This window comes from Paenibacillus sp. ALE3, assembly GCF_054113405.1.
Map to the genome: position 1 here is coordinate 1,391,373 of NZ_CM134214.1, position 461,373 is coordinate 1,852,745.

A 461,373-nucleotide genomic window follows, 5' to 3' on the forward strand; every position below is an offset into this window, starting at 1 on the left:
TGATGTGGGACATAAGCTCTTCCAGAAGGGAGCGATCCTCCTCTGTAATCCGGTTTCCATGGATGCACAGTGAGGCTCCGCTTCCAATCTGGTGAGTGATACTCGGAATAATTTTGGACACCTTGGCTTTCAGTGCATGCTCTAAAATACGGATCTGTACTGGACTTGTGATAGAAACGACGATCTGCTCTTCTGTAATGACGTTGCGTATTTCATCCGTTACGGTTTTTGATTCCAGCGGCTTCACGCAGATAAATAGGACATCGCTTTCCGCTGCCGTCTCACGGTTGCTTTGGGCTGCATGCAAACCTGGATAACGACGGGCTAGCTCTGTTACCTTGGAATACGTTCGGTTGCTTGCTAATATTTGCTGCGGTTTGAGTGCGTCCGAATGAATAAAAGATTCGATTAGCAGACTTCCCATGCTGCCAGTCCCGATAAATCCAACTTTCATTGTTCAACGTCCTCCTTTCATACTTTGCGGTATAGACGCTGTGCTGTCATTCTTCTTAGTGTATGCACTTGGTCTTGGCCGACATGACGAATTTTATGTCTGAGCACATTAGATCGTGCCTGGGGTCGTACCACCCTTGTGTATAAATACTCACAGCGATACCGTATGGAGGTGTTTACAACCTCCGGTTTGACGGGAATTGAACAGACTTGCTCTGTTTAATTGAGACGGTGTTTTCAGTCGGCTCAAAATTCTCGAAATCCATGTGGAGTAGGGGACGATACGAAAAATGAAACGCGTATGGACAGGAACGGCAATAACGCTTGCTGTAATCGGGAGTGGACTTATTTTGTTTGCTGGAGGGCAGCGAACTGAGCCACAAGAAGAGTGGAGTTTGCTTAACCATAAGGTGGAGCAGGCTTTGGCGATAGAGTCGCAGCCAATTGAGTCACAGCGCAGCAGTGAGTATGCCGAAGGAAAGCATGCTGTAAAAGAGGCTTCAGACCAAGCTGAACGCAGTGCGAATGACGAAGCTGTTGACAATGTGAAGCATAATACTAAGCAGAGTTCTACGGGTGTATCTGCTGATTTAAGTGAAAACTCTGAACACTCCATGGCGGGGAATTCAAGTACCGTAAAGCAGTCAGATGTTGCGGATTCGAGATCAGACACAGCTGTTGCCAGTTCGAATGCTGCAACGACGAGTAGGACAAATACGGTGAATGATTCGGCTATTCCATCCATTTCCGGTGAAAAAAAGGTGAACATTAACACAGCGACTGCTGCCGAGTTAATGGAGCTGCCGGGAGTTGGGGCTAAAAAGGCCGAGGCTATTTTGAACTATCGTAATCAGCACGGGCTGTTCAAACGTGTGAACGATTTGGATCATGTAAAGGGAATCGGAGCTAAAATGTTAGCGAAAATGAAGCCGTATGTTAGCTTATAACTTATTTAAGTTTACGGTGTAGGCTTTGAGAGTGGCTGTAACGGATATGTTTTACGTTTAACTTGTTTATACGGGAGAGATGGAAATGAGTGCAGATGTACGCAAGGACTGGGACACCTATTTCATGGATATCGCTTATATGGTATCCACCCGTTCGCGCTGCTCGCGGCGTCATGTTGGAGCCGTACTTGTGCAAGGTAAGAAGCTATTGGGGACGGCCTATAATGGAGCACCATCCGGGGTGCCTGACTGTTCTGAGGCAGGCTGTATGATCTCGGAGGAATATGAGGTCGTTCACCGTGATGGACGGGAGGAAATGGTTAAGAAGCAGCGTTGTATTCGCACTATTCATGCGGAGCAGAACCTGCTGCTGTTTACTGACCGGATTGACCGTGAAGGCTCCTCAGTATATGTCACCGACCAGCCGTGCTGGACGTGTGCCAATATGCTGGCGAACAGCGGCATTGTGGAGATTGTATATCACCGACCTTATCCAAAAGATGCCGACAAGGTTCGAGCTATGATGGAGGAAAAGGGAATCGCCTTTCGCATGCTGGAGACTTATCATCCACCGCAGGAAACGCTGATGGATGTTAAGGATTAAATAATAACGAGGAAGAACCTCTGACAATGTTATTTTGTCAGGGGTTCTTTTTTTGTTTTGTGTGTTGACAGAAAGCAATGTTTGCTAATGGGAAGGTGATTGTATTCAAGCCCAACTTGTGTTTACTAGGCCTATATTAAGCCTCACTGTTTGTTGGATTATAGGAAGTGCGGGAGCGTGTCTGTATTCGGGACGTATACTTTTGGTGCTGTGGGCGGGAATTACTCTGGTTTTCCCGCTTATAGCTTTATTGATGAAAATTCCTATCCGACATATGGTATTGCTGTGGATTGCATTGAGTGGTGGTGGATTTCATTGGTTTTGGCATGATGGGCATAACGTGAGCAGTATTCCTGGTGCACTTCATGTATCTTCTTCTGTCATAGAAGACATGCCTGTTCAAGCATTAGGGTTTATTGCTTCAGAAGTTGAGATTGATGGTGATCGTGCGCAGTTTGAAATGAGAGTTACTTCAATTCATCACTTTGCTAGTCATTCCAATAAGGATGAACAACGGGGGTCTATTTCTGAACAGGTCATTGTTCATATCAAGTTGGCTGCGAAGCAGGAACAGCAACTTGCGGCAGCATGGCAGCGTGGGGATGCAATCCTGCTGCGTGGCAGCTTAAAGGCACCAGCAAAAGCGGGGAACTTTGGTAGCTTTGATTACAGTGAGTACCTGCACACGCAGGAAATTCACTGGCTTATCAAGGGGGCTGGAGCCGCCTCGTTACAGAGGCAGAAGGCTTCACTGTGGAACCGCTACACATTATTGAGATGGAATGATCAGCTTAGAGAGCAGCTAGGTCTAAAAATGGAATCTGCTTTTACATCACTTCTTCACGCAGGATATATGAAAGGTCTGATACTTGGGGTTACAGATGAGCTGGACCCAGCAACGTATAATGAATTTACGCAGCTTGGTTTAACGCATATTTTGGCGATATCAGGTATGCATGTGGCGGTATATGCGGCCACATTATTATATTTACTCAAGCTGTTACGAGTTAGCCGTGAAACCTCTCTTACGATTGTGATGGTACTGATTCCGGCTTATGTGCTGCTGACAGGTGCTTCTCCCTCTGTTGTAAGAGCAGGGATTATGGCGATGATCGGCTTGTTTGCAGCTCGGCGAGGGTTGCTCAAGGACGGACTTAATATTTTAAGTATATCTGCGTTGCTTATGCTGCTATGGAATCCATACTACCTGCTTAGCGTCAGCTTTCAGCTTTCCTTTTTGGTGACAGGTGGGTTGCTCATATATATGCCGCTTATGAAGCCGTTTTTCGCCAAATGGCCCCTCTTGATCGGTGGTGAAGTTGCGATCACAATCACGGCACAGCTTGTTTCGTTTCCAATGACGGTGTTCTACTTTAATCAATTTTCGATATTATCATTTGCAGCTAATTTTTTACTTGTCCCCCTGATTACATATATCGTGCTTCCACTAGGTACGGTGGCAATGGGAATGGCCTTTTTATGGGGGGAGGGGGCTCGCATCCTTGCGTGGCCAGCGGAGCAATTAAACGATCTAACCTTTTCGCTTGTGAAATGGATGAATGTGGATGATGCTTATGTGAGTATTTGGCCGTCTTCTTCTATTCTGTGGGTTCTGGCATATTACGCAGCTTTGTACAGCGTTCTGTACTGGCTCAAAACATGGTTGATATCTCGAAGGCAAACAGGCGACATTTCCGATGTGAAATCTAATCCCATAGCTTCACCTGTGCATACAGGACTAGCGGCTTCTGCCGAGTGGGCGGCTATTTTGCAAACGGATCATGAACCGAAGGGTGCAGGGAAATTTGCGCATCGACAGTGGGATGGATATCGTCATGTGGCACTGGCTTTAAGTGGTATTGCCTGGCTTGGCATACTATGTATAGGGTACCAATCTCCTAGTGAAAGAAACACGGGAGTTGTTCAATATCTGGATGTGGGCCAAGGTGATAGCATTTTAATTACAACGCCGGGAGGAAAACATATTTTGGTAGATGGCGGGGGTACGATGGACTTTGCAACAGGGAAAAATGCTTGGCGCAAGCGTACAGATCCCTACGAGGTTGGCGCGGATACGATTGTCCCTTTGCTAAAGCAACGTGGGGTGCATCGGCTGGACGCTGTCATTTTAACGCATGGAGACCATGATCATGCCGGAGGACTACAGGCTATATTTGACCAGATTCCCGTAACCACCTTGTTTTTTAATGGTACCCTAACAGACAAAGCTCCATTTCGAAAGTTGTTAAACACGGCTTTGAACAAGCAGATCAAGCTGTACGGTGCACATCATAGCATGGAGTGGGAACCAGACCGGGATACGACAATTCGCTTTCTCTATCCGTTTAAGCTGGAGGAGAACGAATCTGGGCAGTTGCCTGTTATGAAGGAACAGAATCATTATTCCGTTGCCATGATTTTAGAGATGGAGGGGGCTTCATTTTTATTCACAGGAGATATGGATGATGCCGCAGAGTCGCTGTTGCTTTCTGAATTAACCCATTCTTCATCCCATGTGAAAGCTCAGGGAGCAATAGGAGCTGCAAGGAAAGCTGTAGACGTTATGAAAGTGGCACATCACGGAAGTAAGTATTCCACCTCGGAAGAGTGGTTGTCCTATTGGCAGCCGAAAGTATCCGTCATTTCAGTTGGTGCAAGCAACACTTATGGACATCCGAATAAAGCAGTATTGGAACGTTTGGCGGAGGTTGATTCTGCCATATATCGAACAGATACAATGGGAGAGGTACAGATTCGTGCGCAGCAAGGGAAGCTGAGTGTTCGGTATCAACGCAGACGTGAACAGACGAATTCAAAATGATTTTGTTAAAATCATCTTCAACTATAAAAAAGCAGGCTTGTAACAGCCAAGAACCTGCCTGCCGTTAAATCAGATAAGGTATATCAATTCTTAATCGACGATTTTTATTTTCAAGATCCGATTGCTCTATCTTATCGATTACAACTCATATCTGATTTTCTGATTTCTAAGAAGTGACAAAATGTTTCATGCAGTTTAATAGGTCTAGTATTTAGATGTATGTAGGGGCTGAGGGAAGGTGACTACCTTCCCTTTTTCTGTTATTCTAAGGGAGGATACAATGGGGATTCTGGGCATTTTGTTATAATTTTTTTTATTAAAAAAATAAAATTAGCGTCAGACGTCTATCCTGCAACAATTTGCAAAAGGGATACGTCTGTAATATTGCAGGGAGAGGGGGATCCTTTGTGGTAGAGCAGGGACTCATCCGAGCCGCTCAATCGGGCGATCGCGACGCTCTCATTACCCTATTAAGAGAGATAGAACAGCATGTGTACCGTACGGCATATTACATTCTAAATAATGAGCAGGACGCCATGGATGCTTCACAAGAAGCCCTCATACGAATATATTCCAAAATTAACTCTTATGAGGAAAAAGCACAGTTTAAAACCTGGGTCCAGCGCATTGTAACGAACATATGCATCGACAAATTCAGAAGAACAAAGCCTTCGGTTTCCATTGACGAGCATGACATGATATTTAACGACCCCCAAAACGTGGAGGTTGAGGTGTTAACCTCTTACATGGCACAGGATGTTCGTGAGGCTATACAACAGCTCCCGGAACACCACCGGACGGTAATTGTCCTGAGATATTTGCAGGATTTCTCTTATAACGAGATTGCCGATTCTCTGGATTTGCCGCTAAATACGGTCAAGTCATACTTGTATCGTGCAAGACAGCAATTGCAAGGGCTACTTCAGGAATATCAGAAAGGTGGTGTATCAGGATGAAGTGTGGAGAAGAGGTGATGGATTGGATGCAGCGTTATGTGGATCATGAACTGGGCGAAGAAGAGACGTCCCAATTAATGAACCATATTGCGACTTGCCCGGACTGTGCGGAAAAATTCCATATTCTTCAGACACTCTCTCGCGAGCTGGAGGAATTGCCTGCGGTTTCCCCGGCGTTCAGCCTGGTGGATTCCATCATGCCTCAGCTTGATGCCATTGACCGCGCACGTGAAGAGCAGGGAAGCGCGCTTCAGGAAATGCAGCCTGTAGCTGCTGATCCAGAGTCTGGAGCAGGGCCTAGACAACGTACTCAGCCTATACCTTGGTGGAACAGGGTGGGAGGGCGTGCTGCCATGGGCGTGGCTGCCGCTGCCGTTGTACTGGGGATTGTAGTATTCAACTTTGAGCCTAAAACAGTGCAGGATGCGGAAGGTATACTTACATCCCAGTCACCCGAGGTGACAAGCCAGCAGACTCAGACGGAAATTCCAGGTACGACCAATGGGAGTGGAGGACGTGATGCAGCCATTGGAGCGGAATCGACCAAGCAGCCATCTGAACAGGGACAAGGTGCTGATTCCTCTCTGACACCTGCAGATAAGGAACCTGACCTGGGCAACCAGGGAACAGACAGTTCAGATAGCGAAAAGAATCCTTCCAAACAGGATGCTGGGAAGGTCGATGACCAGCAAGCTGGCGAGGAACCTTCAACAAAGTCTGCACCGACTAAGCATTCATCCCATCAGGATGAAAAGCAGGGACAGCCGAACGTCGATCGTCAGGCGACAAAGGATGACTCGCCTGCAGATGCTCCTACATCCGATGACAAACAGCTAAGACAGAAAAAATCTGATCAACCCACGATTGCTCCTGATGAACAGCGGGATCCGAAAATGGAAAAGGCACCTTTAGCGGGTACGAGTACCGCTCAGGAGGATAATAGCGATGATACAAGTACAAATGATGCATCTTCGTCGCTTAGCCAGGAATTAAAGGTACAGAGTCGAATTGCCTCAAATGAAACGTCGAAAGATGCGACATCCAAAAGTGTCACCAAGGATGCGGGGAACTCTTTAGGGGCGGATAGCAGCAATGCCGATTCTAATGATCAGCAATCATCGGTGTCACAAGACCCGGTTCGTAGAGAAGGCTTTGTATCTAATTCGCTGGTCTCTCCGGACAGTAATAATGCTTCCACCTATGGTGCCCAGTCGGCCTCTACAGATCAGTTCAACTCGCCTGATGGTAGCTATGCGGTGGCTATTGAGGGCAAAAAGCTGAAAGTGTATAAGCTTTCCGATAACGGTGTAGACCGAACAACACTGGAAGTCCGTACCCTGAAGGGTGCTTGGGTCAAAGGAAGCTGGTCAGATGACAGCCAGACCTTTATGTATGAGACAGAGCAGGATGGGACTGCAAGTAAATATACGTACACCGTTCCGCGTGGCACTGGAAAATAGTTTTCGTAAGTGGCACTCTTTTTAGAAACAGAGAATAAACTATATGAACCGACGTCGTATCCCGACGGCCGAAAGTTTCTAGAGCTTTCTGCTGCCGTGTTGATATAGATGGTGGTGAAGGGATTCTGCCTAAAGGTGGGGTCCCTTTGTTTGTGTCATGACTTGCCTTCCGGTCGGATGTCAGGTACGATCAGTGGGTGGGGGGAACGGAAAATGGATGTAAAAACAGCCTCTAAGGCTATTCGTAAAGGTGATATTTCGCCAGTGTATCTGTTATATGGCAATGAAAAATATCAAATGAAGCAGTTTGTTGAGATGCTAAAAGAGAAGGTGGTCGAGGAGGAGCATCGTGACTTCGCCATTAGTTCTTATGATTTAACCGAGACGCCAATTGAGGTGGTTGTAGAGGACGCAGAAACAGCGCCTTTTCTGGTGCCAAAGAAGCTAATTATTGTACGGGATACCAGTGTATTTGCAGCAGGCAAAGATAACGGCAAAATAGAGCACCGTCTTGAGACGCTGTTGACTTACATGGATAACCCGACTGACTATAGCGTCATCGTTTTTACGGTTCAGGCTGAAAAGTTGGATGAACGGAAAAAGATCGTCAAGAAACTGAAAAGTGATGCCTCAGTTATTGCTTTCGTCCCTATGGGTGGAGATGATCTTGTGGCTTGGGTCCATAAGCGTGCAGCAGAAAGAGAAGTGCAGTTGGCAGCAGGAGCGGCTGAGAGACTCATTCAATACACGGGTGTCGGGCTTCAATCCTTGGCAGCCGAGATAGATAAGCTGTGCTTGTACGCAGGAGCGCAGGGAACGATCTCATCCGCTGACATTGAATCCCTTGTGCCTCGTAATACAGAGCAGAACGTATTTGCGATGGTTGAGGATCTGGCTAATTTGCGGCTGGATAAGGCGCTCAGTATTTTTTATGAATTGCTTAAGCAAAAAGAAGAACCCATCAAGATAGCAGCTTTGATCACACGGCAGTTTCGTATTATGTTGCAGGTCAAAGAGCTGGCAGGTCAAAGCTATTCTCAGCAACAAATTGCGAGTCAGCTCAGCTTGCATCCTTATGGGGTGAAAGTTGCAGGGGATCAAGCACGACGCTTCCGTTCTGAGCAGCTGCGCCAGCTTCTCTATGAACTGGGCGAACTGGACTATCATATGAAGACAGGTGTCGTTGACAAGGTGCTGGGACTGGAACTGTTTTTAATGAAAATGGGGGCAGGCGCTTCAATCTAATCTCATAAAGTTATAAACTAAAAAATCCTGATCAGCCAAGGCTGGTCAGGATTTTTTCATTAACGTATAAAAGTAGCTCGTGCTTACGCTTGAGCTGTAAGAGCGTTAAGTTTTTTCGCCAAGCGGGATTTCTTGCGAGCAGCTGCATTTTTGTGGATCAGACCTTTAGTTACAGCCTTGTCCAGCTTTTGGGAAGCCACTTTGAAAGCAGCAGCAGCAGCTTCAGCTTCGTTACCTACCAACGCTGTATCGGCAGCTTTAACTGCTGTACGAAGCGCGGATTTTTGGGAAGCGTTCAACGCACGGCGTTTGTCGCTAGTTTTAACGCGTTTGATAGCGGATTTGATGTTTGGCATTACATTCACCTCCTGTAAAGGCATTACTTATGAACACAAACGTTTCACAACTTAAAATATTTTAGCATGCCACACCTCAAATTGCAATAAGAAAACATTCTGAGACGATGCAAATTACAGGATGAAAATGGATGTGCATAAACCTGTTGGGTGTCTCGCACACTATAGCCAGAGATGGTATATAAGGAGGTTTAAAAGATGGATCTGGATTTGCAGAAGTATGCGGTACGCACGGATTTGGCATTAGAGGCAAGAGAGCTGGCAGAACGGAATCAGCCTGTCCCGCTGACGGGTATAAATGAGAATGTGGAGGAAGATAACGGGATTAAAATTACGCGGCTGGATGTATTAAATGAGGAAGGAGCCAACCGTATTGGGCGGGTACAAGGGCATTACGTTACGCTCGAAGTACCTGGCTTGCGTGAAGGCGACACTGGACTCCAACAACGTGTAGCCATTGCCTTTGCAAAAGAAATGGAGCATTTTATACAAAAAATAGGGATCTCTAAGGTGGCAAGGGTGCTGGTGGTAGGGCTGGGGAATTGGAACGTGACTCCTGATTCGCTGGGTCCGCTTGTCGTTGAAAATTTAATGGTCACCCGTCAATATTTTGAACTGACACCTGATCAGATCAACCCTGGATATCGGGATGTGAGTGCGATTGCGCCGGGTGTTCTTGGTATCACGGGAATCGAATCCAGTGAGATCGTTCAAGGCATTGTGGACCGCACAAAACCAGAGCTTATTATTGCTATTGATGCTTTGGCGTCACGTTCACTGGAGCGTGTCAATACGACCATCCAGGTGGCGGATATCGGAATACATCCGGGTTCAGGTATTGGCAACAAGCGCCGCGGTATCACCAAGGATATTATGGGGGTTCCGTGTATTGCTATCGGCGTTCCAACGGTATGCTACGCTTCGACTATCGTCAATAATGTAATCGAACTGATGAAAACGCATTTTACCAAAGAAAAGGCTTCTACCAAAGTAATTCTGGGAATGTTGGATGATATTTCAGAACCTGAGAGACTCGGGCTGGTGAGAGAGGTACTTCAACCGCTGGGGCATGATTTGATTGTGACTCCAAAAGAGATCGATGAATTTATTGAAGATATCGCGAATATCATTGCGACCGGTTTGAACGCAGCTCTACATGAGGCTGTTGATCCCGACAATGTCGCCGCTTATACGCATTAATGAAAGGCTAGCAAAACCATCTTTCTAAGACACGACAGAAAATCTCTATTTAACAGGTAGCCTATCTCTTTCAAAAAGGGATGGGCTTGTCCTGTAGATAGAGATTTTTGTGTTCTAGTAATTGTTCTCCGTTCATAGAGTTGAAGTATAAGAGATTTCCGAAACAGATAGGAACCCTGTGTTCTGAATGTAATAAGCGGGTTTCGACGGGACGAAGGAGGACAAGGCTCACATGAAAAAGATTCAGACCTGGAACGTCGGAAGATGGAGAAGAAAAGGTATCGAAATTTTGGCAATGGGACATACGCTTGTGCTGCTCATCATGGGCTCGGCGCTTTTATTTGTCATTTTGGGACTAGGGGGGCTGGCAGAAAATCGTTTGCAAACTTCTCCTGTTTCTTCGATGAAAGGATTGGCAGGCTCGGTGTCCAGTGGTTTTTTCGCGGATATGCTAGGTATGGAGGTACCTCATTTGGCACAAAAGAAACAGCATTCTTCGTTGTCGGGTGAACAATGGTCGCCATTTGTTTTTCAGATGCTTACAGGTATTAATCCGCAAGATCCCAAAAGTCTCATTTCTCGTGAAATTCCTGGCATGGCTGCTGGAGCGCCTGTCATGCTGCGCAAGGGTTCGGGGAACATCAAGGTAGAGGGTCCTACGGATTATCAGCCTGATCAGGGAACGACAGATACCCCTGGGATCTCAAACGCAGCTGAGAACCCGCCGTCTACTACGCCGGATATTCCGACAACACCGGAAACAGACCCTGCACGTGGGGATGATCCAGGTGATTCCGTCAAAGGGGAGAAGCGTATATTAATCTACCATTCTCATCCCAGAGAAGCATATAACCCATTACTGAGCAAAACCAGTTCCAACCCCAATTCAGGCTCTAAGTCAGCTAATGTATCAAGGGTAGGAGACTTTGTAAAGAAGAGACTGGAAAAGCAAGGGATATCTACACTGCATGTAAACAAGGATTATGCCACCACAGTTCAAAATTACAATTGGAACTACTCCTATAAATATTCACGCGCAACAGTCAAGGAGGCTTTGGCTCAAAATAAAGGTTTGACTTATCTGCTTGATATTCATCGTGATTCGCAACGTCATGGAAAAACAACAGCCACCATTAATGGACTTTCTTATGCCAAAGTGTATTTTATCATCGGACATGACAACAAAAATTGGCGTAAAAATGAAGCTTTTGCTGCTCGTATTCATGAAAAGCTGGAAAAATCCTATCACGGCGTATCACGAGGTGTATGGGGAAAAGATGGCGGCAAAGGAAACAACGGTGAATATAATCAAAGCTTGTCTTCGCATAGCATTTTGATCGAAATCGGTGGGATTGACAACACGGAGGAGGAGTTAAAACGAACTTCTGACGTTTTGGCGGACATGATCAGTGAAGTGTATTGGGAGGATCAGAAAGCCCAGAAGGCGGGCACCAACGTATCTGACACCAAAAAGAGCAATAGCGGCAATTAAATAAGGTAGCAGTTAGGGGGGGATATAATGACCGGACATTTTCGTAAAAAAGCGCTTGGATTTGTGCTTCTGATCGGAGCGGGCGTGTTACTTGGCATGCAGCTGGCAGGTTCTGGTCTGCGCTCAGTCTATGGCCCGGAATGGGACGAGAATCCAGTTTCATCAGTAAATCAACAGAAAGTTGAATATGAGCAGACGGTGATTGAGGATACCCCGGCAGCTGATGCCCGAGCGCATAATGGTACGTATAATACAAGTAGAAAGGTCGAGTTTGAGCCACAAACGGACACGAATGAAGGGAATACAAACGAACGAAGTGAGGAACAGACCGCACGCTGGACACATGAATGGGATATTAAGACTGCACAGGATGACAATAATCAGCAGGGCCTAGAGACCCCTCGTGAGTTGCTAGCCGTAAAGGCGCAGCAGGCTTCGGTGGATACCATGGCTGACAAAACGGCTGGACTGCTTCAAAATCTGTCAAGACAGGGCATTCGCTGGGTTGTATCTGTATTTGACGGGGTAACAGAATAGAAATATTGCTGACCCCCCTTACAACTGCTATAATAAGCTGATTGATACTAGGCATTGTGTGGGGGTAAGGCATGACTGACATTTTGGCAAGACAACGTAAAATTCGGAACTTTAGTATCATTGCACATATAGACCATGGTAAATCTACGCTGGCTGACCGGATCTTGGAGTACACCGGTGCACTCACTTCCCGCGAAATGCAGGAGCAAGTGCTTGACCAGATGGAACTGGAGCGGGAGCGCGGGATTACGATTAAGCTCCAGGCAGTGCGACTCACTTATAAGGCCGATGACGGCGAAGAGTACATTTTGAACTTGATTGATACACCGGGACACGTCGATTTTACCTATGAGGTATCTCGTAGTTTGGCAGCCTGCGAAGGTGCTTTGCTGGTAGTAGACGCAGCGCAGGGGATTGAGGCGCAGACATTGGCTAACGTTTATTTGGCGTTGGACAACAATCTGGAGATTTTGCCAGTGCTTAACAAGATTGATTTGCCAAGTGCTGATCCTGAACGGGTAAAGCAGGAGATCGAGGATGTTATCGGTTTGGACACGAGTGAAACCGTACATGCTTCAGCCAAAGCTGGAATCGGTATCAAGGAAATTTTGGAACAAGTGGTCAGAAGTGTGCCTGCTCCGCAAGGAAATCCGGATAATCCGCTCAAGGCGCTTATTTTCGATTCGCATTATGATCCTTATAAAGGCGTTATCGTATATGTACGTGTTGTAGATGGCAGTATCCGTGCGGGTTCGAAAATTAAGATGATGGCCACTGACAAAACGTTTGAGGTTATCGAGGTTGGAGCTTTCATGCCACGTATGACGATCGTGGATGAGCTAAATATCGGTGATGTTGGTTTTATCGTTGCCGGAATCAAGCATGTGGGCGACACTCGTGTCGGGGATACGGTAACGGATGCCAAAAATCCAACACCAGAACCGATGCCAGGCTATCGGAAAATTAATCCAATGGTGTATTGCGGTCTGTACCCGATTGAAACATCGGAATATAACGATTTGCGTGAGGCGCTTGAAAAGCTGCAACTGAACGATGCTTCGCTCAGCTTTGAACCGGAAACATCCAGTGCGTTGGGCTTCGGCTTCCGTTGCGGTTTCCTTGGTCTGCTTCATATGGACGTTATTCAGGAACGTATTGAACGTGAATTCAATATTCCGCTGATTACAACGGCACCAAGCGTAATTTACCGTGTACAATTGACTAACGGGGAAACGCTTGAAATTGATAACCCATCCAACTACCCGGAAGTAGGACGTATTGAACATGTAGAAGAGCCATATGTTAAGGCAGGCATCATCGTGCCAAATGATTATGTAGGTACAGTTATGGAGCTTTGTCAGAGCAAGCGTGGTGAATACGTGAACATGGAGTACCTGGATACAACACGGGTAACGATTACGTACCAGATTCCTTTGTCTGAAATCGTATATGATTTCTTTGATCAGCTTAAATCCAGCACCAAAGGTTATGCTTCCTTTGACTATGAGATTTCAGGCTATCGCCAATCTAATCTGGTGAAGATGGATATTCTGTTGAATGGTGAGCAGGTCGATGCATTGTCATTCATCGTGCATAGAGATCGAGCTTACCACCGCGGACGTATCATTTGTGAGAAGCTGCGCGAGTTGATTCCACGGCAAATGTTCGAGGTGCCAATCCAGGCATCTGTAGGAACAAAGGTTGTTGCGCGTGAAACTGTTAAGGCTATGCGTAAAAACGTCTTGGCCAAATGTTATGGCGGCGATATTTCCCGTAAACGGAAGCTGCTTGAGAAGCAAAAAGAGGGCAAGAAGCGTATGAAGCAGGTCGGTAACGTAGAAGTACCACAGGAAGCATTTATGGCGGTACTGAAGATAGATGAGTAAAGCAGTTTGAAGTATTCGTCCATTCTTTCATGAGGCATTTGCCATGCATGGAGAATGGACGTTCTTTATTTGAGCAAGCTATTCAGGACAGAGAGCTCGTTCAAGTTCTGATTTAGAGTAATATGGCAACTATATTTAAATCTTTAGAGTATGTCTAAAATGTTTTTCGTTTACTGCAACACCTACACCACAAAAAATGACCGATTCGTGGTGGGCAGCAGCGGAGTGGGCCATTTGAATCTGGAGAAGCGTAGCGTTCGCCTTTACTCCCCAATTTTATCCCTAAGAGTGCTTATATAATGGAAAATTGGGGAGTAACAGCGATCAGAAGATCAAATGGAACACGAAGCGGTTGGTCTCGACCTCGGCTCATTTTCTCACTATACCCTGAATCGACAAGGAGGATCGGTATGACCGCATCCATACAAAAACATGAATATTCATCCGCGCCTCAAGCGGTTTATCTGCATATACCTTTTTGCACGAATAAATGCTTTTACTGTGACTTCAACTCTTATGTGCTCAAGGATCAGCCTGTTATGGAATATCTGTATGCCTTAGAACGGGAGATGGAACATACGGTCAAACTTCACCCGCCAGGAGAGATAAAGACCATTTTTGTCGGGGGAGGAACACCAACAACCCTCAATCCGAAGGAAATGGAATATTTCCTGAAGAGCGTTCGTACCTATTTTCCAAACTGGGCGGAAGATATTGAGTTTTCCATGGAAGCCAATCCTGGCACAACTGATTTTGAAAAACTTTCTGTGATGAAAGAGGGCGGCGTCAATCGACTCAGTTTTGGTGTGCAGGCTTTCCAGAATGATCTGCTTACAGGCATAGGTCGTATTCATAGTACAGATGACGTCTATCGTAGTTTGGAAAACGCACGTAAGGCCGGCTTGGACAATCTGTCGATTGACCTGATGTTCGGTTTGCCGAACCAAACGGTCGACATGCTGGATGAAAGCGTCAGTAGAGCGCTGGAGCTGGATCTTCCTCATTACTCTATCTACAGTTTGAAGGTTGAAGAGAACACGCTCTTCCACACGTTATACCAGAAAAATCAGCTGCCACTTCCACATGAAGATGACGAACTGGAAATGTATTTGCTCCTTATGCGTCGCATGAAAGAAGCGGGTTATGAACAGTACGAAATTAGCAATTTCGCTAAACCAGGTTTGGGTAGTAAGCACAATATGACTTATTGGCGGAATGAGGATTATTATGGTCTTGGCGCTGGGGCACATGGTTATGTTGGCAGAGAGCGTCATATGAACATTAAGGGCATTAACCCTTATGTGGAGGCTACTCGGAATGGCCTACCGCGTTTGGACAGCTTTGAGGTGCCGACGGCGGAAGCTATGGAGGACTTCCTCATGGTCGGTTTGAGAATGCTGGAGGGTGTGTCCAAATCCCGCTTTGAAGCTCAATTCGGTCAGACATTGGAAGACACGTTTACAGTTCCTCTTAGAAAAATGCTGAATGCAGGGTTAATCGAATCAATCGAGGATGGGTATCGTTTGAGCGAACGCGGTATTTTATTCGGAAATGACGTATTTGCAGAGTTCATCGGTTCGATCACGGTAAATTCATAAGTTGCAAGCTTCAATACAGTACATTTTGACTTCGTAAGCTGGGCCATCATTTTATTACACCATTCTGCCACAGCAGGGTAAATGGAGTATTGCGATTCTATGCGTAATGTTGTATATTTATTCATTATATGCGGCAAGCGGCAGGAGGAGAGCAAAATGGCTTCAGTGTGTAAAGATGTATTGTGCAGAAGTGCGGTTCCTGAAGATGTGGAGCCTTTATATCAAATGATTAGCGGCTATGCAGAGCGGGGGATTATGCTGCCACGTTCAAGGGAAGTGCTTACGCGCCAACTGGAGCTGTTTATTGTTGCAGAGGTGGACGGCGAAGTCGTTGGTTGTGGTTCTTTATGCAAATTGGGGGCTGATTTGGTAGAAATTCGCTCCCTTGGTATCTCTGAGGGGCATAAAGGAATGGGAATCGGCTCCAAGCTTGTGGAAGGCCTTATTAGAGAAGCACGGCGGCAACATATTCCTAAAATTATGGCACTGACCTACGAGGTATCCTTTTTTATAAAAAACGGTTTTGATGTAGTTAGCAAAGAGATTTTCCCTGAAAAGGTATGGACTGACTGCATTCATTGCAGTAAACAAAACAATTGTGATGAAATCGCAGTGTTGAAAGTACTGAACTGACCTGTCAATAATGAGGTCAGTTCAGTGTTTTTTTATCAGGACGCAGCCTTGCGTATGTGTTACAGCTTACATTATTGTGCCTCTGTTCGTTTCTCAAATGTTTGGAGTAACCACCAAATAAATTGATGATGAGGCTCCAGTTCCGAAGGTATATCACTCAGGCTTCTTATGGGATGGTCCTTATGATAATCCGTATCATTATAAAAGTATGTAGTGCCATCTAACGGGACTTGACCTTTGTATTTATACAAGGCGACAATATATTTTTCAGACTCTCCAGTTCGGCTTGGACGATATGTGTACTCTTCCCAATCAGCTGGTGTTAAATCATCATAATGTAATATAGCAGTGACACTATATTTTATTTGCTTGGTAATGCTTGGACTGAATTCTTGTGGGTAAAATAAAATGGTATTCCATATGCTTAACAGTATTGTAGGGATCAAGATTAAGGCACACCACAAGGTTCTTAATTTACGAATTAAATGGTTCACTGAAATCATAAGGGCAGCGTTCAGAATAAAAACTAGTGGCAAAGCAAGGATTCTTCCTAGGCCTGTGTACGGAAACAATTCGATTAAAATGTAAAACATACAAATTGTAGGTGAAAGAGCGATTAATGCGTATAAAAGGTTGCGGCGCTGGCTTCTCAGATCCTATTCCTCCTCAAAGACAATAAAGTTACAACAGTTTGGAGACACAGTCTCAATTTTTTGCATTCTGTATCCCTATACATAAATACGGTTTGGATATGATGAATAATGAGGGTTTATGTGAAAAAGTGTAAACGCTCTGTTTCCATATCAATAATCAAAATGGATGTAATAAATCTCGTTTATTGAAAATACTGATCTGACTTGACAATGATCAGGTCGGTTTGGTATTTTTGTATTATCAGTTAGCACTCATCGCGAACGAGTGCTAATGATTCCATTTAACAATCATGCTATTATGGATAGACGATAAGGGGGGATTCGCTTGTTAACCGAACGTCAGAGACTCATTTTGAATGCGATTATTGATGACTACATTCGTTCGGCTGAGCCAGTGGGTTCCCGCAGCATATCCAAAAGGCAGGATGTCGGATTCAGCCCAGCCACAATCCGTAATGAAATGTCGGATTTGGAGGAACAGGGCTATCTGGAGCAACCCCATACTTCTGCGGGACGCATCCCGTCTCATAAAGGTTATCGTTATTATGTGGACCATTTGGTGCCACTAAATACACTGAAGCCTATGGAAATGCGGGAACTAAAAGCCTTTTACGCCGAAAAGCTGAATGTAATGGAGCAAGTGATTCAGCATGCATCAGGCATTTTGTCCCATATGACCAATTATACTTCCATCTTGCTTGGGCCGGAGGTTTTTCATACTTCGTTGCGTCATTTTCAGCTGTTGCCGCTCAACGAAACGACGGCTGTGGCGATTATCGTGACCAATACCGGTCAGGTGGAGAATAAAACGGTGGATATTCCACCTGGAATTTCAATTTCCGAGATGGAAAAGGTTGTGAATTTACTGAACAGCAAGCTGGTCGGTGTGCCGATTTATCAGCTTAAATCACGCCTTTACACCGCGCTTGGTCAGGAAATGGAGAAGCATGTGTCTCATTTTGAGGACGCTATGAAGGTGCTGGATAAAGCACTCGATAATGAATCGGATCAGCGCTTGTATTTGAGCGGTGCGACGAACATGCTGAATCAACCTGAATTTAAAGATGTAGAAAAGGTTAAACATATTCTCGATCTGCTGGAGGAAACACCAACGCTGCTTAAACTGATGACTCCTGTAGCCGGAGCCCCTGAAATTCAAGTCCGCATCGGTACAGAAAATGATCATGAAGCATTTGCCAATTGCAGCCTGATTACTGCTACATATGCAGTAGACGGAGAAGCGTTGGGTACGATAGGTATATTGGGTCCGACGCGGATGGAGTATGCGAGAGTTATTAATATTTTGGGTATCCTGTCTAAGGATTTGACCGCAATGCTAACGCAACGGTTTAAATAGAACAAGATCGCACAGGTTGCGGTCCTACATGTTCCGCGCCGGGATACGGCTTGTATCCTGCGCGGGTGCATTGTTGCGTGCTTTTGTATGGGTAGTTATGACTTGAAGGAGGTGAAACATTTTGAAGGAAGAACAAGCGTTCCAAGATGAAAAACAACAAAATGTAAGCACAGAGGAAGCTGCCGAAACGAGCCAGCAGGAAGAGCCGGTGAATGAAGCGGCATCACTGGAAGCCGAGGAAGAAAACACAGAGGTGGCAAAACTTCGTGCAGAGGCTGAGGAGCATCAGCAGCGGTTTTTGCGCGCACAGGCGGATTTTGATAATTTTCGCCGCCGTACACTGAAAGAAAAGGAAGACCTTGCTAAATATGCGTCTATGAAGCTTGTTACCGAGTTGGTGCCTGTTCTGGATAACTTCGAGCGAGCGCTGGCAACAGCATCGCAAGGAGCGGAGTCTGAGTCATTCACCAAAGGCGTGGAAATGATTTTCCGCCAGTTTGAGAGTGTGCTTCAGGCAGAGGGAGTGACGGCCATGAATGCAGTGGGACAACCGTTTAATCCTGATTTCCACCAGGCTATTATGCAGGTAGAGAGCGAAGAGCATGATGAAGGCATCGTCGTTGAAGAGGTACAAAAAGGATACATGCTGAAGGACAAGGTGCTTCGTCCAGCGATGGTAAAAGTTAGCATGTAACTTTTTCTATATACATTAGAATTACATCATTTTGATTCAACCATTCTGGCCTGAGGGCCTCGTATATACAGAAGGAGGAATTGTCCGATGAGCAAAGTAATCGGTATTGACTTAGGTACAACCAACTCTTGTGTGGCTGTTATGGAGGGCGGCGAAGCCGTCGTTATTCCAAATCCGGAAGGCGCGCGCACAACCCCTTCCGTTGTCGGTTTCAAAAAAGATGGGGAGCGTACTGTAGGGGAAACGGCAAAACGCCAAGCAATTACGAACCCGGATCGTACAATCATGTCCATCAAGCGCCACATGGGTACAAATCATAAAGAAAACATCGATGGTAAGGAATATTCCGCACAGGAAATTTCCGCTATGATTTTGCAAAAGCTGAAAGCTGACGCTGAAGCTTATCTGGGCCAAACGGTTTCTCAAGCGGTTATCACTGTTCCAGCTTACTTCAATGATGGTCAACGTCAAGCAACTAAGGACGCAGGTAAAATTGCCGGTCTGGAAGTTCTGCGGATTGTCAATGAGCCAACAGCAGCTGCATTGGCATATGGTATGGAAAAATCCGAAGACCAAACGATCCTCGTATATGACTTGGGCGGCGGTACATTCGACGTATCCATTTTGGAACTGGGCGATGGTTTCTTCGAAGTTAAAGCAACAAGCGGCGATAACAAGCTGGGTGGCGATGACTTTGACCAAGTGATTATTGATTACCTCGTAAATGAGTTCAAGAAAGATCAAGGTATTGACCTGAGCAAAGATAAAGCAGCTGTACAACGTCTGAAAGACGCAGCAGAAAAAGCGAAAAAAGAACTGTCCGGCGTGCTGACAACGACAATTTCCTTGCCGTTTATCACAGTAGCTGATGGCGTTCCACAGCATTTGGAGTTGAACCTGACTCGTGCGAAGTTTGAAGAATTGTCTGCAGGTCTGGTTGAACGTACTTTGGGACCTACTCGTCAAGCGATGAAAGATGCAGGCATGAGTGCTAGCGACATCGATAAAATCGTTTTGGTCGGCGGCTCTACACGTATTCCAGCTGTACAAGAAGCAATCAAAAAGCTGACAGGTAAAGAGCCTCATAAAGGCGTAAACCCTGATGAAGTAGTAGCTTTGGGCGCAGCAGTTCAAGCAGGTGTATTGACAGGTGATGTTAAGGACGTCGTTCTCCTTGACGTAACTCCACTGTCCCTCGGTATTGAAACCGCAGGTGGCGTATTCACCAAAATGATTGATCGTAACACGACAATCCCTACGAGCAAATCGCAGGTATTCTCGACGTATGCCGACAATCAGCCTAGCGTAGAAATTCACGTGCTGCAAGGTGAACGCGAAATGGCAGCAGGCAACAAAACACTGGGCCGTTTCCAATTGGGAGATATCCCTCCAGCACCACGTGGTGTACCGCAAATCGAAGTTACTTTCGACCTCGATGCGAACGGTATTGTGAACGTATCTGCTACAGATAAAGGCACAGGTAAAAGCCAAAAAATTACGATCACATCTTCTAGCGGCTTGAGTGACGAAGAAGTAGAACGTATGATGAAGGATGCCGAGTTGCATGCGGAAGAAGATAAGAAACGCAAAGAGTTGGTAGAAGCGAAAAACGCTGCGGACCAACTGATCTACTCCGTAGACAAAACGATTAAAGATCTGGGCGAAAAAGCGGATGCAGGTGAAGTCGAAAAAGCAAATGCAGCTAAAGAAAATCTGCAAAAAACGCTGGAATCCGACAACCTGGAAGACATCAAAAAAGCTACTGAAGAACTGACTGAAATCGTTCAGCAATTGTCTGTGAAATTGTATGAGCAAGCTGCTCAAGCAGCACAAGCTCAAGACGGAGCAGCAGACAGCAAAGGCCGTGACAATGTTGTTGATGCGGACTATGAAGTTGTTGACGAAGACCAGAAGAAAGACTAAGCAACGGATCGGGTAGTGTAACTTTACGGTATACCGGTACGTTATGATATACTGAACAGTAATTGCAGCGTAGCTGCCTTGATAAATAACAATTAGCCTAAGGGTAACCGTTATTTCCAAGATAAATAAGCATATTACGGGTTGTACTGCCTTGAAATGATGGGAAGGTCAGAGCCGGGTCATCCCGCGCCTTTGGCTTTCCTTTTATATGTAGTGCAGACACGTTGTAGGCATGGGGGTGGAACATTGGCTGATAAGCGTGATTATTATGAGGTGCTAGGTGTCGCAAAAGGCGCTTCGGATGAAGAAGTCAAAAAGGCTTACCGCAAGCTTGCGCGTCAGTATCATCCGGACGTGAACAAGGCTGCGGACGCAGAAGCTAAATTTAAAGAAGTAAAAGAAGCTTACGATGTTCTCAGCGATGGTCAGAAGCGGGCAAGATACGACCAATACGGTCATGTAGACCCAAATCAGGGCATGGGAGGCGGCTTTGGTGGTGCCGACTTCGGTGGCGGGTTTGGTGATATTTTTGATATGTTCTTTGGTGGCGGCAACGGTCGGCGTGATCCGAATGCACCGCAACGAGGGAACGATCTTCAATATACGATGACGATTGAATTCAAAGAAGCGGTGTTTGGTAAAGAAACCGACATTCAAATTGAACGTACGGAAACATGCGATACGTGTCATGGTACAGGAGCCAAGGCGGGCACTCAACCACAGACCTGTTCCGTCTGCCATGGCAGTGGACAAGAAGAAGTGGTACAGAATACACCGTTTGGCCGCATGGTTAATCGACGCGCTTGCTCCAATTGCGGCGGTTCCGGAAAAATTATCAAGGAAAAATGTACGACTTGTAGCGGATCAGGCCGTGTCCGCAAGAAACGTAAAATTCATATTCGCATTCCGGCGGGTGTGGATGACGGCGCACAAATGCGTATCAACGGGGAAGGCGAAGGCGGTGTCAACGGAGGACCGGCTGGTGACTTGTACGTCGTATTCCGTGTGAAGTCGCACGACTTCTTTGAGCGTGAGGGAGACGATATCTACTGTGAAATTCCGCTGACGTTTTCACAGGCAGCATTGGGAGATGAGGTGGAGATCCCTACGTTGACCGAGAAAGTGAAGCTGAAAGTTCCAGCAGGCACACAAACAGGCACTTATTTCCGTCTTAAAGGAAAGGGTGTGCCAAAACTGCGCGGCGTAGGTCAAGGTGACCAGCATATTAAGGTAGTTGTGGTAACGCCTAGCAAGCTGAGTGAGGAACAGAAGGATTTGCTGCGTCAGTTCTCTTCGCTTAGTGGAGAGCAGACACATGAGAATGAGCAGTCCTTTTTTGATCGTGTGAAGCGGGCTTTCCGAGGCGACTAAGCCAAAGTCTAAATCGCGGAGCTTCAATCATGAATCCGAGGGGACTATTCCGCAATTGCGGGATAGTCCCTTTTTTTATATTCACGTAAACACATACATAGCCATTTTTGTATAACCAAAGTTAACTATTGAGCTTCTATCAACTAGAAAGGGGTGAGTTCCATCGAAAAAATACGGACAAGTCTGCGTCGGGGTAAGCCGCTTTTAAAGCTCAGAGGTCTAGTAACGCTGCTCGTATGTCTGGTTATGGCACTTGTGCTCCTGCCAGTAACACTGTTATTTGCGGAGAGAGTTGAGCTTGAAACGGAGAAGGGGCTTGAGGAAAAGGCAATGTCCATTGCGCGTACACTCGCCCATACACCGCTTATTATCGAGCAATTGCAACAGACGGGTTCTTCTCCTTCCATGCAGGAGTATGTGAAGAAGGTCTCAACAGCGAATCATATCCAATTTGTCGTGGTTATGGATATGAAGGGAATTCGTAAAACGCACCCCGATGCTAGGAGGATTGGCAAAGCCTTTGTCGGAGGAGACGAGTATACTGCACTTCATGGTCAGGAGAGCGTGTCCGTTGCAAAGGGGACATTAGGCATGTCCATGCGAGCCTTTTCCCCCGTGTTCAGTGTGACGGGAAAGCAGGTAGGGGCAATTGTTGTTGGTATATCCATGCAAGATATACAGCGGGCCCAGGAAGGCAACACCCGTCTTATTGCTATCGCCATTGGTATCGGAATGTTGATTGGCACAGGAGGAGCGGTTGTGCTGGCTCGTAAAATCAAAAATATGCTGGTCGGTCTGGAACCGCCGGAAATCGCACGTTTGCTGGAGGAACGCAGCGCGATGTTGCAGTCCATCAAGGAAGGAGTCATTGCAGTGGATGAATGCGGTCGTATCATGTTGATGAATGCAGAAGCGATCCGTTTACTGAGGCAAGCGGGAATTGAAGACTTCTCATTCTCTGGACAGGAAATTACTGTTTATTTATCTGCTTTCCGATTACAAGAGGTCTTGGAAGTAAGCACTCCACTGATGGATGAGGAGATGGAGCTGGGTGGGATCACCTTGCTGACCACCAGTGTTCCGATACGGGTCAAAGGAAAAATTGTCGGAGCCATTGTAACCTTTCGGGATAAGACGGAGATGAACCAGCTTGCGGAACGTTTGACCGGAGTTTCTTTGTACACGGAAGCACTACGCGCACAGGCTCATGAATTTATGAACAAGCTGCATGTCATTATGGGGATGGTGCACTTGCGAATGTATGATAAACTGGAACACTATATTATGGACGCCGTCGAACATCATCAAGTAGAGATTGGTTCCATTACTCGGCAGCTTAAGGACCCAGTGATGGCGGGGTTTGTGTTAGGAAAATTAAGCCGGGCCAGAGAGGCAGGGGTAAGTTTTGAACTGACTCCGGGTAGTCACTTGCCTGAATCCAGTCAAACTCAAACGACTCACGAGCTGATTACTATTCTTGGCAATCTGTTTGATAATGCGGTGGAGGCGATGGAATCTCTGGAGCACAAGCGGATTACCCTTTCACTTTATTATGAGGAAAATCAGAAGCATGGCTGTCTGACCTGTATCATGTGCGACAATGGTCCGGGTATACCGGAGGACGTTGTGAAGGCTATTTTTGAAAAAGGTTTTTCGACCAAGGGAGAGTCACGAGGGATGGGACTTTATCTAGTGGCGCAAAGCGTGAAGAGGCTACAAGGTAGTGTAAAGTTGATCCCAGTCGAGCAGGGGTGCTGTTTTCAGATTAAGATTCCATACATTATAGCGGGGAATGATGAACATGATTAATGTCCTGATTGTAGAAGATGATCCGATGGTTGCAGAATTTAACCGCAAATATATGGAGCAGGTAGAGGGATTCCAATGTGGCGGTTGGGCTTCTTCGGTGGAAGAGGCTAAGAAATATTTAGCTGAACAAGCTATTGATCTGATATTGCTGGATGTGTATATGCAAGAAAGTAATGGCCTCGATTTACTGTCATTCATACGGGAGTCTGGAGTGAATGTGGATGTTATTGTCATCTCAGCTGCAAGTGACATGAGTAGTGTCAAAAAGGCGATGAATTTTGGCGCTGTGGATTATTTGATCAAGCCTTTCCACTTTAACCGTTTTCTAGAGGCACTTACCGGGTATCGAGAGCACATTAGTATTGTGCGTGAGCGCAGTCTACTATCGCAGGAGGAGCTGGATCGACTGATTTATCATAAAAGCTTGACTAAAGACTTGGCACGGTTGCCCAAGGGGATAACGAAATCCACGCTGGCTATGATATGGAATTGTATCCAGCAGCATCATAAGGTTCTATTTTCCACGGAGGATATTGCGGAGAGTGCAGGGATCTCCAGGGTGTCTATGCGCAAGTATTTGGCTTTTATGACAGAGATTGAAGTGCTTTCTATGGAAACTATATATGGTACCATTGGACGCCCTGTTTACCAATATCAAGTTTTACCGCAGGCAGAAGGAATCATGAATAGTTATATTTAGCCCTATTTCTGATTACTTTAGTTACAAAAGTTAGTTCTTAGTTTTAAAACCAAATAAAGCGTTTTCCAAGGTGTAGAATGGGAATATGATCATCATTCTTCACTTTATGGAGGGAGATTTATGGAAAATGCTACGAACCAGCCTGTCATTCAAAAGGGGCAAAGATGGAGTAAAAATACTGTAGATGGGTTTAGGATGCTGGGGAGGATAAAGGTGGGAGTGATTCCTCTTCCGCTATATGCCGTGATCGCGCTAATTGTTTATGCGGCTGCAATTACAGAAAGACTTCCGAACGATCTATTAGGCGGGTTTGCCGTCATCATGATTTTAGGTATATTGCTCAGTGATCTGGGAGCCAAACTTCCGCTGCTTAAACATATAGGCGGGCCAGCCATTTTATCCCTTATGGTTCCATCGTTAATGGTATTTTGGAATATGTTCAGTCCATCTGCGATGGGGGCTGTGCACACGCTTATGAAAACCTCGAATTTTCTTTATTTTTACATCGCATGTCTAGTAACCGGCAGTATTCTTGGTATGGATCGCAAAATGCTAATGAATGGAATTGTCAAAATTTTTGCCCCCATTATCATAGGATCTATTGCTGCTGTTGCCGTCGGTATGGTGGTGGGTATGGCTTTTGGCTATAGTGCTTATCATACATTTTTTTTCATCATCATTCCGATTATTTCCGGCGGGATTGGAGAAGGCATTTTACCCTTGTCCATTTCGTATGGGATGGTACTGGGCAAGGATTCTGCAGTATTCGTATCCCAGTTTATCCCGGCTGCAATTATCGGTAACATTGTTGCAATTATAGGTGCAGGCGTCTTGAAGAGATTAGCGGAGAAAAAACCAAAAACTTCTGGTAACGGAAGGTTGTTAAAACTCGAAAAAGACAAAGGTGAGTTATCTCCGGTAAACTTGGGACAATCCGTTTCTTTTCCATTAATGGGTGGTGGTCTGCTGTTGGCCTGTACTTTCTTTATTGTGGGTAAGCTGCTGGAGCCGTATCTCCATATTCCAGGACCGATTCTCATGATTCTGGCGGCGGCATTAATTAAGTGTGTTCAGATCATGCCGAACACATTGGAACAGGGAGCTTTTCATTTGTACAAATGTATAACCGCTAGTCTGACGTGGCCCTTGATGGTGGGGTTAGGTATTTTGTATGTGCCATTAGATAGTGTAGTTGGGATTCTAACGGTTCCTTATGCGATTACCTGTGCATCTGTAGTGGTTGCATTGATTGTTACTGGATACTTCACAGGAAAATGGATTCACATGTATCCCGTAGAAGCTGCTTTGGTGACCAGTTGTCGCGGCGGATTAGGGGGCACAGGCGATGTAGCCATTTTGTCTGCATCCAATCGGATGGAACTGATGCCTTTTGCCCAAATTGCAACACGGATTGGCGGTGCGGGCACGGTCATTTTAGCCACCTTGTTACTCCAATTATGGAGCTGATGAGTTTTATACACAGGACTGAGTTTCATATCCAAATAGAGGCATGAAAGGACGGAGAAAAATATGAGCAGTTTAATAGATGAGATTAGAGAATTACATGCAGGTGGCAAAATGGAGACCTTACCCAAGAAGCCAATTGAAACGATGGAGGGGTTATCCAAAGTTTATACGCCGGGTGTAGCTGAAATTTGCATGGAAATCGCCAATGACCCAGCCAAAGCATATCAATTAACGATCAAAAAAAATACAGTAGCGGTCGTATCAGATGGAACCGCGGTACTTGGATTGGGAGATATCGGGCCAGAGGCTGCTATGCCTGTGATGGAGGGTAAAGCAGTACTGTTCAAACAATTTGCAGGTGTCGATGCATTCCCCATCTGTCTCAATACGAAGGACCCTAATGAGATTGTTCAAATTGTCAAAATGATCGCTCCTGCCTTTGGCGGCATTAACTTGGAAGATATATCTTCGCCACGCTGTTTTGAGATTGAAAGACGGTTGAAGCAGGAACTCGACATCCCAGTATTTCATGATGATCAGCATGGTACGGCAGTTGTTGTATTAGCAGGTTTGGTCAATGCACTAAAGGTATGCGGCAAAAAAATGGAAGATGTCAAAGTAGTATTTGCCGGGATCGGTGCGGCAGGTATGGCCTGCTCCCGTATGCTGCTCAAGGCAGGGGTACGCAATCTGATTGGCGTGGATCGGCAAGGAGCCATTCACCGTGGTGTAGAATACAGTAACCCGCATTGGACAGAGTATGCGAACATGACTAACCCGCATAATTTAAGTGGAAGCTTATCCGAGGTGATTGTGGGAGCTGATGTGTTCATCGGTGTGTCGGGTCCAGATATACTGACTGTGGAAGACATACAGAGCATGGCAACTGATCCTATAGTGTTCGCTATGGCGAATCCGAAGCCAGAAATTGATCCGGCTGTAGCCTTACCTTATGTGCGTGTGCTTGCTACCGGCCGCTCCGATTTTCCTAACCAGATTAATAACGTATTGTGCTTCCCGGGAATTTTTCGGGGCGCTCTGGATTGCCATGCCAAGACGATTAACGAGGAGATGAAATTGGCAGCCGGTCTTGCCATTGCTGATGCCATTTGCCCTGAGGAGCTAAGTGAAACTTATATCATACCGAATGTTTTTAATGCGAAGGTGGTTCAGAAGGTACGGGATTCTGTTATTCGTGCAGCCTGGGAGACAGGAGTAGCCATGTCAGGAGAAGCTCCGGCAGCTACTTTACATCCGTAAAAGTTATGTTCTTCACAAACTTTAGTTCACGGTCTTGGCCTGCTGTTCTTGATAATGTCTGTATCCGTTTAGCTTTCGTGGAGAATATAAAGTCTTGCCAATGAGCAGGATATAACAAAGCGTAACGGTCTATGTTCTCAACCAAGGTTACGCTCAATACTACACAGGGAGATTTTGGGATGGGCGAAAAAAATATTTTGGCGTATTTCAAAAGTCCTGAGGAAGCACAGGGAGCCGCGAGAAAATTGGAGGCTCTCCGGGTAACGGATATGTCGATAGATCGTTTTAGCCGGTATCCGCGGCAGTCTACGGGCAACGCCGGACTGCCTGTGTTCTCGGGACAGATTAGCAGCTTGTCCTCACTCACACAGGGCGTAGATTTTACAGATGCGTCTCCTGCAATACTGGTTGCGGCTGATCCTGCTGCCAGTGGCATGAGTGATGGAGGACAAGGTGGACCGACCGGCCGCGATATTTTGTTGACTGCGGTGGTGGATGAATCCATTCATCATCAGGCGATGTCTATTGTGGAACAAGCGGGTGGAATGCTGTGACAAGTTTGGAAGGAGCAGTGACCGATGTCTAAAAACAAACGGTTCGATAAAGTGCTGACCAAAACCGAGAAAATCAAACGCATGCAATCTGCCAAAAACGAAGATGTTGAGTTCTCGGCAGAGCAGGCAGATGCTGAGGATCTGGAAGCGATCCGGCGTAGTGAAGTAGCTGACCGCCGTCAGCAACGTATCATAAACGACAACGAGTAGAATACAATAAGGCGGGTATCCCATCTAAAAAGGTGATTTGCGGGATAGCCCGTCTTATTTGTGTTTTCCCCTTGTTCTATTCATTATCCGCTATATGCTGTTACGCTAAAACTAGAGGACTGAGGACAAAGGTAGTAGTCGCAGGTGTTTGATTTTCAAAAATGAGTCCATCTACTTTTTTGAACTCCTATGCGAGTATATAGTACAATGTAATGTATGCATGTGAAATGAGGAGGAAATGTAAACCATGTTGTGGAATGAAATTACAATACATACAAGCGAGGAAGCTGTCGAAATGATTTCGAATTTTCTGCACGAAGCAGGTGCAGGAGGGGTTTCCATTGAAGAATCCGGTTCGCTCAACAAGCCGCGGGATACGTCTTATGGACAGTGGTACGATCGCCCTTTGAACGATATTCCTGAAGGACAAGCGATCATCAAGGGCTATTTTGCTGAAGAAATAGACATGGACAGCGTGCGTGCACAAATTGAGCCGCGGGTTGAACAATTGAGAACATTTGATATTGACCCTGGAGAGGTTCGGTATGAGCTGAAAACGGTCAACGAGGATGACTGGGCTAATGCCTGGAAACAATATTTCAAGCCTTTGCGTGTATCGGATCATTTGACAATCAAACCGACTTGGGAAGAGTATGAGCCTGCGAGTGAAGATGAAAAAATCATTGAGCTCGATCCGGGTATGGCCTTCGGCACTGGCACACATCCGACGACATCCCTTTGCCTGAGAACGCTGGAATCCGTGATTCAGGGTGGAGAAGAAGTCATTGATGTTGGTACAGGCTCCGGTATCTTAGCCATTGGAGCGATAAAGCTGGGAGCAAAGCATGTACTTGCCTTGGATCTCGACCCGGTGGCGGTTTCGAGTGCGCGTGAAAATACGCGTTTGAACGGACTGGAGAAACACATCACCATTAAAGAAAGCGATTTGCTCTCTGTACTCAATGCAAGCGATCCAACGCTGGGGATCCAGCTGCCAGTCAAGCTGGTCGTAGCTAATATTTTAGCTGAGATCATTTTGCTGTTCATTGATGATGTATATAAAGCCTTGGAGCCAGGTGGCATTTATATTGCTTCAGGGATTTGGAAGAACAAAGAAGAGGTTGTCGAATCTGCGTTGAAAGCAGCTGGCTTTGAGATTGCCGAAATCAACCGGGATGAAGATTGGCTGGCGTTTGTAGCGAGAAAGAGGTAAGCATGGATTTTTTACAAAGTATTTTTCGGGTAAATTTAAATGTCCTTCCATTTTACTTGCTGGCTGTGATCATATCGTTTACGGTGCATGAGTTTGCGCATGCGTATTATGCCAATAAATTTGGTGATCCTACGGCCAAGCTGCTTGGGCGTGTGACTTTAAATCCGGCAGTTCATATTGATCTGCTGGGTACGCTGCTGCTGTTGATCGGAGGCTTTGGCTGGGCCAAGCCAGTTCCGGTTAATCGTGACAATTTTAGCCGTCCGCGCCTCATGGGCATTATCGTATCAGCTGCTGGTCCGCTGAGTAATCTGCTGCTTGCATTTGTGACGACGCTGATCTATGCTGTGCTCCTGCATTTTCAAGTATTGCCGGGAATGGAGAACCAGCGGGTGGCACAGGCAATCTATTTGTTTATCAATGCGCTGATCAATTTAAATCTGTTTTTGTTTATCTTTAATCTGATCCCACTGCCTCCACTCGATGGTTACCGGATTGTGGAGGATGTGGCTCCGACTCCTGTGCGCCGCAAGCTTCAGCACTTTGAGCAATGGTCGATCTTTATTTTTCTGCTTATACTGGTAATTCCGCAGGTACGAGCTGTAACGATTGAACCTCTATATACGCTGTCTCAGATGATTTATATACAGTTTTTGCAGTTCTCTTTTTACATTACCGGACTGTTCGGAGCCTAAGGGCTCCTTTTTTTACGAGAATCGGTATAACGTGAATGGAAGAGGGAACAGACTGGTCATAGAGGAGCAAAAGATGATATGATGGTGCTTGGTGATTTATTCGGAATTTGTACGGAGTGTTAATGGATAATAGTTATTTTTAGAATAGGTGTGAGAGAATGCAGCGTTATTTTATTCCGGCAGAGCAATTTCTAGAAGATCACGTAATTGTTACGGGTGAGGACGCACGGCATATTGCCAAAGTCATGCGCGGCCGTAGTGGCGACAAAATTATAGTCAGTGACGGGGTATCCAGGGAAGCGCTGGCTGCATTGGATACGATTGAGCAGGATCATGTGAAAGCGACGATTATTGAACCGCTGGAGATGACCTCTGAACCGTATGTTCAGATCACCATCGCGCAGAGTCTTCCTAAAGGAGACAAGATGGAGACAGTGATGCAAAAATGTACGGAAATCGGAGCCACCGGTTTCGTACCGTTTTTATCGGAGCGTACGGTCGTACAGTATGATGCCAAAAAGGAAGGCAAGCGACTGGAGCGTTGGCGCAAAATTGTGAAAGAAGCGGCTGAGCAAAGCCATCGCAATCGGATTCCGGAAATTAGCGCACCCCTGACGTGGAAAGAACTTCTGGCTTCTTTTGCTGGGTATGATTTGATATGTTATTGTTATGAAAAAGAGCAGGGTCGGCAGCTACGGGATGTAATCCAGACTTTCGCAGGACACTGGGCGTCCACAGACAAGCCGCGTGTGCTCGTAGTTGTGGGCCCGGAAGGCGGCTTTACTGAAGCGGAAAGCCTAGAGGCCGAGCAGGCCGGGGCACAGTCTACAGGACTGGGAAGACGTATTTTGCGTGCGGAGACCGCAGGTATGGTTGCATTGGCATGCATTTTATATGAGACAGGAGAAATGGGAGGGGTTTAATATGCCATCAGTGGCATTTTACACATTAGGTTGTAAGGTAAACTTTTATGATACAGAAGCGATCTGGCAGCTGTTCAAAAAAGAAGGTTATGAGCAGGTGGATTTTGACGAGCAGACCGCTGATGTCTATTTAATTAATACATGTACGGTTACGAACACCGGTGATAAAAAAAGCCGTCAGATCATTCGTCGCGCGATTCGCCGAAATCCAGATGCCATTGTGGCAGTGACGGGCTGTTACGCTCAAACTTCTCCAGCTGAAATTATGGATATTCCAGGTGTTGATCTTGTTATTGGTACGCAGGACCGAGATAAGATTATTCCGTTTGTAAAGGAGATCCAAGAGTCGCGTCAACCCGTAAACGCGGTGCGTAATATAATGAAGACCCGTGTGTTTGAGGAAATGGATGTACCTGATTTTGCTCATCATACCCGCGCGTTTCTAAAAATTCAGGATGGCTGCAATAACTTCTGCACCTTCTGTATTATCCCGTGGTCGCGGGGCTTATCCCGCAGCCGTGATGCGGCGAGCATTATCACACAGGCGCGTCAACTGGTGCACGCAGGCTACAAGGAAATCGTACTCACGGGTATCCATACGGGTGGTTATGGCGACGATATGGATAATTATGACCTATCCGATCTGCTGTGGGACCTGGAGAAAGTGGAAGGGCTGGAACGTATTCGTATCAGCTCGATTGAAGCCAGCCAGATTGATGAAAAAATGCTGGACGTGCTGAAACGCTCCAATAAGCTGGTTCGCCATTTCCACATACCGCTTCAAGCAGGGGACGATACCGTGCTGAAACGGATGCGCCGCAAGTACACGACAGAAGAGTTTTATAACAAAATGCTTATGATTCGAAAAGCAATGCCAGATGTAGCGATTACAACAGATATAATTGTCGGCTTCCCTGGAGAAACGGACGAAATGTTCCGCAATGGCTATGAGCTGATGAAAAAAATCGGTTTCTCGGAAATGCACGTGTTCCCGTATTCCAAGCGTACTGGAACGCCTGCGGCGCGTATGGAGGATCAGGTTGACGAGGACGTGAAAAATGCGCGGGTGCGTGAGCTGATTGAACTGTCTGAGCAAATGCAGCTGGCATATGCTGAGAAGTTTGTTGGTCAGGTGCTGGAAGTTATTCCTGAAGTAGCCCCTAAAGGGACAGAAGATAGCGGCATACTCTACGGTTATAGTGACAACTACATTCAACTGGTGTTTGAAGGTAATAAGGATCTGGTTGGTAAGGTGTGCCGCGTGAAGTTGACGAAGGCAGGCGTTAATGAAAGTGAAGGCCAATTGGTCCGCGTATTGGAGAATGGGCTGCAAACAGCTTTGTAAAACAAAAAGAGCCTGAACAGGCAATAGCGATGGCCAACAAGGATTTCGCCTTTCCTTACAGAGAGGACGGAATCCTTGTTGCGCAAGGAAAGGAGATTACAGGATGGCAGCAAAAAAGGAAATTTCCGCAGGTGGCGTAGTGTTCCGCAAACAGGAGGAGCAACTTGAAATTCAGCTGATTACTGACCGATATGGCAAGATATCTTTGGCTAAAGGCAAAATGGAACCAGGTGAAACAATCGAACAAACAGCTCTACGTGAAATTCGTGAGGAAACAGGGCTGAACGGGCGAATTATTCAGCATGTGGATATGATTGCTTATACGTATCAGCACCCTGAATATGGGGAAGTGGACAAGGAAGTTCATTATTATCTCGTAGAGGCACTGGATGGGAATTTACAGGCACAGATTGAAGAAATCAAAGGCGTCGCATGGCATACGCCCGAAGAAGCTTGGCGTCTTCAGCGCCAGGGTGGATATGACAACAATGATGTCATTCTAAGCAAGGCGCTGTCCATGTTAGGAATTAACGTTTAGTCCTATTGGGGGACATACGCTCCTCTATACGTGTCCATATAGGTAAATAACAGAGAGGCAAGGCAAGCAGAGAACTGATGACGTTAAACAGGGTTTGGGCATGCGCTACCTTGGCCCCAGGTTCAGTAGATATCCAGGCAGCGGCCATATCCAGCCCGGGGATTAACGGCATAAAGAGCAATGCCCCGCCTACGTTCAGTAATACGTGGGACCAGGCCACAAATTTGCCTGATACGCTGCCGCCAACAGCGGCAATCAGGGCAGTCACGCAGGTGCCTACATTGGAGCCGATGACGATGGCGATTCCTACATCAACTGGCAAGGCACCCGCAGCAGCAAGGCTGATTGCCATACCGATGACGGCTGCGCTGCTGTGAACCAGTGCGGTCAGGCAGGCTCCAGCAGCGAAGGCCCACCACATGTTGGCTGCAGCATGATCAAGAAACCAGCGGAATAGTCCGGCCTGTTCAATCCAGGGGCCGACGGCTTGCATCACACGGATACCTGCCAGAATCAGCGAAAATCCGGCAAAGACGAGGCTGATAAATTGTACAGCCTGTGGGCGGCTGAGCCCATTAGAGCTGGGTGAAGCTCCGGCAGCTGCATACTGGCGGCCAGCGACCGTTTCTCCCCACAGAACGGCAGTGCCCCAGCAGAGCAGTGACCCGCATAGCAATGGAACAGCCAGCTTGCCAAGCTGAAGCCCCATCAGCTCGGTCGTCAGGCAGGTGCCAATATTGGTGCCGAGAATGATGCCGAGCGTGCGGCCGTAGGTCAACAGCCCGGCGTTGACCAGTCCGATCGTCAACACCGTTACGGCGGTGCTGCTTTGCAGTAGGGCGGTAATGCCTGAGCTGAACAGCATTCCCCGCCAAGGGGAAACCGTAGCCCGGTTCAGCCAGCGGGTAAGGAAGGGGCCAGCCAAATGCCGGAGGGCAGCTTCCATCAGCTTCATTCCGCCTAAAAAAATAAGCAGCCCACCGCACAGTGGGAGTATAACATGTATGAACACGGCCATAGCCCCCTTTTCTAGGTGAAAATACTTATGTAACAGCCTATGATCTGTCAAGGACAGCCATGACAAGCATGGTTGAGCAGTTTTTCACGGAACAATAATTTTGAAGTATCTTCACAAGCTTTAAAAGCGTGACGTCGATATACAGGCGGGCAGTAGCGAAGCGGTTCATTTGAATCTAGAGAAGCGCCAGTGATCGTAAGAACAAATGAACCGCGGAGCTGCGTCCCATCGAACACCACACTTTTAAGGACTTTAAGTAATCCAAGAATAGGAGTGAAGGATTTTGCCTTCAGTAATATTAGAACGTAGCCGAAAAAAAAGGCTGGAGCAAGCACACCCTTGGGTGTTTAAAAATGAAATAGCCAAGATTGAGGGGGAGCCAGAAGCTGGTGATTTGGTCAACATCCTTAACCATCAAGGACGTTATTTGGCGACAGGTTACTATAATCCTGCTTCGCAAATTACAGTGCGTGTGATGTCCTATGAGCCGCTGGAAGTGATGGACCAAAGCTTCTTTGCCCAACGTTTCCGTAATTGTTTGGAGCATCGCGAACGCTTTGTGACTGGGGGGAACGCTTATCGCTTGGTGTATGGCGAGGCTGATTTTTTGCCTGGGCTGATTGTAGACCGTTTTGGCGATGTGTTGGTCGTTCAGCTGTTAACGCTTGGCATGGATCGGCGCAGGGAAGAAATCAGAGATGCACTTGTTGAAGTCATGGGGCCAGTTGGTATATATGAGCGTAGTGATGTATCCATCCGCGAGCTGGAAGGGTTGGAACAGACGAAGGGGCCTTTGTACGGCGATTGCCCGCGCCATGTGGTGGTGACGGAAAATGGCTTACAAATCAAGGTCGATATCGAAGAGGGCCAAAAGACTGGCTATTTCTTTGACCAGCGTGAAAATCGTGCAGCCATCGCGCCGTTGATGACAGGTTGGGGAGCGCGTAGCGGAATTACGTTACAAGAAGTAGCTGCAACCCCAGGTGATGACGCCACAACGGTCATGAAGCCTGTGAATAAAAGTGGTAAGGTGGTTGAATTCCCATTCTGGGACGGTGCAACTGTATTGGAATGTTTTTCACATACAGGTAGCTTTACGCTCAATGCGTGTAAACATGGTGCGAAAAAAGTAACTTGTCTGGATATTTCTGAACATGCGATTGAAAGTGCTCGGGATAATGTGAAGCTGAACGGTTTTGAGGATCGCGTCGAGTTTGTCGTCGACGATGCTTTTCAATATTTACGTAATCAGGTGAAAGGTGTAGAGGAACGCACCGCGCGAGCGGGGGGCAAAGGAGATACATCCAAGCCGCTGACTGCGGGTGGCGGACGCACCTTTGACGTAGTTATTCTGGATCCGCCAGCTTTTGCCAAAACGAAGAGTGCTGTCAAAGGAGCTACACGTGGATATAAAGATATCAACCTTCATGGGATGAAGCTTGTCAATGAGGGCGGTTATTTGGTAACGGCGAGTTGTTCGTTCCATATGCGGCCAGAGCTGTTTTTGGACACGATTAAGGAAGCGGCGACAGATGCCGGTAAAACCCTCCGACTGGTAGATTGGAGAGCGGCAGGGAAGGACCATCCTCAAATTTTAGGTGTGGAGGAAGGTCATTATTTGAAATTTGCCATCTTTGAAGTGCGCAGCCGGACACGGCTGTAGACTTCATACCCTTGTTAAAGGTAATCTATTTTTAGGCGATAAAGATAACTAGGTGAAACAAACTCATTTTTAGTATAAATCAGTCCTGTAGAGAAGGCTTGCACCAAGCCATCCTGCGGGACTGTTTGTTTTTGAGAAGGGCTCAATTGCTACAACATGGCAAACGTACGTTCTTTTCTCCTTTGCCTGATATGCTATACTGTTTAATAGAATGTTTTTGGTTGGAAAGGAGGCCGCATCATGTCGGTCCGCTTATTGATTGGCCGCTCTGGTAGTGGTAAAAGCACGTTAATCCGCAATGAAATGACGTCTATGTTACGCGAGGAGCCGCTAGGTAAACCTATGCTGTTACTTGTGCCCGAGCAATCGTCATTTGCTTCAGAGCATGCGTTGCTTACAGAAGCCGGAAACGGTATTCAGGGGTCGGTGCGCGCCCAGGTGATGGGATTCCATCGTCTTGCCTATTTAGTCATGCAGGAAACAGGGGGTTCAGCCCTGGTGCCTGTAACAGAAGAAGGCAAGAAGATGCTTTTATATAAAATTATTCGTCGTCGCAAGGATGAACTGAGTTTGTTTAAGGATTCGGGAGACCAACTCGGTTTTGTGGATCGGTTGAATACGTTGTTTACAGAGTTAAAGCAGTACGGAAATGATGCTCGGTCTGTACCGGAACAACTGGAGAGAATGCATGCTGCGGGGGAGTCCGCCCCGATATTAAGAGGCAAGCTGAAGGATATCAGCCTAATCTATGAGGATTTTGAACGGGAGCTGACGCTTAAATATATCGATGGTGAAGATACGCTTCGCATGCTAACAGAACAGATTGCACAGTCTTCACTTATACGCGGAGCTGACATTTGGATGGATGGCTACCGAAGGTTTACACCGCATGAATATAAGGTGGTGCAGCAACTTATGCTGCACGCCTCCTCGCTGACGGTGGCGTTGACCTGTAACCGCAGCTACGAAAGTGGCCAGCTTCCGCATGAGCTGGATTTGTTTCATCCTTCGGCGGCTACCTACGTCAAGCTTAAAGGAATGGCAGACGAGCTGATGATTGAAACGCAGACACAGTTATTACGTCCTGATCCGATGCCGAGATTTAAGGAGCGTCCAGCGTTGGCGTATTTGGAGGCTAATTTCGAACATCGTACAGGGCTGCGGAATCAGGAACAGCGGATGCGGCTACAGCAGCTACGAGAGCAATGGGCAGATACACAACCGGAGGGTATAAAGCTGTATGCTGCAGCAAATCGCCGTGCCGAGCTGGAAGGAGCCGTACGCGAAATGCGCCGCTTGGCCCGTGAAGAGGGCGCGCGTTATCGGGAGATGGCCTTGTTTGTGCGTCATATTGAAGATTATGAGCCATGGGTGGAACCGATATTCAAGCAATATCAGGTCCCGGTATTTTTGGATCAGCGGAGAAGTATACTTCATCATCCCTTAGTGGAATTGATTCGGGCTTCACTGGATATCGTGCAGCGACGCTGGCGATATGAGGATGTATTTCGTGCGGTCAAAACAGACCTTCTATTGCCGCTGGACGGTCGAGTGAGCCGCGAGCAGATGGACCGTCTGGAAAACTATGTGCTGGCCTGTGGAATACAAGGCAGCCGTTGGACAGATGGCCGACCATGGCAGGCTGTACCCAGCTTGTCACTGGAGCTGGAGGAACAGGAACGGAACCGTCAACGGGATGAAACGCTGGATTTGATGGAGTTGTGCCGAGATGTGATTGTGACGCCTTTACATGCTTTTGAGAAGCGTATGGGTAAGGCACGAACGGCGCTTGAGAAGTGTGAAGCCGTGTATCTGTTGCTGGAGGATGCAGAAATTGGTCACAAGCTGGACGCCTTCATTCATCAGGCAGAGGAATCAGGAAATCCTGAGCAGGCGAAGGAGCACCGCCAGGTATGGGATGCGGTGCTTGAATTGCTGGATCAAATCGTCGAAATGATGGGTGATGAGAGACTGGATACTGCTTTGTTTGCGGGTGTGCTGGAAACGGGATTGGCTGAGTTCCGTATGGGGCTTGTTCCACCGGCTCTGGATCAGGTACTGGTCGGAAATACGGACCGTACACGTGTATCGGGTATTCAACATGCCTTTGTGCTAGGGATGAACGAAGGAGTAATGCCGGCTGTGTTCCATGAGGATGGTGTGCTGAATGAGCAGGAACGTACGGCATTGAACGAACAAGGCGTAGACCTGGCACCAGATATGACAAGACGTCTGTTGGACGAACGCTTTCTCGCTTATACGGCCCTTACCTCAGCCGGTAAAAGCCTATGGATGAGCTATGCGGTGACTGATGAAGAAGGCAAGCCATTGCTGCCGTCAGAGTTAGTGCGACATGTGCGGCAACTGCTTCCTGGTCTGGATGAACGTCCACTGGCCGGATACCCTTTGCCTGGAGACGCTTGGACGACGCAATGGGAGTATGCTTCCCATCCGTCCGAGGCTTTGCCGCAGCTCATTGCGCAATTACGGCATTGGCGGCGTGGCGGTGATATTTTATCTCCCTGGTGGGAGGTGTATAACTGGTATGCCAGCCAGCAGGGGCGTGAGAAGGACAAGCTGCGTCAGCTGTTGACCTCACTTTTTTACGAAAATCATGCCGAAATGCAGAAGGAAACGAGTCGCCGTCTATATGGCAGCAAGCTGCGCACCAGCGTATCTCGTATGGAACGTTTTGTCGCATGTCCATTTTCTCACTTTGCCTCTCACGGTCTTCGTTTGAAGGAACGTCAAATGTATCGTCTGAAGGCTCCGGATATCGGACAATTATTCCACGCAGCGCTTGGTGAGATGGCGATCAATCTGCGTGAACGCAATGTCAGCTGGGGAAGTCTCAGCACCGAGGAATGTCGCCAAGAGGCGGAAAGTACGGTTGAGCGTTTGGCACCTCGTCTGCAAGGCGAGATTTTAATGAGCTCCAAGCGGTATGGCTATATTTTGCGCAAGTTAAAAGACATCGTGAGCCGTGCTTCGCTAATTTTGGGTGAACATGCACGGAGAGGTAGCTTTGAGCCGATTGGGCTGGAGTTGGACTTTGGACCAGGTCAGCCGCTTCCTCCGTTAAGCTTCCGACTAGATAACGGCGTTGTGATGGAAATTGTCGGACGGATTGACCGTGTGGATGTGGCAGAAGGAGAAAAAGGATTACTTCTGCGTGTCATTGATTACAAGTCCAGCCAAAAGGATCTTAAGCTACATGAGGTGTATTACGGCTTGTCCCTGCAAATGCTCACGTACCTGGATGTGCTGTTGAATGCGGCGGAGGAATGGTTGGGCGAGACTGCTTATCCGGCGGGTACACTGTATTTTCACGTCCACAATCCGATGCTGCAATCACCTAATGGCCTTAGCGCAGAACAGGCTCGTCAGGAGCTTTTGAAACGCTTTAAGATGAAGGGATTGTTGCTTGCGGATCGGGATGTAGTTGGGCAAATGGATACAGCATTGGACAAGGGATATTCCTCTATTTTACCTGTTGCGGTGAAAGCAGACGGCAGTTTTTATAGCAGTGCTTCCGTTGCTTCGCCTGAACAGTGGGATAGCCTGTTAGCGTCGGTGCGCAATAACATTCGGACGATTGGTACACGGATGACAGAGGGCGATGTTGCCATTGAACCTTATCGCATCCAGCAAGAAACGGCATGTACCTTCTGTTCTTTTAAGCCTGTTTGTCAATTTGATGACAGTCTGGAAGGCAGTGATTACAACCAATGGGGGAAACCGGGTAAGGATCAGGTCTGGGATCTGCTCGGTCATACACAGGAAGGGAAAGGAGGAATGAAGCAATGATAGGCACGTCAAACGCTAAAGGCTTGCCGAAGCCGGAAGGAAGTATGTGGAGTGATGATCAGTGGCGTGCCATTTCGGAGTCTGGTAACAACATGCTGGTCGCGGCAGCGGCGGGTTCTGGTAAAACAGCAGTGCTGGTAGAGCGTATTATTCGCAAAATTGTCGATCCCCAGCTCGGCTTCAGTGTGGATCGGTTACTGGTGGCGACCTTTACGAAGGCTGCAGCCGCTGAAATGCGTCAACGGATACGCGAAGCCTTGGAACGTGTGCTGGAACAGGAACCGGAAAGTGAACATGTGCGCCGACAGCTATCGTTGTTGAATCGAGCCTCGATTACGACACTTCACTCTTTTTGTATGGAGGTCATCCGCAGGCATTATCAGGCCATTCCTCTTGATCCCGGCTTTCGGATTATGAATGAGCATGAAACAGAATTGCTGCGCCAAGAGCTATTAGAAGAACTGTTTGAGGAGAAATATGAGGCCCATGATGAAGGCAGCACATTCCGCAGACTGGTCGACTGGTTTAGTGGAGAACGCACCGATGATGCCATGTATGTGCTTGTTCAGCGGTTGTATGACTTTTCGCAAAGTCATCCTTGGCCGGAGCATTGGCTGCGGGAGACGGCAGCAGCATTTCGTGTACAGGATGTAGCTGCGTTGGGGGAGACTCCCTGGGTTCGCAGTATTTTGGCGGATGCTGCACTTTCGTTGCGCGGAGCCGCGAGTTTGCTGGAACAGGCGCATGAAACAGCTATACAGCCTGGCGGTCCTGCACTATATGCTATGACGCTGCAAGAAGATGCGGCGATGGTGAAGGAATTGCTGCAGGAGCTGGAGACACAGCCGTGGGCGTCCTTGTATGATCATTTTCAGGTAGCGTCCTTTGGTAAGCTCAAGCCAGTCAAAAAAGATCAAACCGAGCCTGCATTGCAGGAACGGGTTAAGACGCTACGCGAGGCTGCCAAGAAAATGATTATAGATATGAAGGCTTCCCTGTTCGGTAGGAGAGCAGAAGCTTATTTGGAGGAACTGCATGCAACGGCTCCTCTGATGGACGAACTGGTGGAGACCGTGATTGCTTTCGGGGAACGATTTCAACAGTACAAGCAGTCAAAAGGACTGGTGGATTTCGGGGATTTGGAGCATTATTGTCTCAAAATATTAAGACATCCCGACTCTACTCCCTACAAGCTGCTACCTTCCGATGCTGCACTTGAATACAAGGCGCAGTTCGACGAGGTGTTGCTGGATGAGTATCAAGATACGAATACCGTACAGGAAGATATCGTTAGACTGGTATCACGCGAGGAACCGGGTAACCGTTTTATGGTTGGAGACGTGAAACAGAGTATTTATCGGTTTCGACTGGCCGAGCCAGGGCTGTTTTTGAATAAGTATCAACGGTACGGTATGCAGGAGCAGGAAGATGGCTTTTTGATTGATCTGGCGCGTAATTTTCGCAGTCGGGAGGAAGTTGTCGATGCGGTTAATTTGGTGTTCCGCCAGATTATGAGTGTGGATGTAGCGGAAATTGAATACGATGAACGAGCATGGCTGGTGCACGGCGCGTCCTATCCCGAGAAGACAGAGCAGGAAGCTGCGTCTGCATACGCACCTGAGCTGCTGTTAGTTGATAAAGGCGGGCGTGGTCTTTCCGAGGTTTCGGAGCTGTCTGAATTGGGGGACGAATCGCCATTACAGGAAGGTGAGCTGGCCGAGCTTGCGGAGCTTGAAACGGCACAGTTAGAGGCTCGTGCGATCGCGCAACGGATTAAGGAGCTGACTGGAGATACTGGACAACCACTGTTGATTTACGACAGGGGACTAAAAGCGATGCGTCCAGCAGTCTACGGTGATATTGTCATTTTGCTTCGTTCAGCAAGCGTATGGGCTCCCTTAATTGTCGAGGAATTGCGGCTTGAGGGCATTCCAGCCTCTGGAGAGCAGACGACAGGCTTTTTTAAAGCAACGGAAGTTGAGGTGATGTTGTCCCTGCTTCATATTATTGATAACCCGCAGCAGGACATCCCGCTTGCATCCGTGCTTCGTTCGCCAATTGTCGGCTTGACCGAAGATGAACTGGCACAAATTCGGCTAGAGAAGCCGGATGGATTATTTTATGATGCATTGCTGGCGGCAGCAGAGACTGAACAAGTCGAGCAGAGTGTAAAAGGGACCTCTGCTGACGTATTGGAGATGGATCTTTTCACTGAGGACTCGCTATCTCCACCCCACTCTGTCCATAGGGACGACGGGAATACGTTGTCTGCCCGACTACGCTCATTTTTGCGTAATTTGGACGCATGGCGGCAGGAAGCCAGACAAGGCAGCTTAAGTGCATTGATTTGGAATGTGCTGGAGGAAACAGGATATCTGGATTGGGTGGGTGGATTGCCTGGCGGCTCACAGCGTCAAAGCAACCTACGGGCCTTATATGACCGAGCGAGACAGTATGAGACTTCTACGTCCAACCGTGGCTTGTTCCGATTCCTGACCTTTATTTCCCGTCTGCGGGAGCGGGGCGGTGATTTAGGATCGATCAGTGGGGGGACTGAACCCGATCAGGCTGTCCGCATTATGACCATTCATAAAAGTAAAGGACTTGAATTTCCTGTCGTGTTTATTGCGGGGACGGCAAAAATGTTTAATCAGCAGGATCTGAATGCGCCGTTTCTAATGCACAAGGAGTTGGGATTTGGTCCTAAATATGTGGAGGAACAAAACCGTGTCAGCTACCCTACGCTGCCTAATTTAGCGATCCGTCGACGCTCACAGCTGGAGCTGTTAGCTGAAGAAATGCGTGTGCTATACGTAGCGCTTACTCGTCCGCGTGAAAAGCTGATTATGACCGGAACCGTGAAGGATCTCGCTTCCCGCGCAGCGGGTTGGGCACGTGCCAAGGAGCATACGGAAACAGTATTACCAGATTATATGCTGGCGGCAGGTCGCAGCTATCTGGACTGGGTAGGTCCTGCATTGATTCGGCATCCTTCTGCGATTTCGCTGAGGGAAGCGGCAGGTGATCAGGATGGGTATTATCACAGACTGGAACACATGCCGGGGGCAGACTGGTCATTTAAAATCGTAGCCTCAGAAACACTTTCTGGCTCTCGTGTGAACTCGGATCAAGAAGAAGAGGTATCGGCCGAAGAGCGCCAAAAGAAAACAGAAGCACTGAGAAATGTCGAGCTAATCGAATTGAACGAAGAGAGTGAGACGGATGTTGTTGCGGCTCTTTCCTGGACCTACCCGTATGAACGGGCGGGCAAGACAGCAGCCAATGCATCGGTCACAGAGATGAAAAGATGGCTGGAGATGCAGGAAATTGGATCGGACGATTGGCTGAATCTATCTTCTATCTTCCAACAAGCAGACTTACCAGAAGATTGTGAGAATTCTGACACTGGGAGCAGTCAATTACACTTGCGCAGACCTAAGTTTATGGGGAATCAGCGACTGACTCCTACGGAACGAGGGACGGTCTATCATACGTTGATGCTGCATCTGCCCTTAGATGGAGTAATGAGCGCTGAAATTATTGAGGAAACAAAGGCTCGTTTGCTGAATCAACGCATTTTACTGGATGTTCATGCAGAGGCGCTGGATACGGATAAAATATTAAGATTTTTCTCAAGTGAGCTGGGGAGCAGAATGTTGCGTTCATCCCGTATTCAGCGTGAGCTTCCGTTTACTTATACCATGCGGGCAACCGATTACTGGAATCACAGTTTACCTGTGATGCTGCCAGAACAGAAGACAGTTACGGAAGGCGGGCAGGACGATAAAGTGCTGATGAACGGGATCATTGATTGTCTGTTCGAAACTCCCGAAGGACTGGTGCTGCTGGATTATAAAACAGACCGGGTCTCCGAATATCGTACGCTGTCACATTTAACGGACCAATATCGTTTTCAATTGGAGCTGTATGCCCGTGTGATTGAAGAGATTACAGGCAATAAGGTTGCTGAGAAATGGTTGTATTTTATAGAAGCTGAAGAGAGTGTGCGGTTGTAGTTATATAGATAGGGAGAGGGGGAATAGCATGCGGATTTTGCATACAGGTGATTGGCATTTGGGTCGCACGTTGGAAGGGCGAAGCCGCCTGAAGGAGCAGGAGGCGTTTTTGGAAGAATTGGTGAAAATGGCTGACGACCAGCAGGCTGATTTGATTATGATGGCTGGAGATGTGTACGACTCAGTCAATCCTTCGGCCGCCGCAGAGCAATTGTTTTATGAAGCATCTGCGCGTCTTACGGCTGGAGGAAGACCGCTAGTCGTCATTGCCGGCAATCATGATCAGCCGGAAAGGGTAGCCTCGGTCACCCCGCTGGTGAGCGGGCGTGGAATTACATTGCTGGGACTGCCTCATGGGGAAGCAGTACGCGTTCGTACACCGCGAACGGGCGAAATGGCATGTATTGCAGCCTTGCCTTATCCCTCCGAGTCTCGTTTGAATGAGCTATTGTCTGAAGACGGAGATGAAACCATATTACGCGAGGCATATAGCCGCCGTGTAGGGATGCTGATGTCGCAGTTAGGTACAGCGTTTCAGCCCGATACCGTTAATTTGTCGATGAGCCATATTTATGTGCTTGGTGGGCTGGAGTCGGATTCGGAACGCCCGATTCAGGTCGGGGGAGCTTATACCGTAGATCCGTCTGCTTTGAGCATTGGAGCGCAGTATACGGCTCTGGGTCATTTGCATCGTCCCCAATATGTGAAGGGCGATGGGCTGATGCGTTATAGTGGCTCTCCGCTGGCTTATAGCTTTTCCGAAGCTGGACAAGCCAAATCGGTTACGTTAATTGACGTCATTGCCGGCAAGCCAGCACAGGTTGAGGAATTGTATATTACCAGTGGACGACCATTAGTGAGGTGGCGAGCACGGGGAGGTCTGGAAGAGGTATATCGCTGGCTGGATGAAGGACTGGATGCTGATGCCTTTATTGACCTGGAAATTACGCTGGATGAAGCGATGTCAATGGGAGATATTCAACGGTTGCGCAAAAGCCGTGAAGGCATCATTCATATTCGCCCCGTGTACCCAGAAATGGCTGCGGCACAGTTGGAACAGCAACGTTCAGAACTGCCGGTTCATGAGCTGTTCCGGGCGTTTTACCAACGACAGACGGGCGGAGCACAGCCGGATGAAGGATTAGTACAGTTGTTTCTAGAATTGGTAGAACAGGATGATGCAAGAGACCACGCTGAGGAGGATGAGGTATGAAGCCGATCCTTCTGAAACTGGCGGGATTGCAAAGCTACCGGGAGTCCCAGGAAATTCGCTTTGACGATTTGACCGAAACGGGACTGTTCGGAATTTTTGGTCCAACGGGTAGTGGTAAATCAACGTTGCTGGATGCCATTACGTTGGCTATGTACGGTAAAGTGGAGCGGGCGGTGAATGGTACACAAGGCATTATGAATCATGCCGAGGACACGTTGTCTGTAGCATTTACGTTTGAATTAATGTCAGCTCAAGGACCTCGCCGTTACCGTGTAGAACGACGTTTCAAACGCGCAGGAGGCGTATCGGTTAATAATACGCTTAGCCGTTTTATTGCATATACAGAAGACGGCGAGGAAGTGCTTGCTGACAAGGTTCAGGATGTGACACGCTGTGTGGAAGAGTATATCGGCCTGAAAATGGACGATTTTACCCGCGCGGTCGTATTACCGCAGGGAAAGTTTGCGGAATTTTTGTCTTTAAAGGGCAGTGAGCGCAGACAGATGCTACAGCGTTTGTTCCATCTAGAGAAGTACGGAGATCAACTTGCACAGAAGCTGAGCCGCCGTGTGAAGGACAACGACATTGCCCTGAAATCGTTGGAAGCGGAGCAGCAAGGGCTGGGGGATGCGAGTGCTGAAGCGCTTGAGCTTGTAAAGCTGCGCCTCCAAGAAGCGATGGAGCATGCAGAGGCCTCGCGCCGCGAGCTAGAGCGTGTTTCACGGGAAGCGGAGGCGCTGAACAAAACACGGGAACTGGTCATCGAGTTTAGCCAAAGAGTGAACGAGCTGGAGGAGATGGCAAGACAGGAACCAGGCATTGCTTTGCTGGAGCGCAAGCTGCGGCAAGCATCTGCAGCGGAGGCGTTGCTGCCTGCACTGACGGATTGGAAGGAAGCCGTTGCCGAAGCAGAAAAACGGCAAAAGAATGCTGAACAAATGGCAGTCCTGGCTACCTCCGCAGCGGAGGCGGCGCTTGTATCTGTGCAAGCAGACGAGCAGGCTCGGCAAGCACTCAGTGCGGAAGAACCAAAGCTGTTACTTCGGATCGACCAACTGGAGCAGGCACTTCAACTGGAACGTGATACGGAAGTGCTGCGGACTGAACGGGAACGTTTGGCGGTCGAGCTGGCGCATAGCGAACAAACCCTTGCTGAGCATGCCGCAGGTCTCCTAAAGGAACAAGAGTTACAGACACGAGGTTTGAAGCGGCAGCAGGAGCTTCAACAGGAGTTGAAGCAAAATGAAGTGCGGGCAGATGAGCGGCGTATGCTGCAAGAGGCTGTGCAGCGGCTGCAACAGCTGGAGACAGCGAATGAGCAATGGCGTGAAGCTGAACAGGAGTATTCCACTCAGGAGAAACGGCTTGCGCTAGCAGACGAACGTTTAAAGCTAATGGAGCAGGAGACACAGGAGACGGAGGCACGGCGTTCTATTCTTGCTGCACAAGTGGCTGAAGGCATTGAGGCGTTGCTGGCGCTGGAGGCGGAAATTACAGCCGACGTGTCGGCACTGGCTGCCGAGGAGGAGCAGCTGCGTCACGAGCTCCGTGCCGAGGAGCTCGGACGTCTCGCGCAGCACCTCGCTGCCGAGCTGCGCGAAGGAGAGCCATGCGCAGTGTGTGGCTCTCTGCATCACCCTGCGCCTGCTGCTGTTGTGGCCCATGGCGCGGATTCCTCTGCGCCGGATGAGCTGCATCGCCTGCGGCTCGGCCTACAGGAGCTGCGCCTCACGCTGCGCCAGCAGTTGCACGAGCAGCGCAGCCTGCTTGCGCAGCCCGCCGCCGCAGACAGCGGTGCTGCCGCCACAGGCGAGCCTTTTACGCCTGCGGCTGCTATGCCTCGCGGTGTCGCCGTATGGGCGGAGCGCTGTACAGCGCTGGAGCGTGCTGCGGCTGAGCTGGCAGCTCGTGCGCATACGCTGCCTGTCGAGGCACAGGCACTGCGTGAGGCGGACGCCGCCGGACAGCAGCGGCGTATCCGTGCAGCCGCCGAGCAGGAGGCGGCGGTTGCAGCACTGGCGCAGGCGCGCAGCAAGCGTGAGGTATGCACCACACGCAGCGAAGGGCTACGCGCCGAATGGGCGACGCAGCTGCCGGATGTCGGCCCCGACCAAGCTGCGGAGCGTTATCGCGCTATGCAGGAGCGCGACCGGCGTGCGGAGGAGTTACGATCCCGGCTGGAGACAAGCGTGACCTTCCTCGAAGAAAAGGCAGCGCGTGTACAGCAGATACAGCAAAGCATCATCGAGGAAGACAAAATTATTATTGCCCGTCGTACAGGGCTCCAAAGTAAAGATGATTTGCTGCGTGAAAAGCTAGAACAGCTACGGAAGTGGGTTGGAGAAGGACAAGCAGCCTCATTGCTGGAAGAAGCGACCTCACGCTTGTTGGGACTGAAAAACGGAGCCGAAGCCGCTGCACGCCGCCGTACCGAAGCGGAAGAACGTAAGCAGCAGGCCGTTCATGCTTCACTGATAGCGCGGCAGGCCTCCGACTCGGCAGAAGAAAGACGGCAGACGGCAGAATCCCGTTGGGGTATCCGTCTGGAAGCTTCCTCTTTTGCTACGGAAGCAGAGGTCATGGAATGCTGCTTGGGACCGGAAGAAGCTGCACGTTATGAGCGTGAAGTGAGTTTGCACCGAGAACGGGAGAAGGAGCTGTCTTCCCGCTTAAAGCATGTCGAAGAGCAGTTGAATGGAGCAACAGTAACAGAGGAACAGTGGGAAACGACCACTGCGAGGCTGCGTGATTGCCGTGCACGCGACGAAGAGGCGCTTCAGAATCGCGCGAAGGCTGAGCGTGATTTAGAGGACTTGCAGCGTCGGCACGTCCGCTGGATGGAGCTGGAGTCCAATCGTTTGCATCTGCGTAGCGAGGCGGAAAAAATGTCCAAGCTCCAGTCTGTTTTTCGAGGTAATGCCTTCGTTGAATATATTGCCGAAGAGCAGCTCATGCAGGTCAGCCAATCCGCTTCACGCCGCCTACGTTTTCTGACTAAGCAGCGTTATGCGCTAGAAGTAGATTCCAGCGGTGGTTTTGTCATTAGTGATGATGCCAACGGTGGGGTCAAACGTCCGGTATCGACCTTGTCCGGCGGCGAAACGTTCCTGACCTCTTTGTCGCTTGCGCTTGCGCTGTCGGCTCAAATTCAATTGCGGGGCCAATACCCTCTACAATTTTTCTTTCTGGATGAAGGCTTTGGAACGTTGGACCCCGAACTGCTTGACACAGTGATTACCTCGCTAGAAAAGCTGCATCACGATCAATTATCTGTTGGTGTGATTAGCCATGTGCCTGAATTGCGGGCCCGGCTCCCACGCAAGCTGGTTGTTCTTCCCGCAGAGCAGGCTGGTGGAGGCTCTCGTGTAGTTATGGAAACATTTTGAAACAATGTGATACGGATCACAGATACAGTTTCAAACTATTGTTATAATACAGCTAAGCCGACAAGTTAATCATACAGCACCCCGGCGGACGTATGCTGCGGAAGAAGTCTTCCCGTCATACGTCCGTTCAGAGGGGCTCTGCCAAGAGCTCCCGGGGTGCTTCTTTTTTTTTTTTTTTTTTTGTAGCCGGAATTCGCCCAATTTGATGTAGCACATAGCCCGTTTTTGAATAACATACGGTATACATGCAAGAGTCTAGGAGGAAACAACCATGGAAAAAAGCATGATAACCGAAAATGTTACAGCATCGCAACAGATGGATGCTAAAACACTATGTCAACAGCATATGCATCGTTATGTATGCGTATGGGTAAAGGACGGGACAATGTATGACGGAATTGTAGAGCATGTGGATGATGAAAAGATATACTTAGCCGTTCCTATGGGTGGAGAAGAAATGGAGAATGTTAATCTCCCCTATCCGCCCAACAATTGTGGATGCGGCTCTCGTGCTTATGGTGGCTATGCATCTTATCCTCCGTACCCTTATCCGTACCCTTACCCGGTCCCAGTGCCCGCCTATGCGTATGGATTCCCATACGGACGTCGCCGCTTTAATCGTTTGATTCTGCCACTTGCTGCGTTGACAGCGATTAGTTTACTGCCTTACTACTAATCTGATCTTCTTCGTTGCCTGACCATCGTTCTACTCTCTCCCGCCTACAGCCCTTGTACAGTACAAGTGGCTATATAGGCGTATCCATACATCATCACTAAGTAAGGCTGTTTCTTCCAGCATGAAGAAACAGCCTCTTTTTCACATCTACCGTCTCAATATGTTAATGAGCTATAACGCTTACAGCCTTTAGCGAGGTTACAATGATTTATGAATGGAAACTGTATGGGTACAGTTTAGTGAAAAGAGGTATCCTGTTTATCTAAAAACCATGTTAACATCAAGCATGTACAGAAACATAAGAAGGAATAAGCATATAAAGAGGATGTACTGAACAGGCAGGAGGATATCGTGAAAAAATATGTTTCGGTTTTATTAGATATAGAGCTTAAAATTCGCGAGGGACAATATAGATCTGGTTACAAGCTACCATCGGTCCGTGATGCTTCGGAGCTATACAAGTGCAGCAAAAGCACAATTCTGCGAGCCTATGCTGAACTTGAAAGGAAGCATGCCATTTATTCCATACCGCAAAGCGGATACTATGTAGTGGAAAACCCCAGTGACGTACACCATAGCCATATTTCCGACTACGTTGATTTTGCTTCAGCATCCCCAGATTTGAATGTATTTCCATATCTAGATTTTCAGCATTGTCTAAATCAGGCTATTGACACTTACAAATATCATCTGTTCACATATGGGGATTCGCAAGGATTGGAAACATTGCGACATACGCTCGTCTCTCATTTGGCTGATACTCAGGTGTTTGCAAAAACAGATCGGATTATCGTTACTTCAGGTGTTCAACAAGCATTAGAAATACTCGCGAAAATGCCGTTTCCCAATGGCAAAGAAAAGATTTTGGTCGAGCAGCCCAGCTACGATATTTATTTGCGTTTTTTGGAGGAAGAGAGCATACCCGTCAATGCGATTGCACGGACAGCGGAAGGTCTAGATTTTTATGAGTTGGAGAACCAATTTAAGCAGGGTAACATCAAATTTTTTTATACCATGTCAAGGCATCATAATCCTCTTGGTATCTCATATAACACGGAGGAACGAAAAACGATAGCTGCCTTGGCCGCCAAATATGATGTGTACATCGTAGAAGATGACTATATGGCTGATTTGGGAGTTGATCATCTTGTTGATCCCATTTATGCATACGATCAGACAGAGCATACTATTTACTTGAAAAGCTTCTCCAAAATCATTTTCCCTGGCTTGCGATTAGGGGTTGCGGTACTGCCAGAAAGCCTATTAAGGACGTTCAGTAGCTATAAAAGATATGTTGACACATCGATTTTGTCTCAGGCAGCACTTGATATCTATATTAAAAATGGAATGTATGAACGCCATAAACACACGATATCCAAACTATATTCGGAGCGCGTTCGTATTTTGAACAAGGCGGTGGAGCGATACAATCAGACCGGGGACATCCAAACTCCAGCTGCAACCTCAGGCGTTTATACGCAGTTTAAGCTGCCGAGGACGGTGAATTTGGAACGTTTGGTACACAGCCTTAACGCCAGAAACATCCAGGTTGTAGCTGGCAAAGGCTTTTATTTATCAAGCTACAGGGAACAAGAAAAATTTTTGCGCATAAGTATCTCGCGTGCACAGCCAGACCAAATTGATCAAGGGGTTAAATCTATAATAGAGGAAGTTAGTAAGGGAAACTGGTATTAAGCCCCATTTTCCGTTATGATACATATAGAAACACAGGGATAACCAATTATGATTGATTATGTTTCTGTTTGGTGTGAAAAATACATAACTTTGAATGCCGACAGCAAGGACTGCTTGTGTATAATTGCTGATGATCGGCTCACTGCCAAAGGAGGGTTTTGAATGGACGATCTGTTTTTGAAAATTGTAGATGGAAGCATCCCCAGCAAAAAGGTGTTGGAAACCGACAATGTGCTCGCATTTCATGACATCCAGCCTGCGGCGCCAGTACACGTGCTCATTATTCCAAAAAAATACATTCCTTCAATGAATGCTGTAACGGAGGAGGATCTTCCTCTTATCGCGGAGATCCATCGTGTTGCGGTTGAGGTTGCGAAAAAGTTAGGAATTGCTGAGTCTGGGTATCGGTTGATTAACAACTGTGGCCCGGATAGTGGACAAGCGGTAGGGCATCTGCATTATCACTTGCTAGGGGGCGCCAAATTAGGTGCCTTGACAGGTATTTCGGACTCGCATTCTTAAAAATGACAGAGCTAGTCTTTTCAGTAATGCGGAACTGACGGGAAAAAAGGTTCCTTCTATGTACTCATTTTTTCTTATAGGTTGACACCTGGTTTCCGTTTCACCTATAATAAAATTTGATGAACCGTGTTATTGCTCTTGGACGGTCTGGTCGGAGGGAGGGAAAACTGGTGTCTGAAACTAAAGTTCGCAAAAACGAGACAATTGATGCTGCACTTCGTCGCTTTAAACGTTCCATTGCTAAGGATGGCGTATTGGCTGAGGTGAAGAAACGCAAGCATTATGAAAAGCCAAGCGTAAAGCGCAAGAAAAAGTCCGAGGCTGCTCGTAAGAGAAAGTTCTAGGAGGATCTAAGTAATCATGAATTTGAGCGAACGATTGAACGAAGATATGAAGCAAGCAATGAAGAGTAAGGACAAGTTCAAACTCTCCACCATTCGAATGGTTCGTTCTACGATTAAAAATCTTGAAATAGATTTGAAACGGAATTTGGACGACAACGAAGTGCTTGATATTCTGAGTCGTGAGATCAAACAGCGAAAAGATGCCCTCCATGAGTTTGAAAAAGCCGGTCGTGATGAACTTGCGACAAGCACTAAAGCAGAAATAGAGATCATCGCTCAGTACCTTCCTGAACAACTTTCTGAAGAAGAAATTAAAGTTATTGTACAGCAGACCATCCAGGAAACCGGTGCTTCTTCGAAAGCCGAGATGGGGAAAGTAATGACGGCCTTGATGCCTAAGGTAAAAGGTCGTGCTGACGGTAAGCTCGTGAACCAAGCGGTTCAGCAATTTCTGCAATAAACCTGCGACAAACAGGAAAACACAACACCCTCTGTTCACAGAGGGTGTTATTTCTATATGTGTGATGCCTGCCAAAATAGAATGGTGGAAGACGTCTTTGTGAAGGCGTTTTCTATGATTGTGTGAAACGTGATGCCTGTTAGGGGCGTAAAGTATTTTACAGGCATCAGGATTAGCAATATACCCAATAATTTCACATTAAATCCTGAAAACTGTATAGTTTGTCTAACAAAGTTTGGTATGCTGTAACAAGGAGAGATCGAAAGGGGGGAAAGAAATGCATAGAGAACATCACCACTCCAGCCGCAAATTGATCTTTTTAACGTTGTGGATTATGATATCCGTTCTGTTGTTACCCTTAGTTTATTCTGGACCAGCGGCGGCTCAAACAAAGGGTGGAGCAGTGTTTGTTATACCAGTTGATCAGGAAATTGAACAGGGGCTGGGCAAATTTATGGAGCGTGGATTTGCAGAAGCAGTTGATTCTAAAGCAGGTCTGATTTTACTGGATATTAACACACCTGGCGGACGGGTAGATACAGCGGAAAAGCTGGGCAAACTGATGAAAGACAGTCCTATTCCGACCGTAGCCTATATAAGAGGTGAAGCGGCCTCAGCGGGTAGCTATATTGCGTTGAGTGCTAACAAGATTGCTATGAAACCGGGTAGTATTATCGGAGCAGCGGCGTTAGTAGACGGCAGGGGGAATGCTATTACAGACCCCAAAACGATAGCTTGGTGGAAGAGTAGCATGGCATCTGCCGCAGAAGCTGGCGGACGCAATCCTGATATCGCTAGAGGCATGGTCGACTCCAAAACGACTGTATCTATCCCGGAGATGAACTTTAATAAGGAAAATGGCCAGATCATTTCTTTAACCAGTGAGGAAGCGCTGAAATTGGGGTATGCGGATCACATTGCATCTTCGGAACAAGAAGTTATACAGTGGATGGGCTACAGTACAGATGATGTAATCCATGTGGAGCGCACATGGGCTGAAAAAGCAGCCGAGATATTGACCAATCCGATCGTGCAGACCTTGCTTTTATTTATTGGTATCGCGGGTGTAGTTATTGAGCTGCTTGTACCTGGCTTTGGTGTGCCGGGAATTTTGGGCGTACTTGGATTTGGTTTGTATTTCTTTGGTAATTATATTGCTGGCTTTGCAGGTTCGGAGACGTGGCTGTTGTTCATTATCGGTCTGGCACTGCTTATCCTTGAAATGTTCATACCAAGCTTTGGCATTCTGGGTATTTTGGGTTCCATCAGCCTTGTCGCGGGTGTAGTCCGTGCAGCATACAACATGCAGCATGCGTTTATATCTTTGGGGATTGCTTTTGCAGGGGCTGTTGCCGTGGTGGCGATCATCGCAGTTGTCTTTAAGGACCGAGGGATATGGAACCGTTTTATACTTCAGGAACGTTTAACGGCTGACCAAGGGTTTTCTTCGGTTGTGAATCGGGAAACGTTACTAGGTCAGAGGGGTGTCAGTCTGACCCCATTACGTCCAGCTGGAACGGTGCTAATCGCTGACGAGCGAGTGGATGTCGTAACGAATGGGGAGTTTATCGCCCCGGATATGCCGATTATCGTATCCAAAGTAGAAGGCGGGCGAATTGTAGTCAAGGCAGACGCGAGCGTCTAGCAAGCTAACAACGAAGAATTAGATTAATGGAGGATGATGCGAGTGTTCGAATCGGGTATTGTCAGTATTTTGCTGATTGCCGTAGTAGTGATTATTGTATTGAGTGTGTTTTTTAGTTTCTTCCCGGTGATGCTGTGGATTTCGGCGCTGGCTTCGGGTGTGCGGATCGGTATCATTACGCTAGTAGCTATGCGGTTGCGGCGCGTCACGCCAAGCCGAATTGTCAATCCCCTCATTAAGGCTACCAAAGCTGGTCTGGGCTTGAATATCAATCAGCTGGAAAGTCATTTTCTCGCAGGGGGGAATGTAGACCGAGTGATCAATGCGTTGATTGCCGCGCAGCGCGCTAACATTCCGCTTGAATTTGAACGTGCGGCTGCGATTGATCTTGCGGGACGGGATGTTCTGCAAGCGGTCCAAATGAGCGTTAATCCGCGTGTTATTGAGACGCCTATTGTTGCTGCGGTCGCCAAGGATGGTATCGAAGTAAAGGTTAAAGCTCGTGTTACGGTACGTGCCAACATTGATCGACTCGTCGGCGGTGCAGGAGAAGAAACGATTATTGCTCGGGTTGGTGAAGGTATCGTAACAACGGTTGGTTCCAGTAACTCGCATAAAGACGTGCTGGAAAACCCAGATTCCATTTCGAGAACCGTATTATCCAAAGGTTTGGATGCAGGGACAGCATTTGAGATTCTATCGATTGATATTGCAGATGTTGATGTAGGTAAAAATATCGGTGCCTTCCTGCAAACAGAGCAGGCGGAAGCCGACAAACGTATTGCGCAGGCAAAAGCCGAAGAACGGCGTGCGATGGCTGTAGCGCAAGAACAGGAAATGAAGGCACGTGTTGTAGAAATGAGAGCGCGCGTGGTGGAATCTGAATCCGAAGTGCCTCTGGCAATGGCTGAAGCGCTGCGTAGCGGTAAACTTGGCGTCATGGACTATATGAATTTAAAAAATATTGAGGCAGATACGCAAATGCGTAGTTCCTTAGGCAAACCGAATGAGAACTCGGGGAATGATAACAAGAACCGGGATTAACTAACGGACGGGCCGATGAACTATAGCAGTTAGGCGGTGAGTAATGAATTTTATCAGCTGGATCTTTGACCATTTGTATATCTTGATCGTGATTGGCTTTGCACTGGTGTCCTTCTTGGGGAAAAGCATTCAAGGCGGAGATCGGAAATCTTCCCGGCGGCAAGGTATGCCTACCTTTGGTGGTGATCATGGTTCGCGCGGGTCCTCGACGTCGCCCAGACCTTTCACAACGGAACCTGAGCAAGAGCGACGTCAGCAAGATGTTACTGGAGAATTGCAACGTCAATTTCCTAATGAGCGACGTGCGGTGATCGAAGCTCGTCGTATAGAAGAAGTAGGAGACGGGCTGGAAAAGGAAGAACGGATGGACCAAGATTCATTAGATAACGGTACGACTTTAGAGGATCGAATTCGTATTATGGAAGAAGAGCGAAGGATGGTTTTAGCCCGTCTCGATCGTATATCCAATGCGAGAGATTCGGAGGAAATTACAGATGGGCTAGAGCAAACTTCGCAAGAGAGTGGTACAGTGAATGCAGCTGACCTACGCAGAGGTGTAATTTGGGCAGAGATATTAGGGCCTCCGCGTTCCAAGCGTTACATGGGTGGAGGAAGACGCTAAAATAATCGTAGATCCGTCACGGCTTTGGCTGTGGCGGATCTTTTTTTACGATGTTTTTAGCGATACATAAACATGCTGGAATAAAAAAAGACTTAACGGCAAATGCTCTAATTATCTGACAGCGAATGTGAAGATCTCATATATGCTACATTTTTCTCACATTTACTGTCATCTAAAAAGACGGCATTTTGTCTAATTTGGAATCTGATTTGTGAAAATATATTCGTGAAAAATGATCAAATGTAACAATGTGAACGAAGCTTACCAAAAGTCGTTTTCATTTTTTCTTTTTTATATATAATGTTCACAACGATAGAACTTATGAAAATTTACCCCATATTTAGCTAAAATTTGATTTATATCGAGGTGATATTACAGGGTTATACAAAAAGTAAAAATTTATGTTTAGGAGGATGGGATGGATGGGGAATAGCTTGTTCAGAAAGAAGAACATTGATCAGCTGATCGCCGCTACACGGGGAGAAAAGGCGCTTAAAAGGGAATTAGGTGCGTTCGATTTAACAATGCTTGGGATTGGAGCCATTATTGGAACGGGGATTTTTGTTTTGACAGGTACGGGAGCAGTTACGGCTGGACCGGGCTTGGTATTGTCTTTTGTGATCGCGGGGCTCGCTTGTTTATTCGCCGCACTGGCTTATGCCGAGTTTGCTTCCACTGTTCCAGTATCCGGTTCTGTTTACACTTTTACATATGCTACGATGGGAGAGCTATTGGCTTTTATAATCGGATGGGATTTAATTTTGGAATATATGTTGGCCGCCAGCGCTGTTTCTGCAGGTTGGTCGGGTTATTTTGTATCCTTTTTGAAAGGAATTGGTCTTCATATCCCGATTGAATTCACTGCTGCGCCAGGAGCTTTAAAAGACCGAGCTACTTATTTTAATCTTCCAGCTTTTTTAATTTTGATGGCTATCACGTTCTTGCTTTATTTTGGGATAAAAGAATCCAAACGAATTAATAATATCATGGTTATTGTTAAAATTGTTGTCGTTTTATTGTTTATCATTGTGGCTATTAAATATGTAAAGCCAGACAACTGGACACCGTTTATGCCATTTGGGTTCAGTGGGGTGTTTGGAGCCGCAGCCCTTGTGTTTTTTGCTTTCATTGGCTTTGATGCCGTTTCATCAGCCGCTGAAGAAACCAAAAATCCAGCTCGTGATTTACCGCGTGGCATTATTTTCTCACTTGCTATTTGTACGCTTTTGTACGTGATCGTTAGCGCGATTATGACAGGTATTGTGCCGTATATGCAATTTGAAGGTATCTCCCATCCTGTGTCATTGGTTTTGCAGGTTGCCGGTCAGAACTGGGTGGCGGGTATTGTGGATATCGGAGCCATCTTGGGGATGACTACGGTTATGCTGGTAATGCTATATGGTCAAACCCGAATTATGTTTGCGATGTCACGTGACGGCTTAGTTCCTAAAGTATTGTCAAAGGTTCATTCCAAATATAAAACGCCCTATATTAACACCTTGTTTTTTGGTACTTTATCTGCATTAATGGGTGGGTTGATCCCGCTGGATGAGTTAGCAAGCTTGGTGAACATTGGAACCTTATCAGCATTTATTCTGATTTCGGTCGCTGTCATAGTGATGAGAAAAACACAACCCGATTTGCCAAGAGCCTTCCGATGTCCTGGGGTTCCATTTATTCCAATTCTGGCTATCATTTCATGTGGGGTGCTTATTCTTAATCTGAATGGTCAAACGTTTATTCGTTTTATCATTTGGCTTGTTATTGGTATTGCCGTTTACTTTTTATACTCCAGAAAAAACTCGCTTTTGAATCAGGATTCCGAAAACTAACCATTTCATACTATGAAATTAAAAAGACAACCTTGTTTTGATATGAAAACGAGGTTGTCTTTTTTTATGTGAATTTTAGAAAGTACGGTCTTTTTTCTCTTTAATATTGCAGTTGCTACGAATTGTAAGTTTAGCCTCATAAATGCGATGACTGGATCATAAAATGTACAGTACAGATATCTGTGACGCTGGTGTAACAGCGTCCAGTGACGGTTGAGACATAGGATGAAACCGAATGGTAATAACAAGCGATTAAAAAAAGCAGCATAGCTGCCATCAAAATAATTATTTGCCGTTGGATAACAGTTATTTTGATGACAGGAAAGGAGATTTCGCCGTATGAGCCGGATGAGCCGCAAACTGCGAAAGTGGGCCAGCGAGACGTTGGAGCTTCCGCAGGACATTCTATTTGATCTGCCGCGGTTAACCCTCATCGGCAGCCGCCAGCTTTATGTAGAGAATCACCGGGGTGTGGTGGATTTCACGCCAGATCAACTCGTACTTGCACTTGCGCAAGGCAGGCTAAGAGTGTCAGGCCATGATCTAATCATTACGTCTATCCTGCCAGACCAGGTAAGTGTAGAGGGACATATTACGGATATTCAATTGGAAGGAACGGAGGAAGGCTCGTGAAACATCCCGCTTTAGCAAAGCTGCGTGGCACGGTTACCCTAGCTGTCGAGGGCGAAAGTGTGGAAGCTTTCATTAATTTACTCACTGATCACCATATACCTGTTTGGAACGTGCGGCCGATGGGTACTAGACTTGCAGAAATGAACCTTCTGCTGCCGCACGTCTTCCTGTTGCGTCCGCTTTTGAGAAGGACAGGCTGCAAAATGCATGTTCTCAAACGTCAAGGACTTCCCTTTACTGTTGTACGACTCGCCAAACGTAAATTTTTTCTCGCAGGACTGGCCTTGTTCTGGATAGGACTCCTGCTGATGTCATCGCTCATCTGGGACATTGAAGTGAAGGGGAATGACAAGCTCCCAACGGAAGCTGTTCTCAAAGCAGCCCGACAGGAGGGGCTTTATCCGTTTCAATGGAGTTTTCGCCTTTCCAGCCAGGACAAGCTTTCGCGCGCACTCATGCAGAAGCTTCCAGAGGCATCCTGGATCGGTGTGGAAAGGCAGGGAACCTTGGTGACAATTCAGGTCGTTGAAGCTTCACAGCCTACTCCCCCGCCGCTCTACAGTCCACGTCATCTCATCAGCAAGGCGGACGCGGTAGTCACTGAAATTTTTGCCGAGCAGGGGCGTCCTGTTGTGCATAAAAATACACGGGTCAAAAAAGGAGCTATTCTCATTTCAGGAACGCTTGGAGATGAGGAGAATCAGCAACAGGTCGTAGCCAAAGGAGAGATTAAGGGGCTTGTGTGGCATGAATATGAAATTAGTAGTCCCATGGTACGACGCAGCAGCACATATACGGGGAATAGCCACGATCGCTTGTATCTGGTGCTAGGCAACCGTGCGATACAATTGTGGGGATATGGGAAAATACCTTATTCTACACATAAAACGACCGTTGAACATGATCCGCTAACATGGCGTTCTTACAAACTTCCGATGGGGTGGATGAATGAAAGTGTGCGGGAGACCAAGATACAAGAGCAGAAGTTAACGGAAACAGAAGCCAAAATGTCAGGAATAGAAGGCGCACGCGCGGATATTTTAGCTAAATACGGCAAAGGAACGAAAATAATGAGCCAAAAAATTTTGCATGAGAAGAGAGAGAATGGTAAAGTTTATATGAAAGTACTTTTTGAAGTGGAACAGGATATTGCGGAAGAACTTCCGTTAGTTCATAACCAAGGAGAATGAGGCTATTTGGCAGAACAACAACGCAGCATACAAATTGCATTGAACAGTGCGGGAGAAGGTCAGGCGTTATTCGGCCCGCAGGATTCCTTTTTAAAATTGATCGAAGCAGCTATTCCTGCAAAAATAGCATCTCGTGAGGCGGAAATTAATGTTTTTGGAGATGCTCACGAAGTGGAAGTGCTCGAACAATTGTTCGATGTTTTGCTCCAGTTAATTCGTAATGGGTATATACTGACCGAAAGGGATGTCCATTATGCGATTGAGCTGGCAAAAGATCTGCGCGCCGATCAGTTGCTTGATTTGTTCAAGGGAGAAATTACGACAACGTTTCGGGGCAAACCGATTCGTGTCAAAACGATTGGACAGAAGCACTATGTAACCACGATTAAAAAACGCGATATTGTATTTGGGATTGGCCCAGCGGGTACTGGTAAAACCTATCTGGCTGTAGTGCTGGCCGTAGCTGCTCTAAAGGAAGGTTCAGTCAAGCGTATTGTACTGACTCGTCCTGCGGTAGAAGCTGGTGAGAACTTGGGCTTTTTGCCCGGGGATTTACAGGAAAAGGTTGATCCGTATTTACGCCCGTTGTATGATGCCCTATACGATGTGATGGGTCCTGAGCAGACGGCAAAAGCGTTGGAGCGCGGGTTGATAGAAATTGCGCCACTGGCTTATATGCGGGGTCGTACGCTGGATGACTCATTTATTATTTTGGATGAAGCCCAAAATACCACACCAGAACAAATGAAAATGTTTTTGACTCGACTTGGCTTCGGTTCCAAAATGGTTATTACCGGCGATGTTACACAAATTGATTTACCTCGTGGCAAAAAATCCGGTCTAATTGAAGCAAATGCGATTTTAAAAGGGATTGAGGAAATAGGCTTTGTCCAGTTTGCGGAAGAGGATGTTGTCCGTCATTCCCTGGTTCAAAAAATCATCGTCGCTTATGACCGTGTTGCTGAAAATCAAGCATAAGCCCTTGAGCACGAGTATAGTGGGTATGATCAGAAAACGAACAAAATGAGCAGCATAGCTGCCTTGAAAAAGATGATGGAGAGGGATTGTTTTAGATGACCTCGAAGGAATTATCTAAAGGAAAAACGTTCCAGCATAGAATGAATGGATGGAAGTATAGCGTGGCGACACGCTATCTTCTGTTTTTATTTTTGGTGGTTCTTTTTTATGTGGGTTTTGCGTCCAAGCTGCTTCCCGAACGCTATGACATCCGGGTGAATCAACCGAGTGAAAAGGAAATTGTCGCTCCAATGCAGCTTCCTAACAGTAAGGCGACTTTGAAGGCCCAAGAGGAATCTGCTGAGCGCGTGCAGCCCATGTATACCATTGTACCGATCCGCAACGATAACCTGATTACCGGTATTTTGGATCGAATTGAACGGCTCAATCAGGATGATCAGGTCTCCAGAGCAGATAAGATTTCGATTTATAAGGATGAGATTCCTCAACGTGCACGGGAATTCGTGCAAAATTTTGTGAACAACAGCCGTAATGCGGATGCCTACCCAGATAAATTGCTGGATGAGGTGCTGGAAAAAACGAAAGAGCAAACGTACCGAATCCCAGAGGAGACATACATCAAAATTCCGCGACTTACATCTGAGGATATTGCCGAAATGCGGCCCGTAGCCCGTGAGATTGTAACAGGATTGATGAATGATCAAATTACGGATGCCCAGACGGCTCGAGCCAAGGTAGCTGAACGGGTGAGTACAAGCTCTCTTACTAAACGTACCTCCCGGGAGGTTGTTCAGGAACTTGCAAGGCTTGTGATTACAGCCAACAAGTTTTATGATGATACAGCTACGAAGGACGCTAAAGTACAGGCTCGTGAAGATACACCTACAGTTTACATTAAACAGGGTGAAGTACTTGTTAAAAAGGGTGAGATTATTACCCAGGAAATCTATACACTGCTTGATGAGAATGAGCTGCTCAAGGATAAAATCAACTATTGGCCACAATTTGGCCTGCTGTTGCTGTCTATGATGCTGGCATTGGGTCTGTTTATGTATATTCGTCAATTTCAATCACGAACACGAAACTTCAAGTATAATAATGCACAGTTGCTCATGCTGGTGTTAATCTTTGTGATTACAGTGGGAGCTATGATGTTAATTTCTATACTGCAGACTAGTGAACGATCCTACCTCGGCTATCTGGCACCTATCGCACTTGGAGCTATGCTTGTAACGTTGTTGCTTGATATGTCGCTGGCATTCGTATGTGCCGTTATATTCAGTATATTGGCAAGTGTTATTTTGAATGTTCGTCAGGGACAAATTTTTGATTTTAATTTTGGTTTTTTTGCTCTTGTGGTCTGTCTGGCGTCGATTTTTTCTACCCACCGGGCCAGCCAGCGTTCAACGCTGTTCAAGGGATCTATTATGGTATGCCTGTTCGGGGCTCTGGCTGTTTTTTCTTTGGCGCTGATTGACCAAGGGAACTGGACTCAAACAACGACACTCTATGGGGTAGCCTTTGCTTTTGCAGGTGGTCTGGTTACAGCGATCCTTGTTATAGGGCTAATGCCATTTTTTGAATCCACCTTTGGCATCTTGTCGGCACTGAAGCTTGTCGAATTGTCAAATCCTAATCATCCATTGCTTCGCAAGCTACTTACCGAGACTCCCGGAACATATCATCATAGTGTAATGGTAGGTAATCTGTCGGAGGCCGCAGCGGAGGCTATAGGAGCAAATGGGTTGTTGTGCCGGGTTGGTTCGTATTATCATGACATTGGTAAAACCAAAAGGCCTTCGTACTTCATTGAAAATCAAAATGGGATGGAAAATCCGCATGATACAATAGAGCCCAAGCTTAGTAAATCCATCATTATAGCCCATGCCCGTGATGGTGTGGAAATGCAATTGGATTACAAGCTACCCAAGCCGATTCGTGATATAGCCGAACAACACCACGGAACGACATTTCTGCACTATTTTTACCACAAGGCATTGCGTGAGGCGGAAGAACGGGGGGTGGAGCCTGACTTCACAGAGGATGATTTCCGTTATCCGGGACCGAAGGCTCAGTCGAAAGAGGCTGCTGTAGTAGGAATTGCTGATAGTGTGGAAGCAGCAGTTCGATCCTTGCGAAAACCTACGGTGGAGCAGGTAGAATCCATGATTGAAAAAATTATTAAGAGCCGTCTTGATGATCACCAGTTTAACGACTGTGAACTGACCATGAGGGAGCTTGATATCGTGGCCCAAACGCTCAAGGAAACAGTAATGGGAATTTTTCATTCCCGTATTGAATATCCAGAGGAAAGACCTAAGCCCGAAAGTGGAAAAGCTTAATATTACTTGTGCATGAAGCACAGGTAAAGCATTAGAATTAAAAGGAGCGGTTGGCATGGGCCTTCAATTAGCTTGGAATAATGAACAAAACGATATGGTAATTAACGAATCGTTGATCACGCTGCTGAACACCTTATTAGAGGAGGCTGGCAAAGCGGAAGGGGTTATGGACGGTGAGGTTGCCCTTACTTTCGTGAATGATGATCAAATACATGAGTTGAACAGGGATTATCGCGGAATTGATCGTCCTACTGATGTGTTGTCTTTTGCTATGAAGGAAACACTAGATGAAGAGCTTGAAATAATTTACGAACCGACGGAAGAAAATCCTTTAAACGATGTACCGGATGTACTAGGAGATATTATTATTTCTGTACAGACAGCCCAAGCTCAAAGCGAAGAATATGGACATTCGATTGAGCGTGAAATCGGTTTTTTGTTTGTTCACGGTTTTCTGCATCTGTTAGGCTATGATCATCAAGACGATGCAAGTGAAGCGGAAATGATGGGTAAGCAGGAAGCTGTGCTGGCTCAAGTGGGGTTGACACGGTAATGAGACGTCAGCCTTGGAGAATGACCTTTCGCTATGCCGCAGAAGGCGTGGTATACGCTCTGCGTACGCAAGTAAATATGCGGATACATGCGGTCGTGGCGCTCCTTGTCATTGTGGCAGGGTTAACTCTGCGCATCTCCCGGCTCGACTGGTTATTCGTGTGCATGGCCATTGCCATAGTCATGGTAGCCGAACTGATCAACACCGCTGTTGAAGCAGCGGTGGATCTAATCTCACCTGATATTCATCCGCTGGCCAAAGCGGCTAAAGACACCGCCGCCGGAGCCGTGCTCCTGGCAGCGGTTTTTGCTGTAATTATTGGCATATTTGTATTTTATAGACCTTTGTTGACGTTAATGAGTCAGCTGCTTTAATGAAAAAAACAAAAATAAAAATTAGGTGCTTAATCGCGCTGGAGGAAATAAAAAAAATGGCTAAGAAACAGTTTAAATCCGGCTTTGTCGCAATTGTTGGCAGACCCAATGTCGGAAAATCAACATTGATGAACCATGTCATTGGGCAGAAGATTGCCATCATGTCAGACAAACCCCAAACGACACGGAATAAAATTCACGGTGTATACACCACAGAGGACACACAAATTGTATTTTTGGATACACCGGGGATTCACAAGCGCCAGTCAAAACTGGGCGATTATATGAATCAGACCGCTTTTAATACATTGGGTGAGGTAGAAGCGGTACTTTTTCTTATTGACGCTGCTGAAGGTTTGGGCGGAGGCGACCGTTTTATTGCGGAACAGCTTAAACAAGTCAAAACACCAGTTATATTGGTGTTGAATAAAATTGACCGCATTGAGCCGGAGGCATTGTTGCCCCTGATTGAGCAGTATCGCAAGTTGTATGACTTTGCGGAAATTGTGCCGATCTCGGCCAAAATGGGCAATAATGTAAACACTCTGTTGGACCAGATTCAAAAATACTTGCCAGAAGGTCCGCAATATTATCCTGATGACCAAATTACCGACCATCCAGAGCAGTTTGTCATTGCCGAGCTGGTTCGGGAAAAGATTTTGCACATGACACGTGAGGAAGTACCCCATTCTATTGCGGTTATGATTGAAGACATGAAAGTACAGGATAATGGTGTAGTGCATATTATGGCGGTTATTTTTGTAGAGCGTGATTCCCAGAAGGGGATCATTATCGGCAAACAGGGAGCCATGCTCAAAGAGGTGGGCAAACAAGCTCGCCAGGATATCCAAAATTTGCTAGGATCCAAAATTTTCTTGGAACTTTGGGTTAAAGTCAAAAAAGACTGGCGTAACCAGGAACGTGTCCTTCGTGATCTGGGCTTCCATCGCGACGCTTAAAAGCAGATATCGATATCTACCATCACTTTGGTCATCAAAGGTCTATTGAGGCTAAGATTGATGTTAAATAATATGTATAGTTGTTGTAAGTATCATAAAAAAGCCGTCTCGACCTCTATGAGCGCCGCGCATAAGCGGTGCTTAACTTCTTGCTCTTACCCTTTCTTCCAGCGATGAAATAAGGAGTGCTTTTTAAAAGAGTTATTGTAACTGTATGCACGTTGTAGCGGAGCGAAGAATTTGAATCTGAAGAAGCGTCAGCGTTCGCCTTTACCCCTGAATTTACTCCTTTTCTCATTGGATAAAATAAATTCAGGGGTAACAGCGATCGTAAGATCAAATCATTCGCGAAGCGGTGTCCAGACCGTACACAGTAGCCTTTTTCAACGTAATCCATTAATTTCATCGCATACTTCTTCCCTCTTCGCATCATCCTATTTTTGAGATGCAGACGTCATTTCCGAAGAAAGGATGAATACGAATGCGAGATTTTTCGTGGAAGTATTTTGCGATGACTGGAGATGTCGGTGCGTATCTGTTATACAGGGAGAGCGCTGTGACAAGGGAGCAAGACAGGGATGAAGGAGAGTCGGACGAGCATGAAGAAGCCCGTGAATAGAGCGAACCACTGGCTTCTTCGCGAATGTTTGGGGGAAGAAGCATGCTTTACAGGATGGAAGGAATCGTCATCCGCAGCATGGATTACGGTGAGGGGAACAAAATTATTACGCTTTGCACCGAAAGCGGAGGCAAAGTAGGTGTGCTGGTCAGAGGCGCGAAAAAATCCAAAAGCCGTCATGCTGCTTTAACGCAGCCGTTTACGTACGGTGAATTTGTTTTTTTTCGTAACACAGGCTTAGGCACACTGAATGCCGGTGAAATTATCCAATCCCACCATACACTGCGCGAGGATATTACAAAGGCTGCTTATGCTTCCTATGCTTGTGAACTGCTTGATCGGGTATTACAGGATGAGGAAACAGGTGCATTTTGGTTTAAGCAGCTTAAAGCCTGTTTGGAGGCACTGGAGAGTGGCAAAGATCCGCTGATCGTCATGAGTATTTATGAATTTAAAATATTGCAGGCGGCCGGATATGCACCTCAGCTTGATGCTTGTATTTCAAGCGGTCAACAATGTGCTGATGAGGATATGTTTATCAGTCCGAGGTTAGGTGGGGTTTTGTGTCGGGGCTACAAGCATTTTGATCCAGCTGCGTTGAGTGTTGCTCCACGTACGTTGAAGTTGCTGCGCTTGTTCGCCCAAATGGATCTAAATCGACTCGGCAATATCGACGTGAAGGACTCCACCAAGCTGGAGATCAAACATGTCATGCGTCAGTTCATGGATATGCAGTTGGAGGTTAAGCTGAAATCCCGTAATTTCCTGGATCAGCTTGATAAGTACGATATGTGAAATACGGTGTTCTCTTGACTGTATCCCTGAAAACGTGTAATATCCTACTATATATCTCCTTTGGGAGCAGATGCATTGAACGAGAAAGTAACGAGACGTATTCTCTGTAGTTAGCGAGTTGGGGACGGTGTAAGCCCAGTGGGAATTGTTCGTGAACATGGCACTCTGGAGCGTCTGAATGGACACGGAAAAGAGGATTACGATCTGACTGGTGATGTAGGATCGCAATCAAGTAGGGTGGAACCGCGGGAGTCAGCTCTCGTCCCTACGTCTGTACAGGCGTAGAGGCGGGGGCTTTTTGCTGTCTCTAGCAAGGCTTATGGAATAAATTAGCCCTGTACATATGAGTTTAAGGATTAGAAATCACCAACATTTTAGGGAATTGGAAAGGAAGCGTGTGCCCATGAATTTTCAGCAGATGATTTTAACGCTGCAACAATTTTGGTCTGAACACAACTGCATTATTGTACAGCCTTATGATACGGAAAAAGGGGCAGGCACGATGAACCCGATGACGTATTTACGTTCAATTGGACCTGAGCCGTGGAACGTAGCTTACGTTGAGCCTTCTCGCCGTCCGTCTGACGGACGTTATGGTGAGAACCCGAATCGCCTGTATCAGCATCATCAGTTTCAAGTGGTTTTGAAGCCTTCACCTGATAACATTCAGGAGTTGTATCTGGAGAGTTTGAGCCGTTTGGGCATTAACCCACTGGAGCATGATATTCGTTTTGTTGAAGACAACTGGGAAGCACCGACGCTGGGAGCCTGGGGATTAGGTTGGGAAGTATGGCTGGACGGTATGGAAATTACCCAATTCACGTACTTCCAGCAAGTGGGCGGTATTGATGCCAGTCCGGTTGCGGTTGAAATTACGTACGGTATGGAGCGTCTTGCTTCCTACATCCAGGACAAAGAAAATGTGTTTGATTTGGAATGGGTTAATGGAATCTCGTACGGTGATGTTTTCCACCAACCAGAATTTGAGCATTCCAAATATACGTTCGAAGTATCTGATGTCAAAATGCTATTTACTCTTTTTAACATGTATGAAGAAGAGGCGAATAAAGCGATGGCGCAGCATCTTGTATTTCCAGCCTATGATTATGTGCTGAAATGCTCTCACACGTTCAACTTGCTGGACGCTCGCGGAGCCATCAGTGTAACGGAACGGACAGGTTTTATTATACGAGTGCGTAATTTGGCGCGCCAGGTCGCTGCGACCTATCTGGAGGAGCGCGAGAAGCTGGGCTTCCCGCTGTTGAAGAAAGGAGGTGCGGCAAATGTCTAAGGATCTATTGTTTGAGATCGGGCTGGAAGAAGTGCCTGCACGTTTTATCCCGAATGCGATTCAGCAGTTGAAGGAACGTATGACGGCGTGGCTGGACAGCTCGCGTATTGCTTACAGTGCTGTAGAGGCTTATGCTACACCTCGTCGTTTGGCGGTACTTGTTAAGGAAGTAGCGGAGAAGCAGGAAGATATTAACGAAGAAGTTAAAGGACCTTCCCGCAAAATCGCACTTGATGAAGCCGGTAACTGGAGTAAGGCTGCTCTAGGCTTTGCCCGTAGCCAAGGTGTTGATCCTGAACAGTTCACGTTCAAAGAACTTGGAGGCGTGGAATATATTTACGCGACCAAGAGCAGCATAGGTGTACCAACGGCAGATGTGCTGTCCGAAGGATTACTACACATTTTACATGCCATGACATTCCCTAAATTTATGCGCTGGGCAAGTTATGATTTTAAATTTGTTCGTCCAATCCGCTGGTTGGTAGCCTTGTTTGGTAGCGATATTGTTAATTTGGAGATTGCTGGCGTACAGTCAGGGAATGTGACAAGAGGACATCGCTTCCTTGGACAGGAGGCCGTTGTAGAAAGTCCAGCGGACTATGTTGAAGTACTTCGCAAGCAGCATGTCATTGTCGACATTGAAGAACGTCAGTCGCTTATTGTGAAGCAGATTGAAGCACTTGCAGCCGAAAAAGATTGGACGATTGCGGTCAAGGATGATTTGCTGGAAGAAGTGCTGTATTTGGTGGAAACTCCAACAGTACTGTTCGGTGGCTTTGACCCTGCGTTCTTGAACATTCCGAAGGATGTACTGATTACTTCCATGCGTGAACACCAACGCTATTTCCCAGTGCTGGATCGCACAGGAAAGCTGCTGCCATACTTTGTTACGGTACGTAATGGTGGCAGTCAATCGCTGGAAGTCATTGCAAAAGGAAACGAAAAAGTATTGCGCGCGCGGTTGTCTGATGCCAAATTCTTCTATGAAGAAGATCAGAAGCTGGAAATTAAGGATGCCCTCTCCAAGCTGGAAAGTATCGTTTTCCACGAAGAACTGGGAACAGTTGGAGACAAAGTGCGTCGAATTCGCCGCATTGCTGATGCTCTGGCAGAGAAGCTACGTGTTTCCCCAGATACACAGGAATCGGTTAGCCGAGCAGCAGATATTTGTAAATTTGACCTTGTAACACAAATGGTCTATGAGTTTCCGGAATTGCAAGGGGTTATGGGCGAGGATTATGCCCGTAAGGCTGGAGAGAAGGAAGAAGTGGCAAGAGCGGTGTTTGAGCATTACCAGCCGCGATTCGCAGGAGAAACGGTTCCTTCAACGAACGCTGGAGCGATTGTAAGTATCGCAGACAAGATAGATACCATTACAGGCTGCTTCTCCATCGGTATTATTCCGACAGGTTCACAGGACCCTTACGCGCTTCGTCGCCAGGCAGCAGGTATCGTGCAGATCCTGTTGGATCGTAAGCTTTCGGCTACGTTGTCTGATGTGTTCAATATCGCGCTTGATGTGCACAGCAACTTTGGAAATATGAAACGTTCCGCAGATGAAATACGTAAAGAATTACATGAGTTTTTCGGATTGCGCGTGAAGAAACTATTGTCCGAGACACTTCGTTATGACGTTGTAGATGCTGTGCTTTCAGCTGGATATGACGATGTTGCTTCTGTGGTTAACCGCGGGGCTGCATTAATGACTGCTGTACAAACGGGTGATGTCTTCAAGGCAACAGTTGAGTCTTTTAATCGCGTAGGTAATTTGGCTGCTAAAGCAGTTCACAAGTCAGTGAATACGGGTGAATTTACGGAACAGGGCGAGAAAAACCTATACGAAGCATGGTATGGCGCCTATGAGTCTTATTGTACAGCCTTACAGGAAGGTGATGCGACACAAGCATTGGCGCTTGCTTCATCCATTACTCCTGCGGTGACGGCGTTCTTTGACTCCGTTATGGTTATGGCTGAGGATGATGCTGTACGTAATAATCGTTTGGCATTGCTGGCTGCTATTGACTCAGAATTGAAGCGTTTTGCTGATTTTTCCAAGCTTGTAGTTTAAACGTCGGTTGTGGTAGTATGAACAACTTGAAAAAATGGGTATAAATATACGGAACGGTGTAAGAGTGATCTTGCAGCCGTTCCGTATTTTACTCGAATGCGGATACGAGATGGGGGATGCTCATGGGAGGGTCCGGAAATTTCCCGGATGTACGGATCGTTGTTGACGGGGACGCTTGTCCTGTTAAAAGTGAAATTGCAGAGACAGCTTCCCGTTTTCATATTGACGTTATTATGGTATCTTCGTATGATCATCTCATTCAGGGTAGCAAAGGCGTAAGCGTTGTTAAAGTAGACCGAAGCGACCAGAGTGCCGATCTCTATATTTCCAATCATATCCGCCGCGGAGATATTGTAACAACCAACGATTATGGTCTTGCTGCACTCGCCTTGGCAAAAGGTTGTGAAGTGATGTCTTTTCGCGGAACGATTTATCGAAACGATTCGATAGACTTCATGCTGGACCGACGCCACACTTCTGCCAAAGAACGGAAAAAAGGACGTTATGGAAAAGGTCCTAAACCGTTTACATTAGAGGATCGTGAAGTTTTTCAACATAAACTGACAAAACTTTTACTTCGCTTGCAGGAGAATGAGTAACGGTATCGAATTATATTTACGTGCTAAAGAGATGAAGGTGGTTAATATGAGTGCCGGACAAGGTAACATACCGGACGATATCATCGAGTCAGTTTTACAACATCATGATATTGTAGATACGGTAAGCAAGTACGTGCATTTGACCAAGCAGGGGAAATATATGAAAGGCCTCTGTCCTTTTCATTCCGAAAAAACCCCTTCATTCACCGTGACACCGGATCGTCAGATTTTTTACTGCTACGGCTGCGGCGCGGGAGGCAATGCCATCAAGTTTATGATGGAAATCGAAGGACTATCCTTTCCCGAAGCTGTCAGGACAATGGCAGAAGAAAGTCATATTCCGCTCGGCGAATGGCAGGGACGTGATTCATCGCATCAGCATCCTGAGTTGGACAGGCTGTTGCAAGCGTATGAACTAACTTCTAAGATGTACCATTTTTTGCTTAAAAATACGGAGCACGGCAAACCAGCCATGGAATATTTGCGTTCACGGGGATTCAGTGACAAGATCATTGACCAATTCCAAATTGGCTATGCACCCAACCGATGGGATACGATCGTTCAGTTTCTAGAGAAGCGTTCTTTTGATCCTGTCGAGATGGAAAAGGGAGGACTCATTTCTCCCCGACATGAGGGTGATGGATATGTAGATCGATTCAGAGATCGTATCATGTTTCCCATTTGGAATCGAAACGGAAAAGTTATTGCCTTTGCAGGCCGTATACTTGGCGAGGGGCAGCCGAAGTATTTGAACTCGCCGGAGACCAAGCTATTTAACAAAAGCCGAACGCTGTACAATCTCCACCATGCTAAGACCTCAATTCGCAAGCTTCGTCAAAGTGTTCTTTTTGAAGGCTATGGCGATGTCATCTCGGCATGGGAAGCTGGCGTACAAAATGGAGTGGCCGCCATGGGGACTGCTTTAACGGAGCATCATGCTACGATGTTAAAGGGACTGTGCGACGAGGTTATTATTTGTTATGATGGTGACCGGGCAGGACAAGCGGCAGCGCTTAAAAATTTTCCACTGTTGGAAAATGCGGGACTTCACGTAAAAGTAGCGTTGGTCAGCGATGGTATGGACCCGGATGATTTTATCCGGCAATACGGCGCTGAACGTTTCCAACGCCAAATTATCGAAAGTGCTGTTTCAACGGTGAAATTTAAGCTTATATATCTGAAAAAAAACCATATACTGCAAGAGGAAGAAGGAAGAATCGCGTATTCCCGCGAAGCATTAAATGTCATTGCACCTCTGTCATCCCCGACTGAGCGGGAAGTGTATCTGCGCGAAGTATCTGCCGAAGTCAAGGTGGATTTTGAAACCTTAAAGCAGGAATGCAATTTACTCCGTCAATCCCTGCAAAAAAAACAGAACTTTGGGGATAATAACGAAAATGGGTGGAATAATGGTAGGCATAAAAAAGGGCAGGTCTCTACGCCCAATCTGTTGCCGGCTTACCATGTGGCTGAACGCAGGCTGCTTCACTGGATGATGCAGGATTTAGAAGCTGCAGAGTATGTAGAAAAGCATCTGGGGGACGCCTTTAATATTGAGGATCATGCAGCAATTGCTGCTTATCTATATGCCTATTACGCGCAAGGGAAGTTACCGGATACAAGCCGTTTTATTTCATCTTTGCAAGACGACCGACTGGAGAAGAACGTAAGTTCGATCATGATGATGGATGCTCCAGGCGTATGGGCACCGCACATTTTGGATGATTATATTCGTCAAGTGCGAAAATTTCCATTGCAGGAGCAACTGGATTTGAAGAGGGAAGAAATGAGAACCGCTGAGCGCTCAGGTGATTTTTTGCGTGCAGCACAAATTGCAAGCGAGATTATAGCCCTAGAGAGACAATGAACACACAGAGGTCGGATGTTTCTAGGAGGAGGGAGTCGAAAGATGGCGAATGATCAGCATACTGAACTGGAGACGGAATTAACACTGGATCAGGTTAAAGATCAACTGATTGAGTTGGGTAAAAAAAGTTCCTCTCTGAACTACAAAGATATCATGGAAAAACTGTCGCCGTTTGATCAGGACCCCGAGCAAATGGATGAGTTTTATGAGCAGCTGGGTGACTTGGGGATTGAGATTGTGAATGATAACGACGAAGAAGTTACCAGATTGCGTCAAAATGACGACCCGGAAAACAATGACGGGGATGATTTTAATTTCGATGACGATCTGAGCCTGCCTCCCGGTATTAAAATTAATGACCCGGTCCGGATGTACTTGAAGGAAATTGGTCGTGTACCGCTGCTTTCTGCTGATGATGAGGTGGAGCTTGCCAAACGGATCAATAACGGCGATGAAGAAGCTAAGCGTCGGTTGGCTGAAGCAAACTTGCGTCTGGTTGTAAGTATTGCCAAACGTTATGTTGGTCGCGGCATGCTTTTCCTGGATCTAATTCAAGAAGGTAATATGGGTTTGATTAAGGCAGTAGAAAAATTTGATTACGAAAAAGGCTTTAAATTCAGTACGTACGCAACCTGGTGGATTCGTCAGGCGATTACGCGCGCAATTGCCGATCAGGCGAGAACGATCCGTATTCCAGTGCATATGGTGGAAACGATCAACAAGCTGATTCGCGTATCGCGTCAACTGTTGCAAGAGCTGGGGCGTGAACCTACGCCGGAAGAAGTGGCTGCCGAGATGGAGCTAAGCGTGGAAAAAGTACGGGAAATTATGAAAATTGCCCAAGAACCGGTTTCATTGGAAACACCAATTGGTGAAGAGGATGACTCACATCTAGGGGATTTCATTGAGGATCAGGAAGCGTTGGCGCCTGCAGATGCAGCAGCCTATGAGCTTCTGAAGGAACAACTCGAGGATGTACTGGATACGTTGACCGAACGGGAAGAGAATGTTTTGCGTCTCCGTTTTGGTTTGGACGATGGAAGAACCAGAACTCTTGAAGAAGTGGGTAAAGTGTTCGGTGTTACACGTGAACGTATTCGTCAGATTGAGGCCAAAGCGCTGCGTAAGTTGCGCCATCCAAGCCGCAGTAAGCGACTGAAGGATTTCCTCGAATAGAAGCGTAACATTGCGGACCTTCTGCGGCTTGAAGCGCGCAGAAGGTCTTTTTTTATCTCATGGCAGCCTTGGTGGAGGGGAAGAAGCTTGGACCAGGAGAAAAAACGGACAATACTGTTACATGAAATTGAGCATTGGCGGCAAAGTCGACTGCTCCCTGAGCAATATTGCGATTTTCTATCCAATCTGTATCGGGACGATGAAAATCCGGCACAAAGCCAGAACCGTAACAACACCGGGCTGCTTACATATCTTAGACACGGGCATAGGATCGCCTGGCTTCTTGGTTTTGTCATTATTTCCTGCATTTGTTTGATCGGTTTTTATTTTACCGCTTTTCCGTTGGCAATGCAAATATGCTCGGCAAGTGCAGCTACTGCGATTTGCTATGGAATGGCTGCGGTTTGGCGGTCTTCCGAAAAGAGTATGAGTGCAATGTTGAGCACTTTAGGCAGTGTAATTATGCTAGGTTCAGGTGTATGGATCATTCAGCTTCATCAAGGTGAAGCTAAGGTTTGGTTTTTAGTGCTGGTGGGTCTATGTGGTTTGATATGGTGTCTCGTAGGATTAACTTTGCGCATCAGCTTGCTTCATTACTGTGGTCTTGCTGGGCTGCTTTTAGTGTATGCGGTCCTTATAGGCCGCTATTGGCCTACAGCTACTTTAGTGATGCTTGAGGTATTTTGGATTTTACACGCAGTGTTGTTGATTGGATTAAGCTGGTGGGTACATCGCCGCTTTCCACGTCTTGCGTTGGTTTATTTTGCTATAGGCATGACCCTTGTGTTTATGGCGGAAGCAGACACGGTCGTCCTGCGCCATCAAGCAGCAGGGGAAGTGATGTTTTTTAGCATACTGAAGTTGGCTATTGTCGTAGGGATTTTATTTTGGACTCGAAAAAAATGGATTACGTGGGTGACGTCATGAAACTTTCTCAGCGATTACAATATATTTTGGAACAAATTCCTGCCGGTAGCAGATTGGCTGATATTGGCTCGGATCACGGACTACTCCCTGTGGCTGCAGTGCGCTCCGGCAGAGTATCGCAAGCTGTAGCGGGTGAGGTCAACGATGGACCATTGCGTGCGGCTCAAAAGCAGGTGGCTGAAGCAGGCCTTACAGATCGCATTGCGGTTAGAAAAGGGGATGGCTTGGCTGTAGTTAAGGTCAATGAGGTAGATGTTATTACGATAGCGGGTATGGGTGGTGCCTTGATTGCTTCCATTTTGGAACAAGGGAAAGACAAGCTTGCTTCAGTGAAACAGCTTGTTTTACAGCCCAACGTGGGCGAGGATATTTTACGACGCTGGCTAATTAAGCATCAATGGGTATTAAAAAATGAACATATTATGGAGGAAGACGGTAAAATATATGAAGTTCTGACGGCAGTACCTGCTTCTGAAAGCTCACTGAAACAGGATGAGCTGTATCGGGCATGGGAACTTCCTGGTAGTTCGCTGGTACTGACAGAGGACTTGTTAATGCAACTCGGACCGTTATTGGTCAAAGCACCAAATGAAACCTTTTTTTCGAAATGGCAATTGGAGATTCGCAAGCTTCAGGATGTACTGGCGCAAGTGGCACGGTCAGATCAGGAATCCGCTCAGCATAAGCAGGAGCAATTGCGCAAGCAAATTGAGCAGCTGGAGGAGGTACTTGCATGTTTGCCAAAGGACAGACAGTAACTAGCTATATGGAGCAGCTGGCCCCGAAATACTTGGCAGTTCCAGACGATAGAATTGGCCTTCAACTGGGTAGCCTACAAAAGGAAATCAAAAGCATATTAGTAGCCCTGGATGTCAATGATGAGGTTGTTGAAGAAGCGATCCGCATAAAAGCTGACCTCATTATTGCACATCATGCGATTATATTTCGCCCACTTAAAGCTTTGAACACGGACCAGCCTGCGGGCAGATTGTATGAAAAGCTGATCAAGAATGATATTGCTGTCTACATCAGTCATACGAATCTGGATACGGCTGAGGACGGCATGAATGATTGGATGGCAGAAGCACTGGGTATTCAAAGTGAAGATACGCTAGAGAATGTTCACACCGAGCAATTATTCAAGCTTGTCGTTTTCGTACCCAAAACACATCATCAACGTGTTCTGGATGCCGTACTGAATGCGGGAGCTGGACATATCGGCAACTACAGCCATTGCAGCTTTAATATTGATGGCTATGGAACTTTCGTACCAGGTGAAGGCACACAGCCATTTTTGGGTGAGCCGGGTAAAATGGAACGTAGTGAAGAGGTTCGTATTGAGACTATTGTACCGCAGGGGGTACGCAATAAAGTTGTCCAAGCGATGCTGAAGGCTCATCCTTATGAAGAGGTGGCTTATGACCTATACCCTATGGATTTGAAAGGCCGTACCTTTGGTTTGGGACGAGTGGGTAAGCTCAAGGAAGCCCGCACGTTACGGGAGTTTGTAGATGTTGTGAAAAACGGTCTCAACGTTAAGCATGTACGTGTGGTGGGTGACTTGGACCGTATGATCAAAAAAGCAGCCGTGCTTGGAGGCTCTGGCAGTCGCTATGTGAATAAATCGCTTTTCAAAGGCGCTGACGTATTAGTGACGGGGGATATTGACTATCACACGGCTCACGATGCCCTGATGGCAGGCATTGCTATTATTGACCCTGGACATAACGCAGAAAAGATTATGAAGCCTAAAACCGCAGAATGGATGCGCAGACGCTTGGCAGAAGGTCGATACTCAACGGAAGTATACGTATCTGAAGTGGACACTGAGCCATTTCAATTTTTGTAAAACCTTCACATCTATGAGAAAATAAAGGTGAACTATTACATTTTTTCGTAGGGAGAGGTTGTATGCGAAAGTTGATAGCCGATTCTGCGATTCATGCCTATCCGGGCATGGTTGCAATTGTTACTTCCCGTTATGAGGGAGTAAATAATGTAATGGCCTCAGGCTGGCATACATATATCGGATCATCACCGGGCATGTATGGCATTTCATTGAGGAAGGAAACATATTCTTACGAACTGATTAAGAAAAGCGGAGGCTTTGGTGTTCAGTTTCTGCCTGCGCACAGATCGGAATGGATTCAGGCTGTAGGTACCTTTAGTGGTATAGATGTAGATAAGTTTCAGCAGTTTGGGATTGCATATGAAGACGGGATTTCAGTGGATGTGCCTATATTGCTGGAAGCGTATCTCGCTTATGAGTGTAAAGTAGTGGATATTCATACCTACGGAGATCATGACTGGATTGTCGGCGAAATACAGCAGACCTACCGGGATGATGAACTATTCCTAGATGAGGACGTTCCTGATTTTAGTAAGCTTTCAATTCCGTTATACGTGGGAAGGTCTGCTTATTACGTGGCAGATGATTCATTACAGAGAAAGGTACATCCGTTTTATTTGAGCAAGTAAAAGAGTGTTCTATAATTTACAATATTTACAGGGTTGTATCATGCACGCGTTCCCTGTATACTATGTAATGTTGTTCGGAAAGTTTAACAGACAATCGCTGGTGGTGTAAGCCACGAGAGGAAAGTCCGGGCTCCATAGGGCAGGATGCTGGATAACGTCCAGTCAGCGCGAGTTGAAGGATAGTGCCACAGAAATGGACCGCCGATGGCCGCTTGCGGCACAGGCAAGGATGGAACCGAGGTGTAAGAGACCCCGAGGAACGCTGGTGACTTCGTTCCTGGTAAACCCCATCTGGAGCAAGACCTAAAGGGACACAGCTTCTTCGCGAAGCAGCCTTAGCCCGAGGCGTGTCTAGGTTGGTCGCTGGAGCTGGATAGCAATGTTCGGCCTAGATAGATGATTGTCGCTTTTAGTGGGAGGGTAGTTCCCGTCTGTACCACGAATAGCACAGAACCCGGCTTACGGAAAACTTTCCCCACTGCAACACTTTAAAAATGTATGAATTATTGTTTTGTTAATGACCTGTTTGCATGAGAAACTTTTAATCCAAATGTATTTATTACATTAAAAAGGGTGCTTCATATTCCTGTGGGAATCATGAAGCACCCTTTTTAATTTGCAGCCGGATTACGCAGTCCGCTATATCTATGGAATGAAGCCCCCAACATAGTCAATGGGGGCTTCATTGTATTTACACTCTCCTAACGCAAAAACGTGCGAGGACGAGGCATGTAGTCAGTGTAGCGTGCTTTTGAAGCTGGAATTAACGTACGCTTTTTACCACATTTTTCTCCATATACAGCTTCAGTGCCCGATCCAATCGGTCAACTGCTTTTGGAAGCAAGGCAGGATCGGTATGCGTGAAGTTGATTCGCATATGGTTACTGCCGCTTAAGTCAGCATAGAAGACTTGTCCAGGGACAAATGCGACCCCTTCCTGAATCGCGAGTTCCAGCAACTGATCAGAACGGAAGCCTTCAGGTAAGGTAACCCACATAAACATGCCACCAAGTGCATCATTCCAAGTGATTCCTTCCCATTGACGTTCTCTCATTAACGATGTAAGACGCAACATCCGAGTGTGATACTCAGCGGACACGGTACGTATATGTCCCTCCAAATCAAAGAAGTCCAACAGCTCATTCAAAGCACGCTGGTCAATACTGCTGGAGTGCAGATCGGCAGATTGTTTGGCATTTGCGGTCTTAACGACGATGGCTTGATCGGCTACCAACCATCCAGAGCGAACACCTGGAGCGACAGTTTTAGAGAATGTAGAAGTGTACATTACATGACCATCGCCACCTAGCTGTTGATCAATAGAAAATAGGGATGGGAAGTTAAGGTTTTCATCAAATTTGAGCCGTCCGTAAGGATCGTCTTCAAAAATCAAAGTTCCGTATTTACGGCATAGCTCAACAACGCCTGTTCTGCGTTCCATACTCCATACACTTCCTGCTGGGTTGGAGAAGGTAGGGATGACATACACGAATTTTGGCTGATGCTGTTTGATCTTGGCCTCAAGATCATCTAATTGCATACCGTTAGCGTCTGTATTTACACTTACAATGTTAGCGCCATAGGAATTGAATACCTGAAGAGCTGCCAAATAAGTAGGGGACTCCACCAATACTGTATCCTGCGGATCAAGCAACACACGTGAAACTAGATCAATGGTCTGCTGCGAGCCTGTTGTCATGAGGATGTTATCTCTGGTGACGGAGATGCCTTGGGATGACATGATTGCTGCCAAACGTTCCCGTAGAGGAATGTATCCCTCGGTTAGGCCGTATTGAAGTGCGGTAGTACCGCCGAGGCGGAATACCCGCTCATAGGCTTTAGCAACTGCTTCGACGGGAAAGAAGGCATCGGCCGGAAGGCCACCTGCGAGAGATAATACATCTGTTCCCTGTGTCAGCTTCAAAATGTCCCTTACCATGGACGAGCCCTGAGTACGAGCCATACCCGAAAATTTGTATTCCAATCCAATCATCTCCTGTGTTCTATACTGTGCTAAGAAATTTGTTGTATTATATCGATAATGAAGTATAACAGTAAACGTCTAAATGTAACAGTTGATTTTTGGAGGGAAGGGTTCCGATGCATATTGATCTCAGTCGTAACAGCAGTGTCAAATTATATTTACAGATTACCAAAACATTAGCGGATCGCATTCAGTCAGGGCTACTACCTCAAGGTACCAAGCTTCCCTCTATCCGTCATCTGTCCAGTCTGCTTGCGGTGAGTCCTGTAACTGTAAGCAAAGCGTATGCCGAGCTGGAGTCCATGAATCTGGTTACGTGTACACAGGGAAAAGGTTGCTATGTGGCGGAAGCTTCAGTACCGATTTATCGTGAGCGGACGCAGGATTTGTCTTGGCAGATGTCGCTCATCGATTATTTGCCGCGCGCGCAGTTATGGAGAAACTTTAATCATAGCCGAAAGGCTATCTATTCTTTTCATATAGCCGCAATACAGCCGGAGCTTCTTCCCACGCGCGAAATTATTGCAGATACCCAACGTTTATCCTCTGAACATTCCGATGTAATGGCTGCATATGGGACTTTTGAAGGTGATTTAGAACTAAGAGAAGTGTTCGCAGACCACCTGAGTGAACGCGGTATACGTATAGTGGCAGAGCAACTGCTTGTGACCAGCGGAGCTCAACAGGGAATTGACCTGGTGGCGCGTACGTTTGTTGGTCCAGGAGATGTGGTCTACATGGAAGCCCCTACCTATACTGGGGCCATTGATGTGTTCACTAGTCGTGGTGCCAAAGTAATTATGATTCCGATGGACGAGGAGGGTATGCGGATTGATATTTTGACACGTCTCTGTGATACCCATCCCCCAAAATTGATCTATACCATACCTACCTTTCATAATCCTACCGGCGTAACTTTGACGATGGCCAGACGCACGCAATTACTGGATCTGGCTCAAAGTTATCACTGTCTCATTGTTGAGGATGATCCATTTTCCGATCTGTATTACAAAACTAAACCCCCACTCTCTATCAAGGCGCATGATCAGTCCGGGCATGTTGTCTATATCAAAAGTTTCAGCAAAACCGTTGCTCCTGGTTGCCGCATAGCTTGTGTAGCGGCAACTGGGAGTGTAATGGATCGTTTGGTGGCTGCTAAGTCAACTACGGATTTGGGAAGTCCTCTATTAACGCAAAAAACACTGCTACCTTTTCTCAAGAACCGACTTGACCAGCATCTTGTTTCATTGCGAGAACAAATTCGAGATCGTCTAACTGTCGCATTGAATACACTCCAGCGCTATGCTCCACCAGAGGTTACCTGGTATGCTCCTGAAGGTGGTCTCAATGTATGGATTAAACTTCCCTCTATGGTGGATATTCCAGAATTGGAGCGGGTAGCTGACCGTGAAGGCATTTCCTTTTTGCCTGGTGCGGTGTGCTATGCAGGTGGTATGGATAGTAATCATATCCGTATTTCTTTTTCGTATACGGACAAGGAAACACTTAAATCAGGTCTGCGCAAGCTATGTAATTTGTTGGGCGATATTCTTGATCATTCGGTCATTATGGAACGAAAGCCTATTTTATAAGGGATAATTGTATTAGGGGTTAAACATCCAAGCACAGCATATGCCTCCTTAATATGCTGTACTAATTCACCGAAAGGAGTTGCACATTATGAGTCATTGTCATTACGACCCGGTCGTGTGCCCGCCGATCCAATTTGTAAATCATCAATTTTACCCACAGGTGGTACCTGTTGTTCATCCGATTGAGATCATCAATCAGGCGCATGTTATACCTGTGCCCCACCACGTATTTCCGGTGGTTGTCAAGGATCCTGGTGACCCATGCTGTCATACACGCAGTCATGGAAAGCGACCTGTCCGTACCAGTTCCAAGCGTTAAGAAAGCCTAAAAAAGCAGCCATGGAGCAACATGGCTGCTTTTTCCAAAAGGGGTATCCTAGGCTTCCAGTTTCTTTAATATGGATTTCAACTTGTCACTGAAATGCTGTGGATAGAATTGCAGGGGAACATAGGGACGTTGTGCTGCTTTCAATGCTTTATACACGTCGATTTGACCATACCCAAAATATTTGTCATGCCCTGGTGTGCCCAAATCAATTACGCTGTCTCTCATTAAATCCATTACCTCTTTATTGGTTAGATCAGGGTTAACGGATCGAATCAGGGCAGCTAACGCTGATACATGTGGACTGGCCATCGAAGTACCCGATAGTGCAGCATATTGATTCCCAGGATACGTACTGGCAATACTTGCACCTGGAGCCATGACGTCCACATAATCGCCGTAGTTAGAAAAGGATGCGCGGTGCATAGAAGAATCTGTAGCGGAAACGGCAAATACTTCAGGGTACGCTGCTGGATAACCGGGTCGCTCCGTATTATCATTGCCTGTGGCTGCAACTAATACAACATCTTTGTCATAGGCATATTTGATCGCATCATGTAAAAATGAAGCTTGTGCATAGTTGCCGAGACTCAAATTGATGACCTTGGCCCCGTGATCAGCTGCCCATATAATACCTTCTGCAACCGAGTAAGTTGTACCGGAGCCAGATTGGTCAAGTACCTTGATCGGCATGACCTTGTTGTACCACGTCATACCGGCGACTCCCTCACCATTATTAACGAGCGCAGAAATGATGCCGGCGACATGCGTTCCGTGACCGACGTCATCATAAGGCTTTTCAGACGGGTTTACCACGTTATGCCCAGAAAGAATTTGGCCTTTTAGATCAGGGTGATCCAAATCTACTCCTGTATCTACAACCGCGACAATTACATCTTTGCTGCCTTTGCTTAGTTTCCAGCCTCTGTTGGTTTCGGTAGCAGGCAGGTTCCATTGATAGCGAGAAAAGAGCAGATCATTAGGAATAGAGCTGTCGGCATTGATAGGTGCTTTCTCATTGGTCAGATACATATAGTGAGGCTCAGCATAAAGCGGGTTCCACTTTTGTGAAAAGTATTGCTTTAGCTCTTTAAAGTTCATTTTATCCGAATGAAATACATAAGTATAACCAAGCTTACGGCCTGGTTCACAGTGCAAATCTGCTGCAATTTCCTTCAATTGTCGTGAATCAGGATTGTGACGGAAGCGAACGACAATTTCGTTTTCAAAATAATGGCTTGCATTTTCGTTGTCGTGACCCGTTTTGACCGTGATATCGTGCAATGTGTCGGGATGTACGGATTCGATTTTGTAGCTACCTTCTTTTGGATAGGGAATTAAACGCAAATTTTTGCGCTGATGCTTCTCCACGTCACGCAATACTTGCTGACTGACCAGGGCAGCAACGCCGCATGTTCCATCAGCCGATGGTTCAGCCATGATGAAATATTTACCGCCCTCAACTTGAAAAGCAGCCGATTCATAGGATTTATTTTGCATGACGGAACGACGAGCCGCAGCCAAGCTGCTTTGAATTTGAGGGTGGTTCAGCAGACTTGTCTGTGCTTTGTTGCCTGTGTAGGTGTTAGTCTTTCCGTCCCTAATGTGAATCCACTGGAGCGTATGAAGATGACTGTGTGATTGCTGCAATGTGTGGGTGAACTGTCTTTTCTGATTGGCAGTTTTACCATTCAGCTCCCGCAATACGTATTGAATATCTTGTCTTGCGTCCATCCGTGTGAGGGTATCCGTAGCGGACAGGTCCAAAGCCAACATTCCTTTTTTAAGCTGCTTCTCCTGCTGTGGTACCATCTTGGTCGTATATTCGGGCTGTGGTGTTTGGCGGTGATCGCGTGAAGGTAGCATCAGTGTGATCAGAAGCACCCCGGCAGCTGCTCCGAGCAGGGGTTTTAACCATTTTGGCCGAGACATGAAACCGTCCTCCTTGAGTATTCATAAATTTATGGTTTAGCGTGAGGAGATTGGCATGTTTTTATACCTTTCAATGCTTATTTGTGGTAGGATAAATACTGAAAATTACAGCTCTTTCGGTTAGAAGGGACTATTTTCGGGTAACCAAATTGATGAACAAGCAACAAATAAGGGGGAGCTGCCTTGATGTCAGCAGTCAACGTACAAAAATTATGTGAGTCGGCGCAGGAAAGACTGAAAACTGCCGTGAAACGTGTGGAAACATTCCTCAATGAGCATGCTCTGCCGCAACTGGCTGTGGATGGTAATGAGGAGTCCGTACTTTTTTACAAAGGTTTTTTGTCGGATCTCCGCCATGTCCTTGTTTTTTCCGAAGTATCCTATGAAAAGCTGGGTGTGGCTTTGCGCCGTGCCAACTTTGACGTCGATTTTGCGGAAAAGGCATTGTATAACGTATACCATGACTGCGTGAACAGCTTTTTTTATCCCAAAAATGAAACTTACGCAGAGGACGGACGCTATGCTTATACGGGACAAGATGCTATCCGCTTCCGTAAAACGCCAGTGCCAGCCGCCCGCGAAGTGATCATGGACATTACGAAAAACTTTGAAGAATTGCGTGATGATCTGACTTATTATGAAAGTGATTATTTGACACAGCGCCGGATGCAGACTCGTCGTACTCATGCCTAAAGCATTCAATCCAAGAAATTCATTTCTAATCAAAAACTAAAACAAGACAAGCAAGCCGTTTTCTACTTGTTTCCTGCCAGTTTGGAGGAGGCGAAGGGAAGCGGCTTTTTTCGTATGTCACCAACTGCCATATGCCATGAACGCATAGGTGCAGGGGAGCGGGGGGACAATGAATCCGAGGTGATGATCATGAGCCAAGAGGCCAAGCCAATCGTAAAGTGCAGCGTAGCCAATTGCCATTATTGGGGAGAAAACAACTTTTGCAAGGCAGATTTGATCATGATTGAAGTAGATGGTCATGCCGGGAAAAAATTTAAAGAAGAATATGCGGGGGAAAGCTTTAGTTCAGATGAACGTGATAAGGCTGCAACGTCTGCCGCAACCTGTTGCCACACCTTTAAGCCGAAGTCTCTGTAAATGTATAACACGATTCATTTCCATTTGGAGGTGCAGTTATTATGGAAGATCATGAAAACGATAAGCATAAGAATGAAGAGCATGTTAGCCGTGAACGTGTAGATTATCCTCGTCATGTTCAGGAACGCTCTGCCAAGCGCCGCCATCATCGTGAGGAATATGCAGCAGAGGTTGCTCCTGGCTCACCAGTTGTGACCAGACATGAGAACAAGGGTGAAGAGCAGGTTATTAACAATAGTGGTCGTATTTCCGGCTATATTGGGCTGGCTGCAGGTATCGCATCATTGTTTATGTGGTCTATTGTGCTGGGACCCATTGCAGCAGTTTTAGGATTTTTTGCTTATGTAAATGGCAGTAAAACAACCGGTATTTGGTCGATTGGTCTTGGCGCACTAGCAACATTGAGTTATTTTGCTTTTATCCCATTTGTGCGCTAACCCTGTTGGTTAAAGGTTCCGGTATCTTAGCTCCGCTGTCTTTTCGACAGAAACGGAGCTTTTTTTCATTAAAAAGTATGGAAGTACATAGTAAAAAGTTGTATCATAGCAATAACGACAAGCTATTTGGGATATAACAACTATAGAAAGTTGGGAACACCACATGCAAATTGATCCGCGCGTGTCCAAATCCATGTTAGACATGCAGCTGTTAAATAATATGAGTGCTACGACCCAGACGGGTACAGCGGATGCTTTTTCTGGATTGCTGGAACAAGTAGGTCAGCTGGAAACAGATAATGCTGTCACTCGAGAAAATTCAGGCGATGTTACCAGAGATGAAAACGGTTTGCTCTGGCTTCAACTGGGACCATCGAGGGGAACGACTTCGTCATTGGCAGTCTATCCTGCTTCTTCCAATACGGCAACGGATGGACCTACAAAAGCTACAGCGTATGATAGTTTGATTAATGAGGCAAGTCAGAAATACGGCGTCCCGGTAGCTTTGATTAAAGCAGTTATTGATACGGAATCTTCATTTAATCCATCGGTTACTTCTTCGGCTGGAGCCAAAGGACTTATGCAGTTGATGGACGCTACAGCTCAAGGTTTGGGAGTTAGTGACCCCTATGATCCTGCACAAAATATTGATGCTGGCGTACGCTATTTGTCTTACCAGATTAAACGTTTTAACGGACAGGAAAATATGGCGCTGGCTGCATACAATGCAGGTCCCGGACGGGTGCAGCGGCTTGGAGTAAGTAGTGATGAGCAGTTGATGTCTGTACTGGACAAGCTTCCGGTAGAAACGCAAAGATATATTACCAAAATTCAGAATGCACGTGAAAAATATACCATCTAAGCCCTATAGCTTATAGCATAAAAGTGCGTAATTTCAATTCGATTAGGTCCGCAGACAGGATCAATATGGGGAAAGGGTGTCGCTGTAATGAAGCGGCCTTTCTCTGTTTTGGTCTTTTTTTGTTGTAACAGTTGTGGGGCAGAAAGGGGAGTTTAATGAAATATTTTGATTATGCCGCGACAACTCCGCCTTTTGAAGAGGTGATTACAACCGTTGCCGAGGTAATGAGACGACATTATGGCAATCCGTCTTCCATGCATCGGTATGGAGAGGATGCGGATAAGTTGATCAAGCGCTCGCGCGAAGTATGCGCTGCAGCTTTGGGAGTATCTCCTGCGGAGATTGTCTTCACATCCGGGGCAACGGAAAGCAACAATCTTGCCGTTAAGGGGGCGGCTTTGCACTATCAGACCAGAGGCAAGCATATCGTGACTGTGTCGACAGAGCACCCGTCTGTGTACGAAGCTTGCAAACAGCTGACAAATTTGGGTTTTGAAGTTACTTTTTTACCTGTGGATGAGAAAGGTCATGTTAGTGCCGAACAGGTTTGCGCAGCTGTTCGTAAAGATACGATTTTAGTCAGTATCATGCATGTCAATAATGAGACAGGAAGGGTGCAACCGTTGCGAGATATCGGAGTTGCGCTGAAAAAGCGCTTCCCCCGTGTTCTATTTCATATTGACGGTGTACAGGGATTTGGCAAGTTGCCGGTTGATCTCCGGGGCTGGCAGGCTGATCTGTACAGCCTTTCGGCGCATAAGCTGCGTGGACCCAAAGGTGCTGGATTGCTATTCGTTCGGGAAGGCGTAGAGCTTTTCCCATTGCTTAGTGGTGGCTCTCAGGAGCAAGGGGTTCGTGCGGGTACCGAAAATGTACCACTGCTTGTCGGTATGTCCAAGGCAGTACGGCTGGCGGGCGAACGACAAGCAGAGACTGCACGGCGCATGATCGAGTGGAGAGAACGGGTGGCCGCAGAAGTGAAAACAATCCCACAACTGCGGCTGAACAGTGGGAAAGAAGCGCCGCATATTGTCCACTTTTCGTATCCGGGCATGAAGGCCGAGGTACTGCTGCATACGCTGGAGCAATTGGGTGTGGCAGTGTCCACCAAATCGGCTTGCTCTTCAAAATTAGCCGAGCCTAGCCGGGTACTGTTGGCGATGGGCCGCAATGAGGCAGAAGCAGCCGGCGGCATACGTATCAGCTTTGGTGATGAACATACGGAACAGGATATCGACGAGCTCATACTTGCGCTTCGAGAGGCTGTGGCCAAGCTGGAATCCCTTGAAAGGTGGAAACGTTAAAATGCACTATGATATGCTTTTACTTCGCTTCGGCGAATTTACATTAAAAGGGAAGAATCGCGCTCGTTTTGAGAAGGCTGTACTGAAACACGTAAAGCTGCTGCTTAAGCCTTTTCCAGGTGCTTCGTTGCGCAAGGAATTTGGACGGATTTATGTAGTTCTCGGAGGAGAGCCTTATGAACAGATCATTCAAGTGTTGCAAAAGGTGTTTGGCATCACGACGATTAGTCCTGTTAAAATGGCTCCTGTTGAGCTGGATGCTATCATTGAGACGGCTGTAGCTTTAATGCATGAGCTGAACGTAGACGAGGGAACGACATTCAAGGTAAATGCCCGCAGGGTATGGAAGGAATTCCCCCATTCTTCACAAGAGTTGAATCATTTAATTGGTTCTCCTATTTTGCGGACGTTTCAGGCATTGAAGGTCGACGTGCGTCAACCTGATATTGAGCTACGTGTGGAGGTAAGAGAGCAGGCGGCATATATTTTTAGTGATGTTATTATGGCTGTAGGGGGCTTTCCGTTAGGAACCAACGGCAAAGCTATGCTGCTGCTGTCCGGTGGAATTGACAGTCCGGTAGCAGGATGGTCATCCATGCGTAGAGGCTTGGAAATTGAATGTGTACATTTTTATAGCTATCCATTTACAAGTGAGCGTGCGAAAGAAAAGGTTATTGATTTGGCAAAAGTATTAGCAGGCTACGCGGGCCGAATCAAAATCCACCTTGTACCGTTTACAGAAGTGCAGACGGCCTTTACACGCACTGGGCAGGATAATTTAATTATTACGCTAATGAGACGGTCTATGCTGCGAATTGCAACGATGCTGGCAGAGCGTGAAGGAGCATTGGCACTCGTGACGGGCGACAGTCTGGGCCAAGTTGCTAGTCAAACGCTATCCAGCATGAATGTGATTGGTCGTTCGACGGAACTTCCCTTGCTGCGACCTCTCGTTATGATGGATAAGCAGGAGATTACAGAAATCGCTAAGCAAATTGGCACCTACGATTTATCCATTCTCCCGTATGAGGATTGCTGTACATTGTTTGTTCCCAAATCTCCCACGACCAATCCGAATTTGTGGGTAGTTCAGAAGATTGAAGCCTCTATTCGGGATTTGAATGCTTTGATCGATCAGGCTGTAGCTACAACGGAGACGGTTGTCCTTGAGGCAGACGGAGCTGTAGAGGGGCGTAAAGAGGAAGTTATACAGGAAGATTGGTTTTAATAAAAAAGGCAGACCCGCAACAATGTTGGGGTCTGCCTTTTTATTTGGGTGGGGTCCTTTTGAAACCTCTTTTAGACAGCTTTTTCTCGACGGGATACTGCTCTGCGATTTTGAAGATATCCTGTGAGCAAAATGCCAGCCATAACGGTGGCAATAAACAAGATACGCAGCGCCGGATGCTCCGTAAAGTATGGTGCCAGCTTACGTTCTTCAGTGATCATATTAGAGGCCGTATAACCAAGCACCGCCGATCCTAAATAGATAATCCAGGGGAATTTATTGATCAGCTTGATAAAAAGAGTGCTTCCCCATACAACGATCGGCACACTGATTAACAGGCCCAGCACTACAAGTAGCAAATGCTGCTGGGCCGCGCCAGCAACAGCAATAACGTTGTCCAGACCCATTGCTGCATCGGCGACAATAATGGTGCGGATAGCCCCCCATAGAGTTGTTCCTGCTTTAACTTCGGCATGATCCTCTTGGTCCACGAGCAACTTATACGCGATCCAGACTAGCATCACACCCCCGATGAGTAACAACCACGGTACTTGAAGTAACCAGAGGACTACAATAGTGGCTGCTATGCGGATGAGCAGGGCACCCCCGGTGCCGTATAGTATCGCTTTTTTTTGCGTTGCAGGAGGCAGCTTTCTGGCGGCAAGCCCAATTACAATCGCATTATCTCCTGCGAGCAGAAGGTCAATAAATATCACATTAAGAAGTAGCCAAAAGAACTGAAATACGGACATGTCAATCGTTCTCATCTCCCTGATTAAACATCCTCAAAACATTGCATGTTGTTTATGTTAATACCCGTTTTTCGGAAATACGATTCATTATATTGCTGTTTGTTATTGAATTCAAGGTTTATACTCAATCAAATTGCCATTAGTTATTACTAAATTATGACTTATTCGAAAAGCTTGCAAGCATAGCCTCGTCCAATTTTGCATACATGTAGGATGGGGGTGTTTGTACATATGGAGCATGTCATTTTGCTATTGAAAATATTAATGATTAATTTGGTGCTAAGCGGTGATAATGCAGTTGTTATAGCCATGGCGAGCAAAAACTTGCCTGCAAGGCAGCGAAGTCAAGCGATATGGTGGGGGGCTGTCGGCGCGGTCCTGCTGCGCTGTGTGTTGACTTTTGTAGCTGTCATTTTGCTAGGCATACCCTTTATTCAGGCGGCGGGCGGTTTACTTCTGTTATGGATTGCGTTTAAGCTGCTGTATGAGAATGATGATCATGTGGGAGTAAGAGCGGAAACAACCATATGGAAGGCAATACAAGTGATACTATTAGCAGACTTTGTGATGAGTCTAGATAACGTATTAGCTATTGCAGCTCTAGCCAATGGGGACATTGCTATTATAGTCATTGGTATTGCAATTAGTATTCCGATTGTCGTCTGGGGCAGCAACGTGATAGCAATCTGGCTTCATCGGTTCCCGATCCTTGTTCTGCTGGGATCTGCCATCCTGGCCTTTACGGCGGGAGAAATGCTACTGCGTGATCCCAAATTGGGCATATGGTTAGCAGACTTGGGTGAGGTTATACATGCATGGTTACCGGTCTTGTTGGCAGCAGCAGTTGTCATTGCAGGAATATATCGGCAGCTACGGCCCCGTCATATTTGAACGTGGTTTTTTTGGAAAACATCGGCTAAACTAGACATAGGGTTTTGCAGATGCCGAGGATTCAGCTCGGTTTTTGTAAAAATTCTATATTCATAAAAGTGTACTTGAAAACAACTACATTTAATGACTCAAAAACAAATCCAGCAAACAAAGGAGACCACGATGAATTCCGGAAAAGAGCGTATGATCGGAGTAGGCATTGTTGCCGTAGGACTGATTATTTTGTTGGGGAAATTGGGGATGTTCTCCTTCTTGGGACGCAACCTTTGGCCCTTGCTGATTTTAATACCTGGAATCGTGCTACATGCAATGTATATGATGCGTAAAGTATCACCCTTTATGTTGCTGCCGGCAGGGATTTTGTCGGTATATGGCTTCCTCTTTTTTCTCTGCAATACTTGGGGATGGCATTTAATGGGCTACTTATGGCCTTTGTTTCTTCTAGGTGTGGCGATTGGATTATGGGAGTATGCCATTAATGATATTTCGCTTTCTCGTAATGTATATACAGGGAGCGTACTATTAGGCTTGATATCGGTGCTATTATTGATTATTACCTTGCTAAGTACAGGCATCATGTATATTATTGCCGTTTTACTGATCGGAGCTGGAATCTGGTTGGTCATAAACAACCGTAGCAAACGCAACTGGTAAACCGACAAGCTGTGCAGATTTCATGGCGGTAAATTACGGAACGGGCAATAATGTCTTGCTTTATGACATATTTCTACTATAATATAATGGATATGAAAAGAGCGTCGGAATGATTTCTGACGCTTATTTTAAGGTTTTCACGCGAATCGGAGAGAGAAGCTGTCTGTATAAAGCCTGAAACATATAGAAGGCTGGCAGGGAGTGGGCCTAAAGAACGATTGTTAGCCTTGAATGAGCATTGCTTCAGGATAGAGACACTATTTTGATATACGGAAAGGATATGGATACAAACCATGCATGCAAGAGAGAACATTCGCAATATTGCGATTATTGCCCACGTCGACCACGGAAAAACGACACTTGTCGATAAGTTGCTTCAACAGTCCGGAACATTTAGAGAACACGAGGCTGTTCAGGAGCGCGCCATGGACTCCAACGATCTGGAACGTGAACGCGGTATTACGATTTTGGCTAAAAATACAGCTATCACTTACAAAGATTACCTGATTAACATTGTAGATACACCGGGACACGCCGACTTTGGTGGTGAAGTGGAACGGATTATGAAAATGGTTGACGGCGTTTTGCTGGTCGTTGATGCTTACGAAGGCTGCATGCCGCAAACGAAATTCGTACTGCGTAAAGCGCTGGAACAAAATTTGACGCCTATCGTTGTAGTAAATAAAATTGACCGTCCGGCAGCTCGTCCGGCAGAAGTCATTGACGAAGTACTGGATCTGTTCATCGAGCTGGGTGCAAATGATGAGCAATTAGAATTCCCTGTTGTGTACGCTTCAGCACTGAACGGAACTTCCAGCATGGATGCTGAAAAGCAAGATGACAACATGCAAGCATTGTATGAAACAGTGGTAGAGCATATTCCAGCTCCAACTGAGAAAGTAGATGAGCCTCTTCAATTCCTCGTAACACTGATGGACTATAACGAATACCTGGGCCGAATTGCAGTAGGTCGGGTGAACCGCGGTATCATCAAGCAGGGACAAGCGGTCACAGTTATCCAACGTGATGGCAGCAGTAAATCAGCGCGTATTGAGAAGTTGTTCGGCTTCCAAGGACTGAAACGGATTGAAACCGATCAAGCAGGCGCGGGTGACATTGTGGCGATTGCGGGGATTAAGGACATCAACATTGGTGAAACCATTGCCGATCCAAATCATCCTGAAGCATTGCCTGTACTGAAAATTGATGAGCCTACACTGCAAATGACCTTCTTGGTTAACAACAGTCCATTCGCAGGTCGCGATGGTAAGTGGGTAACATCCCGTAAATTGCGTGAGCGTCTTCTGAAAGAACTCGAAACAGATGTCAGCTTGCGTGTTGATGAAACGGATAGCCCGGATGCCTTTATTGTATCTGGACGTGGTGAATTGCATTTGGGAATCCTGATTGAAAACATGCGTCGTGAAGGTTACGAACTGCAAGTGTCCAAACCGGAAGTTATCGTTAAGGAAATTGACGGTAAAAAAATGGAGCCAATCGAACGTCTTCTCATCGATATTCCAGAAGAAAGCATGGGCGCAGTGATGGAAAGTCTGGGCTCCCGTAAAGCCGAAATGGTCAACATGATTAATAACGGTACTGGACAGGTTCGCTTGGAATTCCTGATCCCTGCACGTGGTTTGATCGGTTACACTACAAACTTCCTGACTTTGACTCGTGGCTACGGTGTAATGAACCATGCATTTGACAGCTATGGACCATTTGTTGGCGGTCAAGTGGGTGGACGTCATCAAGGTGTACTCGTGTCCACGGAAAACGGCACCTCTACATTTTATGGTATGCTGGGCGTAGAAGATCGCGGTATTTTGTTCTTAGAGCCAGGGACTGAAATTTATGAGGGTATGATCGTTGGTGAGCACACACGTGATAACGATATTGTCGTTAACATCTGTAAGGAAAAACAATTGACGAACGTTCGCTCCGCAACAAAAGATGATACGGTTAAATTGAAAACACCTGTTATCTTCTCTCTGGAGCAAGCGCTTGAATACCTGAATGATGATGAGTATTGTGAAATCACTCCTAAATCCATTCGTTTGCGTAAAAAGATCTTGAACAAAGGTGAGCGCGAGCGTGCGGAGAAACAACGTAAAACAGCACAAGCAAATATGTAATTCATAGGATTGGTCTTCGGCCACAGCGGCGACGCCCGGAAACGGGATGCGCCGCTGTATGTGTTTTAGGATTGTAAACTTGGAGAAAGCTATATTTCTCAAAACGCAGGAAAAGGTGTTGAAGCATGAGTAATCTTTCGAATGGATTGCCTCCCCGGACACAAAGCGGGAAAAAATCCGCCAAACCGAAAAAAACGAAAAAGAAAAAAAGCTTTTTCAGATCGTTTATGAAGTTTGTCTTATTTCTACTCATTATAGGTATCTTGGCAGCAGGTGGTTATACCTACTATATTTACAATCAGGTAGAGGAAGTTTTGGATACTGGAATCAACAAGGAAGTGCCCAAAACGCAATTGGCTGAGGCTAAGCCTTTGACTATTTTATTGCTTGGAACCGACTATCGCCCTGACCATCCGACTTATTTGTCAGACGTTATTATGGTAGCTACATTGAACCCTAATACAAAATCGTCTACCATTGTGTCCTTGCCTCGTGATACGCGTCTAGAAATGGATGGGTATAAGCCACGCAAGCTGAATGAGTATTATCCGGTGTTTAAGGCTAGAGAGAAAGAATCTGGCGAAGTTGCTGAAGAGCAAATGAAGAAGATGATCGGCAAATATCTAAATATTAATATTGATTATGTAACGGTTATTAACTTCCAGGGCTTTAGAGATGTTGTAGATAATCTAGGTGGTGTAGATGTGACGGTTGATAAAAATATGTGTTACCGAGACCGTGCTGATGGCACCGATATTAACCTGACAGCTGGGGCCAAGCATTTGAATGGTGACCAAGCTCTTGATTTTGTTCGCTACCGCAAGTCGAATTGTCGTCCGAGAACAGCTGAATCTGACGACTTTGATCGCAATCGTCGACAAAATCAGGTGCTTCATTCCCTAATTGACCAAATGCAAACCTTTAACGCTTTGACCAAGTTTAGTGCAATTATTAAATCGGTTGATAAAAATATGATGACTGATATTGAGTCACAGCAAATGAAAAATATCGTACAAACCTATTGGAATATTTCCAAGCAAAATGTAAAATACAATCCTGTAGCAGGAACATGGCGTAGTCCTTATGTGTACATTGATGAGCAACAGCTCGATTTAGCCAAACAAGCGCTACAAGAGGAATTAGCCAAAAAAGCAAGCGACAGCACTGAAGCTTCTTCCAATTCCTGAGTATGTATCTTTTTTCCCGCTTATGTTATACTCGCAGCGAGTAAAGCTCTTATATAGCATAAGGGGGTTGAGGTATGTCTAAATGTAAAGTGAACCCAGTCTAGGTCCAGTGAGCAATCACTGGGCCTTTTGTGTCTAATTTTAAAAATGTACAGGCTCTGAGGCTATCTTCAGCTACACTTTTCGTTGCATTATGCTGCTTTGGGGTTCTTTTTTCAGGGAATCAGCAAGTATTGGGTAGCCGGTGAATAGGTATAGGTATGAAACATGAGATTGTCCACGCCGCTTTGGAGGGGATTTAATGAAGAAAATTTTTGTGCTGGATACGAATGTGCTGCTGCATGATCCGAAAGCCATTTTTACCTTCAAAGAACATGAAGTTGTTATTCCAGCTGTTGTTCTGGAAGAAATCGACTCCAAAAAACGCAACGCGGATGAGATTGGACGGAATGCCCGTAATGTATCGCGATTGTTGGACGGGTTGAGAGAAGTGGGGCATCTTCACAGTGGCGTTCCACTTCCCCAAGGGGGAAGGCTTAAGGTTGAGTTAAACCACCGGAGTTTTTTGAAAGTTCAGGAGATGTTCGGGGAGGTTTCGAACGATAACCGGATTTTGGCAGTCGCCTTAAATTATCACTTGGAAGAACAGGAGCAGTCTGAACCGCGTTCAGTGGTGTTGGTTAGTAAAGACGTATTGGTCAGAATCAAGGCAGATGTATTGGGGCTGCTGACTGAAGACTACCTATCCGATAGAACAGGCGATCCAAGTGAGTTGTACCCCGGATACTCGGCGATACAGGTGCATCCATCCATCATAGATGAATTTTACTCTAACCGTTTTTTACCAATCAAACCACTGAAGCTACCTTATACGCTGTATCCACATGAATTTGTTATTTTGAAAGATGAAATGGGCACTGGGAAATCAGCTCTGTTGAAAGTAAATCAGGAGGCAGAGCGATTAGAACCTTTGTACTTAAGTAACGAATCGGTGTGGGGAATCAGCGCGCGTAATGCTCAGCAGCGAATGGCATTGGAGCTTTTGCTTAATGACGATATCCCACTTGTGACCATTACTGGAAAAGCAGGTACAGGCAAAACGCTGCTGGCGCTAGCGGCGGGGTTGCTTAAAGTAGAGGATGAGCATCGATTTAAGAAACTGTTAATTGCTCGACCTGTTGTTCCTATGGGCAAGGATATCGGTTATTTACCGGGAGAAAAAGATGAAAAGCTTCGCCCCTGGATGCAACCAATCTACGACAATCTGGAGTATCTGTTTGATGCCAAAAAATCAGGCGATATCGACAAAATTTTGATGGGCTTGGGCAGTATTCAGGTGGAGGCGCTCACTTATATTCGCGGACGTTCGATACCTGGGCAATTTATTATTGTCGATGAGGCGCAAAACTTATCCCGACATGAGATCAAAACGATTGTGTCTCGGGTAGGTGAGGGGAGTAAAATCATTCTGATGGGAGATCCGGAGCAGATTGATCACCCTTACCTGGATGCAGCCAGTAATGGCTTGACCTATGTGGTGGAGCGTTTTAAGCAAGAAGGGATTAGCGGGCATATTATGCTGGAAAAAGGAGAACGCTCCAAGCTCGCGCAGTTGGCAGCTGATCTGTTATAACTTTTGATCGTTATTACAAATAATTAAGACCTCGGGAACATCCCGAGGTCTTTTGTTTTTACTTAAAGCTTAATTCGAGCTTAACTTCAAGAATGCCTTTTAAAGCATGTACTTCTGTGGCTTTGACATATGAAATAAGCTGCTGTGGGTAGAAGCCGAGATCAAAATCTTCTTCCAGCTTGTTGCGAGTCGTGTCCGGCAGTTCCAGCCCGTTAAATATCAGTCGATCTACATGAAATAGAATTGCATTTTTGGGTTCATTCTCTACCGTATAGTGACCTTCTACCCTTAATTTCATCGTTCCTTGTTGACCTTCTACCACAATCCGATCCTGCACAAAGGAGAAATTGAAGTGATTAAACAATTCATTCTCTGACTTTAAAAAACGGTTAAATTCCTCTTCACGAATGCTTATCGTGATCATTTTTCCATTTGTAACCATGGCCCCTTGCTGTTGTTGAATGAATTGGGGCAGATCCTGCATCGCTTGAGCTAATGCTTTAAAGTGTTTATTTACCTCGTATACCCCTACATTCTCCCAATAAGCTGTCATTTCACCAATTAGCTTGCGTAGGGTTTCAGGGTTATCACTGGCGTTAACGCCGTCATCTACACGCGACTGGAGTTGAAGAATCCGTTTACGTTGTGCCAGTAGGTTTGTTTTAACCGTCTCCAGTTCCGTCGTGGCTTGGGCAACTTGCTGCTCTGTTTTTCGCATAAATTGATAATTGGATTCGTATTCCTGAAGCACATCCTGATCGTGACTAATCAACAATAAGTAATAATCGTACAAAGAGAGAAGTTGCTTTATACTTTTAGCCCCTAGCACTACACTCAGCAGCTTGTCCCTTTCTCCCATATAGTAAGATCGCAGTACAGAACCTGCACGCTCACGTTGTAGGTCCATTTGCTTCTGTTGATCAGCTAGACTACTACGCAGTTCCTGCTGACGCTGTAAAAGAGCCTGCTGCTCCTGACTAATTCGCTCGATTTCATGGTCGATCTCCACGATAGACAGACTATCTTGTAAAATCTGATTTTCTTCAGGACTGGGAGCGGCCAAAGTAGGACATACATATATGGTAGTCAGCATCATAATGAGGGCCAGCAGGGTACAGATCGCGATTTTTATTCGTTTATTCATTTAGTTTCCCCTTTTATGTATTCCAGAAAAAGACTAATGGTAATGTATATGATCCTTTTTTATTCTTTAACCATTCATTTTATTGTACAGCAGTCAGAGCATGCTTGAAACCCGAAACTGTTTACTTCACGTATGAGTTCTGGCAGAAATGGAAATACAATTTAGTATCAAATAGATTCTATGAACTCTACGAGAGGCATAGGAATGAATAAACAGCTTTTATACCCTATTCAAATACCGGCAAGATCGGTTCATGAAGACGGTTATTTCAGGATGTTGTTAGGAGGGCTAGAGGCATGACTGCAATAAGACAAGATGCATGGAGTGCGGAAGATGACTTGATATTGGCGGAGGTGACATTGCGGCATATCCGGGAAGGTGGAACACAGCTCGCTGCGTTTGAGGAGGTTGGACAAAAAATAGGTAGAACCTCTGCAGCATGCGGTTTTCGTTGGAATAGCTGCGTGCGCAAACGTTATGATGAAGCGATTGGCATTGCCAAAGCACAGCGCCAGAAGCGCAGTTATATTCGTAAGCAGAGCCCGGTAGGTGTATCGCAGGTGGCGGCCTTTGCCACGCTCGATCCAGTCGAAGGGGGATACAGAACAGATGGAACGAGTGAAGATACGTTATCTATTGATGCAGTAATTCGCTTCTTGCGTCAATGGAAGGGATCTATGCAGGAGACGAATCGGCAGATTAAGATGCTGGAGAAAGATTTGCGGGAAAAGGAAGAAGAATTAAATCAGCTTCGCTCCATTAATGACCGGCTGTCCAAAGAAGTGAATGATGTGCAGACCGACTATCGTGTTGTAAATGATGATTATAAAGCTCTGATTCAGATTATGGACCGTGCCCGGCGATTGGCTTTAATCACTGAAGATGAGGAAGAGCTTAAATCCAGGTTCAAAATGGATGCTAATGGGAATCTGGAGCGCATTGAGTAGCAAGATTACAATAGCTATCTAAATAAAACGTCAACTATCGCTTGGCCGTAGTTGGCGTTTTTTGTTATTTCATTGGAGTGCATATGATATAGTAGAAAAAAAGATGGAAGCGAGACGATACAAAGTGATTGATATTATTGGAGCGGGTTCGCTGGGATTGCTGTTTGCCGGGAGATTATCGGCCACGGGTGCTACAGTAAGGCTGTGGACACGAACACTTGAACAGGCACACATCATTGCTCGTGAAGGGATTACTGTGCTTGATAATGAGGGGCAGGTGGTTGTTCATGTGACGGGGGACCAATTAAAGGTAGCGCCAATGGCAGATTGGCAACGGTTAAATTCACAGGCTCCGGCACGATGGATTATGTTTTTGACCAAACAGGGGGCGATAGGAGAAGTACTGGAACAGATCCAGCCTGTGGCTCAAACGGAAACAGATCCAGGGATTATTTGTTTGCAGAATGGAATAGGTCATATAGAACGCATCAGGCAGGCGTGGCCTAAAGCTGTAGTATACCCTGCTGTGACAACCGAAGGAGCCAAGAAACAGGGGGCAGCATCCATTGTGCATGCAGGATCGGGCGTGACTGAAATTGGATTTTCGGAGGAAGGAGAGGGGGAGCACAACAATCAATTCAAACAATGTGTGCTAAATCGGCTGCTTGCAGCAGGATTTGACGTTTGCTTGTCGAAAGAAATCGAGAAAGGGATTTATCGCAAGTTGTTGATTAACGCTGTGATCAATCCACTGACAGCCGTATGGCGAGTTCGAAATGGCGAGCTGCTATCGGAGCCTGTTCGAATACATATGATGCGTAAACTATATGATGAAGGCATTCAAGTGTATGAAGCTCATGGTATCCGCTGGGAAAGTTCATGGTGGGATCGAATTATGGATGTTTGCCGGGCAACGGCAGAGAATCACTCATCTATGCTAGCTGATGTACTTGCACAGTCCATGACCGAAGTTGCTTCCATTAACGGGCAACTGGTGCAGATGGCAAAGCGAGCTGGGATTAGTGCACCAACTCATGAGGTATTGTGGCAATTAATTGAAGGAATGCGGCTAAAAGAGGGGTGATCAGTTGAGTCTTATACAAGGTACTATTATCACTTTCAGTATTCTTCCCTTTTTTCCGTTTTTGATCGTGTTTGCGGTTTGTCGCTACATTCTTAAAATGGAAAAGAAGAAATCATTGCTTACTTCTATGGATATTACCACTTTTTTTCTGATATTTTCCGTCGCAGCACTCTTTAATGTCCTGTTTACATCCCGATTCGGTTTTTATTTGATTCTACTGCTCTTGTTACTGGCATTGGGTTTAATTGGAGGAGCTCAAAACCGAATAAAGGGAAAGGTTGATGGTAAAAGATTATGTAGAGCGGTCTGGAGATTAACTTTTATGGCGATGACATTGGCGTATACTTTGTTGACTGTTGTTGGTATATTTAAAAATATATTCAACTCTATGTGATGAAATGTGACATGAAATGATGAAAAAATATGAATTAATCATGTTTTTTTGAAAAAAAAGCTCAATTTGAAGAAATGTAATGTAGATTTTTTTGACCGCTGGTTGTATAATCTATAAACATATACCACTTTAGAACTAGGGGGAAAACGCTAGATGAAAAGGAAAAGCTTTTTAGTCCTTTTGACACTCGTTCTTGCAGTTGGCGCACTGCTCGCAGGTTGCGGCGGCAAGAATGATACCAATGGTAAGGGCGCACAAGAAAACACCTCGACTACGCCGGCCCCGGCCGACAAGCAAATTTTGCGCATTAACCTTGCATCCGAGCCGCCAACGTTCGATCCGGCACAGGCTCAAGATACTCAAGCAAACACTGTTTTGAAAACAATGTATGAAGGTCTTGTTCGCATGGGCCCTGATGGTAAAGAAATTCCTGGCGTAGCTGAATCTTGGAAAATTTCCGATGACGGCAAAACCTATACGTTCAAGCTTCGCGATACTGCAAAATGGAGTAATGGCGACCCAGTCAAAGCAAGTGACTTCGTATTTGCTTGGCAACGGGTATTGGATCCTTCCACGGCTCCTGCACCTCCATATGCTTACCAATTGTACTATATCAAAAATGCTGAGGGTTACAACCTAAGCACCTCCAAATCTTTTAAAGGTACTAAAGTTACGGACTTCAAAGATGTAGGTGTCAAAGCAGTTGACGATCATACATTGCAGGTAGAACTGGAACATGCAACACCTTACTTCCTGGGATTGACTTCTTTCTACACCTATTATCCGGTGCATCCGTCTGTTGAAGGAAATGATAAATGGGCGACTAAAAAAGAAAGCATGATCACTAACGGGCCTTTCACATTGTCGACTTGGGAGACAGGTCAAAAGATCGAGGTTTCCAAAAGCGAGAATTATTGGGGTAAGGACGAAATTAAACTGAAGAAAATTACAATGTCCCTCGTAAACAGCGGTGCAACAGAACTCGCTTCTTACAGAAGTGGACAACTTGATTATGCAGGTAAACCTAATGGCGAAATTCCTGCAGACCAAATGATGGCTGTGAAAAATGAAATGCCTAACGAATTCCAGGCTAAAGGTATAGCAAGCACCTATTACTATTTGTTTAACGTCACCGAAAAACCGTTCAATAATCTTAAAATTCGTAAAGCATTTGCAATGTCGATTCAACGTCAGCCGATTGTTGATAGAGTAACGATGGGTGGAGAGATTCCTGCTTACGGCTTTGTACCTCCGGGAATTAAAGGCTTATCTCAGGAATACCGTAATGAACATAAAGATGATTATTTCAAAGAAGATGTAGCTGAAGCGAAGAAATTGCTTCAAGAAGGTATGAAGGAAGAAGGAGTAACTTCACTCCCTCCAATCACTCTACTCTACAATTCTACTGAAGGACACCAAAAAATTGCTTTGGCAGTTGCAGATATGTGGAAGAAAAGCCTGGGAATCGACGTGAAAACGCAAAACCAGGAGTGGGGCGTATTTATCCAAACACGTAACAAGTTGAATTTCCAAATTGCACGTGGTGGATGGTCTGCTGACTTTAATGATCCGATGACTTTCCTGGATATCTGGACAACTGGTAATGGCAACAATAATTCTGGATATTCTAATCCTGAATATGATGGTTTGATTAAAGCGGCTAAAACAGAAACTGATCCAGGAAAACGCATGGAAATATTTGCGAAAGCAGAGAAGCTTCTTGTTCAGGATGATATGGTTTTACTGCCGATTTATTACTACTCTAATACTTCTTTGACGAAACCAAATGTAAAAGGCGTTGCTTTGGATTTTAGTGGTGCAATTGATTTTACAAGAGCTTATATAACACAGTAAGTAGCTAATACTTGATTCTGAAGTTGAGGAGTTACTTCGGGATATATATGTGGGTACTGCCATATATATCCCGTTTTTTTTGTGTGTGAGGGTTCTTCTTAATATGATTAAACTAACCATGCATACAAGTAGATTGGATAACCCAACTCTATTTCTATAGAATCGAATGGTGTCGAAAAATATGGGAGGTGTAAACGGGCGATGGCGCGTTATTTGATCAGTAAATTTATATTTATGCTTATTTCTTTGCTCATTCTGATCTCTGCGACGTTCTTTCTGATGAAGGCAATTCCAGGTAACCCTTTCATGAGCGAAAGAGCGACGTCTCCTGAGATTCAAGCCCGATTAATGGAACAGTATGGGTTGGATAAGCCTGTATATGTACAATATTTTAAATACTTAGGTGATATTGTTACGGGTGATTTTGGTATTTCTATGAAAAAATTGAATCAAAATGTGAGCGACATTATTGGACAGACCTTCATGGTATCACTAAAGTTAGGTCTAGTCGCAATTATTGTTTCCATTATTGTCGGTATTTTACTAGGTATGCTGGCGGCTTTGTACCATCGTAGACTCATTGATACCGTGGCGATGATATTGGCAATTCTGGGTATTGCCGTTCCCAGCTTCGTTCTGGCATCATTAATTCAGTTCTTTTTTGCTCAAAAGTTGGAATTGTTTAACGTTATGGGCTTCGAGGGCCCAATGGACTACGTTCTGCCTGTTGCGGCTTTGTCTGCTCAACCAATTGCATTTATTGCACGATTGACGCGTTCCAGTATGATAGAAGTACTGCATGCAGATTATATCAAGACGGCCAAAGCTAAAGGCTTGAAATCCATTACGATCATGTTCAAACACGTTGTGCGGAATGCTATTTTGCCAGTTGTTACCTACGTAGGTCCAATGACAGCGAATATTATTACCGGATCTGTGGTTATTGAACGGATTTTCGGGATTGGCGGTATTGGTAAAGTGTTTGTGGAAAGTATCACAAGCCGTGATTACACCATGATTATGGGCATAACGATTTTTTACGGTGTTTTGCTTATGTTAGCGCGTTTTATTACAGATGTCGCGTATGGGTTTATTGATCCTCGGATTAAGCTGTCCGGCGGGAAGGAGGGGTAACTTTATGTCTGTGAAAGACAATGCTGTGAATTTGGATAAACTTCAGGTGAAACCGGAAGATTTCCAAAAAATAGGGGTCGATGAAAAGCAGTCTGAAGTTATTCAGCGAGAAAGCTTATCTGCTTGGCGCGATGCCTGGGAACGACTTCGTAAAAACAAGGTTGCAATGACTAGCTTGATTGTTTTAGTTCTGATTGTGCTTTTTTCTTTAATAGGTCCGATATTGTCACCCTATAATTATTACTCTAATGATTTACTGAGCACGAATCTGCCACCTTCTGCGGAGCATTGGTTCGGTACGGATGATCTTGGACGTGATATGTTTGTCCGTACATGGATGGGAGCACGGATTTCCTTGACGATAGGCCTGGCTGCAGCTTTGATTGATTTGCTGATTGGTGTTATTTATGGTGGAATTATGGGTTACTTTGGTGGCCGCGTTGATGAAATCATGAATAAATTTTCTGAAATCTTGTACTCCATTCCTTACTTGCTTGTTACGATCCTGTTGCTGGTTGTACTGGAGCCAAGTATCACTACAATTATTATTGCGCTCTGTGTAACGGGGTGGATTAACATGTCGTGGATTGTACGTGGTGAAATGCTGCAACTTAAAAACCGAGAATTCGTACTTGCTTCCCGTTCAATGGGTGCTGGAGCAGGTCGTTTGCTTTTCCGTCACCTCTTGCCTAATGCAGTAGGTCCGATCATCGTTACATTGACGTTGAGCGTTCCGACCGCTATTTTTTCCGAAGCTTTCCTGAGCTTCCTCGGTTTAGGGGTACCGAATCCAGAGGCATCGCTGGGTTCAATGATTGAATCAGCTCTGACCGGGTGGATGTATTATCCGTGGCGGATGCTTTTCCCAGCAGGTTTGATCAGTTTGATTATGCTTGCGTTCAACCTTTTTGGCGACGGCTTGCGTGATGCGCTTGATCCGAAGTTGAAGAAATAGGAGGTGAGATCATGCTGAGTAGCAACAATTTAATTGAGGTTGAAGGTCTTAAAAAGTATTTTAATGTTGGCAAAAACCGTGTGCTCAAAGCGGTGGACAACCTGAATTTCTATATTCGTGAGGGTGAAACGCTGGGTATGGTTGGCGAATCCGGTTGTGGTAAATCTACAGCGGGTCGTACTATTTTGCGCTTGTATGAACCTACAGCAGGTAGCGTACGTTTTAACGGCACAGATATTTACAAATTATCACCGGGTAAAATGAAAGCAATGCGTCGTGATATGCAGATGATCTTTCAAGATCCGTATGCGTCATTGAACCCGCGTTTTACCGTGTCTGATATTATTGGTGAGGCACTGGATATTCACAATATGGCAGGTAGCCGTGCAGAACGTAAAAAACGGATTGAGGAGTTACTTGATCTGGTTGGTTTGAACCCTGACCATGCAACACGCTATCCGCATGAGTTTTCTGGTGGCCAACGTCAACGGATCGGTATTGCCCGTGCATTGGCTGTTAATCCTAAGTTCATCATTTGTGATGAGCCGATTTCAGCGCTTGACGTATCCATTCAGGCTCAAGTTGTCAACCTGTTAAAAGAGCTTCAAGAACGTCTGGGCCTGACGTACCTGTTCATTGCGCATGATCTGTCGATGGTCAAGCACATTAGTGATCGGGTAGCTGTAATGTATAGAGGCAGAATGGTGGAGCTTGCTGAAAGCTCTGAATTATATGCCAATCCGATTCATCCATATACGAAAATGCTTTTGTCGGCGATTCCACTTCCTGACCCGGAAGTCGAAGCCAACAAAAAACGAATTATTATGCCTGACGATCAAGGCGGACCGATTCATAACGCGTCCGATAATAAGGCAGGGGCTTATAACCTGGAAAATGCCACGCTTATCGAAGTGTCTAAAGGACATTTTGTAGCTGAACCTTACGCTTGATCTTGTTCTATATACCAACCGCCGAGTTATTCGGCGGTTTTTTTTATAGGAAGCTTTGACGTGGACATGGGCTTTCGGTACAATCAAGCAGTAAGGTTTTGGTGGAGACAGGAGGCAGACCCATGAAAATAGTTCCGGAAACGCTTCGCGGAGGGTCGGCTTTGGCAGAAGACTACATACAGGGTACAGGACGCGCAAGCGATTTGTATGAATATGATATTCTGCACGCCGATGCTTATGCCCAACGGGCGAAGTGGCTGGATAAGACGGAGCATCTGCGATTAAACCGTAAGGATGTCGTAGCATGTCTTCGTATATACAATGAGCAACACAACTCGCATGAGGCGGTTCATGCTTCATTGGACCGTTTGGAAAGTCCAGATGCTTTAGTAGTCGTTGGCGGACAGCAAAGTGGACTATTCACAGGTCCGATGCTGGTCATTTACAAAGCTGCTACGATTATTAAAGCAGCTAGAGAAGCTGAGGAACGGCTTGGACGTCCGGTTATTCCGATTTTCTGGATTGCTGGTGAAGATCATGACTGGGACGAGGTCAATCATACATACGTAATGGCGAAAGACCCGCAAGCAGTTAAAATCAAGCTGAATAAGCTGCCTGAACACCGTTCTTCAGTTAGTGCCATTAAAGTTGATACGGTTGAGTGGAAGCAAGTGATGGCGGATATAGAGCAAAGCTTGCCAGATTCAGAACATAAGACCGATATTATGCGCATGATTGGGCAAGGTTTGACAGAGTCATATGGACTAAGTGAGGCCTTTGCCAGGCTGATGGGCCGTTTGTTTGGTGCCTATGGATTGGTGCTCATGGATTCTGCAGATCCTTTACTGCGCAAGCTGGAGGCATCCGTTTTTAGACGGTTGGTTCAACACAATGATGAGTTGGAGACAGCGTATAAGACAACCGCTACGCGGATCGTAGACTATGGTTATCATTTACAAGCGGATGTGCATGAAGGTGGTGCGAACCTTTTTTACATTCATGAAGAGGAACGCCTGCTGCTTTTCAAAAAAGCTGGATTATTCACAGATCGGCGCGGTATAGTGGCGTTTACAGCGGATGAACTGCTTGAAGAGATAGATAGACACCCCGAACGTTTTAGTAACAATGTACTAACCCGTCCTCTCATGCAGGATTCACTGTTTCCGGTACTGGCATCTGTGCTGGGTCTAGGAGAAATTGCCTACTGGGCAATTACACGGGACGCTTTTGGAGTGCTCGGGATGCAGATGCCAATACTGCTGCCCCGTATGTCTTTTACATTGATGGAGCCAGGCGTGGAGAAGCATATGCTTAAGTACGAACTAACTTTTGGTCAAGTTAGAGACGGGCTTGAGGAACGAAAAAAGCAATGGATTGCCACTCAAGATCAGCTTGGAATGCAGGATCAGTTTTCCGAGGCTAAGGATGCTTTTATCCGTATGTATAAACCGCTTATACAGCAGACAGGAATGATAGAGAAAGGTTTGCTACAGCTCGGAGAAACCAACTGCGAGAAAATTCTGGGGCAGATTGACTATCTGGAGGCAAAGGTGCAGGAAGCGCTGCTTCGGCAAAATGGAACAGCACTTCGCCATTGGGATCATATCGAATGGTCGCTTTTCCCATTTGGACAGCCGCAGGAGCGTGCGTATACCATCTATCATTTTCTGAACCGTTACGGTCTCGACCTGATGGATATGATTATGAACGTACCTTTGGATTTGTCGGGGACGCATCGTGTGATTTATGTATAATGATTATAAATGAATTTAACTAATATATAGGAGGAAATAACGTATGACTTCCCATTCTCTGCAAAATAGCATTATTCACGATCTTAAATTGGCCCCTGAAGGGCATTTGAAAATTGATTGGGTAGAAGCCCATATGCCGGTATTGAACCGCATACGTCAACAATTCGAGCAAGAGCAGCCTTTTGCCGGTCTGAAGGTAACGATTTGTTTACATCTGGAGGCCAAAACGGCTTATCTGGCTAAAGTGGTACAAGCAGGTGGAGCACAGGTCACCATTACGGGTAGTAACCCTTTGTCAACACAAGATGATGTTTGCGCCGCATTAGTTGAAGATGGCGTTACGGTATTGGCTAAATACAACCCAGATCCAGAGGAATTCAAGAATTTGCAAATCAAGGCACTGGAAACTAAGCCAGATCTCATTATAGATGACGGTGGCGACCTGGTTACTCTGTTGCAATCTGAACGGCCTGATCTGATTTCTACGATCCGTGGAGGAGCAGAGGAGACCACTACAGGGATTATTCGTTTGAAGGCTTTGGAAAAAGAAGGGCAGCTTCACTTTCCGATGGTGGCTGTAAATGATGCTTACTGTAAATATTTGTTCGACAACCGCTATGGTACGGGTCAGTCAGCTTTCGACGGTATTATTCGTACGACTAATCTGGTTGTGGCAGGAAGTACAGTGGTTGTGGTGGGTTATGGATGGTGTGGCAAAGGAGTTGCAATGCGTGCAAAAGGGCTGGGAGCCAACGTTGTTGTAACTGAAGTTGATCCAATCAAGGCTGTAGAAGCCCATATGGATGGTTTTCATGTATTGCCAATGGTGGAAGCTGCCAAACTGGGTGACTTCTTCATTACAGTAACTGGAAATAAAGCTGTAATTACAGGGGAGCACTTTGATGTTATGAAGGATGGAGCTGTGCTGTGTAACGCAGGGCATTTTGATGTGGAGGTTAGTAAGCCTGAGCTTGCCAAACGCTCCGAATCCATTCGCACGGTACGTCGCAATATCGAGGAATACCGCTTTAAAGATGGACGTAAAATGTATTTGCTCGCAGAAGGGCGTCTCGTGAATCTGGCTGCCGCTGACGGTCATCCTGCAGAGATTATGGATACCACATTTGCGCTTCAGGCACTCGGCTTGAAATATGTGAATGATCGTTACAACGAGCTGGGCAAAGCCGTGATTAATGTTCCTTATGAAATTGATGAGCAAGTGGCTCGATTCAAGCTTGATAGTCTGGGAATCAAGATTGACACATTAACAGAAGACCAAAAGGTCTATCTGGACAGCTGGAACGCGTAATCTATTTTCGGTCACGATGTCCGCTGTAGAAGTGGTGCATTTTTAATGCAAGTGCTTGTATAGGTTGACACAATGGATAGAGAATAAGCCCTTTATTCCATGTTGTTTCGAAACCTGATGCATATTGTCGGGGATTCGGCTTCGTGGGATAAGGGGCTTTTTGGCATCTTATGACGCAGGGCTACAATAACAGACATCGTGCCATGTATCTAGAAATTATCACTTTTTCGTCATGAAAAAGAGGTCTTTGATTTTTTAAAGCGAATCTATTATGCTTAGGTGGTGGAAAGTGGGCCAAAGTGGGAGAATGGGGTAAGGGGTGACGAAACCAATGTTTATGGGGGAGTTCCAACATAGCATTGATGATAAGGGACGGCTTACTGTCCCGGCCAAGTTTCGTGAACTTCTTGGTGCCTCGTTCGTGGTTACCCGCGGGCTGGATCAATGCCTCTTCGTGTATCCCATGGATGAGTGGGCTGTTATGGAGAAAAAACTTAAAGCACTGCCTTTGATGAAGGCTGATGCGCGGGCGTTTACTCGTTTTTTTTTCTCGGGGGCGACTGAATGCGAATTGGACAAACAGGGCAGGGTAAATTTACCGGGGAATTTGTGCGAATACGCCAAGCTTACAAAAGAGTGCGTCGTATTGGGAGTGTCCACCCGGGTAGAGATTTGGAGCAAGCACACTTGGGAGCAATATTTCAACCAATCAGAAGAAGCATTTAACGACATTGCTGAGAAATTGGTTGATTTCAACTTTGAATTGTAATTTAGGAGGTCAGCCGTTTGTTTCACCACATTACCGTACTCAAGGAAGAAGCAACACAGGCACTAAACATCAGGCAGGACGGGATTTATGTGGACTGCACGTTGGGAGGGGCAGGACACAGTTCCGTCATTGCGTCACAGCTTGGCCCTGAGGGTAGGCTCATTGCCTTTGATCAGGACGACTGGGCATTGAACAATGCACGAGAGAAGCTGTCAGCCTATGAAGGAAAGATTTCATTAGTGAAATCCAACTTCCGCCACTTGCAGGACAAGCTGGCCGAACTGGGATTGCCCGAAAAAGACGGCGTCCCGCAGGTCCAGGGTATTTTGTTCGACCTGGGTGTATCCTCGCCCCAGTTCGATGAGGGGGAGCGGGGATTCAGTTACAATCATGATGCGCCGCTTGATATGCGGATGGATCAGAGCAGTTCGCTTACGGCATACGAAATTGTTAATGAATGGCCGGAAGCGGAGATTGCGCGGATCCTGTTTCAATATGGAGAAGAGAAGTTCTCCAGGCGGATCGCAAAGATCATGGTTGAACGTAGAATGAACAAGCCTATTCACACAACGGGGGAACTTGTCGATATTATCAAAGAAGGAATTCCGGCTGCGGCACGCAGAACCGGGGGACATCCGGCTAAACGCAGTTTTCAGGCTTTGCGGATTGCTGTGAATGATGAGCTGGGTGCACTGGAAGATACTTTGCATCAGGCAGTAAGATGTCTGGCTCCAGGGGGCAGAATTTCGGTTATTACGTTTCATTCCTTGGAGGATCGGATATGCAAGCATATTTTCAAGGAGTATTTGGCGAAAAGCATCTATCCATCTGATTTGCCGATTCTGGATGACAAAATGGTAGGCGATCTAAAGCTGGTGAATCGTAAGCCGATTGTGGCATCAGAACAGGAATTGGAGCTTAATCCACGATCCCGGTCAGCCAAGCTGAGAGTTGCCGAAAAATTGTAAATTTAATGGAGAAGGAGAGGCGACATGGCTTATACACGCGGTAATTTGGCTGTAAAAGAAAGAGCCCGTCAGGAACAGGTTCAGCAACAACGGTATCGTGAGACCACCAAAGTCGTTACACGCCGCAGAGAGCTGCCGATTCGAGAAAAGCTGCTGTATCTATTGACACTTGTAGCATGCATTGTCATTGCGGGGACGTTGATTGGCAGATATGCTCACATTTATCAAATTAATTATGCGATTAATACAGCCAGCAAGGACATTTCCAAATTACAGACCAATATCGCCCAATTGAAGATTCAAAAGGAGCGTTTGGAGAATCAGATTGTTCCGACGGCAAAGGAACAGGGATATATCGAACCAACAAGAGAGCCCATTCGTGTGGAAAAGCAGGCTGCCAAATAGTTAAGAGCATAGCATCAAGCTATGCTCTGACGTATATTTTTTTTGCAGAGAGGTTTGAGCTATGGTCAAAAGAATAAAGCTTCGCACACTGCTGATAGGGGGATGTATTACCCTCTTTTTTCTTGTTCTGCTACTTAAGGTATTTTGGATTCAAGTCGTGAGCGGGGAATATTGGCATAATCAGGTAGTTACACAGATAGAAAGAGACCAGGTGATTCAGCCCAAGCGTGGAACCATAATGGACCGTAAAGGAAATGTACTAGCTACCGATGCACCGGCTTACACGGTGGTTGTCAACCCTAGCATCATTCAGGAGTATGATCTGGAGAATGAGGTTGTAGCCAAGCTGCATCAGCTACTTAAAACGCCCGAGGATGAGCTGAGAAGACATCTATCTGCAAAGGATAAAGAGGGTAACTATTTAAAAAACCGTGAGATTCGTAATGGAGGCTGGAAGGTAGACCCTGAGGTGAAAACACAGGTCGATACGTTCAAAGAGTATTTGAAGGATAAGTATGAGGTAGTTGGAGCTGTGGACACTGTTCAGGAATCCAAACGCTATTATCCGGAAAATAAGCTGGCTTCTCATATCCTTGGCTATCAACGAAAAGATGGTACTGCAGGTATGGGGTTGGAAGCTTATTACAATAAAGAGCTCTCTGGCACGGCTGGAAAGCTTCTGTATCAGCGGGATCGAAAGGGAGTTCCTCTTCAGGGATCGGAAAGTGTCTACGAGCCGGCACAAAATGGTAAAAATTTAAAGCTGACGGTTGACGATACGATTCAGTATTATATAGAGGATGCCATGCAAGAAGCTATTGCAAAATATAATCCCAAAACGATGACTGTGGTAGCGGCCGATCCTAAAACAATGGATGTTCTCGGGATGGCGACTTATCCGAATTTTAATCCCAATACATATGGGAGTACGCCTTTGGAAAATTTCCGTAATAATGCTACTCAGTCTATCTACGAACCGGGCTCCACGTTTAAGATAGTAACCTTAGCTGCTGCGGTCCAAGAAAAGGTATTTAATCCGAATGAGACCTATCAATCTGGTATGATTCGCGTCGGAGGCTGGGATATTCGTGACGTAAGCCGTAACTGGGGAACGTTAACCTATCTTCAAGGGGTCAAGCGTTCAAGTAACGTCGGTTTCGTCCATTTGGGACTTAATAAGTTGGGTGGCGAGAGGCTGAAGAAGTATATCAATAACTTTGGATTCGGTATGAAAACAGGCATCGATCTTCCAAGTGAGTCTACCGGAGCTATTACATTCCATACCCAGTACAAATCCGAAGTCGCGACAGCTGCATATGGACACGGACGTGTTCAGGTAACGCCAATTCAGCAAGTGGCAGCGATCTCGGCAATTGCTAACGGTGGGAAGTTGATGCAGCCTCATTTGGTGAAGGAAATTATAAACCCAGATACAGGCGAAGTGCAGACGATTCAACCGAAGGAAGTCCGCCGAGTGATTACTCAGGAATCTGCAGCTCAGACAAGCAGCTATCTGGAGCAGGTCGTGTCTGACCAAGAAATTGGTACGGGACGTCTTGCTTATATCGACGGGTACCGTGTTGCTGGTAAAACAGGGACGGCGACGAAAGTCGTCGGAAAAGTTTACGATCATTCGAAGGATGTCGTGTCTTTTATTGGTTTTGCACCAGTAAATGATCCGAAAATAGCTGTCTTGGTTGTTATGGATGAACCTAACAAATCGGTAGGCGGCGGTACAGCAGCAGCACCTGTGTTTAAAAAAATCGTGTCCCAATCGCTGCAATATATGGGGGTTCCCAAAACAGGAACCAAAACGAATAAATCAGGTGAAGCTGCAGTAAAAACGGTGAATTTGCCAACGGTACCACAATTAACAGGCCAAGTGAAGAAGGATGCGCAAAATGCATTGCTCAAACAGGGAATTGCTTACGAAACGGTAGGTAAAGGCTCCAAAATTGTTCGTCAGTATCCTGAAGCAGGCGTCAAAATGAAACCGGGACAGCGCATTTATTTGCTGACTGAGGATAGTGCCAACATGACGATTCCCGATTTTACAGGTGTCTCGTTGCGTGACACACTTCAAGTTCTGACGCTTATGAAGGTTGGTGTTCAGGTAAGCGGTGAAGGGTATGTTGTCTCTCAAAAGGCACAAATGGTAAATGGCAAGCGGGTCGTCAGTGTTACGCTTCAGCCGGCCAAAGAAACAGTGACCGGAGTGAAGCCGGAGGAAACACAGGATTCGACCACTGGAGTTGCAGTTAACGAGACAGGTAATGCAACGAAAACGGAGGCCGATACTAAAACCAAAACCGATACTACTGCGGATTCTGAAACAAATGCGGGAACTCCTAAGGGTGGGATATCTGCTGTAGCAGATGAGAAAAGTGCTGCGGCGATTAAAGGCGAAGATAACTGATAGCTTGTTCTAATGTCCGTTCTTTTGAATATTCATGAGGTAAGACATGTCATGAGTATTTGAGGAACGGAGGGGGCGCGTTTGAAAAAATCTAACGTGACCATGCGGCGTAGGCTGGTATGGGGGCTACTGGGATTGTTTGTATTGTTTGTGGCCTTGTCGATCCGGCTCGCCTATGTTCAATTGGGTAAAGGAGGCGAGCTCTCAGCCAAGGCTGAGGATTCGTGGCGCCGCAATATTCCTTTTGCCGCCAAGCGTGGCGAAATTTTGGATCGGCAGGGTACTGCGCTGACCTATAATGTCAGTTCGCCGACTGTCATGGCGATACCAGTACAGATTAAGGAGCCGGAAGAAACGGCACGCAGGCTGGCGCCCTTGCTAGATATGAGTGAGGATAAAGTGCTCAAGCTGATTACCAAACGAACAGCAAGCCAAAAACTTCAGCCCGGCGGACGAAAAATTACGATGGAGAAAGCCCAGAAAATTCGTGATTTGAAGCTGCCGGGTATCGTTGTTGCTGAAGACAACAAACGTTATTATCCTTATGGTGATCTAGCGGCTCATATTCTTGGATTTACCGGAATTGATAATCAAGGGCTGACAGGTGTAGAGAAGCAGCAAAACAGCAAGCTTCGAGGAATCGATGGAAGCATCGCGTATTTATCAGACGCAGGTGGCCGCCTGATGCCTGGTTCTTCTGAAAAGTATATTGAACCGAAGGATGGACTGAATTTACAATTAACCATTGATAAATCGGTGCAATCCATTATGGAACGGGAGCTTGACCAAGCCATGGTCAAATTTCAGGCGAAGTCCGCGCTGTCTATTGCGATGAACCCCAAGACGGGTGAAATATTAGGCATGGCTGGACGACCAAGCTATGAGCCAGCGCTTTACAAGCAATATGCGCCTGAAATTTATAATCGAAATCTGCCAATTTGGATGACATATGAACCTGGTTCTACTTTTAAAATTATTACACTGGCCGCTGCCTTGGAAGAAAAGAAGGTTAATCTTAAAAATGACCGTTTCTTTGATCCGGGATATATTGAAGTCGGTGGAGCACGCCTGCGTTGTTGGAAAAAAGGTGGGCATGGCAGCCAGACCTTTCTTCAAGTGGTAGAAAATTCATGCAATCCCGGTTTTGTAACGTTGGGACAACGTCTGGGCAAAGAAACACTGTTCAAGTACATTCGCAATTTCGGCTTCGGCAGCAAAACAGGAATTGACATGATCGGTGAGGGCAATGGCATTTTGTTCAAGCTAGCTCAGGTCGGACCTGTAGAGCTGGCTACTACGGCCTTTGGTCAAGGGGTATCTGTCACTCCGATTCAGCAGGTTACGGCTGTGTCGGCAGCAATCAATGGTGGCAATCTTTATAAGCCTCACATCACAAAAGGCTGGATTCAGCCCGAAACCGGAAAGGTTCTAGAAAAAGTGGAGCCGGAACTGGTGCGTAGAGTTGTTTCAGAGGATACCTCTCGACAGGTAAGGGAAGCGCTGGAAAGTGTTGTAGCTAAAGGTACAGGTCGTCCTGCCTTTATTGAGGGTTACCGGGTTGGAGGTAAAACGGGTACAGCACAAAAGGTGATTAACGGACGTTATTCTTCCTCGGAGCATATTGTATCCTTTATTGGTTTTGCTCCGGCGGATGATCCGCAAATCGTCGTCTATACTGCTGTCGATAACCCGAAAGGGATTCAATTCGGCGGTGTGGTTGCTGCGCCAATCGTGCAAAATATTTTAAAGGATGCACTGATTGCCTTGAAAATACCACCTCGTACCAATCAAATTGCCAAAGAGTACAAGTATGGGGAAAAACCGATCGAAACGGTACCTGATCTGGTAGGTGCCACTGCAGCTGATTTATACGAAGATATGAATATGAACTTTATGCTCGTGAAATCTGGGTCAGGCAAGACGGTCATAAGTCAGGCACCGAAGCCAGGCTCTCGATTGGAACGAGGATCAACGATCCGTATATATATGGGGGATTGATAGCTTCTTTTTATACCATACTATGAATAACGAGAGAGCAATGGAGGAATGTAAGATGCAGCTTCAACAATTGGCTTCACTGCTGGCCGTCTCCCGAGTGATGGGTGACGGTACAGTGGATTGCCGAGGAATCGGGGCGGATTCACGTCGTGTCCAACCGGGAGACTTATTTCTGTGCTTACCCGGTTTTACAGTAGATGGACATGACTATGCTGGGCAGGCCGTTGCGTCCGGAGCGGCGGCTTTGGTCGTAGAGAGAGAACTGGATGTGCCTGTTCCGCAGCTTGTTGTTAAGGATGCGCGACATGCCATGGCGGTTTTGGCGGATTATATGTTTGATTCACCAAGCCGCCGTATGCGCATGATCGGCATAACCGGAACGAACGGGAAAACAACGATAACGTACCTGATTGAAAAAATTATGCAGGACGCCGGGGTGAACACCGGGCTGATTGGTACCATTCAAATGCGTTACAACGGCCAGTCTTATCCTATGTCCGGCACTACGCCTGAAGCAGTAGAACTGCAACGTTATCTCGGGAATATGGCAGAGCAAGGGGTTCAATGCTGTGTCATGGAGGTATCCTCACATGCTTTGGAGCAGGGCCGGGTCAAAGGAACAGATTTTCGTACCGCTATATTTACAAACCTGACGCAGGACCATCTAGACTATCACAACACGATGGAGGAGTACCGCGCTGCCAAGGGACTTTTGTTTTCCAGACTGGGAAATGCCTTCTCGCGTGATACATCCTATAGTAAATATGCTGTTCTGAATGCAGACGATCCAGCCTCTTCCTATTTGCAGGCTCAAACTGCGGCTCAAGTGATTACCTACGGCGTGGAAAAGGATTCGGATGTACAAGCGTCTCGTATCACTATAAGTGCCAAGGGAACCTCCTTCCATGTATCCACTTTTAAAGGAGAAACTGACATTGAGCTTCGAATGGTAGGCAAGTTTAATGTGTACAACGCACTAGCAGCCATTTCAGCTGCTTTGCTGGAAGGTATCTCACTGGTAGATATCAAGCGGAGCCTGGAATCTATTGCAGGCGTGGATGGGCGCGTAGAGCCTGTTGATGCGGGTCAACCCTTTGCTGTAATTGTTGATTATGCCCATACGCCAGACGGATTGGAAAATGTCCTTCGCACCGTAAAGGAATTTGCGACTGGTAAAGTATGGTGTGTGTTTGGTTGCGGCGGAGATCGAGATCGTACAAAACGTCCGTTGATGGGGAAAATTGCTGCACGATACAGCGATCATTCGTTTATTACTTCCGACAATCCGCGAACAGAAGACCCGATAGTGATTTTGAAAGATATCGAACAAGGGTTGATTGATGAAGGTGTACCTGCCGAACGTTATGAACTGATCGTGGATCGCAGAACTGCAATTCATAAAGCTGTTGAAATGGCAAGCCCTGACGATGTAGTATTGATTGCGGGAAAAGGTCATGAGACTTACCAGTTGATCGGAAAAACGGTGCATGAATTCGATGATCGCATCGTAGCCAAAGAAGCGATAAGGGGTTTATCCAAGTGATGAAAAGAACAATCGGTCAGATTGCATCCATGTGTGGAGGAACACTTCACGCAGAGGCGGACGCCGAACGTATGGTTGAGGGCGTTTTTACAGACTCACGCAGGCCGCAGAGTCTGGGACTGTTCGTTCCACTCGTGGGTGAACGATTTGATGGACATCATTATGTTCAGCAGATCGTAAGCGAGAGAGGGGCAACAGCATATTTATGGCAAAAGGATCATGGAGCACCTCCGACTGTCAATGCTATTGAGGTCGAGGATACATTAGAAGCCCTTCAGCATCTAGCAGCTGTATACTTACGCGAAACTGGCGTTTCTGTCGTCGGAATCACGGGAAGCAACGGCAAGACGACGACGAAAGATATTGTAAATGCTCTACTTGGCACAACTTTTAAAGTACACAAAACCGAAGGAAATTATAACAATCATATCGGGTTGCCTTTAACAGTACTGTCCATGCCGCAGGATACAGATATCCTGATTCTGGAGATGGGCATGAGTGGAAGAGGGGAAATCTGTCTGCTGGCTAATATTGCCCAACCAGATGTAGCTGTCATAACTAACATTGGCGAATCGCATTTACTTCAGCTTGGTTCTCGCACTGAAATTGCTCGTGCAAAGCTGGAAATCGCAAGTGGGATTAAACCCGGTGGATTGCTTATCTATAATGGGGATGAACCACTACTTCCACAAGTGTTGGCGGAGCCTGAAACGGTCAAGCCTGAAGGATTAAAATTATTCACGTTCGGGTTAGCTGCGGACAATGATGATTATCCGACTGAAATCACTTCGGATGGAGAAGGTAGCTTATTCATAACAGCCCAATCCGGCCAAGAGGCTTTCCGGCTTCCCTTGCTCGGACAGCACAATGTTGTAAACGGATTGGCAGCGCTGGCGGTAGCACGTCATTTCAATGTGGATGCAGACCATATACGTGAAGGGTTGTCGTCTTTAAAGCTGACGGGCATGCGCATTGAGGTCGTGAAGTGTTCGGATGGACTTACCGTGCTAAATGACGCTTACAATGCCAGTCCTGCTTCAATGAAGGCTGCAATTCAGACGTTGTCTGCATATAAAACGGGTGGACGTAAAATTGCCGTGCTTGGTGACATGCTGGAGCTGGGCGCTGAGGAAAAGCAATTTCATGAAGAAATTGGGCGTTTTGCTGCAAAGCATAACATAGAGGCACTGTTTACCTATGGTGCATTAGGCGCTTCGATTGCGCAGGGTGCGCAAGGGACAATGCCAACTGCTAACGTACATGCTTATACAGATAAGCAAAAGCTGATCCAGCATTTGCGATCTTATCTCCATGCCGATGATATTGTGCTGGTTAAGGCATCCAGAGGGATGCGATTAGAAGAAATTGTGGATGCGCTGAAAAACGGTCCGCTACAGAACTGATGTTGACGAGAGGGAGACTCCCATGGATATTCAATTATTACTGCTGACGATCGTCGTATCGTTTATACTGGCGGTCATTGCCGCTCCACTGCTCATTCCGCTGCTGCGGCGAATGAAATTCGGCCAGCAGGTCCGGGATGACGGGCCACAAAGCCATCTTAAAAAGATAGGTACGCCTACAATGGGCGGTATCGTAATCTTGCTGGCTTTTACGCTGACCTTTCTAAAGTTTTCAGCTATCAAAAATACGGACTTTTACGTTCTGCTGGTTGCTACGCTCGGTTTTGGGCTGATCGGCTTTTTGGACGACTATATTAAAATCGTATTCAAACGCTCGCTCGGTCTGACTGCGCGTCAAAAGCTGTTCGGGCAGTTATTGTTTGGCGCGATTATGTGCTGGCTTCTGATTAGCAATGATCACAGCACGGCAATCGGCATCCCGGGCACCTCATGGTCATTTGATTGGGGAGGTTGGTTCTACTATCCGTTCATTATTATCATGATGCTGGCGATCAGCAACGCTGTCAATTTTACAGATGGGCTGGACGGGCTGCTGTCTGGTACAAGTGCGATTGCATTTGCTGCTTATGCCATTGTGGCGATTCAAGCAACCTCGCTTCCGGCTGCAGTTTGCGCAGCGGCCATGATTGGCGCTGTACTTGGTTTTCTCGTATATAATGCTCATCCTGCCAAGGTATTTATGGGTGACACAGGCTCGCTGGGAATCGGCGGAGCCATTGGTGCCATTGCCATTGTTACGAAAAGCGAAATTTTGTTCCTCATCATCGGTGGTGTATTCGTGATTGAAATGCTGTCCGTGGTCTTGCAGGTAGCTTCCTTTAAAACCCGTGGCAAGCGTATTTTCAAAATGAGCCCGATTCATCATCATTTCGAGCTGTCCGGCTGGTCCGAATGGCGCGTAGTTATTACATTCTGGGCTGTAGGACTGCTGTTGGCAGGACTTGGACTTTATCTCAACAAGGGGTTGTAGACAAATGAATCATCCAGACGCATACCGAGATCAGGAAGTTGTCATTATCGGTCTGGCCAAAAGCGGCGTACAAGTTGCCAAGGTGCTACATCAGGCCGGGGTCAAGCTCACAGTCAATGATAAAAAAGATAGGGAACAATGTCCCGAAGCTTCTGAATTAGAGGCTTTGGGAATTTCCGTTTTATGCGGGGGTCACCCGGAAGGGCTGATTCATCCTGGAGTGAAACTGGTTGTCAAAAATCCAGGAATTCCTTACACGGCCCCTCCCGTACAGAAAGCTGTCGAGCTCGGCATTGAGGTCGTGACCGAGGTTGAGGTCGCCTACCATCTATGCAAAGCTCCAATTATCGGAATTACTGGCTCCAACGGAAAGACGACCACGACCACTTGGGTGGGCAAGTTGTTGGAGGGATCCGGCATGAATCCGATCGTGGCTGGTAATATCGGTACGCCATTATGCGAGGCGGCTGTGGACGCCAAGTCGGACGAGTGGATGGTTGTGGAGCTGAGCAGCTTTCAGTTAAAAGGAACAAAGGATTTCAAGCCCGCTGTAGCCTGTTTGCTCAATGTAGCTGAGACCCATTTGGACTACCACGGAGGCATGGAGGACTACGTTGCATCAAAGGCACGTCTATTTGCCAATCAAACAGCGTCGGATACCGCGGTGGTGAACTGGGATGATCCCGTCTGCCGAGAGCTTGTGCCCTATATTCAAGCGAAGCTGCTTCCTTTCTCAATGACGGAACGTTTGCAGGAAGGGGTGTTCGCTGACCCGCCATACATACCGGATGTGACGGATGATATTGAAAGAAACATCGTATACCGTGATGGAAATGGGGTACTGCATCCCATTATAGGCGTGACCGATATTGGGCTTCCGGGTCGTTTTAACGTAGAAAATGCTCTAGCTGCTTGTGCAATCGCCATTGCCGCAGGAGCAGAACCAGCAAAATTAGCGGAACCATTAAGCGCTTTTCGCGGTGTAGAACATCGGCTTGAATATGTTTTAGAACACGGTGGAGTAGCTTATTACAACAATTCCAAAGCAACCAATTCGAAAGCGACAATGATGGCCTTATCTTCCTTTAAGCAACCCATCGTACTCATTGCCGGAGGATTGGATCGTGGCTCTGATTATGCGGAGCTTGTACCATCCTTGCAGGAAGGTGTGAAAGCTGTTGTACTCTTGGGTGAGACACGGCATAAGCTGGCAGATCGGGCTCGTCAGGCTGGAATAGAGCATGTCAAGGTCGTCGATAATGGGGAGGATGCCGCCGCTACGCTCGTGGAGGCTGTAAACAAGGCAGCTCAATTTGCTGAGACGGGAGATGTGGTATTACTCTCACCCGCTTGTGCAAGTTGGGATATGTTCCAATCCTATGAAGAGCGTGGACGTATTTTTAAAGAGGCGGCGCATAAATTGTAAGTAGGGGGGTTGGATAAGCCCCTACTTTTATGCAAGGGGTGGCCTCCTGATGAAGCAATCTCGTCCGGCGCCAGATATATGGCTTTTCGTCTGTATTGTAAGCTTGTTAGCCATCGGCATGGTTATGGTATACAGCGCGGGCGCCGTCCTCGCTTTTCACGAGTACGGGGACTCCTACTATTTTGTTAAACGACAATTGCTGTTTGCGGGGCTCGGCCTTGTAGCCATGTACTTTACTGCCCGAACGGACTATCGGATTTGGCAGAAATATGCCAAGGTCGTATTGTTGATCTGTCTGGCTCTACTGGTTGCCGTTTTAATTCCTGGCATTGGTGTAGTAAGAGGCGGAGCACGAAGCTGGCTCGGTATTAGCTCTTTTGGCATTCAACCTTCCGAGTTTATGAAGCTGGGTATGATTCTTTTTCTCTCTCAATGGCTCAGTCGTCCTGACTATGATATTAGCTCTTTTACGCGCGGGCTGTTGCCTCCGCTTGGGCTCATGGGACTGGCCTTTGGGCTCATCATGCTCCAGCCTGATTTGGGCACAGGCACGGTAATGATGGGAGCATCCATGCTGATCGTATTTACGGCAGGCGCGCGTATGAAGCATCTTGGTCTACTGGCCTTGTCGGGGGCAGCGGGGTTTGCTGCACTGATTGCAGCTGCCCCTTATCGACTCCAGCGTATTACCGCATTTCTGGACCCTTGGTCTGATCCACTTGGCGCGGGTTATCAAATTATTCAATCGCTATATGCTATTGGTCCTGGCGGATTGGCAGGCTTGGGGCTCGGCATGAGTCGGCAAAAATATAGCTACGTTCCTGAGCCACAGACGGACTTTATCTTTTCCATACTGGCGGAGGAGCTTGGTTTTATCGGTGGAATGACGGTGCTGGGGCTTTTTTTGGTCCTTGTTTGGAGAGGGATGCGTGTCGCTATTACCATCCCGGACACCTATGGCAGTTTGCTTGCGGTAGGTATTGTCGGAATGGTGGCGGTACAGGTCGTTATTAATATTGGTGTTGTTATCGGTCTAATGCCGGTGACAGGAATAACACTGCCCTTAATCAGCTATGGAGGTTCTTCATTGACCTTAATGCTAACTGCTCTGGGCATTTTATTAAATTTATCACGTTATGCGAGGTGAACGTTTATGCGCGTCGTGTTGAGCGGCGGCGGTACTGGAGGGCATATTTATCCAGCGCTGGCCGTAGCCAGACAGTGCGAAGAAATAGATCCGGACGCTGAATTTTTATACATTGGCGGTCAACGAGGGCTCGAAAGTAAATTAGTTCCTCAGGAAAAAATTCCATTTGAGGCTATTGATATCACAGGATTTCGTCGCAGCTTGTCTGTAGAAAATATAAAAACAATCATGCGCTTTTTCAAAGGAGTTCGCAGGTCCAAAGCATTATTAAAGAAATTTAAGCCAGATATCGTTATTGGCACCGGGGGATATGTATGCGGCCCTGTCGTTTATGCAGCTTCCAAGTTGGGAATACCCAGCATTATTCATGAACAAAATGCAATTCCTGGGTTGACCAATGCATTTCTGAGTCGCTATGTGGATACAGTGGCTGTTAGCTTTGAAGGCTCGGAAGGAGCTTTTCCTAAAGCTAAAAATGTACTATACACTGGGAACCCCCGTGCTACAACAGTTCGTTTGGCTAACCGGGATCGGGGATTTGCTACAATAGGGGTTCCGATGAACAGCTCAGTTGTCCTGGTGGTTGGCGGCAGCAGAGGAGCGAAGGCCATTAATGATGCCATGATTGCAATGGTTCCGCAACTTTCGCAACTGAAAGACGTCCATTTTGTATATGTGACTGGCGAATCTTACTATGAGCAAACGCTGGACAGCATACGAAATCAGATCGGCTCATTGCCCAATCATCTACACGTGCTTCCCTATATTCACAATATGCCTGAGGTACTGGCTTGTACCTCTTTAATTGTTAATCGCGCAGGTGCGTCCTTCTTGGCAGAGATTACATCGCTCGGCATTCCGTCCATTCTGATTCCATCACCCAATGTGACGAATAACCACCAGGAGGCTAATGCTCGTACACTTGAAAAGGCAGGGGCTTCTGTCATGATCACAGAAAAGGAATTGAGTGGCCCGGCTCTGTTTCAATCTATAGCGGAAATTATGAAGGATAAGGCAAGGCGGAGCCGGATGGCGGAGTTGGCATCTGCGCTTGGCAAGCCTGACTCAGCAGATATTTTAGTAAAAGAAATGGAGCGTCTTGCCCATAAAAGGTAGTCCGCAGCGCAGATTTGGGCGGTTGTCACACACCGGACGGTATTTACATAGGATACCCTATAGATTGTGACCATCACCCAGGCTGCCGGTTGTTAGGTGAGAGCCTTATAACGATGCGGGGCAAGCAACAAGGAGGTTTCAGTACAATGCAGCAATGGATGCCATTATTAGCGGAGCATGATATCGGAAAAGTGCTGGAGCATGAACCGCTGTCCAAGTATACGACCTGGAAGATCGGAGGCCCTGCGGATGCTCTTGTGATCCCGGATACCAAAGAGCAATTGGCAAAGATTTTGAAGCTGGCTAGCGAGCACGGAATTCCCTGGATGCAGTTGGGGCGGGGCTCCAACATGCTCGTCTCTGACAAAGGGATTCGGGGACTGGTGATCAAGCTGGGACCAGGATTTGATTATGTTCGTTTTGAGGATGAACAGATCGTTGCTGGTGGAGGCGTTTCACTGGTCAAACTATGTGTTATGGCTAGCAAGCAGGGTCTGTCAGGCCTTGAGTTTGCTGGTGGTATTCCAGGATCGGTCGGTGGGGCTGTCTACATGAACGCCGGTGCCCACGGGTCTGATGTGTCACAAATATTCCAGTCCGCTGAGATTGTGCTGGATACAGGGGAATTGGCTGTGTACAATGCCGAGGATATGCATTTTAGCTATCGTCACTCCGTGCTGCATGAGCAACGTGGAATGGTGACAGAGGCAGTGTTCCAGATGAAGCGGGGGGACCGAGAGGAAATCTCAGCAGCGCTTGCGGCTTTTAAAGACCGCCGTAGGCTGACCCAGCCGCTACAGTTAGCTTGTGCAGGAAGCGTGTTCCGTAATCCACCAGGAGACTATGCTGCCCGGCTTATTGAAAGCGCAGGTCTTAAAGGTTTGAAAGCGGGAGGCGCTGAGGTATCTGTACAACATGCTAATTTCATTGTAAATACCGGTCAAGCGACAGCAGAGGACGTGCTTACCCTAATGAAGCATATTCAAAGTACAATATCATCTCAAACCGGCATCAAGCTAGTTCCGGAGGTTTTCGTAGTGGGTGAGCGGTAAACTCGGAGGTGATACATTGGACAAATTGGTGATTGAGGGAGGCCGTCCCCTGTCAGGCACCATACGTATCCATGGGGCGAAAAATGCGGCACTACCTATTCTTGCAGCAAGCTTGCTTGCACAAGGTAAGGTGGAAATTCGGAATGTCCCCCATCTTTTAGACATTAAGGTCATGCTGCATATCCTAGAAAGACTTGGTTGCACATGCCGACATGAAGAGGAAACGGTATATGTGGATACATCGTCCGTCCGAACGTTCCAAATTCCTGAGGATTTGATGAAGCAAATGCGGTCATCTATCTTTCTAATGGGACCGCTGCTCGCCAGATACGGAGAAGTTTCCATTTACCAGCCTGGAGGCTGCGCCATAGGCGAGCGCAAAATTGATCTTCACCTGGAGGGCTTAAAAGCCCTTGGCGCAGAGATCGAGGAGAAAGACGAGCAAATTACGTTTCGAGCCCGCAAGCTGATCGGCTCGGACATCCACATGGATTTTCCGAGCGTAGGCGCAACAGAAAATATTATGATGGCTGCCGCGCTGGCCGAAGGACGAACAACGATTACCAATGCAGCGAGGGAACCAGAGATTCAGGATCTTCAAAACTTTCTGAATGCCATGGGAGCCCATATTATTGGTGCTGGAACAGATACAATTACAATCACGGGGGTCAGTCAACTCAATCCTTGTACGTATGAGGTCATTCCTGACCGCATAGTAGCTGGAACGGTTATGATCGCAGCGGCAGCTACACGAGGTAGTGTGTCATTGACACACTGCAATCCTTCCCACTTGTCTGCTCTGATTCACGTCCTTAGGCGGGCTGGTGTTCAAATCGGCATCTTGAATGATATAATGACCGTAAGTTGTATGAGCCGTCCTAAAGCAGTGGAGAGGATCGTTACCTCACCTTATCCGTCATTTCCGACGGATTTGCAATCTCAGGTCATGGTTTTGCTTTCTTTGGCGGACGGCTTCAGTGTCATGAAAGAGACTGTCTTTGAAAGCCGATTTAAGCATGTAGATGAACTGAATGTAATGGGTGCTGATATTACAGTCGATGCGAATGCTGCTTTTATAAGAGGGGTTTCTCGTTTGTACGGGGCTACAGTAGAGGCTACCGATCTGCGGGCAGGGGCTGCACTGGTTATAGCCGGTCTAGCCGCTCAAGGACGTACCATTGTCGAGCAGGTTCATCACATTGACAGAGGATATGACCGGATCGAACGTCTTTTCCAGGGATTGGGTGCCCGAATGAGCCGTCAGTCTCCGGTGCCCGAGCAGCTGGATTTCGTAAATTAATGCCTGTAATGTCCCTCCGTTAACGGGGGGACAAAGGGCTTTTGTGGAGAGAAGCTATGCCAAATGCTCAAATACCTGTTCTTAAAAAGAACAGAACGAAAAAAAGAACAAGCCGGAAGATTGCTATTCTTCTCATTTTGTTGTTTATTGTACTGCTCGCTGTTCTCTTTTTCCGTTCTTCGTTGAGTCAGGTTTCTGAAATTCGTTTTGATGGTAATGTATTTTCGACCCGGGAGCAACTTCTCAATCGAAGTGGTCTCGCTGTCGGAGATCAATATTTCGGAGTCAGTGCTTCCGACGTCTCTGAGAAGCTGCGGGAAATTCAGTCGATTCAGCAAGTCACAGTGGACAAGCAGTTTCCGGGCATCATTACGATTCACATTAAGGAGTTTGCTACAGTAGCTTACGAGTTGCAAAGTGACGGTAGCCTGCGTGCTATTCTAGCAAATGGGACAAGCGTGGGCGTAGGAAGCAGTGGGATAGCGGTTGAAAAGCCTATTTTGACTAAATGGAAATCAGATGATCCCTACAAAGCGAAGCTGTGTGATGCTTTATCACGCATTCCGGGAGAATGGACAGCTGATATTTCGGAAATCATTCCGGCGCCGATTCCTTCTTTTCCAGACCGTATAAAAATGTACACGCGTTCCCAGTTTGAGGTTATTACAACTGTTTCACTGTTGAACTCTAAAATCAGCTATTTGAACCAGGTGCTAGAAACAGAAGATCCTGGTGTGATCACAATGCTGGAGGCGGATTCCTACGTTCCATTCAAACCCGATACGAGCGAAGAGGGCCAAGAAAAAGATACTACTCAGTGATGTGAAAAAATGCTAGAATTGATTTTATGGGTAATAGACTTGCCTCCTTCTTTTTTCTTCAAATTTTTATGTGACTGCAACCATAAATTGGCTTCTAAAAAATTTGTAGAAAAAAGAGGGAAAGCATGGAGTATGTTGAATATGTACAGAGTGTGTTTAAAGAACGAAATTCATTTTGGAGTCAGGAGGTGCCACAGACTTGAGCAACAATGACATCATTGTTAGTTTGGACATCGGTACATCCAAAGTTCGGGCTATTATTGGGGAAATGAATAATGGAACCTTTAATATTATTGGAGTTGGATCTGCCGACTCGGAAGGGATTCGCAAAGGTGCAATTGTAGACATTGATCAAACCGTGCAATCAATCCGTAACGCCGTGGATCACGCAGAACGCATGGTTGGTATTCAAATAACAGAAGTGTATGTGGGGATTTCAGGCAACCATATTGGTCTGCAAAATAGTCATGGCGTAGTAGCCGTGTCCAACGAGGACCGTGAAATCGGCGAGGAGGACATTGAACGTGTACTGAAGGCAGCAGAAGTAATTGCCGTACCACCGGAGAGAGAAATTATTGACGTGGTAGCCAAGCAGTATGTCGTAGATGGCCTTGAAGGAATTCAGGACCCTCGTGGTATGATCGGTGTTCGTCTCGAAGTAGAGGCTACGATTGTTACTGGAGGCAAGACCCCAATACATAATCTGTTGCGCTGCGTTGAGAAAGCCGGCCTGAGGATTAAAGATCTCGTCTTGTTGCCTCTTGGAGCTGGACAGTTGTCTCTTTCGAAGGATGAAAAGGTGATGGGTTCCGTGCTGGTGGATATTGGTGCAGGTTCTACGAATGTGGCCATTTTCCAGGAAGGAACGATTGTTGCTACATCAACACTCCCCATCGGCGGAGAATTTGTAACCAATGATATTGCCTACGGACTGAGAACCCTTACCGATCAAGCTGAAAAAGTAAAACTCAAATACGGCTGCGCTTGGTATGATGATGCAGCAGCCGATGTCGTCTTTAAAGTGACCCGTATCGGCAGTAATGTAGATAAGGAGTTCAACCAACAGGATTTGGCTGCTATTATTGAGCCGAGAGTACAGGAAATTTTTCAACTCATTCAGGCGGAAGTTAAGCGCTTGGGTTACACAGAGCTTCCGGGGGGTTATATACTTACCGGAGGCACCGTCTCCATGCCTGGTGTACTTCAGGTGGCACAAAGCGAACTGGCCGCTTCCGTAAGGATCGCTGTACCTGATTTTATCGGTGTAAGGGATCCGGGATATACGAGCGGAGTTGGTATCTTGCATAATGCTATCCGTTACTATCGCGGGAGATCGACTAGTGTTAGCAACAGTGGCGGTAGTACCAAGAAGCCGACTAGCCGAACCAAGAGCAGCAGTCCCGTTGCGGAAGGCGAGCAAAAGCAGGGGTTGATTGAACGCTTAAAAAATATGTTCAGTGAATTTATATAACGTTCATTGCTAATTATGCCAATCATGGACGGGCCATCCATGCACATTGAGGGGGAGATGGAATAGTATGTTGGAATTTGATTTTGAAATGGAGAGCTTGGCTCAAATTAAAGTGATCGGCGTCGGAGGCGGCGGCAGCAATGCAGTTAACCGAATGATCGAAAATGGAGTTCAGGGTGTAGAGTTCATTACAGTCAATACAGATGCCCAGGCGCTTCACTTGGCGAAGTCTGAGCACAAGCTTCAAATTGGCGATAAGCTCACTCGCGGTCTGGGTGCCGGGGCTAACCCTGATGTGGGTAAAAAAGCGGCTGAAGAGTCGCGTGAGCTTATTATGAATACGCTCAAAGGCGCGGATATGGTATTTGTAACTGCGGGAATGGGTGGCGGTACAGGAACCGGAGCGGCCCCTGTCATTGCTGAAATTGCTAAGGAATGCGGTGCGCTGACTGTAGGCGTGGTAACCCGACCATTCACATTTGAAGGGCGTAAACGCTCCAATCAAGCTGAACTTGGCATTGAGGGATTGAAAGAAAAAGTAGACACCTTGATTGTAATCCCGAATGATCGCTTGCTTGAAATTGTGGACAAGAAAACTCCAATGCTGGAAGCATTCCGTGAAGCGGATAATGTTCTACGTCAGGCCGTACAAGGTATTTCGGATTTGATCGCTGTACCGGGTCTGATCAACCTTGACTTTGCTGACGTAAAAACGATCATGACGGAGCGTGGCTCCGCGTTGATGGGGATTGGCGAAGCAACGGGTGAAAATCGTGCGGCTGAAGCAGCGCGTAAGGCTATCATGAGTCCGTTGCTGGAGACATCCATAGAAGGTGCGCGTGGTGTCATTATGAACATCACTGGCGGCACCAATTTGTCTCTATACGAGGTCAATGAGGCGGCTGAAATTGTAACATCAGCTTCCGATCCGGAAGTGAACATGATCTTCGGTGCCATCATTGATGAAGACTTGAAAGAAGAGATTAAGGTTACCGTGATCGCCACTGGTTTTGAAGGTAAGCCGAGCCAGCCAGCACCGGGACGTAGACCAGCAGCTAACCCAGCGGCTTCCGAAGCAACGGAAAAGTCCTCTCCTAACTTGCGTCCATTCGGTAACACTCAAAGCAGTGACCAATTGGATATTCCGACATTCTTACGTAACCGTTCACGCAATAATAATAACGATAACTAGTTTGAATTTAGAAAGCCCGCATTCTCCTTGGAGATGCGGGCTTCTTTCTGTTTTCTCCCGCATTCCACACCGCCAGTGCTTCTCCTCTTTCCGACAAAATTAGTCGGACACCGTCCCCACCGTTAGACAGACTTTGAAGCGTATGACTACTATACTTAAGCCTATCCTGCAAAATGCTGGGCGGGTGAATCCTTGGTTGTTTATATCGATTTGATTTTCTTGGCCAATTTGTTTATTGATGCTGTGTTGCTAATGGTCACCGCCTGGATGAGAAAGATCCGACCCGTGTGGTGGCGATTGATGACTTCAGCTGGAATTGGCGCAATGTACGTGGTCATGATGTTTGTGCCGGAGCTGTCATTTTTGTTTACGTTTCTAATCAAGCTGGTCTTATCGGTCATTATGCTGCTAGTGGCCTTTGGCTTTGGCAGCATGCAAAAGTATCTTCGTACAATGGGTGCCTTTTACATGATCAATTTTGTAGCAGCAGGTGGCATTTTGGGGATGCATTATTTTCTCCAGAATACGGGAGAATTGTTTAATGGCATCTGGTATACCGCATCAGGTGGAATGTCTTTTGAATTGAAAATCGCATTCTGGTTTATTTTATGCGCATTTGGCGGAGTGATGCTCTTCTTTCGTATTGTGCAGTCCTCAAAGCAGCGTACAGAAAGGATGAGTGGCTTTTTGGGGCAAGTACAGGTGTGGATTGGGCAGGATCATATTGAGTGTACAGGCTTGTTGGATACAGGTAACCAACTGCATGATCCTTTGACCCGAACCCCAGTAATGGTGATGGAGGCGGCTTTGTGGGAATCGTATTTACCCGCTTCCTGGCTCCAAAAATGTTCTGAGGGTAATGCTGATCAACTAGTGATGGATCTGGGGGAGGAATCGTTCAGCTGGCAGGATCGTGTTCGTCTCGTCCCTTATCGTGGAATTAACCGAAGTCATTCCTTTATGCTCGCACTCAAACCAGATCGAGTAGAGGTGGTGATGAATGGGGTTCATTTTGTACATCATCGAGTGCTGATTGGCTTAGACGGGGGGAAGTTGTCGGCAGAGGGCAAATATCGTGCCATCATCCACCCAGATGTGACGGCACACGAAGAAGGGGAGGCTGATACAAACCTAAAACGAAAAGCATATGCTAGAGACCATTTTACAGAATCAGGATAATGGAGAAGAGCACAGGACAAGGTTTAAAGACGAGGAGAAACATTCAATGCTGGAATGGACGGAGCTCAGTAAGACTTAACTTGCACTATTTTCAAAAGGGGGAGAATGATATGAGGGAACAAATGAATTTAAAAATGAAATTTAGGCTAGCATGGCAACTGCAATATTATCGTATTTTATTTTTATTCGGGCTGAAAAGTGAAGAAATTTATTATATTGGCGGTAGCGAGGCGCTCCCCCCTCCATTAACAAGAGACGAGGAAGAGTATTTACTTGGAAAGCTTTCTTCTGGAGATGCAGCAGTACGGTCGATGCTCATCGAGAGAAATTTGCGGTTAGTTGTGTATATTGCCCGTAAATTTGAGAATACGGGCATCAACATTGAGGATCTCGTATCCATCGGTGCTATTGGGCTGATCAAAGCGGTGAACACTTTTGATCCGGAGAAGAAAATCAAACTTGCCACCTATGCATCCCGATGCATAGAGAATGAGATTTTAATGTATTTGCGTCGCAATAGCAAAACGAGAACGGAGGTTTCTTTTGATGAGCCTCTGAATATCGATTGGGATGGTAATGAGTTGTTGCTTTCCGATGTGATGGGAACGGAAAATGATACCATTTATCGTAATATTGAGGAGCAAGTAGACCGTAAATTATTGCATAAGGCACTGGATAAGCTGACGGATCGAGAGCGTTTGATTATGGAACTTCGCTTCGGTTTACAAGACGGAGAAGAGAAGACACAGAAGGATGTTGCTGACCTGTTGGGTATATCGCAATCGTATATTTCGCGTCTGGAAAAACGAATTATAAAGCGCTTACGAAAGGAATTTAATAAAATGGTATAATGCTTGGAGATATCCGGAAGCGATGGAAACGGCGAATAAAAAAATGCCCTCAGGAGATAATGTACATTAATGTTGCTCCTTGGGAGGTAAGACACGATGACCCGAAACAAAGTGGAAATTTGCGGTGTGGATACCGCTAAACTGCCGGTATTAACCAATGCAGAAATGCGCGAGCTGTTCACATCACTTCAGCAAAATAATGAACGATCAGCCAGAGAAAAATTGGTCAACGGCAATCTCCGGCTCGTCCTGAGTGTGATTCAGCGTTTTAACAATCGGGGGGAGTTTGTGGACGATTTGTTCCAGGTAGGATGCATCGGCCTGATGAAGGCGATTGATAATTTTGACCTTTCGCAAAACGTAAAGTTCTCCACTTATGCGGTGCCGATGATCATCGGAGAGATTCGCCGTTATTTGCGGGATAACAATCCGATCCGTGTGTCCCGTTCGTTGCGGGATATTGCATATAAGGCGCTTCAGGTGCGGGACAGTCTGACAAATCTGAACTCGCGGGAACCAACGATCTTTGAAATATCAGAAGTGCTAAATGTGCCTAAAGAAGATGTTGTGTTCGCATTGGATGCGATTCAGGATCCAGTTTCGCTGTTCGAGCCGATATATCACGACGGGGGCGACCCAATCTATGTGATGGATCAGATCAGTGATGACAGAAATAAAGACGTCTCATGGATTGAGGAAATCGCTCTCCGGGAAGCGATGCATCGCCTGGGCCAGCGTGAAAAGATGATATTGTCTATGCGTTTTTATGAAGGAAAGACGCAAATGGAGGTTGCCGACGAAATCGGTATCTCTCAAGCCCAGGTTTCGAGATTAGAGAAGTCGGCTATACAGCAAATGCAAAAACATGTAAAGTCCTAATGAAATGAATAAAATGTTTGAATGATTCAGTGACAAAAACGATCCCGTGCGGATCGTTTTTGCGTTTGTAGGACATTTTTTGGGCTCTTCCACTCATATAGTGAAATAAAGGATGTGATGCGTGTGAATGCACCGGAAACGTCAGTAAGAGCCATGAAAATTTCCGAGTTTCAAACCAAGGATGTCATTAACATTGTAGATGGACGACGTCTGGGACAAATCAGTGATCTGGAGATTGACGTACGACAAGGGAAAATTGAAGCTATTGTGGTTCCGGGCAGCAGTCGATTCATGGGCTGGTTTGGAGGGGGAAGCGAATTGGTTATTCCGTGGCGCAACATTGTGAAAATTGGTTCGGATGTTGTGCTTGTTCGACTGGAGGGATTGCATGAGCCACCGGATGAAAGAGAGGAAAAGCTGTATATCGAACGTCAGGAGCGGAATGACCGACGGGTCTTTTGAACAGGAGGGACACGTAATTTAGTATGTTGTGAAGACACAGCGGCGGCTTTTTGGTACACTGGGCAGTAGAGGTGAGAACAAAATGGAACCGTTTATAGTGAATACCGAGGCTAAAGGGACTACGCCCATGCAAGATGGCAGACGTCCCGTGCCGGAGTTGTTATATATTCAATCTTGGGAGCGGCAGGTTCAGGGATTAACAGCGGGGTTTACAGGGCGTCATGGCGGTGTCAGTGAAGCGCCATACGATAGTCTGAACTGTGCGTTTCATGTAGGGGATGACCCCGAGAAAGTCATTCGCAACCGCCGATTAATTGCTGAGCAGCTTGGTTTTGCTGCTGAAGCGTGGACGTGCGGCGAGCAGGTCCACGGTAATCATGTTGCTGTTGTCCAGGCTGCTGATCGTGGGCGAGGCTTTATGGATCGTGCATCAGCTTTTCAGGACACAGATGGACTTTTGACGAATATACCAGGCATTTTGCTGACGTCCTTTTATGCGGACTGTGTACCCCTATATTTTTGTGATCCCGTGCATCGTGTGATTGGGTTGGCGCATGCAGGCTGGAAGGGAACAGTGGCGGAGATTGCGTTGAAAATGGTACAGACCATGCAAACTGAATATGGATCTCAGCCGTCCGATATACTAGCAGCTATTGGTCCTTCCATTGGTCCTGAATCCTATGAGGTAGATGAGCATGTGATGAGCCAAATTCGGGTTTTAGAGCATGATTGCCCGGGTAATGATAAATGGGAAGGTTCTGTTTATTTCCCCTTAACGGGCGGAAAAACACTACTTGACTTGAAACAATGCAATCGACACATTATGATGAAAGCAGGAATATTGCCGAGCCATATCGAATGTACTACCTTGTGCACGAGTAGCCGTAGCGATTTGTTTTTTTCATATCGTAAGGAAGGCGGCGTTACAGGAAGAATGGCGAGTTGGATTGGTCTGGAAGAGAGGTGAGTCCTCCCGTGTCTTTGGAGGAACGAATTAAAGAAGTTAACGCCCGTATCGAAGCGGCATGTGCCCGTAGCGGACGTTCGCGTGATGAAGTAAATGTGATCGCTGTCACGAAATATGTTTCGGCGGCGGCAATGGCATCCGTATTGGATAACGACTTGGAGCATGTGGGCGAAAATCGCTGGCAGGATGCTGCAGATAAATGGAGCAAGTTGGGTGACCGGGGAACGTGGCATTTTATTGGTCATCTCCAAACGAATAAGGTTAAAGATGTAATTGGAAAATTTAAATTTATACATTCGCTTGATCGCTTATCGCTCGCTCAGGAATTGGATAAGAAGGCAGCCGCTTTGGGACTGCGAGTCAAAGCTTTTGTACAAGTCAATATTTCTGGGGAAATTTCAAAATACGGCTTATCCCCCGAGGCGGTCGCCCCTTTCTTGGAACAAATTCGCGAGTTGGAACATGTGGACGTAATCGGCTTGATGACCATGGCTCCTCATGAGGAAGACCCAGAACATACTCGACCTGTGTTTCGAGGATTGCGTGAACTGCGTGATCGGTTAAATGGACAAGCCTTGACTAGAGAACCTATCGTTCACTTGTCTATGGGGATGTCCAATGATTTTGAAGTGGCGGTTGAAGAAGGAGCGACCTGGTTGCGGCTTGGTTCCGTACTGGTCGGACGAGAGGAGGATTTTCAGTGGGCGTAATGAATAAGTTCATGAACTTTCTGGGGCTTCAGGAAGAAGAGGAAGTTATAGAGCGAGAGGTTATGAATACGCCGGAAGATCAAGAAATTGAAACCCCAAGCTTTGATAAACGTAAGAACCAGAAGGGCACGAATGTTGTCAGCATCCATTCACAGAAAAATGTGAAAGTTGTTCTTTATGAGCCGCGTTCTTACGATGAAGCACAGGAAATCGCCGACCATATCCGTTCACATCGCACCGTCGTGGTTAACTTGCAACGAATTCGCAAGGATCAGGCGTTACGTATCATTGATTTTTTGAGTGGTACTGTGTATGCACTGAGTGGCGGCATTTCGAAGGTCGGTAACAATATTTTTCTGTGCACACCGGATACGGTTGAAATTCAAGGCTCCATTACGGAGATACTGGCTGACACTGAACAAGAACTTAACAGAATGAGGTGAGCTTTTCTTGATCGAGGTAATTTACTGGTTATTTCAGATTTATTCGTACATGATCATTGCATATGTCCTGCTGTCATGGCTTCCTAATGCCAGAGAGAGTGTGATCGGTGATTTACTTGCCAGGTTTGTGGAGCCGTATTTGTCTCCTTTTCGCAGGTTTATACCGCCAATCTTCGGGATGATTGATATTTCACCTATCGTAGCGCTGATTGCTTTGCGTTTTGCATCGTACGGTTTGATTTCTTTAATTGGTAATTTCGTCTAGGAGGATTTATGCGAACTGAGATTTATGAGCATTTTCACCCGGATGAACGGGATTATGTGGATCGTGCTTCCGAATGGATCAGTCATGCGGGAGCTTATCATGAGCAGAAGCTGACTGATTTTTTGGATCCGCGACAACAGTACATATTGGAGACACTTGCTTCGAAGGAAGACAAGGTCACGATTAGGGTAGATGGCGGATATACGGCTTCGGAACGAAAGCGGGCGCTGATTGCGCCCGATTATTCGTATTTGGACGATGAGGAAATGGGAATTCAGGTCCTTTCCATCTCTTCTGATGATCATAAAATCAATACCCTTGAGCACGGCGATTATCTAGGTGCCATTTTGGGGCTTGGAATCAAGCGTGGAAAAATCGGGGACATTCACGTGCTGGATGATGGGTGTCATGTGTTGGTAGCATCAGAGATCGGAGATTTTATAACCATGCATTTGCAGCAGGTACATCGTATTCATGTTTGGACAGAACTGTTGCCAGTAGCAAGTCTCCGAACGAAGGAAGTTGCATTAGAGGCGATGGATCTGACGGTCGCTTCTTTGCGTCTGGACGGGATTGCCAGTGACGTCTACAAATTGAGTCGCAGTAAAATATTAACACCGATTCGAGCGGGACGATGTCGGGTAAACTGGAAGGTGGAGGAGAATCCATCTACTTCACTTAAGGTTGGGGACGTTATTTCCATGCAGGGATTTGGGCGTTTCAAAGTGCTTGAAACAGACGGGATGACAAAAAAGGGTAGATTCCGTGTCAAAATTGGTAAGTTTGTATAGCTGTAGGCAGGATTCATGAGCTTTCTGTCGAAAGAATTAACCTATAGCGAAGAACTGGAACGATTTTGCTCTGTACAGTATTCACAAAACGGGGTATGATGACCGATAGATGATAATGAGCGTCGTGACGCGGAAAATGAATTTTTTGTCAATCTTATAGGAGGTGGACGGCATGCCATTAACGCCATTGGATATACATAATAAGGAATTTGCCCGCCGGCTTCGCGGTTATGATGAGGATCAGGTTAATGAATTTTTGGATCAGGTGATCAAGGATTACGAGGGCGTTATTCGTGAAAATAAAGAACTGAGCACCCAGTTGCTGAACGTACAGGAGAAGCTCGATCATTTTGCGACGATTGAAGATACACTGAGTAAGACAATTATTGTCGCGCAGGAAGCAGCTGATGAAGTTCGCAACAACGCCAAGAAAGAATCTCAACTGATCGTGAAGGAAGCGGAAAAAAATGCGGATCGTATTGTGAACGAAGCATTGTCCAAATCCCGCAAAATCGCGTTGGAGGTTGAAGAACTGAAGAAACAGGCTTCAATTTACCGAGCACGGTTTCGTACATTGGTGGAAGCACAGCTTGACTTGTTAAGCCAAGATGGCTGGGAAGCACTTGAAAACCGGGAACGCGAAGTGCTGGAGCGCGAGCGTGAAATGAAAGAAATTTACTGATTTTGATTTCTGACAAGCTTTTCATTAGGTCTTGTTAGGGTTGACTTTTATCTTTAAACAGGCTATAACTGTAAATACTATACTGAATTCAACGATTATCCGTCTATTGGTTGATGGTTGTTATTCAAGGCAACGATGTTGCTGGTTTAAGATTTCGATGAATTTAACATGTTTAATTCGTTGATGGGAACGAGTACGTCATGATTTGTCCCTCAGAGAGTTGGCCTTCCGGTGCAAGCCAACGTTCAGAACATGACTGAAGATCCCCCCGGAGAAGTGAGCTGAAGCGCTTAAATTTATGGCGTGTGTAAGCAATCACCGTTTGCCATGCGTTATAATGGCGCCCTGCTGAAGTTGAGTAGGGCTCAGAGAGTCGTGACAAGATCGTCTTCTTTAGACTGGTCTAATTACGGAATCAGGGTGGTAACGCGAGCACAGTCTCGTCCCTTTTACAGGGATGGGGCTTTTTTTGTTGCTTTTTTAAGTGCGCTAGAACAATTAATGATGAGCAGAGAGGAAGTATGACGTTATGAACAGAGTGGATGTTAAAGAAAAAGCACGGTCACGTGACCTACGCATCCTGAGCAAATGGAAACAGGAGGACACGTTCCGTAAATCCATTACCAATCGTGAAGGAAAGCCTAATTTTGTGTTTTATGAGGGCCCACCAACAGCTAACGGCAAACCACACATCGGTCATGTGCTGGGTCGCGTAATTAAGGATTTCGTCGGCCGCTATCAGACCATGAAGGGATACCGCGTTGTACGTAAGGCGGGTTGGGATACGCATGGCCTGCCGGTAGAGCTGGGTGTGCAAAAGCAACTGGGGATCTCTCACAAGCCTGAAATTGAAGAATACGGTGTTGAGAAATTTATTAAAAAATGTAAAGCGAGCGTGTTTGAATACGAGCAGCAGTGGCGCGATTTAACCGAAGCGATCGGATACTGGACAGACCTCGATCACCCATACATTACCTTGGACAATAACTATATCGAGAGTGTATGGAACATTTTGGCGACGATTCATGAGAAAGATCTGCTGTATCGTGGTCATCGTGTGAGTCCGTACTGCCCGGATTGTCAGACAACACTAAGTTCCCATGAAGTAGCACAGGGCTACAAAGATGTAAAGGATCTGAGTGCCACGGCCAAATTCAAGCTGCATAGCAGTGGTGAATATGTATTGGCCTGGACGACAACACCTTGGACCTTGCCGAGTCACGTGGCGCTCGCCGTCAACCCTGAGCTGGAATACGCACGTGTGAAGCAGGAAGATGGGGTATACATCGTTGCTAAAAATCTTGTTGAGACCGTAATTAAAGGTGATCATGAAGTGATTGGCACGCTATCGGGTTCAGAACTGGTAGGCCAAACCTATACCCCGCCATTTACTTATTTTCAGGTGGAGAAAGGTAACCAAATTCTGGGTGCCAAGTTCGTAACAGATTCCAGCGGTACAGGTATCGTTCATATGGCCCCGGCACATGGTGAGGATGACTATCGCGTATGTCGTGAAAATGGCGTTGGGTTTATCAACGTAGTGGATCTCCAAGGAAACTATGTAGCTGAAATCACTGATTTTGCAGGCCGTTTTGTGAAAGATTGCGATGTAGATATTGTGAAAATGCTGTCCGAAAAAGGGTTGCTGTACAGCAAGGAAAAATACGAGCATAGCTATCCGTTCTGCTGGCGCTGCGATACTCCATTATTGTACTATGCGATGGACAGCTGGTTTATCAAAACAACTGCGATCAAGGATCAACTGATTGCCAACAACAGCGAAGTTGAATGGTACCCGGGCCATGTACGCGAAGGACGCTTCGGTAAGTTTTTGGAGGAACTGGTGGATTGGAACATCAGTCGCGATCGCTATTGGGGTACACCGCTCAATATCTGGGTTTGTGAGGAAACTGGAGAACAGTTCGCACCTCATAGTATTGCTGAATTGAGAGAACGTGCAATTGGGGATGTACCAGCGGATATCGAGCTACACAAACCTTATGTAGATGATATCAAGGTTCGTAGCCAATGCGGTAAATACGAAATGACTCGCACACCGGAAGTCATCGATGTATGGTTCGATAGCGGCTCTATGCCGTTTGCACAGCATCACTATCCTTTTGAGAATAATGAAACGTTTGAGCAGCAATTTCCGGCAGATATGATCTGTGAAGGGATTGACCAGACTCGTGGCTGGTTCTATAGCTTGCTTGCGGTTTCGACGATGCTGACTGGCAAAGCTCCTTACAAAGCTGTCATGGCAACAGGCCATGTACTGGATGAGCAGGGGCAGAAAATGTCCAAATCAAAGGGTAATGTTATTGATCCGTGGGAAGTGATTGATGAGTACGGAACAGATGCTTTCCGCTGGGCATTACTGTCCGATAGTGCACCATGGAATAGCAAACGTTTTTCCAAAGGCATTGTAGGCGAGGCTAAATCGAAGCTGGTAGATACGCTTGTCAATACACACGCATTTCTGACTCTGTATGCGGATATTGACGGATTTGATCCGGCACAGCATCCATTCAAGCCATCGGCACACAAGTTGGATCGCTGGATTTTATCCCGTCTAAACAGCCTAATCTTGGTTGTGGATAAAGCATTGTCTGTAAATGACTTCCTGAACTCATCCAAAGCGATTGAGTCGTTTGTGGATGAGCTGAGTAACTGGTATATCCGTCGTTCACGTGATCGTTTCTGGGGTAACGGGCTTACAGAAGATAAGCTGGATGCGTATCGAACATTGACTGAGGTGTTGTTAACGACGGCGAAGCTGCTTGCACCGTTCACACCGCTGCTTGCTGAGGATATTTATCTCAACCTGAGCAATGGAGAAAGTGTTCATCTGGATGACTATCCGTCTGCCAATGAATCCTTAATTGATCTGGAACTGGAACGAGATATGGAAACAGCACGTCGCGTCGTTGAATTAGCACGTAATGTCCGTAACGAAACGGGTTTGAAAACACGTCAACCGTTGTCTGAATTGATTCTGTCTATGGATCAGGATTTTGACCTGAGCGGCTATGAAGAAATCATCAAAGACGAGATCAATGTGAAGCATATTCATGTTGAGACGGATGATAGCGGATTTGTTGATTTTACATTGAAGCTGAATTTGAAAGTAGCAGGCAAGAAATACGGCAAAAATGTTGGATTCCTACAAAACCTTTTCAAAGGTATGTCTGCTGAGGATACTCGTTCTGTTGTAGAAAAAGGAGTGCTGAACGTGGCTTCTCCAGAAGGTGAAGAGTTGCAAGTTACAGCCGAAGAATTGCTGGTGGAGAAAAAAGCAAAAGAAGGCTTCGCTTCTGCTTCTGGCTATGGCTTAACGGTAGCGCTGAACACAGATATTACACCGGAGCTTGAGCAAGAGGGCTGGGTACGTGAAGTGGTTCGCGCGGTACAAGATTACCGCAAAAAGCTGGATCTGCCGATTGAAAAGTATGTAGCATTGACGTTGGATGTAGACAGCGACTTGCGTCAGGCGATCGAAAGCTTCGACTCTGTGTTGCGTGAGAACGTATTGGTAACCACGGTGACATTTGGTCAAGCTGAACCAGCGGAACATGTAGAAGTGAACGGCAAAACCATCGGCGTTCATATTGGGGAATAATTACAAGCCCCCTGTCCCATAATACAATAACAGGCAGCATATAAAAACGAGCCTAAGCATCGGAAACGGGTTTCCTCCGTTACGTGCTTCGGCTCGTTTGCTGCTTTCGGGGCAGCTATGGGAAAAGGGGGATTGTGCATATGACAGCACGGTCAAGGCGCAGACAGGGAAGGAGTCTCCGAGGGATGAACGGAGAAGGGGCCGCCATAGCCTCAGAAAAGGGAATAGCAGGTGAACAGGCAGAGAAACTAAGTCGTGTGGAAAAGCTGGTGCAAGCTGTGTCAGAGCAGATGGAACGAACACGTATTGCAGATTACGCTTTGCTGCTGAATAAACCTTGGCGATTGCTTTGGCTAAACCTAATATCAGGTGTTTCCCGAGGGATCGGCATTGCGCTAGGGTTTACTTTTTTTGCTGCTACCATTATTTATGTGCTGCAAGTGCTCGGAGCGTTGAATTTGCCGATTATCGGTGATTATATCGCTGATATTGTACGGATCGTACAGCGACAATTAGAGCTTACTACCTACTAGGCGTTTCACTTTCAAGCTTACGATTCGTCCTCGTACAAATCTGGCTCCAGCAGACCTTCACCCTCGCCATCTTCTATATAACGCTGATAAATAGAACTACGGACAATGGATACATTTCTGCCATAAATGTCAGTAGCGACAAAGCTTTCATATGGCTCTACGAAGCCCATATTATCATCGCCGGCTTCGATTTCCATATCATCATAGCGATGGATTTCTCCACTTTCCGCCATGGCCGGAGTGTTAGAGGTCCCCCAATTTTCAACGATCTGCCAAGCATCTTCACCGTCAAAGCCGTTTTGTTCTTCACGCTCATCCAGGCTTGTTCTACCGAACGCGGGAGTGAGAAATTCTTCCTCCACCGGACGGTTGTTGGATACTTCTGTTTCAGGACTGAATTCTTTGCAATAAATGGTATAGGGAACAGCCAGCAGGCGTTCATAGGGAATGGGCTTACCGCTGGCGGCGCAAATGCCATAGGTCCCCTTGTCCATAGCCATCAAGGCTGATTTGATACGTTCCAATTGAAACTCGTCATGCTCCAGCAAGGAAATATCTTTAGCTCGCTCATAGGTTTCGGTAGCCAGATCGCCTGGATGGTTATCAATGGGAGAAAGCTCACCGGTTTGATCACGTTGAGAATCGCCGAGTCCATAATGGTCGTTGCTTTGCAACCGATGCTCAATTTCCTTTTTGCGTTCCAGCAGTTCGTTACGCAAGCCTTGTAATTGTTGCTCCGTCAATGGGGACATGGAATCCTCTCCTTGTTCTAGATTTACGTGCATGCGTTGTGTCAGGTATGCTCCTTGTAGTGTGCACCGGGAAGACCTCTTTTACATAGGAAATTCTAATCAAATGTAATCGAGTTCATTCCATTCAAGGACTGTGCTCGAAAGCCTGCAGGACTCGTGGACGATCTGAGAAGGCTTATGCTACAATAAATGGGTTCGACAACGGATATAAGCGGATCGGAGTGACGAAGGACTGTGATTTATTTTGGTATTGCGCTAATTATTTTTTTGATTGATCAGGGAGTCAAATATTTGGTGGCTACGCGGATGGAATTGTACGAGCAAATACCAGTCATCGGCAATTTCTTTTTAATTACCTCCCATCGTAATCGTGGAGCCGCTTTTGGGATTTTGGAAGGGCAACGCTGGCTTTTTATCGTGATCACAATTGTAGTAGTGATCGGTATCGTATGGTACCTAAGAAAAACAGTCAGAGCTGGGCAAAAACTACTTCCTGTTGCGCTAAGCTTGGTGCTTGGGGGAGCGGTTGGTAATTTTTTGGATCGGGCTATTTCTGGAGAAGTGGTTGATTTTGCACAGTTCAATTTTGGAAGCTACACATTCCCGATTTTTAATGTGGCAGATTCGGCAATTGTCATCGGTGTTGCACTGATTATTTTGGATACATTGCTGGAATCGCGTCGGGAAAAAGGGAATGGCAATGATAGCGTTGAAGGGAAGTCATAGCATGAACGAAGTGAATGAAAACGGCGAAGCCATAGGTCTGTCTTATGAGGACGAACTGGAGGGTGAATCTCTGGAATGGACGGCAGATTCAGGGAATGTCAAAACACGTATAGACAAATACATCGCCGAAGAAATGAAGGAAGTATCTCGTTCTCAAATTCAGCTGTGGATCGGGAATGGTCGCGTACTGGTGAACGGTACGGCGGTCAAAGCGAACTACAAGCTGGCTGAAGGAGATCATATTGTATTATCGGTACCTGAGCCAGAAAGTGTAGATATTATGCCGGAAAATATTCCGCTAGATGTTGTATACGAGGATTCGGACGTTATTGTCATTAACAAGCAACGTGGTCTAGTGGTGCATCCTGCACCAGGACACTCCTCGGGAACACTGGTCAACGCACTGATGTACCACTGCCATGACCTTTCCGGCATTAACGGGGAATTACGTCCCGGTATTGTTCACCGTATTGATAAGGATACATCAGGACTGCTGATGGCGGCTAAAAATGATCAGGCCCACGCATCACTTGCAGCACAGCTTAAGGATCATAGCGTGACTCGGAAATATATTGCATTGGTCCACGGTCATTTGAGCCACGATCAGGGAACCGTAGATGCTCCGATCGGTCGTGATTCAGGTGATCGTAAAATGTTCACGGTGACGGAACGCAACAGCAAGCATGCAGTTACCCATTTTCTCGTCATTGAACGCCTAGGTGATTATACCCTGCTTGAACTTCAATTGGAGACAGGACGCACACACCAAATTCGTGTTCACATGAAATTCATTGGACATCCATTGGTTGGCGACCCTATGTATGGGCGCAGTAAAGGGATTCGTATGGATGGCCAAGCGCTGCATGCGGCGGTTCTGGGATTTAAGCATCCAACCACGGGAGAATACTTGGAATTTAGCAGACCGATCCCTCCTGATATGGAGGACATATTAACGTCCTTGCGTAGTCGCTAAAACAACGATGAACTGCTTTTCTATTCAAAAACTTGAATAAATCATTAATTTAGACCGCCTAAATGGCGGTTTTTTTATTGTGAGACAAGGAATGGGTAAAAACAACTATGGATAATTATACAGATATGATGTATATTTATTAAAGTGCTTCCGGTGGTTCCGGTTGAACGGGTGTTGACACGAGATTTTCAATCTGTCATACTTCTTGTAGTTGCGATGAACTTTGTCCAAGAGATGGTTAGCCATCTCGCACTATAAGAAGCAGGACAAAGGAAATCCTGAATAGCACCTTTAAATCAGTCCCGTGAGGCTGGCAAGGTAACGTGAATGGATCACTGATCAGTGCATCCGCTGCGGCGGTATGTCTTCAGTGTGTCCGACAGATCGGAGAACAGTGGAAGACTGTTCATACGAGACTCCTTGCCAAACTTGGGCAAGGAGTCTTTTTTGTATCCGACACGGGACCAGGTCTGAAGGGAACATCACCTGAGGAGGCTGGAAGCATGAGTAATGAAACACATGTACTGATGGATGAAATTGCGATTCGTCGGGCATTAACACGGATTGCACATGAAATTTTGGAGAAAAACAAGGGTATCGACGATTGCGTGCTAGTAGGTATTCGAACACGCGGAGTTCATCTGGCGCAGCGCTTGGCTGAAAAAATTGCTGAGATTGAAGGCGCACCGATTCCATGGGGAGAGCTGGATGTTACAGCTTACCGGGATGACCGGAGCAGCGTTGCCGAGGCTAAAGGAAATGGAAAAGAGCTTTTGATGAATCCTGCTGACGTATCGGTTCATGATAAGAAAGTCATTCTCTTTGACGATGTGCTGTACACAGGCCGCACCATTCGAGCGGCGATGGATGCATTGATGGACTGCGGACGACCGCAAATGATCCAGCTGGCTGTGCTAGCAGATCGCGGACACCGTGAGCTTCCGATTCGTCCGGATTACATCGGCAAGAACATCCCGACCTCCAAATCTGAGGAAATCGTAGTTGCACTTCAGGAGACGGACGGTAAGGACGAAGTGACGATCATTCAGAACCGGGGGGAATAGGTATGATCACAACAGCCAGTCAACTTAGAGAACGTAGCCTGCTCGGATTAAAAGAACTTAGCCGAAATGAAATTGAGTCGATTCTGGATCGTGCTCATTATTGGGAATCACAGCCGCAAAAGCTGATTCCAGTCCTACAGTCACGCTTCGCAGCCAACATGTTTTTTGAAAATAGTACACGCACACGCTTTTCTTTTGAAATGGCGGAGAAGCGGCTCGGCGCTCAGGTTTTGAACTTTTCCGCTGCGGCTTCCAGTGTGGAAAAAGGGGAGTCCATTTACGATACTGTACGTACGCTCGAATCCATGGGCATTGATGCTGGAGTCATCCGGTTAAAGCCAGCCGGAGTGCTGCAAGAGCTTGCTGAGAAGGTTAGTGTTCCGCTGGTTAATGCGGGAGACGGCAACAATGAGCATCCAACGCAGGCTTTGCTGGACCTCTACACCATGCGCAAAACTTTCGGTGAGCTTAAAGGCTTGAGAGTATCCATCATAGGAGACATTTTGCACAGCCGTGTAGCTCGCTCGAATCTGTGGGCCTTGCAAAAATTCGGAGCCAAGGTTAGCTTCTGTGCACCGGACAATATGCAGGCACCTGAGCTTGCAACGTACGCACCTTATGTGCAGATGCAAGAAGCTTTGCAGGCAGACGTGGTCATGATGCTGCGAGTCCAGCTTGAACGGCATGCTGAAGGGATGTTGCGCTCAGCGGATGAGTACCGAGAGCAGTACGGTCTGACACAAGAAAGAGCAGCGAGCCTTAAGTCCGGAACAATTATCATGCACCCGGCTCCAGTGAATCGGAATGTGGAGATCGACAGTGCAGTTGTGGAAAGCGAGCAATCACGAATTTTTCCGCAAATGGCCAACGGGGTTCCGATCCGCATGGCGGTTATGGAACGGGCAATGAAGCTGTAGCAGCTGTCAGTAGGATCGTAGGAAAAAGTTGCAAAAAACCTGAGCGGAGGAATATTTCAGATGAAACAATTAATTATGAATGCAAGCGTATTGAACGAGCAGGGCGAGACGGAATTAAAATCCATCCTAATCGCTGACGGAAAAATTTTGGCTATCGCAAATGCGGAAGCCGGAGTTAGCCTCATTATGGAAGAAGGGGCATCTGGACAAGAGCTCGAAGTCGAAAAAATCGACGCCCAGGGAAAGCTGGTCATCCCCGGTCTAATCGACATGCATGTGCATCTGAGAGAACCTGGCTTTGAATATAAAGAAACAATTGAAACAGGCAGCCGCGCTGCGGTGAAAGGTGGATTTACGACGATTGCCTGCATGCCAAACACACGTCCGGTGACAGACAATGTAGACACGGTTCAGTTGGTACTGAAAAAGGGGCAGGAAGCTGGGCTCGCCAAAGTACTTCCTTACGCAGCCATCACGAAAAACGAACTGGGACGTGAGCTGACAGATTTTGAAGCGCTCAAAGAAGCAGGTGCCATCGGATTTACTGATGACGGAGTCGGAGTGCAGAGTGCACAAATGATGAAGGATGCCATGTCACGAGCTAAAGCGCTGGATATGCCAGTCATTGCACACTGTGAAGATAACACACTTGTTGTAGGAGCAGCGGTGACGGACGGTGAATTTGCCAAGCGTCACGGACTCAAAGGTATCCCCAATGAATCCGAGGCAATCCATGTTGGACGTGATATTCTGCTATCCGAAGCAACTGGGGCACATTATCATGTATGCCATGTCAGCACAGAGCAATCGGTGCGATTGATTCGCCATGCCAAATCTTTTGGCATCAAGGTTACTGCAGAGGTATGCCCGCATCACTTGGTATTGTCCGATGAGGACATTCCTGGGCTGGATGCCAACTGGAAAATGAATCCTCCACTACGCTCCCCGCGTGATGTACAGGCATGCATCGAGGGGCTGGAGGACGGAACGATTGATATCATCGTAACGGACCATGCAGCACACAGCGAGGAAGAGAAGGCAAAAGGGATGGAGCTGGCGCCATTTGGAATTGTTGGATTTGAAACAGCCTTTCCGCTGCTGTACACCAAATTCGTAGCTACCGGGCAATGGACGCTGGACTTTCTGGTGCGCCGTATGACGGCTGACCCAGCACGTGTCTTCCGCCTTGATACGGGACGTCTGGAAGAGGGAGCACCCGCTGACCTGACCATGATTGATCTGGAGCAGGAGCAGGCAGTTGATCCACAAACGTTTGCCAGCAAAGGACGCAACACTCCTTTTACAGACTGGAAGCTCAAAGGCTGGCCGGTGAAAACTTGGGTAGACGGCAAACTGGTATGGTCTGCTGACGAAGCAAAATAATACACAACTAATTAAAAAAATAGAACCTTATAGCAGGAAACAAAATAGAGGAGTGAGACGGGATGCAGGCAAGATTGTTACTTCAGGACGGCACGCTGTTTACAGGCACATCATTTGGTGCGGAAGGTGAAAAAACAGGCGAAGTCGTTTTCAACACAGGGATTACAGGCTATCAAGAGGTGCTGACGGATCCCTCTTATTGCGGACAAATCGTAACCATGACTTACCCGCTAATTGGAAATTACGGAATTACTCGTGATGATTTTGAATCAGTACGGCCTTATGTACACGGCTTTGCTGTTCGACATTACGAGCCGGCGCCAAGTAACTGGCGTGCTCAATACAGCGTGGGCGATTTGCTGAAGGAATATGGCATCATTGGTATTAGCGACATCGACACCCGCATGCTCACCCGGATTATTCGCCATCACGGCACAATGAAGGGCATTTTGACGACTGGCTCCCAGCCGTTGGAAGAACTAAAAGAAATGATGTCCGACATGACCATAGAAGAACTGCGTAATCAGGTTCCTTTGACTTCTACTCCTCATCCGTACAGCAGCCCTGGCAACGGAGAACGGATTGTATTGATTGACTATGGTGCTAAAAGCGGCATCCTGCGCGAACTGAATAAACGAGACTGTGATGTGGTTGTCGTTCCACATGATACGACGGCCGAGGAAATTCGACGCTTGGATCCGGACGGTATTCAGCTGTCCAACGGTCCTGGAGATCCAAAAGACGTACCGCATGCTGTACGTACGGTGGCTGAATTGCTAGGGGAATACCCGATTTTCGGAATTTGCTTGGGACACCAGTTGTTCGCCTTGGCTTCGGGAGCAGATACGGAAAAGCTGAAATTCGGACATCGCGGTGGTAACCACCCGGTGAAAGAACTGGAGAGCGGACGCTGCTTCATCACATCACAAAATCATGGCTACACAGTGAATCAGGAATCGATCCAAGGAACAGAACTTGAAGTGACGCATATTAACAACAACGATAAAACGATTGAGGGTCTTAAACATACTAAGTATCCCGCGTTTTCGGTGCAATACCATCCAGAGGCTGCGCCTGGTCCTTACGATAATGGCTACCTGTTTGACCGCTTCCTGGAAATGATCCGTGAACACAAAAGAAATCAACCAAAGCAACCGCGTCAGGCTGCTATCGCCGCCGCAGTGAGAGGAGAGCGCTAATATGCCGAAAAATACAGAACTTAAAAAAATACTCGTGATCGGTTCCGGTCCTATCGTCATTGGTCAGGCAGCAGAATTCGATTACGCTGGTACACAAGCTTGTCAAGCGCTCAAAGAAGAAGGCGTCGAGGTAGTACTGATCAACAGTAACCCGGCAACCATCATGACAGACACCAATATGGCAGATAAAGTATACATCGAGCCGATTACACTTGATTTTGTAACACAGATTATCCGCCAGGAACGTCCGGATGGTCTCCTTCCTACGCTGGGAGGACAGACAGGTTTGAATATGGCAGTGGAACTGGCTCGCGCTGGGGTGTTGGAACGCGAAAATGTTAAGCTGCTCGGAACTCAACTGAATTCAATTGAAAAAGCTGAAGATCGGGACTTGTTCCGCGACTTGATGCGTGAGTTGGAACAGCCAGTACCGGAGAGCGTAATTGTAACAACACTGGAAGAGTCATTGGAATTTGCTAACGAAATCGGTTACCCCATTATCGTTCGTCCGGCTTATACGCTGGGAGGTACAGGCGGTGGGATTTGCGCCACAGAAGAAGAATTACGTGAAACAGTCAGCTCTGGCTTACGCTACAGTCCAATCGGGCAATGCTTAGTGGAAAAAAGTATCGCAGGTATGAAGGAAGTCGAGTATGAAGTTATGCGTGACGGCAATGACAACTGTATCGTTGTCTGTAATATGGAGAACTTCGATCCGGTCGGCGTGCACACTGGCGACAGTATCGTCGTAGCACCGAGCCAGACACTGTCAGATCGTGAGTACCAAATGTTGCGCTCGGCTTCTCTGAAAATTATTCGTGCCCTCAATATCGAAGGCGGCTGTAATGTACAGTTTGCGCTGGATCCGCACAGCTATCAATACTACGTGATTGAGGTCAACCCACGGGTGAGTCGTTCCTCGGCACTGGCTTCCAAGGCGACAGGATATCCGATTGCCAAAATGGCGGCCAAAATTGCACTAGGCTACACACTGGATGAAATTGTGAATCCAGTAACGGGACAAACGTATGCTTGCTTTGAGCCGACATTGGATTACATCGTGAGTAAAATACCACGCTGGCCATTTGACAAGTTCATTTCTGCCAACCGCAAGCTTGGCACACAAATGAAAGCAACCGGTGAAGTCATGGCCATCGGACGTACATTTGAAGAGTCTATCCATAAAGCGGTTCGTTCTCTGGAAATTGGTGTACATCGCCTGCATCTAAAGGGCGCCGATCAACTATCTGATGAGGTACTCAAAGAGCGTCTGGCTAAAGCAGATGATGAGCGCTTGTTCCTGGTAGCCGAGGCATTCCGTCGTGGCTGGAAACAACAAGACATTCAGGATGTAACCAAAATTGATTGGTGGTTCCTCGATAAGGTAGAAGGAATTGTTAAGTTCGAATCCATTATCGCTGGAGAGTCTGAGCTGTCCTCGGAAACACTTTATCAGGCCAAACGAAAAGGTTTTACCGACCGCTCCATTGCCGAGATTCGCAGTATGGGTCAACAGAAGAGTATGACAACCGAGTCTGAGGTTCGTGAATTCCGTCTAAATCAAAACCTGCGTCCTGTCTACAAAATGGTAGATACGTGCGCAGCCGAGTTTGAAGCCACAACTCCGTACTACTACTCCTCTTATGAGGTGGAAAACGAAGTGATTCCATCCAACAAAGAGAAAGTTATCGTACTCGGCTCAGGACCTATTCGGATCGGTCAAGGGATTGAATTTGACTACTCCACCGTGCACGCGGTATGGGCTATCCAAAAAGCAGGTTACGAAGCGGTAATTATCAATAACAATCCGGAGACCGTCTCTACAGACTTCAACACGTCGGACCGTCTCTACTTTGAGCCACTTTTCTTCGAAGATGTAATGAATGTCATTGAGCAGGAAAAACCGATTGGTGTCATCGTCCAGTTCGGCGGTCAAACGGCGATTAACCTTGCAGCTCCACTTAGTGCGGCAGGCGTGAATATTCTGGGTACGAGTCTGGAAAGTATCGATGAAGCAGAAGACCGGAAAAAGTTCGAACAGCTGCTGTCTCGCCTTGCTATCGCCCAGCCTAAAGGCAACACGGTCACGTCGGTAGATGAAGCGGTAGGAACTGCCCAAGCATTGGGGTATCCGGTTCTGGTACGTCCATCCTACGTCCTGGGCGGGCGTGCTATGGAAATTGTGTACTCAGATACGGAATTGCTGCGGTACATGGAAGAAGCGGTTAAAATCAATCCGGAACATCCTGTGCTCATCGACCGTTATATGTTGGGCAAAGAAGTTGAGGTTGACGCCATCTGTGACGGTGAAACGGTCCTGGTACCAGGGATTATGGAACATGTGGAACGGGCAGGGGTTCACTCAGGTGACTCGATCGCAGTATATCCGCCACAACACTTGTCTGACGAGCTGAAGAAAAAAGTCGTGGACATTACGATCAGCATTGCCAAGGAATTGAAAACGATTGGTCTGGTAAACATTCAGTTCGTCATTCATCAAGATGAAGTCTATGTCATTGAGGTTAACCCTCGTTCCTCACGGACAGTTCCTTTCTTGAGTAAAGTAACGAATATTCCGATGGCGAACCTGGCGACACAGGCCATTTTGGGCGGTAAGCTCAAAGATGCAGGCTATACAGATGGACTATGGCCTGAAAGTAATTATGTCTCGGTTAAGGTTCCTGTATTCTCCTTTGCCAAGCTGCGTCGTGTAGAGCCGACACTGGGGCCTGAAATGAAATCTACAGGTGAAGTTATGGGACGCGATATCCAGTACGCCAAAGCATTATACAAAGGACTCGTAGGTGCAGGTATGAAAATTCCATCTACTGGGGCGATCATCATCACAGTGGCGGATAAGGATAAAGAAGAAGCTGTCGAGCTGATGCAGGGCTTTTACAGATTAGGCTACAAAATTATTGCTACAGGTGGAACGGCAGCAGCCTTGGAACAGGCCAACATTCCAGTGAACACTGTTAACAAGCTAAGTGAGGGCAATCCGAATATTCTGGATATGATCCGCACAGGTGAAGCCAACTTCGTCTTCAACACGCTGACCAAAGGAAAAACACCAGAGCGTGACGGATTCCGCATCCGCCGTGAAGCAGTTGAGAACGGTATTGTCTGCATGACCTCGCTGGATACAGTGCGCGCTCTGTTAAAAATGCTGGAGACGATTAACTTCACATCAGAATCGATGCCAGTTCTGAGCAACTAACAAGTTATGAATAGATGAGAAAAATAAGTGGTGATGGGAAGGACATTCATCAGCTTTTGCTGACGGATGTCCTTTATCACGGGCAAATATGCCCGAATTGATGTGAGAAGGGGCGGTAGAACGGTGAACGAAGCATTTCAGCAGATGGCAGGACGGCTGATGGTTGCGCTAGATTACCCGGATGCACAACAGGCAGAGCAGTTAATTCGCCAGCTGGAGGGAATTCCTTGTTATATAAAAGTGGGGATGCAGCTGTTTTATAGCGCAGGACCAGCTTTTGTAGAACAATTAAAATCAAGAGGATACTCCGTATTTCTGGATTTGAAAATGCATGATATCCCTAACACGGTACGGGGAGGGGCAGAGAGCATTACCCGTCTAGGGGTGGATATGTTTAACGTACACGCTGCTGGAGGCCGCAGTATGATGTCGGCAGCCAGAGCCGGGGCCGAAGCAGCGATTTCCGCAGACAGCTCACTTGCCATGCCGCTAATTATTGCAGTCACACAGCTGACCAGCACGGATCAGACGACCATGAATACGGAGTTGGGTATCCCGGGCACAGTGCAGGATGCTGTCGTTCGTTATGCACAATTGACGCGTGAGGCTGGACTGGACGGTGTGGTCGCATCCCCATTGGAAGTGCCTGCGATTCGTGCGGTATGCGGATCTGACTTTAAAACCATAACCCCTGGCATACGCCCGGCTGGCAGCGCTACAGGTGATCAGTCGCGTGTCCTAACACCTGGACAAGCCATTGCCCAGGGCAGCAGCTACATTGTCGTTGGACGGCCGATCACGGCAGCATCAGACCCACGCGCCGCAGCGAAACATATTATTGAGGAGATGATACAAGTATGACTACATTAAATAATATACCAGAGCAAATTGCATCCCATCTGTTGCGCATTCAGGCAGTGGCGCTCCGTCCACAGCAGCCTTTTACATGGACATCAGGCATTAAATCCCCTATCTACTGTGACAATCGCTTGACCATGTCCTACCCGGAGGTGCGTGAACTAATCGCAGACTCTTTTGCGGCTATCATCCGAGAACAATACCCTGAAACCGAGGTTATTGCCGGCACAGCCACAGCAGGGATTCCTCATGCCGCCTGGGTGGCGCAAAAGCTAAATCTGCCGATGGCTTATGTCAGAGACAAAGCCAAAGGACACGGGAAAGAGAATCAAATCGAAGGCCGCATCAGCGCTGGACAAAAGGTTATGGTTATCGAAGACCTCATCTCTACCGGGGGAAGCTCCATTAAAGCAGCACAGGCTGTAGAGCAAGCAGGCGCTCAGCCGTTAGCTGTACTGGCTATTTTCAGCTACCAGCTGGACAAAGCCACTCAAGCTTTTGAAGAAGCAGGAGTGAAGCTACAAACCCTGTCCAATTACACTGCCTTGATGGAGGTTGCCTTGCGTGAAGGAACCATCCAGGAGGAAGAGATGGAACTGCTACGTTCCTGGCGTCAGGACCCGGCTTCCTTCGGCAAATAAGGCTGAGTATTAGAGATAACGGAACTAATAAGTAGTGCGTCACAGACTCATTGCGATCCAGTCCAGACTGTTAGAAATCAAGCTGTGTAAATCGAATTCGATCCGGTTACACTAACTCCTACTATCATGTGAAAAGAGGGAGTTCGGATGTATTGGGTTTACTACGGCAGACTGTACACGACTAAATTTCAGGCAGGATGTTTGGCAAAAAGGCTGGAGCATGACGGATGGATGTACGGCTACAATGATCCCCGCGCAGTGGAGGTGTACCGCTCGCGCAAAGGTCGTTATGGTGTCCGATTTATTCCATAGGTTTACAAAAATAATTTTTAAAAAGAAAATTTCTAAAAACTATTGACGAAACACAAGAAAATGTTGTATATTAATTAACGTTGCTGTTACGAATATGTAACGTGAATATACATGTTTTTTTGAGGGCCCTTAGCTCAGTTGGTTAGAGCGGTCGGCTCATAACCGATTGGTCGGGGGTTCGAGTCCCTCAGGGCCCATTTCCTCAAAAACCCTTGCTAAGCAAGGGTTTTTTTGTTGTTTACAGAGGGCGGAAGTAAAATCGCCATTTGAGGAGGTAATTCTAAGTTGCTAACGAATCTTCTCTTTTTTACTTTTTATGCATTCGATTTATTTTTTGATCTTTTATTGCCATCAAGAATGCATCCCGTAGAATATATTGCATTACCCGAAGGGGGGAGTATCTATTCTAGGGGATGCAATTCGCTAGAAGGAGCTCCGAAAAGACTATTTTTTTGAAATCTTAAACTTGAATGGATTATATTCAAGTTCCTCTGAAGAACCTTTTGCAATTAAGGTTAAATCCTTAGAAGAGTCTATTTTTGAGAATGTAAGGATTCCTTCTGTCTTCACACCAGGTAGTATTTCGGACTGTAATTCAGGGTAAGTATAGCTTACGCGATCAAACGTTGGTTCGTATTGTTTGTTTCCTTGAACCAATTTAGTATAAAAGTCATAATAATTTATAGTGCTTGTAGATCTGTTTTCGATTGCCATATAAAGTCGAGTTTCCTCTTCAGCAAACTCGACTTTTTGAAGAGTCATGATATAGCCCTTTTGTTTTACTGACTTATTTACTTCTATAGTGCTCAATGTAGGATCAATAAACATAGATTTTTCTATTTTATTTGCTGAGATGGCAGGAGCTGAGGTGTAATTGCCGTGGGTCGTTCTATAACGATATTTTTCTATGACAGTACCAGTTACGTGGATAAAATCATTCTCTTTTACATTAGAGAAGCTGGAAAAACTATCGCCGTAAACAAAAGTGTTTTTTTCATTATTTTTCGGATCAGCATTCACTTGAACATAAATTCCATTTCTATTTTCCTTAGGACCATAGGTGATTTGTCCATAAAAATTAATAGAGCGATCTTCAAACTGATCAGCATTTACATACATTTGTTCAAATTCTTCTTTTGATAGTAATGAATGATCTTTACTTGATGATACTCCACATGCTGTTAATCCCATTATAGAAATAATAAAAGCACACAAAAGAGAGAAAAAAGTTTTATTTTTCACGAACCCAATATCCTCCAGTATAAAAATATAGTAGCAATAGTCTATCAGAACTAGTTCTATTTTTCTATAAAAATTTAAAACAGGCTAACTCAAGATATTGAATCTTGCTACCCAACAAAAAATACAAAAATAAGATTTCTCTAATGGTCTGTAAGTACATTTAAAGAATAAATAATTTCACTATTTTTTCTAATATTTATACCGCAATTTATTATGCGGACTACAATTCAAGTCTGCAATTTATGCTTATGGGATTTTTTATGTAGTTGTTTTTGTGGTTTGGTTTGCCAAAATCTTATTATGTAAGGAACTAGTTAATGTCTCAGAGAGTACAAACTGTTATTGATAAAGCTAGGCCTTGTTTTTATTGGATTCGGTCCAAATATGATCTTTAAAGGTCAGAGAACAAGACATTGGGGAGCAAAGAGAGGGGTGACTCAGCCCATCCGTTTTTAATAAGTTCCGAGTATATTAATTTTGAAGCCTCTCATGATAACGTCGCTATAGCTAGTAGGAATATAGGTCCAACAAAGAAAGCACTGCTCGAATAAACGAACAGTGCTTTTTTAAGGCTTTTTCCTAGTTTACCTTAACGGTATACACCATTCTCAATTTACCATTACCGGCGTAAATCTCAACTCTTGCATTCGTTGCAGTGGTGGTAGTTACCACGCCGGATGCAGAAACGGTGACATTTCCGCTCGCCACTTTATAAGTATCCCCAGGGTAATTTGACAACGCATAGGAATAATTACGTGGCAACGTAGCCGTTCTGTAGTATACTCCGTTAACTTGTACAATGGGTGTAATTTCTGGAGAAGGACCTACTGATGCGGAAGCACTAGGAACGATAATACTTCCAAGGAGTCCCAAAGACATAGCTGTTGATAATAGTATTTTCTTAATATTCATAAAAAAATCCTCCTTATGTATGATATGAGCTCCTAAAATATACCATGTAAAATTGTTGATTTCACTTCATTCGACAAATGTTGTCAAAATAATACAATAAAACAATCCTAAAGTCCTATAAGATACAAAATAATTAAAATATAACAATTAAAGAAATTAATTTTAGCTTACTCTATTATTGAACTATTCTCTAGAGCTGGGCCATCTTTGCATAACACAAAATAAAAACGGATATCGGAGTGATTCGCCCGAGATCCGTTTTTCTATCTGTATGTTTGGCACTTGATATCAGTTGACAAGTTGGTGTGCAAGCGTCTCACTGATATTTAGATTTCTATTGATCATACATTGCTTTAATGCAGATAGCTCCGTACTTTGACAAATCGCTTCTGCTACATGCTGGGCAATTTTCCTTGCTCCTTCGTCAGAAAAATGGGTATTATCTGCTACGCCGGCTGGGTAATTAGGGTGCATTTTTTCAGGCAAATGCATAAATAGAAGTTGGGACTCTTTTTCACCCATGGAACGATAAAGCTGCTGTGATGCTTCGAAAATATCGAGCAACGGTGTTTGGGTTTCCTCGGCTACTTTTCGCATGGCATCGGGATAAGCTCCTACGGCCAGCGGATCAGGTTCACCGTCCGCGGTAAAACGGCGGCGGCTTACAGAGGTCAATAGCACAGGAATTCCGCCACGTTCCCGAGCGGACTGAATGAATTGAATTAAGTTTAGACGGTACTCTCCATCAGGATCGGTGTAGCGCGTGGGGTCTTCTTTTTTCTCATCGTTGTGTCCAAATTGGATAAACAGATAATCGCCAGCTTGAATATCTTTTTCAATATCAGCTAATCGCCCTTCTGCTATAAAGGATTTGGTGCTTCGCCCATTGACGGCACGATTGTCCACATGAACAGTAGAGTCCAAATGAGCTTGCAAATGTTCGCCCCAGCCTGTCATCGGTTTTTCGGTTGCTCCTTTTTGGGCTGCAGTAGAGTCTCCTGCGATAAACAGTCGAGTTGTCATCCGCTGTCTTGTCTGCGCATACCCATGTTTTTGAAGCCATTTTTCCGCCAGGTCGAGCCATTGTCGGCATTCACGGTTGTCCTCAGACAGTCCCAATCCGTGCCGCCCTTCTTCAAATACATGCAGTTCAAACGGAATACGTTCTCTGGATAATGAGAAAGCGAACAACAGGCTATTTTCTACCGGTACAGCGCCATCATTGGCCGTTGTCCACATAAAAGTTGGGGGTGTCTGTGCAGTCACTTGCCGATCGGATGAAAAGGCTTGAAGCTGCTCCGAGTTCGGCTGTTCGCCTAAAAAGTGCGTACGGCTTCCCAAATGCGTATAAGGCTCATGGAATGATATTACAGGGTATCCCAACATCAGAAGATTTGGTTTTTCCGCTCCAATCGTGGACACAATGGAGGCCAGGTGACCGCCTGCTGAAAAACCGATGAGACCCACTTGATCAGGAATCACTTGCCAGTCATGCGATGTTTGGCGAATCCATTGCAGCGCATGTTCTACATCTTCCAGCAAGGAGGTAACCTCGAAATCGCCGACCTGATACTCCAGCACACCCGCGTGAATACCCAAAGCATTTAACCACCGGGCGATCGGCTCTCCTTCATGTGAAGCCAAATGCTCGTAGCCACCGCCAGGTAACACCAATACAAAAGGACGAGCTTCACGGACCGCTACAGGATAGAGGGAGAGAAAGGAAGTGTCTAACGGAAATTCTTCTTTTACAATCTGTTCTTTAGAACTAACGACATGTAACATAAGAGACCTCCAAATTTCTTTTTATCTGCCGCAAACCAAACTAAATCAACTTAAATTGGAATGATACGGATGTAAAAAATAATGCACACGTGAAAAAAAAGATTTAAACCTTGTTATGAAAGCGCTATAATTTGGTGTGATACCAAGAACCAAAGGGGGAGCGCAATGAAAAAAGGAAGAATGTTCTACACTATTTTTATTACGATTCTGGTTTTGGGAATAGGATTGGTGGCCAGCTTCGGCAGCTACATCTATTTTACAACAATTAGCTCCGTTGTGGAGAGAGTTTCCAATACCAAGCAAAGCTACATGGCGCAGATTAGAAATAGCCTGGAGCAGAAAATTCAAACGATTGAATACGCTTTTAATACGTATAGCACGACCAGTTCCTTTAATGAAGTTGTCAAAAATCCCATTACAGAAAAAGATTTTGTAGCATATCGGAATGTGAATAACCAGCTCAATTATATTGCTACGATGGGATTAGAAGGAACCGAGTATTCACTGATCAGCCTAAATCAGAATTGGAGAATCTCCAATGGAAGCCTGTCTTATTTGACGAAAACGGAACGAGAACAGCTGATTAGCACCTATATCGACCACCAGGATAAGGGACTATTCTGGATTAAAACAGATAAAGGAATCCGTTTTGTGAATACCTTGCCTGTGTTTTCCAAAAAGAAGCAGGCCATTGCGCTGTCTGATATTTCGTCGCAGACGTTAAGTCGTACCATTCAAACAGAGGATCATATGCCTGTGATTATTTTGAATAACAAAGGCGACTTAATGTACGAAACGGAGCCTGCTACTCCCTTATTGTCTACTCAGCAGCTTCAGCACATTTCAGAAGTAACTGCTAAATCAGACAACACAGGCATGCTAACGTTGGAGAAAACGGAGCATCAGCCAGCACGGCAAATCATTTATGCTAAATCTGCTTACAACAATTGGACTTACTTAACGGTATTAGATAAAAAAGAGATTGCAAACGCGTTTCAAACGACCAAATTTGGGATTATCATGATGGGCCTTGTATTAACGCTTTTAATAGTGGTGGTGGCCTACATCATTGCCATTTACTTTACCAAGCCATTTCAGCAAATAAAACGCAGCTTGCCGAAAAATCCTAATTTCGCATTCAAAAATGAACCTTCTAAAAATGAAATTGAGTGGATTATTAATTCCATCGACAACATTGTAACTGAGAAGGAAAGCTTGGAAAGTCTCATTCAGTCCGAAATGCCACAGTTGGAAACGCAATTGATTCTCAACCTGTTTCGCAAACGTGTTTCCGCAGAGGAATTGGCACGAAAAATGCCACGTCTGGGCTACCCGCAGATCGAGAATCAAATGTATATTACCTTGTTAGTTCAACTGGATAATCTGGGAGATCGAGAACCTTCGGATAAAGATATTTTACTGCTGGCTATTAACAAAATCGTAGAAGAAACGATTCCAGAGCAGCAGCGTATGCTTCCGATCATTTTGAACGATAACACCCAGGCTACCATTTTAATTTTGGCAGGTAAGAGTGCACAGGAAATGAGAAAGCAAGTGCTGGATCATGCGACCCTTTTGATTCAGCATGTAAAAGAGTATTTGAATGTATCCATCAGCATCGGTATTAGCACAGCGTATGATAACTTGTTAGAAAGCAAAGAAGCTTGTGAGATGAGCAAGCAAGCATTACATCACCGTTTAAATCTAGGTAAAGAGTCGATTATTTTTTATGAGGATATTTCCATGGTCATTTCAGGTCCGGTACTGCTTCATTATCCTGCGGAATTGGAATCGAAACTGTTTGATGCCATTCGCATAGGGGATGAAGAGCAGGTATATCATACCGTGCACTCTTTATTGGCAGAAATGATGACGAAGAACAATCATTCCATGAACTTTGAAGTGCTATTGGTACGATTTGTGAATAACCTCATCCAATTAGAGCAGCTATTAGGGATTGAAGTGCTGCTGACGCAAGACAATCATGCCTTGTATCACCGTTTGCTGGATATCCGTAACCCGGAGGAGATAGAACGCATGCTGTTAGAACAGGTTATTTTCCCCATGGTAAAAAGCATGAAGGAGAAGACCAACCAGCAATTCCGCTGTCTCTCAGAGAAAATTGCCGCGATTATCCGTGCTGAATATGACCAGGAATTATCATTGGAACTCATTGGAGATCGACTGCATTACAATCCGAATTATTTAAGCAGCATTTTCAAAAAAGAATACGGAACGACGTTCAGTGAATATCTGATGGGCTATCGCCTGCAAATGAGCAAAAAGTGGCTCGTTGAGACAGATATGACGATTAAAGAAATCGCCGAGCGATTGCAATATCATAATTCGCAAAACTTCATCCGCTCTTTTCGAAAAAAGGAACAGGTTACACCAGGGGCTTATCGAAAGATGAAGCAAGCCAATTAACCTTTAACCGCCCCCAGCAAAGCTCCTTTGACAAAGTGCTTTTGCACAAATGGATACACGATTAACATTGGAACGGTCGCTATAACAATGACCGCCATCTTAATCGTCTGCGCAGGCGGGATGACATCTACCGCGGTTCCTTCTGCCTGCATACCACTGGAGACGATAACAATTTGGCGAAGTAAGACTTGAATTGGCCATTTGGCTGAGTCATTGATATAGAGAATGGCGTGCATATACGTATTCCAGTAGGCAACAGCATAGAACAAAGAAATAGTTGCAATAGAAGGCAGGGCTAATGGCAACATAATTTTAAAGAAGATTCCAAAATCGTTGCATCCGTCCATCTTAGCCGATTCCTCCAAATCATCCGGCAATGCCTGAAAAAAGTTACGCATGATAATCAGGTTAAATGCATTAATAGCCACGGGCAGAATCAAGGACCAATACGAATTGATCAGCCCCATGCTTTTGACCACGAGGAATGTCGGAATCATCCCCCCGCTAAACAACATAGAGAACACGACAATGAAGTTAATCGTATTGCGGCCAAGCAGATATTTCCGGGATAATCCATAAGCCATAAAAGCGGTAAAAATCATACTTACAACTGTACCCACGATCGTTACTCCGACCGAAACCCCAAGTCCTCTAAAAATCGTTGGAGTGGATAGGATATAGCGATAAGCATCCAGAGAAAAAGTAACAGGGAATAAAATAAACTTCTTGGCGACTACTTCCTCAGTTGAGGCAAATGAGCTGGCGATGATATTCAAAAAAGGTAAGAGACAAGTGAGGGCAATGAGAATCAAAAGTGTACTGTTTACAATGTTGAAAATACGACTGCCCAGTGATTCTTTTTTTCGTAATTTTGGTTTGATTAATGGTTGTTCCAATGTGGGTGACCTCCTTGTAATCGTTTACATTTAAACCTTATCAAGAGGAAAGAATTCCGTATATAATCAAATCTTGAGGTGTTCTCTAAGCGTGGAAAACAGAGGATGATCATTAAGTTGTGTAGTAATCATTAGCTAAGGTGAAGAGGCTATAAAGTAGGCTGTCGGCCTACTTTTGTAAACGCTATCATTTGATGATTATATGCGGAATGCCGAAAATAACGTACTCTTGAAAGCGTATACAGGAACGTTTGAAGGAGGTCGAACTAATGAAAGTTTCAAGTGTCCCCGCACCAAACATGAAGATGAAAATGAAGAAGAACAAAAGAACAACGGAAAGCCTTTTACGAATGCAGAAACACAAGCTGCTCTATCTGATGGTTTTACCCGGATTGGTGTACTTCATTATCTTCAAGTACTTCCCTATGGGGGGATTGGTAATTGCATTTCAGGATTATCAAGCATTTCAGGGAATCACAGGCAGTCCATGGGTAGGAATGAAGCATTTTATTCGTTTGTTTACTGAGCCTACGTTTTTTATGCTGCTTCGCAATACGCTGATTTTATTTGCACTGAATATTGTAATCTTTTTTCCGTTGCCCATCATATTGGCGCTCATGCTGAATGAGGTTAGGAAGATGTTTTTCAAAAACATTATTCAAACCATTATCTACATTCCGCACTTTATGTCATGGGTTATCATTGTTTCGATTTCTTATGTTTTCCTGACAGTGGACGGCGGTGTACTGAATGAAATGATTGCCGCGCTGGACGGTGAGAAGATCAGCTTCTTAACATCTCCGCAGTGGCTGCGAACGGTATATATCGGGCAAGTGATTTGGAAGGAACTCGGCTGGTCTACCATCATTTATTTATCTGCAATTACAGTGGTGGATACGCAATTGTATGAGGCAGCAGAAATGGACGGCGCTGGACGTTTGCGAAAGACATGGCACGTGACGTTGCCAGCGATCCGCCCGGTTATTATTACATTGTTAATTTTGAAAATTGGTAGCACGCTGGATTTGGGCTTTGAGCATATGTATCTGCTATTGAATTCATTAAACCGCGAGGTTGCCGAAATCTTTGACACCTATATTTATACTGCGGGTTTAAAGAATGGACAATTAAGTTTCAGTACGACAGTAGGACTTTTTAAAGGTGTAGTAGGTTTAATTCTGATTATGCTCTCCAATCGACTCGCTAAGAAATTTGGTGAAGACGGCGTTTACTAATGACGACGGGAAGGATGCAAAATGGTACGGTTTGTAGAAAACATGAACAAATGGTGCATGCGCCTGCTACGCCTGGTCTACCTTAACTTGCTGTGGACCATTGCGACGATCCTGGGCTTGGGTTTTATAGGTGTTGGGCCTGCAACCGTTGCTATGCTTAGCATTTTAAGGCAGTGGATTCGGGGCAATGAGGAAGTCGCCATTTTCTCGACGTTTGTACGTTACTTTAAAGAAAGCTTTAAAGAAGCAGCCATCATTGGCGGGCTTTACAGCCTTGTGGGTTACGTGCTCTACGTGGATATCGTCAACGTCTCATCCTGGTATATTCGTGTGGTGACGCTGATGGGTGCCTTTTTGTATCTTATCTCTTTGGCATACATTTTTCCGTTGCTGGCTCACTATGATTGGAAAGGCATCAAGCTGAAGATCAAGATGTCGATCGTGATTGGTTTTTCGTATTTACAATATACACTTGTTCTTTTTGTAGCCATTGTCGTGCTTTATGCATTGATTCTAGGCTTGTACCCAGGAATTCTAACTTTTGCCGGAGCGAGCATCATCGGTTATCTCGTGATGTGGATGACGCATCAGGTATTCAGCAAAATAGAGCGAGAGGTTCTGGTGAAAGAGGAAGATATGGTATGAATATACAAACCAAAAAGGAGCAAACACGATGAAAAAAGGAATCAAGATGAAAAAGGGAGTGTCAGGTCTTCTTGCCGCACTTATGGTCATGAGTGTTTTTCTAGCTGCTTGTGGTGACAAGGGAACTGAAGATCAAGGCAGTCAAACCTACGATCCTAAATCTAAACTGGAATTTACCTGGCTAAACGTATTGCATACAGCCTCTCCGCCTACAGAAACGATTAAAAGTAAAATCGAAGAATACACCAATTCCAAAATTACGTTCAACTGGGTACCGGATGCTTCCAAGGAAGAGAGAATTACCACCGCACTGGCTTCTGGTGAATTGGCAGACATGGTGACTTTGACGATGATGACAAATTCTTCAGTGCGTAGTTCATTGAAATCAGGACTATTCTGGGATGTAGGCAAATACTTGGATGATTATGAGAATTTGAAAAAGATCCCGCCTGAAGTGCGCGAAGCCGCTTCCATTGAAGGGGTGCTATATGGTGTTCCGTTCCAGAAGAATCTGGCTCGGGCGGGTCTGGTCATTCGTCAGGATTGGCTCGATCGCTTAGGACTGAAGGTGCCGACCACACTGGATGAGTTGTATGAAGTTGCGAGAGCGTTTACAGAAGATGATCCGGATGGCAATGGAAAAAATGATACGACTGGGTTTGTTGACAGATCGGATCTGCGCTACAGCAGTTTCAAAACGTTAAGTTCCTATTTTGGTACACCTAATGGCTGGAAAGTAGATGAAAACGGAAAGTTTACGCCGGAATTTGATACTCCTCAATATTTGGAGACCTTAAAGTATTCCAATAAATTATACAAAAACGGGTATCTCTCCAAAGACTTTGCTGTAACCGCTAAAACGGACCAGCAACAACAATTTGCACAAGGTAAAGCAGGTATTTATACAGGCATGATCGATATTTCTAACCTCAGAACCTTGTCTCAAGGCTTACAAAAAGGGCTGAAGCTGGTACCTGTCAACAAGATTTCGAATGGAGATGGACAATACCACGTATGGTCTGAGGGAAGCGGGGTAGGAGGCTTGCTGGCATTTCCGAAATCTGAAGTAAAGACAGAAGCTGAGTTGAAGAGACTGCTGCAATTTGTAGATGACTTAATTGACAAAGATGTATACATGTATATGACCGGTGGTCTTGAAGGTACTCATTATAAAATTGAAAAGGATGGTTCCTTCAAAATTACGAATACAGATTTGTGGCAAGCAGACGTTCAGCCGTTTTCAAGCTCCAGACCAAGTGAAGTGACTTATAACTTAAAGGATGCCAATCCGGAAAAGGAACTGGCTAACGAATTAGTGCGAGAAAATAATAAATTTGCTGTTCTGGACCCGACAGTGCCACTGGATTCAGCCACCGCTAATGAACAAGGAACAGAGCTGGAGAAAATCATTACCGACGCCTCCTTCAAATTTATTATGGGTGAAATTGATGAAGCCGGATTTAAGGCAGCTGTAGAAAACTGGAAAAAATCAGGCGGAGCACGAATTACCACTGAGTATGAAGAAGCGTATAAGAAATCGAAAAAATAAAGATATAGGTTGAATATTAGTATACATGAATTGTCACTACGCAGGCGGATGGTGCTTATCATTGCTGACACTTGTCCAGCACCATTCCGCCTACTCCGTTTTACAGTGTATTTTCAAGCCCAGTCTATAAATCATTATCATTCACAAAAAATAAAGACAGGAGAGAACGAAATGCAATTGTACAACATTGTAGATTATGGAGCAGTTCAGGATGGTAAGACGATGGCAACAGAGGCGATTGCGGCTGCTATTGAAGCGGCAAGTAATGCTGGTGGAGGCACCGTTTTTGTTCCGGCTGGAACGTACCTAACGGGCGCTATTTTTCTGAAAAGCAACATTGAGCTGCATGTAAGCCCTGGCGCTATTCTTTCCTTCAGTACGGAACTGGCTGATTACCCTGTAGTAGAATCCAGATGGGAGGGCGTTCAGCGGGAAGTACATGCATCGTGTATTTATGGAGAGAACCTTGAGAATATTTCGATTACAGGCAGCGGAACGCTGGATGGAAATGGTCAGCCGTGGTGGGAAAAGCATCGGAATCATCCAGAGGAGTTACAGTATCCGAGACCCAAATTAATCAGCTTTGACCGTTGTCAGCGGGTTACCATTAAAGATGTTATGTTAAAAAATTCCCCCAGTTGGACTGTAAACCCCATTGCTTGCTATAACGTTACGATTGATAATTTGTCCATTCTTAACCCGGCGGACTCTCCCAATACGGATGGTATTAATCCCGAATCCTGTTCCAATGTTCGTATTAGCAACTGCAATATAGATGTAGGCGATGATTGTATTGCGATCAAAGCAGGAACCGAAGATACGCAAGAACGGATTCCTTGTGAAAATATTACGATTACCAACTGTACAATGGTACATGGTCATGGTGCTGTCGTGCTGGGAAGCGAAATGAGCGGAGATATTCGTAATGTTACGATTAGCAATTGCGTGTTCAAGCAAACGGATCGGGGTATACGTCTGAAATCAAGACGGGGACGCGGTGGAATCATCGAGGATATTCGCATCAGCAACATTGTGATGGAGGAGGTCATTTGTCCATTTATTCTAAACCTGTATTATTTCTGCGGACCTCGGGGCAAAGACAAATATGTTTGGGATAAAAATCCCTATCCGATTACTGATGAAACTCCGTGCTTTAGAAGAATCCATTTTTCTGATATTACGGCAAGACAGGTTCATGCGGCGGCTGGCTTCTTGTACGGACTTGCAGAGCAATATATCGCTGAAATCACATTTTCCAATATTGATATTTCTATGGCTAAAAATGCGATTCCCGGTCGTCCGGCCATGATGACAGGGATTGAAGATATGAATAACCGTGGTTTTTATCTCGGTAACGTGAAGGATATTCGTTTTCAACAGGTTACGATTGAGAATCATGAAGGTCCTACCTTTTATATTGAAAATGGGGAAAACGTTGAAATCAATCGTTGCCATTCGAAGAATACAGCTCAGCCTGAAAAGCTGATAGAACAAGTAACGGTACAACCTTCTGAACAGAATGTGCTGAACTAGGAGGGATGAAAGGAGAATAAAACGTGGATAAGTTGCAAGCATTGCTGGGCGACCTTCCGGCAGATCGCCCTATAACGGCAACTCTGCTGAATCAAGAAGAGCGGGAGGGATATCGACTGGAGTGTCTCCTACTGGACTTGAACGGAATCGAGTCTGTGCCCGCTTATGTAGCTAGACCCTTACAAGGGAACGGCCCGTTCCCATTGGTCGTTTTTAACCATTCGCACGGGGGCAACTATACGAATGGACGTAAGGAGTTGCTCCATAGCAGTCCTTACCTACAGCAGCCCTCGTTTGCTACAGTTCTGACAGACATGGGATATTGCGTGTGCTGTATCGACATGTGGTGCTTCAATGAACGTGGAGGCAAAACCGAGAGCGAGCTGGTAAAAGAAATGCTCTGGCAGGGCCAGGTGCTGTGGGGCATGATGCTGTATGATAACCGTCGTTTGGTAGATTATATGTGCCAGCGTGAGGACATTGATGCTTCCCGTATCGCAACGATCGGCATGTCGATGGGTGGACTTATGGCATGGTGGATGGCTGCTTTAGATGAACGAATACAGGTCACGGTTGATATCTGCGGACAGGTAGATGCCCATACGCTGATCGCCAAAAGGGGATTGGATCATCATGGGTTCTATTCCTATGTTCCCGGCTTGTTGAAGCATTTCACCACGTTGGATATTCAAAAGCGGATCGTACCTCGCCCACGGATGAGTATAACAGGTCAAAATGATCGAATGTGTCCTATAGAAGGAGTCGAGCATTTGGCAAACGGGTTGTTGGAAGCTTATCAGAAAGCAGGTCACCCTGAGCATTGGCAGCCTGTGATTGCGGGCGGTGGTCATATGGAGACATTGGAAATGCGAACGGCTTGGCAGTCATTTTTAGCTGAACACTTGTAAATCGGCTGAACACTTGTAAATCAAATGAAAGGATTGGGGTAACCATGCTAGTCGGAAAAGAATCCTTTTGTGATTTCCACACCATTCAGGAGGCGATTAATGTATTGGAGCAATCGCCTTCCAACGAAATGGAAACGCTAACTATTTTATCGGGTACCTATGAGGAAGAGGTGCGGATTTACCGTTCAAATCTACATATCATAGGCATCGGACAGGTAGAGATTCGAATGAATCGGTACGCCAGGGAGCGGAATGAAGCAGGTGAGGAAATAGGAACCTTTGCGACACCCACTTTATTTGTAGGCGGCAGCCATTTGATCTTGGAAAATCTCATCATTTCCAACACGGCCGGACAGGGAGAACACATTGGGCAGGCCGTTGCGGTATACGCTCATTGTGATCAAACCATCTTTAGAAACTGCACCTTTAAAGGGTACCAGGACACGTTATTTACAGGCCCTCTGCCTCCTGCACCCAAAGAACGATTAAAATTTGGTGGAATTCCTTTGAAAGAACATCACGCATACTATCGCCAGCTCTATCAGCATTGTTACATCGAGGGTACGATAGACTTCATTTTTGGCGGGGCTACCGCTTACTTTGAAGATTGCGAGATTCGTAGTTTGCGTCATCATAAGAACCATACAAGCTACGTTACAGCCGCCTCTACACCGCAAGGACAAACGTACGGCTATGTATTTGATCATTGCTATTTAACCGCAGAGCCTGATATTACCCCTGTTTTTTTGGGTCGTCCATGGCGGGAATATGCCAAAACCGTATTTGTCAATTGTAAAATGGGCGACCATATCGATCCGCGTGGCTGGGACAATTGGGACAATGTCGCGAACGAGAAAACCGTATGCTATCAGGAATATGGCGGATCTGATGAAATAGCTTCATTACGTCAGCAGCGTGTTCCGTGGGCGGATTGTTTTGAAGCGAGGACAGAAGCATGGAGCAAGGAACAGGTTTTTGAGGGAGTCGCATTTTGGAAAGCAAGGAGAAGTGATGTCTCATGATGATCCAAAACCCTATATTAAAAGGCTTTAATCCCGATCCGTGTATTACGCGAGTCGAGGATACTTACTATATTGTAGTGTCATCGTTTGAGTGGCTGCCTGGAGTACGGGTGTACCAGTCCAAAGATTTGGCTCATTGGGAGCACTGCACGGATATTTTGACTGATCAGGTTGACTTGAGGGGGAACCCAAAAAATTGCAGCATTTGGGCACCGCAATTGAGCTACGCGGATAACCTATTTTATCTACTCTATACGGATGTGAAAAGCACCAAGCGTCCGTTCAAGGACGTTCATAATTTTGTGATAACAGCGCCTACGATTCACGGGCCGTGGTCGGAACCCGTTTATCTGAATAGTAGTGGATTTGATCCGTCTTTATTTCATGATGAGGATGGACGCAAATGGCTATTGAACGCCTTATGGGATTACCGCATGTTGGAAAGCAATAAGTCTTCAGGTATCGTCATGCAGGAGTATGACAGTAGTCAACAGCGGCTTGTTGGCGAGCCTGTTAAAATTTTTGATTGCACTCCATTGAAGAAGACAGAAGCGCCCCACATCTACAGGCAGAACGGTTATTACTATCTTATTACAGCGGAAGGTGGAACAGGTACGGGGCATGCAGTTACCGTAGCACGCTCCAAGCAAATATCCGGCCCGTATGAAGTGGACCCGCATAATCCGATGCTTACATCTCGTGATCAGCTGAATTTCCCGTTACAATGCGCAGGACATGGCAGTCTTGTGCAAACACCTGACGGAGAATGGTATATGGCCCATTTATGCACACGTCCAGTGGAGGGGAAATACGCCATTTTAGGGCGCGAGACAGCGTTGCAACAAGTCTATTGGAATGATGAAGGCTGGCTGCGATTAACCGCCGGGGGCCATACACCTCAATTGGAGGTGCCTGCGCCTCAAGGGACAGTTTCGATTAAGCAAGAGCAGCAGGAGTATATTTTCGAAGACTTTTTCGAGGGCCCCACAATTGATAAATCGTGGAACACATTGCGTATCCTGGCGGACGATAGCTGGTGTTCATTAAGTCAGCGCCCAGGCTACCTTCGAATTCATGCTGGAGAATCCATACAAAGTCTATTCAAGCACCACATGCTTGCCATTCGGCAAACGGATCATCATTTTCGGGTAGAAACAGCACTGGAGTATCAGCCAACAAGCTATTTGCAAATGGCGGGACTTTTGCTGTATCTCAATGAAGAGGACTATTTGTATACGTATGTCAGCTATGAAGAGGGAGTGGGAAAAGTGCTGCGCATGATGCGCTGTGAAGCTAATTCATTTACGTTAGTTCCGCAAGTGATTGCACTTCAGAATGATCTTCCTGTACATTTGGCTGTAGAGGTCCATGCCTCCTATGCACAATTTTATTATGGAGTCGGAGATGAGCTTTCCTGGAAGCGACTTTTTGAAATACAGGATATCAGCTTTTTGTCGGGAGGATTTACAGGGAATTTTGTAGGTATTGCTGCTCATGATATGCAACAATTCCAAGGGAGCTACGCTGACTTTTCCCATTTCTTATACTATGGTAAGGACCATCTCTCCTCATAAAAAATATAATACTGACTATATTGCAAGCACCTTAATCGGTGCTTTTTTCTTTTACAGGTTACCTTTTTACATTATAATCTCGCAAAATCTCCAAAAAAGCAGTGGTTGCTTTCGTCTCAAATACCGCAGAAGGGGTCAGAAAGGAGAATTTCCGAATGAACGGGAGATTGAGAATATCCAATACTTCTAATGTTCCCAAAGCAAGTTCCTTTTGAATTACCCATTGGGACAGCAAAGAAATCCCCAAGCCTGCTTCTACAGACTCTTTGATGATCTGTGTACTGCCAAAATTCATCATATGAGAAGGATAAAATCGAAGCTGTGCAAACATCTTTTCAGCCGCCTCCCGGGTTCCAGAGCCTTCTTCCCGCAGAATCCAGATGTCATCATGCAGCTCATTTATATCCACTTGAGATGTACCGGCCAAACGATGATTTTGCGGAACGACAATAACCATTTCATCATCGGCGAAGGATTCAATGTGTAAATGGTCATGCTGAAATTCTCCTTCGATAATGCCCACATCCAGTTGATTATGAATTACGAGCTTTTCAATTTCCAATGTATTGCCGATGGTAATAGAGGGCTGAATGAGCGGGTACTGGATTCTCATTTGCGCAATTACATGGGGTAGTACATATTCACCATACGTGTAGCTTGCACCAATAGACAGGTTACCCTTTGCCGTATGCATTAGTTCGTCCACCAAGTACTGCATACGTGTATGGAGTCGGATAATCTCCTGGGCATGATGATACACAATTTCACCTGCTTTAGTTAAGCGCACATATTTATTACTTCGCTCCAGGAGCCGGGTTCCTACACTGCGTTCCAGTGTTTGAATATATTGACTTACCGCAGGCTGGGTCATATGTAGTGCCTCAGCAGCTCGTGTGAAGTTTTGTTTCTCCGCAACCCTAACAAAGACGATTAAAGATTGATCCAAAGTCTATTCCTCCAAATTTATCATGCATATTTACTTATCATCATTATTATAATGATTTATTTTTCTTATGACAAAATACATATTAAGCTGTATGCATGTAGAATTGGAGGGAATCAGCATGAAGAGTCATATTCAACACGTCAAATTTTTATTGAACAGGGGTCGATTATTTCAGTTTTTATTTGGCATTGTGCTAACGATGATCTTTGCACTGGCAGGATACGTCCTGAACGAAGTGCCGGGCTTTCATTATGTAGGTCCATTGGCATGTGCAATGTTTCTCGCTATACTATACCGACAGTTGTGGGGGTACCCTGAAGCTGTACGCTCAGGAATTGAATTTTCAGCCAAGAAAATACTGCGCGGAGCTATTGTATTATATGGATTGAAGCTAAATATGGATGATGTTATTCATCATGGGCTGGGTTTGCTTATGCGCGATGTAGGCACTGTGGTATTTGCCATTTTGTTTACGGTTTGGCTCGCCAAACGATTTAAGGCAGATGCTTCGATTTCGCTTCTTCTCGGGATTGGAACCGGAGTTTGTGGTGCAGCAGCTATTGCAGCTGTTTCTCCTATATTGAAGTCCGACGATGAGGATACAGCTATAGGTGTCGGACTCATTGCCTTGGTTGGCACGGTATTTGCCATTTTGTTTACAGTGCTTCGGCCTTGGCTTCCTCTGACAGATATACAGTATGGAATCTGGTCAGGCATCAGTTTACATGAAATTGCACATGTGGCCTTAGCGGCAGCACCTGCTGGACAGGATGCTCTTGCCATGGGTTTATTAGCCAAATTGGGGCGTGTCTTCTTACTCATACCGCTTAGCTTTATTTTAATGTATTGGATGAAACGAACCGGAAAGATTCGTACAGGTACTAAAGTAGAGTTCCCCTGGTTCCTCATGGGCTTTATTGCGGCAAGTATTTTGGGAAGTTATGTTTTTGGAAAATATATTGTAGTTTCACCTAGTCTAATGAACGAACTTTCTCAGCTTACTACCTTTATGTTAACGATGGCTATGGTAGGCATGGGGCTAAATGTGAGCTTTAAGACTTTGCGAGAGAAAGCAATGCTGCCCTTACTGGTACTATCTGTTACTTCGATCATTCTTGTAGGACTAACATTTGTAACCGTATGAATAACTGGAATAAGCTCTGCTTGAGTATAGCTGGCAGAGCTTTTTAGTGCTTTCGTATTATAAGGCTGAAATATATAATGAATGAATCGTAACTTTTTACATAGGAGTCGCGTCTATCAAAATGGAGGCTTTAGAGGGGCATAGAATGTAAAATTTACATAGTGAAAAATTAGAGATTGGTAGGGTACATATGAAGAAAATTTGTTTGTTTGCTTTTTTGTTTCTGTTTCTACTAGCATTTCCAAGAGAAAGTCACGCTGCGTCTTCAAATTCACATATTCAGCTGGATGGTAAAGATATAAGTGTCAGCAAAGGGGTGCAGATCCAGGAAGTAAAGGGCAATGTGCTGGTTCCACTCCGTCTTATTGTAGAAGAATTGGGTTATAGTGTGAATTGGGAGTCCAAGACAGGGACTATAACTATACATAAAGAAAATCTTAACCTGAGCCTTCAGGTCAACAATCCCATTGCCTCAGTCAATGATCAACCGATGGGGTTGGCTGTAGCTCCTTTGCTTAACGGGGGGACGACTTATGTTCCGCTTCGCTTTGTATCTGAACAGACAGGAGTGGAAGTGGTCTGGAACAACGAACTTAAAACCGTATTCTTGACGACTCCGCCTGCTTCAAGCGGAAATAGCGTGACCACCGGTGATCACTCTGCTACTCAAGCTGCAAGCGATGCTATAGAGAGTGAGCGTACGGCTGTAAACCAAATTCGCTTCAACAATCACCAATTGACGATAACGGTGGATGGAAAAGTAAGCCCCAAAGTCACCAAGTTAACTCAACCAGATCGTATTGTTGTAGATATACCTGATTCGAAGTTTGGTGAGGAATTTCCAGCCTCACAATCAATTAACAATGGTGGACAAGGAAGCTTTCCAGTCACAGAAGATCTAGATGTTTCCAAGGTAAGATACTCCATGTTTAGTACAAACCCAGCCTCGGTACGTATTGTGGTTGATCTTGATCACAGCACACCCTTTCATCTTATTAATGCAGATGATGGTAAAGTGATCGTAGCGTTGGATCAGGCAACGGAGGAGTCAGCATCTACCGATACTGTTATATCTACTATACCTGTTGAGCCTACGATGTCTTCTGACGGACACGCGCAGGGGATTGACGTCTCGCACCATAATGGCAATATTGATTGGCAGCAAGTGGCGGCGGCAGGCAAGACATTTGCTTTTATTAAAGCTACAGAGGGCACCAAGTATCAAGATAATCAATTTTTAGCAAATGTTCAGGGGGCCAGAGATGCTAACATCCTGGTTGGCGCTTACCACTTTTTGAACGCAACTACCGTGGATGGAGCTCGCCAGGAAGCAGCTAATTTTGCTAGGGCTATAGATTCAGCAGGAGGAAGGCTAGATCTGCCCCCTGTGATGGATTATGAAAATAATCCCAAAGGTCTTACTTCCGCACAGATCAGTGAAGTGGCTCATGCATTTTTGGATGAAATGGAGAAGCTTACCGGGCGTGAGCCGATCGTATACACGGGAAACGTCTTTGCTTCCAAGTTTGATCCTACGTTTTCTATGTATAAATTGTGGGTAGCGCGATACAGCACTACGCAAAAGCCGACCGCAGTTCCAGCTTGGAATAGCTGGTGGGCTTGGCAGTACAGTAGTACAGGCAGTGTTCCAGGTATTAGCGGCCAAGTCGATCTAGATGAGTACAATGGAACGATAGATGAACTTCGTGCTTCATTGGCAGGCTCGCTTGATTAGCAGGTTCATGTCATGATTAATCCTCGCGAATCCGAATTAGGATCTGCGAGGATTTTTAATGTCTGATTTGGTTAGCCAGGCATGATCCATACGATTTCGCTGATTCGAACAAAGAATTTTTTACCGTATACATCCAAGATGACATGGTCAGGCTTACTATCTACTACACATCCATCAATTCTGCCACGTGTTGTTTCAAGTACAACGTACTTGCCGATCATCGATTTTAATGTTTCTACGACATACGGATCTACGGGGTGTACCACGACATGGTGGGAGGTAGGATGGTGAGGAAAAGGTTGGTTAACGTTATAATTGAACATTTGATTTGAATTCAATTGCTTCACTCCTTCAGGATTAGTTGTGATATCCTATGCTCCTGCCTAGAAAAGGTGTAGGCTAATGCCCATCAGCGAGAATATTCATAACATTGCCAAAAAGCCCGGTCCATAGGAAAGCTCAATACATAAGCTATGTTGTACCTTGAATTGAAGGAGGCAATGATCCATGAGTGAATGTGAAAGAGGTTGCGGTGGCGGTTCAGTAGGGGGCTACCCAGGCGTTTGGACATCGACAGGAGCTATTCTGGTGCTGTTCATTCTGCTCGTTATCATTACAAAGTCTTTGTGGGTCTAAATTGAATTGAGTTAGCTTAACCCCCCATTGGGATATAACCGATGGGGGGTTAAGTGTTTTAGAGAATGGATCGTATGATAAAACACCCCAAATAACAGCGTACAGGCCCTACACAAACTGTGCCGGGCTGGGCAGCTGTCACATGAGGTGCTTTGGCATCTATAGACAGGAACGGGCAATGGATTGAGGACTAAATTAAAGCAATCGCCAACAGGGTGAACAGGCTTAAAGTTAAGATTTGATTACCGTACCCGTAAGGATAAAAGGCAGACGTTTGTACACGTCCATTCCGTTCAGTTTTTAAGTACACATTATTACGATCCACATCTGTAATGGTTCCTTCGTACTGTTTTCCATCAATGGTGAGAATACGCACCCTTTTATTCATACAGTTCAAACAGTTGTAGTAAGCGTCCATTCAATCACCCCCTCTTATACACATTGGCATTTTATGAGAGAGAAAGCCTTATGGTAACGGCGAACATACAGGGAAGGGGGATTCCGTCGTACTTAAGGTCTGACTAGGGTTAATCTTACTCTTGATAGGGATTAAAGGAAAAGCCAGGATATCCATGGGTATAGGTGTAGCCTCTTTGGGGGGCGACCTGACGATGTGATGAAGAAGTATCGGTTAGCCTTACGTGAATCCCTGGTTTTCGAGGTGGCTGCTGTTTGCAGTCATTGGAAGGACCGATGATGATAGGTTTTTTTATAGGGGCGAGCGCTTCCTGGACCTTTTTTTCATCCAGACAGTAAGTATGAGCCATAATGTTACTTGGCGTGAGCCGCAAAACATCGGAGCCCAAAATGAATTCAGGGACTGGAGCGTTAAAAATCGCCAACAAGTGAGTGTTGTCCACCGTGGCGACTAGATAGTGCCACCATCCCTGAGGGACGTTAGCCACCTGTCCAGGTGTAATCGGAAAATGTCGTAACTCGCGGGTAAAAGGATTAATCAGTGACACGGTCACTGCTCCAGAGATACAGTATATTAGTTCTGTGGCATTTTGATGGTAGTGAGGCTCTACAACATTAGCAGTGCTGAGACGGATATCCAGTAGCGATACATTTGCTAATGTATTCAGCTGCTGGATCGACAGCTCGTTGATTGAGTTCTGAGCATCTTTCTGAAACAAAATATTGTCGCTTAAATCATAGGTGAACTGTACAGTGGGAGAGGTGTAATCCATATATGAATTCACGTGTTCTTTCCTGCCTTTCTGTTACTCGAAATGAATGATCGTACGCTACTCTATGCATTCGCCCATATATATGTGCACAAAAATGTGGTTTAAAAAAGCAGATGTCAGGTTCAGGTCCTGGGTAGATTGAATCGAAAAATAGCGAAAAAAGTCACGTATTCAAGTGTAGTCAAAATGTGATCTATTGCTTCTCATACACGTCATCCCTTGCTGGATAGTGTTTTATTGATTTGGGTATTCTTAGGACCAGAGCCGGATGATACGTAAATGCGGCTTGTGGTATACTGCAACGGACGTGTGAACGCATCAATGTCCGATTCCATATGTAGCCACGCGTCATTTCCGCAGCTAGTCATAAGTTATGGCACAAGAAGCATCATCGGATAAACGTCCCTGAGTTGTACAGGCCGGAATGGTTGCACCGGACAGAACATGAAAGAGGAGGTTGTCTGGAATATGAAAAAATTATCTATTTTAATCCTGTCCTGCGCATGCATGTTAGGTACTGTATTATCAGTCGCACCAGGACAAGCACAGGCACAATCGTCAGCTTTAAAGAAAGGGATTCAAAGCGAACGAGTGCTGGAGCTTCAACAGCAGCTTCATTCACTCGGTTACTTCAAAGCTGGTTTTACGGGATACTATGGCTCTTTGACCAGCAAAGCGGTGGCTCGTTTTCAGAGGGATCACGGTCTGGCGCCTGACGGTATTGCCGGAGCGGCAACACAGGCCAAGCTCGATTCGTTCGGAAAGGTCCGCGTAACCGCGTTGGATCAACTGGCACGGATCATTTATTCCGAGGCGCGCGGAGAATCGTTTGAAGGACAAGTAGCTGTTGGCGCTGTCGTATTAAACCGTGTACAGTCCGGCGAGTTTCCAAGCTCGATTCCGGACGTTATTTTACAGCCGGGTCAATTCACCGCTGTACAGGATGGTCAATACCGCTTGAAACCCAACAAGACTGCGTATCGAGCAGCCAGACAGGCACTTAATGGTGCTGACCCGACCAATGGGTCTTTGTTTTATTACAACCCAGCCATTGCCACAGCCAAATGGAGTAAAAGCCGTCCGGCAGTCATTTCGCTTGGTCGTCATACATTTACGAATTAATTCCATATGGTCATTTGTAATTTTTTCCAGCCGTCAGTAGCTTCTTCTAGAAGCGGTGACGGTTTTTTGTGTATTCACAAACTTGTAATATGTTAGGGATGATGTATCTCGTTTCATATTAAAAATTCTACCTATTATTCCGATACTCTTAATAGACAAAAAATGAAATCAAAGGAGTCTTTCTAAAATGAGTCAACATCCTTATACCATCGAAGTGGATCAAGTCATTAAAACGGTACATATGGCAGTGAATGGAGTTTTTAGCCAAGAGGAGTATGACAGCTTTGTAAAGGATTATATAGCCAAAACTTCATCTATTCAGGCATCGAACTTTACACTCAGGGTAGATTGCACCCAAATGGCACTTTTGGGACCAGGTGAAGTAGAGAAACTGAAGGGTTCTTTTGCACGTTATAAAGAAACTGGATTTGCCAAAATAATTTTTGTCATCAGCCTCCAGCAAACGATTATTAAAATGCAGCTTGGTCGTGTAGCACGTGAAGCAGGATTAAACAACGTAGATATTGTAGTACAATAATGCGCTGACGTATGTGTAAGGGGGAAACCTGATGAGCCATATCAGAATAAAAGCACTGGGAGTGCACCATCCGTCCCATTCGTTGGATAACGAATATTATGTTCGCCATTTTGACGAGCGGGGAAAGGATATTCGACGCTTCATGGAGCATATGGGTAGAAAACAGCGTTATATCATTGATGATCCGAACGAAAACGGTCTAACCATGGGAATAGCAGCTGCGCAAAAAGCTCTGGAGCAAGCCGGTATGACAGGTCGTGATGTGGATATGATCGTGTTCTCCACTCAAGTTCCTGAGTCGCTGTTTCCGATGAATGCCTTGTTTGTACACCAGGCGATTGGGGCCAGACATGATGTGGCAGTGATGGATTCCAATGCAAATTGCGCAGGGATGACAGTAGCTGTCGATCAAGCCAGTCGGTCGATGATGTCTAATCCCGAGGTGCGGACAGCGCTTATTATCGGCTCAGATTATAATTCGCTCATTTCCGATCCCGCGGATGAGATTACGTATGCGAACTATGGCGATGCTGCATGTGCAGCTATTTTGGAGCGTACAGAAGAGGACACTGGATTTATAGATTCCCTGTATTATACGGACCCCATCAATATAGATAAAATATTGTACCCGGCCCGGGGGTTAGCGGCGACCCTCCAAAGGAACGCACCCGGCAAATTTATTCAGTGGCTTCCGTTCGACGCCAATATGGCCTTGCCTCCAACATTTGAACTGCTTGAACGCATTATAAAAAAGAATGGGCTTACACCTCAGGATGTACGGGCTTATTGTCTGTCGCAGTTTTCATTGGCCAATGTGTTGAAGATCCAGGATCATTTGGAGCTAGAGGATGACCAAATGATTTATGTGGGTGATCGTTATGGTTATACAGGTACCAGCAGCCCGTTCATTGCTCTATATGAAGGTATCGAATCGGAGCGTATCCGGCGCGGCGATTATGTGCTATTTTGGACGATTGGAGCTGGATATCAACTGGTTGCTATGTTGTTTAAATATTAGGAATACGAAGACCTTGCAGCTGCAAGGTCTTTTTGTATATCCCACCATGATATTTGTAATGATTTGGTTGTGTTAGGTATGATTATTTTGTAAAATTTAAACAATGAATTCATTAGGGAGAGCTTATATTGCGGACGTTGGATAACATGACAAAGATGACGAAAACATCGTACACAATTCATAATAGGAGCTGAAGAGTCATTAAAATCGAAAATTTATTTTACGGGGAACGAATAAAACTGGCCGCAGTTAGGGAAGAAGATGCTGAACTGATGTTCAAATGGGGTGAGGATGCGAAGTATTTGCGCAATGTAGATACGGATCTGGCACTCCCCTACACGTTGAAACAGATGGAATCAGAAGGATCTCCTAGCTCTAACGAGGTCTATTTTCGCTTAAGAACATTGGCAGACGATGTCCTGATCGGATTTGTTGCTATTCATGGGATTGAGTGGAATAATCGCTGCGGGCAGCTGGCAGTAGGTATAGGTAATACGGACTACCGTGGCAAAGGTTTTGGAGCGGAAGCTATACGTCTCATTCTTCGTTATGCGTTTTATGAGCTGAATTTAAATCGGGTCGGCTTGGATGTGATTGAGTACAATACACAAGCGATCCGTACCTATGAGAAGGCAGGGTTCCAGCTTGAGGGGAGAGTTCGTTCCGCTGTTCTCCGTGATGGCAACAGCTATGATCGCATCATGATGGGCATTCTGTACTCTGAATGGAGCTCGTCTCTTTAAATGTAATAGATACACAATTTGTTCATAATATATTCCATAATAAGCCTTTTAATAATGTGAAAAGAGGTTTATAGTTAAGGGGTCACATGCCCAAATCATTATTAATTTGAGTATGAGTCAAAGCTGAGGAGGAATTTACATGGCAAACGTTGTAAGGTCCGTTACTTCACCCAAGAAATTTATTTCTGGACAAAATCTGCTCTCGTCGTTAAATGACTACATTAAGGATTATGGCGATAAGGCCTATGTTATTTGCGATGAATTTATCCTTGAAAGAGCCCAAAAGGAGGCAGGTGCTTCGATTGAAGCAGCTGGTAACCAGGTGGTCTTCGAGAAATTCCAATATGAATGTACAAAAGAAGAGATTGATCGTAACCGTGAATTAGTACGCAAACATGGTTCGAACATCATTATAGGGATTGGCGGGGGAAAAACGCTGGATACCGCCAAGGCAACAGCCTATTATGAAAAGCTGCCTGTCGCTATTTTTCCAACCATTGCTTCTACAGATGCTCCTTGTACCGCGCTTGCGGTTATTTACAAGAAGGATGGCTCCTTTGATGAATATTTGTTCCTGCCTACGAATCCAGATGTAGTACTTGCAGATACAGGTATTTTGGCAGCGGCGCCTGCACGTTTCTTTGCAGCTGGTATTGGTGATGCACTGGCAACTTATTTTGAAGCTCGTGCGTGCTATCAGGCCAATGGGGACAATCTGGTGCTGAACAAGCCTTCCACTACAGGTCTGGGACTTGCTCGCCTTTGCTATGATACATTGCTGGAAAATGCCGTGAAGGCAAAGCGTGCAGTGGATCGTAAAGTATATACTCGTGCAGTTGAGGATACGATTGAAGCGACCATTTATCTGAGCGGTGTCGGAGCAGAATCAGGCGGATTGGCAGCAGCACATGCTATTCATAATGGCATGACGGCTGTTCCTTCACTTCACAAAGCACAGCATGGTGAGAAAGTTACATTCGGCTTGTTAACTCAGCTGGTGCTGGAAAACGCACCAAAAGAAGAGCTAGAGACCGTGATTAAGCTGGTTAAGGATGTAGGTCTTCCATTAACGCTTCGTGATCTGGGTGTAGAGGTATTTGTTGAGGCTGAATGGCGTCAGGTGGCTGAAGATGCTTGTGCAGCAAATGATACAATGGTCAACATGCCGTTCCCAGTTAGTCCTGATGATGTGTATAACGCAATCATCGCAGCAAATGCGATTGCAGAATCCTATCAAGAATAGTTTCTTTCTAGCTAGAAAAATGGATTTACAAAGACGGGTCTGTCATATCACTGACAGACCCGTTTCGTTTACGTGCACGATCTTGTGAAAGAAAAGAAGGGGATCAGGGACTTATATCCTATCTTGTTCTGACCGATATAGATGTAACAGGGAAAATAGGTTGGTCACACAGCAGGAGGAGATTTGATGTTGGTACATGGTAAAACGCGTAGGGGCAACTTGTACATCCATATGTCCAGCGGTTTTCACAAGATCGGGGATTTTCGGGAAGAATATTCCGTAGCACCAGGTGATCGGCTGATGTCTAGATTAACCAAGCGGATCTACACCATTGTATCTGTACATCTTGGTGAAGAGGCATATGCCGATCTTGATCTTGAAGAGGTAATTAGAAATAGTTAGGGAGCTTCATTTGGATTGGGTAGAAAAAAGCTTGCACTTCGCTCTAGGAGCAAAGTGCAAGCTTTTTTCTTTCAGCGGAGGGACTCATGGAGAAGATCGCGTGTGATAATATTATTTTGGTTCATAAAATGTCTGATGACTGCCTGCGAATTGGTTGCCGACAGTTCCTTTCCCCATGTCATGGCATAGGCCCAGGCTGGCTGATTCTGTAGCACCTTCGCACTCGGCAGAATATCACTTTCTCCGATTCCCATAGGCTTGCCCTGCGCAAGCTTTAGCAATTCAGTGTAGTAGGAGGACCTGTAATCATTATTATAGATATCGGCTGCAAGCACATCTACCCGGTTAATGCCTGGAAAGGACAGACTATAGGGAGTGCTATAAGCGTTCGGAGCATTGGGACTCCAGACCCACAATAGGTTATCTAAATGATGGACATGTACGAACCGATCATACATTAGATCCCACAGCTTAGCGTAATTTTGTTTGTTCCCCCACCAAAACCAGTTACCATTCATTTCATGATAGGGTCTCCATAAAACTGGCACATCCGCATCCCGTAAGGTCTTAAGGGACAGAGCCGCCTCGTCCAAATCAGCGATGAGTTGCTTATATTGTGGGGTACCCGGCGTGACGTAACGATTAAATTCAGCTTGAGTAATTTTTGCTTGTACGTTTTTCCACGTTTTTGGTTTGCCCGGTAACGCCTGATGAAAGGTGATAGCTACGATTCCGCCGTCCCGACTCCATTGAATAGCGCTATTCACAACACGCTGACGTTGCTCTCGTAAGGCAGTACGGGATTGATTAGCCAACCCTCCAAACTCATAGCCGTGAAGTCCCGCGTATTGTCCGCTGATTTGTTGCAGCTTGTTATTTTGTTCATCCGGTGCCTCTAAGTAATCGTGCTGTCCGGAAATTAGCATATCATCCGGCACATTAGTTAGGTAGGCAAGTAATTGCCTGGCTTTGGCAGAGGCATGAGCATTAATTGGCGGGGCGGCATCAGCAACAATGAACGATTGTTGAGAGCCGCTAAAGAGTAAAACAAGCATTAGCAGTAGCACCCTCTGTAACCAAAAGCGTGTTGAGTGAGATTTCATGGCGCTCCTCCTTTGATGCCGGTAATGGGGTTAGTATTTTTCTTTTTGTTTTCTAAGCTGTATGTAGGCGCTAATCATGATCACTACTAGACTAATCATGGTCCACCCATTGAGTTCCTGCAAGTGTATCCAGTTGTCCCACACAAGGAAGCCTGATATAAAGACAAGCAAACCCACTGTAAGGTACATTTTGGTTTGTGCTGGACGCTTGGTACGTTTAGAAACCCAATGTATGATGCCTAGAATAAGGGCTGCCTGAAATAAAAATATACCCATTATCATTAAACTAGCTATAAAAATAGGGGACATCCGTTTCCTCCTCCTAGATCTACAAACAGAATATGCAGGTTTTAAGCGGATGTGGATTCTTGGATGTAAGTTTCATTATAAATGGAGTAACCAGTTGCGCCCTGATACGATCCTGAACAAGTTGACTAAATTATACCATAACTACCGTCCTGCAATGAAAGGCGTCTAAATACCCACTCTTCCTTAATTCGTCATCATACTTTATATTCAGTGAAATATCGACATGTTGGTTTGTACACTACATACATATGAAGCTTCATTCGGAAGTTGCATTGAATTATAGGCATAATTGCAACGCGAAATCGACGGAAAAGTTTGGTATGATTAAAGTGGATTGCAAAGGAGGCCTTCATATGAATGAAGAACACAGACCATTTTCTAGTCCGGTAGATGCTGAGGGAACCAAAGCAAACTTTGATGCCAATCAGCGGAAGCTTCACTCCGAGGGAGCTTCAAGCCTGTGGTGTCAGGTCAGTAATCTGCTTATTCTGGTTGGCGTAATTGCATTGATTATTATTATAGATCGATTACTATAATGAGATGACTGAAAAGTAAGAAAGTTTAGGACGTGATACGTTGTTAAAGGCAGCTTTACTTTTTATTTTGGCAGGCATCGCTGAAATCGGAGGTGGATATCTGATCTGGCAATGGCTGCGAGAAGGCAAGACATGGTATGTCGGACTTTGCGGCGGAGTGATTTTAGCTGTCTATGGAGTCATTGCTACCTTTCAGGTTTTCTCCTCCTTTGGGCGTGTATATGCAGCATACGGGGGTGTCTTTATTGTTCTTTCCATTGCATGGGGCTGGTGGATTGATAAAAAGACACCTGACTTGTACGATTTCATTGGTGGATTGATTTGTTTGGTAGGTATAGCTGTAATTCTGTTGCCGCGCTCAGGGTGATAGGACAAAAACCCCTTTTTTATTTTCAAAAACATGACTATAGGTCTACAAAAATAAGCTTCATATTCCGAAATAGAACTTAAGGAGGGGGTTCTATGAACTGGAATCAAATGAAGCTTAGATTGAAATTTGGCAGTGCTATGCCGAAGAGTGAAGGTAATTTCTCTTTTGGTCTCTTGTGTGGACTCTTCATCAGCATTGTATTGTGGATCTCGATTATTGGCTGGATCATGCTTATCTTCAAGTGATACTTAATAACCTGTGACCTATAATTCATGCTTTATTTGGTAAAGTCATTACGTAGCTTATCTATTCCACGGTCTACGGCTTCATCAATCATATCGGTAGCTGCAGGTGAATCGGCATCAGGGTCAGGAATCCGATCAAATCCTGGTTCACGCGTATCCAGAGATTGTTTATATTCGATTTGATCGTCAGTAAGACTCTTTTTTTCGGAGTTATGTTTTTTCATAGCACATTACACGCTCCTTCTTAGGCATGATTCAGTTCTACACTTTACATAAACGCTTATGCTCCATATTAAACGCTTATAAAATAAACCGGGAAGGATAAATCCCGCCCGGTACTTTCCAAACAACTAGCGATGCTCAATCAAATCAATCGCTCCCAGAACAACATGAGCCAGTCCGAAACCGAGAATGCCTGTAGCTGCAAGTTTGTACTTACTGCTCAGCAACACAGCGCCTGAAGCCGATACTACCGTCCCAAGAACAGTTGGAATCATACCTTCACGCATTCGTAACACCCCTTCTGGTGGTTTGGAAAGACATTTATTAGTGTAGTTCAAATGTGCACAAGTTATACAAAAAGAGATTTTTTATTATTTTTTTAAAAAAACACTTTACAATTTGATAAAATTGTCGTATTATAAGTTGGTGCCCGGTTGAACGACATTTACATAGCGAGAACACTTCTTAATAAGTAAGCTTCTCAGATACTTGTAAGACAAGAACAAGTAAGTGTAAAATAGCGTTCCTAAATACTTGCCGGGGTGGCGGAATTGGCAGACGCACAGGACTTAAAATCCTGCGGTAGGTGACTACCGTACCGGTTCGATCCCGGTCCTCGGCATATCAGTTTTGTTGCATGAAACCCTTGATATTCAAGGGTTTTTTGCTTTTTTAGTAATTGAGACCATAACACTCATATCACAGGGAGCGAGCGCCTTTTCGCTTTTGGGGACGGATTGGGGACGAACTTTTGGATCGAAGACGTCAAGGTGTGCTGTCGTTTTACGACGGAGCTTCTTGGTGACGTGAGCATAGTTATCTGAAGTCACCTGAGATGTGGAGTGGAATGTTGCGATCGATGTTGAAGCTCCTTGATGGATGTTCCCTGACCCAGCAAATACGTTGCATTTGTATGGCGGAGACCATGAAGTGATGCATTACGGAAGTCGTGCCCCTCACACTTGTTTTTCCACTGCTGGGATGGCGTTTTATGGTAATAGGTTTCCCTGTACCTGAGTGAAAAATAAAGTTCCGATCCCCGCCTTCTTCATATCCCATTTGCCTTTGCCTCAAACCTTAGTTTACGCATGTTTTTAACATGGACGACCAGTTCCTCCATATACCATTAAGGCATATCTACATAATCGTTAGGTGCTTTATTCTTAGTATCTGTAATGTCCGCCTGGCCATTTTGGATAATAGTGCGAAAGATGTAATCACAATTTATAGCGATAACGGTAAGGACACTATTAATTACCGAGTAAATGTGAAAAAGCGTTGGTTTAAGTCTATGTGGAATTTTAAATAAAGAGGAGAAAACAATGGCTATTCTTAAAGACAAAAATGAAGAAGGAACATGGGTTGAATTTACATTCAAATATCATATCCCAGGTGAACGTGAAGGTTGTCAGCTCAATTTCAAATACTCTAAAACAAATAGAAAGGTATATGATTTGGATTTTGGGTGGACCAATATCACACTTAAGAATTATATTGAAGCAACCTCGCAATTTCCCGTAGAAAGTTTGAATGGATTCTACTCCTCATTCGAGAAAGACCTTTATGAGTTAAGCTGGGAAAAACTTGACTCGGGTACTCTATATCAGCTGAATTTTTACGGTTCCCAACAAGACTTCTTCCTTTTTGCTACTAAAGAAGCAATAAGACAGTTTGGCGCCGATTTACAGACGGATTGGGATCTGGCTCCGTTGCATTAAACTTAAAATTAAGGCTCGCTGGATAAGTGGCAAGTCTTTTTCTGTCGTTAAAGGAATACTACGCCAATCCAGCAAATGCCTATTCTGAGGTGAATAGCATGAACCATACATATAAAGTGTTAAAGTCGGATGTAGAACTATTCGCTGCTGCATTAAGCCATTAAGAGTATACGTTGTTCAGTGAAGGTAATGGCTTGTGGGAAAGCAGTCGGATTATCATACCAGAACACAAGGAAGTGTACTTAAAACTCATGAAAGACCGTCAGCGGGGAGGCAAGCCGGAACTTGACGATCAGGAAGCCCAGTTGATCGAGCAAGCGCTTATAGAGTCCTACAACACATGTCAACCTATAACATTGGTGGTTTTTAGCCCGTTCGATGACGAAGAACTCACAGGTGTAATCACGTCTATAAATACTGCTCGTAGGGAAGTAAAACTGTTTCGTGGCGAGGATAATTTTAGTTTGATCAAGTTGGAGGGTATCATTTCAGCAAGTATCTAGCAAAAATCTAAGAGGAGTAAATATTCTACTGACGTTATCCAACAAACAAGAAATGTTTTTATCCGCCTTACCTACGAAAATTCAAATTGAAGTCTTTCTAGGAGCATTTGATGCTAGTGTTTTAGCTAATTAACTAAAAAAAGAAAAATCCTATATGTGGCTGGAAAATTAACAAAAGAGGCAGGGGGATCCCTGCCTTCGGAGTTTTATAATTCTACGTCTGAGAAAAGCGGAGTGGACAAATAACGCTCACCTGTATCAGGTAATATGACCACGATCATCTTGCCTTTGTTTTCTGGAAGTTTCGCAATTTGTGTTGCTGCATAAACCGCAGCCCCAGAAGAAATACCAACAAGCAGCCCTTCTGTTTTGGCAAGCAGGCGAGCAGTTTCAAACGCATCTTCGTTTTTAACTTTAAAAACCTCATCTACATATTCTTCATTAAAGTTATTTGGAATGAAACCAGCACCGAGTCCTTGTAGTTGATGTGAACCTGGAGTACCGCCAGACAGCACTGGTGAATCGAACGGTTCGACGGCTATCACTTTTACAGAAGGTTTTCGTTCCTTCAATGCCTGTCCAACGCCCGAAATAGTTCCACCTGTACCTACGCCCGCGATAAAAATATCTACACCGCCGTCCGTATCATCCCAGATTTCCACAGCTGTAGTTTTGCGATGAATTTCTGGATTGGCAGGATTGCTAAACTGCTGTGGTATGAAAGAGTTTGGTGTTTCGGCAGCCAAGAGCTCAGCACGCTTGATAGCGCCTCTCATCCCCTCGGTTCCCGGTGTTAACACAAGCTCAGCACCGAACGCAGTCAAAAGCTTGCGACGTTCGATACTAAACGTTTCAGGAAGTGTAATTATAAGTTTGTATCCAAGAGCCGCAGCCGCAAATGCAAGTCCGATTCCAGTATTGCCACTTGTCGGCTCGATAATAATGGAGTCTTTATTGATTAAGCCTTTCTCCTCAGCGTCTTTAATCATAGCATATCCAATGCGGTCCTTAACGCTACCAGCCGGATTGAGATATTCCAACTTTGCTACCACGTTTGCCTCAATATTTTGGATTTGGCTATAGTTTAACAGTGCTAACAAAGGAGTATTTCCAATTAACTCTGTCAACTTTTGGTGAATTTTAGTCAAAATTATCCCTCCAAACAATTAATTCATATCTACTTACTGTAACATACATATTATCACGAATTTTTCTTCATAACCATGTCCTGTTAATTCATAGTGAGGAGCAGGAACGGATGGAACAGTTTAAGCCTAAGGTGCTATTCATAAAAAAATAGACCAAGTTTATTCAGAACCAAGAGAGTCATTAAGAATGTATACGGTGTATCATTTTTTAATTTCAGAATAATTATCACGGTTCATAATAAACTGGCTTTTTCCCAGGATGCGTTGAAGGATAGAAATCAGATTAAAATGTACAATAAATGATAGTGGCATGAGGTAGGACAACACATACGGCAAAAGATACTACCCGCTAATCTAGTGGTCGGCGGATAATGATTTTGTATTTAATAGAAGGCAAAAAGAGCAGTAAGGAATTAATCCTTCTGCTCTTTTTATTGGGGACAGACTCTAGTGTTTTGTATAGATTACAGTCCAAATGAGAACATATACGGACATATAAAAGCCTTGAGAATACTGGCTTGTGGAACTGTGTGCCACTACAGTGTATTAAAAACTCATAACATAAAATCCTGCGATAGGTGATTACCGTACCGGTTCAATCCTGGTCCTCGGCATTTCATGTTTTATCTCGATCTCATCAGTGTTAATCGGATGAAAATAACGCTAGGTCCTGTGTAGCTGTAATGGAGCAATCCGTAAGTACACAGGACCAACGAAGCTTCTTACCGTTAGTATGCGGAGGAGGCGTTGTTATTTTGGTAAATTACATGCTATAAAAATCCAGTTTAGTTTTGTGTTTTGTAAGGATAATTATGCCACCAAGTGATTTGTTATCTTAATCTGGATATTGATACATCATCCAAAAGAATGGTGGCAAAAGCATCCTGCGCTGTAACACGGAACACTAAATCTCTAGAGACTGTCCCCGAATTCCCTGAGATTGAGAAGGTACGGGAGACTCTCTCATATTGTGATGAAGGTAGCGAGTTTAGCTGAATTGTGTAGGTTTGCTCTCCTAGACTAATTTGAAGCCGACCGCCAAAAGGCCTGATCAAATTACGTACCCAGAAGGTCACACGGTATCTTCTTCCTCTACTCAGATCGGAAATCGTTTGTCTAAGCGAGACGCTGTGCCCCGGGTTAGCTGAGATTCTGACGGCTTGATTGCCACTGTGCGGGTTGGTTCTGGTAATAAAGATTTGACCTGTCACGTTGCTGACGTTTGCAATCCAAGGTGTCAAATCTTGATCTTCAAAGCCACCGTTTCTAACAACAGCCTGGGTAGGCAAAATTTTTTTCTTCTTCAATGTGTGAGATTGTATAGGGGATCTATTCATCCCTCTACGGACAGTAGTTGTACTTTTTCCAGCTTTTTTAGGTTTCATTTAAACAACTCTCTTTCCGTAAAAAATGTATTTTGTATTAGTAGTTTATGAAAGTGTGAATAATAGTGTTCATATTAAGAGAAACCAAAAATACCGTCGTAGGGCGGTATTTTTTTGGTTACGTAATACTGGGCCTTACGACCTTTTCAGTGCAGCTTTTTCGACTTTAAAGTGCAAAATCTTGTAACAGAGAGTCAAAGCCCTTCTATTGCATAAGTTGCTATAATCGTTGGTACAGCAACTTTTTACAGAGAGACCATCGGAGACAAGAATGATCCCGAAAAGCGCAGGAATGCTTGTTATTCAGGGACTCTTAGCAAAGATTGCAGCATAGGAAACGCGTAGTGATGCAGATCAATTCAGCCGCATTTGAACAGTGAATTTTACGCACAAATTTTGATTTGGCCATGGAAGGTGGGTTCAGTAAAGCTGATATGAGTCTGACATACCATATGGAACAGTTAAGAGTCCGTTTTATGAATTTTATTAACTATGTATATATTGTAATGGATAAAAAAACAGGAGACATTGCCATTGTCGATCCGTCATGGGATATATTAAAAATAGAGTCATATCTTCGACAGTTGAATGGTAATCTAAGAGCCATTTTATTAACCCATTCACATTTAGATCATGTTAATTTGGTAAATCCGCTCCTGGAAAAGTATAGACCGCACGTATTCATGTCAATACAAGAAATCGATTATTACCATTTTAGATGTAAAAATTTACATCCTATTAAAGATGGGGACTTTATCAAACTTGGAGAAACAGAAATTATAAGTCTTCTGACCCCTGGGCATACCATGGGAAGTGTGTGCTATCTTTTATCCAATCACTTATTTACGGGGGATACCATTTTCATTGAAGGTTGTGGATTTTGTGATCCGAATGGAGGAGATCCGAAAGACTTATATCATAGCGTTCAAAAAATAAAGCGAGAGGTTGATAGCTCCATTCAAATTTATCCTGCTCATTCATATGGTAAAGCACCTGGTTTCCCACTCAGTCACCTTATGGATGAAAATATTTATTTTCAATTTACGAGTATGAAACCGTTTATTAATTTCAGAATGCGTCCCAACCAAAAAGGTCTATTCAATTTCAAATGAGTTGGTAAAAAGGGTGAGTTCTAAAGGGGGATAGGGCATCCACCCCCCTAAAGATAGACTGGGGTGTTGCCAAAATGGCAATTGACACTGTTTGGGCAGAGGATTATAATGGAATTATACTATTCCATTTATATGATTATATGAAAAATAAAGGAACTTGTTTGCGGTTAATCGCTGGCGGGTCACGTTAACCACTGATGAGGGACATATCGTGAGAGATTGTAGCTTATCAATCAGGATAAGTGAAAGGGCGAAGCTATGCATATACTGGCAGCGGACATTATAGGAGTTGATTTTGGCAGTATGTTTTGTTAGGAGATGAGCGGAGTGAATTGGTATGTGCTTTTTGTGCGAACGGGTAGGGAAGAAAGGGTTAAACAACTTTTTAATAAGTGGTTTGATTCTGAAGTTTACAAACCATTTATACCGATCCAAGAGAGACTTTTTAAAGTAGCAGGAACAGTCAAGAAAGAATTAGCACCTTTGTTCCCCAGTTATGTATTTATTGAGTCCAACTTACCTGACTTGCAGTTCGTAACAAGTACAAATTCAATGATTTATACTTCCAGTGATATCATTCGTTTATTGAGATATTCGAAGTTAGAAGCCTCCATGCGAGATTGCGAGAGACAAGTTTTAGAGAGTTTATGCAATGATAGATATTGTATAGAATGCTCAACTGGAATTATTGAAGGAGACAATATACGTATCATAGAAGGACCACTTAAAGGAAGAAGCAGCATAGTTAAGAAGATAGACAGGCATAAAAGACAGGCGGTTATTCAGTTAGAATTTATGGGTGATATCAGACTAGTGAACGTAGCTTTAGAAATTATTAGTAAAGTTTAAATAGAACAATTGTGAGAATATTTTTCTCCATGTGGAAGCTTTCAGAGCCCTTAAGGGATTTGAAGGTTTTTTTTGGTTTGGGCTTTCCTGTTCATAGGGGGATATGCATGTGGTCTTGTATACGGAACAGCTCATATTGACGCGGGAAGATACTGTGATGAAGGCGGCTGTAAGTTTTGTACATGCAGTTTGTCATGCCGGTGCTTCTCTCGATCCAGAGATTTTTCATTCAGATGAATGTAGCTACTTTGAGAGCCTGCTATTCCAGCGCCGAAAATCCAACTTTCTGCTCGGCAGGCTAAGTGCTAAACAAGCAGCATCGTTGCTGTTGAGTGAGTCGAACTTGAGCAACATAAGCGTGGAGACAGGTGTTTTCGGCCAGCCCTTGCTTCGAACTACCGGCGCCCCTGGATACCAAGTGAGCATCGCCCACTGTGATGATATTGGGACCGCTGTTGTTTTTCCAGAAGCGCATCCTATGGGGGTTGATATTGAGAGGATAAGTCCTAACCGAAATAAGACCATGGAAAGCCAGTTGACGATGGAAGAAAGGGAAAGAATCGTAGCCGTTCGGGGAGTAGAGGAGTACTCTGTTTTATTGACGGTTTCTTGGACGGTAAAGGAGGCGATTTCGAAAATATTGCGCACCGGTTTTGCAGCATCATTGCAAGTGCTTGAAATTAACGAGATCAGATTTAAAAGTGGATGCTTTCAGAGTACATTTTCGCACTTTCCACAATATGCTGCCCAGTCGTATCGGTTGGGTAACTACATCTTTACTATTGTAGCGCCAAGGAAGACGGAATGGAGTATGAATATGTCTCGATTGTATGAGCAATTTAATTCGATTTTTCATCCAAGCTGTTTGTAGATAATCCAATTTTAGGAGGGTAAACATGCGTAAAGAAGAAGTGTTTGAACTCGTTAAAGGTTGTATTTGTGAAGTGCTCCCGGAATTAAATGATCACCAGTTCCAGTATGACGATCGCTTGGTAGATTTGGGTGCGGATTCGGTAGATCGAGCCGAAATTGTAATGAAGACTATGGAAGCATTATCTCTTAATATCCCGCGCGTTGAGTTATCTGGCGTGAAAAATATAGGAGAATTGGCAGATGCGCTCTATGCCAAATTATAAACAGCCTGAGTTAGTTATTACGGGCATTGGTGTTACTTCGGCGATTGGTCAGGGGAAGACGGCCTTTGCTTCGGCATTATTCAAAGGGCAACATGCATTTGGAGTTATGCAACGTCCCGGCAGAGAAGGAGAAGCTTCATTTATAGGTGCGGAGCTGCCATCTCTATCTTATCCGGAGTCCATATCCAAACGAATGTTACGAACCGCATCATTTTCAGGACAGGTGGCAATGGTTACCCTTCAAGAAGCCTGGGATGATGCTAAACTGGATCACGTCGACCCTAGCCGCATTGGGCTCGTGATTGGAGGATCTAATTTTCAGCAACGGGAATTATTTCAGACCTATGAGGCTTATCGGGAAAAAATGCACTTTGTACCTCCAACCTATGGGCTTTCCTTTATGGATACTGATTTATGCGGACTATGTACCGAGCAATTCAGCATTCAAGGGTTAGCGTATACTGTCGGAGGGGCTTCCGCAAGCGGACAAGTCGCCATCATTCAAGCGATTGAGGCAATTCAAGCAAATCGGGTTGATGTGTGCATTGCGATGGGGGCGTTGATGGATATTTCGTATTTGGAATGCCAGGCGTTGCGATCCTTGGGGGCCATGGGAAGCGACCGATACGCTAATGAACCGGCAAAGGCTTGTCGCCCCTTTGATCAGATGCGCGACGGGTTCATATATGGGGAATCTTGCGGAGTTATCGTCATTGAGCGGTCAGATTTTGCAATGAAGCGTCAGGGGAAATCCTATGCAAAGCTTACAGGCTGGGACATGGGGATGGATCGGAATCGAAATCCCAATCCCTCTTATGAAGGCGAGGTTCAGGTGATTAAACGGGCCTTGAAGAAAGCGAAGCTGCAGCCGGAAAAGATTGATTATATTAATCCCCACGGGACAGGCTCAGTCGTTGGGGACGAGATCGAAATAAAGGCAATACAGGATTGCAATTTATCGCACGCTTACATCAATGCAACCAAATCCATTATCGGTCATGGCCTGAGCGCGGCTGGAACGGTTGAAATTATTGCTACTCTTTTACAAATGAAGGAGTCGAAACTTCATCCTACGCGTAATTTGGAGAAGCCTATCGGAGTGGATTGCAACTGGGTGAAAAATGAGCCCATTCCAGCAGTTATTCATAATACTATGAACCTAAGCATGGGGTTTGGCGGAATCAATACTGCCATTTGTATGCAAAAGTGTGAGTCGGGTATTTAAGAAGGGGGGAGCGTTATGGTATTGGTAGGAATAGAGGCGATGAACGTTTTTGGGGGCTCAGCCTATCTGGATGTCATGCAATTAGCGCAGCACAGACAGTTGGACCCTGCGAGATTTGAAAATTTATTAATGAAAGAAAAGGCTGTTGCTCTGCCTTATGAAGATCCGGTTACCTTCGGAGTCAATGCGGCAAAACCGCTGGTGGACGCCCTCTCTGAAGCGGAAAAAAACCGCATCGAAATGCTTATAACCTGTACAGAATCAGGCATTGATTTTGGTAAATCAATCAGTACATATATTCACCACTATTTGGGACTGAATCGGAATTGCAGGCTATTTGAACTCAAGCAAGCCTGTTATTCGGGGACTGCCGGATTCCAAATGGCGGTGAATTTTATTTTATCCCAGGTCTCGCCAGGGGCCAAAGCGCTTGTCATTGCCAGTGATATCTCACGATTTATTGCCGCTGAAGGCGGGGATGTTTTGAGTGAGGATTGGTCTTACGCTGAACCAAGCGGAGGGGCAGGAGCTGTGGCTATGCTCATTAGTGAAAATCCTCATATATTCCAAGTTGATGCGGGTGCTAATGGATATTATGGCTATGAGGTGATGGATACTTGCCGGCCGATACCAGATAGCGAGGCCGGAGATGCGGACTTGTCTTTAATGTCCTATCTGGACTGTTGCGAGCAAGCATTTCTGGAATACCAGAAACGGGTAAAAGGGGTGGATTATAAAGATACCTTCCAGTATCTTTCCTTCCATACCCCATTCGGTGGAATGGTAAAAGGAGCGCATCGAACAATGATGCGAAGGATGACTCAGGCCAAACCGAATGAGATTGAGGCGGATTATTTACAACGTGTCAAGCCAGGATTGGAGTATTGCCAACGAGTCGGCAATATTATGGGTGCGACCTTGTACCTGTCCTTGGCAGGCACGATTGATAAGGGCACATTTGATTCTCCGAAGCGGATTGGTTGTTTTTCCTATGGATCAGGCTGCTGCTCAGAATTTTATAGCGGTGTGGTCATGCCGCAAGGCCAAGAGTATCTGCGTCGTTTTGAGATCGAGCGTAATTTGGATGATCGCTATCAATTATCCATGGATGAATATGAATCCTTGCTGAAAGGCAGCGATGCTGTACGCTTTGGAACCCGCAACACCAAACTGGATTTTCAATTGGTTTCGGGAGTGATTGATTCCGGGAAAGGGAGACAGCGGTTATATCTGGAAGAAATTTATGAATTCCACCGCAAATATCGGTGGGAATCATGAATTATCAAACGATTCAGGTTCGGTTCCAAGATTCGATTTGTTATTTACGGTTTTACCGACCGGAGGCAAATAACACGATTAATAACATCCTCATTGAGGAATGCATGCACGTGCTTGCACTGTGTGAGGAATCGGTTACGATCGTCGTTTTGGAAGGTCTGCCGGAGGTGTTCTGTCTTGGAGCGGATTTTCAAGGAATGTACGAAAACATGGCAAATAAACATGAGCATGCCCAGAATCCCGAACCTCTGTATGATCTGTGGTTAAAACTGGCGACGGGGCCCTATATCACGATTTCTCATGTGCGAGGAAAGGCAAACGCTGGCGGTATCGGATTTATTGCTGCCAGCGACATTGTGATAGCAGATCAGACAGCACAGTTTAGTCTGTCGGAATTGTTATTTGGGCTTTTCCCTGCTTGTGTTCTGCCCTTTTTAGTACGCAGAATTGGATTCCAAAAAGCGAATTATTTGACATTAATGACACAGCCAGTTATGGTTCAACAGGCCCTTTCATGGGGATTGGTTGATGTGTATGATGCACAGAGCGATACGGTGCTGCGCAAGCATTTATTACGTCTTAGACGATTGTCCAAAACGGGTATTTTACGCTACAAGCGCTTTATGGACGAACTCAGCGATTTACGTCAGTGCAAACCACTGGCGTTGGCTTCCAATCAAGAGGTGTTTTCAGACGCTCAAAATCTTAAGGGCATTTTCCGGTATGTCGAAACAGGTCAATTTCCGTGGATGGACTGATGGGCGTTTGCCACAAGACGGGATGCTTAGGGGGAAGTAGATCATCATGTCACAATCTGTGGTTGAGTTACTTGAGATCGAGCGAGGGATTATTCAAGTAACAATGCAAGATAGAGTTCATAAAAATACATTTACACTTGAAATGACTCATGGACTTAGAGAAGCGTTCCATACGATCCAGGATGACTCGACCTGCAAAGTCGTAATTCTAACAGGGTATGACAACTACTTTGCCACTGGTGGGACGCAAGAAGGACTATTGGCTATACATGAAGGAACATCGAAGTTTACTGATGAAAATATTTACTCTCTGGCATTGAACTGCAAAGTTCCAGTGATAGCTGCCATGCAGGGACATGCGGTTGGTGGGGGCTTTGTCATGGGGCTATTTTCTGATTTCGTAATCCTGAGCAAGGAAAGTATGTACACGACTAATTTTATGAGATATGGATTCACACCGGGAATGGGTGCGACGTTCATTATTCCCCAAAAACTGGGGTTCAGCCTGGGAGAAGAATTACTGTTAAATGGGGGGAATTACCGAGGTGCAGAACTGGAGAAGCGGGGAGTGCCGTTTCCAGTTCTGCCTCGCAAAGAAGTGATGAGCTATGGGTTGGACCTTGCTAGACAGCTTGCCGAGAAACCCAGATTTTCATTAATCACGTTAAAGGATCATCTGGTTGCTCCACTCCGAGCTCAGCTTCCCAAAATCGTAGAACAAGAGCTGATTATGCATGAGAAGACCTTTCATCAAGCCGAGGTTAAAGAACGAATTATCAACCTGTTTGGAAAATAACAATTTTTTATAGATTAATTTATCGAGATTTGTTGAACGCCTTTTACGGTTGTTCATGGGAATCTGGAAACGAGTGTGAAAGGGGCACATAGCCTTTCTCATCACTCGTTTTTTCTTTGCTACTTTCGATTAGGCAACGCTTCAAACGTGAAACAGTAGTTCAAAATAGACATCGTGAAGCATTTAGCTCATGTTGTATTTAAATTTTGTGTTTTGAGGAGTTGGTGGATGAATGACACGTAAACATGATCAAAGATCAGACCTTAATATCCCGATCGTTTCTTTTATGGAAACTTGCCGGCAATTTCCTGAAACAGAGTTGTTTACTTTTGAAAATGAAGGAGAGCATACTCAAGTTCTTACGGGAACCACGCTTTTGCTGCAAGTGCAAACTTTGGGCAACATTCTAATGAAAGAACTGGCCGCGCAGGAAAGAGCGCTTCTTGTATTTCCACAGGGTCTGGGATATATCAGCAGCATGCTGGCATGTTTTTATGCAAACATCGTAGCCATCCCTACACCCATTACAGCAGCAGAGCCAGATGAAAAAATGCTTGAGAAAATAAAGCCTATTCAAACAGATTCCGAGGCTGTATGTATCATAACAAATACTGCATTCAAAGCCTTTCTGCAAACACAACCAGAGTATAGAACGTTTCGTATCCTAAATATTGATGAGATTCTTCAGAAGAGCGCCGCCCACGTAGATATGAAGATGAGAATGCCAGCACCTGAAGATATGGCCCTTTTGCTGTACACATCAGGCTCTACATCCCTGCCTAAAGGCGTAATTCTCAGCCATAGATGTTTGATGAATCAGGTTAAGGCTAAGCAATGGAGAATTGACCAAAATAGCCGTATCGTGTCCTGGATGCCGCAATTCCATGCTTTTGGACTGCAAAACAATATTTTGGTACCGCTATTCAATGGTGCCTCAAGCATTCTTCTCCCACCAGAAAGCTTTGCTAAAAATCCAGAGCACTGGATTCAGATGATTGACAAGTATCAGGCTACCCATACGGCTGCGCCAAACTTTGCATTCGATTACTGCTGCTCCACCTTGGACATAGATTCACTACAGGAATATTCTCTACACCATCTCCAAGCTATTATATGTGCAGGTGAGCCCATTCGGAAGGAGAGTTACGAAAACTTCATTCATAATTTCCGGGCATTAGGGCTTAAAGAAGATATATTTTGTCCTCTTCTCGGCTTATCCGAGTTGTGTCCTGTTACCAGTGTAAAACCGGGCCAGTCGATGAGATTTCTTAATTTGGATATTCCTAGCTTGGAGCAAAGAAGAGTCCAATACACAGATGAGAAGAATCCATCAAAGACCGTTGTCAGCTGCGGGGAAATCGAAGCTCCAACAGAAATACGGATTGTTCATCCTGAAAGTCATATGCAATGCCTACCAGGGGAAATCGGCGAGATTTGGATTAAATCCGATCGGACGGCAGAGGGCTATCTAAACAGGAAGGAAGAAACGGACAGCACTTTTGAGGCGGTACTTTCCAATACACAAGAAGACGGTTTTTTCCGTACAGGAGACCTTGGTTTTATTGCAGACAATCATATCTATGTCATCGGCAGAGAGAAGGAAGTCATCATCATTCATGGTAAAAATCATCATGCTATCGATATTGAATGGACCATCCAAAAGAATATGCCGGAGTTGACCTTGCCTATCGCTGTATTTTCCACCGAAATCAATGGTCAGGAAAAGGTAATCGTCGTACAGGAGATTGAAGCACCTCTTCATGAGCAGGAATATAAACGACTGGTTGAAAACATGCTGAACGCTGTATCTGGGACACATCAACTTGAGATATATGATATATATTTGCTGCCAAAGGGTAGTATTCCCAAAACGGGGAGCGGGAAAATTCAAAGAAAGGTCTGCCGTAATGCCTATATCAAACAAGAGCTTAGGGCGCTTTATCAATATCGGAGTACCCTCTCAACAGCGCATTCAGATATAGGAGAAACGGATGTTACTATAAACGCTGTTTCGTTGATACAGCTGAAGATTCAGGAATATATGGTGCATTTTTTGCATGGGGAACTGAATCTGGAGTCCGAGACAATAGATTTGAATAAAAATATTCACGGCTACGGCATCGATTCCATTCTTGTCATGAAGCTCATACGCGGTATCGAAAAATCTTATCCGATCAAGGTTAATGCAAGAGAAATTCTAGAATACCCGACGATTCAACTGCTATCGGCTTATTTAGCCAAAAAGATTGAAAAAGATAAACCGGTTGTAGAGGCCAAGACCGAGACAATCCTGCACGGTTTGCAAAGGAATCCACTTTCTGAAGTTCAAAAAGGACTGTGGTTATTACATAAAATGTCTCCTGAAATCAATGCTTACAATGTACCAATATGTCTCCGATTTAATACGAAAGTCGAGATAGAGAACGTTAAACAGGCTTTCCACACCGTTTTAGAACAATATCCTATTTTAAATAGTGTGATTGAAGAAGAAAACGGGACACCTTATCAAAAGCTGGAGCCTGCTCAGCCGTTCAATATGCAGGTAGAGGATATTTCAAGCTTGAAAGCGGATGAAATCATTCCCTTTATTCGGAGCAAGGCAAAGCAGCCATTCGCGCTGGAACAGGACTCTATGATGCGTGTTTATCTGATGTCCAGGTCCGAGCAAGAACATTTCATACTAGTGGTCATCCATCATATTATTTTTGATGGTAGTTCTTTCGTCCTTTTTATTCAAAGTTTTTTAGATGCATATAAAGACTTGGTACGAGGAAATAGACCGATCGTTTTACCACCTGCCGCGAGCTATAACGATTTTGTGGAATGGGAACAAACAATGCTGGCCAGTGCAGAAGGGGAGAAGCATCTTTCCTATTGGAAGCAACAGTTATCGGATACTTTACCGACTCTAGAGCTTCCATATAACCGCTCAGGTTTTCTGACTCCGAGCACGGAAGGACAAACATACACCAAGCGGCTTCCAGTTGATTGGGTCAATCGGGTAAAATCTTTTGCTCGTACGCAATATATGAGCTTGTCTACCGTCTTGCTAGGTATGTATGTGATATTGCTCAACCAGTATTCGAGACAGGAAGATATCATCGTTGGTATACCAGTTATGGTACGACCAGAGGAGCGTTTTGACCAACTAATTGGATATTTTGTTAATATGCTTCCCATACGCAGCCAAGTGTCGGAGACAGAGACATTCTTGGATTTCATGAAAAAATTGCAAATGACCGTAGTCAATGGAATGGATCATGCTCCTTATCCTTTTCCGGCTCTGGTTCGAGCATTAAATGTGCCGCGTCTGCTGGCGAGCTCGCCTGTGTTTCAAACCGTTTTTTCTTACCAAAATTACCTGCAAACTTCAAGCTTGCAGCAGCTTTGTGCGCCGTATAGCGATAGCTTTACCGTTGAGTTGGTAGAAGAAATTCACCAGGAAGGTGAATATGAGCTGGTATTGGAGCTGCTGGAGCAGGAAGAAGAGATGACATTAAATATCAAATACCGTTCCGGTTTGTTCGATGAATCAACTATTGTACAGATGGCTGAGCGTTATATCGGATTAGCGGAAGCACTAATGAGCAATCCTACAGGGGCCCTGCAGGACTATTCAGTACTATTGCAAGAGGAAAAGAACAGCATCCTTTATGACTGGAATGCAACCGAAGTGAGTTATCCGGATAAATGCTTTCCCGAATTATTCATAAAACAGGCAAGAAAAACGCCTGATGCTATTGCAGTCGTGTATGAAGAACAATCGCTTACCTATCGGGAATTAAAAGAAAAGAGCACTTTGCTCGCCATATATTTGCAAAATCAGGGCGTGACTCCTGATACGCTGGTAGGAATTTGCATGGAACGGTCTTTAGAAATGGTCATTGGGCTGTTGGGAATCCTTCTGGCAGGAGGAGCCTATGTACCACTTGATCCGGACTATCCGGAGGATCGATTGGAGTATATGCTTCAGGATTCCAATGCAGCCCTTGTCATTACGCAATCGGGATTGTTGGAAAAAGTGTCTCGGCTGGCAGGGAGCAATGTGAACTGCATTGTTCTTGATAACGATTGGGATCTTCTGACAAGTAGTGTAAAGGGGAGAAAGACACTCAAACGGGAAGTGCAGTCTAGCCATTTGGCATATGTGATATATACCTCTGGAAGTACAGGGAAACCCAAAGGGGTCATGATCCCGCATAAAGCGTTGACCAACTTTCTTCTTTCCATGGCAGAAAAGCCAGGCATAACAGAGCAGGACAAACTGCTTGCAGTGACAACGTATTGCTTTGACATCGCAGGACTGGAATTATACCTGCCTTTGATTAAAGGCGCTCAATGCTATGTTTGCAGTTCTGAAAAAGCCAAGGATGCCGAAAGACTCAAGCAGGAGATACAAAAAATAAAACCGACAATAATGCAGGCTACCCCTGTGACTTGGACCATGCTCTTTCAAGCTGGCTGGAAGAACGAAGAGAACATGAAAATGCTCTGTGGCGGAGAAGCACTTTCAGAAACATTGAAATCTTATTTTGTTCATAACAACGGTGACGCATGGAATATGTTTGGTCCGACTGAGACGACAATTTGGTCTACAATTCAAACGATTACCGCCGACAAGCCGCTTTCGATCGGTAAGCCTATTGCCAACACTCAGATTTATATTTTGGATCAGTACCTTAGACCTGTGCCTATTGGACTTCCGGGTGAGCTTTTCATTTCGGGCAGTGGCTTGGCCAGAGGTTATTTGAATCAGCCGGTGCTTACGGATGAAAAGTTTATTGACAACCCATTCAAGCCCGGAACTAAGCTGTATAGAACTGGAGATTTATGTAAGTGGCTTTCTGACGGCTCTATTGAGTATTTGGGTCGGATGGATTATCAAGTGAAAATTCGCGGTTTTCGGATTGAGCTTAGTGAAGTTGAAGGTCAGGTCAGAACATATCCAGGAATTGATGAATGCGTCGTGGTTGCCAAGGAACAAGGAGAGGATAAGCAACTTGTTGCCTACTATTTGCGGAACGACTCCGAGTTCGGGAAGTCCTCACTTGACCCGAAAGAAGTGCGAAATTATTTAAAAGCATTCTTGCCTTATTATATGATTCCAGCATTCTTTATCGAACTAGACAAGCTGCCATTGACCCCGAATGGAAAAATAGACCGGAAGGAATTAATGAGTCGCAAGGTCGAGCTGGCGACAGCAACAAGAAAAATCCATTTGCCACAATCAGATGTTGAACATCAAGTTTTAACAATATGGAAAAAGCTTCTGGATGTCGATCATCTAAGTACGGATGATGCCTTTTTCGACGTGGGTGGAAATTCTTTTACAGCCGCAGAGATGGTTAGAAAGATCAAGGACAAGCTGGAATGCGATATTTGGGTGACAGCACTGTTCAAGTATCCAACGATTAGGGAACTTAGTGCTTATATTATGAAAGTAAAAGGCGAGGCCCCAGCTTCTGCAACAGAACAAACAGATACCACTGAAAATACCATTTCACAGGGAATAGACTCGAAGGAAGATGAACATAAACCATCCTACCCTGATTATTATGAGGATAGCATCGCAATCATAGGAATCTCGTCCCTTTTTCCGGGTGCGAAAAACCACGTTGAGTTTTGGAGTAATTTGAGGGCAGGGGTAGAGAGTGTCCGGTACTTTTCCGAAGATGAACTAGCTCAATTAGGGCTGGAGAGAGAGATTGTCGAGCATCCAAACTATGTGCCCGGACAATGCACAATTGAGGGGAAAGAGTATTTTGACCCTGAGTTTTTTAATTTGTCCCAGAAAAATGCTGAATTTATGGACCCCCAGATGAAATTGCTGTTACAGCATGCATGGAAGGCTGTTGAAGATGCTGGTTATGTTTCTAAAGAAATTCCTGAAACCAGTGTGTATATGTCGGCGAGCAGCAGCTTTTATCAATCATTTATTCCTAATTTGGCATCACAGTCGCCTAATATCCTGAGGAATGCGGATGAATATGTAACTTGGATTTTGGCACAGGGCGGGACCATTCCTACTATGATCTCTCATAAATTGGGATTTAAAGGTCCCAGCCTATTTGTGCATTCCAACTGTTCTTCCTCGTTAGTCGGACTGCGTTTAGCTTCGCAAAGCCTATTGTCCGGTGAAGCAAAATACGCGTTGGTTGGTGCGTCAACAATCTTTCCTTTCAACAGTTTAGGCTATGTATATCAGCCTGGCTTGAACTTTTCTAGCGATGGTCATATTAGAGCTTTTGATGATTCTGCAGACGGAATGATTGGCGGAGAAGGGGTTGGAGTTGTTCTACTGAAAAAAACGCTGGATGCCGTTAGAGACGGTGACCATATTTATACGATTTTACGAGGGGTCGGCGTGAACAACGATGGGACTGACAAACTAGGGTTTTATGCCCCAAGTGTTAAGGGTCAGTCTGAAGTTATTCAGAAGACGATCGAATCAACCGGAATTCATCCCGAAACGATCAGTTATATTGAGACACATGGAACCGGAACCAAATTGGGCGATCCGGTTGAATTTGCTGCCCTAAATGATACATTCAGGCAGTATACAGCCAAAAAACAATTTTGTGGTATTGGATCGGTCAAAACCAATATCGGACATCTGGATACTGCAGCAGGTTTGGCGGGGTGTATTAAAGTCGCTTTAAGCTTATATCATAATGAGATTCCTCCAACGCTTAATTACGATACACCCAATACCGATATCCATTTGTCTGATTCGCCTTTTTATGTTGTTGATAAACTGCGGAAATGGGAACATGCGTCAGTTCCCCATCGGGCGGCACTAAGCTCCTTTGGCATAGGGGGAACGAATGCTCATGCCATTTTCGAACAATTTATAGCCAATGATGAACCCGAACGCTCTAAATCCAGTTTGATGAACGATGCTGCTGACTATCTTATTCCTTTGTCTGCCAAAAATCATCAGCGCCTCAAGGCATATGCTGGGGATCTCTCGGCTTTCTTGACAGCTTCTCAAGAAATCAATTTGTCGAATGTATCTTTTACGCTTCAAACAGGACGAACGGCAATGAAAAGTCGGGTAGCGTTTATTGTCAAGAATACGAGCGAGCTGGTGCAAAAACTGGAATCGTTCGCGAATGGACAAGAACATATCGAGAATTGCTGGAGGGGAGAACATAATCAGCAAGATTCAGTTCAATGGTTTGAACAGGAAGAAGTGTTCAAGGAATTAGTGAGCAAATGGATCTCAAATCGTGAAATGAACAAGCTGGCAGAGCTATGGGCCAAAGGCTTCTATATCGATTGGAAATTGCTGTATTACGATCTCCGGCCGAAAAGAATCAGTCTGCCTACGTATCCTTTTGCTCAGCGACGCTGCTGGGCTCCTGAGGTTGAGGTTGGGGCAGCAAGGGCCAGAGCAGCGGTGGAAGCACCTGTGACTGTAGCCAGCCATACCCTGATGTTTGAGCCAGTCTGGAAGGAGCAGAACGTACCGCCGGAGGTCGAAGCTCCTGCCTATGACCGTCGTATCATCTTGCTGTGCGAGCCGGACGAGGCTTTGCCTGAACGGCTTGAAGCGAGAGTGAACGGAGCGGCGCAGGTTTTGGCTTTCTCATCCGGGAAGAGCCGGGTGGATGAGCGGTTTCAGGCCTATGCAGTTCAGGCCTTTGAGAGCATCCAAAGCATTCTCAAAGACAAGCCTTCGGGAAGGGTGCTGGTTCAGCTTGTCGTGACGGCTGCTGGAGAAGGGCAGCTCTTTTCGGGACTTTCGGGTCTGCTGAAGACCGCCCGACTGGAAAATCCGAAACTCATCGGGCAATTAATCGAAGTGGAACAGGGAGAATCTGCAGAAAGCCTGCTGGCGAAGCTGGAGGAAAATAGCTGTAGTCCAGTAGATGGATGGATTCGCTATGAGGGCGGTCAACGGAAAACCGCTTGCTGGAACAAGTTCGAACCGTCCCGGGAAGAAGAGAAGCTGCCATGGAAAGACGGTGGCGTATATCTTATCACCGGCGGCTCTGGCGGTCTGGGACTGCTTGTTGCAGAAGAACTAGTTCGGCACACCCGAGCAGCGACCTTGATTCTGACAGGCCGGTCGCCACTGGACGAAAACAGGCAAATCCGGCTGAAGGAGCTGGAGTCCTTAGGGGCCAGAGTGGTGTATAAGCAGGGGAATATCACCGACAGGAACACGGTGTTCAGCTTGCTGGAAAGCATTCAGGAGGAATTTGGGTGTGTTCACGGGATTATCCACTGTGCAGGGGTCATTCACGATAACTTCATTCTCAAGAAAAGCAGGGAAGAATTTATCGAGGTGCTGGGACCGAAGGTCCAAGGGCTGGTCCATCTGGATGAGGCAAGTAGCGGTCAGGATCTGAACTTCTTCGTGCTCTTTTCCTCCATCTCGGGTAGCCTGGGCAATCCGGGGCAGGCCGATTATGCCACCGCCAACGCTTTTATGGATGCGTACGTAGCATACCGGAATACCCTTGTGGAGACCCAGCAACGGCAGGGACGGACGCTATCCATCCGCTGGCCGCTATGGAAAGAGGGCGGGATGCGGATCGATGCGGACACGGAAAAGCTCATGAGACAAAATATGGGCATTACGGCTCTACAGACCGAGTCGGGCATTCAGGCGTTGTACCAATGCCTGTCCTCAAGCAAAGAGCAGGTGATGGTCCTAGAAGGAGAGCCTGAAAAAATTGAGGCCTATCTGGCGAAAGCAGCGTCGCAGGTAGATGTCCGTACGATCGAGGCATCAGCACCGAAGCTGGATACGGCCTTACTTTACGATAAAACTTTGTTTCATCTCAAGGCGCTGTTGGGAGAGGTGACCCGGCTGAGCGTCAGCAGCATTGAAGCTCATGAGCCGTTAGAGCGCTATGGCATCGATTCCATCATGATTACCCAGCTCAACGCCAAGCTGGCAGAGTCTTTTGGCGAGCTGTCCAAGACGCTGTTTTATGAGTACCAGACCTTGCGTGCCCTGGCGGAATATTTGGTGGCGGAATACGTGTCGGAGTGCATACAGTGGGTCGGAATGAGTCCAGACAAGGAACGGGTGGAAGAAACGGCTGCGGCAACCCAGTGCACTGAAGAAGAAAGCACGCCAGTTGCGGGGCAGACGATTGCGGAGACGGTGACAACGAAGTCCAGCCGTAGCGATGTGAAGCCTGTTCGAAGCTACGCGGAGTCTGGCGCAGAGGAAACACGAGAACCGATCGCCATCATTGGTATGGCGGGCAAGTATCCAGGTTCGAAGGATATGAACGAATATTGGGAAAATCTCAAGGCAGGGAAGGATTGTGTCAGCGAAATCCCGCAGGAACGCTGGACCCTGGAAGGATTCTTCCAGTCTAACAAACAGGAAGCGGTGGCTGATGGCAAAAGTTACAGCAAGTGGGGCGGTTTTATCGAAGGCTTTGCGGAATTCGATCCACTGTTTTTTAATATTGCACCGCGGGAAGCACTCAGTATGGACCCTCAGGAAAGGCTGTTCATTGAAGCCTGCTGGGAAGCGATGGAGGACGCGGGCTACACCAGAGAACAGCTTGCGGTACAGCATAATAGCCGGGTAGGTGTGTTTGCGGGAATTACCAAAACGGGCTACGAGCTTTATGGGCCGGAATTATGGAAGATGGGGGCCAAAATATTTCCCCAAATATCCTTTAGTTCGGTAGCCAACCGGATTTCGTACCTGTTCAATTTGCAGGGACCGAGCATGCCAGTGGATACGATGTGTTCGTCCTCGTTGACCGCGATTCATGAAGCGTGTGAGCATCTATACCGCGGAGAATGCGAGCTGGCCATGGCAGGAGGAGTGAACCTGTATTTGCATCCGCTGAGCTATGTCGGACTTTGCGCGAACCAGATGCTGTCCATAGACGGACAGTGCAAGAGCTTCGGAAAGGGAGGCAACGGCTTTGTCCCAGGAGAAGGCGTGGGGGTCGTGCTATTGAAGCAGCTGTCCAAGGCGATAGCAGATGGAGACCCGATCCATGCGCTCATCCGAGGAACGAGCATCAACCATGGGGGCAAGACCAACGGGTATACAGTGCCCAACCCGACTGCTCAAGGGGAGTTGATCCGATCAGCACTAGAGCGAGCCGGGGTACATGCCCGGACCATCAGCTATATTGAAGCTCACGGAACAGGCACAGAACTGGGAGACCCCATTGAAATAACTGGTCTGACCCAGGCCTTCAGGAAGGATACGGCAGACAAAGGATTTTGCGCCATGGGCTCTGTGAAGTCCAACATCGGACATTTGGAGGCGGCAGCGGGCATCGCAGGGATTGGCAAAATTGTCCTGCAGATGAAAAACCGGACGCTGGTTCCCAGCCTGCACGCCCAGGAACTGAATCCGAACATTCCTTTTGAGCAGACGCCGTTTGTTGTCCAGCAGGAGCTAGAGGAATGGAAGCGGCCTGTGGTTGAACTCGATGGAGAGACCCAGGAATACCCGAGGATGGCTGGGATTTCATCGTTTGGAGCAGGAGGCGCCAATGCCCATGTCATCATTGAAGAGTACGTTTCAGAAGAGAAGGTGCCCATCCGTGTGACAGCTCACCATCCCGTGATCATCGTATTGTCGGCCAAAAATGAGGAACGGCTGAAACAGCAGGTCGAGAGATTGCTGTCCGTGATCGGGAAAGGAGAGGTCACAGAAAGCAATCTGGCTGATGCAGCCTACACGCTCCAGGTAGGACGTGAAGCGATGGAAGAACGCCTGGCGGTAATTGCCGAGTCGATGCCAGCACTGATGGAGAAGCTGGAAGGATTTCTAGAAGGCCACGAGGGGATATCCGAGCTGTACCGAGGACAGGTCAAGCGAAATAAAGAGGCACTGTCCGCACTGCTAGAAGATGAAGATATGGAAAAAATGATCGCTGCTTGGATCGGAAAACGGAAATACGCGAAGATAGTAGATCTTTGGGTAAAGGGACTGGCGATGGATTGGAGCATGCTTTATGGAGATGTCAAGCCGCAGAGAATAAGCCTGCCTGCCTATCCTTTTGCAAAGGAGCGGTACTGGATCACGGATATTAAAACCAATCAGGCTTCCATTGAATCTACCAAATCTGTACAGCCAACGGATATATTTGTTGATCAAAAAGCATCTACGGTAGCGGCAAATATTTCGCAAATGAATGGAAAAGAAAGCGACGATCCAAATTCCGAAGCTATTCCTTCGTATATCCAGAATATTCAGAGCCATATTTCCACCAGTGTCAAAATGAAGAAGATGCCAGATATTTCTTATCTAGCGGCTGAATACGAAAGAATTCCTTCGACTATGGTCGACAACCAAGCTTACTCGGAACAGGATGGGGCGACGCGAGGGACTAATCGGATGAGGAGGCTTACAGATGAAGGAAATGAATGATGTCTTATGCAAATTGCTATGGGGGTATTTGCAGTTGATGGGATTAGGCCCCTATGCACATATGGACAAGAAAGCTATGATTAATGATTTTAAAACCAAAACAGCAATGCTGGATTTATACGATCGCTGGCTTGAAGAAAGCATAGAGGTATTGGCACGGAATCATTATTTTTACCGTAAAGGAGACTGTTATAGCGTAACGGATAACACTTCGGTTGATCTGCAGGCTGTATGGAAGAAGTGGGAATTGAAGAAAGGGGAATGGCTGAAAAACCCGGATCTCTCGGCCTGGGTTGTACTCGTAGAATCAACATTGCGCAAGTTGCCGGAAATTTTGACCGGAAACATACCTGCCACCGACATTGTTTTTCCTCAGTCCTCCATGAAGCTGGTGGAAGGCATATATAAAAATAGTCCTGCAGCAGATTACTTTAATGAAGTGCTGGGGGATATTGTGGTTTCCTACTTGAATGAACGGCTTAAGCATGACCCGACAGGGTCGATTCGAATCATTGAAATTGGTGCAGGCACCGGAGGAACCAGTGCTATGCTCTTCCATAAGCTTCGACCTTATCAGGAACATATTCATGAATACTGCTATACCGATAAATCCAGAGCATTTTTATTGCATGCACAAAAAGAGTATGGCCCGCGAAATCCTTACCTGACTTATAAAATTTTTAATGTGGAAGAGTCGGCTGTGGGACAAGATATCGACACGGGCGGATATGATATTGCGATTGCCACCAATGTCCTGCACGCCACGAGGAACATTCGGCATACGTTAGGCAATGTCAAAGCAGCGCTGCGAAAAAACGGCCTGATTCTTATCAATGAAATCAGTGGAAACTCGCTGTTAAACCACTTAACCTTTGGCTTGTTGGAGGGATGGTGGCTTTATAATGACCCTGAACTGCGTATTCCGGGCTCCCCCGGTTTATACCCTGAAAGTTGGCAGGAGGTATTGGAAAACGAGGGATTCCGGTCCGTCTTTTTCCCTGCTCAGGAAGCGCATGAAGTAGGCCAACAAATTATTGTGGCTGAAAGTGATGGTATGCTTCGGCATCAACAGGAGCTTGAACATGACAAGCTTCCATTGAAACAGCGTGACACAGGGATTCAACCAGCTACTGATGTAACCGATGAAATGGCTGAAGAGCATGTCAGGGAGCTTATTGTAGAGAAGTTGGCAGAGGCCTTGAATGTGGACTTTTCAATGATTGATGTCCATGAGTCATTCGCAGATTATGGCTTGGACTCTATTCTTGGCGTCAACTTTGTACAGGATGTCAATCAGGGGCTGGGCATTCATTTGCAGACTACAGACATCTTTGATTACAGTTCGGTAAAACAACTGACGGTATACATTTTAAGCCAATTTGGCGATACCGTTTTACAGGCCTTGGGACACAATGCTGATTCAATAGAGGATAGAAAAGATGCAAGCCGTGAAATCCAAGCGACTGAGGATAAGGATAAAGATTATATGTTTAATCCGGTTCAAACGGCACGTGCATCCATTGAGCCAGAGAGACCTAAACAGGAGAATAAAGGGAAGGATTTAGCGCAAAGAGAGCCGATTGCAATTATTGGAATGAGCGGGCGATTTGCCGGGTCTGACAATGTAGATGAGCTTTGGAATCACCTTAAGAATGGCGACGATTTAGTAAAAGAGGTAACTCGGTGGGATCTTTCAAAATATCAGGAAAAAAATGCGAGCTACTGCAATTATGGAAGCTTTTTGGAGGATATTGATAAGTTCGATCCGCTTTTTTTCAATATTTCGGGGCTGGAAGCGACTTACATGGACCCACAACAGCGGTTGTTTCTCGAGGAAGCATGGCATGCTCTAGAGGATGCGGGCTATGCGGGTACAGGGATGGATGGACGTCGGTGCGGAGTTTATGTAGGCTGTGCCGAAGGAGACTACCAGCGATTGCTGGGTGAAGACCTGCCTCCGCAAGCACTGTGGGGCCATATGGGTTCCGTGATTCCCTCCAGAATCTCCTACTACTTGAATCTTCACGGACCAGCTATAGCTGTAGATACAGCTTGTTCCAGTTCGTTAGTTGCTGCCCATCTTGCTTGCCAAAGCTTATGGTCTGGGGAAACGGATATGGCTTTAGCTGGCGGGGTGTATATTCATACTACCCCTCGCTGTTATTTATATGGTGACAGGGCAGGCATGTTATCTCACACAGGGCACTGTTATACCTTTGATGACAGGGCAGACGGAATGGTTCCGGGTGAAGCTGTTGGCGCGGTTGTGCTCAAACGGCTTGACGAAGCAGTTGCCGATGGTGACCACATCTATGGGGTGATTTTAGGTTCAGCGATCAATCAGGACGGCACCACGAATGGACTTACTGCACCAAGCCAGAAGTCTCAGGAGCGACTGGAGCAATATGTGTACGATACTTTTCATATTCATCCAGAGCAAATCCAATTGGTGGAAGCGCATGGGACAGGTACCAAATTGGGAGATCCGATTGAATATCAGGCATTGACGCGAACATTTAGAAAGTATACGGACAAGAAGGAATATTGCGCGATCGGGTCCATTAAAACGAATATCGGTCATACGCAAATTGCAGCAGGAATTACAGGAGTAATTAAGCTGTTATTGTCATTAAAACATGAGCAGATTCCGCCTTCACTTCATTTCCAATCAGGCAATTCCAATATTCAGTTTGCGGATAGCCCTTTTTATGTCAATACGCAACTGCAGAATTGGTTGATTGAGCCTGAAGCCAGACGTTGTGCTGCGGTTAGCTCCTTTGGTGCCAGTGGAACTAATGCCCACATGGTCATCGAAGAGGCTCCACATACAAAACGAAGACATTCCGAAAAGCCGGCTTATTTCATTCCGCTGTCCGCCCGGACTTCACAACAATTACGCCGCCAGGTGGAGCAACTGATTGCATATTGCGAACAGGAGCCTGAGGCAGACTGCGGTAACATGAGCTATACATTATTGCTTGGGAGAAAGCACTGCAATCATCGGCTTGCATGTGTTGCCCGCAATCAAGGTGAGCTTGTCATGTCCCTTAAAAGGTGGCTGGAAAAAGGCAGTTCTTCTCAAGTTTATTATTCTGAACTACACGAAAAAGACCAACGCATTCAATCGTCCTTGAAAAGATATGGAAATGAATGTATCCAAAACTGTCAAAATGCAGGTGATGCCCGCGAGTATTTGGAGTTTTTAACTACGATTGCGGATTTATATGTTCAGGGATATCCGTTAGACTTTGAGCGTTTGTTTTCAAATGAACAGTACTCCAGAATTCCGCTACCGACTTATCCTTTTGCAAAAGAGCGGTATTGGGCGCCTGGGAATGAAGCTCAAATGGCTAAGAGCATAGGTATAGAAAGTGAAATCGAATTAACGATTTCTAGACCAGAGGCAAAACCAGTGGCTACAGCTAGCCATACCCTGCTGCTGGAGCCAGTTTGGAAGGAGCAGAACGTACCGCCGGAGGTCGAAGCCCCTGCTTATGACCGTCGTATCATCTTGCTGTGTGAGCCGGACGAGGCTTTGCCTGAACGGCTTGAAGCGCGAGTGAACGGAGCGGCGCAGGTCTTGGCCTTCTCATCCGGGAAAAGCCGGGTGGATGAGCGGTTTCAGGCCTATGCAGTTCAGACCTTTGAGAGCATCCAAAGCATTCTTAAAGACAAGCCTGCTGGAAGGGTGCTGGTTCAGCTTGTCGTGGCGGCGGCTGGAGAAGGGCAGCTCTTTTCGGGACTTTCAGGTTTGCTGAAGACCGCCCGGCTGGAAAATCCGAAACTCATCGGCCAATTGATCGAAGTGGAACAGGGAGAATCTGAGGAAAGCCTGCGGGCGAAGCTGGAGGAAAACAGCCGCAGTCCGGTGGATGGATGGATTCGCTATGAAGGCGGTCAACGGAAAACCGCTTGCTGGAGCAGGTTCGAGCCATCTCGGCCGGATGAGAAGTTGCCATGGAAAGACGGTGGCGTTTATCTTATTACCGGCGGCTTTGGCGGTCTGGGGCTGCTTGTTGCAGAAGAGCTGGTTCGGCATACCCGAGCAGCGACTGTGATCCTGACAGGCCGGTCGTCGCTGGATGGAAACAAGCAGACGAGGCTAAAGGAGCTGGAGTCCTTAGGGGCCAGAGTGGTGTATAAGCAGGGGGATATCACCGATAGGAACACGGTGACTGGCTTGCTGGAAAGCATCCAGGAGGATTTTGGGCGTGTCCACGGTATTATTCACTGTGCAGGGGTGATTCACGATAACTTCATTCTCAAGAAAAGCAGGGAAGAATTTATCGAGGTGCTGGGACCGAAGGTCCAAGGGCTAATCCATCTGGATGAGGCAAGTAGCGGTCAGGATCTGGACTTCTTCGTGCTCTTTTCCTCCATCTCGGGTAGCCTGGGCAATGCGGGACAGGCCGATTATGCCACCGCCAACGCCTTTATGGACGCGTATGCGGCATACCGAAATACCCTGGTGGAAGCCAAGCAACGACGGGGCCGGACGCTATCCATCCGCTGGCCGCTGTGGAAAGAGGGCGGGATGCGGATCGATGCGGACACAGAAAAGCTCATGAGACAAAATATGGGCATTACGGCTCTACAGACCGAGTCGGGCATTCAGGCGTTGTACCAATGCCTGTCCTCAAGCAAAGAGCAGGTGATGGTCTTAGAAGGAGAGCCTGAAAAAATCGAGGCCTATCTGGCGAAGTCCGTCTCGCAGACCAGTATCCGTGCGATACAGACATCTGTATCGAAGCTGGCTACGACCTCACTTTACGATAAAACTTTGCATCATCTCAAGGCGCTGTTGGGAGAGGTGACCCGGCTGAGCGTTGGTAGCATTGAAGCTCATGAACCGCTAGAGCGCTATGGCATTGATTCCATCATGATTACCCAGCTGAATGCCAAGCTGGCAGGATCTTTTGGCGAGCTGTCCAAGACGCTGTTTTACGAGTACCAGACCTTGCGTGCCCTGGCAGAACATTTAGTGGCGGAATACGCACTGGAATGCATGCAGTGGGTCGGAATGAGTCCAGACATGCAGCTGGTGGAGGAAACGACTGCGGCAACCCAGTGTGCCGAAGAAGAAAGCGCGCCAGTTGCGGAACAAACGATTGCGGAAGAGGTGACAGCGAAGCTTACCCGAAGCTACGTGAAGCCGGTTCGAAGCTATGTGCAGTCTGGCGCAGAGGAAACACGTGAACCGATCGCCATCATTGGTATGGCAGGCAAGTATCCAGGTTCGAAGGACATGAACGAATATTGGGAAAATCTCAAAGCAGGGAAGGATTGTATCGGCGAAATCCCGCAGGAACGCTGGTCGCTGGAAGGATTCTTCCAGCCTGACAAAGAAGAAGCGGCTGCGCATGGTAAAAGTTACAGCAAGTGGGGCGGTTTTATCGAAGGCTTTTCGGAATTCGATCCACTGTTTTTTAATATTGCACCGCGGGAAGCACTCAGTATGGACCCTCAGGAAAGGCTGTTCATTGAAGCCTGCTGGGAAGCGATGGAGGATGCAGGCTACACCAGAGAACAGCTTGCAGTACGACATAACAGCCGGGTAGGTGTATTTGCGGGAATTACCAAAACAGGATTTGATCTGTACGGTCTTGATCTATGGAGAAAGGGAGCGCAAATATTCCCTCACACTTCCTTTAGCTCGGTAGCCAACCGAATTTCGTACCTGTTCAATTTGCAGGGCCCGAGCATGCCGGTGGATACGATGTGTTCGTCTTCGTTGACTGCGATTCATGAAGCGTGTGAGCATCTGTACCGCGGAGAATGCGAGCTGGCTATGGCAGGAGGAGTGAACCTGTATCTGCATCCGCTGAGCTATGTCGGACTTTGCGCCAACCAGATGCTGTCCATAGACGGACAGTGCAAGAGCTTCGGAAAGGGAGGCAACGGCTTTGTCCCAGGAGAAGGCGTGGGGGTCGTCTTATTGAAGCCGCTGTCCAAGGCGATAGCAGATGGAGACCCGATCCATGCGCTCATCCGGGGAACGAGTATCAACCATGGAGGCAAGACTAACGGGTATACAGTGCCTAACCCGACTGCTCAAGGGGAGCTGATCCGGTCAGCACTAGAGCGAGCCGGGGTACATGCCCGGACCATCAGCTATATTGAAGCTCACGGAACCGGTACAGAACTGGGAGATCCTATTGAAGTAACCGGTCTGACCCAGGCCTTCAGGAAGGATACGGCAGACAAGGGATTTTGCGCCGTGGGCTCTGTGAAGTCCAACATCGGACATTTGGAGGCGGCAGCGGGCATCGCAGGGATTGGGAAAATTGTCTTGCAGATGAAAAAACGGACGCTGGTTCCCAGCCTGCACGCCCAGGAACTGAATCCGAACATTCCTTTTGAGCAGACGCCGTTTGTTGTCCAGCAGGAGCTGGAGGAATGGAAGCGGCCTGTAGTTGAACTCGGTGGAGAGACCCGGGAATACCCGAGGATGGCGGGGATTTCATCATTTGGAGCAGGAGGCGCCAATGCTCATGTCATCATCGAAGAGTACGTTCCGGAAGAGAAGGCGCCCATCCGTGTGACAGCTCACAACCCCGTTATTATTGTGTTGTCGGCCAAAAATGAGGAACGACTGAAACAGCAGGTCGAGAGATTACTGTCCGTGATCGGGAAAGGAGAGGTCACAGAAAGCAATCTGGCTGATGCAGCCTACACGCTCCAGGTAGGACGTGAAGCGATGGAAGAACGCCTGGCGGTAATTGCCGAATCGATGCCAGCACTGGTGGAAAAGCTGGAAGGATTTCTAGGAGGCCACGAGGGGATATCCGAGCTGTACCGAGGACAGGTCAAGCGAAACAAAGAGGCACTGTCCGCACTGATAGAAGATGAAGATATGGAAAAAACGATCACTGCCTGGATCGGGAAACGGAAATATGCGAAGATTGTGGATCTTTGGGTGAAGGGACTGGCGATGGACTGGAGCATGCTTTATGGAGATGCCAAGCCGCAGAGAATAAGCTTGCCAGCCTATCCTTTTGCAAAGGAGCGGTATTGGATCACGGATATTACGATCCCATCTGTAGAAAGAATCCCTAGTGAATCTCAAGAAAAAGCAGTTCATGTTCAATCTCAAGTGATGGAGCCTGCACCTCCTGAAGCTTTATTGCTATCCGGTTTTTCCAGTAGTTCTGAAAAACCAAGCGGGATTTCCTTACGGAATTTGTCGGACAGTCAGCCGCAGCTTAGTAAGTCTGCCAACCAGCAGGGGTCTCCGATTATTTTAACTTCTCCGGAAGGGGTAATGCCTACATCAGAAAAGGACAAAAAGACGGAAGAACAGACGCCTGTGGCTCCTGCCCTATCCATATCGTCAGAAATATTGCAGGAGGAGCTGACAACAAGTCTGGCGCAAGCTTTATATATAGATCGGGACGAGATCGATGAGGATAAAAACTTTGTTGATCTTGGATTGGATTCCATTATAGGCGTAGAGTGGATTCGAAACATTAATAAACACTACCACACATCCATAACAGCGACAAAAGTCTACGATTATCCGACCATACGGGAGTTCAGTAAATTTTTAGAAAAGGAATTGGGCGGTCGTGAGGCCGAATTAATCATGCCGTCTTCTGCTGCGTCTATTCCAGATCAGGCACCTGCGAAGCATTTACCGCCGCTCGTATCATTGGAAATGAATAAGCAGGCAGAGACTTCACTTCAAGTCCATTTGATGCCGATATCGCCTGAAAAGCAGCCGCAATTCGGCACAACTCCGTCTGGTGTCTCTACAGAGCAATTACAGGAAGAACTGACGGCAAGCCTAGCTGAAGCCTTATACATGGAACAGAGCGAGATTGAGGCAGATAGAAACTTTATAGACATCGGATTGGATTCCATTATAGGCGTAGAATGGATTCGAAATATGAATAAGCGCTACGGCACATCCATTGCAGCTACCAAGGTCTACGACTATCCGACTATTCTGCAATTTACCGAGTTTTTGGCACAAGAAATCAATAAGCATGGGGGTAAGAAAAGCTTCGTTCAGCAGCCCTTGGACACAGTCACAGGCACGGACAAACCTATAGCAGAAGTCCATTTGCCGCGAACAGACACGATCCAATGCTCTCCAGCGCAGTTGCCTAAAGCGGAAACGGTGCCATTGCGTCGGATAAAAGCAGAAGAGGAATCAGTGTCAGCAACTTCGGAAAATCAAGATGCAATTGCAATTGTCGGGATTTCGGGAAGATATCCTGGTGCCGAAGATGTACAGCAATATTGGAAAAATCTCGCTCAAGGCCAAAACTCCATTGTTGAAATCCCGAAGAACCGCTGGGACGTAGACCCGTTGTATGATCCGCGTCCGGCACAAGAGGGGAAAGTAAATTGCAAGTGGCTGGGTGCCCTGGAGGATATAGAATATTTTGACCCGTTATTTTTTAATATATCTCCTACCGAGGCGGAAGGGATGGACCCGCAGCAGCGCATCTTTTTGCAAGAAGCCTATAAAGCCTTTGAGGATGCAGGTTATAGCGGCTCGCAGTTGGGAAATAAAAAATGCGGCGTTTATCTTGGCATTTTAAATAATGAGTATAGTATGATGCGCTACAAGAATGAAGCACAGTTCAGCAATACTACCGGGAATAGCAACGCTATTGCAGCGGCTCGTATTTCCTATTTTCTTAATCTGAAAGGACCTGCCATATCTGTGGATACGGCATGCTCCTCATCGCTGGTGGCTACTCACCTTGCTTGCCAGGCTTTATCAAATAAAGAGATTGAAATGGCGCTGGTCGGCGGTGTGTCCTTATACCTGACCCCGGAATCCTATATAGGTATGTCTGCATCGGGAATGTTATCACCAGATGGTCAGTGTAAGACATTTGACAACAGTGCCAACGGCTTTGTTCCAGGCGAAGGAGCAGGGGTGCTGGTTCTGAAGCGGCTAAAGGATGCGGAAGCTGACCGGGATCACATCTATGGGGTTATTATCGGAACTGGGATCAATCAGGATGGAAAAACCAACGGAATTACCGCGCCAAGCGCAAACAGCCAAATAGAGCTTGAGCAGGAGATATACAATAAGTATCAGATTGAACCCGAAAGTATTAGCTATGTTGAAATGCATGGGACAGGCACCAAGCTGGGCGATCCTATTGAATTGGAGGCTTTATCAGAAGCTTTCAAAGAAAAAACAGATCAGAAGAAGTTCTGTGCCATAGGCTCGGTAAAGAGTAATATCGGGCATACTTCGGCAGCAGCAGGCGTAGCAAGCATACAAAAAGTGCTATTATGCATGAAGCATAAGAAACTGGTACCGACACTGAATTTCAAGAACCCGAATGAGCATTTTGATTTTGATGGTTCTCCATTTTATGTAAATACACAATTAAAGGACTGGGAACCTTCTCGCGGGAACAAAAGACGTGCCGCTGTGAGCTCTTTTGGTTTTAGCGGTACCAATGCCCATCTTATTATTGAAGAATATCGTCCTGAGGTTGGAAAATTACCAGTAGAGGACGAACCGCATAGTCCCGTTCTTTTCGTATTGTCTGCCAAAAATGAGAAGCAATTAGTAACCTATGCCGAAAACATGAGAAACTTTATTGCATATCAGCCAAATCTTAATTTGGCTGATATGGCGTATACGCTGCAGGTGAGCCGTGAGCCGCTGAACTATCGTCTGGCTTTTGTGGCAGATTCAAAAGATAATCTACTAAAAGCGCTGGATGGATTGATTCATCATCATCTGCCAGCTGGAGTCCTGACGGCTCAGGTGAAAAAGGGCAAAGACGGGATCGGGCTCTTTGAGGCAGATGAAGATGCCAAATCCTTGCTTGAAACCTGGATCAAGAAGAGAAAATTAGAAAAAATTGCGGAGCTGTGGGTACAGGGTCTAACGATGGATTGGAACAAGCTGTATGGGGACATCAAGCCTCGCCGGATTAGTCTACCCACCTATCCTTTTGCAAAAGAACGGTGCTGGGCGCCCGAGCTAGACAATAAGGCAGGCAAAGGCACGACTTCTGTCATTGCGGCTGCACTTCATCCTTTGCTGCACCAAAACACCTCCGATTTCTCTGAACAGCGGTTCAGCTCGACTTTTACAGGTCAGGAGTTTTTCCTGAAGGATCATGTAGTAAATGGTCGCAAGGTGCTGTCTGGGGCTGCATCCCTTGAAATGGCGCGGGCGGCAGTGGAGCAGTCACTAGGGACGGATGAGGGCCACTTGGTCGGAATGTGCCTTAAAAACGTGGTTTGGGCACGGCCTATTACCCTAGAGGATGGCCCAATACAGTTGCATATCGGGCTTTTCCAGAATGAAGATCAAGAGATTTCATATGAGATTTATGGAAATAACGGAGCCGGTGATACAGAGCTTATGATATATAGCTACGGCAATGCGGTACGGAGATCGGCGGTGGAGGTTCCTGCATTGAATATAAAAGATTTGCAGGATACATGCAGCAGAAGCTTTTATCCGACAGCATTGTATGGCGTTTTCAGAGATTTGGGGATTGATTACGGTCCCGGGCATCAGGGGATTGAGATGGTATATGCGGGAGAAGGTCAGGTGCTGGCGAAGCTATCATTGCCCTCCTCAGTCTCTGACACTCAAAGCCAATTTGTCTTGCATCCAAGCATGATCGATTCCGCTTTGCAGGCATCCATAGGCTTGACGCTGGGCTCTGGCGAGACTAAGCCCGCTCTGCCGTATGCCATTCAGGAAGTTGAAATTATAAAAAATTGCAGCTCCACCATGTGGGCGCTGATTCGATACAGTGCAGACGGTAAAGCGGGAGATAAGGCACAGAAACTAGATATTGACCTGAGCGACGAAACCGGAGAGATCTGCGTGAGAATAAAGGGTTATTCATCAAGAATTTTGGATATAGAGTCTATTTCCATAGACGCGCAGTCCAATTCTGGTACCTTGATGCTTGAACCCGTGTGGAAAGAGCAGGGAGTTACCATAGAGGGTGATTTACCTGTGTATGATCGCCATGTCGTGATCCTTTGCCAGCCGTCCGGGATTTCCTGTGAACAAGTAGAAGCTCAAATAAGCGGCGCACAATGTATATTATTGCAACCTGATCAAAACAGAATCGGGGAACAGTTCCAGCGTTACGCCGTTCAGGTACTTGAGCTGATGCAAAGAATTTTTAGCGAAAAAAACCATGGCAAGGTGTTAATCCAAATTGTCACTAACGACCAGGAGGAGCAGCAGCAGCTTGTATCAGGGCTCTCGGGTCTTTTAAAAACCTCCAGAATAGAACATCCAAAACTGGTGGGACAGTTGATAGAACTTGAACAGGATGAGGCCCCGAGTGCAATCATAGATATTTTAAAAGAAAACAGCTGGAGTCCTGAAGACATCCAGATCCGGTATGGGAAAAGCAAACGGTGGATTTCCAGTTGGAACGAGGTTCCGTTTTCTCCGGAAATGGTAGACATCCCGTGGAAGGAGAACGGAGTATACCTCATTACCGGTGGTGCTGGTGGCTTGGGACTTATTTTTGCCAAAGAGATTGTAAATAAAGTTCATAATGTTGCGTTGATTTTAACGGGGCGTTCCGCGCTGGATGAGGGCAAGCGGGCAGAGATAAAGAAATTGGAGTCATTAGGAGCACGAATAGCATATAAGCAGGCCGATGTGTCCCGGGAGCAGGCGGTGGCTGATTTAATTCGGGAAATTGAGGCAGAATTCGGAAGCTTGAATGGCATCATTCACAGTGCAGGAGTAATTCGTGACAACCGTATACTCAAAAAAAATAGCAGGGAAATGCTGGAGGTTCTCGCTCCCAAAGTATTAGGGGTAGTGAACTTGGATCAGGCGAGTAAGAACCTGCCTCTTGACTTCTTCATTCTGTTTTCGTCGGTAGCCGGAGGACTGGGCAATCAGGGACAGGTGGACTATTCTACCGCTAATGCCTTTATGGATGCTTACGCCAGATACCGGAACGCTTTGACAGGATCGCAGCAGCGCCAGGGCCAAACGTTATCTATCAATTGGCCACTATGGAAAGAAGGAGGGATGCATATTGATGAGGAGACGGAGAAGCTGGTAAAACAGCACACAGGCATGGGCAGTATTTCAACTTCTTCCGGCATTCAGGCCTTGTACCGTGCCATGCTTACGGGTGCTGATCAGGTTATGGTGATGGAAGGCAATCTCGAAAAAATGAAAAGAACAGTAGGTTTAATAGCAATTCCGGAAACCAGACAGCTTGAAAAGGTGGCGGGTGCTTCAGCAACTATTTCAGCAATTTCTACTGAAAGTAATGCCGCACCGGACCTGCTGGACAAGGTGCAGACCGCCATGATGCAGGCGGTATCGAAATTGCTGAAAGTCAAACTTGAAGATATTGATGCCTATGTCGAACTGAGTGAGTATGGCTTTGATTCCATCTTGCTCACGCAATTTGCCAACAACATCAATCACTTGTACCGACTTGAGCTGACACCTGCCGTATTCTTTGAATACACTACACTTCATGACTTCTGCAGGTATTTAGTGGACGAATATGCCACCTTGCTTGGTGAGCAGTTTTTCGTCCAGACCCGGACTGAGCCTTCTGTGCAGAATGAAGAGGAGGATAGGGAAGACTGCATCCGCAGTAGACGCCAGCGTTTTCGATTTGCAAACAAGAATGTGCTAGCTATGCCGCAACAGACCCAGGCGGGTTCTGAACCTATTGCAATTGTAGGCATAAGCGGTGTCTTTCCCATGGCCCGGGATGTAGATGAGTTTTGGAAAAATCTTGAGGAAGGCAGGGATTGTATCACTGAAATACCTGAGGATCGCTGGGATTGGAAGGCATATTACGGTGACCCTGCGGATGAGAGCAATAAAACAAACATCAAGTGGGGCGGGTTTATTGACGGGATATATGAGTTTGACCCTTTATTTTTTGGAATTTCACCGAGGGAAGCCGCACTCATGGACCCGCAGCAGCGCCTGTTGATGACTTATATTTGGAAGGCGATTGAAGATGCTGGGATTCAAGCAGCAGGTCTATCTGGGAGCCGTACAGGCATTTTTGCAGGAACCGCAAATAGCGGCTATAGCGGAATGATCTATCAGGGAAATGTGGATGTCGAGGCATACTCCTCCAGTGGAATGGCGCCGTCGGTGGGACCCAATCGTATGAGCTATTTCCTTAATATTCATGGTCCGAGCGAGCCTGTCGAAACAGCTTGCTCCAGTTCACTGGTGGCCATTCACCGGGCAGTAAAGGCTATAGAAGATGGAAGCTGCGAAATGGCAATTGCAGGTGGTGTCAATGTAATTATCACACCTGAGCTTCATATCAGCTTCAATAAAGCAGGGATGCTGTGTGAGGATGGCCGATGCAAAACCTTCTCTGATCAAGCCAACGGTTACGTGCGCGGTGAAGGGGCGGGCATGCTTTTCCTGAAAAAGCTGAAGGATGCAGAAAAGGCTGGAGACCATATTTACGGCATAATTCGGGGTACAGCCGTTAATCACGGAGGCCGGGCGAATTCTCTGACAGCCCCCAATCCGAGGGCACAGGCGGATTTGCTGGTAAATGCATATACAAAGGCCGGTATCGACCCAAGGACAGTCTCTTACATTGAGGCCCATGGAACAGGCACCGAATTAGGCGATCCAATTGAAATTAACGGACTGAAAGCAGCCTTTAAAGAGCTTTATGAGACTATAAAGGGACCCGGGATCAATGAACCCCATTGTGGCCTAGGTTCAGTGAAGACCAATATCGGACATCTGGAATTGGCTGCTGGGATCGCCGGTGTCATCAAAGTGCTGCTTCAGTTGAAGCATAAAAAACTTGTTAAAAGCCTTCATTGCGATGCAATGAATCCCTATATCAAACTTGAAGACAGTCCATTCTATATCGTTCAGGAGACGAGGGAATGGAAGCAGCAGCAAGATGCTTCTGGGAAAAATGTTCCTCGGAGAGCGGGGGTCAGCTCTTTTGGATTCGGCGGTGTCAATGCCCATTTGATCATCGAGGAATATGTTTCGGAAAATCAGGAGAAAGAGCCGGTTACCTTCGCTACCCAAAAGCCGGCTATTGTTGTGCTGTCAGCCAAGACTGAAGCACAGCTGCAAGATCAGGCACGGCAATTGCGGGCTGCAATCCGGGTGCGCCAGTTCACAGACAGCAGTCTGGGAGATATAGCGTATACCCTGCAGGCGGGACGCGAAGCGATGGAAGAACGTTTGGCCTTCACTGTAGTTTCTCTCTCCGAGCTTGAGGAGAAGCTAAAGGGATTTGTGGAAGGCCGAGAAGGTATCCATAGCTTATATGTTGGGCAGGCAAAACGCTATAGAGAAGAAAATAGAGACCGGGAAACACAAAAGGGTGCGGCCGAGACGATTGAGGCGTTAGTTAGTGAAAGCGACTATGCCCAAATCGCACGCCTTTGGGTAAAAGGCGCGGTTTTTGACTGGGACGTGCTGTACGGAAAGAATAAGCCGAACCGTATTAGCCTGCCTACCTATCCTTTTGCCAGGGAACGTTATTGCATAATCGATACCAATAAGCTGAGCGGAGCAAACAATGTTGGACCGAAGCAGGAGACGTCAGCCATCATTCATCCTTTGCTTCAGCGAAATACGTCCGATATTTATGGACTTCAGTTCAGCTCCACATTTACGGGAAGAGAATTTTTCCTCACTGATCATGTGATCAAGGGACAGAAGCTTTTGCCTGGAGTGGCCTACCTTGAAATGGCGCGAGCGGCTGTAGAGGAAGTCGATACATCTCTGGAAGAAAGTCGGATTTGTGTTCGTCTAAAAGATGTATTATGGCTCCGGCCTGTGGTAGCTGAGGAGCGGCCGATTGCTATAAATATTGGGCTTTATCCGCAAGATGGCGGAGAAATTGCCTATGAAATCTACAGCAAGTCTGAATCAGTGGACACGGAGCTAGTTGTGCATAGCGAAGGCAGCGCAGCGATTGTTCCGTTGGCCGAGATTCCTGTCATAGATATTGAAGCCTTGCTGGAGCAGTGCAATCTAGGTACCTATTCATCCCAGCAGTGTTATGAGGCGTTTGCAGCGATGCAGGTTTCCTATGGGCCGGGATATCAAGGAATTGAAAAGATATATACCGGCGTGGGTCAGGCACTTGCCAAGTTGTCCTTGCCTTCTTCTGTTTATCAGACCATGGGACAGTTTGTGATGCACCCTAGCTTGATGGATTCCGCTTTGCAGGCGTCCATAGGCCTGATTATGGGCACAGGCGGAGACCTCATGTCTGATGGTAAAGCTTCTATAAAGCCAGCTTTACCATTTGCATTGGAAGAGCTTGAGGTGTTTAGCGGCTGCACATCAGAGATGTGGGCTTGGGTCCGTTATCGTGAAGGCAGCAGACAGGATGGTCCAGTGCAAAAGCTCGATATTGATTTGTGCGATGTGCAGGGGAATGTTTGTGTAAGCATGAAGGGCTTCTCATCACGAATTGCAGAAGGAGGAACTAGGGGATCAGCGGAATCAGATGAATTGACGATACCTGAGACTTTGATGCTTGAGCCTGTATGGGAAGAACAAGCGCCTGCCCCGAGAGGAACAGCACCTAATTATCAGCAGCATCTGGTAATTCTATGTGAACCAGCACCTATTTCCGGGGAAATGATTGAATCACAAATGAACGGGGTGCATTGTCTCATCTTGCAATCCGAAGAGGAAAGCATGGATGCACGGTTTAGAACTTATGCAGCTCAGGTGTTTGAGCAAATTCAACATGTGCTTAAAACCCACTCCAAACACAAAACATTGATTCAGCTTGTCATTCCGGTACAGGATCATAGGCAGGTATACTCGGGACTTTACGGACTCTTACAAACAGCGCGGCTTGAGAATCCCGGACTGGTGGGCCAACTGATCGAAGTGGATGTGGAGGAAGATGCAGCAGGTCTTATAAATATCCTGCAAGAAAATAGCGGCAACTCCATGGATACACATATCCGCTATCAGTGGGGCAGACGATATGCAGCCGCATGGACGGAAATCCAATCCTCGTGGGAAGCGGGCCGTATTCCGTGGAAGGACTCAGGGGTATATTTGATTACCGGAGGAACAGGTTGTCTTGGTTTGATTCTGGCTGAAGAAATGGCACGACAGACCAAAGATGCCCTTTTAATTCTCGTTGGACGATCTGTGCTTCGTGGTCACACCAAAGCAAGGGTTGAGGAAATAGAGGCCCTAGGAGCAAGAGTCGTATTTCGACAGGCCGATGTCGCCGATAAAAGAGCGGTTGAGGATTTGATCCGGGATATTCAGGAAGAGTTTGGGAAGCTGGACGGAATTGTTCACGGCGCCGGTGTGACCAGCGATAATTTCATTATTCAAAAAACAGGGGAGGAATTGCAGAAAGTATTGGCGCCAAAAGTTACAGGATTGATCAATCTGGATCAGGCCTGCAAAGATCTTCCGTTGGACTTTTTTGTCCTGTATTCATCTGTTGCCGGCAGCCTTGGGAATATAGGACAGGCTGACTATGCTGCTGCCAATGCCTTTATGGATGCCTATGCCAGATATCGCAATACGCTTGTAGAACAGAAGCAACGTCAGGGGCAGACGCTTTCTATTAACTGGCCGCTGTGGAAAGAAGGCGGAATGCGTATTGATAAAGAAACGGAACAAATCATGGAGGAAATGGGGATGTTTGCTATGAAGACCGATACAGGAATGAGGGCTTTGTACCAAAGTCTGGCTTCCGAAAAAGATCAAATCATGGTATTGGAAGGGCGTGCCAATCAGCTCAGAGAAACGCTCTTGCAGCAGCCATCCCTGAATCAGGCTGAAGATGCCTCCTCTATGATTATGGAGAGCAGAAAGGAGTCAGGAATCGGACAAGACCTGCTTGCCGAAAAAGTGGCAAATTATTTAAAGCAACTGCTTGCTGCATCGATCAGACTGCCGGCAAGGCAAATTGAAGTCGATGCCCCTATGGAGAAGTATGGAATTGACTCTATTATGATCAGACAGCTGACACGTGAACTGGAGAAAACATTCGGAACACTACCCAAAACGTTGTTTTTTGAATACCAAAGTATCCGGGAGCTGACCCAATATTTTCTTGAAGTTCACCAGAAGCAGCTGATTCAACTGCTTGGAATGGAGGAAGAGGTTAACGCCGTCCAAGCGTTTACGTCTTCTACTGTGAAGGATAGCCCAGGAAGGCCACTTTCCAGTAGCCGAAGAGAAGCTCGTGAAATGCCGGCTCAGACACAATTACTGGATCAGAAAAAATTCCAACCGCAGCCGGAAACAGTAGGCGGTACGGGGGATATTGCCATTATCGGCTTGTCGGGCATGTATCCTGAGGCGGAGAATGTTGGGGAATTCTGGAACAATCTGCGCAATGGAAAGGACTGCATTACGGAAATTCCCAAAGAGCGTTGGGATCACAGCATACACTTTGACGAGGAAGCGGACAAATCCGGAAAAGCTTACAGCAAGTGGGGTGGCTTTATCAAAGGCGTGGATCAATTTGATCCGAAGTTTTTCAACATCTCTCCTAGAGAAGCAGAAATCATCGATCCACAGGAGCGCTTGTTCCTAAAATGCGTCTATGAAACGATCGAGGATGCAGGCTATACACGAGAAGGGCTTGGTTTGGAAAGGAATGTAGGCGTTTTTGTCGGAGTTATGTATGAAGAATACCAGCTTTATGGGGCGCAGGAGCAGGCTAGAGGCAAAATGATTGCCGTACCAGGGAATCCGGCCTCCATTGCAAACCGAGTTTCTTATTTCTGTAATTTCCACGGGCCAAGCATGGCCGTGGATACGATGTGCTCATCCTCATTGACGACCATTCATCTAGCCTGCCAGAGCTTACAGCAAGATGAGTGTGAGCTTGCCATTGCTGGCGGTGTCAATGTCTCCATTCATCCGAACAAATACCTGATGCTTGGGCAGGGAAGATTCGTATCAAGCAAGGGTCGGTGCGAAAGCTTCGGAGAAGGCGGAGATGGGTATGTGCCGGGTGAAGGCGTAGGGGCCGTATTGCTCAAACCGCTGACCAAAGCAATTGCAGACGGCGATCACATATACGGGGTCATCAAGGGAACCGCTGTGAATCACGGTGGGAAGACCAATGGCTTTTCGGTTCCGAACCCCAAGGCGCAGGCCAGTGTGATTGGGAGGGTATTTAAGAAAGCCGGAATAAACCCCAGAACAATCAGTTACATTGAAGCACACGGCACTGGGACATCTTTAGGTGATCCTATTGAAATCGCTGGATTGCAAAAGGTTTTCCGGGAATATACGGAAGACACGCAGTTCTGCGCCATTGGATCGGCAAAATCTAATATAGGGCATTGTGAGAGTGCGGCAGGGATTGCTGGAGTGACTAAGGTGCTCCTTCAGCTCAAATACGGACAAATCGCACCTTCGCTGCATTCAAACATACTCAACCCGAACATCGACTTTAGCAATAGCCCTTTTATAGTTCAGCAGGAGCTTGAAGAGTGGAAAAGACCGATCGTCACTATAAATGGAAAGACCGTTGAATACCCGAGAATTGCAGGTATTTCTTCTTTCGGTGCCGGAGGCTCCAACGCACATGTGCTTATTGAGGAATACATCCCTAAGGTGCAGGAGACTAGACAAGCTGCCGTGATATTGCAAAACCCGGCCATGGTCGTGCTGTCGGCCAAAAATCAAGAGCGTTTGTACGAGCAGGTACAAAGATTGCTTTCTGCACTCAGAGCATCGGAATACGCAGAAGCCAGTTTGGAGGATATAGCATTTACCCTTCAGGTAGGACGGGAAGCCATGGAAGAACGGTTAGCAGTCTTAGCTAAGTCTACGAGGGAGCTTGAAGGAAAGCTGGAGAGCTTCCTAGCGGGAAATGAGGATATCGACGGACTCTATTCGGGTCAGGCAAAGAAAAATAAAGATATTCTGACTGTTCTTGAAGCAGACGAGGACATGGAACAGTTGGTGGATATCTGGATAAGCAAGGGCAAGTATACAAAGCTGGCAGAGCTTTGGGTTCAGGGCTTGTTATTCGATTGGAACAGGCTTTATGGAAAGGCCAGACCTCGTCGGATGAGTCTGCCAACCTATCCATTTGCTCAGGAGAGCTATTGGATCTCTACGTTCGGAAGCCAGTCCAAGGAGACCAAAATGGAACCTCTTGAAGTTGATATCCCGGCACAAAAGCCTGTTTTCAGTCCTCCTGCTGTCGATGATAATGTGCAGGTACAGACATTGGCAAAAGTACCTGAAAAACCGCAGGGTATTTTGCTGCGCTCAGTTTCTGACATCGAGAAGGTAGCTGATACACCGAAAAAGGCAGCCAAGCCCGCAGAATTGAAGCCGGCTCCGCCGCAACCTAAACCTAAACCTAAACCTATCATTTCCTCACCGCAACTGGCTGTCAAGGATGAGGTCAAGCGATCTGCTAATGGGCCTGCGGCTGTACGGGTTGGTGCCTTGGAGAAGGAACTAATTGAAAGTCTTGCAAAATCCTTGAGTATGGACGAAAAGGACATCGGCCGGGACGATAAATTTATCGACATGGGACTGGATTCTATCATAGGCGTAGAGTGGGTACAGGACGTGAACAAACGGTTTGGAACTTCTATTTCAGCAACCAGAGTGTATGACTATCCTAACATTAAAGAATTTTCCAGATATTTAGCAAAGGAATTAAGCAAATCGGCGGAAGCCTCAAATCAAGTGCCTGTAGAGTCAACTTCTACGCAGCCCATGCAAGCGTTGATCCAGAAGGTGCTGCAAGGTGAATTAAATGTTGAGCAGGCCGATCAGTTGTTCAAGCAATTACACTCGTAAATTGCCGACACGATATTCGTCCTATTTCATACAGCTAGGAGGGCATTTTTATGGATCCAAAAGATATTTTTCGTGCGGTACAAACAGGGGAAATAAATTCTGAAGATGCCGAAAAACAATTGCTCCAATATATGGGCGGGCTCTCGGATGAATCTTTGGAAGAATCATTGGCAGCTCGATCAGAGGAATCATCATTAGAGGAATTGTCTCTTTCGCTACAGCCATTGGACAGTTTTCACGGACCGGAAAAGGAGAGCAATGGCGAAACGGAAGTGCCGCCTGTGGTTCAACTGCAGGAATTTGAGCATGGCATTGTCCTGTTAACAATGAAGGATACAGTGCACAAAAATACATTTTCCAATGAACTGATTATAGGCCTGAATCAGGCGTTCGAAACGGTGCAGGCTAACGAAAATTATAAAGTTGTGATTCTGACGGGGTACGACACCTACTTTGCCACAGGAGGTACACAGGAGGGACTGCTGGCAATTCATGAGGGAAAGGCGAAATATAGCGATACCAATGTTTACAAGATTGCACTGGATTGCAAGCTACCGGTCATTGCCGCTATGCAGGGACATGGGATTGGCGCAGGCTGGTGCATGGGGATGTTTTGCGATTTTATCGTGATGAGTAGAGAAAGCATCTACACCACTAATTTTATGAAATACGGCTTCACTCCTGGTGCGGGCTCAACTCTCATTTTTCCTGAAAAATTCGGAGTTAGCATGGCGCAGGAAATTTTATTCACAGGTACTAGATATAGCGGTTCAGAACTGGAGTCCAAAGGGACTCCTTTTCCTGTTCTGCCGAGAAACGAAGTGGTACCGTACGCTATGCAGCTGGCAAGAAAATTGTCCGAATCGCCAAGAGAATCATTGATTGAGCTGAAAAACCATATGGCTCAGCCGATAAGAGAAAAGCTGGCGGCGACGATTGAAAAAGAAATAAAAATGCAGGACAAAACGTTTGTGAATCAGCAAGAGGTCAAGGAACGGATTCAAACGGCCTACGGACAGCAGTCGAATAGCGATGATACGCACAAACCGCTCAAGCAGGCTGATCTGAAAAAAAACGTGTCCCGTATACCGCATGGTCAGGAGAAGGATTCGATCGCAATTATTGGCATGGCGGGGCAGTTCCCCAAATCCAAAACATTGACTGAATTCTGGGATAACCTGGCTCAAGGCAGGGATTGTATATCGGAAATTCCTTCAACACGCTGGTCCATTGATGATTATTATGATACTGATCCCAAGGTTGAGGGGAAAACCTATAGCAAGTGGATGGGTGTGCTAGAGGATATAGATCGATTTGACCCGTTGTTCTTTAATATATCTCCTGCGGAAGCAGAGATGATGGACCCTCAACAGCGTCTATTTCTGGAAAGTAGCTGGAAATGCATTGAAGATGCAGGTTTAAATCCTGCCTCACTGTCGGGGAGCCGTTGTGGTGTTTTTGTAGGTTGTGCAGCTAGTGATTATGGAAGGTCCATGAGCGGACAGGGGTTGAACGCGCAGGTTCTTATGGGAGGAGCGCCTTCCATTTTATCGGCCCGGATTTCGTATTTACTGAATTTGAAGGGCCCTTCTCTGGCGATTGATACCGCATGCTCTTCCTCTCTGGTAGCTATTGCTGAAGCTTGCAACAGCCTTGTTTTAGAAACAAGCGATCTTGCTTTGGCGGGCGGAGTAATGGTTATGGCAGGACCGGGGATGCATGTTATGACCAGCAAAGCAGGAATGCTGTCCAAGGATGGACGATGCTTTACTTTTGATGCCCGTGCAAATGGGTTTGTCCCCGGAGAAGGGGTTGGCGTTGTTTTATTAAAACGGCTCTCTGATGCAATCAGGGACAAGGACTCCATCCATGGGGTTATCCGGGGCTGGGGAATGAATCAGGATGGGAAAACCAACGGCATCACCGCTCCAAGTGTAAATTCACAGATTTCGCTCGAAAGAGAGGTTTACCAGCGGTTTAATATTAATCCTGAAACCATCTCTCTGGTAGAGGCCCATGGGACAGGCACCAAGCTGGGCGATCCTATCGAAGTGGAAGGACTTACCGAATCTTTCCGATCCTATACAAGCAAAAAGGGCTATTGCGCGCTGGGATCGCTGAAAAGCAATATGGGACATATGCTGACTGCGGCCGGAGTGGCCGGGGTAATGAAAGTACTCCTAGCTATGAAACACCAGCAATTGCCGCCAACCATCAATTTTGAAGCCTTAAATGAACATATTTCTTTGGAGGAAAGCCCGTTTTACATTAACACCGGGCTACAAAAGTGGGAGTCCAAACCGGGGACACCCCGGCGTGCAAGCGTCAGTGCTTTTGGGTTTAGCGGCACTAACGCACATATGGTTATTGAAGAATATGTGCCTGTAGCCTCTGAGATGAAGCTGGACCCAGTCGATCAAGACAACCCAGTGCTATTTGTACTGTCTGCCAAAAGTGAACAAGCCTTGAAAGCCTATGCAGCTGACATGATGGACTCTGTTAAATTGCACGAAAATGCTAATTTGTCGGACCTGACTTATACCCTTCAAGTGGGCAGAGATGCCATGAACTGGCGCCTCGCGTTTTTGACAGATTCAAGAGGAAATCTGATCGATGAGCTGGAGCATTTTGTGAATGGAAACTCATCGGATAAGGTGTTAACCGGACAGGTAGACGATGCTAGAGACGGAATTGAACTTTTTGATTCTGACGAAGACACCGGGACCCTCGTTCGGACCTGGCTTCAGAATAGAAGACTTGATAAGGTGGCCAAATTATGGGCCAATGGCGCAAGTATTGAATGGGATGCACTTTATGGAGAAATTAAGCCTCAGCGAATCAGTCTACCGACCTATCCTTTCGAGAGGGAACGCTATTGGTTGTCTGAGACAGACATGGGGCAGGAGAATATAAACCCGGCTATGGCCGCCCAAATTCACCCTTTGCTGCATCAAAATACTTCCGATCTCTCTGGGCAGCGCTACGACTCCACCTTTACAGGCCGGGAATTTTTCCTAGCGGATCACCGAATCCTAGGCCAACCGACATTACCCGGGGTGGCTTACCTTGAAATGGTGCGAGCGGCCGTAGAAGAAGCAGCGGGGGATGTTATGGAGGGTGGGACCCGTATTCGACTGAAAAATGTAGTATGGGCTCAGCCCATCGTTGTAGCTAACAAACCAGTCAGGGTGCACACCAGCCTATATCCTCAGGAAGATGGAGCGATTGCGTTTGAAATATACAGCAGAGTGGAAGAAGACGCCGAAGGTATTATACACAGCCAGGGGATAGCTGTGTTGGAGAGAAGCGGTGAGTCGCAGTATCTGGACCTGAATGTCTTACAGGCAGAATGTATCCGCAGTTCACTATCTTCAAGCCAATGCTATGAAGCTTTCAGAACCATGGGAATAGACTATGGCCCGGGGCATCGGGGAATAGAGACCATCTTTCAGGGAAAGGATTACGTGCTGGCAAAGCTGTCCCTTCCATCCAATGTATCTCATACCCAAAGTGAATTTGTATTGCATCCGGCTTTGATGGATTCAGCCTTGCAGGCCACAATCGGCTTGGTGATGGATCGGGAAGAACATGTGCCTGAGGGCAAGCTCTCAGTACCCTTTGCCTTGCAGGAACTGAAAATATTTGAAAAATGCACTTCTGTGATGTGGGCCCGGATTTCCAGACAAGCGAATGAGGAGACACTAAATGGATTGAGCATGGTACATATCGATCTCTGTGACGAGACCGGAAAGATTTGTGTGCAGCTCAAAGGGCTCTCATCCAGAGAGCTGGAAGAAGGAGTAGGGCAAGCAGACTTCGTTGAGCATGTGGGCACACTCATGCTGGAGCCGGTCTGGGAGGAGAAGGAAGTCCCCGCAGGAGAGAACGCGTTCGACGATATACGGCACATTGTGATCCTGTGCGAATTTGAAGGTATCGCCGGGGAGGATATTGCAGCTCGCATGGACGGTACTCGCTGCATTGTTTTACAGTCCTCAAGTACTGACTTGGATGCGCGGTTTGAAGACTACACTATTCAGATATTTGAAGAATTGCAAACTATGATGCTGGACATACACAAACCAAAAACTTTGCTGCAAATTGCAGTCCCTGCCCGAAATGATCAACAGGTCTATTCCGGGTTCTTTGCCATGCTGCAAACCGCCCAAAAAGAAAACCCGAGTATCATGGGTCAACTGCTAGAGCTTGATGCAAAAGATGGCCCTAAGGGGATTATTGCAAAATTACAAGAGAACCGATACAGCCAGTACAGCGAACGGATACGATATCATGGCGACAAGCGACAGGCTTTAAAGTGGCAAGAAATTGAAACCTTGTGTGAAGATCCAGTCCGGCCATGGAAAGATGGAGGGATCTATCTCATCACTGGCGGTCTAGGCGGTCTGGGACTGATTTTTGCCAGAGACATCGTGTGCAATGTGAAAAACTCCACCGTCGTACTGGCAGGACGATCACCTCTGTCAGCGGATAAACAGTCCTTGTTAAGTGAATTGGAAGCGCGGGAAGGTCATATAGAGTACAGACAGGTGGACGTGGGTCAAAAGGAAGCGGTCACCGAGTTAATTAATGGCATCGTCGAGCAATTTGGCGGTCTTAACGGTATTTTACACACAGCAGGAGTGATACGGGACAACTTCATCATCAAAAAGACGATAGAAGAAGTTAGAGAAGTGCTGACTCCCAAAGTCTCAGGGTTGATCCATCTGGATCAGGCCAGCAGAGCCCTGCCTCTCGATTTCTTTATCCTGTTTTCTTCCGGCGCCGGAAGTCTTGGTAATGTAGGACAGATTGATTACTCTGCTGCCAATGGTTTTATGGATGCTTATGCTTCTTATCGAAATGCCTTGGTGGCAGGCAAGCAGCGCCATGGGCACACGCTGTCGATCAACTGGCCGTTGTGGAAAGACGGGGGCATGCATGTCGATGGGGAAACGGAAAAGGCGATGCAAGGTCTGGGCATGATCGCCATGGAAACAGAGAATGGAATAAAGGCTTTGTATCAAGGCTTATCTTCCGGTAAAAGCCAGGTCATGGTTATCGAAGGGTATCCTCAAACGATTAAGGCGGCCATTCTGGGACAGCCTTCAGGAACAGAGATTTCAGGCCGTTCCGGATTGGAAGACGGGGAAGCCGCTGTTATCGGCGAAGAATGGCTAAAAGAAAAAGCTGAAGACTATTTGAAAACATTGCTTTCGGCTGTAATCAAGCTGCCAGCTGAAAGTATAAATGTAAACGCGCCTATGGACAGGTATGGGATTGATTCCATATTGGTCATGCAGCTCACGAATGAATTGGAAAAAACGTTTGGCTCACTGCCGAAGACATTATTTTTTGAATACCATAATCTCCGCTCATTAACTGGCTATTTCCTGGAATCGCATCGCGGCCGGCTGGTAGACGTTTTAAAAGCGCAGGAGAAAAATACGGCTCCTCATAAAGCAGCGAACGAACCTGCAAAAGCAGCAATAGAGCCTTTGGCTTCGTTAGCTGCGGGTCGCAAACGTACATGGCCTCTCCCGACAAGTACGCAGCCCCATCGTGAAAAGAAGGGCTTGGAGATTGCCATTATCGGGGTATCGGGAAGATATCCGGGGGCAGCAGGTATCGACGAGTTCTGGAGAAATCTAAGGGATGGGAAGGATTCCATCACTGAGATTCCCAAGGAGCGTTGGGACCACAGCCTGTACTTTAATGAAACTAAAGGTAAGCTCGGGAAAACCTACAGCAAGTGGGGAGGGTTTATCGACGGAGTGGACTGGTTTGACCCATTGTTTTTCAACATTTCGCCAAGAGAAGCGGAAACGATGGACCCTCAGGAGCGCCTATTCCTAGAATGCGTGTATGAAACCATAGAGGATGCTGGCTATACGCGTGAAACTCTTTGTGCAGACCGGGGACTTGGCGGCATGGAAGGCAATGTTGGCGTTTATGTCGGAGTGATGTATCACGAATATCAGCTTTATGGAGCCCAGGAACAAGCCAAAGGGAATATGCTCGGGCTTCTCGGGAATGCTTCGGCGGTTGCCAACCGTGTATCGTATTTTTGTAATTTTCATGGACCAAGTATCGCTGTGGATACCATGTGCTCCTCGTCACTGACAGCAATCCATATGGCTTGTCACGGGTTGCAGCATGGAGAATGTGAACTGGCTGTTGCAGGGGGAGTTAACGTTTCTGTCCATCCCAACAAATATCTACTACTCGGACAGGGAAGCTTTGCATCAAGCAATGGGCGGTGTGAAAGCTTCGGACAGGGTGACGGATATGTGCCAGGAGAAGGAGTCGGGGCTTTGCTGCTCAAGCCGCTGGCCAAAGCTATAGCAGATGGAGACCGGGTATATGGCGTCATAAAAGGTACTGCAGTGAATCACGGAGGTAAGACCAATGGATATACCGTACCCAACCCCAACGCACAGGCTAGCGTGATTGGGCAGGCCATTCAGGAGGCGGGAATCAACCCTAGAACCATTAGCTATATAGAGGCGCATGGGACAGGAACTCCTCTGGGTGATCCGATTGAAATTGCGGGCTTACAAAAGGTGTTCCGGGAATATACCAGAGACAAGCAGTTCTGTTCAATCGGGTCTGCCAAGTCTAATATCGGACATTGTGAGAGCGCAGCTGGTATTGCCGCGGTGACAAAGGTGCTGTTGCAGTTGAAAAATAAACAATTGGTGCCTTCGCTGCATTCAAGCAAGTTAAATCCCAATATCGATTTTAGTGATAGCCCTTTTAAAGTTCAGCAGGAATTAGAGGAATGGAAAAGACCTGTCGTATCCATCGATGGCGAAATCAGGGAATACCCAAGGCTGGCAGGAGTTTCGGCCTTCGGGGCAGGCGGATCTAACGCGCATGTGGTAATCGAAGAATACATTCCAGCAGAGACTGCTCAGCTGCAAGCTGCTCCTGCGTCGCTTAATCCTGCCATGATTGTGCTATCGGCCAAGAACAAGAAAAGACTGAACGAGCAGGCCCAAAGATTGCTATCTGCCATCAGAGAGCTGAATGACCCGCGTATAGGTCTCGCAGATATCGCCTACACGTTGCAGATCGGACGAGAAGCGATGGAAGAACGGCTTGCGATCATTGCCACCTCCATCCAAGAGCTGGATTGGAAATTGGAAAGCTTCCTGCTGGAAAAGGAAGGTATAGAAGAGCTGTATAGAGGACAGGTAAAGCGCAACAAAGGAGTATTGGTCACTCAGGAAATCGATGTGGATATGGCTAAAATGGTAGGTGCATGGGTGAGCAAAGGTAAATATGGAAAGCTCGCCGAGCTTTGGGTGACGGGATTGCTGTTGGACTGGAACAGGCTTTATGGGGAAGTGAAGCCTCGCAGGATTAGTTTGCCAACCTATCCTTTTGCTAGAGAAAGCTATTGGGTGCCCGTAAACCAGGTAAAGATCGATGGCATGACAGCCGCTCTCGGTCAGTCTATATTTTTGTCACCTTTACTGCATCACAACACTTCAAACTTCTTGAAGCAGCGGTTCAGCTCAACGTTTACAGGCGAGGAGTTTTTCCTCAGGGATCATACGGTAAAAGGCCAACGGGTTCTACCAGGTGTCGCTTATCTTGAGATAGTGCGGGCGGCTGTGGAACGCTCTATAGGAGATGAGGACAACTGCGCAACAGGAATCCGGTTGAAAAATGTAAACTGGATTCGGCCAATTGTGGTGGAAGATCGGCCATTCTCAGTACACACCGGACTATTCTTGGAAGACGCCGGAAAAATCAGCTTTGAAGTGTATAGTGAGCAAGAAGGAAGCAATATCGGACATACCGTGCACAGCCAGGGCAATGCGGTGCAGTTTAACGTGGAACAAAAGCTAGTGCTTAACCTTGAGGCATTACAGGCAGAATTTGATCCACACGGATTTGAGGGGGCGCGCTGCTACGATATCTTCCAAAAAATCGGGATGGATTACGGCCCAGCCTTCAAATGTGTGGAGAAAGTGTACTCACGTCCGGGCAAGGTACTGGTCAAGCTGGCACTGCCCTCCATGCTCTCTGATTCGGCTGACAGCTTTGTTCTTCACCCTAGCTTAATGGATGCGGCCTTGCATGCATCGATCGGATTAATCATGGGGCAAGATGGAGGGCTACCGGACAGCAAGGTACCAAATACCCCTTCTATGCCATTCGCTCTTCAAGAGGTCGAAATCCATGGGGGATGCACCCAGAATATGTGGTCGTTGATTCAATACAGCGAGGGCAGTAAGAAAGAGGACAAGGTACAGAAGCTCAATATCGACTTATGTGATGAGGAAGGGAACGTTTGTGTCAGAATAACGGGACTATCCACCCGGGCGCTGGACGGAGATATCCGCACTGAGCATGCACAAGGTGTAGTCGCAGGAGATCATGCCGCCGATCCGCTTGTAGGAGCCGTTATGCTCATCCCCAAATGGGACCCGGTTGCGCTTAAAAAAGATACAGCTTTCCCATCGTCGATAGACCGAATGGTCATTGCAGGTGGTACAGACAAAGATAGACAGGCTATCCGGGAATACTATCCGAAGGCGCATTTTTTGGAGCTACAGGCGCAGGATTCCATAGAAACGGTTGCCTCAAAGGTCGAAGAATATGGAGCAGTTGACCACATTTTGTGGATTGCACCTTGTAGTTCCGTCGAATCGGTCACTGCTGAATCCTTGATTGACGAACAGAAGCCAGGAGTCTTGCTCTTCTTTAGAATGGTCAAGGCGCTGCTCCTGCTGGGGTATGGAACGAAAAAATTAGGCTGGACAACTATAACCACCCAGGCTCAGTCGATCGATCAGGATGATACAGTCCACCCGGCCCACGCAAGTTTCCATGGTTTGGTAGGCACGATGGCCAAAGAATATCCGAACTGGAAGGTTCGTATTATAGACCTGCAATCCGACTATGACTGGCCGTTATCCGAACTATTTACGCTGCCTTCAGACCGTCAGGGACGGATGTGGGTTTTCAGAGGCGGGCAGTGGTATCGCCAGCAGCTGATTCCGTTTAAACAGACTCCAGGCTCAAACGGACAGACGCTGTACAAAACCGGAGGCGTCTATGTGGTTATCGGTGGTGCAGGCAACATCGGAGTGGCATGGAGCAAGTATATGGCTTCGACCTATCAGGCCCAGATGGTGTGGATAGGCAGAAGGCCAAAGGATGCATCCATCCAGGCTAAATTGGACGAATTTAAAGGCCACGGGCCTGTTCCATGCTATATTACGGCAGATGCAGCAGATGAAAGGTCGCTGCAGGGAGCATATGAGGAGATAAAGCAGCGTTACTCCAAGATCAACGGCGTAGTTCACTCTGCCATTGCCTTTTTGGAGAAGGGATTGGAAGACTTGACGGAGGAAGGGCTCCGGTCCGGGCTTTCGGCAAAGGTCGATGTCAGTGTACGCATGGCTCAGGTCTTCCAAAATGAACCGCTGGATTTCGTGTTGTTTTTCTCTTCCATTATTGCTTATGTAAAAAACCCGGGACAAAGCAGCTATGCTGCCGGATGTACCTTTAAGGATGCGTTTGCGCGGCGACTCTCACAGGAATGGCGTTGTCCGGTGAAAGTCATGAACTGGGGATACTGGGGGAATGACGAGAACAATGTTTCCCAAGACAGGCAGCAAGAGGTGGAAAATTACTCAAGACTAGCGCAGATCGGTGTTGGACTTATTGAGCCTCAAGAGGGGATGGAGGCACTTGAGACGTTGCTTGCTTCCCCGCTGAATCAAGTAGGGCTAATAAAAACAACAAAACATCTAGATTTGGAAGGGACTAATCCGGCGGAAGCCATTGACCTGTACCCACACAACACGGATCCCAATCTTCGGGATATACAAGAAAGTATTGCTGCAGTGATCAAATCAAAAGTCCAGTTTGCCGAGGACTATGCGGCAGAGGATGCTGGCAGCCTGCAGGAAAGGGAATTGGAACACCTATTGTGCAAGCTACTGCAGGAGCAACTTTTGTCCATGGGGCTGTCAGGGACAGATCGTCAGTCTGTCGACGAGTTTAAACATAAGCATGGGCTGTCTGAGTTATATGGCAAATGGCTAAGAGAGAGCGTAAAGATTTTGGCACGGATGAATGATGCCCTTACAGGTGGAAATGATTCCAGCTCGACTTATAGAGAGGATGTCTGGCAGGAATGGGAAGAGCACAAGCATACATGGCTGAAATATCCGCAGATGCGAGCAAGGGTACATTTGGTTGAGACAACGCTGCGAGCTTTGCCTGAAATTATTACCGGCAAATGTCCTGCCACGGAAATCATGTTCCCCAATTCCTCTATGGAGCTGGTGGAAGGGATTTATAAGAATAGTCTGGTCGCCGACTATTTTAATGAAGTTCTTTCCGATACGATTGCCGCCTATGTTCAGCAGAGAATTATGAACAACTCCGCTGCAGAAATCAGAATTCTCGAAATTGGAGCAGGCACCGGAGGAACCAGCAGCACCGTATTTCTCAAATTACGGCCATATTGCAAACACATTCAGGAATATTGTTATACCGATATTTCAAAGGCCTTTTTGATGCACGCAGAAAAAAAGTACGGGCCAGACAATCCGTATCTCAGTTATCGAATATTTAATGTGGAAGAACCTATTGCTGGACAAGGTATTGATGCGGGTAAATATGATATTGTCATTGCTGCCAATGTACTTCATACGGCAAAAGATATCCGCCAGGCATTGCGCAATGCGAAAGCGGTTTTGAAAAGCAACGGCCTGCTTCTGTTAAATGAACTCATGGGCAGCAGTGTGTTTACCCATCTTACCTTCGGATTGCTGGATGGCTGGTGGGCTTATGAGGATTCGGAATTGCGTATTCCCGGCTGCCCTGGGCTGTATCCTCACGTATGGAAAAGCGTATTGGCCAAAGAAGGCTTTCACACAGCGTTCTTCCCAGCGCAGGAGGCGCATGATTGGGGCCAGCAGATCGTTGCAGCCCAAAGCGATGGCTTGGTTCGGCAAAAGCGACATCCAAAGCAGAAAACCATATCGATAGAGAATAGGACTGTTGAAGCAGGATCAATGAAACAATCAGCTCAGCCCAAAAGAGAGGCAGTACAGGCAGAATCAGAAAATGTGCTGCGCAGCAAAAGTACGGCCTACTTTAAAAATTTACTTGGCGAAACACTAAAAATGGAACCGGGAAGCATCGACTCTACGGTTGCCCTGGAAGAGTACGGGATCGACTCGATATTGGTTGTGCAAATCACCAATGTTTTGCGTGAGGTCATCGAGGATTTTGCCAGCACCCTGTTTTTTGAGTACAACACCATAGATGATCTGGTAGCGTACCTGCTTCAAACGCAAAGGGATTCGTTGAAGAAGCTGGTAGGTATGAAGGAGACAGAGATGAGCGAAGAAACTTCCAGAGTGGAAGAGGTACCTGCTCCACAGGTAATCGATATGGCCCCAATGAGCTTTGTACGGGAAGGACGCTTCCTTAAGCCGTCTGTCAGCAAAGGTGAGAAGCCGAAGGAGCACTCCTCTAATATCAGAGATGTTGCGATTGTGGGCTTGTCAGGGCGCTATCCAGGAGCTCGTAATGTAGAGGAATATTGGAACAACCTAAAAGAGGGCAAAAACTGCATCACTGAAATTCCGAAAGACCGTTGGGATTGGAAGACCTACTTTGACGAAGAAAAAGGAAAACGAGGCACCATCTATACGAAATCAGGCGGCTTTATCGATGGAATTGATTTATTTGATCCGCTATTTTTCAAGATTTCTCCTGCAGAAGCTGAAACTATGGACCCGCAAGAACGGCTCTTTCTGGAAGCCGCATATGCAAGTATTGAGGATGCCGGATATACCCCTGCCAATCTTTGTGAGAGTCGAAAAGTGGGCGTATTTGCGGGCGTAATGAATGGGAATTACGGTTTGGGACCTCAATACAATTCCATTTCCAATCGGATATCCTATCATTTGGATTTCCAAGGTCCAAGTATGACTATCGATACCGCTTGTTCTTCCTCATTGACGGCGATCCATCTAGCTTTGGAAAGTCTGTATAGCGGTATCAGCGAGTGCGCTATTGTCGGAGGGGTCAATTTGATCGTAGACCCAATCCACTATATCAAGCTGTCAGCAATGACGATGCTTTCCAAAAGTGGCGAATGTAAGTCGTTTGGAGACCAAGCGGATGGATTCGTTGATGGGGAGGGCGTCGGCGCTATCGTGTTAAAGCCGCTGGAGAAGGCCATTGCAGACGGTGATCATATTTATGGTGTCATCAAAGGGAGCATGCTCAATGCTTCAGGTAAAACCAGTGGTTATACAGTGCCTAGCCCTCAAGCTCAATCTCAACTGATCGAGGCGGCACTCCGGCGTTCGAATGTTGATGCAAGAACCATCAGTTATATTGAAGCCCATGGAACCGGCACGGCTTTGGGAGATCCTATTGAAATTGCAGGATTGACCAGGGCTTTTGAGAAATTCACACAAGACAAGCAGTTCTGCGCCATAGGGTCGGTCAAATCCAATATTGGTCACACTGAGAGCGCGGCAGGCATTGCAGGAGTAACTAAAATATTGTTGCAGCTTAAGCATCGCCAGTTAGTACCATCTTTACATTCTAGGAAGTTGAATCCTGAAATTCATTTCACCAATACTCCTTTTGTCGTTCAGCAGAGCCTAGAAGAATGGAAGAGACCTGTAATTACAACGGATGGAATCACTGAAGAGTATCCGAGACGGGCTGGAATATCGTCTTTCGGTGCAGGAGGGGCCAACGCTCATATCGTGATTGAAGAGTATATTCCCGAGGTCCAGGAGCCATCAGGAATAGAATCTGCTTCTCAGGGACCTGCCATGATCGTGCTATCAGCCAAGAGTGAGGAGCAGCTTAAGGAAAAAGGACGACAGCTGCTTGAGGCTCTTCAAGGTCAGTTATCCTCTGCTAGCATATTGGATATTGCCTATACGCTCCAGGTGGGACGCGAACCGATGGAGGAGCGTCTAGCCATGCTTGTGGATTCGATCACAGATCTTGAGGAGAAATTAAAGGAATTTGTGGCCGGACGCCACCACATGCTCAACCTGTATAGAGGTCAGGTGAAGCGCAACAAAGAAGCGTTGTCCATTTTTACGGGGGACGAAGACCTGCAGCAACTGATTGAACATTGGATTACCAAAAGGAAATATACAAAGCTTCTGGAGCTGTGGGCCAAAGGGCTAAATTTGGATTGGAACAAACTTTATACTGGCAAGGTACCTCGCCGTATCAGCTTGCCAACCTATCCATTTGCAAAAGAGCATTACTGGACTTCTGAAAGCAAGGATCAATTAAAAGCCCATGCATTACTGCCGCAAAATGAAAGCAATGTAGATTTTGATGATCAATTGTGTGGCAGACTCTTGGATGAAATGATGAACGATGCCATGTCTGTTGATGAGGCTGCCAACGAAATCTTCAATATATTCACACGTAAATGAGAAGTTTCTACATGCTGGGAGGCAATCGAAGATGAAGGACTTTTTTCAAAATATTCTGGGCGAGGTAAAAAGCGGACGGATGCAGAAAGAGGAGGCTATTTTCAGAATACGCCAAGTTCAAGCTCAAATGGCTTCACACGGTACCCTGCAAAGCAAAGCAGGGGCCGAGGCGGGGGCCCTGGCGAATACAGGAATTCTTATGCTTGAGCCTTCATGGAAAGAGCAAGCTGCACTCCAAAAAGCGACTCTTCATGAATGTAGCCAACATCTGGTGGTGCTTTGCGAACTCGATCATATCTCGGAGCGAAGCATTGAAGCGCTCTTAAAAGGAACCCGATGCATCAAGCTCCATGCCGGTCAAACCGGCATGGATGAACGGTTTCAGGGCTATGCTCTTCAACTGCTTGCGGAAGTGCAAATGATTCTCAAAGAGAATCTGAGGGGCAACGTGCTGGTACAGATTGTTGCTTCCTCCCAAAGCGGACAGCAGCTCTTTGCTGGGCTTTTGGGATTGCTGCAAACAGCCGAAAAGGAAAACCCCAAAATCGCAGGGCAATTCGTTGAATTGGAAGCTACAGGTTTGGAAGAGATCGTTGAGAAATTAAAAGAGAACACCCAATACCCCAAAGACAAAAGGATACGGTATGAGAACAGTAAACGTCTGACTCTCAGCTGGAGCGAAATGAAAGCCCCTGAAACTCCGGGAAGAGTGCCCTGGAAGGATCGGGGGATTTATTTGATTACGGGCGGTGCAGGAGGCTTAGGGCTTGTTTTTGCGAGAGATATCGCCCGGCGAGTCCAAGAAGCAACGCTAGTCCTGGTAGGGCGTTCAATATTTGACGAAGGCAAGCAGGCCATATTGGAGGAATTGAAAGCACTGGGAGCCCGCGTAGAGTACAAACGAGCGGACGTATCCCGAAAGGAAGAGGCCTCGCAACTGATCCTAAAGATCCGAGAGGAGCATGGGGGGATTGATGGCATCCTCCATAGTGCAGGGGTGATACAGGATCGTTTTATTATTCATAAGACGCAGGAAGAGTTCAAGGAAGTAATGGCTCCCAAAGTAGCCGGATTGGTCAACCTGGATCAGGCGACGAAGGAGCTAGACCTTGATTTCTTCATTTTCTTCTCATCCATCGCAGGGATTATGGGCAATCCTGGTCAGGCCGATTATGCCGCAGCAAATGCGTTTATGGATGCCTATGCCTTATATCGAAACAGCCTCGTCTCTTCCAAGGAGCGCAAAGGGCAGACGCTGTCTGTCAATTGGCCGCTCTGGAAGGATGGAGGAATGCATGCGGATGCCGAAACGGAGATGGCTTGGCAAAGTATTGGCATGGTGGCCATGCAAACTGCAAACGGCGTCAAGGCATTATATGATAGCCTAGCCTCTGGCCAGAAGCAGGTACTGGTGATAGAAGGGGATTTGCCTAGATTGCGGAAGCATCTATTGGAGCCTCAGCCACAGGAAAAATTATATATTGAAGAGACAGCTTCTTCACCGATAAATCCTGAGCTGCTTCTGGAAAAAATCTTGCACCAGCTTAAAGTATTGTTTGGAGAAGTGACTAAGCTGAGCATTGAAAAGATTGATGTCAGTGAGCCTTTGGAGAGCTACGGCATAGACTCCATCATGATTACAAGGCTCAACCAAAAGCTTCAAGGAGTTTTTGGTGAAATCTCGATGACCCTGTTTTTTGAATATCAGACGTTGGAAGCGGTAGCGGAATATTTTATTGCTGACTATTATGAGGAATGCGTACGGTGGACAGGACTTGGAAGACGGCTGGAGCCGGAAGAAAACTTCATCCCCGCATCTTTGCATACTGATAGCGAATTATCATTACCGACTCTACCAAAGGAAGAAAACCATCATGCCAGTAGGACAGTTATAGACACAGGCAGTGTAAAACACGAACAAATAGCCATTATTGGCATGAGCGGACGATTTCCACAAGCGAAAAATATGGAGGAATACTGGAGCAATTTACAACAGGGCAAAGATTGTATTACAGAAATCCCCGCAGATCGCTGGAAGAGGGAAGGATTTTACTCTCCTAACATAAAGGAAGCTGTGGAGAAGGGCAAAAGCTATAGCAAATCTGGGGGATTTGTGGAGGATTTTGCAGATTTTGATCCTCTTTTCTTCAATATATCTCCTCGGGAAGCTATGAGTATGGACCCTCAGGAGCGGATATTCCTGGAAGAATGCTGGAAGACCTTCGAGGATGCTGGATACAGCAGAGATCAGCTTGCAGCGCAATATAATGGGCGAATCGGCGTCTTTGCAGGCATTACCGCAACAGGCTTCAATTTATACGGACCCAAGCTGTGGGAGCAAGGCAAACCAATCTTTCCTCGCACATCCTTCAGTTCGGTAGCAAATCGAATATCGTATCTCTTGAATCTGAAGGGACCTAGCTTTTCGGTCGATACCATGTGCTCATCGTCATTAACTGCAATCCATGAGGCCTGTGAGCATATCCATAACGGAGAATGCGAGATTGCCATTGCAGGGGGAGTTAACTTATATCTTCATCCTTCCAACTATGTTTTTCTAAGCACAATGCGAATGCTATCGCCAGAGGGACGGTGCAAGAGCTTTGGTGAAGGAGGAAATGGATTTGTCCCTGGTGAAGGTGCAGGTGTTGTGCTGCTCAAACCTCTATCTCGTGCCATTGCCGATAAGGACCATATTTATGCGGTTATTCGGGCAACTAGTATCAATCATGGCGGAAAAACAAACGGGTATACCGTGCCAAATCCGGTAGCACAGGCAGAATTGATCCGAGAAACCTTGGATAAAGCAGGCGTCAATGCTCGAACAGTCAGTTATATTGAAGCTCACGGTACAGGGACAGAACTCGGTGATCCTATTGAAATTACCGGACTTACCCAGGCTTTCAAGAAGGATACACAGGATACAGGGTTCTGTGCGATTGGCTCGGTAAAATCAAACATAGGCCATTTAGAGGCGGCCGCAGGGATTGCAGGAATCGCTAAAATTATTCTGCAAATGAAAAACCGAAAAATTGTCCCAAGCCTGCATGCCAAAGAATTGAACCCCAATATAAACTTTGCCAAAACGCCATTTACAGTTCAGCAGGGACTTGCTGAATGGAAACGTCCGATTTTGGAGAAAAACGGCGAGCAACGGGAATATCCTAGAATTGCAGGCATATCTTCCTTCGGAGCCGGAGGGGCTAATGCCCATATCGTTCTAGAAGAATACATTCCGGCAGAACAGGCTGTCTCTACTCCGCAAAAGCCGGTTGTCATTATATTGTCGGCCAAAAGTGATGAAGCATTGAAAGAGCAGGCTGTTCAGTTGACTGCTGCAATTGATAAAAATGTCTTCTCAGATAACGACCTGGTGAATGCGGCTTACACCTTGCAAATGGGGCGTGAGGCGATGGATGAGCGCCTTGCCGTGGTCGTTCAGTCAGTGGAGGAACTTAGGAACAAACTGCGGGAATTCAATGGGGGAAGACCGGATATTGCACAGCTTTATCGGGGACAGGCCAAGCGGGACAAGGAGAGCTTGGATGTAGCTCAGCTGGAAGAAGCGCTGGATGAATCCTTTGATGTCTGGAATCTAGCAGAGAAATACGGCAGACTTTCGGAATTGTGGGTCAAGGGTGTGCACGTTGACTGGAACAGACTCTACAGTGATATCCAGCCTTTCCGCATCAGTTTGCCCACATATCCCTTTGCTAGGGAACGCTACTGGATATCAGTAGATGAAGAAAAGTCCGCTGGTGTCGCTCCAGCATATCTGCACCCCTTGCTGCATCACAACACCTCCGTTCTTTCTGAGCAAAGATTTAGCTCAACCTTTAACGGTCAGGAGTTTTATCTGAATAGCTCCGGCGTTGACGGAAGACTTGTCCTGTCAGATGGAGCATGTCTTGAAATGGCACGGGCAGCGGTTGAACAGTCGTTAACAGTACAGGAGAAGGGTCAGGCAGGCATCACACTCACAGACATGGTATGGACACATGCTCCTGTCATAGGAGATCGGCCGGAAATACATATAGGACTCTTTCCGGGAGATCAAGGTGGAATTGATTTCAAAATTTACAGCACACGAACCGAAGCAGGCGATCCTGTCATATACAGCGAGGGAAGTGCCGAGCTGGAGGCTTTAAGTAGAACGGAAACATTAGATATTCAGGCTTTGCAGATGGAGTGCATTGATCATATTTCACATGGGGGAGACGATGAAGCACTGCGGACGATTGAAGTTAACTACGGTTCGGAATTCCAGTCCGCTGAGCAAGTTTATATAGGTCAGGACTTGGTACTGGCCAAGCTATCACTGCCTTCCGGTATGGCAAATACTGAAGGCCTATTTGTTGTGCATCCCTTCATAACAAGTGCTGCCCTGCAAATGCCCTTATACCTGCTTTCAAATAATGAAAATATTATGCGGTTCACCGGCATTGACTCTCGGAAAAAAATACTGCCGACTGCGATAGATAGGCTTCAAATATTTCGGGAGTGTCCGAGCGACATGTGGGCGTTGGTACGGCATGGAAGAGGAAACCAGATTGATCATAGGGCGCACAAGTATGACATTGATTTGTGCGACGAGGCAGGCAGAATCTGTGTGCGCATAAAAGGGGTCTCCTACAAGGAAGCGGAGACTTGTGAGCAACCGCTCGGTGCAATGATGCTGCAGCCATTCTGGAAAGAACAGGCGGTTGGGGAGGAAACCATAACAACCGACTACGAACGGCATGTGGTCATACTTTGTGAGACAGATGCCATAGCTGCGTTACATGTCGAGACTTCCTTGACAGGCGTGGAATGTATCACCCTACAGGCCCGCATGGAGGAGGTCGACCGACGCTTTGAAACATATGCCGTTCAGGTCTTTGAGAAAATACAAGGTATCCTGATTAACAAGCCTAAAGGCAAAGTGTTGGTACAAATTGTAACGATGTCTGGAAATGAAAAGCTACTTTTCTCCGGGCTGTGCGGCTTACTCAAAACAGCTCATAAGGAGAATCCAAAGTTCTATGGGCAACTGATTGAAGTAGGGGAAATGGAGAAAAATGAAAGACTCATTGAAATATTAAGATCGAGCAGTCGGCGTCCAGAGGACAGCCGCATCCGGTTTGTAGAAGGCAAACGTTGGATTCCTGCCTGGAACAAGGTCGAAATGCCGTCGATACCACAAATTCCATGGAAAGATCATGGAGTTTATCTGGTTACTGGAGGTGCCAAAGGCCTGGGTCTTATTTTTGCCAAAGAAATTGCGCGTCAGACCAAGGATGCAACTCTGATTCTGACGGGGCGTTCCATGCTGGACGAGGACAAGCTGGCCCCATTGGAAGAATTGAAGGCTTTGGGCGCCAAGGTGGAATATAGACAGGTGGATGTTACGCAGAAGGAAGCGGTGGTTGGCCTGATTGAGGACATCCAAACGGCATACGGCGGAATTAACGGCATTCTGCACAGTGCTGGAATTATCAAAGATAACTATATCATCAAAAAGACGAGCGCAGAATTTAGGGAAGTACTGGCGCCAAAGGTGGCCGGCCTAGCTCATTTGGATCAGGCCAGTAAGGACATGCCCCTAGATTTCTTTATCCTTTTTTCATCAGCTGCGGGAGTGGGCGGAAATGCGGGTCAGTCTGACTATGCTACCGCGAATGCGTTCATGGATGCATATGCTTGGTATCGTAATACCTTGGTATCCTCCTGGGAGCGTATGGGCAAAACGCTGTCGATCAATTGGCCGCTATGGAAAGAAGGCGGAATGCGGCCTGACCAGGAGACGGAGAAGGCCTTACAGAATGTAGGTATGTTTGCGATGAGGACAGAGACTGGTATTAGTGCGTTGTATCAAAGTATAGCCTGCATATCGAATCAAGCGATGGTGGTAGAAGGAGACATTGAGCTGATCAGCAGAATGATGATTATGGAAGGACAGCTTGAAGAAAGCGGAGAAGCAGCCCGAGATCAGAGACTCGGATCAGAGGACGACAACGTTCTTTTCTCAGCAAATAAGGTAGTGTCCGTCCAAGATGAACATCTGCTGCGTGAAAAGACGACCAATTACTTGAAGACTTTGCTGTCTTCGTCAATCGAACTGCCTGCATATCGAATTGAAGAGGATACGCCGTTGGAAAATTACGGGGTGGATTCTATCAAGTCCATGGAACTGACTGACCAGTTGGAGAAGACGTTCGATCAGGTGTCGAAGACGATATTTTTTGAATATCCGAATATTCGGAGCTTAACCGAGTATTTTTTGGAATCTCACCGAGACGAATTAATCGCTCTGTTTGGTCTGGAGCAGGCAGCAACTGTAGGTGTAAAAGCCGCCACCGCCACGGCAGCAATGGTTACAGAACTTCGACCAGGAGAAGAACAGTTGCGTGATCAGGTGACAAGTTATCTAAAAGGCTTGCTTTCTTCATCTACCGGACTGCCGGAACAACGCATTGAAGAGGATAAGAGCCTGGAAAACTATGGAGTTGACTCCATAAAGTCTATGGAAATAACCGATCAGCTGGAAGAAACGTTTGGATCACTGTCCAGAACGCTATTGTTTGAATATCCGAATATCCGAAGCTTAACCGAATATTTTCTGGAATCTCACCGAGACGAATTAAGCACTTTGTTTGGTCTGGATCAGGTAGCGACTGTAAGTGCAATAGCTGACACGGTTTTTGTAGCCAATGAGACAAAATCCTTGTCTGGAGAAGGACGGCTGCGTGATCAAGTGACAGGGTATCTAAAGGGCTTACTTTCCTCATCCACTGGACTGCCAGAACAACGCATTGAAGAGGATAAAAACCTAGAGAACTATGGAGTTGACTCCATAAAGTCTATGGAAATAACCGATCAGCTGGAAGAAACGTTTGGATCACTGTCCAGAACCTTACTGTTTGAATATCCAAATATCCAGAGTTTAACGGATTACTTCCTGGAATCACACTGGGATGAATTGAACGCTTTGTTTGGTGCTGAACAAGAGCTAGTTGCGGCAGCCAGCACGAAATCCATTGGCATCGTAGAACATGCAAAAGCTCCCTCTCCAGTATTTCGGCACTCACCCATTTCGTCAGTGCGAGTAGAGCCTAAGGAGGCGGTCACAGGAACAGGAGCGATGGACATTGCTGTCATCGGGGTGTCCGGAAAATATCCTGGAGCGGAAAATATTCAAGAATTCTGGAGAAATCTCCAAGAGGGCAAGGACTGCATTACCGAAGTTCCCACAGATCGCTGGGATCACGATCTTTACTTTGATAAAGAAAGAAATAAACCGGGAAAAACCTACTGCAAATGGGGGGGCTTCCTAAACCGAATAAATCCGTTGGATTCTTCTTTCTTTCACCTGACCCCTCATGAGGTGAGTTTGATGGACCCAATGGAACAGCTTTTCCTGGAAATGATATGGAGCCTGCTGGAAAGTGCGGGATATACGCGAGAGGTGCTACAGAAAAAACACCAGTCCAAGGTGGGGGTCTACGTTGGTGCTACGTATCATAAATACTGCGACTGTGATACAAATACGGATGCCCCTCGGGTCACATCCTTTGGTTCTGTTGCTGTCGCCAACCCCATGTCGCATTATTTCAATTTCCAGGGTCCGAGCATATCCATTGATACGATGAGTTCTTCCTCTGCAGTGGCTGTCCATATGGCATGTGAAAGCCTGATCAGAGGAGAGTGCCAAATCGCAGTAGCTGGCGGGGGGAATCTGTTGACAAGCCCCAAAAAATATATCGAATCCAGCCAGAACAATTTGATCGGAAGCCATGAAGATAGTCGAAGCTTTGCGGATGGAGACGGATATCTTCCGGCGGAGGGAGTTGGGGCAGTTCTCTTAAAGCCGCTTCATAAGGCAGAACAGGATGGAGACTGTATTTTAGCAGTCATCAAATCTACGGCAACTAATCATGGAGGACACAGCAATGGGTATACGGTCCCTAATCCCAATGCACAGGCACAACTAGTTGAAGAGAACTTTTTGAAAGCCGGCATTCACCCCCGGACAGTCAGCTATGTAGAGGCAGCAGCCAATGGATCTACATTGGGAGACCCAATTGAGCTAGTCGCCTTGAAAAAATCATTCCAGAAATTTACGGACGAGCAGCACTTTTGTGCCATGGGATCGGTTAAATCCAATATAGGCCACGCAGAAGCAGCCTCGGGGATATCGCAGCTAACCAAGACCATATTGCAATTGTGGCATCGAAAACTGGTTCCCACCATTAAAGCGGAGAAGCTGAATCCCAATCTTACTTTCAGCAATACTCCATTTTATCTGCAGCGGGAGCTTCAGGAATGGAAGCGGCCTGTAATAGAGCTGGAAGGAGAAGCGCGGGAATTTCCGTTGCGGGCAACAGTAAGCTCCTTCGGTGCTGGGGGATCTAACGTCCATTTTATTCTGGAAGAATACATTCCTTCGCCAAAAGAAGCTGTTCAGTTGAAAGGGGCAGATCAGACAGAAGTAGTGGTTCTCTCGGACGTAAACTGGGAGCGATTGAAGGCTCTTGCGAGTCAATTGCTTGAATATGTGGAGCAGCAGAACGAGCTTTCCTTACATGATGTGGCTTTCACACTTCAGACAGGCCGCGAAGCGATGAAGTGCCGGACGGCAATCGTAGCGAGCTCGCGAGAGGAACTGCTCACTGGTCTGAGAGAGCTTATCGAATCCGTCGGCAAGGGTAACGAGCCAGAGGGAGCGTCTATTCCGATATTTATTGGAGAAGGCGGAGAGGATTCGAATACAAGTGCACTCCTTTTAGGAAAAGTAGGCGAGAAAGTTTCTCAAATTCTTCTAGAGGAGAGGGACCTGCAAAATATTGCTATGTATTGGACACAGGGAGGCAGAATTACGTGGGAGGCGCTCCATGAGGGGCAAGCTGTTCGCAGAATTCCCTTACCGACCTCTCCGTTCTGAGCACAAATTGGGGAACTGAACACTGTCTGACGAAAAATACGAATAATCCGGAGGTACAAATGAGGGAGTTCAAAGATAGGGTAGCTGTGATTACGGGAGCTGCCAGCGGAATTGGCCGAGCTATTGCAGACCGATGTGTCAAAGAAGGAATGAAGGTCGTTTTGGCGGATATTGAAGAGGGGGCTCTTCTAAGGACTGAACGAGAATTGAAAGCAATGGGTGCAGCTACCCTCTCCGTTGTGACCGATATTTCCAAAGAAGCTGATATTCGTTTATTAGCACAAAAAACAGTTCAGACCTTTGGCGCTGTGCATCTTTTGTTCAATAATGCAGGCGTGGATGCTGGCACAGGCCGCTTATTATGGGAGAATACTGTGGCAGATTGGCAGTGGGTAATCAACGTAAACATTTGGGGAATTCTGTTTGCCACCGAAATTTTTGTTCCTATTATGGTGAAACAAAAAACTCCATGCCATATTGTAAATACAGCATCTATTGCCGGTCTGCTGTCCGGTCCTGGAAATGGAATATACAGCGCGTCAAAGCATGCCGTTTTAAGCCTGTCTGAAACGTTATATCAGGAGCTCAGATTGATCGGTTCTAATGTGGGAGTGTCGGTTGTATGTCCGGGATTCGTTCGTACTCAAATCATGGATGCAGAGCGGAACCGCCCGACAGAGCTGCGTAAGCCAGATGGGAGCGGCAATCTTCCACCTGAAAGACAAGTTATTACCGAATTGGCTCGCAAGGCTGTCCAAAATGGAATACTTCCGGAGGATGTGGCCAATCAGATTTTTGAGGGCATCCGAAAAGGGCAGCTATATATCATCACAGAACCGAAATTCAAACCTGCAATCAGGCAGCATATGGAGAATGTTCTTAACGAAAGCAATCCTACGGCATCCCAAATGCAATTAGTGCGCAATTTGTTGTGAACTTTGAATGATAGAGGAACTGCTTAGGAGAGTCTGATCAATACGTTGTGGGGGTTACTCGGATGGACAGATCAGTGGTTTTTATGTTTTCAGGCCAGGGTTCGCAATACTACGGCATGGGAAAGGAATTATATATGTCCAACCCGGTTTTCCGAACATGGATGACCAGGTTGGATGAGATTCATACGGATATTACAGGCAGCTCTGTATTAAAAACGCTGTACGATGATACGCGTCGCAGGGGAGAAGAATTTGATACCCTGCTATATACTCACCCTGCAATTTTCATGGTTGAATATGCGCTCACACAGGTGTTATTGGAAAAGGGGATTTATCCTGATTATGTTTTAGGCTCTAGTCTGGGTGAGTCTGTATCTGTTGCTGTGGCTGACTGCATGAGCTATGAGGACACGCTTCAATGTATTATCAAGCAAGCACAGTTGGTGGAGGCCTATTGTCCGAAAGGGGGCATGCTGGCCGTCATTGGCAATCCCAGTCTGTACGACGAAGCACCCATATTGAATACCAACTCAGAACTGGCATCCATCAACTTTGACTCACATTTTGTCATTTCAGGCAGCTGCGAGGGTCTGACAGAGATTGAACATTATTTGAAAGCAAATGAAATGATCTATCAAAGGTTGCCAGTACATTATGCTTTTCATGCTTCCTTAATGGACCCTATTGCATTGGAATATACGGCGTTTTTAAAGCTCAAGACCCTAAGAAGCCCTAAAATAAATATGGTTTCATCTATGTACGGCGGGAAGACGACATGGCTTGACAACCGTTTTCTTTGGGACGTCACTAGGAAGCCTATCCAATTTCAGAGCGCTCTAAAGTGTCTGGGAGATAGTGACGGGGTTGTTTATATTGATCTCGGTCCCTCGGGCACGCTTGCTAATTTTGTAAAGTATAATTTTGGTCCCAAGAAAAAGGCAAGCGTTTATTCCATTCTCTCCCCTTTTCAACAAGACATAAAAAATTTGGATCGTCTGTTCGAAATATTTGACTAATATGCATCCATTACTAACAAGGAGGAAATCAATGATCGCATATCTGTTCCCTGGACAAGGAGCTCAAGTGAAAGGTATGGGCGAAGGACTGTTTGATGAATTTCCAGAATGGGTTGCCCAAGCGGATGCAGTTCTTGGTTATTCTATTCAGAAGCTGTGCCTTGAGGACCCTGCCAAGCAACTCGGACAAACGGATTTTACCCAGCCGGCGCTATTTGTCGTAAATGCCTTAAGTTACCTGAAAAAAATAAGAGAAACCGGAAGAAAACCCGACTATGTTGCAGGACATAGCTTGGGTGAATATAATGCTTTATTTGCCGCGGAAGCGTTTGACTTTGAAACCGGCTTGAAGCTGGTCAAAAAAAGAGGAGAGCTGATGGCTCGGGCTGCTGGCGGCGGAATGGCGGCAGTTTTAGGCTTGAAAGAAGAAGTGTTTCGGGAAGTAATGGAGAAAAATAAATTAGTAGAGCTCGATGTTGCCAACTATAATTCGCCCAGCCAGATTGTTATTTCAGGGCCAAAGGAACTGATTGAGCAGGCGAAACCAATTTTTGAGGATGCGGGAGCCAGAAATTATGTGGTTTTGAATGTAAGTGGAGCATTTCACTCCAGGTATATGGAAAGTGCGAGACAGAAGTTTGAGGCTTATGCGGCGTCATTCGAATTCTCAAACATCAAAATACCCGTTATTTCAAATGTCCATGCCAGACCCTACAAGCAGCTGGATTTAAGAAGCACGCTAATCAACCAGATTGTGAGCCCGGTCAAATGGTCGGAAAGTATACGCTATCTGATGGGTAAAAATGTAACCCAGTTTATTCAGATCGGGCCTGGAAATGTCGTGGCAGGATTGGTTAATGCCATACAACGAGAAGCAGAGCCATTGATCCTGACGGAGGTTGAAGACCGGAACGAGCAGGTACAGGAGGAGATGTCGAAGGATACGTTGAGAAATGATGAAGCGATATCCGAAAAGCGACAGGTTCCTATAACAAAACCCGATCATGACGTACGGGTAGCTGGCAAACAATTTACTGCAGAGTCTCTTGGTCATAGCGAATTCAAACAAGATTACGGAATTAAGTATGCGTATCTTATAGGCTCTATGTACAAGGGCATCTCTTCAAAAGAGATGGTCGTAAGAGCAGGAAAGGCAGGAATGATGGGATTTTTTGGAGCTGGGGGAGTGAAGATTGATGCTCTGGAGGAAACCATAAAGTATATTCAAAAGGAATTGAACCATGGCGAAGCCTATGGAATGAATCTTATTCATGTGCCAGACCACCCGGACATAGAAAATAACATCGTTGATTTGTACATAAAATACGGTGTTAGAAATATTGAAGCCTCTGCGTTTATGAGTATCACGCCTTCTTTGGTTAGGTACAGGCTAAAGGGACTGAGACGGAATGCAAAGGGAAACGTAACGCCACAGAACAGAATTATAGCGAAAGTATCCAGACCCGAGGTTGTTGAAGCCTTCCTGAGTCCTGCGCCTCAGAATATTATAAATAAGCTGCTGGCGGAAAATAGGATCAGCCGGGAAGAGGCGATGATGGGAATGGAAATTCCCATGGTCGATGATTTATGCGTCGAGGCTGATTCAGGTGGGCATACCGACCATGCAGTTGCATATGTATTGGTTCCGCTAATGCTTCAAATGAGGGATGAAGCGATTCGAAAGTATAAATACAATAAAAGCATAAGGGTAGGGGCAGCGGGGGGAATAGGGACTCCACAAGCTGCAGCGGCGGCGTTTATATTAGGTGCTGATTTTATCATGACGGGTTCTATCAATCAGTGTACCGTTGAAGCAGGGACGAGTGATGAAGTAAAAGATTTGCTCCAGCAATTAAACATTCAGGATACGGACTACGCTCCAGCAGGGGATATGTTTGAAATGGGGGCAAAAGTTCAGGTTATGAAAAAAGGAGTGTTTTTCCCGGCCAGGGCGAATAAATTATATGATCTTTACCGGAATTATAATTCCATAGATGAAATTGATAGAGAAACCAAACATTATATTGAAGAAAAATATTTTAAGAAGAGTATCGAACAAGTCTATGAAGATATTAAAGCTTATTACCCGGCTGAAATCATTGAAAAAGCTGAAAGAATCCCAAAACGTAAGATGGCCTTGATATTTAGATGGTACTTTACTTATTCTACTCGACTTGCCATTAATGGGGACAAAAACAACAGGGTCGATTATCAAGTACACTGCGGACCAGCCCTTGGTGCTTTTAATCAATGGGTTAAGGGGACAGTCCTTGAGGATTGGAAGAATAGACATGTTGACGATATAGGACAAAAAATAATGGTTGAGACTGCAGAACACCTGAATGAAAGATTTAAAGCTTTAACTGCTAGTCTACTTACAATCTAGTTGGATTCAAGCAATGGCGAGAAGCTACGAGAAGCTAATAGTGAAGTGCAGTACGTTCTAGCTGAATAAGCCCATGGCCGGATACATGCAGGATAGAGTGACAATCTCTGCAATCAGACCATGGGTTACATCATTAAAACCATTTAGATACTAGGGTAAAAGAAAGAGGGTGTTTTCGTGCATAGGTATAGAACTCATAACTGTGGAGAACTGGATCAAACGCATGTCGGGGAAATCGTGAGAATTGCAGGTTGGATTAAAAATATTCGTAACCTTGGCGGGATTGTTTTTATTGACCTTAGGGACCATTATGGGGTTACGCAAATCGTTGTCTCTGATTCTAATGAAGTAAAGGATTTTGTATCCAAGATCAGCAGGGAATCAACCATCTCTGTCATAGGAGCTGTATGTCACAGATCCGAAAGTACGATCAGTCCCCATATGAAAACCGGATATATTGAGGTCGTTGCCAAGGAGATAGAAGTGTTAGGAAAGGTCATGAATCCATTGCCTTTTGAAGTATCTTCAGCACATGAAGCTCGGGAAGATTTAAGATTAAAGTATCGTTTTCTGGATCTGCGCAATGAAAAACTGCATGATAATATTGTACTTCGTTCTAGAGTAATTCAAAGTATCCGAAAAAAGATGATTGATTTGGATTTTTTAGAGATTCAGACACCGATTCTGACAAGTTCATCTCCAGAGGGCGCCAGAGACTATTTAGTTCCTAGTAGAGTGCATCCAGGTCAATTTTATGCCTTGCCTCAGGCACCTCAGCAATTTAAACAACTATTAATGGTCTCCGGCTTTGATAAATATTTTCAAATTGCACCGTGCTTTAGAGATGAAGATGCAAGGGCAGACAGATCGCCTGGCGAGTTTTATCAGCTGGATTTGGAAATGGCATTTGCTACACAGGAAGATGTTTTTAATGTAGTTGAAAATATGCTGTATGAAGTTTTTTCCGAATTTACAAATTATAAAATTTCAAAGCCTTTTAGTAGAATTCCCTATCAAGAAGCCATGCTCAAATATGGGAGCGATAAACCTGACTTAAGAAATCCATTAATTATCCATGATGTTACAGAGCTTTTTACAGAGACTGATTTTAAAGTGTTTAAAAATAAAACGATAAGAGTTATTGCAACTCCTGGTTGTGGAGGGCAGCCAAGAAGCTTTTACGATGATATCGTGAACTTTGCTATGGAGGCTGGAGCGAAGGGCCTTTCATGGATTAAGTTCAATGATGATATGTCTCTCAGCGGCTCAATTGCAAAATTTATTCCGGAGAAGGTAAAAAACGAATTAATGAATGTAACGCAAGCTGGTCCGGGATATGCACTGTTTTTTGCTGCCGATGAGCTTAAAAATGTCGAAAAAATAGCTGGTGCTGTCCGAAATCAATTAGGCAAACGGCTGGATTTATTGGAAAAGGATACGTTTAAGTTTTGCTGGATTGTTGATTTCCCCATGTTTGAATTGGATCCTGATACCCATAAAATAGAGTTCAGTCATAACCCGTTTTCGATGCCGCAAGGTGGTATGGATGCGCTGCTGAATATGAATCCTCTGGATATCCTGGCGTACCAATATGATATTGTATGTAATGGGATTGAGCTGTCCTCGGGTGCTGTCCGTAACCACGATACAGAGATTATGGTAAAAGCTTTTGAGATCGCGGGTTATACATATGAAGAGATCAAGAGTAGATTTCCTGCACTCTTTAATGCTTTTCAATTTGGGCCACCTCCTCACGCAGGTATAGCACCTGGAATTGATAGGATTGTGATGATCCTTGCAAATGAATCGAATATTCGAGAGGTTATTGCTTTTCCGATGAATAGCAAAGCACAGGACGTATTAATGGGAGCTCCTTCGGAGGTTACTGACAAACAATTGAGAGATGTTCATATCAAATTGGCAAATGCTCAGCCACAAACAGAATAAACGGATTTAACAAGGTACTGCAAGCAAGGCTGAATCCAGCACGCAATTAAATCCGATGGAGTGAGCTAAAAACTCTCCCTGCTAGAAGCAGAGGAGAGTTTTTTTATTTAGCTTAGATCGTTCACTTTAGGTTAGTAGCGTCTGCTGCAACCTTTCTAGCTTGAACCACGTCAAGAAGTTGTTAATGGCCAAGCGGCCTAATTCAACTACAAGGTGGAACTTAACATGCGCATGAGAAAAAATGCAATCGCAGCCCTTACGACTGTAGCTCTGCTGTCCTTCTCGATTGGAGGTCATTTGTCTGCGGCAGATAGTCAATTCAGGGATTTGGACCATGTAAACGGCAAAGAAAAAATCATCTCCCTTAAAGAGCGGGGATTGCTTAAAGGTGTCTCAGACATGCAGTTTCTCCCCTCATCTAAAGTGACCGCTGCCCAAGGCATTCAGTTGATTTCGGGTGGACTTCAGCTCAGTTTGGCTGCCATTGATTTGAACCAGGCGCCACAGGCGAGTGGATTGTTTACCCAGGTTAAAGATACCGCATGGTACGCTGAAGCTTTTATTAACGCGTATTATAATGGCGTAGACATTCCAAAAGGTACCAATCCTGCCAAAGCTCTGACCAAGGAAGAGTTCACCCACATGTTGATTCAGGGCATGGAAAAAGCAGGCGCTCTTCCCATGATTAAAATCGCACCTGCAAATATTGCGGATGACAGCGAACTGGAGCCTTCTTACCAAGGTAGCATTCAACGCTCGCTAGTGTACAAGGTCAATGTCCTGGATGGGAAGGGAAATTTTCATCCCAAAAGTGCGATTACACGTGCCGAGGCTGCTGTTATGTTATACAATGCATTGGAATACCTGAATGCTCATCCAAAGTCGTAACCAATACAGCAACAAAGCGCTTTTCTTCTGAGGAATTTAAGCTTTCAGTTACTTGACATCAATACCGTGAATGCTATAATAAGGAAATCGAATTTAGACCCCGCGGTAGTTGACTATCGTAAGAATACTTTTCTGGTCCTTCGGCATAGAACACAAGTAACGAATAAATAAGCTGGCTCCGGATGAGGGGTCAGCTTTATTTGTTTGGACAAAAGTTTACAGCTTTCACAGATTTACATATTGAGAGGAGACAGCGGTATGTTTGGGAATGACTGGGATGATGTACTACGAGAAGAGGTCGAAAAGCCTTACTTTAATGAATTAAGGTATACGTTAGCTCGAGAGTACAAGTTACATAAGGTATATCCTCCAAAAGAAGACTTGTTTTCAGCACTCAAATTAACGCCATATCATCTGACCAAAGCGGTTATATTGGGACAGGACCCATATCATGGAGAGGGACAAGCTCACGGCTTGAGCTTTTCTGTTAGACCTGGTGTGCGTACACCGCCGTCTCTACAAAATATATATAAGGAGTTACGCGATGATGTCGGCACTCCCATTCCGAATCAGGGATACCTCGTTCCTTGGGCTGAGCAAGGTGTGCTGCTGCTGAACAACGTGTTGACCGTGCGTGAAGGACAACCGCAATCTCATCAGGGAATAGGTTGGGAACGTTTCACGGATGCTGTCATTGAAGCGATTAATGAACGTGAACAGCCGGTAGTGTTCATTTTGTGGGGGAGTCATGCTCAGAAAAAGGCCAGCTTCGTGAATACCAGCAAGCATTTGGTGCTGAAATCTGTCCATCCGAGTCCATTGGCGGCTCACAGAGGTTTTTTTGGCAGCAAGCCTTTTTCACGTACCAATGCATTTTTGCAGGAGCATGGAATGGAACCGATTCAGTGGGAGATTCCTAACCGCTAGCACGGGAGGTGAGGACATGCGTCAATGGAAGGGACGTCAGGTCATTTTATATCACGGCAACAACGGTCATACCCAGAAGGTGCGCGGCACACTTGAAAAATGGGATGATATACGAAAATGCGTTATTTTGGGCCCGAAAATGCTGGCTATTCCTTTTGAAAATATTACGCATATTACCATGCTTCCTCCGGGACGTGAGCGTAAAAGCCGCCATCCAGCTAGGCTGAACACTTTCGGTTATGTAATGAACGTTCCGTTACAGTTTGATAATGCCATTCATTTTCAGTCAGCGGTGACGATTTGGAGAGATGATCAACTGATTGCTTACAATGTAAAGCTGGTTAGTCACTCGGCAGACCATGTGACTCTTGAGGATGGACAAACCTTATCCAAGGAAGAGCATTTATTTGTAGTGAGGTCACTGCGTGGAGAACTTTAACTGTAATAATTCACCTTTTTTTGATGAAGGGTTCAATTTAGTTAGCTGCTTACCGATAAAAGATATTGGGATTGTTAATAATATCCTGTTTTATAGAATGAAACCAAGGGAGAGAAACGAATGGAGCGTATGAAACGTATGAGCAAACGGAGTACCTTCTTACTTGCTTTGCTGATGTTTGTATTCGCAGCATGGCCAGCAGGTTTGATCCGGGCTGAGGAGAAAACGACCTCAACAGTACAGTGGGACAGTCAAAATCCGACCACAGTTAATCTGGGTGGAAGCCCCGCTCAATTAAAAGTGTGGTCTGTGACGCAGACTGGTAAAACGGATGTAACCGAAAGAGCTGAATGGATCTCCGGAGATTCAAGTATTTTAAAGGTAGAAAAGGGACTCATTACTCCAGTGTCCAAAGGGCAGATTAAGATTGTTGCCACATATGATCAGAAAACAGTAAGTACGACGATTACGGTAAAATCGCCTTACAGCAAGCTGCAATTCAATCCGACGGGTCCTCTCAATCTGACCATTGGCGGAGAATCGAAGCAACTGACTGCTCAAGGTGTGCTTAGCGGAGGCGGCACGGAAAATGTGTCTGGCGTGGAATGGACATCTACGAATGAAGCTGTTGCTACCGTAGAAAATGGACTTGTACGTCCTCTTGCCAAAGGCGTGACTTACATTAAAGCCACCAAAGATGGACTTAATGCACAATTGATCGTGTATGTGCGTTCTTCATCCCAGGCATTGGTACTGAGTGCATCTGGCTCCAAATCGGTCTATCTGGGTAGCTCCCCGTTTCAGGTTACTGCAACCGATGTGAATCTGACTGGCGGTAAAACAGATGTGACCAACACGGCAGAATGGACTTCCTCTAATTCATTGGTTGCTACGGTGGAGCAAGGTAAAATCACACCGATGGATGTAGGGAATTCGACGATTACAGCCTCCTATCATGGTTTGAGTAAGACTCTGAAGATTAATGTACTTCCAACTGTTGAAAAACTGGTCTCAAGCAAAGCCAGTCTGACTCTCGAAACTGGAAGCAAAACTTCTCTTCCGAGTATATCTGCTTATTTGGTCAATGGAGCCAAAAAAGCAGTTCAATCCGATGTAAAATGGAGCTTAAGCAGTGAGAGTGCAGTCAAGATTGCAAATGGTAAGCTGGTTGCAGTAAACCCAGGTAGTGCAACATTGACAGCGACAGTAGGTGCGCTCAAGCTGGATATTCCAGTGACCGTACAATATAAAGTTCTCAAGCTGACGGCTTCTGAGAAAAAGTATGTATTGGTTGCAGGCCAAGAAACAAGTATTCCGACCGTAAAAGCACACATGGCTGGTGGTGGAGTACTGGATGTTACCAACCAGGTAAGCTGGGTAGCTACAACAGCCGCAGTTACAGTAGGAAATGGAAAAGTAAAAGCGGTGAGTGGTGGCAACTCGGGAATCAAGGCAATGTATATGAATAAATACGTGAAAGTGCCTGTCATTGTAGAGGGAGCCATTTCTACATTGACACCAAGCTTTTCGAATGCTGAGATGAATTTGAAGGGAAGTAAGTCCATCAAAGTCGTCGGCAATTATACAGATGGTAAAAAAGTTACCCTGAGCAGTAAAGTGAAATGGACAACATCAAATGCTTCTGTAGTGGTCGTAAAAGGGTCTTCCATTAAAGCTGTTGGAATTGGAACAGCAACCATTACGGGTACGTACCAGGATAAGTCGTTTAACGTGGAGATTAAGGTTACACCTAAGTTGCTTAAGCTGGTATTGAGCAATAAAAACCTGAAGCTGCCTAAAGGCTCGTCTCAAGTGCTTAGCGTGAGTGCCGTTTATGATTCAGGCGCGACTGCAAATGTGACCAATTCAGCGGTATGGACATCCTCCAAACCGTCGATCGTACAGGTTACAGCTGGTCAGGTGAAGGCATTGGATAGCGGAAGCTCCAGTATTAAAGTAGTCTATGGTGGTAAGAAGGTAACGACATCTGCCAAAGTTTTAAAATAGTCAACGCACATTACCACACCTCGCGTATGTCAAATAAACCCCCGGTCCAAAGACCGGGGGTTTATTTTTAGCTTATTCTACGCCATCCTGATAATGATTTTTCCAGTGCTTATCGCCTTTATGTGCGAAATCTTCAACTGTTTTCTCCAGCGTAGCTACCAGTTGGGCTTTAATCTCAGCAATTGTGTCGCGAAATAATCTTTCTTCCGTACCATTGATTTTTTCACCATATAAAGCTTGAGCGGCTACAAATTGACGATGTTGTTCTACAAAACTGTCGATCGAATGCAGTGCATGCTCCACGTATTGTGAAATGCTATGATGCTCGTTAGGCAGTTGTAATTTTAATTCCTTAACTCTGTTTAATAATGCCATGATGATCACCTCGTGCGTTTTGTTATGTCAATAATTATACATGATTTTCGGAAAAGTTTCATTAAATTTCGATTAAATTGTGACTTTTATTATGTCATGATTGCATTTTCATTGGTGATCAGGCATAATTTCGGAATTTTGCGCTTTTCCCTTGGTATCATGATTTAAAAATTTGAAATATATGATACAAAGACAATGTAAGAGCGAGCTGCGACAGCTGTCTTTCTGACATGTTATAATGGGGAAAAAGCCCAGTCGGAAAGGTTGTCAGTATGGTATGAAGCTTTTTAAAGGTTTATTTTGGGGAATTCTGATCAGTCTTCTCCTGTGGTGCGCCTTGTTTGGGCTTGTCCGCTGGATGACTCATTAAGTGCCTTCCTGTATCTTATACAATAACTCTTGCGACTGTATCCACGTCATTAACGGAAATCGTATATACGTGTTCGTCATCGTAGAGCTTGAATTGCTGAGTTTCTTGGTCAGATAGGAGCTTAGGCCAGCCAATTACGGTATTTCCATTCAGTAACCGGATTACAACAGCTTGCATTTGGCTCACGGCCAGTTGGATCTCATCGTTCATTCGTACAACCTCCTCTCTATACTATTTGTCGTCGGATATTTAATCTTTTTTTATAGTCGGTAAGGGGTTACAAAAAATAAAATCTGGGGATTGCCTTAGCTGAAGGTCATTTACTGGAATAGCTTGAAAGGAAGAGGGAAATTGAAGAGAAAGTTACTAAGTTTTATAGCCTTAGTGCTGCTAGCTGTGGGCGCGTACTGGGTTGAAGGAGACAATCTTTTTACAAAAATAACAGGAGAAAACCCGCCTTCATCAGCTCAGGTAACGCTGCAATTTCCGTCAGGTCGTTATCCTGAAACGGCGCAGCATATTAAGGAAGCCATTCAAGCGGGAAAATCACCAGTATGCACAATTGACCGGGAAGGAGCCGAGCAAAATCGTAAGCATTCGCTTGCGGGTGTTCCTACTCGTAAAGGGTTTGATCGTGATGAATGGCCGATGGCTATGTGCTCAGAAGGGGGAAAGGGTGCAAATGTCAAATACATAGCTCCTAAGGATAACCGTGGGGCAGGATCATGGGTCAGTCACCAGTTAGATCAGTATGAGGATGGAACTCGTGTAAAATTCGTTATTAAATAGTTTTTGATTTCGTGTTTTTACCTTTTAGCTCCTTAGATGTTTCCTGTTTGGCTTTAATCAGCGCCAGAAAATCAAAAAAATCACCTAGTGTATTGAAGCCGGCAGCTAAAATGGCCAGGTCTTCAGCAGATAGTTGGTCTAACCATTCCATTTGCTTAGCGTCAAACATATTATCACCGCCAACCCTTAATAATGTATAGTATGTAGTGGCGGCAACGAAGGTCAGGGCTCTGGCATACCTTTTAAGTATGCCTGTTTTTTGTGCAGAGGATGTGTGAAACTCATGTTTAAATTTAATTTTTATACTAAAATCGTGTCCATCGTTATCGTATTGCTGATACCTGTGCTGCTTCTGTATGTCTACTCTAATCAGACAACGACAGGTGTATTACGTGAGGAACTGAATCAATCCAATTATAATCAGCTAACTTTTTTTCAAAACCAGGTGAATACGAATATTGAAATGATTTCTTCCTGGCCGCACCTGCTGATTCATGATCCTGATGTTGCCAGTTTCCAAGCGATTTTTTTAAAGGACAAGACTCTCAATCTGGATGGAATTAACCTGGTCAAGCGGATTCAAACCAAGCTTGGGCTTCAGGAAAGCTCTTCTAACTGGAGAACAGGGCTGAGTATATATTCCCCTTCACTTGGACGAGTTGTATCGGAAAATGGAGCCAGTTATTATGATCAGAAGGTATTAAATCAATCGATTACAAACGGCTGGCAGGTATCTAAGAAAAGAGTGTACGGTAAGGATCAATTTATATTTTCATTGTATACCTTATCCCCGTTTTCCTCTCTAGCTAATCCGGAAACCGCTAACACGATTATTAAAGTGGAATTCGATAGCAGCAATATTCAGGACATGCTTGACCGCTTTAAAGGCGATGGACGAAAGGAGCCTTTTTATTATAAAAAAGGCGTAGGAGTGATTTATAATCGCTCTGCAAATGCAGAATTGTCAAGCCAGCTGATTGCGAAACTGGAGAAATTGGGATTACATGAAGTTGATAATTTGACCGTGAAAATTGGAGAAGAGAGTTACCTTGTTCACGCCGTTCTTTCGCAAACGACAGGCTGGTATTTGATTGACTACATGCCTTTGTCCGATATGATGTCTCCGATTTACTCATCTAACCGACTATTTTATATAACCGTTGTTGGCTCACTACTGGTAGGCATCATTGGTGCTTATCTCCTTCACTCACAGGTACAAGTCCCGATTCTCCAGCTTGTGCGGGCATTTCGGAGATTAAAGGATGGAGACTACGCTGTTCGTTTGAGTCCTAAGGGGAGTCACGAGTTTGCATTTCTGTCACGTCAATTCAACCTGATGGTCGAACAGATTCAGGAGCTGTTTGAGAAAGTTTACGTTGAGAAGCTGCATGTGAAGGAAGCGCGTCTAAAGCAGCTCCAGTCTCAAATCAATCCCCATTTTTTTTATAATTGTTTTTCCTTTATTACGAGTATGGCAAAGTTGCGCAATCATGAGGCAGTCGTGGCCATGGCTCATAATTTATCCAAATATTATCGCTATACGACAAGACAGGAAAGAGATTTGGTTCCTTTATCAGATGAAGTCGAGTTTGTGCAATATTATTTGAAAATTCAGCAGATGCGTATGCCACGGTTAACGTTCACTATTGATATTTCTTCACAGGCCAATCCTCTGCTGGTTCCACCGCTTGTGTTGCAACCCCTGGTGGAAAATGCGGTGTTGCACGGAATAGAACCTCAGGCGGAGGAGGGGATCATCCGTATTATGACTGAGTGTGTCGGCTCATCCATGTACTTGATTGTAGATGATAACGGGCTCGGTTTGAGTGATGAAGGTATAACGTCCCTTACATTAGCACTAGAGAAACCTGTAGAAGAAAAAAGTGGTTATGGTTTATGGAATGTGCACCAACGAATGCGGTTACATTTTGGTGAAAACGCGGGCTTGGAATTCTCGTTGTCTCCGTTGGGAGGATTGAGAGTGATTTTAAAATGGCCACTGTCAATTGAAGAAGGGCAGGAAGACGGTTTGATCCATTCTTCGTCAAATTCAAGAAATAGTAAATTGGAGGATACTGATGGTTCAGATATTACTAGTGGATGATGAAAGCTATGTTACTGAAAGCCTGGCGGCTACTATACCGTGGGAGATGTTGGGAATCGAGAAGGTTCATCAAGCAGCTTCTGCCTTGGCAGCAATAGATGTGCTGGAAGCATACGACATTGATATTCTGGTTACGGATATTCGTATGCCCGGCATGACGGGATTGGAGTTGATTGTTGAAGTAAACGAGCGTTGGCCGCATATCCGTAGTTTATTACTGACAGGCTATGCTGATTTTGAATACGCTAAAAAAGCGCTCCAGCTTAAGGCTTTTGATTACATTTTAAAGCCGGTGGATGATGAAGAGTTTATCAAATGTGTGTCAGCTGCCATGGATTCGCTAAAGGAAGAATGGGAAGCATTCGACAAGGTTCATCAATTACAATACAGTCGCAGGAACGATTACGGTGTGCTGCGCACTCATTTGATGCACGATTTGTTACTCGGGCGTGATTTAACTTTACAAAAAATAAAGGACAAAATGTCCGAGTATGAAATCAAGCTACGCACAGAACATCCTGCCAGTATGCTGCTTATTCAGCTGGGCAAGCAATTTTCTGACATGGATTATCACTCAGTGTCCTTAATTGAGTATGCGATTGGGAATATTGCAGAAGAAGTGTTCGCTCCTGATTTTCATGTTTGGCATTGCAAAGCGCCACATGATTGCCTAATCGTATTAATAGAAGGGAATTGGGATTTGTTTCCTAAACGGACTCTGGATGAGCAGAATCATTTTTTGCGTGCAGCGATTGAAACCTTTCGAAAAAATGTGAGCAATTACTTGAAAGGGGAAATTTACGTCACATTAACCAATTGGTTTCATTTCCCGGATGAGCTGCCTAAGCTATATCAGACAGCGATCAGATCCTTATATTGGAACCAACAGGAGGAGACGAATCCACTCCTATTCATAGAAGAGCAGACAGAACAGTCACACAACTCAGTGAAGTCGCTGGAGGGGCTTTATACGCACCCTACGCTTACTCATCTGCTAGAGTCCAGGCAATGGGAAGAGGCCGAAGCAAAAGTAAGCCGTGTATTTGGCAAAATGGAAGAGGCGGGATATACACGCGAGCATTTATATGAACTGTTTATTTCGGTAACGAGCGCCTTTATGTATACAGCTCACAAACAAGGACGTTTCATTACACAGATGGACCAAGTAGGCTTTGATCCGTTACATGCGCAGAAATTGGTTCATTCGTTCCCACACCTCAAAGAGTGGATATTTTCCATGATGAACAAGCTTAAAGCCGAGTGGTCTGCAAGCGAGCAAAGCGCCAAAAGCTATGTGGTCAAGCAGGTCCAGGAGCTGATCGCCCAGGATAAAGGGCAGGAGCTGTCTGTTAAGACGATTGCCGACCAAGTTTATCTTCATCCCGTCTATTTATCTAAAATCTATAAAGCTGAAACTGGAGAAGGCCTGGGAGATTATATTATCCGAATGAGAATGGAACGGGCTCTTTATTTGCTCAAATATTCCAACAAAAAAATATATGAAATAACCACTGAACTCGGCTATCAGAATCCCCAATATTTCAGCAAGATGTTCAAAAAGCATTATGGAATGACTCCGCATGAATTTCGGGACCAGTAAAGACAAATGAGTAAAGATCAGTTGAGAAAGGTGCAGAAATATTTATTTTGTGACATAGGCTGCTAAGAAAAGCCCTCTTATAATAAAAGAGTAGAAAATGATTTTTAGAGGGGGAACAAGATGCGAGTTCATTCGAAAAAAAAGCTATTGTCGTTGCTCGCCGCAACTATGGTATTAGGGGTTGGCCTTGTGGGCTGCTCAGGTGCAGGAAATGATGGGAATGCGGACAGCACAGCTAAAACTGAAAACGTATACAAAGAAAAATACAACCCAGAAGTTACAATATCCACGGTATGGGGTGTAGATCCCGCCTTAAAATTTAAAAATGGCGAATCTATCGAAAATAACGTTGCGACAAAATGGGCCAAAGAGAAATTTGGTATTAATGTAAAATCACTCTGGTCTGTCACGGATACAAATGGTGCTTTTGCGACCAAGCTGCGGTTGGCGATGTCCTCCGGTCAGGAGATGCCTGATGTCGTTGTACTGGGGACAGAGAATGAGCAGCTGGCCCAGGATATGATCGATTCCGGTATGTTCGCTGAAGTGGGCCCGTTGTTCGATAAATATGCTTCGAATTCTTGGAAGCAGGCCATGAGTCAGGATACGAACGTATGGAATCAGTATAGCCGAGATGGTAAAAAAATGGGTATCCCTGTGCTTGATTTCGCTTATAACCATGATTATGTATTGTGGGTACGACAAGATTGGTTGGATAAGCTGGGGATGAAGGCTCCGGAGACGATAGATGATCTGGAAAAAGTGATGGATGCCTTTAAAAACAAAAATCCAGACGGACTGGCTCCGGACAAAGTGACCCCGCTCAGCATCGGTTTCAAAACATCCATGAACACATGGATGGGTGACCCATCCTGGATTTTCGGAGCTTATGGCACACTACCCCAACAGTGGAACAAAGGTGCAAACGGTAGCTTGGAATATGGCTCTGTTCAGCCTGGCATGAAGCCGGGTCTGCAAAAGCTGAGCGAGTGGCTCAAAAAAGGATATATTCCTCAGGAAGCAGCATTGTGGGATGAAAATAAAACGGCAGAACCTACAGTTGCAGGGACAGCCGGGATGATTCCAGGACCATATTGGATGAGCGGTTGGCCGCTCCAGGATACGGTTAAAAATGCGCCGAGTGCTGTATGGAAGCCGATCAAGATTCCAGCGGGACCTGACAACAAAGCTATGCGCCATGGAACGCAGTACACCAATGGTGTCGTACTCATCAACAAACAAATGCAGCATCCTGAAGCTTTCTTCACGTATCAAAATTACTTGTTTGACCATTATGCAAATGCCAAACCGGACGGTGACTTGTCGAATGGGCTGTTTAAGGGCTACGATTATGATTTAGATGCCAATGGAAAGCTGATGTCTATTGATAAAATACCAGGCGGTTATGTAAACTCTATTCGTTATTTGCTGGTTCGTGATGGTGCACGTATCCCTGATGCCCAAATGAAGGCTTTGTTAAGCTTGGCTGACGGTGCAGAACCGAAAACCAGACTGGAGAAAGATGTAATGGTGAATTACGGGAAAGACACTCCCGCAGCGGCCAAAGTGCTTATGGAACAAAAGGATATCTCTATGAAAGATCAGTTCACAGGACCAACTACGCCAACCATGAAGGCTAAAAAAGATTACCTGGATAAGATTGAAAGCCAGACCTTCAATGAAATTATTTATGGCAAACAGCCGATTTCTGCTTTTGATACCTTTGTACAGACGTGGAAAGCCGCTGGTGGCGAACAAATTACAAATGAAGTAAACGAATGGTATAAGAGCGTAGAAAAGTAAAAGTTGTCGATGTTGTGAAACAAATTAGGAGGGCTGTCCCAAGGTGGACAGCCTTTTTACTTAAGCTTCACACGGATTAATTAAAATGATTGCTTTTGTGCCATGTATGTTGGTTTTTTGAACTGTTGGGACTGCGAAAACGCTTTTATAATTAAGGTATACCATGAGAGTTACAGGAGGAACTGCAATGAGAAGTCTGCAACGTACGTGGCCATTTCATATCATGCTGCTGCCATCCATCATTTTCCTAATTGTATTCAGCTACATTCCGATGGGCGGCATCGTGATGGCCTTTCAAAATTACAAGCCTTGGCTAGGCATAACTGGTTCCGAATGGGTTGGACTTGATAATTTCCGCTTTTTGTTTCAACGGGAGGACAGTCTTCAGGTCGTATGGAACACGCTGATTATTGCTGTGTTAAAGATGTTTTTCAATCTGTTGGTTCCGTTTGTTTTTGCTATACTGCTGAATGAAATTCGCAAGGTCGGACTTCAGCGCTCCATTCAGACATTGGTGTATCTGCCACATTTTCTGTCATGGGTTATCTTGGGCGGAATTCTGATTGATCTGTTGGCTACTGATGGATTTATGAACCGGATTCTTGGAAGTATAGGAATCCAGCCTATCTTCTTTCTGGGAGATAACAACTGGTTTCGTTTTACCGTCATTGTATCTGACATATGGAAAGAGTTTGGCTACAATACCATCGTATTCCTCGCTGCACTGGCGGGTATCAATCCTTCGTTGTATGAGGCTTCTGAAATGGATGGAGCGAGCCGATGGAGACAGACACTGCACATTACTGTACCTTCATTGATTCCGATGGTGGTCGTTGTTGGGACGCTCGCCCTTGGTAATGTTCTGAATGCCGGTTTTGACCAGATTTTCAACCTTTATAATCCGTTGGTATACCAAAAAGGCGATATTATTGACACATTCGTCTATCGGACAGCATTGATCAATGGGGAGATGGGCTTTGCTACCGCCATTGGGTTGTTCAAATCCGTTATCAGTATGATTCTCATTCTGATATCTTATCGGCTTGCTTACAAATGGGCAGGTTACCGCATATTCTGATTCCACGAGGCTGAAAGAGGGAGAGTCATGTATCATAAAACAACGCCATACCGCATTTTCAATGTGTTCAATATTTGCTTACTAGTGATTTTGTCTATCATGTGTATCGTTCCATTGATTCATGTGTTGGCAGTATCATTTAGTGCTAAATCAGCAGCAGATGCCAATCTGGTTGGACTGTGGCCAGTGCAGTTTTCATTAGAAGCCTATAAGAAGACGATGAATAACCCGATTTTTCTCCACTCCATCTGGATTTCTGTCTGTCGGACTGTATTGGGAACCGGCTTGACGCTACTTATTACCTTTTTAGCTGCTTATCCGCTTTCGAAGGAAACAACGGTGTTCCGCAGTCGCAACATTTATTCATGGCTGTTTGTATTTAGTATGATTTTTAACGGTGGTCTGGTTCCATTCTATATGGTTATTCAAAAGATCCATCTTATGGACAGCTTCTGGGTACTTGTTTTGCCAGGAGCGGTCAATACATTTCTGGTCATTCTTATGCTGAACTTTTTTAGAGGAATTCCCAAAGAGATGGAAGAGGCCGCATTGATCGACGGAGCAGGGCATTTTCGGACATTGTTTAGTATTTTCTTACCAATATCCATGCCTTCCATTGCAACGATTGCGCTGTTCAGTATGGTATTTCATTGGAACTCATGGTTTGACGGTCTGCTCTATTTGAGCAATGCAAAGGATTATCCGCTGGCGACGTTCCTGCAAACTGTAATTATACAGAAGGACATGAGTTCCATGAGCATGAGTCCCAAAGAGATGGAATTACTGTCACAAACGACGGTCAATGCAGCACAAATTTTCATTGGTGCAGCGCCTATTCTTGTTGTATATCCTTTTTTACAAAAGTATTTTGTTAAAGGTATGACACTAGGTTCCGTCAAAGAGTAATAGAACTAATACAAGGAGATGATTTGTAATGACCTATTCAAACATAACCAAGTACCCACCCATTAGTGAGCGAGTTCCACGTATGCTGCATGGAGCGGACTATAACCCGGAGCAATGGCAGCAATATCCCGAGGTATTAGCGGAGGATATCCGCTTGATGAAACTAGCCAAATGTAACGTGATGTCTGTCGGCATTTTCTCATGGGTTTCATTAGAGCCTGAGGAGGGCGTATTTACGTTTGAATGGCTGGATCGTATTCTGGATTCGTTTGCTGAAAACGGAATTTATGCGTTTTTGGCTACTCCTAGCGGAGCAAGACCAGCCTGGATGTCGCAAAAATATCCCGAGGTGCTGCGAGTGGGGGCTAACCGTGTCCGTAACTTACATGGGTTTAGACACAACCACTGTTATACGTCGCCTGTCTACCGGGAAAAAGTACGTATCATGAATACGAAGCTGGCTGAGCGTTATGCTAATCATCCTGCTGTTATTGGCTGGCACATTTCCAATGAATTTGGTGGAGACTGCCACTGTGATCATTGTCAGGAGGCATTTCGCGCTTGGGTGCAGGATAAATATGGTACGTTAGATAATCTTAATCATGCATGGTGGACGACATTTTGGAGTCATACAGTTACGGACTGGAGCCAAGTTGAATCTCCGGCACCTCATGGTGAAACGCAGGTTCATGCCATGAATTTGGACTGGAGACGATTTGTAACCGAACAGACCGCAGATTTTATCAAACATGAGATTGTGCCGCTCAAGGCTACGAATCCGGACATTCCAGTCACAACCAATTTAATGGAGTTTTTTGAAGGATTGAATTACTGGAAGTTTGCTGATCTGCTCGATGTTATATCCTGGGACAGTTATCCGACGTGGCATGACCGTGAAGGGGATGACAGCCGTCAGGCTGCGAGAGTGGCTATGATGCACGATATTATTCGCTCCATTAAAGGTGGGAAACCCTGGATGCTCATGGAAAGTACGCCAAGCTTAACGAACTGGCAAGACGTTAGCAAGCTGAAGCGACCAGGTATGCATCTGCTATCGTCTTTACAGGCTGTGGCGCACGGTTCAGACACCGTTCAATATTTTCAGTGGCGGAAAAGCCGCGGTTCAAGTGAAAAGCTGCATGGTGCAGTCGTCGATCATGTCGGACACGAGCATACTCGGGTATTCGGGGATGTGACAGATGTCGGTCATGCACTGGAAAAACTGGAAGAGGTTATCGGTACATCCGTACCGGCTGAGGCCGCAGTCATTTTTGACTGGGAGAACCGTTGGGGAATCAACGATTCACAGGGACCGCGGAACAAAGGCGTGAAATATGAGGAGACAGCTGAAGCACATTATTTGGCATTGTGGGAGCAGGGAGTGCCAGTAGATGTCATTCATATGGATGCAGATTTCTCCAAATATAAGCTTTTGGTAGCTCCAATGTTGTATATGGTTCGCAGCGGTGTAGGAGAGCGCATACAGAAGTTTGTTGAAAACGGGGGCATATTCGTAGCAACCTATTGGTCCGGCATCGTGGATGAACATGATTTATGCTTTCTTGGAGGCTTTCCAGGACCGCTTCGTAAGACGCTGGGGATCTGGTCGGAAGAGATTGATGGATTGCATGATCATGATCGTAATTACATTATACCGGTTGAAGGCAATGAGCTGGATCTACAAGGGGAATATGAAGCTGTAGAATTGTGTGATCTCATTCATACGGAGGGTGCAGAGGTACTGGCTGAGTACGGAGCAGACTTTTATGCAGGCCGTCCGGCTTTGACGGTGAACCGTTTGGGACAGGGAAAAGCTTATTACATCGCTTCACGCAACACTGGACTATTCCATAGTCATTTTTACAAAAGTTTAATTGATGATGCAGGTCTCAGTAAAGCACTCGATGTGCAGTTGCCACATGGGGTGAATACAGCGATTCGTACTGATGGAGTTCATGACTATATTTTTGTAATGAATTTTACGCATGAGCCGCAAAAGATTACACTGGATGGACGAACTTATTCGGATCTGCTTGAAAATGATGTGATAGCAGATAGCAGCGTTCAACTGGGTGCCTATGCTGTTAAGGTTTTAAAGGCAGAGCGCAATAAATAGAACACGTTATACATGTGATCGCCGTCGTTTCCCGAGTGAGGGAGCAAGTGGATTGGCCAGAGGCAATGTGAGTATATAATTTAGATAGGGGATGACTTATGAAAACAGGTAAACGTACTATGGTATTTGCGATGTTGATCTTGTTATCCAGCTTTTTGTACCCATTGGGCTCTGTGGGAGTGGGTGCGGCTTCGGCCGCCCCTGCTTTCGCCAAAGGAGCAGATATAAGCTGGGTCGCAGGGATGGAAGCCCAAGGTATGACCTGGAAGGATAAAAAAGGGGTTCGCCGGGACGTTCTGCAAATTTTACGGGACGATTATCAGATCAATTCGGTTCGTATTCGCGTCTGGGTAAATCCTGACATGAAGGATTATGCAAGCGGATACATGAATGCTGAGAAGGCGGCAGAACTTGCGCAGCGAGCCCAAAAGTTAGGCATGAGCGTTATGCTGACCCTGCATTATAGCGATTCCTGGGCTGATCCAGGCCAGCAGAATAAGCCTTACGCATGGCGCAATTTTACATTTACACAACTTATGGATGCGGTCTGGTCCCATACTGTCTATGTAATGAACACGATGAAGAGCAAGGGTGTGACACCGGATTGGGTGCAAATCGGCAATGAGACGAACAATGGAATGCTCTGGGATGATGGCAAAGCTTCTGTGAATATGAAAAACTATGCGTGGCTCGTCAATACAGGGAATAACGCTGTTAAATCCGTAAGCAGCAGTACCAAGACAATCGTGCATTTAGCTAATGGGGATAACAGTTCCGTTTTAAACTGGAACATTGGTGGACTGATTGAAAACGGAGCTCAGTTCGACCTTATTGGCCTGTCTCTATATCCGTCTTCCTCTGACTGGCAGGGTATGGTGGATCAGACGATTACCAATGCCAATAGTCTCATTGCAAAATATGGTAAAGGCATTGTCATCAGTGAAATCGGAATGGAATATAATGAACCTGCTGCTTCCAAGGCATTTATTTCTGCAATCAAAACGAAGGTTCGGAGTATCGGAGGCGGTAAAGGCGTCGGCGTATTTTATTGGGAGCCGGCTGCAACCCCAGGTTATAATCAAGGTTATAACAAAGGTGCTTGGCAGGCTGACGGCAAGCCGACCTCAGCGTTGGAAGGCTTTCTAAACTAAAGAAGTGTGTAAAATATCAAAGAACCTCTAATGTGCATTCTATGCAGACTAGAGGTTCTTTATTGTTATGAGGATTGGATAGTTATAGTTTTAGACTTCACGGTTTACTTTGAAGAATGAAATGAGCTCTTCTAGCTCCCCGGACATTGATGTAAGCTTGTCCGAAGCTTGGACAATTGAAGCCATAGACTCGGTTTGTTCCCCAATGGTTTGTTCAATTTGTTTGCTGCTGTTGACTGTTTTGCTAACTGTGGAAGACAACTCGTCCGAGGTAGCTGACATTTCCTGCGTGCTGGCCGAGATTTGCTCAGTTGCACTGGATACCTCCTGGATTTGTGATGACACTTTATTGGACGCTTCTAAAATTTCAGAGAACATTTCGCCTGTCTGCTTCGTAACTTCCAGTCCGACCTGAACTTCTTTTGTACCCAGGCTAATGCCTTTTACAGTTTGTTCAATCTCTTTTTGAATTTCTTCAATAAGCTCTGCAATTTGTTTGGCGGACTCTTGAGATTGTTCAGCCAAATTACGCACTTCTCCCGCTACGACTGCAAAACCCTTGCCTTCTTCACCCACTCTGGCAGCTTCGATCGAAGCGTTGAGAGCAAGCAGATTCGTTTGGCTGGCAATGCCGGTAATGATGCTTACAATATTACTGATTTCGTTAGAACGGTTCTGCAGTGCATTAACCGAATCAACTGTACTGCCCATTGTAGTGGAGATAGAGTCCATTTGAGTGGATAGCTTTTGGGCTACCTGATTGCCTTCAACGGAGCGTTTTTCCATGGAATAAGCTTGATCCGCTACAGAAGAGGAGCTTTCAGCAATGGTTTGGATCACTGTAGACATTTCATTCATAGCCCTGGAGCTTTCAAGTGCTGCGTGATCCTGAGCTTCAAGTCCCTGAGTTATTTCCCGAATATTGCTGTTAATGATGTTTGTATTCGTACTATTTTTCTCGCTAATGCTTAACAATTCCTGAGCTGATCCTGTTACTTCTTGCGTCGTATCCTGTACTTTCACCATCGTATCGTTAAGGCGCTTGATCATTGAATTAAATTTTTGATTGATAATACCAAGATCGTCTAGGCCTGTCTTGATTTTTACATTCAGATTACCCTCGCTGACTTCTTCAATCCCCTTCATCAAGGAACGAATCGGGGAGAGCGTGCGTTTTACCAGCAAGTATTGAATTGTCAAGAAGATAGCAAGAAACAGAATGAGCAGTGAAACACCATATACAAGCAACTTATGAAGACCCGTAGGTACAGAGCTCGCATCTACGTCAAAGTAAATTGCACTTGTGACTTTACCGCTTGCATCTGTAATCGGATAAACAATAGTAGTCCATGTGCCATATTCGTCCGTATAAAAGCTGCTCAATGCTGATTCATTGGATTGAAGCATTTTATTTACGGCGTCTGCATTTTCGTCAGGCAACGTGTACATATCCCCAATATTCATCTTCGAGTTTTGGAAAGCTTGAACCAAATTAGTGGGAACGCCAATAATGGAGGTTTGATTTCCTTCTTTTAGTTCTGTCCCAAATATGTAAGCTTGGGCGACATTAGGATAAAATGTGTGAATGGAATCTAGAAATTTGCGTATTTCTTGTTGAGCAGAACCGTTATAATCTTTTTCGCTTAATGCTTGTTGTACTTTTGTTTTGTCAACATCTTCTGCCCATTTTTTGGTCAACACTTTTACCTGATCTTGCAGCTGCGTGGTGAGAATGTTCTTTTGAAGTATATAGCTAGATGTGATAAGAATAGCACCTATTAATACGATGTTAAGAAAAGATATTAATAGATTTTTACCAAAAAAGGACATAGTGCTCCACTTCAAGTTTTTCACAAGTTTCTTCTCCTTTAAATTTTAATTTAATGCTACAGTACAGCTATCCCTTATATATTTCGTCAATTTCCTTTATAAATGTTAGCGAATTATTACAATTGGGATATACTTACTGATGGATAGTGAAAATAATGATAAGAACCAACAAAAGGTATGGAAGCTTACCAAAAATAAAAAGAGGCAACCCACATGGAATAAATGTAGGTTGCCGCTTGCTAGCAAAACGGGATATCATACTGGTTTTCAGCTCAAATATGACTAAATCACTTTATTGTTTGGACAATATTTAAAAAATAAGATAAATGAGGGCGAACGAATGCCCTTAACCATTATATATAACAGTCTTTCGCTGAACGTTGAAAGCTTTCTGTCATTATACAAGTAGTGAAATGAGCAGAGGGAGCGAAATGAGCGATAATACTGAGCTTATAACAAATGCAGATGCCGCTTCTGTTTCCAGTGATTCATAGCGGGTCGCGATCATAGCGGCTACAGCAGATCCGGGAAATGCGACAAGCAGTACGGCTTTAGTTACATCCTCAGGGGACAGTCCGATCAGAACAGCAATACCGAGCATAACCATAGGCATCACGATCGCTTTCAGTACAGCGATACTAAGTGCTTTTGGACTGAACGTAATCTTTTTAATTCCAATAGTTACCCCGATGGCAAATAGAGCCGTACCAGCAGTAATATTGCCGATTTGATCAAACATAGATTGCAAAAGCTTCGGAGCTTGGAATCCGCATAAAGTCAATACAACACCAATCAAGGGTACGCAAGCCAGCGGCTCGCTGAGTCCATGAAGGACAGATTTTATAGTGACTGTAAATAAATTACCTTTAGTGTCATCAGATTCTGTTGATTTACGCTGGCCGACCGTTCCCAAAATACTTGCAAGCGGATCAAGAATCGCATTAACGACGATGCCGGTAATCGCAATAGGAATGGCGACCGCCGCACTTCCGAACAAGCTTCCCAAAACCGGAATCCCCATGAATGCGAAAGAAGGCTGTGTTGAATTCAATGCGAACATGGAGGATTCTGTCAGACCTTTTTTTGCAATTAAGCGATATAAGATGAGCAATACAATGTAAAAGCCGATCACTCCAAGCAGCAATGCAACAAGAAAGGGCCACTTTTGGATTAACGTCTCTCTTGGTGTCGTCGTAATACCAATAAACAAGTGTGCAGGTAAAGCGAATTTGGTTACCAGTGTATTTAATCCCTTAGATGAAGCTGGGTTAAAAGCCTTAAAAAAACCTGCAAAATAACCAATTAAAATGACAAAGAAAATAGGAATTAAGATAATAAAGATATGACCTGTAGCCATGATGTCGCCTCCAATAAAGATGTCCGCCAAAAATGGCGGACATCAGTTAAATAATCACTTTGCTTACAGCAAGTATAAATTTTGATGTTGTTCGCTATTTTTAAACCAGAACGGCTTCCTGTCCATACTGTTTGATGGGTTTATATTTGCATTCCCACATGGAATCCCGAACCGCTTGTACGATATCATCCGGCTGATGACGCGCAACTCCATCTTGAACTGCCGCCTTAGCAACTGCTACAGCAACAGCTTCAGATACTTCTCGCAGTTCGTTGATTTTTGGTAGCAGGGAAGCACCAGGCTGTGACAAATCAACCATTTGAACTACTGCATGGGCAGCTGCTGCAAACATGCTATCTGTTATAATTTTGGATTTTACTACGATTGCTCCAAGACCAAGACCTGGGAATACGAAAGCATTATTGGATTGTCCAATTTCAAACTTAATATTGTTGTAGATTACTGGCTCAAAAGGACTTCCTGTTGCAATAAGGGCTTTTCCTTCCGTCCAGTGGATCAGGTCTTCAGGAGTTGCCTCTGCCAGAGGAGTCGGATTGGACATTGGCATAATAATAGGGCGTTCTGTATGCTTGGCCATCTCTTTCACGATTTCCTCACTAAATGCTCCAGCAACACCGGAAGTTCCGATCATAATCGTCGGTTTCACACGGCGAATGACTTCAAGCAGAGGGATTTTGCCATCTTCAGCATGCTCCCAGTCACGGCATTCGGCAGCATCACGCACATAAGGGACCTGGAATGGGAAAAGTCCTTCCGTTTCATTGGTAAGCAGACCACGGTAATCATATGCCCAGAAGTTACGTCTTGCTTCAGTTTCTGACAATCCTTCGAGCATCATAGCCGCACTAATTTGGTCTGCATTGCCGATTCCGGCAGCTCCTGGACCAAACACTAGAACCCGATGCTTGCTCAGTGGGATTCTGGACAATTGGACACCAGACATCACACCTGCTAGTGTAACCGCGCCAGTACCTTGAATGTCATCATTAAACGTTAAAATATGATTTCCGTACTTATTAATAATATTCCGAGCATTGACGTTACCTAGATCTTCCCAGTGCAGCAGTGCGTTCGGGAAAGAAGAAAGTGCAGCTTGAACATAAGTATCAATAAATTGATCATATTGTTCTCCACGTACACGCTTATGACGATTCCCCATGTATAAAGGATCTTCTAACAGCTTTTCGTTGTTTGTACCTGCATCAAGCACAACGGCCAGCACCCGGCTAGGATCAATTCCAGCAGCAGCTGTATATACAGCAAGCTTACCGATAGAGATGTTAATACCGCCAACTCCCCAGTCCCCGATTCCCAAAATACTTTCGGAATCTGTGGCTACAATCAGGTCGATATCATCAGGGTCCAAGTTCAAATTCTTAAAAGCTTCTTTGATGCCAGCAAGGTTATCAATAGATAAATACATACCACCTGGTTTATGATATTCATGACTGTATTCCTGAATAGCCTGACCGACTGTTGGTGTATAAACAATCGGAAGCATCTCGCTCAGGTGCTCGGAAAGCAAACGATAATAAAGGACGGTATTCCGATTAAAAAGATCATTTAATGCAACGTTTTTACGCAAATTATCTGGTTGGCTTTGAAATTGCTCGTATACCCGTTGAACCTGTTCCTCAATAGTTAATATGGTAGGAGGAAGGAGGCCGTCAAGTCCAAGCTGCTGACGCTCTTCCAGTGTAAAAGCCACTCCTTTGTTCAGCAGTGGGTTGGCAAGAAGATCCTTTCCGGTTAATTTGGTTTCGATAGTTCCATTTTCCGTAACATGAAAAGCACGCATTTCCAATTCCTTCTTTCCTAAAAAAATACATTTGGTTAACCCTTGAACAATTCGTGAACAAGTATACGCCTTATTTTAAACCAAGTGAACAAGTATGTTGTGTGAAAAATGGTTATATAAGTGTTTACATAAGAAAAAATATGAAAATGAAAGCGATTTTCAATGATTTTCAACTGAAAAATTCATTAAATTTTCATAATATTTTCGGTAAATATTCATTAAATGTGACTTTTTTCATAGATTTTATAATTAGATTGAATATGTATAAGGAAATAGCTTAACTTCATTTTTCTAATAACGAAGTTAAGCTATTTTTTATTATAAGGGATAATTGAGGCTTAAAATCTAAACGTTTGGTGGCTGTCTATTTAGTGGATAGTCAGATATTTAATTCTCCGATTCGGTTAACGGCTTCATTAGCGCCTGGAGCAGAGCGTTGCATCCAGCTGTTGCGCCATTTCAATTGCATGATAATGACGAGGACAAAAGCACAGAATGTGATCAGGCTTAGACAGATGAAGCCAGGCATGTAAGAACCCGTTAATTTGTACAGATGGCCCAGAATAAGAGGAAGACAGTATCCGCCTATGCCACCAGCAGCGCCGACGATGCCGGTCATAAGCCCGATTTCGTTGCCGAATCGCTGCGGCACAAGCTGGAATACGGAGCCGTTGCCAGCCCCAAGGCACATCATGCCTACGAACAGCAGAACTACGACTACGGCAAGTGGTGGCAAAAATGCAATGCTGGCGAGCATCATCCCGGCCCCGGCATACAAATACATTAACATGCGAGAACCACCAATCCGGTCAGACAAAAAACCGCCTACTGGACGAAAGAAGCTTCCGGCAATCACACAAACGGTTGCAAAATCAGCGGCATGCACCGCAGAGAGGCCGTATTGGGTATTGAAGAAAATGGTCAAATAATTAGAAAGGCCGACGAACCCACCGAACGTCACGCAATAAAAGGCACAGAACACCCAGGCATCCCTCTGTTTGAGCACCGAAGCATATTGCGCCAGACTTTTTGGTGCTGGGCGATGAGGGCTGTTGCGGGCAAAAATACTGAACAGAACAAAGACGATGAAAATTGGGATAATGGCCAATCCAAACACGACCTCCCAACTGCCAAAATGTTGGGCAATACGGTTGGCAAACAAAGTTGCGAGGACGGTCCCGCTGTTGCCGGCACCGGCAATTCCCATGGCCAGACCTTGATGCTCTTTGGGGTACCATTGGCCAGCCAACGGTAGTGCAGCTGCAAATGAGGCGCCGGCCACACCCAGAAGCAGGGCGACAGTGTACAACTGCTCCAGCGAATCAACCCACAGCCAGCCGAGCAGGAGAGGAATGATCGTGATAAGCATACCGATCTGTCCCGTGAGCTTCGGACCGATATAATCTGACATGAATCCAAGCACGAGTCGCAACAGAGAGCCGCTGAGTATCGGGAGAGCGACAAGGTTGGCTTTTTGTACAGGGTCCATTGGATAATCATTAGCAATGACAACGACCAACGGTCCAATCATTCCCCATATCATAAAGCTAATATCAAAATACAAAAAAGAGCCAAAAAGGGTGGGCTTGTGTCCGCTGTGCCAGAAACTTTTTTTCTTCATTCTCCATCTCTCCTGTTCTTATTGGGGTTTGTAGAGCTCAGGCCTTAGACTTCAGCCCTCTGCTGAACATAAAAAGCCGCAAATCGTCCCGTCATTGATATTGGGAACGTTTTGCGGCTTCATTGCCGTGTTTGACACACTTCATTGTGCATCGCTTGGGTATGATCACATGGTAGTGATTTTAATTCAAATTATAAAAAGACATTCTACTTGTGTCAATATACATAACATTAAAATTATAATAAATTAAAAAATAGGTTTAAATACAGGTTTCATGTATTGAATATTGACATAATACTCACAATTCAGTAATCTTAAGTACATATCGGTACAACGATGTGCCGACATTTACGGCAACGGTGCCCTTTTCCATCGAATGGAGAAGGGCTTTTTCTGTCTTATTTTAGGTTCAGAGAATGGGGCTGGATTAATTATGATAAAAAGACTGGTCGTCATCGGTAATGGTATGGCAGGCATCAAATGTGTGGAGGAAATTCTCAGTCTGGAGCCGGAGCGGTTCCAAATCACAATATTTGGTGCAGAGCCACGTCCCGGATACAACCGTGTGCTCCTGTCCAAAATGCTTCAGGAGGAGAGCTCGTTCCAACATATTGTTACCCATAGCTGGGACTGGTACGAAGAAAATGGGGTAAAGTTGCAAGCCGGTGAACGTGTGTGTCGTATTGATGTAGCAACCGGTACGGTGGAAACGGAATCCGGTATTCAAGAGCCCTATGACATTCTCATACTGGCAACTGGCTCTTTGCCTTTCATACCTCCCATTCCCGGAGTCCGAAAAGAGGGAGTAATCGCTTTTCGTGATGTAAATGACTGTGAAACCATGGCCAGATATGCCAAAACGTATCGCAAGGCCACCGTCATCGGAGGAGGGCTATTGGGGCTTGAGGCTGCTCAAGGCTTGCTGAATCTAGGGATGGAAACTGACGTTGTTCATAATGCGCAGTATCTGATGAATCGTCAGCTTGACCGTACTGCGGCTGTGCTTTTACAACGGCGGTTGGAGCAGCAGGGCATGCGGTTTCATTTGGCGAAGGATACGGTCAATATTATAGGCCGCAACCGGGCACAAGGATTGATGTTTGCGGACGGGAACAGATTGGAAACAGACTTGGTCGTGCTGGCGGTTGGTATCCGGCCCAATATCGCTTTGGCTCAGGACAGTGGTCTGACAGTAAACCGTGCCATTGTCGTGGATGATTATATGCGCACGAGTATTCCTGGTATTTACGCAGTTGGCGAATGTGCTGAGCACCGTGGAATTTCATATGGGCTGGTGGCGCCGCTATATGAGCAGGGCAAAGTGCTGGCAAAGGTGATTTGTGGTCGTGAAACGGCTCCTTATGAAGGGACGGTTCCCTATGCCCAGCTCAAGGTTGCGGGAATTCATGTGTTTTCGGCAGGAGACATTCGTGAAGAGGGAAACGAGATTGCGATCATGGAATATAACGGTATGCAGGAGATGTACAAAAAAGTGATGATGCGCGCTGGCGCTATTACTGGAGCGATTTTATTCGGCGATACGGCGGAAAGCACCTCGCTGCTTGGAATGGTTCGGCGCGGCGCGCCAACTACAGAGCTTACACCTCGGAATAACAGCAAAAGCAAAGCAGAGGATGCTGCGGAAGCATTGCCCGAAGGAGAGACGGTATGCGCATGTAACGGTGTGAGCAAGGGGGATATCTTGCGAGTGATTGCCACAGATAAGCTGAAAACAGTCGAAGAGGTGAAGAGCCGGACCAAAGCGTCCGGTTCCTGCGGTGGTTGCCGGCCGCTAGTGGCTGCACTGGTCAAAAATGGTTTGTCCCGAGCGACAGCTTCTGGACCTGTGGTTACTCCGACTGCTCAAGAAGTTGTTCCTGTGTGTGGTTGTACGCATTATGATCATGATTCGCTTAAGACAGCGATGGTGGAGGCAGTTTGTCGAACTCTAGAGGAAGTGGTATCTCGTCTCGGTTGGACCAGGCAGCAGGGCTGTGAATTATGTCGTCCTGCTGTACTTTATTATCTGGAATCTCTAGGTTTGCGGAACGGATCTGCAACAAATCAACTGGGAATAGGCGTTGCGCTTCAGCCCACCGTACCATACGAAGGGGAAGCGGGTTCTGTGGGCCTGAGTTTTACAAATTTGGATGTTGAACGTAGGGATTTTGTTGATCCTGCCCCGATCGATCAGGCTTCTGGTGGAGTGATCTGGCTGAGAGAGCGGCTGGCAGCAGTATGGGGCAGTCTTTCATTACCGTCACCAGTTGCGGTTGCTGTTAGTCCGGGTTCAGAGTATCCCGATGGCGTGCTTGTCCATGACATTGGAATCTCCCGATCTCCAGCAGGTTGGGAGGTTTATGCTGGTGGCCATGCAGGACATCCGGTTCGTCAGGGGTTGCTGCTTGGATTGGAGGAGAATCCGGAAGAAGTGGTGCTGATGGTTGTAACCTGCTTGCAAATATACAGGCATAGTGCTAGGTATGGGGAGAAAATGTGGGAATGGATTGAACGGACTGGCGTTCTAGCGCTGCGGGAAAGTGTGCTCGACGTTACTCTGCGAAGTGAGCTGACCGGTAGCCTGCGGTCCACCATGCTGACAGGTTAACGGATTGTGGGAGTTGTAGTGAATGGAGAGGGAAGGTGACTTTTATGTGTCAGTCAGGAGAAAACAAACTGGAAGCCGGTCAATACGTCCTCCCTGTGGTGGAGACACAGTGCCCATTTTGCAGCGTGCAATGTAAGATGACCGTTAGTACGGAAACGGAAGCACTCGCGGGTATCGTTCGAACGGTGTATAAAGCGGAAGGGAAACCTAATGCAGCCTCACAAGGCAGGTTGTGCATCAAGGGAATGAATGCGCATCAGCATGCAACTCATGCAGAAAGGCTGACACAGCCTCTCCTGCGCAAAGAGGGCAGGCTCGTTCCTGTCCCATGGGGAGAGGCGATGGATGCTGTAACCAGCAGTTTCTCTTCGCTACTGTCCAAGCATGGTCCTGATGGAATCGGCATTTACGGCGGAGGCTCGTTATCGAATGAAACGGCTTATTTACTTGGGAAATTTGCTAGAGTGGCTATAGGTACGCGCTATATTGATTATAACGGGCGCTTCTGCATGTCGGCGGCAGCATCTGCTGGCAGCAAAGTGTTTGGTGTTGACCGCGGACTGACCTGTAGGCTGGCTGATATTCCGTTGGCTCGTTGTATTGTGCTTGCAGGCACGAATATCGCTGAGTGTCAGCCGACGTTAATGCCTTATTTTCACCAAGCGAAGGAAAATGGCGCGTTTATCATCGTAATTGACCCGCGCACGACTCCCACAGCGGCAATAGCCGATCTGCACCTACAAATCAGACCAGGTACGGATGCTGTGCTGGCCAATGCCATGCTAAAGGTCGTCGTGGATGAGGGATTGATAAATGAAGAATTTATCCGCAAGCGGACCAACGGGTATGACCAGTTGTTGACTCATTTGAATGGGGTGAATCTGAACGAATCGGCTGCGCTGTGCGGAATTGAGGCAGAAATGATCCGGCAGGCAGCACGTGCCTTTGGCGGCGTGGAGACTGGCATCGTTTTTACAGCCAGGGGCGTTGAACAGCAGACGGATGGACATATGGCGGTACGTGCATTTCTAAATCTCGTGCTGGCCACCGGAAAGATTGGAAGAGAAGGGTGCGGGTATGGGGCCATCACAGGTCAGGGGAACGGGCAAGGGGGGCGAGAGCACGGTCAAAAGGCTGATCAGCTTCCTGGTTACAGATCGATTGAGAATGAAGCAGACCGAGCCTATGTTGCGTCCGTGTGGGGAGTTGAACCAAGCAGCTTGCCGGGAAAAGGAGTATCGGCCTATGAAATGATGGAGCTTGTGAATCAGGGAGAAATTCAAGCCCTGTTCGTGATGGGCTCTAATCCTGTTGTGTCTAACCCGAATGCACGGTTGGTCGAGGACGCGCTGGAAAAGCTGGATTTGTTGATTGTGGCGGATATGTTTCTCACTGAAACGGCGCGAATGGCCGACGTTGTTTTGCCTGTGACGTCTTATTTGGAGAATACGGGGTCGATGACTAATCTGGAAGGCCGCGTTTTGCTGCGGGAAGCGGTGCGCCTTGCACCGGGCGAAGCTAGAGATGACTGGAGCATTTTATGCCAAATAGCTGCAAGGTTGAACAAGGGGAGGTACTTCGCATATAAGGATGCAGAGGATATCTTTGAAGAACTGCGTCTCGCTAGCCGAGGGGGACTTGCTGATTATTACGGGATCACTTATGACAGGCTGCGTCGCGAGGAAGGGGTATATTGGCCATGCCCATCTATGGATGAAGCTGGTACGGATACGATGTTTCGGGAAAGCTTTGCTCTTTCCGACCGAAGAGCTGTTTTTACAGTGGTTGAAAGCTGTGGAGCAGGAGAGGAAATATCCGAGGAATATCCGCTTACTTTGACGAATGGCCGCGTGCTGGCTCACTATTTGACTGGCGCGCAAACACGCAGAAGTCCTTCGCTGGCCGCGCGTGAGATTGAGAATTATGTAGAAATTCATCCGCGTACTGCGCAGCGCTGGTATATCAGGGACGGGGAGTGGGTGGAAATAACATCCCAGCGCGGCAGCTTCACCGTCCGCAGCCGGATCAGGTCACATATTCGCGAAGACACGCTTTTCGTGCCCATGCATTGGGGCGGGACGCAAAATGTAAATCGGGCGACCCGTCCAGACCTTGATCCGTTCTGCCGGATGCCCGGCTTCAAGACGGCAGCTGTATGCATCCGTCCCCTCCGCCTAGCTGTAGCTGCAACCAGTGGACATAACGGGGAGTGGTCACAGTTCTAGAACAGGAAGGTGTGAGTGCATCTTCTTTTTCCTTGCATAAAAGGCCCGCCCCCTTTGCATGAGCATGGGGGCGGACCTTTTTGAGTAGTTCAGTTTATGTCCCGATAAATGCTGGACTGTAGGAGACGAGTTTTATAAATGAAAATGGGGTTCGGATGTGTTGGCACCCATTTTTATTTCTTTTCTCAACATAGCTTCACGCCAGCGGCAGTATAACTCCCAGGCGTTCCCGTTTTCAAGCAGCGGCTTGCAGGTGTACAAGCCTTCCTCAATGGAGTCGACTCGCCCTGCAATGAACAGTCGTACCGCGCCGTTGAGCATCACTTGATTCGAGAAGGCAGTAGGAGCTGTGCCTTGCAGCACTTCCTCTGATATGCGCAGCTGTTCAGCAGGGGTCCAGTGGTGTTCTGGTACTACCGAATCCAGCCCGTACATTTCGGGATCTATAACCTGGAGGGACACCTTACCATTAGCAAACAGGTAAGTCCGGGTCGGTCGATCGATGAATAGGTCCTCCGATCCTTCGCTCCCCTGAACGATCAAAGCCCTGCGATAACTCAGATTTTGCATGACCTTCGCCGTCTTGTCGAATACGGTGTTGTGGAAAACACCAAATACAATGTACGGGGAGGAACCATAATCAACCAGTTTCTCGGCTGTGTTCAGTACTGTGCGAATCCCCAACTCTTCGCGAATAGAGCGCAGATCCCGCAGGGGCGTGCACCATTGTTCGGAAACAACGAAAAGCACGCCTGTCTGCTTCGCAGCATGAATGGCGGTTTCGTGTGACATGTCCGCAGTCGCTACCCCCATCTCCTGCAACAAAAGTGGGAGTGTAACCCCCCATTTGGGAGGGAGGGGTGCACTCCCATGCATCGTTACAGGTAATCCGTATGAGGCAAGTAGAAAGGCAGTTGCGAAGGTAGCAATAAATGATGACTTCCTACCGTCGTACGGACCGGCGAAATCAATGCCTTCCTGCATGGGAAAGCGGTGGGAATATTTGCGACAGACATTAACGAATGCTTCCAGCTCGGCAACACTCTCCATTTTGATGCGTTCCGCGGCAAAGAAGGCACCGATTTGAGCTGGGGTTGCTGACCGGGTCATAATCAGTTCGGCGGCAGTTTCGGCTTCGGCATAGTTCAGATCACGAGCGCCTCTTTTGCCGCGCCCAACTTCTTTTAATATTTCAATGATATTCATGTTCAGGCCCCTTTCAGGTTTTATGCTTTTAGCATTTGTTGTGCTTTTACAATGGAGATGGCCACATCAACGATTCGTTTGCGCTCATTCATCGCTTTTTTACGCAGCAGATCATATGCCTCCGCTTCCGGGATGCTGTTTACTTCGCCAAGTATCCCCTTCGCCATATCAATCCATTTGCGTTCTTCCAGCCGAGCGGTCAGTTGTTTGCGTTCACTTTGCCAATGCTGGCGTTCAAAAAAGCGTTTGGCGCTAAAATGAAGGGCCCAATTCAGCTCATGGGCTGCCATGGAAGGGGTTAGAATACCGTCGACAGTCACGTCTGCTTCACAAGCCTCCGTCGATGACAGCGCTGATGTCGCGCTGCACCACCAGAGCAACGGAATTGCTTTGGTTTGCTCCAACCTGCTACTCCACATACTGATTGTGCCGACAGGTATGTTTAGTAAGGCCGCATCTGCATTATGGATGAGCTGTTTGATTTCAGATTCATGGCGGCAGGGCAAAGGCAGGTATCCGTTGGATTCTAAAAGGTGCTCAGGTTCTGCCTGCCATGAGGGAATGGTGTCTGCCTGCTCGGATGCAGGGTCAGCATGTGAGTGAATTACCAACAAGGAACGCAAGCGGGCTCCTCCTCTCTTTAACATGAAGGGTAAATAAGCATGAGGATTGTATGTCTTGATAAGAAATGTGACATATAACTTGATGAGATGGGTTTGCTTTTCCATCATAATGAAGTGGAAACGGACTTTTAAACCATTTTGGCGTGTTTTGGACTGAAAATCAATCCTAATTTTGTAGAAGAGTGATATTTTATACGTCATCAATATGTTACTTAGTGATAGAATATTATTTTTACGAGATTTTGCGTAAGGAATATTGACATGTGATTTGAATCGTTATATATTGGCTACAGTACTTTAAATTCATACTCTGATGGATACAACGGCGTATTCGATGAAACGGCAATGGAGCCTGTTTTCACATGTGGAGGGATGTTTTGCATCCCCGTATGTGAAGCAGGCTTTTTATGTTTTAAGGATAGAAATGGAGAGGGAGTGACCTAATGAACTACATCCAAAAATTAGTGCTGGTCGGCAACGGAATGGCGGGGATACGCACTCTCGAACATTTGCTGAAGATCGCACCAGGTGCCTATGAGATTACGGTATTTGGGGCCGAGCCCCATCCAAACTATAATCGGATCATGCTGTCCTCTGTTCTTGCCGGTGGAGCAGGTTTGCAGGATATTATCATCAACGATTGGAATTGGTATGAAGACAATAATATCCGATTGTATACCGATGATCCTGTCACAGCGATCGATACGGAAAAGCGACAGGTGACTTCACGATCCGGTGTATGCGTCTCTTATGATTTACTGTTGTTGGCAACAGGTTCTAAACCCTTCATTTTGCCGCTTCCAGGAGCCGACAAGGATGGTGTGATTGGGTTCCGGGATATTCGTGACTGCGAGATGATGATGGAGACGGCGAAGACGCACAAAAAAGCGGCCGTTATCGGCGGCGGATTGCTTGGGCTAGAGGCAGCCAGGGGGCTACTCAATTTGGGAATGGACGTTACAGTTATTCATATTAACGGTTATATTATGGATCGGCAGCTGGATGAGGCTGCTTCCCTTATGTTACGGCGCGAGCTGGAGGAACAGGGAATGACTTTTCTGGTCAATAAGCGGACGGCGGCTATCACCGGGCGTCGTCGCGTCGAAGGGCTAAAGTTTGCTGATGGCAGCGAACTGGAAGCGGATTTGATCGTTATGGCGGTAGGTATCAAACCAGACATTGAACTGGCGGTGTCAGCGGGAATCCCCGTAAACCGCGGTGTCATCGTAAATGATCACATGGAAACGAATATTCCTGGCATATATGCCGTTGGAGAATGTGCAGAACACCGGGGAATCACTTACGGTCTGGTTGCCCCATTATATGAGCAGGGGGGCGTCCTGGCTCAGCGACTCGCGGGAATGGAGACTCCTGGCTACAGTGGTTCCGTTACTTCTACAAGATTGAAGGTATCGGGCGTCGATGTATTTTCAGCAGGAAATTACAAGGATGAGTCGGGAACGCGATCACTGCGGTATCAGGATGATATTGATGGCGTCTACAAAAAAATCGTCATTAAGGAAGAAAAACTGATCGGTGCCGTTCTGTTTGGGGATACCTCTGATGGAGCCAAGTTGTTTTCTCTGATTAAAAGTGGGGAGTCGGTGGTTGGTCGAGAGAAAGAGTTGTTACTTGGCTTTAACCCTGGTCAATCAGAAGGTAGTGGCACCATGATGCTGGAGCAGATGCCTGAAGACGAAATTGTATGCGGATGTAATGGTGTATCCAAGGGTGACATTGGAGAGGCGGTTGCGGCTGGCTGTAAGAGTCTTGGGGAAATTAAGGCCTGCACGAAGGCATCGGCATCATGCGGCGGCTGCAAGCCATTAGTGGAGGGGCTCTTACAGCTGTACGCAGGTGCAGAAGCCGGAGAATCGATTAAAGAGGGGATATGTGGCTGTACGACACTTGATCGGGAAGCGATTATTGATGGTATCCGAGAAATGGGGTTGAAGAGCGTCAAAGAAGTGATGAACGTGCTGGGCTGGAACGAAGCTGAAGGATGCACCAAATGTCGGCCGGCCCTCAATTATTATCTAGGTATGCTGTGGCCACTGGATTATGAGGATGAGAAGGAATCCAGATTTACGAATGAAAGGTACCATGCCAATATTCAGAAAGATGGCACCTACTCTGTGGTGCCCCGCATTTATGGAGGAGTTACTTCACCTGCCGACCTGAAGAAGATTGCTGCTGTCGCGGAGAAATACAATGTGCCTTTGGTTAAATTTACGGGTGGCCAACGTCTTGACCTGCTTGGTGTAAAAAAAGAAGATCTACCGGGAATCTGGTCCGAATTGGATATGCCATCGGGATATGCATATGGAAAGACATTGCGAACCGTCAAGACGTGTGTCGGTAACACTTTTTGTCGCTTCGGCACACAGGACGCTATGGGCATGGGCATCCGGTTGGAAAAGGCATTCGAACGTCTGAATGCGCCATCCAAAGTCAAACTGGCTGTGTCGGGCTGTCCGCGTAACTGCGCAGAAGCGACGATCAAGGACTTGGGTGTTGTCGCTATTGACGGTGGCTGGGGGATCTACATTGGAGGTAACGGCGGTATTAAAGTGCGGGCAGCAGAACTGCTGTGTACTGTAAAAACCGAGGATGAAGTGATGGAATGGACTGGTGCCTATTTACAGTATTACCGTGAGCAGGCGAATTGGAACGAGCGAACAGCTCATTGGGTAGAACGGGTAGGCGTAGAGTCGATCAAACAGGTATTAGCAAATGCGGAGACGAGGCAGCAACTGGTAAGCAGAATTGAGGAGACGTTAAGCACAACGACTGATCCGTGGCACGAAATCATTCATAACGAAGAGCTGCGCAAAAACTTTGTACAGCTGCCGGAGCTTAAGGCAGTAATGGAATAGGAGGCTGACCAAATGGAGAGCAATACGATAACCAGCAGAATCAGGATAGCAGATCTGAACGAGATTGACCGACGTGGAGCAAGAACAGTTCGCATTCATAATGCAGAGATAGCCGTATTTCGCCTTAGTGACGGCAGCGTGCGTGCGCTTGAGAACCGTTGTCCACACAAAGGGGGACGGCTATCCGAAGGAATGATATGCGGATCGGTGGTCCATTGTCCGCTCCATGATTGGAAAGTCGACCTGTCCACTGGTCAGGTGCAAGAGCCGGATACTGGATGTGTGACCACTTACCCGACGGAGATTGACAGTGAGAGTGGAGCAGTTTACATCGTAATCTAGGGGCATTAGGTTTATTTGCTTGGGGTGCTGGGCTTAGTTGTTCTTCTATATAATAGAAGAGATACGTATTGCCGAACAATTCTCTAGAATTCAATCTTGCTGAAAAAAGAGACATTGCTGCTTAAGCGTGGTGTATATAAAAAGTCAACCTTACTTCTGGTTGGCTTTTTTTTCGCCTAAATCTTGAACGACGGCCAGTTTCTCGTCTCGGCACCATTTGCTTTATCTTCAAACAAACAAAAAAAGCCTTGAAAATCAAGGCTTCTGACGAATAGGACGGATGGGGATCGAACCCATGACCCTTACCCTGTCAAGATAATGCTCTCCCGCTGAGCTACCGTCCTGTAGTTACTAGATAATATCATGTATTAACCATATATGTAAAGTGAAAAAATACAAATCAGCCTGTACTTCATAACCATTTATATATATAATTCAAATTTAGCGAGTTTACATTTGGAATTAAGGATAGGAGGAACAGATGATGGCCGCAGAAATTATAACTGTAACAACAGAAGAGCAACTGCAGAAGGCAATATTAATCCGGACCAAAGTGTTTGTCGAAGAGCAAAAGGTTCCTCTAGATCTTGAAATTGATCATTATGACAAGCTGGGAGATACCGCCCATCATTTACTAATTTGTGAACATGGGGAAATGGTGGCTACTGGTCGGTTGACATATTATGATGAAGATACAGCTAAAATGCAACGTATTGCCGTTCTCAAGGAGCATCGTGCAGCAGGTTATGGACGCGTATTACTGCTAGCACTGGAGGAACGTGCACGTGAACTGGGGCTGAGATACTCGTTGCTAGATGCTCAATGTCAAGCTGAGAAGTTTTACGAAAAGCTAGGCTATGAAACGATCTCTGATGAACCTTTTGACGATGCGGGAATACCGCACGTACGTATGCGTAAAAAGTTGTAATTGAGGCACGGGGTGTATACAAAGCTGTACAATGCGCATGCTAGTAAAAGTTCCTCCACTATATTATGGATAAGGAGCGATGCAGCATGGCGAATACAGAACGAGAACAAATTACGGCAGTACGTAAAAACGGGGATGGCGATCTTACGTCATTTCAGACATCTACTGGACGGATTTTGGATTATAGCCAAGCGTTGAACGAGATTGAAGCAGGCTCCATTGCAGGCGTCAACGTGTTCAAGGCCAAGGATGGAAGCAAACGAATTCGAGGGGATGCCGATGGAGATCCTTCTAATAACCTGGATCAACTGCCGTTGTTCTGACCTTGACTCGCAACATTAACGTCCAAGCTTATCATTGTATACAAAAAATATGCAGCAAGCCGCCCGGCTATCCTTTGTAGGAAAGCCGGGCGGCTTTTTGTTAATTGTTTAAGCTCTCATAAGCTCGGCTACTCTGCACGTTCCAAATCTGCTAGCGGATAAACTCGCTGCTGCTCCAGAAAGGACATAATCCCTGCCTTATCTCTAAATTGTTCCATATCATCACTATAGTGCATCAGATGAATTTGCTCTTGCAGAGGTGTTGGCAAGCTTAGCAGCTCATCTAACGTTGTATGTACTTCTCCAGCGCCTTGTAACTGAACCTCATGTAAAATGCTCCGGCATCCCCGTTCATGCACCAGATGATGAAGTAAATCGGGATCAAAAACCATGTCCGCACTATAAAAAAGACGATCATTTATGAACAAAGAGTAACTGTGTTTACCAGGAATATGCTGTGTAGGGATCAGCTCTACCTGGATACCGGGTACTAATGTGGTGGATACGCCAGGCGTTATGACATTTACCTCAAATACATCCTCAAGCTTGTCAATCATACCTTGCTGGGACATGCCGCCCTTGAGCGTATGCTCCCATAAAGGGTGGATTAATGGTTCGGCGATATAAAGTAGAGGTTTGCGACGATGGAGGATATTCATTTGAAAACCAAATTCCTCTAAGCCTCCGACATGATCTGCGTGAATATGTGTGATTAAAATAGCGTCAATATCAGGCAAAGGGACACCCATCTGGTGTAATGCCAGCGATGCGGTTGTACCGCAATCGATCAGCAGCTTGCCTTCCCCGCTATCCAGCAGCGCGTTGTTGTTGTAATAATGCTTGGCAAAGGCGCTGCCTGTACCAAGCATCTGTATCGTTAGGCCCATTATGGATTCTCCCTCCAGACGATGTGTTATAAGACATTCTACAATCGTATTTTAACATCTAGGCTGCGAGAACTAAAGATTTGGCTCCTTATGTAAAAACTTTGGACAATTTGTGAAACACAGCGCAACTTGTGCGGCTGAGCTAGGTATAAATGTACGACAGATGGTTTTTAACAGATAACGATGGAGGGATATGTAGTATGAAATGGAGAAAAGTGATGGCCCTAGTGATGGCCTTTTCAATAATGGGAGGGACCGTCATTTCGGCGGAGTCCGCCAAGGACCAAGTGCAGTTGATTATTAACGGAGAAGTGTCAAAAGATGGAGCAGTTGTCATTGATGGGAAAACTTATGTGCCTATCCGTGATTTTAATGGGCTTGTAAATTTTGATCCCTCTGGTGGAAAAGTTGTTTTCGACCAGCCAAACGTGCATATGTTCCTGTTCAAGGGGGATACTGTGTTTGGTAACGTGAATAAAGGTAACAAAGTGAAGTTTAATGTTTTCAGTCAAATTGATACCCTGAAAACAGATATTTCCGGAGTGAAAGTAGCAATTACCGACCCTTCGGGCAATGTAAAGGATATTCAGTCCCAAGATATCAAAGGAGCGCAAAAGGATAACTTCTGGTTCCGTACAAACGACTTTACGTATGATTTCAAAACAGCAGGAAACTATCGGGTAGGTTTCTACATTAAAGAAAGTAAAGATGGCAGTTATACCCTCGTGTCCGAAAAAGTCATTACAGCGATAAATTAGGCATACCACAAATTGACCTGCACTCTTGATCATGTTACGATACGAGGGAAAATAAAACAATTTGAAGGTAGGTATTTCCATGAGTGATCACAAACATGAACACGGTGAAGCCTGCAACCACGATCATGACCACGAACATGAAGAAATGGTTCTTACGCTAACTGATGAAAATGGCAAAGATGTAGAAATGGTGCTGGTAGAGACCTTTGACGTAGAAGATCACGTGTATGCTCTTTTGCTTGAGCGAGGCAATCCCGAAGCGGATGGTATCATTCTTCGTATGGAAGAAGAAAACGAAGAAATGGTGCTTTACAATATTGAGGACGAAGATGAGTGGAAGCGTGTAGAAGCTGCATATAGCGAGCTTGTTGCCCAATACGAATAGGATTGGATACAGTAGCTGTTCTTGCTCATCACACAATAGAAAAGCCCCCAAATGGGGGCTTTTTTTGTTGACTATCAACATTTTTTGCAAGCAGATGTTAACAGATCATGTTTAAGAAATAGCGTCAGTTTCAACGATAACCTTCACCTGATGTACCGTTCGATCCTCAGGTCCTTTAACAGGCAGGCCTACTTCCACATGATCTACAATATAATCAATATTGTCCTGCGAAATAACTTCTCCCGGCAATAGGATCGGGATGCCCGGTGGGTATACATAAATGAATTCTGCAATGATACGGCCAGCAGATTCCTTGAAGGGCACGATTTCTGTATCTCCGTAAAAAGCGTCTCTCGGAATGAGGGAGAGCTGCGGTATATCCGGTATCTTTACAACCAGCTCATGCTGCTGACCTGTGGAATAGTGCAGTGCAGCCAGCTCTCGCAAAGCTTTTAATAAAATGTCAATTTCCTCTTTGGTATCACCAGGGGTCACCAAACAGAGAATATTATACATATCGCTAAGCTCAACCTCGATATTGTAGTGATCTCTCAGCCAATTTTCCACATCATATCCGGTAAGGCCTAAATGGCGAATATGAACTGTAACTTTGGTCGGATCATAATCATAGGTAGCTTCTGTGCCAAGAATTTCGCTGCCAAAGCAATATAGCCCTTCGATTTTGTTGACCTCTGCGCGGCAATATTCAGCTAATTCCAGAGCACGTTGTGCTATTTCATGGCCGTTAAGGGCCAGGTTGCGTCGGGATGTGTCCAACGAAGCCAGCAGGATATACGAAGTGGACGTCGTTGTCAGCATGCTGAAAATAGTTTGTACACGTTGCGGATTAACGAATCCGTTTTTTGTATTGACATTCAGTATCGAGCTTTGAGTCAAGGAACCACCCAGTTTGTGGACGCTTGTAGCTGACATGTCTGCCCCCGCCTCCATAGCGGACATCGGCAAATCAGCGTGAAAATGAATCAGTACTCCGTGAGCCTCATCGACCAGGACCGGCACATTATAGCTGTGAGCGAGATCTACAATTTCCTTCAAATCGGCGCACACACCGTAATATGTCGGGTTGATGACAAGGACGCCCTTGGCGTCAGGGTGACGTTCCAATGCCCGGCGTACGGACTTGGTTGTAACCCCGTGGTGAATACCGAGATTCTCATCACTGACCGGAGAAATGAATACCGGCTTCGCACCAGCGAAGATAATGGCAGACATTATGGATTTGTGTATATTTCGGGGTACAATAATTTTATCACCTGGCATGCAAATGGACATAATCATGGTGATAATGGCTCCGCTTGTCCCCTGTACACTGTAATAAGTATAATCAGCTCCGAAGGCTTCTGCTGCAAGCTTTTGAGCTTCTTCAATGACGCCTGATGGCTGATGCAGATCGTCCAATGGAGCGATGTTAATCATATCTATGGAAAAAGCATTATCCCCCATAAATTCGCGAAATTCCCGATCTGCGCCCACTCCCTTTTTATGACCTGGGATGTGAAATTGAACCGGGTTGCTCTGAGCATGCTTTTTCAAAGCAGTAAAAAGCGGGGTGTTGCTTTGATTCATTAGTGTTGTCACAACCTTTCATGCAGGATTTCGACAATCCTGTGCAATTGATAATAGAACAAAATTGAGTATAGCAGTTTGAAGTAGGAATGCAAGCGATTGAGGGCGCATTTATTTGCGAAAGAGCGGAGTAGGCGGAGAACCCCGAATGTATAGACAATAAACGAAGGCGGAGGATGTGGGATAATGAAGCAAATAAGACGAAAAAAAGCTTCGCAGCGGCTGTGGACTCCTTTTTTCGCCAAATTATGGATACTGGTGTTTCTGGTCGAATTCATGAAGGGATCTCTTCTGGTATCCATCCTGCCGGTATATATGGGAGAAACGTTAGGGCTGTCGGCCGGAATTATCGGATTAGCCTTTTCGCTTCAGTATTTTGGAGACAATGCATTCCGGGCACCGGCGGGCTGGATGGCTGAACGGCTCGGTTATCGTGGAACGATGTCAACCGCGTTGTTGTTTACCCTTGTAGCGATCATTATGCTAAGCACCCTGACAGAACCTGTGTGGCTCGTCATCGCGTGTCTGCTGCTAGGACTGGGGACATCTCCGCTCTGGCCTTGTGTGATGACTGGAACGACCGAAATGTCTGGTCCTAATAACAATAACGGTGCAGCGATGGGGACACTGGAAATTGCGTCCATGGGCGGAACGGGCTTCGGTCCACTCATTATGAATTTCGCCATATCCCATTACGGACACTCTTACGGTATGGTGTTCATGATTTTAATAGGATGCAGTATTGTATTGCTGTTGGTTGCTCTTATGCTGCCTGGAACGAACAGGTCTGCTGGCAAAGACGACCTCGAACAGAGCGCTCTCATATCTTCTGGTGGGAACTCCAAGCAGAAGCGGCAAGTGTTGAGAGGTATCCAGGAGACGATCAACACGCTCAAAACAAAGCTTAATGTGAATCCGTTAATTTATCCTGCGCTGTTTTTGCAGTCCTTTGTCATCGGCTTGATCAGCCCTGTGCTAACGCTTTACGCGCGCACGGATCTCGGAATTTCACCGAACCTGTATAGCGTGCTTCTGATTGCCGGTGGTGGGGTGACTGTGCTGGCATTGATCCCTTGTGGCAAGCTGGTGGATCGCCTTGGAACCAAGTACTTTTTGCACATCGGTTTTTTGCTTGCCGGGACCACGCTATTTTTCTTTTCAACAGTACAGACCATTCCACTTGTGTTTGTATCTGTAGCCATTATTGGCTTGGGATATGCGCTCATTTTGCCTGCATGGAACACGTTTCTTGCCCAACTGATTCCGGAAAGCGAGCGTGCAACAGTATGGGGCTTTTTTTTAACACTCCAAGGATCTGGCATGGTTATTGGCCCGCTCGTTTCAGGAGTGCTATGGGACCGTGCTGGACACACAGCTCCCTTTATCATCAGTGGGATCGTGATGCTGCTCATGTTTGGCTGCCATTTGGCTTTGGCGCGCAATCCACGGAGAAAAACCGTTGTTAAGACTTGAACGGTACTCTTAGTAGCGGATCAGGGACGCATTTATCTGAAACTAGTCCTTTGGAAAAGACATCCGGTACAGTGGCAGTAAATGCTCAAAGGTAGAACGCACCGTCTGCAGTAACGCAGCTCCGTCACTGGCAAGAGGGTCATTACGATCAATACGGAGCCCACACATGACCTCGGCTTTTTTCACCTGCTGTAGCTTGTTAATAATGGTTTGAAACTCTTCCGTGTCCATTTGCTGCTGTTCTGTACCTTTTGGATCCATATGATCCATGGACCAGTAGAAATGACCTGGTATGTTAGAGCGCACATCGCTCAGGTTGGTTTCAAGCGCCTGGGCAAACGTGATTTTATTCGGACTTTCATAAATGACTGCGAATATGACGAATATATGGGAAGCGAACATACCTACCTCAAAATGCGGCAACGCCTTATACCCGCGTTTATTTGCCGCCCAAGCTACCCATGTATCGATCGGGGGATTGACCTTGCGTCGTGCATGCTTGGCCACGTGAACGTGCATAGGCTCTCCGCATAAGTCCGTCAGGAAGGGGGCTAACTCCTCGCCAATCGTCTCCAACTTGGGCCGAACCTGCTGAATCAGCACCTCCATGCGAGGTTCCAATCCTGGTATTTCAAAGACATCAAAGTCCTTTGCAGTAAATCCACTGAATGTCATTCCTATTTCCTCCTGTATCTAGGCTAAGCCATATCGTGTGACGTAATATGTCCGATTATAGCATAATGTCAGCGGGCTTGGCCGACTTTAGGCCGGGCTCGGTACAAGCATATAAGGCAAAAGTAGGATTGTGCGTTGTTACTCATAAAAATAGGTCAAATAACCAAGTACCCTTACATAAAATGAAGTATAAAATAGAGCAAGGGAAGATCAAGCGGGAAAGCCGCAGGCTTGCTGTAGCCGGACTTCTTGAATCGGACTTGAAAAAGGAGGGAATGCCGTGAACAAGGGCTGTGAGGTAGAATATTGCAATCTAGAGCTCCGGTTTAGCCGTCGGCATATCCATAATCTGATCAAGGATTTGATATCGGAAGGGTATTCGCTGTACTGGAGCGAGGATGAGTCGTATCTGGTTTTGTCGGTGAGAACCGGGCGCAAGCTGGTGAAGCTCCGTTTTCAACAATTGCGCACAGGACACTACAAGCTGGCTGGAGATTATGTAATCCGCGATGCCAAGCTGGCTGAGTGGTTGGAGAAGCTGATTGGAAGCACCCGAGGTCATGCCATTGTCAAAAGAGTCAAGGATCATCATATTTTGGTGGAAAATATTTTGTTCGGCGAGGTCATTCGTCTGGTCGAGGTTACTGGCTTTAAGCAGCGTGTTATTTATCAGAAGGGACCGGTGCTGTCCGCTCAGGAAATGGAGGATATGTACGCTTCCAATGAAGGGGAAACCCGGCTGCTGCTGCTTAAGATGGAAGTAGACGATGAATTGGAGAAGCTGTTCAAGGCGATGACGGAGAAAGATAAGATTAAAATCGAGAATAGCCATAAACGCCTGCAAACGCTATCTCACCAACTGCTGATGATGGAAGCGTAGTACATCGGAACACCTCATGCAAAATGAGGTGTTTTGATCTGCGATCAGACAGGGGTTCACTTCTGACACTAAAAACGTTAAAATAGAAGTGCACGTGTTCCGATTCACATAAAGTGTAATGCGGTAAAGCGGCGATATAGAATACAAAATATGTTGCAAAGGATGAGGAACCAGATGGCAAAACAGCAAATTGGTGTGATCGGCCTGGCGGTAATGGGTAAAAACTTGGCCCTTAATATTGAGAGCAGAGGCTTCACCGTTTCGGTTTTTAACCGCTCTCCAGAAAAAACGCACGATCTTATCAAAGAAGCAGAAGGTAAAAAACTGACGGGTACTTTCTCTATTGAAGAATTTGTGAACTCACTGGAATCACCCCGTAAAATCCTGATCATGGTTCAAGCTGGTAAAGCTACAGATGCCACGATTGAACAGCTTGTGCCTCATCTGGACAAGGGCGACATTATTATAGACGGAGGCAATGCCTACTTCCCTGATACACAGCGCCGCAGCAAGGAGCTGGAGGAAAAAGGACTTCGCTTTATTGGTACAGGCGTATCCGGTGGTGAAGAAGGTGCCTTGAATGGTCCTGCCATTATGCCAGGTGGACAAGAAAGTGCCTACAAACTGGTAGAGCCGATTCTGACTGCAATCTCTGCTAAAGTGGACGGCGACCCATGCTGTACATATATCGGTCCCGACGGTGCTGGTCACTATGTAAAAATGGTGCATAACGGTATCGAGTACGGCGACATGCAATTGATTGGTGAAGCATATCACTTGCTGAAATCAGTTCTGAATGTGAGTGCAGAAGAGCTTCATGAAATCTTTACAGAATGGAATAAAGGTGAATTGGACAGTTACCTGATCGAAATTACAGCTGACATCTTCTCCCAGTATGATGCTGAAACAGGCAAGCCTATGGTAGATGTGATTTTGGACGCTGCAGGTCAAAAAGGGACTGGTAAATGGACAAGCCAAAGCGCGCTGGATCTGGGTGTGCCATTGTCCATGATTACTGAGTCCGTATTCTCCCGTTTCTTGTCTGCTATGAAAGACGAGCGTATTGCGGCAAGCAAAGTGCTGAGCGGTCCTAAAGCTGAATCCTTCAGCGGCGACAAAAAAGAATTTATCGAAAGCGTACGTAAAGCACTGTTCGCAAGTAAAATTGTGTCTTATGCTCAAGGTTTCGCTCAAATGCGTGCAGCTTCCGATGAGTATGATTGGGATTTGAAATACGGAAAAATTGCAATGATCTTCCGCGGTGGTTGCATTATCCGTTCGCAATTCCTGCAAAACATCAAGGATGCGTATGACCGTGATCCTGCTCTGAAAAACCTGTTGCTGGACTCTTATTTCAAAAATGTAGTAGAAACGTATCAAGATGCATGGCGTCAAGTGATTTCCGTGGCTGTATCTCAAGGTATTCCAGTGCCTGGCTTCTCCAGCGCGCTTGCTTACTATGACAGCTATCGCACTGAGCGTTTGCCAGCAAATCTGTTGCAAGCGCAACGTGACTACTTTGGTGCACATACGTTCAAGCGTGTGGACAAAGAAGGCGTATTCCATCATCAATGGTTCTAATGAACTGACGAATATGTAAGGATGTAGTATGTAACACAACGGAAGCTTTTTTGCCCTTGGGGTAGAAGAAGCTTCCGTTTTTTTAATTGGTATTTTAGATACGAATTTGGATGTGCTAAAGGATTGTGTATTCTTTTGACGCTATGGTATGATAGAAGCACAATAGTTTAATGCTTTACCGCGTCTAAGCCTGAGCTTAAATAAAAGAGACGGAAAGTTTCCGTCTCTTTTATAGACTAGCTGTTTTACTGCTCCTGTGACCATTGCAGCATGCCACCAGTCATGTTGGTGCATCCCTCGTAACCTAGCTGCTGCAAATATTCGCAGGCACGTTCACTGCGATAACCGCTCCGGCAAATAAAGATAATTTCACCGGTGCGTTCAATTTCCTCAAGGCGGCCCGGAATCTGTCCGAGCGGAATGTGTTTGGCACCTTCAATCATACCTTCCGCTACTTCTTCCGCTTCACGGACGTCGATCAATTGCAATTGCTCTCCTGCTTGCAGGCGTGCGCGAAGCTCAGAAGGTTCAATCAGAGCGATTTGCGTCATGGCTGGACCTCTTTTCTAATGTAAATGGGTACTACTTGTATTGTTGACGTGTGAGAAACGTCACACTCTCTATGTATGATAGCGAAGCGATCTCTAAGCTGTCAATTAGCCTAAATCTAAAAATCAAATAAAGATTAGTCAACCAGGTTGCTAAACCTCGATAGACCTAGATGAATATTCCTTATTTTTTAGGTGGAGAAATGAACGTTACAACTTGTATAATTAACGTAAACTAGGATGGTTTGAATCGAAAAGGAGCATGTATAATATGGATGTTATCGTTAGACCTACCCCTTCCTTGCAAGGAGAGATTGGGGCTTTGTCCTCCAAAAACTACACGACTCGTTATCTGCTTACGGCTGCACTAGCCGATGGACAAAGTACTATTTATTATCCAGCTCATAGTGAGGACAGTGACGCTATGCGTCGTTGTATCACCGATCTGGGAGCAGTGCTGGAAGAGGATGATGAAAAAATAGTGATTACAGGTTTTGGTAGCCATCCTCAAGCTGTGAAGGAACTGAACGTAGGCAATGCAGGAGCGGTGCTCCGTTTTTTGATGGGAATTGCGTCCCTATGTCCGGATGTTACATTTGTGAATACATATCCCGACTCATTGGGGAAAAGGCCCCATGACGATCTAATTGATGCATTGGGCCAACTAGGTGTTAAAGTAGATCATCGTGAAGGCAAGTTGCCAATACGTATTCAGGGTGGTCAGGCGAAGGGCGGTAAAATTCAGGTGTCCGGCTCGGTTAGCTCACAGTATTTAAGCGCTCTGTTGTTCCTTACACCTTTACTGGAGGAAGATAGTGAAATTGAAGTGCTGCATGATTTGAAATCCAAAGTGGTCATTGGGCAGACTCTAGAGGTATTGCAAGAGGCTGGTATTACCATTCATGCAAGTGATGACTACATGTCTTTCCGCGTCCCGGGGCGGCAATCCTATCAGCCACGTACGTATACTGTACAGGGGGATTATCCAGGGAGTGCTGCGGTGCTGGCGGCGGCTGCAGTAACGAATTCCGATGTTACCATCCATCGTCTTAAAGAGCAGAGCAAACAGGGAGAACGCGCTATTGTAGATGTACTGCGTATGATGGAAGTACCACTGACACATGAGAACGATACCGTTGTTGTAAAGGGGAACGGCCGATTGAAGGCCATCGAGTTTGATGGTGATGCCGCGACAGATGCTGTACTTGCCATGGTAGCTGCGGCTGTATTTGCCGAAGGTACATCTCGTTTTTATAACGTGGAAAATTTACGGTATAAGGAATGTGACCGAATTACGGATTATTTGAATGAGTTGAGCAAGGCTGGGGCTCGGGTAGAAGAACGTCAAGCGGAAATCATTGTGCATGGTAGACCGGAGGGTGTCGAAGGTGGAGTGGAAATCAACGCGCATTATGATCACCGTGTCATTATGGCATTGACGGTTGTAGGTTTGCGCGCGCAGAAGCCGCTAGTGATCAAGGATGCGCATCATGTCGCCAAATCGTATCCACAGTATTTCGACCATCTGACGACGCTTGGTGCTTCCGTAGAATGGGTAAAATAAAGGTAAGTTAAGATACAGACAGGAGGAGATAGAATGGCTTTTGAAAATCCGTCCAGAGAAGAGATTAAGAATATTTTGGAACAAGTAGGCAATATTGCGGTTGTAGGTTTGTCTGATAAATCAGACCGCACCTCATACATGGTTTCTTATGCTATGCAAAAGCGGGGATACCGGATTATTCCGGTTAATCCTGCGGCCGCAGGGCAAACAATTCTTGGAGAGACTTGCTATGCCAGTCTTGCTGAAGTACCAGAGCCCGTTGAATTGGTTAATGTATTCCGTCGTAGCGAATACTGCGCAGAGGTTGCGCGTGAAGCCGCTGCTATTGGAGCTAAGATATTGTGGCTACAACAGGGAATTATAAGCCAGGAAGCCGCTGACATTGCGCAGGAGCATGGAATGACGGTTATTATGGATCGTTGCATTAAGGTGGAGGATTCAGTGACCCAAGCTGTTCGTAAAGGATAATCACACCTCTGACCCATGCTATATGCACATGAAGAAAACCTTCTTCCCTTGTTTCATAGGGTTGAAGGTTTTTGGTGTGAAATCAGAATCATGATACAGTATATTATACTTTCAGGAATCCATATAATGTATATATGCTTGGAATGTGATGTGGTTTAGTTAAATTCATAGGGTTATCGTTGAGTAATAAGTTATATGACCTGTAAAAGCGTAAATAAATATTTTTGGCTGACGGAACCATGGCTTTGACAAAAGTATTTATTCGGCTTACCATCAGGGATAGAAGGGAGAGGAATGCCATGAATTGGCTCGGATCCTTACAACAGCTTGGTCGTGCTGTCATGCTCCCGACGATGGTGCTACCGGCAGCTGCAATATTGCTAAGTCTCGGCAGCCTTCCTTGGGCCACGTGGGGATTTCCTATGGTGTCCGATATGGCAAATGCGGCGGGACACGGGATTTTTTATTTTTTGCCGTATTTGTTTGCGGTTGGTGTTGCACTGGGTATGTCGAATCAAGCAGGTCAGGCGGGACTGGCTGCATTGGCTGGTATGGCTATATATGATCAGGTCACATTGAGATTTGGAAACGGACTCATTCAGCCAGCGACGCTCATTGGTATCATTTTGGGGATCATTTCAGGGTTGGCCTATAATCGCTTTAAAAGCATTAAGTTGCCTGAAGTGCTTCAGTTTTTTGGGGGAACCCGATTTGTTCTGCTGCTTATTGGTCTGTTCTCTGCTGTATTTGCAGGGCTCATGTTGATTATTGCTCCGCTGATTCAACGAGGACTGGAATTTATTGTAGGCCTGGAATCGAGCTTGGGCGGTTTTGGACTGCTTATTTACGGCATTCTATACCGGCTGTTGGCAGCTTTTGGTCTTCACCATCTGCTTAACAATATATTTTGGTTTCAACTGGGTACATACAAAACTCCGTCTGGCAACGTTGTGCAGGGGGATCTACCCCGGTTTTTTGCTGGCGATCCGACAGCGGGCTATTTCATGTCTGGGTTGTTTCCCATTATGATGTTTGCGATCCCTGCGATTGCTTTAGCGATCATTCAGGAAGCTCGTGAAGATTTGAAGCCAAAGGTGCAAAAAACGTTTCTGACGGCCGCATTGGTCTGTTTTTTTACCGGAGTGTCGGAACAGATTGAGTTTGCCTTTTTGTTTGCTGCTCCTTATTTGTTCCTCGTTCATGCGGTTATGTCCGGTCTGGCCATGTGGCTTACCTTTGAACTGGACATTCATCATGGCTTTTCATATTCGGCGGGTTTTATAGATTATGTCCTTAATTTCCATCTATCACATAACGCCTGGTTGTTAATTCCAGTCGGAGTGGCATATGGGCTTGTGTATTATGTACTGTTTCGATGGGCAATCCGTCGCTTCCGGATTCCAACTCCTGGACGTGAGGAAGGCTCGGTTCTGGAGGATTGGGCCGGTAATATTCCTTACAGTGCTCCACTTATTTTGGAAGCACTCGGTGGGAAGGAGAATATTGTGCAGGTAGAAGCCTGCATCACCCGTTTACGGCTGACTGTCCATAATGACAGGCTGATTGATACCGGAGCGATGAAGGCATTGGGATCGGCCGGGCTTATTAATCTGGGCGGAGGTAATTTACAAGTCGTATTTGGAACCTATTCAGAACTGATTCGTGAGGAAATTGCAAAGCTGATGGAGCGTGATCTCCCTCAAATTTTGTTCAATGCTCCTGTACATGGAAAAATGCTACCGATTCATGAAGTGCCTGACAAAATTTTTGCAACGAAGCTGGTTGGGGACGGTGTTGCTTTTGTTCCTGAACGCGGTGAACTTGTGTCTCCGGTGTATGGGACTGTGATGCACTTGTATCCGACCATGCACGCTTTAGGCATCTCCACACGAGAAGGACTTGAGGTTCTGCTTCACATCGGGATTGATACTTCACAGCTAAAAGGGAATTTTACTGCTATGGTAGAAGCAGGCGATACGGTGGAACCGGGGCAATTGCTGATCAAATTTGATTTGCAGGCGCTACGAGAGCAAGCTCCATCGCTGGTGACTCCTATGGTCATCACGAATCCGGATCGCGTCAAGTCGTGGAGCTTTGCTCCGTTTAAAACAGTGAAAAAAGGTCAGGCCTCGGTAATGTCCGTTGTGCTGCATGACAGGAATGTTGGAGGGGTAGAAACATGATAGAAGGCATCGGCGCCGCAGCAGGTGTGGCCATCGGGAAGGCATTTGTCCTGCCGAGCTGGGAATGGGATTTACCTGATCAAAAAATGGATACGGTAGATCTAGCGAAGGAATTTGAACGTTTGTATGAAGGGATACGTACATCCAAAAGTGAAATCCAGTTTATTAAGGATGAGTTCCGAGAGATGGTGGGAGCGGAGGAATCCAGCATTTTTGATGCTCATCTAGCGATATTGGAAGATCCGGAGTTCATGAATGAAATTAGCGGCATTATTCAGCGTCAGTATAAGGCGGCCGAGGTGGCTGTGAAGGAAGCTATTGATCATTTTGTGACAATGTTTGATTTGCTGGATGATGAATATATGAAGGAGCGGGCAATCGACATCAAGGATGTGGGGAACCGACTGCTCAAGCATTTGCTGGGCGCACCGGAAGTGACTCTTCCCAAGGACACTCAGCCCTATATCCTGGTAGCCAAAGAGCTCTCACCATCCCAATCGGCACACTTGAATCCCAGCTATGTGTTAGGGATTGTGACTATGAATGGTGGTAAAACATCGCATTCCGCGATTATGGCCCGTGCGCTTGGTATTCCACTCGTTTCTGGATTGGAGAGCAATATGAATTTGCCTGTTCAAACCGGAGATATGATGGTTGTGGATGGTGACCTGGGTAGAGTGTATGTGAATCCAGAAAAATCTGTAACAGACCACTATATCATTTTACGTGACGAGCAGCGACGTAGAAAAGAGCAGCTTCAGGTACTCGCTTCGGTAGAAGCTGTGACCAAGGATGGAACCACGCTGAGACTGGCGGCCAATATTAGCTCCGTTAAAGAACTGGAGGCTGCTTTGAAGCATGGAGCTCAAGGTGTGGGGCTGTTCCGCACGGAATTTTTATATATGGATCGTAAATCTGCTCCTAATGAAGAGGAGCAGTATCAAGTATATCGACTAATAGCGGAAAAGGCAGGCAATCACTCCGTAGTCATCCGTACATTGGATATCGGCGGCGATAAGCCGTTGGATTATCTTGAGCTCCCAGAGGAAGAAAATCCTTTTCTAGGTTATCGTGCTATACGGATTAGTCTGGATTGGAAGGAAATGTTTAAAACTCAGTTGACTGCAATTTTGCGAGCCAGTGCAACGGGGAATATCAAGGTCATGTATCCGATGATCTCATCCGTGGAGGAAGTCCGTCAGGCAGATGCTCTTTTGAAAGAAGCTATGGCGGATTTGGATGCAAGAGGGCTTGCCTATAATCCTAAAATTCAGCGAGGGATTATGATTGAGGTTCCGGCTGCAGCGATGATCGCGGATCTATTAGCAGCTGAAACCGACTTTTTTAGTATCGGAACGAATGATCTAGTTCAGTATGTGCTGGCTGTAGACCGTATGAATGAGCAGATTGCGCATATGTACCATCCATACCACCCGGCTGTACTTCGAATGCTGCGCATGACTGCACAAGCGGCACATCAAGCCGGAATTGATGTGAGTGTCTGCGGTGAGATGGCTGGAGATGAACGATCCGTTCCACTTTGGCTGGAACTGGGAATACATCAGCTCAGTATGTCCCCCCAATCTTTGTTGCGGGTCAAGCATCGTGTGCTGAATACGACTGCATCTGAAGCAATGGCAATCGCTCGTGCATGCTTTGGCATGTCCACTGGTGCAGCGATCGAAGACAAGCTGACTGCAGCTAATATCAGCTGTACCCCGGCCGGACCCGGGCGGCCGTAATATTTTAATATCCGCAATGCTTAGATAGCTCGGACGAAAAAGCACCTTCAAAACCATGAATAAAGTGGTTTTGAAGGTGCTTTTTCGATATAGCCATAGATAAGGTTACTCAAGTCCTAAATGTGCGGACTACCTATCTTATTTCCGAGCGCTATTAGCTAATACATCGCAGAACGCTTTTCCGTAAGGTGGAAGATCGGGCGGTCGACGAGCGGATACAATGTGTCCGTCTGTCACAACAGCTTCATCCTTCCAGATTGCTCCTGCATTTTCCATATCATCACGGATACCTGGTGTGGAGGTGACTGTAACACCATCCAATATTTTAGCAGAAATCAGTACCCAGCCTGCATGGCAGATTTGTCCGATGGGTTTATGTGCGGCATGAAACTCCTGTACGAGTTGAATTACCTTGGGATAGCGGCGCAGTTTATCGGGCGCCCAACCACCAGGGACAAGAATACCGTCATAATCGCTACTATTGAGTTCTTCAAAGGCATATTCTGCTTCAGCAGGTACGCCGTATTTTCCAATATACTTTTTCCCCTTTTCAGCACCGGCTAAATGTACCTCTGCGCCTTCTTCACGAACACGGTACACCGGGTACCATAATTCCAGATCCTCGAATTCCTCATCTACGAGGGCAATGACCTTTTTTCCGGTAAGTCTTGACATCTAACCATCCTTTCCTGGGTCACATATGACACCTTTGTTTTGTAATCTGTACTTTTACATCTTAAGAAAAAGTAAGCCCGAAGTCCATTCCTTCGCAGATTCTCAGGTTAGGAGTCGCTCTTTTACAACAATCGCCGTCATTTTTTGACCCTCTAATGCCTTGGTAATTTGTTCATTGCTGCAATCTGTGGAAGGATTTGAGACCCCAAAGTCGAAATAAAAAAAGGTATGATAGATTTTATAGAGTTAACAAATATTTTATAGACTAGTAGATAGATATATCTGGATGCTGAAGAGATCCTTATATAGTTTGATCCTATGTAATGAGGTGGTAAAAGTGCAAAAGCAATGCCAATGCGGTGAACCGATGGGACTGGAATTACGAAAGGTAATATATGCGAGTAAGGTTGAAATTTTGCATGTTCCTGTATTTTCATGCCCGTCATGCTTTTCCAGTGAGGTTCTGCAACATGTGACGAAGGACATTAAGGAACTTCTACAAAGTCTAGGGAGCAAACCTGCGCCCCGGCGAATATCTTTTGCTCGCAACAATGAACTGGCAGAAATTATTCGCAAGCTTGTACTGGAGGAAGCGGACAATCCCAATGTTGATTGGCAATCTGCTTTGGAGGAGCGAATGGAGCTTCGAATTAATCTCTTGCTGGATCTTTATCGCTATGCGAGAAGCCTAGGAGATGAAGACTGGATGAATGATGTAGAGAAAAGATTGGTTCAATTATCCGGTTTTACCAGTAAATCAGTGTTCACGAATACGAAAAACTAAAAAATATGAAAATTTTCATGGTCACCATTGGATTTTACATGTTCTTTTTGTTACGATGAGAATAGGCCATACGACAAGACACAGAAAGGAATGTATATCCAATGGCGACGATGACGAAAATGACTACTATTCAACAATTAAATACGGCTCTGGAAGCGTCATCAGACAAACCGTTACTCCTCTTTAAGCACAGCACACGTTGTCCGATAAGTGCAGGCGCATACCAGGAAGTGGAGTCTTATTTGGAAGGTGCTCCCGACGAAAATATTGAATACGGTATCATTTATGTAGTAGAAGATCGGCCGGTGTCCAATGCGGCTGCGGACAAGCTTCAGGTGAAACATGAATCGCCGCAAGCCATTTTAGTCAAGGACGGGGAGGCTGTCTGGCATACATCCCATTCGAATATTACAGCCCGTGCGCTCCACGATCATCTCACATAGATAGAATGAGTGCTGTCGTTGCATAAAGTAGTATTTTGTCGTATCATGGTTCTAATTAGTTGATCTAGGATTCGGTTGAAAATTTATTGGCAATGGAGAGAAGGAATGTGACGGTAACGATCTATGATGTAGCTCGCGAAGCTGGGGTCTCAATGGCGACAGTGTCCCGCGTAGTTAACAATAATCCTAATGTAAAACCTCAAACTCGCAAGAAGGTGTACGAAGCGATTGAACAATTGGGATATCGCCCAAATGCGGTAGCTAGAGGTCTGGCCAGCAAGAAGACAACGACTGTTGGCGTTGTTATTCCGGATATATCGAACTCAATTTTTGCAGAAATTGCGCGCGGTATTGAGGATATTGCAAATATGTATCACTATAACATCATTTTATGTAATGCCGACAAACGGAAAGAAAAAGAGATCCGTGTTATCAATACGTTACTTGAAAAGCAAGTCGACGGGCTTCTGTTCATGGGCGGCACAGTAACGGACGAGCATATTCAAGCGTTCCACACAGCTGCTGTCCCTATTGTTCTATGTGCAACGAGTGATGAAAAAGGTAGCTATCCTTCGGTCGATATTGACCATGAAGCCGCTGCTTTCGATGCGGTTAACACATTGATCCGCCATGGACACCGTCAAATCGCAATGATCAGTGGTACGCTTCAAGACCCTGCAAATGGTTATGCACGTTTCCAAGGTTACAAGAGAGCATTGGAAACAGCCGGAATTGATTATCAGGAAGATCTCGTGCGAATCGGGAATTACCGCTATGAATCCGGTGTTGAAGCCATGAAATACTTCCTCGGTCTGAAGAAGAAACCAAGTGCTATTTTTGCCGCTACAGATGAAATGGCAATTGGTGCGATTCATAGCATTCAGGATGAGGGATTGAAAGTACCTGATGATTTTTCGGTCATCAGTGTTGACAATATTCGCATGGCCTCCATGGTTCGTCCTCAGCTGACAACCGTCGCACAACCGATGTACGATTTGGGTGCGGTGGCAATGCGTTTGCTAACCAAGCTGATGAAGAAGGAAAACGTGGAGAACTCTCGCGTTATTTTGCCGCACGAAACTATTTTACGGTTATCAGTTAATTATTTAGACTAGCGGCAGTGCTGAATAGGATATACCTTCGATGAAAGCTCCTTTGACGGAGCTTTTTTCGTAGATACATATTCTCTTGTGAAATCATCATCAAACTAAGAAACGAGGGATGCGTAATGAGCCGACTTTATGGATTAATGGGTGCTATGGATGAAGAAATTGAATTGCTGCTCTCGGCGATGACGGAAGCAAGTAAGACGACCAAGACGGGAATCACATACACTACAGGAATGATTCACGGACAAAGGGTGGTTGTCTGCAAGTCCGGTGTGGGCAAAGTCAATGCTGCGGTAACAACACAAATCCTGATTGATCATTTTGGCGTAGAACAAATTATATTCACGGGAGTGGCAGGGGCGGTACACCCGGATTTAAACATTGGGGATATTGTCATTTCATCAACATGTATGCAACATGACATGGATGTAACGCCTTTGGGTTATGCCAGAGGGGTCATTCCTTATCAGGACACCTCAGAGTTCGCGGCCGATCCCGAACTTGTCCATCTGGCTGAACAAGCCTGCAAATCGTTTGGAGATCGATATATTGTCGGAAAAGTACTTTCCGGCGATCAATTTGTCGCAAGCCGTGAGATAGTAACAGCATTGCATCAAGAAATGGACGGTGCTTGTACCGAGATGGAAGGCGCCGCAGTGGCTCAGACAGCTCATATGAATGCTGTGCCTTATGTTGTCCTACGATCTATGTCAGATAAGGCTGATGGATCGGCTCACGTGAATTATGCTGAGTTTACAGTGGAAGCTTCACATCGTTCACACCGTATTGTGGAGTTCATGCTCAAGCATTTGGATTAAGGGTGTAATTTTTTTAATACATGAATCTTCGGACAAACCGGATGCGGTCAAACTGTTCTCGTGATTCGAGGGGTACATCATCTCCCATTCGTACCATCAGACAGTTCGCAGGATGTGAGCATATTTCAGGATCATCCGTGGCGTACCATACCATATTTACGGTTTTCATTAGGCGTTCCATCATGCGGCGGTATTCCCATACGGAAAGACCGCTGCCTTTTAAATCCCAGTGCCAGTAATATTCGGTTGTAAAAATAATATAGGATTCGAGCTGTCCGTCTTCAAAGGCAATCCGAATCATTCGGCTACCTAGGCCCAATCCGCGATAGTCATCGGCTACCTCGACAGCTCCGAGTTCCAGTAAATCCTTCATACCAGCTTCCGACCAGCGTTCCATCTCATCTGGATAGTGAAAAGTAACGTATCCCAGAAGGGTTTCTCCGTCATGGGCAATGATAATTCTGCCTTCTGGCAGTTCTGAAATTTCCACCAGCGCCTCGAATTGCTCCTTTGGTTTACGAAAGGCGTCCAATTGCGTATGCATTTGAAATGAACGCAATCGATCAGCGGATACCGGTCCTTCTACATAGATGGTTTGTCCGTTGTGATCCAGCGTGTCCAAGTGGTACAATTTTAAATGCTGCATGGGTGCGACCTCCTTGTTTGCCATCAGTAGCTCTTCATATCCCCTACTTATAACAAAAAAACAAATAAATGAAAAGGATGGTCGTCACATCCTTACCTATGATATACTGATTTAGACACGAATTGTTCACAATTAAGTGCTTTAAATCAAACCACAAATCAAAAGAAATCATTTGCACCATTAATTTTGTAAGCGCTATTTTGTTCTGTGTAATTCTCATTATTCTATTGTGAGGAGGCTGAACGCATGAAGATTGAAGAACTCCAGGCTGTAGTTCCCACATCCAACATGGGCTCTTATGAACAAGCTTACAACAACTTTCAGTGGGAAGATGTAGAACGTCATTTTACGTGGTATGAAACAGGCAGAGTGAATATGGCACATGAAGCGATTGATCGACATGTAGAGGAAGGACGGGGGGAGAAAGCAGCACTTTTGTATTGTGATGCAAACCGTCATGAAACCTACACTTTTTCTCAGCTTCGTGCCAGCTCGAACAGGTTCGGAAATGTGCTGCGCAAATACGGTATTGGTAAAGGGGAACGGGTGTTTATATTCATGCCGCGTTCACCTGAACTGGTCATTAGTATGCTTGGGGTTTTAAAGGTAGGCGCTGTTGTCGGTCCACTGTTTGAGGCGTTTATGGAAACGGCGGTTAAAGATCGCTTGGAGGATAGCGGGGCGGTGGCATTAGTAACCACACCTGCGCTTCTTTCACGGGTAAAACGTGAGGAGCTTCCTGAGTTGCGTCATATTTTTGTGGTCGGTGATATGGACGAACGGGAGCAGGGAATTATTGATTTCGAAACGGAAATGCTCACATCCTCAGAAGAGCTTGAGCCCGAATGGCTGAGTCGTGAAGATGGATTAATTATTCACTATACATCAGGCTCAACGGGCAAGCCCAAAGGCGTGTATCATGTGCAAAATGCAATGATTCAGCATTACTATACGGGTAAAATGGTGCTGGATCTGCGGGAAGATGATGTATATTGGTGTACTGCGGACCCTGGCTGGGTTACGGGAACGTCATATGGCATTTTTGCTCCTTGGCTAAATGGAGCAACAAATGTCATCCGTGGAGGCCGTTTCAGCCCAGAGGACTGGTACCGTACGATTGAACGTCACGAAGTGACGATTTGGTATAGTGCTCCTACGGCGTTTCGGATGCTGATGAGCGCAGGGGAGCAGGTTGTTGCCAATTATGATCTCAGCAGCTTGCGGCATGTATTATCCGTTGGGGAGCCACTCAATCCTGAAGTGGTGAGATGGGGGTGGCAAGTCTACGGACAGCGTATTCATGATACTTGGTGGATGACGGAGACAGGAGGACAGTTGATCTGTAATTACCCAGAGCTGCCGATTAAGCCGGGCTCGATGGGAAAGCCACTCCCAGGTATTCAGGCAGCTATTTTGGACGACAGAGGCCAGGTGTTGCCTCCTAATAGGATGGGACATTTGGCGATTCGTACACCATGGCCATCCATGATGAACCGTATATGGAACAATCCAGACAAGTTCCAGGAATATTTCCGTTTTCCCGACTGGTATGTATCCGGTGATTCGGCTTACATGGATGAGGACGGATACTTCTGGTTTCAGGGAAGAATTGATGATGTTATCAACTCCTCCGGAGAGCGCATCGGTCCTTTTGAGGTGGAGAGCAAGCTTCTGGAGCATCCTGCTGTAGCGGAAGCTGGAGTCATTGGGAAACCAGATACTGTTCGAGGAGAGATCATTAAAGCATTTGTCGCCCTGCGTGATGGCTATACCGCGTCGGAAGCGTTACAACAGGACATTTACCGCTTCGTCAAGGAAGGGCTGTCTGCTCATGCTGCTCCGCGTGAAATTGAATTTAAGGAAAAGTTACCCAAAACCCGTTCCGGCAAAATTATGAGACGTGTGCTGAAAGCCTGGGAGCTTAACCTTCCTACAGGTGACCTGTCTACCATTGAGGATTGAATTGATGCATGTTTGCACTAAAAAGGGAGTCTCCATAGCCATTATAGCTATGAAGACTCCCTTTTTTATTAGGATGAACTCATTCATCTCACCCAAAATATTGCTTCTTGTTTTTGTCTTGAACTATGGACGAACGGCTCCAGAAGGAGCCGATTCCCCCATGGTATTCATGGAAGTAACACGGAACCAGCCTTTGGGCTTGCGGCCTGGTTTATACTCAAAGTTGGTGTTTGCGGTAGAGCCTATGTTTTTAAAAGGCTCCGCACCGCTTTCACTGTAATATACGTTATAGCCTGTTATAGCGTCCGCAGGCTTTCCTGCACTCCATTGGAGCACTACGGACGTGCCTGCCGCTTTAGCTTGGGGCTGTTCAGGAGCAGTAGGAACTTCTGTAGGCTGCGCACCTGTTTCATCTCCCTCGCCCGGAGCGTCTGGTGACTCAGAATCCGCAGGTGGTACTACAGGTGCTGTGTCTGCTTTGCTGCTTGGTCCAGACTCATGTCCTCCCACATCAACGGCGGTCACATAGTAACTTGCGCTGCTTCCACCAGGGCTGTCGGAGAATACCTTGGAGCCATCAGCCATGACAACCTTGCCAAGCCGCTCGAAGCTGCCTCCATCTGTAGAACGATATAGACGGTAACCTACAACATCACTGTTTCCGCTTGGGCTAAAGCTAATTATGGCCTTGCCGTCGCTATAGCTTACGCTGACGCTAGATGGAGCGTTAGGAGCTGCCCCATCGTCCTTGCGTGGATCAATCTGAGTAGGAGCTTCTTTATCTGCATCTTGAGGCAGATAGTAGGACAACGAATTATGCCGTCTCATCACTGTAAAGGCTTGCTGAAGCTCTTTAATCAATTCTGAGATTGGCTTTTCCCGTTTTCTAACGGTCCGTTCATACAACATATCATCTGGCGTACCATCACGTGGAATGTAATTTACACCCTGATAGGTAATATATTTCGCACGGGTAACGCCATTTTCACTGTTTTTGGGTAAATATTTACTGTTATAAATGTCTGAACCATAAGCGGATGCTGTCCGGCTTACAATACCGTCAGGTCTCTTGAAACTATCCGTTTGGAATAACTGAGAATCTTTAGCCGTTACTTCATTCATGATTAGAGCCCATAGACGACGAGCCCGCTCTTTTTGTGCTTTCGTTTCAAGCTTATTGACAGGTTGCTTGTAACCAACCCACACTCCCAGCGTGACGTCAGGTGTAAAGCCCTCGAACCACACATCGGTGTAGGATTGCGTAGTACCTGTCTTGCCGGCGATCGGAATCTTGCCGGATTGATTAAAGTTACGCTTCACCAGTCTGCCTGTGCCTTCCGATACGGCTGTACGTAACATATCCGTCATCAGGTAGGCAGTTTGTGGTGTGAAGGCTTGCACGGGATTAGGCTGATGCTTGTATACAATATTGCCTTGCGAATCCACGATCTTTTCGATCATGTAGGCATCATTAAACACACCGCCATTTGGGATGGCTCCATATGCATTGGTGAGCTCCTCAACGGTTACCCCGTGGGCCAAGCCACCGAGTACACCGGTTTGGGCGTTGTTATCGCTTGGTTCCAAGGTGGTAATACCCAGTTTTTTAGCAAAAGCCCACGCCTTATTGATCCCTACCTTTTCGTTAAACAGCTTGAGAGCTATCGTATTTAGCGATTGATTCAGTGCATAACGCGCTGTGACCAATCCTTGGTAGCGGTTGTTGGAATTTTTCGGGATGTGATATCCATTACTGCCATCCTTCAAAATAATAGGAGCATCATCCACAATCGTGCCAGGCTGTACGAGACCGCTGTCCAAAGCAGGCAGGTAAGCAGCAATCGGTTTCATGGCTGAACCCGGCTGGCGTACCATCTGGGTAGCATAGTTCATTTGCTCTTTTTGGAAGTCACGACCTTCCATCATACCGAGAATGGCGCCAGTTTTATGCTGAATCAGAATGGCTGCCGCTTGCTCGTCACCCTTGGTTTTACTAGTAGCAGAGAAGTTGTCCTTATTTTCTGCAATTTGACGCATAGATTTGTACACGCTCTTATCAATGGTGGTATATACCATATAACCGCCTGTGCGAAGCTGCTGTTCGGCTTCTTTGAGCAAGTCGTTATCATCCTTGGTTTTGGTATCTGCACTGGCATTAGCCGCTTGACTCGGATTGGTGACAGACATGAGTGCCTGCGCAGCTTGCCGCTCTGTTTCCATCATAAGATATGGATAGGTGTTATAAGCCTTAACAGTGCGTGGTGCGAGAGATTTTTTAATATCAAAAGCCATCGCTTCATCATATTGTGCTTTATTGATTTTGTTCTCCTCCAGCATTCGGCTGAGCACCAGGTGCTGGCGGTTGATCGCTCTTTTAAAACCAGCTTCATTAAATTCGCCTTTACCGTTGTAAGCAGAATAAGAAGAAGGGAGTTGTGGCAAACCTGCCAGATAGGCAGCTTGGGCTACATTAAGCTTGCCCAAATCATTCTCATTAAAAATACCTTTGGCCGCTGCTTTAATACCAAAGACGTTGTAACCGCTTGATCCGTTACCGAAAGGTACCTTATTGAGATAGGCTGTAATTATTTGCTGCTTGCTCAGGAAGCGCTCAAGGCGCAGAGATAGCAAAATTTCTTTGACCTTGCGGTCATCCGTACGATCAAGATTTAAAAAGACACGACGTGCAAGCTGCTGGGTAAGAGTACTCCCTCCAGTTTGTACGGATTCATGTAGTGCCTTTTGCTTCACAGCACGCAGCGTTCCCGACAAATCGACACCTTTATGCTCGTAAAAATGGTTATCTTCAATGGCAATGACTGCGTCAATGACGAGCTGAGGAATCTCCTTAAATGTAACAGGTCTTCGATCTTCCTCGGTCCGAAGCTGCCCGATGGGAGAGCCATCATTGAAATAAGCGAAGCCTGTAATTGCATTTTTATCTACTTCCTGTAGAATCGTAGATCTGGAACGCACGGGCTCGTTTTTTACAATAGAAGCAATATAGCCGGCGGCGGTTCCTCCTGCGAATAGTGCTCCCATAAAACCGATGATGACGACCCACTTTATGACACGGCCGAGCCTTCGCATGGTTCTCCGTAAGCGGGAAGGCTTTGGCTCTGATACATTGTTTTTTTCTTCAACCATTAAGTCTTCCTCCTTTATAACAGCCATTATTATAGCATAAAATTACAAAATGAACCCATATGCTAAAAAGCCTGTCTTTTGGTGTCGTTGACTACATAAAAACAGTGTGTTATAAATAGGTCAAAGTAAATATCGTGAAAAGCAGAGAAAGACTTCAGTAGAAGGCGGAATCACGTTGTGCAGAGAGCCGATGGGTGGTGTGAATCGGTAGCGTCCCTCCTTTGAATTACCGTCTGGAGCTGTCTGGATGAATGGAAGGCTTTTGCAGGTTTGCGAAGCTCCCATAGTAATCCGGTACCGGGTGTAGACCCGTTATAGGAATGAAGTGAAAGAAACGTTTGTTTTTGCATACGTTTCTTTAATTAGGGTGGTAACGCGAGCAGCTCCTTCTCGTCCCTTGGGATGAAAGGGGCTTTTTGGTTTGTTTAAATAGTAATTTTTGGATGAAAAATAGGAGGGATTCAGGATGAAGTGGGAAGAATTGAAGCCTGAGCAACAGGCAGAGGTAGAACGACAACTAGAAGTGATACGTCGTGGAGTAGCGGAAATTGTACCTGAAGATGAGCTGAGGCGTAAGGTTATTAAATCGGTTGTTAGCGGCGAGCCACTCAAAATTAAGCTGGGCTTGGATCCGTCTGCGCCCGACATTCACATCGGACATACGGTTGTTATGCACAAACTGCGCCAGTTTCAGGAATTAGGGCACCAAGTGCAACTGATTATCGGAGATTTTACAGGCAGAATTGGTGATCCGACAGGTAAATCGGAGACCCGCAAGCAACTGACTGAGGAAGATGTACAGCGCAATGCACAAACATACAAGGAACAAATCTTTAAGATTCTCGATCCTGAAAAGACAAAGGTATACTACAATTCCGAATGGTTAGGACCGATGTCTTTTGCGGATGTGGTAACCCTGTCTGCCAAAGTAACGGTTGCCCGTATGTTGGAGCGGGATGATTTTACAAAAAGGTACCAAAACGGCTTGCCGATCAGCATCCATGAGTTCTTTTACCCACTGATGCAGGGTATGGATTCTGTGGCTCTCCAAAGTGATATAGAATTGGGAGGGACAGATCAAAAGTTTAATCTGCTGATGGGCAGAACCCTGCAAAAAGAATACGGAGTGGAGCCGCAGGCAACTATTACATTACCACTGCTTGAGGGTCTTGATGGCGTTCAGAAGATGAGCAAAAGTTTGGGGAACTACATTGGTGTGGATGAAGAGCCAAACGAAATTTACGGTAAATCAATGTCCGTTCCTGACGAGCTGATGCTGAAATATTTTGAGCTTGCAACGGATATTACCAATGAGGAGCTGGCAGAGCTGGCGAAAGGTGTTAAGGAGGGTTCAGTGCATCCACGTGATGCCAAAATGAAACTGGCCGGAACATTAGTCCGCATGTACCACGGTGAAGAAGCGGCGGAAGCAGCCAAGCAGCATTTTGTGACCGTATTCCAACAACGCGCGCTTCCTGATGATATTGAAGAATTCACCTTGACAGCAGATCAGCTAGAAGAAGGTGGCATTCGTGTGATCCAGTTGCTGACTCATCTAGGCTTTGCAGCATCTAACGGTGAGGCCAAGCGTAGTATTCAGCAGGGTTCGGTTAAAATTAATGAAGAGAAGTGGACCGATGTGAACGAAGCATACAAGCCGCAAGAAGGCGACATTGTACAGGTAGGTAAACGGAAATTTGCTAAAATCAAGCTCGGATAATTAAAATACATTCATTAGCAGCGTTGAGATTGATTTTACATCTCAGTGCTGCTTTTTTTATTTCTGCCAAGTGAAAGCCGTGGTAAACTTAGCACAAATAATCAAACAAGTAGGCAAAGAGTTATACATAATGAATACGTGGGTTACCCAATGTGGATGTAGGCTAGATAAATTACAAGTGCGGGGAAGGATTATATGGACTACTTTAAACGAATTCAGTGTGCGATTGAGTTTATTGAATTGAATCTCCGGGAGGATTTAAAAATTGCCGAGGTTGCTTCACAGGCATACTTTTCAGCCTTTCATTTCCAGCGGGTTTTTCAGGCCATTTCGGGTTTTACAGTGCAACAATATATAAGAAGGAGAAGATTGTCCGAGGCGGCTAAACGGCTAAAGCAATCCAATCAAAAGGTATTGGACATTGCTATTGAGTATCAGTACAACTCGCAAGAAGCTTTTACTCGCGCTTTTGAAAAAAGTTTTGGGATCACCCCTGGGAAATATCGTAACTGTGACATTGAGCTTTCTGGTCAAAGCAAAATCAATTTTTTGGATTACCAAAAAAGCGCAACGGAGGAATTAGAGGTGAACAAGCCTGTAATATTGCAACTCGAAACGACCAAAATTGTAGGATATGAATATAAAACAAATCTGAATAATGAGCAGCACTATAAAGAAATCCCAGGATTTTATGAACACTTTGGCGCACATGAATATTTTATGTGTATTCCGAATAAAATCGCTCCGGGAATGTCATATGGGATTGCCTGTCGATTTGAAGATAACGGTGCATTTTCATTTGTGGTGGGTGAGGAAGTTGAAAAAGAGTCAAAAGAACTGGCAGAGGGTTTCATATATATGGAGATTCCAGCAGGCAAGTATGCTGAGTTTGACGCTTCAGGTTCAAAAGGACGAGTTCAGAATATACGAGATTTTATCTATGGCACATGGCTTCCTAATTCTAATTTTGAACGGAGGGAGGGGCCTGATTTTGAAATTACGGACGTGATGAATTCCTATCCTGATCATTTGAATATGAAAGTGTACATCCCCATTGAATAAAAATCTCAGGCTTAATATGTGGGGAATATAAAAAGCACCCGAATGAATTCGGGTGCTTTTTGGTGCTAATGCAAGGATTAGCGGTTGTAGAACTCGACGATTTGTTTTTCATCGATATCTTGGGACAATTCAGCACGCTCAGGCAAACGAATGTATTTACCTTCCAGAGCTGCGTCATTGTACTCCAGGTAAGCTACCAAGTGGTTACGGTTTTCCAAAGCTTCTTTGATGGAAGACAGGGAACGACTTCTTTCACGAAGACCGATCACGTCACCAGGGCTTACTTGGTAAGAAGCGATGTCAACTTTTTTGCCGTTCACAGTAACGTGACCATGAGCTACCAATTGACGTGCGCCTGCACGGGAATTAGCAAAGCCAAGACGGAATACAAGGTTGTCCAGGCGGCTTTCCAGCAAGAACATAAAGTTTTCACCAGCGATACCGTGCATGTGTTGAGCTTTGTTGAACAGGGTACGGAATTGTTTTTCACCCAAACCGTACATGTGGCGAAGCTTTTGTTTTTCTTGAAGCTGCATACCGTAGTTACTGATTTTTCTCCGTTGGTTTGCACCATGTTGTCCCGGAGGGAAAGGGCGTTTCAATTCTTTACCTGTGCCGCTCAGGGAAATACCGAGACGACGGCTCAATTTAAATTTAGGACCAGTGTAACGTGCCATTATAGAGTTAACTCCTTCATAATTAAAATTTGAGTTGGGGCTCTCTTTGCGCTCCAATTTGTTCGGCGCTACCTAGAAGGTGAGACGCACTACTGACAGAAAAGTTCAGCCGCTGTCCTGTCAGCAACAAATAAGATGAGGGTGACACAAACTGTTACGCCCAAAATTTAAGATCCGCACAGTAGATAGTTCTGCCGTACAGTCTTTTTCAATAATATATATTATATGTTATAGTGGGTCAATGTCAAGTAGAGAAAAAGAATGAAAACGTCAAAATTTGTCGATAGGGCTTAAGAACTAAAAAGGTGGGACGAATTTCTGGAAAATGGATGCAAATTTCTAAAGTTGAGAGTAAAATAGATCATATTATGAGCTATAGTGGTGTATAGCCGCTGTCTTGGTACAGCTAATTTTGCTGTGAAGGAGCGCCTTAATATGTCGGAATTTTCAACAACGGATCAGCAAACGCTTGACAGTAAAACAGTGCAGGCTAGCGGTGCTCCGCTGTTTGATGATAAAGGATATACGTCTTTTGCCTGGCTCCAGAACATGGATATGACACCCTATGATTACCCCTATATTAATCAGCTTCTCGTCCAAGGATATCGGAATTGGTTACAGCAGAGCAATGGTATATCCTGGATCAGTGAAGAGTATACTGCTGTCTTTAATTTTACAGGTGTTCGGGTTGCTGGTAGGGAAGAGGATGATGACGAGGATTTAGAGTTGGTCGAGCGTTGTTGCATATCTAGAGAGATGGAAGTGAGCCAGCGTAAACTTCGAGATGGGAGCCTTGCATTTGTATACATGGTTCCCATACTATGCCGCAATTACAAGAGAGAGCCTTTCGCCGCTCTTCGTTTTACACGGCCTGCTCAACATTTTGTCTCGAATCAGGACGCATTGTTAGTGGCTTCTTTGCATTTTAGATCCTGCTTTTACTCGAAGTTTGAGTATATATTTATGGAAGATATCCTAGGGATGCAGAATCGGAGTGAACGTGAAGGCAGACGCCGCTCTATTTTATTTCAGATTGTAAAACGGATGCATGACAAGATTGATGTAGAAGGCGTGCTGGATGAAGTATTTGGAAGTATCGCCTATTTGTTTCCCCATGTGGATATCACGTTGTATATGAGTCAGGATCGGCACAGTCGAAATCCTCAGGTCAAGCCTTTGTTGCTACATGAACGGGACGAGGATGTATGTGTCCGTGCATTTATGAAAGGGCAAATGGCTGTAAATGAGCCTGCCAGTCCACAAGATGAAATAACTGAAATCGGTATCCCGTTACGTGGCAAACAGGGCGTATATGGTGTTTTCCATATGATTCTTCCGGCAGGTGCGGATAGTATGGAAAAAGTGGACGTAGAGCTGATTGCGATGATGGCAGATACAGCTGGCACCGCATTTGAAAATGCGAAGCTGCTGGAGCAATCGAATGTACTTATCCATGAATTACGGCTCATTAATGAGTTGGTTCAGCGTTTGAATCAGAGCCTGAAATTAAATGAAATATTTGAGTTTGCCGTGCAGGAATTATTAAAAATGTTCATTGCCGACTTTTGTTGTATTGTGCAGCTGGATCAGGATGGAAGTTGTTTTAGGGTGATGTCAAGCAATGTGGAAAGTTTAAAGCTGGAGAGTTACCCTCGTGAAGGTGGATTTGCTGGACTGATATGCAAAACAGGAGAACCCGTGATTGTGTCTGACTATAGAAAGGATGGGAAGATATCCTCTCGGTTTATGGATACGACGGACTCTCAGTCTTTGATGGCTGTGCCTATGAAGAACAGGGGGACTCCTAGAGGGGTTATATTATTGTCGAGCAAGCTTCCACATTTTTTTTCTTACGATAATTACAAGATGCTGCAAATGCTAGCTCCTCATATCGGACTGGCCGTAACCAATGCTATGCTACATGCCGAGGTGCGGCGTCTGGCTAATATGGACATGTTAACAGGTTTATATGTACGTCATTATGTAGACCGAATTATTCAGGAACATCAGGAAAAGGATTTCTGTGGCTCTCTTATTTTGGTTGATATTGATCAATTCAAGCAGGTGAATGATACGTATGGCCATCAGACGGGTGACGAAATTCTGAAAAGCGTCAGCAATATTGTTCGCTCGGCGACCCGTGATGAGGATGTATGTGCCAGATGGGGCGGAGAGGAGCTTGCCATTTATTTGCCGCAGTTGGGGGTTCAACAGGCACTGGGATATGCAGAAAAAATACGTAGCCGTGTACAGCATGAAACTAATCCTCAGGTGACTGTTTCTTGCGGGATTGCCGAATGGAACTGGCTGGACGAGCAAATCAGCATCGAATCTTTATTTTATAGGGCTGATATGGCCTTGTATGAAGCGAAAAATGAAGGACGTAATCGTATAGTTATTGATCATGTAGGCGATATGTAGAGAATATTCCTTAGGGAATGTTCTCTTTTTGTTTTGCATAACCGATTGTAGACAGGTAATCCTAAGCATAGCTATAACCTGGATGTTCTGAAACAGAATTTTTATCATGATTTATAGTCATGTTTAGGATAGGACGGATGATGGTATGCAGTGGAGAAAGCAATGGGTAATGCGGGGCTGTATGTTTCTGATAATATGTGTGTTAAGCGGTTGTGCACTGGATCGGCAATATACTCCTGAGCAGATTTTTAGAAGAGCTGTTGCAGGAATGGCTGGCAGAGAGAGGATAACGTTTATCGGACAGACTAGAATCAGAACTGACGGCCTGCCTACGACTAAACAGTTTGAATATCGCGGGAAGCTAAAAAATCACGATGAACTGATCATGCACTGGGGATCTGCAGAGGCTTTGCGTAAGCAAGGCGACTATGTAGCACTGAAAGAAGATAAGTCCGAGCTTGGTGTTACACATGAACGGTTTCTTCGTCAAAATGGAAAATGGATTGCGCTGGCATCTGGGGATACTTCTATGGTTCAAAATGGCATGTTAAATCGCTTCAATCCGATTCAGGAGCTTGAGGAATTAAACACACTGAATAAGAGCATTCGTATGGAAAAGGGAGCTGCCCGGGGAACTTGGGTGGTGAGGATTGAACCAGAACCTGCCTCGGCAAAGCGTTGGTTGAAAGAACGTTTAATGGAAGAAATGAATACGTTAAATCCTCAAATCAGGATTTTAAAAACGCAGCAAACAGAAACGAACCAAGAGCTGCAACAAAAGCTAAGCCAAGTATGGAAGGAAAGTTGTGAGGATATGAACAACCAGCTGGAGCACTCCGATGTGCGGACTGTGTACCATTTAACTATAGATCGCCAAACGGGTTTGCCCTTAAAGCTGTCATCGGAATGCCGAATTTCCCGACAGGTTGCGAATGAAGAGCTGCACCAAGAGGCTCTGATAACCAGAGTTGCTTTTGAGGACTACAAGTAACGGAGCGGGCATGATACAATGGAATTTGAATTAACCGTTGTTCAAAAAGAGCGAAATAAAGAAGGAGAGACACTACATGAAAGATCCTAGAATACTTAAGCTGGCGGAAAATCTGGTAGGTTACTCTGTTGAAGTGCAGCCTGGAGAAAATGTATTGATCGAAATGATTGGTACAGAGCGTGACTTGCTTAACGCCATCATTCATGAAGTTGGTAAAAAGGGTGGAAATGTTTTTGTTCAGCTTACAGATCGTAAGGTGCAGAGCGCTATGCTTCGCAATGCGACAAAGGAAATGCTGGAAACTTGGGCTGAAATTGACCTCAACCGGATGAAACAAATGCACTGTTACATCGGAATTCGTGCAGGCGAAAATGTAAATGATCTGTCAGATGTACCGGAAGATAAAATGAAAATGTATAATTCAATTTATCAGCATGCGGTACATAGCGAACAACGAGTGAAACACACAAAATGGGTAGTGCTGCGTTATCCGAATGACAGCATGGCTCAATTGGCCAATATCAGCACCGAAGCATTCGAAGATTTTTATTTCGATGTATGTAACCTGGATTACGCGAAAATGGACAAGGCTCAAGATGCATTGGCAGACCTGATGAACCGGACAGACAAAGTACGGATCAGCGGTCCAGGTACTGACCTGAGCTTCTCTATCAAGCAAATCGGAGCCATTAAGTGTTCGGGTCAATGCAATATTCCGGATGGCGAAGTATATAGCGCGCCTGTACGTGATTCAGTTAACGGAACCATTAGCTATAATGCACAAACCCTATATAATGGAATTACCTTTGAGAATGTTAAATTCCGTTTTGAAAATGGTAAAATCGTGGAAGCGACAAGCAACGATACCAAGCGGTTAAATGATATTCTCGATTCCGATGAGGGAGCACGCTATATTGGCGAGTTTGCCATCGGGTTTAACCCACACATTTTACACCCAATGAAGGATATTCTGTTTGACGAGAAGATTGCAGGTAGCTTGCACTTTACACCAGGTCAAGCTTATGAAACGGCGGATAACGGTAACCGTTCTTCGATTCATTGGGATTTGGTATTGATTCAGCGTCCGGAATATGGTGGCGGTGAAATTTATTTTGATGATGTTTTAATCCGTAAGGACGGTATTTTTGTGCTGCCTGAGCTGGAGCCGTTAAATCCTGAAAACTTGAAATAACGATATCTGTTCTTGCTGAGAAAGCGATTTCAATGTATCATAATGAATGAGCATTGATATATGAAAATCCAGTAAAGCGAGGGATCTCACTATGTCCAATAATAATGCGGCGGTTGTTGAAATTGCACAGACGGCGAGCAAATTCACTTCTTCCATCGTCCTTCATTCCGAAAATAAGTATATTGATGTGAAAAGTATACTGGGCTTGTTTACGACCTTGGTCAGCAGTCACAGTTATGAGCTGCATGTTCACGGGCCTGACGCCGAGGAAGCCAAAAAAGCGATTATTGAGGTGTTCCAGAAGCACGGGCTGCACATTTCAGTAGCCACCTAACTTATTGAGGAAGCAAAAGCATCCCTACCTGTAACTGTAGGGATGCTTTTTTTGTCAGGTTCTTGTATTAGCCTGCAATTTGGTCTAATATTAAGGTTAGGACGTCTTGTGCGACATTGAGACATAGGGGGGAAGAATCCATGACTTCATCTGATTTGCAGGAACAATTGAATATCAAGGCCATTAATCTGCTTCAGGAAGATGCAGATAAAATAAAGAAGCTTATTGAAGTACAGATGGAGAATCTGGCAACCCGTTATTGCCCTCTCTATGAGGAAGTGCTGGATACTCAGATGTACGGATTTTCCAAGGAAGTGGATTTTGCGGTTCGCGCCGGACTTCTTCCGGAAATGGTAGGTAAACAGCTGGTCAGTGAGCTGGAACGCAATCTGGCTATTCTATATGAGGCCATGAATAATAAGGCTAATTAGGAAGACGGTTGAATTGATGAGAGCATGCGAAGTTTTAGAGCATGCTTTTTTTGATGCCATTTTTTAAAAAGAGGATGAGAGGTTGCTTTTTAGCGTTCACCTTTGCCCTTGAATTTTAACAGCTTACAGGATTATATCGTCTTAAAAATTCAAGGGCAATAGTGATCAGGAGATTAAATAAAACGCGAAGCAATCACTACAATTTAATCTACATTTTAAAACTTTGGAAGCTACACAAGGAAGAAGGATACACCTAACAATACATACACTACCAGCAGCATAAGTCCCTCATACCAGTTGGTTGATCCGTCCTGGGTGATGGATTTGGCGATAAATACAGCGACGGCAATGGCTACCAATTCAATGGTTGTGAAAACAATATTCATCGTGTTTCCCATAAAGTAACTGACAAAAATCAGCACAGGGGCAACGAATAGGGCAATTTGCAAACTGCTGCCAACAGCAATTTCAACAGATGCACCGATTTTGTTCTTCATAGCCAGTAAAATGGCAGCGCTGTGTTCGGCCGCATTACCAATAATAGCGACAAGAAATGCACCCACGAACAATTCGCTGAGTCCAAATTGAGTCGTAAATACTTCCAGTGTACCTACCAGCCATTCGCTGACAAAAGCGACCATAACGGTAGCGAGTACCAAATAGGCAATGGATTTATTTCTAGACCATACAGGGGCATGCTCATGCGGCAATTCTTCATCTTTTTGTTCGGTCACGTCAGCTAAATAGTCCTTATGCGTAATCATAGAAAAAATAAGCCAAGCAATATACGCGACAATAAGCGTGCCTGCAACGATAAGACTGAGTGTATCTGACTCGCTATCCGTGATCACATGCGTGTTCAGAAAGACAGCTGGAACGAACAAGGCAATAACAGCCACAATCATCAGGGAGCCACTTAATCCAGCCAGCGATATATTGAAATTTTGTACTTTATATTTCAAACCGCCAGCGAACAGACTCGCTCCGAGCACCAGCAGCAGATTGCCGATGATCGAACCGGTAAGACTGGCCTTTACCATATCGTAAAGACCTTCTTTGACGAGAAAAATGGCGATGATCAGTTCGGCTGCGTTACCAAAGGTGGCATTTAAGAATCCACCTAAACGTTGACCAGCATAATGAGCAACACTTTCAGTCGCCCTACCGAGAAAACCGGCTACGAATACAACAGAAATCGCACAAATGACAAATTGGGCTATGGCATTCCAATGTGTGTAATGAGCGACTGCACTAAGAGCAAATGTCGCTAGGAGCAAAGCGGGAGATAACCATTTTTTCAATGAAGAGCACCTCGATATCAATAGTTGTGTACAAGTTTGGTGAATACTGTCACTTGTATGGATTTTCTAAATTAATATACCCAAAATGATATAGGTTGTAAACGAACGATGTTTTTATACGTAAGGTTTGCATTTGGAGTGGCTGAGGCTTTACAATACAAATAAAGGATGGATGAAGGGGGACATAGGTCATGGCAGAGCAAATTCAACAACTGGAAGCAGGAAACATCAAGATTTCCAACGATGTCGTAGGAAAAATTGCCGGGATGGCCGCATTAGAGACACCAGGCATTGCTGCAATGTCAGGCGGCTTATCGGAAGGCTGGGCCAAAAGGCTGAGCGGTAAAAATGTACAAAAGGGCGTATCAGTGGAGGTTGGACAACTGGAAGCTGCCATTGATCTACGTATTATCGTGCTCTACGAAACACCTATTCATGAGGTGTCCCGAATTCTTCAGCAAAATGTGCGAGAAGCCGTCGAAAGTATGACGGGATTGCGGGTCGTGGAAGTGAACGTAAAAGTGGAAGGTGTCGCCTTCAAGGACGATGCAGTGTAATAGACCCATCACATGCTAAATGGACATTTTTCACCAATGGTATAGATGCCGGGAATTCCCTGCGATAATCCGAATAAGTTACACGAAAACTGGTGGTTATAAAACGCCAGTTTTCGTTTTGTGAATCTGCTGGATAACATTTTGCAGACGGACCTGTAGTTATATACATATACAAAAAAGAACTTCCAATGCCACCGTGGTTAGTGGCTATATGGAAGTTCTTTTTTTAGCGGTAACGGTTGGTTCTACGAGTTTGAAAGCGAGTAGGGACTTCATTACGGACAGTTACCCCTGTAGTGCGTTCTTGCACTGCTTGTTTGGTGTTCTCACGAGAAATACTGAGCATGATGCCCATGGAGAACATCATAACAAGCAGGGAGGAACCACCAAAGCTAATAAACGGAAGGGTTACGCCAGTGATTGGAATCGTTTGGGTTACTCCGCCGATATTAATGAAGGCCTGAATGGCGATCAAACCCATGATGCCAGTGCCCACCAACGTTCCGAACGGATCATGGCAACGCAGAGCAATGAGCATGCCTCGCCAAATGAAATACAAATATAACATTAGGAAAATGGCTGTTCCGATAAATCCAAACTCTTCACCAATGACAGAAAAGATAAAATCATTAAATGAATTGGGCAAATAATGAAGCTTGATAATGCCTTTACCAAATCCTGATCCGTTTAAGCCGCCTTCGCCAATAGCTTGCAAAGACTGCACCAGATTGTATCCCGTTCCTTGTCTATACTTCTCAGGATCAAGAAAGGCTTGAAAGCGTCCGATTTTATAATCTTGCTTGGCAGCAGTAGCTTGTCCATTTGCGCTTTCGGAATCTCCTCCAAACAATGACCCAATACCAAATACGATGGAAGCGCCTAGCACGAGCAGGATGATTGATGCGGTAATGTGTTTGACGCTGGCTCCCCCGGCATAAATAATCAGGCCACTGGTGGCTACCAAAATAAAGCAGGAGCCTAAATCCGGTTGAAGCATGATGAGTCCTGCGACAGAGCCTACAATGACAGTTACAGGTATGTAGCCAGTCCGCAAATCTCTAAATCGATCTCCTTTTTTCACAATCAGTGCGGATAAGTAAAGAATGATGGAGATTTTTGCAAGTTCCGTTGGCTGGAAGCCAATACTACCAAATCTGAGCCAGCTTTTTGCACCATTCAGAGAGCCTGTAAAAAGAACGATGATTAGCAGTAATATGGTTATGAAAAATAAAGGCACAAAAAGCTTTTTATATTTTTCCATCTTAATATTCATAGCTACCAACATAATGAAGAGTCCAAGTACAGCAAATGCGGACTGACGCTTCACAAAATATAAAGAGTCAAAATTGTATTCTTTATTCAGCAGAGCTACGCTGGAGCTGGAGCTAAATACCATGATTACACCGAATCCAACCAGCAACAAAGTGAGGATCAGCAATTGGAAATCCGGTGTCCCTCTTCTTCGAGTCTCCGGCTTCGTATTTCTCATATCAGCTTCCCCCGGTATTCGCCGCAAGGTACATTCCTCGCAGACGTTTATCATTTTATCGTTTATCCATTTTATCATAGTATGTTTGATAGGCTTCTGCAACCATCTGGAGCAACAGATATCACAACAATTCCATATCTGCTACAATAGGATAAAAATAAAGACTTGAGAGAAACGGCGCATACGTGGAAAAGCTGCATGATTTATCGGAAATTTGCCCGATGTTTTAAAAGGAGAGGTGGAACATAATGACACAACAGGCGATGGACCAAACCTGGTTCGATCAATTACAGGAAAACATGGTAGAGTGGCGTAGACATTTACATAAGAATCCCGAAATTTCTTTTCAGGAAAGTAAAACTGCCGCTTTTGTAGCGGATAAGCTAGAAAGCTGGGGATTAGATGTTCGTCGACAGGTAGGGGGACACGGTGTTGTAGGTACCATTCGTGGTGCCAAACCTGGACCTGTTGTTATGTTGCGCGCCGATATGGACGCTCTTCCTATTCAGGATGAAAAGGAGTGTGAATATCGCTCCACCGTGGATGGGACCATGCATGCTTGCGGACATGACGGACATACGTCCGTATTGCTTGGGACAGCTTACTATTACAGTCTGAACCGCGATGAGCTGGAAGGAGAAATCCGATTTTTGTTCCAACCTGCGGAAGAATTGTTGCCTGGAGGTGCGGTCAATGTAATCAAAGATGGTGTACTGGAAGGTGTGGATGTTATTTATGGCATCCATTTATGGACACCATTCTCGGTCGGGACCGCTGCGAGTTGTGCAGGGCCGTTGATGGCGGCGGCCGACGATTTTTATATTGAAATTGCAGGTAAGGGTGGGCATGGCGGTATGCCCCAATCTACAAATGATAGTGTGGTGGCAGGCTCAGCTCTTGTTATGCAACTGCAGAGTATCGTAAGCCGTTCAGTCGACCCGTTAAGGCCTGCTGTGTTGACGGTGGGAACCATCGAAGGGGGCTCTGCGCAAAATATAATTGCGGAAACCTGTCGCTTGAGTGGAACCATTCGCACGTTTGATGAGCAGACCCGGACGGTCATGAAGGAGCGACTGCATGAGGTAACTGAGCTTACAGCAGCAACATATGGGACATCAGCAAAGATTCGTTACATTATGGGATACCCGCCAGTTGTTAATGATGCCCGAGAAGCAGCTCGCTTTTTTAAGGAAGCCAAGCCTGTGTTCGGCGAGGGGAATGTACAGGAAGCGCCGAAGTTGATGCCAGCAGAAGATTTTGCGTATTATTTGGAACGTGTACCAGGTTGTTTTATGTTCGTAGGGGCGGGTAATCCGGCCAAAGGAGCAATTTATCCGCACCACCATCCAAAATTTGATTTTGATGAGGATGCCATGATCAACGCAGTTCGTCTGTTTATTGCCATGTCTACCGGATATGCTGCTGAATGCAAAGAAGGGGCAATTAACGGCTAATACGAGCTAAATTGGGAACGGTCCAATCTGGAGTATGAGCTGAATGAAATGGGGTACCCTACTCTTGAAAAGGAGGGAGTACCCATGAAAAAGGTTCAGGAAGTTATGACTAAAAAATGTGTAACGGTTACCCCGCAAGACAATATTTACGAAATAGCGGTCAAAATGAAAGACAATGATACTGGATTTATCCCAGTTGTGGAAAGCGAAGGCAGTGATAAGTTGATCGGTGTAGTAACAGACCGTGACCTTGTAATTCGCGGCTACGCAGCTAAAAATTCTGGTTCTGGTTCGGTGGATACGGTAATGACAACAGGTATTCGTACAGCCAGTGCTGACATGTCAGTGGACCAAGCAGCTGAACTGATGGCAGAGCAGCAAATCCGTCGTTTGCCCGTGACGGAAGGAGATCGTCTGATCGGGATTGTTTCGATCGGGGATTTGGCTGTTCGAAATATTTTTGCAGACAATGCTGGAGAGGCGCTTAGCCAAATTTCCGAGCAGGTTCACTAGAAGGATAATAAAGTAGGCACCAGTTTGGGACGGTTTTTATCCCGAGCTTCTGATCAGGAGTTCAACCCGAGTGTGGGTTGGACTCCTTGCTATTCCGGTTGATCTGCGAATAAACGGATAAGCTATTATTATAGAACTTTTGAGTGTCAGGAGGTAGTCATGAATCCAGATCATCCTTGTATTGTACAACGTGATTTTACCGTTTTGCTGGAAATGGGTTTGCCTGATTCGGAATGGGCTCGTTCACAGTTGCAGATTTATGCGGAGCTGGTAAAAAGTCCGTCCGCTTTTCATACATATCACATCACTCCATTGTCGCTCTGGAACGCAGCCGCTCTCGGGTGGAGTGCTGAGGACATTCAAAATAGTTTGCACTCTATGTCCCGTTGGGATATTCCGCGTGATTTGTTGAAGGATATTGAACAGCTTGTTTCTCGTTATGGGACGTTGACGCTGTCACGGGCGAGTGCAAAAGAAGAACAAACTTACGGCACAGATACGATTGACGCGCATCGTGATGAGCAAGAGTCAGACAGAGATACAAAGGCGAGGAAAGCCAACACATACACAATAGGTGATCACTTGATCTTGGCAGTAGAGACTCCAACTTTACTGGATGAGCTATTGAACAAGAAAGAGCTAAAACAGCTTGGTTTGCTTCGCACCAATGAGACAAGCGCATCCGTACCGCCCGAAAATCGTGGCTTGCTCAAGCAGGAATTAACTCGCTTGGGATATCCCGTTGTGGATACGGCAGGTTATCTTGAGGGGAATCTGCTTCGTTTTACCTTGGGGAAGGGACAAACGGAGTTGCAGCTTCGTGATTACCAGATGAAAGCTGCTGATGCATTTGAAGGCACAGACGGCTTAGGGGGGAGTGGTGTACTAGTGCTCCCATGCGGAGCCGGAAAAACAGTGATCGGTATGGCAGTGATGAATCGACTTCAGTGCGAGGTGCTTATTTTAACTTCTAATACTATTTCTGTGCGGCAATGGATCGAGGAACTGAAGCAAAAGACAAATATTCCTGTCGATTCTATTGGGGAATACAGTGGTCAGAAAAAGGAGGTGCGACCGATAACGGTGGCAACCTACCAGATTTTGACGCATCGGCGCAACAAAGACGGAGAGTTTGAACATATGAAACTGCTGAGTGAGCGGAAGTGGGGACTCATTATATATGATGAGGTACATTTGCTGCCTGCGCCAGTATTTCGAGCCACGGCCGATATTCAGGCTACCCGTCGTTTGGGATTAACAGCTACGTTAGTTCGAGAGGACGGGTGTGAGCGGGATGTGTTCTCTTTAATTGGACCCAAACGGTATGATATGCCGTGGAAGGAACTGGAGCGACAGGGCTGGATTGCTCAGGTCGATTGTGTAGAACTGCGTTTGCCCATGACCGCTGACCTTTTGGAGCAAAGTATGCGTGCTGAAGGCAGACAGCAATACCGAATTGCAGCCGAAAATCCAGCTAAGATGGAGGCAGTACGTAGTTTGGTGGAGAAACACAAGGGGATACCAACACTTATTATTGGTCAATATTTAGACCAGTTACGTAAATTGGCTCAGGAGTTGGACGTCCCACTGATTACGGGTTCCATGACTCAGAGCGAGCGGGTGCGTTGGTTCGATGCGTTTCGCAAGGGTAATATTCAAACCTTATTAGTATCCAAGGTAGCAAACTTTGCAGTCGATTTGCCGGATGCAGCAGTAGCGATAGAGGTATCGGGCAGCTTTGGCTCCCGTCAGGAAGAGGCGCAGCGACTTGGCCGCATTTTACGACCAAAGCCAGGCGACAATAAAGCTTATTTTTATGCATTAGTGACGGAGAACAGTAAAGAGATGGATTTTGCAGCACGTCGTCAGCTGTTTCTGATTGAACAGGGCTATGAATATGCGATTCGCAGGTTTGATGGGACGATGGCTGGCAGAAGCCAGGAGGATGAGATTGAAGATGGCGGAAAGAAAAAGGAGGCCTAACCAAGGATGGACGTAACGAGTACGCAAGGCAACTGGAATGAGCTTTCAGCGGATGAGCTGCTGGTGCTTAGACGATGCTTTGTCCGGTATGCGGCACAGCCTATGAAGGAAGAGGAGCCTATGCAGCTTACCCAAGGTGCCTTAAGCGGAGTCGAAACAAAACTGGCACTGCATGGGCTTCGCTCTCGGGGGTGGCTGGAGGCAGTCACCAAATCGTGGGGCGAACGGATTTTATATATTCCGGTTGATCGGCTACCCGCTCTGCACGATATGTTGTTAGAGCAAACTCCAATAAACAGGATACATACGGATCATCCAATAACGGTACATGAAGCAATGACAGGACTGGAGTCAGAGTTACTGCATGTGTTGTCACGTATTGCGATACAGGGAGTTCCTTTGACGGCCAAAGGAACCATACATAAACGGTCATTGCAAAAATTGAATGAACTGACCCCCTTTCGTCCGGAGGACCTGGAGGGACTTGGGTTGCATTATGCGCATGCCGAGCTATATCCAGTACAAACGGTGGTAATGGTCGATTTACTACTCAGTTTGGGGCTGTTAGTGAAAGAAACAGTGTCTTTTCGCATTCAGGAGGCGGAACTGGCGACATGGATTCGTTTGTCTGCTGGGCAAATGCGCAAGCATATTTTTGACACCCTCATGGAGAGGTACGGCAAGGCTGAAGCGCCTATGCAGCATTTTCGCTATATGCTGTGTGCCGCCTCGCAGTATGGAGGAACAGATGGATGGATATCTATTCAGTATCTGCTGCAATGGATGCTTCAGGTAGGATTAATACCGCAGAATAGTTTAAGTAGAGATGATTCTACGAACAGTGCCTTTATAGATATTGTTCCTACAATCGCAAATCTCAAAGGGCTTGCGGACGAGACGGTATCTTATTTTAATTTCAATGGATCTTTTATGGAAGATATAATGGGTTGGTTGAAGGCCCTGACGGCTTTTGGAATGGGGGATTGGGGTCAGACTACATCAGGCGAAATCTGTTTTCGCTGGAATGTCTCTGTGACAGATCTGCTTCGTCCCTATAATGACGAGGATACACATCAAGAACAAGGTGCCTTTTATGTGCAGCCTGATTTTGAAATACTGGTGCCGCCAGATGTCGCATATGATGTGCGCTGGCGATTGGAATGCTGCTGTGAACGTGTGACAGGAGACCGGATGGTAGTGTATCGGATTACCAGAGAGAGTATTACAGAGGCAATCGAGCTGGGCATGGAGGCCAAGGAGATTCCTGCTCTTTTGGACAAGTACAGTCGGACAGGGGTGCCAGAACATGTACGGCTGGCAGTAGAGCAGTGGGCAGGCAATGTCGGACGAACGGCTTTTGCGACGGTAACACTTTTGCGATGCGGTACTCAGGAGGATGCGGACATGGTTGCGCGTCATCCTGCACTTGAAGGACTACTGGAGCGACTTGGCGACAAAGATTTTATGATCCCGGTACACTCTGCTGACAAAATACGAAAAGCACTCGCTGCAATTGGATTAAGTCCGCGTCTTGAACCGAAAAGTGCGGATGAGCCAGCTCACCATTATCCACTTTTGACGGAGACAGAGAACCTAGATGCAGGCCGTTCCCTATTTTCACAAGAGGGAAGAGCTGGTCTGGTTTACACAGGGCGCACGTTGCATTTTTATGAACAAGAGCACACCCTGCCTGACCCGTCTGGCTATTTTCCAGAAAGGTCTACAGTACCCTCTTCATGGACAAAAGAATGGAGGAGTTACCATACGTCCACTTCCAGGCAGTTGATGGAGCAAGCGATCCGTTGGCAGGCGGCGGTGGGATTGCGAATCAGTGGGAAAGAGGTTAAATGGATACCGGAATCGGTGGTTTCCGGCGATCCCTGGAGTGTCACAGGCTGGTACGCCTCAGGAATGGATGAGGAAACACCTTCTCGTGCGACCTTGCAGCCAAGTGATTGGTCCGATATGAGGCTGTTGGTTCCTTTTACATAGTCGTGTCAGGAAGTGTATGAAATTCCTTCTTCTCAAAAGAAGGATGTGGTATGATAAATGAGTCTACTTTTATTGGGTAGAACTTTATATAAAGTGAGATGACATTCATGAGCGTAGCCGAGTTAAACACGGTCAATATGGCAGAAGTGCTTATTAACGCCTATGAATTGGGCGATATGGTCAACCGGTCCTTCGAGGTATCGGATTATTTATATTGGAAGCAGCGTGTGGAAGCGGACCCGTCTATTCAGGCGTGTGTACGCAAGCTGGAGGCCAAAAAGGAGCTTTTCGCTGAAACGGAGCGTTTCGGACATTTTCATCCAAACTACCATGAAGCGAAGGACGCAGTGCAGGCGGTTGAACTGGAACTGGAACAATTTGAGGCGGTTAGGGAGTTCAAGCGGGCTGAAAAAGCGCTGGATGATATGCTTCATGCCATGTCTGAAACGATTGCATATTCCGTGTCCGAGACCATTAAGGTGCCGAGCAACGATCCGAATGTGAAAAAGGGCGGATGCGGCAGCGGAGGGAAATGCTCCTGCGGATAGGCCATAGGAATGATACGGAGGGGAGATGAAGCGAATGTTTGCCGAGCGGACAGGGTACATCATTTGGGTAAGCGATATCAAGGCTGCCCGCAATCTGGAGAAATACGGAAATGTCCACTATATTTCAAAGCGTATGCAATATGTAGTTATATATATGAATGCGGATCGGGCAGAGGACACCGTTAAAAATATTCGCAGACTTTCCTATGTACGTAAGGTTGAGCGCTCTTTCCGAAATGAGATTAGGACGGAGTACAACGACGATAAGGAAAAGATGAAAGAATATGAAATATAAGCTTTGATTGTCTATACATTCAAATTTCTTGAAAAAGGTCAGCCTACGGGCTGGCTTTTTTTTGTGAAGCCAGGACTTTTGCATACTAATCTTAATGCTGTTAGACCTAAAAATTCTTTAAAAAACACCCATAAACTTCAATTTTGTAACTTGTAGTCCCGGGTCTGTTGAGGTAACATATGAATATATTGGTAGATATAAAGACCTATCTGGTGGGGAGAGTGATCCCGTGCGTGACAAGGCAATGCAGCGATGGAGTACATACGAACCGTTCTACGTGGAGATGGGCGATAAGAAAGTCGCCGATATCGTGATTACAAATCATGCGAAAACACGTTATTTAGATCGGGTAGAGCAGAAACAGTCCGAGACGAATCATATCGCCGCCTGGCTTTGGGAGTGCCTGAAGCAAAACAGGATGGAGTCCTACTATCATAATGAAGAGGATGTATATTTAATTGATGGTGATCTGGTCGTTGTCGCCGAATTTGGTGAGTTGCCAGGTGAGATGGACATTGCGGGGAATCCGCTTCATAAGATGATTATTATTACCTTTTTGGGTCGGATGTCAGAGACTATCGAATTAAGGGACTTGAAGTCCTACTATTCATGGCTACGCCATTCACGGCGCATGACACTGATGAAAAGCACTCGTAAGCAAAAATAGACGGTGATTTGACGGACGGTTCCATTAGAAAGCGGGCACATTGACAACGTCGAGTTTGAGTAGAAGTATGCAGTTATCAGCTGCATGCTTTTTTATTTTGCAAGCATATAACTTCCCATTTCGGTAAGCTTACTCGGAAATTGTTCGCCAGATGTTTTTCTTATGTTAAAATAAGGAGATCAGAGGGGAGAGGGCTGGTCAGTATGAACTTTCATCAGCTGCACATTTTTTATACCGTAGCGGAGCGCGGAAGCTTCTCGGCGGCGGCGCAAGCGCTGCATATGACGCAACCTGCGGTGACGATGCAAATTCAGTCTTTGGAAGATTATTTTGGCACGAAGCTGCTGCACCGATCGACTAAAAAAATTGAGCTTTCGGAGGCAGGAGCGACATTACTGCCTTTTGCAAAAAGAAGTATGCAACTGATCAGGGAAGCTGACGAAGCGATGTCTGCTTTTACTCACATGCTGGAGGGAAGATTGCATATTGGTGCCAGCCTAACGATTGGTGAATACATTGTGCCAAGAATGTTGGGACCGTTTGGTCAGGAGTACCCTCACATACGCATGGCAATGAATGTAATGAATACGACTCAAATTATGGATGATATACTAAAGCACCAGTTGAATTTAGGGCTGATTGAGGCCCCGGTTCAACACCCGGATATTGTGGTAGAATCTGTGATGCAGGACGAACTGAAGCTGATTGTTCCTTCGGGGCATGTGCTGGCCAAGGCCAAAAAAGTAGTTTTAGAAGATGTATTCAAGCATCCCTTTGTAGCCAGAGAAAAAGGTTCTGGTACACGCCAAGTCATAGAAGACGGGCTGAAAAATCGTGGTGCGGATGCCTCTCGACTTGATATTGTAATGGAGATGGGCAGCACTGGAGCGGTCAAATCAGCGGTAGAGGCAGGACTGGGGATTACTATGCTGTCACCTTCTTCAGTCAAACATGAGGTTGCGCTCGGGTTATTGAAAATTGTAAATATTTCAGATATTACCTTCAAACGAGAATTTTATGCAATTCATTTGAAATCAGCGTTGTTGCCGATCCCGGTAGTAACTTTTCTGTCTTACTTGCGTCGTCATGATCAGGGAATGGACGTATTCGAGGACTCGTAGGACAAGCTTTAGAGATGAAGAGGAGGAGAATCTACATGAAGGAACAGAATAATTTGCAACGATATGATCTACATACACACACCCAAGCATCTGACGGTATGCGATCACCTGCTGATAATGTGCGCTGGGCGAAGGAAAAAGGGCTGGCCGGTGTGGCTATTACAGATCATGATACGGTGGCCGGTTTGGAGGAAGCCTTGGAGGAGGGAAGACGCATTGGGATGACCGTGGTGCCGGGTGTGGAAATCAGTACACGTGCTGGTGGCAAAGATATTCATATATTAGGTTATTTTATGGATTACCGTAATAAAATGTTTTTGGAACGGTTGGAAAAGCTGAGACAGGCGCGGGATACCCGTAATGATTTGATTTTGAGTCAATTGCGTAGCTTGGGCGTGGAAATCACGCTAGATGAGGTGGTGGCTACAATGGGCAGACCACTAACGCCGGATGAAAGTATTGGACGTCCGCATATGGCAGATACCCTGGTTCAAAAAGGTTACGCGAAGGACATGCGGGATGCGTTTGATCGTTACTTGGCAGAAGGTGCGCCCGGATACGTTTCTGTACCCCGTATAGAGCCTGCGGAGGCTATAAGCTGGATTCGTGAAGCAGGAGGAGTGCCTGTAGTGGCCCACCCTGGCTTGTATGGAAATGACGAACTGGTGTGCTCCATTATAGAGGCAGCGAAGCCTGTAGGGTTGGAGGTGCGCCATTCGGATCATGATGCTGAGGCCGAGAGACGATATACTGCAATGGCGCTGCATTATGGGCTTATCGCAACGGGCGGCTCGGATTTTCACGGTGCACGCCAAGGTGTGATTTTCCACGGCGATCTGGGTAGCCGTAGTGTGGACGGTCAGGTCGTCGAGGAGTTGAGAAAGGCTGTTGTTGGACAAAAGTAACGAAAAAGCCCCTTGCCTACCGCATGAAACACAGAAGTGTACCGTGCAAAGGACAAAGGGCTTTTTATGTGGATTCCATATGCTAGTGGAACCTAGCCGTTTTTGATGCGATTCGGCAACTTTTTGACCAGTTCCTCATCAGGTGTGATAAAGAGCGTACGCTGATGATCGTAGATGACAAAGCCGGGCTTCGCTCCGCTGGGCTTGCGTACATGTCGAATCAAGGTGGCGTCTACAGGTACGCTGCTGGACTGCTTGGCTTGGCTGAAATAGGCAGCCAGCTGAGCTGCTTCCTCCAACGTCGCGTCTCCGAATTTCTCGGCACGAATAACGACGTGTGACCCTGGGATATCCTTTGTATGCAACCACGTGTCATTGGGTCCGGCCAGTCGGTTGGTCACATATTCATTCTGCAAGTTATTTTTGCCAACCAGTAGCTCGATGCCTTCGGATGATGTATATACATGCAAGGTCGGACGGTCATTTTTCTTCTTTTTCTTTCCTTTTTTAACCCGATCTCTAAGATAGCCCTGCTGAACCAGTTCTTCACGTATTTCCTCAATGTCGTTGATAGAGGCATGGGCTAGCTGCTGAAGAAGATTGTCCATATAACGAATTTCATCGTGAGTCTTCTCTAGTTGCTCGTCAATAACAGCCAGGCTGTTTTTATATTTGTTGTACTTTTTAAAATAACGCTGTGCATTATCTGAAGGGTTGAGCAGCGGGTCCAATGGAATGGTGATCGCACTCTGTTCCTCGTCATAAAAGTTAGTGAGTGTTACTTCCTTGTCACCCTTTTTTACCTCATGCAGTGAAGCGAACAGCAGCTCTCCGTAAATCCGAAATTGATCGGCATCTTCTGCTTCGGCCAAATCTTGATGGAGATGATCGAGTTTTTTTACGTTTTTGCTCCGCTCGTTTTGCAGAAACCGCAGTAGGTCGCTAACCTTTTGCTTAACCGTGTCCCTTTCTGCCTTTTCGCCGAAAAAGTCCTCCATACACTCACTGATGGTAGCGTATTCCTTACGTTCTCCTTGGATCAACGTCAGTGGGATGGCTGAAAATATTACTTTATCTTGTGCGTTCAGTCCAGATACCGGCTGAAAATGATGATTCCGCACGTCATCCATGATGTCACTGAATGCCCTCCACAGTCGACGATCCTTGTCACCAGAAGCTTCTTCATTAGATGCTCGGATTAGTATCTCTTCAGCAATGAGGGGACTAAGTCCGGTAAAAGTGTTCACGATCCAGCGTTTGGGAGCTTCTTCCGCCTCAATGGCTGCTTGATACGAGGAAAAGAAGGCTGCTTCTTCGACTTCTAGTGGATCTAGCTTGTTTTGTTCAGGAGGTTCTGTGTATTGAAAGCCTGGCATAACGACCCGATAGCTGCTGATAGAGGGTGTGACATGATGAATGCCATCCAGCATCACACCTGTTTCCGGGTCAAGTAAAATAATGTTGCTATGTCTACCCATTACTTCAATAATAATGCGCTTAAATGAAATATCCCCCAGCTCATCACGCTGACGTATATCCATATGAATTATGCGCTCCATGCCCACCTGCGTAATGTTTTCAATAATGCCTCCTTCGCAATGTTTGCGAAGAAGCATACAAAACATGGGAGCTTCTGTCGGATTGAGAAAGCTTTGCTCTGTAAAATGTACGCGCGGAAATGTCGGATTAGCCGACAGCAACAGTTTTACACTCCCACCTTGTACCCGCAGGTTCAGCACGATATCGCGTTCGTTTGGCTGATGTATTTTATTAATGCGCCCGCCCCGGATGGCTTGCAGTTCGTGTACGATAGCGCGGGTTACGATTCCGTCCAATGCCATAATGTATGTTCTCCTTTGAAGCAAATGTATTTTCGCCTTCCTTCTATGATACATAACTTTGGGACAAAACTTAAGCGGCTTTGTGATATTTCGAGTCCTGTCCGAATAGATTGAATCAAGAAAGTCTGTCCAGCATATCAGCAATCGTGGCACAAAAATATAATAACGGGCAGCCATCCTACGCACAACCGACGGAAACGGACTATCTGACCGGGAGGGAATTGGGGAGAATGGAACAAGCACACTGGCACCAATTAAGCAATGAACAGCTTTCAACAAGTCTGGAAGTCGACCCGAAGCAGGGTCTTTCGGAGGAGCAGATTGCGGAACGAAGAGAAAGGACGGGATGGAATGAGCTGAGCGAGGGCAAGCGTGTTTCGGCAATTTTGCTGCTGCTCAACCAGTTCAAGGATTTTATGATGCTTGTATTGATGGGAGCGACCCTGATATCTGGCCTACTCGGTGAGTATTTGGACGCGATTACCATTATTGCCATCGTTGTGCTAAATGGAATTCTCGGCTTTGTGCAGGAATTCAGAGCTGAACGTTCATTGCGAGCTTTAAGACAGCTTTCTGCTCCAACCGCCAAAGTGCTGCGAGGAGGTAAACGAGTACATGTTCAGGCCAGAGAGCTGGTTGTGGGCGATATCGTGCTGCTGGAAAGTGGTGATCGTATCCCTGCAGATGTAAGGTGGTTGAGTACAAATGGCTGTGATGTCGAGGAGTCTGCCCTGACAGGTGAATCGGTTCCGGTGAGTAAGCATTGCCGCCCTATTCATGCGGCTGAAGTACCTCTTGGGGACCAAAAGAACATCGGTTTTATGGGCACTATGATGACCAGAGGCACTGCACAAGGCGTGGTCATTCGCACAGGCATGACTACCGAAATGGGGAAGATCGCAGACTTGATCGAAAATACGGAGTCGCAAGAGACACCGTTGCAGCACAGACTGGAACAACTGGGCAAAATCTTGATTATCGTAGCGTTGGCGCTAACCGTGCTCGTGGTCGTAGCGGGCATTTTGCATGGTCAGCCAGCTATGAACATGTTTTTGGCCGGCGTGAGCTTGGCTGTGGCAGCTATACCGGAAGGATTGCCCGCGATTGTAACTATTGCCCTCGCTTTGGGTGTACAGCGTATGATCAAACGCAAGGCCATTGTGCGCAAGCTACCTTCCGTTGAAACGCTCGGCTGTGCGTCTGTCATTTGCTCTGACAAAACGGGCACACTGACCCAAAATAAAATGACAGTCACCAAGCTTTGGCTGGATGGTCGTTTCTGGGGAGTTACCGGGGAAGGTTATGATCCACACGGTCATATTATGGACAGGGATCTTCCGGCCGACCTAAAGAACGGACAATCCTTGCGTAGATTGCTGCAAGCCAGTGTACTTTGTAACAATGCGGAAATTGTTCAAGCTGACATAGATGAGCTGCGTTCGAAAAAGAAAACCAAAGAGCCAACGCTTTCCGCTGTGTGGGAGCTGAAAGGTGATCCGACAGAAGGAGCGCTGGTCACGTTAGCTGCCAAGGGCGGAGTCACGCGACAAGGCCTATATGAACTGTATACACGGGAGCGAGAATTCCCTTTTGACTCGGATCGGAAGCGGATGTCGGTACTCGTACGCCACCAGGGAGGACATATTGTATTTGCCAAAGGAGCGCCGGACGTGCTACTGGGTCAGTGTTCTTACATTTTATGGGAAGAGAATGTCGTTCCGCTAACGGGTACGCTGCGCCAAAAGGTATTGGCAGCCAACGAAGGTATGGCATCAGAGGCGCTGCGTGTACTTGGTGTCGCTTACCGTGACATCCGCTCGCATGAACGTGTCTCTACGGCTGAGGAGGCTGAAGAACAGCTGGTTTTTATCGGCCTGACCGGCATGATTGATCCGCCACGCCGCGAGGTTCGCGAGGCCATCGGCAAGTGCCGTCGTGCTGGCATTCGCACCGTGATGATTACGGGTGATCATGGCACAACTGCGGAGGCCATTGCACAGCAGCTGGGTATTCTCCAACGCGGCTCACATGTGTTGACGGGACAGCAACTGTCTCTCATGGATGATGCGGCGTTGGATAACGTTGTGGATACCGTCTCCGTGTATGCGCGGGTGTCGCCGGAACACAAGCTGAGAATCGTCAAGTCGCTGCAAAGACGCGGACATGTCGTAGCTATGACCGGAGATGGCGTCAATGACGCACCAGCGATCAAGGCCTCGGATATCGGTATTGCCATGGGCATTACAGGAACAGACGTGACTAAAGAAGCGGCTGCACTTGTACTGAGTGATGATAATTTCTCAACGATTGTAGCGGCAATTGAGGAAGGTCGAAATATTTACGAGAATATCCGTAAATTCATCCGTTATTTACTCGCCTCCAATGTTGGTGAAATTTTGACGATGTTCTTTGCCATGATGGCTGGGCTACCGCTGCCTTTGCTGCCCATTCAGATTTTGTGGGTAAATCTGGTGACTGACGGTTTGCCGGCGATGGCTCTGGGTGTGGATCAGCCGGAAAAGGATCTTATGGAGCATAAGCCTCGTGGCGCAAAGGAAAATATTTTTGCTCGTCGACTGGGCTGGAAAATCATTAGTCGCGGTCTGTTGATCGGCTTATGTACACTTGCGGCCTTTTGGCTGACATTACGGATTGCTCCGAATGATGCAGGGCAATTGATCAAAGCACAGTCGGTTGCATTTGCTACGTTAGTGCTGGCGCAGTTAATTCATGTATTTGATTGCCGCAGCTCCCGTTCCGTTTTCCACCGTAATCCGTTTCAAAATAGTTATCTCGTGCTTGCCGTACTGTCCTCCGTCGTACTGATGCTGGTTGTAATGTATGTGCCTGTGCTGCAGCCTATTTTCAAAACGGTACCCCTTGGTTTACGTGAATGGGCACTATCTATTGTCGCAGCTGGAATTCCAACGTTCCTGATGGGAGCGGGAAGTGTATGGGGCGGTCGACGTAACCGTCGGCACGGCGGAAATACACACTTTTCAGCGGGACGTACAAAGTTTTCAGCCTAGAATTTGAGTCATGTATATCACATCGCTTTCCCGCTTTTGCCCTGTATGATATTATGGGATCAAAGCTTCAAGAGGAGCATGAGATCAGCAGCAACGGCGGGGGGAAGCTATGGAATTCACTAAAATGAATGGTCTGGGTAATGATTTTATCGTTTGGTACGGGCATCAGGAATTGCCGTCTGACGCCTCGGAATTAGCTGTTCGGCTATGTGATCGACATTTTGGTATTGGCGCCGATGGATTGGTATATATATTGCCGTCTGACAAGGCAGATTTTCGCATGCGTATCATTAACTCGGACGGCTCGGAGGCCGAGCAATGCGGTAACGCTATTCGTTGTGCTGCCAAATATGTGTATGACCGTAAGCATATCAACCGTGAACAGATTACGATCGAGACGCTGGGTGCAGGTGTGCAGCAGGTTGAACTGACTGTTGAAAACGGAGCTGTACGAATGGTGAAGGTAGATATGGGGGAGCCAATTCTGGAAGGGTTGAAAATTCCAACTACACTCGATCTGACTAACGTAATTGATGAGCCCATTGAAGCTGGAGGAAGTGGTTTTCGCTTTACGGCTGTATCTATGGGAAATCCGCACTGTGTCATTTATGTTGAGGATGCGCCTAGCTTTGATTTGGAGGCCTGGGGACCGAAGCTGGAGTGTCATCCATTGTTCCCTAAAAAAACAAATGTTGAGTTCGCCACGGTACGAAGTCGGAAGCATATAGATATGAGGGTATGGGAGAGGGGAGCTGGACCTACGCTAGCCTGCGGAACCGGAGCCTGTGCTACGCTTGTTGCTTCTGTACTAAATGGATACAGCGACCGCCGCGCCATGGTAAGCCTAAAAGGCGGCGATCTGGATATCGAATGGAGCGAGGATGATAATCACATTTATATGACAGGGCCGGCTGAGATTGTGTTCGAAGGTCGTATATAGAAGTGAGGGTGAAGAAGACCTTAGCAGGTCTTCTTTTTTTGCCCTTTTATGCCGCTGTTTACTGGGAAAATGGTGAACAGAGCGATATTCTGTCTTTTTTTGACGCCTGAACGATGTATAATATAGAAAATGAGAAAACGATAAGGAGGCCGTTCATAGTGCGGAAATTTCGTTGGGTATCAGCAATTGCAATCCTCATTCTTATAGCCACCGCGCTTCCGGTTCAAGCGGCGGCTATTCCTGCTGCCACAGAAACGACGGACAAGCAGGTTGGTTCGCTAACTCCGACAGTCGTAAGCCGTTTAGAAAAAGCAGTGCAAGAACTTATCGGTTCAAAAACTTCATTTCAATTTGACGATGTAACGGATATGGGGAAAACCTGGATTGTCGAGGGTGAATTGGAAGATGGAACAGCTACGTTACAGACAGAATATAATAAAGAGAAAAACAGAGTAGATTCTACAACCATACGATATAAAATAAGTAGTTTGGGAAAGGCGATGAACGCGCCACTCAAGGCAAAAGTATTAAACAGTGCCAAAGCGTTTGACAGCAAGCGTCCCTTGCAATTTGAAGCATTCTGGCGGGTCAAATCCCCTTATCAGACCAACAAGCCTTCAAATTACTGGGTATTCTGGGGTGCAGGAGAAAAAGCCTCCTCATTGTATGTAGATGTGGATCAAGGTAATGCTATTACTGTCAATGCGGACTATGCACTGAAGCAGGTGGATCCTGTGTTACTGAACCGTGCAATGAACACATTTAAGCGAGTGAGTGGACAGCGAATCACAGTGCAGCATGTCTCACGGTACAAGGATGAGAAAAAGGGGCTTTCTTATTGGTCGTTCGAGGATGCAAGCGAGGCGAATGAGGTCAAAATTGGTGCGGTAACCGGCAAAGTACTGACTGTGTCCACCCCTGGGATGGACTGGGATGATGACGCAGATTTCAAAAAATCTTTTGCAAGTCCAAAATATACTGCCGCTGAAGCATTGAAGTTGGTCAAGCCTAAGGTTCAGTTGTTGTTTAATATCAATGTGTCCGGCTATAAAGTGAAAGTTCAAGGAAATCAATATACGTTCTCCAAGCAGCAAAAGGGGACGGATTCTATTGTGGCTAAAGTAAATAAAAAAGGGACTTTTTACGAGTTTTCTCTCCATTCTTCTGATGGGAAAATGCAATGAAAATGTAGTGGGAAATAGAAAATGATCAATCAAGTTGCTTCACTCCTGATATCATATTGTCGGGACGTGAGGCGGCTTTTTTTGTTTTTGGCTTATGTTTGTAGTCTCTTTATGTTACATTAGTATGAAAATAAAGAGCGGGGTGGAGCAGAGGACATGAAACCGGATTTGCGTACTGTGCTGAATCGTGAAATTATTGTCGGAGACGGCGCTATGGGGACTTTTTTGTCCCAGCTAGGATTTCCAGTAAATACGTCTTACGAAGAACTGAACATTACTTCGCCTGGCGTCATATCAGACGTGCATGGTCAGTATTTAAATGCAGGAGCACGATTGCTGGAGACGAATACATTCTCTGCAAATGATTATAAATTAGCCCGCTTTGGATTGGAATCTAAGGTAGAAGAAATCAATCGTGCTGGTGTGAGGATTGCCAGGGCTGCGGCTGGACCCGAACATTATGTAGTAGGTGCGGTCGGTTCCATATGCGGAGGCAAACGCCTCAGCATATCCAAGCTAGAGCTGTCAAGAAACTACGAACAGCAGATTGATGCTCTTCTGTCCGAAGGGGTTGACGGCATTTTATGCGAAACGTTTTATTCACTAGACGAAATGCGCATTGCGCTTCACAGTGTACGTAAATACAGTGACATTCCGGTAATTTGTCAATTTGCGGTTGACCAAGTTGGTCGTACCCAAGATGGGTTTTTAGTGGCACAAGCCTTTTCAACACTGCGTAGTGAAGGAGCTGACATCCTCGGGTTTAACTGTCACTCCGGTCCGCAGGGAATTATGAGTGTAATGGAGCAACTGGACGGTCCCTTGTCTGTACCACTGTCTGTATATCCGAATGCGGGATTGGCAGATTATGTGGACGGTCACTATGTATACGGTGCATCACCTGAATATTTTGGAGAATGTGCCACGTCCTTTGTAGATCTCGGTACGAGGTTGATTGGTGGTTGCTGCGGAACGACACCAGACCATATTGCTGCTATTTCCAAAGCTTTAAACAATTTGAAACCACCCCCGTTGGCTCCAAAAGAAACCTTTTCGACGGAAGTCATTCATGTGGTGGAGCAGACAGCAGATGAAGGGGGACGAGGAAATGGCAGACATACCAGCGAACCCAACATTGTGGATCTGGTTAAGGAACGGCATACGGTCATTGTAGAGCTGGACCCTCCGCGAGATCTCGACATTACCCGGTTTATGCAAGGTGCGCATGCCTTGAAGAAAGCCGGAGCCGATGCACTTACACTTGCTGACAATTCGCTTGCAGTCACTCGTATGAGCAATATGGCGCTTGGGCATCTGGTTAGTATTGAAACAGGCTTGCGTCCATTAATTCATATCGCATGTCGTGACCGTAATCTGATTGGTACGCAATCCCACATGATGGGTTTTGACGCACTGGGTATTGACCATGTACTGGCGGTTACTGGAGATCCAGCGCGGTTCGGTGATTTACCAGGCGCCAGTTCGGTGTATGATATGACATCGTTTGAAATCATACGCATGATCAAGCAACTAAATGATGGTGTCGCATTTTCTGGTAAGCCACTCAAGCAGAAAGCTAATTTTGTGGTGGGAGCTGCTTTTAATCCGAATGTTAAGCATTTGGGTAAAGCCGTACAGCGGTTGGAAAAGAAAATTGCCTCCGGGGCCGATTATATTATGACCCAGCCTGTTTACGATCCCGAGCTGATTACAGCCATCGCAGAACAGACACGGCATTTGGAGATACCGATTTTTATCGGTATTATGCCGCTGGCTAGTGGCCGCAATGCAGAATACTTGCACAATGAAGTGCCAGGCATTCAGTTATCCGATGAGGTGCGTGCACGCATGTCGGGGCTGGAAGGTCCGGAAGGACGAGCTATGGGCGTGTCTATTGCCAAGGAGCTGCTTGATACGGCCATGGAACATTTTAATGGGATCTATTTCATGACTCCTTTCATGTTCTATGAAATGACAGCTGAGCTGACTTCATATGTGTGGCAAAAATCAGGCCGAGCACAGGCCCCCTTGTTTCGACTATAATAATCAATTACAATAGTATAATGGATGTGATGCCGATGTCATTGAGTATGACCGGATACGGTCAAGCCATCCTTCATCATGAGGGGTATAAAGTGCGCTTGGAATTGAAATCGGTCAATCACCGCTATTGCGAAGTGATGATGAGAATTCCACGTGAATGGACTCGATATGAAGATGGCTTGAGAAGAACGGTTCAACAGCAGATTAAACGCGGTCGTATCGATGTTTTCATCCACAGGGAACGTGATGAAGAACAGATACCCGCCGCACGGTTGAATGACACTGTCGTGCAGGCTTACCTGCGTGCAGCGGAGCAGCTGGCGGATCGTTATGGCGTGAAAGGAACGTTAGGTATAAGTGATATTCTTGCTTTGCCTGATGTTCTGGGTGAGCCTGGAGAGGCTTGCAATGGAGACGAAGAGGACTGGGAAGAGCATTTACAGCGAGCTTTGAACGAAGCTTTGCAAGGATTGCTTGAGATGAGAAGGCGAGAAGGCGGGCATTTGGCACAAGATGTGGAATCTCGTATCTTACGTCTGGAATCCTTTCATCATGAAATGACGGTGCTGGCTCCTCATGTTGTGAGCGACTACCGTAACAGGCTGAAGCACAGGCTTAAAGAGCTTCAGGACGGTTCATTTACGCTTGATGAACATAAGTTCGGAATGGAGATTGCGTTATTCGCGGATCGCAGCAATATTGATGAGGAGCTTACCCGGCTTCAAAGTCATTTTGGACAGTGCAAAAGGTTGCTGCTGTCGGACGAGCCGGCCGGTCGCAAATTAGATTTTTTAATCCAGGAAATGAACAGGGAAGTCAACACGATCGGCTCTAAGGCTAATCATCTCACATTAGTTAATTTGGTCGTTGAGATGAAAGCAGAGCTTGAAAAAATTCGTGAGCAGGCTGCAAATATTGAGTAGCTACCTGGTAGCGGCACGGCTGCAATAGTCACATGTATAGGGGGAAAGACCTGAATATGGCAATCAAATTGATCAATATTGGCTTTGGCAATATCGTGTCGGCCAACCGAATAATCTCCATCGTCAGTCCGGAGTCTGCTCCGATCAAGCGGATTATACAGGAAGCCAGGGACCGTCATATGTTAATTGATGCTACCTATGGCCGCCGGACACGGGCTGTTATTATTACAGACAGTGATCATGTAATCCTGTCTGCGGTGCAGCCGGAGACGGTCGCTCATCGCCTATCCACTAAAGATGATGACAATGACGAATAAAAATGGAGTGTACTATGGCTAAGGGATTATTATTTGTAATATCCGGACCTTCGGGGGTCGGTAAAGGGACGGTAGGCAATGCATTGCGCGAAAAGCTACCTGAGATAACGTATTCCGTTTCTGCTACAACTCGAACACCTCGTTCGGGTGAGCAGGATGGAGTGACCTATTTTTTCAAAACGCGTGAAGAATTTTTAGGCATGATTGCACGAGATGAATTGCTGGAGTACGCAGAGTATGTAGGTAACTACTATGGCACTCCACGTGATTTTGTAGACCAGACGCTTGCGCAGGGTAAAGATATCTTTCTGGAAATTGAAGTTCAGGGCGCGCTAAAGGTTAAAGAAAAATTCCCGGAAGGCATATTCATTTTCTTGCTTCCGCCTTCACTGGATGAATTGAAGGATAGAATTCGGGGACGTGGCACAGAAACTCAAGCAACCATTGATCACCGTATGTCGGTAGCTGTGGACGAGATGAACCTGTTACGTCACTATGATTATGCGGTTGTCAATGATGAGATTGATTTCGCTTGTAAACGAATAGAATCCATTATTATCGCCGAACATTGTAAGGTTCGACCTTAATCGAGGCTTTACATATGCCAAGCGTACCAAAAGAGAAATAATACTGTATAAGCTGAGCTTGAAGGTGTACACTGGAGTTCAGCTTATACAGCTTAAAACTACATGAAGAGGTGTCTATTCGTGCTGTATCCTTCCATTGATGAAATGATGAAAAAGGTAGATAGTAAATATTCGCTGGTTGTAGCGGCATCACGCCGTGCTAGACAGTTGCGTGAGGGTGAGAAGACGAGCTTGAAGAGTCCTAAATCTCACAAACAGGTTGGAGTAGCTCTGGAAGAGATCTATGCAGATCATCTTTTGCTTGAAAGCGGCGAAGAAGAATAAGAATTATAGACAATCATTATAACCAGGCGCAATGCCAATTCCTTTGACAACCGCAAGGTTGTTATTTTTTTCGGTCAGGGGGAGTTAACGATGTTGAAGGGGAAAGTTATTATTCTTGGTATAACCGGTGGAATTGCTGCTTATAAAGGGGCTGCGCTCTGCAGTAAGTTGACGCAAAAAGGAGCCGATGTTCATGTGATTATGACGGCTTCTGCCAAGGAGTTTATTACCGAACTTACACTGCAGTCACTCTCTCGCAATCCGGTGTACAGTGATACATTTGATGAAAGAGAGCCGTCCATCGTATCTCATATTCATCTGGCGGATGCGGCTGATTTGGTGCTAGTTGCTCCTGCAACGGCGAATATCATCGGAAAAATGGCGCATGGTCTTGCTGATGATATGTTATCGACAACGTTACTGGCTACGACAGCACCTATTATGGTGGCCCCTGCGATGAACGTACATATGTACACTCATCCGGCAGTCATGCAAAATATGGAGACACTGGTATCACGTGGTGTGAAGATGATTGAGCCTGGGGAAGGATTACTGGCTTGCGGTTACGTTGGCAAAGGACGTTTGGAAGAGCCGGAAACTATTGTGCAAACGATTGAGCGCTTTTTTGATCAGCAGGCTCTGGAACCTGAAGCCGCAATCAAATCTGAATCACGGTGGTTTGGAGGCGAATCTACGGAGAATACAGTAACTGAGCCACTTGTAAATAAGAATGAACTAGCGCTTTCAGGAAAAAAAGTCATTGTCACGGCTGGAGGCACGATCGAGCGAATTGATCCTGTCCGTTATATTACGAATGATTCATCCGGTAAAATGGGCTTTGCTATTGCGAAAGTGGCTCAAGAGATGGGTGCAGAGGTGCATTTGATTGCTGCCAATACCAGCGCGGAACCGCCTTCAGGTATTTCGCTTGAAAGAGTGCAGTCAGCTGAAGACATGTACCAGGCTGTGCTAAAACAATGGGAAACGAGCGATATGGTCGTTATGGCTGCTGCTGTTGCAGATTATCGACCACGTGAGGTGGCACAGACTAAGATCAAGAAAAAAGATAGTGTATTTACATTGGAGTTAGTGAAGAACGTCGATATTTTGGAATCACTCGGACGCAGCAAGAAACATCAATTTTTAATTGGCTTTGCAGCAGAAACGGGAAATTTGGAGACGTATGCAATAGATAAATTAGAACGTAAAAACTGTGATTTGCTTGCGGCAAACGATGTAACTGTGGATGGTGCAGGTTTTGGTGTTGATACAAATGCTGTTCAAATATATGACCGAAGCGGGATGGTAGAGCAGATCCCTGTACAGTCAAAGGAAGAAGTTGCGCGTAAATTGCTTACTCTAGCCGCGGGACGCATGGGTGGGGTGTTGCATTAATGGAAACAGGCAATTTAGTTGCCAAGGTTATTGTCGATGTACCTGCCAAAGATACAGATCGTACCTTCGATTATCTGATACCGGATTCCATGAAACCTTGGATTGAGCCAGGTAGTCGGGTAGCTGTGCCTTTTGGCAAACGGACGGTGCAGGCTTTTGTTATCTCGATAGTTCCAGCTGAGGAGCCGCCGAAATACAGGATGAGGGCGATTCAGGAGTTGTTAGATCTGGTACCGCCCTTATCTCCCGATTTGGTTGAATTGGGCAAATGGATGAGCGAACGTTATGCTTGTAATCAGATTATGGCACTGCAAGTGATGATTCCTACCGCGCTTAAGGGCAAGGCGGAACGTTATATCTCAATTGCCAAACAGCATGAGTCTACGAATCCACAGCGGTCTATGCTGTCTAATCAGGAGGATGAGATCGAATGGGCCCTTCTGACTGACGACGGTATGAGTGATCCGGCGGAGCGTCAGATTGTCAGCTTCATTCAGAATAAGGAGCAAGTCCCGTTGCAGCAACTCAGTAGACGCTTCCCCGAGGAGGCACAGGTTATTAAATCGCTGTTACGCCGCGGAGTGCTTCAGGAAAGTCAGGTTATTAAAGATAAGCTTGGCAAAAAGACGATGAAAGCTGTTGATTTGGCTATCAGCATAGATGAGGCATCCATGGCACTGGAGCAATTTTCTGCCAAGGCGCAGCGTCAGCGGGAGGTACTTGCTTTTTTGCTGGAGCGTAGCGAGTTTCTGCCTCTGCCGCTGAAGGAAGTAATGACCTCGCTAGGTGTATCGGCTGCCACGGTTAAGGCACTGGAAGATAAGGGCTATGTGTTACAGGAAGACGTTGAAGTCTTTCGCGATCCCTATCGGGGCAGACACTTCAAGCCTACAGATCCTCTCCCGCTTACGGGAGAGCAGCAGTTAGTGTATGAACGGATTGTTCGTCAGCTGGACATGCGTGAGCAAGGAGCTTATTTGCTGCATGGAGTTACAGGGAGCGGTAAGACGGAAATCTATCTGCAGACTATTCAGCGCTGTATCGAGCAGAATCGCCAGGCCATTGTGCTCGTACCTGAAATATCATTAACCCCACAAATGGTCGAACGTTTCAAAGGTCGTTTTGGCGACCAGGTCGCAGTGATGCACAGTAGGTTGTCGGGGGGAGAACGGTACGATGAGTGGCGCAAAATACGCGAAGGCCGTGTGAAAGTCGCAATCGGCGCTCGCTCGGCGGTATTTGCCCCTTTTCGTCAGCTAGGGCTCATTATTATGGATGAGGAGCATGAAACATCCTATAAGCAGGAAGAGACGCCCAAATACCATGCGCGTGATGTAGCCATTCGCAGAGCACACCAGCACGGGGCTGTCGTTATTCTCGGTTCAGCTACACCATCATTGGAAAGCTATTATGCTGCCCGCTCCCAAAGCAACGACGAATTCGCGCCGTTGCTGCTTGAAATGCCGACCCGCGCATTAGGGAACACGTTACCCGAAGTCCATATCATGGACATGCGTGAGGAGCTACGGGCCGGTAACCGCTCCATGTTCAGCCGTGCGTTGCATAATGGAATCGCAGAGCGATTAGAGCGTAAGGAGCAGACGGTATTGCTGTTGAACCGGCGTGGTCACTCCACGTTCGTCATGTGCCGGAGCTGCGGCTATGTGGCAGGATGTCCGGATTGTGATATTTCGCTTACCTATCATCAGCGGTCGAACAATTTACGTTGTCATTATTGCGGCTATTCCGAGCCTGTACCTCAGACTTGCCCGGAGTGCGGTAGTGAGCATATTCGTTACTTCGGTACAGGTACGCAGCGAGTGGAAGAAGAGTTGGCTAAGCTATTCCCCGGCATACGTGTTGTCCGGATGGATGTCGATACCACAACTGAAAAAAACGCTCATGAAAAGCTGCTCAAGCAATTTCGTGATAAAAAAGCAGACGTACTGCTGGGTACTCAAATGGTAGCCAAAGGGCTGGACTTTCCCGATGTAACGCTGGTAGGTGTCATTACTGCGGATTCCGCTCTTAATTTACCGGATTTTCGGGCTGCGGAAAAGACATTTCAGCTGTTAACACAAGTAGCCGGGCGTGCTGGAAGGCATCAATTGCCGGGGGAAGTATTCGTACAATCCTACACTCCAGAGCATTATTCGGTGATTCACGCAAGTCGTCATGATTATGCATCTTTTGTGAGAGAAGAGTTGAAACATCGTCGCAATCTGCACTACCCGCCATATTGCCGACTAATCTTGGTGACCTTTTCTCATGAACAGCTCCCGGTGCTGGTCCGACTGGCTGAAAATTATTCAGCGACACTACAAGGACGAGCCAGACAACGGGGCTGGTTCGGGAATATGGACCGGCTTACATCGGATGTGCTGGACATTTTGGGGCCAGTAGCTTCACCCATTTCGAGAATCAAGAATAGATACCGATTTCAATGTATGATAAAATGGCGTGGAAATATCGACGCGATTGGTTTGGCTCAGCAAGTGGCTGATGAAATGGCCGAATCTGCACAGGCACAAAAGTTGCTGATTAGTTTGGATGTTGATCCGCAAATGCTTATGTAGAGTGTTAACACTAAAGTTATTAGTACAATTAATGCGGACAAGCCGTCCGTACATAGGATAATGTAGCAGTCGCTTTTGTGATGAATACAGTAAAGCCTAAATGAAGGAAAAAGAGGAAGGTGTTCTGTTGCATGTCAATTAGAATTATAGTGTTGGAGCCGGATGACGTATTGCATAAAGTAGCAAAGGAAGTTACAAAAATTACGCCTAATGTGCAAAAGCTGCTGGACGATATGGCTGATACGATGTATGAAGCAGAAGGAGTAGGTCTTGCTGCTCCACAAGTAGGTATTTTGAAGCGACTCATCGTTGTAGATGCTGGAGACGAGCATGGCTTGATTAAAATGATCAATCCAGAAATTGTGGCCGAAGAAGGAGAACAATTGGGACCTGAAGGCTGCCTGAGTATTCCAGGGTTGAACGGAGATGTACGTCGTGCCGAGAAGGTTACAGTCAAGGGACTGGATCGCGAGGGCAAGGCTATTACCGTTACAGCGACAGGATTGCTTTCTCGTGCTTTTCAGCACGAAATTGATCATCTAAATGGAGTATTGTTCACGGATATTGCAGAAAAAGTATATGAGGTTGCTCTGGAACAGCCAGGACCGAACCGTCAGGCAGGGGAGTGAGGTTCGATGAGTCAAGACATTCGTATTATCTTTATGGGTACACCTGAATTTGCAGTCCCATCGCTGAATATGTTGCTGGACAACGGATATAACGTGGTCGGCGTAATTACTCAGCCAGATAAACCACAGGGACGGAAAAAAATATTGACGCCTACACCAGTCAAGGAAGCGGCTGAAAAGCGCGGATTACCTGTGCTGCAACCGACCCGCCTGCGGCAGCCGGAAGCAGTGGCTCAGGTGGCAGAGTTGCGTCCCGACCTGATCGTCACCGCAGCTTACGGTCAAATTTTGCCTAAGTCCGTATTAGACTTGCCTCGTTTCGGCTGTCTGAATGTGCATGGTTCGTTACTTCCCCGATATCGGGGAGGTGCACCGATCCAGCGTGCGATTATTAACGGTGAAACAGTGACGGGTGTAACGCTAATGTATATGGCGGAAGGGCTGGACACCGGTGATATGGTATCGCGGGTTGAGGTGGCTATAGAGCCGGAGGATACGTCGGGCACAATTTTTGAGAAGCTAAGCGTAGCCGGAGCGAGACTTTTGCAGGACGAGCTACCCAAGTTGCTGGCAGGGCAATCAGACCGTACGCCGCAAAATGAGGACGAGGCGACCTATGCCCCTAACCTGAACCGTGATGATGAGCGCATTACATGGAGTGATAATGCGCAGCAAATATACAACCGGATTCGCGGTCTGGTTCCTTTTTCTGGCGCGTTTACACTTTGGGAGAACAATGTTTTTAAAATATGGGCTGCGGAGCAGCCTTCCATAAATAATGAAGCGAGTGGCTCAAATGCTCCAGCACCCGGCACGGTTCTTCAATTAACCGCTCGTGGCATTGAGGTGCAGACAGGTGAAGGCACTCTCTGGCTGACCCAGGTTCAACCGGCAGGCAAGAAGGTTATGGAAGCCGGAACCTTTGCGCGCGGTGGACAGATGAAGCCCGGCACGGTGCTCGGATGAGCGGGGGACACTCCCGTCAGGGAGACCAACGCAAGGGAGTGGGGACCAGATCCGGCAAGACTCGCAAACAGACGGCGCGGGAAGTTGCACTTGATGTGCTGACCGGTGTGGAGCAAGAGGGCGCGTATAGCAATCTTGAGCTCAATCGCCGGCTTCAGCAGGCAGGTTTATCTGCAAGTGACGTTGGTTTGACGACGGAACTTGTATACGGTACAGTGGCACGCCGAAATACACTGGATTATTTTTTGAATAAATTTGTTCAAAAAGGAACGGCCAAGCTTCAGCCTTGGGTACGTTCATTGCTGCGGATGAGCGTGTATCAGCTGGTGTATCTGGATCGAGTTCCGGATCATGCAGTTGTTAGTGAAGCAGTGACCATTGCCAAACGGCGCGGGCATCAGGGGATTTCCGGTATGGTCAATGGCGTACTTCGCAGCATGCTGCGTGAGCCGGACAAGCTGCGCATTCCTGACGATTTGTCAGCAGAGGAACGGATTTCTCTAGAACATTCCCATCCACAGTGGCTAGTTAAGCGCTGGATCAAGCAATACGGTGCCGATACAGCTGAGGCTATCTGCAAGGCTAATAACGAGCCCCCTGCGGTCAGTGTACGAGTGAATACGACGATGACCAGTCGTGATCAGCTGCTGGACGAGATGGTTGCAAAAGGGATTGATGCCGTTCCTTCGCCCGTTAGCCCCTATGGGATTGTTGTTCGTAGCGGTGGAAATATGGCGCTTACCTCGTGGTATACGGACGGATTGTTGTCTGTACAGGATGAAAGCTCCATGCTTGTTGCCGAAGCGGTCGCTCCTGAGCCTGGCATGACAGTGCTGGATTGCTGCGCAGCTCCAGGCGGCAAAACAGCTCATATGGCTGAGCTGATGAAGGATCGCGGCCGGATCGTTGCGAATGATCTGCATGCCCATAAGCATCAATTAATCCGTGAGCAAGCGAATCGGCTTGGTCTGGATGCTGTTGAGACGGTTACCGGTGATGCGTTGGACTTAAAGGAACGATATGCTCCGGCTTCTTTTGACCGTATTTTGCTGGATGCACCATGCTCCGGTTTTGGGGTAATTCGCCGTAAACCTGATCTGCGTTGGAGCAAAACTGCGGAGGATGTTCGCGATATTACTCAACTGCAGCACGAGTTGCTGGATAGTGTGGCCGGACTGTTGAAGCCGGGTGGTATTCTGGTATACAGCACTTGCACGATTGAGCCTGATGAAAATGAAGGACAATTGGCTCGGTTTTTAAGCGAACATCCAGAGTATGAGTTGGCAAAGGATCATTCTTTTCCAGACGTGAATCACGAAATGGATGGTATACAGAAAGGCTCAGTACAGCTGTTACCGCAGCATTTTCACAGTGACGGATTTTATATCGCGCGTCTGCGCCGGGTAAAGTAGATCGGAAGAGAATTCCAGGTAGCTGCCCACCAGTATTTCCACAATCCGCCGGACACTTCCGGCGGTTTTTTGCATGAAGATGAAAAATTTTTACCCCCTCAGGGATTTGTGCTAAAATAGGAAGAATGAAAAACACTGTCTGCGATTAAACAGAACTTAATGAAGAAGGAACGGGTGCAAATATTGATGAAACCTTTTATATACGATTTAACACTGGAAGAGCTTCAGGACTGGGCCAAAAATAATGGTGAGCCTGCCTTTCGGGGAGGACAAATTTTTGACTGGCTGTATGTAAAGCGGGTCAATAATTTCAGCGAGATGACCAATTTGTCCAAGGCGCTGAGAGAAAAGCTGGAGGAGCAATTCAGTTTTGTGACGCTTCACGAAATTACAAAGTTGGAATCGAAAGATGGTACTGTTAAATTTCTGTTTGGTTTACATGATGACCATGCTATTGAGACGGTTATCATGAGACACAATTACGGAAACAGTATTTGTGTAACGACTCAAGTAGGTTGCCGGATTGGCTGTACTTTTTGTGCTTCGACGCTTGGGGGTCTCAAAAGAAACCTGACGGCTGGCGAAATTACTGCACAGGTGGTGCAGGCTCAGAAAATTCTGGATAAAACGAATGAACGAGTGAGCAGTATCGTAATTATGGGCTCGGGTGAGCCTTTTGAGAACTATGAAGCGACAATGACGTTTTTACGTACAATGATTCATGAAAAGGGCTTAAATATTGGTCAACGTCATATTACGGTTTCAACCAGCGGCATTGTGCCCAATATTTATAAATTTGCTGACGAGGATACACAAATTAATCTGGCAATATCCATTCATGCGCCTAATGATGCGCTACGTTCGAAGCTAATGCCTGTAAATCGGCGTTATCCTTTTAAGGATGTTATGGATTCTCTTCGTTATTATCTTGCTAAGACGGGGCGGAGAATTTCATTCGAATATGCCTTGATCGGTGGAGTGAACGACCAGGCAGAACATGCTGAAGAGCTTGCGGATGTGTTGAAGGACATGCTGTGTCACGTCAATTTGATTCCGGTCAACCATGTGCCTGAGCGCAAGTATGTGCGCACATCGCGCAGTGATATTTTTAATTTTCAACGTATTCTTGCCGAAAAAGGCGTCAATGTGACGATCCGGCGTGAACAGGGTCACGATATTGCCGCTGCTTGCGGTCAGTTGCGTGCAAAGCATATGGAGTTGGGGTGAAACCATTTGATCAAAACAGTTCATGTCAGCCATGTCGGACGTGTGCGTTCGGTAAATGAGGATTCTGCCTGGATCAGGCACTTGGAGCAAGGCTATATTCTTGGAATTGTTGCCGATGGTATGGGGGGGCATCTGGCCGGTGATACGGCCAGCCGCCTTGCGGTAGAGACACTTGTCGCTGATTTGGCGACACTGGAGAGCGGGTTATCCGCACATTCTTTGACGGCGGCGCTCAGCGACGCTATTTTGCATGCCAATGAAGTCATCTTCCAAACGGCTGCGCGCGATGACCAGTATCATAATATGGGAACGACGGTTGTTGCCGTTTTGCTCAACGATGCATCTGGAATTATCGGACATATCGGTGACAGTCGCGCCTATGTCATATCCAAAGGTACGGTACGTCAGCTTACAGAAGACCATACTTTGGTTAATGAGTTGTTCAAAAACGGTCAGATCAGTAAGGAAGAGCGGGAGAACCATCCCCGTCGCAATGTACTGACACGGGCATTGGGCACTGATTCCGAGGTGAAGGTGGACATTGACACCATTACGCTGGAAAAAGGCGATGTGCTATTACTATGTAGTGACGGATTAAGCAATTTGGTAACAGAAAAACAGATCAGTAAGGTAGTAGGTGCCGCAGAAAATCCTTTGGAGGAACGTGCGGATCGTCTGCTACACCTGGCGTTGCTTGCCGGTGGAGACGATAACATTACTGTAGCTTTGTTTGAATTGCCCGACAACACGGTTTCATTGAGTGAAAAGGGGTGTGAAGCATGATCGGGCACCTGCTTGGGGGAAGATACGAAATTATTGAGCGCATCGGTGGCGGCGGTATGGCGCTGGTGTATAAGGCTCAAGACATTTTGCTGAATCGCAATGTCGCGGTTAAAGTGCTGCGTCAGCAATTTGTTCATGATGAGGAATTTATTCGCCGGTTTCGGCGCGAGGCACAGTCAGCAGCCTCACTTTCTCATTCGAACGTGGTCAGTATTTATGATGTCGGCCAAGAGGATGAAATCCATTATATTGTAATGGAATGCGTTGAAGGCAAAAATTTGAATGAGATTATTAAAGAACGTGCGCCATTACAAGTGGATGAAGCAGTGCGGATTGCTTCCCAGATTTGTGATGCGCTGGAACATGCTCACCAAAATCAGATTATTCACCGAGACATTAAGCCTCATAATATTTTAATTGGACGTAATGGACGGGTTAAGGTAACCGATTTTGGGATTGCTCGAGCTGTTACGTCAACGACAATTACCCAGACAGGTTCTGTTGTGGGTTCTGTTCATTATTTTTCACCTGAGCATGCAAAGGGTGTCATTACCGGTGAAAAATCGGACTTATATTCTTTAGGTATTGTCTTATATCAAATGCTAACGGCACAGCTTCCTTTTCTGGGAGAAAGCCCAATTAGTGTAGCACTCAAGCATTTGCAAGAGGAATTTGAGGAACCGCGTAAAATTAACCCGTTGATTCCACAAAGTGTAGAAAATGTCATTTTAAAATCGATGCGCAAAAATCCGGAGGAACGTTATCAATCGGCAGACGAAATGCTAAGAGATTTGGAAACCTGTCTGCTACCGGGGCGGCGCAATGAATCTAAGCTGGAGTTTACACATTTGGATGATGAGGACCAAACACGGGTTATCCCAGCTATTAAGCCTCAACAACTAGGTGTGTCTTCCAGTGGTGACGATGTGCCTGTCCAACCTCGTGAGTCTGAACAGCTTCCGAGCAAGCAATCGTCCAAGAAAAATAGAAAAAAAACGATCTTCTGGGTAACACTAGTGTTGGTGCTACTTTTGTGCATGGGCGGCGTGGTGTACTATGTGCAAAGTGTGCTTGTCGTGGCTGATGTGAAAGTACCAAGTGTACTGACACAAACAGAAGACCAAGCGAAGGTCACTCTAAGTAAAGCAGGACTAGTCATTGACGATCCAATCCAGCATGAATATAAAGAGGGGATTGCACCAGGAGTTGTTTTTTATCAAAGCTACCCTGAAGGCTCTTTAGTCAAGGAAGGAACGGAGATTAGTCTGAAAGTCGGAATTGCCAAGCCGCTCACCCCGATGCCAGATGTCAAAGGGCAAAGCTACGAGAATGCTGTCAAGCTACTGACCGCCCAGCAAATTAAGGAAACGCAGATTCAGCAAAATGAGCAGTTCAGTGATCAGGCTGAAGGAACTGTCCTTAGTCAGACACCCGCTGCAAATGAGCCATTTGATAAGGATTCGGTTCAGGTAGTGCTCACAGTCAGCAAAGGCGCTGACACTGTAAAAATGCCAAGTCTCGTAGGGAAAACGCAGAACCAAGCGGAAAATGAGGTCAAAAAGGCAGGGCTGAAGGTTGGCTCGATTAAAGAAGAATTTAGCTATGAGCAGGAAAAAGGAAGAGTAACCAAACAATGGCCGTCCGAGGCAGGCAGTGAGTTGCCACCAAATACGGAAATTACGTTTTATGTAAGCACTGGTTACCCGCCAGAAGCGATTACGCTGCCATTTAATGTACCTGTGGCGCCGAAGGAAGAGGGCAAGAACAGTAAAATTCGTATCACTTATACAGATGCACGTGGAGAAAATCAGGAGTGGGGCAGCCGTACGATTAATACGACACAGACGTTTACGATCAACCTGCTGATGGCCCCTAACAAAGACAGTGTCGTCTCCGTATTTAGAGATGGTGCTTTTGTTGACACGTATCCTGTTTCTTATATTGATGCAAAAAATGGAACGGTGACGATGCCTCAAATTGCTCCACCTGCAGGAACATCACCGACGGATTCATCTGGTGGTACTTCCTCGCAGAATGGAAATGGAAACGGTGAGGAAGGAAACAGCGGGGAATCTTCTAATGATAACGGTAATGGTGGAGGCGACCCTAACAACCAGGAGGGAACAGAAGGTGATGGTGAGCCTTCTGCTTTTGCCCCAGGAACCGATTCCGCAGGAGTTACGCGCAGTGAGTTAGCGGTTAGCAAAAAGAACAATCCTGGTCACGGTTCCTACAAAAAGAAGGACAAAGTGATCGAGGCTGTGCAGCATCAGTAAACTTACTAGAGAAAGAAGCTTAACCTGTTCCACACAATGAAACTTGAACATTATGAAGGAGGACATCTTACACATGCCTGAAGGTCTGATCGTCAAGGCGCTTAGCGGATATTATTATGTCTCCAGCCTGGATCAGGATGGGCGTCCGGTATCCGGCGAAGCTACGGTACAATGCAGAGCACGTGGCCTTTTCAAGAAAAAAGAGATTACGCCCCTTGTCGGTGATCGGGTCGTTTACGAACTGACTGAAAACGGGGAAGGTATGGTCAAGGAGATTAGAAAGCGTACGACGGAGCTAATTCGCCCTCCTGTGGCTAATACCACGCTGGCTGTGTTGCTGTTTTCCCTGCGTGAGCCGGATTTAAACCTGCCTTTACTGGACAAATTTTTAGTCCATATTGAGCACGCCGGGCTGGATACGATTATCTGTCTGACCAAGCGCGATTTGTATGAAGACAGCCCTTCAGAGGATGATACGGTGCTGAAGGTTCAGGAAATGTACCGGAAGATCGGTTACGAGGTGCTGGTAACCAGCGCCCGTACCGGAGAGGGGACGGCTGAGCTCAAGAAGCTGTTGGCTGGCCAAATCAGCGTGTTTTCCGGTCAGTCAGGTGTAGGAAAGTCCTCCATGCTAAATGCTTTGGAGCCCGGGTTAACGCTGGAGACGAGCGCCATCAGCAATAAGCTGGGACGAGGAAGACATACGACTCGTCATGTGGAGCTGATTCCATTAGACAACGGTGGGTTTGTAGCAGATACACCAGGGTTTAGCCAACTGGATTTTTTGGAGCTGGGTGTGGATGAGTTATCGCCTTGTTTTCGAGAATTCCAACAATATGCAGAAGGATGCAAATTTCGAGGTTGTACGCATATTCACGAACCTGGCTGTAAAGTAAGAGAGGCCTTGGAAGAGGGACATATTTCACAAGGACGATATGATAGCTATCTGCAATTTTATCAGGAATTAAAAGAAAAAAAGCGGAGGTATTGAGCATATGTTAAAAATAGCACCGTCGATTTTATCCGCTGATTTTGCTCGTTTGGGCAGTGAAGTCGCGGAAGTCCAAGCAGCGGGGGCAGACTGGATTCATGTTGATGTTATGGATGGTCATTTTGTATCCAATATTACACTGGGCCCACCTATCGTTCAGGCTATTCGGCCGCATACAACTCTCCCACTGGACGTTCATCTGATGATTGAGCAGCCTGAACGTTATATCGGTGATTTCGTAAAGGCAGGAGCCAATATCATCACGGTTCATGCGGAGGCCTGTGTTCATTTGCATGGTGTCATTCACTTGATCAAGCAGCAAGGCGCTCTGGCGGGAGTGGCTCTCAATCCGGGGACATCACCATACGCGATCAAAGAAGTGCTGCCCAATGTGGATATGATTCTTGTAATGACGGTTAACCCTGGTTTTGGAGGCCAGTCCTTCATTCCAGAGACGTTGAATAAAATCAGACAAATCCGTGCTTGGTTGAACGAATTGGGTCGTCCAGACGTACATATCGAGGTGGACGGAGGTATTGCGGAAGAGACGGCACCAGCCGTATTTGAAGCAGGTGCTGACGTATTAGTGGCAGGTAGTGCAGTATACGGCAGAGCGGACCGTGCAGCGGCTATTACTGCTATTCGGGATAGTGTCGCTCATTTGTCCAAGTGAAGCTAACTGAAGCACTGTGGATGACCTTAGCGAGTATGATGACCGGTTTGACCCTCAGTTGTTTCTCGCTAGTGAAGACACCTTGGAATGCCATTCTTTCACTTTTGGCTGTTCTTATTGTCCTGTTTTATTTTCGTAAAAATGAACGGCGTGGTTTGCGCATCGGTTTTGTGGTGTGTAGTGTGCTTTATTATATCTTGTTTATTTTTATACTCTCAGCATATCTCTATGTTCACGGACTTGTCTGATGGTATAGCCTGGGATGGTTGTGCATAAATATGGTTACATGAGCGGGATTCTCATGTAGCCTTTTTTTTGTGGGGCAACAACCCTTGACAGGTTGCATAAACTACAGAGAACGGATGCAGGAGGATGATGGGGAGGGTGAGGCATGAAGTTTTACACAATCAAGCTGCCAAAATTTCTGGGTGGATTCGTCAAAGCCATTTTGAATACATTCCAGAAGAACTGAAATCAAAGTAACGTTAACACAGGATGTAGGATGAAGGCTAAAGGTACACAGGAGGCACGCTTCCCGGGCACAGCAGATTGATAGCTCGGCAGTAAACGACAGAAACGCGCGGGAAGGTGCCTGACATTTTGTCCTCTTGAATCAGTGGGATATTATTCGAATAATCAAAAAAGCACCCGTTTAAAACGAGGTGCCTTTTGTTTATAACGATATTTTTTTACGACTACACGCGAGTCACTTTACCGGCTTTCAATGCACGAGTGCTGACATAAACGCGTTTCGGTTTACCGTTAACGAGAATGCGAACTTTTTGTACGTTGACGCCCCAAGTACGGCGATTACGGTTGTTAGCGTGAGATACGTGGTTACCGCTGCCAGGCTTTTTGCCTGTTACAGAACATTTACGAGACATGATTCCACCTCCTATTCTGAAAATAACCAAACTCCATATGGAATGGGTCGCTCTTCAGGCCGACTGGGTCAGCCGGACTTTATAAGTCACTAACCTGAACAAAACAATACTTAAATATAATATCATAGTCAAAAAAGCTCCGTCAACTGATTCAAAAACTTTATTTATTTCTCTTTCGCATTATAGTACAATATGGGATAGCTATTGCTGCGACTATTTTGTTTTTTAATGGAATGTGAATTCTTATTCCAGTCATGCCGGGCAGTTCAGAGGCGGGACCATAATCATTATTCCGGCCAATGATTTTTTGTTGGGTAGTTGACTGGTTTTTCATATTATATGAGCTGTAGAAAGAAACCAGAGGATGGTTACGGAAGCTTACGAAAGGGTGACATTCGTATTCGTCGTCTGGCTTTAGTATAATTCAATTAAACCTTGAACAAGTGTTGTGAAGATGGATTGTAAAACAATTGTATTAAGCTAGGAAGGGGAATTCTCTTGAGTAATCGTTCTTTGAATGGAACAGACTTTACCGCGATGGTTTTAGCCGGGGCGGAACAATTACAGCAGCATGCGGAGCATGTCAATTCACTAAATGTATTCCCGGTGCCAGATGGTGATACGGGAACCAATATGAATCTGACGATGAGCGCGGGCGTAACGGAATTGAAGAGAGGAGATTCTTCCTCCATCGGTGTCATGTCCGGCATCTTATCCAAAGGCTTGCTGATGGGGGCCCGCGGCAATTCAGGGGTTATCCTGTCTCAGTTGTTCCGTGGCTTCAGCCGTTACGCTGCCCCATACGAGGAATTGAATACCCTTCAGTTCGCATCGGCATTGCAGAGCGGGGTGGATGCGGCCTACAAGGCGGTGGTTAAGCCGGTGGAGGGTACAATTCTTACCGTAGCGAAGGAAGCGGCCAGACATGCTGTGTTTTTCTCGCGCCGGACGAACGACATCACAGAACTGATGGAAGAAGTGCTTGCCAAAGCAAAGGAAACACTTGCCATGACGCAGGACATGCTCCCTGTACTGAAGCAAGTAGGGGTTGTAGACTCGGGTGGACAAGGGCTTGTGTATATTTATGAAGGGTTTATGCAGCATCTTGGAAGCGGATTGGTGACATCTCCAACTTCAAAAGGCGATAGTGTACGTCCGGTTTTTGCTCCTTATGTATCGGAGAGACCTACTTCTGCGCCTGTTGCTCCGTCCCCAGATGCGCCGATTTCTGCGCAGGCGAAGCTCGAAACGGAGAATATTGAATTTTTGTATGATATGGAGTTTTTTATTAATCGACAATTGGGCGAAGCGCAAGGTACAAATTTTGATGAGGAAGCTTTCCGGAAAGCGTTGTCAGTAGACGGTGATTCGATTATCGTTATTTCGGACGATGATGTTATCAAGGTTCATGTGCATTCTAAGGCTCCAGGTGAAGTCTTGAATCTTGCGCTGCGTTATGGGGAAATTACGCAGATTCGAATTTTGAATATGCGCGAGCAGCATCGTGATTTGCTGTCTGCAGGTATGGATGGTGCTCCTGAGCCTGAGTGGTTTGCTGAAATACCAACAGAGCCTGCACGTGAGGAGGAGCCATCTGAGCCCCCAGCTCATGAGCTGGCACCCTTTGGCTTTATAGCTGTGGCTTCTGGTGAAGGGATTGCTGATATTTTTAGAAGCTTGGGTGTTGATGTTGTCCTTTCGGGTGGTCAGACAATGAATCCGAGCACAGAGGACTTCGTTAATGCGGCTCGCTCGATTGCGGCTCAACATATTTTTATTCTGCCGAATAATTCCAATATAATCTTGGCGGCTGAACAAGCGCGTGAATTGCTAGAGGTGGAACGTTTGGTGTCGGTTATTCCGAGCAAAACAATTCCTCAGGGCATTGCAGCAGCATTTGCTTACCAAGAGGAAGAAGCCTTTGAGGTAAACCAAGATAATATGCGGGACGCAGTTACCCGTGTGAAGTCTGGACAAGTGACCTATGCGGTACGGGATACGACACTTGATGATCTGCATATTACAGCGGGCCACTACATTGGTATTCAGGATTCTAAAATTGTGGCGACTGAGGAGCAATTAATGGCAACATCCCGTCTTTTGCTGGCGAAAATGCTGGTGAATGGCGATGAAATTGTTACGATTCTTACAGGTTCGGATGCAAAACAAGAAGAGACAGATCAGCTTGTTGCGTGGCTTGAAGAAAATTATTCGGATGTTGAAGTGGAAGTTCATGAAGGTGGTCAGCCGATTTATCCTTATCTGTTCTCAGTGGAAACCTGATGTGCTTTAGCACGCCCATGGTAGTCCACTACAAAGGAGGTCTGACTGATGAGAACTATCATTTTGACGGATAGCACGGCTGATATTCCACAGGAAATAGCAGATCGTCTCGGCATAGTCATTGTACCATTGACAGTGATGTTCGGTAGCACAGCTTACCTGGATGGTATTGAGATGTCAGCTGCACAGTTTTACAGCGAACTGGTACGGGCTGATGAACTGCCTACAACGTCACAGCCATCACCAGCCCGTTTTTTGGAGACGTATACGGAGCTGTTGGAGCAATACCCCGAGAGCCAGATTATCTCCATCCATTTATCCTCCGGTGTGAGCGGAACGTACCAGTCCGCTCTGCTGGGCAAATCCATGTTGGAGAAGCATGAAGATAGAGTGACCGTTATGGATTCCAAGTCGGCCTCGTACGGATACGGTATGCTCGTGGTTTATGCTGCAGAGCTGGCGGCCGCCGGGCAATCCCCGACTGAAATTATTCAGGGTGTGGAACGTCTCGGGGAACGCCGTTGTTTGTATTTCCTGGTGGATACACTGGAATACTTGCAAAAAGGCGGACGTATTGGCAAGGCTGCGGCTATGGTTGGTACGTTGCTTAACATTAAGCCAATTCTTTCGATTGACAAAGAAGGTATTATTTATTCGGCTGATAAGGCGAGAGGGAATAAAAAAGCGACAGCACGAATTATTGAACTGCTGGAGCGGGATTTAAAAGGCCAAAAAATTAATATTGCTGTGGGTCATACGGCAGATCGCTCGGCGGCAGAAGCGTTCGTGGCTCAGCTGGCAGAGCATTTTGAGCTGGGCGATCAAATATATACTGAACTTGGCGCTGTGATCGGAACTCATGTGGGACCAGGAACGATTGGTATTTTTGCATGGCCGGCCGGAGATGAGAGGTAATATGCTGCAATTGGATCAAATACCATTAAAACAAATACACGGCGTGAGTGCTCTCAAAGAGGGAGAGCTTCACGCTTTTGGCATTTCTAACGTGCAAGATATGCTGGAATATTATCCGTTTCGGTATGAAGATTACCGGCTGCGCTCGCTAAGCGAAGTGAAGGACGGAGATAAGATTACAGTACAGGCGAAAATTATGGGCATTCCGGTGCTTCAGCGTTACGGACGCAAATCAAGATTGACTTGTAAATTGATGGCTGAGGATTGGATGTTTACTGCAACATGGTTTAATCGGCATTTTTTGAAGGATCAGCTAACATCAGGTCGTGAAATTGTGGTGACTGGTAAATGGGATCTTAAGCGCATGCAGATGACTGTTGCAGACTCTGAGTTCCCTGATAAAGGAGTGGCCCGTTCAGGGACACTTCAACCGGTGTACTCTATAGGTGGCAAGATTACGCAGAGCTGGATGCGAAAAACAATGAATCAGACACTCCAGCAGTTTGGTGAAATGATTCCCGAGATATTGCCAGATCTGCTGGTACGCAAGTATAGTATGATGCCACGCAAGCAGGCTATTGCAGGTATACACCAACCTCAGGACAATCGAGAGGGACAAGAGGCTCGGCGACGAATGGTGTATGAGGAGCTATTTTTATTCCAGCTGAAAATGCAGGCATTCCGGGCGTTAAATCGTGGTCGAGCGGACGGGGTGGTGCATACGGTGGATAACGCCACGATCCGTGAATTTGTGAGGGCTTTGCCTTTTGAATTAACGGATGCACAGAAGAAGGTTGAGCTTGAAATACTGCATGATCTACGCTCACCTTATTGTATGAACCGTCTGCTTCAAGGGGATGTTGGGTCGGGGAAAACAGTGGTTGCTGCCATCGGTTTATTTGCAACAGTACGTTCTGGTTTTCAGGGAGCACTGATGGTGCCAACCGAAATATTGGCCGAGCAGCATATGCGGTCGCTTCACAAGCTGTTTGAACCCTTTGGAATCAGCGTGGGATTACTGACAGGAAGTACAACTGGGAAGAAGCGTAAGGAGTTGCTTGCCGCTCTTCAAATGGGTCTGCTGGATATTGTGGTGGGCACGCATGCCCTTATTCAGGAGGATGTGTATTTCCGCCAGCTTGGACTAGTTGTGACGGATGAGCAGCACAGGTTCGGAGTCAACCAGCGTAGTGTACTGCGCCGCAAGGGCTACAATCCCGATGTACTGACCATGACGGCCACACCGATCCCGCGTACGCTGGCGATTACTGCTTTTGGTGATATGGATGTTTCTACGATATCAGAGCGGCCCAAGGGACGTATTCCAATTTCTACGTATTGGGTGAAGCACGAACTGATGGATCGAGTGCTCGGTTTTATTTCTCGTGAGGTAGATCAGGGACGGCAGGCTTATCTGATTTGTCCGTTGATTGAAGAGTCAGAGAAGCTGGACGTACAGAATGCCATCGATCTGCATATCCAAATGCAGCAGGCTTTTCCACATTATCGCGTTGGGCTGTTGCACGGACGAATGACTCCTGCAGAAAAGGAAGAAGTTATGCGTTCCTTCTATGCAAATGAGGTTCAGCTACTTGTTTCAACCACGGTTGTAGAGGTGGGGGTAGATGTGCCCAATGCGACGCTAATGATCATTATGGATGCAGATCGCTTTGGATTGTCCCAGTTGCATCAGTTACGTGGACGTGTTGGAAGGGGCGCACATGCCTCATACTGTGTACTCATCGCTGATCCTAAGTCGGAGGTTGGTCAGGAACGGATGAAGGTTATGACCGATACGGACGATGGTTTTGAGGTTGCTAGACGTGATCTGGATTTGAGAGGGCCGGGGGACTTTTTTGGCACCAAACAAAGCGGGTTGCCCGAGTTTCGGTTAGCAGATATGGTAGCGGACTTTGAGGTGCTGGAAAAGGCACGTGAGGATGCAACTGATCTGATCAAAGACTCCTCTTTTTGGACATCTCCGCAGTATGAAGCACTTCGCGGTTATTTGCAAAAAGAGCAGATTTTCCAAGGGGATCTTATCGACTGACCCATGATGAATGATGAGGATGCTCTAAACGTTTTTAACAGATAGGCACAATGGACAGGCTGGCCGTCATATATTTGGGAATGACCGAATGATATGGGAGGTGTGGCAACATGAGCTATCAGCAATATGGAATTAGTCCGCAACTGGTGGAGCGGATTAAGTTGAAAATGAAAAATCGTGTGCTCAAGGAGCGGGTTAAGCAGCAGATTGAGGGCGTGACCAAAGCAGATCTGCAAAACAAAGCTAAGGTGCGCCATCTTGTGAAAACCACTTCTGCTATTTTAAACGAGCGATTGACGGCTACACAGGAGGAGCAACTGACCGCCTTCGTATTGGCACAAAAAATTGATCCGTCCAATACGTTCCATCTGATCAAGCTATGGGGGATGTTCCGTTGATTGCTGTTCGAAGGGGTGCTTCAAAGCACTTTCTATGTTTTATGTGAAGCATAGATAAAAAGGATTGCCTGATGTTTAGGCGATCCTTTTTGGCTTTATTTTAGGTTTTTGTATTTCATTCCCCGGGCAATAGGCAGTGGTCTTAGTGTGAAATTCTATTTGTAATGACCGCTAATTTTGATAGACCATTCCATGGCCTGTGCACCTAGACGTACCGTTGTTCGGTGCTGAAGGCGCTCCCTGCCCCAGGCGCCTGTCAATTGAATTCGCCGCACGGGGCGGTAGCTGCGTTCGATAAAGCGGTCAAATTGGTCTAGGTATGCAGTTCAGCTTCTGTCAGACTTGGATAAGTTCGTATGGAAGACTCCTTTAATGATGTGTTTAAGAAAAGCTTTATTCGACCCTCAACCTTACCTGAAGGACCAAATCCGGTTACTGTACGGATAGTTCACCTTGTTCCCGTCTTGCCCGAACCTCCTGGACAATTTTTCTGTTCATTGTTTCCGTTAGCTCATAATTCTTCATTGGAAATACAGAGAGAAATGTCAGAACCCCCGGAATAATCGTAAATAGTAGTGTGAGCCCAATAAGGGTTGTATTTGTTTGGACTATATTGGGCTGGTAACCCGCCAACGCTAGCGCATAACCACCCACGGCGCTGCCGATTGCGGCCGCCAATTTGGCCCGAAAAACGTTAGCTGAGAAAACCATCCCCTCTGATCTGTTTCCTGTTTTCCACTCTCCATAATCGACGCAATCTGCTAGCATTGTGGACATGACAACATAGTTCAGCCCCACGCCAAAAGAAATGATACAGCTGAGAATAAAGACAAGTACAATAGAGTTGCCGCAGAAGAAAAGAGCTATCATGGATATGGAGGTGATTAGCACCCCTGCTATGCTAGTGCCTTTTTTGCCGATCCACTTGGCAATGAACGGAACTGCGACGTTGCCTGCGATTTGAAAGCCCACGGTTAGTCCCATAAACAGTGGAATGAATGCTTCGGCACCTAGGTTGTATTTAAAATAATACAGAGTAAACGCATTACGGATGTTGGCAGTCATTTCGATAATAAAAAACGAGATGATCAACAGCCGCAAAGGTCGGTTTTCGATGAAGAAAAGGCGGAGTACTCCTTTTAACGTTTGTTTTTCATGTCGAGGCACTACGTGTTTTTCTTTTACGCCAAACACCGTAAACATCATGCAGACGAAAAACAGACCACAAAGTACAGCAACGGCTCCAGCCCATCCGTTGAAGAAATGGACGAGGGGAAGCGCTACGACATTGACCGTCCATAAGCCGGCACTTGCAACCGTACGAGGGACAGTCACGACTTTGGTTCGTTCTGCAGCATCTTTGGTTATGGCGGCGGACAGTGACCAATACGGAATGTCCAATATGGAATAGCTAATGCTCCAAGCGATATAGGTAACATAGGCATAAACCAGCTTCCCGGCGGAAGAAAGGTCCGGACTGAGGAAAAGCGCCAAGGTGGTGAGTGTTACCAAGAAAGCCCCGATGAACATGTAAGGCCTAAATTTCCCCCAACGCGTATTCGTGTTGTCGACTGCAATGCCAATAAAGATGTCAACGACCGCGTCAATCACCCGTGCCACCATCAGCAATGTTCCGACTGCAAGCGCATTCAATCCGAAGCTGTCAGTATAGAAGAACATGAGATAAACAGCGGTTAAATTGTAAATAACATTCATCCCATAACTACTCAGTGAGTAAGAGATAAGTGTTTTTAAACTGACTTTGTCGTTATTTTTTGCAGATGCAGAAGTAAGCATATTTTAACCCCTTTCAAAAATTGACGATCATAACAGCCTGTTATGATATTTTGTTATGAGAAATTGTAAGCGTTATCTTGAGATACAGAATAACAAAAGCTGTGGCAGGAGTACATGATTTTTCTAAAGTAGAAGATAGTAAAAACAAAGATTATTGCATACATTTACGGATTAAGGTTTCATTTTAGGTCTTAGGATATGCTTCTTAATTTATGCTATATTTGTTACGAGGACACCGCCCTTTGGTTAACTATAAAATTCTGAAGCATGGAGGTTAGGGATGGGTGACAATATGATTCAATTTGTAGATACACGTACCAGTTCAAAGCATAAAAATATTACAGATTTAATTCTGTATAATTGTGGCTCGGAGCCTTGTTCTCCCAACCAGGATTTCGGACCTATCGCCAGGGATTTCAATCTTATTCACTTTGTATTAAAGGGTAGAGGCAAGCTGGTATTAGATAAGGAAACATATAACATAGAGAAGGGACAGGCTTTTTTAATCCCTGCCAATAAGGCCGCTTATTATCAAGCTGATGAGTACGAGCCATGGGAGTACAGCTGGGTAGGGTTTATGGGGATCAAATCCGAAATGTACTTGCAGAATATCTCTCTTGTTCAGGATAATCCGTATGTGGTAAGTATCGGAGACATCACTTTTTTTCATTCGACTATTCTTGAAATGCTTCGTATAGGGAATAATACACTTTCTTCATCCTTGGCTATTCAGGGCTATTTGTGCCATATTCTCGCCAAGTTGGTACATGAATCAGGTGAAACGATGCCTGTGAAAGAAGAGCTTCCCTATTCAGTTCAAGCTATCAACTATATGGAGAAAAACTACAACGGTGGCATTCAAATTAGTGAGGTGGCAGAGTATCTCGGACTTCACCCAAATTACTTGACCTCTGTTTTTAAGCAGGAAATAGGTGAAACACCGAAGCAGTATTTAATGAACATTCGGATTAAAAAGGCATGCGAGCTGTTACAGGATACCAGTTACTCTATTCAAGTAATCTCCAATTCTGTCGGTTACTCGGATCAACTGACCTTTTCGCGGGCATTTAAAAATATGATGGGCATTTCCCCCAGCGCTTATCGTGAGAAAACTCTTTGATTTTACTATATATATCTTCTAAAAATACTGGTGCTTGAGGTAGGGTTGTTTTGATATCGTAAAGCTGTTGGTTTTTCCTGCATGGTATTTTAAAGGATTGCACGGAAGAACTCACTTTACGAGAGGGGAACTGCATGTGGATACACTCATTGCCTTTATTCCAGCCATAGGCTGGGGATTCATGCCAATACTGGCGCAACTGACAAAAGCCAGTCCTCGCGAGCAACTGACGGGGACGGTCATCGGTGCCGTATTGTTCGCACTGTGCCTGTATTCGTACTCACCTGTTAACTTTCAAGTCACACCATTTATTGTGAGCTTTGTCTCTGGTGTGTTTTGGTCCGTAGGACAGTTGCTTCAATTTCAAGCTTTCCAGAAAGTAAGCGTTTCAACGGCCATTCCTATTATTTGCGGGCTGCAACTCATGGGAACGACGCTTTTTGCAGCACTAATCTTGGGCGAATGGACGACCGGGTACCAAATTGGTATTGGATCAGCAGCGCTTATATTTATTTTGTCTGGCATCTTGCTGACGAGCTATCAGGGGAGATCAAGTGGTTTGTCCAAGCCCTTGCCCCTTCAAATTCTTGTCATGTTGGTTTGTTCAGGTATAGCCTTAACCTTGTATGTTATTATTAATCAAATCTTTCATGTCTCCGGTCTGTCAGTCATCTTACCGCAATCACTTGGCATGTTGTGTTCAGCGCTTTTAATGAACTGTAAGGGAGGGCAGAAGCTCCATTTGGTTCAGGTGCTGCGCAATTTGTCTACGGGTTTGTCGTGGAGCGTAGCGAATTTGGCGCTATTTATTTCGAATGGGCTTATTGGGGTCGCTGCCAGTTTTCCCATCTCTCAGGCGAGTATCGCCATCTCCTGCGTTGGCAGTATTCTGATTTTCAGGGAAAAGAAGAGCCCAGGGGAATGGCTTCGTCTATTGGCTGGCATTATGGTAATCATGGTCGGAGTGGGATTGATTAGCCTGGTCAAGCTCTGAGAATATTCAGAATTAAGAACTGTACATGCAGTACGGCTACAGATGGTTAGGGTATATGAGTCGATGATTAAATAGATTTGTGTGATCCAGAATCCTTTCAGGTTGTACAGTAAATCTATTTAATGTCTTACTTATAATGCCCCCCAATCTTCCTGGATCTTTCCAGGGCCTGGCCGACATGAGTGAGGGAGGAGGCTCTTACGATCGCCGTATTGCCGTAGCGCTCCTTAATGCTGTCGGTGGCTTTCTCTAGGGAGCGTGCCCGTTTCTCATCATCAAAAAAGGAAACCTGGTACGTTTCCGCATCCATTAGACTGCTTAGGCTAACGCCCAATCGCCTTACCGGCATGCGATCCCAAAATTTATAGAAAATTTCCTTGGCGGCTTTGTAAATTTTATTCGTGTTGTTAGTCGGATCGGGCAGCTTCATCTGGCGCGAAAACCCGGTCGGCGACTCAAACGGGCTGCACATGCAACTGACAGTAACGACATACCCCATATACCCTTTGCGCCGGCTGTCTTGACATACTTCCTCGGTGAGCTCGAGCAGAACGGTTTCCACTTCCGCAGGCTGGAGATAGTCTCGGGGAAGAGTCATCATATGACCGATGGATTTAGGAGGTGTCTCAAATGTTTCCGGCTTAACCGGGCTATGATCGATCCCGTTAGCAGTTCGCCATATCACCTCTGCCTGTATGTTGGACTGTTTGCCGAAATGAGAGCGGAATCTGTCCTGAAGCCGGGGTAAGGGAGTACGGGCGATGTCCCCAATGGTGTACAGTCCAAGCCTCTCCAAATGTCGTTCCATACGCGAACCGATACCGAACATAAGACGTACTGGTTGGGGCCACAGCAAAGTTGCAATGTCAGACGCAGGCAACAAGAAAATGCCGCTGTCATTTTTTTTAGCCCATATATCTGTTGCGGTTTTAGCCAGCATTTTATTGGGACCGATACCAATTCGAATCCATACTCCTGTTTGTGCGAGCACTTTCTGCTGAATTTCACTTGCAATGCTCATCGGATCTCCGAACAGGGAGAGACTTCCGCTCATATCTAGAAATTGTTCATCAATGCTGAAAACCTCAACCAAATCAGTATATTCATTATAAATTTCTGTTATTTTTAATGAGACATCGATATAATGCTGCATGCGCGGGCGTACAATGATAAGGTCAGGACATTTTTTTACAGCTTCTCCCAGACGTTCTGCAGTGGATATACCAAGTTTTTTTGCCAGCGGACACGCAGCTAAAATAATGCCTGAACGAAGTGCAGGGTCACCGGCCACAACGAGCGGCTTATGTTGGTAGGTGGGATCATCCGCTTTTTCGACGCTGGTGTAAAAGCTTTGACAGTCCGCTAGAAATATGGTTCTACTTCCACGCTCCTTCACAATGTTGGTCTCCTCCCCTGATATGTAATTGATCATATTCCAAAATATTCTTGAACGTATACTCTTATAGTAGTATTATATACAGAACAAGTGTTCCTAATACAAATGTATTTTTTGGAACATTACAGTTTACGGGAAACCTAGCATGGCGTATCATATTATCTTGAACAAAAACAAGTGGAAATGAATGAATATTGAGGGGAGAAAACCATTTTTATGAACCCAAAACGTCGACCATCATCTCAAAAACGCAGTAGGTGGCGCATTTTTGGCAGAGTTTTGCTGATTAATATCAAGTGGTTCTCGCTTGCGGGTGTACTTGGAGTGCTGTTTGCCGGAGGTCTTATATCCGGTTATGTGGCGGCACTGGTTCATGATGAACCTGTACGATCACGTCAATTGATATATGAAAAGGTAAATGAGAATGCTCTGACCAGCTTTGTATTTTTTAATGATCAGGTAACTCCGGTTGGAAGAATGCGCATGGAGGAGGACCGACAGCTCGTTGACCTGAAGGATGTTCCTCAGTCCATTGTGGATGCCCTCATTTCAACGGAAGACAGCCAATTTTATGAGCACCATGGTGTAGATTTAAAGGGGACGGCTCGTGCTGTCAAGCAGAAGCTTTTGAATGAAAACCGCCAAACTGGCGGCAGTACACTGACACAGCAGGTAGCCCGAAGAGTTTTCCTGAGTCTGGATAAAACGGACAGCCGAAAGGTGAAGGAAATGCTGCTGGCACTACGTATGGAGCGTTTTATGGGCAAAGACAAAATATTAACGGCTTACTTAAATAAAATGCCTTTTGGTAATGGTTCCGCTGGTTACAATTTGTATGGAATCAAGTCTGCTTCGTTAGGGATTTTCAATGTAAGCGACCTACATAAGCTTCATATTGCTCAAGCGGCTTATTTGGCAGGTCTTCCACAGCTGCCATCTGTTTATTCCGCTTTTGATGGTAAAGGGAATTTTGATGAAGAAGGTTTCAATAAAGCGATGGAGCGCCAACGCGTTGTGTTGGGAAGAATGCTGGCAACAGGCAAACTCACGCTGTCCGAATATAACGAGGCGCTTCAATTTGATGTGAGAGCGACTCTTGCACCACATCGCGAAAAAAGCTATAACACATTCCCTTATTTGATGCTGGAAACAGAGCGGGAGGCCGCACAGTTGTTAGCACTCCAGCAAAATCCGAATCTCACAGCAGCCGAGATTTCTAAGCCTGAGCATGCTGAACTTCTTCAAAATACGCGAGAAGAGTTGCAACGATCCGGCTATCGAATTTATACAACGATAAATAAAAAAATTTATAGCAATATGCGGCAGATTGCAGCCAATCCACAAAATTTTTCTCCATACAGTAAGAAGAAGGGGCTAGAACAGATTGCAGCAATCATGATTGATCATAAGACAGGGGCTATCCTCGGTATGATCGAGGGCCGGGATTTTAATACCGAGCAAATGAACTATGCAACTCAAATGACACGTCAGCCCGGTTCTGCCATGAAGCCTATTGCTGCTTACTTACCTGCTTTGGAGAAGGGCTACACTCAGCCCGCCGGTCTTATTGATGATTCACAAATCATATTGAAAGACGGACGTAAGGGTTATCATATTCCTAAAAATTATAACAGAAGGTATGAGGGGCTTATGACAGCCCGTGAAGCACTCAATCGGTCAATCAACATCCCTGCACTGAGGCTGTTTTTATATGAAGTTAAAATTCCAAACGCTTGGAATTTTGTGCGTTCTCTTGGAATTACAACGATTCAACCACAGGATGAACATGCTCAAACAGGAGTGCTAGGTGGACTTAGTAAGGGGGTATCCGTCGAAGAACTGACCGCAGCATATGGGACAATTCCCAATATGGGCGTGTATAATGCCCCTCACTTGATCAGTAAAATTACAGATGCCAACGGTAAGATTGTATATGAATTTAAACCACAGACAAAGCGTGTATATTCGCAGCAAACCGCATTTTTGATGACGGATATGCTCAGAACCGTTATATCAGACCCGAGAGGAACTGGCAAACGTCTGCAAAAAGCTTTTAAAAGCTACGGTACCATTGATATCGCGGGTAAAACGGGTACGACACAGAACTTTGGTGATGTGTGGTTTATGGGATACACACCTGACGTTACGCTAGGCGTCTGGGCTGGTTATCGCCAACAGGTTAATACATTATCTCAAGAAGGTCACACCAGAGCACAGTCGGTGTGGGCACTGATCATGAATGAGGCGGTCAAGGACCAGCCTGAGCTTTTTAAGAATAAGCATTTTATACAGCCGGAAGGCGTTGTGAAAGTTACGGTATCTAGTCTTACAGGTAAACTGCCAGGGCGTTATTCCCGCCAATCGGGTCACCTCGTGACGGACTGGTTTAACCAAAAGTATGTGCCGACCGAAGTCGGAAGAGAACAGCTTCCACGTTCTGCTAGACCAGTAGTTCCGTCCAAACCAGAGGTCAAGAAAGAAGATGTCCCTGAGGTTAAGGTGCCTGCAACAGATCAAGAGGAGGTTCCACCAGAGGAAACAGCTCCTGCTGTTCCTGACACAGATGCAGAGATCGAACCGCTTGATGAGAATAACGATGTGCCATCAACAGATACATCGCAACCTTCTATTGAAAACGAACCGGAGACACCTTCTGAATCAGAGAACCAGAGTGGTGCTCCAAAAACTCAGCCTGACGAGGTTATCTATCCTGAGCCAACGGCTGATCAATCCAACAACTAAGCAACACGGCGATCAGTCTGTTGTAATTATGAGTAGAGCCAGCATTTTATGCGGCTCTGCTCTTTTTTTTCATATTTTAGATTTCTCCTTTTTGAAAATACGAGCCAAATTATTTGCTATGTAACCAATGGGCTTTAAAATCTTCTCTTTGTTTAGGCAAGTAGGCAAGGCGAGATTATAAGGGGGCATAGTCTTGGGTCAGATCAATTCCCAGGTAGTATCCGAGTTTACGCCGAACCTCACTGCGGGCAAAGGATGAAAGCATGAAAAATCGCCTTTGGTAACCGCGGCATACATACAAAACCTCTACGCCTTCATGATTTCGGATTTCGCTGTATATTTTCACTCCCTGTCTTTTCATTCGCGCTTTTGTTTCTGCTAATTGAACAGTTATGCGCTGTTGTACTTCAGTCAGGCTACGAATATACAAATCGGGCATTTTTAGAGGAGAGATATTCATAATACGAATGTCTCGTTCCAACACATCTAGCACAAGAGTTAGAAGTACACACATCTTGATCAGTCCTGCGTCTTCTTCAGAAGGCAAAGGAGCTTTATGCTTGTTATCAAGTACCTTTTTGTTTGTCATAAATATCTCCTTTACTTGGAGTAAAATTACAATATATAATAAGTATATAGAACACACGTTCTGTATATACCTCATCATAGAGATTTTTCTATTGCCAAAGCAATCATCAATTATTGGAAAAGGGGCAGGGAGCCCTACTTCCATGTGCCATTGCCTAAAGGTTCTTTCGTATATGACCGATGACAGTCAAACAGAGTTTGTGTTAAGCTGATGGATAAAAAACCTTACATAGAAGGGGATAGTGTTCTGCTAGCGGTCATTTTTTACTATTTAACTTAAGAAAGTAGAGAAAGAAGGTTTACATATTGTCACGTTCGTTATATGTAGCTTTATTATTGTTGAGCCTTATTTGGGGCGGTTCCTTTATGTTTATTAAGGTGTTGTTGCTACATCAAGTAGGATCGTGGACCATTGTATTTCTGCGCTCCAGCTTTGGTCTTATTTTTATCGTCTTATTAATGCTTCTTATGCGCAAGCCGTTTAAAATCAAAAGCATTCCGTGGAAATCGGTTATTCTGGTAGCATGTGTCAACATGGTTTTACCATGGACATTGATTGGTTTTAGTGAGACCAGAATAGCTAGCAGCATGGCTTCTGTATTGAATGCGACCACGCCAATATGGACTATGTTGGTGGGCCTTGTCTTCTTCGGAGCTATATTTCATCGCCTGCAGTGGTTAGGAATGGGGCTCGCTTTTATAGGAATTATTATTTTATTGGGTATTAATCCTGCCTCTATTATTTCTGTTGATCCTGTAGGTTTTGGATGTATGCTGCTTGCGACTCTCTGCTACGGATTTGGAACACAGCTCTCCAAACGTTTTCTCTCCAATCTTTCCATGTATCAGGCTACCTTTGCGACACTGTTTGGTGCGGCAGCAGGGGGTGGTATTATGATGGCAATTGTAGAGAGACCGGATTTGTCGATCGTTTCTGTTCCAGGAGTATTGGGTTCCCTCATAGGGCTAGGAGTTTTGGGATCAGGGGTAGCATATATCTTGTTCAACTATATGATTTTGCGCGGGAGTGCGGAATTCGCTTCTTCGGTAACGTATTTTGTACCCGTGAGCGCCATCGTATGGGGCTTTTTACTTCTGAATGAGCATATCGGCTGGAACGTGCTGACCGGGCTGCTTCTTATACTCGGGGGCGTATTTATGGCCAATCAGCGCAGAACAGCCAAACTAAGGGTAATAGCTCCAAGTGAAAATAAAACACACTCAGGTCATTAAGTGTGTATTCGCCAAACCTTTGGTATAATGCGTCAACTCGCACATACAATAAAGCATGCTCACACATAAAATAAAATATGGTGCAGCAAAAAAGCAAGCTGTTTAGCAGGTGACAAGGTGTGGTATAATAAATTATAGAATTATATGTACCACAGAAATGTCGGAGTTTTATTCCACAAAAGAAAGGATCAGGATACCATGTGTCCCCGAAGGATACTTCCCCAAAGGACGATTTGGAAACGATTTGATCTGTCTTATACTTAGCTTTTCCGCGGAGTAACGTCAAGTTGCGAAAGCCAACTCTGCGGAAGAGGGGATTGTACATGCGAAGGACCAAGTCCTCCAGGCACATCTTACCAGGTTGCTTCCGTAAGAGTGGGTTCATCCACATCAAACTTACGAGAAACCGAGGGAGCCTGTATGAGGAAAACTTACGAATCTATCGTGAACAATGGAGCACTGAGACAGATTGCTGTCATGTTGCTCGGAACATGCATTTTAGCTTTTACGTACTATCACATTAATGCCCAGAATCATTTATCAGAGGGCGGATTTGCAGGCTTAGCTTTGCTGGGTCATTATGCGTTTGGCATATCTCCAGCATGGAGTATGCTGATGCTTGATGTTCCCGTCATATTGCTAGCATGGGTACTGAAGGGCAAAAGATTTATGATGCTAGCATTAATCGGAGCCGTCGCCTTTTCACTGTTTTATGCAGGATTTGAGAAATATTCGACTCTGATTATAGACCTGCATGGAAATCTGCTAATAGCAGCTCTACTTTGTGGGGTGCTCACAGGTTTAGGAGCCGGAATCGTACTGCGATTCGGTGGAGCAACCGGGGGCGATGATATTTTGTCTCTGCTAATCAGCGAGTGGCGCGGATGGAAAATCGGCAACGTGTTTATCGTCAGTGACATCATCGTACTGGGATTATCGCTGTTGTATCTGCCTGTGAAGGAAACAATGTTTACAATACTGGCTGTGTGGCTTGCCGGAAAAATAATTACATGGACGACCACGTTCCAATTGCACCGACCTGTGAAAAAGGTACTGCCAGCGGCTATTCCCGCTAAAAAGGTAGTTGCCAAAACAGTGCCGGTCGTCCACAGCCTTCGTCAATAAGGAAAGGGTGTTACGTCAGGAGAGAAATCTTCTTACGTAACACCCTTTCGCTGTATTTAGCTTCATCAGAAAGCTCTAAAGTAGAATGGATACGCCCGTTTTGTTCGTGAATATTTGCAGAAATCTATTGCTATTCTACAAATCTTTGAGCTTCGTCCACCGATTCATTTTTGTATTTAAAGGTTGAAATGGGCTGTTCGTCTCTCTCTTCATTGATTGCTCGGCGATTCTCGTGCGGCTGGATGATTATCGTTCCATTCCTCAGCTTGTGCAGTGGCAATCGCAATCGCGCGCCCTTCTTCATAGCCTTCACGGAGTAGAGCGTTAGCGATATCAACGGCTTTTTCTCGCACACGGGGTTCTAGATTTTTCATGGATGGCGGGTAATCATGTTTGTTCCAAGGTATGGTTGCACACTCCTTTTTAGCAGGTGATGTATTATGTATTACCCGTTGTCGGCTTAGACTAACAAAAATTAGAGTAATGAATATATTGTAAAATTTATCTTAAGAAAAAGCGTATAATGGTGTGCAGAATACCAGAAAAAGGAGTGAAACATTTGCTTGCCTGGGGTTTCGTTTTTTTACTAACCATCATCATTCATACTACCGATAGCTTGTCCTATGCTCTTCGGCTTGGTGGTTTGCGAGCACGTCGGATTGGATTGGCGTTAACCGTGGCCGGAATGCTGCTGTTGGTTTCACGTACCTCCAATATGGCACAGGGACCTTTACTTGGAGGGATGGTCGATCAGGCTAAAGAGGCAGCACAATTGGGCGGAACGGATATGAGACTGGAACTGTATATGCACGGGGTACTGCTGGCCGCCACCGTTGGGACTATGCTTGCTATATTACTGTATCCAACAGTAGTACGCATGTCAGCCAGATGGATTGTACATTTGGAGAATACTGGATCTATTCCGGCTTTAATACGTCATTTAATGAGGCGAAATCGCTGGAAGCATGCAGGCTACTACATAAAACGCCCTAGCTGGTCCATGTTTACCTCCCTAATCAGTGGAGTGATCCCCAAGCGTCTAATTATTTTAAATATTGCCGTTACCGCAATTTATACAACCGGAGTGGTATCTGCCTTGTATGCGTCATTCCTATGGCCCGCTCAAGGTACGGCAATGTCAATGTCGTCAGGCTTAATCAATGGTGTCGCGACGGTATTGTTGACCTTGTTAATTGATCCAAGATTGGCGGTGTTGTCAGAAAAAACGCTACGAGGGGAGCTGCCCCTAATCCGAATGAACAGCGTGTACGGATGGATGATCATCTCGCGTTTGGCAGGAACTTTATTAGCTCAGCTATTGCTGGTACCGCTAGCCATTTGGCTTGGGTGGGTGATGAGCTAAATCAGTAGATGCGCTACCATATCAAAAAAAAGCTGACCCGTGATCATCGAATACAGATAGATTCCGGGTCAGCCTCGTTATTTTTACGGCTACTTACTTTTCAAATAATGACTTATAGGCTCCATATCCTTCACGCTCCAAGTCTTCCTGAGGCACAAAGCGGAGCGCGGCAGAATTGATGCAATAACGCAAACCCTCTGGACCTGGACCATCATCGAATACGTGCCCTAAATGGGAATCTGCTTCGCGACTTCGCACCTCGGTACGAATCATGAAATGGCTGAGATCGGTCTTTTCTTTGACATTGTAACTGCGCAACGGACGGGTAAAGCTAGGCCAGCCGCAACCCGCATCATATTTGTCCAGTGAACTAAACAAAGGCTCTCCTGATACGATATCCACGTAAATGCCTTCAGCTTCATGATCCCAAAACTCATTTTGAAATGGGCGCTCGGTTGCGTTTTTTTGTGTTACTTCGTATTGAATAGGCGTCAGCCGATCTTTAAGATCGGATTTATCAATCTTGGCAGACCAATTTTGCTCAATAAAATCTTCACGTCCTGAGCCTTTGCGATAGCGTTTGTAGTGAGCGGGGTTCTTCTTATGATAGTCCTGGTGATACTCTTCTGCTTCATAAAAAGTTGCCGCAGGCAGGATAGATGTAGCAATGGGCTTGTCAAAACGGCCACTTTGAGCGAGAGCTTCTTTGGAAGCCTCTGCCTTGATGCGTTGTTCATCATTATGATAGAAAATAGCCGTTTGGTAGGATGAACCTCTATCGTGGAACTGTCCACCTTCATCCGTTGGATCAATCTGTTGCCAAAATAGCTCCAACAGTTTTTCATATGGGAACACTTGAGGGTCGAATGTAATTTGTACGGCTTCCACATGTCCCGTTGTTTCAGAGCATACCTCTTCATAGGTAGGATTTTCGGTATGTCCCCCTGTATATCCGGATCTAACTTTCAAAATACCGGGCATTTCCTCAAAAGGGGAGACCATGCACCAGAAGCAGCCACCCGCAAAAGTTGCCTTTTCTACCGTATTTGGATTGTTGGTGCTCATATTTTATCACTCCAATCTGAGAATGTTTAATTAGTTGTTATTTAAATAGCTTACAATTAAATTATATACGGGATTTTTGCAAAATCCAACGAAACATCAGAAAGTACTCAGTTGCGTAGCTGTAGTGTGTCCCAAAAACTGCAATGAAACATTCTACAGAAGCGGCACAAACTCATTAGTGTTATATTTTGTTGACGCGCCTAACTCTTTTTCTGTAAAGTACAAACCCTCCACTTACCAGTGCAGTATATAGCAGCAAAATAAGCAAACCCGTGATTGGATGTTCCGCAAAGGTACCGCCTGCATAAGCATACACTGCAATTGCGGGAAGTTTGCCGATCGCTGTACCTAGCATAAAGCTCCAAAATGGAAACCCTGCTACTCCGGCATATACATTTACAGCTGCCTGAGGAATGACTGGAATCAGGCGAGCCAGTAGCACAGCAGTAAAAGAATCTTTCTCCATGACCTGATTGAAGCGCTCCAGTGCGGGAACACGCTCCAAATATGCACGTCCTTTGTCACGGAACAGGGTACGTACAGCACTGTAAACGACCAACGCAGCCAAAGTAGTGCCAAGCCAGCAAATCAAAGCACCTTGCCAGGCGCCTGCTGCATAAGCAATGGAAACGATAATCAGCTTGTAAGGGATAAACGGAATTAACGCGAATAAAAATGCGAGCAGTAGCAGAACCGGAAAGGAGGTTTGCTTGTTTGCCCAGGCGAGCCAATCATATCTGTAGATAAACGCGATGCAGAGCAGCGAAACATAAGCCGCGGGGAGTAACCATTTTTTCATTTATATACCTCTTTCAATATCCCTGTTCGGCTTATTGCTTATACAGAAAAAAATAGGGTTCACATTCCCAAAAATGTATGCTATACTGCCACTAACAGAATAGTTCCCAAAGGGGAGTAGCTCAGCGAGTAAAGTCGTCATTACGGGATTCTTAATCCCCGGCTTTATTGGCAACGTAATGTTGTAAGCGAGACCTTTGCCAGGATTTTAGGAATCCGGGTAAATGGTCTTTTTTTGATGCCAAAATTGGGTCAAGCGCCGTTTCCGGATTCCGCGAAATGGCGCTTTTTTAGTATAAAGCGCTGAACTATGTACAGTATAACAAATAAACAAAGAAGGTGGGAGAAACGTATGGATTTTTTGTCAATTGAGTTTTTAACCGCATTATTGTCCATTATTATTATTGATCTGGTGCTAGCTGGTGACAATGCGATCGTAATCGGCTTGGCGGCGCGGAATGTTGATAAGGCCAATCAAAAGAAGGTCATTATCTGGGGAACGGTCGGAGCAGTCATCATTCGTGTGATTGCTACAGTGCTGGTCACATACTTACTGCAAATATATGGATTGCGTTTGGTTGGGGGTCTGGCCCTTATCTATATCGCCTATAAGTTGTTGGTCGAAGAGAAAAAACATGAAATTTCAGCTACAAATCAGATGTGGGCAGCGATTCGTACCATTATTATTGCGGATACAATGATGGGACTCGATAATGTGCTTGCTGTTGCGGGAGCCGCTCATGGAAATATGCTACTGGTTATTCTAGGTCTGGCAATCTCCGTTCCGATCATGGTGTGGGGAAGCACGATTATTCTGAAACTGACAGAACGTTACCCAGTAGTGATCACGATTGGAGCCGCAGTATTAGCGTATACCGCTGCTAAAATGGTGGTGGCCGAGCCATTAATTGCACACTGGTTCGCAAATGGAGTCGTTAAATATGGTTTTGAAGCCTTGATTGTAGTTCTGGTTGTAGCCATCGGGATGCGTGTTAAAAAAGTAAAAAGTGAGAAAACAAAAAAAGAAGCGTTGCACGCATAAGCTAACTTATATTGAAGTAATCTGGCTGAGCTGGATACTCAAGTCTTAGAGGCTGTTCCTCAGATCCATCTGGATCAGGAGCAGTCTCTTTTCTTTGCTTGTCAGCGGACTTCCATGTAAACTAGACAACAGATGAAATGAGTGATTAGAGGTGGAACCATATGGACAAGCAAATCAAGACAAGAGTAGCTATTGCAGGATTAGGTGGAATCGCTCGTAAAGTGTATCTGCCGTTACTGGCTGCACACCAAGGCGTAGACATTGTAGGAGTGATGAACCGTTCACAGGAGCCGGTCAGTTCTACTATGGAGCAGTATAGACTACCAAGAGGAACGACGGACGTGAAGGAAATGCTGGCATGGGAGCCGGAAGCTGTATTTATACATGCGGCCACCGAAGCTCATTTTGACCTAGTTATGGCGTGTATTGAAAAAGGGATAGCGGTGTACGTAGATAAACCATTGTCCTATGATGTTCGTCAGAATTTGGAAATGACTGCTTTCGCGGAAGCACAGGCTGTACTGCTGGCGGTAGGTTTTAATCGACGTTTTGCTCCGCACTATGTGGCTGCAAAAGCTTGGCTAGAGGAAGTGGGCGGTTTCAGTCAATGTGCGGCGATTAAACACCGAACTGGATATGATCGTAGACCGGCGACACAGACGGTTTATGATGATTTAATTCATATGCTTGATTTGCTACTGTGGCTGGGTGGCGATAATTATGAGCTACTGCAAAGTAGTCTGGATACAACAAGTGAAGGGTATATGGACGCTGCGTTCGGGACTTTGCGTTTGGGGAATGCTGCCGGTACATACAGTATGAGCAGACAGGCAGGAGCTGACATAGAGAAGCTGGAGCTTCACGGGGCAGGACGGTCTGTTGAAGTCACGAATATGGAACAGGCTGTTTTCATGCAAAAAAATCATTTATCACGAACGCAAACTTTTGGAAGCTGGGACACAATATTGGAAAGACGGGGATTCACCGGGGTGGTGAATCATTTTCTGGAGCATATTCATCGTCCGGAGGAGTGTGTTATACAAGCTGGAAAAGTGTTGGAAAGCCATATGCTAGCGGAAGAACTGATTAGTGGTTTGAGAGATTAATATCGAACCATGATGATCCAGACATCAAGAATTAGGTTGAAGGAGAAATGTATCAATGGAAGAAGACAACCGCGGTAAACAGCTAGAAGAAGCTATCATTGAAAATTATAAGCAAGAAGAAGATATGATGATCCTTGTGTTTGCTCAATGGTGCATCAATAACGACTTGGAGCCAGAGGAATTATATCGTGCAGCGTATCCGCAGCAGGATAGCAACGAGCGTCTGCTGCGAATACGCAAGCTTACTGTATCGCGCGAAGAAGCAGGTGATATTCCGCTGGATACGGTATTAGGGGTGCTGTCCATGTTCGGAAATGAGGACTTGGCGATGGTCGTATCCGAGGCGGCCGCCCAGCTCCCGTCGGAACGGAAATAAGTCCACCTATAATAAAGCATCTGGCAAAGTCATTCGTGGCATCGTGGAAATAAACTGTTTTTACTGAGGATATTTTTGATCGGGGAGGGTAAGCTGACGATGGAAGATATACCTGTGCCAAGTACTTGTAAAGGCTGTGAAAGAGATATCGCTTTATCGGAAGAGCAAATTACCAGAATTCTTAACAATATGAGACCCAAAATGGATTGTGTAAACGATGAAGTATACAAAGCCAGACTGTTGACCTGTGCACAATGCGATGAGTTAATGTCCGGTCACACATGTGGCATTAGTGGAAGTATTGTTCGTATACGTGCCTTGGCAGTAACTCAAAATTGTCCCAGCTACCATGGTTCACGTTGGCAAGGATCAGCTTGAAAAATGCAAAGCCCAGACTCAATTAAATCTGAGATTACAGGCTAAAGTAGTCATCCCCTGGTCTGCCTTAATGGCAGACCTTTTTGGTTTGCTTGGACTTTGTTGTTAGCAATTGACAAATTGTAGACAATAAAATATATTAAACACGTAAAATGCTTTTGTTTAATTATTAATATTTATATTAATAAAAGGATTGTTAGGTGTGACAATGTGTAATATTAGAGTTCGAAAAGAGAACGGTAGTGTGAGTGTAATTTATGCGGCTATGAAAGCGTAATCATTTTTGTGATGCTCCAACAATTTTAATGTTTTGGGAGGTTTTGTTGTGAAGGGTTCTGTTATAGTAAATACCGATTGGGAACAGGGCGTTATTAATAAAAATATTTATGGGCAATTTGCCGAGCATCTTGGACGATGCATTTATGAAGGTTTATGGGTGGGACAGGACTCTCCAATCCCTAACACTGACGGAATTCGAAATGATGTGGTGGAAGCGCTCAAGCAGCTGAACATTCCTGTGCTGCGTTGGCCAGGGGGCTGTTTTGCCGATGAATATCATTGGAAAGATGGGATCGGGCCGAAAGAAAAACGCAAAAGAATGGTAAATACGCACTGGGGCGGTGTGGTTGAAAATAACCATTTTGGTACACATGAGTTTTTCCAATTGTGTGAGCTATTGAATGCAGAGCCGTATATCTGTGGGAATGTAGGCAGTGGTACAGTGCAGGAAATGTCGGAGTGGGTAGAGTACATGACCTTTGACGGGGAGTCCCCTATGGCTGCATGGCGTCAGGAAAACGGTCGTGAGAAACCATGGAAGCTCAAATATTTTGGAGTTGGTAACGAAAACTGGGGTTGTGGCGGTAACATGCGCCCGGAATATTATGCTGACCTGTATCGCCGCTATCAGACATATGTCCGTAACTATGGAGAGAATCGCATTTATCGAATAGCTGGTGGGGCGAATGTGGATGATTATCGTTGGACCGAAGTACTGATGCGCGAAGCCGGGCACCTTATGAACGGTTTGAGTCTACACAACTACACAATACCGGGGAGTTGGGAAGGGAAACGACACGCAGTCGGTTTTGATGAAGCAGAATGGTTTGAGACGATGAAAAAATCATTGCACATGGATGAATTGATTACTCGCCACTCTGCCATTATGGACCAATATGATCCTGACAAACGGGTTGGGCTGATCGTCGATGAATGGGGAACTTGGTTCCTGACCGAACCAGGTACCAATCCTGGCTTCCTGTATCAGCAAAATACGATGCGGGATGCGCTGGTAGCCGGACTACACCTGCACATATTCCATAATCATCATGATCGTGTGCAGATGACGAATATTGCTCAAATGGTCAACGTTTTGCAAGCGATGGTTCTAACTGAAGGCCCTGCTATGCTGTTGACCCCGACATACCATGTATTTGAAATGTTCAAAGTGCATCAGGATGCACAAGCACTGGCTATTCATGCGAAGGTAGGCAATTATGAGTATGATGGAGACTCCATCCCACAAGTAAGTGTGTCCGCCTCTAAGGCACAAGATGGTTTTATTCATATAAGCTTATGCAATGTCCATCCGGGCGAATCGGCAAATTTGAGCCTTGAGCTAAGAGGGCTCGAAGAGGTTAAGAAGATCAATGGTGTTGTCTTAGCCAGTGACGATATGCAGGCACATAATACATTTGATCAGCCAGAGCGTGTGAAAAAGGAAACTTTTACATCTTATCAGCTGCAAGGTCAGCATTTGGATGTTACACTGCCACCGATGTCGGTTGTGATGCTGACGATTGCTCTGTAAAAACAGATTGTGTATGTAAATAGTACCCGTTATATCATCCGTTAGGAAAAAGAGAGCGTTCAGGGGAACGCTCTCTTTTTCCTACAATTGCTCGCGGTGTATCATTCTGAATTCCTTGGGCGACATACCAAAGCGGGAACGAAATACACGGTGAAAGTATGTGTAGTTTGCAAATCCTGACGATTCGGCGGCTTGTTCCAGTGACATGGGACTGAAAATGATACGCTCCCTTGCCATGTTGAGCCTGACGTCCAGTGTGTACTGCATAATGCTCGTATCGAACGTTTCCTTAAACAGGTGTACCGCTCGGGATACGCTGATCCCGACGTGCGAAGACACGTCATCCAGCTTAAAATTAGATGATGCATTTTCTTCAATATAATTTTTTATCTGATAAGCAAGATAGTTATGATGAGTAGCAGTGGGCTGCTCGGATAGTATACGGTCAAACTCCAAACATAAAATGCGTATGTAATAGCTTGATATTTCCGGGTAAGGATTAGAAATACGTCGCTGCTCCAACACGAGCTGACGAAATAGGCCAAGCAGGGCTTCTGTGAGCTGAACCTTAATTCGGTTGGGACGTTTGTGATGATTCCACCACTCATCTACCCAGGGGCCACCGAAAAAAATGTGATAATCCCCACTTTCTACAACCTGCTCTCCCATGGGGTTCAACTCACTGTGAATATCCAGTTCATAAGGCTCGGTCGGATTGAACAGCAGCAGATCACCTGCCTCAATCCGTGTCATTTTCCCGTCAATGCGTGCTTGACAGCGTCCATCTGTTTGCAGACGGAATAAATAATTTTTGATTCCATCAGGCTGGTTCGAATAAAAGGGCTTACGGTGGAAGGAATAGCCTGCGGTAAGAACCTGGCAAGGCTCAATGATAGACATGATGATGACTCCTTTTGGGCATATGGCTGTTTCAAATATTGACCAGATTGTTCATGTTTTAATCATATTATTCATTTTAAACGAAAGCAAAATAGAATACCATGTGAACTGTAAAGCTTACATGTTAGATGAGAAAGTACATGTTAGAGGCCAAGGAGTGTGAAGACGTAAAACGAATAAGGCCGGGATTATCAGCTGTGGTAACACTAGCTCGGTATATCTTAAAATTCTCCAAACCAACCCGCCCTTTGAAGTAGTGACCTTTGGTGATCTATTGAATGGAAGGGCCAAGGAGAGGGTCGATAAATTGAGTGTTGTAAACGTATACAAAGTGGATAGATCGATGCTTCGGCCTGAGATGGAGTTTGCATTTTATCTGCCGGTACCTGGCTGCCAGGCACTGCAGATGTGCGATACCAGAGGCGGGCAAGCAGGTGTAATGGAACAGATATAACGAAAATTCATCCTAACGAAGAGGTGAAGGGGATTGACTAAAGTAGGATTACAATTATACACAGTTAGGGAAGAGCTTGAACAGGATTTTGAAGGCACATTGCGCAAGGTAGCTGAGCTGGGCTATAAAGGGGTTGAGTTTCATAGCTTCTTTGGGCGTAGTGCCAAGGATGTCAGGGCGCTTTTGGATGAACTAAATCTGGAAGTTGTCGGAACTCATATACAATACAGCCGCTTGCTGCATCATTTGGATGAGGAAATTGCATATCACAAAGAATTGGGTAACAAGTACCTCATTGTTCCTTATTTAACCGAAGAAGAGCGGGAGTGGGATGACCTTTTTGTTAATCTGAATCGTATTGGTAAAAAAGTAAAGGAGCATGGGTTAATACTGGCTTATCACAATCATGATTTTGAGCTAACAGAGAAAATCAATGATCGCCCGGTATTCGATGCTTTATATGATGCGGTTCCCGATGATTTGTTACAGGTCGAAATGGATACTTGTTGGGTATACTATGGGGGCTATGATCCAGTGGAATACATCGGACGATATCGTGGACGCCTGCCTATCATTCACTTAAAGGATATGGCACGCGACGAGCAGCAAAAAGCAGTTACTGTAGAGTTAGGCCAAGGAGAAGTGCAGCTTCAGACCATTACAGATGCCGCTATTGAAGCAGGTGTGGATTGGGTTGTTGTGGAACAGGATTTCAGCTCAAATCCTCCAATCGAAAGCATTGAAACCAGTATGAAGTGGCTCCAACAATACGCAGCTCAGGGAGGAAATATTCATGTCTAAAACACTTAAGATCGGGATTATCGGTTGTGGGGGCATTGCTAACGGTAAACACTTACCGAGTCTTGCCAAGCAAAAGAGAGCAGAAATCATAGCTTTCTGTGACATTGTACAGGAACGTGCTGAAGAGGCTGCTGAAAAGTATGGTGCTGAAGGATCACAAGTTTACAGTGATTACCGTCAGCTGCTAGAAAATAAAGACATTGAAGTTGTACATGTATGTACCCCTAACGACTCGCACTCGGAAATTACGGTAGCGGCGCTTGAGGCAGGTAAGCATGTGCTATGTGAAAAGCCGATGGCTAAAACTGCTGAGCAGGCACGGGAAATGCTTGATGCGGCCAACCGTACAGGCAAAAAGCTATCCATTGCTTATCAAAATCGTTATCGTGATGACAGTCTGTATCTGAAGCAATTGGTCGAGCAAGGAGAGCTTGGTGAGATTTATCTTGGTAAAGCCATTGCTCTACGCCGCCGTGCGGTTCCCACCTGGGGAGTGTTCTTGGATGAAGAGAAACAGGGTGGTGGCCCGCTGATTGATATCGGCACACACGCACTTGATTTGACACTCTGGCTGATGGATAATTACAAGCCTAAAAGTGTACTAGGTTCAACCTTCCATAAGCTGGGAGATCGAAAAAATGCAGCCAATGCTTTTGGACCGTGGGACCCAGAGGAATTTAAAGTAGAGGACTCAGCTTTTGGGTTCATCACCATGCAAAATGGAGCTACGATTGTATTGGAATCCAGCTGGGCATTAAATGTTGTAGAGTTTGGTGAAGCCAAGACGTTGTTATGCGGTACCGAAGGCGGAGCAGATATGCAGGATGGATTGCGCATTAACGGAGAAAAGAACAGCCGCTTGTTTGACACTAAAATAGATCTGAATGCAGGAGGAGTGGCCTTTTACTCCGGTGAAACGGAAAATGAGGCAGACCGTGAAGCCCGTCTGTGGATCGAATCTATTTTGGATGACAAAGAACTCCTTGTGAAGCCGGAGCAGGCACTGGTGGTTACTGAAATTTTGGAAGCCATCTATGAATCGGCCCGTACAGGAAAAGCAGTTTATTTTGACTAAGCCTTGTAATGATCCCGAATAGACAATCACTATAATGAAAGCAGCTTTTTTCACATATGATACAGGGAGGGATTTCTTTTGAAACTTGGAGTATTTATGGTGTTGTTCGGTGGACGTTCATTGGAGGAGGCGCTGGATTATGTGGCTTCTCAGGGACTGGATGCTGTAGAAATCGGAACAGGTGGCAACCCGGGAGATAAGCATTGCAAGCCTGATGAGTTGCTAGAGAACGATACGGCGCTCAAAAATTTTAAAAAGGCAGTAGAATCCCGGGGATTAACGATTAGCGCGCTTAGCTGTCATGGTAATCCGCTTCATCCACAAAAGCATTTGGCACAGGCAGATCATGACACATTTCTTAAAACCGTCCGATTGGCAGAAAAGCTGGAAGTTCCTGTTGTGAACACTTTCTCAGGATGTCCAGGTGATCACGAGGATGCGAAGTATCCAAACTGGCCTGTGGCTCCGTGGCCTAATGATTTCCAGGAAGTGCTGAAGTGGCAATGGGAGAATAAAATTATTCCTTACTGGACTGAAACGGGTAAATTTGCAGCAGATCACCATGTTAAAATAGGGCTGGAGTTACATGGGGGCTTCTCCGTTCATACACCAGCAACCTTGCTTCGTTTGCGTGAAGCGGCAGGAGAGGTCATTGGTGCTAATCTGGATCCGAGCCATATGTGGTGGCAGGGAATTGATCCCGTACAGGCGGTTCAAATTTTAGGCCGAGAGGGAGCCATTCACCATTTCCATGCCAAGGATACGACGATTGATCCGATCAATGTTAATAAATACGGACTTACCGATATGCAGGAGTATACGAATATGTTAGATCGAGCATGGCAGTTCCGTACTGTGGGCTATGGTCATGATGTAAAAACCTGGGCAGATATTATCAGTGCTCTGCGTCTGGTGGGATACGATTATGTAGTAAGTATTGAGCATGAAGACGGTCTGATGTCCGTGGAAGAAGGCTTTACTAAAGCTGTCCATAATCTTCGCCAGGTCCTGATTGAAGAACCGCTGAGCGAGATGTGGTGGGTCTAACCTAATAGGGGGAACTGTGATGATTAACGTCACCATTTGGAATGAATTTTTGAACGAAAAGTTAAATGAAGAAGCCAAACGGATTTATCCTAACGGCATACACCAAGCATTGGCTGACGGCTTGGCAGATGAAGGTTTTGCCATTAGAACAGCTACTTTGCGTGAGAATGCCGAACATGGTTTGGAAGAAGAAATCCTCAATTCCACAGATGTGCTGCTGTGGTGGGGACATAAAGCCCACGATCAGGTGAGCGATGAAGTTACAGCGCGTGTCGTCAAGCGTGTGCAGGAAGGAATGGGCCTCATCGTATTGCACTCAGGCCATTTCGCCAAGCCATTTAAAGCTCTGATGGGCACTAGTTGTGATTTAAAATGGAGAGTTGCAGGCGAGCAGGAGATTATTTGGTCAGTAAATCCGTCACATCCTATTGCGGAAGGATTAGACGGCAAAATTCTCTTAGAGCAGGAAGAGATGTATGGCGAGTTCTTTGATATTCCTGCGCCGGATGAACTGGTCTTTATCAGTAACTTTGAAGGCGGCGAAGTATTTAGAACTGGATGCACCTTCCATCGAGGCAGTGGTAAAATATTTTATTTCCGACCAGGGCATGAGACCTATCCGACTTATTACCAGCCTGATATTTTGAAGGTCATTGCTAACAGCATCCGTTGGGCTTCACCGACAAGCAATAAAAAACCAGTATATGGTAGAAGTGAACCGGTAAGGCCGCTTGGTGGAGTGTTGGTATAGTTACAATTATCACATATTGATGAATTATATAAATAACAGGTTTACAGGCGGAACCTCTGGGGATTCCGCCTTTTTGTATTTAACGAATTAGACATATACCTGCCGCATTGATTTGTTGTATAATCAGTTTTGGTCATGGCAACTTTATCAGCACAGGTATTAAATTTAAGAAAGTGTTTTCTTTCGGGATAAAGTATGCTAAAATGATATATACTAACAAAAGGAAAGCTTTATCAAACCGAAATGCAAAAGAAGGTGAAAAATTTGGAGAGTCAACCGCAATTTACAAAAATGTGTCCGCGTTTTGAAACCGCCTTTTCATGTCTGGGTAAGCGCTGGAATGGATTGATTATTCAATCCATGATGAGCGGTCCCAAGCGGTTTAAGGATATTTCCAATCTGATTCCCACAATGAGTGACAAAATGTTATCAGAGCGGATGAAGGATCTGGAAAATGAAGGGATTCTTACACGCCATGTATATCCGGAAACTCCTGTCCGCATTGAATATGAGCTAACCACCAAAGGTCGTGCACTTCAGCCGGTTATGGAGCAGATTCAATTTTGGGCTGAGGAATGGATTAGATGATCACCAAACTCATTAAGTGTTTCTCATAGCAAAACAGCCTCTTCCTAGGAAAAGGCTGTTTTTTTATTTTGAGGTAGGCAGTACGGCTTAATAGCTTTTAGCGCGCCCTGCTACTGAGAATACTCCGGCTGTTGTACGGCGAGGGATGCGGGATTGAATATCCAGTGCGGCTGAACGAAATGTGCCTAAACACGAGTGGCAAAGCCTTCCTGCATAAATGGGAGAACGGCAGGACTCGCAAGGATAATCAAGCTGACTGTATGTGGAGGGAAATTTGCCTGCTCTTACCCAATCTGTAAGCAAATCCATAGGTGTGCCAGTCACATCACTGAGTTGGCGGGTATGAGTAGAAGGATGCTTCCATAGATAGTTAGAACAGCGGTCAAAGAATATATTTTCTTCTTGAATACAAGTATTACACAGGTTTCTAAGATTTTGACGGAAAACGGAACCGCATTTTGGGCAATTCGAAGTATGTATCTCCATAGAAACCAGTCCTTTGTATCGGGATATAATAATATTTTTAAATTTATTAGTTACATATTACTATGACTTTATACCTATATCAATCTTTATTTAAAGAATTGCTGATCTTTAAGTATATGCTGGCATCTATATTGACATTACTATATTACTTATGTATTATTGCTTACATAAAGTTACTAAGTGAATAAAATAAATTGTTTGCGATAAGGGGATTTTTTAATGGTACCATCTTTATTTTTAGCCCACGGATCACCTATGCTTGCTATTGAACAGACGGACTACACTGCATTTCTAGAGCAGTTGGGGAAAAGCGTTCACCCTAAGGCGATTGTTATCTTTACAGCTCACTGGGAGACGCAAGTGTTAACGATTAGTTCAATGGATGACATATACGATACAATTTATGATTTTGGAGGCTTCCCACCCGAACTGTACGAAGTGAAGTATCCAGCACATGGTTCTGTTGAACTAGCTAATAAGTTGAAAAAGTTATATGAACAAAAGGGCATCGATGTACAAACTGATCGGGTGAGGGGACTGGATCATGGTTCCTGGACATTGTTGCATCGTATGTATCCTGAGGCAGACATTCCGGTAGTTCAGATTTCCGTAAATCCGTACCTCTCGCCCAAAGCACAATTTGCCATTGGTGACGTGTTGCGTGAGTTGGGAGAACAAGATATTCTGGTCATTGGCAGTGGCGTGACTGTCCATAATCTGCGTATTGTCAAATGGGGAGAAACGAAAACGGAGCCTTGGGCAATTGATTTTGATGACTGGATTATCGAAAAAGTGCAAAGCGGAGATATAGAAGCTTTGGATCACTATGAAAGCGAAGCGCCATATGCTCGTCAGGCCGTACCTAGAGCAGAACACTTTGTACCGTTGTTTATTGCAATGGGTAGTGGCAATCCTGCAAACAAAGCTAAGGTCATCCATAGAAGCTATGAGATGGGAAATTTAGGTTATCTATGCTTTCAGTTTTAAAGCGTGTAGGGCAGAAGAAGGTCGAGTTATGTGCTTTGTTACTGTCCCGTCCGTTCTCTAAAAAATGGGGAGTGGAATAAAATTAGGGAGTGTTATAAGCTAATAATGGCTTACAGCACTCCCTTTTACATTAAAAAACAATTTATTATATCCGGCAAATCTCACGTGGGCACAATTCACAATGACATACACCTTGCAGCATTTCCAAATCCTTGACAACAATCATACCATTATCGTATTCTACTGCATTTTTCTTACGCAGATCACTGAGCATCCGATTTACGCTTTCCCGGGTAGCACCGATCATATTTGATAAGTCAGTATGAGTAATCTTTTTATGAATCAAGATATAGTCGCCGTGAGGCTCACCATAGGTGTTGCATAGTCGGATGAGTGTGGAACATAGAGCGCCAGGCTTGCCGTACATCATCAAATCGCGGAACTTGGTCTGAGTAATGCGATGATGCGATCCCATCCATTTCATAAAGTCAATCGCAAAATCACAATGCTGGCAAATAAGCAGCTCCAAATCTGTATGATCGATTACGCCAATATCACTGTCCTCCAGAACCTCAGCAGAAAAGGAATGCTTGGTGCCGAAGAAAGGATCAGCTTGACCAACAAGATCGCCGCTTTGATACATATATAGAATAAGTTCCTTACCCTCATCCGTTGTTTTGGTTACCTTTACGCGTCCGCGCTTAATATAAAACAGCTTATCCGCTGTATCTCCTTCCCAGAACAAATGCGAGCTTTCTGGCATAACTCGATCTTTCATCATCACTTGCAACCGGTTGAAGCTGGCCTCCGAGAAGCAACAGGTGTTGCCGCGGGCTTCCATTACATTTGTAGGGTTTCTCATCGTCCATTTCCCCTTTGTATCCTATGTTTTTTATCTGCAACTTGATCAATTCAAATTCATTATATACCTGTGCAATGAGTTTTTGGGGCAAGAAGAGGGGGTAAAAGTGGCAGAATTCCAAACTTTGTGATTTAATTCACTTCATAAAATAAAATTTTAAATAGATTGTGAAAAAAATCACAAAATATCTTGAAAAGCTGTGTTACGATCAGTGCGTGAACAAGAGATAGTACACGAGATAACAGGAGGATGAGGGAAATGGCTGTTAAAAACGAGGTTATCCAAAAAGAGCAAAGCGCAGAGCAGTATATTCAAACGCTGATTGACCGGGCGAACCGGGCACAGCAAGCTTTCATGAGTATGAATCAGGAGCAGATTGATGAAATCGTACAAGCTATGGCACTCGCAGGGATGGATAAGCACATGCACCTAGCGAAGTTGGCTGTTGAAGAAACAGGACGCGGTGTGTACGAGGACAAAATCACCAAAAACATGTTTGCAACAGAATATATCTATCACAGCATCAAAAATGAGAAGACCGTTGGTGTCATTGAAGATAATGATTTCGATAGCTTCCAAAAGATTGCAGAGCCAGTCGGTATCATCATGGGGATTACTCCAGTAACAAACCCGACTTCGACTACGATGTTCAAAGCGTTAATTGCCATTAAAACACGTAACCCAATCATTTTCGGCTTCCATCCATCTGCTCAATCGTGTAGTGCGGAAGCAGCCCGCGTATTGCTTGAAGCAGCTGTTAAACATGGTGCTCCAGCGGATTGCATCCAATGGATTGAAGCACCTTCGATGGATAAAACAAATGTACTGATGAACCACCCTGATGTGGCATTGATTTTGGCAACTGGCGGATCAGGCATGGTTAAGGCAGCTTATAGCTGTGGTAAACCTGCACTTGGCGTAGGTCCTGGTAACGTACCTTGCTTTATTGAAAAAACAGCCGATATCAAACAGGCCGTGAACGACCTTATCCTTTCTAAATCTTTTGATAACGGTATGATTTGTGCTTCGGAACAAGCCGTAATTATCGAAGAGCCTATCTTCGAGCAAGTGAAGAAATTGATGATTGCTAATGGTTGCTACTTTGTAAATAAAGAAGAAGCAGCTAAGCTCACTCAAGGGGCTATGAATGTAGAAAAATGTGCAGTGAACCCGGCCATCGTCGGACAGTCTGCTGTAAAAATAGCTGAAATGAGCGGCATTACAGTACCGGCAGGAACAAAAATTTTGGTCGCTGAAATTGAAGGAGTAGGAACCAAATTCCCATTATCTGCGGAAAAATTGAGTCCGGTATTGGCTTGCTACAAAGTGAAAAATGCAGAGCAAGGTATCCAACGTGCTGCTGAAGTTGTAGAGTTCGGCGGTATGGGTCACTCGTCAGCTATCCATTCGCAAGATGAGGACGTTATCGCTCGCTTTGCAAACCGTTTGCAAACAGGTCGTATCATTGTAAATGCACCTTCCACACATGGTGCAATCGGTGATATTTACAACACCAACCTTCCTTCGTTGACACTTGGTTGCGGTTCGTACGGTCGTAACTCGACTTCGTCGAACGTATCTGCAGTTAACTTGATTAATGTGAAAAGGGTGGCGAAACGGACGGTGAATATGCAATGGTTCAAAGTACCTTCCAAAATTTATTTTGAGAAAAATTCGACACAGTATCTTGCTAAAATGCCTGATATCACACGTGTAGCCATTATCACTGACCCTATGATGGTGAAACTCGGATATGTGGACCGCGTCATTCATTATTTGCACCAGCGCCAAACACCAGTTGCGATTGAAGTGTTCTCTGAAGTTGAGCCAGATCCATCGACAGTTACGGTAGAGCGTGGTACTGAAATGATGAGACGTTTCCAACCGGATTGCATCATCGCACTCGGCGGCGGTTCGCCAATGGATGCTGCTAAAGGCATGTGGATGTTCTATGAATATCCGGATACTGATTTCAATAGCTTGAAGCAAAAATTCATGGATATTCGTAAACGGATTTACAAGTACCCACGTCTGGGTCAAAAAGCACAATTTGTAGCTATCCCTACAACCTCGGGTACAGGTTCGGAAGTCACATCGTTTGCAGTAATTACAGACAAAAACCTGGGCAACACGAAGTATCCGCTGGCTGACTATGAGTTGACTCCTGATGTGGCAATTATTGACCCTGTGTTTGTATATTCGCTGCCTAAAACAGCTGTAGCCGATACAGGTATGGACGTTCTGACACATGCTATCGAGGCTTACGTGTCTGTAATGGCCAATGATTACACAGATGGTCTGGCAATTAAAGCCATTCAACTGGTATTCCAATACCTGGAGCAATCGGCTCTGATCGGCGACAAGTTGGCTCGCGAAAAAATGCATAATGCTTCTACACTTGCAGGTATGGCGTTTGCTAATGCATTCTTGGGTATTAACCACAGTCTTGCACATAAATGGGGCGGACAATACCATACGGCGCATGGCCGCACGAATGCTATCTTGCTGCCGCACGTTATTCGCTACAATGCGAAAAAGCCGACAAAATTTGCTTCGTTCCCTAAATATTCGCACTTTGTTGCAGATGAGCGCTATGCAGAAATTGCACGCATACTGGGACTGCCTGCACGTACCACTGAAGAAGGGGTTAACAGCTTAATTGACGCGATCCGTAAGTTGAACAAAACACTCGGTATCGAGGAATCGTTCCAACAACTCGGATTCGATCCAAAAGACTTTGAATCACGTGTAGATTATCTGGCTGACCGCGCTTTTGAGGATCAATGTACAACTGCAAATCCAAAGCTGCCGCTGGTTACTGAATTGGCTGATGTATACCGCAATGCCTTCTACGGACGCTTTGATCAATAATATAATAGTATGAAGAGGCTTGTAACAAAGCATTTTCCTATACAATACCAATGCAGGCTCTCTATATAGAGGGCCTCTTGGTTTGGGAAGGGAGGTGAGCGGCGAGGCTGAAGGTATAGGCGTGAAGCTAGGGAAAATAAAGTGACATAAATCACTCATATTGTGATTTATGTCACATACTACACTCTATCATTATTCTACAATAAGAGTGTAAGAAAGGTCCCGACACTGAGCGTAAGGCATCGGTGAAAAGGCCGGGCTCAAGAAATAGTTTAAACGTGAAAAAAATCACAAGTCCGGAAGACCAAACAATTTGGAGGGATTTACATGTCGGTGATTGAGAGAGAATTACAAGAGCAACAATCTGGCTGGAGAGGTTTTAAAAAAGGAAAATGGACTAGAGAAGTTAACGTCAACGATTTTATTGAAACCAATATCTCACCTTATGTTGGTAATGAAAAATTTTTGGTTGGTCCTACTGCTAACACAACTGCACTGTGGGAAATTGTATCTGATCTTACTAAAAAAGAGTTGGCAAACGGCGGTGTGCTTGATGTAGACGTGAATACGCCATCCACCATTATTTCACATAAACCAGGCTATTTGGACAAGGACAAAGAACAAGTTGTCGGTGTACAAACAGATGCTCCATTCAAGCGTTCTTTGCAACCGTTCGGTGGAATTCGGATGATGATCGACGCTTGCAAAGCCTATGGTTTTGAAGTGCCACAAAGCATTGTTGACATTTTCACTCATATTCGTAAAACGCACAACCAAGGTGTATTTGACGCTTATACAGATGAAATGAGAGCAGCTCGTAAAGCTGGTATCATTACTGGTTTGCCAGATGCATACGGTCGTGGTCGTATAATCGGTGACTATCGTCGCGTAGCTCTGTATGGTGCAGACTTCTTGATCCAAGATAAAAAACTTCAATTGAAAAGCCTTGAAGTTGATTCCATGGAAGAAGACGTAATCCGTCTACGTGAAGAAATTTCTGAACAAATTCGTGCCTTGAATGAATTGAAACAAATGGCTGCTGAGCACGGTTTTGATATTTCTAAACCAGCTAACAATGCAAAAGAAGCTTTCCAATGGGTATATTTTGGATATCTCGCAGCGATTAAAGAACAAAATGGTGCAGCAATGTCCTTGGGACGTGTATCTTCATTCCTTGATATCTATACTCAACGTGATCTTGAGGAAGGTACGATGAACGAAGAACAAGCTCAGGAACTGGTCGATCATTTTGTTATGAAACTGCGTATTGTTAAGTTCCTGCGTACACCTGACTACAACGAACTGTTCAGTGGTGACCCAACTTGGGTAACAGAATCCATTGGTGGTATGTCTGTCACTGGAGAAACTCGTGTTACCAAAAACAGCTTCCGCTTCTTGCACACACTGTACAACTTAGGACCTGCTCCAGAGCCTAACTTGACTGTACTGTGGTCAGAAAAACTGCCTGAGGGCTTTAAAAAATATTGTGCAAAAGTTTCTATTGAAACTAGCTCCATTCAATATGAAAATGACGATTTGATGCGTCCAATCTACGGCGATGATTATGGTATTGCTTGTTGTGTATCCGCCATGAGAATCGGTAAACAAATGCAATTCTTTGGCGCTCGTGCCAACTTGGCAAAAGCTCTGCTGTATGCCATTAACGGCGGTAAGGATGAAAAATCCGGCGTTCAAGTAGGACCTGAGTTCCCAGCCATTACAAGCGAAGTGCTGGATTACGAAGAAGTGTTGAGCCGTTTCAAACCTATGATGGAATGGCTGGCAAAACTGTACATGAACACTTTGAATGTTATTCACTATATGCATGATAAATATAGCTACGAACGCATTGAAATGGCGTTGCATGACCGTGATATTCTGCGTACCATGGCTTGTGGTATTGCGGGTCTGTCAGTTGCTACCGACTCCTTGAGCGCCATTAAATATGCAAAAGTTAAACCAATTCGTAACGAAAAAGGAATTGCTGTTGACTTTGAAATCGAAGGCGAATACCCTTGCTACGGTAACAACGATGACCGCGTAGATACTATTGCTGTAGAACTGGTAGAAAGCTTCATGAGCATGATCCGCAAACATAAAGCTTATCGTAATGCGGTTCCTACTCAATCTGTACTGACCATTACTTCCAACGTGGTATACGGTAAGAAAACAGGTACAACACCTGATGGACGTAAAGCAGGCGAACCGTTCGCACCAGGTGCAAACCCAATGCATGGTCGTGATAAAAAAGGTGCTCTGGCATCTCTGAGTTCCGTAGCCAAATTGCCTTATGAACACAGCTTAGATGGTATTTCGAATACCTTCTCCATCGTGCCTAAAGCACTGGGTAAAGAAGAAGAAACACGCAAAACAAACCTTGTTTCGATGATGGATGGCTACTTTGGAAGTCACGCACATCATCTGAATGTCAATGTGTTTGCTCGTGAACAACTGTTGGATGCAATGGAACACCCAGAAAACTATCCACAACTTACGATTCGTGTTTCCGGCTATGCCGTTAACTTTATCAAGCTGACTCGTGAGCAACAATTGGATGTTATTAACCGTACTTTCCACGGTACAATGTAAATAAGTTTTACGTATCAAATAATACACTGACGCACGCATAGCGGATGCGGGAAGGATGATGCAACATGTTGAAAGGTCACATACACTCATTGGAAACCTTCGGGACCGTCGATGGTCCCGGCATCCGCTTCGTGCTCTTTATGCAAGGATGCTTGTTGAAATGTCAATATTGCCATAATCCGGACACTTGGGCCTTGAATGAAGGTAATCCGATGACGTTAGAAGAAGTATTGGCTGAGATTGAACCATACTTAGCCTATTACCGTTCTTCGGGAGGCGGATTAACTGTATCCGGTGGAGAACCGACATTGCAAGCTCATTTTGTAGCAGAGCTGTTCAAAGAAGTGAAACGTCGCTGGAATTTGCACACGACATTGGACAGCAACGGCTTTAATGATGCAGGTCGTATCCATGATCTGCTGGACGTAACGGATTTGGTACTACTAGATATTAAGCACATCGATAACGACAAGCATATTAAGCTTACAGGCAAGTCCAACGACCGTATGTTAAGTACGGCCCGATGGTTGTCTGAGCAAGGGCGCAAGATGTGGATTAGACACGTATTTGTACCGGGGATTCATGATGACGAGCAAGATCTACTAAATTTGGGACGGTTCATTGGAACGTTGAACGGAGTCGAAAAATTCGAAATTTTACCTTACCATCAAATGGGTGTTTACAAATGGGAAATGCTCGGTAAGGCGTATCCGCTGGAGGGAGTTCCGTCTCCTACAGATGAAGAAGTTCAACGTGCTTACCGACTCATTGAAGAGGGTCGTCTGGAGACTGCAGGAACGAATACTGCCTGTCGTCCATCATAATGTAAATGGATCAGAACTACTTTCAGGTTATGAAGCCGCCGCCACATCAGATCAGATGGACGGCGGTTTTTTGTTGTTGAATTTTTGCATTCACAGGAGAATGTTCCCTTTTTTTCATGATCGTCAAAATTTCCAGAAACTTTTTAGCAACTGTCGCGTCTAATAGTATGACTTTTCACGGGAATGATAATAATTTGGGGATAGAAGGAGACAGACAATGAATTTCAAGAAATGGACCATGCTCACCGCCTTGGCGGTAGCTCAGGTGGCTGCAGTAGCCCCTGTAGGAGCAGAAGCAGCATCAACAACTGTTCAATCCACCGATTCGGTTAGCGCACAGCAGGCTCAGACCAATGTTGCTGATTCCGGCGTTCAGAATAGTATCGGAGATCAAGATGGAACAAGCACACAAAATAATACGGTAACACCTAATAACACAGGTGTATCCAATGATCCATTGACTGGTTTGCCTACAGATACTACTAACGGATCGAACGTAACCAATGATGTATACGGTGGAGACGGAACGATTACCAATCCTGGTGGAGCTCCAACATCCATGAATGCGAATCAACTGATTTTGTATTTGAACAGTGCTAAAATGGAACAAAACGGACAGGTATATACAGCAACTCAGCCGATGACAGTCAAAGACGGAGTTTCCTATGTAGCTATCCGTTCTCTTGTCAGCCGTGTCGGATTGCAGTTTAGTTATGACACTGCCACTAAAGAAACCGTAATCACTCAGGGAACAAATGTTCTGCGCTTCAAAACAGACAGCAAGGTTTATACGGTTAACGGTGAAGCTAGACAAATGAAGGGACCGGCTTTCCAACAAAAGAACGTATTTATGGTACCGTTGACCTCGATTACACAGGCCTTAAATATTCCTTATACTGTGAATAATACGACTAAACAAGTTATCATGGATTTGAATCAAAAACCGAAAGCTTCTTTTACGGTTCAGCAAAAAGATATCTATGCGGGCGAAACTCAAGTTACGTATTTGACTAAGGAATCTTCTCCTACAGGTCTTCCGATTGTGAACCAACGTTGGGAAGGTAAGCAGGACGTATTTCAGGAGCCGGGTACATATGTAGTTACCTATTCCGTTCTTGACTCTGCTGGGAACTGGAGTGATCCTTACTCAGTAACAATTACAGTAAGACCACCAAACCAGCCGCCAGTGGCTCTGTTTACAACGGATAAAAAAGAGTATAAGATGGGTGAAAAAATTACCATTACCGACCTGAGTACTGACGACGAGAATGCTATCACTAAGCGTGATTGGGTGAATAAAAAACTTGCCTTCTTCCAACCAGGAGATGTAACAATTACCCTGACCGTGACTGATAAGCACGGCGCAACAAATAGCATAAATCAAACAATTAAAATTACGAACGAATTGCTATACAACGAGGATGATTTCAACAAAATTTTCACGCCATATGGCGATAAATACAGTGTAGATGGCAGCCAGGTGCCTACTATGGCCACTATTCCAGTGACAAGCACTTCTTCACCACGTCTTCTGATTCGTGCTAACAGCCCAGAGCGTGTGTTCCAGGATGGTATCGTGTATCAGGAAACAGGCTCAGGCAGTACGCGTATTCTTGTCCATCATGTCAATGAAACGGGTCGAGATGTGAAGATGTACGTGATTGCGACCAACAACAATATCACGCCTACCAATATAAATGTCGAAAATTCCGGTTTTGCTGGACCATCTGAGTTTGCAACAGCTGCGGGTAAAGTTTCGATTCAAAGGTACTTTCAATCTATGTTGGATGGAAGCAAGCATTCCAGCACAGTTCTAAATCCGGGTGAGAGCCGTGTTATTTTACAAGATTTGAACGCGCAAAAAATCAAGCAAAAACAAGTTATTTCTTTGTTATCCGATCTGTACACGGATCAACCTATTCAATACACGGTAGTTGTGCTAGATGCTAATGCAGATCCAATGACTGTACTGCCTACACTGGCAAAACTGCCTAAGGACGGTATTCATAACCGTGGAACGTACGCAAATTCGGATATCTCGCTCAATTATACCGAAGAGGTTGGTAAAACAGCCCAACGTATCGTTCTTGGTGATAATAAGGTAGACCCGAACCTGATTGGTACCGACGGTCTGGACGGTTCTTCTGCTTCCAATGCCGGTAACTTTGGTGTTGTATATAAGGTTAAGTTGGACCATGTAGCGCCATATTCACTGATTACGTTTAACCCGCGGGGAGGCGAATATTCCGGCTATGCGATGGTTAACAATCAGGTTGTGGGTATACCGACAAATGGTTCTGTATGGGCTCCGAATGAAATGAGTGTACTGTATCGTACAGGTCATATTGAGGAAAGTGTAGAGATGTATTTCACTGCAGCTGCTGGTAGTAATCTGCCGGTTTCCGTAGTAGTTATGCCTTTACCAGCTATTAAAAATTAGTTTGAATTAACCGGTGCTGTTTACCGGCTTAGACCACTTGAGTCTCATCATTCACCGTTTTAAAAGTCGATGTCACTTACAGGATATAGGCGTTCTCCCGTTGCAAACTTGGTTGCAGCACTGGAGAACGTCTTTTTCTTATGAGTAGCACGAATATCTCTTATAATATTGACTTTAATCGTGGTATAATGAATAGATGCAAGCCTAAGCCTGCATCAGAAAACCTGAAACTATAGACAGGGGAGGGTGAAACGCATGCTGACAAAGGATGAGATTATCGCAACGATGTCCGCTCAAGGGCTGCGTATTACAGATCAGCGCAAGACGTTGGCCACGTTATTTTCCGAGAATGAAGGGTATCTGTCCCCCAAAGACGTTTATGAATATATGGGTAAGAAGTACAGCGGACTTAGCTTTGATACAGTTTATCGCAATCTGCGTGTAATGCAGGAATTGGGTGTACTGGAGCAGGTATCTTTTGAGGATGGAATGAAGTTCAAGGTGAGCTGTAATGAACATCATCACCACCATCATATGATTTGCTTGAGTTGTCAGAAAACATTGCCGATTTCTTTTTGTCCAATGCAAATGACAGATACGACAGATCAATTCCAAATCGTCGAGCATAAGTTTGAAATTTTTGGTTATTGCAAAGACTGCCAGCAGAAGAATGGGCATACTGAGAGTAATTCGGATGGGGGTTTCAGACAGACGAGCAGTCACACTCACAGCCACGGAGGCTACTGAAATGAAAATCACCACCCGCAGAGTGGTACAGGCTCCGATTCAGTTTTATCGTGCTTACATTTCCCCATTAAAACCTGCTACCTGCAGGTTCTATCCGACGTGTTCGGCGTATGCGCTGGAGGCGGTAGAAGTGCATGGTGCGCTCAGAGGCTCATGGCTGGCTGCAAAGCGTATAGCTAAATGCCATCCATTTCATCCCGGCGGCGTAGATTTGGTCCCTCCTGCAAAAAAAGGGGTAGATAAGTCTGACAAAGATCGTTTGGCTACCCATACCGAGAAGGGTCTGACTTGACAGCGCTATGCCGATTTGGTTATATTTTGGTTAATATTGTTTTCCTGTGAAAGGATGAGTAAGGTAAGTCGTCCAGTACAGAGAGCCGGAGTTAGCTGAAAACCGGTCTGGAGTGAAGCCTGAATATGGTCCTGGAGGAACCTTTTTCGAGCGTATTTGCCACAGTGAAGCTATGTTCAGGAGGCAATCGTAAGGAGGAGGCGTGATCCAGCGTTAATGGGCGGTCAGATGTGACCGGTGAAGCCTGTATTCTGCGAGGGTACAGGGAATTTGGGTGGTAACGCGTGAGGTGACTCTCGTCCCATAGGGACGGGGGTCTTTTTTGTGCCCAATTTGTGTCGAATTCATGAATTGGAGTACCTATCATGGTAGCAAATCTTTTGCTGTCGTGAACAAAACAGGAGGAACATACATGTCTAGTGAGAACACATTTTACATTACAACACCGATCTATTATCCCAGTGACAAGCTCCATATAGGCCATGCCTACACGACGGTAGCGGGTGATGCGATGGCTCGCTACAAGAGGCTACGGGGTTATGAGGTTCGTTATTTGACAGGAACGGATGAGCATGGCCAGAAGATTGAGCAAAAGGCAAGTGCAGCTGGCAAAACGCCTCAACGTTTCGTAGATGACATTGTGGCAGGTATTCAAGACCTGTGGCGGAAGCTCGACATTTCCAATGACGATTTTATCCGTACTACGGAGGAACGTCATAAGGCTGTCGTACAGGAAATCTTTGATCGTTTATTAAAACAAGGCGATATTTATAAGGGAGAATACGAAGGCTGGTACAGTATTCCCGACGAGACTTACTACACAGAAACTCAACTCGTTGACGTCGTGAAGGACGCTGAAGGCAATGTGACTGGAGGTAAAAGCCCGGATAGTGGACACCCTGTCGAATTGGTCAAGGAAGAGAGCTACTTTTTCCGCATGAGCAAGTATGCTGATCGGTTGCTGCAATTTTATGAAGAGAACCCGCAGTTTATCCAACCGGAATCCCGGAAAAAAGAAATGATTAACAACTTCATCAAGCCGGGGCTAGAGGATCTGGCTGTTTCCCGTACAACGTTTGATTGGGGAGTTAAGGTTAAGGGGGACCCGAGGCATGTCGTATACGTGTGGATTGACGCACTTTCCAACTACATCACAGCCTTGGGGTATGGCTCTTCTAATACTGAGCTGTACGATAAATTTTGGCCAGCAAATGTGCATATCGTAGGTAAAGAGATTGTACGGTTCCACACGATATATTGGCCAATCATGCTGATGGCACTGGATCTTCCGTTGCCTAAAAAAGTATTTGCACATGGTTGGTTACTCATGAAAGATGGTAAAATGTCGAAATCTAAAGGCAATGTGGTAGACCCGGTAACGTTGATTGACCGTTATGGTCTGGATCAACTTCGGTACTACTTGCTGCGCGAGGTGCCATTTGGAGCGGATGGAACATTCACACCTGAAAGTTTTGTAGATCGTGTAAATTCAGATTTGGCCAATGATCTGGGCAACTTGTTGAATCGTACTGTAGCGATGGTAGACAAATATTTTGACGGTAAAGTTCCCGCTTATGAAGCCAATGTTACCTCATTCGACGCAACTTTGGTAGATATGGCAACATCGACTTATAGTAAAGTTGAAGAAGCTATGGAAAATATGGAATTTTCCGTGGCTTTAACGGCGATTAGCCAATTTATTAGCCGCAGCAACAAGTATATTGACGAGACTCAACCGTGGAGTCTGGCTAAGGATGAGGCAAAACGTAGCGAATTGGCATCTGTTATGGTGCATTTGGTAGAAAGCTTGCGTATTGCTTCCATTTTACTTCAGCCTTTCTTGACACGTGCGCCTCACCAAATTTGGGAACAACTCGGTATTCGTCAAGGAGAGCTGACTACATGGGATAGCGGTAAGCAATTTGGGCGTATTCCAGAAGGAACGCAGTTGGTTAAAGGGAATCCGATCTTCCCTCGTCTGGACTCTGAGCAAGAGGTTGCTTTTATTGTAGAAGCAATGACTGGAGGTAAGAAACCGGAGGAAGCTGCGACACAAGCTCAACCGCTGAATGCATCTGAGGCGAGCCAGGAAGCACCAGAAGCGAAAGAAGAGATTGGCATTGAGGATTTTGCCAAGGTAGAGCTGCGCGTTGCTCAGGTTGTCGCCTGTGAGCCTGTGAAGAAGGCTGATAAACTGTTAAAGCTACAGCTCGATCTTGGCTATGAGCAGCGGCAAGTGGTATCAGGAATTGCGAAGTTTTATACACCTGAGGATATCATTGGGCGTAAGGTAATCTGTGTGACCAATCTTAAGCCAGTAAAACTCCGGGGTGAGCTGTCGCAGGGTATGATTTTGGCAGCATCACATGGGGATCAGCTTACATTGGCCACTGTACCGGAAGGTATGCCGAATGGTGCGATTGTAAAATAAGAGTCTATATAAAATAAAAGAACGTAAAAAGCGTATGCTTGGGTATTCTTCTCCCCAGGCATACGCTTTTTGGCTTCATCATATTTTCCTTTGTCTATACGTATGTTTTAGTAGGTAGGGCTTGTATTTGCTCTGCGTGTTCACTAAGACAGGTGGGAGGAAATAATGATGTCAGATGTCAACGCGGGGTTGGCCATCGTTGCCGGGCTGGTTTCTTTTTTTTCACCGTGCTGCTTGCCACTATATCCATCCTATTTATCGTATATAACAGGAATGTCGGCACGTGAACTTGCTGAAGGACGGCACAGGGCAGAGGTTCGCTATCGTACGATGGGACACACGCTTGCTTTTGTATTAGGCTTTTCGGTTGTTTTCTATTCACTGGGGGCAAGTGTCGGGTTGCTTGGAGAATGGTTTGCCAATTATGGGGATACGCTAAGAATCGTAGCAGGGCTGCTTATTATACTCATGGGTCTGGTATCTCTTGGTTTCGTCCGACCATTGTTTCTAATGAGAGAGCATAAGCTGCACTGGACATGGAAGCCTGCCGGATACGCCGGTTCCTTTGTAATCGGAATTGGGTTTGCGGCAGGCTGGTCCCCCTGTATCGGTCCTATGCTAACAGCTATTATCGCTTTGGCGGCAGTAGAGCATCACATTTGGTTCAAGCTGATTACTGGCTACGCGCTTGGTTTTGCGATTCCGTTTTTTGTATTGGCTTTGCTGGCAGGCTCTGTTAAGTTATCGTCCCGTTATACTTCCATACTTATCCAAATAGGTGGCCTGCTGCTTGTAATCACTGGTATTTTACTGGTAACGGACCATATGACAGATATAACGTTTTTTTTACAACGGGTTACCCCCGATTGGATGCTAGTTATGTGAAATATTCAATACGACTTAAAGGAAAATGTTCAAAAATGCGTTCAGTGATAAATTCCCGTAGTGCATTTTGCTGTTCATCGGGATAAACATATTTATTCTGTCCCCAGCGGCCCCATTTTTTCTTTCGTTTCTCTATGTCCATTTCCAGTTTGGTTTTCGGGTAACGCTTCTCGATAACCGCTTTGGATGTTTTGGTAAAGCGATGCTGAATTAGTTCGAATGTCAGATCCTTTGTAGCATGCTGGGGCAAGGTTTCTCCCAATCTACGCAGAAGCTCTCCGTAACCTGCTTCCCAGCCGTCATACCAAATGATGGGTGCAATGATGAATCCCAGCGGATAACCAGCCCGTGCGATTTTGCCCGCTGCTTCAATACGTTCCTCGAAGCGCGAAGTTGCAGGTTCAAACTGTTTAATAACATAATCGGAATTAATGCTAAAGCGGATGCGAGTATGACCATTATGTTTAATATCCAGCAATGGATCCACATGATGATATTTAGTAACAAAACGAAGTCGGCCAAATTCCTCATCTGCCATGAAACGAATCAAGTCCCCAAGCGATCCGGTGATATGCTCCAAACCAACCGGATCAGAGGTACAAGCTGCTTCAAAACGAGTAATTTCAGGCACTCGCTCCTCAATATAGCCTTTAGCTGCTGATATGATATCGTCAGTGTTGACATAGATGCGAATATACGGTTTCGCTCCCAAGGTTGTTTGTAAATAACAGTAGTGACAGTGCCCCATGCAGCCGGTCGAAATAGGGATGGCATATTCGGCAGAGGGTTTGGATTGGTCAAAAGTTAATGTTTTACGGATTCCGACAACCAGTGTCTTTTTTGCCATTCGGTACTTTTCAACTTCAGTTTCACCTGGTAAATTGGTAATTCGGTTGTGAGAGGTCGTCATACGATATGGAATATCCTTAGCTTTGACCCAATCCATAATACGCTGGCCTTTGGGATAATTTAGCGCGTCTGGCTCAAAAAACACCAGATCAGGCATGAATGGCTTGGTTCCTCTGGTTTGGACAGGAGTACGCTCAAGCGTAGACATGGCTAACCCTCCTTTCGAAATAAATCCTCTGTGCTCTGGTGTCCAACTCTAAAGTATCTCCGCAGAAAGCAACGAGACAGGGGCGACAACATTAGTGTACCCTGCTTAAATTGAACAAATCGTGGCAATAGATGTGAGTGGAGGGACGAGACTTGCCAATGGGCGATGATAACATGTATCATTACATAGTAGGTTTAATGCAGGAAATGAAGGCGGTAAGCGCCCGTTCAATAACAGAAAAGAGGGAAACAAGTGCCAACGCCAAGCATGGAAGATTATTTGGAGCGCATTTACCAACTGATCGATGAGAAGGGATATGCTCGTGTCTCGGATATCGCAGAAGGTTTGGAAGTGCATCCTTCGTCCGTCACCAAGATGATTCAGAAGTTGGATAAGGACGATTATCTTGTATATGAGAAGTATCGGGGACTGATTTTGACACCAAAAGGGAAAAAGGTTGGCAAACGGTTGGTTGACCGCCACCAGCTACTAGAGCAATTTCTGGATATGATTGGGGTTGACAAGGACCTGATATATAAAGATGTGGAAGGTATTGAACACCATTTGAGCTGGGATTCCATCACCCGTATCGAGACATTGGTTGAATATTTCCGTCGGGATGAAGATCGCTTGCGCCAGCTTCATGATATACACAAGGAATTAAGTGGAGATTCCTAAAAGCATCTGTCCTTACGGACGATGCTTTTTTTATTTGTGCTGACCGCAACAAATATCGGGTTAATAGCGTCTATCCATTATATAGCAGGACAAGATAGGGGTTAAAATTAACAGGGGTAGCGGAGGATTATAAAGATATGAATCGGAAGAAAATAGGGCTCATGGCTGCGGGTCTACTCTTAGCAGTACAGACTGCCATCGTGCCTGGAGTTCAAGCGGCACCAACTGGGGAGATTGAGATTATATTGGACGGACAGTCCCTGCAAAGTGATGCGTCACCGTACATTGTACAGGGAGCGAATGTCACGATGGTTCCTTTGCGAGTGATTAGTGAGGGATTAGGCGCACAGGTTAACTGGTCGGCATCGTCTGGTACGGTAACGATTACAGCACAGAACAAAAATATATCTATGGATAATGGTGCACAAAGCGCTACTGTGAATGGTAAGTCGGTTCGCTTGGACGCATCTGCGCGTATGTCAAGTGGGAGAGTCATGGTACCACTGCGTTTTGTTGGGGAAGAGTTGGGCTTAAAGGTAGACTGGCAAGCCTCAGAACGGGTCATTACGTTAAGCAGTGGTAAAGAAGGTGCCTCTACTAGTGGGAACACTTCTGCTGTGGGAAGCAGTAGCTCATCATCAGATACATCAGCGTCTGGCAATCAGGAAAGTGTAAGCACGGATCAGGGAGTTAAAGATGATGGACAGGACGTAGCCAACTCATCTTCCACATCTACTAATGAGGACAGCTCAGGTTCCTCCCAGGGAAATGTGGCTCAGGTGAAGGCTACAACCTCTATGCGTGGAGCATGGATTTCCACCATTAATGGAGATTGGCCTTCTTCGGCTGCCCGAAGCAGCTCCGAGAAGCAAAAGCAGGAGTTTACAAAAATGCTCGATGATTTGCAGGGCATGGGCATTAACGCGGTATTCGTTCAGGTTCGTGCCAGCGGTGATGCGCTGTATCCGTCTGATCTTGTGCCATGGAGCAAGTATTTAACGAATACCCAAGGTAAAAATCCAGGCTATGATCCCTTGAAATTTATGATTAGCGAATCACACAAGCGAGGGATGGAATTTCATGCCTGGTTTAATCCGTTCCGTGCGAATTCTACAGGAACAACTAGCGGTTTGGCAGCAAACCATGTAGCTAATCAACATCCGGATTGGATTGTTAAGAATGGTAGCCAGTTGTACATCAATCCTGGAATTCCTGCTGCACGTCAGCATGTCATTGCTGCGATTATGGAAGTCGTAAACGGATACGATATTGACGGTGTCCATTTGGACGATTATTTTTATCCTTACAGCGGGACTTTTGATGATGATGCGACCTTCAAAGCATATAACGCCAACAAAATCTCTAACAAAGGTGACTGGCGGAGAGATAATGTGAATAGTTTTGTTCGCGATTTGGGCAAAAGTATTCATGCCAGCAAGTCGAAAGTTCAATTCGGGATTAGTCCTTTTGGGGTGTGGCGCAACAAGTCTCAGGACATAACGGGTTCAGACACCAAGGCAGGCGTTACTGCATATGACACGACATTTGCGGATGTAAGAACCTGGATTAACAAAGAATGGATTGATTATGTAGCTCCACAAATTTACTGGAGTATCGGCTTCCCAGCGGCTGGATATGACAAGCTTGTCGCATGGTGGTCCAATGAGGTCAAAAATTCAGATGTTAAGCTGTATATCGGTCATTCTCCTTATAAAATCGGCACCCCTGAAAAAGGGTGGCAATCAGCTCAAGAGTTAATTAAGCAGCTTGAACTGAACGAGAATTATAAACAGGTTAAAGGGGATATTTATTTTAGTGCACAGCATTTGCGCAAAAATCCATACGGACTCATTCAACTTCTTCAAAATTATTATCAATTATGATATAAATTGGATCATTTAGGTTCTATATGGACCTCCGTTCTCATAGATAAGCAGTAGAACTGCTTACTCCCAAGAGAACGGAGGTTTTTTGATCTATGCTGATCAATGCTGTGTTCCAGGGTGGAGGGGTTAAGGGAATATCGCTGGCGGGTGCAGTTAAGGCTGCCGAGGATCATGATATTGTATTCAATCGTTTGGCAGGTACATCATCAGGTGCTATTGTAGCTGCTTTATTGGCTGCGGGATATACGGCGGATGAAATGAAAGCCGTAATTGAGAAAACCCCCTTGGTCAAGTTGTTACGACGTTCTCCAGTATTCAACATTAAGTGGGTTGGGCCAGCAGCACGTATCTTTCTTAAAAAAGGGCTCTACTCAGGGGAGGCACTGGAGCATTGGATACGCGAGCTGTTACGAGCTAAAGGAGTGCGTACGTTCGCGGATCTACCTCCTGGCAAGCTACGCATTATTGCATCAGACATTACGAATGGACGCATTTTGGTGCTTCCTGAGGACATCAAACGTTTTGGTATAAACCCCTCTTCACTGGAGGTAGCCAAGGCCATTCGGATGAGCACCAGTATCCCTTATTTTTTTGATCCTGTTATGTTAAGACTTGATTCTGCACTTGCCAAGGGAAAAACCTTTTCCCAGCAATTTGTATTTGTAGTTGACGGGGCCTTGCTCAGTAATTTGCCTTTGTGGCTTTTTGATGAGCCAGTAAATGAACGTGAGGCCAAAACGATTCCAACGGTAGGGTTTCAAATGGTGGGCAAAACAGGGACGGAGACCAAAGTTTCTTATATACGAGGCCCATTGACCATGCTGCAGGCTATTTTTGATACAATGCTATCGGCACATGATGAACGGTATATTGAGCAGGAGAATCGGTATCGGACCATTAAAATTCCAACTTTGGGTATCCGCACAGCACAATTCAGCATTTCACCAGAGCAAAGTGATTTGTTATATGCTTCCGGTGTGCAGGCAGGAGAAGCTTTTTTCCACAAATGGAGTATCACTTCTTACCAGCAGCAGTATAGTAAGTATCAATTGATGAAAGATACCATGTACGCCATGAAATAACCACCACTTACTGGCAGGTGAAGTAATTTAATGAAAGTAAAAAAGGAGCCTCTTCCCGGTCATATTTCAAAACACGGGTAATGGCTCCTTTGTGCTACATTTTAAAGGTTGATGATTATTAATGATATTTGGGTTGTTCCTCTTCATTTTTACCCTTGGAACCCTCAATAACATGAAAAGGATAAGTTTTGCGTTTGCTTGTAGTTTGCTGCTTACGTGTGCTGGCTGTTTTGGCCATGGTGCGCACAGAGGGCTTAATTTTGGGAGTTCGCTTGCGTTGTCCAGGCTGGTATTTGTACAGCAGAAATATAACTGCAAAAATAAAAACAGGGATTAGTAAACTAATGAGAAAGCCCCAGCTACCTTTCCATAGCATATCTATGATTCCATATGCGGCCAAAGCAAGGGTAAGCCAGAAAATAACGGCATGTCTGTACATCATTCACTCATCCTTTCACAGGATCAAGGACCGGACTGTTGAGGGTCTCCTTTACAGGTACATTTTCCAACTCAGCATCCAATTCAAGCATACGCTTAAATGAGGCAATCGATACCTCGACTTGATCATCGGTCGGTTCTTTGGTGGTAAGCAACTGCAGCCATAGGCCGGGGTAACCTAGATAACGAAGCACTGGAATTTCCCGAAGTGCATTGGTCAGCTTGAGGAATTCAAAAGAAAGACCCAATACGATCGGAAGCAGTAAAAGACGTTGCCCCATGCGCTCCCACAGATTATCGTAGGTAAACAGGGAATAGACAAGTACCCCGATAATCACGGTGAGCATAATAAAGCTGCTGCCGCAGCGGTAATGCAGTCGACTATATTTTTGTACGTTGGCTGGAGTTAGTTCTTCCCCTGCTTCAAATGCAGTAATCACTTTATGCTCCGCGCCGTGATATTGAAACAGTCGCTTGATTAACGGAGTCTGGGAAATACCCCATAAATAAGCCAGCAGCAAAATCAGCTTAATAGCTCCTTCAGCGAGATTATGCAAAATCTGGTTGTGAAACAAACCGTCAAACAGGAAACTCTCCACAACAACTGGAACGAGGGTTAATACAATTTTGCCAAAGAGGAAGGACAATATACCGACCGCAGCCACGCCGATCATCATGCTCAGGCTCCAACGGGATTCCTCTTTTTTCTTTTGTTCAGCGCGTTCTTCTGGATCTACTTCATCATCAGCATACGCATCGGCTGAATAGTTCAAATGCTTGGTACCCTTGGCACTGGAATCGATAATGCTGACAATCCCCCGCAATAACGGAATTCTGCGGAATTTGGACACCCAGGATTGCTCCTTGCGTGGTACTTCCAAATATGTGATTTCGCCAGATTTGCGGCGAACTGCCGTGACATTGACACGCTTGCCGCCGAACATGACACCTTCAATGACTGCCTGACCGCCGTAGCTCACAGGCTTGGATGCTTGTGACAACCGTCTCACCTCTCTTAATACATGCTTTTTTGTATATTGTATCGAATTTGGAAGGGAATATCTAGTTAGACGAAAATGGGATGTGGTGACCTGCTAATTTTATCATTTGAAAAGGCTAATTAGTCATAACGGAGAAGATGGAAATCCTTGTAGTGTGTGGGGGAGACTCATACCATAGGTTTAAAAAAGCATTTATGAGAGCGGTCAAACTGCCCCCATAAATGCTTATTATCGCCAGTTATAAAATCAGACGGAATCGCCAGATCAAATTCATTGCGTAATTGCCCCGACAGTCTCATCCACCAGTCCTTTTGACGAGACCGGGCCGCCAAACGTCCATGTTGTACTGGCCAACGGATAAGTACGTTTTTCTTTGACGAATTTCAAACCGTTCCAAACAGAATTGTTTTTCATAGATGAGCCGAAAACATTATCGTCTGGCTGTACAATATAGATAAAGTTGCTGTCCTGAACGGCTGACAGAGCTTCAATGCCAACCGTTGAAAAGCCATACGATTCAACCTTGCTCGGTTTCCAATCGTTAACCAAACCGATCTTCGCCAGTGTTCCCACAACGACTGAATTATCTGAAAACATACGCAGACTGGCTGCATTTTGCGAAGTAAAAGCCTGTGTCAGTATAAAATGGAAATCCGATTTGTTTGCAGCGGCGAGCTTTTGTTTGACTTCGGCATAATGCTGGTCCAGATCAGCAAGCACCTGCTTAGCTTTATCCTCTTTTCCAAGAGCGACTGCGATACTATTAAAAATCTTCACCATCTTATCATAGTCGTAGCCGTTACCATCGTTCAGATTATATTCAATCGTCGGTGCGATGGCCTTGAGTTGCTCATAGATTGCTTCATTCCCATCAAAATTGGATATGATGAGATCCGGCTTTAATGAAGCAATCGCCTCCAAATTAGGCTCGTTGCGTGTACCGACATCGACCACGTTACTGTCCAGAGCCGCCTCTGGAGTCACATACACCTTATAGTTGGCATTGTCCGCATTACCAACTGGCTGAACGCCCAATGCAATCAAATCCTCCGTAAATGTCCATTCAAGCACCACGACACGCTGCGCGGGCTTGTCAAGCGTGAGTTCACCACGATTATGCTTTACTGTCACAGGACCGGTCGCTGCTTCAGTGGGTTTGCTACCCGAAGTAGTTGTCTGACCTTTATCTGCTGCATTGTCAGTTGCTCCACAACCTGCCAGTGTGAGCATAAAAGTCAGTAACAATAAGAATCCGATAAATCCCTTTTTCATAGATTGCGTTCTCCTGTATAAACGTATTATAAAATGATAATGATTATCATTTTCATCAATATATTATGAAACAGGATTGAAATTTTGTCAATGCAAAGATTATTAAATCTACTCTTCAACTTCATTGTTAAACTGCCCCCCATTGGAGCATACTACCTCTCAAAATGGATAGGCACGAATTTGGTGGAAGTACACATGCTTTTCCTTATAACAATGAGTCCTTACCATGAGAAAATTTATTCATTTTGAAAGGAGATCCAACCACATGAGTGAAACTTACTCTATACCGAAAATAGGTCATGATCAGGAACAGTCCCGTGAATCTCAAGATCAACGTAATCATAATGACAACAGTAGCAGAGGCAGACAACAGTCAGGCAAAGTACATACACCGCTCATTCCCTTTGCACTTGAGCTGGGTTTTTTTGCGGGTTTGCTCTGGGGATTGCTGCGCTGGCTGTTTTATACGCTGCACTTTACAGTAGTGGCGCCTGGCTTTCTGGCAGAGCCGTTTTTCAAGCATTCGTTCATGAACACCATGGCAGGGCATTTGGTGGGGTTGCTGTTTTTTATTGCATTGTCCGTGGTAGCGTCATTGGTGTACACCCTGATTTTGCGTAGGTTTAATGGCCCTATACCCGGTATTATATACGGTCTGATTTGGTGGGTTATTTTATTTGTGTTAACAGGTCCTAAGTTAGGGATGATGAACCCTCCTTATCGATTAACATGGAATTCCATATATACGGAAGTTTGTGTATTTATACTGTGGGGACTATTTATCGGATATACCGTTGCAGTCGAGTATACGGATGAAAGAATGCGCGAGCCTGAGAAGGCTGGGGGCAGAACGTAACAAAAACTTCTCAAGCGCCTATCCCCTGTGTTAAAATAGCATTTGGTTATTTGACAGAGGGGAGCGGAATGAAGATGAAGAATGACCGGGTGCTAAAGTTGCGGCAGGCGCTGGGCGAGCATAACCTGCGGGCTATGCTGATTACCAGCCCTGTCAATCGTCGATATTTGACAGGCTTCACAGGTTCAGCGGGCTATGTGCTGATTACAGAATCCCATAGCTATTTGCTGACTGACTTTCGTTATATGACACAAGCGACCGAACAAGCCCAAGGCTTTACGGTAGTGCAGCACGCTGCGCAGGTCATGGAAACAGTAAGAGAATTGCTGTCTTCCCATCAGATTAGCGAAACAGGCTTTGAGCAGGATGATGTAACTGTTGCGACACATAAAGCTTATAGCGAAGATCTGTCACCTATTAAGCTGGTTCCGGTATCGGGCATTGTGGAAAAGCTGCGGGTGTACAAGGATGCGGAAGAGCTCGAAGTGATGCAACGGGCAGCGGATTTGGCAGATGCTACATTTGCACACATTTTACCTTACATCAAACCAGGAGTCAGCGAGCGTGAGCTGGATCTGGAAATGGAATTCTTCATGCGCAAGCAGGGAGCTACTTCTTCTTCATTTGACACGATTGTGGCATCCGGAGTTCGTTCGGCATTGCCTCATGGAGTAGCCAGTGCAAAGTTAGTACAAGCAGGTGAGCTGATTACGTTTGATTTTGGTGCGTTGCTGGATGGCTATTGCTCCGATTTGACCCGTACAGTGGCTACACAAGGGGATTTGGCGCCTCAGTTGCGCGAGATCTATGATATTGTACTTAAGGCGCAGCTACACGCACTCGAAAATATTAAGCCGGGCATGACAGGCCGTGAAGCGGATGCGTTGACCCGGGATATTATTGCGAGCCATGGATATGGAGACAATTTCGGACACAGTACAGGTCATGGTCTGGGTCTTGAAGTGCATGAATCTACACGTCTGTCGAAGGCAAGTGATGATATTCTGGAGCCGGGCATGGTTGTAACGGTCGAACCAGGTATCTATGTGCCTGGATTGGGCGGTGTACGGATCGAGGATGATATCGTTATTACAGATAGCGGCATCAAAGTATTAACGCATTCGAGCAAAGAATTTACAGTCGTTTAATAACGATAACAGTCCTGTAGGAGGGGTATTTTAGTGATTAACGTTAATGATTTTAAAACAGGTTTGACCGTTGAGGTAGACGGAGATATTTTTACAGTTCTGGATTTTCAACACGTAAAACCAGGTAAAGGCGCAGCATTCGTACGCTCCAAGTTGAAAAACCTGCGTAACGGTAATACGGTTGAACGTACATTCCGTGCGGGTGAAACAATTGGCCGGGCGCAAATCGAAAATCGCGGTGTATCTTATCTGTATGCTAGTGCAGACGATCACACATTCATGGACAACGAAACATATGATCAATTTACATTGTCCAGCGATCAACTGAAATGGGAGCTTAACTTCCTGAAAGAAAACATGAATGTAAACATCATAAGCTACAACGGAGAAATCCTGGGTATCAACCTGCCTACCAGCGTGGAGCTCAAAGTAATTGAAACAGAACCAGGTATTAAAGGGAATACAGCTACAGGTGCAACCAAAAATGCCAAACTGGAAACAGGCTTGAATGTTCAAGTTCCTCTGTTTATTAACCAAGATGACGTATTGTTAATTGATACTCGTGACGGCAAATACATGTCACGCGCATAGAATTTACAGTTTCTGGTATCCTCTGTCCTTGTTAAGGGCAGGGGATATTTTTATATATAGGAATATTAAAAAACATTGGCTCCACACAGCACTTTCGTATTATACTGTACTAAAGTTATGCCGCAGGATGTCACGTTCAAATCGTTTGGTGCCATCTCAAGGTTACATACTGTGAGTCTGAGGGAGTGAATATCGTTGTCTTTGTATGTCATGAAATTCGGAGGCAGTTCCGTCGGTGACACGGAGCGCATGAAACGCGTGGCAAAACGCGTCGTTGAGAAACAGAGTGAAGGGCATCAATGTGTAGTGGTCGTTTCCGCAATGGGAGACACGACAGACGAATTGATTGACCAGGCTAAATTATTAAATGAGCAGTTGCCTGCACGTGAGCTGGATATGTTGATGACGACAGGCGAGCAAATTTCAATCGCTTTGTTGTCGATGGCTATTCAGCAGCTGGGTCATGAAGCGGTATCGTTTACAGGCTGGCAGGCTGGCTTCCGTACTGAATCTGACTTTGGTCGGGCACGGATTACGGATATTCAACCTCAGCGTGTGCTGGATGCACTGAGCAGCAACAAGATTGTTGTTGTAGCTGGTTTCCAGGGGATGTCTGCAGATGGAGATATTACTACGCTGGGACGTGGTGGTTCTGATACGACGGCCGTTGCGCTGGCGGCGGCGATTCAAGCGGATGCCTGTGAAATTTACACGGATGTGGACGGCATATATTCAACAGATCCACGAATCGTGAAGGTGGCACGTAAGCTAAAAGAAATTTCTTATGATGAGATGCTGGAATTAGCCAATTTAGGTGCGGCTGTTTTACATCCCCGTGCGGTAGAGTATGCCAAACATAACCGGGTACCGTTGATTGTGCGGTCCAGTTTTAACCATAATGAAGGAACAGTCGTAAAGGAGGATGCAGTAATGGAGCAAGGCGTTGTAGTCAGTGGAATTGCATATGATAAAAATGTAGCAAGAATCAGTATTTTGGGCGTTGCAGATATCCCTGGTGTACTGGCAAAAGTTTTCGGAACACTGGCAGCAGCCAAAATTGATGTAGACATTATTGTGCAGAGCGGGGTTGAAGCTGGAAAAGCAGATTTCTCCTTTACAGTAGCTCTGACGGATCGTGAAGCTGCCCTTAAGACACTGGAAGGTATTCGCGGAGAGCTTCCATACCGTGAAGTAACGTCTGAGGAAAATCTGGTAAAGGTATCCATTGTAGGTGCGGGAATGGTTAGCCACCCGGGTGTTGCAGCGCAAATGTTTGCCGTGCTGGCCGAGCAAGGCGTTAGCATTAAAATGGTAAGCACATCCGAAATCAAGGTATCGTGTGTAATTGAAGCTGGAAAACTTCATGAGGTTATTCAAGCGTTGCATACAGCTTATAATCTGGATACCGAGGAGCAAGCATTTGTGGGCGGACCTAAAGACCGTCGTTAATAACATCAAATGATTTAGAGAAACGCTATGACGGGGAAAGGTCGATATATTATACGCTCCCTAGTTATAGATGGATAAATCATAGAATACAGCAGTAGGTTAAGAGGTTGTTGTTCCATCAGTGAGATTCAGACTGTGGAGCAGCCTCTTTTTGCTCTAAATCTAGCTTTTTTATTTAAGGTATCCCTTAGCCGCCAAGGCTTAGAGGGAGCCTTTTTTTATTATATAAAGCAGGGAAAGGGGCTTGAATGAGCGGGGGAAAGGTCCGCTGAGCGTGGATAGGAGTGAGCAAATGTTCGACTGAATTTTCAATATATTTTCGGCATAAAAAGCGAGAGTCAGCCATAGACTTGTCTTAAAGAAAAAGGACAACTGTGAGGGGGCGGCACTGGTATGGAATGGCTGGAGTTATTTCCGGAACCGTTGCACGGTATACTCGGAAGGCTTCCAGAAACCGTATTTAAGCAACTGGAAGAAATCCGGATCCGGGAAGGAAGGCCGCTGGAAGTTAATGCGAATGGTGATCATCATTTTGTAACGACTGCTGGTCGGCTGACTTTGAATCCTGTTGAAGCCTATAAGCCTAACCGCGAGGATGCTCACCGATTGCTGGATTTTATCAGTAATCATTCCCTGTACACCATGGAAGAGGAGCTTCGCAAAGGGTTTATTACGATCCCTGGCGGTCATCGTATTGGCTTGGCAGGGAGAACCGTGCTCAACCGAGGGCGAGTAGAGCATTTGCGAGATATAAGCAGCTTTAATGTACGAATTGCTCGGGCCATTCCTGGCATAGCTGATCGGATATTGCCTTATGTAGCGGATCGAAAATCCCGAATGATACGGCATACGCTCATCTTGTCACCGCCTCAGCATGGCAAGACGACGTTGCTTAGGGACTTGGCTCGGCAACTGAGTTACGGAGGGATGGAAAGCAACGGAGGACGACGAAATGGACTTAAGGTGGGCATTATAGATGAACGCTCTGAGATTGCTGGCAGTCACAAGGGCATCCCCGGTTTTGATGTTGGACCTCGCACCGATGTATTGGACGGATGCCCGAAAGCAGAGGGCATGATGATGATGATTCGCTCGATGTCACCGGATGTCCTGATTGTTGATGAAATCGGGCGGCCAGAAGATGCAGAGGCGGTGCGTGAAGCACTTCACGCAGGCATCGCAGTCATTGCTTCCGCACATGGTCGCGATGTGGCTGAAATGGCGAGCCGATCTGCCTTTGCTGGATTAGCTACAGGACAGGAGCTGTTCCAGCTCTACGTCATGCTGGAGCGGACGAGCCGGGGCCTCTCTTTTCGTCTGGCAGATGCCAAGCAGCGCAGGCTGACACTGCCTGGGGAAGGGCAGAACGGGGGCATCTCCTATGCTTAAGCTGCTGGGAGCTGTCTTGGTTATACTAGCCACCACACTGGCAGGCTGGCAGCGGGCAAGGCAATTTGCCATGAGGCCGCGGCAAATCAGAGAGTTAATTCTCGCACTGCAAAGACTGACCACCGAGGTTTCTTATGGGGTGTCTCCGTTACCAGATGCTTTCGCCAAGACAGGAGAGCCCTTGCGAGAGCCGCTGCGCTCTCTGTTTCAGCAAGCCTCACGCTGGATGCACCCCTCTTTTGGCCTGACCGCCAGAGAAAGCTTGCATAAAGCGATTGAAGTCTCGTGGAGCCGTTCCTCTATGAAGCAGGCCGAGAAGGAAGCGATGCGTCAGCTTGCTTACAGCCTTGGAACCAGCGACCGTGAGGACCAGATCAAGCACATTGCGCTGACCATCCAGCAGTTATCCCATGAAGAAGCGCAGGCGCAGGCAGATCAGGTGAGATACGAGCGTATGAGCAGAAGCCTGGGACTGCTGATCGGAGCATTGATCGTCATTTTGATCTATTAGCGGGGTGCTCGAATGAATTTAGAAGTGAACGCAATTTTCCAGATTGCCGGAATTGGCATTATTATCGCTATGATTCATACCGTACTAAAGCAAATGGGCAAGGAAGACATGGCCCATTGGGTGACGGTCATCGGTTTCGTTGTAGTGCTGTTCATGGTGGTGCGAATGCTGGATAACCTTCTGCAAGAGATCAAATCTATTTTTCTTTTTCAGTAGGTGAACACATGGAAATCATTCAAGTGGTGGGCTTCGCCCTCGTTGCCACAGTCCTCATCTTAGTTATCAAGGAACAGAAGCCGATGTTTGCCTTTTTGATTGCAACAGCTGCGGGAATCGTCATTTTTTTGCTGCTGATTGGCAAGATCGGATCTGTGGTTGCCGTGCTGGAGCGACTGGCCAGGTCTTCAGGCATGGACATGATTTATTTTAAAACCGTATTAAAAATAATCGGTATCGCTTATATTGCTGAATTTGGAGCGCAGATCGTGCGGGATGCGGGACAAGACGGTATTGCTTCCAAGATAGAGCTTACTGGAAAGGTACTCATCATGGTACTCGCAATCCCGATTATCAGCATTATTATTGATACCATTCTGAAGCTGATGCCCGCCTGAGGGGGTGATGCCATGAAAAGGCTGGGGGGCATGCCGAATCTCAAAGTTATTGCGATTTTGCTGCTATGTCTCTGGTGCGCCTCGGCTGCGGTCCTCTTCGCAGATACACCTACAAACGAATGGATCAGACAACAGGCGGAGCAAATGCCCAAAGATGATGTTGAACATTATTGGGACGGACTCATGAAGCAATACGGCGGATTTTTCCCTGACCAGAAAACGCCTTCTTTCATGGACATGCTGCTTCCGGGTGGTGAAGGATTCAGCATAAAAGGTGTGTTGATTGCCATAGCTGATTTTTTCATCCATGAAATCCGGGTGAATGCCAAGCTGCTCGTCACCATCGTCATGCTCAGCATTATGAGTATGGTGCTGGAAACGCTGCAAAGCGCTTTTGAAAGCAAGCAGGTCAGCAAAGTTGCCTACGCTATCGTGTACATGGTCATTATCATTTTGGCGATTAATAGCTTTAGTGTAGCGATTGGTTATGCCAAAGAAGCAATTGACAGCATGATTCATTTCATGATGGCGATGTTGCCCTTGTTATTTACCATGTTGGCCTCGATGGGTAACGTTGTCACGGTTTCGGTGACCCACCCGCTGATTGTATTTATGATCAACACGGTCGGAACAGTCATTCATACGCTTGTTTTCCCGCTGCTGTTCTTCTCGGCTGTGCTGTACTTGGTCAACTCGCTCACAGGCAAATACAAGCTGACCCAGTTAGCTGATCTACTGCGGAACGCGGGTGTTGCCGTGCTGGGAGTGCTTCTGACTATTTTTCTAGGAGTCATTTCGGTACAGGGATTAACCTCTTCGGTTACTGACGGATTAACAATCCGTACAGCTAAATATATTACAGGTAGCTTTGTTCCGGTGGTAGGCAAGGCGCTGGCAGATGCAACTGATACGGTCATTTCGGCATCACTGCTCGTTAAAAATGCCATCGGCCTTGTGGGAGTCATCATTATTTTGTTCCTGTGCGCTTTTCCTGCTCTCAAGATTTTGACACTAGCTCTCATTTATAAAGTGACCGCAGCAATCATGCAGCCTTTGGGAGATACGCCTATTGTGGAATGTTTGGATGCCATCGGCAAGAGTATGATTTATGTTTTTGCGGCATTGGCGGCAGTGGGATTAATGTCCTTCCTTGCGATTACCGTCATGCTCGCAGCAGGCAATATGACGGTCATGATGAGGTGAATACATGCACATAATCCAACGAGAGGGAGGCGAGTGACGTGACCTGGCTGGGAGGCTGGCTCAAGGAACTAGTGCTAATCGTGCTGCTGGCTTCTTTTGTCGATATGATCTTACCGAGCCGATCTATGGAAAGGTATGTCAAACTCGTACTCAGCCTGCTTGTTTTGCTGACATTGCTATCTCCGATTGTGCGCTTGCTGAGCAGCAGTCCCTCAGAGGTTCTGGGGCGAGCATTGGATCTGCAACGCCAGGCAGAGACAGGTAACAGGGAACCGACATTGGAGGAAATCTTAGCCAAAGGCAACAAGCTAAAGCAACAGCAGGAACAAAGCTCCATGCAATGGGCAGGCAAAGAGGTAGCGAAGGAAATGAAAGGGCAATTGGAGCAGTACACTGGGTTAGCAATTCAGTCGGTCCAGGTGACCCTTGCGCAGATTCAGCAGAAAGAATCGGGGCTAGAGGCAGGAACGGGTGTTCAGTCAGTAGTGGTCAAATTGGCGGAGCAGAAGGCAGAAAAAGAAAAAAACACAAACGTCCCGCCGGATACAGATATCAAGCCGGTTATCGTAGAGCCTGTAGCTGAAAAGACAGTGAATATTCGTGTAGAGCCGACACAGTCAAAAACCTCTAATCATAATGAAGGAACGCGAGAAGATGATCGTAGTCCTGACGAAACCACAGAGGATGGCAAACCTGCGGATCAGAAAGCTTTTGGCTTAATCACAGGCATTCTACGTGAAAAATGGGGGATCGACAGCACACATGTTCAGGTGATTAATTCGCAGGATGGAACACATGAATGGTAACAGGAGGTGAACCGAAATGGGTAAATGGAGGAAAAAGCTGGAGCAATGGATGGGTGGAGGGGGAGACGGAGCGAAAAAGTTCAATTCATTTCGTTGGCTACTTATTCTTGGCCTTATCGGTGTAGCGATCATGCTCTTTAATTCATTCGTTAATGTGAAAAAAGTCGACCCGGAAAACGTAGGGAGAGAACCGCCTGGCGTAATGAAAAATGAGCCTGCGTTAGAAACAACGGTAGGTGAGGACAGTTCCTTTGCAGGAATCGAGAAGGCTTTTGAGGACAATATGAAACAGATGCTGGAGCAGATTGTTGGCGTAGGAACCGTCGATGTCATGGTTACTGTAGACTCTACCGAAGAAGTGATCGTTCAACGGAATGTGAAGGACATGCAGGAAGAAAATAACGAGACGGACGCCAATGGTGGACAAAGGCACACTACTCAATATACACGCGATGGTGAGATTGTTACCTATGAATCATCGGGCGGTCAGCACACTCCGATTGTTACCAAAAAAGTAAAACCACAGGTAAGGGGAGTGCTTGTGGTGGCTATGGGGGCAGAAAACCCTACCGTGAAGCAACTCATTGTAGATGCTGTGCAGAAGGGACTGAACGTACCTTCATACAAAATATCAGTCGTTCCGCGTAAGCAGGGATAATATGGAATTTAAGAACAAAGAAGTTAATATTGCAAACCACTTATGAATATGGAGGACAGAACATGAATAATAAAAGACAAACCGTTTGGCTGGTGTCCATGCTGAGTTTAATGGTGGTACTGTCTGCATATTATTTGTTTACGGAGGACTCAAGTCCGGCGAATCCACCAGTAGCGGACAGCGAGCAGGTGAGCAAGGTTAAACAGGATGCTGCACAGGAAACAACGACAAAGGCAGAAGAACAAATGAACGAACTGAAAGTAAATGAAGTGGTAACCAATGGTGAAGTAACTGACGCAACGGCAGAGACTTCCACAAAGGACACAGCTTCTACAACTGATCCAGCAACAGAATCATCAAAAGGTGATAAAGACACAGCCGCCGCCCCTGCTACTGAATCGACTGTATCCGATCAAAACACAACTACAGCTAAGACAGACACGACAGCTAAAAGTGATGACAAAGCAGCTTCTAGCGCCAAAACCGACAAGCAGGTACTTGATCAAGTAGCAAACGAACAAGCAGCCCAACCAACAGCGGCAGCTGTGATTGACAACTATTTGCTGGAGCGGGATGTGGAAAATCAAAAGAAAAATGACGAGCTGACTACGGCAATGAATGATAGTACACCTCAGAAAGCTGCAGAGGCGCAAAAGGAATTACATGTACTTGAAGATAAGCAGGCCAAAATTACCGGTATCGAAGAAGAGCTACAGCAGCAATTCGCCAATGCAGTCGTCCGCGAGGAAGATGCTGATAAATACAAAGTAGTGGTTCTGAGTGAAAAATTGGATGCTAAGCAAGCGGTAACGATTGTCGATAAAGTCATGAAGGAATTAAACGTTACGCAGGACAAGATCAGTGTCCAGTATGTTACACAATAAGACAAAAAACGCGAAAAAGCCCGGATTTCTGCACAATCCCGGGCTCTTTCTATTTTTAATGATTGTGATATAATACATAAAGCTGTTTCAAAAATGTTATCAGCAACCGGCAAAATGCTGAAGGAGTGATTAATAGAGATGTTTAAATTAAGCGAGATTAAGGAATTGATCAAGCTGGTGGATGAAACGTCTGTGCATGAGCTTGAAATTGAAAATGAAGGAACTCGCCTCATGATCCGTAAACCGGGCAAAAGCGAGATCGTTACGGTACAGGCTCCTGTAACAGCACCTGCTTATACAGTGGCGCCACAAGCTGCAATTCCGAATCCACAAGCACAGTCCGATGTTGGACATGCAACTGCTGGGGAACCGAAGGAATATGCAAGCAATCTACATAAAATCGTATCTCCGATGGTGGGCACTTTCTATAGTTCTTCATCCCCGGATACGGCCCCGTATGTGAGTATCGGCAGTAAAGTAGGCGATAAAACAACGGTATGTATTATTGAAGCGATGAAGTTGATGAACGAGTTGGAAGCTGAAGTGAAGGGCGAAATTGTTGAAATTTTGGCCGAAAACGGACAGTTGGTTGAGTATGGCCAGCCATTGTTCCTTGTGAAACCGGAGTAAGAAGCTTGTTTGTCCCCTTTTTTGAGGGTTCGGCAAGACTGCTCCCAGGGAGGATAAAGTCATGACATTTCAAAAAGTATTAATCGCGAACCGTGGAGAAATTGCAGTTCGTATCATTCGCGCTTGCCGCGAAATGAATATTTCGACAGTTGCCGTTTATTCGGAAGCTGACAAGGATTCGTTACATGTGCGTCTCGCAGATGAGGCTTACTGTATCGGACCGACGTTGTCTAAGGACAGCTACCTTAATTTTACGAACCTGATGAGTGTTGCTACATTAACTGAATGTGATGCCATTCATCCAGGTTACGGGTTTTTGGCGGAAAATGCAGACTTCGCTGAAATTTGCGAATCGTGCAATATTACGTTTATCGGACCTTCTCCTGAAGCAATTAACAAAATGGGAGACAAGGCTGTAGCCAAGCAGACCATGAAGGATGCCGGGGTTCCGGTAATTCCAGGTTCAAACGGACTGGTTGAGGATGTGCAGGATGCAATCAGCATCGCACGCGATATCGGATATCCGGTCATTATCAAGGCCACAGCAGGTGGTGGTGGTAAAGGTATTCGTATCGCCGAAGATGAGGATAACCTTATTCAACAAATCACTACTGCTCAGCAGGAAGCGCAAAAGGCCTTTGGCAATGCGGGTGTGTACCTGGAAAAATATTTGACCGGTATGAAACACGTGGAAATACAGATCATAGCGGACAAGCATGGTAATGTTGCCTATTTGGGCGAACGGGACTGCTCTGTACAGCGTCGTCGTCAGAAGTTGTTGGAGGAAGCACCATGTCCAGTACTTTCGCAGAATGTTCGTGAAGAAATGGGACAGGCAGCTGTTCGTGCAGCTTTGGCCGTTCAATACTCTGGCGCAGGTACGCTTGAATTTTTGCTTGGCCCGGACAATAAATTCTATTTCATGGAAATGAACACACGTATTCAGGTAGAACATCCAGTAACAGAAATGATTACCGGTGTAGACCTGATTAAAGAAATGATTTCGGTCGCTGAAGGGCATCCGCTTTCCTTTACTCAGGAAGAAGTCACGATTAATGGCTGGGCAATAGAATGCCGCATTAACGCTGAGGACCCGGATCGTAATTTTATGCCTGCACCGGGTAAAATCGGATTTTATCTGCCTCCAGGCGGTCCTGGAGTACGGGTAGACAGCGCTGCTTATCCAGGTTATAGCATTCCTCCTTATTATGACTCTATGATTGCCAAGCTGATTGTATGGGCGCCTACACGGCAGGAGGCGATTGCCAAAATGAAGCGGGCTTTAGCTGAGTTTGCTATTGAGGGCATACCCACAACGATTTCTTTTCACCAGCGCTTGCTAGAGCATCCGACCTTTATTGAAGGCGATTTTGATATTAAATTTTTGGAGGAAAACGAAGTTTAATCGGTATATTTCCTCAGTTTGTCATAATGAACGCCAAATGATATAGTATGGATAATAAGTGAGCATGTCTGCTTTGATATCCAAAGCTGGAATGAAACTTATTTTGACCGAAAGGTGTTGAAGGTATGAGCACAGTGCCAACCGAATTCGAACGTACAGAAATTGGGGAAATTCAAATTGCCCCGGAAGTTATTGAAGTCATTGCCGGACTGGCTACCGTTGAAGTACCAGGTGTAGCGGGAATGAGTGGCGGATTTGCTGGCGGATTTGCCGAACTGCTAGGCCGCAAAAATTTATCTAAAGGTGTAAAAGTGGAAGTCGGACAGCGTGAAGCTGCTGTAGACGTCTCCGTCATTATTGAGTATGGTAACCGTCTGCCTGAGGTGGCTGCTGCTATTCAGCATAATGTTAAGCGTTCCATTGAAAACATGACAGGTCTTAACGTGGTAGAAGTGAACGTGCAAATTCATGATGTTCAATTCAAAAATGCTGAAAAAGTAGAAGAGCCGGAAGTGCTGGGCGCCGGACGGGTTAAATAGAGCGATACTTTGTACAAACCCCCGACCCTTATGGGTCGAGGGTTTACTCTAATTTAAGGAGGCTGTGCGTTTCGTGGCTAAAGTTATGGACAGACTTCTGCTGTTTTTGTACAGCTTAAGTATCGGAATTATTTCCATTCTCGCCATCCTCCTCCTGAGCGGGGCCATTCCGTATGTTTTAAGCATTGAGGATGAGCGAGTGGTGTGGTTTACCAGCTTGATTATTGCAGGAGTTCTGTTGTTATTGAGTCTTCGGTTTTTTTATATCTCTATTCGACGGAACCAAACCGTACAGCATTCTATTGATCAGCGAACCGAATATGGTGACATTCAGATTTCGGTGGATACCATCGAAAACCTGTGCCTCAAAGCGGCTTCCCGATTTCGCGGGATGCAGGATCTGAAAGCACGCGTTCGTGTGTTGGAATCGGGACTTGATATTACGATTCGGGCGATTGTTGACGGGGAAAGCTCCATTCCGGTGTTAACCTCCGAGGTACAAAAGGGGGTACACGACCATGTGGAAGAAATTACAGGAATTCCAGTATCCAATGTGTCGGTGTACATCGCTAATGTTTCTCAGTCACCAAGCTTTAAGAGTCGTGTGGAATAGAGGTGATTTTCCCTGATGCCCTGGAAAGAAATATGGGGAAGTTACAAGGGCCGGATCATGGGGATCACGGCCGGTATTTTTTTCGGTTTTATTTATTTGTGGGCAGGCTTTTGGAATATGTTGTTCTTTGCATTGATGGTGTTCATCGGATATACGCTAGGAAGACGTAGCGATTCAGCGCTTGGTTCATTCCTCCCTTGGAAAGAATGGAGCGAATGGTTGTCGCAACGTTGGCGTCCTTTTAAATGAACCCTGTGATACGTGTTCTCCAAAATACAGCTGTAGCTTATTTGCGCCCAACGGTTTTGGAGGATGCGTTCACAGGTTTTTTTGTGGAAATTGGTTAGAATGAAAAATAGATATAGGCAAGCGTAGGAGGCAGGGCATGAAAAGACGTCTGGCGAGGGAATTAGCGGTACAGAGTATGTACCATATGGAAATGAATGAAGTGGATGCGGCGGCAGCTGTAGACATGCTGCTTCAGGAAGCGGCTGAGGAAAACGAAGCCGAAGTTGTGATTAAAAACGCGGAAGTGTTAAGAGCATATGTTTTGGAGCATGTGCGTGGCACATGGGAGCAGAAGGAAGCTATTGACGGGCTGTTGGCGGATTACCTGAAAGGCTGGCAGATCAGCCGACTTTCACGTGTGGATCGTCAAATTTTGAGGCTTGCGGTATATGAAATGATTTTCCGCGAGGATGTTCCAGCCAAGGTAGCAGTCAATGAAGCCATTGAATTGTCGAAGCACTTTGGTACCGAGGAATCGGGTAAATTTGTTAATGGTGTGCTGGGACGAGTTATACAAGAGCTGGAGCAATTGAAAGCACGTTTTTAATTAGAGACTACTGAATCAGGTTGGGGAGTGGTTAAACATGTCAGCACCGATCATTGATGGTAAACAAATCTCTCAGGATATCCGGGCAAGCATTCAGCAAGAGGTCATTCGTTTGAAAGAACACAGCTTTCAACCCGGACTGGCTGTTGTACTGGTAGGCGAAGATCCTGCTTCTCAGGTGTATGTTAAAAATAAGGAAAAGGCGTGTCATGATCTCGGCTATTACTCTGAGGTTCATCGACTGGCGGCAGATACTTCGCAAGAAGCATTACTGAAACTGGTGGATAAGCTGAATCATCAAAGTAATATCCATGGGATATTGGTGCAACTCCCATTGCCAAAGCATATTCAGGAAAAAGCTGTCATTGACGCGATTGCAGTGGAGAAAGATGTTGACGGATTTCATCCGGTAAACGTAGGAAACCTGGTCATCGGCGATGATAGCCTACTGCCTTGTACTCCCGCTGGAGTCATTGAGTTAATCAAGCGTGCTGGAGTAGAGATAGCAGGTAAACATGCAGTTGTTATTGGTCGCAGTAATATCGTGGGCAAGCCAGTCTCTTTATTGCTGCAGCGTGAAAATGCTACGGTTACGATGTGTCACTCTCGTACAGCGAATATGGCCGAGCTCAGCAGACAAGCGGATATTTTGGTCGTTGCCATCGGTAAAGCCAATTTTATTGATGCTTCGTTCGTAAAACCAGGTGCAGTAGTTATCGATGTGGGAATGAATCGTCTGGAGAACGGAAAGCTGGCGGGTGACGTTGATTTTGAGAGCGTAAAGCAAGTGTCCGGTCCGATTACGCCTGTTCCCGGCGGAGTAGGCCCAATGACGATTACAATGCTGATGCAAAATACGCTCGTAGCGGCCAAGCGGTCGTACGGTTTGGCATAAAGGCAGCTGCCTGTGGCTGAACAACAACGTATTTATTCTATAAAGGACCTGAATCGTTATATCCGGATGAAACTGGAATCCGATCAGGTGCTGTCTGATGTATGGATACGCGGGGAGATTTCTAACTTTACGCATCATTCGAGTGGTCACATGTACTTTACGCTCAAGGATGAGGGGAGCCGGATACGTTCGATTATGTTTGCGACCCATAATAGACGGCTCCCTTTCGTACCAAAAGAAGGTACGCGTGTTATCGCCCGGGGAAACGTATCCGTGTATGAACGGGATGGACAATATCAATTTTATGCGACGCAAATGCAGCCTGACGGTATAGGCAGCCTTTATTTGGCTTATGAACAACTCAAACAAAAGCTTGATGCAGAAGGGCTGTTTGATACCGCTCGCAAACGGAATCTGCCCGCTCACCCGGCAACCATCGGCGTAATTACGTCACCGACCGGAGCGGCTGTGCGTGATATTATCACCACACTTCAACGCCGATACCCGCAGGCTGGGATCGTGTTGTATCCTGTTCTTGTGCAAGGAAAGGGTGCTGCCCCCTCGATTGTTAAGGCAATTGAAGCCATGAATCGTATGCAGGAGGTTCAGGTGATGATCGTCGGACGGGGCGGTGGCTCCTTAGAAGAACTGTGGGCATTTAATGAGGAAGCGGTTGCGCGTGCCATTTACACATCGGTCATTCCTGTCATTTCGGCTGTTGGACACGAAACGGATTTTACCATTGCCGATTTTGTGGCTGACTTACGCGCAGCGACGCCGACCGCAGCAGCTGAGCTGGCTGTGCCTCACCAGGGAGAGCTTCGGGATCAGCAGCTCCAGCGGGAGCAACGGTTGCGCAACGCCCTTAGGCAGCGGCTGGAAGCCAGTCGTGAACGCTTGCTGAGGCTTCGGCGTTCGCCGGTGCTGCTGCATCCACGCCGCTACATGCTCCAGCATGCAGAGCGGATGGATATGCTGCATCAGCGTCTGATCCGCGCAGCAGCTAACCGTTCACGCTTAAACGCAGAGAAAAATGCTCGTTTGCGTCAGGTACTAGAGCGGTTTAATCCGCGCGAACAAATTCGTTCGGCGCGCAAGCAGACGGATATGGCACAACGTCAGCTGGAGTCTGCGATGCGTGCGATCACAAAAACGGGACGGCAGCAGCTGCATACCGGAATTCGTCAGCTGGATGCGCTGAGTCCGCTCAAAGTCATGGCCCGAGGCTACAGCTTGGTATACGATGAGCAGGAGAAACGCCTGATCAAGTCGCTCAAAGATGTACAACCGGGAGATTCCATCAAGATAAAAGTGAGTGACGGGCAGTTAGACTGTCAAGTATGGGGAATGAAGGAGGACGCGAAGCACGGTGGCGAATGAAGCGGAATTGAATTTTGAAGCGGCCATGGCCGCTCTTGAAGAAATTGTCGGACAACTGGAGCATGGAGACGTTCCTCTGGAGCAAGCCATTGATTTGTTCCAGCGGGGGATGAAGCTGTCTCAGCTTTGCAGCCAGAAGCTGGAACAGGTCGAACGTAAAATTGAAATGATTGTGGAAGAGGATGGAGATTTGCGCAAGAAGCCTTTCGGTGGCGGATTGGATGAAAACGGCGGTGAAGGGCTTGAATAGACTGTCGTTCAAGGAATATTTGGCTGTGACGGCGGATGCAGTTTCGTCTGCATTGACCGAGCAGTTTCCGGCGCATTGGGACATTCCAGATGTCCTTCGAGAATCTATGAACTATTCACTGACCGCAGGCGGAAAACGGCTGCGGCCTCTGCTTGTGATCGCTGCTGCGGAAGCATTTGGTGGAAGCAGGGAAGCGGCGTTGCCAGTAGCATGTGCGGTAGAAATGGTACATACGTATTCCCTCATTCACGACGATTTGCCGGCGATGGATGATGATGATTATCGGCGAGGAAAGCTGACGAATCATAAGGTATACGGCGAGGCGGTTGCTGTTCTTGCGGGCGATGCTTTGCTGACCCATGCGTTTTATTGCATCGTGCAGGCAGGTCGTCTTCACGGTATTTCTTCCGATGCGCTATTGTCCATAGTTGAGGATTTATCCGAAATGAGCGGCGCCAGAGGTATGGTAGGTGGACAGGTCGCAGATATGTCAGGCGAGCAGGGAATGACGGGGATCGAGGAACTGGAATATATCCACCTTCATAAAACGGCTGATCTGATCATTTTCTCACTCTTGGCAGGTGGACGGATTGCTGGGGCAGACAAGAGTCAACTAGAGGCGCTTCGCTGTTTTGGACGAGATCTGGGCCTGGCCTTTCAAATTCAGGACGATATATTGGATCTCGTAGGCGATGAAAGCAAAATGGGAAAAAAAACACAGAGTGATGTTGAACAAGAGAAGGTTACCTATCCGTATTTCATCGGTATGGACGCATCTCTGCGACAAGTGGAGGAACTCACAGTGTCTGCCAAAAAAGTGATTGCAGAAGGTGGCATTCCCGATTCTTCGCGTTTACTGGAGATAGCGGATTACCTGATGAAGCGTGATCATTAATAGCATTAGAACTGGTTTGACTTGTCTACGTTTAAGCACAGTCCAAAAGTGTGATATAATACTTGTTAACTTTACACACAAACTTGAAGGAAAGCGGGGAGATATGCGTGCTGCTTCCACACATAAAGCAACCAGGCGATCTGAAATCACTGTCGGTTGAGGAGTTGGCTTCTCTAGCCGAGGAAATCAGGAGCTTTTTGATTGAGAAGCTGTCCGTGACTGGGGGGCATCTGGCATCGAATCTGGGAGTGGTTGAGCTCACGATCGCCCTGCATTATTGCTATAACAGTCCAAAGGACAAGATGATTTATGACGTTGGGCACCAAGCCTACGTGCACAAAATATTGACAGGGCGAATGGATCGTTTTGATACACTTCGTCAGCGTGATGGACTTTGTGGTTTTGTAAAAAGAAGCGAGAGCGAGCATGATGTTTGGGAAGCTGGACATAGCAGCACTTCCCTTTCGGCTGCAATGGGGATGGCCTTGGCACGAGATTTAAAGGGCGAGGACAATAAAGTTATTGCAATGATCGGGGACGGAGCATTGACTGGGGGCATGGCCTTCGAAGCATTAAACCATATTGGTCATGAACGTAAAAATTTAATGGTCATTCTGAATGATAATGAAATGTCCATCGCCCCGAATGTAGGGGCCATGCATAATTATTTGAGCAAAATTCGCTCGGACCGTCACTATTTGCGGGCAAAGGATGAGCTGGAAGTTTTGCTGAAAAAAATACCCGCTATAGGCGGTAAACTTGCCAAATCGGCTGGCCGTGTCAAGGACAGTCTTAAATATATGATGGTGCCAGGTGTGCTGTTTGAGGAGCTGGGATTTACGTATCTTGGCCCGGTGGATGGACATGATTTGTCCAAGCTAATTGAGACTTTTCAGCAGGCTGATAACGTTACTGGCCCCGTATTAGTGCATGTCGTAACCACCAAGGGTAAAGGCTATAAACCTGCGGAGGCCGATTCGCACAAGTGGCACGGCATCAGTCCATACAAAATTGAATCAGGTCAGGTACTCAAAGCCGTGGGCAATCCGATGTATACAGAAATTTTCGGTAGAACGCTGATTGAGCTGGCTGAACAGGATGAGCGGATCATTGCGGTCACCCCTGCAATGCCTGGTGGATCAGGGCTAGTACCGTTTAGTAAAGAGTTTCCTACACGTATGATTGACGTCGGTATCGCTGAGCAGCATGCTGCAACCATGTGTGCAGCGTTAGCAATGGAAGGGATGAAGCCGGTATTTGCGGTGTATTCCACTTTTATGCAGCGTGCATATGACCAAATTGTGCACGATATTTGTCGTCATAATGCCAACGTGATGTTCGCGATTGATCGTGCTGGTTTTGTTGGTGCTGATGGTGAAACTCATCATGGCGTGTTTGATGTAGCATTCCTGCGTCATATCCCGAATCTGGTGCTTATGATGCCTAAGGATGAAAATGAGCTGCGCCATATGATGAAAACAGCACTTGACTACGAAGACGGTCCAATTGCTTATCGTTACCCACGTGTTAACGTGGTTGGTGTGCCATTGGATAATGAATTGCGGGCTATTCCCATCGGCAGTTGGGAGTTTCTGCGTAAAGGTGAGGGCTTCGCTGTAATCGCTTCAGGACCAATGCTCCAAGTGGCGACAGAGGCTGCGGAGGCGATGAAACGTGAGGGTATGCAAGTGGGCGTTGTGAATGCACGCTTCCTCAAGCCTTTGGATGAGGAGATGTTGCGTGAACTGGCCCGCCAGCATACGAAGCTGATCGTATTGGAAGAAGCTTCTGAAGCGGGAAGTTTGGGTAGCGCTGTACTGGAATTTTACGCTAAAGAAGAAATACAAGATGCACAGGTGCGCTTAATGGGGATTCCCGATCTGTTTGTGGAGCACGGCTCCATCAAAGAGCAGCGCGCTGAAGTGGGACTTACCGTTGAAGCTGTGTGCTTAAAGCTGCGTAAGTGGTCTGCTGAGCCAGCATATGGCATGGGGCAATCTGTATAGGGTAACTTAAAGTAAACAACATGATATTATAAAAAGTATGACAAGAGCAGCCTGGCTGCCTAAAGGGAGATTAACATGTCTGTTCCGAAGGAACGCATTGATGTATTGCTTGTAGAACAAGGTTTTTTTGAAAGCCGTGAAAAAGCTAAAGCCGCAATCATGGCAGGTCTAGTGTTGGCGGACAGCGAACGGATCGAGAAAGCGGGAATGAAGGTACCACGTTCCAGCGAGCTTAAAGTTAAAGGGGCGGTGCATCCGTATGTAAGCCGTGGAGGGTTGAAGCTCGAAAAGGCCATCCGTCAATTCGAGCTGGACATGAGGGGCAGAACGATGCTGGATATCGGTTCATCAACCGGAGGCTTTACGGATTGTGCGCTTCAGCATGGAGCTCAGTACGTGTATGCCATTGATGTGGGGTATAATCAGCTGGATTGGTCACTACGTAATGATGAACGTGTATGCGTTATGGAGAAAACAAATTTCAGATATATGACACCTGCAGATTTGGGCGGTCCTGTGCCTAATTTCGCAAGTATTGATGTTTCTTTTATTTCGTTACGAATTATTTTGCCACCGTTGCTTGCATTGTTGCATCAACCTGCTGATATTGTAGCTCTAATTAAGCCTCAATTCGAAGCTGGACGCGAAAAGGTTGGGAAATCTGGCGTGGTTCGAGATCCTGCTACGCATAAAGAAGTGCTGCAGACCATCTTGATGTTTGCACATGAGCTTGGACTTTCATTGCAAGGCTTGGCCTATTCCCCCATAACAGGTGGCGAAGGAAATATTGAATTTTTAGCGCATTGGCGTTTGAATGGGCTTCCGGCGGCAGAATCGCAGCTGGAGAAAATGGATTTCAGTCCACTGATTGAACAAACTGTTCAGGAAGCAGGTCAGACATTTAATAATGGCCCATCGCGTAAGTGACATTCAGGGGTTCTCCATGAGTTCTGTGAACTTAAGAGAACCTCTTTTTGGTGTGAGGGATTGATTATAGAACTCACGTTCGCCTATAATGAGATGTATAATTGCAGATATTCATTTTCATTCACACAGATGTGATGAACCCAATTGAATATCCGGTCGCAGGTACAGCGTACCTGTATGAGGAAAAGGGATTTTATATCTTGTCCTAGAATATGTCCATGAGGTGATCGGTTCATGGACACTCGATACGATACGGTTATCATCACTGTGATCGGGGTGATATTAGGGATATGGGCTTTATATAGCCTGCGTGCCTGGTTAAAAGAGCCGGGACCGCTTGTGCTAAGAACGATACCAATTAACGAGGAATTGAACGAAGGACCTGCTGTGGACCAACTAGAAGAAGCAGGATATGAAGTGGTGGGCGGGAAAATGAAAATACCGCTTGCTTTTAAAGTGAATGGACATACCGTGTATAGCCGTTTGTTTATTGATTACGTAGCTGTACGTAACGGTTCGACATATATGGTCAAAACGTCGCGCCGCAAGAAACCGATGGAGTGGAACGGTCCTGATTTACGGGACAGGCTTATGCCTTATTTGCTGCTCTATCCGGGCTGTGCGGGGGTATTGTACGTTGATACGGACGAGAAAAGTATTCGCCTTATTACATTAGTGGAAGACCTCGAAGAAGAGGAATATGAAGGTTAATCCATAGGAGGATTATATGAAGGGTCAACGACATATTAAAATCAGGGAAATTATTTCACAACATGAGATTGAAACGCAGGATGATTTAGTTGAAGCATTGCGTGAGGCTGGTTTCCAGGTCACTCAGGCAACTGTATCCCGGGATATCAAAGAACTGCTGCTCATAAAGGTTCCAATGGACGACGGCAGATATAAATATTCGATGCCTTCAGACCAGCGCTACAATCCGACGCAGAAACTGAAACGTACATTGGTTGACAACTTTTTGCATATTGACTACACAACCAATCTGATTGTGATGAAGTGCCTGCCAGGAACAGCTAACTCGATTGCTGCTTTATTAGATAATATTGAATGGTCTGAGGTCATGGGTACGATCAGCGGGGATGACACCATTTTGATTATCTGCCGATCGGAAGAAAATAGTGAAACTATCGTGAATCGTCTTATGGGCTACATTTCCTAATTATAAAGTACGCATATTAGGCGTTTTAATTTGTACATCATAGAGGTGAAAGAACGATGCTGGTCACTTTGTCTATACGGAATTTGGCAGTCGTAGAAGCTGTCGATGTTCATTTTTATAAAGGATTTCATGTATTGAGCGGAGAAACTGGTGCTGGTAAATCCATTATTATCGACGCACTTGGGCTGATTGCGGGCGGCAGGGGATCTGCTGACCTAGTGCGTTACGGTTGTGATAAAGCTGAAATGGAAGCCTTGTTTGAATTGCCGGTCAAACATCCCGTTTGGAATACGTTGGAGGAACAAGGGATTAAGGCTAATCCAGAAGAGCATTTGCTGATTCGTCGAGAACTTACAGTTCAGGGGAAAAGCTCATCTCGAATTAACGGTCAGATGGTTAATTTAACGATGCTGCGTGAGGTAGGTGAGCAACTCGTTAATATCCACGGGCAGCATGAGCATCAAAGCTTGCTGCGTGCGGATCGCCATCTTGCGCTGCTGGATACGTTCGGTGACTCGGTCATTGGTCCAGTCAAAGCGCTTTACCGGGAGCGCTACAATGCTTTTGTCAAAGCGGAAAAAGAAGTAAGAGAATTGCAAAGCTCCAGTCAAAAGGCTTATCAGCTATTGGACATGTATCGCTTCCAATTGGAAGAGATCGCTGCGGCGGAGTTAAAATTGGGTGAAGATGAATTATTGGCAGAGGAACGGGTCAAGCTATCCCATAGTGAGAAAATGATGGATGGAGTATCAGGAGCATACGAGCTGTTAAGTGGCAGAGGTGGTCTGGATACGGTCAATAACGTGTTGTCCAGATTAAATGATGTTCAGAGCTACGACAGTAAAAGCCTTCAGCCCATTGCGGAGCAGATTCAATCTGCTTTCTATCAGTTGGAGGATGCAGCGTTTCAATTACGCTCTTATCGTGAGGATATTGAATTTAATCCGGGCAAGCTGCATGAGGTGGAGCAACGTTTGAATCAAATTACCGGGTTACAGCGAAAATATGGTGATAGTATAGAGCAGATTTTGGAATACTATAGCCGTATTGAGCAGGAAACCGATCTGTTGGAAAATAAAGATGAGCGGCTGGAGCAGCTCATTGCAAAGCGGGATGAGTTGCTTTCGAATTTGCTGGAGATTGCTGAAGAGCTTACAGAGGCACGTGAAATTTGTGCTGAAGAGCTTGCAGAGCAAGTAGAGCAGGAATTAAAAGATCTTCAAATGGAAAGAACGTCACTCAAGGTGCGTATTGATCCAATTGAAGATCCACGTGGATATGAATATAAAGGTCTAAAGGTACGACCTACCAAGCAAGGGATAGATAATGCGGAATTTCTGATTTCGCCCAATCCAGGTGAGCCACTTCGCCCACTCGGTAAAATCGCTTCCGGTGGTGAGTTATCACGTATCATGTTGGCGATGAAAAGTATTTTTGCGCGTCATGATCAAATTCCGGTGCTCATTTTTGACGAGGTGGATACCGGGGTAAGTGGTCGTGCAGCTCAGTCCATAGCCGAGAAGCTTTATCGTTTGTCTTCCGTTTGTCAGGTGTTTTCCATTACTCATTTGCCGCAGGTGGCATGTATGGCCGATCATCAGTACCTGATTGAGAAAAATGTTCATGACGGACGGACCATGACTCAAATTGAGGGACTAACGGAGGAAGGTCGTGTTAAGGAATTGGCACGGATGCTGGGTGGGGTAGAAATTACCGAAAAAACATTGCATCACGCACAGGAAATGCTGAATTTGGCGGAAGGAAAGAAAGCCTGAAAAGAGCGGCTGGCGTAATGATTAACAGTTATAAAAGCCTGGGGGCAAGGTTACCTTATAGGTACGCAATTGGCGACCACCTTTACTCGTCAAGCGAAAGAAGCAAAGGGAGCGTGACAGCCATTGAATTTTTACTCCAGGATCAAATTGCTCGGTCTTTTGCTTGTTTTTCTTATGTGTTCTCTCGGTAACGCTCAGCATGTGCAAGCAGCGCTGCCTCTACAAGCTTCTTTGGATTTGTTCGGCACTAAAAGCATGCAAACAACCCAAGAAAGCGTGGTTCCCGATTTGAAAGTATACCCAGGGGGGCAGACGATCGGGGTCAAAGTAAAATCTTCAGGAGTGCTTGTCGTAGGTCACCATATCATTCAGGAAAGCAATGATCGTAAGGTGTCACCTGGTGAGACAGCTGGTATTCGCCTAGGGGACCGGATTACACACATGAACGGCAAACCCCTCAATAGTCTCGCCAGGGTAGCTGAAGCCGTGGACGAGGCAGGTAAAAACAAAAAGCCGCTGGACATCACGCTTTGTCGAGGTGAGCAGACGATTTCCACCAAGTTAACCCCAGCATATGATCAAGATGATAAAGCGTGGCGGCTTGGGTTGTATATTAGAGACTCGGCTGCAGGCGTAGGTACATTAACGTTTTATGCACCGGACCAGGGGGTTTACGGGGCTTTGGGTCATGTAATTACCGATATGAATACTCAAACTCCCATTGTTGTGGGTAGTGGAGAGATTGTGCAATCCAATGTGACGTCAATTGCGAAGAGCCAGAGTGGGGAACCCGGAGAAAAACGTGCTCATTTTCTCAAAGATCATCGGATCTTAGGAAATATTGAACGCAATACGAGCTTCGGAATATTTGGGAAAATGTCAGATGAGCCGCAGAATGGATTGTATTCGGCGCCCATTCCGGTGGGACTTGCGAATGAAGTAAAAGAAGGACCGGCAGAAATATTGACTGTATTGGAAGGTCAACAAATTCAGCGTTTTCAGGCAGAAATTGTACACATTTCTCAGCAGGATAAACCGGCAACCAAAGGGCTTGTGATTCGGGTTGTAGATCCTAAGCTATTAGATAAGACCGGCGGAATCGTGCAAGGAATGAGTGGGAGTCCGATTATCCAAAATGGTAAGCTGATCGGAGCTGTAACACATGTATTCGTTAATGATCCTAAATCAGGTTACGGATGTTTTATCGAATGGATGTTGCGTGATGCAGGAATCATGCATAATAAATTGAGCTTGAAGTCATCCTCTAATCTTAAGGCGAGCTAGTGGCCTTAAGATTTTTTTGTCGAAAAGCAGGGGAATAACTCAGAATTGCAAGATAAAAATTCAATTATAATTGAATTAATAAAAAAAATAAATAAAAATAATTTTCGACAGAAGGAATTCATAATTCGATGTCGAAATCATATACTCCGACAAGAAATATTTATTTAATGCAAACAGATGTCCCAATGGAATAACACTCAATAAGGAGGAAGTACATTGCAAAAAATTGAGGTATTGTTGGCTGATGACAACCGGGAATTTACGAATTTGCTTGCTGAATATATTTCCGATCAGGAGGATATGGAAGTTACAGGAATCGCCTTCAACGGTGAAGAAGTACTCCAACGCATCGCAGAATCCCGCAACATACCTGATGTACTTATTTTAGATATTATTATGCCTCATCTGGATGGTCTCGGTGTATTGGAGCGTTTAAGAGAAATGAACCTGACTCCACAACCGAAAATCATTATGCTGACTGCATTCGGTCAAGAAAATATTACACAGAGGGCCGTTCAACTCGGGGCATCTTATTATATTTTGAAGCCGTTTGACATGGAAGTGCTTGCTAACCGTATACGCCAATTGGTAGGACCGCAATTAGTCAGCAATAGCCCGGTAACCGTTTCATCCATGCGGTCCAACGTTGTGCCTATGGGTAAGACGAAAAACCTGGATGCCAGCATCACGGCTATCATCCATGAGATTGGCGTACCAGCTCACATCAAGGGCTATCAATATCTACGCGAAGCCATTACGATGGTGTACAATAATATCGAAATATTGGGAGCCATCACCAAAACCCTATATCCCGCAATTGCCGAAAAGTTCAAAACGACGGCATCTCGCGTAGAACGCGCCATTCGCCATGCCATCGAGGTAGCATGGACCCGTGGAAATATCGACAGCATCTCCCACCTGTTCGGTTACACTATCAATATCAGCAAGTCCAAACCAACCAACTCAGAATTTATAGCGATGGTCGCAGACAAGCTGCGGATTGAGAATAAGGTGTCCTGAAAGTAGGCGTGGCGCGGGAAATTGGACGTAAGGGGAACTTAGGTTCGCGATAATTTATCGGCCGTTGCAGCGGAGGTTCCGATGAAGCTCTTCGCAATTGAGTTGAATTTTACGCTTTACACACATATCAATAGGTATTTTTGCTGAAACTAATACTAAAAAAATAAAAATTATTTGAATAACGCTTATCTCTTCGGAGGTGGGCGTTATTTTTTTGTAAGATGTCGCAAATTTGCAAATCCATCAAATTAGGGTAACTCACCGATAGAGGGCCCCTATACTTGGATTGATCGTATGAACGTTCAAAGAGCAATTAAGAGATGCAAGGTTGAATTATACCAAGCATTTAATGAATAAGGTTATGGAGAGACTACGAGCGAGGTAATTGCGGAGAGTTTATTTATAGTAGGAATATCATTAAGCAAAACCGTACTTCGAAATGATGCTAATCTATCTCCTTATGCGCATCAGAGTGTAAATCTGCCAATATTATTATATTATTGACTTTACTTCCCATTAAAATGTAAGGTATTAACATACACTATTACTAGGGAAGGTTGTTAGATGATGCGGGTAAAAATTTCAATAATTTTGTTAGTGATTGTTTGGTTTTTCACTACCGGCATTTCTGATCTACAAGCTAAACTGGATAGAGGAATAAAAAACACGGTTACATCTAATATGTTTGGTGCCAGTGGAGACGGGACTGATCAGACAAAAGCTATCCAGTCTGCACTTGACTACCTCGAGAGAGTGGGAGGCGGTAAGCTTATCCTTGGCAAAGGTACGTATCTCCTAAGTATCGCTAAGAGTATTCACAGTAAGGCATGTATTGTCATACCCGCCGGAGTGATTATAGAAGGCTCTGGTATGGGTGTCACCATCATCAAACGGATTAGTAGTGAACGGAAGCAAAACGGCGTATTGCTCGTTAATAAAGGCTACGACACAAAGGGTGGATTTAAAGCAGCTGGAAATATCGTGTTACGAAATTTCACGATTACAGACGGTGATGTTACCTCCCAAGCCGAGGACTTACGGGGACTTGATTGCGTTGGGACATGCGAATAATGTACTTATTGAGCGTGTCCAATCGTTAAATCATGATCAACATTTCGTAGACATTTGCGGTTCGAGAAATATAACCGTGAGAGATTCTATCAGTAATAATCTTCAAGACACCTATGGGACGGCCACAATTCAAGTTGATCGAGCTAAAAACCTAGGGATATGGGGGTTGCTACTTGACGGAACTAATCCAAAAAATATAACTATAGAGAATAACAAAATCAACTCAATGTCCGAACTGGTGTTACAACTTGGGCATGATCAATCTATTGCAGGAGATATACGTGTAGTAAAAAATGCAATAAATTGCTTGAATAAAGCTAAAGCACAAATAGCAATCGGTAAGGACGAAGATACATCAATATTGACTGCAAACATTAAAAACAATCAAATAAAACTCAATAATGCAAATAGTGTAGGGGTTAATCTAGTGGCCAATACAGCCAACAGACTAGAAAATATCTCAATAGCTGGCAATACTATCACAGGTAAGATGCGGTCAGCGACTATTGTAGGCAATTCTGTCGCATCTGCGGGTTTTGAGGACATTTTGTATTCACATTACGTTGAGGTGTAACACATGAGTTTTCTACGCAGGTTACTTTAGACTTTTTTAATAAATTTTTATAATTTTATGTTAAACTTGTCTCTATATGGGTTACTGTGGCATGTCTGATTAGAAATGTAATTAAAGCAAACTTTCAAATGAGGTGAATGGATGTCTTTCCGTATTGTTCGAAGTATTTAGTTTCCGGGCTGGAAAAAAACGCGTACCAGCTGTCAAGGGGGGGAGTCTGCCTCATTGACTACAAAACTAAAATTTCGAATGATCTCGGTCTGCTATTCTGTAGTTTATTATCTTATTTGAAGGTGGATAAAAATGAATTCAATTGAATATAAAGAGTTTTATGATAAGGTTGGAAAAATCAACGGATGGGATTTTAGCAATGTGAAATGTATTTCTGAAGGAGTAAAATGGGACTTCTATAATGAAGTGTCGAAGACGTGCGAGAAGTCGGACATATTGCTTGATATCGGCACGGGTGGCGGGGAAGCTATTTTGTCAATAGCAGCTTCTGCATTACTTTTAGTCGGAATTGACCAATCTGCTGGAATGATTGATACGGCAAGAAAAAATTCTACTGAAGCAGACATAGCGAATGTTCGTTTTCTACAGATGGATGCTGAAAATCTGAATTTTCCCAAGGAATTCTTTAATGTAATCTCTTCTCGACATTCGTGTTTCTCTGCAAAAGAAATAGCTAAGGTGTTAGTTAAGGGTGGTATATTTTTAACACAGCAAGTGAGCGAAAATGACAAATTAAACATTAAAGAAGCGTTTGGAAGAGGGCAGGCATTGGGTACTAAGAAAGACTCGTTGAAAACTCAATGTATTACAGATCTCAATGAAGCGGGTTTTAACGATATTCAGTCATTTGAATTTAATGCAACCGAATACTATCAGACTCCTGCAGACTTAGTTTTTCTTTTGAAACACACTCCCATTATTCCTGACTTTGGACAAAAACAAATGGATTTTGAAATACTCCAACAATTCATTCTGGACAACCAAACTCCAAAAGGAATTAGGACAAATGCAGAACGATTTATGATTATAGCTAGGAAGTAAAACATAAAGGGATACCCACTTTGGGGTATCTCTTTTTTGCTTGCAATGCTTTAACGGATGAATTGGATGGACGAAAAATAATACTCTCACGCGGTTTATAAAATAAGCGTCAATCATTATATAACGATCACGAAGAGAAATTTTCCTTTTGTAAACAGTTCTGAAATTCCCTTTAATTTTGATATAAACAATGTGTCGATTCTTGTCGATATAATATCTATTATAAAGAGAACTAAGGAGCGAATATATGAAATTTAACATTCGAACAAAATTGTTATTGGGTTTCCTTGCGGTAATAATCCTGTTGGTTGTGATTAGTACAGTATCGATCTCGCGAATGAAAAAGTTAGGCGATACTTCAATGGAAATTGATAGCCATTGGATGCCAAGTGTGACCATCCTCGGAACACTAAATGGTGATATATCTGATGTAGAGCGGCTCTCATTAAACATTATTGTAGAACGTGACACGGAGGAAATGGAGAAGGTTCAGGCCGAATATGATAAGGTTTTAAAGAAAGTTGAAGAAGGCCGAAAAACATACGAAAAATTAATTGCTACTCCTAAGGAACGTGAAATGTATGAACAATTCTCCAAAACTTATACGGAGTATTTGACTAAGTTACCAGAAATGATTGCAGCAGGGAGAGCTAATGATTACACTCAATCAAGCATCCTTCACCAAGAATCCTATAAGTTATGGTATAGTTCAAACGATATGATCAGTCAGCTCATTAAGTTGAATGCAGATGGATCAAAACTGATTACGAAAGAAGCTGTTGACAACTTTATTTCAGGCAGACAATTAGTTATCGGTTTGAGTATTGCAGCCGTTATACTAGCATTGATCATGGCGATCATTATAGCCCAAATTATTTCTAAGCCCATTTTGCGCATCAGTCGTGCTGCTGAAAGCATTGCGTCCGGTGACCTTACTGGGGAAGCCATTGTCGTGAAAGGCAAGGATGAGATTAGTATTTTGGCCCATTCTTTTAATACGATGGTTGCAAATCTTCGTCAACTGATTCAGTCTGTAAGTAGCACGACCGAGCTGGTAACCACTTCCTCGGAGGAATTGACGGCCAGCGCAGAGCAAAATAGCCAAGCAACTGCGCAAATCACCGAAACAGTGCAAGAAGTTGCTACAGGGACAGGTGACCAGGTGGATATGGTGACCAAATCGTCCCAGGCTATTGAGGAAATGTCCATCGGTGTAGAACAAATTGCAATCCGTGCGCAAAATGTTTTTGCATCAGCTCAGGATGCGGCTCACAAATCAGCTGAAGGTAATCAGATGATCCAGCAGGCTGTTGTCCAAATGAATAGTGTGAATGACTCTATGAATAGCTTGGCTGATCTTATGGCTGGATTGGGAGAGCGTTCAGATGAAATCGGGAAGATTATTGATGTCATCACCAATATTTCAAGTCAAACTAATCTTCTTGCCTTGAACGCTGCCATTGAAGCAGCCCGCGCAGGAGATCACGGTAGCGGATTTGCTGTAGTTGCAGGTGAAGTACGTAAGTTGGCTGAACAATCGGCTCATTCTGCTCAACAAATTACGGAACTGGTGGGATTGATACAAAAGGATACCTCGCATGCTATTGAAGCGGTAGCGTCCAATGGGCGAGATGTCATGACAGGTCGGGAAGTCGTGCAAAATGCGGGTGCATCCTTTGAGCTTATTCAGGAAACCGTTAATAAAGTGGCCAGTGAAATTGAAGAGGTCTCTGCTGGATCGGAGCAAATGTCTGCAAGTACCGATGAGATTGTTGGCTTTGTTAGACAAATTTCAGCGATTGCTGAAGAGGCTGCAGCTGGGACGCAGCACGTATCTGCCGCGACTCAAGAGCAATTGGCATCGATGGAGGAAATTGCTTCCTCTGCAAGAAACCTGTCCAAAATGGCAGAAGACCTACAAGGACAAATTGGTAAATTTAAAGTATAAATCGTATACCGGTTCTATATTTCAGGGGAAAAGCCGCTCTATTGTGGTATTATCCCCTTCTAGTAGACAAGAGAGAAAAGACATCTGTTAAGATGGACTTAATTTTGTTGAACGGAGGGGATTTTTCATGGCTAAAAAGGGACAATCATTCCGGCAATACTCCTTAGATGTAAAGATGGAGGCAGTCCGGTTGGTGAACGAAGAACATATGAGTATTCGTGAAGTGACGAAACAATTGGACATTCGTAATAAATCCCAAGTGCAAAGCTGGGTGATGAAACATCGAGCGGGGGAGAACCTCCAGCCAACGACCACAAGGCAGGGACGACCCAAAACGAAATTTTCCAGTATGGAAGAGGAGATGGCGTATCTACGGGCGGAGATTGAATATTTAAAAAAGCAGTATCCAAATCTACACAAGGAGTGACGAGGAAAGAAGCGAGGTTTGAAATTATTGAGGGAATGCAAACACGATATTCGTTGAAATGGTTACTTGAATTAGCCCATGTTTCTCGGGCAGGATATTATAAATGGAGAAAGACTCAGCAAACAACCCAGCAGCGTAAGCAAGAAGAAGAGCTTCTGGAATCGCATATGTTGTCGATCCACCGGATCCATCCCTATTTTGGTTATCTGCGGATGACCGTTGCTTTACGTAGAGAAGGTATCTTGGTCAATCACAAAAAGGTGTACCGCCTAATGAAGAAATTAGGGATCCGTTCCGTCATTCGAAAGAAGCGGCGCTTTTTTGGCAAACAGGCATCTGTGGTAAATGCCAACCGATTAGATCGACAATTTCAGGCAGATTCTCCTTTATCCAAGCTGGTTACCGATATTACATACATACGAGCTGGAGAGCGGTTTGTATATCTCTCTGTCATTCAAGATCTGTTTAACAATGAAATCGTGGCTTGGCGTCTTTCGGAACGAAATGACCTTGCTCTAGTTAGCGAGACGCTAGACGTTCTAAGTAAGAACGTGAACATGGAGGGTGTCATTCTCCATTCAGACCAGGGTTTTCAGTATACCTCCAAGCCGTTTAACCGCAAACTTAAGCGGCTTGGCATGCTTGGGAGCCATTCAAGGCGTGGAAATTGCCTAGACAATGCCTGTATAGAATCCTTCTTCTCCCATCTTAAAACAGAGAAGATTTATTTAACGAAACCCGGAACCCTAGCGGAGGTAGAACAACACGTACGGGAGTACATTTCTTTTTATAATGAAAATAGATTTCAGAAAAAATTAAACAACCGTTCCCCGATTGAATACCGAGAAACGGTTGCTGCTTAAAGATGTCTTTTTAGTTCTGTCTACTTGACAGGGGTATGACCAATTGTGAGCGGCTTTTTCTATTCATTTTTTAATAAATATATTTGCGATTAAAAGGTGGAGATATGCGGAGCCTGTAATTGGAAAGATATGATATAATGGTGGGAAATTCTTTTGGGTTGGAGTGATATCATGGACAATAAAATTGAACTTAAAGCAAGCGACCTGCGTCAGTTAGCGATAGACAAAATCATAGCTACACCATTTTTGAATGATTTTAAATATCTGAAAAGCAGAAAAGTTTTGAAAAAAGAAAACAAGGAATTTATATTTGAAATTTGTTTCGGCGCGACCAAATATAGTGCATTAAAAGTTTACATTACTGTGGAATCCAAAAGTATAAAAAAGAAGTATAGTACAGGGGCTTGTTTTCACAGTGAGTTGATCGCTCTAACCAAGAAATATACGGGCAACAGGGATTACCTTGTGTCCATAGAAGCAGAAAGAGAACGAGTGATCCAAGAGATTATGGCAGATATCTACATTTTCGCGTTGCCCTTTTTCAAGCGATTTGAACAAGTAGAAACATTAGCAGAACAAGTACATAAGTCAGGCTTTTTACCGCATCGCAAACGTTTTGATAAATTTAATCCGTTGACGAAAAGATTCATTGATTTTTATTATCAAGGGGAGTAATGTAGCCATCTGGGACATTTTTGTCCTCACCTTTGGAAAGTAGATAAGCATTATGATAAGGAGAACGGTGTCCATGGAGTGGATATTACCGTTTTTCAAAAGAATCATGTACAATTTGTAAAAAGGGTCAATGTACTCCTCGGCATACCAAGATTTACCTAACATGATCAATGTCTCGTTAAGAGGCGAGTCGGATGTTGCCCTGGAGGGTAGATTTTTACATGGGTAGCAATCGAATGAACAACACAGAGGCTGTATACACGGATATATACAATCATATGTTATAGGCAAAAGTCATCGCATTGAACGGGCTAGTGGTATGAATGCAAAAGATTTTAAAGCAAAGAGGGGATGAGAGCATGTGGAATAGTCTGACTTGGGTGATCGTCGGCGTGTTGTTGGTGGTGTTGGGTTGGATTGTTATGGCATGGCGTGGACGTAGCGGCAATCAACAAGCGGATGAACATCGGGGCAGTAATGTTGTTGAATTTCGCCCTCGTAAGCCCGCTCGACAATCCCGCACTGGCAATGAAATGAAGTCTAAAGTGTCTTCGGGTACACGCGCGAATACAAAAGCGGCCGATATTCAGGCCCAAGCTGGATTTGGACTGTTTGACTCCATTCAGAGCACGAGTAAACAAAAATGCTCCTTTTGTAAAAAAGAAGAAAAATTAACCTTTTATGCCGATGATAATGGTTCGCTGTATGGGGTATGTAAAGAGTGTAAGCATAAGGCGGAAAGACAGGATATGCTGCCACTTTAGTCTATACAGACTATGGAGAACCGTCATTAAATAATTCTTATAATTAATAAAAACTCCCAACCGTATGTAAGTAAATTGGTTAGGAGTTTTTTTGTTAGTGTTTTACTACATTGTTAGCGAATTTGCCTGTCAATCAATTCCTCTAGCGCATCAGCTATATGATCTGGTCCGTAAGATAGTTCTTCCCTGCTTAAGCTCAACCAGGCATGACGCTCATCCATATCAAAAGCTGTCTCCAGCCAACCGGACAAGCCCCTGCCTCTCCGATCTACTTCTACAAGCACATGTACCCCCTCGGGTTCCAACTGCATAATCAGCTCTAGCTCCTCGATATCCCGTGCATACTCCGAGCCAGGCGTAAACTCAAACTCCTGCACAAATGGAACACCGCGTCCAAGCTTGGGGTGACGTTCGCAGGTGGAGGAACGGAATCGGAAGCCTAACAGGTGAACCGCCTCAAACACTGTACTCATATAAGGATGCGGCTCGATTTTAAGTGAATCACGATCGGTCGGGTCCAAAGCCATGCCAATATCCAATGCTGTTTCCAGCCAGACAGGCTGTTTGGCATGAGTAACAGGGGTTTCCAAAGGCAATCTGAAGGAAAAGGGGATTTCAAGCTCCTGTCCTTGCTTTAGATGAAAGCCATCAGATACCTTGATCCGCGCAATGCAGCAGGTGGTGACGTTTTTTTTATCATCGTGCTCTACGATATATTCAGTCTTGAGCTCAATATCAATTTTGCCGATTTCCTGGTCAATTTTACCGCCCTTGATACGTATGATGCCGCTAAGTTCTTCTCCAGGCACATATACAGTTTGATCCACTAACGTATCGACTTTGGCTGAGCCGATTCCTGCACTTGCTAAGATCTTGTTAAAGAAACTCATCATTCCGTCCCCCCGATAATCTTATGGTTATGGTATACACTCGAAAACTAAAACTTGTACAGCTTAACCGGATATACGGGAGAATAGCTTGAACCGTTCCAAAAAAAATGCAAGAAAAAAGTAATGGAAAACAATTAGGCGCATGGAGTTGCCGACCCATGTAGCTTACTAATCGCAGTTCACTTTATGGGGAGGTATAAAACATTTACGACAACGAGGCTCATAAGCCTCAGAATCGCCGATCATCACGATAGGTCCTACAGTGGAAGGTTTTCCATTGACCATACGTTGTGTAAATACTGCTTCCGAGCTGCCGCATACAGCGCAGAAGGAAGTCAGCTTCTCGATGTCATCTGCCATAGCGAGCAGACCACCGACATAGCCGAACTCCTTGCCACGGTAATCCAGATTCAGCCCATCGGCAATGACATGCTTTCCGCAATAAGCTAACTCTTGTATGAGCGACATAATATGCCGACTGAAAAACTGGACTTCGTCAAAGGCAACCACATCGGCATCTTTCGTTTCTTGCAAAATACGCTGAACGAGCTCATCCGTGAGTTTTCTTGGAATAGAGATAGCGGGCAGCCGATATCCGATCCGGCTTACAATTTCATCCTCCGCATAACGGTTATCTTCAGCTGGTTTGTAAGCGACCACCTTGCGATGCCCGTATTGGATTAGTTTCTGACAACGGCGAATCAATTCGCCGGATTTTTCGCTGAACATGGGGCCTGTAATAATCGTAATTCGTCCTGTAGGCAAAGCGAATTCCCCTCTCTTAACATGTACATAACGCTGTAAATCTTCATCTCCGAAAGAAAACGCCATTATAGATTACCATAACGAGCCACATACAGACTAGAGAAAATATATTGTTTTTCGACATGTTTTTGTATGTCTATTCTTAAATCGTAAATGTGGTCGTCATTGCTCTGCCGCCGCGGGCATGATATGGTGAAGCGTAGTGGAATGAAGGGAAGAGTGGAAGGCATGGACGAAAAAAACACGGATTATAGTGCCAAAAAAAGAGCATTACTGGAACAAGGACTGATTAGCCCGCAAGCTCTGGAGCTAATCATTGAGTTGGAGACAGAGCTTGATTTTCTGAGCAAGCAAAATGAATCGTTTCGCAAGGCGTTGCGAGCCAAATCAGCACAAAGTCCAAGAATGTCTACCAAATTACGAGATGCACTGTATGAATGATATGGAGAGATATCTAGATTAGGTAGATGATGATTTGCAGCCTATGCCTAAACGCTAAATTTTGTACAGTGAAATAAAGAGAGTACAATAAGCTATATATAATCAATGTTAATGGAGGAGAAACATGACTATACATTGTGATGTCGCTATTTTGGGTGGAGGAACCGGAGGGTATGTAGCAGCAATTCGCGCAGCCCAGCTCGGCAAGGAAGTGGTGATCATCGAAAAGGACAAGCTCGGCGGAACCTGTCTGCACCGTGGTTGTATTCCGAGCAAGGCTTTGCTGCGCAGTGCGGAAGTATATGCAACGATTAAAGAAAGTGCACAATATGGTATTGAGACATCTGGAGCACAGCTTGTATTTCCCAAGGTTCAGGAACGTAAGGAAGCCGTTGTGGAGCAGCTACACCAGGGCGTTCAATTTTTGATGCGTAAAAATAAAATTACGGTGCTTAGCGGTAAGGGACGCGTGATTGGACCGTCTATATTTTCTCCTAAAAGCGGTGCAGTGGCTGTGGAACTAGAAGATGGTGAGATGGAGACGATTGTTCCGGCACACCTCATTATTGCAACAGGATCACGTCCGCGTGTGCTGCCTGGACTGGAGCCAGATGGCGAATTTATTTTGAGCAGTGACGAAGCATTGACTATGGAGAACCTGCCAGCATCCCTGATTATCGTGGGTGGTGGGGTCATAGGCGTGGAATGGGCCTCCATGCTAAATGATTTTGGCGTTGAGGTTACGGTGGTTGAGGCCGCGAATCGACTTATTCCTACGGAGGACGAAGACGTTTCGCGTGAAATGCAGCGCTTGTTAACCAAGCGTGGTGTCAAGGTGCTGACGGGGGCACAGGTGAAGGCTGAAACCTACGGCAAGGATGAGGAAGGCGTACAGATTGACGTGCAAAAAGGTGAAGAAACCGAAACCCTCAGTGCTTCCAAACTGCTCATTTCTGTAGGTCGTCAGGCGAATGTCGAAAATATCGGGTTGGAAAATACGGATATCCGCGTGGAGCGTGGCTTTATCTCGGTTAATGAGCATTTGCAGACAAATGAGCCACATATCTACGCCATCGGGGATTGCATCGGCGGCTTACAACTGGCCCATGCCGCGAGTCATGAAGGCTTGCAGGCAGTTCATCATTTGGCGGGCGAAGAGTTTCACAGCGTACCCAACTATATGATTCCGCGGTGTATTTACACACGTCCTGAAGCCGCAAGCGTCGGCTTAACGGAGCAGGAAGCCCGTGAACGTGGACACCAGGTGAAAACAGGGAAGTTCCCTTTCCAAGCTATCGGAAAATCGCTAGTATACGGTAGTCGAGACGGCTTCGTGAAAGTGGTGGCGGACCAGCAAACCAATGATATTCTCGGTGTACATATGATCGGTACGCATGTAACGGATCTGATCAGCGAGGCCGCTCTTGCGCAATTGCTGGATGCTACGCCGTGGGAAGTCGGACAGCTTATTCATCCGCATCCAACGTTGTCGGAGATTTTGGGAGAAGCGATGCTGGCAGTTGATGGACAAGCGATAGGCATATAAACGTTTCAAATAAATCGGTACTTTTCTTTTTGGGGCGAAAAGGATTATAATGGGGTTAGTCAGAGTTTAGTACCAGGTTTTAAGACAAGATGGTACTAGGTGCTGAAAGTAGGATGTTTGACATTTAAGGAGGTGCCTCAATGAGTTCTAAAGGCGCTGTAGACGCTGGCTTCAGACATGAGCAGCTGGGACTTACTCACGGACAAGTAATTGACATGTACAGATATATGTTGCTCGCAAGAAGATTTGACGAGCGCAACATGCTCCTGCAACGGGCAGGGAAAATTAATTTCCACGTTTCCGGCATTGGACAGGAAGCGGCACAAGTAGGTGCAGCTTTCGCTCTAGACCGGGAAAAGGACTATTTCCTTCCCTATTACCGGGATTACGGATTCGTGCTTGCAGTCGGCATGACGCCGCGCGAATTGATGCTGTCGGCATTTGCCAAGGCAGATGACCCTAATAGTGGAGGGCGCCAGATGCCAGGGCATTTTGGTAGTAAACGGCTGCGTATTGTGACAGGCTCCAGCCCAGTGACGACACAGGTACCACATGCAGTGGGTGTAGCGTTGGCCGCCAAGATGCAGAAAAAGAATTTTGTATCGTTTGTTACGTTTGGGGAAGGCTCCAGTAATCAGGGGGATTTTCACGAAGGCTGTAACTTTGCAGGTGTACAGAAGCTGCCAGTCATCATTATGTGTGAGAACAATCAATATGCAATATCGGTTCCGATTCATAAGCAGTTGGCAGGAAAGGTAAGCGACCGGGCATTGGGTTACGGATTCCCTGGTATTCGTGTCGACGGTAATGATGCGCTAGCCGTATATGCCGCGGTGAAGGAAGCACGTGAACGTGCTGTCCGCGGTGAAGGTCCTACGCTAATCGAAGCGATGATGTACCGTCTGTCCCCTCACTCCACCTCGGATAATGATCTGGCTTACCGGACCAAGGAGGAAGTGGATAAGAACTGGGCCAAGGACGGCGTAGCCCGCATGAAGAGTTACTTGATTGAATGCGGCATTTGGGACGAGGCCAAAGATGCAGATCTATCGGCCGAGCTGCTGCTCGAAATCAAGGAAGCCATTGAATATGCAGATAATGCGCCTTTTCCTAAGCCTGAAGATACGCTACTGCATGTGTATGCTGATAGCGATGGGGAGGGGCGGTAACGATGGCGATTATGGAATATATTGATGCGATACGTCTTGCTATGAAAGAAGAAATGGAACAGGATGAAACGGTTTTTGTATTAGGTGAGGACGTCGGCGTAAAAGGCGGTGTTTTTACAACGACTAAAGGGCTCATGGACCAATTCGGTGAGCAACGTGTCATGGATACGCCGTTGGCAGAGTCGGCGATTGCAGGCGTTGCGATTGGTGCGGCGATGTACGGAATGAAGCCGATTGCCGAAATGCAATATTCGGACTTCATGCTGCCGGCGACGAATCAGATTATTAGTGAAGCGGCTAAAATCCGCTACCGCTCTAACAACGATTGGAATTGCCCTGTGGTGATCCGCGCCCCCATCGGTGGCGGTATTTTTGGTGGTTTATATCATTCTCAGTGTCCAGAATCTATCTTTTTTGGTACACCAGGTTTAAAAATTGTTGCTCCATTTACACCTTATGATGCCAAAGGATTGTTGAAAGCAGCCATTCGTGACCCTGATCCAGTGCTGTTTTTTGAAAATAAAAAATCCTACAAGCTGATTAAGGGTGAAGTGCCTGAGGATGATTATATCGTTCCAATTGGCAAGGCTAATCTGCTACGTGAAGGTGACGATATTACGGTCATCGGATATAGCCAGCCGTTGCATTTTGTTATGCAGGCAGCTGAAGAATTGGAGAAGGAAGAGGGCATTACCGCACATGTTGTGGATTTGCGCACACTCCAGCCTTTGGATCGCGAAGCCATTATTGAGGCTGCACGACATACAGGTAAGGTTTTAATCGTTCATGAGGACAACAAAACGGGCGGTATCGGTGCCGAAGTATCGGCTATTATTAATGAAGAGTGTCTGTTCGAACTGGATGCACCGATTGAGCGTCTGTGCGCTCCTGATGTGCCAGCCATGCCGATCAGTCCACCGATGGAGAAGTTTTATATGTTAAACAAGGATAAAGTGAAGGAAGCCATGCGTCGTCTCGCAATGTATTAATATAGAGCAGATTCGGGCGAAAGCATTCCATAAGTGTAGTGGGGCAGCGATAAAACGCGCCCTTCTATGATGTTAAGGAGTTGAAAAAAATGTCAGACCAAACACAATGGAACGACGTGACCATGCCGCAATTGGCTGAATCGCTCGTATCAGCGACAATCGCCAAATGGCTGAAACAACCTGGTGATCCAGTAGAGCAATTCGAGCCAATTTGCGAGGTCATTACAGATAAAGTGAACGCAGAAATTCCCTCCACATTGGATGGGATTATGGGTGACCTGTTGGCAGAGGAAGGTCAGACGGTAGCGGTAGGCGAGTTGATTTGCCGTATCCAGACGAAGTCGGCTGCACCTACAGCATCAACAGGAGGGACACCTGCGGCATCAGCATCCCAAAGCAACGTGCAAGCACAATCCCAGCAGAGTGCTGGATCGGATCAGTCCATGCGCGGACGTTTTTCTCCAGCGGTCCAAACACTGGCTGCTGAGCACAATGTAGACCTAAGCAGAGTGCCAGGCACAGGCATGGGGGGAAGAATTACCCGCAAAGACGTGTTGAATTTTGTGCAGCAGGGCGGCTCTGCTCCAACTGGAGTGACTGGTCAGACGAGTGGAACCACGCAAGGGCAAGGATCTCCTTTTACAGGACTCCAGCAGTCTGCCGTTCAGCATAGTGCACCAGTTCAAAATATGGACCCTGCGATTCCGGTGCGCAACAGTGGCATTCATTTAACGGAAGCTCCAAAAGTTCCTATGATCGAAGTTGAGGGTGGCAACAATAACAGATCCGAGTATTTTATTGATGTTACACCCATTCGTAGTGCAATTGCCCGCAATATGCGGCAAAGTGTTTCGGAAATTCCTCATGCCTGGACGACGATTGAAGTGGATGTGACCAATCTAGTGATGCTCCGCAACAAGATCAAAAACGAGTTCAAACAAAAAGAAGGCATCAATATTACGTATCTTGCTTTTCTCATGAAAGCAGTCGTGAATGCAATCAAGGAATATCCGATCATGAATTCGGTATGGGCAGTGGATAAAATTATCATCAAAAGAGACATCAATATTTCGTTGGCCGTAGGTACAGAGGACTCCGTTCTTACTCCTGTTATTAAAAAGGCCGATCAGAAAAATATTGCTGGCTTAGCTCGTGAAATTGACGATTTGGCACGTAAAACTCGCGAAGGTACACTCAAACTGGACGACATGCAGGGTGGAACGTTCACCGTCAACAACACAGGTTCCTTTGGTTCAATTTTATCTTATCCGGTGATTAACTATCCGCAGGCTGCAATTCTTACCTTTGAATCCATTGTCAAAAGACCAGTGGTCATTGATGATATGATTGCGGTGCGCTCAATGGCTAATCTGTGTCTGTCGCTGGATCATCGTATTTTAGATGGAGTGATTTGCGGACGATTCCTGCAACGGGTTAAAGAAAATCTAGAAGGCTACACCTTGGATACGAAGCTGTACTAATCATCCGAACAGTTAGGTAAATGGACGGAGAGGAAGTGACAGGCCGTGAATAGACGACCGCTTGATGTAACCTATACGAATAGGATGGAATATGCCCATGCTTGGGATGTCCAGAAGGAGATTGTGGGAAAGCTGGATGCGGGGGAGGCGAGAGAAACGCTTATGCTTCTCCAGCATCCACCAACCTACACCATTGGTTCCCAGAGGCATCCTGAGCATTTGCTCCTTACACCAGAGCAGCTGAAAGAGCAGGGAATCAGCGTCTTTCAGATTGATCGTGGGGGAGACATTACATATCATGGACCAGGGCAACTTGTCGGATATCCCCTACTTGTGCTTGGCAACCGAGAGGCGTTAAATCTGCACGGATACCTTCGAAGTCTGGAAGAAGTGATCATTCAGTTGCTGGCATCTTATGGGATTGAAGGGAGCCGTAAGCCTGAATATACGGGGGTATGGATCGGGAATCTTAAAATTGCGGCTATTGGTGTCAAATTTAACAAATGTAAGCACCGTCGAGGCTTCGTAACCAGCCATGGCTTTGCCTTTAACATCAAGTCAGGAATACAGCATGAGGGCTTTGAAGGCATTGTTCCGTGCGGAATTCAGGAATACGGTGTGACATCATTAGAGGACTGTACACAGCAGTCTTTTTCGGTGGAACAGATTGCGAAGGAAATTGTACCGTACTTTGAACAGCAATTTTCATTTGCTGCGCAATGGCAAACGCATTCCTTCCAATAAAGGTCAGGCGGGCAATTGTGTAATTAACACGGGAGCCCGCCTCTTTGCTTGTGCAGCAGCTCGTCTACACATAGCTTCAACGGATCTTGAAGTAGTTCAACCTTGAGCGGTATAGCTATTATAGTGGCATAATAAACGGCTCAATCACCATGAACAGTGTAGAACCAATCATAGCTGCGAGCATAACGTAGACGAAAAAACGAACCCATTTTTTGTTAGACATGTGTAACTCCTTTAGGATAGGTTTAAGTCATAGATAAGAACATCTATCCGTATTGTAACGTAATCGGGAAAGAGAGGAAAGTTTAATGACAGTAGAGATAGTAAAAGACCGAATCGTACAGGAATTTGTGGAACTCGTACAGGTGGATAGTGAAACGAAGCATGAACAGGAAATATCACGTGTTCTGAAAGAAAAGTTTAATGCACTAGGACTGGAAGTCGTAGAAGATGATTCTCGCGAAAGAACGGGACATGGTTCGGGCAATTTGATTGTTACCTGGAAAGCGGAAGGTGTGGAGCAAGCACCCAAAATATTTTTCACCTGTCACATGGATACCGTGACTCCAGGCAAAGGAATCAAACCGCAGTTGGGTGAGGATGGCTGGATTCGCAGTGATGGTTCAACAATTCTGGGTGCGGACGACAAGGCTGGGATTGCTGCTTTGTTCGAGGCGATTCGTGTCGTGCGCGAGCAGAACATACCCCATGGTCAAATTCAGTTCGTGATTACGGCTGGCGAGGAATCTGGTTTAATGGGTGCACGGGCGATGAAGCCGGAAGTCCTGGATTCTGACTTCGGATACGCTTTGGATTCGAACGGTGAAGTCGGTTCTATTTGTATAGCTGCTCCCACACAGGCACGTATTGAAATGAGAATTACTGGAAAGTCCGCTCATGCGGGGGTCAATCCTGAAGATGGCATTAGTGCCATTCAAGTCGCTTCTAAAGCAATTTCTAAAATGAAATTGGGACGCATTGATAAGGAGACGACTGCTAACATCGGCAGTTTCGAGGGCGGCGGCGCGACGAATGTGGTCTGCGATTTTGTATTGATCCGTGCGGAGGCTCGCAGTATTGTACAGGAAAAGGTTAATCATCAGATTCAGCATATGCGTGAAGCGCTCGAAACCACTACGCGTGAATTTGGTGCTCAGGGAGAGTTCCGCAGTGAAGTCATCTATCCAGCATTCAGCTTTACGGAGCATGATGAAGTTGTACAGGTTGCACAGCGTGCCATTCAAGGACTGGGAATGGCAACATCAACCTTCCATTCCGGTGGCGGCTCAGATGCCAATGTATTCAACGGGCTTGGTATTCCAACGGTGAATTTGGCGGTAGGCTACCAGAACATCCACACCACAGAGGAAAAGATCAAGGCCGATGATCTAGTGAAGGTTGCTGAAGTAGTCGTAGCTCTGATCCAAGAAACTACAAAGTAAGACTTACTTCTTACATTTACAATATACCGAAAAAAGGGTTCAGGCTAAAGACAGGAACGGTGTTCCTCCTTTAGATCTGAACCTTTTTTGGAACAGTTAGCGAAGCAATAGTGGCTGTAGGTCCGTATTCCTTTTGCCATTGACGCAGGAGGGCTTGTATCTGCCAGGCTTTGCCAACAATATGAAGGGTGGTTTCAGTTCGGTAACTTTTCATGTTCTGAAATCTCCTTATAGCAGAAGTTTTGATATACTACCCCCAGCATATGTCCCAAGTGGACAAGTTAGACTAATGTTGGAGATAATTAATAATGAAAGAAAGATAGAAGACGAAGGAGGCAACATGTCTGATGAACGACCAAACGAACGAACAAGTGAACAATCCAACAAACAATACACTTCGCAAGCCTTTTTCCAATCCTGCGCTGGAGGAAAAGACCGTGTCCACACAGCCTATTTTTGAAGGAAAGGTCATTACGGTACAGGTAGACACGGTAGAGCTTCCCGATGGTTCCACTGGAAAGCGTGAAATCGTAAAGCATCCAGGTGCGGTGGCAGTTTTGGCTCTGCATGAAGGGAAAATGCTGGTGGTGGATCAGTACAGACAAGCTATGGGGCGATGTGAGGTTGAAATCCCCGCAGGCAAGCTGGAGCAAGGTGAAGACCCGATGGAAGCAGCGGGACGTGAATTGCGAGAAGAAACAGGTTATACAGCCAAATCGTTGAAGCTGCTTCACTCTTTTTATACATCTCCTGGCTTTGCGGATGAAATCATACATCTGTATGTGGCCGAAGACCTGGAGCGAGGTGAGATGGAACCGGATGAGGATGAATTTCTGGAGCTATTTGAGGTGACCCTGGAAGAAGCGCACACGCTTATTCGTGAAGGACGCATTAGTGATGCCAAAACGATTCTGGCCGTCTATGCATGGCAAATTCGCCAACAAACAGGGAGCTTCTAAGCGGATGGATACAAATATAATAGAACTTAACAACTACTTTGCAGACTTGCATATTCATATTGGCAGAACGGAGAAAGGAGCTCCAGTCAAAATTAGTGGTAGCCGTGATCTAACGTTTGCCAATATAGCCAAGGAAGCCTCCGGTCGCAAAGGGATTGGGCTTATCGGGATTATTGACTGCCATGCGCCTAATGTACAGGAAGATATTCGTAGCTATTTGCATACAGGTGAAATGGAAGAAATCAGCGGTGGTGGCATCGCATACAGGGATACAGTGATTCTACTTGGCACGGAGCTGGAAATACGGGCTGAAGGTCGTCCCGAAGCACATGTACTGGCCTATTTTCCTGATCTGGCTGCGATGGAGGATTTTACCCAATGGCTGAGTAAGCATATGAAAAATGTCAATCTCAGCTCACAACGGATCTACGCACCGCCACGTGAGTTGCAGCAGCAAATTTACGGTCGTGGAGGCATTATGGTGCCTGCGCATGTGTTCACTCCGCATAAGGGCATTTACGGCAGTTCTGCAGCCCGTATGGAGGAACTGCTGGATATGGAGCTCATTAGCGGGGTGGAACTGGGGCTGAGTGCAGATTCATCTATGGCTGGTTTGATTTCGGAGCTGGATCGTTTCAGCTTTCTCACAAATTCAGATGCCCATTCACTCGGGAAAATTGGACGAGAGTACAACAAATTATCATTGGCGAAGCCGAGTTTTGATGAATTCAGGATGGCTTTGGAGCGGCGTGAAGGACGGCGAGTGTGTGCCAACTACGGTTTGAATCCCAAACTTGGAAAATACCATCGCTCTTACTGTCAAAGCTGCGGTACGATTATTGATGAGCAGCAGATGGCGGACGAACGTTGCCCTAACTGTGGCCATACCAAGCTGGTGCGGGGTGTGCTCGATCGAATCTGGAGCATTGCCGATCGTGAACAGCCCGTAATTCCCTCCCATCGTCCTCCGTACATTTACCAGATTCCGCTAGAATTTATTCCAGGCTTGGGTAAAGCCAAGCTGAACCAGCTGTTAGCAGCCTTCGGAACAGAAATGAATATTTTACATGAGGTTACGCAGGAGGAACTGTCAGAGGTCGTTGGTAAAGTGTTGGCAGAGCAGATTGTGCTTTCACGCGAAGGACGCCTGGCGCTGGTATCCGGTGGTGGTGGAACATACGGAAAAATAGCGAAATCATAGTAAAGTGTCCTAGTCAAGTCTTGTCTCCCTAAAAAGGCATATCAGCGTCTGCTTGTTCATAACCATAAAATATCTCTGCCGTTGGCTTGGCGCATCATTCGTGATGTTAGATTTGTAGCGAAAGCTGCCCCATTTCTAGCCATCAGCCGTCGGACTACGGTTGTTTTTTGGACAAACAAGCAGATGAAGGGGGCAGAACCCGATGCAATGGTTTCGTCATACGTTAAAGGATCAGACGCCGTATTATGTTTTCTTGGCTGTACTGTTTCTAGTGGGAGTTGTCTTTGGCGCACTCATGGTAAATGCACTTTCCCTGGAACAGTTACAGGATTTGTCCCGTTACCTGAAGGATTTTTTTGTGACGGTCAATCAAAACAAGCAGGGCTTTGCTGATTCGCAGGCGGCCTCGACCTTTTGGGACAGCGTATCACTACATCTTAAATGGGTGGGCCTCATCTGGGTATGCGGGCTTTCGGTCATCGGACTCCCAGGTATTCTTGTATTGAATTTTCTCAAGGGTGTGCTGATCGGATTTTCTGTAGGTTATATGGTAGGGCAATATTCGTGGAAAGGACTATTATTTTCATTGGTTTCCGTTGCTCCACATAACCTGCTCGTGATTCCGGTACTGCTCGTCTGTAGTGTGGCTGCGATGACTTTTTCCATTCATATGATCAAAACTAAAATACTTGCTACTCGGCCATCAGACGGGATGTTGCGTCCGTTGCTTTCTTACGCAGGATTGACTGCTGTGATGATGGTGCTGCTTATCGGCAGCGCATCCTTTGAAACCTGGGTCACCCCGGTTATGATGCAATGGGTCACTCCTATGCTGACGGCTTCCGTGACATCTTGATCTCATTTCAAAATGTTTGACTTTATTTGTATAGACCCCCTATAATAATAGGAGTGAAAAAAAGTGCAGTAGGCAGTAGCTTTGCAGGGGGAGGGAGACACATGGAAGCACGGATCGAAAAAATTAAGCAGCAGCTGCAATCCCAGGGCTACAAACTAACGCCTCAGCGGGAAGCCACCGTCAGAGTTTTACTTGAGAACGAAGATGATCATCTGAGTGCGGAAGATGTATTTATGCTCGTCAAAGAGAAAGCTCCCGAAATCGGTCTGGCAACCGTATACCGTACCCTAGAACTGCTAAGTGAACTGCATGTCGTGGAGAAAATTAATTTTGGCGATGGCGTTGCGCGTTATGACTTACGCGGCGATACAGCCAAACATCACCACCACCATTTGATATGTGTGCAGTGCGGCAGTGTAGATGAAATACTGGAAGATTGGCTTGGACCGTTAGAGGAGCGTTTGGAACGGGAATATAATTTTACTGTAGTGGATCATCGTTTGGACTTCCACGGTATTTGTTATCGTTGTAAGGCGAAGAACGATACAACTGCCCAGAAATCCTCGGGCAAAACCAAGAAAAACAAATCCCAGGATTAATAAGCTGACTACCCAAGCTCTCACCGACGAAGACGCGTTCGGGGGAGCTTTTTTGGTTCGGAATTTACTGTGTAGGACCAAGTGGTATAAAACGGAATAGCTTGTCATACCCTTCCATAGAGAGCCCTACATAGGGACTATATTTTGGGAAGGCGGCTGATCCACATGGTACTATCATTACGGAGAGGACTACAATGGCTGCGCTTGCTGATATTGTTCGGGGTGTTGGCATGTATGTTCTTTTATAGCCTCAGGCTGTTTACAGATTGGATAACACCTGTAGATCATTACCGAATACCGGAAGGACATGCAGTTAAGGTATTTGGCGGACAAACAGTGAATGAAGGGTCCGAGCAACGAATCGGAGTGTTGGAACGTTTACGTTTCTTTTATTGGTATGGTGAGTAGTCTATGTAATCTTCACGATGAGATGATGATATGAAGGCCGCACACGAAGAAGCAGGCGCAACAACTTGAATCGCTGTATGCAGGACAAGGAGACTTTTGGAACTCATGAAAATGTATATTCAACCTTTCGTTCAATATATGGAAGAGGATAAAGGTTTGTCGCGCAGCACATTGGAAGCGTATCAGCGGGACGTACAGCAGTTTGCCGAGTTCGCAGAAAGCTGTGGCCTTGAGCAGCCGGACAATGTACAGCGGTCACATCTGGTGCTGTATTTGGGGCATCTGAAGGAACAGGGAAAAGCCGCGGCGACAATTTCACGTAGCGTCGCCTCGATACGCTCCTTTTTTCATTTTCTCATTCGAGAGGGAATCGCAATCCATGACCCGTCCGTTCTGGTGGAACTGCCCAAAGCCACTAAAAAGAAGCCCTCGGTGTTGACGCAGGATGAAATAGAGCGTTTACTGGCAGCGCCGGATGTGAGTGCCCCGCAGGGGGGGCGAGATAAGGCCATGCTAGAGTTGTTGTATGCGACGGGCATCCGCGTATCAGAGCTGATTGCCCTGAACGTGTGTGATGTGCGCATCGATTTGCGCTTTGTGCACTGTGGCGGTGAGGCGGGCAAGGAGCGTGTTGTACCGATCAGTCGTGAGGCATCACAGTGGGCACAAGCTTACTTGGACGAGCAGCGTCCAGCGTTGCTGCGACCCGGGCAGGGTGAAGAGGCTCAGACAGAGCAGGAAGCCTTGTTCTTGAATGTATCAGGTCAGCGGCTCAGTAGACAGGGCTTCTGGAAAATAATTAAGAAGTACGCTCAGGAAGCAGGCATAAGCAAGGATATCACGCCCCATACGCTGCGACACTCCTTTGCGGTACATATGCTGGAGGGCGGAGCGGACTTACGCTCTGTACAGGAAATGCTGGGTCATGCAGATCTATCAACGACGCAGGTATATGCACAGACCGCTAGACGGAACATGAAGGAAGTATATGAAATGCATCACCCGCACGGCGGCAACCGCACTTCTCATGATAGCAAGGATCAAACGTAACGTCGCTTTGCTATTATAGAAAATGTGATAATGACTATAACTTTACGATTGTACAAGTCAGGAGAGATATTTATGTCAACAGCCAACCAAGCTACAATTCAGGAAGCAGCAGACTATATCCGTGCCAAGAGCGGAATAACTCCAGAGATTGGTCTTATTCTGGGATCGGGCCTCGGTATTTTGGCAGATTTGATTCAAGATGGAGTTAGTATTCCCTATCAGGATATTCCCCATTTTCCCGTATCAACGGTAGAAGGCCACGAGGGGGAGTTACTGTTAGGCACTATTGAAGGTCGCGCTGTCGTCATGATGAAGGGGCGCTTTCATATGTATGAGGGCTATGGCCCGCAACTGACGGCTTTTCCTGTTCGGGTAATGAAGCAGCTCGGGATTCAAAGCCTGCTCTTGACAAATGCGGCAGGTGGTGTAAACACTTCCTACAAAGCGGGCGATCTGATGGTCATCTCGGATCATTTGAATCTGACCGGACAAAATCCGCTGATTGGACCGAACGATGCTGCTCTGGGTGTTCGCTTCCCAGACATGTCAGAGGCATACAGCCGCCGCTTGCGTGAAATTGCCAAACAAACAGCTACCCAACAAGGCTTCAGCCTGCAGGAAGGTGTATATGCCGGATTGCTGGGACCCAACTATGAGACACCTGCTGAAATCGTTATGCTGCGTACACTGGGGGCAGATGCAGTAGGGATGTCGACCGTGTCTGAGGTTATCGTAGCTCGTCATGCGGGGATTGAGGTTTTGGGCTTCTCCTGTATTACCAATATGGCTGCAGGCATTCTGGACCAGCCTTTGTCTCATGGTGAAGTGATGGAGACGGCAGAGAAGGTACGTGAACAATTTCTGAAATTGGTACTGGCGATTATTCCACAAATGTAGATTAAGTATAATTTTCAATTCGAAACGGTGGTTATATTCAAAGAACCCCATATCCGAGCGCCTTTTGATGGCGTGGGATACGGGGTTCTTTTACATACCGCGGTTGAGCTGAGTAAGATTGCCTAGTGAAGAGGGCGTGTGCTCCATGCAGCTGTATTCGCTTTTTCTGCTACAGTTAGTCTATGTCGCTTTTTGCACCTTGATCACAATGACCATGAATATAATCCAGTAGATGGATAATGAGTTCAGAAAACGGCTATCCGTTATATTGTTTAACACGATGAACAGGAAAAAGACGGCTGCCGTAAGCCAAGTATACATATCTGTTTTGCCGATTCTGAATTTAAATAAGGTAGTTACGACGAGTATAACCGTTGCCAGTAGTCCTATAAGACCCACATCGATCCACAGATCTCGAAAGCCGCTATGGCTGCTGGTCAGATCAAAGCGGATGCCGTTCGCATAAATGCTGGGCCGGGCTGCCCAGAAGGAGCCATAACCATGGCCGAACCAGTAGTGGCTCTGAATAGCACCATCAATTCCCTGCCAGATTTCCGTTCTTCCGGTTAAGGTTGTTGTTTTTCCGAATTCCGAGGCAATCGCATCTCCATAAGTAAAGGTAAGTGCCAAACCCAAAAGAACAAGTAAGCAGGAACAGCTAACAAAGAACCCCCGCAACGCGATGCTTCGAATTCTTTTGAATAGTAATATAAACAAAATAAATACGAACAGTGAAGATGTCAGCACCAATGAGGTGGTAGATTGGCATTCGATGAGTAATAAGGTATTGAGTAAGATGAAGCCAATATGTAAAGCTTTGCGTGTGCCCCTGAAAAAATAAATGACGTGTGAAACAAAACTTAACAGCGAGAGGGTTCCAAGTGTATTTTTATGACCGGAGATTCCCTTCCACAGTCCAGTATGTTCTACACCGCCATGAATGGCAAAGGAAGGAACGAGTACAACGGCGAGTAGATTGAGTACGCTCAGGATACTTAATGTAACGACTAAGAGGCGTATGCAGCCCTGTGTTGTATAATGGGTGACCAGATAGAGTCCAAAGGTAGAGAAGGCAATAAATTTGAGAACCATGAGCACGGAAGAAGTCTGCTCTTGTTCAGCCCATATACAGGAGGCGGCGATGTACATCATAAGTAAAGTCAGCAACGGATTATCAGCTAGGGTTGCGATTAATGACTTGAGTGAAGGCAGAAGCATGGTGTAGCTAAACAACAAGATAAGCAGGGAAATCGTGATCACTCTGGGAGACAAACCCTGACAGGCAAAGGGGATCGAGAAAGCCAGTAAACCGGCTACTGTGAGTATGTGTTTCACGGTTTCACCGCCTAGATACGTTATGTATCTATAATATACAAAATGTATCTTCTTGTACAATCATAATAAAATATTTATTTTCATTTTTCACGATCCTAGAGCAAGCCTTATTGTGCATATACTCAGTCCATGCTAAGAAAATGACCGGGCATAGTCTGAAAGTATTTTTACGTTTTTAACAATGGGGGTGTTCGGGTGGCAGATTTTACAGACCGATTGAAGTTGAATTTGAGTGGTACGGGCAAAGAGTTAACGCCTCAGCAGTTAAATGACAATTTTAAAGCCATTGAAAAAGAATTCATGGAACGCAGTGTAAACGTAAGCTGGTTTGGAGCTGCTGGTGATGGTATTCAGGACGACACGGCAGCTTTGCAAGAATTGATTAACAAGACCCCCGATTACTCCATTCTTCACATCCCCAGTGGCCGATACAAAATAACATCTACCCTTCAGATTCGGAAGCAGGGTATGCGCATTTTTGGGATTCATAAGGGGAGATACCGACAGGGTAAGGGAGTTACATCGATTGAATATTATGGCACGGGCCCTTGTTTCCAAATTGGAGACGAAAGTCTGCCATCGTTTAGTGGCTTTCAAAATGTGCAGTTCCATGACTTATCGATCCGGTACGAAGGGACCGACAGAGCTACCTTAAATAATCCGTTTTCGCAGTCAGTGAAGCGCGGGTATTATGGCAAAGGTACTACGGGCATTCAGGATTGGAAGGGCGGCGGCGTTGTCCTGGATAACGTGTTGATTGAGCATTTTGAAACGGCTTTTTGGGGCTATGAAAGTGATGTGAACTTATTTAAATGCACGGAGATAAATTACAATAAAATAGGGATTCACTTGCAGAACAGAAGTTCACAGTTTACAAGCATTGCGCTTTTTACGCTCGGAAACGATACGGCGCTGGACCTGAATAGTTCTAACGGGGCGAGATTCATGGCTAGCCAGCACATTAAGGATGGGAGCCCCAGTGATATTCCCATTCTAATAAATGATTTTATGAATGCAGAATTTATAGGCTGCTGGTTTGAGGGACTAAGCAGAGAACACAAGGTGACAGTACCTTCTTTTATTCAAATTGGTGCTACGAAAGAAACCAAAAATGTTGCCTTGCGCGACTCTATTTTGGCGATAGCAGACAAATACGATGACACCCAATCAGTGTGCAATTATTTTGTGGATGTGGTCATTGGCAAAAAAGTTTTGGTGGACGAGGTGGGCGGATATCCCCGTAATCTAAAACAGCTTATTTGTTTCTCTGGCAGCTCCTCCACACAGCAGGTGACACTTCGCTCACATTTGGATTTTAGCTATAGCAATCATCGTTATGACGAAAATAATGGGACAGGGCAAGCGTTGTTGCTCGTAGAGAAATATTCGAATAATGGTATTGAACATTTGAATGAAACCTTTGTCAAAGCCTACCTTGGTTTAAGGCAAAATATCCCTGCAGGTAGCTGGCAGAAAGTAAGGTTCAATCAAATCAATCATGATGAGTTGACCGAATTCGATGGTTCGAATAGTCGGTGGCGAGCCAAGCGAGCTGGGAAATACAGAATACAAGTCTATATTTCGACCGATCCCCAAGTAGATGGTAACCGGACACGGCTGGCACTTCACCTGAATGATGAGCAGCTTGCCGGAAGTTCTGCTTATGCATATCTCGATGACAGGGTGATTGGCGGGCTGAACTATGGTGCATTGAGTGGAGCAATGGAACTTAGACTTGAAGCGAATTCTTTTATTGATATACGGGTGTTTAGTCAAAATGCAGTGGATATTTTACCGGGTGGAGGTATTACATACCTCACCGTTAGCCGGATTTGAACGATTTTTATAGATCCTGTTACAGACGATACATGTTGTGTCATTTATAGATTGGAAAATAGCACCATGCTGGCTCAGCTTGGTGCTATTTGATGTTTTTATTCATATGGAATATTTTTCTTTCAATCTGACGACAATGGTTAGCAGCACGCGAATAGATCGGGGAGATCAGTAAATGGGCTCCGATGCTTTACGCCAATATGTTGAGGAGGGGACCGATTGTGAAGAAAAAAGTGGTGGCGTTCATCCTGGCTTGTCTGGTAGCCTTGACTGCCGTCCCTGTCGGCGGTTGGGCCGAAGAAAGCAGACCTGAAAGCAAAACCAAAGTAAGATCAGCAGCTGAGCTGGCTCCCGAGGCTCTTTCGGCGATCTTGATGGATGCAGATACAGGCACAGTCATCTATGAAAAAAATAGTCGTGAAAAGCTTCCTCCAGCAAGCATCACTAAGATTATGACGATGCTGCTAACAATGGAGGCCATTCATGATGGCAAGCTCAAGCTGACCGATAAAGTACGGGCCAGTGAGTATGCGTCTTCAATGGGAGGCTCGCAAATTTTCTTGGAGCCGGGAGAAGAAATGACGGTCGATGAGATGCTGAAGGGAATTGCGATGGCTTCGGGCAACGACGCCTCTGTAGCGATGGCGGAGAAAATTGCAGGGTCTGAACAGGCTTTTGTCGAGATCATGAATGCCAAGGTGCAGCAGCTCGGACTCAAAGATACGCATTTTGCCAATTGCAACGGTTTACCCGTAGAAAATCACTATTCCTCTGCGCATGATATTGCGGTTATGAGCCGGGAACTGTTGAAATATCCACAAATTACGAAATATACGGGAGCGTATCAGGACTATTTGCGCAAATCCTCGGTCAAGCCCTTTTGGCTGGTGAATACGAATAAGCTTGTTCGCTTCTATACCGGAGCAGACGGTCTGAAAACGGGCTATACGTCAGAAGCAAAGTTCTGCCTTTCCGCTACGGCGAAGCGTGATGGCTTACGTGTCGTAGCTGTCGTACTCGGTGAGCCGAACACGAAGATACGCAACAATGAGGTTTCTTCCATGTTCGACTACGCATTTTCTCAATATACAATGAAATCCATATATAAGCCAGGTGAAAAGCTGGGCAGTGTAAAAGTTGAAAAAGGTGTATTACCAGAGCTGGAAATTCAGGCGGACCGTTCTTACAGTGTGCTGGTGAAAAAAGGCGGCAACAAACAAACACTGCGTCACGAGCTGCAACTGACTCCAAGCCTTAAAGCTCCTGTCCGGGTGGGTGACCCCGTTGGTAAGCTGGTCGTCTATCAGGATGGACAACGTCTTAAGGAGTTTAATATCACTTCGCCTGTGGCGATCGAGAAGGCCGGCTGGTGGAAATTGTTTAAACGTACCATGTCAAACCTATTTTCTTTGTAGATTTTACGGGGTTTTCTTCTAGTTTTGTCGGAGGGCAGGAATCGTCTGCGACTACGTAGAAATCCTTGTCCAAGACCGGGAGGAGAGTGAGCAAGCATGAACCTGCAAATTGAAATGGAGCATCACCGGGGAGTACTTATTGTAAGGCTGTCTGGTGAACTTGATCACCATACGTCGGATATGGTCCGTATGCAAATGGATGAGGCGATTCAACGCCGGCAATGCGAGCATATCGTGCTCAGCCTGAAGAATCTTCAGTTTATGGATAGTTCCGGCCTTGGCGTTATCTTGGGACGATACAAACTGATCAAGCAAAAGGGCGGGAAAATGGCAGTCTG

At 45.9% G+C, this 461,373-nt stretch carries 374 protein-coding genes, 3 tRNA genes, 1 other RNA gene and 2 other annotated features (2 of these 380 running past the window's edge); of the genes, 316 read left to right on the forward strand and 62 right to left on the reverse strand.

Annotated elements, in window-relative coordinates; genetic code table 11:
• Positions 1-454, reverse strand: the 5' portion of a protein-coding gene (gene comER, locus ACXHJ2_RS06365) for a late competence protein ComER (RefSeq protein ID WP_025365377.1). The gene continues 392 nt to the left of window position 1, outside the view; only the first 454 of its 846 coding nucleotides appear in the window; it begins with the start codon at positions 452-454; its stop codon lies off the left edge, out of view.
• A gap of 289 nt (positions 455-743) precedes the next feature.
• On the opposite strand from comER, the gene ACXHJ2_RS06370 reads away from it, so the two are divergent.
• From ACXHJ2_RS06370 to holA, 6 genes are all read left to right on the forward strand, one after another.
• Positions 744-1,400, forward strand: coding sequence for a ComEA family DNA-binding protein (locus ACXHJ2_RS06370; RefSeq protein WP_025365376.1), 657 nt, complete (start codon positions 744-746; stop codon positions 1,398-1,400).
• An 85-nt stretch (positions 1,401-1,485) separates the two neighbouring features.
• On the forward strand, positions 1,486-2,004 hold the full coding sequence (locus tag ACXHJ2_RS06375) for a deoxycytidylate deaminase (protein WP_016821629.1): 519 nt from the start codon (positions 1,486-1,488) through the stop codon (positions 2,002-2,004).
• A 202-nt stretch (positions 2,005-2,206) separates the two neighbouring features.
• Positions 2,207-4,825, forward strand: coding sequence for a ComEC/Rec2 family competence protein (locus ACXHJ2_RS06380; protein ID WP_165079558.1), 2,619 nt, complete (start codon positions 2,207-2,209; stop codon positions 4,823-4,825).
• Between the two features lie 407 nt (positions 4,826-5,232).
• Entirely contained in the window at positions 5,233-5,781 is a 549-nt protein-coding gene (locus ACXHJ2_RS06385) for an RNA polymerase sigma factor (RefSeq protein ID WP_013311184.1), read from the forward strand.
• On the forward strand, positions 5,778-7,241 hold the full coding sequence (locus tag ACXHJ2_RS06390) for an anti-sigma factor (protein ID WP_165079559.1): 1,464 nt from the start codon (positions 5,778-5,780) through the stop codon (positions 7,239-7,241). The genes ACXHJ2_RS06385 and ACXHJ2_RS06390 overlap by 4 nt, the downstream gene beginning before the upstream one ends.
• Positions 7,242-7,454: 213 nt before the next feature.
• Positions 7,455-8,486, forward strand: coding sequence for a DNA polymerase III subunit delta (gene holA, locus ACXHJ2_RS06395; RefSeq protein WP_165079560.1), 1,032 nt, complete (start codon positions 7,455-7,457; stop codon positions 8,484-8,486).
• Positions 8,487-8,569: 83 nt separating this feature from the next.
• On the opposite strand, the gene rpsT is transcribed toward holA, so the two are convergent.
• The gene (gene rpsT / locus ACXHJ2_RS06400; RefSeq protein WP_013372187.1) at positions 8,570-8,842 is read right to left on the reverse strand and encodes a 30S ribosomal protein S20; all 273 of its coding nucleotides are present in this window, start codon (positions 8,840-8,842) and stop codon (positions 8,570-8,572) included.
• A 198-nt stretch (positions 8,843-9,040) separates the two neighbouring features.
• Here rpsT and gpr point away from each other — a divergent pair, with 198 nt between their 5' ends.
• From gpr to ACXHJ2_RS06430, 6 genes are all read left to right on the forward strand, one after another.
• Positions 9,041-10,042 (forward strand): GPR endopeptidase, encoded by a 1,002-nt coding sequence (gpr, locus tag ACXHJ2_RS06405; protein ID WP_016821624.1) that lies wholly within the window; start codon positions 9,041-9,043, stop codon positions 10,040-10,042.
• A gap of 232 nt (positions 10,043-10,274) precedes the next feature.
• Entirely contained in the window at positions 10,275-11,534 is a 1,260-nt protein-coding gene (locus ACXHJ2_RS06410) for a stage II sporulation protein P (RefSeq protein ID WP_165079561.1), read from the forward strand.
• A 27-nt stretch (positions 11,535-11,561) separates the two neighbouring features.
• Complete coding sequence (locus tag ACXHJ2_RS06415) at positions 11,562-12,071, forward strand: hypothetical protein (RefSeq protein WP_165079562.1); 510 nt, start codon at positions 11,562-11,564, stop codon at positions 12,069-12,071.
• A 71-nt stretch (positions 12,072-12,142) separates the two neighbouring features.
• On the forward strand, positions 12,143-13,957 hold the full coding sequence (gene lepA, locus ACXHJ2_RS06420) for a translation elongation factor 4 (protein ID WP_165079563.1): 1,815 nt from the start codon (positions 12,143-12,145) through the stop codon (positions 13,955-13,957).
• Between the two features lie 410 nt (positions 13,958-14,367).
• On the forward strand, positions 14,368-15,555 hold the full coding sequence (hemW, locus tag ACXHJ2_RS06425) for a radical SAM family heme chaperone HemW (protein WP_025674281.1): 1,188 nt from the start codon (positions 14,368-14,370) through the stop codon (positions 15,553-15,555).
• A gap of 156 nt (positions 15,556-15,711) precedes the next feature.
• A complete protein-coding gene (locus tag ACXHJ2_RS06430; RefSeq protein WP_025674283.1) occupies positions 15,712-16,188 on the forward strand; it encodes an N-acetyltransferase in 477 nt (158 codons plus the stop codon).
• A 71-nt stretch (positions 16,189-16,259) separates the two neighbouring features.
• Here ACXHJ2_RS06430 and ACXHJ2_RS06435 read toward each other — a convergent pair whose 3' ends face one another.
• Positions 16,260-16,724 (reverse strand): hypothetical protein, encoded by a 465-nt coding sequence (locus ACXHJ2_RS06435; protein ID WP_058829911.1) that lies wholly within the window; start codon positions 16,722-16,724, stop codon positions 16,260-16,262.
• A gap of 442 nt (positions 16,725-17,166) precedes the next feature.
• Here ACXHJ2_RS06435 and hrcA point away from each other — a divergent pair, with 442 nt between their 5' ends.
• The 15 genes from hrcA (at position 17,167) to ACXHJ2_RS06510 (ending at position 32,900) form a co-directional block, all read left to right on the forward strand.
• A complete protein-coding gene (gene hrcA, locus ACXHJ2_RS06440) occupies positions 17,167-18,198 on the forward strand; it encodes a heat-inducible transcriptional repressor HrcA (RefSeq protein ID WP_013372178.1) in 1,032 nt (343 codons plus the stop codon).
• 121 nt (positions 18,199-18,319) lie between these two features.
• Positions 18,320-18,892 (forward strand): nucleotide exchange factor GrpE, encoded by a 573-nt coding sequence (grpE, locus tag ACXHJ2_RS06445; RefSeq protein WP_040103293.1) that lies wholly within the window; start codon positions 18,320-18,322, stop codon positions 18,890-18,892.
• Positions 18,893-18,979: 87 nt separating this feature from the next.
• The gene (gene dnaK / locus ACXHJ2_RS06450; RefSeq protein ID WP_013372176.1) at positions 18,980-20,815 is read left to right on the forward strand and encodes a molecular chaperone DnaK; all 1,836 of its coding nucleotides are present in this window, start codon (positions 18,980-18,982) and stop codon (positions 20,813-20,815) included.
• A 246-nt stretch (positions 20,816-21,061) separates the two neighbouring features.
• Complete coding sequence (dnaJ, locus tag ACXHJ2_RS06455; protein WP_013372174.1) at positions 21,062-22,186, forward strand: molecular chaperone DnaJ; 1,125 nt, start codon at positions 21,062-21,064, stop codon at positions 22,184-22,186.
• 153 nt (positions 22,187-22,339) lie between these two features.
• Entirely contained in the window at positions 22,340-23,995 is a 1,656-nt protein-coding gene (gene dcuS / locus ACXHJ2_RS06460) for a DcuS/MalK family sensor histidine kinase (protein WP_165079564.1), read from the forward strand.
• A complete protein-coding gene (gene dcuR, locus ACXHJ2_RS06465; protein WP_165079565.1) occupies positions 23,988-24,695 on the forward strand; it encodes a two-component system response regulator DcuR in 708 nt (235 codons plus the stop codon). Before dcuS ends, dcuR begins: the two co-directional genes overlap by 8 nt.
• Before the next feature lie 120 nt (positions 24,696-24,815).
• Positions 24,816-26,162, forward strand: a complete 1,347-nt coding sequence (locus tag ACXHJ2_RS06470; protein ID WP_165079566.1) for a 2-hydroxycarboxylate transporter family protein — start codon at positions 24,816-24,818, stop codon at positions 26,160-26,162.
• A gap of 63 nt (positions 26,163-26,225) precedes the next feature.
• Positions 26,226-27,422, forward strand: coding sequence for an NAD(P)-dependent malic enzyme (locus ACXHJ2_RS06475; RefSeq protein WP_040103297.1), 1,197 nt, complete (start codon positions 26,226-26,228; stop codon positions 27,420-27,422).
• A 179-nt stretch (positions 27,423-27,601) separates the two neighbouring features.
• Positions 27,602-27,976: a hypothetical protein gene (locus tag ACXHJ2_RS06480; protein WP_165079567.1), complete on the forward strand. Its 375-nt coding sequence runs from the start codon at positions 27,602-27,604 to the stop codon at positions 27,974-27,976.
• A 24-nt stretch (positions 27,977-28,000) separates the two neighbouring features.
• A complete protein-coding gene (locus tag ACXHJ2_RS06485) occupies positions 28,001-28,186 on the forward strand; it encodes a YfhD family protein (RefSeq protein ID WP_016821609.1) in 186 nt (61 codons plus the stop codon).
• Positions 28,187-28,433: 247 nt separating this feature from the next.
• Complete coding sequence (gene prmA / locus ACXHJ2_RS06490; RefSeq protein ID WP_165079568.1) at positions 28,434-29,399, forward strand: 50S ribosomal protein L11 methyltransferase; 966 nt, start codon at positions 28,434-28,436, stop codon at positions 29,397-29,399.
• A 2-nt stretch (positions 29,400-29,401) separates the two neighbouring features.
• Positions 29,402-30,094, forward strand: coding sequence for a site-2 protease family protein (locus ACXHJ2_RS06495; RefSeq protein ID WP_016821607.1), 693 nt, complete (start codon positions 29,402-29,404; stop codon positions 30,092-30,094).
• Positions 30,095-30,252: 158 nt separating this feature from the next.
• Positions 30,253-31,017, forward strand: a complete 765-nt coding sequence (locus tag ACXHJ2_RS06500; protein WP_165079569.1) for a 16S rRNA (uracil(1498)-N(3))-methyltransferase — start codon at positions 30,253-30,255, stop codon at positions 31,015-31,017.
• Between the two features lies 1 nt (position 31,018).
• Positions 31,019-32,362 carry a tRNA (N(6)-L-threonylcarbamoyladenosine(37)-C(2))-methylthiotransferase MtaB gene (mtaB, locus tag ACXHJ2_RS06505; RefSeq protein ID WP_013372164.1) on the forward strand — a complete coding sequence of 448 codons (1,344 nt, stop codon included), beginning with the start codon at positions 31,019-31,021 and terminating at the stop codon, positions 32,360-32,362.
• A gap of 103 nt (positions 32,363-32,465) precedes the next feature.
• Positions 32,466-32,900, forward strand: coding sequence for an NUDIX hydrolase (locus ACXHJ2_RS06510; RefSeq protein ID WP_013372163.1), 435 nt, complete (start codon positions 32,466-32,468; stop codon positions 32,898-32,900).
• Here the strand turns inward: ACXHJ2_RS06510 and ACXHJ2_RS06515 are convergent.
• Positions 32,890-33,912: a Na/Pi cotransporter family protein gene (locus ACXHJ2_RS06515; protein WP_040103302.1), complete on the reverse strand. Its 1,023-nt coding sequence runs from the start codon at positions 33,910-33,912 to the stop codon at positions 32,890-32,892. The genes ACXHJ2_RS06510 and ACXHJ2_RS06515 overlap by 11 nt on opposite strands.
• A gap of 289 nt (positions 33,913-34,201) precedes the next feature.
• On the opposite strand from ACXHJ2_RS06515, the gene ACXHJ2_RS06520 reads away from it, so the two are divergent.
• From ACXHJ2_RS06520 to rnpB, 34 genes are all read left to right on the forward strand, one after another.
• Positions 34,202-35,581, forward strand: coding sequence for a class I SAM-dependent rRNA methyltransferase (locus ACXHJ2_RS06520; protein WP_165079570.1), 1,380 nt, complete (start codon positions 34,202-34,204; stop codon positions 35,579-35,581).
• A 240-nt stretch (positions 35,582-35,821) separates the two neighbouring features.
• The gene (gene addB / locus ACXHJ2_RS06525) at positions 35,822-39,388 is read left to right on the forward strand and encodes a helicase-exonuclease AddAB subunit AddB (RefSeq protein WP_165079571.1); all 3,567 of its coding nucleotides are present in this window, start codon (positions 35,822-35,824) and stop codon (positions 39,386-39,388) included.
• Entirely contained in the window at positions 39,385-43,404 is a 4,020-nt protein-coding gene (gene addA / locus ACXHJ2_RS06530) for a helicase-exonuclease AddAB subunit AddA (protein ID WP_165079572.1), read from the forward strand. Before addB ends, addA begins: the two co-directional genes overlap by 4 nt.
• A gap of 28 nt (positions 43,405-43,432) precedes the next feature.
• On the forward strand, positions 43,433-44,617 hold the full coding sequence (locus tag ACXHJ2_RS06535) for an exonuclease SbcCD subunit D (RefSeq protein WP_165079573.1): 1,185 nt from the start codon (positions 43,433-43,435) through the stop codon (positions 44,615-44,617).
• Positions 44,614-48,003, forward strand: coding sequence for an AAA family ATPase (locus ACXHJ2_RS06540; RefSeq protein WP_165079574.1), 3,390 nt, complete (start codon positions 44,614-44,616; stop codon positions 48,001-48,003). The genes ACXHJ2_RS06535 and ACXHJ2_RS06540 overlap by 4 nt, the downstream gene beginning before the upstream one ends.
• 271 nt (positions 48,004-48,274) lie before the next feature.
• Positions 48,275-48,679, forward strand: a complete 405-nt coding sequence (locus ACXHJ2_RS06545; protein WP_017428162.1) for a hypothetical protein — start codon at positions 48,275-48,277, stop codon at positions 48,677-48,679.
• A 351-nt stretch (positions 48,680-49,030) separates the two neighbouring features.
• Positions 49,031-50,374 (forward strand): aminotransferase-like domain-containing protein, encoded by a 1,344-nt coding sequence (locus ACXHJ2_RS06550; RefSeq protein ID WP_165079575.1) that lies wholly within the window; start codon positions 49,031-49,033, stop codon positions 50,372-50,374.
• A gap of 162 nt (positions 50,375-50,536) precedes the next feature.
• A complete protein-coding gene (locus tag ACXHJ2_RS06555) occupies positions 50,537-50,896 on the forward strand; it encodes a histidine triad nucleotide-binding protein (protein ID WP_013372152.1) in 360 nt (119 codons plus the stop codon).
• A gap of 170 nt (positions 50,897-51,066) precedes the next feature.
• Positions 51,067-51,240, forward strand: a complete 174-nt coding sequence (gene rpsU, locus ACXHJ2_RS06560; RefSeq protein ID WP_005547957.1) for a 30S ribosomal protein S21 — start codon at positions 51,067-51,069, stop codon at positions 51,238-51,240.
• Positions 51,241-51,256: 16 nt separating this feature from the next.
• Positions 51,257-51,700 (forward strand): GatB/YqeY domain-containing protein, encoded by a 444-nt coding sequence (locus tag ACXHJ2_RS06565; RefSeq protein WP_013372151.1) that lies wholly within the window; start codon positions 51,257-51,259, stop codon positions 51,698-51,700.
• Between the two features lie 277 nt (positions 51,701-51,977).
• A complete protein-coding gene (locus ACXHJ2_RS06570; RefSeq protein WP_165079576.1) occupies positions 51,978-53,345 on the forward strand; it encodes an NfeD family protein in 1,368 nt (455 codons plus the stop codon).
• 42 nt (positions 53,346-53,387) lie between these two features.
• Entirely contained in the window at positions 53,388-54,389 is a 1,002-nt protein-coding gene (gene floA / locus ACXHJ2_RS06575; RefSeq protein WP_016821594.1) for a flotillin-like protein FloA, read from the forward strand.
• Between the two features lie 43 nt (positions 54,390-54,432).
• Entirely contained in the window at positions 54,433-55,011 is a 579-nt protein-coding gene (locus ACXHJ2_RS06580; protein WP_165079577.1) for a hypothetical protein, read from the forward strand.
• A gap of 422 nt (positions 55,012-55,433) precedes the next feature.
• Entirely contained in the window at positions 55,434-56,843 is a 1,410-nt protein-coding gene (locus tag ACXHJ2_RS06585; RefSeq protein ID WP_165079578.1) for an amino acid permease, read from the forward strand.
• Positions 56,844-57,182: 339 nt separating this feature from the next.
• A complete protein-coding gene (yqfC, locus tag ACXHJ2_RS06590) occupies positions 57,183-57,476 on the forward strand; it encodes a sporulation protein YqfC (RefSeq protein WP_016821590.1) in 294 nt (97 codons plus the stop codon).
• Positions 57,473-58,666: a sporulation protein YqfD gene (yqfD, locus tag ACXHJ2_RS06595; protein ID WP_016821589.1), complete on the forward strand. Its 1,194-nt coding sequence runs from the start codon at positions 57,473-57,475 to the stop codon at positions 58,664-58,666. Before yqfC ends, yqfD begins: the two co-directional genes overlap by 4 nt.
• A 6-nt stretch (positions 58,667-58,672) precedes the next feature.
• Complete coding sequence (locus ACXHJ2_RS06600; protein ID WP_016821588.1) at positions 58,673-59,644, forward strand: PhoH family protein; 972 nt, start codon at positions 58,673-58,675, stop codon at positions 59,642-59,644.
• 95 nt (positions 59,645-59,739) lie between these two features.
• Positions 59,740-61,986, forward strand: a complete 2,247-nt coding sequence (locus ACXHJ2_RS06605) for an HD family phosphohydrolase (RefSeq protein ID WP_031461798.1) — start codon at positions 59,740-59,742, stop codon at positions 61,984-61,986.
• A 55-nt stretch (positions 61,987-62,041) separates the two neighbouring features.
• Complete coding sequence (gene ybeY / locus ACXHJ2_RS06610; protein ID WP_016821586.1) at positions 62,042-62,539, forward strand: rRNA maturation RNase YbeY; 498 nt, start codon at positions 62,042-62,044, stop codon at positions 62,537-62,539.
• A complete protein-coding gene (locus ACXHJ2_RS06615) occupies positions 62,539-62,913 on the forward strand; it encodes a diacylglycerol kinase family protein (protein WP_016821585.1) in 375 nt (124 codons plus the stop codon). The genes ybeY and ACXHJ2_RS06615 overlap by 1 nt, the downstream gene beginning before the upstream one ends.
• Before the next feature lie 56 nt (positions 62,914-62,969).
• Positions 62,970-63,872, forward strand: a complete 903-nt coding sequence (gene era / locus ACXHJ2_RS06620) for a GTPase Era (protein WP_016821584.1) — start codon at positions 62,970-62,972, stop codon at positions 63,870-63,872.
• Positions 63,873-64,353: 481 nt separating this feature from the next.
• Positions 64,354-64,491: a YqzL family protein gene (locus ACXHJ2_RS06625; RefSeq protein ID WP_090889398.1), complete on the forward strand. Its 138-nt coding sequence runs from the start codon at positions 64,354-64,356 to the stop codon at positions 64,489-64,491.
• Positions 64,492-64,533: 42 nt separating this feature from the next.
• Entirely contained in the window at positions 64,534-65,286 is a 753-nt protein-coding gene (gene recO, locus ACXHJ2_RS06630) for a DNA repair protein RecO (RefSeq protein ID WP_016821583.1), read from the forward strand.
• Between the two features lie 138 nt (positions 65,287-65,424).
• Positions 65,425-65,571, forward strand: a complete 147-nt coding sequence (locus tag ACXHJ2_RS06635) for a hypothetical protein (protein ID WP_155399770.1) — start codon at positions 65,425-65,427, stop codon at positions 65,569-65,571.
• Between the two features lie 118 nt (positions 65,572-65,689).
• Positions 65,690-66,577, forward strand: a complete 888-nt coding sequence (gene glyQ / locus ACXHJ2_RS06640) for a glycine--tRNA ligase subunit alpha (protein ID WP_013372135.1) — start codon at positions 65,690-65,692, stop codon at positions 66,575-66,577.
• Positions 66,570-68,645, forward strand: coding sequence for a glycine--tRNA ligase subunit beta (gene glyS / locus ACXHJ2_RS06645; RefSeq protein WP_025679643.1), 2,076 nt, complete (start codon positions 66,570-66,572; stop codon positions 68,643-68,645). Before glyQ ends, glyS begins: the two co-directional genes overlap by 8 nt.
• 122 nt (positions 68,646-68,767) lie before the next feature.
• Positions 68,768-69,244, forward strand: coding sequence for a YaiI/YqxD family protein (locus ACXHJ2_RS06650; protein ID WP_165079579.1), 477 nt, complete (start codon positions 68,768-68,770; stop codon positions 69,242-69,244).
• The gene (gene dnaG, locus ACXHJ2_RS06655; protein ID WP_016324556.1) at positions 69,237-71,111 is read left to right on the forward strand and encodes a DNA primase; all 1,875 of its coding nucleotides are present in this window, start codon (positions 69,237-69,239) and stop codon (positions 71,109-71,111) included. Before ACXHJ2_RS06650 ends, dnaG begins: the two co-directional genes overlap by 8 nt.
• A 42-nt stretch (positions 71,112-71,153) precedes the next feature.
• Positions 71,154-72,287, forward strand: a complete 1,134-nt coding sequence (gene rpoD, locus ACXHJ2_RS06660; RefSeq protein ID WP_165079580.1) for an RNA polymerase sigma factor RpoD — start codon at positions 71,154-71,156, stop codon at positions 72,285-72,287.
• An 87-nt stretch (positions 72,288-72,374) separates the two neighbouring features.
• A complete protein-coding gene (locus ACXHJ2_RS06665; RefSeq protein WP_165079581.1) occupies positions 72,375-73,214 on the forward strand; it encodes a hypothetical protein in 840 nt (279 codons plus the stop codon).
• On the forward strand, positions 73,211-73,972 hold the full coding sequence (locus tag ACXHJ2_RS06670; RefSeq protein ID WP_165079582.1) for a tRNA (adenine(22)-N(1))-methyltransferase: 762 nt from the start codon (positions 73,211-73,213) through the stop codon (positions 73,970-73,972). The genes ACXHJ2_RS06665 and ACXHJ2_RS06670 overlap by 4 nt, the downstream gene beginning before the upstream one ends.
• Entirely contained in the window at positions 73,948-75,063 is a 1,116-nt protein-coding gene (locus ACXHJ2_RS06675; RefSeq protein WP_165079583.1) for a Nif3-like dinuclear metal center hexameric protein, read from the forward strand. Before ACXHJ2_RS06670 ends, ACXHJ2_RS06675 begins: the two co-directional genes overlap by 25 nt.
• 62 nt (positions 75,064-75,125) lie before the next feature.
• Complete coding sequence (locus ACXHJ2_RS06680) at positions 75,126-75,692, forward strand: flavin reductase family protein (RefSeq protein WP_165079584.1); 567 nt, start codon at positions 75,126-75,128, stop codon at positions 75,690-75,692.
• Positions 75,693-75,770: 78 nt separating this feature from the next.
• Positions 75,771-76,169: RNase P RNA component class A (gene rnpB / locus ACXHJ2_RS06685), an RNA gene on the forward strand.
• Between the two features lie 286 nt (positions 76,170-76,455).
• Here the strand turns inward: rnpB and ACXHJ2_RS06690 are convergent.
• Positions 76,456-77,676 (reverse strand): aminotransferase-like domain-containing protein, encoded by a 1,221-nt coding sequence (locus ACXHJ2_RS06690; protein ID WP_165079585.1) that lies wholly within the window; start codon positions 77,674-77,676, stop codon positions 76,456-76,458.
• A gap of 116 nt (positions 77,677-77,792) precedes the next feature.
• Between ACXHJ2_RS06690 and pdxR the strand changes: the two genes are divergently transcribed.
• Together pdxR and ACXHJ2_RS06700 are read left to right on the forward strand one after the other, a co-directional pair.
• Positions 77,793-79,268 (forward strand): MocR-like pyridoxine biosynthesis transcription factor PdxR, encoded by a 1,476-nt coding sequence (gene pdxR, locus ACXHJ2_RS06695; RefSeq protein ID WP_165079586.1) that lies wholly within the window; start codon positions 77,793-77,795, stop codon positions 79,266-79,268.
• A gap of 88 nt (positions 79,269-79,356) precedes the next feature.
• Complete coding sequence (locus tag ACXHJ2_RS06700; protein ID WP_013372124.1) at positions 79,357-79,587, forward strand: hypothetical protein; 231 nt, start codon at positions 79,357-79,359, stop codon at positions 79,585-79,587.
• Between the two features lie 57 nt (positions 79,588-79,644).
• Here the strand turns inward: ACXHJ2_RS06700 and ACXHJ2_RS06705 are convergent, their stop codons facing one another.
• Complete coding sequence (locus ACXHJ2_RS06705; RefSeq protein ID WP_165079587.1) at positions 79,645-81,525, reverse strand: S8 family peptidase; 1,881 nt, start codon at positions 81,523-81,525, stop codon at positions 79,645-79,647.
• Between the two features lie 186 nt (positions 81,526-81,711).
• Between ACXHJ2_RS06705 and ACXHJ2_RS06710 the strand changes: the two genes are divergently transcribed.
• The 6 genes from ACXHJ2_RS06710 to thiI all read left to right on the forward strand — a co-directional run bounded on the left by ACXHJ2_RS06710 (position 81,712) and on the right by thiI (position 86,466).
• On the forward strand, positions 81,712-82,218 hold the full coding sequence (locus ACXHJ2_RS06710) for a YpuI family protein (protein WP_025677687.1): 507 nt from the start codon (positions 81,712-81,714) through the stop codon (positions 82,216-82,218).
• 189 nt (positions 82,219-82,407) lie between these two features.
• Positions 82,408-82,635: a DUF1540 domain-containing protein gene (locus ACXHJ2_RS06715; protein WP_013372120.1), complete on the forward strand. Its 228-nt coding sequence runs from the start codon at positions 82,408-82,410 to the stop codon at positions 82,633-82,635.
• Between the two features lie 41 nt (positions 82,636-82,676).
• Positions 82,677-83,072, forward strand: coding sequence for a hypothetical protein (locus ACXHJ2_RS06720; protein WP_025677688.1), 396 nt, complete (start codon positions 82,677-82,679; stop codon positions 83,070-83,072).
• A 163-nt stretch (positions 83,073-83,235) separates the two neighbouring features.
• The gene (locus ACXHJ2_RS06725; RefSeq protein ID WP_040103319.1) at positions 83,236-83,934 is read left to right on the forward strand and encodes a lytic transglycosylase domain-containing protein; all 699 of its coding nucleotides are present in this window, start codon (positions 83,236-83,238) and stop codon (positions 83,932-83,934) included.
• Positions 83,935-84,089: 155 nt separating this feature from the next.
• Positions 84,090-85,238 (forward strand): cysteine desulfurase family protein, encoded by a 1,149-nt coding sequence (locus tag ACXHJ2_RS06730; RefSeq protein WP_165079588.1) that lies wholly within the window; start codon positions 84,090-84,092, stop codon positions 85,236-85,238.
• Between the two features lies 1 nt (position 85,239).
• The gene (gene thiI, locus ACXHJ2_RS06735) at positions 85,240-86,466 is read left to right on the forward strand and encodes a tRNA uracil 4-sulfurtransferase ThiI (protein WP_165079589.1); all 1,227 of its coding nucleotides are present in this window, start codon (positions 85,240-85,242) and stop codon (positions 86,464-86,466) included.
• Positions 86,467-86,537: 71 nt separating this feature from the next.
• Here thiI and ACXHJ2_RS06740 read toward each other — a convergent pair whose 3' ends face one another.
• Positions 86,538-87,233, reverse strand: coding sequence for a TerC family protein (locus ACXHJ2_RS06740; protein WP_165079590.1), 696 nt, complete (start codon positions 87,231-87,233; stop codon positions 86,538-86,540).
• Positions 87,234-87,449: 216 nt separating this feature from the next.
• On the opposite strand from ACXHJ2_RS06740, the gene ACXHJ2_RS06745 reads away from it, so the two are divergent.
• The 5 genes from ACXHJ2_RS06745 to ACXHJ2_RS06765 all read left to right on the forward strand — a co-directional run bounded on the left by ACXHJ2_RS06745 (position 87,450) and on the right by ACXHJ2_RS06765 (position 93,718).
• Positions 87,450-88,109 (forward strand): TerC family protein, encoded by a 660-nt coding sequence (locus tag ACXHJ2_RS06745; RefSeq protein ID WP_016324552.1) that lies wholly within the window; start codon positions 87,450-87,452, stop codon positions 88,107-88,109.
• A 162-nt stretch (positions 88,110-88,271) separates the two neighbouring features.
• On the forward strand, positions 88,272-88,763 hold the full coding sequence (locus ACXHJ2_RS06750; protein ID WP_013372112.1) for a hypothetical protein: 492 nt from the start codon (positions 88,272-88,274) through the stop codon (positions 88,761-88,763).
• A gap of 293 nt (positions 88,764-89,056) precedes the next feature.
• The gene (gene typA / locus ACXHJ2_RS06755) at positions 89,057-90,898 is read left to right on the forward strand and encodes a translational GTPase TypA (RefSeq protein ID WP_013372111.1); all 1,842 of its coding nucleotides are present in this window, start codon (positions 89,057-89,059) and stop codon (positions 90,896-90,898) included.
• A gap of 125 nt (positions 90,899-91,023) precedes the next feature.
• Complete coding sequence (locus ACXHJ2_RS06760) at positions 91,024-92,085, forward strand: LCP family protein (RefSeq protein ID WP_013372110.1); 1,062 nt, start codon at positions 91,024-91,026, stop codon at positions 92,083-92,085.
• Between the two features lie 301 nt (positions 92,086-92,386).
• Entirely contained in the window at positions 92,387-93,718 is a 1,332-nt protein-coding gene (locus tag ACXHJ2_RS06765) for a PhoH family protein (RefSeq protein WP_013372109.1), read from the forward strand.
• A gap of 58 nt (positions 93,719-93,776) precedes the next feature.
• On the opposite strand, the gene ACXHJ2_RS06770 is transcribed toward ACXHJ2_RS06765, so the two are convergent.
• Entirely contained in the window at positions 93,777-94,862 is a 1,086-nt protein-coding gene (locus ACXHJ2_RS06770) for a coiled-coil domain-containing protein (RefSeq protein WP_165079591.1), read from the reverse strand.
• A gap of 296 nt (positions 94,863-95,158) precedes the next feature.
• Between ACXHJ2_RS06770 and ACXHJ2_RS06775 the strand changes: the two genes are divergently transcribed.
• From ACXHJ2_RS06775 to ACXHJ2_RS06955, 37 genes are all read left to right on the forward strand, one after another.
• Positions 95,159-95,809, forward strand: a complete 651-nt coding sequence (locus ACXHJ2_RS06775; RefSeq protein WP_013372107.1) for an RsfA family transcriptional regulator — start codon at positions 95,159-95,161, stop codon at positions 95,807-95,809.
• 103 nt (positions 95,810-95,912) lie between these two features.
• On the forward strand, positions 95,913-96,893 hold the full coding sequence (locus ACXHJ2_RS06780) for a ketopantoate reductase family protein (protein WP_165079592.1): 981 nt from the start codon (positions 95,913-95,915) through the stop codon (positions 96,891-96,893).
• 4 nt (positions 96,894-96,897) lie between these two features.
• On the forward strand, positions 96,898-97,287 hold the full coding sequence (locus ACXHJ2_RS06785) for a DUF3397 domain-containing protein (protein WP_013372105.1): 390 nt from the start codon (positions 96,898-96,900) through the stop codon (positions 97,285-97,287).
• Between the two features lie 153 nt (positions 97,288-97,440).
• Positions 97,441-99,141: a peptide ABC transporter substrate-binding protein gene (locus ACXHJ2_RS06790; protein ID WP_013372104.1), complete on the forward strand. Its 1,701-nt coding sequence runs from the start codon at positions 97,441-97,443 to the stop codon at positions 99,139-99,141.
• 201 nt (positions 99,142-99,342) lie between these two features.
• On the forward strand, positions 99,343-100,275 hold the full coding sequence (locus ACXHJ2_RS06795) for an ABC transporter permease (protein ID WP_013372103.1): 933 nt from the start codon (positions 99,343-99,345) through the stop codon (positions 100,273-100,275).
• 4 nt (positions 100,276-100,279) lie between these two features.
• Positions 100,280-101,230, forward strand: coding sequence for an ABC transporter permease (locus ACXHJ2_RS06800; RefSeq protein WP_013372102.1), 951 nt, complete (start codon positions 100,280-100,282; stop codon positions 101,228-101,230).
• 11 nt (positions 101,231-101,241) lie between these two features.
• Complete coding sequence (locus ACXHJ2_RS06805) at positions 101,242-102,180, forward strand: ABC transporter ATP-binding protein (protein WP_058829878.1); 939 nt, start codon at positions 101,242-101,244, stop codon at positions 102,178-102,180.
• A gap of 122 nt (positions 102,181-102,302) precedes the next feature.
• A complete protein-coding gene (bshC, locus tag ACXHJ2_RS06810; RefSeq protein WP_058829877.1) occupies positions 102,303-103,934 on the forward strand; it encodes a bacillithiol biosynthesis cysteine-adding enzyme BshC in 1,632 nt (543 codons plus the stop codon).
• A gap of 43 nt (positions 103,935-103,977) precedes the next feature.
• On the forward strand, positions 103,978-105,243 hold the full coding sequence (locus ACXHJ2_RS06815) for an adenosylhomocysteinase (protein ID WP_016821550.1): 1,266 nt from the start codon (positions 103,978-103,980) through the stop codon (positions 105,241-105,243).
• A gap of 331 nt (positions 105,244-105,574) precedes the next feature.
• A complete protein-coding gene (mraZ, locus tag ACXHJ2_RS06820; protein WP_025677696.1) occupies positions 105,575-106,012 on the forward strand; it encodes a division/cell wall cluster transcriptional repressor MraZ in 438 nt (145 codons plus the stop codon).
• A 17-nt stretch (positions 106,013-106,029) separates the two neighbouring features.
• A complete protein-coding gene (rsmH, locus tag ACXHJ2_RS06825; RefSeq protein WP_013372098.1) occupies positions 106,030-106,980 on the forward strand; it encodes a 16S rRNA (cytosine(1402)-N(4))-methyltransferase RsmH in 951 nt (316 codons plus the stop codon).
• A 24-nt stretch (positions 106,981-107,004) separates the two neighbouring features.
• Entirely contained in the window at positions 107,005-107,385 is a 381-nt protein-coding gene (locus ACXHJ2_RS06830) for a type VI secretion system membrane subunit TssM (protein WP_013372097.1), read from the forward strand.
• Between the two features lie 61 nt (positions 107,386-107,446).
• Positions 107,447-109,801, forward strand: coding sequence for a penicillin-binding transpeptidase domain-containing protein (locus tag ACXHJ2_RS06835; RefSeq protein WP_165079593.1), 2,355 nt, complete (start codon positions 107,447-107,449; stop codon positions 109,799-109,801).
• A gap of 81 nt (positions 109,802-109,882) precedes the next feature.
• On the forward strand, positions 109,883-111,799 hold the full coding sequence (locus ACXHJ2_RS06840) for a stage V sporulation protein D (RefSeq protein ID WP_165079594.1): 1,917 nt from the start codon (positions 109,883-109,885) through the stop codon (positions 111,797-111,799).
• Positions 111,800-111,854: 55 nt separating this feature from the next.
• Entirely contained in the window at positions 111,855-113,342 is a 1,488-nt protein-coding gene (locus tag ACXHJ2_RS06845) for a UDP-N-acetylmuramoyl-L-alanyl-D-glutamate--2,6-diaminopimelate ligase (RefSeq protein WP_165079595.1), read from the forward strand.
• Complete coding sequence (locus ACXHJ2_RS06850) at positions 113,342-114,745, forward strand: UDP-N-acetylmuramoyl-tripeptide--D-alanyl-D-alanine ligase (protein WP_165079696.1); 1,404 nt, start codon at positions 113,342-113,344, stop codon at positions 114,743-114,745. The genes ACXHJ2_RS06845 and ACXHJ2_RS06850 overlap by 1 nt, the downstream gene beginning before the upstream one ends.
• Positions 114,746-114,767: 22 nt before the next feature.
• Positions 114,768-115,736, forward strand: coding sequence for a phospho-N-acetylmuramoyl-pentapeptide-transferase (gene mraY, locus ACXHJ2_RS06855; RefSeq protein ID WP_013372092.1), 969 nt, complete (start codon positions 114,768-114,770; stop codon positions 115,734-115,736).
• A 4-nt stretch (positions 115,737-115,740) separates the two neighbouring features.
• Positions 115,741-117,162 carry a UDP-N-acetylmuramoyl-L-alanine--D-glutamate ligase gene (gene murD, locus ACXHJ2_RS06860; RefSeq protein ID WP_165079596.1) on the forward strand — a complete coding sequence of 474 codons (1,422 nt, stop codon included), beginning with the start codon at positions 115,741-115,743 and terminating at the stop codon, positions 117,160-117,162.
• 49 nt (positions 117,163-117,211) lie between these two features.
• Entirely contained in the window at positions 117,212-118,309 is a 1,098-nt protein-coding gene (gene spoVE, locus ACXHJ2_RS06865; protein ID WP_013372090.1) for a stage V sporulation protein E, read from the forward strand.
• A gap of 6 nt (positions 118,310-118,315) precedes the next feature.
• Positions 118,316-119,425 (forward strand): undecaprenyldiphospho-muramoylpentapeptide beta-N-acetylglucosaminyltransferase, encoded by a 1,110-nt coding sequence (murG, locus tag ACXHJ2_RS06870; RefSeq protein ID WP_165079597.1) that lies wholly within the window; start codon positions 118,316-118,318, stop codon positions 119,423-119,425.
• Between the two features lie 146 nt (positions 119,426-119,571).
• Positions 119,572-120,477, forward strand: coding sequence for a UDP-N-acetylmuramate dehydrogenase (murB, locus tag ACXHJ2_RS06875; RefSeq protein ID WP_013372088.1), 906 nt, complete (start codon positions 119,572-119,574; stop codon positions 120,475-120,477).
• Positions 120,467-121,777 (forward strand): UDP-N-acetylglucosamine 1-carboxyvinyltransferase, encoded by a 1,311-nt coding sequence (gene murA, locus ACXHJ2_RS06880; RefSeq protein WP_013372087.1) that lies wholly within the window; start codon positions 120,467-120,469, stop codon positions 121,775-121,777. Before murB ends, murA begins: the two co-directional genes overlap by 11 nt.
• Positions 121,778-121,833: 56 nt before the next feature.
• Positions 121,834-122,598 carry a cell division protein FtsQ/DivIB gene (locus ACXHJ2_RS06885; RefSeq protein WP_165079598.1) on the forward strand — a complete coding sequence of 255 codons (765 nt, stop codon included), beginning with the start codon at positions 121,834-121,836 and terminating at the stop codon, positions 122,596-122,598.
• A gap of 199 nt (positions 122,599-122,797) precedes the next feature.
• Positions 122,798-124,069, forward strand: a complete 1,272-nt coding sequence (ftsA, locus tag ACXHJ2_RS06890; RefSeq protein WP_040103330.1) for a cell division protein FtsA — start codon at positions 122,798-122,800, stop codon at positions 124,067-124,069.
• A gap of 67 nt (positions 124,070-124,136) precedes the next feature.
• Positions 124,137-125,261 (forward strand): cell division protein FtsZ, encoded by a 1,125-nt coding sequence (gene ftsZ, locus ACXHJ2_RS06895; RefSeq protein ID WP_013372084.1) that lies wholly within the window; start codon positions 124,137-124,139, stop codon positions 125,259-125,261.
• 192 nt (positions 125,262-125,453) lie between these two features.
• Positions 125,454-126,440 (forward strand): sigma-E processing peptidase SpoIIGA, encoded by a 987-nt coding sequence (gene spoIIGA, locus ACXHJ2_RS06900; RefSeq protein ID WP_165079599.1) that lies wholly within the window; start codon positions 125,454-125,456, stop codon positions 126,438-126,440.
• Positions 126,441-126,550: 110 nt separating this feature from the next.
• Positions 126,551-127,291: an RNA polymerase sporulation sigma factor SigE gene (sigE, locus tag ACXHJ2_RS06905; protein ID WP_013372081.1), complete on the forward strand. Its 741-nt coding sequence runs from the start codon at positions 126,551-126,553 to the stop codon at positions 127,289-127,291.
• Positions 127,292-127,387: 96 nt separating this feature from the next.
• A complete protein-coding gene (gene sigG, locus ACXHJ2_RS06910) occupies positions 127,388-128,170 on the forward strand; it encodes an RNA polymerase sporulation sigma factor SigG (protein ID WP_013372080.1) in 783 nt (260 codons plus the stop codon).
• A gap of 117 nt (positions 128,171-128,287) precedes the next feature.
• Positions 128,288-128,632 (forward strand): YlmC/YmxH family sporulation protein, encoded by a 345-nt coding sequence (locus tag ACXHJ2_RS06915; protein ID WP_016324551.1) that lies wholly within the window; start codon positions 128,288-128,290, stop codon positions 128,630-128,632.
• 82 nt (positions 128,633-128,714) lie between these two features.
• Positions 128,715-129,599 carry a peptidoglycan editing factor PgeF gene (pgeF, locus tag ACXHJ2_RS06920; RefSeq protein WP_025676444.1) on the forward strand — a complete coding sequence of 295 codons (885 nt, stop codon included), beginning with the start codon at positions 128,715-128,717 and terminating at the stop codon, positions 129,597-129,599.
• An 8-nt stretch (positions 129,600-129,607) separates the two neighbouring features.
• The gene (locus tag ACXHJ2_RS06925) at positions 129,608-130,309 is read left to right on the forward strand and encodes a YggS family pyridoxal phosphate-dependent enzyme (RefSeq protein WP_058829867.1); all 702 of its coding nucleotides are present in this window, start codon (positions 129,608-129,610) and stop codon (positions 130,307-130,309) included.
• Positions 130,300-130,752 (forward strand): cell division protein SepF, encoded by a 453-nt coding sequence (locus ACXHJ2_RS06930; protein WP_013372076.1) that lies wholly within the window; start codon positions 130,300-130,302, stop codon positions 130,750-130,752. Before ACXHJ2_RS06925 ends, ACXHJ2_RS06930 begins: the two co-directional genes overlap by 10 nt.
• Before the next feature lie 7 nt (positions 130,753-130,759).
• Complete coding sequence (locus ACXHJ2_RS06935) at positions 130,760-131,017, forward strand: YggT family protein (protein ID WP_013372075.1); 258 nt, start codon at positions 130,760-130,762, stop codon at positions 131,015-131,017.
• A gap of 8 nt (positions 131,018-131,025) precedes the next feature.
• Entirely contained in the window at positions 131,026-131,808 is a 783-nt protein-coding gene (locus tag ACXHJ2_RS06940) for a YlmH family RNA-binding protein (RefSeq protein ID WP_165079600.1), read from the forward strand.
• Between the two features lie 172 nt (positions 131,809-131,980).
• Positions 131,981-132,490, forward strand: coding sequence for a DivIVA domain-containing protein (locus ACXHJ2_RS06945; RefSeq protein WP_013311075.1), 510 nt, complete (start codon positions 131,981-131,983; stop codon positions 132,488-132,490).
• A 171-nt stretch (positions 132,491-132,661) separates the two neighbouring features.
• Positions 132,662-132,941, forward strand: a binding site (T-box leader).
• 78 nt (positions 132,942-133,019) lie between these two features.
• Positions 133,020-136,109 carry an isoleucine--tRNA ligase gene (ileS, locus tag ACXHJ2_RS06950; RefSeq protein WP_025676449.1) on the forward strand — a complete coding sequence of 1,030 codons (3,090 nt, stop codon included), beginning with the start codon at positions 133,020-133,022 and terminating at the stop codon, positions 136,107-136,109.
• 185 nt (positions 136,110-136,294) lie between these two features.
• Positions 136,295-136,642, forward strand: coding sequence for a DUF5665 domain-containing protein (locus tag ACXHJ2_RS06955; protein ID WP_025676451.1), 348 nt, complete (start codon positions 136,295-136,297; stop codon positions 136,640-136,642).
• A 17-nt stretch (positions 136,643-136,659) separates the two neighbouring features.
• On the opposite strand, the gene ACXHJ2_RS06960 is transcribed toward ACXHJ2_RS06955, so the two are convergent.
• Entirely contained in the window at positions 136,660-137,394 is a 735-nt protein-coding gene (locus ACXHJ2_RS06960; RefSeq protein ID WP_165079601.1) for a TraR/DksA C4-type zinc finger protein, read from the reverse strand.
• Positions 137,395-137,628: 234 nt separating this feature from the next.
• Between ACXHJ2_RS06960 and lspA the strand changes: the two genes are divergently transcribed.
• From lspA to ACXHJ2_RS07015, 11 genes are all read left to right on the forward strand, one after another.
• On the forward strand, positions 137,629-138,120 hold the full coding sequence (lspA, locus tag ACXHJ2_RS06965; RefSeq protein ID WP_013372070.1) for a signal peptidase II: 492 nt from the start codon (positions 137,629-137,631) through the stop codon (positions 138,118-138,120).
• Position 138,121: 1 nt separating this feature from the next.
• On the forward strand, positions 138,122-139,093 hold the full coding sequence (locus ACXHJ2_RS06970) for an RluA family pseudouridine synthase (protein ID WP_090738749.1): 972 nt from the start codon (positions 138,122-138,124) through the stop codon (positions 139,091-139,093).
• Positions 139,094-139,596: 503 nt separating this feature from the next.
• Positions 139,597-140,157 carry a bifunctional pyr operon transcriptional regulator/uracil phosphoribosyltransferase PyrR gene (pyrR, locus tag ACXHJ2_RS06975; RefSeq protein WP_013372067.1) on the forward strand — a complete coding sequence of 187 codons (561 nt, stop codon included), beginning with the start codon at positions 139,597-139,599 and terminating at the stop codon, positions 140,155-140,157.
• Positions 140,158-140,159: 2 nt separating this feature from the next.
• On the forward strand, positions 140,160-141,074 hold the full coding sequence (locus ACXHJ2_RS06980) for an aspartate carbamoyltransferase catalytic subunit (protein ID WP_165079602.1): 915 nt from the start codon (positions 140,160-140,162) through the stop codon (positions 141,072-141,074).
• Positions 141,075-141,134: 60 nt separating this feature from the next.
• Positions 141,135-142,457, forward strand: coding sequence for a dihydroorotase (locus ACXHJ2_RS06985; RefSeq protein WP_064962141.1), 1,323 nt, complete (start codon positions 141,135-141,137; stop codon positions 142,455-142,457).
• Positions 142,458-142,519: 62 nt separating this feature from the next.
• Positions 142,520-143,656 (forward strand): glutamine-hydrolyzing carbamoyl-phosphate synthase small subunit, encoded by a 1,137-nt coding sequence (carA, locus tag ACXHJ2_RS06990; protein ID WP_165079603.1) that lies wholly within the window; start codon positions 142,520-142,522, stop codon positions 143,654-143,656.
• 1 nt (position 143,657) lies between these two features.
• On the forward strand, positions 143,658-146,873 hold the full coding sequence (gene carB / locus ACXHJ2_RS06995; protein WP_090738751.1) for a carbamoyl-phosphate synthase large subunit: 3,216 nt from the start codon (positions 143,658-143,660) through the stop codon (positions 146,871-146,873).
• Between the two features lie 66 nt (positions 146,874-146,939).
• Complete coding sequence (pyrF, locus tag ACXHJ2_RS07000; protein WP_274597475.1) at positions 146,940-147,734, forward strand: orotidine-5'-phosphate decarboxylase; 795 nt, start codon at positions 146,940-146,942, stop codon at positions 147,732-147,734.
• Entirely contained in the window at positions 147,731-148,372 is a 642-nt protein-coding gene (gene pyrE / locus ACXHJ2_RS07005; protein WP_064796071.1) for an orotate phosphoribosyltransferase, read from the forward strand. The genes pyrF and pyrE overlap by 4 nt, the downstream gene beginning before the upstream one ends.
• Positions 148,373-148,519: 147 nt before the next feature.
• Positions 148,520-148,684, forward strand: a complete 165-nt coding sequence (locus tag ACXHJ2_RS07010; protein ID WP_010345444.1) for a hypothetical protein — start codon at positions 148,520-148,522, stop codon at positions 148,682-148,684.
• A 123-nt stretch (positions 148,685-148,807) separates the two neighbouring features.
• Positions 148,808-148,881: transfer RNA gene (locus ACXHJ2_RS07015), tRNA-Ile, on the forward strand.
• Between the two features lie 247 nt (positions 148,882-149,128).
• Here ACXHJ2_RS07015 and ACXHJ2_RS07020 read toward each other — a convergent pair.
• The 3 genes from ACXHJ2_RS07020 to ACXHJ2_RS07030 form a co-directional block, all read right to left on the reverse strand.
• Positions 149,129-149,926, reverse strand: coding sequence for a DUF4352 domain-containing protein (locus ACXHJ2_RS07020; protein WP_165079605.1), 798 nt, complete (start codon positions 149,924-149,926; stop codon positions 149,129-149,131).
• A 579-nt stretch (positions 149,927-150,505) separates the two neighbouring features.
• Complete coding sequence (locus ACXHJ2_RS07025) at positions 150,506-150,838, reverse strand: hypothetical protein (RefSeq protein ID WP_165079606.1); 333 nt, start codon at positions 150,836-150,838, stop codon at positions 150,506-150,508.
• 288 nt (positions 150,839-151,126) lie between these two features.
• Positions 151,127-152,623, reverse strand: coding sequence for a GDSL-type esterase/lipase family protein (locus tag ACXHJ2_RS07030; RefSeq protein ID WP_165079607.1), 1,497 nt, complete (start codon positions 152,621-152,623; stop codon positions 151,127-151,129).
• Positions 152,624-152,788: 165 nt separating this feature from the next.
• Between ACXHJ2_RS07030 and ACXHJ2_RS07035 the strand changes: the two genes are divergently transcribed.
• The gene (locus ACXHJ2_RS07035; protein WP_165079608.1) at positions 152,789-155,050 is read left to right on the forward strand and encodes a helix-turn-helix transcriptional regulator; all 2,262 of its coding nucleotides are present in this window, start codon (positions 152,789-152,791) and stop codon (positions 155,048-155,050) included.
• Here ACXHJ2_RS07035 and ACXHJ2_RS07040 read toward each other — a convergent pair.
• Entirely contained in the window at positions 155,047-155,946 is a 900-nt protein-coding gene (locus ACXHJ2_RS07040) for a carbohydrate ABC transporter permease (RefSeq protein ID WP_165079609.1), read from the reverse strand. The genes ACXHJ2_RS07035 and ACXHJ2_RS07040 overlap by 4 nt on opposite strands.
• 269 nt (positions 155,947-156,215) lie before the next feature.
• Between ACXHJ2_RS07040 and ACXHJ2_RS07045 the strand changes: the two genes are divergently transcribed.
• From ACXHJ2_RS07045 to ACXHJ2_RS07075, 7 genes are all read left to right on the forward strand, one after another.
• Positions 156,216-157,181, forward strand: coding sequence for an ABC transporter permease (locus ACXHJ2_RS07045; RefSeq protein ID WP_165079610.1), 966 nt, complete (start codon positions 156,216-156,218; stop codon positions 157,179-157,181).
• Positions 157,182-157,202: 21 nt separating this feature from the next.
• Positions 157,203-157,826, forward strand: coding sequence for a YesL family protein (locus tag ACXHJ2_RS07050; RefSeq protein ID WP_126666827.1), 624 nt, complete (start codon positions 157,203-157,205; stop codon positions 157,824-157,826).
• A gap of 28 nt (positions 157,827-157,854) precedes the next feature.
• Complete coding sequence (locus ACXHJ2_RS07055) at positions 157,855-159,375, forward strand: extracellular solute-binding protein (RefSeq protein WP_040103344.1); 1,521 nt, start codon at positions 157,855-157,857, stop codon at positions 159,373-159,375.
• 171 nt (positions 159,376-159,546) lie between these two features.
• Positions 159,547-160,908 (forward strand): glycoside hydrolase family 28 protein, encoded by a 1,362-nt coding sequence (locus tag ACXHJ2_RS07060; RefSeq protein ID WP_165079611.1) that lies wholly within the window; start codon positions 159,547-159,549, stop codon positions 160,906-160,908.
• 23 nt (positions 160,909-160,931) lie between these two features.
• A complete protein-coding gene (locus ACXHJ2_RS07065) occupies positions 160,932-161,816 on the forward strand; it encodes a dienelactone hydrolase family protein (RefSeq protein ID WP_165079612.1) in 885 nt (294 codons plus the stop codon).
• 44 nt (positions 161,817-161,860) lie between these two features.
• The gene (locus ACXHJ2_RS07070) at positions 161,861-162,838 is read left to right on the forward strand and encodes a pectinesterase family protein (RefSeq protein ID WP_058829858.1); all 978 of its coding nucleotides are present in this window, start codon (positions 161,861-161,863) and stop codon (positions 162,836-162,838) included.
• Positions 162,835-164,412, forward strand: a complete 1,578-nt coding sequence (locus ACXHJ2_RS07075; RefSeq protein WP_165079613.1) for a glycoside hydrolase family 43 protein — start codon at positions 162,835-162,837, stop codon at positions 164,410-164,412. Before ACXHJ2_RS07070 ends, ACXHJ2_RS07075 begins: the two co-directional genes overlap by 4 nt.
• A 58-nt stretch (positions 164,413-164,470) precedes the next feature.
• Here ACXHJ2_RS07075 and ACXHJ2_RS07080 read toward each other — a convergent pair whose 3' ends face one another.
• Complete coding sequence (locus ACXHJ2_RS07080) at positions 164,471-165,358, reverse strand: LysR family transcriptional regulator (protein ID WP_013371973.1); 888 nt, start codon at positions 165,356-165,358, stop codon at positions 164,471-164,473.
• Positions 165,359-165,476: 118 nt separating this feature from the next.
• Between ACXHJ2_RS07080 and ACXHJ2_RS07085 the strand changes: the two genes are divergently transcribed.
• Positions 165,477-166,502, forward strand: coding sequence for a YeiH family protein (locus tag ACXHJ2_RS07085; RefSeq protein ID WP_025676482.1), 1,026 nt, complete (start codon positions 165,477-165,479; stop codon positions 166,500-166,502).
• A gap of 190 nt (positions 166,503-166,692) precedes the next feature.
• Entirely contained in the window at positions 166,693-168,237 is a 1,545-nt protein-coding gene (locus tag ACXHJ2_RS07090; protein ID WP_165079614.1) for a GH25 family lysozyme, read from the forward strand.
• 71 nt (positions 168,238-168,308) lie between these two features.
• On the opposite strand, the gene ACXHJ2_RS07095 is transcribed toward ACXHJ2_RS07090, so the two are convergent.
• Complete coding sequence (locus tag ACXHJ2_RS07095) at positions 168,309-168,575, reverse strand: DUF2642 domain-containing protein (RefSeq protein ID WP_025676485.1); 267 nt, start codon at positions 168,573-168,575, stop codon at positions 168,309-168,311.
• Between the two features lie 169 nt (positions 168,576-168,744).
• Here ACXHJ2_RS07095 and ACXHJ2_RS07100 point away from each other — a divergent pair, with 169 nt between their 5' ends.
• Positions 168,745-168,873 (forward strand): hypothetical protein, encoded by a 129-nt coding sequence (locus tag ACXHJ2_RS07100; protein WP_013371969.1) that lies wholly within the window; start codon positions 168,745-168,747, stop codon positions 168,871-168,873.
• A 190-nt stretch (positions 168,874-169,063) separates the two neighbouring features.
• On the opposite strand, the gene ACXHJ2_RS07105 is transcribed toward ACXHJ2_RS07100, so the two are convergent.
• Together ACXHJ2_RS07105 and ACXHJ2_RS07110 are read right to left on the reverse strand one after the other, a co-directional pair.
• Entirely contained in the window at positions 169,064-169,291 is a 228-nt protein-coding gene (locus tag ACXHJ2_RS07105) for an LSm family protein (protein WP_013371968.1), read from the reverse strand.
• 115 nt (positions 169,292-169,406) lie between these two features.
• Positions 169,407-170,075, reverse strand: a complete 669-nt coding sequence (locus tag ACXHJ2_RS07110) for a cupin domain-containing protein (RefSeq protein WP_165079615.1) — start codon at positions 170,073-170,075, stop codon at positions 169,407-169,409.
• A gap of 456 nt (positions 170,076-170,531) precedes the next feature.
• Between ACXHJ2_RS07110 and ACXHJ2_RS07115 the strand changes: the two genes are divergently transcribed.
• The 6 genes from ACXHJ2_RS07115 (at position 170,532) to ACXHJ2_RS07140 (ending at position 175,129) form a co-directional block, all read left to right on the forward strand.
• Entirely contained in the window at positions 170,532-171,185 is a 654-nt protein-coding gene (locus tag ACXHJ2_RS07115) for a cell wall hydrolase (RefSeq protein ID WP_090738760.1), read from the forward strand.
• A 187-nt stretch (positions 171,186-171,372) separates the two neighbouring features.
• Positions 171,373-171,723 (forward strand): hypothetical protein, encoded by a 351-nt coding sequence (locus ACXHJ2_RS07120; RefSeq protein WP_013371964.1) that lies wholly within the window; start codon positions 171,373-171,375, stop codon positions 171,721-171,723.
• A gap of 31 nt (positions 171,724-171,754) precedes the next feature.
• Positions 171,755-172,741: a ketoacyl-ACP synthase III gene (locus ACXHJ2_RS07125; protein WP_040103354.1), complete on the forward strand. Its 987-nt coding sequence runs from the start codon at positions 171,755-171,757 to the stop codon at positions 172,739-172,741.
• A 200-nt stretch (positions 172,742-172,941) separates the two neighbouring features.
• On the forward strand, positions 172,942-173,484 hold the full coding sequence (locus tag ACXHJ2_RS07130; protein ID WP_040103355.1) for a GNAT family N-acetyltransferase: 543 nt from the start codon (positions 172,942-172,944) through the stop codon (positions 173,482-173,484).
• Between the two features lie 139 nt (positions 173,485-173,623).
• A complete protein-coding gene (locus tag ACXHJ2_RS07135; RefSeq protein WP_040103356.1) occupies positions 173,624-174,727 on the forward strand; it encodes a glycerol dehydrogenase in 1,104 nt (367 codons plus the stop codon).
• 186 nt (positions 174,728-174,913) lie between these two features.
• Positions 174,914-175,129 carry a hypothetical protein gene (locus ACXHJ2_RS07140; RefSeq protein ID WP_013371960.1) on the forward strand — a complete coding sequence of 72 codons (216 nt, stop codon included), beginning with the start codon at positions 174,914-174,916 and terminating at the stop codon, positions 175,127-175,129.
• 71 nt (positions 175,130-175,200) lie between these two features.
• Here the strand turns inward: ACXHJ2_RS07140 and ACXHJ2_RS07145 are convergent, their stop codons facing one another.
• Both ACXHJ2_RS07145 and ACXHJ2_RS07150 read right to left on the reverse strand, forming a co-directional pair.
• On the reverse strand, positions 175,201-176,232 hold the full coding sequence (locus ACXHJ2_RS07145; RefSeq protein ID WP_165079616.1) for a glycosyl hydrolase: 1,032 nt from the start codon (positions 176,230-176,232) through the stop codon (positions 175,201-175,203).
• A 30-nt stretch (positions 176,233-176,262) separates the two neighbouring features.
• On the reverse strand, positions 176,263-176,541 hold the full coding sequence (locus ACXHJ2_RS07150; protein WP_040103358.1) for a hypothetical protein: 279 nt from the start codon (positions 176,539-176,541) through the stop codon (positions 176,263-176,265).
• A 353-nt stretch (positions 176,542-176,894) separates the two neighbouring features.
• Here ACXHJ2_RS07150 and ACXHJ2_RS07155 point away from each other — a divergent pair, with 353 nt between their 5' ends.
• From ACXHJ2_RS07155 to ACXHJ2_RS07165, 3 genes are all read left to right on the forward strand, one after another.
• On the forward strand, positions 176,895-177,077 hold the full coding sequence (locus ACXHJ2_RS07155) for a hypothetical protein (RefSeq protein WP_165079617.1): 183 nt from the start codon (positions 176,895-176,897) through the stop codon (positions 177,075-177,077).
• Positions 177,078-177,117: 40 nt separating this feature from the next.
• Positions 177,118-177,444 (forward strand): YnfA family protein, encoded by a 327-nt coding sequence (locus tag ACXHJ2_RS07160; protein WP_013371956.1) that lies wholly within the window; start codon positions 177,118-177,120, stop codon positions 177,442-177,444.
• Between the two features lie 95 nt (positions 177,445-177,539).
• Positions 177,540-177,692: a hypothetical protein gene (locus ACXHJ2_RS07165; RefSeq protein ID WP_019688000.1), complete on the forward strand. Its 153-nt coding sequence runs from the start codon at positions 177,540-177,542 to the stop codon at positions 177,690-177,692.
• Positions 177,693-177,724: 32 nt separating this feature from the next.
• On the opposite strand, the gene ACXHJ2_RS07170 is transcribed toward ACXHJ2_RS07165, so the two are convergent.
• Together ACXHJ2_RS07170 and ACXHJ2_RS07175 are read right to left on the reverse strand one after the other, a co-directional pair.
• Positions 177,725-177,916, reverse strand: coding sequence for a hypothetical protein (locus ACXHJ2_RS07170; RefSeq protein ID WP_165079618.1), 192 nt, complete (start codon positions 177,914-177,916; stop codon positions 177,725-177,727).
• 126 nt (positions 177,917-178,042) lie between these two features.
• Positions 178,043-178,201 (reverse strand): hypothetical protein, encoded by a 159-nt coding sequence (locus tag ACXHJ2_RS07175; protein WP_013371953.1) that lies wholly within the window; start codon positions 178,199-178,201, stop codon positions 178,043-178,045.
• A 249-nt stretch (positions 178,202-178,450) separates the two neighbouring features.
• Here ACXHJ2_RS07175 and ACXHJ2_RS07180 point away from each other — a divergent pair.
• The 3 genes from ACXHJ2_RS07180 (at position 178,451) to ACXHJ2_RS07190 (ending at position 180,135) form a co-directional block, all read left to right on the forward strand.
• Positions 178,451-178,536, forward strand: a tRNA-Leu gene (locus tag ACXHJ2_RS07180).
• A gap of 700 nt (positions 178,537-179,236) precedes the next feature.
• Complete coding sequence (locus tag ACXHJ2_RS07185; RefSeq protein WP_165079619.1) at positions 179,237-179,632, forward strand: hypothetical protein; 396 nt, start codon at positions 179,237-179,239, stop codon at positions 179,630-179,632.
• Between the two features lie 173 nt (positions 179,633-179,805).
• Complete coding sequence (locus tag ACXHJ2_RS07190; protein WP_165079620.1) at positions 179,806-180,135, forward strand: YolD-like family protein; 330 nt, start codon at positions 179,806-179,808, stop codon at positions 180,133-180,135.
• 206 nt (positions 180,136-180,341) lie between these two features.
• Here the strand turns inward: ACXHJ2_RS07190 and cysK are convergent, their stop codons facing one another.
• Entirely contained in the window at positions 180,342-181,283 is a 942-nt protein-coding gene (cysK, locus tag ACXHJ2_RS07195; protein ID WP_013371947.1) for a cysteine synthase A, read from the reverse strand.
• Between the two features lie 830 nt (positions 181,284-182,113).
• Positions 182,114-182,668: a carbohydrate binding domain-containing protein gene (locus tag ACXHJ2_RS07200; protein WP_013371945.1), complete on the reverse strand. Its 555-nt coding sequence runs from the start codon at positions 182,666-182,668 to the stop codon at positions 182,114-182,116.
• A 476-nt stretch (positions 182,669-183,144) separates the two neighbouring features.
• Here ACXHJ2_RS07200 and ACXHJ2_RS07205 point away from each other — a divergent pair, with 476 nt between their 5' ends.
• From ACXHJ2_RS07205 to ACXHJ2_RS07300, 20 genes are all read left to right on the forward strand, one after another.
• A complete protein-coding gene (locus ACXHJ2_RS07205) occupies positions 183,145-183,780 on the forward strand; it encodes an MBL fold metallo-hydrolase (RefSeq protein ID WP_040103360.1) in 636 nt (211 codons plus the stop codon).
• Positions 183,781-184,098: 318 nt separating this feature from the next.
• Positions 184,099-184,629, forward strand: a complete 531-nt coding sequence (loaP, locus tag ACXHJ2_RS07210) for an antiterminator LoaP (RefSeq protein ID WP_230493796.1) — start codon at positions 184,099-184,101, stop codon at positions 184,627-184,629.
• A 103-nt stretch (positions 184,630-184,732) separates the two neighbouring features.
• Positions 184,733-185,500: a 4'-phosphopantetheinyl transferase family protein gene (locus tag ACXHJ2_RS07215; RefSeq protein WP_235329922.1), complete on the forward strand. Its 768-nt coding sequence runs from the start codon at positions 184,733-184,735 to the stop codon at positions 185,498-185,500.
• A gap of 25 nt (positions 185,501-185,525) precedes the next feature.
• Entirely contained in the window at positions 185,526-185,765 is a 240-nt protein-coding gene (locus ACXHJ2_RS07220; RefSeq protein WP_013371940.1) for an acyl carrier protein, read from the forward strand.
• Positions 185,743-186,990, forward strand: coding sequence for a beta-ketoacyl synthase N-terminal-like domain-containing protein (locus ACXHJ2_RS07225; RefSeq protein WP_040103362.1), 1,248 nt, complete (start codon positions 185,743-185,745; stop codon positions 186,988-186,990). Before ACXHJ2_RS07220 ends, ACXHJ2_RS07225 begins: the two co-directional genes overlap by 23 nt.
• A 15-nt stretch (positions 186,991-187,005) precedes the next feature.
• Positions 187,006-188,268 carry a hydroxymethylglutaryl-CoA synthase family protein gene (locus ACXHJ2_RS07230; protein ID WP_165079621.1) on the forward strand — a complete coding sequence of 421 codons (1,263 nt, stop codon included), beginning with the start codon at positions 187,006-187,008 and terminating at the stop codon, positions 188,266-188,268.
• Positions 188,265-189,026 (forward strand): enoyl-CoA hydratase/isomerase, encoded by a 762-nt coding sequence (locus tag ACXHJ2_RS07235; RefSeq protein WP_165079622.1) that lies wholly within the window; start codon positions 188,265-188,267, stop codon positions 189,024-189,026. Before ACXHJ2_RS07230 ends, ACXHJ2_RS07235 begins: the two co-directional genes overlap by 4 nt.
• 46 nt (positions 189,027-189,072) lie before the next feature.
• Positions 189,073-189,822 carry a polyketide synthase gene (locus ACXHJ2_RS07240; RefSeq protein ID WP_064962171.1) on the forward strand — a complete coding sequence of 250 codons (750 nt, stop codon included), beginning with the start codon at positions 189,073-189,075 and terminating at the stop codon, positions 189,820-189,822.
• A 232-nt stretch (positions 189,823-190,054) separates the two neighbouring features.
• Positions 190,055-201,187, forward strand: a complete 11,133-nt coding sequence (locus tag ACXHJ2_RS07245; protein WP_165079623.1) for a non-ribosomal peptide synthetase — start codon at positions 190,055-190,057, stop codon at positions 201,185-201,187.
• Complete coding sequence (locus tag ACXHJ2_RS07250; protein ID WP_165079624.1) at positions 201,171-220,943, forward strand: SDR family NAD(P)-dependent oxidoreductase; 19,773 nt, start codon at positions 201,171-201,173, stop codon at positions 220,941-220,943. Before ACXHJ2_RS07245 ends, ACXHJ2_RS07250 begins: the two co-directional genes overlap by 17 nt.
• Positions 220,944-220,993: 50 nt before the next feature.
• Positions 220,994-234,391, forward strand: a complete 13,398-nt coding sequence (locus ACXHJ2_RS07255) for an SDR family NAD(P)-dependent oxidoreductase (RefSeq protein ID WP_165079625.1) — start codon at positions 220,994-220,996, stop codon at positions 234,389-234,391.
• Positions 234,392-234,422: 31 nt separating this feature from the next.
• Entirely contained in the window at positions 234,423-243,311 is an 8,889-nt protein-coding gene (locus tag ACXHJ2_RS07260) for a hybrid non-ribosomal peptide synthetase/type I polyketide synthase (protein ID WP_165079626.1), read from the forward strand.
• Between the two features lie 59 nt (positions 243,312-243,370).
• Positions 243,371-244,246 carry an SDR family NAD(P)-dependent oxidoreductase gene (locus tag ACXHJ2_RS07265; protein ID WP_165079627.1) on the forward strand — a complete coding sequence of 292 codons (876 nt, stop codon included), beginning with the start codon at positions 243,371-243,373 and terminating at the stop codon, positions 244,244-244,246.
• 62 nt (positions 244,247-244,308) lie between these two features.
• Positions 244,309-245,262: an acyltransferase domain-containing protein gene (locus ACXHJ2_RS07270; protein WP_165079628.1), complete on the forward strand. Its 954-nt coding sequence runs from the start codon at positions 244,309-244,311 to the stop codon at positions 245,260-245,262.
• A gap of 31 nt (positions 245,263-245,293) precedes the next feature.
• Positions 245,294-247,648 (forward strand): ACP S-malonyltransferase, encoded by a 2,355-nt coding sequence (fabD, locus tag ACXHJ2_RS07275; RefSeq protein ID WP_165079629.1) that lies wholly within the window; start codon positions 245,294-245,296, stop codon positions 247,646-247,648.
• A 177-nt stretch (positions 247,649-247,825) separates the two neighbouring features.
• Complete coding sequence (gene aspS, locus ACXHJ2_RS07280) at positions 247,826-249,595, forward strand: aspartate--tRNA ligase (RefSeq protein ID WP_165079630.1); 1,770 nt, start codon at positions 247,826-247,828, stop codon at positions 249,593-249,595.
• 225 nt (positions 249,596-249,820) lie between these two features.
• The gene (locus ACXHJ2_RS07285) at positions 249,821-250,483 is read left to right on the forward strand and encodes an S-layer homology domain-containing protein (protein WP_040103373.1); all 663 of its coding nucleotides are present in this window, start codon (positions 249,821-249,823) and stop codon (positions 250,481-250,483) included.
• 258 nt (positions 250,484-250,741) lie between these two features.
• Complete coding sequence (locus tag ACXHJ2_RS07290) at positions 250,742-251,410, forward strand: uracil-DNA glycosylase (protein WP_013371926.1); 669 nt, start codon at positions 250,742-250,744, stop codon at positions 251,408-251,410.
• Positions 251,411-251,426: 16 nt separating this feature from the next.
• Positions 251,427-251,849 (forward strand): YolD-like family protein, encoded by a 423-nt coding sequence (locus ACXHJ2_RS07295; RefSeq protein WP_013371925.1) that lies wholly within the window; start codon positions 251,427-251,429, stop codon positions 251,847-251,849.
• Positions 251,850-251,969: 120 nt separating this feature from the next.
• Entirely contained in the window at positions 251,970-253,856 is a 1,887-nt protein-coding gene (locus ACXHJ2_RS07300; protein WP_129549586.1) for an Ig-like domain-containing protein, read from the forward strand.
• 72 nt (positions 253,857-253,928) lie between these two features.
• Here ACXHJ2_RS07300 and ACXHJ2_RS07305 read toward each other — a convergent pair whose 3' ends face one another.
• Both ACXHJ2_RS07305 and ACXHJ2_RS07310 read right to left on the reverse strand, forming a co-directional pair.
• Complete coding sequence (locus ACXHJ2_RS07305) at positions 253,929-254,231, reverse strand: hypothetical protein (RefSeq protein WP_013371923.1); 303 nt, start codon at positions 254,229-254,231, stop codon at positions 253,929-253,931.
• A gap of 385 nt (positions 254,232-254,616) precedes the next feature.
• Positions 254,617-254,811, reverse strand: coding sequence for a hypothetical protein (locus tag ACXHJ2_RS07310; RefSeq protein ID WP_013371921.1), 195 nt, complete (start codon positions 254,809-254,811; stop codon positions 254,617-254,619).
• A 141-nt stretch (positions 254,812-254,952) separates the two neighbouring features.
• On the opposite strand from ACXHJ2_RS07310, the gene ACXHJ2_RS07315 reads away from it, so the two are divergent.
• Positions 254,953-255,390, forward strand: a complete 438-nt coding sequence (locus ACXHJ2_RS07315) for a NucA/NucB deoxyribonuclease domain-containing protein (protein ID WP_165079631.1) — start codon at positions 254,953-254,955, stop codon at positions 255,388-255,390.
• On the opposite strand, the gene ACXHJ2_RS07320 is transcribed toward ACXHJ2_RS07315, so the two are convergent.
• Positions 255,383-255,559 carry a hypothetical protein gene (locus ACXHJ2_RS07320; protein WP_013371919.1) on the reverse strand — a complete coding sequence of 59 codons (177 nt, stop codon included), beginning with the start codon at positions 255,557-255,559 and terminating at the stop codon, positions 255,383-255,385. The two genes, ACXHJ2_RS07315 and ACXHJ2_RS07320, sit on opposite strands and share 8 nt — an antisense overlap.
• Before the next feature lie 114 nt (positions 255,560-255,673).
• On the opposite strand from ACXHJ2_RS07320, the gene ACXHJ2_RS07325 reads away from it, so the two are divergent.
• The 7 genes from ACXHJ2_RS07325 to ACXHJ2_RS07355 all read left to right on the forward strand — a co-directional run bounded on the left by ACXHJ2_RS07325 (position 255,674) and on the right by ACXHJ2_RS07355 (position 266,148).
• On the forward strand, positions 255,674-257,494 hold the full coding sequence (locus tag ACXHJ2_RS07325) for a sensor histidine kinase (protein WP_058712101.1): 1,821 nt from the start codon (positions 255,674-255,676) through the stop codon (positions 257,492-257,494).
• A complete protein-coding gene (locus ACXHJ2_RS07330; protein WP_165079632.1) occupies positions 257,469-259,094 on the forward strand; it encodes a response regulator transcription factor in 1,626 nt (541 codons plus the stop codon). The genes ACXHJ2_RS07325 and ACXHJ2_RS07330 overlap by 26 nt, the downstream gene beginning before the upstream one ends.
• Positions 259,095-259,214: 120 nt before the next feature.
• A complete protein-coding gene (locus ACXHJ2_RS07335) occupies positions 259,215-260,897 on the forward strand; it encodes a type 2 periplasmic-binding domain-containing protein (protein WP_165079633.1) in 1,683 nt (560 codons plus the stop codon).
• Positions 260,898-261,084: 187 nt separating this feature from the next.
• Positions 261,085-261,975 carry an ABC transporter permease gene (locus tag ACXHJ2_RS07340; protein WP_165079634.1) on the forward strand — a complete coding sequence of 297 codons (891 nt, stop codon included), beginning with the start codon at positions 261,085-261,087 and terminating at the stop codon, positions 261,973-261,975.
• A gap of 27 nt (positions 261,976-262,002) precedes the next feature.
• A complete protein-coding gene (locus tag ACXHJ2_RS07345) occupies positions 262,003-262,881 on the forward strand; it encodes a carbohydrate ABC transporter permease (RefSeq protein WP_013371914.1) in 879 nt (292 codons plus the stop codon).
• 28 nt (positions 262,882-262,909) lie between these two features.
• On the forward strand, positions 262,910-264,997 hold the full coding sequence (locus tag ACXHJ2_RS07350) for a beta-galactosidase (protein ID WP_165079635.1): 2,088 nt from the start codon (positions 262,910-262,912) through the stop codon (positions 264,995-264,997).
• A gap of 98 nt (positions 264,998-265,095) precedes the next feature.
• Entirely contained in the window at positions 265,096-266,148 is a 1,053-nt protein-coding gene (locus ACXHJ2_RS07355; RefSeq protein ID WP_165079636.1) for a glycoside hydrolase family 53 protein, read from the forward strand.
• A gap of 90 nt (positions 266,149-266,238) precedes the next feature.
• Here the strand turns inward: ACXHJ2_RS07355 and ACXHJ2_RS07360 are convergent, their stop codons facing one another.
• From ACXHJ2_RS07360 to ACXHJ2_RS07375, 4 genes are all read right to left on the reverse strand, one after another.
• Positions 266,239-268,002 carry a methyl-accepting chemotaxis protein gene (locus tag ACXHJ2_RS07360; protein ID WP_025678998.1) on the reverse strand — a complete coding sequence of 588 codons (1,764 nt, stop codon included), beginning with the start codon at positions 268,000-268,002 and terminating at the stop codon, positions 266,239-266,241.
• A 373-nt stretch (positions 268,003-268,375) separates the two neighbouring features.
• Complete coding sequence (locus ACXHJ2_RS07365; RefSeq protein WP_013371910.1) at positions 268,376-269,335, reverse strand: AEC family transporter; 960 nt, start codon at positions 269,333-269,335, stop codon at positions 268,376-268,378.
• A gap of 100 nt (positions 269,336-269,435) precedes the next feature.
• Entirely contained in the window at positions 269,436-271,154 is a 1,719-nt protein-coding gene (locus tag ACXHJ2_RS07370; protein WP_165079637.1) for an NAD-dependent malic enzyme, read from the reverse strand.
• Positions 271,155-271,533: 379 nt separating this feature from the next.
• Entirely contained in the window at positions 271,534-272,775 is a 1,242-nt protein-coding gene (locus tag ACXHJ2_RS07375) for a nitrate/nitrite transporter (RefSeq protein ID WP_165079638.1), read from the reverse strand.
• A 433-nt stretch (positions 272,776-273,208) separates the two neighbouring features.
• On the opposite strand from ACXHJ2_RS07375, the gene nirB (ACXHJ2_RS07380) reads away from it, so the two are divergent.
• Both nirB (ACXHJ2_RS07380) and nasC read left to right on the forward strand, forming a co-directional pair.
• Positions 273,209-275,383: a nitrite reductase large subunit NirB gene (nirB, locus tag ACXHJ2_RS07380; protein WP_165079639.1), complete on the forward strand. Its 2,175-nt coding sequence runs from the start codon at positions 273,209-273,211 to the stop codon at positions 275,381-275,383.
• A gap of 44 nt (positions 275,384-275,427) precedes the next feature.
• Positions 275,428-277,608: an assimilatory nitrate reductase catalytic subunit NasC gene (gene nasC, locus ACXHJ2_RS07385; protein ID WP_165079640.1), complete on the forward strand. Its 2,181-nt coding sequence runs from the start codon at positions 275,428-275,430 to the stop codon at positions 277,606-277,608.
• A gap of 132 nt (positions 277,609-277,740) precedes the next feature.
• Here the strand turns inward: nasC and ACXHJ2_RS07390 are convergent, their stop codons facing one another.
• On the reverse strand, positions 277,741-278,814 hold the full coding sequence (locus tag ACXHJ2_RS07390) for an anthranilate phosphoribosyltransferase (protein WP_165079641.1): 1,074 nt from the start codon (positions 278,812-278,814) through the stop codon (positions 277,741-277,743).
• A gap of 20 nt (positions 278,815-278,834) precedes the next feature.
• A complete protein-coding gene (locus ACXHJ2_RS07395; protein WP_165079642.1) occupies positions 278,835-279,437 on the reverse strand; it encodes an ANTAR domain-containing response regulator in 603 nt (200 codons plus the stop codon).
• A gap of 443 nt (positions 279,438-279,880) precedes the next feature.
• Between ACXHJ2_RS07395 and nirB (ACXHJ2_RS07400) the strand changes: the two genes are divergently transcribed.
• Complete coding sequence (nirB, locus tag ACXHJ2_RS07400) at positions 279,881-282,313, forward strand: nitrite reductase large subunit NirB (RefSeq protein WP_019687975.1); 2,433 nt, start codon at positions 279,881-279,883, stop codon at positions 282,311-282,313.
• 12 nt (positions 282,314-282,325) lie between these two features.
• Positions 282,326-282,655, forward strand: a complete 330-nt coding sequence (nirD, locus tag ACXHJ2_RS07405; RefSeq protein WP_019687974.1) for a nitrite reductase small subunit NirD — start codon at positions 282,326-282,328, stop codon at positions 282,653-282,655.
• Between the two features lie 272 nt (positions 282,656-282,927).
• Here the strand turns inward: nirD and ACXHJ2_RS07410 are convergent.
• Positions 282,928-282,999 (reverse strand) — tRNA-Val (locus tag ACXHJ2_RS07410).
• Positions 283,000-283,139: 140 nt separating this feature from the next.
• Here ACXHJ2_RS07410 and ACXHJ2_RS07415 point away from each other — a divergent pair.
• On the forward strand, positions 283,140-283,583 hold the full coding sequence (locus ACXHJ2_RS07415) for a GNAT family N-acetyltransferase (RefSeq protein WP_025675812.1): 444 nt from the start codon (positions 283,140-283,142) through the stop codon (positions 283,581-283,583).
• Between the two features lie 86 nt (positions 283,584-283,669).
• Complete coding sequence (locus tag ACXHJ2_RS07420; protein WP_013371899.1) at positions 283,670-283,906, forward strand: DUF3892 domain-containing protein; 237 nt, start codon at positions 283,670-283,672, stop codon at positions 283,904-283,906.
• 128 nt (positions 283,907-284,034) lie between these two features.
• Here the strand turns inward: ACXHJ2_RS07420 and ACXHJ2_RS07425 are convergent, their stop codons facing one another.
• Positions 284,035-284,793 carry an MBL fold metallo-hydrolase gene (locus tag ACXHJ2_RS07425; RefSeq protein WP_013371898.1) on the reverse strand — a complete coding sequence of 253 codons (759 nt, stop codon included), beginning with the start codon at positions 284,791-284,793 and terminating at the stop codon, positions 284,035-284,037.
• 200 nt (positions 284,794-284,993) lie between these two features.
• On the opposite strand from ACXHJ2_RS07425, the gene ACXHJ2_RS07430 reads away from it, so the two are divergent.
• Positions 284,994-285,551 (forward strand): hypothetical protein, encoded by a 558-nt coding sequence (locus ACXHJ2_RS07430; protein ID WP_013371897.1) that lies wholly within the window; start codon positions 284,994-284,996, stop codon positions 285,549-285,551.
• A gap of 79 nt (positions 285,552-285,630) precedes the next feature.
• Positions 285,631-285,936: a DUF1292 domain-containing protein gene (locus ACXHJ2_RS07435; RefSeq protein ID WP_007431055.1), complete on the forward strand. Its 306-nt coding sequence runs from the start codon at positions 285,631-285,633 to the stop codon at positions 285,934-285,936.
• A 111-nt stretch (positions 285,937-286,047) separates the two neighbouring features.
• On the opposite strand, the gene ACXHJ2_RS07440 is transcribed toward ACXHJ2_RS07435, so the two are convergent.
• Complete coding sequence (locus ACXHJ2_RS07440; protein WP_013371896.1) at positions 286,048-287,523, reverse strand: aminotransferase class I/II-fold pyridoxal phosphate-dependent enzyme; 1,476 nt, start codon at positions 287,521-287,523, stop codon at positions 286,048-286,050.
• 186 nt (positions 287,524-287,709) lie between these two features.
• Between ACXHJ2_RS07440 and ACXHJ2_RS07445 the strand changes: the two genes are divergently transcribed.
• The gene (locus ACXHJ2_RS07445) at positions 287,710-288,996 is read left to right on the forward strand and encodes an MFS transporter (protein WP_040103392.1); all 1,287 of its coding nucleotides are present in this window, start codon (positions 287,710-287,712) and stop codon (positions 288,994-288,996) included.
• 42 nt (positions 288,997-289,038) lie between these two features.
• Here the strand turns inward: ACXHJ2_RS07445 and ACXHJ2_RS07450 are convergent, their stop codons facing one another.
• Positions 289,039-289,671 (reverse strand): YktB family protein, encoded by a 633-nt coding sequence (locus tag ACXHJ2_RS07450; RefSeq protein WP_165079643.1) that lies wholly within the window; start codon positions 289,669-289,671, stop codon positions 289,039-289,041.
• A gap of 280 nt (positions 289,672-289,951) precedes the next feature.
• On the opposite strand from ACXHJ2_RS07450, the gene ACXHJ2_RS07455 reads away from it, so the two are divergent.
• A complete protein-coding gene (locus tag ACXHJ2_RS07455; RefSeq protein ID WP_040103394.1) occupies positions 289,952-290,551 on the forward strand; it encodes a hypothetical protein in 600 nt (199 codons plus the stop codon).
• Between the two features lie 174 nt (positions 290,552-290,725).
• Positions 290,726-292,132, forward strand: coding sequence for an NADP-dependent phosphogluconate dehydrogenase (gene gndA, locus ACXHJ2_RS07460; RefSeq protein WP_013371891.1), 1,407 nt, complete (start codon positions 290,726-290,728; stop codon positions 292,130-292,132).
• 245 nt (positions 292,133-292,377) lie between these two features.
• Here gndA and ACXHJ2_RS07465 read toward each other — a convergent pair whose 3' ends face one another.
• Positions 292,378-292,683 (reverse strand): rhodanese-like domain-containing protein, encoded by a 306-nt coding sequence (locus ACXHJ2_RS07465; protein ID WP_013371889.1) that lies wholly within the window; start codon positions 292,681-292,683, stop codon positions 292,378-292,380.
• A 268-nt stretch (positions 292,684-292,951) separates the two neighbouring features.
• Between ACXHJ2_RS07465 and aroA the strand changes: the two genes are divergently transcribed.
• The 4 genes from aroA to ptsP all read left to right on the forward strand — a co-directional run bounded on the left by aroA (position 292,952) and on the right by ptsP (position 298,637).
• Entirely contained in the window at positions 292,952-294,244 is a 1,293-nt protein-coding gene (gene aroA, locus ACXHJ2_RS07470; RefSeq protein ID WP_040103395.1) for a 3-phosphoshikimate 1-carboxyvinyltransferase, read from the forward strand.
• A 33-nt stretch (positions 294,245-294,277) separates the two neighbouring features.
• The gene (locus ACXHJ2_RS07475) at positions 294,278-294,712 is read left to right on the forward strand and encodes a CoA-binding protein (protein ID WP_017427811.1); all 435 of its coding nucleotides are present in this window, start codon (positions 294,278-294,280) and stop codon (positions 294,710-294,712) included.
• Positions 294,713-295,011: 299 nt separating this feature from the next.
• The gene (locus ACXHJ2_RS07480; protein WP_013371886.1) at positions 295,012-296,895 is read left to right on the forward strand and encodes a glucose PTS transporter subunit IIA; all 1,884 of its coding nucleotides are present in this window, start codon (positions 295,012-295,014) and stop codon (positions 296,893-296,895) included.
• Positions 296,892-298,637 (forward strand): phosphoenolpyruvate--protein phosphotransferase, encoded by a 1,746-nt coding sequence (gene ptsP, locus ACXHJ2_RS07485; protein ID WP_025675451.1) that lies wholly within the window; start codon positions 296,892-296,894, stop codon positions 298,635-298,637. Before ACXHJ2_RS07480 ends, ptsP begins: the two co-directional genes overlap by 4 nt.
• Positions 298,638-298,775: 138 nt before the next feature.
• Here ptsP and ACXHJ2_RS07490 read toward each other — a convergent pair whose 3' ends face one another.
• Complete coding sequence (locus tag ACXHJ2_RS07490; protein WP_013371884.1) at positions 298,776-299,312, reverse strand: type 1 glutamine amidotransferase domain-containing protein; 537 nt, start codon at positions 299,310-299,312, stop codon at positions 298,776-298,778.
• Positions 299,313-299,649: 337 nt separating this feature from the next.
• On the opposite strand from ACXHJ2_RS07490, the gene ACXHJ2_RS07495 reads away from it, so the two are divergent.
• The 4 genes from ACXHJ2_RS07495 (at position 299,650) to ACXHJ2_RS07510 (ending at position 302,466) form a co-directional block, all read left to right on the forward strand.
• Complete coding sequence (locus ACXHJ2_RS07495) at positions 299,650-300,096, forward strand: hypothetical protein (RefSeq protein WP_013371883.1); 447 nt, start codon at positions 299,650-299,652, stop codon at positions 300,094-300,096.
• Positions 300,097-300,197: 101 nt separating this feature from the next.
• Positions 300,198-300,539: a bacillithiol system redox-active protein YtxJ gene (ytxJ, locus tag ACXHJ2_RS07500; protein WP_025675454.1), complete on the forward strand. Its 342-nt coding sequence runs from the start codon at positions 300,198-300,200 to the stop codon at positions 300,537-300,539.
• A 107-nt stretch (positions 300,540-300,646) separates the two neighbouring features.
• Positions 300,647-301,654 (forward strand): catabolite control protein A, encoded by a 1,008-nt coding sequence (gene ccpA, locus ACXHJ2_RS07505; protein ID WP_013371881.1) that lies wholly within the window; start codon positions 300,647-300,649, stop codon positions 301,652-301,654.
• A gap of 113 nt (positions 301,655-301,767) precedes the next feature.
• Positions 301,768-302,466 carry a 5'-methylthioadenosine/adenosylhomocysteine nucleosidase gene (locus ACXHJ2_RS07510; RefSeq protein ID WP_165079644.1) on the forward strand — a complete coding sequence of 233 codons (699 nt, stop codon included), beginning with the start codon at positions 301,768-301,770 and terminating at the stop codon, positions 302,464-302,466.
• Positions 302,467-302,479: 13 nt separating this feature from the next.
• Here the strand turns inward: ACXHJ2_RS07510 and ACXHJ2_RS07515 are convergent, their stop codons facing one another.
• The gene (locus ACXHJ2_RS07515; protein WP_165079645.1) at positions 302,480-303,112 is read right to left on the reverse strand and encodes a GNAT family N-acetyltransferase; all 633 of its coding nucleotides are present in this window, start codon (positions 303,110-303,112) and stop codon (positions 302,480-302,482) included.
• 246 nt (positions 303,113-303,358) lie between these two features.
• Here ACXHJ2_RS07515 and acsA point away from each other — a divergent pair, with 246 nt between their 5' ends.
• Complete coding sequence (gene acsA / locus ACXHJ2_RS07520) at positions 303,359-305,074, forward strand: acetate--CoA ligase (protein ID WP_165079646.1); 1,716 nt, start codon at positions 303,359-303,361, stop codon at positions 305,072-305,074.
• Between the two features lie 123 nt (positions 305,075-305,197).
• Here acsA and ACXHJ2_RS07525 read toward each other — a convergent pair whose 3' ends face one another.
• Positions 305,198-308,221, reverse strand: a complete 3,024-nt coding sequence (locus ACXHJ2_RS07525; RefSeq protein ID WP_165079647.1) for a transglycosylase domain-containing protein — start codon at positions 308,219-308,221, stop codon at positions 305,198-305,200.
• 135 nt (positions 308,222-308,356) lie between these two features.
• Positions 308,357-308,622, forward strand: a binding site (T-box leader).
• Between the two features lie 65 nt (positions 308,623-308,687).
• Here ACXHJ2_RS07525 and tyrS point away from each other — a divergent pair.
• Both tyrS and ACXHJ2_RS07535 read left to right on the forward strand, forming a co-directional pair.
• Positions 308,688-309,941, forward strand: a complete 1,254-nt coding sequence (gene tyrS / locus ACXHJ2_RS07530) for a tyrosine--tRNA ligase (protein WP_058829828.1) — start codon at positions 308,688-308,690, stop codon at positions 309,939-309,941.
• A gap of 195 nt (positions 309,942-310,136) precedes the next feature.
• A complete protein-coding gene (locus ACXHJ2_RS07535) occupies positions 310,137-311,003 on the forward strand; it encodes an AraC family transcriptional regulator (protein WP_165079648.1) in 867 nt (288 codons plus the stop codon).
• A 77-nt stretch (positions 311,004-311,080) separates the two neighbouring features.
• On the opposite strand, the gene rpsD is transcribed toward ACXHJ2_RS07535, so the two are convergent.
• Positions 311,081-311,680: a 30S ribosomal protein S4 gene (gene rpsD, locus ACXHJ2_RS07540; RefSeq protein WP_013371873.1), complete on the reverse strand. Its 600-nt coding sequence runs from the start codon at positions 311,678-311,680 to the stop codon at positions 311,081-311,083.
• A gap of 435 nt (positions 311,681-312,115) precedes the next feature.
• On the opposite strand from rpsD, the gene ACXHJ2_RS07545 reads away from it, so the two are divergent.
• From ACXHJ2_RS07545 to ACXHJ2_RS07565, 5 genes are all read left to right on the forward strand, one after another.
• Positions 312,116-314,101, forward strand: a complete 1,986-nt coding sequence (locus ACXHJ2_RS07545; RefSeq protein ID WP_165079649.1) for a sensor domain-containing diguanylate cyclase — start codon at positions 312,116-312,118, stop codon at positions 314,099-314,101.
• A 169-nt stretch (positions 314,102-314,270) separates the two neighbouring features.
• Positions 314,271-315,092, forward strand: a complete 822-nt coding sequence (locus ACXHJ2_RS07550; protein WP_165079697.1) for a hypothetical protein — start codon at positions 314,271-314,273, stop codon at positions 315,090-315,092.
• Between the two features lie 76 nt (positions 315,093-315,168).
• Positions 315,169-316,284, forward strand: a complete 1,116-nt coding sequence (locus tag ACXHJ2_RS07555) for an aminopeptidase (RefSeq protein ID WP_013371870.1) — start codon at positions 315,169-315,171, stop codon at positions 316,282-316,284.
• Between the two features lie 91 nt (positions 316,285-316,375).
• Entirely contained in the window at positions 316,376-316,618 is a 243-nt protein-coding gene (locus ACXHJ2_RS07560) for an HPr family phosphocarrier protein (protein ID WP_013371869.1), read from the forward strand.
• Positions 316,619-316,758: 140 nt separating this feature from the next.
• Complete coding sequence (locus ACXHJ2_RS07565; protein ID WP_007431028.1) at positions 316,759-317,049, forward strand: YlaN family protein; 291 nt, start codon at positions 316,759-316,761, stop codon at positions 317,047-317,049.
• A 230-nt stretch (positions 317,050-317,279) separates the two neighbouring features.
• On the opposite strand, the gene cax is transcribed toward ACXHJ2_RS07565, so the two are convergent.
• The gene (gene cax / locus ACXHJ2_RS07570; RefSeq protein WP_025675467.1) at positions 317,280-318,350 is read right to left on the reverse strand and encodes a calcium/proton exchanger; all 1,071 of its coding nucleotides are present in this window, start codon (positions 318,348-318,350) and stop codon (positions 317,280-317,282) included.
• A 191-nt stretch (positions 318,351-318,541) separates the two neighbouring features.
• Between cax and ACXHJ2_RS07575 the strand changes: the two genes are divergently transcribed.
• Positions 318,542-318,907, forward strand: coding sequence for an Asp23/Gls24 family envelope stress response protein (locus ACXHJ2_RS07575; RefSeq protein WP_013310912.1), 366 nt, complete (start codon positions 318,542-318,544; stop codon positions 318,905-318,907).
• 226 nt (positions 318,908-319,133) lie between these two features.
• On the opposite strand, the gene ftsW is transcribed toward ACXHJ2_RS07575, so the two are convergent.
• Positions 319,134-320,396 carry a putative lipid II flippase FtsW gene (gene ftsW / locus ACXHJ2_RS07580; RefSeq protein ID WP_013371867.1) on the reverse strand — a complete coding sequence of 421 codons (1,263 nt, stop codon included), beginning with the start codon at positions 320,394-320,396 and terminating at the stop codon, positions 319,134-319,136.
• A 248-nt stretch (positions 320,397-320,644) separates the two neighbouring features.
• Between ftsW and ACXHJ2_RS07585 the strand changes: the two genes are divergently transcribed.
• The 9 genes from ACXHJ2_RS07585 to ACXHJ2_RS07625 all read left to right on the forward strand — a co-directional run bounded on the left by ACXHJ2_RS07585 (position 320,645) and on the right by ACXHJ2_RS07625 (position 329,874).
• The gene (locus ACXHJ2_RS07585) at positions 320,645-321,850 is read left to right on the forward strand and encodes a M20 family metallopeptidase (protein ID WP_165079650.1); all 1,206 of its coding nucleotides are present in this window, start codon (positions 320,645-320,647) and stop codon (positions 321,848-321,850) included.
• 84 nt (positions 321,851-321,934) lie between these two features.
• A complete protein-coding gene (locus tag ACXHJ2_RS07590; protein WP_013371865.1) occupies positions 321,935-322,363 on the forward strand; it encodes a CBS domain-containing protein in 429 nt (142 codons plus the stop codon).
• A 159-nt stretch (positions 322,364-322,522) separates the two neighbouring features.
• On the forward strand, positions 322,523-324,346 hold the full coding sequence (locus ACXHJ2_RS07595) for a DNA repair helicase XPB (protein WP_165079651.1): 1,824 nt from the start codon (positions 322,523-322,525) through the stop codon (positions 324,344-324,346).
• Between the two features lie 6 nt (positions 324,347-324,352).
• Entirely contained in the window at positions 324,353-326,338 is a 1,986-nt protein-coding gene (locus tag ACXHJ2_RS07600; RefSeq protein ID WP_165079652.1) for a helicase-associated domain-containing protein, read from the forward strand.
• A 107-nt stretch (positions 326,339-326,445) separates the two neighbouring features.
• Positions 326,446-326,886 (forward strand): YlbF family regulator, encoded by a 441-nt coding sequence (locus ACXHJ2_RS07605; protein ID WP_063213635.1) that lies wholly within the window; start codon positions 326,446-326,448, stop codon positions 326,884-326,886.
• A gap of 34 nt (positions 326,887-326,920) precedes the next feature.
• Positions 326,921-327,181 carry a YlbG family protein gene (locus ACXHJ2_RS07610; RefSeq protein ID WP_058710383.1) on the forward strand — a complete coding sequence of 87 codons (261 nt, stop codon included), beginning with the start codon at positions 326,921-326,923 and terminating at the stop codon, positions 327,179-327,181.
• 229 nt (positions 327,182-327,410) lie between these two features.
• Positions 327,411-327,848 (forward strand): hypothetical protein, encoded by a 438-nt coding sequence (locus ACXHJ2_RS07615; protein WP_013371860.1) that lies wholly within the window; start codon positions 327,411-327,413, stop codon positions 327,846-327,848.
• A gap of 203 nt (positions 327,849-328,051) precedes the next feature.
• The gene (locus tag ACXHJ2_RS07620) at positions 328,052-328,969 is read left to right on the forward strand and encodes a selenium metabolism-associated LysR family transcriptional regulator (RefSeq protein WP_040103406.1); all 918 of its coding nucleotides are present in this window, start codon (positions 328,052-328,054) and stop codon (positions 328,967-328,969) included.
• Positions 328,970-329,004: 35 nt separating this feature from the next.
• A complete protein-coding gene (locus ACXHJ2_RS07625; RefSeq protein ID WP_165079653.1) occupies positions 329,005-329,874 on the forward strand; it encodes a PHP domain-containing protein in 870 nt (289 codons plus the stop codon).
• A gap of 92 nt (positions 329,875-329,966) precedes the next feature.
• On the opposite strand, the gene ACXHJ2_RS07630 is transcribed toward ACXHJ2_RS07625, so the two are convergent.
• Positions 329,967-331,715: an Rqc2 family fibronectin-binding protein gene (locus ACXHJ2_RS07630; protein WP_165079654.1), complete on the reverse strand. Its 1,749-nt coding sequence runs from the start codon at positions 331,713-331,715 to the stop codon at positions 329,967-329,969.
• A 230-nt stretch (positions 331,716-331,945) separates the two neighbouring features.
• On the opposite strand from ACXHJ2_RS07630, the gene ACXHJ2_RS07635 reads away from it, so the two are divergent.
• From ACXHJ2_RS07635 to spoVM, 20 genes are all read left to right on the forward strand, one after another.
• On the forward strand, positions 331,946-334,744 hold the full coding sequence (locus ACXHJ2_RS07635; RefSeq protein WP_165079655.1) for a calcium-translocating P-type ATPase, SERCA-type: 2,799 nt from the start codon (positions 331,946-331,948) through the stop codon (positions 334,742-334,744).
• 109 nt (positions 334,745-334,853) lie between these two features.
• Positions 334,854-335,684 carry a diaminopimelate epimerase gene (gene dapF, locus ACXHJ2_RS07640; protein ID WP_013371855.1) on the forward strand — a complete coding sequence of 277 codons (831 nt, stop codon included), beginning with the start codon at positions 334,854-334,856 and terminating at the stop codon, positions 335,682-335,684.
• A 158-nt stretch (positions 335,685-335,842) separates the two neighbouring features.
• Positions 335,843-336,868 (forward strand): hypothetical protein, encoded by a 1,026-nt coding sequence (locus tag ACXHJ2_RS07645; RefSeq protein WP_165079656.1) that lies wholly within the window; start codon positions 335,843-335,845, stop codon positions 336,866-336,868.
• Between the two features lie 156 nt (positions 336,869-337,024).
• Positions 337,025-338,911, forward strand: coding sequence for a bifunctional homocysteine S-methyltransferase/methylenetetrahydrofolate reductase (locus tag ACXHJ2_RS07650; protein ID WP_137078830.1), 1,887 nt, complete (start codon positions 337,025-337,027; stop codon positions 338,909-338,911).
• Positions 338,912-338,946: 35 nt separating this feature from the next.
• Positions 338,947-339,834 carry a YicC/YloC family endoribonuclease gene (locus ACXHJ2_RS07655; RefSeq protein WP_058710377.1) on the forward strand — a complete coding sequence of 296 codons (888 nt, stop codon included), beginning with the start codon at positions 338,947-338,949 and terminating at the stop codon, positions 339,832-339,834.
• Between the two features lie 56 nt (positions 339,835-339,890).
• The gene (gene remA, locus ACXHJ2_RS07660) at positions 339,891-340,151 is read left to right on the forward strand and encodes an extracellular matrix/biofilm regulator RemA (protein ID WP_005548256.1); all 261 of its coding nucleotides are present in this window, start codon (positions 339,891-339,893) and stop codon (positions 340,149-340,151) included.
• 14 nt (positions 340,152-340,165) lie between these two features.
• Positions 340,166-340,738, forward strand: coding sequence for a guanylate kinase (gene gmk / locus ACXHJ2_RS07665; RefSeq protein WP_165079657.1), 573 nt, complete (start codon positions 340,166-340,168; stop codon positions 340,736-340,738).
• Positions 340,739-340,858: 120 nt separating this feature from the next.
• The gene (rpoZ, locus tag ACXHJ2_RS07670) at positions 340,859-341,062 is read left to right on the forward strand and encodes a DNA-directed RNA polymerase subunit omega (protein WP_013371850.1); all 204 of its coding nucleotides are present in this window, start codon (positions 340,859-340,861) and stop codon (positions 341,060-341,062) included.
• 90 nt (positions 341,063-341,152) lie between these two features.
• A complete protein-coding gene (gene coaBC / locus ACXHJ2_RS07675; protein ID WP_058829814.1) occupies positions 341,153-342,457 on the forward strand; it encodes a bifunctional phosphopantothenoylcysteine decarboxylase/phosphopantothenate--cysteine ligase CoaBC in 1,305 nt (434 codons plus the stop codon).
• A complete protein-coding gene (priA, locus tag ACXHJ2_RS07680; RefSeq protein WP_165079658.1) occupies positions 342,457-345,033 on the forward strand; it encodes a primosomal protein N' in 2,577 nt (858 codons plus the stop codon). The genes coaBC and priA overlap by 1 nt, the downstream gene beginning before the upstream one ends.
• 131 nt (positions 345,034-345,164) lie before the next feature.
• Positions 345,165-345,662: a peptide deformylase gene (def, locus tag ACXHJ2_RS07685; RefSeq protein ID WP_058710374.1), complete on the forward strand. Its 498-nt coding sequence runs from the start codon at positions 345,165-345,167 to the stop codon at positions 345,660-345,662.
• Positions 345,663-345,668: 6 nt separating this feature from the next.
• Positions 345,669-346,628: a methionyl-tRNA formyltransferase gene (fmt, locus tag ACXHJ2_RS07690; protein WP_165079659.1), complete on the forward strand. Its 960-nt coding sequence runs from the start codon at positions 345,669-345,671 to the stop codon at positions 346,626-346,628.
• Positions 346,625-348,040, forward strand: coding sequence for a 16S rRNA (cytosine(967)-C(5))-methyltransferase RsmB (gene rsmB / locus ACXHJ2_RS07695; RefSeq protein ID WP_165079660.1), 1,416 nt, complete (start codon positions 346,625-346,627; stop codon positions 348,038-348,040). Before fmt ends, rsmB begins: the two co-directional genes overlap by 4 nt.
• Positions 348,041-348,226: 186 nt before the next feature.
• Positions 348,227-349,267 carry a 23S rRNA (adenine(2503)-C(2))-methyltransferase RlmN gene (rlmN, locus tag ACXHJ2_RS07700; protein WP_025675760.1) on the forward strand — a complete coding sequence of 347 codons (1,041 nt, stop codon included), beginning with the start codon at positions 348,227-348,229 and terminating at the stop codon, positions 349,265-349,267.
• Positions 349,268-349,273: 6 nt separating this feature from the next.
• The gene (locus ACXHJ2_RS07705) at positions 349,274-350,050 is read left to right on the forward strand and encodes a Stp1/IreP family PP2C-type Ser/Thr phosphatase (protein ID WP_165079661.1); all 777 of its coding nucleotides are present in this window, start codon (positions 349,274-349,276) and stop codon (positions 350,048-350,050) included.
• Complete coding sequence (gene pknB / locus ACXHJ2_RS07710; RefSeq protein ID WP_137078826.1) at positions 350,047-352,326, forward strand: Stk1 family PASTA domain-containing Ser/Thr kinase; 2,280 nt, start codon at positions 350,047-350,049, stop codon at positions 352,324-352,326. Before ACXHJ2_RS07705 ends, pknB begins: the two co-directional genes overlap by 4 nt.
• Positions 352,327-352,399: 73 nt before the next feature.
• On the forward strand, positions 352,400-353,317 hold the full coding sequence (gene rsgA / locus ACXHJ2_RS07715) for a ribosome small subunit-dependent GTPase A (protein ID WP_165079662.1): 918 nt from the start codon (positions 352,400-352,402) through the stop codon (positions 353,315-353,317).
• A gap of 4 nt (positions 353,318-353,321) precedes the next feature.
• On the forward strand, positions 353,322-353,990 hold the full coding sequence (gene rpe, locus ACXHJ2_RS07720) for a ribulose-phosphate 3-epimerase (RefSeq protein WP_013371840.1): 669 nt from the start codon (positions 353,322-353,324) through the stop codon (positions 353,988-353,990).
• 20 nt (positions 353,991-354,010) lie between these two features.
• Positions 354,011-354,238 carry a hypothetical protein gene (locus ACXHJ2_RS07725; RefSeq protein ID WP_253806500.1) on the forward strand — a complete coding sequence of 76 codons (228 nt, stop codon included), beginning with the start codon at positions 354,011-354,013 and terminating at the stop codon, positions 354,236-354,238.
• 143 nt (positions 354,239-354,381) lie between these two features.
• The gene (gene spoVM, locus ACXHJ2_RS07730) at positions 354,382-354,462 is read left to right on the forward strand and encodes a stage V sporulation protein SpoVM (protein ID WP_010345573.1); all 81 of its coding nucleotides are present in this window, start codon (positions 354,382-354,384) and stop codon (positions 354,460-354,462) included.
• Positions 354,463-354,685: 223 nt separating this feature from the next.
• Here spoVM and rpmB read toward each other — a convergent pair whose 3' ends face one another.
• Positions 354,686-354,874: a 50S ribosomal protein L28 gene (gene rpmB, locus ACXHJ2_RS07735; RefSeq protein WP_013310881.1), complete on the reverse strand. Its 189-nt coding sequence runs from the start codon at positions 354,872-354,874 to the stop codon at positions 354,686-354,688.
• Between the two features lie 498 nt (positions 354,875-355,372).
• Here rpmB and ACXHJ2_RS07740 point away from each other — a divergent pair, with 498 nt between their 5' ends.
• The 4 genes from ACXHJ2_RS07740 (at position 355,373) to ACXHJ2_RS07755 (ending at position 360,520) form a co-directional block, all read left to right on the forward strand.
• Positions 355,373-357,157, forward strand: coding sequence for a DAK2 domain-containing protein (locus ACXHJ2_RS07740; RefSeq protein ID WP_165079663.1), 1,785 nt, complete (start codon positions 355,373-355,375; stop codon positions 357,155-357,157).
• A gap of 48 nt (positions 357,158-357,205) precedes the next feature.
• Positions 357,206-358,072, forward strand: a complete 867-nt coding sequence (locus tag ACXHJ2_RS07745; RefSeq protein WP_013371837.1) for a DegV family protein — start codon at positions 357,206-357,208, stop codon at positions 358,070-358,072.
• A 1-nt stretch (position 358,073) separates the two neighbouring features.
• Positions 358,074-360,122, forward strand: a complete 2,049-nt coding sequence (gene recG, locus ACXHJ2_RS07750) for an ATP-dependent DNA helicase RecG (protein ID WP_064962888.1) — start codon at positions 358,074-358,076, stop codon at positions 360,120-360,122.
• A gap of 110 nt (positions 360,123-360,232) precedes the next feature.
• Entirely contained in the window at positions 360,233-360,520 is a 288-nt protein-coding gene (locus tag ACXHJ2_RS07755) for a stage VI sporulation protein F (RefSeq protein ID WP_013371835.1), read from the forward strand.
• A gap of 432 nt (positions 360,521-360,952) precedes the next feature.
• Here ACXHJ2_RS07755 and ACXHJ2_RS07760 read toward each other — a convergent pair whose 3' ends face one another.
• A complete protein-coding gene (locus ACXHJ2_RS07760) occupies positions 360,953-362,317 on the reverse strand; it encodes a glycoside-pentoside-hexuronide (GPH):cation symporter (RefSeq protein ID WP_165079664.1) in 1,365 nt (454 codons plus the stop codon).
• 280 nt (positions 362,318-362,597) lie between these two features.
• On the opposite strand from ACXHJ2_RS07760, the gene ACXHJ2_RS07765 reads away from it, so the two are divergent.
• Both ACXHJ2_RS07765 and ACXHJ2_RS07770 read left to right on the forward strand, forming a co-directional pair.
• A complete protein-coding gene (locus tag ACXHJ2_RS07765) occupies positions 362,598-363,437 on the forward strand; it encodes an AraC family transcriptional regulator (RefSeq protein ID WP_058829806.1) in 840 nt (279 codons plus the stop codon).
• Positions 363,438-363,573: 136 nt separating this feature from the next.
• Entirely contained in the window at positions 363,574-364,431 is an 858-nt protein-coding gene (locus tag ACXHJ2_RS07770; protein ID WP_058829805.1) for a GRP family sugar transporter, read from the forward strand.
• Positions 364,432-364,558: 127 nt separating this feature from the next.
• Here ACXHJ2_RS07770 and ACXHJ2_RS07775 read toward each other — a convergent pair whose 3' ends face one another.
• Entirely contained in the window at positions 364,559-365,827 is a 1,269-nt protein-coding gene (locus ACXHJ2_RS07775) for a DNA polymerase IV (RefSeq protein WP_238790986.1), read from the reverse strand.
• A 216-nt stretch (positions 365,828-366,043) separates the two neighbouring features.
• Here ACXHJ2_RS07775 and ACXHJ2_RS07780 point away from each other — a divergent pair, with 216 nt between their 5' ends.
• A complete protein-coding gene (locus ACXHJ2_RS07780; RefSeq protein WP_040103419.1) occupies positions 366,044-368,569 on the forward strand; it encodes a transglycosylase domain-containing protein in 2,526 nt (841 codons plus the stop codon).
• Between the two features lie 175 nt (positions 368,570-368,744).
• On the opposite strand, the gene ACXHJ2_RS07785 is transcribed toward ACXHJ2_RS07780, so the two are convergent.
• On the reverse strand, positions 368,745-369,158 hold the full coding sequence (locus ACXHJ2_RS07785) for a hypothetical protein (protein WP_013371828.1): 414 nt from the start codon (positions 369,156-369,158) through the stop codon (positions 368,745-368,747).
• 305 nt (positions 369,159-369,463) lie between these two features.
• Between ACXHJ2_RS07785 and ACXHJ2_RS07790 the strand changes: the two genes are divergently transcribed.
• Together ACXHJ2_RS07790 and ACXHJ2_RS07795 are read left to right on the forward strand one after the other, a co-directional pair.
• Positions 369,464-370,390, forward strand: a complete 927-nt coding sequence (locus ACXHJ2_RS07790; protein WP_165079666.1) for a DMT family transporter — start codon at positions 369,464-369,466, stop codon at positions 370,388-370,390.
• A gap of 420 nt (positions 370,391-370,810) precedes the next feature.
• Entirely contained in the window at positions 370,811-371,515 is a 705-nt protein-coding gene (locus ACXHJ2_RS07795; RefSeq protein WP_165079667.1) for a YitT family protein, read from the forward strand.
• Positions 371,516-371,724: 209 nt separating this feature from the next.
• Here the strand turns inward: ACXHJ2_RS07795 and ACXHJ2_RS07800 are convergent, their stop codons facing one another.
• Complete coding sequence (locus ACXHJ2_RS07800; protein ID WP_013371825.1) at positions 371,725-371,922, reverse strand: DUF2188 domain-containing protein; 198 nt, start codon at positions 371,920-371,922, stop codon at positions 371,725-371,727.
• Between the two features lie 152 nt (positions 371,923-372,074).
• Between ACXHJ2_RS07800 and ACXHJ2_RS07805 the strand changes: the two genes are divergently transcribed.
• Positions 372,075-372,878, forward strand: coding sequence for a lipid II flippase Amj family protein (locus ACXHJ2_RS07805; protein ID WP_025674972.1), 804 nt, complete (start codon positions 372,075-372,077; stop codon positions 372,876-372,878).
• A gap of 93 nt (positions 372,879-372,971) precedes the next feature.
• On the opposite strand, the gene msrA is transcribed toward ACXHJ2_RS07805, so the two are convergent.
• Together msrA and ACXHJ2_RS07815 are read right to left on the reverse strand one after the other, a co-directional pair.
• Positions 372,972-373,943: a peptide-methionine (S)-S-oxide reductase MsrA gene (gene msrA / locus ACXHJ2_RS07810; RefSeq protein ID WP_013371823.1), complete on the reverse strand. Its 972-nt coding sequence runs from the start codon at positions 373,941-373,943 to the stop codon at positions 372,972-372,974.
• Between the two features lie 181 nt (positions 373,944-374,124).
• On the reverse strand, positions 374,125-374,742 hold the full coding sequence (locus ACXHJ2_RS07815) for a TVP38/TMEM64 family protein (RefSeq protein WP_165079668.1): 618 nt from the start codon (positions 374,740-374,742) through the stop codon (positions 374,125-374,127).
• Between the two features lie 351 nt (positions 374,743-375,093).
• Between ACXHJ2_RS07815 and ACXHJ2_RS07820 the strand changes: the two genes are divergently transcribed.
• From ACXHJ2_RS07820 to ACXHJ2_RS07840, 5 genes are all read left to right on the forward strand, one after another.
• Complete coding sequence (locus ACXHJ2_RS07820) at positions 375,094-375,783, forward strand: TerC family protein (protein WP_013371821.1); 690 nt, start codon at positions 375,094-375,096, stop codon at positions 375,781-375,783.
• 161 nt (positions 375,784-375,944) lie between these two features.
• Positions 375,945-376,889, forward strand: coding sequence for a Gfo/Idh/MocA family protein (locus ACXHJ2_RS07825; RefSeq protein ID WP_165079669.1), 945 nt, complete (start codon positions 375,945-375,947; stop codon positions 376,887-376,889).
• Between the two features lie 55 nt (positions 376,890-376,944).
• Positions 376,945-377,265 (forward strand): hypothetical protein, encoded by a 321-nt coding sequence (locus ACXHJ2_RS07830; RefSeq protein ID WP_064962896.1) that lies wholly within the window; start codon positions 376,945-376,947, stop codon positions 377,263-377,265.
• Positions 377,266-377,364: 99 nt separating this feature from the next.
• Complete coding sequence (locus tag ACXHJ2_RS07835) at positions 377,365-377,643, forward strand: hypothetical protein (RefSeq protein WP_165079670.1); 279 nt, start codon at positions 377,365-377,367, stop codon at positions 377,641-377,643.
• 325 nt (positions 377,644-377,968) lie between these two features.
• Positions 377,969-379,453, forward strand: a complete 1,485-nt coding sequence (locus tag ACXHJ2_RS07840; RefSeq protein ID WP_165079671.1) for an alpha-N-arabinofuranosidase — start codon at positions 377,969-377,971, stop codon at positions 379,451-379,453.
• Positions 379,454-379,534: 81 nt separating this feature from the next.
• Here the strand turns inward: ACXHJ2_RS07840 and ACXHJ2_RS07845 are convergent, their stop codons facing one another.
• Entirely contained in the window at positions 379,535-380,353 is an 819-nt protein-coding gene (locus tag ACXHJ2_RS07845; RefSeq protein WP_016822319.1) for an AraC family transcriptional regulator, read from the reverse strand.
• A 307-nt stretch (positions 380,354-380,660) separates the two neighbouring features.
• Between ACXHJ2_RS07845 and ACXHJ2_RS07850 the strand changes: the two genes are divergently transcribed.
• The 7 genes from ACXHJ2_RS07850 to ACXHJ2_RS07880 all read left to right on the forward strand — a co-directional run bounded on the left by ACXHJ2_RS07850 (position 380,661) and on the right by ACXHJ2_RS07880 (position 386,542).
• Complete coding sequence (locus ACXHJ2_RS07850; protein ID WP_233902221.1) at positions 380,661-380,807, forward strand: hypothetical protein; 147 nt, start codon at positions 380,661-380,663, stop codon at positions 380,805-380,807.
• Between the two features lie 33 nt (positions 380,808-380,840).
• Positions 380,841-381,608 carry a sugar phosphate isomerase/epimerase family protein gene (locus ACXHJ2_RS07855; RefSeq protein WP_058711549.1) on the forward strand — a complete coding sequence of 256 codons (768 nt, stop codon included), beginning with the start codon at positions 380,841-380,843 and terminating at the stop codon, positions 381,606-381,608.
• Positions 381,601-382,683 carry a Gfo/Idh/MocA family protein gene (locus ACXHJ2_RS07860; protein WP_165079672.1) on the forward strand — a complete coding sequence of 361 codons (1,083 nt, stop codon included), beginning with the start codon at positions 381,601-381,603 and terminating at the stop codon, positions 382,681-382,683. The genes ACXHJ2_RS07855 and ACXHJ2_RS07860 overlap by 8 nt, the downstream gene beginning before the upstream one ends.
• Before the next feature lie 78 nt (positions 382,684-382,761).
• A complete protein-coding gene (locus tag ACXHJ2_RS07865; RefSeq protein WP_013371812.1) occupies positions 382,762-383,730 on the forward strand; it encodes a sugar phosphate isomerase/epimerase family protein in 969 nt (322 codons plus the stop codon).
• Positions 383,731-383,749: 19 nt separating this feature from the next.
• Positions 383,750-384,481, forward strand: coding sequence for a ThuA domain-containing protein (locus ACXHJ2_RS07870; RefSeq protein WP_165079673.1), 732 nt, complete (start codon positions 383,750-383,752; stop codon positions 384,479-384,481).
• Between the two features lie 243 nt (positions 384,482-384,724).
• Complete coding sequence (locus ACXHJ2_RS07875; RefSeq protein WP_013371810.1) at positions 384,725-385,069, forward strand: winged helix-turn-helix transcriptional regulator; 345 nt, start codon at positions 384,725-384,727, stop codon at positions 385,067-385,069.
• A 705-nt stretch (positions 385,070-385,774) separates the two neighbouring features.
• Positions 385,775-386,542: a DODA-type extradiol aromatic ring-opening family dioxygenase gene (locus ACXHJ2_RS07880; RefSeq protein ID WP_165079674.1), complete on the forward strand. Its 768-nt coding sequence runs from the start codon at positions 385,775-385,777 to the stop codon at positions 386,540-386,542.
• Between the two features lie 145 nt (positions 386,543-386,687).
• Here the strand turns inward: ACXHJ2_RS07880 and ACXHJ2_RS07885 are convergent, their stop codons facing one another.
• Complete coding sequence (locus ACXHJ2_RS07885; protein WP_014599995.1) at positions 386,688-387,404, reverse strand: Crp/Fnr family transcriptional regulator; 717 nt, start codon at positions 387,402-387,404, stop codon at positions 386,688-386,690.
• Positions 387,405-387,662: 258 nt separating this feature from the next.
• Here ACXHJ2_RS07885 and adhE point away from each other — a divergent pair, with 258 nt between their 5' ends.
• From adhE to ACXHJ2_RS07925, 8 genes are all read left to right on the forward strand, one after another.
• Complete coding sequence (adhE, locus tag ACXHJ2_RS07890) at positions 387,663-390,275, forward strand: bifunctional acetaldehyde-CoA/alcohol dehydrogenase (protein ID WP_165079675.1); 2,613 nt, start codon at positions 387,663-387,665, stop codon at positions 390,273-390,275.
• Positions 390,276-390,602: 327 nt separating this feature from the next.
• Positions 390,603-392,864, forward strand: coding sequence for a formate C-acetyltransferase (pflB, locus tag ACXHJ2_RS07895; protein WP_165079676.1), 2,262 nt, complete (start codon positions 390,603-390,605; stop codon positions 392,862-392,864).
• Between the two features lie 65 nt (positions 392,865-392,929).
• Complete coding sequence (gene pflA / locus ACXHJ2_RS07900; RefSeq protein WP_013371803.1) at positions 392,930-393,688, forward strand: pyruvate formate-lyase-activating protein; 759 nt, start codon at positions 392,930-392,932, stop codon at positions 393,686-393,688.
• A gap of 217 nt (positions 393,689-393,905) precedes the next feature.
• Entirely contained in the window at positions 393,906-396,128 is a 2,223-nt protein-coding gene (locus tag ACXHJ2_RS07905; RefSeq protein WP_165079677.1) for a copper amine oxidase N-terminal domain-containing protein, read from the forward strand.
• A 255-nt stretch (positions 396,129-396,383) separates the two neighbouring features.
• Positions 396,384-396,875, forward strand: coding sequence for a Fur family transcriptional regulator (locus tag ACXHJ2_RS07910; RefSeq protein ID WP_165079678.1), 492 nt, complete (start codon positions 396,384-396,386; stop codon positions 396,873-396,875).
• Position 396,876: 1 nt separating this feature from the next.
• Entirely contained in the window at positions 396,877-397,167 is a 291-nt protein-coding gene (yidD, locus tag ACXHJ2_RS07915) for a membrane protein insertion efficiency factor YidD (RefSeq protein ID WP_165079679.1), read from the forward strand.
• 412 nt (positions 397,168-397,579) lie between these two features.
• Positions 397,580-399,598, forward strand: a complete 2,019-nt coding sequence (metG, locus tag ACXHJ2_RS07920) for a methionine--tRNA ligase (RefSeq protein ID WP_165079680.1) — start codon at positions 397,580-397,582, stop codon at positions 399,596-399,598.
• 168 nt (positions 399,599-399,766) lie between these two features.
• Positions 399,767-400,483, forward strand: coding sequence for a cytochrome c biogenesis CcdA family protein (locus ACXHJ2_RS07925; protein WP_165079698.1), 717 nt, complete (start codon positions 399,767-399,769; stop codon positions 400,481-400,483).
• Here ACXHJ2_RS07925 and splB read toward each other — a convergent pair.
• Positions 400,476-401,540, reverse strand: a complete 1,065-nt coding sequence (gene splB / locus ACXHJ2_RS07930; RefSeq protein WP_058829768.1) for a spore photoproduct lyase — start codon at positions 401,538-401,540, stop codon at positions 400,476-400,478. The genes ACXHJ2_RS07925 and splB overlap by 8 nt on opposite strands.
• Positions 401,541-401,792: 252 nt before the next feature.
• On the opposite strand from splB, the gene mntR reads away from it, so the two are divergent.
• The 3 genes from mntR (at position 401,793) to ACXHJ2_RS07945 (ending at position 405,186) form a co-directional block, all read left to right on the forward strand.
• Complete coding sequence (gene mntR / locus ACXHJ2_RS07935; protein ID WP_007430946.1) at positions 401,793-402,218, forward strand: transcriptional regulator MntR; 426 nt, start codon at positions 401,793-401,795, stop codon at positions 402,216-402,218.
• 137 nt (positions 402,219-402,355) lie between these two features.
• Positions 402,356-404,101, forward strand: coding sequence for a family 10 glycosylhydrolase (locus ACXHJ2_RS07940; protein ID WP_165079681.1), 1,746 nt, complete (start codon positions 402,356-402,358; stop codon positions 404,099-404,101).
• 95 nt (positions 404,102-404,196) lie between these two features.
• The gene (locus ACXHJ2_RS07945; RefSeq protein ID WP_165079682.1) at positions 404,197-405,186 is read left to right on the forward strand and encodes a patatin-like phospholipase family protein; all 990 of its coding nucleotides are present in this window, start codon (positions 404,197-404,199) and stop codon (positions 405,184-405,186) included.
• A gap of 118 nt (positions 405,187-405,304) precedes the next feature.
• Here ACXHJ2_RS07945 and ACXHJ2_RS07950 read toward each other — a convergent pair whose 3' ends face one another.
• The 3 genes from ACXHJ2_RS07950 to ACXHJ2_RS07960 form a co-directional block, all read right to left on the reverse strand.
• Entirely contained in the window at positions 405,305-405,625 is a 321-nt protein-coding gene (locus ACXHJ2_RS07950) for a hypothetical protein (RefSeq protein ID WP_185156500.1), read from the reverse strand.
• 7 nt (positions 405,626-405,632) lie between these two features.
• Positions 405,633-406,625, reverse strand: coding sequence for a DUF1385 domain-containing protein (locus ACXHJ2_RS07955; RefSeq protein WP_013371793.1), 993 nt, complete (start codon positions 406,623-406,625; stop codon positions 405,633-405,635).
• A 270-nt stretch (positions 406,626-406,895) separates the two neighbouring features.
• The gene (locus ACXHJ2_RS07960; protein ID WP_165079684.1) at positions 406,896-407,897 is read right to left on the reverse strand and encodes an ABC transporter substrate-binding protein; all 1,002 of its coding nucleotides are present in this window, start codon (positions 407,895-407,897) and stop codon (positions 406,896-406,898) included.
• A gap of 265 nt (positions 407,898-408,162) precedes the next feature.
• Here ACXHJ2_RS07960 and ACXHJ2_RS07965 point away from each other — a divergent pair, with 265 nt between their 5' ends.
• The 36 genes from ACXHJ2_RS07965 to ACXHJ2_RS08140 all read left to right on the forward strand — a co-directional run bounded on the left by ACXHJ2_RS07965 (position 408,163) and on the right by ACXHJ2_RS08140 (position 441,012).
• The gene (locus ACXHJ2_RS07965) at positions 408,163-408,753 is read left to right on the forward strand and encodes a YqhR family membrane protein (protein WP_165079685.1); all 591 of its coding nucleotides are present in this window, start codon (positions 408,163-408,165) and stop codon (positions 408,751-408,753) included.
• Between the two features lie 74 nt (positions 408,754-408,827).
• Positions 408,828-409,901, forward strand: coding sequence for a M24 family metallopeptidase (locus ACXHJ2_RS07970; RefSeq protein ID WP_165079699.1), 1,074 nt, complete (start codon positions 408,828-408,830; stop codon positions 409,899-409,901).
• Between the two features lie 33 nt (positions 409,902-409,934).
• Positions 409,935-410,492, forward strand: coding sequence for an elongation factor P (gene efp / locus ACXHJ2_RS07975; protein WP_013371789.1), 558 nt, complete (start codon positions 409,935-409,937; stop codon positions 410,490-410,492).
• A gap of 195 nt (positions 410,493-410,687) precedes the next feature.
• Positions 410,688-411,941, forward strand: a complete 1,254-nt coding sequence (locus ACXHJ2_RS07980; protein WP_013371788.1) for an aspartate kinase — start codon at positions 410,688-410,690, stop codon at positions 411,939-411,941.
• A gap of 393 nt (positions 411,942-412,334) precedes the next feature.
• A complete protein-coding gene (spoIIIAA, locus tag ACXHJ2_RS07985) occupies positions 412,335-413,330 on the forward strand; it encodes a stage III sporulation protein AA (RefSeq protein WP_165079686.1) in 996 nt (331 codons plus the stop codon).
• Positions 413,323-413,841 carry a stage III sporulation protein SpoIIIAB gene (gene spoIIIAB, locus ACXHJ2_RS07990; RefSeq protein WP_013371786.1) on the forward strand — a complete coding sequence of 173 codons (519 nt, stop codon included), beginning with the start codon at positions 413,323-413,325 and terminating at the stop codon, positions 413,839-413,841. The genes spoIIIAA and spoIIIAB overlap by 8 nt, the downstream gene beginning before the upstream one ends.
• Before the next feature lie 12 nt (positions 413,842-413,853).
• Positions 413,854-414,057, forward strand: a complete 204-nt coding sequence (gene spoIIIAC / locus ACXHJ2_RS07995) for a stage III sporulation protein AC (RefSeq protein ID WP_010345636.1) — start codon at positions 413,854-413,856, stop codon at positions 414,055-414,057.
• A gap of 8 nt (positions 414,058-414,065) precedes the next feature.
• Positions 414,066-414,455: a stage III sporulation protein AD gene (gene spoIIIAD, locus ACXHJ2_RS08000; RefSeq protein ID WP_013371785.1), complete on the forward strand. Its 390-nt coding sequence runs from the start codon at positions 414,066-414,068 to the stop codon at positions 414,453-414,455.
• A gap of 12 nt (positions 414,456-414,467) precedes the next feature.
• Positions 414,468-415,658, forward strand: a complete 1,191-nt coding sequence (gene spoIIIAE / locus ACXHJ2_RS08005; RefSeq protein ID WP_165079687.1) for a stage III sporulation protein AE — start codon at positions 414,468-414,470, stop codon at positions 415,656-415,658.
• Positions 415,659-415,696: 38 nt separating this feature from the next.
• Positions 415,697-416,464 (forward strand): stage III sporulation protein AF, encoded by a 768-nt coding sequence (locus tag ACXHJ2_RS08010; protein WP_013371783.1) that lies wholly within the window; start codon positions 415,697-415,699, stop codon positions 416,462-416,464.
• A 16-nt stretch (positions 416,465-416,480) separates the two neighbouring features.
• Positions 416,481-417,122, forward strand: a complete 642-nt coding sequence (spoIIIAG, locus tag ACXHJ2_RS08015; protein WP_013371782.1) for a stage III sporulation protein AG — start codon at positions 416,481-416,483, stop codon at positions 417,120-417,122.
• A 62-nt stretch (positions 417,123-417,184) separates the two neighbouring features.
• Positions 417,185-418,006 (forward strand): SpoIIIAH-like family protein, encoded by an 822-nt coding sequence (locus tag ACXHJ2_RS08020; protein ID WP_165079688.1) that lies wholly within the window; start codon positions 417,185-417,187, stop codon positions 418,004-418,006.
• A gap of 138 nt (positions 418,007-418,144) precedes the next feature.
• Positions 418,145-418,636, forward strand: coding sequence for an acetyl-CoA carboxylase biotin carboxyl carrier protein (gene accB, locus ACXHJ2_RS08025; protein WP_013371780.1), 492 nt, complete (start codon positions 418,145-418,147; stop codon positions 418,634-418,636).
• A 61-nt stretch (positions 418,637-418,697) separates the two neighbouring features.
• A complete protein-coding gene (gene accC / locus ACXHJ2_RS08030; protein WP_165079689.1) occupies positions 418,698-420,041 on the forward strand; it encodes an acetyl-CoA carboxylase biotin carboxylase subunit in 1,344 nt (447 codons plus the stop codon).
• Between the two features lie 125 nt (positions 420,042-420,166).
• Complete coding sequence (locus ACXHJ2_RS08035; RefSeq protein WP_013310820.1) at positions 420,167-420,580, forward strand: Asp23/Gls24 family envelope stress response protein; 414 nt, start codon at positions 420,167-420,169, stop codon at positions 420,578-420,580.
• Between the two features lie 73 nt (positions 420,581-420,653).
• Positions 420,654-421,193 carry an alkaline shock response membrane anchor protein AmaP gene (gene amaP, locus ACXHJ2_RS08040; protein ID WP_040103448.1) on the forward strand — a complete coding sequence of 180 codons (540 nt, stop codon included), beginning with the start codon at positions 420,654-420,656 and terminating at the stop codon, positions 421,191-421,193.
• A 15-nt stretch (positions 421,194-421,208) separates the two neighbouring features.
• Positions 421,209-421,442 carry a DUF2273 domain-containing protein gene (locus ACXHJ2_RS08045; RefSeq protein WP_013371777.1) on the forward strand — a complete coding sequence of 78 codons (234 nt, stop codon included), beginning with the start codon at positions 421,209-421,211 and terminating at the stop codon, positions 421,440-421,442.
• 136 nt (positions 421,443-421,578) lie between these two features.
• Positions 421,579-422,028, forward strand: a complete 450-nt coding sequence (gene nusB, locus ACXHJ2_RS08050; RefSeq protein ID WP_165079690.1) for a transcription antitermination factor NusB — start codon at positions 421,579-421,581, stop codon at positions 422,026-422,028.
• A gap of 37 nt (positions 422,029-422,065) precedes the next feature.
• Complete coding sequence (gene folD, locus ACXHJ2_RS08055) at positions 422,066-422,923, forward strand: bifunctional methylenetetrahydrofolate dehydrogenase/methenyltetrahydrofolate cyclohydrolase FolD (protein ID WP_013371775.1); 858 nt, start codon at positions 422,066-422,068, stop codon at positions 422,921-422,923.
• Positions 422,924-422,989: 66 nt separating this feature from the next.
• Positions 422,990-424,303, forward strand: coding sequence for an exodeoxyribonuclease VII large subunit (xseA, locus tag ACXHJ2_RS08060; protein ID WP_238790991.1), 1,314 nt, complete (start codon positions 422,990-422,992; stop codon positions 424,301-424,303).
• Positions 424,293-424,553, forward strand: a complete 261-nt coding sequence (gene xseB, locus ACXHJ2_RS08065) for an exodeoxyribonuclease VII small subunit (RefSeq protein WP_013371773.1) — start codon at positions 424,293-424,295, stop codon at positions 424,551-424,553. Before xseA ends, xseB begins: the two co-directional genes overlap by 11 nt.
• The gene (locus ACXHJ2_RS08070) at positions 424,525-425,448 is read left to right on the forward strand and encodes a polyprenyl synthetase family protein (RefSeq protein WP_165079692.1); all 924 of its coding nucleotides are present in this window, start codon (positions 424,525-424,527) and stop codon (positions 425,446-425,448) included. The genes xseB and ACXHJ2_RS08070 overlap by 29 nt, the downstream gene beginning before the upstream one ends.
• A gap of 107 nt (positions 425,449-425,555) precedes the next feature.
• On the forward strand, positions 425,556-427,454 hold the full coding sequence (gene dxs / locus ACXHJ2_RS08075; RefSeq protein ID WP_013371771.1) for a 1-deoxy-D-xylulose-5-phosphate synthase: 1,899 nt from the start codon (positions 425,556-425,558) through the stop codon (positions 427,452-427,454).
• Between the two features lie 75 nt (positions 427,455-427,529).
• Entirely contained in the window at positions 427,530-428,381 is an 852-nt protein-coding gene (locus tag ACXHJ2_RS08080; RefSeq protein WP_165079693.1) for a TlyA family RNA methyltransferase, read from the forward strand.
• A gap of 234 nt (positions 428,382-428,615) precedes the next feature.
• Positions 428,616-429,092 carry a hypothetical protein gene (locus ACXHJ2_RS08085; RefSeq protein WP_165079694.1) on the forward strand — a complete coding sequence of 159 codons (477 nt, stop codon included), beginning with the start codon at positions 428,616-428,618 and terminating at the stop codon, positions 429,090-429,092.
• A 16-nt stretch (positions 429,093-429,108) separates the two neighbouring features.
• On the forward strand, positions 429,109-429,558 hold the full coding sequence (gene ahrC, locus ACXHJ2_RS08090) for a transcriptional regulator AhrC/ArgR (protein WP_013371768.1): 450 nt from the start codon (positions 429,109-429,111) through the stop codon (positions 429,556-429,558).
• Positions 429,559-429,614: 56 nt separating this feature from the next.
• On the forward strand, positions 429,615-431,333 hold the full coding sequence (gene recN / locus ACXHJ2_RS08095; RefSeq protein ID WP_025675616.1) for a DNA repair protein RecN: 1,719 nt from the start codon (positions 429,615-429,617) through the stop codon (positions 431,331-431,333).
• A gap of 123 nt (positions 431,334-431,456) precedes the next feature.
• Positions 431,457-432,617, forward strand: a complete 1,161-nt coding sequence (gene spoIVB, locus ACXHJ2_RS08100; protein ID WP_137078798.1) for a SpoIVB peptidase — start codon at positions 431,457-431,459, stop codon at positions 432,615-432,617.
• Positions 432,618-432,833: 216 nt separating this feature from the next.
• Complete coding sequence (gene spo0A, locus ACXHJ2_RS08105) at positions 432,834-433,637, forward strand: sporulation transcription factor Spo0A (RefSeq protein ID WP_013371763.1); 804 nt, start codon at positions 432,834-432,836, stop codon at positions 433,635-433,637.
• 597 nt (positions 433,638-434,234) lie between these two features.
• Positions 434,235-434,708: a glycoside hydrolase family 55 protein gene (locus ACXHJ2_RS08110; protein WP_238791436.1), complete on the forward strand. Its 474-nt coding sequence runs from the start codon at positions 434,235-434,237 to the stop codon at positions 434,706-434,708.
• Complete coding sequence (locus ACXHJ2_RS08115; protein ID WP_238791438.1) at positions 434,683-435,282, forward strand: hypothetical protein; 600 nt, start codon at positions 434,683-434,685, stop codon at positions 435,280-435,282. Before ACXHJ2_RS08110 ends, ACXHJ2_RS08115 begins: the two co-directional genes overlap by 26 nt.
• 303 nt (positions 435,283-435,585) lie before the next feature.
• Entirely contained in the window at positions 435,586-436,335 is a 750-nt protein-coding gene (locus ACXHJ2_RS08120; protein WP_025675619.1) for a class I SAM-dependent methyltransferase, read from the forward strand.
• 247 nt (positions 436,336-436,582) lie between these two features.
• On the forward strand, positions 436,583-438,283 hold the full coding sequence (locus ACXHJ2_RS08125) for a methyl-accepting chemotaxis protein (RefSeq protein ID WP_165079695.1): 1,701 nt from the start codon (positions 436,583-436,585) through the stop codon (positions 438,281-438,283).
• Positions 438,284-438,410: 127 nt separating this feature from the next.
• Positions 438,411-439,573, forward strand: a protein-coding gene (locus ACXHJ2_RS08130; protein WP_457874729.1) for an IS3 family transposase whose coding sequence is annotated in 2 segments (ribosomal slippage) — positions 438,411-438,675 and positions 438,675-439,573 — 1,164 coding nt in all. Because the reading frame shifts where the segments join, the coding sequence is not laid out codon by codon here.
• A gap of 171 nt (positions 439,574-439,744) precedes the next feature.
• Positions 439,745-440,248 carry a hypothetical protein gene (locus tag ACXHJ2_RS08135; RefSeq protein WP_165082291.1) on the forward strand — a complete coding sequence of 168 codons (504 nt, stop codon included), beginning with the start codon at positions 439,745-439,747 and terminating at the stop codon, positions 440,246-440,248.
• Positions 440,249-440,607: 359 nt separating this feature from the next.
• The gene (locus ACXHJ2_RS08140) at positions 440,608-441,012 is read left to right on the forward strand and encodes a hypothetical protein (protein WP_165082293.1); all 405 of its coding nucleotides are present in this window, start codon (positions 440,608-440,610) and stop codon (positions 441,010-441,012) included.
• A gap of 113 nt (positions 441,013-441,125) precedes the next feature.
• Here ACXHJ2_RS08140 and ACXHJ2_RS08145 read toward each other — a convergent pair whose 3' ends face one another.
• Complete coding sequence (locus tag ACXHJ2_RS08145) at positions 441,126-441,902, reverse strand: sporulation protein (RefSeq protein WP_165082461.1); 777 nt, start codon at positions 441,900-441,902, stop codon at positions 441,126-441,128.
• A 168-nt stretch (positions 441,903-442,070) separates the two neighbouring features.
• Positions 442,071-442,667: a thymidine kinase gene (locus tag ACXHJ2_RS08150; RefSeq protein ID WP_185156523.1), complete on the reverse strand. Its 597-nt coding sequence runs from the start codon at positions 442,665-442,667 to the stop codon at positions 442,071-442,073.
• Between the two features lie 207 nt (positions 442,668-442,874).
• Between ACXHJ2_RS08150 and ACXHJ2_RS08155 the strand changes: the two genes are divergently transcribed.
• The 6 genes from ACXHJ2_RS08155 (at position 442,875) to lipB (ending at position 449,037) form a co-directional block, all read left to right on the forward strand.
• Entirely contained in the window at positions 442,875-443,108 is a 234-nt protein-coding gene (locus ACXHJ2_RS08155) for a hypothetical protein (protein WP_040103867.1), read from the forward strand.
• Between the two features lie 124 nt (positions 443,109-443,232).
• Positions 443,233-444,654 (forward strand): dihydrolipoyl dehydrogenase, encoded by a 1,422-nt coding sequence (lpdA, locus tag ACXHJ2_RS08160; protein ID WP_165082297.1) that lies wholly within the window; start codon positions 443,233-443,235, stop codon positions 444,652-444,654.
• Positions 444,655-444,794: 140 nt separating this feature from the next.
• Positions 444,795-445,823, forward strand: a complete 1,029-nt coding sequence (locus tag ACXHJ2_RS08165; protein WP_165082299.1) for a thiamine pyrophosphate-dependent dehydrogenase E1 component subunit alpha — start codon at positions 444,795-444,797, stop codon at positions 445,821-445,823.
• A 2-nt stretch (positions 445,824-445,825) separates the two neighbouring features.
• The gene (locus ACXHJ2_RS08170) at positions 445,826-446,812 is read left to right on the forward strand and encodes an alpha-ketoacid dehydrogenase subunit beta (protein WP_013310796.1); all 987 of its coding nucleotides are present in this window, start codon (positions 445,826-445,828) and stop codon (positions 446,810-446,812) included.
• 89 nt (positions 446,813-446,901) lie between these two features.
• Positions 446,902-448,293, forward strand: a complete 1,392-nt coding sequence (locus tag ACXHJ2_RS08175; RefSeq protein WP_058829755.1) for a dihydrolipoamide acetyltransferase family protein — start codon at positions 446,902-446,904, stop codon at positions 448,291-448,293.
• 45 nt (positions 448,294-448,338) lie between these two features.
• Positions 448,339-449,037, forward strand: coding sequence for a lipoyl(octanoyl) transferase LipB (lipB, locus tag ACXHJ2_RS08180; protein WP_025675624.1), 699 nt, complete (start codon positions 448,339-448,341; stop codon positions 449,035-449,037).
• A gap of 118 nt (positions 449,038-449,155) precedes the next feature.
• Here the strand turns inward: lipB and prli42 are convergent, their stop codons facing one another.
• Complete coding sequence (gene prli42 / locus ACXHJ2_RS08185; protein WP_016822268.1) at positions 449,156-449,260, reverse strand: stressosome-associated protein Prli42; 105 nt, start codon at positions 449,258-449,260, stop codon at positions 449,156-449,158.
• A gap of 85 nt (positions 449,261-449,345) precedes the next feature.
• On the opposite strand from prli42, the gene ACXHJ2_RS08190 reads away from it, so the two are divergent.
• Positions 449,346-450,479: a tripeptidase T gene (locus ACXHJ2_RS08190; RefSeq protein ID WP_025675625.1), complete on the forward strand. Its 1,134-nt coding sequence runs from the start codon at positions 449,346-449,348 to the stop codon at positions 450,477-450,479.
• A 70-nt stretch (positions 450,480-450,549) separates the two neighbouring features.
• On the opposite strand, the gene mciZ is transcribed toward ACXHJ2_RS08190, so the two are convergent.
• The gene (gene mciZ / locus ACXHJ2_RS08195; RefSeq protein ID WP_013371746.1) at positions 450,550-450,693 is read right to left on the reverse strand and encodes a Z-ring formation inhibitor MciZ; all 144 of its coding nucleotides are present in this window, start codon (positions 450,691-450,693) and stop codon (positions 450,550-450,552) included.
• Positions 450,694-450,826: 133 nt separating this feature from the next.
• Here mciZ and ACXHJ2_RS08200 point away from each other — a divergent pair, with 133 nt between their 5' ends.
• The 7 genes from ACXHJ2_RS08200 to ACXHJ2_RS08230 all read left to right on the forward strand — a co-directional run bounded on the left by ACXHJ2_RS08200 (position 450,827) and on the right by ACXHJ2_RS08230 (position 456,449).
• The gene (locus tag ACXHJ2_RS08200; protein ID WP_165082301.1) at positions 450,827-451,438 is read left to right on the forward strand and encodes an NUDIX domain-containing protein; all 612 of its coding nucleotides are present in this window, start codon (positions 450,827-450,829) and stop codon (positions 451,436-451,438) included.
• Positions 451,439-451,442: 4 nt separating this feature from the next.
• Positions 451,443-452,639 (forward strand): endonuclease Q family protein, encoded by a 1,197-nt coding sequence (locus tag ACXHJ2_RS08205; protein WP_165082303.1) that lies wholly within the window; start codon positions 451,443-451,445, stop codon positions 452,637-452,639.
• Positions 452,640-452,841: 202 nt separating this feature from the next.
• Positions 452,842-453,495, forward strand: coding sequence for a stage II sporulation protein M (gene spoIIM / locus ACXHJ2_RS08210; RefSeq protein ID WP_013371743.1), 654 nt, complete (start codon positions 452,842-452,844; stop codon positions 453,493-453,495).
• 101 nt (positions 453,496-453,596) lie between these two features.
• Positions 453,597-454,094 (forward strand): ferric iron uptake transcriptional regulator, encoded by a 498-nt coding sequence (fur, locus tag ACXHJ2_RS08215; RefSeq protein WP_013371742.1) that lies wholly within the window; start codon positions 453,597-453,599, stop codon positions 454,092-454,094.
• Positions 454,095-454,259: 165 nt separating this feature from the next.
• Positions 454,260-454,502, forward strand: coding sequence for a YqzK family protein (locus ACXHJ2_RS08220; protein WP_013371741.1), 243 nt, complete (start codon positions 454,260-454,262; stop codon positions 454,500-454,502).
• 105 nt (positions 454,503-454,607) lie between these two features.
• Positions 454,608-455,552: a site-specific tyrosine recombinase XerD gene (gene xerD, locus ACXHJ2_RS08225; protein WP_165082305.1), complete on the forward strand. Its 945-nt coding sequence runs from the start codon at positions 454,608-454,610 to the stop codon at positions 455,550-455,552.
• A gap of 72 nt (positions 455,553-455,624) precedes the next feature.
• Positions 455,625-456,449: a purine-nucleoside phosphorylase gene (locus ACXHJ2_RS08230; RefSeq protein ID WP_165082307.1), complete on the forward strand. Its 825-nt coding sequence runs from the start codon at positions 455,625-455,627 to the stop codon at positions 456,447-456,449.
• 180 nt (positions 456,450-456,629) lie between these two features.
• On the opposite strand, the gene ACXHJ2_RS08235 is transcribed toward ACXHJ2_RS08230, so the two are convergent.
• Positions 456,630-457,784 carry an O-antigen ligase family protein gene (locus tag ACXHJ2_RS08235; protein WP_457874732.1) on the reverse strand — a complete coding sequence of 385 codons (1,155 nt, stop codon included), beginning with the start codon at positions 457,782-457,784 and terminating at the stop codon, positions 456,630-456,632.
• Positions 457,785-457,979: 195 nt separating this feature from the next.
• Between ACXHJ2_RS08235 and ACXHJ2_RS08240 the strand changes: the two genes are divergently transcribed.
• The 3 genes from ACXHJ2_RS08240 to spoIIAA all read left to right on the forward strand — a co-directional run.
• Entirely contained in the window at positions 457,980-459,620 is a 1,641-nt protein-coding gene (locus tag ACXHJ2_RS08240; protein ID WP_165082311.1) for a glycosyl hydrolase family 28-related protein, read from the forward strand.
• Between the two features lie 221 nt (positions 459,621-459,841).
• Positions 459,842-461,035: a D-alanyl-D-alanine carboxypeptidase family protein gene (locus ACXHJ2_RS08245; protein ID WP_165082313.1), complete on the forward strand. Its 1,194-nt coding sequence runs from the start codon at positions 459,842-459,844 to the stop codon at positions 461,033-461,035.
• 96 nt (positions 461,036-461,131) lie between these two features.
• Positions 461,132-461,373: the 5' portion of an anti-sigma F factor antagonist gene (gene spoIIAA / locus ACXHJ2_RS08250; protein WP_013310782.1), read on the forward strand. It continues 112 nt past the right edge of the window; 242 of the gene's 354 nt are visible here — the first part of the coding sequence; the start codon lies at positions 461,132-461,134; its stop codon lies off the right edge, out of view.

Coding starts and splice junctions, on each gene's coding strand:
- ACXHJ2_RS06370 (WP_025365376.1), top strand. CDS start 744: ATGAAACGCGTATGGACAGGAACGGCAATAACGCTTGCTGTAATCGGG.
- ACXHJ2_RS06375 (WP_016821629.1), top strand. CDS start 1,486: ATGAGTGCAGATGTACGCAAGGACTGGGACACCTATTTCATGGATATC.
- ACXHJ2_RS06390 (WP_165079559.1), top strand. CDS start 5,778: ATGAAGTGTGGAGAAGAGGTGATGGATTGGATGCAGCGTTATGTGGAT.
- holA (WP_165079560.1), top strand. CDS start 7,455: ATGGATGTAAAAACAGCCTCTAAGGCTATTCGTAAAGGTGATATTTCG.
- rpsT (WP_013372187.1), bottom strand. CDS start 8,842: ATGCCAAACATCAAATCCGCTATCAAACGCGTTAAAACTAGCGACAAA.
- gpr (WP_016821624.1), top strand. CDS start 9,041: ATGGATCTGGATTTGCAGAAGTATGCGGTACGCACGGATTTGGCATTA.
- ACXHJ2_RS06410 (WP_165079561.1), top strand. CDS start 10,275: ATGAAAAAGATTCAGACCTGGAACGTCGGAAGATGGAGAAGAAAAGGT.
- ACXHJ2_RS06415 (WP_165079562.1), top strand. CDS start 11,562: ATGACCGGACATTTTCGTAAAAAAGCGCTTGGATTTGTGCTTCTGATC.
- lepA (WP_165079563.1), top strand. CDS start 12,143: ATGACTGACATTTTGGCAAGACAACGTAAAATTCGGAACTTTAGTATC.
- hemW (WP_025674281.1), top strand. CDS start 14,368: ATGACCGCATCCATACAAAAACATGAATATTCATCCGCGCCTCAAGCG.
- ACXHJ2_RS06430 (WP_025674283.1), top strand. CDS start 15,712: ATGGCTTCAGTGTGTAAAGATGTATTGTGCAGAAGTGCGGTTCCTGAA.
- dnaK (WP_013372176.1), top strand. CDS start 18,980: ATGAGCAAAGTAATCGGTATTGACTTAGGTACAACCAACTCTTGTGTG.
- dcuR (WP_165079565.1), top strand. CDS start 23,988: ATGATTAATGTCCTGATTGTAGAAGATGATCCGATGGTTGCAGAATTT.
- ACXHJ2_RS06470 (WP_165079566.1), top strand. CDS start 24,816: ATGGAAAATGCTACGAACCAGCCTGTCATTCAAAAGGGGCAAAGATGG.
- ACXHJ2_RS06475 (WP_040103297.1), top strand. CDS start 26,226: ATGAGCAGTTTAATAGATGAGATTAGAGAATTACATGCAGGTGGCAAA.
- ACXHJ2_RS06480 (WP_165079567.1), top strand. CDS start 27,602: ATGGGCGAAAAAAATATTTTGGCGTATTTCAAAAGTCCTGAGGAAGCA.
- ACXHJ2_RS06485 (WP_016821609.1), top strand. CDS start 28,001: ATGTCTAAAAACAAACGGTTCGATAAAGTGCTGACCAAAACCGAGAAA.
- prmA (WP_165079568.1), top strand. CDS start 28,434: ATGTTGTGGAATGAAATTACAATACATACAAGCGAGGAAGCTGTCGAA.
- ACXHJ2_RS06495 (WP_016821607.1), top strand. CDS start 29,402: ATGGATTTTTTACAAAGTATTTTTCGGGTAAATTTAAATGTCCTTCCA.
- ACXHJ2_RS06500 (WP_165079569.1), top strand. CDS start 30,253: ATGCAGCGTTATTTTATTCCGGCAGAGCAATTTCTAGAAGATCACGTA.
- mtaB (WP_013372164.1), top strand. CDS start 31,019: ATGCCATCAGTGGCATTTTACACATTAGGTTGTAAGGTAAACTTTTAT.
- ACXHJ2_RS06510 (WP_013372163.1), top strand. CDS start 32,466: ATGGCAGCAAAAAAGGAAATTTCCGCAGGTGGCGTAGTGTTCCGCAAA.
- addB (WP_165079571.1), top strand. CDS start 35,822: ATGTCGGTCCGCTTATTGATTGGCCGCTCTGGTAGTGGTAAAAGCACG.
- addA (WP_165079572.1), top strand. CDS start 39,385: ATGATAGGCACGTCAAACGCTAAAGGCTTGCCGAAGCCGGAAGGAAGT.
- ACXHJ2_RS06535 (WP_165079573.1), top strand. CDS start 43,433: ATGCGGATTTTGCATACAGGTGATTGGCATTTGGGTCGCACGTTGGAA.
- ACXHJ2_RS06540 (WP_165079574.1), top strand. CDS start 44,614: ATGAAGCCGATCCTTCTGAAACTGGCGGGATTGCAAAGCTACCGGGAG.
- ACXHJ2_RS06545 (WP_017428162.1), top strand. CDS start 48,275: ATGGAAAAAAGCATGATAACCGAAAATGTTACAGCATCGCAACAGATG.
- ACXHJ2_RS06555 (WP_013372152.1), top strand. CDS start 50,537: ATGGACGATCTGTTTTTGAAAATTGTAGATGGAAGCATCCCCAGCAAA.
- ACXHJ2_RS06565 (WP_013372151.1), top strand. CDS start 51,257: ATGAATTTGAGCGAACGATTGAACGAAGATATGAAGCAAGCAATGAAG.
- ACXHJ2_RS06570 (WP_165079576.1), top strand. CDS start 51,978: ATGCATAGAGAACATCACCACTCCAGCCGCAAATTGATCTTTTTAACG.
- ACXHJ2_RS06580 (WP_165079577.1), top strand. CDS start 54,433: ATGAATTTTATCAGCTGGATCTTTGACCATTTGTATATCTTGATCGTG.
- ACXHJ2_RS06585 (WP_165079578.1), top strand. CDS start 55,434: ATGGGGAATAGCTTGTTCAGAAAGAAGAACATTGATCAGCTGATCGCC.
- yqfC (WP_016821590.1), top strand. CDS start 57,183: ATGAGCCGGATGAGCCGCAAACTGCGAAAGTGGGCCAGCGAGACGTTG.
- ACXHJ2_RS06605 (WP_031461798.1), top strand. CDS start 59,740: ATGACCTCGAAGGAATTATCTAAAGGAAAAACGTTCCAGCATAGAATG.
- ybeY (WP_016821586.1), top strand. CDS start 62,042: ATGGGCCTTCAATTAGCTTGGAATAATGAACAAAACGATATGGTAATT.
- ACXHJ2_RS06615 (WP_016821585.1), top strand. CDS start 62,539: ATGAGACGTCAGCCTTGGAGAATGACCTTTCGCTATGCCGCAGAAGGC.
- era (WP_016821584.1), top strand. CDS start 62,970: ATGGCTAAGAAACAGTTTAAATCCGGCTTTGTCGCAATTGTTGGCAGA.
- ACXHJ2_RS06625 (WP_090889398.1), top strand. CDS start 64,354: ATGCGAGATTTTTCGTGGAAGTATTTTGCGATGACTGGAGATGTCGGT.
- recO (WP_016821583.1), top strand. CDS start 64,534: ATGCTTTACAGGATGGAAGGAATCGTCATCCGCAGCATGGATTACGGT.
- glyQ (WP_013372135.1), top strand. CDS start 65,690: ATGAATTTTCAGCAGATGATTTTAACGCTGCAACAATTTTGGTCTGAA.
- glyS (WP_025679643.1), top strand. CDS start 66,570: ATGTCTAAGGATCTATTGTTTGAGATCGGGCTGGAAGAAGTGCCTGCA.
- ACXHJ2_RS06650 (WP_165079579.1), top strand. CDS start 68,768: ATGGGAGGGTCCGGAAATTTCCCGGATGTACGGATCGTTGTTGACGGG.
- dnaG (WP_016324556.1), top strand. CDS start 69,237: ATGAGTAACGGTATCGAATTATATTTACGTGCTAAAGAGATGAAGGTG.
- rpoD (WP_165079580.1), top strand. CDS start 71,154: ATGGCGAATGATCAGCATACTGAACTGGAGACGGAATTAACACTGGAT.
- ACXHJ2_RS06670 (WP_165079582.1), top strand. CDS start 73,211: ATGAAACTTTCTCAGCGATTACAATATATTTTGGAACAAATTCCTGCC.
- ACXHJ2_RS06675 (WP_165079583.1), top strand. CDS start 73,948: ATGTTTGCCAAAGGACAGACAGTAACTAGCTATATGGAGCAGCTGGCC.
- ACXHJ2_RS06680 (WP_165079584.1), top strand. CDS start 75,126: ATGCGAAAGTTGATAGCCGATTCTGCGATTCATGCCTATCCGGGCATG.
- pdxR (WP_165079586.1), top strand. CDS start 77,793: ATGCATATTGATCTCAGTCGTAACAGCAGTGTCAAATTATATTTACAG.
- ACXHJ2_RS06700 (WP_013372124.1), top strand. CDS start 79,357: ATGAGTCATTGTCATTACGACCCGGTCGTGTGCCCGCCGATCCAATTT.
- ACXHJ2_RS06705 (WP_165079587.1), bottom strand. CDS start 81,525: ATGTCTCGGCCAAAATGGTTAAAACCCCTGCTCGGAGCAGCTGCCGGG.
- ACXHJ2_RS06710 (WP_025677687.1), top strand. CDS start 81,712: ATGTCAGCAGTCAACGTACAAAAATTATGTGAGTCGGCGCAGGAAAGA.
- ACXHJ2_RS06715 (WP_013372120.1), top strand. CDS start 82,408: ATGAGCCAAGAGGCCAAGCCAATCGTAAAGTGCAGCGTAGCCAATTGC.
- ACXHJ2_RS06720 (WP_025677688.1), top strand. CDS start 82,677: ATGGAAGATCATGAAAACGATAAGCATAAGAATGAAGAGCATGTTAGC.
- ACXHJ2_RS06725 (WP_040103319.1), top strand. CDS start 83,236: ATGCAAATTGATCCGCGCGTGTCCAAATCCATGTTAGACATGCAGCTG.
- ACXHJ2_RS06730 (WP_165079588.1), top strand. CDS start 84,090: ATGAAATATTTTGATTATGCCGCGACAACTCCGCCTTTTGAAGAGGTG.
- thiI (WP_165079589.1), top strand. CDS start 85,240: ATGCACTATGATATGCTTTTACTTCGCTTCGGCGAATTTACATTAAAA.
- ACXHJ2_RS06740 (WP_165079590.1), bottom strand. CDS start 87,233: ATGAGAACGATTGACATGTCCGTATTTCAGTTCTTTTGGCTACTTCTT.
- ACXHJ2_RS06745 (WP_016324552.1), top strand. CDS start 87,450: ATGGAGCATGTCATTTTGCTATTGAAAATATTAATGATTAATTTGGTG.
- ACXHJ2_RS06750 (WP_013372112.1), top strand. CDS start 88,272: ATGAATTCCGGAAAAGAGCGTATGATCGGAGTAGGCATTGTTGCCGTA.
- typA (WP_013372111.1), top strand. CDS start 89,057: ATGCATGCAAGAGAGAACATTCGCAATATTGCGATTATTGCCCACGTC.
- ACXHJ2_RS06760 (WP_013372110.1), top strand. CDS start 91,024: ATGAGTAATCTTTCGAATGGATTGCCTCCCCGGACACAAAGCGGGAAA.
- ACXHJ2_RS06765 (WP_013372109.1), top strand. CDS start 92,387: ATGAAGAAAATTTTTGTGCTGGATACGAATGTGCTGCTGCATGATCCG.
- ACXHJ2_RS06770 (WP_165079591.1), bottom strand. CDS start 94,862: ATGAATAAACGAATAAAAATCGCGATCTGTACCCTGCTGGCCCTCATT.
- ACXHJ2_RS06775 (WP_013372107.1), top strand. CDS start 95,159: ATGACTGCAATAAGACAAGATGCATGGAGTGCGGAAGATGACTTGATA.
- ACXHJ2_RS06780 (WP_165079592.1), top strand. CDS start 95,913: ATGGAAGCGAGACGATACAAAGTGATTGATATTATTGGAGCGGGTTCG.
- ACXHJ2_RS06790 (WP_013372104.1), top strand. CDS start 97,441: ATGAAAAGGAAAAGCTTTTTAGTCCTTTTGACACTCGTTCTTGCAGTT.
- ACXHJ2_RS06795 (WP_013372103.1), top strand. CDS start 99,343: ATGGCGCGTTATTTGATCAGTAAATTTATATTTATGCTTATTTCTTTG.
- ACXHJ2_RS06800 (WP_013372102.1), top strand. CDS start 100,280: ATGTCTGTGAAAGACAATGCTGTGAATTTGGATAAACTTCAGGTGAAA.
- ACXHJ2_RS06805 (WP_058829878.1), top strand. CDS start 101,242: ATGCTGAGTAGCAACAATTTAATTGAGGTTGAAGGTCTTAAAAAGTAT.
- bshC (WP_058829877.1), top strand. CDS start 102,303: ATGAAAATAGTTCCGGAAACGCTTCGCGGAGGGTCGGCTTTGGCAGAA.
- ACXHJ2_RS06815 (WP_016821550.1), top strand. CDS start 103,978: ATGACTTCCCATTCTCTGCAAAATAGCATTATTCACGATCTTAAATTG.
- mraZ (WP_025677696.1), top strand. CDS start 105,575: ATGTTTATGGGGGAGTTCCAACATAGCATTGATGATAAGGGACGGCTT.
- ACXHJ2_RS06830 (WP_013372097.1), top strand. CDS start 107,005: ATGGCTTATACACGCGGTAATTTGGCTGTAAAAGAAAGAGCCCGTCAG.
- ACXHJ2_RS06835 (WP_165079593.1), top strand. CDS start 107,447: ATGGTCAAAAGAATAAAGCTTCGCACACTGCTGATAGGGGGATGTATT.
- ACXHJ2_RS06845 (WP_165079595.1), top strand. CDS start 111,855: ATGCAGCTTCAACAATTGGCTTCACTGCTGGCCGTCTCCCGAGTGATG.
- ACXHJ2_RS06850 (WP_165079696.1), top strand. CDS start 113,342: ATGAAAAGAACAATCGGTCAGATTGCATCCATGTGTGGAGGAACACTT.
- mraY (WP_013372092.1), top strand. CDS start 114,768: ATGGATATTCAATTATTACTGCTGACGATCGTCGTATCGTTTATACTG.
- murD (WP_165079596.1), top strand. CDS start 115,741: ATGAATCATCCAGACGCATACCGAGATCAGGAAGTTGTCATTATCGGT.
- spoVE (WP_013372090.1), top strand. CDS start 117,212: ATGAAGCAATCTCGTCCGGCGCCAGATATATGGCTTTTCGTCTGTATT.
- murG (WP_165079597.1), top strand. CDS start 118,316: ATGCGCGTCGTGTTGAGCGGCGGCGGTACTGGAGGGCATATTTATCCA.
- murB (WP_013372088.1), top strand. CDS start 119,572: ATGCAGCAATGGATGCCATTATTAGCGGAGCATGATATCGGAAAAGTG.
- ACXHJ2_RS06885 (WP_165079598.1), top strand. CDS start 121,834: ATGCCAAATGCTCAAATACCTGTTCTTAAAAAGAACAGAACGAAAAAA.
- ftsZ (WP_013372084.1), top strand. CDS start 124,137: ATGTTGGAATTTGATTTTGAAATGGAGAGCTTGGCTCAAATTAAAGTG.
- sigE (WP_013372081.1), top strand. CDS start 126,551: ATGAGGGAACAAATGAATTTAAAAATGAAATTTAGGCTAGCATGGCAA.
- sigG (WP_013372080.1), top strand. CDS start 127,388: ATGACCCGAAACAAAGTGGAAATTTGCGGTGTGGATACCGCTAAACTG.
- ACXHJ2_RS06915 (WP_016324551.1), top strand. CDS start 128,288: ATGCGTGTGAATGCACCGGAAACGTCAGTAAGAGCCATGAAAATTTCC.
- pgeF (WP_025676444.1), top strand. CDS start 128,715: ATGGAACCGTTTATAGTGAATACCGAGGCTAAAGGGACTACGCCCATG.
- ACXHJ2_RS06940 (WP_165079600.1), top strand. CDS start 131,026: ATGCGAACTGAGATTTATGAGCATTTTCACCCGGATGAACGGGATTAT.
- ACXHJ2_RS06945 (WP_013311075.1), top strand. CDS start 131,981: ATGCCATTAACGCCATTGGATATACATAATAAGGAATTTGCCCGCCGG.
- ileS (WP_025676449.1), top strand. CDS start 133,020: ATGAACAGAGTGGATGTTAAAGAAAAAGCACGGTCACGTGACCTACGC.
- ACXHJ2_RS06955 (WP_025676451.1), top strand. CDS start 136,295: ATGAACGGAGAAGGGGCCGCCATAGCCTCAGAAAAGGGAATAGCAGGT.
- ACXHJ2_RS06960 (WP_165079601.1), bottom strand. CDS start 137,394: ATGTCCCCATTGACGGAGCAACAATTACAAGGCTTGCGTAACGAACTG.
- ACXHJ2_RS06970 (WP_090738749.1), top strand. CDS start 138,122: ATGAACGAAGTGAATGAAAACGGCGAAGCCATAGGTCTGTCTTATGAG.
- pyrR (WP_013372067.1), top strand. CDS start 139,597: ATGAGTAATGAAACACATGTACTGATGGATGAAATTGCGATTCGTCGG.
- ACXHJ2_RS06980 (WP_165079602.1), top strand. CDS start 140,160: ATGATCACAACAGCCAGTCAACTTAGAGAACGTAGCCTGCTCGGATTA.
- ACXHJ2_RS06985 (WP_064962141.1), top strand. CDS start 141,135: ATGAAACAATTAATTATGAATGCAAGCGTATTGAACGAGCAGGGCGAG.
- carA (WP_165079603.1), top strand. CDS start 142,520: ATGCAGGCAAGATTGTTACTTCAGGACGGCACGCTGTTTACAGGCACA.
- carB (WP_090738751.1), top strand. CDS start 143,658: ATGCCGAAAAATACAGAACTTAAAAAAATACTCGTGATCGGTTCCGGT.
- pyrF (WP_274597475.1), top strand. CDS start 146,940: ATGTCCTTTATCACGGGCAAATATGCCCGAATTGATGTGAGAAGGGGC.
- pyrE (WP_064796071.1), top strand. CDS start 147,731: ATGACTACATTAAATAATATACCAGAGCAAATTGCATCCCATCTGTTG.
- ACXHJ2_RS07010 (WP_010345444.1), top strand. CDS start 148,520: ATGTATTGGGTTTACTACGGCAGACTGTACACGACTAAATTTCAGGCA.
- ACXHJ2_RS07025 (WP_165079606.1), bottom strand. CDS start 150,838: ATGAATATTAAGAAAATACTATTATCAACAGCTATGTCTTTGGGACTC.
- ACXHJ2_RS07030 (WP_165079607.1), bottom strand. CDS start 152,623: ATGTTACATGTCGTTAGTTCTAAAGAACAGATTGTAAAAGAAGAATTT.
- ACXHJ2_RS07035 (WP_165079608.1), top strand. CDS start 152,789: ATGAAAAAAGGAAGAATGTTCTACACTATTTTTATTACGATTCTGGTT.
- ACXHJ2_RS07045 (WP_165079610.1), top strand. CDS start 156,216: ATGAAAGTTTCAAGTGTCCCCGCACCAAACATGAAGATGAAAATGAAG.
- ACXHJ2_RS07050 (WP_126666827.1), top strand. CDS start 157,203: ATGGTACGGTTTGTAGAAAACATGAACAAATGGTGCATGCGCCTGCTA.
- ACXHJ2_RS07055 (WP_040103344.1), top strand. CDS start 157,855: ATGAAAAAAGGAATCAAGATGAAAAAGGGAGTGTCAGGTCTTCTTGCC.
- ACXHJ2_RS07060 (WP_165079611.1), top strand. CDS start 159,547: ATGCAATTGTACAACATTGTAGATTATGGAGCAGTTCAGGATGGTAAG.
- ACXHJ2_RS07070 (WP_058829858.1), top strand. CDS start 161,861: ATGCTAGTCGGAAAAGAATCCTTTTGTGATTTCCACACCATTCAGGAG.
- ACXHJ2_RS07075 (WP_165079613.1), top strand. CDS start 162,835: ATGATGATCCAAAACCCTATATTAAAAGGCTTTAATCCCGATCCGTGT.
- ACXHJ2_RS07085 (WP_025676482.1), top strand. CDS start 165,477: ATGAAGAGTCATATTCAACACGTCAAATTTTTATTGAACAGGGGTCGA.
- ACXHJ2_RS07090 (WP_165079614.1), top strand. CDS start 166,693: ATGAAGAAAATTTGTTTGTTTGCTTTTTTGTTTCTGTTTCTACTAGCA.
- ACXHJ2_RS07100 (WP_013371969.1), top strand. CDS start 168,745: ATGAGTGAATGTGAAAGAGGTTGCGGTGGCGGTTCAGTAGGGGGCTAC.
- ACXHJ2_RS07105 (WP_013371968.1), bottom strand. CDS start 169,291: ATGGACGCTTACTACAACTGTTTGAACTGTATGAATAAAAGGGTGCGT.
- ACXHJ2_RS07115 (WP_090738760.1), top strand. CDS start 170,532: ATGAAAAAATTATCTATTTTAATCCTGTCCTGCGCATGCATGTTAGGT.
- ACXHJ2_RS07120 (WP_013371964.1), top strand. CDS start 171,373: ATGAGTCAACATCCTTATACCATCGAAGTGGATCAAGTCATTAAAACG.
- ACXHJ2_RS07125 (WP_040103354.1), top strand. CDS start 171,755: ATGAGCCATATCAGAATAAAAGCACTGGGAGTGCACCATCCGTCCCAT.
- ACXHJ2_RS07135 (WP_040103356.1), top strand. CDS start 173,624: ATGGCAAACGTTGTAAGGTCCGTTACTTCACCCAAGAAATTTATTTCT.
- ACXHJ2_RS07140 (WP_013371960.1), top strand. CDS start 174,914: ATGTTGGTACATGGTAAAACGCGTAGGGGCAACTTGTACATCCATATG.
- ACXHJ2_RS07145 (WP_165079616.1), bottom strand. CDS start 176,232: ATGAAATCTCACTCAACACGCTTTTGGTTACAGAGGGTGCTACTGCTA.
- ACXHJ2_RS07150 (WP_040103358.1), bottom strand. CDS start 176,541: ATGTCCCCTATTTTTATAGCTAGTTTAATGATAATGGGTATATTTTTA.
- ACXHJ2_RS07155 (WP_165079617.1), top strand. CDS start 176,895: ATGAATGAAGAACACAGACCATTTTCTAGTCCGGTAGATGCTGAGGGA.
- ACXHJ2_RS07165 (WP_019688000.1), top strand. CDS start 177,540: ATGAACTGGAATCAAATGAAGCTTAGATTGAAATTTGGCAGTGCTATG.
- ACXHJ2_RS07170 (WP_165079618.1), bottom strand. CDS start 177,916: ATGAAAAAACATAACTCCGAAAAAAAGAGTCTTACTGACGATCAAATC.
- ACXHJ2_RS07175 (WP_013371953.1), bottom strand. CDS start 178,201: ATGCGTGAAGGTATGATTCCAACTGTTCTTGGGACGGTAGTATCGGCT.
- ACXHJ2_RS07185 (WP_165079619.1), top strand. CDS start 179,237: ATGGCTATTCTTAAAGACAAAAATGAAGAAGGAACATGGGTTGAATTT.
- ACXHJ2_RS07200 (WP_013371945.1), bottom strand. CDS start 182,668: ATGAAACCTAAAAAAGCTGGAAAAAGTACAACTACTGTCCGTAGAGGG.
- ACXHJ2_RS07205 (WP_040103360.1), top strand. CDS start 183,145: ATGAATTTTATTAACTATGTATATATTGTAATGGATAAAAAAACAGGA.
- loaP (WP_230493796.1), top strand. CDS start 184,099: ATGAGCGGAGTGAATTGGTATGTGCTTTTTGTGCGAACGGGTAGGGAA.
- ACXHJ2_RS07215 (WP_235329922.1), top strand. CDS start 184,733: ATGCATGTGGTCTTGTATACGGAACAGCTCATATTGACGCGGGAAGAT.
- ACXHJ2_RS07220 (WP_013371940.1), top strand. CDS start 185,526: ATGCGTAAAGAAGAAGTGTTTGAACTCGTTAAAGGTTGTATTTGTGAA.
- ACXHJ2_RS07225 (WP_040103362.1), top strand. CDS start 185,743: ATGCGCTCTATGCCAAATTATAAACAGCCTGAGTTAGTTATTACGGGC.
- ACXHJ2_RS07230 (WP_165079621.1), top strand. CDS start 187,006: ATGGTATTGGTAGGAATAGAGGCGATGAACGTTTTTGGGGGCTCAGCC.
- ACXHJ2_RS07235 (WP_165079622.1), top strand. CDS start 188,265: ATGAATTATCAAACGATTCAGGTTCGGTTCCAAGATTCGATTTGTTAT.
- ACXHJ2_RS07240 (WP_064962171.1), top strand. CDS start 189,073: ATGTCACAATCTGTGGTTGAGTTACTTGAGATCGAGCGAGGGATTATT.
- ACXHJ2_RS07245 (WP_165079623.1), top strand. CDS start 190,055: ATGACACGTAAACATGATCAAAGATCAGACCTTAATATCCCGATCGTT.
- ACXHJ2_RS07250 (WP_165079624.1), top strand. CDS start 201,171: ATGAAGGAAATGAATGATGTCTTATGCAAATTGCTATGGGGGTATTTG.
- ACXHJ2_RS07255 (WP_165079625.1), top strand. CDS start 220,994: ATGGATCCAAAAGATATTTTTCGTGCGGTACAAACAGGGGAAATAAAT.
- ACXHJ2_RS07260 (WP_165079626.1), top strand. CDS start 234,423: ATGAAGGACTTTTTTCAAAATATTCTGGGCGAGGTAAAAAGCGGACGG.
- ACXHJ2_RS07265 (WP_165079627.1), top strand. CDS start 243,371: ATGAGGGAGTTCAAAGATAGGGTAGCTGTGATTACGGGAGCTGCCAGC.
- ACXHJ2_RS07270 (WP_165079628.1), top strand. CDS start 244,309: ATGGACAGATCAGTGGTTTTTATGTTTTCAGGCCAGGGTTCGCAATAC.
- fabD (WP_165079629.1), top strand. CDS start 245,294: ATGATCGCATATCTGTTCCCTGGACAAGGAGCTCAAGTGAAAGGTATG.
- ACXHJ2_RS07285 (WP_040103373.1), top strand. CDS start 249,821: ATGCGCATGAGAAAAAATGCAATCGCAGCCCTTACGACTGTAGCTCTG.
- ACXHJ2_RS07290 (WP_013371926.1), top strand. CDS start 250,742: ATGTTTGGGAATGACTGGGATGATGTACTACGAGAAGAGGTCGAAAAG.
- ACXHJ2_RS07295 (WP_013371925.1), top strand. CDS start 251,427: ATGCGTCAATGGAAGGGACGTCAGGTCATTTTATATCACGGCAACAAC.
- ACXHJ2_RS07300 (WP_129549586.1), top strand. CDS start 251,970: ATGGAGCGTATGAAACGTATGAGCAAACGGAGTACCTTCTTACTTGCT.
- ACXHJ2_RS07305 (WP_013371923.1), bottom strand. CDS start 254,231: ATGGCATTATTAAACAGAGTTAAGGAATTAAAATTACAACTGCCTAAC.
- ACXHJ2_RS07310 (WP_013371921.1), bottom strand. CDS start 254,811: ATGAACGATGAGATCCAACTGGCCGTGAGCCAAATGCAAGCTGTTGTA.
- ACXHJ2_RS07320 (WP_013371919.1), bottom strand. CDS start 255,559: ATGTTTGACGCTAAGCAAATGGAATGGTTAGACCAACTATCTGCTGAA.
- ACXHJ2_RS07325 (WP_058712101.1), top strand. CDS start 255,674: ATGTTTAAATTTAATTTTTATACTAAAATCGTGTCCATCGTTATCGTA.
- ACXHJ2_RS07330 (WP_165079632.1), top strand. CDS start 257,469: ATGGTTCAGATATTACTAGTGGATGATGAAAGCTATGTTACTGAAAGC.
- ACXHJ2_RS07335 (WP_165079633.1), top strand. CDS start 259,215: ATGCGAGTTCATTCGAAAAAAAAGCTATTGTCGTTGCTCGCCGCAACT.
- ACXHJ2_RS07340 (WP_165079634.1), top strand. CDS start 261,085: ATGAGAAGTCTGCAACGTACGTGGCCATTTCATATCATGCTGCTGCCA.
- ACXHJ2_RS07345 (WP_013371914.1), top strand. CDS start 262,003: ATGTATCATAAAACAACGCCATACCGCATTTTCAATGTGTTCAATATT.
- ACXHJ2_RS07350 (WP_165079635.1), top strand. CDS start 262,910: ATGACCTATTCAAACATAACCAAGTACCCACCCATTAGTGAGCGAGTT.
- ACXHJ2_RS07355 (WP_165079636.1), top strand. CDS start 265,096: ATGAAAACAGGTAAACGTACTATGGTATTTGCGATGTTGATCTTGTTA.
- ACXHJ2_RS07365 (WP_013371910.1), bottom strand. CDS start 269,335: ATGGCTACAGGTCATATCTTTATTATCTTAATTCCTATTTTCTTTGTC.
- ACXHJ2_RS07370 (WP_165079637.1), bottom strand. CDS start 271,154: ATGCGTGCTTTTCATGTTACGGAAAATGGAACTATCGAAACCAAATTA.
- ACXHJ2_RS07375 (WP_165079638.1), bottom strand. CDS start 272,775: ATGAAGAAAAAAAGTTTCTGGCACAGCGGACACAAGCCCACCCTTTTT.
- nirB (WP_165079639.1), top strand. CDS start 273,209: ATGATAAAAAGACTGGTCGTCATCGGTAATGGTATGGCAGGCATCAAA.
- nasC (WP_165079640.1), top strand. CDS start 275,428: ATGTGTCAGTCAGGAGAAAACAAACTGGAAGCCGGTCAATACGTCCTC.
- ACXHJ2_RS07390 (WP_165079641.1), bottom strand. CDS start 278,814: ATGAATATCATTGAAATATTAAAAGAAGTTGGGCGCGGCAAAAGAGGC.
- nirB (WP_019687975.1), top strand. CDS start 279,881: ATGAACTACATCCAAAAATTAGTGCTGGTCGGCAACGGAATGGCGGGG.
- nirD (WP_019687974.1), top strand. CDS start 282,326: ATGGAGAGCAATACGATAACCAGCAGAATCAGGATAGCAGATCTGAAC.
- ACXHJ2_RS07415 (WP_025675812.1), top strand. CDS start 283,140: ATGGCCGCAGAAATTATAACTGTAACAACAGAAGAGCAACTGCAGAAG.
- ACXHJ2_RS07420 (WP_013371899.1), top strand. CDS start 283,670: ATGGCGAATACAGAACGAGAACAAATTACGGCAGTACGTAAAAACGGG.
- ACXHJ2_RS07425 (WP_013371898.1), bottom strand. CDS start 284,793: ATGGGCCTAACGATACAGATGCTTGGTACAGGCAGCGCCTTTGCCAAG.
- ACXHJ2_RS07430 (WP_013371897.1), top strand. CDS start 284,994: ATGAAATGGAGAAAAGTGATGGCCCTAGTGATGGCCTTTTCAATAATG.
- ACXHJ2_RS07435 (WP_007431055.1), top strand. CDS start 285,631: ATGAGTGATCACAAACATGAACACGGTGAAGCCTGCAACCACGATCAT.
- ACXHJ2_RS07440 (WP_013371896.1), bottom strand. CDS start 287,523: ATGAATCAAAGCAACACCCCGCTTTTTACTGCTTTGAAAAAGCATGCT.
- ACXHJ2_RS07445 (WP_040103392.1), top strand. CDS start 287,710: ATGAAGCAAATAAGACGAAAAAAAGCTTCGCAGCGGCTGTGGACTCCT.
- ACXHJ2_RS07450 (WP_165079643.1), bottom strand. CDS start 289,671: ATGACATTCAGTGGATTTACTGCAAAGGACTTTGATGTCTTTGAAATA.
- gndA (WP_013371891.1), top strand. CDS start 290,726: ATGGCAAAACAGCAAATTGGTGTGATCGGCCTGGCGGTAATGGGTAAA.
- ACXHJ2_RS07465 (WP_013371889.1), bottom strand. CDS start 292,683: ATGACGCAAATCGCTCTGATTGAACCTTCTGAGCTTCGCGCACGCCTG.
- aroA (WP_040103395.1), top strand. CDS start 292,952: ATGGATGTTATCGTTAGACCTACCCCTTCCTTGCAAGGAGAGATTGGG.
- ACXHJ2_RS07475 (WP_017427811.1), top strand. CDS start 294,278: ATGGCTTTTGAAAATCCGTCCAGAGAAGAGATTAAGAATATTTTGGAA.
- ACXHJ2_RS07480 (WP_013371886.1), top strand. CDS start 295,012: ATGAATTGGCTCGGATCCTTACAACAGCTTGGTCGTGCTGTCATGCTC.
- ptsP (WP_025675451.1), top strand. CDS start 296,892: ATGATAGAAGGCATCGGCGCCGCAGCAGGTGTGGCCATCGGGAAGGCA.
- ACXHJ2_RS07490 (WP_013371884.1), bottom strand. CDS start 299,312: ATGTCAAGACTTACCGGAAAAAAGGTCATTGCCCTCGTAGATGAGGAA.
- ytxJ (WP_025675454.1), top strand. CDS start 300,198: ATGGCGACGATGACGAAAATGACTACTATTCAACAATTAAATACGGCT.
- ACXHJ2_RS07510 (WP_165079644.1), top strand. CDS start 301,768: ATGAGCCGACTTTATGGATTAATGGGTGCTATGGATGAAGAAATTGAA.
- ACXHJ2_RS07515 (WP_165079645.1), bottom strand. CDS start 303,112: ATGCAGCATTTAAAATTGTACCACTTGGACACGCTGGATCACAACGGA.
- acsA (WP_165079646.1), top strand. CDS start 303,359: ATGAAGATTGAAGAACTCCAGGCTGTAGTTCCCACATCCAACATGGGC.
- ACXHJ2_RS07525 (WP_165079647.1), bottom strand. CDS start 308,221: ATGGTTGAAGAAAAAAACAATGTATCAGAGCCAAAGCCTTCCCGCTTA.
- tyrS (WP_058829828.1), top strand. CDS start 308,688: ATGAAGTGGGAAGAATTGAAGCCTGAGCAACAGGCAGAGGTAGAACGA.
- ACXHJ2_RS07535 (WP_165079648.1), top strand. CDS start 310,137: ATGGACTACTTTAAACGAATTCAGTGTGCGATTGAGTTTATTGAATTG.
- rpsD (WP_013371873.1), bottom strand. CDS start 311,680: ATGGCACGTTACACTGGTCCTAAATTTAAATTGAGCCGTCGTCTCGGT.
- ACXHJ2_RS07545 (WP_165079649.1), top strand. CDS start 312,116: ATGTCGGAATTTTCAACAACGGATCAGCAAACGCTTGACAGTAAAACA.
- ACXHJ2_RS07550 (WP_165079697.1), top strand. CDS start 314,271: ATGCGGGGCTGTATGTTTCTGATAATATGTGTGTTAAGCGGTTGTGCA.
- ACXHJ2_RS07555 (WP_013371870.1), top strand. CDS start 315,169: ATGAAAGATCCTAGAATACTTAAGCTGGCGGAAAATCTGGTAGGTTAC.
- ACXHJ2_RS07560 (WP_013371869.1), top strand. CDS start 316,376: ATGTCCAATAATAATGCGGCGGTTGTTGAAATTGCACAGACGGCGAGC.
- ACXHJ2_RS07565 (WP_007431028.1), top strand. CDS start 316,759: ATGACTTCATCTGATTTGCAGGAACAATTGAATATCAAGGCCATTAAT.
- ACXHJ2_RS07575 (WP_013310912.1), top strand. CDS start 318,542: ATGGCAGAGCAAATTCAACAACTGGAAGCAGGAAACATCAAGATTTCC.
- ftsW (WP_013371867.1), bottom strand. CDS start 320,396: ATGAGAAATACGAAGCCGGAGACTCGAAGAAGAGGGACACCGGATTTC.
- ACXHJ2_RS07585 (WP_165079650.1), top strand. CDS start 320,645: ATGACACAACAGGCGATGGACCAAACCTGGTTCGATCAATTACAGGAA.
- ACXHJ2_RS07590 (WP_013371865.1), top strand. CDS start 321,935: ATGAAAAAGGTTCAGGAAGTTATGACTAAAAAATGTGTAACGGTTACC.
- ACXHJ2_RS07595 (WP_165079651.1), top strand. CDS start 322,523: ATGAATCCAGATCATCCTTGTATTGTACAACGTGATTTTACCGTTTTG.
- ACXHJ2_RS07600 (WP_165079652.1), top strand. CDS start 324,353: ATGGACGTAACGAGTACGCAAGGCAACTGGAATGAGCTTTCAGCGGAT.
- ACXHJ2_RS07605 (WP_063213635.1), top strand. CDS start 326,446: ATGAGCGTAGCCGAGTTAAACACGGTCAATATGGCAGAAGTGCTTATT.
- ACXHJ2_RS07610 (WP_058710383.1), top strand. CDS start 326,921: ATGTTTGCCGAGCGGACAGGGTACATCATTTGGGTAAGCGATATCAAG.
- ACXHJ2_RS07620 (WP_040103406.1), top strand. CDS start 328,052: ATGAACTTTCATCAGCTGCACATTTTTTATACCGTAGCGGAGCGCGGA.
- ACXHJ2_RS07625 (WP_165079653.1), top strand. CDS start 329,005: ATGAAGGAACAGAATAATTTGCAACGATATGATCTACATACACACACC.
- ACXHJ2_RS07630 (WP_165079654.1), bottom strand. CDS start 331,715: ATGGCATTGGACGGAATCGTAACCCGCGCTATCGTACACGAACTGCAA.
- ACXHJ2_RS07635 (WP_165079655.1), top strand. CDS start 331,946: ATGGAACAAGCACACTGGCACCAATTAAGCAATGAACAGCTTTCAACA.
- dapF (WP_013371855.1), top strand. CDS start 334,854: ATGGAATTCACTAAAATGAATGGTCTGGGTAATGATTTTATCGTTTGG.
- ACXHJ2_RS07650 (WP_137078830.1), top strand. CDS start 337,025: ATGAAACCGGATTTGCGTACTGTGCTGAATCGTGAAATTATTGTCGGA.
- ACXHJ2_RS07655 (WP_058710377.1), top strand. CDS start 338,947: ATGTCATTGAGTATGACCGGATACGGTCAAGCCATCCTTCATCATGAG.
- remA (WP_005548256.1), top strand. CDS start 339,891: ATGGCAATCAAATTGATCAATATTGGCTTTGGCAATATCGTGTCGGCC.
- gmk (WP_165079657.1), top strand. CDS start 340,166: ATGGCTAAGGGATTATTATTTGTAATATCCGGACCTTCGGGGGTCGGT.
- coaBC (WP_058829814.1), top strand. CDS start 341,153: ATGTTGAAGGGGAAAGTTATTATTCTTGGTATAACCGGTGGAATTGCT.
- priA (WP_165079658.1), top strand. CDS start 342,457: ATGGAAACAGGCAATTTAGTTGCCAAGGTTATTGTCGATGTACCTGCC.
- def (WP_058710374.1), top strand. CDS start 345,165: ATGTCAATTAGAATTATAGTGTTGGAGCCGGATGACGTATTGCATAAA.
- fmt (WP_165079659.1), top strand. CDS start 345,669: ATGAGTCAAGACATTCGTATTATCTTTATGGGTACACCTGAATTTGCA.
- rsmB (WP_165079660.1), top strand. CDS start 346,625: ATGAGCGGGGGACACTCCCGTCAGGGAGACCAACGCAAGGGAGTGGGG.
- rlmN (WP_025675760.1), top strand. CDS start 348,227: ATGAAACCTTTTATATACGATTTAACACTGGAAGAGCTTCAGGACTGG.
- pknB (WP_137078826.1), top strand. CDS start 350,047: ATGATCGGGCACCTGCTTGGGGGAAGATACGAAATTATTGAGCGCATC.
- rsgA (WP_165079662.1), top strand. CDS start 352,400: ATGCCTGAAGGTCTGATCGTCAAGGCGCTTAGCGGATATTATTATGTC.
- rpe (WP_013371840.1), top strand. CDS start 353,322: ATGTTAAAAATAGCACCGTCGATTTTATCCGCTGATTTTGCTCGTTTG.
- ACXHJ2_RS07725 (WP_253806500.1), top strand. CDS start 354,011: ATGACCTTAGCGAGTATGATGACCGGTTTGACCCTCAGTTGTTTCTCG.
- spoVM (WP_010345573.1), top strand. CDS start 354,382: ATGAAGTTTTACACAATCAAGCTGCCAAAATTTCTGGGTGGATTCGTC.
- rpmB (WP_013310881.1), bottom strand. CDS start 354,874: ATGTCTCGTAAATGTTCTGTAACAGGCAAAAAGCCTGGCAGCGGTAAC.
- ACXHJ2_RS07745 (WP_013371837.1), top strand. CDS start 357,206: ATGAGAACTATCATTTTGACGGATAGCACGGCTGATATTCCACAGGAA.
- recG (WP_064962888.1), top strand. CDS start 358,074: ATGCTGCAATTGGATCAAATACCATTAAAACAAATACACGGCGTGAGT.
- ACXHJ2_RS07755 (WP_013371835.1), top strand. CDS start 360,233: ATGAGCTATCAGCAATATGGAATTAGTCCGCAACTGGTGGAGCGGATT.
- ACXHJ2_RS07760 (WP_165079664.1), bottom strand. CDS start 362,317: ATGCTTACTTCTGCATCTGCAAAAAATAACGACAAAGTCAGTTTAAAA.
- ACXHJ2_RS07765 (WP_058829806.1), top strand. CDS start 362,598: ATGGGTGACAATATGATTCAATTTGTAGATACACGTACCAGTTCAAAG.
- ACXHJ2_RS07780 (WP_040103419.1), top strand. CDS start 366,044: ATGAACCCAAAACGTCGACCATCATCTCAAAAACGCAGTAGGTGGCGC.
- ACXHJ2_RS07785 (WP_013371828.1), bottom strand. CDS start 369,158: ATGACAAACAAAAAGGTACTTGATAACAAGCATAAAGCTCCTTTGCCT.
- ACXHJ2_RS07795 (WP_165079667.1), top strand. CDS start 370,811: ATGAGGAAAACTTACGAATCTATCGTGAACAATGGAGCACTGAGACAG.
- msrA (WP_013371823.1), bottom strand. CDS start 373,943: ATGAGCACCAACAATCCAAATACGGTAGAAAAGGCAACTTTTGCGGGT.
- ACXHJ2_RS07815 (WP_165079668.1), bottom strand. CDS start 374,742: ATGAAAAAATGGTTACTCCCCGCGGCTTATGTTTCGCTGCTCTGCATC.
- ACXHJ2_RS07820 (WP_013371821.1), top strand. CDS start 375,094: ATGGATTTTTTGTCAATTGAGTTTTTAACCGCATTATTGTCCATTATT.
- ACXHJ2_RS07825 (WP_165079669.1), top strand. CDS start 375,945: ATGGACAAGCAAATCAAGACAAGAGTAGCTATTGCAGGATTAGGTGGA.
- ACXHJ2_RS07830 (WP_064962896.1), top strand. CDS start 376,945: ATGGAAGAAGACAACCGCGGTAAACAGCTAGAAGAAGCTATCATTGAA.
- ACXHJ2_RS07835 (WP_165079670.1), top strand. CDS start 377,365: ATGGAAGATATACCTGTGCCAAGTACTTGTAAAGGCTGTGAAAGAGAT.
- ACXHJ2_RS07845 (WP_016822319.1), bottom strand. CDS start 380,353: ATGTCTATCATTGAGCCTTGCCAGGTTCTTACCGCAGGCTATTCCTTC.
- ACXHJ2_RS07860 (WP_165079672.1), top strand. CDS start 381,601: ATGTCTAAAACACTTAAGATCGGGATTATCGGTTGTGGGGGCATTGCT.
- ACXHJ2_RS07870 (WP_165079673.1), top strand. CDS start 383,750: ATGATTAACGTCACCATTTGGAATGAATTTTTGAACGAAAAGTTAAAT.
- ACXHJ2_RS07875 (WP_013371810.1), top strand. CDS start 384,725: ATGCAAAAGAAGGTGAAAAATTTGGAGAGTCAACCGCAATTTACAAAA.
- ACXHJ2_RS07880 (WP_165079674.1), top strand. CDS start 385,775: ATGGTACCATCTTTATTTTTAGCCCACGGATCACCTATGCTTGCTATT.
- ACXHJ2_RS07885 (WP_014599995.1), bottom strand. CDS start 387,404: ATGAGAAACCCTACAAATGTAATGGAAGCCCGCGGCAACACCTGTTGC.
- adhE (WP_165079675.1), top strand. CDS start 387,663: ATGGCTGTTAAAAACGAGGTTATCCAAAAAGAGCAAAGCGCAGAGCAG.
- pflB (WP_165079676.1), top strand. CDS start 390,603: ATGTCGGTGATTGAGAGAGAATTACAAGAGCAACAATCTGGCTGGAGA.
- pflA (WP_013371803.1), top strand. CDS start 392,930: ATGTTGAAAGGTCACATACACTCATTGGAAACCTTCGGGACCGTCGAT.
- ACXHJ2_RS07905 (WP_165079677.1), top strand. CDS start 393,906: ATGAATTTCAAGAAATGGACCATGCTCACCGCCTTGGCGGTAGCTCAG.
- ACXHJ2_RS07910 (WP_165079678.1), top strand. CDS start 396,384: ATGCTGACAAAGGATGAGATTATCGCAACGATGTCCGCTCAAGGGCTG.
- yidD (WP_165079679.1), top strand. CDS start 396,877: ATGAAAATCACCACCCGCAGAGTGGTACAGGCTCCGATTCAGTTTTAT.
- metG (WP_165079680.1), top strand. CDS start 397,580: ATGTCTAGTGAGAACACATTTTACATTACAACACCGATCTATTATCCC.
- ACXHJ2_RS07925 (WP_165079698.1), top strand. CDS start 399,767: ATGTCAGATGTCAACGCGGGGTTGGCCATCGTTGCCGGGCTGGTTTCT.
- splB (WP_058829768.1), bottom strand. CDS start 401,540: ATGTCTACGCTTGAGCGTACTCCTGTCCAAACCAGAGGAACCAAGCCA.
- ACXHJ2_RS07940 (WP_165079681.1), top strand. CDS start 402,356: ATGAATCGGAAGAAAATAGGGCTCATGGCTGCGGGTCTACTCTTAGCA.
- ACXHJ2_RS07945 (WP_165079682.1), top strand. CDS start 404,197: ATGCTGATCAATGCTGTGTTCCAGGGTGGAGGGGTTAAGGGAATATCG.
- ACXHJ2_RS07950 (WP_185156500.1), bottom strand. CDS start 405,625: ATGTACAGACATGCCGTTATTTTCTGGCTTACCCTTGCTTTGGCCGCA.
- ACXHJ2_RS07960 (WP_165079684.1), bottom strand. CDS start 407,897: ATGAAAAAGGGATTTATCGGATTCTTATTGTTACTGACTTTTATGCTC.
- ACXHJ2_RS07965 (WP_165079685.1), top strand. CDS start 408,163: ATGAGTGAAACTTACTCTATACCGAAAATAGGTCATGATCAGGAACAG.
- ACXHJ2_RS07970 (WP_165079699.1), top strand. CDS start 408,828: ATGAAGAATGACCGGGTGCTAAAGTTGCGGCAGGCGCTGGGCGAGCAT.
- spoIIIAA (WP_165079686.1), top strand. CDS start 412,335: ATGGAATGGCTGGAGTTATTTCCGGAACCGTTGCACGGTATACTCGGA.
- spoIIIAB (WP_013371786.1), top strand. CDS start 413,323: ATGCTTAAGCTGCTGGGAGCTGTCTTGGTTATACTAGCCACCACACTG.
- spoIIIAC (WP_010345636.1), top strand. CDS start 413,854: ATGAATTTAGAAGTGAACGCAATTTTCCAGATTGCCGGAATTGGCATT.
- spoIIIAD (WP_013371785.1), top strand. CDS start 414,066: ATGGAAATCATTCAAGTGGTGGGCTTCGCCCTCGTTGCCACAGTCCTC.
- spoIIIAE (WP_165079687.1), top strand. CDS start 414,468: ATGAAAAGGCTGGGGGGCATGCCGAATCTCAAAGTTATTGCGATTTTG.
- spoIIIAG (WP_013371782.1), top strand. CDS start 416,481: ATGGGTAAATGGAGGAAAAAGCTGGAGCAATGGATGGGTGGAGGGGGA.
- ACXHJ2_RS08020 (WP_165079688.1), top strand. CDS start 417,185: ATGAATAATAAAAGACAAACCGTTTGGCTGGTGTCCATGCTGAGTTTA.
- accB (WP_013371780.1), top strand. CDS start 418,145: ATGTTTAAATTAAGCGAGATTAAGGAATTGATCAAGCTGGTGGATGAA.
- accC (WP_165079689.1), top strand. CDS start 418,698: ATGACATTTCAAAAAGTATTAATCGCGAACCGTGGAGAAATTGCAGTT.
- ACXHJ2_RS08035 (WP_013310820.1), top strand. CDS start 420,167: ATGAGCACAGTGCCAACCGAATTCGAACGTACAGAAATTGGGGAAATT.
- ACXHJ2_RS08045 (WP_013371777.1), top strand. CDS start 421,209: ATGCCCTGGAAAGAAATATGGGGAAGTTACAAGGGCCGGATCATGGGG.
- nusB (WP_165079690.1), top strand. CDS start 421,579: ATGAAAAGACGTCTGGCGAGGGAATTAGCGGTACAGAGTATGTACCAT.
- folD (WP_013371775.1), top strand. CDS start 422,066: ATGTCAGCACCGATCATTGATGGTAAACAAATCTCTCAGGATATCCGG.
- xseA (WP_238790991.1), top strand. CDS start 422,990: ATGAAACTGGAATCCGATCAGGTGCTGTCTGATGTATGGATACGCGGG.
- ACXHJ2_RS08070 (WP_165079692.1), top strand. CDS start 424,525: ATGAAAACGGCGGTGAAGGGCTTGAATAGACTGTCGTTCAAGGAATAT.
- ACXHJ2_RS08080 (WP_165079693.1), top strand. CDS start 427,530: ATGTCTGTTCCGAAGGAACGCATTGATGTATTGCTTGTAGAACAAGGT.
- ACXHJ2_RS08085 (WP_165079694.1), top strand. CDS start 428,616: ATGGACACTCGATACGATACGGTTATCATCACTGTGATCGGGGTGATA.
- ahrC (WP_013371768.1), top strand. CDS start 429,109: ATGAAGGGTCAACGACATATTAAAATCAGGGAAATTATTTCACAACAT.
- recN (WP_025675616.1), top strand. CDS start 429,615: ATGCTGGTCACTTTGTCTATACGGAATTTGGCAGTCGTAGAAGCTGTC.
- ACXHJ2_RS08120 (WP_025675619.1), top strand. CDS start 435,586: ATGAATTCAATTGAATATAAAGAGTTTTATGATAAGGTTGGAAAAATC.
- ACXHJ2_RS08125 (WP_165079695.1), top strand. CDS start 436,583: ATGAAATTTAACATTCGAACAAAATTGTTATTGGGTTTCCTTGCGGTA.
- ACXHJ2_RS08135 (WP_165082291.1), top strand. CDS start 439,745: ATGGACAATAAAATTGAACTTAAAGCAAGCGACCTGCGTCAGTTAGCG.
- ACXHJ2_RS08140 (WP_165082293.1), top strand. CDS start 440,608: ATGTGGAATAGTCTGACTTGGGTGATCGTCGGCGTGTTGTTGGTGGTG.
- ACXHJ2_RS08145 (WP_165082461.1), bottom strand. CDS start 441,902: ATGAGTTTCTTTAACAAGATCTTAGCAAGTGCAGGAATCGGCTCAGCC.
- ACXHJ2_RS08155 (WP_040103867.1), top strand. CDS start 442,875: ATGAAGGGAAGAGTGGAAGGCATGGACGAAAAAAACACGGATTATAGT.
- lpdA (WP_165082297.1), top strand. CDS start 443,233: ATGACTATACATTGTGATGTCGCTATTTTGGGTGGAGGAACCGGAGGG.
- ACXHJ2_RS08165 (WP_165082299.1), top strand. CDS start 444,795: ATGAGTTCTAAAGGCGCTGTAGACGCTGGCTTCAGACATGAGCAGCTG.
- ACXHJ2_RS08170 (WP_013310796.1), top strand. CDS start 445,826: ATGGCGATTATGGAATATATTGATGCGATACGTCTTGCTATGAAAGAA.
- ACXHJ2_RS08175 (WP_058829755.1), top strand. CDS start 446,902: ATGTCAGACCAAACACAATGGAACGACGTGACCATGCCGCAATTGGCT.
- prli42 (WP_016822268.1), bottom strand. CDS start 449,260: ATGTCTAACAAAAAATGGGTTCGTTTTTTCGTCTACGTTATGCTCGCA.
- ACXHJ2_RS08190 (WP_025675625.1), top strand. CDS start 449,346: ATGACAGTAGAGATAGTAAAAGACCGAATCGTACAGGAATTTGTGGAA.
- mciZ (WP_013371746.1), bottom strand. CDS start 450,693: ATGAAAAGTTACCGAACTGAAACCACCCTTCATATTGTTGGCAAAGCC.
- ACXHJ2_RS08200 (WP_165082301.1), top strand. CDS start 450,827: ATGAACGACCAAACGAACGAACAAGTGAACAATCCAACAAACAATACA.
- ACXHJ2_RS08205 (WP_165082303.1), top strand. CDS start 451,443: ATGGATACAAATATAATAGAACTTAACAACTACTTTGCAGACTTGCAT.
- spoIIM (WP_013371743.1), top strand. CDS start 452,842: ATGCAATGGTTTCGTCATACGTTAAAGGATCAGACGCCGTATTATGTT.
- fur (WP_013371742.1), top strand. CDS start 453,597: ATGGAAGCACGGATCGAAAAAATTAAGCAGCAGCTGCAATCCCAGGGC.
- ACXHJ2_RS08220 (WP_013371741.1), top strand. CDS start 454,260: ATGGTACTATCATTACGGAGAGGACTACAATGGCTGCGCTTGCTGATA.
- xerD (WP_165082305.1), top strand. CDS start 454,608: ATGAAAATGTATATTCAACCTTTCGTTCAATATATGGAAGAGGATAAA.
- ACXHJ2_RS08230 (WP_165082307.1), top strand. CDS start 455,625: ATGTCAACAGCCAACCAAGCTACAATTCAGGAAGCAGCAGACTATATC.